Annotated in this window: 359 protein-coding genes, 6 tRNA genes, 63 pseudogenes and 1 other annotated feature (2 of these 429 only partly in view); of the genes and pseudogenes, 169 read left to right on the top strand and 259 right to left on the bottom strand. The window is 62.6% G+C overall.

The window, feature by feature from the left end; all coding sequences use genetic code 11:
- The 3 genes in view from A2G06_11895 to A2G06_11905 are tightly spaced (at most 13 nt apart) and all read right to left on the bottom strand, a layout consistent with a single transcriptional unit that may run on beyond the window.
- Positions 1-97 carry the beginning of a hypothetical protein gene (locus A2G06_11895; protein ANA40854.1) on the bottom strand. Its footprint begins 752 nt before the window's first position, so the window shows 97 of its 849 coding nt (coding positions 1-97); it begins with the start codon at positions 95-97; its stop codon lies off the left edge, out of view.
- Positions 94-690 carry a hypothetical protein gene (locus tag A2G06_11900; GenBank protein ANA40855.1) on the bottom strand — a complete coding sequence of 199 codons (597 nt, stop codon included), beginning with the start codon at positions 688-690 and terminating at the stop codon, positions 94-96. The genes A2G06_11895 and A2G06_11900 overlap by 4 nt, the downstream gene beginning before the upstream one ends.
- 13 nt (positions 691-703) lie before the next feature.
- Positions 704-2,935 carry an AAA family ATPase gene (locus A2G06_11905; GenBank protein ID ANA40856.1) on the bottom strand — a complete coding sequence of 744 codons (2,232 nt, stop codon included), beginning with the start codon at positions 2,933-2,935 and terminating at the stop codon, positions 704-706.
- A 270-nt stretch (positions 2,936-3,205) separates the two neighbouring features.
- Here A2G06_11905 and A2G06_11910 point away from each other — a divergent pair, with 270 nt between their 5' ends.
- Positions 3,206-3,529, top strand: a complete 324-nt coding sequence (locus tag A2G06_11910; protein ANA40857.1) for a peptidyl-tRNA hydrolase — start codon at positions 3,206-3,208, stop codon at positions 3,527-3,529.
- A 53-nt stretch (positions 3,530-3,582) separates the two neighbouring features.
- On the opposite strand, the gene A2G06_11915 is transcribed toward A2G06_11910, so the two are convergent.
- The 17 genes and pseudogenes from A2G06_11915 to A2G06_11995 form a co-directional block, all read right to left on the bottom strand.
- On the bottom strand, positions 3,583-6,537 hold the full coding sequence (locus tag A2G06_11915) for a hypothetical protein (GenBank protein ID ANA40858.1): 2,955 nt from the start codon (positions 6,535-6,537) through the stop codon (positions 3,583-3,585).
- A gap of 224 nt (positions 6,538-6,761) precedes the next feature.
- Positions 6,762-8,114, bottom strand: a complete 1,353-nt coding sequence (locus A2G06_11920; GenBank protein ID ANA40859.1) for a peptidase S41 — start codon at positions 8,112-8,114, stop codon at positions 6,762-6,764.
- A gap of 163 nt (positions 8,115-8,277) precedes the next feature.
- Entirely contained in the window at positions 8,278-9,594 is a 1,317-nt protein-coding gene (locus tag A2G06_11925; GenBank protein ID ANA41675.1) for a hypothetical protein, read from the bottom strand.
- Between the two features lie 119 nt (positions 9,595-9,713).
- Entirely contained in the window at positions 9,714-11,210 is a 1,497-nt protein-coding gene (locus A2G06_11930; GenBank protein ANA40860.1) for a hypothetical protein, read from the bottom strand.
- A gap of 144 nt (positions 11,211-11,354) precedes the next feature.
- On the bottom strand, positions 11,355-12,407 hold the full coding sequence (locus A2G06_11935) for a hypothetical protein (GenBank protein ANA40861.1): 1,053 nt from the start codon (positions 12,405-12,407) through the stop codon (positions 11,355-11,357).
- Positions 12,408-12,419: 12 nt separating this feature from the next.
- The gene (locus A2G06_11940) at positions 12,420-12,671 is read right to left on the bottom strand and encodes a hypothetical protein (protein ANA40862.1); all 252 of its coding nucleotides are present in this window, start codon (positions 12,669-12,671) and stop codon (positions 12,420-12,422) included.
- A gap of 124 nt (positions 12,672-12,795) precedes the next feature.
- Complete coding sequence (locus tag A2G06_11945; protein ANA40863.1) at positions 12,796-12,987, bottom strand: hypothetical protein; 192 nt, start codon at positions 12,985-12,987, stop codon at positions 12,796-12,798.
- A 505-nt stretch (positions 12,988-13,492) separates the two neighbouring features.
- A complete protein-coding gene (locus A2G06_11950) occupies positions 13,493-14,887 on the bottom strand; it encodes a Fis family transcriptional regulator (protein ANA40864.1) in 1,395 nt (464 codons plus the stop codon).
- 28 nt (positions 14,888-14,915) lie between these two features.
- Entirely contained in the window at positions 14,916-16,883 is a 1,968-nt protein-coding gene (locus A2G06_11955) for a histidine kinase (GenBank protein ANA40865.1), read from the bottom strand.
- Positions 16,884-17,437: 554 nt separating this feature from the next.
- On the bottom strand, positions 17,438-19,963 hold the full coding sequence (locus tag A2G06_11960) for a diguanylate cyclase (protein ID ANA40866.1): 2,526 nt from the start codon (positions 19,961-19,963) through the stop codon (positions 17,438-17,440).
- Positions 19,964-20,162: 199 nt separating this feature from the next.
- Positions 20,163-21,299, bottom strand: coding sequence for a cystathionine gamma-synthase (locus A2G06_11965; GenBank protein ANA40867.1), 1,137 nt, complete (start codon positions 21,297-21,299; stop codon positions 20,163-20,165).
- Between the two features lie 34 nt (positions 21,300-21,333).
- A pseudogene (locus A2G06_11970) lies at positions 21,334-22,463 on the bottom strand (cystathionine gamma-synthase).
- 74 nt (positions 22,464-22,537) lie between these two features.
- Positions 22,538-22,644: a binding site (SAM riboswitch class I), on the bottom strand.
- A gap of 153 nt (positions 22,645-22,797) precedes the next feature.
- Positions 22,798-23,532, bottom strand: coding sequence for a pilus assembly protein PilZ (locus A2G06_11975; GenBank protein ID ANA40868.1), 735 nt, complete (start codon positions 23,530-23,532; stop codon positions 22,798-22,800).
- Positions 23,533-23,620: 88 nt separating this feature from the next.
- The gene (locus tag A2G06_11980) at positions 23,621-24,406 is read right to left on the bottom strand and encodes an inositol monophosphatase (protein ANA40869.1); all 786 of its coding nucleotides are present in this window, start codon (positions 24,404-24,406) and stop codon (positions 23,621-23,623) included.
- A gap of 117 nt (positions 24,407-24,523) precedes the next feature.
- Positions 24,524-25,270 (bottom strand): two-component sensor histidine kinase, encoded by a 747-nt coding sequence (locus A2G06_11985; GenBank protein ID ANA40870.1) that lies wholly within the window; start codon positions 25,268-25,270, stop codon positions 24,524-24,526.
- Positions 25,271-25,500: 230 nt separating this feature from the next.
- The gene (locus A2G06_11990; GenBank protein ANA40871.1) at positions 25,501-26,889 is read right to left on the bottom strand and encodes an ammonium transporter; all 1,389 of its coding nucleotides are present in this window, start codon (positions 26,887-26,889) and stop codon (positions 25,501-25,503) included.
- 37 nt (positions 26,890-26,926) lie between these two features.
- A complete protein-coding gene (locus tag A2G06_11995) occupies positions 26,927-27,265 on the bottom strand; it encodes a transcriptional regulator (GenBank protein ID ANA41676.1) in 339 nt (112 codons plus the stop codon).
- Between the two features lie 641 nt (positions 27,266-27,906).
- Here A2G06_11995 and A2G06_12000 point away from each other — a divergent pair.
- Complete coding sequence (locus A2G06_12000) at positions 27,907-29,493, top strand: chemotaxis protein (protein ID ANA40872.1); 1,587 nt, start codon at positions 27,907-27,909, stop codon at positions 29,491-29,493.
- Between the two features lie 56 nt (positions 29,494-29,549).
- Here A2G06_12000 and A2G06_12005 read toward each other — a convergent pair whose 3' ends face one another.
- Entirely contained in the window at positions 29,550-30,179 is a 630-nt protein-coding gene (locus A2G06_12005; GenBank protein ID ANA40873.1) for a hypothetical protein, read from the bottom strand.
- A gap of 192 nt (positions 30,180-30,371) precedes the next feature.
- Between A2G06_12005 and upp the strand changes: the two genes are divergently transcribed.
- From upp to A2G06_12020, 3 genes and pseudogenes are all read left to right on the top strand, one after another.
- Entirely contained in the window at positions 30,372-31,001 is a 630-nt protein-coding gene (gene upp / locus A2G06_12010; protein ANA40874.1) for a uracil phosphoribosyltransferase, read from the top strand.
- An 18-nt stretch (positions 31,002-31,019) separates the two neighbouring features.
- A pseudogene (locus A2G06_12015) lies at positions 31,020-32,269 on the top strand (uracil permease).
- A gap of 74 nt (positions 32,270-32,343) precedes the next feature.
- Positions 32,344-33,249 carry a sulfurtransferase gene (locus A2G06_12020; protein ID ANA40875.1) on the top strand — a complete coding sequence of 302 codons (906 nt, stop codon included), beginning with the start codon at positions 32,344-32,346 and terminating at the stop codon, positions 33,247-33,249.
- Positions 33,250-33,282: 33 nt separating this feature from the next.
- On the opposite strand, the gene A2G06_12025 is transcribed toward A2G06_12020, so the two are convergent.
- The 8 genes from A2G06_12025 to A2G06_12060 all read right to left on the bottom strand — a co-directional run bounded on the left by A2G06_12025 (position 33,283) and on the right by A2G06_12060 (position 43,455).
- Positions 33,283-33,390 (bottom strand): rubredoxin, encoded by a 108-nt coding sequence (locus A2G06_12025; protein ID ANA40876.1) that lies wholly within the window; start codon positions 33,388-33,390, stop codon positions 33,283-33,285.
- A gap of 16 nt (positions 33,391-33,406) precedes the next feature.
- Positions 33,407-34,843: a peptidase M16 gene (locus A2G06_12030; GenBank protein ANA40877.1), complete on the bottom strand. Its 1,437-nt coding sequence runs from the start codon at positions 34,841-34,843 to the stop codon at positions 33,407-33,409.
- Between the two features lie 37 nt (positions 34,844-34,880).
- Positions 34,881-36,377, bottom strand: a complete 1,497-nt coding sequence (locus A2G06_12035) for a peptidase M16 (GenBank protein ID ANA40878.1) — start codon at positions 36,375-36,377, stop codon at positions 34,881-34,883.
- 42 nt (positions 36,378-36,419) lie between these two features.
- Positions 36,420-37,502 carry an ABC transporter substrate-binding protein gene (locus tag A2G06_12040; GenBank protein ANA40879.1) on the bottom strand — a complete coding sequence of 361 codons (1,083 nt, stop codon included), beginning with the start codon at positions 37,500-37,502 and terminating at the stop codon, positions 36,420-36,422.
- Positions 37,503-37,517: 15 nt separating this feature from the next.
- Positions 37,518-38,282 carry an ABC transporter ATP-binding protein gene (locus tag A2G06_12045; protein ANA40880.1) on the bottom strand — a complete coding sequence of 255 codons (765 nt, stop codon included), beginning with the start codon at positions 38,280-38,282 and terminating at the stop codon, positions 37,518-37,520.
- 10 nt (positions 38,283-38,292) lie between these two features.
- Positions 38,293-39,063 (bottom strand): ABC transporter permease, encoded by a 771-nt coding sequence (locus A2G06_12050; protein ANA40881.1) that lies wholly within the window; start codon positions 39,061-39,063, stop codon positions 38,293-38,295.
- Between the two features lie 6 nt (positions 39,064-39,069).
- Complete coding sequence (locus tag A2G06_12055; protein ANA40882.1) at positions 39,070-41,388, bottom strand: endopeptidase La; 2,319 nt, start codon at positions 41,386-41,388, stop codon at positions 39,070-39,072.
- A 129-nt stretch (positions 41,389-41,517) separates the two neighbouring features.
- Entirely contained in the window at positions 41,518-43,455 is a 1,938-nt protein-coding gene (locus A2G06_12060) for an ABC transporter ATP-binding protein (GenBank protein ANA40883.1), read from the bottom strand.
- Positions 43,456-43,727: 272 nt separating this feature from the next.
- On the opposite strand from A2G06_12060, the gene A2G06_12065 reads away from it, so the two are divergent.
- The 6 genes from A2G06_12065 (at position 43,728) to A2G06_12090 (ending at position 50,323) form a co-directional block, all read left to right on the top strand.
- A complete protein-coding gene (locus A2G06_12065) occupies positions 43,728-46,187 on the top strand; it encodes a ribonuclease E (GenBank protein ANA40884.1) in 2,460 nt (819 codons plus the stop codon).
- 518 nt (positions 46,188-46,705) lie between these two features.
- Positions 46,706-46,942, top strand: coding sequence for a hypothetical protein (locus A2G06_12070; GenBank protein ID ANA40885.1), 237 nt, complete (start codon positions 46,706-46,708; stop codon positions 46,940-46,942).
- A gap of 34 nt (positions 46,943-46,976) precedes the next feature.
- The gene (locus A2G06_12075) at positions 46,977-47,198 is read left to right on the top strand and encodes a hypothetical protein (protein ANA40886.1); all 222 of its coding nucleotides are present in this window, start codon (positions 46,977-46,979) and stop codon (positions 47,196-47,198) included.
- Between the two features lie 158 nt (positions 47,199-47,356).
- On the top strand, positions 47,357-48,559 hold the full coding sequence (locus A2G06_12080) for an S-adenosylmethionine synthetase (GenBank protein ANA40887.1): 1,203 nt from the start codon (positions 47,357-47,359) through the stop codon (positions 48,557-48,559).
- Entirely contained in the window at positions 48,531-48,950 is a 420-nt protein-coding gene (locus A2G06_12085) for a hypothetical protein (GenBank protein ID ANA40888.1), read from the top strand. The genes A2G06_12080 and A2G06_12085 overlap by 29 nt, the downstream gene beginning before the upstream one ends.
- Positions 48,951-49,138: 188 nt before the next feature.
- The gene (locus tag A2G06_12090) at positions 49,139-50,323 is read left to right on the top strand and encodes a chemotaxis protein (GenBank protein ID ANA40889.1); all 1,185 of its coding nucleotides are present in this window, start codon (positions 49,139-49,141) and stop codon (positions 50,321-50,323) included.
- Positions 50,324-50,418: 95 nt separating this feature from the next.
- Here the strand turns inward: A2G06_12090 and A2G06_12095 are convergent, their stop codons facing one another.
- The 3 genes and pseudogenes from A2G06_12095 to A2G06_12105 all read right to left on the bottom strand — a co-directional run bounded on the left by A2G06_12095 (position 50,419) and on the right by A2G06_12105 (position 54,327).
- Positions 50,419-50,778, bottom strand: coding sequence for a hypothetical protein (locus A2G06_12095; protein ANA40890.1), 360 nt, complete (start codon positions 50,776-50,778; stop codon positions 50,419-50,421).
- A gap of 150 nt (positions 50,779-50,928) precedes the next feature.
- Positions 50,929-52,272 (bottom strand): RNA helicase, encoded by a 1,344-nt coding sequence (locus A2G06_12100; GenBank protein ANA40891.1) that lies wholly within the window; start codon positions 52,270-52,272, stop codon positions 50,929-50,931.
- A 155-nt stretch (positions 52,273-52,427) separates the two neighbouring features.
- A pseudogene (locus A2G06_12105) lies at positions 52,428-54,327 on the bottom strand (ABC transporter ATP-binding protein).
- A 162-nt stretch (positions 54,328-54,489) separates the two neighbouring features.
- Between A2G06_12105 and A2G06_12110 the strand changes: the two are divergent.
- The 10 genes from A2G06_12110 (at position 54,490) to A2G06_12155 (ending at position 61,524) form a co-directional block, all read left to right on the top strand.
- Positions 54,490-55,206, top strand: a complete 717-nt coding sequence (locus A2G06_12110) for a hypothetical protein (GenBank protein ID ANA40892.1) — start codon at positions 54,490-54,492, stop codon at positions 55,204-55,206.
- A 240-nt stretch (positions 55,207-55,446) separates the two neighbouring features.
- Positions 55,447-55,647 (top strand): 30S ribosomal protein S21, encoded by a 201-nt coding sequence (locus A2G06_12115; GenBank protein ANA40893.1) that lies wholly within the window; start codon positions 55,447-55,449, stop codon positions 55,645-55,647.
- A gap of 89 nt (positions 55,648-55,736) precedes the next feature.
- Positions 55,737-55,937: a cold-shock protein gene (locus A2G06_12120; protein ID ANA40894.1), complete on the top strand. Its 201-nt coding sequence runs from the start codon at positions 55,737-55,739 to the stop codon at positions 55,935-55,937.
- A gap of 456 nt (positions 55,938-56,393) precedes the next feature.
- Positions 56,394-56,726, top strand: coding sequence for a hypothetical protein (locus tag A2G06_12125; GenBank protein ANA40895.1), 333 nt, complete (start codon positions 56,394-56,396; stop codon positions 56,724-56,726).
- Entirely contained in the window at positions 56,713-57,582 is an 870-nt protein-coding gene (locus tag A2G06_12130) for an HD family phosphohydrolase (protein ID ANA40896.1), read from the top strand. The genes A2G06_12125 and A2G06_12130 overlap by 14 nt, the downstream gene beginning before the upstream one ends.
- Complete coding sequence (locus A2G06_12135; GenBank protein ID ANA40897.1) at positions 57,579-58,949, top strand: two-component sensor histidine kinase; 1,371 nt, start codon at positions 57,579-57,581, stop codon at positions 58,947-58,949. The genes A2G06_12130 and A2G06_12135 overlap by 4 nt, the downstream gene beginning before the upstream one ends.
- On the top strand, positions 58,946-59,326 hold the full coding sequence (locus A2G06_12140; protein ID ANA40898.1) for a histidine kinase: 381 nt from the start codon (positions 58,946-58,948) through the stop codon (positions 59,324-59,326). Before A2G06_12135 ends, A2G06_12140 begins: the two co-directional genes overlap by 4 nt.
- Before the next feature lie 39 nt (positions 59,327-59,365).
- Positions 59,366-59,761, top strand: a complete 396-nt coding sequence (locus tag A2G06_12145; GenBank protein ID ANA40899.1) for a histidine kinase — start codon at positions 59,366-59,368, stop codon at positions 59,759-59,761.
- Between the two features lie 85 nt (positions 59,762-59,846).
- The gene (locus tag A2G06_12150; protein ID ANA40900.1) at positions 59,847-60,554 is read left to right on the top strand and encodes a hypothetical protein; all 708 of its coding nucleotides are present in this window, start codon (positions 59,847-59,849) and stop codon (positions 60,552-60,554) included.
- 28 nt (positions 60,555-60,582) lie between these two features.
- Positions 60,583-61,524 (top strand): SAM-dependent methyltransferase, encoded by a 942-nt coding sequence (locus A2G06_12155; protein ANA40901.1) that lies wholly within the window; start codon positions 60,583-60,585, stop codon positions 61,522-61,524.
- Positions 61,525-61,548: 24 nt separating this feature from the next.
- Here A2G06_12155 and A2G06_12160 read toward each other — a convergent pair.
- The 3 genes and pseudogenes from A2G06_12160 to A2G06_12170 all read right to left on the bottom strand — a co-directional run bounded on the left by A2G06_12160 (position 61,549) and on the right by A2G06_12170 (position 65,974).
- Positions 61,549-63,142 (bottom strand): annotated as a pseudogene (locus A2G06_12160) (hypothetical protein).
- A 172-nt stretch (positions 63,143-63,314) separates the two neighbouring features.
- Entirely contained in the window at positions 63,315-65,126 is a 1,812-nt protein-coding gene (locus tag A2G06_12165; GenBank protein ID ANA40902.1) for an ATP-dependent DNA helicase RecQ, read from the bottom strand.
- 2 nt (positions 65,127-65,128) lie between these two features.
- Positions 65,129-65,974 carry a 3-oxoalanine-generating protein gene (locus A2G06_12170; GenBank protein ID ANA41677.1) on the bottom strand — a complete coding sequence of 282 codons (846 nt, stop codon included), beginning with the start codon at positions 65,972-65,974 and terminating at the stop codon, positions 65,129-65,131.
- A 332-nt stretch (positions 65,975-66,306) separates the two neighbouring features.
- Between A2G06_12170 and A2G06_12175 the strand changes: the two genes are divergently transcribed.
- From A2G06_12175 to A2G06_12185, 3 genes are all read left to right on the top strand, one after another.
- Entirely contained in the window at positions 66,307-66,561 is a 255-nt protein-coding gene (locus A2G06_12175) for a hypothetical protein (protein ANA40903.1), read from the top strand.
- Positions 66,546-67,928 (top strand): peptidase C69, encoded by a 1,383-nt coding sequence (locus A2G06_12180; GenBank protein ANA40904.1) that lies wholly within the window; start codon positions 66,546-66,548, stop codon positions 67,926-67,928. Before A2G06_12175 ends, A2G06_12180 begins: the two co-directional genes overlap by 16 nt.
- Positions 67,929-68,126: 198 nt before the next feature.
- Positions 68,127-70,193 carry a diguanylate cyclase gene (locus tag A2G06_12185; protein ID ANA40905.1) on the top strand — a complete coding sequence of 689 codons (2,067 nt, stop codon included), beginning with the start codon at positions 68,127-68,129 and terminating at the stop codon, positions 70,191-70,193.
- A 242-nt stretch (positions 70,194-70,435) separates the two neighbouring features.
- On the opposite strand, the gene A2G06_12190 is transcribed toward A2G06_12185, so the two are convergent.
- The gene (locus A2G06_12190) at positions 70,436-70,951 is read right to left on the bottom strand and encodes a peptidyl-prolyl cis-trans isomerase A (GenBank protein ANA40906.1); all 516 of its coding nucleotides are present in this window, start codon (positions 70,949-70,951) and stop codon (positions 70,436-70,438) included.
- Between the two features lie 164 nt (positions 70,952-71,115).
- Here A2G06_12190 and A2G06_12195 point away from each other — a divergent pair, with 164 nt between their 5' ends.
- Positions 71,116-71,787 (top strand): peroxiredoxin, encoded by a 672-nt coding sequence (locus A2G06_12195; protein ANA40907.1) that lies wholly within the window; start codon positions 71,116-71,118, stop codon positions 71,785-71,787.
- A gap of 30 nt (positions 71,788-71,817) precedes the next feature.
- On the opposite strand, the pseudogene A2G06_12200 reads toward A2G06_12195, so the two are convergent.
- Together A2G06_12200 and A2G06_12205 are read right to left on the bottom strand one after the other, a co-directional pair.
- Positions 71,818-73,858, bottom strand: a pseudogene (locus A2G06_12200) (ATP-dependent DNA helicase Rep).
- A 207-nt stretch (positions 73,859-74,065) separates the two neighbouring features.
- Positions 74,066-76,410, bottom strand: a pseudogene (locus A2G06_12205) (serine protease).
- 187 nt (positions 76,411-76,597) lie between these two features.
- On the opposite strand from A2G06_12205, the pseudogene A2G06_12210 reads away from it, so the two are divergent.
- The 4 genes and pseudogenes from A2G06_12210 to A2G06_12225 all read left to right on the top strand — a co-directional run bounded on the left by A2G06_12210 (position 76,598) and on the right by A2G06_12225 (position 79,788).
- Positions 76,598-78,609: pseudogene (locus A2G06_12210) on the top strand (DNA ligase (NAD(+)) LigA).
- Positions 78,610-78,884, top strand: a pseudogene (locus A2G06_12215) (acylphosphatase).
- Between the two features lie 105 nt (positions 78,885-78,989).
- Positions 78,990-79,199, top strand: a complete 210-nt coding sequence (locus A2G06_12220; protein ID ANA40908.1) for a hypothetical protein — start codon at positions 78,990-78,992, stop codon at positions 79,197-79,199.
- On the top strand, positions 79,174-79,788 hold the full coding sequence (locus A2G06_12225) for an AAA family ATPase (GenBank protein ANA40909.1): 615 nt from the start codon (positions 79,174-79,176) through the stop codon (positions 79,786-79,788). The genes A2G06_12220 and A2G06_12225 overlap by 26 nt, the downstream gene beginning before the upstream one ends.
- On the opposite strand, the gene A2G06_12230 is transcribed toward A2G06_12225, so the two are convergent.
- Positions 79,785-81,110: a radical SAM protein gene (locus A2G06_12230; GenBank protein ANA40910.1), complete on the bottom strand. Its 1,326-nt coding sequence runs from the start codon at positions 81,108-81,110 to the stop codon at positions 79,785-79,787. The two genes, A2G06_12225 and A2G06_12230, sit on opposite strands and share 4 nt — an antisense overlap.
- A gap of 242 nt (positions 81,111-81,352) precedes the next feature.
- On the opposite strand from A2G06_12230, the gene A2G06_12235 reads away from it, so the two are divergent.
- Positions 81,353-82,447 (top strand): cobyrinic acid a,c-diamide synthase, encoded by a 1,095-nt coding sequence (locus A2G06_12235; protein ANA40911.1) that lies wholly within the window; start codon positions 81,353-81,355, stop codon positions 82,445-82,447.
- On the opposite strand, the pseudogene A2G06_12240 reads toward A2G06_12235, so the two are convergent.
- Both A2G06_12240 and A2G06_12245 read right to left on the bottom strand, forming a co-directional pair.
- Positions 82,389-83,725, bottom strand: a pseudogene (locus tag A2G06_12240) (radical SAM/SPASM domain-containing protein). The gene A2G06_12235 and the pseudogene A2G06_12240 overlap by 59 nt on opposite strands.
- Positions 83,726-84,105: 380 nt before the next feature.
- Positions 84,106-84,225 (bottom strand): hypothetical protein, encoded by a 120-nt coding sequence (locus A2G06_12245; protein ANA40912.1) that lies wholly within the window; start codon positions 84,223-84,225, stop codon positions 84,106-84,108.
- A gap of 129 nt (positions 84,226-84,354) precedes the next feature.
- Between A2G06_12245 and A2G06_12250 the strand changes: the two are divergent.
- The 6 genes and pseudogenes from A2G06_12250 to A2G06_12275 all read left to right on the top strand — a co-directional run bounded on the left by A2G06_12250 (position 84,355) and on the right by A2G06_12275 (position 92,990).
- Positions 84,355-86,213 (top strand): annotated as a pseudogene (locus A2G06_12250) (ligand-gated channel).
- A gap of 20 nt (positions 86,214-86,233) precedes the next feature.
- Positions 86,234-87,106, top strand: a complete 873-nt coding sequence (locus A2G06_12255; GenBank protein ANA40913.1) for an ABC transporter substrate-binding protein — start codon at positions 86,234-86,236, stop codon at positions 87,104-87,106.
- A gap of 2 nt (positions 87,107-87,108) precedes the next feature.
- A complete protein-coding gene (locus tag A2G06_12260; protein ID ANA40914.1) occupies positions 87,109-88,683 on the top strand; it encodes a two-component sensor histidine kinase in 1,575 nt (524 codons plus the stop codon).
- Between the two features lie 19 nt (positions 88,684-88,702).
- Positions 88,703-90,718 carry a formate dehydrogenase gene (locus tag A2G06_12265; GenBank protein ANA40915.1) on the top strand — a complete coding sequence of 672 codons (2,016 nt, stop codon included), beginning with the start codon at positions 88,703-88,705 and terminating at the stop codon, positions 90,716-90,718.
- A gap of 108 nt (positions 90,719-90,826) precedes the next feature.
- Positions 90,827-91,764, top strand: a pseudogene (locus A2G06_12270) (chemotaxis protein CheV).
- Between the two features lie 140 nt (positions 91,765-91,904).
- Entirely contained in the window at positions 91,905-92,990 is a 1,086-nt protein-coding gene (locus tag A2G06_12275) for a glycosyl transferase (protein ANA41678.1), read from the top strand.
- Here A2G06_12275 and A2G06_12280 read toward each other — a convergent pair.
- Positions 92,932-93,657 carry a two-component system response regulator gene (locus A2G06_12280; GenBank protein ID ANA40916.1) on the bottom strand — a complete coding sequence of 242 codons (726 nt, stop codon included), beginning with the start codon at positions 93,655-93,657 and terminating at the stop codon, positions 92,932-92,934. The two genes, A2G06_12275 and A2G06_12280, sit on opposite strands and share 59 nt — an antisense overlap.
- 190 nt (positions 93,658-93,847) lie before the next feature.
- Positions 93,848-94,716: pseudogene (locus A2G06_12285) on the bottom strand (diacylglycerol kinase).
- Between the two features lie 132 nt (positions 94,717-94,848).
- On the opposite strand from A2G06_12285, the gene A2G06_12290 reads away from it, so the two are divergent.
- The 3 genes from A2G06_12290 to A2G06_12300 all read left to right on the top strand — a co-directional run bounded on the left by A2G06_12290 (position 94,849) and on the right by A2G06_12300 (position 99,284).
- Entirely contained in the window at positions 94,849-95,292 is a 444-nt protein-coding gene (locus A2G06_12290; GenBank protein ID ANA40917.1) for a hypothetical protein, read from the top strand.
- A 184-nt stretch (positions 95,293-95,476) separates the two neighbouring features.
- Positions 95,477-98,719, top strand: coding sequence for an AsmA family protein (locus tag A2G06_12295; protein ID ANA40918.1), 3,243 nt, complete (start codon positions 95,477-95,479; stop codon positions 98,717-98,719).
- A 112-nt stretch (positions 98,720-98,831) separates the two neighbouring features.
- Complete coding sequence (locus tag A2G06_12300; protein ANA40919.1) at positions 98,832-99,284, top strand: hypothetical protein; 453 nt, start codon at positions 98,832-98,834, stop codon at positions 99,282-99,284.
- Between the two features lie 305 nt (positions 99,285-99,589).
- Here A2G06_12300 and A2G06_12305 read toward each other — a convergent pair whose 3' ends face one another.
- The 3 genes from A2G06_12305 to A2G06_12315 all read right to left on the bottom strand — a co-directional run bounded on the left by A2G06_12305 (position 99,590) and on the right by A2G06_12315 (position 102,613).
- Positions 99,590-100,003, bottom strand: a complete 414-nt coding sequence (locus A2G06_12305) for a DNA mismatch repair protein MutT (GenBank protein ID ANA40920.1) — start codon at positions 100,001-100,003, stop codon at positions 99,590-99,592.
- Between the two features lie 60 nt (positions 100,004-100,063).
- Entirely contained in the window at positions 100,064-101,092 is a 1,029-nt protein-coding gene (locus tag A2G06_12310; GenBank protein ID ANA40921.1) for a peptidoglycan-binding protein LysM, read from the bottom strand.
- Positions 101,093-101,200: 108 nt separating this feature from the next.
- A complete protein-coding gene (locus A2G06_12315) occupies positions 101,201-102,613 on the bottom strand; it encodes an adenylate cyclase (GenBank protein ANA40922.1) in 1,413 nt (470 codons plus the stop codon).
- Between the two features lie 168 nt (positions 102,614-102,781).
- On the opposite strand from A2G06_12315, the gene A2G06_12320 reads away from it, so the two are divergent.
- The 9 genes and pseudogenes from A2G06_12320 (at position 102,782) to A2G06_12360 (ending at position 108,472) form a co-directional block, all read left to right on the top strand.
- Positions 102,782-103,498 (top strand): ubiquinone biosynthesis methyltransferase UbiE, encoded by a 717-nt coding sequence (locus A2G06_12320; protein ANA40923.1) that lies wholly within the window; start codon positions 102,782-102,784, stop codon positions 103,496-103,498.
- A 75-nt stretch (positions 103,499-103,573) separates the two neighbouring features.
- Positions 103,574-103,888 carry a hypothetical protein gene (locus A2G06_12325; protein ID ANA40924.1) on the top strand — a complete coding sequence of 105 codons (315 nt, stop codon included), beginning with the start codon at positions 103,574-103,576 and terminating at the stop codon, positions 103,886-103,888.
- Entirely contained in the window at positions 103,888-104,337 is a 450-nt protein-coding gene (locus tag A2G06_12330; GenBank protein ANA40925.1) for a cell division protein DivIVA, read from the top strand. Before A2G06_12325 ends, A2G06_12330 begins: the two co-directional genes overlap by 1 nt.
- Positions 104,330-104,647: a hypothetical protein gene (locus A2G06_12335; protein ID ANA40926.1), complete on the top strand. Its 318-nt coding sequence runs from the start codon at positions 104,330-104,332 to the stop codon at positions 104,645-104,647. Before A2G06_12330 ends, A2G06_12335 begins: the two co-directional genes overlap by 8 nt.
- Positions 104,648-104,750: 103 nt before the next feature.
- A complete protein-coding gene (locus A2G06_12340; GenBank protein ANA40927.1) occupies positions 104,751-105,002 on the top strand; it encodes a transcriptional regulator in 252 nt (83 codons plus the stop codon).
- A gap of 156 nt (positions 105,003-105,158) precedes the next feature.
- A pseudogene (locus A2G06_12345) lies at positions 105,159-106,015 on the top strand (bifunctional 5,10-methylene-tetrahydrofolate dehydrogenase/5,10-methylene-tetrahydrofolate cyclohydrolase).
- A gap of 24 nt (positions 106,016-106,039) precedes the next feature.
- Complete coding sequence (locus A2G06_12350; GenBank protein ANA40928.1) at positions 106,040-106,687, top strand: 5,10-methylenetetrahydrofolate reductase; 648 nt, start codon at positions 106,040-106,042, stop codon at positions 106,685-106,687.
- On the top strand, positions 106,684-107,589 hold the full coding sequence (locus A2G06_12355) for a 5,10-methylenetetrahydrofolate reductase (GenBank protein ID ANA40929.1): 906 nt from the start codon (positions 106,684-106,686) through the stop codon (positions 107,587-107,589). Before A2G06_12350 ends, A2G06_12355 begins: the two co-directional genes overlap by 4 nt.
- Positions 107,590-107,602: 13 nt before the next feature.
- Complete coding sequence (locus A2G06_12360) at positions 107,603-108,472, top strand: UTP--glucose-1-phosphate uridylyltransferase (protein ANA40930.1); 870 nt, start codon at positions 107,603-107,605, stop codon at positions 108,470-108,472.
- A 37-nt stretch (positions 108,473-108,509) separates the two neighbouring features.
- On the opposite strand, the gene A2G06_12365 is transcribed toward A2G06_12360, so the two are convergent.
- Together A2G06_12365 and A2G06_12370 are read right to left on the bottom strand one after the other, a co-directional pair.
- Positions 108,510-109,388 carry a TonB-dependent receptor gene (locus tag A2G06_12365; GenBank protein ID ANA40931.1) on the bottom strand — a complete coding sequence of 293 codons (879 nt, stop codon included), beginning with the start codon at positions 109,386-109,388 and terminating at the stop codon, positions 108,510-108,512.
- Between the two features lie 137 nt (positions 109,389-109,525).
- On the bottom strand, positions 109,526-110,104 hold the full coding sequence (locus tag A2G06_12370; protein ANA40932.1) for a hypothetical protein: 579 nt from the start codon (positions 110,102-110,104) through the stop codon (positions 109,526-109,528).
- A 355-nt stretch (positions 110,105-110,459) separates the two neighbouring features.
- Here A2G06_12370 and A2G06_12375 point away from each other — a divergent pair, with 355 nt between their 5' ends.
- Both A2G06_12375 and A2G06_12380 read left to right on the top strand, forming a co-directional pair.
- On the top strand, positions 110,460-111,323 hold the full coding sequence (locus A2G06_12375; GenBank protein ID ANA40933.1) for a protease HtpX: 864 nt from the start codon (positions 110,460-110,462) through the stop codon (positions 111,321-111,323).
- A gap of 86 nt (positions 111,324-111,409) precedes the next feature.
- Positions 111,410-112,344: pseudogene (locus A2G06_12380) on the top strand (tellurium resistance protein TerC).
- Between the two features lie 13 nt (positions 112,345-112,357).
- On the opposite strand, the gene A2G06_12385 reads toward A2G06_12380, so the two are convergent.
- Positions 112,358-113,449 carry an AI-2E family transporter gene (locus A2G06_12385; GenBank protein ANA40934.1) on the bottom strand — a complete coding sequence of 364 codons (1,092 nt, stop codon included), beginning with the start codon at positions 113,447-113,449 and terminating at the stop codon, positions 112,358-112,360.
- 2 nt (positions 113,450-113,451) lie between these two features.
- Positions 113,452-114,786 (bottom strand): transporter, encoded by a 1,335-nt coding sequence (locus A2G06_12390; protein ID ANA40935.1) that lies wholly within the window; start codon positions 114,784-114,786, stop codon positions 113,452-113,454.
- A 174-nt stretch (positions 114,787-114,960) separates the two neighbouring features.
- Between A2G06_12390 and A2G06_12395 the strand changes: the two genes are divergently transcribed.
- Entirely contained in the window at positions 114,961-115,398 is a 438-nt protein-coding gene (locus tag A2G06_12395; protein ID ANA40936.1) for a hypothetical protein, read from the top strand.
- Between the two features lie 4 nt (positions 115,399-115,402).
- Here the strand turns inward: A2G06_12395 and A2G06_12400 are convergent, their stop codons facing one another.
- Both A2G06_12400 and A2G06_12405 read right to left on the bottom strand, forming a co-directional pair.
- Positions 115,403-116,128 (bottom strand): rhomboid family intramembrane serine protease, encoded by a 726-nt coding sequence (locus A2G06_12400; GenBank protein ID ANA40937.1) that lies wholly within the window; start codon positions 116,126-116,128, stop codon positions 115,403-115,405.
- A gap of 18 nt (positions 116,129-116,146) precedes the next feature.
- Positions 116,147-116,953, bottom strand: a complete 807-nt coding sequence (locus tag A2G06_12405; GenBank protein ID ANA40938.1) for a protein-disulfide isomerase — start codon at positions 116,951-116,953, stop codon at positions 116,147-116,149.
- Between the two features lie 184 nt (positions 116,954-117,137).
- Between A2G06_12405 and A2G06_12410 the strand changes: the two genes are divergently transcribed.
- Positions 117,138-117,234, top strand: a tRNA-Sec gene (locus A2G06_12410).
- 260 nt (positions 117,235-117,494) lie between these two features.
- Here A2G06_12410 and A2G06_12415 read toward each other — a convergent pair.
- Positions 117,495-118,244, bottom strand: a complete 750-nt coding sequence (locus A2G06_12415) for an iron-sulfur cluster repair di-iron protein (protein ID ANA40939.1) — start codon at positions 118,242-118,244, stop codon at positions 117,495-117,497.
- A 277-nt stretch (positions 118,245-118,521) separates the two neighbouring features.
- Between A2G06_12415 and A2G06_12420 the strand changes: the two genes are divergently transcribed.
- From A2G06_12420 to A2G06_12500, 17 genes and pseudogenes are all read left to right on the top strand, one after another.
- Positions 118,522-118,743, top strand: coding sequence for a ferredoxin (locus A2G06_12420; GenBank protein ID ANA40940.1), 222 nt, complete (start codon positions 118,522-118,524; stop codon positions 118,741-118,743).
- 77 nt (positions 118,744-118,820) lie between these two features.
- A complete protein-coding gene (locus A2G06_12425; protein ANA40941.1) occupies positions 118,821-118,979 on the top strand; it encodes a Rubredoxin in 159 nt (52 codons plus the stop codon).
- Between the two features lie 37 nt (positions 118,980-119,016).
- Positions 119,017-119,577: a hemerythrin gene (locus tag A2G06_12430; GenBank protein ID ANA40942.1), complete on the top strand. Its 561-nt coding sequence runs from the start codon at positions 119,017-119,019 to the stop codon at positions 119,575-119,577.
- Positions 119,578-119,617: 40 nt separating this feature from the next.
- Positions 119,618-122,391, top strand: a pseudogene (gene acnA, locus A2G06_12435) (aconitate hydratase).
- A 353-nt stretch (positions 122,392-122,744) separates the two neighbouring features.
- Positions 122,745-123,011: a hypothetical protein gene (locus A2G06_12440; protein ID ANA40943.1), complete on the top strand. Its 267-nt coding sequence runs from the start codon at positions 122,745-122,747 to the stop codon at positions 123,009-123,011.
- A 128-nt stretch (positions 123,012-123,139) separates the two neighbouring features.
- Positions 123,140-123,511, top strand: coding sequence for a sulfurtransferase (locus tag A2G06_12445; GenBank protein ID ANA40944.1), 372 nt, complete (start codon positions 123,140-123,142; stop codon positions 123,509-123,511).
- A gap of 581 nt (positions 123,512-124,092) precedes the next feature.
- Entirely contained in the window at positions 124,093-124,716 is a 624-nt protein-coding gene (locus A2G06_12450; GenBank protein ANA40945.1) for a hypothetical protein, read from the top strand.
- A 52-nt stretch (positions 124,717-124,768) separates the two neighbouring features.
- Positions 124,769-124,990 (top strand): ferredoxin, encoded by a 222-nt coding sequence (locus A2G06_12455; GenBank protein ANA40946.1) that lies wholly within the window; start codon positions 124,769-124,771, stop codon positions 124,988-124,990.
- Between the two features lie 103 nt (positions 124,991-125,093).
- On the top strand, positions 125,094-125,405 hold the full coding sequence (locus A2G06_12460) for a 2Fe-2S ferredoxin (protein ANA40947.1): 312 nt from the start codon (positions 125,094-125,096) through the stop codon (positions 125,403-125,405).
- Positions 125,406-125,440: 35 nt separating this feature from the next.
- Positions 125,441-127,290 (top strand): annotated as a pseudogene (locus A2G06_12465) (citrate transporter).
- Between the two features lie 49 nt (positions 127,291-127,339).
- Positions 127,340-128,674: an NADH oxidase gene (locus A2G06_12470; protein ID ANA40948.1), complete on the top strand. Its 1,335-nt coding sequence runs from the start codon at positions 127,340-127,342 to the stop codon at positions 128,672-128,674.
- 32 nt (positions 128,675-128,706) lie between these two features.
- Complete coding sequence (locus A2G06_12475; GenBank protein ANA40949.1) at positions 128,707-129,255, top strand: DNA repair protein; 549 nt, start codon at positions 128,707-128,709, stop codon at positions 129,253-129,255.
- A gap of 281 nt (positions 129,256-129,536) precedes the next feature.
- On the top strand, positions 129,537-130,379 hold the full coding sequence (locus A2G06_12480) for a hypothetical protein (GenBank protein ANA40950.1): 843 nt from the start codon (positions 129,537-129,539) through the stop codon (positions 130,377-130,379).
- A 95-nt stretch (positions 130,380-130,474) separates the two neighbouring features.
- On the top strand, positions 130,475-132,739 hold the full coding sequence (locus A2G06_12485) for a histidine kinase (protein ANA41679.1): 2,265 nt from the start codon (positions 130,475-130,477) through the stop codon (positions 132,737-132,739).
- A 6-nt stretch (positions 132,740-132,745) separates the two neighbouring features.
- Complete coding sequence (locus tag A2G06_12490; protein ID ANA40951.1) at positions 132,746-134,146, top strand: Fis family transcriptional regulator; 1,401 nt, start codon at positions 132,746-132,748, stop codon at positions 134,144-134,146.
- A 614-nt stretch (positions 134,147-134,760) separates the two neighbouring features.
- Positions 134,761-135,078 carry a hypothetical protein gene (locus A2G06_12495; protein ID ANA40952.1) on the top strand — a complete coding sequence of 106 codons (318 nt, stop codon included), beginning with the start codon at positions 134,761-134,763 and terminating at the stop codon, positions 135,076-135,078.
- A 209-nt stretch (positions 135,079-135,287) separates the two neighbouring features.
- Positions 135,288-135,734: a hypothetical protein gene (locus A2G06_12500; GenBank protein ID ANA40953.1), complete on the top strand. Its 447-nt coding sequence runs from the start codon at positions 135,288-135,290 to the stop codon at positions 135,732-135,734.
- Positions 135,735-135,789: 55 nt separating this feature from the next.
- Here the strand turns inward: A2G06_12500 and A2G06_12505 are convergent, their stop codons facing one another.
- Complete coding sequence (locus tag A2G06_12505) at positions 135,790-135,972, bottom strand: hypothetical protein (GenBank protein ANA40954.1); 183 nt, start codon at positions 135,970-135,972, stop codon at positions 135,790-135,792.
- A gap of 239 nt (positions 135,973-136,211) precedes the next feature.
- Here A2G06_12505 and A2G06_12510 point away from each other — a divergent pair, with 239 nt between their 5' ends.
- Entirely contained in the window at positions 136,212-136,586 is a 375-nt protein-coding gene (locus A2G06_12510) for a hypothetical protein (GenBank protein ID ANA40955.1), read from the top strand.
- Between the two features lie 320 nt (positions 136,587-136,906).
- Positions 136,907-137,122: a hypothetical protein gene (locus A2G06_12515; GenBank protein ANA40956.1), complete on the top strand. Its 216-nt coding sequence runs from the start codon at positions 136,907-136,909 to the stop codon at positions 137,120-137,122.
- A 165-nt stretch (positions 137,123-137,287) separates the two neighbouring features.
- Here A2G06_12515 and A2G06_12520 read toward each other — a convergent pair whose 3' ends face one another.
- Positions 137,288-138,373, bottom strand: coding sequence for a transposase (locus A2G06_12520; protein ANA40957.1), 1,086 nt, complete (start codon positions 138,371-138,373; stop codon positions 137,288-137,290).
- A 112-nt stretch (positions 138,374-138,485) separates the two neighbouring features.
- On the opposite strand from A2G06_12520, the gene A2G06_12525 reads away from it, so the two are divergent.
- From A2G06_12525 to A2G06_12540, 4 genes are all read left to right on the top strand, one after another.
- Positions 138,486-138,896 (top strand): hypothetical protein, encoded by a 411-nt coding sequence (locus A2G06_12525; GenBank protein ID ANA40958.1) that lies wholly within the window; start codon positions 138,486-138,488, stop codon positions 138,894-138,896.
- A gap of 9 nt (positions 138,897-138,905) precedes the next feature.
- On the top strand, positions 138,906-139,538 hold the full coding sequence (locus tag A2G06_12530) for a hypothetical protein (GenBank protein ID ANA40959.1): 633 nt from the start codon (positions 138,906-138,908) through the stop codon (positions 139,536-139,538).
- A 213-nt stretch (positions 139,539-139,751) separates the two neighbouring features.
- A complete protein-coding gene (locus tag A2G06_12535; GenBank protein ANA40960.1) occupies positions 139,752-140,159 on the top strand; it encodes a transcription elongation factor GreAB in 408 nt (135 codons plus the stop codon).
- A gap of 61 nt (positions 140,160-140,220) precedes the next feature.
- Positions 140,221-140,379 (top strand): hypothetical protein, encoded by a 159-nt coding sequence (locus tag A2G06_12540; GenBank protein ID ANA40961.1) that lies wholly within the window; start codon positions 140,221-140,223, stop codon positions 140,377-140,379.
- A 215-nt stretch (positions 140,380-140,594) separates the two neighbouring features.
- Here A2G06_12540 and A2G06_12545 read toward each other — a convergent pair whose 3' ends face one another.
- The 12 genes and pseudogenes from A2G06_12545 to A2G06_12600 form a co-directional block, all read right to left on the bottom strand.
- Entirely contained in the window at positions 140,595-140,861 is a 267-nt protein-coding gene (locus A2G06_12545; protein ID ANA40962.1) for a hypothetical protein, read from the bottom strand.
- A gap of 614 nt (positions 140,862-141,475) precedes the next feature.
- The gene (locus A2G06_12550; GenBank protein ID ANA40963.1) at positions 141,476-142,069 is read right to left on the bottom strand and encodes a hypothetical protein; all 594 of its coding nucleotides are present in this window, start codon (positions 142,067-142,069) and stop codon (positions 141,476-141,478) included.
- A gap of 51 nt (positions 142,070-142,120) precedes the next feature.
- Positions 142,121-142,462, bottom strand: a complete 342-nt coding sequence (locus A2G06_12555) for a hypothetical protein (protein ID ANA40964.1) — start codon at positions 142,460-142,462, stop codon at positions 142,121-142,123.
- A 52-nt stretch (positions 142,463-142,514) separates the two neighbouring features.
- Positions 142,515-145,618 (bottom strand): annotated as a pseudogene (locus tag A2G06_12560) (cytochrome-c peroxidase).
- Between the two features lie 83 nt (positions 145,619-145,701).
- The gene (locus tag A2G06_12565; GenBank protein ANA40965.1) at positions 145,702-146,970 is read right to left on the bottom strand and encodes an efflux transporter periplasmic adaptor subunit; all 1,269 of its coding nucleotides are present in this window, start codon (positions 146,968-146,970) and stop codon (positions 145,702-145,704) included.
- Complete coding sequence (locus A2G06_12570; protein ANA40966.1) at positions 146,967-148,274, bottom strand: RND transporter; 1,308 nt, start codon at positions 148,272-148,274, stop codon at positions 146,967-146,969. The genes A2G06_12565 and A2G06_12570 overlap by 4 nt, the downstream gene beginning before the upstream one ends.
- Positions 148,275-148,400: 126 nt before the next feature.
- Positions 148,401-148,790, bottom strand: a complete 390-nt coding sequence (locus A2G06_12575) for a hypothetical protein (GenBank protein ID ANA40967.1) — start codon at positions 148,788-148,790, stop codon at positions 148,401-148,403.
- A gap of 171 nt (positions 148,791-148,961) precedes the next feature.
- Positions 148,962-151,736, bottom strand: a complete 2,775-nt coding sequence (locus A2G06_12580) for a hypothetical protein (protein ID ANA40968.1) — start codon at positions 151,734-151,736, stop codon at positions 148,962-148,964.
- A gap of 254 nt (positions 151,737-151,990) precedes the next feature.
- On the bottom strand, positions 151,991-152,185 hold the full coding sequence (locus tag A2G06_12585; protein ANA40969.1) for a hypothetical protein: 195 nt from the start codon (positions 152,183-152,185) through the stop codon (positions 151,991-151,993).
- Between the two features lie 141 nt (positions 152,186-152,326).
- Entirely contained in the window at positions 152,327-153,235 is a 909-nt protein-coding gene (locus A2G06_12590; GenBank protein ID ANA40970.1) for a hypothetical protein, read from the bottom strand.
- A 112-nt stretch (positions 153,236-153,347) separates the two neighbouring features.
- Positions 153,348-153,770: a hypothetical protein gene (locus A2G06_12595; protein ID ANA40971.1), complete on the bottom strand. Its 423-nt coding sequence runs from the start codon at positions 153,768-153,770 to the stop codon at positions 153,348-153,350.
- Positions 153,771-153,803: 33 nt separating this feature from the next.
- On the bottom strand, positions 153,804-154,082 hold the full coding sequence (locus tag A2G06_12600) for a peptidylprolyl isomerase (GenBank protein ANA40972.1): 279 nt from the start codon (positions 154,080-154,082) through the stop codon (positions 153,804-153,806).
- A gap of 314 nt (positions 154,083-154,396) precedes the next feature.
- Here A2G06_12600 and A2G06_12605 point away from each other — a divergent pair, with 314 nt between their 5' ends.
- On the top strand, positions 154,397-156,586 hold the full coding sequence (locus A2G06_12605; protein ID ANA40973.1) for a histidine kinase: 2,190 nt from the start codon (positions 154,397-154,399) through the stop codon (positions 156,584-156,586).
- A 220-nt stretch (positions 156,587-156,806) separates the two neighbouring features.
- Positions 156,807-157,415 (top strand): hypothetical protein, encoded by a 609-nt coding sequence (locus tag A2G06_12610; GenBank protein ANA40974.1) that lies wholly within the window; start codon positions 156,807-156,809, stop codon positions 157,413-157,415.
- 24 nt (positions 157,416-157,439) lie between these two features.
- Here the strand turns inward: A2G06_12610 and A2G06_12615 are convergent, their stop codons facing one another.
- On the bottom strand, positions 157,440-158,405 hold the full coding sequence (locus tag A2G06_12615) for a signal peptide peptidase SppA (GenBank protein ANA40975.1): 966 nt from the start codon (positions 158,403-158,405) through the stop codon (positions 157,440-157,442).
- A gap of 356 nt (positions 158,406-158,761) precedes the next feature.
- On the opposite strand from A2G06_12615, the pseudogene A2G06_12620 reads away from it, so the two are divergent.
- The 8 genes and pseudogenes from A2G06_12620 (at position 158,762) to A2G06_12655 (ending at position 168,284) form a co-directional block, all read left to right on the top strand.
- Positions 158,762-160,386 (top strand): annotated as a pseudogene (locus A2G06_12620) (aldehyde dehydrogenase).
- A 101-nt stretch (positions 160,387-160,487) separates the two neighbouring features.
- Complete coding sequence (locus tag A2G06_12625; protein ID ANA40976.1) at positions 160,488-161,261, top strand: ABC transporter permease; 774 nt, start codon at positions 160,488-160,490, stop codon at positions 161,259-161,261.
- A gap of 3 nt (positions 161,262-161,264) precedes the next feature.
- On the top strand, positions 161,265-162,026 hold the full coding sequence (locus A2G06_12630) for an ABC transporter ATP-binding protein (protein ID ANA40977.1): 762 nt from the start codon (positions 161,265-161,267) through the stop codon (positions 162,024-162,026).
- A complete protein-coding gene (locus A2G06_12635; GenBank protein ID ANA40978.1) occupies positions 162,023-162,472 on the top strand; it encodes an outer membrane lipid asymmetry maintenance protein MlaD in 450 nt (149 codons plus the stop codon). The genes A2G06_12630 and A2G06_12635 overlap by 4 nt, the downstream gene beginning before the upstream one ends.
- A 45-nt stretch (positions 162,473-162,517) precedes the next feature.
- Positions 162,518-163,876: an RND transporter gene (locus tag A2G06_12640; protein ANA40979.1), complete on the top strand. Its 1,359-nt coding sequence runs from the start codon at positions 162,518-162,520 to the stop codon at positions 163,874-163,876.
- Positions 163,877-163,897: 21 nt separating this feature from the next.
- Entirely contained in the window at positions 163,898-164,500 is a 603-nt protein-coding gene (locus tag A2G06_12645) for an organic solvent tolerance ABC transporter substrate-binding protein (GenBank protein ID ANA40980.1), read from the top strand.
- A 156-nt stretch (positions 164,501-164,656) separates the two neighbouring features.
- Positions 164,657-166,903 (top strand): PAS domain-containing sensor histidine kinase, encoded by a 2,247-nt coding sequence (locus A2G06_12650; protein ANA40981.1) that lies wholly within the window; start codon positions 164,657-164,659, stop codon positions 166,901-166,903.
- A gap of 10 nt (positions 166,904-166,913) precedes the next feature.
- The gene (locus A2G06_12655; protein ANA40982.1) at positions 166,914-168,284 is read left to right on the top strand and encodes a Fis family transcriptional regulator; all 1,371 of its coding nucleotides are present in this window, start codon (positions 166,914-166,916) and stop codon (positions 168,282-168,284) included.
- Between the two features lie 76 nt (positions 168,285-168,360).
- Here A2G06_12655 and A2G06_12660 read toward each other — a convergent pair.
- Positions 168,361-169,754: pseudogene (locus A2G06_12660) on the bottom strand (hypothetical protein).
- 192 nt (positions 169,755-169,946) lie between these two features.
- Between A2G06_12660 and A2G06_12665 the strand changes: the two are divergent.
- The 8 genes and pseudogenes from A2G06_12665 to A2G06_12700 all read left to right on the top strand — a co-directional run bounded on the left by A2G06_12665 (position 169,947) and on the right by A2G06_12700 (position 177,251).
- A complete protein-coding gene (locus A2G06_12665) occupies positions 169,947-170,492 on the top strand; it encodes a carbonic anhydrase (protein ID ANA40983.1) in 546 nt (181 codons plus the stop codon).
- A 23-nt stretch (positions 170,493-170,515) separates the two neighbouring features.
- Positions 170,516-171,477, top strand: a pseudogene (locus A2G06_12670) (diguanylate cyclase).
- Positions 171,478-171,591: 114 nt separating this feature from the next.
- Positions 171,592-172,104 (top strand): apo-citrate lyase phosphoribosyl-dephospho-CoA transferase, encoded by a 513-nt coding sequence (locus tag A2G06_12675; protein ANA40984.1) that lies wholly within the window; start codon positions 171,592-171,594, stop codon positions 172,102-172,104.
- A complete protein-coding gene (locus tag A2G06_12680) occupies positions 172,076-172,960 on the top strand; it encodes a 2-(5'-triphosphoribosyl)-3'-dephospho CoA synthase (GenBank protein ID ANA40985.1) in 885 nt (294 codons plus the stop codon). Before A2G06_12675 ends, A2G06_12680 begins: the two co-directional genes overlap by 29 nt.
- Before the next feature lie 42 nt (positions 172,961-173,002).
- Positions 173,003-173,395 carry an exlusion protein FxsA gene (locus tag A2G06_12685; protein ANA40986.1) on the top strand — a complete coding sequence of 131 codons (393 nt, stop codon included), beginning with the start codon at positions 173,003-173,005 and terminating at the stop codon, positions 173,393-173,395.
- 88 nt (positions 173,396-173,483) lie between these two features.
- Positions 173,484-174,095: an NAD(P)H-quinone oxidoreductase gene (locus A2G06_12690; protein ID ANA40987.1), complete on the top strand. Its 612-nt coding sequence runs from the start codon at positions 173,484-173,486 to the stop codon at positions 174,093-174,095.
- Positions 174,096-174,116: 21 nt separating this feature from the next.
- Positions 174,117-176,532: pseudogene (locus A2G06_12695) on the top strand (phosphoenolpyruvate synthase).
- Positions 176,533-176,534: 2 nt separating this feature from the next.
- Positions 176,535-177,251: a short-chain dehydrogenase gene (locus A2G06_12700; protein ID ANA40988.1), complete on the top strand. Its 717-nt coding sequence runs from the start codon at positions 176,535-176,537 to the stop codon at positions 177,249-177,251.
- Between the two features lie 24 nt (positions 177,252-177,275).
- On the opposite strand, the gene A2G06_12705 is transcribed toward A2G06_12700, so the two are convergent.
- Both A2G06_12705 and A2G06_12710 read right to left on the bottom strand, forming a co-directional pair.
- Entirely contained in the window at positions 177,276-179,219 is a 1,944-nt protein-coding gene (locus A2G06_12705) for a hypothetical protein (GenBank protein ANA40989.1), read from the bottom strand.
- Between the two features lie 18 nt (positions 179,220-179,237).
- Positions 179,238-180,962 carry a hypothetical protein gene (locus A2G06_12710; GenBank protein ANA40990.1) on the bottom strand — a complete coding sequence of 575 codons (1,725 nt, stop codon included), beginning with the start codon at positions 180,960-180,962 and terminating at the stop codon, positions 179,238-179,240.
- Positions 180,963-181,214: 252 nt separating this feature from the next.
- On the opposite strand from A2G06_12710, the gene A2G06_12715 reads away from it, so the two are divergent.
- The 5 genes from A2G06_12715 (at position 181,215) to A2G06_12735 (ending at position 185,356) form a co-directional block, all read left to right on the top strand.
- Complete coding sequence (locus tag A2G06_12715) at positions 181,215-182,006, top strand: amino acid ABC transporter substrate-binding protein (protein ANA40991.1); 792 nt, start codon at positions 181,215-181,217, stop codon at positions 182,004-182,006.
- Between the two features lie 135 nt (positions 182,007-182,141).
- Positions 182,142-183,164: an amino acid ABC transporter permease gene (locus A2G06_12720; GenBank protein ANA40992.1), complete on the top strand. Its 1,023-nt coding sequence runs from the start codon at positions 182,142-182,144 to the stop codon at positions 183,162-183,164.
- A complete protein-coding gene (locus A2G06_12725) occupies positions 183,151-183,924 on the top strand; it encodes an ectoine/hydroxyectoine ABC transporter ATP-binding protein EhuA (protein ID ANA40993.1) in 774 nt (257 codons plus the stop codon). The genes A2G06_12720 and A2G06_12725 overlap by 14 nt, the downstream gene beginning before the upstream one ends.
- 10 nt (positions 183,925-183,934) lie before the next feature.
- Positions 183,935-184,384 (top strand): acyl-CoA thioesterase, encoded by a 450-nt coding sequence (locus tag A2G06_12730; GenBank protein ID ANA40994.1) that lies wholly within the window; start codon positions 183,935-183,937, stop codon positions 184,382-184,384.
- Between the two features lie 279 nt (positions 184,385-184,663).
- Positions 184,664-185,356 (top strand): magnesium transporter MgtC, encoded by a 693-nt coding sequence (locus A2G06_12735; protein ANA40995.1) that lies wholly within the window; start codon positions 184,664-184,666, stop codon positions 185,354-185,356.
- Positions 185,357-185,607: 251 nt separating this feature from the next.
- On the opposite strand, the gene A2G06_12740 is transcribed toward A2G06_12735, so the two are convergent.
- The 4 genes from A2G06_12740 to A2G06_12755 all read right to left on the bottom strand — a co-directional run bounded on the left by A2G06_12740 (position 185,608) and on the right by A2G06_12755 (position 191,842).
- Positions 185,608-186,693, bottom strand: a complete 1,086-nt coding sequence (locus A2G06_12740; GenBank protein ID ANA40996.1) for a transposase — start codon at positions 186,691-186,693, stop codon at positions 185,608-185,610.
- Positions 186,694-186,903: 210 nt separating this feature from the next.
- Positions 186,904-187,668, bottom strand: a complete 765-nt coding sequence (locus A2G06_12745) for an imidazole glycerol phosphate synthase subunit HisF (protein ANA40997.1) — start codon at positions 187,666-187,668, stop codon at positions 186,904-186,906.
- A gap of 44 nt (positions 187,669-187,712) precedes the next feature.
- Positions 187,713-190,508 (bottom strand): hypothetical protein, encoded by a 2,796-nt coding sequence (locus A2G06_12750; GenBank protein ID ANA40998.1) that lies wholly within the window; start codon positions 190,506-190,508, stop codon positions 187,713-187,715.
- A gap of 47 nt (positions 190,509-190,555) precedes the next feature.
- Positions 190,556-191,842 (bottom strand): glutamate dehydrogenase, encoded by a 1,287-nt coding sequence (locus A2G06_12755; protein ANA40999.1) that lies wholly within the window; start codon positions 191,840-191,842, stop codon positions 190,556-190,558.
- Between the two features lie 397 nt (positions 191,843-192,239).
- Between A2G06_12755 and A2G06_12760 the strand changes: the two genes are divergently transcribed.
- Positions 192,240-193,010, top strand: a complete 771-nt coding sequence (locus A2G06_12760; GenBank protein ANA41000.1) for a hypothetical protein — start codon at positions 192,240-192,242, stop codon at positions 193,008-193,010.
- A gap of 345 nt (positions 193,011-193,355) precedes the next feature.
- Positions 193,356-193,715 (top strand): annotated as a pseudogene (locus A2G06_12765) (hypothetical protein).
- A 229-nt stretch (positions 193,716-193,944) separates the two neighbouring features.
- Here A2G06_12765 and A2G06_12770 read toward each other — a convergent pair.
- The 12 genes and pseudogenes from A2G06_12770 to A2G06_12825 all read right to left on the bottom strand — a co-directional run bounded on the left by A2G06_12770 (position 193,945) and on the right by A2G06_12825 (position 207,361).
- Positions 193,945-194,142 (bottom strand): hypothetical protein, encoded by a 198-nt coding sequence (locus A2G06_12770; GenBank protein ANA41001.1) that lies wholly within the window; start codon positions 194,140-194,142, stop codon positions 193,945-193,947.
- Positions 194,143-194,177: 35 nt separating this feature from the next.
- The gene (gene tatA, locus A2G06_12775; protein ANA41002.1) at positions 194,178-194,351 is read right to left on the bottom strand and encodes a preprotein translocase subunit SecA; all 174 of its coding nucleotides are present in this window, start codon (positions 194,349-194,351) and stop codon (positions 194,178-194,180) included.
- A 58-nt stretch (positions 194,352-194,409) separates the two neighbouring features.
- A complete protein-coding gene (locus tag A2G06_12780; protein ID ANA41003.1) occupies positions 194,410-194,892 on the bottom strand; it encodes a hypothetical protein in 483 nt (160 codons plus the stop codon).
- 54 nt (positions 194,893-194,946) lie between these two features.
- Positions 194,947-196,628 (bottom strand): annotated as a pseudogene (locus A2G06_12785) (hydrogenase 2 large subunit).
- A gap of 84 nt (positions 196,629-196,712) precedes the next feature.
- Positions 196,713-198,039: pseudogene (locus tag A2G06_12790) on the bottom strand (hydrogenase).
- Between the two features lies 1 nt (position 198,040).
- Entirely contained in the window at positions 198,041-198,958 is a 918-nt protein-coding gene (locus tag A2G06_12795; protein ANA41004.1) for a hydrogenase, read from the bottom strand.
- Positions 198,942-200,045 (bottom strand): Ni/Fe hydrogenase, encoded by a 1,104-nt coding sequence (locus A2G06_12800; GenBank protein ID ANA41005.1) that lies wholly within the window; start codon positions 200,043-200,045, stop codon positions 198,942-198,944. Before A2G06_12800 ends, A2G06_12795 begins: the two co-directional genes overlap by 17 nt.
- Before the next feature lie 551 nt (positions 200,046-200,596).
- Positions 200,597-200,776, bottom strand: a complete 180-nt coding sequence (locus A2G06_12805; GenBank protein ID ANA41006.1) for a TatA/E family twin-arginine translocation protein — start codon at positions 200,774-200,776, stop codon at positions 200,597-200,599.
- A 26-nt stretch (positions 200,777-200,802) separates the two neighbouring features.
- Positions 200,803-202,238, bottom strand: a pseudogene (locus tag A2G06_12810) (formate dehydrogenase family accessory protein FdhD).
- Between the two features lie 60 nt (positions 202,239-202,298).
- Positions 202,299-203,504 (bottom strand): formate dehydrogenase, encoded by a 1,206-nt coding sequence (locus A2G06_12815; protein ANA41007.1) that lies wholly within the window; start codon positions 203,502-203,504, stop codon positions 202,299-202,301.
- On the bottom strand, positions 203,501-204,334 hold the full coding sequence (locus A2G06_12820) for a formate dehydrogenase (GenBank protein ID ANA41008.1): 834 nt from the start codon (positions 204,332-204,334) through the stop codon (positions 203,501-203,503). Before A2G06_12820 ends, A2G06_12815 begins: the two co-directional genes overlap by 4 nt.
- A pseudogene (locus A2G06_12825) lies at positions 204,331-207,361 on the bottom strand (formate dehydrogenase). Before A2G06_12825 ends, A2G06_12820 begins: the two are co-directional and overlap by 4 nt.
- A gap of 283 nt (positions 207,362-207,644) precedes the next feature.
- Here A2G06_12825 and A2G06_12830 point away from each other — a divergent pair.
- Positions 207,645-209,042 carry a sigma-54-dependent Fis family transcriptional regulator gene (locus A2G06_12830; GenBank protein ANA41009.1) on the top strand — a complete coding sequence of 466 codons (1,398 nt, stop codon included), beginning with the start codon at positions 207,645-207,647 and terminating at the stop codon, positions 209,040-209,042.
- Positions 209,039-211,060, top strand: a complete 2,022-nt coding sequence (locus tag A2G06_12835) for a histidine kinase (GenBank protein ID ANA41010.1) — start codon at positions 209,039-209,041, stop codon at positions 211,058-211,060. The genes A2G06_12830 and A2G06_12835 overlap by 4 nt, the downstream gene beginning before the upstream one ends.
- A 51-nt stretch (positions 211,061-211,111) precedes the next feature.
- Here A2G06_12835 and A2G06_12840 read toward each other — a convergent pair whose 3' ends face one another.
- The 5 genes from A2G06_12840 to A2G06_12860 all read right to left on the bottom strand — a co-directional run bounded on the left by A2G06_12840 (position 211,112) and on the right by A2G06_12860 (position 215,796).
- Positions 211,112-211,939: a FeS-binding protein gene (locus tag A2G06_12840; protein ID ANA41011.1), complete on the bottom strand. Its 828-nt coding sequence runs from the start codon at positions 211,937-211,939 to the stop codon at positions 211,112-211,114.
- A gap of 44 nt (positions 211,940-211,983) precedes the next feature.
- The gene (locus tag A2G06_12845) at positions 211,984-213,183 is read right to left on the bottom strand and encodes an MFS transporter (GenBank protein ID ANA41012.1); all 1,200 of its coding nucleotides are present in this window, start codon (positions 213,181-213,183) and stop codon (positions 211,984-211,986) included.
- 68 nt (positions 213,184-213,251) lie between these two features.
- Positions 213,252-213,830, bottom strand: coding sequence for an NADPH-dependent FMN reductase (locus tag A2G06_12850; GenBank protein ANA41013.1), 579 nt, complete (start codon positions 213,828-213,830; stop codon positions 213,252-213,254).
- A gap of 236 nt (positions 213,831-214,066) precedes the next feature.
- A complete protein-coding gene (locus tag A2G06_12855; protein ID ANA41014.1) occupies positions 214,067-215,077 on the bottom strand; it encodes a quinone oxidoreductase in 1,011 nt (336 codons plus the stop codon).
- 128 nt (positions 215,078-215,205) lie between these two features.
- Positions 215,206-215,796 carry a TetR family transcriptional regulator gene (locus A2G06_12860; GenBank protein ID ANA41015.1) on the bottom strand — a complete coding sequence of 197 codons (591 nt, stop codon included), beginning with the start codon at positions 215,794-215,796 and terminating at the stop codon, positions 215,206-215,208.
- Between the two features lie 209 nt (positions 215,797-216,005).
- Here A2G06_12860 and A2G06_12865 point away from each other — a divergent pair, with 209 nt between their 5' ends.
- Together A2G06_12865 and A2G06_12870 are read left to right on the top strand one after the other, a co-directional pair.
- Positions 216,006-216,305 (top strand): hypothetical protein, encoded by a 300-nt coding sequence (locus tag A2G06_12865; GenBank protein ID ANA41016.1) that lies wholly within the window; start codon positions 216,006-216,008, stop codon positions 216,303-216,305.
- Positions 216,306-216,352: 47 nt separating this feature from the next.
- Positions 216,353-217,263: pseudogene (locus tag A2G06_12870) on the top strand (transporter).
- 11 nt (positions 217,264-217,274) lie between these two features.
- Here the strand turns inward: A2G06_12870 and A2G06_12875 are convergent.
- The 3 genes and pseudogenes from A2G06_12875 to A2G06_12885 form a co-directional block, all read right to left on the bottom strand.
- Positions 217,275-217,594 (bottom strand): annotated as a pseudogene (locus A2G06_12875) (AzlD protein).
- Positions 217,594-218,297, bottom strand: a pseudogene (locus A2G06_12880) (branched-chain amino acid ABC transporter permease). Before A2G06_12880 ends, A2G06_12875 begins: the two co-directional pseudogenes overlap by 1 nt.
- Positions 218,298-218,402: 105 nt before the next feature.
- Positions 218,403-219,077 carry an outer membrane channel protein gene (locus A2G06_12885; protein ANA41017.1) on the bottom strand — a complete coding sequence of 225 codons (675 nt, stop codon included), beginning with the start codon at positions 219,075-219,077 and terminating at the stop codon, positions 218,403-218,405.
- A gap of 228 nt (positions 219,078-219,305) precedes the next feature.
- Here A2G06_12885 and A2G06_12890 point away from each other — a divergent pair.
- Together A2G06_12890 and A2G06_12895 are read left to right on the top strand one after the other, a co-directional pair.
- Positions 219,306-221,542 (top strand): annotated as a pseudogene (locus A2G06_12890) (chemotaxis protein).
- 281 nt (positions 221,543-221,823) lie between these two features.
- A complete protein-coding gene (locus A2G06_12895; protein ANA41018.1) occupies positions 221,824-223,263 on the top strand; it encodes a hypothetical protein in 1,440 nt (479 codons plus the stop codon).
- Positions 223,264-223,354: 91 nt separating this feature from the next.
- On the opposite strand, the gene A2G06_12900 is transcribed toward A2G06_12895, so the two are convergent.
- Positions 223,355-224,404, bottom strand: coding sequence for a transposase (locus A2G06_12900; GenBank protein ANA41019.1), 1,050 nt, complete (start codon positions 224,402-224,404; stop codon positions 223,355-223,357).
- A 323-nt stretch (positions 224,405-224,727) separates the two neighbouring features.
- Between A2G06_12900 and A2G06_12905 the strand changes: the two genes are divergently transcribed.
- The 5 genes and pseudogenes from A2G06_12905 to A2G06_12925 all read left to right on the top strand — a co-directional run bounded on the left by A2G06_12905 (position 224,728) and on the right by A2G06_12925 (position 229,220).
- On the top strand, positions 224,728-225,780 hold the full coding sequence (locus A2G06_12905) for a (p)ppGpp synthetase (GenBank protein ID ANA41020.1): 1,053 nt from the start codon (positions 224,728-224,730) through the stop codon (positions 225,778-225,780).
- Between the two features lie 294 nt (positions 225,781-226,074).
- Positions 226,075-226,206 (top strand): hypothetical protein, encoded by a 132-nt coding sequence (locus tag A2G06_12910; protein ANA41021.1) that lies wholly within the window; start codon positions 226,075-226,077, stop codon positions 226,204-226,206.
- 19 nt (positions 226,207-226,225) lie between these two features.
- Positions 226,226-227,883: pseudogene (locus A2G06_12915) on the top strand (hypothetical protein).
- 132 nt (positions 227,884-228,015) lie between these two features.
- Entirely contained in the window at positions 228,016-228,285 is a 270-nt protein-coding gene (locus A2G06_12920) for a hypothetical protein (GenBank protein ID ANA41022.1), read from the top strand.
- 320 nt (positions 228,286-228,605) lie between these two features.
- Positions 228,606-229,220: a signal peptidase I gene (locus A2G06_12925; GenBank protein ANA41680.1), complete on the top strand. Its 615-nt coding sequence runs from the start codon at positions 228,606-228,608 to the stop codon at positions 229,218-229,220.
- Between the two features lie 251 nt (positions 229,221-229,471).
- Here A2G06_12925 and A2G06_12930 read toward each other — a convergent pair whose 3' ends face one another.
- From A2G06_12930 to A2G06_12965, 8 genes and pseudogenes are all read right to left on the bottom strand, one after another.
- Positions 229,472-229,885, bottom strand: a complete 414-nt coding sequence (locus A2G06_12930) for a hypothetical protein (protein ID ANA41023.1) — start codon at positions 229,883-229,885, stop codon at positions 229,472-229,474.
- Positions 229,886-229,909: 24 nt separating this feature from the next.
- A complete protein-coding gene (locus A2G06_12935; GenBank protein ID ANA41024.1) occupies positions 229,910-230,659 on the bottom strand; it encodes a cytochrome C biogenesis protein in 750 nt (249 codons plus the stop codon).
- Positions 230,660-231,001: 342 nt separating this feature from the next.
- A complete protein-coding gene (locus tag A2G06_12940) occupies positions 231,002-232,087 on the bottom strand; it encodes a transposase (GenBank protein ANA41025.1) in 1,086 nt (361 codons plus the stop codon).
- A gap of 62 nt (positions 232,088-232,149) precedes the next feature.
- Positions 232,150-232,527 (bottom strand): hypothetical protein, encoded by a 378-nt coding sequence (locus tag A2G06_12945; protein ID ANA41026.1) that lies wholly within the window; start codon positions 232,525-232,527, stop codon positions 232,150-232,152.
- A 232-nt stretch (positions 232,528-232,759) separates the two neighbouring features.
- Positions 232,760-234,151 (bottom strand): hypothetical protein, encoded by a 1,392-nt coding sequence (locus A2G06_12950; GenBank protein ANA41027.1) that lies wholly within the window; start codon positions 234,149-234,151, stop codon positions 232,760-232,762.
- A gap of 140 nt (positions 234,152-234,291) precedes the next feature.
- Positions 234,292-236,141 (bottom strand): annotated as a pseudogene (locus tag A2G06_12955) (aryl-sulfate sulfotransferase).
- Positions 236,142-236,215: 74 nt separating this feature from the next.
- Positions 236,216-236,923 (bottom strand): disulfide oxidoreductase, encoded by a 708-nt coding sequence (locus A2G06_12960; protein ANA41028.1) that lies wholly within the window; start codon positions 236,921-236,923, stop codon positions 236,216-236,218.
- 11 nt (positions 236,924-236,934) lie between these two features.
- Positions 236,935-237,600, bottom strand: coding sequence for a thiol:disulfide interchange protein (locus A2G06_12965; GenBank protein ANA41681.1), 666 nt, complete (start codon positions 237,598-237,600; stop codon positions 236,935-236,937).
- A gap of 638 nt (positions 237,601-238,238) precedes the next feature.
- Between A2G06_12965 and A2G06_12970 the strand changes: the two genes are divergently transcribed.
- Together A2G06_12970 and A2G06_12975 are read left to right on the top strand one after the other, a co-directional pair.
- Positions 238,239-239,969 carry a histidine kinase gene (locus tag A2G06_12970; GenBank protein ANA41029.1) on the top strand — a complete coding sequence of 577 codons (1,731 nt, stop codon included), beginning with the start codon at positions 238,239-238,241 and terminating at the stop codon, positions 239,967-239,969.
- Position 239,970: 1 nt separating this feature from the next.
- Positions 239,971-240,627, top strand: coding sequence for a histidine kinase (locus A2G06_12975; protein ANA41030.1), 657 nt, complete (start codon positions 239,971-239,973; stop codon positions 240,625-240,627).
- A 50-nt stretch (positions 240,628-240,677) separates the two neighbouring features.
- On the opposite strand, the gene A2G06_12980 is transcribed toward A2G06_12975, so the two are convergent.
- The gene (locus tag A2G06_12980; GenBank protein ANA41031.1) at positions 240,678-241,364 is read right to left on the bottom strand and encodes a hypothetical protein; all 687 of its coding nucleotides are present in this window, start codon (positions 241,362-241,364) and stop codon (positions 240,678-240,680) included.
- Between the two features lie 334 nt (positions 241,365-241,698).
- Here A2G06_12980 and A2G06_12985 point away from each other — a divergent pair, with 334 nt between their 5' ends.
- From A2G06_12985 to A2G06_13010, 6 genes and pseudogenes are all read left to right on the top strand, one after another.
- Entirely contained in the window at positions 241,699-242,043 is a 345-nt protein-coding gene (locus tag A2G06_12985) for a hypothetical protein (GenBank protein ANA41032.1), read from the top strand.
- A 16-nt stretch (positions 242,044-242,059) separates the two neighbouring features.
- Positions 242,060-242,374: pseudogene (locus A2G06_12990) on the top strand (hypothetical protein).
- 274 nt (positions 242,375-242,648) lie between these two features.
- Positions 242,649-245,180 carry an RND transporter gene (locus A2G06_12995; GenBank protein ID ANA41682.1) on the top strand — a complete coding sequence of 844 codons (2,532 nt, stop codon included), beginning with the start codon at positions 242,649-242,651 and terminating at the stop codon, positions 245,178-245,180.
- Positions 245,181-246,532: 1,352 nt separating this feature from the next.
- Positions 246,533-253,073: pseudogene (locus tag A2G06_13000) on the top strand (hypothetical protein).
- Between the two features lie 34 nt (positions 253,074-253,107).
- Positions 253,108-253,653 carry a hypothetical protein gene (locus A2G06_13005; GenBank protein ID ANA41033.1) on the top strand — a complete coding sequence of 182 codons (546 nt, stop codon included), beginning with the start codon at positions 253,108-253,110 and terminating at the stop codon, positions 253,651-253,653.
- Between the two features lie 381 nt (positions 253,654-254,034).
- Positions 254,035-255,375, top strand: coding sequence for an MFS transporter (locus tag A2G06_13010; protein ID ANA41683.1), 1,341 nt, complete (start codon positions 254,035-254,037; stop codon positions 255,373-255,375).
- Between the two features lie 111 nt (positions 255,376-255,486).
- Here A2G06_13010 and A2G06_13015 read toward each other — a convergent pair whose 3' ends face one another.
- From A2G06_13015 to A2G06_13025, 3 genes are all read right to left on the bottom strand, one after another.
- Complete coding sequence (locus A2G06_13015; GenBank protein ID ANA41034.1) at positions 255,487-255,981, bottom strand: chemotaxis protein CheW; 495 nt, start codon at positions 255,979-255,981, stop codon at positions 255,487-255,489.
- Positions 255,982-255,990: 9 nt separating this feature from the next.
- Positions 255,991-258,081, bottom strand: a complete 2,091-nt coding sequence (locus tag A2G06_13020; protein ID ANA41035.1) for a hypothetical protein — start codon at positions 258,079-258,081, stop codon at positions 255,991-255,993.
- 204 nt (positions 258,082-258,285) lie between these two features.
- Positions 258,286-258,885: a hypothetical protein gene (locus tag A2G06_13025; protein ANA41036.1), complete on the bottom strand. Its 600-nt coding sequence runs from the start codon at positions 258,883-258,885 to the stop codon at positions 258,286-258,288.
- 750 nt (positions 258,886-259,635) lie between these two features.
- On the opposite strand from A2G06_13025, the pseudogene A2G06_13030 reads away from it, so the two are divergent.
- Positions 259,636-259,861: pseudogene (locus A2G06_13030) on the top strand (hypothetical protein).
- A 284-nt stretch (positions 259,862-260,145) separates the two neighbouring features.
- On the opposite strand, the gene A2G06_13035 reads toward A2G06_13030, so the two are convergent.
- The 19 genes and pseudogenes from A2G06_13035 to A2G06_13125 form a co-directional block, all read right to left on the bottom strand.
- On the bottom strand, positions 260,146-260,964 hold the full coding sequence (locus tag A2G06_13035) for a glutaconate CoA-transferase (GenBank protein ANA41037.1): 819 nt from the start codon (positions 260,962-260,964) through the stop codon (positions 260,146-260,148).
- Between the two features lies 1 nt (position 260,965).
- Positions 260,966-261,934 carry a CoA-transferase gene (locus A2G06_13040; protein ANA41684.1) on the bottom strand — a complete coding sequence of 323 codons (969 nt, stop codon included), beginning with the start codon at positions 261,932-261,934 and terminating at the stop codon, positions 260,966-260,968.
- 163 nt (positions 261,935-262,097) lie between these two features.
- The gene (locus A2G06_13045) at positions 262,098-263,255 is read right to left on the bottom strand and encodes an acyl-CoA dehydrogenase (GenBank protein ANA41038.1); all 1,158 of its coding nucleotides are present in this window, start codon (positions 263,253-263,255) and stop codon (positions 262,098-262,100) included.
- A gap of 234 nt (positions 263,256-263,489) precedes the next feature.
- Positions 263,490-264,020 carry a cob(I)yrinic acid a,c-diamide adenosyltransferase gene (locus A2G06_13050; protein ID ANA41039.1) on the bottom strand — a complete coding sequence of 177 codons (531 nt, stop codon included), beginning with the start codon at positions 264,018-264,020 and terminating at the stop codon, positions 263,490-263,492.
- A pseudogene (locus tag A2G06_13055) lies at positions 264,017-264,927 on the bottom strand (electron transfer flavoprotein subunit alpha). Before A2G06_13055 ends, A2G06_13050 begins: the two are co-directional and overlap by 4 nt.
- 9 nt (positions 264,928-264,936) lie before the next feature.
- Positions 264,937-265,713: an electron transfer flavoprotein subunit beta gene (locus A2G06_13060; protein ANA41040.1), complete on the bottom strand. Its 777-nt coding sequence runs from the start codon at positions 265,711-265,713 to the stop codon at positions 264,937-264,939.
- A 10-nt stretch (positions 265,714-265,723) separates the two neighbouring features.
- Positions 265,724-267,703 (bottom strand): electron transporter, encoded by a 1,980-nt coding sequence (locus A2G06_13065; protein ID ANA41041.1) that lies wholly within the window; start codon positions 267,701-267,703, stop codon positions 265,724-265,726.
- Between the two features lie 123 nt (positions 267,704-267,826).
- On the bottom strand, positions 267,827-268,966 hold the full coding sequence (locus A2G06_13070) for an acyl-CoA dehydrogenase (protein ANA41042.1): 1,140 nt from the start codon (positions 268,964-268,966) through the stop codon (positions 267,827-267,829).
- A gap of 28 nt (positions 268,967-268,994) precedes the next feature.
- The gene (locus A2G06_13075) at positions 268,995-269,777 is read right to left on the bottom strand and encodes an enoyl-CoA hydratase (protein ID ANA41043.1); all 783 of its coding nucleotides are present in this window, start codon (positions 269,775-269,777) and stop codon (positions 268,995-268,997) included.
- Positions 269,778-269,792: 15 nt separating this feature from the next.
- Positions 269,793-270,641, bottom strand: coding sequence for a 3-hydroxybutyryl-CoA dehydrogenase (locus tag A2G06_13080; protein ANA41044.1), 849 nt, complete (start codon positions 270,639-270,641; stop codon positions 269,793-269,795).
- Between the two features lie 9 nt (positions 270,642-270,650).
- A pseudogene (locus A2G06_13085) lies at positions 270,651-271,811 on the bottom strand (acetyl-CoA acetyltransferase).
- Between the two features lie 317 nt (positions 271,812-272,128).
- Positions 272,129-273,297: pseudogene (locus tag A2G06_13090) on the bottom strand (peptidase M24).
- Positions 273,297-273,827: a nitroreductase gene (locus A2G06_13095; protein ANA41045.1), complete on the bottom strand. Its 531-nt coding sequence runs from the start codon at positions 273,825-273,827 to the stop codon at positions 273,297-273,299. The pseudogene A2G06_13090 and the gene A2G06_13095 overlap by 1 nt, the downstream one beginning before the upstream one ends.
- Before the next feature lie 10 nt (positions 273,828-273,837).
- A complete protein-coding gene (locus A2G06_13100; GenBank protein ID ANA41046.1) occupies positions 273,838-274,896 on the bottom strand; it encodes an acyl-CoA thioesterase in 1,059 nt (352 codons plus the stop codon).
- A gap of 14 nt (positions 274,897-274,910) precedes the next feature.
- Entirely contained in the window at positions 274,911-278,159 is a 3,249-nt protein-coding gene (locus A2G06_13105) for a methylmalonyl-CoA mutase (GenBank protein ID ANA41047.1), read from the bottom strand.
- A 128-nt stretch (positions 278,160-278,287) separates the two neighbouring features.
- Positions 278,288-278,860, bottom strand: a complete 573-nt coding sequence (locus tag A2G06_13110; GenBank protein ID ANA41048.1) for a hypothetical protein — start codon at positions 278,858-278,860, stop codon at positions 278,288-278,290.
- A gap of 89 nt (positions 278,861-278,949) precedes the next feature.
- Positions 278,950-280,918 (bottom strand): annotated as a pseudogene (locus tag A2G06_13115) (cation acetate symporter).
- A 10-nt stretch (positions 280,919-280,928) separates the two neighbouring features.
- Positions 280,929-281,234: a hypothetical protein gene (locus tag A2G06_13120; GenBank protein ANA41049.1), complete on the bottom strand. Its 306-nt coding sequence runs from the start codon at positions 281,232-281,234 to the stop codon at positions 280,929-280,931.
- A 44-nt stretch (positions 281,235-281,278) separates the two neighbouring features.
- Positions 281,279-282,837 (bottom strand): annotated as a pseudogene (locus A2G06_13125) (acetyl-CoA hydrolase).
- A 430-nt stretch (positions 282,838-283,267) separates the two neighbouring features.
- Between A2G06_13125 and A2G06_13130 the strand changes: the two are divergent.
- Positions 283,268-283,690 carry a MerR family transcriptional regulator gene (locus A2G06_13130; protein ANA41050.1) on the top strand — a complete coding sequence of 141 codons (423 nt, stop codon included), beginning with the start codon at positions 283,268-283,270 and terminating at the stop codon, positions 283,688-283,690.
- 807 nt (positions 283,691-284,497) lie between these two features.
- On the opposite strand, the gene A2G06_13135 is transcribed toward A2G06_13130, so the two are convergent.
- A complete protein-coding gene (locus A2G06_13135) occupies positions 284,498-284,839 on the bottom strand; it encodes a hypothetical protein (GenBank protein ID ANA41051.1) in 342 nt (113 codons plus the stop codon).
- Between the two features lie 173 nt (positions 284,840-285,012).
- Here A2G06_13135 and A2G06_13140 point away from each other — a divergent pair, with 173 nt between their 5' ends.
- Positions 285,013-285,651 (top strand): amino acid transporter, encoded by a 639-nt coding sequence (locus tag A2G06_13140; protein ID ANA41052.1) that lies wholly within the window; start codon positions 285,013-285,015, stop codon positions 285,649-285,651.
- A gap of 126 nt (positions 285,652-285,777) precedes the next feature.
- Here A2G06_13140 and A2G06_13145 read toward each other — a convergent pair whose 3' ends face one another.
- The gene (locus A2G06_13145; protein ANA41053.1) at positions 285,778-286,071 is read right to left on the bottom strand and encodes a hypothetical protein; all 294 of its coding nucleotides are present in this window, start codon (positions 286,069-286,071) and stop codon (positions 285,778-285,780) included.
- 313 nt (positions 286,072-286,384) lie between these two features.
- Between A2G06_13145 and A2G06_13150 the strand changes: the two genes are divergently transcribed.
- The 3 genes and pseudogenes from A2G06_13150 (at position 286,385) to A2G06_13160 (ending at position 291,207) form a co-directional block, all read left to right on the top strand.
- Positions 286,385-287,503, top strand: coding sequence for an efflux transporter periplasmic adaptor subunit (locus A2G06_13150; GenBank protein ANA41054.1), 1,119 nt, complete (start codon positions 286,385-286,387; stop codon positions 287,501-287,503).
- Between the two features lie 6 nt (positions 287,504-287,509).
- Positions 287,510-290,617 (top strand): annotated as a pseudogene (locus tag A2G06_13155) (acriflavine resistance protein B).
- A 14-nt stretch (positions 290,618-290,631) separates the two neighbouring features.
- Entirely contained in the window at positions 290,632-291,207 is a 576-nt protein-coding gene (locus A2G06_13160; protein ID ANA41055.1) for a hydrolase, read from the top strand.
- Positions 291,208-291,263: 56 nt separating this feature from the next.
- Here A2G06_13160 and A2G06_13165 read toward each other — a convergent pair whose 3' ends face one another.
- From A2G06_13165 to A2G06_13175, 3 genes and pseudogenes are all read right to left on the bottom strand, one after another.
- Positions 291,264-291,536, bottom strand: a complete 273-nt coding sequence (locus A2G06_13165) for a hypothetical protein (protein ID ANA41056.1) — start codon at positions 291,534-291,536, stop codon at positions 291,264-291,266.
- An 11-nt stretch (positions 291,537-291,547) separates the two neighbouring features.
- On the bottom strand, positions 291,548-291,796 hold the full coding sequence (locus tag A2G06_13170; GenBank protein ANA41057.1) for a hypothetical protein: 249 nt from the start codon (positions 291,794-291,796) through the stop codon (positions 291,548-291,550).
- Between the two features lie 13 nt (positions 291,797-291,809).
- Positions 291,810-292,945, bottom strand: a pseudogene (locus A2G06_13175) (cysteine desulfurase DndA).
- 305 nt (positions 292,946-293,250) lie between these two features.
- Between A2G06_13175 and A2G06_13180 the strand changes: the two are divergent.
- The 4 genes and pseudogenes from A2G06_13180 (at position 293,251) to A2G06_13195 (ending at position 296,277) form a co-directional block, all read left to right on the top strand.
- The gene (locus tag A2G06_13180; GenBank protein ANA41058.1) at positions 293,251-294,168 is read left to right on the top strand and encodes a LysR family transcriptional regulator; all 918 of its coding nucleotides are present in this window, start codon (positions 293,251-293,253) and stop codon (positions 294,166-294,168) included.
- 165 nt (positions 294,169-294,333) lie between these two features.
- Positions 294,334-294,893 (top strand): annotated as a pseudogene (locus A2G06_13185) (osmotically inducible protein C).
- Positions 294,894-295,188: 295 nt separating this feature from the next.
- Positions 295,189-295,509 carry a hypothetical protein gene (locus tag A2G06_13190; protein ANA41059.1) on the top strand — a complete coding sequence of 107 codons (321 nt, stop codon included), beginning with the start codon at positions 295,189-295,191 and terminating at the stop codon, positions 295,507-295,509.
- Positions 295,510-295,524: 15 nt separating this feature from the next.
- A complete protein-coding gene (locus tag A2G06_13195; protein ANA41060.1) occupies positions 295,525-296,277 on the top strand; it encodes an SAM-dependent methyltransferase in 753 nt (250 codons plus the stop codon).
- Between the two features lie 7 nt (positions 296,278-296,284).
- On the opposite strand, the gene A2G06_13200 is transcribed toward A2G06_13195, so the two are convergent.
- Positions 296,285-296,473, bottom strand: a complete 189-nt coding sequence (locus A2G06_13200; GenBank protein ID ANA41061.1) for a hypothetical protein — start codon at positions 296,471-296,473, stop codon at positions 296,285-296,287.
- Positions 296,474-296,662: 189 nt separating this feature from the next.
- Here A2G06_13200 and A2G06_13205 point away from each other — a divergent pair, with 189 nt between their 5' ends.
- On the top strand, positions 296,663-297,094 hold the full coding sequence (locus A2G06_13205; GenBank protein ID ANA41062.1) for a mechanosensitive ion channel protein MscL: 432 nt from the start codon (positions 296,663-296,665) through the stop codon (positions 297,092-297,094).
- A 113-nt stretch (positions 297,095-297,207) separates the two neighbouring features.
- Here A2G06_13205 and A2G06_13210 read toward each other — a convergent pair whose 3' ends face one another.
- From A2G06_13210 to A2G06_13220, 3 genes and pseudogenes are all read right to left on the bottom strand, one after another.
- Complete coding sequence (locus tag A2G06_13210; protein ID ANA41063.1) at positions 297,208-299,187, bottom strand: electron transfer flavoprotein; 1,980 nt, start codon at positions 299,185-299,187, stop codon at positions 297,208-297,210.
- Between the two features lie 73 nt (positions 299,188-299,260).
- Positions 299,261-300,603: pseudogene (locus A2G06_13215) on the bottom strand (electron transfer flavoprotein subunit alpha).
- Between the two features lie 44 nt (positions 300,604-300,647).
- The gene (locus A2G06_13220; GenBank protein ANA41064.1) at positions 300,648-301,466 is read right to left on the bottom strand and encodes an electron transfer flavoprotein subunit beta; all 819 of its coding nucleotides are present in this window, start codon (positions 301,464-301,466) and stop codon (positions 300,648-300,650) included.
- 408 nt (positions 301,467-301,874) lie between these two features.
- Between A2G06_13220 and A2G06_13225 the strand changes: the two genes are divergently transcribed.
- Positions 301,875-303,341: a cytochrome C gene (locus A2G06_13225; protein ANA41065.1), complete on the top strand. Its 1,467-nt coding sequence runs from the start codon at positions 301,875-301,877 to the stop codon at positions 303,339-303,341.
- Between the two features lie 401 nt (positions 303,342-303,742).
- Here A2G06_13225 and A2G06_13230 read toward each other — a convergent pair whose 3' ends face one another.
- On the bottom strand, positions 303,743-304,303 hold the full coding sequence (locus A2G06_13230) for a hypothetical protein (protein ANA41685.1): 561 nt from the start codon (positions 304,301-304,303) through the stop codon (positions 303,743-303,745).
- A 231-nt stretch (positions 304,304-304,534) separates the two neighbouring features.
- Here A2G06_13230 and A2G06_13235 point away from each other — a divergent pair, with 231 nt between their 5' ends.
- From A2G06_13235 to A2G06_13260, 6 genes are all read left to right on the top strand, one after another.
- Complete coding sequence (locus A2G06_13235) at positions 304,535-305,104, top strand: cytochrome C (GenBank protein ANA41066.1); 570 nt, start codon at positions 304,535-304,537, stop codon at positions 305,102-305,104.
- 234 nt (positions 305,105-305,338) lie between these two features.
- A complete protein-coding gene (locus tag A2G06_13240; protein ANA41067.1) occupies positions 305,339-305,797 on the top strand; it encodes a transcriptional repressor in 459 nt (152 codons plus the stop codon).
- 164 nt (positions 305,798-305,961) lie between these two features.
- Positions 305,962-307,419 carry a catalase gene (locus A2G06_13245; GenBank protein ANA41068.1) on the top strand — a complete coding sequence of 486 codons (1,458 nt, stop codon included), beginning with the start codon at positions 305,962-305,964 and terminating at the stop codon, positions 307,417-307,419.
- A 152-nt stretch (positions 307,420-307,571) separates the two neighbouring features.
- A complete protein-coding gene (locus A2G06_13250) occupies positions 307,572-308,609 on the top strand; it encodes a cytochrome C peroxidase (protein ID ANA41069.1) in 1,038 nt (345 codons plus the stop codon).
- A gap of 218 nt (positions 308,610-308,827) precedes the next feature.
- Positions 308,828-309,400 carry a rubrerythrin gene (locus tag A2G06_13255; protein ID ANA41070.1) on the top strand — a complete coding sequence of 191 codons (573 nt, stop codon included), beginning with the start codon at positions 308,828-308,830 and terminating at the stop codon, positions 309,398-309,400.
- Positions 309,401-309,647: 247 nt separating this feature from the next.
- Entirely contained in the window at positions 309,648-311,513 is a 1,866-nt protein-coding gene (locus tag A2G06_13260) for a PAS domain-containing sensor histidine kinase (GenBank protein ANA41071.1), read from the top strand.
- Between the two features lie 560 nt (positions 311,514-312,073).
- On the opposite strand, the gene A2G06_13265 is transcribed toward A2G06_13260, so the two are convergent.
- Positions 312,074-312,640 carry a transcriptional regulator gene (locus A2G06_13265; protein ID ANA41072.1) on the bottom strand — a complete coding sequence of 189 codons (567 nt, stop codon included), beginning with the start codon at positions 312,638-312,640 and terminating at the stop codon, positions 312,074-312,076.
- 171 nt (positions 312,641-312,811) lie between these two features.
- Between A2G06_13265 and A2G06_13270 the strand changes: the two genes are divergently transcribed.
- Genes A2G06_13270 through A2G06_13290 form a run of 5 tightly spaced genes read left to right on the top strand, consistent with a single transcriptional unit; the run spans position 312,812 to position 317,987 of the window.
- Positions 312,812-313,801, top strand: a complete 990-nt coding sequence (locus tag A2G06_13270; protein ID ANA41073.1) for a hemolysin secretion protein D — start codon at positions 312,812-312,814, stop codon at positions 313,799-313,801.
- A gap of 25 nt (positions 313,802-313,826) precedes the next feature.
- Positions 313,827-314,759: a multidrug ABC transporter ATP-binding protein gene (locus A2G06_13275; GenBank protein ANA41074.1), complete on the top strand. Its 933-nt coding sequence runs from the start codon at positions 313,827-313,829 to the stop codon at positions 314,757-314,759.
- Entirely contained in the window at positions 314,756-315,724 is a 969-nt protein-coding gene (locus A2G06_13280) for a multidrug ABC transporter ATP-binding protein (protein ANA41075.1), read from the top strand. Before A2G06_13275 ends, A2G06_13280 begins: the two co-directional genes overlap by 4 nt.
- Complete coding sequence (locus A2G06_13285) at positions 315,721-316,854, top strand: hypothetical protein (protein ANA41076.1); 1,134 nt, start codon at positions 315,721-315,723, stop codon at positions 316,852-316,854. The genes A2G06_13280 and A2G06_13285 overlap by 4 nt, the downstream gene beginning before the upstream one ends.
- A gap of 2 nt (positions 316,855-316,856) precedes the next feature.
- Positions 316,857-317,987, top strand: a complete 1,131-nt coding sequence (locus A2G06_13290; protein ANA41077.1) for an ABC transporter permease — start codon at positions 316,857-316,859, stop codon at positions 317,985-317,987.
- Between the two features lie 76 nt (positions 317,988-318,063).
- On the opposite strand, the gene A2G06_13295 is transcribed toward A2G06_13290, so the two are convergent.
- The 3 genes from A2G06_13295 to A2G06_13305 all read right to left on the bottom strand — a co-directional run bounded on the left by A2G06_13295 (position 318,064) and on the right by A2G06_13305 (position 320,895).
- Positions 318,064-318,405 (bottom strand): rubrerythrin, encoded by a 342-nt coding sequence (locus tag A2G06_13295; GenBank protein ANA41078.1) that lies wholly within the window; start codon positions 318,403-318,405, stop codon positions 318,064-318,066.
- Positions 318,406-318,520: 115 nt separating this feature from the next.
- The gene (locus tag A2G06_13300; GenBank protein ANA41079.1) at positions 318,521-319,381 is read right to left on the bottom strand and encodes a diguanylate cyclase; all 861 of its coding nucleotides are present in this window, start codon (positions 319,379-319,381) and stop codon (positions 318,521-318,523) included.
- 128 nt (positions 319,382-319,509) lie between these two features.
- The gene (locus A2G06_13305) at positions 319,510-320,895 is read right to left on the bottom strand and encodes a deoxyribodipyrimidine photolyase (protein ID ANA41686.1); all 1,386 of its coding nucleotides are present in this window, start codon (positions 320,893-320,895) and stop codon (positions 319,510-319,512) included.
- Positions 320,896-321,017: 122 nt separating this feature from the next.
- Between A2G06_13305 and A2G06_13310 the strand changes: the two genes are divergently transcribed.
- Positions 321,018-321,284, top strand: a complete 267-nt coding sequence (locus A2G06_13310; GenBank protein ANA41687.1) for a hypothetical protein — start codon at positions 321,018-321,020, stop codon at positions 321,282-321,284.
- A 78-nt stretch (positions 321,285-321,362) separates the two neighbouring features.
- Here A2G06_13310 and A2G06_13315 read toward each other — a convergent pair whose 3' ends face one another.
- From A2G06_13315 to A2G06_13635, 65 genes and pseudogenes are all read right to left on the bottom strand, one after another.
- Positions 321,363-321,890: a 50S ribosomal protein L17 gene (locus A2G06_13315; GenBank protein ANA41080.1), complete on the bottom strand. Its 528-nt coding sequence runs from the start codon at positions 321,888-321,890 to the stop codon at positions 321,363-321,365.
- A 34-nt stretch (positions 321,891-321,924) separates the two neighbouring features.
- A complete protein-coding gene (locus A2G06_13320) occupies positions 321,925-322,947 on the bottom strand; it encodes a DNA-directed RNA polymerase subunit alpha (protein ID ANA41081.1) in 1,023 nt (340 codons plus the stop codon).
- A 32-nt stretch (positions 322,948-322,979) separates the two neighbouring features.
- Entirely contained in the window at positions 322,980-323,606 is a 627-nt protein-coding gene (locus A2G06_13325) for a 30S ribosomal protein S4 (GenBank protein ID ANA41082.1), read from the bottom strand.
- Positions 323,607-323,643: 37 nt separating this feature from the next.
- On the bottom strand, positions 323,644-324,039 hold the full coding sequence (locus tag A2G06_13330) for a 30S ribosomal protein S11 (protein ANA41083.1): 396 nt from the start codon (positions 324,037-324,039) through the stop codon (positions 323,644-323,646).
- A 21-nt stretch (positions 324,040-324,060) separates the two neighbouring features.
- Positions 324,061-324,429 carry a 30S ribosomal protein S13 gene (locus A2G06_13335; GenBank protein ID ANA41084.1) on the bottom strand — a complete coding sequence of 123 codons (369 nt, stop codon included), beginning with the start codon at positions 324,427-324,429 and terminating at the stop codon, positions 324,061-324,063.
- A 23-nt stretch (positions 324,430-324,452) separates the two neighbouring features.
- Positions 324,453-324,566, bottom strand: a complete 114-nt coding sequence (gene rpmJ, locus A2G06_13340; GenBank protein ANA41085.1) for a 50S ribosomal protein L36 — start codon at positions 324,564-324,566, stop codon at positions 324,453-324,455.
- Between the two features lie 30 nt (positions 324,567-324,596).
- On the bottom strand, positions 324,597-325,343 hold the full coding sequence (locus tag A2G06_13345; GenBank protein ID ANA41086.1) for a type I methionyl aminopeptidase: 747 nt from the start codon (positions 325,341-325,343) through the stop codon (positions 324,597-324,599).
- On the bottom strand, positions 325,340-325,993 hold the full coding sequence (locus A2G06_13350) for an adenylate kinase (protein ANA41087.1): 654 nt from the start codon (positions 325,991-325,993) through the stop codon (positions 325,340-325,342). The genes A2G06_13345 and A2G06_13350 overlap by 4 nt, the downstream gene beginning before the upstream one ends.
- A 21-nt stretch (positions 325,994-326,014) precedes the next feature.
- Complete coding sequence (locus A2G06_13355) at positions 326,015-327,322, bottom strand: preprotein translocase subunit SecY (GenBank protein ID ANA41088.1); 1,308 nt, start codon at positions 327,320-327,322, stop codon at positions 326,015-326,017.
- Positions 327,319-327,765, bottom strand: a complete 447-nt coding sequence (locus A2G06_13360) for a 50S ribosomal protein L15 (protein ANA41089.1) — start codon at positions 327,763-327,765, stop codon at positions 327,319-327,321. The genes A2G06_13355 and A2G06_13360 overlap by 4 nt, the downstream gene beginning before the upstream one ends.
- A gap of 19 nt (positions 327,766-327,784) precedes the next feature.
- A complete protein-coding gene (locus tag A2G06_13365; GenBank protein ID ANA41090.1) occupies positions 327,785-327,964 on the bottom strand; it encodes a 50S ribosomal protein L30 in 180 nt (59 codons plus the stop codon).
- A gap of 21 nt (positions 327,965-327,985) precedes the next feature.
- Positions 327,986-328,474, bottom strand: a complete 489-nt coding sequence (locus A2G06_13370; GenBank protein ID ANA41091.1) for a 30S ribosomal protein S5 — start codon at positions 328,472-328,474, stop codon at positions 327,986-327,988.
- Positions 328,475-328,498: 24 nt separating this feature from the next.
- Complete coding sequence (locus A2G06_13375) at positions 328,499-328,867, bottom strand: 50S ribosomal protein L18 (protein ID ANA41092.1); 369 nt, start codon at positions 328,865-328,867, stop codon at positions 328,499-328,501.
- 18 nt (positions 328,868-328,885) lie between these two features.
- Positions 328,886-329,424 (bottom strand): annotated as a pseudogene (locus A2G06_13380) (50S ribosomal protein L6).
- A 28-nt stretch (positions 329,425-329,452) separates the two neighbouring features.
- Positions 329,453-329,851 (bottom strand): 30S ribosomal protein S8, encoded by a 399-nt coding sequence (locus A2G06_13385; protein ANA41093.1) that lies wholly within the window; start codon positions 329,849-329,851, stop codon positions 329,453-329,455.
- Between the two features lie 241 nt (positions 329,852-330,092).
- Positions 330,093-330,631, bottom strand: a pseudogene (locus A2G06_13390) (50S ribosomal protein L5).
- 14 nt (positions 330,632-330,645) lie between these two features.
- Positions 330,646-330,972 (bottom strand): 50S ribosomal protein L24, encoded by a 327-nt coding sequence (locus A2G06_13395; GenBank protein ID ANA41094.1) that lies wholly within the window; start codon positions 330,970-330,972, stop codon positions 330,646-330,648.
- 23 nt (positions 330,973-330,995) lie between these two features.
- Positions 330,996-331,364, bottom strand: a complete 369-nt coding sequence (locus tag A2G06_13400; protein ID ANA41095.1) for a 50S ribosomal protein L14 — start codon at positions 331,362-331,364, stop codon at positions 330,996-330,998.
- Between the two features lie 13 nt (positions 331,365-331,377).
- Positions 331,378-331,635 (bottom strand): 30S ribosomal protein S17, encoded by a 258-nt coding sequence (locus tag A2G06_13405; GenBank protein ID ANA41096.1) that lies wholly within the window; start codon positions 331,633-331,635, stop codon positions 331,378-331,380.
- A gap of 12 nt (positions 331,636-331,647) precedes the next feature.
- Positions 331,648-331,836 (bottom strand): 50S ribosomal protein L29, encoded by a 189-nt coding sequence (locus tag A2G06_13410; GenBank protein ID ANA41097.1) that lies wholly within the window; start codon positions 331,834-331,836, stop codon positions 331,648-331,650.
- A complete protein-coding gene (locus A2G06_13415) occupies positions 331,826-332,248 on the bottom strand; it encodes a 50S ribosomal protein L16 (GenBank protein ID ANA41098.1) in 423 nt (140 codons plus the stop codon). Before A2G06_13415 ends, A2G06_13410 begins: the two co-directional genes overlap by 11 nt.
- An 18-nt stretch (positions 332,249-332,266) precedes the next feature.
- Positions 332,267-332,902, bottom strand: a complete 636-nt coding sequence (locus A2G06_13420; GenBank protein ANA41099.1) for a 30S ribosomal protein S3 — start codon at positions 332,900-332,902, stop codon at positions 332,267-332,269.
- Between the two features lie 20 nt (positions 332,903-332,922).
- A complete protein-coding gene (locus A2G06_13425; protein ANA41100.1) occupies positions 332,923-333,255 on the bottom strand; it encodes a 50S ribosomal protein L22 in 333 nt (110 codons plus the stop codon).
- Between the two features lie 22 nt (positions 333,256-333,277).
- A complete protein-coding gene (locus tag A2G06_13430; protein ID ANA41101.1) occupies positions 333,278-333,559 on the bottom strand; it encodes a 30S ribosomal protein S19 in 282 nt (93 codons plus the stop codon).
- A gap of 26 nt (positions 333,560-333,585) precedes the next feature.
- Complete coding sequence (gene rplB / locus A2G06_13435; protein ID ANA41102.1) at positions 333,586-334,410, bottom strand: 50S ribosomal protein L2; 825 nt, start codon at positions 334,408-334,410, stop codon at positions 333,586-333,588.
- A 24-nt stretch (positions 334,411-334,434) separates the two neighbouring features.
- Entirely contained in the window at positions 334,435-334,719 is a 285-nt protein-coding gene (locus tag A2G06_13440) for a 50S ribosomal protein L23 (GenBank protein ANA41103.1), read from the bottom strand.
- On the bottom strand, positions 334,716-335,339 hold the full coding sequence (locus A2G06_13445; GenBank protein ID ANA41104.1) for a 50S ribosomal protein L4: 624 nt from the start codon (positions 335,337-335,339) through the stop codon (positions 334,716-334,718). The genes A2G06_13440 and A2G06_13445 overlap by 4 nt, the downstream gene beginning before the upstream one ends.
- Before the next feature lie 24 nt (positions 335,340-335,363).
- The gene (locus tag A2G06_13450) at positions 335,364-335,996 is read right to left on the bottom strand and encodes a 50S ribosomal protein L3 (protein ID ANA41105.1); all 633 of its coding nucleotides are present in this window, start codon (positions 335,994-335,996) and stop codon (positions 335,364-335,366) included.
- A 27-nt stretch (positions 335,997-336,023) separates the two neighbouring features.
- Positions 336,024-336,332, bottom strand: a complete 309-nt coding sequence (gene rpsJ / locus A2G06_13455) for a 30S ribosomal protein S10 (protein ID ANA41106.1) — start codon at positions 336,330-336,332, stop codon at positions 336,024-336,026.
- Between the two features lie 18 nt (positions 336,333-336,350).
- Positions 336,351-337,541, bottom strand: a complete 1,191-nt coding sequence (tuf, locus tag A2G06_13460) for an elongation factor Tu (protein ID ANA41107.1) — start codon at positions 337,539-337,541, stop codon at positions 336,351-336,353.
- 27 nt (positions 337,542-337,568) lie between these two features.
- Complete coding sequence (gene fusA, locus A2G06_13465; GenBank protein ANA41108.1) at positions 337,569-339,647, bottom strand: elongation factor G; 2,079 nt, start codon at positions 339,645-339,647, stop codon at positions 337,569-337,571.
- Positions 339,648-339,689: 42 nt separating this feature from the next.
- The gene (locus A2G06_13470; protein ANA41109.1) at positions 339,690-340,160 is read right to left on the bottom strand and encodes a 30S ribosomal protein S7; all 471 of its coding nucleotides are present in this window, start codon (positions 340,158-340,160) and stop codon (positions 339,690-339,692) included.
- Between the two features lie 22 nt (positions 340,161-340,182).
- Positions 340,183-340,554, bottom strand: a complete 372-nt coding sequence (locus tag A2G06_13475) for a 30S ribosomal protein S12 (GenBank protein ANA41688.1) — start codon at positions 340,552-340,554, stop codon at positions 340,183-340,185.
- A 130-nt stretch (positions 340,555-340,684) separates the two neighbouring features.
- Entirely contained in the window at positions 340,685-344,872 is a 4,188-nt protein-coding gene (locus A2G06_13480; GenBank protein ID ANA41110.1) for a DNA-directed RNA polymerase subunit beta', read from the bottom strand.
- An 89-nt stretch (positions 344,873-344,961) separates the two neighbouring features.
- A pseudogene (locus A2G06_13485) lies at positions 344,962-349,073 on the bottom strand (DNA-directed RNA polymerase subunit beta).
- A gap of 162 nt (positions 349,074-349,235) precedes the next feature.
- The gene (gene rplL, locus A2G06_13490; GenBank protein ANA41111.1) at positions 349,236-349,619 is read right to left on the bottom strand and encodes a 50S ribosomal protein L7/L12; all 384 of its coding nucleotides are present in this window, start codon (positions 349,617-349,619) and stop codon (positions 349,236-349,238) included.
- Between the two features lie 47 nt (positions 349,620-349,666).
- A complete protein-coding gene (locus A2G06_13495; protein ID ANA41112.1) occupies positions 349,667-350,191 on the bottom strand; it encodes a 50S ribosomal protein L10 in 525 nt (174 codons plus the stop codon).
- A gap of 178 nt (positions 350,192-350,369) precedes the next feature.
- Positions 350,370-351,074: a 50S ribosomal protein L1 gene (locus A2G06_13500; GenBank protein ANA41113.1), complete on the bottom strand. Its 705-nt coding sequence runs from the start codon at positions 351,072-351,074 to the stop codon at positions 350,370-350,372.
- A 17-nt stretch (positions 351,075-351,091) separates the two neighbouring features.
- Positions 351,092-351,517 carry a 50S ribosomal protein L11 gene (locus tag A2G06_13505; protein ID ANA41114.1) on the bottom strand — a complete coding sequence of 142 codons (426 nt, stop codon included), beginning with the start codon at positions 351,515-351,517 and terminating at the stop codon, positions 351,092-351,094.
- A gap of 61 nt (positions 351,518-351,578) precedes the next feature.
- A complete protein-coding gene (locus A2G06_13510) occupies positions 351,579-352,106 on the bottom strand; it encodes a transcription termination/antitermination protein NusG (GenBank protein ID ANA41115.1) in 528 nt (175 codons plus the stop codon).
- A 15-nt stretch (positions 352,107-352,121) separates the two neighbouring features.
- Positions 352,122-352,307 (bottom strand): preprotein translocase subunit SecE, encoded by a 186-nt coding sequence (locus A2G06_13515; GenBank protein ANA41116.1) that lies wholly within the window; start codon positions 352,305-352,307, stop codon positions 352,122-352,124.
- Between the two features lie 26 nt (positions 352,308-352,333).
- Positions 352,334-352,410 (bottom strand) — tRNA-Trp (locus A2G06_13520).
- 47 nt (positions 352,411-352,457) lie between these two features.
- Positions 352,458-352,607, bottom strand: coding sequence for a 50S ribosomal protein L33 (rpmG, locus tag A2G06_13525; GenBank protein ANA41117.1), 150 nt, complete (start codon positions 352,605-352,607; stop codon positions 352,458-352,460).
- 54 nt (positions 352,608-352,661) lie between these two features.
- Positions 352,662-353,852, bottom strand: a complete 1,191-nt coding sequence (tuf, locus tag A2G06_13530) for an elongation factor Tu (protein ANA41118.1) — start codon at positions 353,850-353,852, stop codon at positions 352,662-352,664.
- Between the two features lie 53 nt (positions 353,853-353,905).
- Positions 353,906-353,981: transfer RNA gene (locus A2G06_13535), tRNA-Thr, on the bottom strand.
- A gap of 12 nt (positions 353,982-353,993) precedes the next feature.
- A tRNA-Gly gene (locus A2G06_13540) sits at positions 353,994-354,070 on the bottom strand.
- Between the two features lie 110 nt (positions 354,071-354,180).
- Positions 354,181-354,266, bottom strand: a tRNA-Tyr gene (locus A2G06_13545).
- 27 nt (positions 354,267-354,293) lie between these two features.
- Positions 354,294-354,369, bottom strand: a tRNA-Thr gene (locus tag A2G06_13550).
- Between the two features lie 155 nt (positions 354,370-354,524).
- Positions 354,525-355,337, bottom strand: a complete 813-nt coding sequence (locus A2G06_13555) for an electron transfer flavoprotein subunit beta (GenBank protein ID ANA41119.1) — start codon at positions 355,335-355,337, stop codon at positions 354,525-354,527.
- Positions 355,338-355,406: 69 nt separating this feature from the next.
- Positions 355,407-357,224 carry a radical SAM protein gene (locus A2G06_13560; GenBank protein ID ANA41120.1) on the bottom strand — a complete coding sequence of 606 codons (1,818 nt, stop codon included), beginning with the start codon at positions 357,222-357,224 and terminating at the stop codon, positions 355,407-355,409.
- A gap of 15 nt (positions 357,225-357,239) precedes the next feature.
- Positions 357,240-358,280: an N-acetyl-gamma-glutamyl-phosphate reductase gene (argC, locus tag A2G06_13565; protein ANA41121.1), complete on the bottom strand. Its 1,041-nt coding sequence runs from the start codon at positions 358,278-358,280 to the stop codon at positions 357,240-357,242.
- 110 nt (positions 358,281-358,390) lie between these two features.
- Positions 358,391-358,783, bottom strand: coding sequence for a 30S ribosomal protein S9 (locus tag A2G06_13570; GenBank protein ANA41122.1), 393 nt, complete (start codon positions 358,781-358,783; stop codon positions 358,391-358,393).
- Positions 358,784-358,816: 33 nt separating this feature from the next.
- Positions 358,817-359,248 carry a 50S ribosomal protein L13 gene (locus tag A2G06_13575; GenBank protein ANA41123.1) on the bottom strand — a complete coding sequence of 144 codons (432 nt, stop codon included), beginning with the start codon at positions 359,246-359,248 and terminating at the stop codon, positions 358,817-358,819.
- 104 nt (positions 359,249-359,352) lie between these two features.
- Positions 359,353-360,086, bottom strand: a pseudogene (locus A2G06_13580) (tRNA pseudouridine(38,39,40) synthase TruA).
- A 69-nt stretch (positions 360,087-360,155) separates the two neighbouring features.
- Positions 360,156-361,259 (bottom strand): aspartate-semialdehyde dehydrogenase, encoded by a 1,104-nt coding sequence (locus tag A2G06_13585; GenBank protein ANA41124.1) that lies wholly within the window; start codon positions 361,257-361,259, stop codon positions 360,156-360,158.
- A 39-nt stretch (positions 361,260-361,298) separates the two neighbouring features.
- Positions 361,299-362,386, bottom strand: a pseudogene (locus tag A2G06_13590) (3-isopropylmalate dehydrogenase).
- A gap of 596 nt (positions 362,387-362,982) precedes the next feature.
- Positions 362,983-364,044 (bottom strand): cytochrome C, encoded by a 1,062-nt coding sequence (locus A2G06_13595; protein ID ANA41125.1) that lies wholly within the window; start codon positions 364,042-364,044, stop codon positions 362,983-362,985.
- 53 nt (positions 364,045-364,097) lie between these two features.
- A pseudogene (locus A2G06_13600) lies at positions 364,098-366,751 on the bottom strand (cytochrome C).
- A gap of 487 nt (positions 366,752-367,238) precedes the next feature.
- The gene (locus A2G06_13605; GenBank protein ID ANA41126.1) at positions 367,239-368,750 is read right to left on the bottom strand and encodes a magnesium-protoporphyrin IX monomethyl ester oxidative cyclase; all 1,512 of its coding nucleotides are present in this window, start codon (positions 368,748-368,750) and stop codon (positions 367,239-367,241) included.
- A gap of 354 nt (positions 368,751-369,104) precedes the next feature.
- On the bottom strand, positions 369,105-369,458 hold the full coding sequence (locus A2G06_13610; GenBank protein ID ANA41127.1) for a hypothetical protein: 354 nt from the start codon (positions 369,456-369,458) through the stop codon (positions 369,105-369,107).
- 36 nt (positions 369,459-369,494) lie between these two features.
- Positions 369,495-370,322 (bottom strand): cytochrome C biogenesis protein ResC, encoded by an 828-nt coding sequence (locus A2G06_13615; GenBank protein ANA41128.1) that lies wholly within the window; start codon positions 370,320-370,322, stop codon positions 369,495-369,497.
- Positions 370,323-370,369: 47 nt separating this feature from the next.
- A complete protein-coding gene (locus A2G06_13620) occupies positions 370,370-371,713 on the bottom strand; it encodes a ResB-like family cytochrome C biogenesis protein (protein ANA41129.1) in 1,344 nt (447 codons plus the stop codon).
- Between the two features lie 91 nt (positions 371,714-371,804).
- Positions 371,805-371,996, bottom strand: coding sequence for a hypothetical protein (locus A2G06_13625; protein ANA41130.1), 192 nt, complete (start codon positions 371,994-371,996; stop codon positions 371,805-371,807).
- Positions 371,962-373,185 (bottom strand): acyl-protein synthetase, encoded by a 1,224-nt coding sequence (locus tag A2G06_13630; protein ID ANA41689.1) that lies wholly within the window; start codon positions 373,183-373,185, stop codon positions 371,962-371,964. Before A2G06_13630 ends, A2G06_13625 begins: the two co-directional genes overlap by 35 nt.
- Positions 373,186-373,263: 78 nt before the next feature.
- Positions 373,264-373,614: pseudogene (locus A2G06_13635) on the bottom strand (hypothetical protein).
- A gap of 149 nt (positions 373,615-373,763) precedes the next feature.
- Here A2G06_13635 and A2G06_13640 point away from each other — a divergent pair.
- Positions 373,764-374,501, top strand: a complete 738-nt coding sequence (locus A2G06_13640; GenBank protein ID ANA41131.1) for a hypothetical protein — start codon at positions 373,764-373,766, stop codon at positions 374,499-374,501.
- 28 nt (positions 374,502-374,529) lie between these two features.
- Here the strand turns inward: A2G06_13640 and A2G06_13645 are convergent, their stop codons facing one another.
- From A2G06_13645 to A2G06_13785, 29 genes and pseudogenes are all read right to left on the bottom strand, one after another.
- The gene (locus A2G06_13645; protein ID ANA41690.1) at positions 374,530-375,063 is read right to left on the bottom strand and encodes a hypothetical protein; all 534 of its coding nucleotides are present in this window, start codon (positions 375,061-375,063) and stop codon (positions 374,530-374,532) included.
- A 32-nt stretch (positions 375,064-375,095) separates the two neighbouring features.
- Positions 375,096-376,177: pseudogene (locus A2G06_13650) on the bottom strand (hypothetical protein).
- 250 nt (positions 376,178-376,427) lie between these two features.
- Positions 376,428-384,823 (bottom strand): annotated as a pseudogene (locus A2G06_13655) (cytochrome C).
- A 44-nt stretch (positions 384,824-384,867) separates the two neighbouring features.
- A complete protein-coding gene (locus tag A2G06_13660; GenBank protein ID ANA41132.1) occupies positions 384,868-387,807 on the bottom strand; it encodes a cytochrome C in 2,940 nt (979 codons plus the stop codon).
- Between the two features lie 393 nt (positions 387,808-388,200).
- A pseudogene (locus A2G06_13665) lies at positions 388,201-389,261 on the bottom strand (hypothetical protein).
- Positions 389,261-389,800 (bottom strand): hypothetical protein, encoded by a 540-nt coding sequence (locus A2G06_13670; protein ANA41133.1) that lies wholly within the window; start codon positions 389,798-389,800, stop codon positions 389,261-389,263. The pseudogene A2G06_13665 and the gene A2G06_13670 overlap by 1 nt, the downstream one beginning before the upstream one ends.
- A gap of 22 nt (positions 389,801-389,822) precedes the next feature.
- A pseudogene (locus A2G06_13675) lies at positions 389,823-390,727 on the bottom strand (ABC transporter substrate-binding protein).
- Between the two features lie 37 nt (positions 390,728-390,764).
- Entirely contained in the window at positions 390,765-391,634 is an 870-nt protein-coding gene (locus A2G06_13680) for an iron-sulfur cluster-binding oxidoreductase (protein ANA41134.1), read from the bottom strand.
- 4 nt (positions 391,635-391,638) lie between these two features.
- Positions 391,639-392,733 (bottom strand): radical SAM/SPASM domain-containing protein, encoded by a 1,095-nt coding sequence (locus A2G06_13685; protein ANA41691.1) that lies wholly within the window; start codon positions 392,731-392,733, stop codon positions 391,639-391,641.
- Between the two features lie 16 nt (positions 392,734-392,749).
- The gene (locus A2G06_13690) at positions 392,750-393,064 is read right to left on the bottom strand and encodes a hypothetical protein (GenBank protein ID ANA41135.1); all 315 of its coding nucleotides are present in this window, start codon (positions 393,062-393,064) and stop codon (positions 392,750-392,752) included.
- Positions 393,065-393,108: 44 nt separating this feature from the next.
- Complete coding sequence (locus A2G06_13695; GenBank protein ID ANA41136.1) at positions 393,109-393,429, bottom strand: cupin; 321 nt, start codon at positions 393,427-393,429, stop codon at positions 393,109-393,111.
- A 59-nt stretch (positions 393,430-393,488) separates the two neighbouring features.
- Entirely contained in the window at positions 393,489-395,402 is a 1,914-nt protein-coding gene (locus A2G06_13700) for a permease (protein ANA41137.1), read from the bottom strand.
- Positions 395,403-395,442: 40 nt separating this feature from the next.
- On the bottom strand, positions 395,443-396,351 hold the full coding sequence (locus tag A2G06_13705) for a ResB-like family cytochrome C biogenesis protein (protein ANA41138.1): 909 nt from the start codon (positions 396,349-396,351) through the stop codon (positions 395,443-395,445).
- A gap of 19 nt (positions 396,352-396,370) precedes the next feature.
- Positions 396,371-396,928: a hypothetical protein gene (locus A2G06_13710; GenBank protein ID ANA41139.1), complete on the bottom strand. Its 558-nt coding sequence runs from the start codon at positions 396,926-396,928 to the stop codon at positions 396,371-396,373.
- A 72-nt stretch (positions 396,929-397,000) separates the two neighbouring features.
- Complete coding sequence (locus A2G06_13715) at positions 397,001-397,690, bottom strand: hypothetical protein (protein ID ANA41140.1); 690 nt, start codon at positions 397,688-397,690, stop codon at positions 397,001-397,003.
- Entirely contained in the window at positions 397,687-400,188 is a 2,502-nt protein-coding gene (locus A2G06_13720) for a hypothetical protein (protein ANA41141.1), read from the bottom strand. Before A2G06_13720 ends, A2G06_13715 begins: the two co-directional genes overlap by 4 nt.
- 72 nt (positions 400,189-400,260) lie before the next feature.
- The gene (locus tag A2G06_13725) at positions 400,261-400,542 is read right to left on the bottom strand and encodes a hypothetical protein (protein ID ANA41142.1); all 282 of its coding nucleotides are present in this window, start codon (positions 400,540-400,542) and stop codon (positions 400,261-400,263) included.
- Positions 400,472-403,611 (bottom strand): annotated as a pseudogene (locus A2G06_13730) (cytochrome C). The gene A2G06_13725 and the pseudogene A2G06_13730 overlap by 71 nt, the downstream one beginning before the upstream one ends.
- A gap of 37 nt (positions 403,612-403,648) precedes the next feature.
- Positions 403,649-404,488 carry a cytochrome C gene (locus tag A2G06_13735; GenBank protein ID ANA41143.1) on the bottom strand — a complete coding sequence of 280 codons (840 nt, stop codon included), beginning with the start codon at positions 404,486-404,488 and terminating at the stop codon, positions 403,649-403,651.
- Between the two features lie 66 nt (positions 404,489-404,554).
- Positions 404,555-407,251 (bottom strand): hypothetical protein, encoded by a 2,697-nt coding sequence (locus A2G06_13740; protein ANA41144.1) that lies wholly within the window; start codon positions 407,249-407,251, stop codon positions 404,555-404,557.
- Positions 407,252-407,604: 353 nt separating this feature from the next.
- Positions 407,605-408,978 carry a Fis family transcriptional regulator gene (locus tag A2G06_13745; protein ID ANA41145.1) on the bottom strand — a complete coding sequence of 458 codons (1,374 nt, stop codon included), beginning with the start codon at positions 408,976-408,978 and terminating at the stop codon, positions 407,605-407,607.
- Between the two features lie 118 nt (positions 408,979-409,096).
- A complete protein-coding gene (locus A2G06_13750) occupies positions 409,097-410,587 on the bottom strand; it encodes a histidine kinase (protein ID ANA41146.1) in 1,491 nt (496 codons plus the stop codon).
- A 92-nt stretch (positions 410,588-410,679) separates the two neighbouring features.
- Positions 410,680-411,212: pseudogene (locus tag A2G06_13755) on the bottom strand (type II secretion system pseudopilin TklG).
- Between the two features lie 10 nt (positions 411,213-411,222).
- A complete protein-coding gene (locus A2G06_13760; GenBank protein ANA41692.1) occupies positions 411,223-412,158 on the bottom strand; it encodes a transketolase in 936 nt (311 codons plus the stop codon).
- Positions 412,159-412,210: 52 nt separating this feature from the next.
- Positions 412,211-413,044 (bottom strand): transketolase, encoded by an 834-nt coding sequence (locus tag A2G06_13765; protein ID ANA41147.1) that lies wholly within the window; start codon positions 413,042-413,044, stop codon positions 412,211-412,213.
- A 39-nt stretch (positions 413,045-413,083) separates the two neighbouring features.
- Positions 413,084-413,533 carry a hypothetical protein gene (locus A2G06_13770; protein ANA41148.1) on the bottom strand — a complete coding sequence of 150 codons (450 nt, stop codon included), beginning with the start codon at positions 413,531-413,533 and terminating at the stop codon, positions 413,084-413,086.
- Between the two features lie 64 nt (positions 413,534-413,597).
- Positions 413,598-416,012, bottom strand: coding sequence for a 5-methyltetrahydrofolate--homocysteine methyltransferase (locus tag A2G06_13775; protein ID ANA41149.1), 2,415 nt, complete (start codon positions 416,010-416,012; stop codon positions 413,598-413,600).
- Between the two features lie 90 nt (positions 416,013-416,102).
- A complete protein-coding gene (locus tag A2G06_13780) occupies positions 416,103-416,696 on the bottom strand; it encodes a sporulation protein (protein ID ANA41150.1) in 594 nt (197 codons plus the stop codon).
- Complete coding sequence (locus A2G06_13785; protein ID ANA41151.1) at positions 416,693-417,511, bottom strand: glutamate racemase; 819 nt, start codon at positions 417,509-417,511, stop codon at positions 416,693-416,695. The genes A2G06_13780 and A2G06_13785 overlap by 4 nt, the downstream gene beginning before the upstream one ends.
- Positions 417,512-417,727: 216 nt before the next feature.
- Between A2G06_13785 and A2G06_13790 the strand changes: the two genes are divergently transcribed.
- The 6 genes and pseudogenes from A2G06_13790 to A2G06_13815 all read left to right on the top strand — a co-directional run bounded on the left by A2G06_13790 (position 417,728) and on the right by A2G06_13815 (position 421,286).
- Positions 417,728-418,069, top strand: a complete 342-nt coding sequence (locus A2G06_13790) for a hypothetical protein (GenBank protein ID ANA41152.1) — start codon at positions 417,728-417,730, stop codon at positions 418,067-418,069.
- A 7-nt stretch (positions 418,070-418,076) separates the two neighbouring features.
- Positions 418,077-419,051, top strand: coding sequence for a 2-hydroxyglutaryl-CoA dehydratase (locus tag A2G06_13795; GenBank protein ANA41153.1), 975 nt, complete (start codon positions 418,077-418,079; stop codon positions 419,049-419,051).
- Positions 419,048-419,839, top strand: a complete 792-nt coding sequence (locus A2G06_13800; GenBank protein ID ANA41154.1) for a 2-hydroxyglutaryl-CoA dehydratase — start codon at positions 419,048-419,050, stop codon at positions 419,837-419,839. The genes A2G06_13795 and A2G06_13800 overlap by 4 nt, the downstream gene beginning before the upstream one ends.
- Before the next feature lie 101 nt (positions 419,840-419,940).
- Positions 419,941-420,225 (top strand): cytochrome C, encoded by a 285-nt coding sequence (locus A2G06_13805; GenBank protein ANA41155.1) that lies wholly within the window; start codon positions 419,941-419,943, stop codon positions 420,223-420,225.
- Positions 420,226-420,232: 7 nt separating this feature from the next.
- Positions 420,233-420,816, top strand: a pseudogene (locus A2G06_13810) (hypothetical protein).
- A 74-nt stretch (positions 420,817-420,890) separates the two neighbouring features.
- Entirely contained in the window at positions 420,891-421,286 is a 396-nt protein-coding gene (locus A2G06_13815; protein ID ANA41156.1) for a hemerythrin, read from the top strand.
- Between the two features lie 78 nt (positions 421,287-421,364).
- Here A2G06_13815 and A2G06_13820 read toward each other — a convergent pair whose 3' ends face one another.
- The 11 genes and pseudogenes from A2G06_13820 to A2G06_13870 form a co-directional block, all read right to left on the bottom strand.
- Positions 421,365-422,165 carry a cytochrome C gene (locus tag A2G06_13820; GenBank protein ANA41157.1) on the bottom strand — a complete coding sequence of 267 codons (801 nt, stop codon included), beginning with the start codon at positions 422,163-422,165 and terminating at the stop codon, positions 421,365-421,367.
- A complete protein-coding gene (locus A2G06_13825) occupies positions 422,141-422,599 on the bottom strand; it encodes a cytochrome B6 (protein ANA41158.1) in 459 nt (152 codons plus the stop codon). Before A2G06_13825 ends, A2G06_13820 begins: the two co-directional genes overlap by 25 nt.
- A gap of 26 nt (positions 422,600-422,625) precedes the next feature.
- Positions 422,626-423,245, bottom strand: a pseudogene (locus A2G06_13830) (cytochrome B6).
- On the bottom strand, positions 423,242-423,637 hold the full coding sequence (locus A2G06_13835; GenBank protein ANA41159.1) for a cytochrome B6: 396 nt from the start codon (positions 423,635-423,637) through the stop codon (positions 423,242-423,244). Before A2G06_13835 ends, A2G06_13830 begins: the two are co-directional and overlap by 4 nt.
- Positions 423,592-424,857, bottom strand: coding sequence for a cytochrome C (locus A2G06_13840; GenBank protein ANA41160.1), 1,266 nt, complete (start codon positions 424,855-424,857; stop codon positions 423,592-423,594). The genes A2G06_13835 and A2G06_13840 overlap by 46 nt, the downstream gene beginning before the upstream one ends.
- A pseudogene (locus A2G06_13845) lies at positions 424,790-426,660 on the bottom strand (cytochrome C). Before A2G06_13845 ends, A2G06_13840 begins: the two are co-directional and overlap by 68 nt.
- A 124-nt stretch (positions 426,661-426,784) precedes the next feature.
- Positions 426,785-427,081, bottom strand: coding sequence for a hypothetical protein (locus A2G06_13850; GenBank protein ANA41693.1), 297 nt, complete (start codon positions 427,079-427,081; stop codon positions 426,785-426,787).
- 81 nt (positions 427,082-427,162) lie between these two features.
- Positions 427,163-428,137, bottom strand: coding sequence for a cytochrome C (locus A2G06_13855; GenBank protein ID ANA41161.1), 975 nt, complete (start codon positions 428,135-428,137; stop codon positions 427,163-427,165).
- A 112-nt stretch (positions 428,138-428,249) separates the two neighbouring features.
- The gene (locus A2G06_13860; GenBank protein ANA41162.1) at positions 428,250-428,564 is read right to left on the bottom strand and encodes a hypothetical protein; all 315 of its coding nucleotides are present in this window, start codon (positions 428,562-428,564) and stop codon (positions 428,250-428,252) included.
- 39 nt (positions 428,565-428,603) lie between these two features.
- Positions 428,604-429,824: a porin gene (locus A2G06_13865; protein ID ANA41163.1), complete on the bottom strand. Its 1,221-nt coding sequence runs from the start codon at positions 429,822-429,824 to the stop codon at positions 428,604-428,606.
- 68 nt (positions 429,825-429,892) lie between these two features.
- Positions 429,893-431,285, bottom strand: a pseudogene (locus A2G06_13870) (hypothetical protein).
- A 275-nt stretch (positions 431,286-431,560) separates the two neighbouring features.
- On the opposite strand from A2G06_13870, the gene A2G06_13875 reads away from it, so the two are divergent.
- From A2G06_13875 to A2G06_13940, 14 genes and pseudogenes are all read left to right on the top strand, one after another.
- Positions 431,561-432,496, top strand: a complete 936-nt coding sequence (locus tag A2G06_13875) for a LysR family transcriptional regulator (GenBank protein ANA41164.1) — start codon at positions 431,561-431,563, stop codon at positions 432,494-432,496.
- Positions 432,497-432,655: 159 nt separating this feature from the next.
- A pseudogene (locus A2G06_13880) lies at positions 432,656-434,289 on the top strand (chemotaxis protein).
- Between the two features lie 159 nt (positions 434,290-434,448).
- Positions 434,449-434,886 (top strand): hypothetical protein, encoded by a 438-nt coding sequence (locus A2G06_13885; GenBank protein ID ANA41165.1) that lies wholly within the window; start codon positions 434,449-434,451, stop codon positions 434,884-434,886.
- 160 nt (positions 434,887-435,046) lie between these two features.
- Entirely contained in the window at positions 435,047-435,718 is a 672-nt protein-coding gene (locus tag A2G06_13890) for a DNA-binding response regulator (protein ID ANA41694.1), read from the top strand.
- Positions 435,699-437,120 (top strand): two-component sensor histidine kinase, encoded by a 1,422-nt coding sequence (locus A2G06_13895; GenBank protein ID ANA41166.1) that lies wholly within the window; start codon positions 435,699-435,701, stop codon positions 437,118-437,120. The genes A2G06_13890 and A2G06_13895 overlap by 20 nt, the downstream gene beginning before the upstream one ends.
- A 158-nt stretch (positions 437,121-437,278) precedes the next feature.
- On the top strand, positions 437,279-439,180 hold the full coding sequence (locus A2G06_13900; GenBank protein ID ANA41167.1) for a sulfatase: 1,902 nt from the start codon (positions 437,279-437,281) through the stop codon (positions 439,178-439,180).
- Between the two features lie 2 nt (positions 439,181-439,182).
- Positions 439,183-440,043, top strand: coding sequence for a phosphoesterase (locus A2G06_13905; protein ANA41168.1), 861 nt, complete (start codon positions 439,183-439,185; stop codon positions 440,041-440,043).
- On the top strand, positions 440,021-441,757 hold the full coding sequence (locus A2G06_13910; protein ID ANA41169.1) for a sulfonate ABC transporter permease: 1,737 nt from the start codon (positions 440,021-440,023) through the stop codon (positions 441,755-441,757). The genes A2G06_13905 and A2G06_13910 overlap by 23 nt, the downstream gene beginning before the upstream one ends.
- A gap of 9 nt (positions 441,758-441,766) precedes the next feature.
- Positions 441,767-443,073 (top strand): annotated as a pseudogene (locus A2G06_13915) (nitrate ABC transporter ATP-binding protein).
- Positions 443,074-443,123: 50 nt separating this feature from the next.
- Positions 443,124-443,465 (top strand): ArsR family transcriptional regulator, encoded by a 342-nt coding sequence (locus tag A2G06_13920; GenBank protein ANA41170.1) that lies wholly within the window; start codon positions 443,124-443,126, stop codon positions 443,463-443,465.
- A gap of 55 nt (positions 443,466-443,520) precedes the next feature.
- Positions 443,521-443,943, top strand: coding sequence for an arsenate reductase (locus A2G06_13925; GenBank protein ID ANA41171.1), 423 nt, complete (start codon positions 443,521-443,523; stop codon positions 443,941-443,943).
- Complete coding sequence (locus A2G06_13930) at positions 443,936-444,979, top strand: arsenical-resistance protein (GenBank protein ID ANA41172.1); 1,044 nt, start codon at positions 443,936-443,938, stop codon at positions 444,977-444,979. Before A2G06_13925 ends, A2G06_13930 begins: the two co-directional genes overlap by 8 nt.
- Positions 444,976-445,713 (top strand): hypothetical protein, encoded by a 738-nt coding sequence (locus tag A2G06_13935; GenBank protein ANA41173.1) that lies wholly within the window; start codon positions 444,976-444,978, stop codon positions 445,711-445,713. The genes A2G06_13930 and A2G06_13935 overlap by 4 nt, the downstream gene beginning before the upstream one ends.
- A 3-nt stretch (positions 445,714-445,716) precedes the next feature.
- On the top strand, positions 445,717-446,373 hold the full coding sequence (locus A2G06_13940) for a hypothetical protein (GenBank protein ANA41174.1): 657 nt from the start codon (positions 445,717-445,719) through the stop codon (positions 446,371-446,373).
- A gap of 307 nt (positions 446,374-446,680) precedes the next feature.
- Here A2G06_13940 and A2G06_13945 read toward each other — a convergent pair whose 3' ends face one another.
- The gene (locus A2G06_13945; protein ANA41695.1) at positions 446,681-447,106 is read right to left on the bottom strand and encodes a transporter; all 426 of its coding nucleotides are present in this window, start codon (positions 447,104-447,106) and stop codon (positions 446,681-446,683) included.
- A 528-nt stretch (positions 447,107-447,634) separates the two neighbouring features.
- Here A2G06_13945 and A2G06_13950 point away from each other — a divergent pair.
- The 4 genes from A2G06_13950 to A2G06_13965 all read left to right on the top strand — a co-directional run bounded on the left by A2G06_13950 (position 447,635) and on the right by A2G06_13965 (position 450,050).
- Positions 447,635-448,126: a ferritin gene (locus tag A2G06_13950; protein ANA41175.1), complete on the top strand. Its 492-nt coding sequence runs from the start codon at positions 447,635-447,637 to the stop codon at positions 448,124-448,126.
- Positions 448,127-448,322: 196 nt separating this feature from the next.
- A complete protein-coding gene (locus A2G06_13955; protein ANA41176.1) occupies positions 448,323-448,583 on the top strand; it encodes a hypothetical protein in 261 nt (86 codons plus the stop codon).
- Positions 448,584-448,765: 182 nt separating this feature from the next.
- On the top strand, positions 448,766-449,719 hold the full coding sequence (locus tag A2G06_13960; protein ID ANA41177.1) for a diguanylate cyclase: 954 nt from the start codon (positions 448,766-448,768) through the stop codon (positions 449,717-449,719).
- A 40-nt stretch (positions 449,720-449,759) separates the two neighbouring features.
- Positions 449,760-450,050, top strand: coding sequence for a stress responsive protein (locus A2G06_13965; GenBank protein ANA41178.1), 291 nt, complete (start codon positions 449,760-449,762; stop codon positions 450,048-450,050).
- A gap of 127 nt (positions 450,051-450,177) precedes the next feature.
- Here A2G06_13965 and A2G06_13970 read toward each other — a convergent pair whose 3' ends face one another.
- The 4 genes from A2G06_13970 to A2G06_13985 all read right to left on the bottom strand — a co-directional run bounded on the left by A2G06_13970 (position 450,178) and on the right by A2G06_13985 (position 454,403).
- Positions 450,178-450,423 carry a hypothetical protein gene (locus A2G06_13970; protein ID ANA41179.1) on the bottom strand — a complete coding sequence of 82 codons (246 nt, stop codon included), beginning with the start codon at positions 450,421-450,423 and terminating at the stop codon, positions 450,178-450,180.
- An 81-nt stretch (positions 450,424-450,504) separates the two neighbouring features.
- On the bottom strand, positions 450,505-450,918 hold the full coding sequence (locus A2G06_13975) for a hypothetical protein (protein ID ANA41180.1): 414 nt from the start codon (positions 450,916-450,918) through the stop codon (positions 450,505-450,507).
- 18 nt (positions 450,919-450,936) lie between these two features.
- Entirely contained in the window at positions 450,937-452,754 is a 1,818-nt protein-coding gene (locus tag A2G06_13980) for a bifunctional homocysteine S-methyltransferase/methylenetetrahydrofolate reductase (GenBank protein ANA41181.1), read from the bottom strand.
- Positions 452,751-454,403, bottom strand: a complete 1,653-nt coding sequence (locus tag A2G06_13985) for an inorganic pyrophosphatase (GenBank protein ANA41182.1) — start codon at positions 454,401-454,403, stop codon at positions 452,751-452,753. Before A2G06_13985 ends, A2G06_13980 begins: the two co-directional genes overlap by 4 nt.
- 89 nt (positions 454,404-454,492) lie before the next feature.
- On the opposite strand from A2G06_13985, the gene A2G06_13990 reads away from it, so the two are divergent.
- The gene (locus tag A2G06_13990; GenBank protein ANA41183.1) at positions 454,493-455,089 is read left to right on the top strand and encodes a hypothetical protein; all 597 of its coding nucleotides are present in this window, start codon (positions 454,493-454,495) and stop codon (positions 455,087-455,089) included.
- Positions 455,090-455,174: 85 nt separating this feature from the next.
- Here A2G06_13990 and A2G06_13995 read toward each other — a convergent pair whose 3' ends face one another.
- From A2G06_13995 to A2G06_14030, 8 genes are all read right to left on the bottom strand, one after another.
- On the bottom strand, positions 455,175-455,819 hold the full coding sequence (locus A2G06_13995; protein ANA41184.1) for a fructose-6-phosphate aldolase: 645 nt from the start codon (positions 455,817-455,819) through the stop codon (positions 455,175-455,177).
- A 43-nt stretch (positions 455,820-455,862) separates the two neighbouring features.
- On the bottom strand, positions 455,863-456,114 hold the full coding sequence (locus A2G06_14000; GenBank protein ID ANA41696.1) for a transcriptional regulator: 252 nt from the start codon (positions 456,112-456,114) through the stop codon (positions 455,863-455,865).
- 18 nt (positions 456,115-456,132) lie between these two features.
- Complete coding sequence (locus A2G06_14005) at positions 456,133-456,624, bottom strand: 2-amino-4-hydroxy-6-hydroxymethyldihydropteridine pyrophosphokinase (protein ANA41185.1); 492 nt, start codon at positions 456,622-456,624, stop codon at positions 456,133-456,135.
- A gap of 60 nt (positions 456,625-456,684) precedes the next feature.
- The gene (locus A2G06_14010) at positions 456,685-457,104 is read right to left on the bottom strand and encodes a nickel-responsive regulator (GenBank protein ANA41186.1); all 420 of its coding nucleotides are present in this window, start codon (positions 457,102-457,104) and stop codon (positions 456,685-456,687) included.
- Between the two features lie 103 nt (positions 457,105-457,207).
- A complete protein-coding gene (locus A2G06_14015; protein ID ANA41697.1) occupies positions 457,208-458,023 on the bottom strand; it encodes a TonB-dependent receptor in 816 nt (271 codons plus the stop codon).
- Positions 458,024-458,085: 62 nt separating this feature from the next.
- Positions 458,086-460,194 carry a ligand-gated channel gene (locus A2G06_14020; GenBank protein ID ANA41187.1) on the bottom strand — a complete coding sequence of 703 codons (2,109 nt, stop codon included), beginning with the start codon at positions 460,192-460,194 and terminating at the stop codon, positions 458,086-458,088.
- Positions 460,195-460,420: 226 nt separating this feature from the next.
- Positions 460,421-460,870, bottom strand: coding sequence for a hypothetical protein (locus A2G06_14025; protein ID ANA41188.1), 450 nt, complete (start codon positions 460,868-460,870; stop codon positions 460,421-460,423).
- A gap of 113 nt (positions 460,871-460,983) precedes the next feature.
- Positions 460,984-461,373, bottom strand: partial view of an ABC transporter gene (locus A2G06_14030; protein ANA41189.1) — the end only. The gene runs 429 nt beyond the window's last position; only the last 390 of its 819 coding nucleotides appear in the window; its start codon lies off the right edge, out of view; its stop codon occupies positions 460,984-460,986.

A 461,373-nucleotide genomic window follows, 5' to 3' on the forward strand; every position in this document is an offset into this window, starting at 1 on the left:
GCTCCCGCTCCGGCGCGAAGTCATCCACAAGCCGCACCGCGAAGGCAAGGCGGCTCACGGACCGGTCGGGCGGCTGGAGCATCACTGCTTCGGTCATGATCCGGCCCCTTTCTGGTAGTACTCCAGGGTCCGCTCCACCACGGGCTTCCCGCTGGTGGACCGGGTGGAATCGATGGCCACCGGGGACACTTGGTACCCTGCCGATGCCTTGAGGGCGTTGTTGGGCAGGGCGGTCCAGATCTTGGACAGGTCGTCCAGAGACAAGGGCTGGAGATTTATCCGGAACTGGGCCGTGGATCCGGCCAGACCACCCTTCAGGACCGATCCCGCCAGCAGGGAATTGTCGTAGAGCACCCGCATGGCCCGCCCCAGGATCCGCTGCTCCTCCAGGGATCGCTCGGTCCGGTCGGTGATGAGCCGAGAGCCGTGGGCCGTGAGCAGGTAGGAAAGGTCCACCTGGAGCGGCGGCGCCCGGCGGATGCCCGGCGGAGCCGGCGGGGCCGGGGCGTTTTTCAGGTGCGGATTCTCGCTCACGGCATAGAGGAAGAGGGTCAGGCGGATGTCCTGCCCTTCAAGCTCCGCCGGAGAGAGAAGCGCGATGGCGTCGGCTGACAGCAGGTCGCCCATGCTCTCCCGCAGCAGCCCGATCAGCGTGGCCCCGATATCGGCAATCACCGTGTAGTCGCTCATGGCTCCATCCCTGTCACGCCAGCATCTCCAGGTAGTCTCCGAATTCTTCCCGGGTGCACGGTTTTCCCGTCTTGCGCAGCTCCCTGCCCAAGGCACGGACCAGGTGCGCCATGGCAAGGGGCCGCCCCTCCTCGGCCGCGTAAAAGACCGCGCCCAGCGCCACGTTCCTGATGTCTCCCCCGGAGAGTCTGAACCGGCGGGCCAGGAATCCCAGGTCCACATCGTCCCCCACGGGAAGCTCCGGCGGGAAGATGCGCTGCCAGATCATTTCGCGGTATTCCTCGTCGGGGAACGGGAACTCCACCACGATCCGGATGCGCCGGGTGAAGGCCTCGTCCAGATTCTGGCGGAGGTTCGTGGCCAGGATGGAAATGCCGCTGTACTCCTCCATCCGCTGGAGCAGGTAGCCGATTTCGATATTGGCATAACGGTCGTGGGCGTCCTTCACCTCGGAGCGCCTGCCGAACAGGGCGTCGGCCTCGTCGAAGAACAGGATGGCGCCGGCGGTCTCCGCCCCGGCGAAGATGCGCTCCAGGTTCTTCTCCGTCTCGCCGATGTACTTGCTCACCACCTGGGAGAGATCGATCCGGTAGAGCTCCAGCCCCAGTTCGCGGGCAACCACCGCGGCGGCCATGGTCTTGCCCGTGCCGGGAGGTCCCGTGAAGAGCGCCGTGAGCCCCTTGCCCGAGGAGAGCTTCCGGTCGAATCCCCACTGGCCGAAGACCAGGTGCCGGTAGCGGACCTGGGCGCAGATCTCCCGCAACTGGGCCATCTGGAGGGCAGGAAGCACGATGTCGTCCAGGGTATGAACGGGCTCGATCCGCCGCGCCAGGGTGCCCAGGCTGGTGTGGGATCGGGCGCGGCAGGCGGCGTGAAGCAGGTCGGCTTCGCTCCACCCGGCCCCCTCGTTCCCTCCGTGCCAGACGGCCAGATCACGGGCATCGGCCAGTGCCTGGCGGATCTGGCCGGGGGTGAAACGGAACGTGCCGGCCAGGACGTCTGCCGCGCCCATGCCGGCCGCAAGGGGGCCGCCGCGCAGGCCCTCCTCCCACAGGCGTTTCCGCGTGCTTTCGTCCGGAAGGGGAAAATCCAGTTCAATGAACACGTCGGAGGGATGCCGGTCCCGGGGACGCCAGGGGCGGCCGGAACAGACAAACGTGACGCGGCAGAAGGTCCGGATAGCGTCCATGAGCGACGTGAGTTCCGAGGTATGGTCATTGTCCCCCGCCAGGAGCGCATCCATCCCCTCCAGGCAGAGGACGGCCGGCTGAAGGGCGGCCTCGCGGCCAAGCAGCCACGCCATTTCCCCGAAGGGAAGGCTTCCGGCCAGCATCCGCTCCACATCGGCCACCAGGAGCCACAGGCCGAGGTCGCGGCACAGGGTCTCGACCAGTTCCCGCTTCCCCGCTCCCCGGGGACCACGGCAGAACAGCACCAGACGGCTCTCCTCCGGAGCGTGCGCCGCAAGGTGGGCATGGACCAGATGCCGGGCCCGTTCCCGGTTACGATCTTCGACCGGCGATACCGTGCCGCCGGCGTTGGGCCGGACCAGGCGGACCGCGTCGGCCAGGTGCGGGTCCGGCTGGGCGTGCCCCAGCACGTAACCGGCAATCCGATCATTGAGCATGAGTTGGCGCGAGGGAAAGGAAACGGATCCGTCCGGGGGATCATGAATGAACTGTACGAGACGGTACTTTGCCAGCGGAGCCCGGGGATCGAAGACGGTGCGGGCAGCCACCCGCTCCCGGAAGGAGGTGCAGAGGAGGTCGAGGATCAGCCCGATGCTGGGCCGTTGGCGCGTCACGTCATCGTGGAGATAGGCGAAGAGCTTTTCGTACTTCAGGTCCAGTTCGGGGGCAAGGCAGATGAGGAGGCACTTCTCCTCAAAGGGGGAAAGGTGAAACGTGCGGGAAAGATCGGCAAGGGGGAGGGCTGTCCCCATTCGGAGTGTGGCAGAGCGGCGGTCCGCAACCTTGGCCGCCAGGTCGGCCAGTTCACCGCCACGCTCAGGCGAAGCTCCGGGAGTTCCTCCGGCATCGCCCGAAAGCAGACCGTTGATCTCGTCGTCCGAGAGGACGAGCCCCCGCAACTGCCCGAAGGGGTCGGCTCCTCTCCTGTTCCGGCCGTCGAGCCGGTAACGGATGAGGAGGTCGAGCCACCGGAGTTCGTCCTCCATATGCTCCAGACCGTCGGCATAGGCGCCGGCGGCGGGTATATTTCGGTTCAGTTGTGCCGTCCCTGGCATACCGGGCCCCGCCATTGCTCAGACATGCATGTTCAGAGCTGTTTCGGTTGCGGCGCGCGGGGAGCCGTTCCCCTGCGCTGCAACCGGTGCCCGGGGCGTCCGTGCCCCGGGCAACCATATCGGTTGCTTAGTAAAGATACATAAAACATCGTTTAGACACAAGTCTCCCGACCTGATTTTTTTCCAGGCGGGCCGCGTGGTCGCGACTGGTGGTAAACCCTGCGTTGTTCGTGCTACCCTGGTAGCCGGAATCAAGGGAGGGACGTTACGATGGCAGTGGACATCAGGGAAACGGATATCAAGGTGGAGTACTATCGTGCCTCGGGGCCCGGCGGGCAGCACCGCAACACCACCGATTCGGCGGTGCGCATCCGCCACCTTCCCACCGGCATCGTGGTCCAGGCCAGCGAAAACCGCTCGCAGACGCAGAATCGGGAGAAGGCCATGGAGCGTTTGCGGGTTGCGCTGGAAAAGCGCGAGCGTAAGGCAAAGAAGCGGATCGCCACCACGGTGCCCAAGGGCGCCAGGGAAAAGCGGCTGACGGAAAAGAAGCTGAAGGGGATGAAGAAAAAACTGCGCTCGACGGTCGAGTGACCGCCGGGCGCAGTGGACCAGCCATTGCCGCGGAACGGCCGATTATCCTGCCGTCACCACGACACGACGCCCAGCATCCTGCGCAGGACGACCAGCACGTCGTCCATGTCTATCACGCCGTCCGGGGCGGGCCGGCCATTTCCGTCGAGGGGAGCCACATCGCCGCGGATGAAGTCGGCCACCGTGGGCTCCGCAATGCCGGCCACAATCCGCAGGGCGCGCAGTACATCCACGATATCCAGCACCCCGTTGCCCGTCAGATCCCCATCGGGCGGATCGGGAGAAAACTTCCAGAGCTCGACGCCGTGGCTTCCGTCAGTGGCGGCGAAATAGAGCGTAGTGCCCGCCACCACCGGATACGAAGGGGACGAGCTCCCCTGACCGGCCAGGATGTCCATGACCAGCACCGTCCCCTCGGCAGTACCGTCGCTCTGCCAGAGTTCAAGGCCGTTCACGCCGTTGTCGGCCGCGAAGTAGAGCATCCCGTTCACCACCTTGATCCAGGTGATGCCCGCCCCCCCCTCCCCCGGGAAGATATCCTTCACCATCACCGTCCCCTCGGGTGTTCCGTCGCTTTTCCAGAGTTCCTCGCCGTGCACTCCGTCGTCGGCCACACAGAACAGGGTGCCGTTCACGCCGGTCAGCAAGCGCAGGTTGGATGAACCTTCCCCCGGCATGATGTCGGCCACCAGCACGGTGCCGGCAGTGGTACCGTCGCTTTTCCAGAGTTCGAATCCGGCGCTTTCGTCATGGGCGGCGAAAAAGAGGGTGCCGTTCACGGGGGTCAGGGAGGCCGGAAGACGCGAGTGATTGAAGGGAGAAGTGTCCTTTACGAAAATGGTCCCATCGGCGGTGCCGTCGCTCTTCCAGAGGCCGTAGCCACTGGTTTCGTCACCGGCGGCGCTGAAATAGAGGACATTGTTCATGACCGTGAGCGAGAGGGGGCTGGAGCCGATGCCGTCCGGATAGATGTCCCTGACCATCCGGGTGCCGTCGGCGGTACCGTCGCTCTTCCAGAGCTCGGCGCCATGTGTCCCGTCATCGGCCACGAAATAGACCGCTCCGTTCATGGCGGTAAGACTGTCGGGAAATGAGGAGAAATCGAAGACGGCGTTGATATCCTTCACCAGGACCGTCCCTTCGGCGGTACCGTCGCTCTTCCAGAGCTCATGGCCATTGTCAGCGGTAAAGCCGGGAAAATACACCGTAGTGCCGACGGCGGCCATGGAGAAGGGATAATTGGGGTTGCCGGGGAAGAATATCCCCTGGGGCCCGGGGTTGATGTCCGTGACCATCCCGGTGCCTTCGGCGGTGCCGTCGCTCTTCCAGAGCTCGATGCCATGGCTCGCCTCCCCATAGTTGTCCTCGGCCAGGAAGTAGAGGGTGTCACCAACGACCGTCAGCCGGTCCAGATAGGCCGACCCCTCGGGATTGATCTCCTTGACGAGCACCGTGCCGTCTGCGGTGCCGTCGCTCTTCCAGACATCGAAGTCAAGATCGGCAGCGGCCGCGGCAAAGAATACCGTGTTCCCCATCGCGGCCAGTTGGTAGGGGAGACTGCCTCCTGTCTCGGGTGCGATGTTCCGCACCAGCACCGTGCCCTCGGCCGTTCCGTCACTCTTCCAGAGCTCCGTGCCGTTTACGCCGTCGTCGGCTGCGAAGTAGAGTGTATCGTTGTGCACCATGAGCTCGGATGGCCACGACATGGCGTCCGGGATGATATCCCTGACCATGAGGGTGCCCTCGGCGGTGCCGTCGCTTTTCCATATCTCGATGCCGTGCTCACCGTCGTCGGCGGCAAAGAGGAGCATGCCGTTCACCAACCGGGGAGAGCTGTACATGGAACCGCCCACCCCGGGCTGGATGTCGGCAACCATCTCCGTCCCCCCCATGGTGCCGTCGGTGCGCCAGAGTTCATACCCGTTCACGCCGTCGTCGGCCGCGAAGTAGACGTACCTGTCCATGCCCACGATGCCCCAGGGCATTGAGTCTTCGCCGTCAGGATTGATATCCTTCACCAGCGTCGTCCCCTCGGGGGTGCCGTCGCTCTGCCAGAGTTCGTACCCGGTGTAGCCGTCATTGGCCGTAAAATAGAGCAGGCCATTGATGCCCACCGGCTCGAAGGGGTAGGAACTCTCTTCGCCGGGGGCTATATCGGCGACCAGATAGGTCCCTTCGGCGGTGCCGTCGCTCCTCCAGAGCTCATGGCCATTTTCACCATCATCGGCGGTAAAGTAGAGGATGCCGCCGTACACCGCCATCTCGCCCGGATCGGACCCGCCGAAGGGGTTGATATCCTTGACCATCACCGTGCCTTCCGGCGTCCCGTCGCTCTTCCAGAGCTCCCGGCCATGGAGACCATCGTCGGCCGCGAAGAAGAGCGTACCGTTGACCGCCCTCAGCCACTGGGGCGTCGAACTTGCCTCTGCCGCGATATCGGCCACGAGGACGGTTCCCCCGGCGGTGCCGTCGCTCTTCCAGAGCTCCCTGCCATAGACGGGATGCTCGGCGGAGAAGAAAAGCGTTTCCCCCACCGTTGTCAGCTCCAGTGGATTGGATGATTCGCCCCCCTGGTAGATATCCTTCACCAGGACCGTCCCCGCGGCCGTTCCGTCGCTTTTCCAGAGTTCCACGCCGCGGAAGCTGTCCATGGCGGAGAAATAGGTGATCCCGTTCATGACGGAGAAATACTGGGGCGTGCCCGGCCCGGGCCCGGCATTGATATCTTTGACGAGCGCCGTTCCTTCCGCGGTGCCGTCGCTCTTCCAGAGTTCCGGGCCATTGGCGCCGTCGCCGGCACTGAAGAAGAGGATGCCGCCATTGGCCGTCATGCCGGAGGGGTTGGACGAGACGGGTGCCGATGCGGTGTTGATATCCCTGACCATGACCGGAAGGGCCGGCCCGGCTTCGGCCCCGACCGGCAGGCCCGCCAGCAGAGCCAGCACGGCAAGCGACCGGATGACGCGTGCGGCAGGTCGCGGGTTTGAGCTATATCGTTTGCTGTTCATTCTTACCCCCGAGGCGTGGTGCAGTGCCCGTGTCGGGCCGTTATCGAGCTTATCGGCGAATCCGGCGGAACATTTAACGGAAATCCGGCAGGATCGGCCCAAATCAGAGTAGCCGGCCATTCCGTGGGGAAGGGGTTGCGCCCCGGCTCCGGCAACGAAAAACGGGGCGACTCCCATGAGTACGCCCCGTTTCGGTAACTGCATCACTATTCCTGTCAAACAGCCTAGCGCTTCGCAGCGGCAACCTTGCGCATGGCATCCCACCCCTTGAGCAGTTCAAGGGCCCGGCGAAGCTGGTAATCCCTGTCGGCCTCGTGCTCGGGAGTCGCTGGCGCGGCCGGGGCCTTCGTGGCGTCCGGACCGGGGGTCTTTTCCCCATTGTCCGTTTCCGCCCCTGACAGATGATTGTCCAGATCCTTTTCGAGGAACCCGGCCCCGCCCTTGTCCGGCAACTCCTTGAACTCGGCCCGTTCCACGACGATGTCGGGCTCGATGCCCCGTGCCTGAATCGAACGCCCCTTGGGGGTGTAGTAGCGGGCCGTGGTCAGCTTGAGGCCGGCGCCATCCTTGAGGGGGACCACTGTCTGAACCGAGCCCTTGCCGAAACTGGTGGTTCCCATGATCACGGCGCGGCCGTGGTCCTGGAGAGCCCCGGCCACGATCTCCGACGCGCTGGCGCTGCCGCCGTTGATGAGGACGACAACGGGGTAGCGCGGCTCTTTCTCGCCGATGGTGGCGCTGTAGCTCCGCTTGGCAAAGTGTTCCCGGCCTTCGGTGTAGACGATGAGGCCGTTGTCGAGACGCTCGCCCACGAAGCGCCCCGCCACCGCCACTGCGGCATCCAGGAGGCCGCCGGGGTTATTCCGCAGATCGAGCACCAGCCCCTTGAGGGAACCGCCGTTCTCTGACCGCAGCTTGGCAAGGGCGGCGACAAAGTCATCTCCGGTCCGCTCCTGGAACTGGCTTATCCTGACATAACCGTAACCCGGCTCCAGGGTCCGTGACTTGAGGCTCCTGGTTTTGATGATGTCCCGCACCAGGGGAAACACGAGCGGCTTTCCGTTCCCCTGCCGGAGGACCGAGAGGGAAACCTGCGTCCCCGCCTCGCCCCTCATCCGCTTGACCGCCTGGGTGATGGTGAGGCCACGGGTGGGAGTATCGTCGATCTTCCAGATGTGGTCGCCCGACTGGATGCCGGCCCGCCAGGCGGGCGTATCCTCGATGGGGGCGACCACGGTCAGCTTGCTGTCACGCATGGAGATCTCGATGCCGAGGCCGCCGAAGGATCCCGATATCTCGGTCTTCATCTCGGTGAAGGGTTCCGGCGGGAGATACGAGCTGTGGGGGTCCAGCGAGGCGAGCATGCCGTTGATGGCCCCTTCCAGCAGCTTTTTCCCGCCCACCTCCTCCACGTAACTGTTCCGCACGATCGTGACGACCTCGCGGAACAGCCTCAGGTGCTCGGCACCGGCCTGGTCAGCAGCAGGGTTGTAGTAGCGCCATCCGGCGGCCACGCCGATGGTGAGGCAGAGTATGGCAACCACCAGGCCGAGGGTTATCCTCGTTCTCGTTTGCATGGGTACAACCTCCGGGGCTCCGTCGAAGGGAGCGTCTCCGGATACTGTAGTTGTCGCGGCGCGTGTTTGTCAATGTTCGTGGTGAAGGAAAGATGAGAGACAACCTGGACCATCCGCAGAACCGCTTGGCCCTCTCCCGCGGAAAACCGGGAGAGGGCCAAGGTTACCGAACCGTCAGATTGCCCACCGTGAGCGAACCCACCCCGACAGTAACCGTTCCGCGCAGGACCGAGTACCCGGCAACGCCGCCGAAGCCTTCGGCGTATCCGCCGTAGAATACGATGGATTTCCCGCCGGTGATGGCCAGGCTCTCCGGGAACTCCATGGCCCTGGCCTTGATGGCGGCGGCAGAACCATCGGCAACGGCGGCCATGGCTGCCGCCAGGGTCGTGTGGAGTGTCGTGGCGGCGCCAATGGTGAGCTCAACCGTTGGTGCGGGGTCAAACGCGGCACCGACGTTCCGGTCGGTGGCCATGGTCGGAGTGCAGGCACCGGTGCCGGTGCAGTCGCCCGACCAGCCCGCGAAGAGCGACCCCGCGGACGGCGTGGCGATGAGCTCCACCTGGCTTCCCGCATTAAAGGCTCCGTTGCAGGTGCCCGACGCGCAGGCGATTCCGGCGGGAACGCTGGTGACGGTTCCCTGTCCGTTGCCGGAAACCGTCACGTTCAGACTGTGGGTGTTCGGCACGAAGGTAGCCGTCACGGCCGTAGCGCCGCTCAAGGTGACCACGCAGGGATCGGTGCCGGCACAGGCCCCCGACCAGCCGGAAAAGAGGTAATCCGCGGCGGGCGTGGCCGTCAGCGTCACCGGGAGGCCGTCGTAGAACAACGCGCTGCAGGTGGACTCCGGGCAGGAAATCCCCGCAGGCGAGCTGGCTACCGTACCGCTGCCGTTGACGGTCACGGCGAGCTGATGCTGAGCGCGGGGGATGCCGGTCAGTGTCACATCGTCCACCTGCCAGAACCAGGAATAGTTGGCATCATAATAGCGGAAACGGATCATGACGTTGGCCTTGCCCGCCGCACGGGAGGTAAGGTCGATGTCCTCAGTGGCCGGTCCGTAATCGATCCCGTTCCTGCTCCAGAGGGACTGCCAGGGTCCTGCGCTCCCGCTGGTGCTCACATCGACGGAGGCGATCTCGTTGCTGTAATGGTCGAATAACGTCTTAAACCTCAGCGTGACTATCTCGTATCCGCTCAGATCCAGGAGCGGCGTCCGGAGCTCCGTATCCATGGCAACCGGGCCGGCATAGTCGCTGTCCGCAATGGCGAAGCCGCCGCTGCCCCCCGTATCGTTGTCCCGTGTTGCCGGATTATCGAAGCGCCACAGGGCTTTGGTGCCTGCATTGTCCACCAGGCTCCAGCCGGCGGGCGGATTCTGGCCCAGGGACTCGAAGCCGGTGGACAGGATGGTAACCGTGCGGTCCACATAGGTGCCGAAACCGATGTCCGCGACCATGGTGGAGCCCGACCTCCGGATGAGATCGAGGTAGAAGCCCGAATCGGCCCCGCTGTAGAGCCGGCTGCTCGGCACCGTGTCCGCGGTGAGGAGCGTCACGCCGGAGGTGCCCGGGAACGGATCCCCCGCATCGCCGCGGTTCATTTCCCTTTCCAGGTGGTAGGCGCCATCCGCCTGGACCAGGGCGACCTTGTAGTGGGACGTGCAGGGGCCCCGCAGGTGGGATACCACTCGCCGGTGTTGTTGGCTTTGCTTTCGTCGATGTGCCAGACAACGAGTCCCGAGGCGGGTATGCCGGCATCGAAGCCGGTTTGCTGACGGTTTTCCAGCAGGAAATATTCACCGGTGCCGCTGGCGGGAGAGCCTTCAAGAAGCTGCACCACCGCGGCGGTCGTTTCCACGGGGGCAAAGCTGAACCCTGCCTGGGCCGACGTCACCTTCTGGGGGGCCACCCACCCCAGCTTGTACTTGCTCCAGGGATCCAAGTGGGAGGGACGGTCCCCCTGGCGCGAGAGGTAGGTCCAACTGCCGGCGGCCATGAGGCTCCACTCGCCCACCCCTTCGGATGAACCGTCCGTGTCGTAGAGGTCAGGAAGACCCATCACGTGGCCGAACTCGTGGGCAAACACGCCCACCGTGGCAATTCCCGTACCGTAGCGCTCGGGCTGCATGATGTAGTCGTTGATCTTCACCATGGTGCCCGGATTAGCCGTGCAGGCGTCATTGGTGGTATAGGTGCCGTAGTTGCTTCTTTCAAAGTGTTTGGCGCTGCTCAGGGTCCAGCGGTGAGACCAGATGTCGGTGGCGGGAGTTCCCGCCTGGTCTTCGCCGGTCCCCTGGTGGACGATGGCAACCGCATCCACGTAGCAGTCGCCGTCCCCGTCGTAATTCGCGAAGTTGACCGTTGCGTCGGCGGCCTGGACCGCTTCATACACCAGATCGCCCGGCCACATGTCGTCACCCGAGGCGTTGTTGCTGCCATAGTAGTCATGGGTGTTGGGCGCCTGGACCCAGCCGACGATACCCGCCGGGCCGGGGGAAAGGGTAAAGCTGCCGGAGGAGACCTCCTGATAGTAATCCTTGAGGCTGTACGTGCCGGTCCCGAACAGGAGCGACTGGAATTCCTGAGGGGTGTTGGTCGTTGTACGGTCGGAAAAGTTCACGAGGATAACGGGGAGATTGGTCGAGCCGCTCGACGGCGGTGCGGGCTGGAGCGCAGACTCCTGAACGACACGCAAAGGCGCCGTTGCATCGGATGGCGACTTGAGTTGAGGCGCGAACCGCCCTTCGCGGTCGAGCTGCTTTACGATCCCCCGGGGAGGCCGAAGCCTTTTGGGCACATGTGCGGGAGGAGCATCACGCCCCACGGCCCTCCCTGAACTCATGAGCCCGCCATCGGGCGCCCGGTCGGCATAGTACCAGCCGCGTTTTTTGCCATCGAACACGATTGTGTGGCCGGAGTCGGTCTCCCAACCGTGCCGGGACTCGTCGCCCCACTTGCGGGCCCTGAATGCTGTGCCGTCCTCCTGCTGCATATCGAGGACAGTGGGCTCGGCGGGGACGGCCAACGCCAGTTCCGGCACTACCAGCGCCATCATCACCGAAAACGAAACACTGAGAATCTTGCAGCCGTTCATAATCGTCTCCCTTGTCGCGTCTGCATCTAACATGGAGTCTACTAGTGTAGTTATATCGGCTGATCGGCATCAGGTCTACAGTGCCGCCATAAAAAAAGGCGACGGTTTGACCGTCGCCTTTGGAGTACGCTTTTGTGAGCCTGCTTAGGGAATCTTCTGCTCCACAGGCTTCTTAACCGGCCCGTTCATGCGGATTGCCGCGGCGAACTCCATCCAGAAGATGAGGTAGATGGAGATCATGAGCGAGAGCCCGATGTTCTGGTTTTCGACACCGAGGGCCTTGGCCAGGACAGGCGAAGCGAAGCCGGCGCCCAGGGTGCCGGTGGCGCGCTCCAGCAGGTAGAAGGCGCCCAGGGTCAGCGCCGTGCCGACCACCATGATGGAGATGCCGCGGCCACGCTTGATCCAGTAGCGGGGCGAGAAGCCGAACATCCGCATGAAGATCACCACCCAGATGATCCAGACCGAGTAGTCCACCGCCGCGTCGGGGAGGGCAAGCTTGCTGTTCACCAGGGAAACTTCCAGCACGGTCACGGCGCCGAGCAGGATGAACATCCAGGAGAACTTCTCATTGGCCTGGGTCTGCCACTGGCGGCTGTCAGGGGCGGCTACCTCGTGCATGGAGTGGCTGTGGGTCCCCAGGGCCGAGAAGAGGATGGCGAACCAGATGCCGGCGTTGTGGAACAGGAGCGAGGCGTGGTTGCCCGCCACGTTGGCGATGCGCGCCATGGGGTCGGTGGCGAAGTCGGCGGTGATCCTCATCAGGAAGAGGTTGACCACCACCGAGCAGGTGATGATCACCGCGATGGTGAAGATCTTGCGCGGCAACAGATAGGGGTCCACCCGGTCCGGGAAGCCTATGATGAAGGCGAACCAGATCAGGAACATGATGAGCGGAATCCCGAAGCAGATGCCGTAGACCGAATCGCCGGCGAAATCGCCCGCCTGGGCGTAGATCTCCACGTTGTTGGCCGGATCGGCATCGGTGTTGAGGGCCTTGACGATGTCCTTGGGCATCTTCACCACGTGGGGCAACAGCCCCATGCCGTACCAGCCGTGGTCGCCCTGAGAGACGTCCACCACCCAGTACTGGTCGCCCATCATCTCGTCGAGCCCCTGGAAGATTCTCATGCTGAAGGCGGCACAGAGGGTCACCACCACGAAGAGCAGGATTGCGTTCTTGATACTCATTGGCATGGCGTGTTCCTCCTAATCCTTGTGGGTGGTCCAGAACATGGACACCGCATTGGCCGCGAACAGGCCGTAGAGCCACATGGTGTTCCACGCGGGGCCGGTCCAGTGGCTGCCGTGACCGCCGCCGACCACGCCGGAGGCGACGATGATGCCGATCATGGCCGTACCAGCAACCATGGCGACCGCCCGAAGGATGGCGCTGTTGCGCCAGGTGTGCCGCTCGAGCTCCTCGATCCTTGCCAGCAGTTCAAGCTCTTTTTCGCTCATCTCTCTTCTCCTTTACGAACGATATAACCGTTAACGCTGCAACGAATGTGAGGGCATAGAGAATGTACGGTCCGTGAAGATGCAGGCTCATGTTGTACAGCATGGTGTCTTCCTCCTTGTATGGTCAACACTTGACGGGTGTGAGGATGTCGTGGGGAAACCGCTCGGCCAGCTCCTGGTACTTCATGCACTCGCGGTAGCGGCAGCTGCAGAACTTGATGATCATGTTGACGTCGTGGGGCGAGATGTACCCGCAGCCCACATCGCAGATGTCATCGCTCTTACCGTAGAAGGGGCAGACTATTCCGTCCTTCATGGATACCTCTATCTCTTAAACCGTGTCCGGTCCGATTGACGCGCATGGGATGAGAGCCGGATCATCTGGTCGTCACCATCCCCGACCCTGTCCCATGCAATGAAGGAGTAACTGCCTATCCCTAGAGCAACCTGTATACCAATTACGTGAATAGGCTTTTATTGTTTTTTTAAGTATGTATTTTCAATACGTTATCTATGACAATGGGAACCATGGGAGGCGCTGGGGAGGAACAGGCTAGAACGTCGTTTTTGCACTCGTGCAAGGGTACCGGGACCGCCGGGGAGGTTACGGAGACGGCAGGGGGGTGCCGCCGGCGGAGGACGCCCCGGCAATACCTCATGATTTCAGGGCGTTCCGGTTATCGGCGTAAAGGATTGCAGGGCTGCAACGGCCGCGGCAGAAGGTTTTGCAGAAATGCAAACCCGTCTCAACGGTGAGAACGGAGTGAACGTCATCGTGCGGCCGGCAGGGGAGAGCGCCCCCGAGGGGCCCCCACGGGCCGTCAGACATAGTCTTCACGGCGGATATTGTACTTCTTGAGCTTGCGGTAGATGGTGGCCATGTTCATCCCCGCATCGCGGGCTGCCGCCTCCACGTTGCCGTGATTTTTGCGCAGGAGCCCCTTCAGATAGTCGATCTCGAAGCGCGACAGGGCCTGGGAGTAGTCGCTCTCTTCCAGCTCGCCGGCAACGCCCTCCTCGTCCCCGCCCGCGAGGAGGGGGATCTCGATGAACTGGGAGAGGACCGGAAGCGAGAGATAGTCGCCGTTTTCCATGGCGGTGCAGGCCTCGATCACGTTCTTGAGCTGGCGGATGTTCCCGGGCCAGGAGAACTCCATGACCGCCTCCAGGGCGTCCGGGGCGAGCCCCTTGATGGCGGTGCCGAATTTCTTGTTCTGCAGCGTGATGAAGTGGGCCGCCAGCAGCGGGATGTCGGCCCGCCGCTCCCGCAGGGGGGGCAGATGAAGATTCAGCACGTTGAGCCGGTAGTAGAGGTCTTCGCGGAAGGCACCGCTCTTGACCGCCTCCTTCAGCTCGGCATTGGTGGCGGAGATGATCCGCACGTCGACCTTGGTGGGGGTGGTGTCGCCGATGCGCAGAAACTCCTGCTCCTGGAGAAAGCGGAGCAGCGTCTTCTGCACGTTCATGGGGAGGTTGCCCGCCTCGTCCAGAAAGAGCGTGCCGCCGTCGGCCGCCTCCAGGAGCCCCTGGCGGTTCTCCTTGGCGCCGGTAAAGGCCCCCTTGCGATAGCCGAACAGCTCGCTCTCCAGCAGCGATTCGGGCAGCGCCCCGCAGTTGATGGCCACGAACTTCTTTTCCTTGCGCAGCGAATTGTAATGGATGGCCTGGGCGATGAGTTCCTTGCCGGTCCCGGACTCGCCGGTGATCAGGACCGACGTATCGCGGATGGCGATCTTCTCCACCTTGTCCAGCACCTCCTTGAGTCCGGTGGATGCGCCGATGATGTTGTCGAAGCGGAACTTGCCCACCAGCTCTTCCCGCAGTTCCCGGTTCTCTTCCAGAAGCTGGGTGTGCTTGAGGGCGTTCTTGACCCGGTAGAGGAGCTCCTCGGGCTCGAAGGGCTTGGTGACCATGTCGTAGGCCCCCCGCCGGAGCGCCTGGATCGAGGTCTCCACCGTGGCGTAGGCGGTGATCATGATGACCGGGATGAGGGGATCCTTGGCCTTGATCCGCTGGAGCACCTCGAGGCCGTCCATGCCGGGCATCTTGATGTCGCTCACCACCAGGTCCCAGTCGCCGGCCTTGAACTCCTCCACCGCCTCGAAGGAACGGGTATACCCCTTCACTGCATAGCCGCTGTCGGCGAGCACCGCCTCCATCATGCGGCAGAGCCCTTCTTCGTTATCGATAAGCATGATGCGCTTTTTGTCTGACATGATCGGCACCTCTCAACGGTAATGAACGCTACAGCTCTTCCGGCTCCAGGGGCAGGCGCACGGTGACGTCGGTGCCGCGCCCCACCTCGCTGTCGATGGCGATGCGACCGTGGTGCATCTCCACGATCTGGCGCGTAATGGCGAGCCCCAGGCCGGTCCCCTTGGTCTTGGTGGTGAAGAACGGCTCGAAGATCCGCTCCTGGTCCTCGCGGGGAATGCCGCAGCCGGTGTCGCTGAACACGATGTTCACGTACTGCTCCTGGTCCAGGAACGTCCGGACGGTGAGGACGCCGCCGGCGGTCATGGCGGAGCCGGCATTGAGGATCAGGTTGATGGCCACCTGGCGGATCTGGTCCCCGTCGGCCATGACCGGCGGCAGGTCGGGCGCGAACTCCCGGACCACGGTCACGTGGTGCATGTCGGTGTGGTTGGCGGCAAACCCCACGATCTGCCCCAGGAGGTCATTGATGTCGGTGGACTCCAGGGCAGGCTTGGGGGTCCGGGCGTAGGAGAGGAGATCCTGGACGATCTTCTTGCACCGCTTGCTCTCGCGCTTGATCTCGTGGATATATTTGTAGGTCGGGTCACCTTCGGTGATCTTCGACTCCAGGTACGAGGCATAGCCGAGGATCACCCCCAGGGGATTGTTGATCTCATGGGCAACGCCCGAGGAGAGGACGCCGAGCGACGCCATCTTCCCCTGCTGGGCCAGGCTCGCCTCCATCTCCTTGTTCTGGCGGATGATGGTGGTCATCCGGTTGAAGGCGCCGGCAAGCTCGCCCAACTCGTCGCCGGTGTCCACTTCCATCTGCTCGTCCAGCCGCCCCTTCTTGACCTTTCTGATCACGTCGATCATGTAGTTGATGGGGTCGGTGAACACCTTGGCCGCGAGGAAAACCAGCCCCGTTGCCACGAGTCCGGTGAGGATGGTCAGCAGCGTCATGGTGGTGACGATGCGCCCCCGGATCTTGTTGGCCTCCCGGTAGAACTCGTCCTCGTAGGACCCGACTGCCACGATCCATCCCCAGGGTTTGAAGTAGTCGTAGCGCACGAGCTTCATCCGCGGCGACGCGTCTCCCTTGTTGCGCCAGGGGTAGCGAATCCACCCGCGCTTCTTCTCCACCATCTCCTTGATGAACTTGTTGCCGCTGGAGTCGACGGCATTGAGGAAATTCTGCCCCTCGCCCGAGGGGTGAACGGTAAAGGTCCCCGTATCGTCCATGCAGAAGATGTAGCCGGTCTCCCCCACCTTCTTGCTCCGGATCTTCTCCTTCAGCTCGGCAAAGGAGCGGCGCTCGAAGGCCACGTCCTCGTAGGTCTCCTCCAGATAGCCGCCCGACGCGATGATCCAGTCCCACTGGGGGAAGTATCGGTAAGCCACCACCTTCTTGCGGGGGTACTTGTCTCCCAGCACCTCGTTGCGCCAGGGGTAGACGATATAGAGCACCTCACCCGGCTTGGCCTTGAGCGCGTTCTCGCACATGATCCGGATAAAGGGGCGGCCGTTCTCGTCCTTCTCGTCGTAGACGTTCTCCCCTTCACGTGCCACGTGGACTTCCAGCAGCCCCTTGGTGGTCATGGCGTAGATATACCCGGTCATGCCGACGCTGACCCGCTTGAGGGCCTTGCGGGCCTCCTCCTTGGCGGTGGGCAGATCGACCTTGCCGGCCCGGTACTGGCGGTCCTGGGCCTCGACCAGGTTGTAGGAAAGATTGGTGAGGGTGGCCAGTTCCAGGTGCACGGTCCGCATCTTGTCCTGCTTGTAGACCTGGAACTGCTGGTAGTGGGAATTGAGGAGATCGATGGTGAAGCTGGCCATGTGCTCCAGGTCGTCCCGGGAGGTCTGGGTGATCCCCCGGTAGGCCTGCTTGGTGGAGATGTAGCCGATCACCCCGCCCACCACGAAAATGGGAATGATCACCAGCGGCATCACCAGCACCAGCATCTTCCAGCGAAGTTTTAGATTGGTCATGAAGCTGAACAGATACCGACGCATGGGACCTCTTCCATCTGTGCGGAGTCACGGAGAATAGTATGTAAACATCAAAAAAAAATCCAGTTGTTTTTGCATATTTGCGAAAACGTCTCTTTTTGACGCCGTGGCTGGAGGGACACTTACCATTAATTATGCTCAATCAGCCAACTTTTGCGTGCTATTCCGATAATGATCCTGGTTCTGCAATTTCTCGCAGCCCGAACCATCAGAGCCATCGAAGCGACTCCCGTCAACCATCGCCTGAAACGCGGCCCCGCGGCCACAGGGTATAGGGGTTTTCCTGATTGAACAAGGAAGGTAATTGATTTATGAAAAGGTGTTAGTGATGTTAGGGGAATTGAGTAGGGCACACACGGCGTTTTGTTTTTTCTTTAACTGCCTTTGCTTTTCGACTACTACCCCTCTATGTACACCATGCGGGGATGGAAGATGTGGTGGGGCGCTGGTGTCGTCTACGATAACCAGGAATACCCCAGGGGACGTTCATGTTCGTGGGACGACAGTAGGTGACATGAGTGGCGGATATGGCACCTCGGCCAGTATTGCGGGGAGTGCTACCCCTCTTCGGCCCTGGCTATCAGTCGTAGGGGCGCGGTCCCGCGCGCGGGCGACGACGCCCTCAGGCGCGCCTCCACGTCACGGGCCGACATGGGCCTGCCGAAGTAATACCCCTGCACCTCGTCGCATCCCCGCTCCCGCAACAGCTCCAGCTCATCTTCCCGCTCGACCCCTTCGGCCAGGACCCGCAGCCCCAGGCTGTGGGCCATGGCGATGATCGCCTCAACGATGGCCCGGTCGTCCAGGTCGGAGACGATGTCGCGGACAAAGGAGCGGTCGATCTTGAGCCGGTCGATGGGAAAGTGCTTCAGGTAGCTGAGGGACGAATACCCGGTGCCGAAGTCGTCGATGGCCAGATGAATTCCCCTCACCTTCAGGTCGATAAGGGTCATGATGGTGTCCCGGGCGCCTTCGAGCAGGGTGCTTTCGGTCAACTCCAGCTCCAGGAGGGTGGGATCGAGGCCGGTATCCTCCAGGACCCGGTCGACCATGTCGATGAACCCGGGCTGGTTGAACTGGTGCCCCGATACGTTCACGGCCACCCTGACCGGAGGGAGGCCCGACTCCTGCCAGGCACGGCACTGGAGGCAGGCAGCCCGCATGACCCACTCGCCGATGCGGCGGATGAACCCCATCTCCTCGGCTGCGGGGATGAAGCGCCCGGGCGGGATGAGGCCATCCTCGGGGTGATTCCAGCGCAGAAGCGCCTCGACGCCGAAGACCCCGCCGGTATGCATATCGATCTGGGGCTGATAATCGAGATAGAACTCCCCATTGGCCAGGGCGCGCCGCAGACTGTCCTCAAGACCCCGCCGGTCCTGGGCGGAGCGGTTCATGTCGTCGCTGTAGAAACGATAGACGTTGCGGCCCGCGTCCTTGGCGGCATGCAGCGCCATATCGGCCCGCGAAAGGAGGACGTTGCCGTCCTCGCCGTCGGACGGGAACAGGGCGATGCCGATGCTGGTGGAGATGAACACCTCCTCCCCTTCCAGGTCGAAGGGAGGGGTGAGCAGGTCCAGGAGCGACTGGGCCACGATGCTCGCCCCACGCTCATCCCGCGCGCCGGTCAGGATCACCACGAATTCGTCGTCGCCCAGCCTGGCCAGGGTATCGCTGACCCGCACGTGAGCCTTGAGCCGGTCAGCCACCGATGTCAGGAGCAGGTCACCCATGGCGTGGCCGAGGGTGTCGTTGACGTCCTTGAACCGGTCCAGGTCCAGGAACAGCAGCGCCACCGTCCCCTCCTCCCGGCTGGCCACGGCCAGGGCGTGGCTGACGCGGTCCTGGAACAGCGCCCGATTCGGCAGGCCGGTGAGGGGATCAAAGTAGGCGAGACGCCGGATTTCCTCCTCGCTTCGCTTACGCTCCCGCATGTCGTGGGCGATGCAGACGATGCCGCACACCTCGCCGTCCTGGTTCCGCATGGCGCCGCCGGACAGAACCACCGGGATCATATCCCCCTGGCGGCTCCGGTAGAGGAGCTCCCGGTCGGGAACCTGACCCTGTTCGGCCATTTCGGCAATGATGCTCCGTCCGTGGTCCCCGTCGGCCAGGATGGTCGAAAAGGAACGGCCGATCAACTCGTTCTCCCGGTAGCCGAGCAGGCCGCAGAGGGCGGGGTTCACGTTCATGACCGTGCCGTTGGTATCCACCACCAGGAGGGCGTCGACCATGGAGCAGATCACGTTGTCCAGGTAGTTGCGCGCCGTGGTGATTTCGTCCTTGGCCGTCCGGAGCTCCGTGGTCATGCGGTTGAAGGCGTTGGCAAGCCTGCCGATCTCGTTGGTGCTGCTGATGTCGATGCGGGTGTCGAGGACTCCCTGCCCGACCCGCTCGACCCCTTCCTGCAGAAGCGCTATGGGGCGTGAAATCAATATCGCCGACAAAGAGCCGCCAGCCACGGCAAAGACGAACGCCACTGCCGATGCCGCGCTGAGGGTGAACAGCGCAAACGTGATGGCGTTGTGGACTTCCTGCTGGCGCATGGCGAGCTGCCGCCGTTCGAGGGCGATGGCACGGTTGACAACGTCGAGGAAGCGTCTCTCCGAAGCCTCGAATCGCTCCTTTACCTCCAGAATCGCCGAATGGGCGCCGGCGCGGCGCGCCGTCTCCATGGACTCGGCGCTGAGGGCCATGAGATCTTTGCCGGCCCGGTCGATTTCCTGGACATATTGCTGTGCTTCGGGGTCAAAACGCTCGGAAAGGTCTTTCAGGGTGGAAAACGCGGACTGGTACAGGCCGGCTCCCTGTTCCAGGAGCTCCTTTTCTTCCTCGGCCTGCTGGCGGGCGGCCCGGTCCCGGCCGACCATGCTCACCAGCGCAAACTCGCTGGTGGAGGCGACAATGCGCACTCCCGCATAACGGATGTCGTGGAGAGTCTTGATGGCAGGCAGGCCATCCCGCGTTACCGCGTCGAACTCGCCGCTGATCCTGGTGATGGCGCTGCCGCCGAAATAGCCGACCAGCCCCGTGAGCAGGGCAAAGCCAAAACAGCCGGCCGTGAGGGTGCTCCGAATCTTCATTACCGCCTCTGTCCTTTCAAGGAAAGCTCACCTGGCTGATGCCCCACTGCGTGATAAGGGACGGGGGAGCGGACCACAGTGCACCTTGTTACAGATATCGGCGAAACCCGCAGGAAGTTGAGTGGGAAATAGATAAAAACTGATGCCAGACAAAAACGCCGGTCCTTTCGTCAAGTTCCCCTGTCGATGGAGAGTTCTGTCAGCCGTTGATCAGGCGGTCCATCTCGGCCACGAGATCGTCGGCATCCTCAAGCCCCACGGAAAGCCGTACCAGGGTATCGCCGATCCCCCGGGCGGCCCGCTCGGCCGGCGGCATGGCCGCATGGGACATTCTGGCGGGATAGGAGATGATGCTTTCCACCCCGCCGAGGCTCACGGCAAAGGCGGCCAGACGCATCCCCTCCAGCAGGCGGCGGGTGGTCTCGACCGTATCCAGGGTGAACGACAGGACCGCGCCGGGCCCCGACGCCTGCCGGCCATGAATGTCGTGACCCGGGTGACCGGGAAGTCCGGGGTAGAAGACCCGGGTCACCCGCTTTTCCCCAGCCAGCCAGCCGGCAATATTGATCGCCCCGGCCTGGCTTTCCTCCATCCGGACCCGCAGGGTCTTGATGCCCCGCAGCACGAGCCATGAATCCTGGGGGCCCAGGATAGCGCCGAAAGCGTTCTGGATGAACCTGATCCGCTGCCCCAACTCCGGGTCCCTTACCACGGCAAAGCCGCAGATCACGTCGCTGTGGCCGTTCAGGAACTTGGTACCACTGTGGAGCACCACGTCGCAGCCCAGGTCCAGGGGCCGCTGCAGATAGGGGGTCATAAAGGTGTTGTCCACCAGGGTGATGGCCCCCCGCTCCCGGGCCAGGCGGGCCGCAGCGGCCAGGTCGGTGATTTTCATGAGGGGGTTGGAGGGGGTCTCCAGGTAGAGGCCCTTGGTGTTCGGGCGGAAGGCCGCCTCAATGGCGGCCGTGTCCGTGGCATCCACGAAGGTGGACTCGACCCCCAGCCGGCTGAAAAGCTGGGTCAGCGCCCGGAAGGTGCCGCCGTAGACATCCTCGCAGACCACCAGGTGATCCCCGGGCGAAAACAGGAGCAGCGTGGAGGAGATGGCGGCCATGCCCGAGGCGAAGGCGAACCCGCGGGTCCCGTTCTCCAGTTGGGCCACGGTCTCTTCCAGGGCCTCGCGGGTGGGGTTGTCCGAGCGGGCGTAATCGTACTTGCCGAAATGGTCCACCGATTCTTGCCGATAGGTGGACGTCTGGTAAATGGGAACCGAGAGCGCTCCGGTGGTCGGATCGATCTCACGGCCCGTATGGATGATGCGGGTGCCGAATTTCATACAGGACTCCTTTCGATAAGCGATTTGAAAGCCTTTACCGGTTTCCGGGCCCTGGTCTCTGGCTTTCGCCTCCAAACGCTTGGTCCAGGTCGGCGATGAGGTCGTCCGCATCTTCGATCCCCACCGAAAGGCGCAGGAGCACGTCATTGATGCCGAGCCGCTCCCGGACCGCCGGCGGGATGTCCGCATGGGTCTGGACCTGGGGGAAGGTGATCAGGGTTTCAACGCCGCCGAGACTTTCCGCGAAGGATATCAGCTCCGTATTGAGAAGCACACGCTCCACCAGGGCCTTGTCGTCCACCTCGAAAGCAATCATGGCGCCGAAGCCCCGGGCCTGGCGCGCCAGCAGTTCGTGTCCCGGATGGTCCGGCAGCCCCGGATAGAAGACCCGCCGCACCCGCGGATGCCGCGCCAGCCATTCGGCGATCCGGCCGGCGTTTTCCTGCTGGCGGTCCAGCCGCACCGACAGGGTCTTCATCCCCCGGATGGTGAGCCACGCATCCTGGGGCCCCAGCACTGCGCCCACGGAATTCTGGAGAAAGTAGACCCGGTCGGCCAGGACCTGATCCCTGACCGCGACCAGCCCCGACACCGTGTCGTTGTGCCCTGACAGGTACTTGGTGCCGCTGTAGACCGTGATGTCGGCCCCGAGATCCAGGGGCCGCAGGAGATAGGGAGTGAGGAAGGTGTTGTCCACGATACAAAGGAGCCCCCGCTCGCGGCAGAGCGCCGAGAGGGCCGCGACATCTGCCACCTTGAGGAGCGGGTTGGTGAGGGACTCCACGAACAGGGCCCTGGTCTCGGGACGGATGGCGCCCCGCACCGCCTCTGGATCGCTCGTGTCCACATAGGTGAACGAGAGGCCGTACTGGACCAGGATCTGGTCGAAGAGGCGGCAGGTGCCCCCATAGAGATCCTCGGTCACCACCAGGTGGTCGCCGCTCCTGAAGAGCAGGGAAATCCCCTGGCGCCGCCGTCCAGCCGGGCGATCCCCTCTTCCAGGGCCTGGCGCGTGGGGTTGCCTGAGCGGGAATAGTCGTAGCCCGTGCTCTGGCCCAGCCCCGGATGCCGGAACGTGGCGGTCTGGTAGATGGGCACCGTCACCGCCCCGGTGCGGGTATCCCAGTCGAGCCCGATCTGTGCTGCCTGCGTCGCGATGTTCATGGTTTCCTCCACAATGAAAAATCCCCTTCCGGGGTGCGGAAGAGGATTCGATTCACCGTGAGGTGTCACGCTCTTCCTTATCTCCCGAAACCTGTCGGTTCCGCAGGAATTGGCACCTTCCCCCCATGGGGAGGTTGCCGCGACGTCACCGGGCCTGTCCCTCGGTCGCTCTTGATAAGTTAAGCCGTATTCTGTTGTGGGTTAAGCTCGTGCTGCCCGACATGCCTTCAAATCGCAAAATACTTTACCAATTTAATAGGCATCAGTAAATCTTATTTTGATTATTTTCTACAAAGAATCACATCAATCCGCCTCGGGCGATAATGCGTCAGTCTCAGATACCGCATATCACCCTATTATGCTCACACAAATCAACAATACAGTTCTTCTGCTCATCCGTGAGCGCCAGAAACCTGACCCCGGCACCGGCTATGCCCGGCGACACCCCCCACGGCTTGCGCCAGCGCACCTCCGCCGCGATGGGCGTCTGGTCGCCGAATTCCAGCATGCGAAGCCAGAGCCTGGCTCCCAGGGGCCAGGGATCGACGGCAATGAGGAAGCACCCGTCGAGGGAGAGATTGAGGCTGACCGTGCGGATCACCTCTTCCGGGCTGAACGACGGGGTTTCCGAAACCATCACGTTCAGGTGCACGGCAACCCGGTCCCGCAGACGAATGATGCGGGGGGTGAAGTGGGCACACACCTGGCGGACGAAGCTCCCGAGCCCGGCGTCGGGGCCGGGGACGCGATCGTAGAAAAGTGCCCGCACCGTGGCGGAGCGGGAATCCCACTTCACCCGGAGCGTGGGAAACACCTGAATCAGATCGTAGAGGGATGCCTTTTCGGTGCCGGTTGCCCGAACCAGGGTGGGAACGTCCAGAAGGATGCCGTTGAATGCCTCCCGAGCCATGAGGATAAAGAGCTCTTCGATGGAGGAGACGACCGTCACGGCCCCCACCTCGCCCCGCACTGCGTCGAGATACGGAGCCACGGCTACCCGCCCCTCCACCACGAATACCAGGCGGACGGGCTCATCGGCCGTTGTCGGCTCTACATTACGTTCTGCCATTGCATTCTCCACGGGAAATAGATGGATATACGCCCAGCATCGCACCATCGTCCATGGGCACGCACAGCATATACGGAGAAACAGCCGTTCAGCGGGTGCCTCCCGCCGCCAGCACCGCCAGCATTTCGTCGTGGATCAGGCCGTTGGAGGCCAGGATGCGGTGTTCTGACACGGAGAAGGGGTCGCCGTTGTGGGTGGTGACCCGCCCCCCCGCTTCGGTCACCAGGAGGCAACCGGCGGCCACGTCCCACGGCTTGAGCTTGAGCTCCCAGTAGCCGTCGAGCCTGCCGGCGGCGACGCAGGCCAGGTCGAGGGCCGCGGCGCCGGCCCGGCGCACGGCCCGGGCCGCAAACTGAAAGCAGTAGAAGTTGTCGATGTTGTTTTCGTTGCCACGGGTCCGGTCATAGGGGAAGCCCGTGGCCAGCAGGCACTGATTCAGGGGAGCCCGGGACGAGACGTGGATGGGCCTGCCGTTCACGAAGGCCCCCTCCCCCTTCACGGCGGAAAAGAGCTCGTCCATGACCGGCTGATAGACCACGCCGACGGCCATCTCCCCGTCGATCTCCAGGGCGATGGAGACGCAGAACCACGGGAACCCGTGGGCATAGTTGGTGGTGCCGTCCAGGGGGTCCACGATCCAGCGGTACCGGGAGGTGCCCGTCTCCCTGGTCTGCTCCTCGGCCAGGATGTCATGGTCGGGGAAGGCGGCGCGGATGGTGGCGACGATCAACTCCTCGCAGGCCTCGTCGACCTCGGTGACCAGGTCGATCTCCCCCTTGTAGCGGATGTCGTGGTCGGTCCAGAGACGCTCGCGCTGGAGTTTTCCGGCCCGGCGGGCAGCCTCGGCGGCAACGGCGAGATACGTGGCGTTCATGGCATTCTCCCGGTGAATGGTGCTTGAGGGGTTATAGCAAACAGCCGCGTTTCACGCGACAAAAAAGCGGTCCGAGCCGTGGTTGCGCGACTTTGCATCGGGATGTGCCAGACAGACTCACTCGGCGGCGGCAAAGGTGAGCGTAAAGGTTGTCCCCTCGCCCACCGCGCTTTCCACCGCGATGGCCCCGCCCACCGACTCCATGAGTTTGCGGGTGATGAACAGCCCCAGGCCGGTCCCCTCCCCCGGTTCCTTGGTGGTGAAAAAGGGAGTGAAGATGTGCCCCAGCAGTTCAGCCGGGATGCCGGGGCCCGTATCCGCCACCTGCACCGTTACTCCCCCTTTCCCGTTCCGGCTGGTGCGGATGAAGAGCGTTCCCCCCTCTCCCATGGCCTGGAGGGCGTTCATGACCAGGTTTATGATGACCTGCTTCACCCGGTTGGGGTCGGCGGCAATGACGGGGAGACGGTAATCCAGGTCTTCGATCACGGCGATGGAGCGTTTCCGGGCCTCGTAACGCAACAGGGTCATGGCCTCCCGGAGCACCTGGTTCACGTCCGATTCCCGGTGGTCGTGTGCGTCCCGCCGGGTAAAGGAGAGGATCCCCCTGGTCATGTCAGCCAGCCGGTGGGCCTCCTGGTTGACCCGCTCCACCATGTCGCGCACGAAATCGGGCAGCCCCTCTTCGCGGAGGATCATCTGGGTGGCCGAAACGATGACCGACAGGGGCGTGTTCAGCTCATGTACCACACCGGCCGCCATCCGGCCGAGCCCGGCCATTTTCTCGTTGAAGGCGAGAAGCTCCAGCAGTTCGCCCTCCACGGGGTCATTTTCTGCTCTGTACTTCGCACGCAGGTTTGCCATGAGTCCCCCCGGATCCGGTTTGGGGCCGAAGCGGAGAGCCCCACCATCCGTTAGGCACGAGGCATGCCAGAACGAAGATGCGATATATTCGCGCCCTTACGGCATCTCACCCCTGCCCGCCACCGTACGATGCCGCTTTTTGCATCATGGTGCTGCCCGCCATTTCAGCACAAAAAGGAAAGCCGCCCCGAAAAGGAGCGGCTCGTCTGTTCGCGATGCGGGAGCGGTCGCTAGTTGTAGGCCGACTCGGAGTGCTGGGTCTGGTCGAGGCCCATGATTTCGTCTTCCTTCTCCACCCGGAGGCCGATGGTCTTGTCGAGGATGAAGGCGATGGCCAGGGTTACGATGAAGGCATAGGCACCGGCGGCCGCGATCCCGATCAGGTTTGACATGAACTGGGCCGGTTCGCCGTAGATGAGCCCCTTGGCGCCGACGCTGGCCACCAAGCCGGTTGCCAGGGCGCCGAAGGTGCCGCCCACGCCGTGGACGCCGAAGGCATCGAGGGAGTCGTCGTACTTGAGCCTGGCCTTGACGAGGATCGCGCCGTAGCAGACCACGCCGGCGCCGAGGCCGATGATCACCGCCCAGCCGGGGGTGACGAAACCCGCGGCCGGCGTGACGCCGACCAGGCCGGCGACAACGCCCGATGCGAAGCCGAGGGCCGAGGGGCGGCCGGAGTGGATCCATTCGGCGATCATCCACGACAGGCCGGCCGCGGCAGGAGCAACCGTGGTGTTCACAAAGGCGAGCGCTGCGGTGCCGTTGGCTGCCAGGGCGCTGCCGGCGTTGAATCCGTACCAGCCGAACCAGAGCAGGCCGGCGCCCAGCAGGGTGAAGGGAAGGTTGTGGGGAGCCATCCGCTCGGTGGGAAAGCCGTGGCGCCTGCCGAGGAACACCAGGGCGGCAAGGGCGGAAACACCCGAGGCGAGGTGGACGACGGTGCCGCCGGCAAAGTCGAGGGCAGCCGGGGAAAGCTTGGCGATCCAGCCGCCGCCCCAGACCCAGTGGGCGATCGGATCATAGACGAGGGTCGTCCAGATGAGGGCGAACACGCAGTAGGCCGAGAACTTGATCCGCTCCGCCAGGGCACCGGAGATCAGGGCGATGGTGATGATGGCGAACATCCCCTGGAACATGGAGAAGGTGTATTCGGAGATGGTTCCCTGGAGCGACTCCAGGGTCAGCCCGTTCAGAAGCAGCTTGTTGAGCCCCCCCGCGAAACCGCCGATATCGGTGCCGAAGACGAGGCTGTACCCCATGACGTACCACTGCACGCCGACTATACCCATGGCGACGAACGAATGCATCATGGTCGAGAGGATGTTCTTGCTCCTCACCATGCCGCCGTAGAACAGGGCCAGACCGGGAAGCATCAGCAGGACCAGTGCCGACGAAATAAGCAGCCACGCGTTGTCGCCCGTATCGAGCCTGGCTGCCGGGGCGGAAGACGGCGCCGCCTCGGCCGGAGCTGCGACAGGGGCGGGAGCGGCCTGTTGGGCGGAGGTGGTGGCAGCCTGTACAGCGGCGGGCTCCGTGACTTCCTCGGCGAGAAGGGCGGCCGGGGCCATGAAGGCTGCGGCGGCCAGGGCCAGTGTGATGATCGAACGTTTCCACGTCATGATGGACCTCTGTTGATTTCTGTAATATCTCGTGCGATCAGATCGCTTCGTCACCCTTCTCACCGGTCCTGATCCTGACCGCCTCGTCCAGGGAAAGGATGAATATCTTGCCGTCGCCGATCCGTCCGGTCTTGGCGGTGCTTTCAATGGTCTCCACCGCCTTTGCCACCAGTTCGTCGACCACCGCGATCTCCAGCTTAACCTTGGGAATGAAGTCAACCACGTACTCGGCGCCGCGATACAGCTCGGTGTGTCCCTTCTGGCGGCCGAATCCCTTGACCTCGCTCACGGTGATCCCCTCGATGCCGATTTCGTTGAGAGCGTCCTTCACTTCATCCAGCTTGAACGGTTTGATTATTGCCTCGATCAGCTTCATTGCGTGCCTCCGTATGTGGACGCGGGACAGGAGCCGATCCTGCGCCTGGTGGAATGTGATGTCGAGCTGGGGGGTGAAGGTATTCTTCCTGCCGCCCACAGCTTCTCATCCTTTCCCTGCACTGTAAAAAAAGGCGCCTCCACTCATGGTGGAAGGCGCCTTTGCCTGGTTACTCGATTTCGCTGCATGAACGGGCACAGCGTTGTGCCGGATTGTTCGTGATCTGTTTAGCATAGGCCGTGCCACTCTTGCTCGCCTCGAATCGGGCACGTGATTACGGCATGTTACTGCACCACCGGTTGTTTCGGGCCATGCGAATAGGGGGCACGCCGATTACGCACCCCCTATTCTGCACATTATTTACGCACACCATGAACAGCGGCGCATCAGGCTGCCAGACGGTCATGCGTTCCCGCCGCGTAGAGCCTGCGAAGATCGTCATCGGAAAGGGGGCGTTTGGGTCGACTGCCCGCTCCGTTCTGCCCGACGCTGAAAGGGACATGTCCCGTGATGCATTCAACTATCGTAAAGGAGGAACAATTTGTTTATTTTTTCACTAAACATTTTTTAGTATCGGCCGATAAATTTCATAGCTCTCAAGCGACAACTTCTTCATCACTTGTTTACAGTGGGAGGTTTCAATGTTGGCTAAAAAACTGGCATTCAAGGTATTGGCGATCCTCGGGATATGCCTCTCGCTCGGCCTCTTCACGCTGGGGTCGGTGGCAGGATGGCTTCAGTTCAGGTCATCCCTCGATCTCCAGCTCAAGAATGCCCGTAACCTGGCAGGGCTCATCATCCACGACATTGACGGCTACATGATGAAGGGCGACTCCACTGAAGTGGACCGCTTCATCTCCGAGGTCAAGGGTAAGAAATTCATCATGGACCTCAGGATTTTCGACGAGCTTGCCAAAGAGGTGTCGCCGACCCCCTCCCAGACCCCCAACGCCAAGATCCAGCAGGCCATTGCCGCCGGCCGCACCCTTGAATTCAAGGAAACCATGGATGGCAAGCACACCCTGAGCCTCGTCCTTCCCTTCCCCAACGAGCAGCGCTGTCAGAGCTGTCACGACGCTGGCGCCGCCTACCTGGGCGGGCTCCTGGTCACCACCTCCATCGAAGAGGGCTATGTGGGCGCCCGCCACCTGCTCATCATGCTGGCCGTGGTGGGAACCGGTTTCTTTCTGGTGCTCCTGGCCTGCATGTACTTCTTCTTCAGCAAGACGATCATCGCACCCATTGCCGATGTCTCGCGCCAGGTGGACGAACTGGCCGGCGGCGGCGGCGATCTGACCAGGGTCCTGCCCGTACGGACCCAGGACGAGATCGGCAACCTGGCCAGCGGCATCAACCGGCTCACGTCGACCATCCAGGGCATCATCACCCGCATCGCCCAGAACGCGGCGCAACTGGCGGCGGCGGCGAGCCAGCTCAACGTTACGTCTGCGGACATGGCCCGGAGCATGGAGGCGATGGCCGGCCAGGCCACGACCGTTGCCACGGCCAGCGAGCAGATGGCCTCCACCTCCCAGGAGATCGCGGGAAGTTGTTCAATCGCCGCCGACGGCGCCATGCAGGCCACCGAAACGGCCCGGGACGGAGCGGAAGTGGTGGAACGGACCATCGCCGTCATGGCGAGCATCGCCGACCGGGTGAAGGACACGGCCCGGACCGTGGAAAGCCTCGGCAGCAGGAGCGACCAGATCGGCGAGATCATCGGCACCATTGAGGACATTGCCGACCAGACCAACCTGCTGGCCCTCAACGCCGCCATCGAGGCGGCCCGGGCCGGCGAACAGGGGCGCGGCTTCGCCGTGGTGGCCGACGAGGTCAGGGCCCTGGCCGAGCGCACCACCCGCGCCACGAAAGAGATCGGCTCCATGATCAAGAGCATCCAGCAGGAGACCCGCGGCGCGGTCACGTCCATGGAGGAGGGGGTTCACGAGGTCACCCGCGGCACCGACGAGGCCTCGCGCTCGGGCGAATCGCTCCAGGCAATCCTCCAGCGCGTCTCCGACGTGACCGGGCAGGTGAACCAGATCGCCACCGCCGCCGAAGAGCAGAACGCCACCACCGGCGAGATTACCAGGAACATCCAGGACATCACCGATACGGTCCAGAGCACGGCCCGCGGTGCGCAGGATTCGGCTCAGGCGGCCGGCCAACTGGCTGGCCTGGCCCGCGAGCTGCAGGAACTGGTGGGTAAATTCAGGATCGGGGCCTGAGGCATTTCCCCGGCGGTTGCGTGTCGACAGCCGCCGGGGGAACGGTGCGGCAGGGATCAGTCGGAAAAGTCGGCCAGGGTGCGGAGGGTTTCGGCCAATTCGGTCCGCGCCACGGCAAAGAGCTTGTCAAGCACGCGCACCGTCGGAGCGGGCGGATAGAGGGGCAACGCAACGCGGTAGATGAGGTCCAGGTAGCCGTCCTGCCGGTTCTCCTCCAGGAAAAGCATCCCGTAGGGAAGGATCGGCGCCGAGAGAAGCGCGTCCTCCATGACGGCATCATCGTCGCTCCAGAAGGGAATGATCATCTCCACGGAGAGGCAGAGCCCCACGCCGGTCAGGTCTTCGCCGGCAAAGACGAGCACCTCGTCCTGCTGGGAGCTGTCGGGCACGATCGCCTCCGGGCAGACCAGCCCGGCCGGGATGACCATGAGCCGCCCGTGCAGGGGATCCAGGCCGTAGGCCCACCCCTTTCGCTCCAGGTAGCGCTCCAGCGAGCGGTACGCCTTTTCCTGAAGACGCCCCACCCCGGCATAGAAGTGACCGCGAAACTCGTGACGCCGCAGAATGAGTTCGTCCAGGGCGATGAAATCATCTTCCCCCGCAACCGGACGCCCCGACCGCTTCTCCACGTTGTTCACCACCAGCCGCAACTGCGGTCGCTTCCGCTCGTCCTTGTCCTTGCTCATGCCGCCCCCGCTCCCCTTTCGTGGCTCCCGTCGGTACCCGTTCAAGATACCTTTCCGCGTTGCGCAGTGTCAACGGAAAGGAGCCGGCGCACCACGCGGCGCACCGTCGCCGCCGGCGCTCCCTTTTCAGATGACTTGTCAGACAGATTCGGGTACTCTTCCGGCCGGCGAATTACCACAACGGAGGCATCCATGGGCGTTCACGAGCTTACCCACCCGTTAGTCAGGCACAAGATCGGCCTCATGCGCGAGGCGGATATCAGCACCAAGAAATTCCGGGAACTTGCCGCCGAGCTGGCACGGTTGCTGGCCTACGAGGCATGCGGCGACTTCCCCCTGGAGGTCCGGACCATCACCGGCTGGGACGGCAACCCCGTGGAGATCGAGCAGATCAAGGGGAAGAAGGTGACGGTGGTGCCCATCCTGCGGGCCGGCATCGGTATGCTCGACGGGGTTCTCGACATGATCCCCAACGCCAAGGTGAGCGTGGTGGGACTCGCCCGCAACGAGGAAACCCTCGAAGCCCACACCTATCTGGAGAAGTTCGTGGGCAAGCTTGACGAACGGCTGGCCCTCATCCTCGACCCCATGCTCGCCACGGGCGGTTCCATGGAAGCAACCATCAGCATGCTCAAGCACAACGGCTGCCGCCAGATCCGGGTCCTGGCGCTGGTGGCGGCACCCGAGGGGCTCTCCCGGGTCACTGCCGCCCATCCCGACGTGGACATCTACGTGGCGGCCATTGACCGCTGCCTCAACGGACACGGCTACATCCTCCCCGGTCTCGGCGACGCTGGGGACAAGATCTTCGGCACCAAATAACTTCCCGCGGAGCATGCCATGACCCACCACCAGGAACCGGCCTGGCGCCAGGCCATCGCCGGCGCGCAGATCCTCTTCGTCGCCTTCGGCGCCCTCGTGCTGGTGCCGATCCTCACCGGGCTCAACCCGAGCATGGCCCTGCTGGGCGCCGGCATCGGCACCCTGATCTTCCAGGCATGCACCGGCCGCAAGGTCCCCATCTTCCTGGGTTCGTCCTTCGCATTCATCGCGCCGATCATCTACAGCGTCCAGACCTGGGGCATCCCGGCCACCCTGTCGGGGCTCTTCGCCTCCGGCGCGCTCTATCTGATGCTGGCCCTGCTCATCAAGTTACGGGGCGTCGCATTCATCCACCGGATCATGCCCCCCGTGGTGGTGGGCCCCATCATCATGCTCATCGGCCTGGGGCTCGCCGGCGTAGCGGTCAATCTGGCCATGGGCAAGACCGGCGACGGCAAGGCGGTGCTGGTGGACTACCAGACCGCCCTCCTGGTGGCCGGCGTATCGCTCGCCACTACCGTGGTCATCGCCCTGAAGGCAAAGGGGATCTTCCGGCTCATACCGATCCTTGCCGGGGTTGCCGTGGGCTACAGTCTCTCGGCGTTCCTGGGGCTGGTAAACTTCAGCGCCATCGCCGCGGCACCCTGGTTCGCCGTGCCTCCCTTCGTGACGCCCCAGTGGAGCTGGCCGGCGATCTTCTTCATGATCCCGGTGGCGCTGGCCCCGGCCATCGAGCATGTGGGCGACATCATCGCCATCGGCGCCGTTACGGGACGCGACTACACCGCCCGGCCGGGGCTCCACCGCACCATGCTCGGCGACGGGCTGGCGGTCTGCGTGGCCGGACTCATCGGCGGCCCACCGGTGACCACCTATTCCGAGGTGACCGGCGCGGTCATGATCACCCGCAACCACAACCCCGTCATCATGACCTGGGCCGCCTGCATCGCCATCCTCATGGCCTTTTTCGGCAAGTTCAACGCCCTGCTCCAGTCCATTCCCACCCCGGTCATGGGGGGATCATGATCCTGCTGTTCGGCAGCATCGCCGCCGTCGGCCTCAATACCCTCATCCATGCCCGGGTCGACATGCACCGGCCCCGCAACCTGGTGATCGTGTCGCTGGTACTCGTGTTCGGCATCGGTGGTCTGACCCTCCAGACCGGCTGGGTGACTCTCCAGGGGGTGAGCCTCTGCGGCATCACCGCCGTGCTCCTCAACCTCTTCCTGCCCAAGGAGAAAAGGGACAGCGCCCAACAGGCGTTCTGAACGTCCCTTGACGGACACCTCCCCCGTGATAGCATCTAGCTAGCCATCATCCGGACCACGGGAAGGGGGTCAATATGCCGAACGCCACCATCGACAGGGACGAACTGCGGAAAGAACTGGCCGACGGGGCACTCATCCTCATCGACGTGCTGCCCAAGGAATACTACGGGGAGTGTCACGTGGCAGGCGCCTGCAATGCCTGCGTCCACGAAGTGACGTTTCTGGACCAGGTGAAGGCCATAACCGCCGACAAGGACGCGGCCATCGTGGTTTACGGGTCGAGCGGCCGCTCCCGGGATGCGGCGGTGGCGGCGGAGAAGCTGGCGGAGGCAGGCTATCGCAACGTGCGGGCCTTCACCGGCGGCCTCCACGAATGGCGCGCCGCCGGCCTGCCGGTGAACGAAGCCCCGGAACAGGCCGTGCCGGCACCGACACTCCGGGACGGGACCTACTGGGCCGACCCGGCCAAAAGCATGCTCCACTGGACCGGCCGCAACATCAACGGCCGGCATCACGGCACCATCGCCGTGGCAAGCGGCGAACTGACCATGTCCGGGGGGACGCCCGTCACCGGACAGGTGGTCGTGGACATGACCGCCATCGTCGACGTCGATCTGGCCGACAGCGCCCTGAACCGCCTTCTGGTCGCCCACCTGCAATCGGATGACTTCTTCGACACCGCCCGCCACCCCACCGCCACCTTCGATCTGACCGGGGCCGAGCCGCTGCCGGACGCCACCCCCGGCACCCCCAACTACCGGATCACAGGGGCACTTACCATCAGGGGAACGAGCCACCCCGTCGCCTGTCCCGCCCTCATCGCACCCCGGCAGGACGGCGGCGTCACGGCCCAGGCATGTCTCGACCTGGACCGGACCCGCTGGAACGTCAACTACGGCTCAGGCAAGTTCTTCGAAAAACTGGGGATGCACCTGGTCAACGACCTGATCAGCGTGGAACTCCACCTGGTGGGATACTGAAAAAGGGCGGCCCGTGGGCCGCCCTGCTCTCGATCACTCCTGCTTCTCGAAATTCCCCTTTTCCTGGCACTGGGGACACTTCTGGGGCTTACAGCGCCCCTCCTTGGTGAAGCCGCAGGTTCCGCACTTCCAGGTTGCCATGCTGTTGTCTCCTTTCTTATTTCCCGTTCTCCAGCTTGATCTCCTGAACCGTGCCGAAAGTGGAGAGGGGTTTGTCGAATGTCTTGTCGTCACCAACCACGAGAATGGTCAGCCGGTCGGGGTGCAGGTAGGTCCGCGCCGCGCGGAGGACATCTTCCTTGGTGATCCGGGCGATATTGGCCCGGTAGTTTTCCAGATAGCCGTCGGGATAGCCGTAGAATTCGAGTCGGGCCCGCTGGTTGGCTATGAAATCGGGGCGGGTGAACCCGAAGATGAACGAATTGATGATCGCATTCTTGGCCAGGGCCAACTCCTGATCGGTCACCGGCTCTTTCCGCATGCCTTCGATAATGTCACGCATGAGAGCGATGGCCTTGGCCGTGGATTCGCTCTTGGTTTCCGTTTCGGCTTCGAAGGTGCCCACGAAGCGGCGCCCCACGTCGAAGGAGGCGCTCACGTTGTAGGCCAGCCCCTGGTTGGAGCGGATCTCGGTGGTGAGCCGCGAGGTGAAGCCGCCCCCCAGGATGTAGTCCATGACCCTGATGGCGTAGAGGTCCGGATTGTTCTTGTCGATCCCCAGGTGCCCCATGCGGATGGCCGACTGGTTCACCTCCTTGCGCACCAGGAGCACGGCGGGCTTCATCTCCCGGGACGGTTCGGCCACGGGCGGGAAGTCGACATTCTCCTCTTTCCAGCCGGCAAAGGCTTTTTCCAGGAGCTTCACCAGTTCCGTGGGGTCAAAGTCGCCGGCAGCGGCGATGACAACGTTGCCGGGACGGAAGTAGCGGGCGTGAAACGCCGCCAGATCGTCGCGGGTGATGGCCTGGACCGTGGCCACCGTGGGGAAGCGCCCCAGGGGGTGGCCGGGATAGAGGGCCTTCTGGAGCTCGCGGTCGGCGATCCCCTTGGAGTCGTCGTTCTGGCGGCGGATGGCCTCGATGGTACGGTTCTTTGCCAGGGCGACCCGGTCTTCCCGGAAGGCCGGGTTCATCATCACCCGGGCGAACAGCTCCAGGGTCCGGGGCAGGTTGCGGGACAGGGACGCCAGGGAGACATTCCCCGCATCGCCGCCGATGCCAGCCTCAACCGAGGAGGCCATGAACTCAAGCTCCGCGTCCAGGGCCTCGGGTGCCATATCCTTTGTGCCGCCGCTCCGCATAACCGCGCCGGTGAGCCCGGCAAGGCCCGCCTTGTCGGCCGGCTCATAGATGCTCCCCACGTTCACGTAGGCCGTGAGGCTCACCACGGGCAATTCCCGGTCCGGGAGCATGTGGACGACCATGCCGTTGTTCAGCACCGCCCGCTCGGTCCGGGGCACCTCGAAGGCCAGCTTCGGAAAGGTCATGGTGCGGGGGTCGGCCTTGGCTGCCGTGGGAACCTCGGCGCCCAGGGCGGCAAGGGGTACGAGTACCAGAAATGCTAAGAACAGGGCGAAACGTTGCGTAATGGTCATTCGTGCGTCCTCGTTCGCGATAAGGTTGGCTGTGCCGCTACTTTACGTCGTCCTTCTTCGTGATGACCCCCACGGTCCGGTTCTCTCGGACGAAATACTTCCGGGCCACCCGGATCACATCGTCGGGGGTCACCTTGGCCACCTCCCTGCGGTGCTCGATCAGGTACCGCCAGGAGCCGGTCACGGCCTCGTACTCGGTCAGGTTACGGGCGAGCCCGCCGTTGGAGATCATCTGCCGGCTCTCCTCGTATTCCAGGCGATTGAGGATCTGCGCCAGCTCCCGCTCGGTCATGGGCTCCTTCTTGAGCCGCTCCAGCTCCTCGTAGATGGCATCCTCCACCTCCTTGGCCGTGTGGGGCGCGCGGGGGGTGGCGGCCACCACGAAGAGGTTGGGGTAGCGGCTCCCCGGGGCCGAGAAGGCGGAGACCTCGGCGGCCAGTTGCTTCTCCACCACCAGCTTCTTGTAGAGGCGCGAGGTGCGGCCGTCAGCCAGGATCATGTCGATCACGTCAAAGACGTAGTCGTCGGGATTGGGCAGGGTCGGCTTGTGGAAGCCGATCAGCAGTTCCGGCTCGGCATCCGCCAGGATCTCCACCCGCCGCTCGCCCTGCTGGGCGGGCTCCACCACGGCCACCGGCCCCACAAGGGTTCCCGGCGGGATATCGCCGAAGTACTTTTCAACCAGGGCGATGGTCTTGTCCGGGTCAATGTCCCCCACCAGGGCAACGATGGCGTTGTTGGGCTTGTAGTACCGGCGGAAGAACTCCTCGGCCTTGGTCCTGGTCAGGTTTTCCAGGTCTGACATCCAGCCGATGATCGGCTGGCCGTAGGGATGGGCATTATAGGTGACGGCCACGAAGGTCTCCCAGAGCTTGGACCCCGGCTCCGTGTCGTAGGAGCGGCGCCGCTCCTCCATGACCACGTCACGCTCGGTGTAGAACTCGCGCAGCACCGCGTTCTGCATCCGGTCCCCCTCGATGGCGGCCCAGAGCTCCAGCTTGTTGGACGGCATGTTGATCAGGTAGGTGGTGCCGTCCTTGCCGGTCATGGCGTTGTAGCCGGCCCCGCCGTTGCGGGCGTAGATCTCGGCAAACTCCTCCTTGATCACGTACTTCCCGGCCTCGGCCTCCAGGGCGTTGAGCTTCTTGCGGAGGTCATCCACCCGTCCGGCGTCGGCCCGGGCGCCCTTGGCCTTTTCGGCGATCAGGGCCTGGGCCGTCTCTTCGATCTTGTCCAGGAGCGGCTTTTCGGCGGCATAATCCTTCGTGCCGAGGGTCTTGGTCCCCTTGAACAGCATGTGCTCCAGCAGGTGGGCGATTCCCCGCTCGTCGCTGCGCTCGTCCACGCTCCCCACCCGGAACCGGATCCACGCGGCCACCGTGGGCGACGTGTGGCGTTCCACCATGAGAAGCTTCATCCCGTTTTTCAGGGTATGCTCCCGCACCCGCTCCTCAAGGCCCGCGCCGAAGGCCGGGAGGATGACAACCAACGCCAGCAGCATTTGCACTGCGATGCACATAGCCGATCTTTTCATGTCCTACCTCAGTAGAGAGTGATTGCCGGGTCGTTCCGGCCGTCAGAACAGCGAAAACTTCACGTACCGCTTGGGGTTTTCCTTGATGTCCAGCACCAGCAGGTCCAGGTCGCCCACCATCCGGTTGAGCTTGTCGTAGAGCTCCTTGTCGGACAGGAGCTTGCCGGCGGTCCCCTCGCCCCGCTGGAGGCGCGTGGTGATTTCTTCCAGGGAAGAGAGGGAGCGGTCGGCCCGGTCGATGAGGCTCATCCCCTTGTCGTAGAAGCCCCGGTCGGCCAGGAGCAGCCCCAGAGTCCCCTCCTTGGCCACCAGCTTGCGGTTCAGCTCCCGCACCTCGTCCGCGGCCCCGCCGGCCTTGTCGGCCACGGCCACCAGCTTGTCGTAGAGCTCCCGGTCGCGAATGAGCTTGCTCAGGGTCCCCTCCGACGACTGGATCTCCGCCAGGGTGCTGTCGGTCCGCGCCAGGATGTTCATGAGCCGGTCATAGGGCTCGCGGCTCCGGTTGAGCATGCCGAGGGTCCCCTCCCCCCGGTTCACGGAGTCGGCAATGGTGTTCAGCTCCACCGTGAGCCGCACCAGATTGTCATAGAGCTTGGGGTCGCTGGCAAAGCGCCCCAGGGTCCCCTCGCCCCGCTCGGTCTTGGCCACCACGGCGTTGACCCGTTCGAAGGCCTCTCCCGCCTTCTGGACCACGTCGTCGAGCTTGGGGAGGCTGGTGCCCTGGAGCCGCGTTTCAGGCGTGGCGATAATCTGGCGGGTGGGGGTGATGTCCACGTACTTTTCCCCCAGGAGCCCGCGGGTCTTGACGGTGATGACCGAGTCGCGGCCGATCTTCTTCAGGGCCTCCTTGTCCACTTCCAGCACCGCCTCCACCTCGTTGCTCTGCTCGGGGCGCTCGAAGCGGATGTCGGTGACGATGCCCACGTCGACCCCGGCCAGCCAGACCGGCGCGCCCACCTTGAGTCCGGCCACGTCGGTCATGATCACCGACAACCTCCCCTTGGGCACGAAGAACTTGGTCTTGTCCCCCATGATCAGGACCCCGCCGGCAAAAAAGGCCAGGGCCGCCAGGACGAACAGCCCGCCCCGCACCTGGGACCACGATATGGTGTCGCTTCGTTTCATGAACTGTCCTCTGTGCTATTCGTTATTTCTGAAGAGCGACGCCTCCGACGGCTTCAGGAACTCGCGGATATCGGGCACGCCGCACCGGCGCATCTCTTCCTCGGTCCCCTCGAAGAGGAGCCGCGCGTCATGGAGGAACGAAAATCGCTCGGACACGGCAAAGGCGGTTTCCAGGTCATGGGTGACCATCAGGGTGGTTTTCCCCTCCCCCTGCAGACCGAGCATCAGGTGCTGGATGTTGTAGACCCCCACCGGGTCGAGGCCGGTGGTGGGCTCGTCGAAGAAAATGTAACGCGGCTCGGCGGCCAGGGCCCGGGCGATGGCCACCCGCTTTTTCATGCCGCCGGAGAGCTCGGCCGGATAGAAGTCGATGGAGTGCTCGAGCCCCACGAAGGAGAGCTTTTCCAGCACGATCCGCTCAATCTCCCCCTCGCTGAGGCGCCCCTCTTCCAGCAGCCGGTAGCCCACGTTTTCTCCCACCGTGAGGGAGTCGAAGAGCGCCCCCCCCTGGAAGACGATGGCGATCTGCTTCCGGAGCCGGATCAGCTCGCTCTCGCTCAGGCTCCCGATGGGAATGCCGTCGATGGAGATGGTCCCGGCCTGGGGGCGGATGAGTCCCAGCATGAGCCGCAGGATGGTGGTCTTGCCGGCCCCGCTCCGTCCCAGGATGGTGCGGTTCACGCCCGGCGCGAGAAACAGGTCGAACTCCGTGAGGATCGTCCGCCCGCCCACGGAGTAGGAAACCTTGTCCATCCTGATGCCCTGTTCGCCTCCGCTCACGTCGTCGCCCTCACCGGAACACGATGAATATCTTGGTCATGAAAAAATCAGCCACCAGCACCATGACCGATGAGAGGACCACTGCCCGCTTGGCCGACGTCCCCACCCCTTCGGCGCCGCCACGGGTGGAAAGCCCCACGTAACAGCCGATGAGTGCGATGAGGGTGCCGAAGACAAAGGGTTTCATCACCCCCTCGATGAGGTCCTGGAACACCATGAACTGGGGCAGGGACTTCCAGTACATGAGGAGGTTGATATCATACCCCGCCGCAATGATGTACCCGCCCAGCAGGGCCACCGCGTCGGTGACCAGGGCCAGCATGGGCATGGCCAGCATCAGTGCCTTGAGGCGGGAGGTGACCAGCCGGCTGACGATGTCGGTCCCCTCCACCCGCATGGCGTCCACCTGCTCGGTCACCACCATGGTGCCCAACTCGGCGGTGATGGACGAGCCGACCCGGCCCGCGACCATGAGGGAGGAGAGGACCGGCCCCAGTTCCTTTACCATGGTCACCGCCACCATCCCCCCCACGTAGCTGGTGGCGGCGAAGGGCTTGAGCTGGATCAGTGCCTGGAGCGCCATGACCATGCCGGTGAACAGCCCCGTGAGGCAGATGATGAAGAGGGAGCCGACGCCCATCTTGTCGAACTGGATGACGAATTCCCGGTAGTAGCCGGGGCGGCGGAAGATGCGCACCACGGCCCTGAGCGAAAGGACGCAGAACGCCTGGAATTCGGCGAGAAAGCTCTTGACGGTTTGTTCAATGGAGGTCAATGGCATCGGTTGTCACTGGAGCGCGGCAGCCACCGCCTCGTGCACGTCATCCACAAAGATGAAGGTAAGCTCATTCTTCACGTCGTCGGGGATATCCTCAAGGTTCTCCCGGTTGCGCGAGGGCGCCACCACGGTCTTGACCCCGGCCCGCCGGGCCGCCAGGACCTTCTCCTTAAGGCCGCCGATGGCCAGCGCCCGGCCGGTGAGGCTGATCTCGCCGGTCATGGCCACGTCGCGTCGGGCCGGTCGTCCCGACAGCAGCGACACGATGGCGGTCACCATGGTGAGCCCGGCGGACGGGCCGTCCTTGGGAATGGCCCCGGCCGGCACGTGGATGTGGAGATCGGTGTCCTCGAAGGCCCCCTCGTCGATCCCCCAGTCAGCGCAGGTGGCGCGCACGTAGGAAAGGGCGGTCCGGGCCGACTCCTTCATCACGTCCCCCAGGCTGCCGGTCAGGATCAGATCCCGCTTGCCCTTCATGCGGGTCGCCTCCACGAAGAGGATGTCTCCGCCGGTCTCGGTCCAGGCGAGCCCCGTCACCACGCCGACCCGATCCTGCTCCGCCGCCACCTCGTTAAAGAAGGTGCGGGGCCCCAGAAACTCCTCCACCACCTGGGGGGTGATGGTCTCCCGCAGGGGCTTGCCCTGGGTGATCTCCTTGGCCACCTTGCGGCAGACCGACGCGATGTTCCGCTGCAGGTTGCGCACCCCGGCCTCCCGGGTGTAGTCGCCGATGATCTTGTAAATGGCGGCAGACGCAAAGGCGGGGGGGGTGGCGGAGAGGCCGTTTTCCTCCACCTCCTTGGGGATGAGGTAGCGGACCGCGATCTTTTCCTTCTCCTCGTCGGTGTAGCCCGACAGCCGGATCACCTCCATCCGGTCCCTGAGAGCCGCCGGCACCGGGTCCAGCAGGTTGGCCGTGGTGATGAACATGACATTGGAGAGATCGAAGGGCACGTCCAGATAGTGGTCGGTGAAGGTGCTGTTCTGTTCCGGGTCGAGCACCTCCAGGAGTGCGCTCGCCGGGTCGCCCCGGAAGTCGAGGCCGATCTTGTCCACCTCGTCGAGCATGAAGACCGGATTGTTGCTGCCGCAGCGGAAAATCTCCTGGATGATCCGGCCCGGAAGCGCGCCGATATAGGTGCGGCGATGGCCGCGAATTTCCGCCTCGTCCCGCATCCCCCCCAGGGACATCCGGATGAACTTCCGCCCCAGGGCTCGGGCGATGGACTTGCCGAGGCTCGTCTTTCCCACCCCCGGCGGGCCCACGAAGCAGAGGATCGGCCCCTTCATCCTCTCGCGCAGGGTCCGGACGGCCAGGTATTCGAGAATCCGTTCCTTGACCTTTTTCAGGTCGTAGTGGTCTTCGTCCAGCACCGCCTCGGCCTGGTTGATGTCATGGTTGTCCGCCGTCGACCTGCCCCAGGGCATGCCGGCCAGGTAGTCCAGATAGGTGCGGGCCACCGTGTATTCGGGGGATGAAGGATTGATCCGGTCCAGCCGCTTGAGTTCCTTGTCGGCGATCTTGCGGACCTCGTCGGGCATGCCGGCGTTCTGGATCCGGCTCCGCAGTTCGGCCATCTCGGTGCCGCGCGGGTCCTCCTCGCCAAGCTCCTCCTGGATCTGCTTCATCTGCTCCCGCAGCAGGTACTCCTTCTGGCTCTTCCCCACCCGGCGGGTCACTTCGGCCTGCACTTCGCCCTTCACCTGGAGCCGCTGCACCTCGGCGGTCAGGTGCATGTACACCTTCTTGAGCCGCTCCAGGGGGTCCACGGTCTCCAGGAGCCGCTGCTGCTCGTCCAGGGCGAGATTGACGTAGAGGGCCACCAGGTCCGCCAGCCGGGCCGGGTTGTCGATCAGGTCGATCATCTTCATGACGTCGTCCGGCAGGGGACGACCGTACGAAAGGGCGATCTTGAGGAGCGCGTTGAGGCTCTGGACCAGGGCTTCGGAAACCACCGACTTTTCGAAGAACTCGTGGATCGCTTCGCAACGGACCTGGATGTGGGGGAGCGTATCCGCCACGTCCAGGATCCGGACCCGCACGACCCCCTCCAGGACCACCTTGCCGCCCCCCTCGGGGAGCCGGTAGATCTGGTTCACCTTGCAGAGGGTGCCGATCTCGCAGAGCTGCGGTGCCTGGCCGGACGCCGCCTCTTCCCGGGTCCGGGCGAGCACCACCATCTGCTCGTGGCCGAGCATGTCCTCGAACGCGGTCAGTTCGTCGTCCTTGAGGAACAGCGGGAAGATCATATAGGGAAAGGCTACGATCTCCCGGATGGGGAAGAGCGGAAGAACGGCGGGAACTGATATCGACACGGACTCGGACATGGAACCTGATCCTCTGGTCGAGCGGCTCGCGGTGGCGGCAGAGTACTGAAAGAGTAGCCTCTGAAGCCGCGCCTGTCAATGAATGGCGCGGGAATGCAGCAAGGCCGCGGGGATAGGGAGAGCCACTCCTCAGCCTGCGGCGACGCTCTCCCATTCCCCGTACAGGGTGGCGATGCGAGCGGTGAGTCCGGCATGTTCTTCGCCCCCCCGCCGGGCCTGCTCGTGGTCATCGAAAAAGGCCGGATCAGCCATGCGCGCCTCCAGGTCGGCCAGGAGCCCTTCTTCGGCGGCAATGGCGGATTCCAGCTCTTCGAGGCGCTTCAGGCGGCGCTTTTCATCCCGCTGGCGGGCCTTTTCCTCCTCCCGCTGGCGCTGCCGCTCCTCCTTGGATTCCGCGGCCGGCGGCCCGGACGATGGGTCAGGCACCGGGGACCGGCCAGTGGCGGCCTGCTGGGCCGGGCCAGCGTCCGCTGACTTTTTCCGCAGATAGTACTCGTAGTCGCCGTGGTAGCTGGTAAGCCGCCCCCCCTCCACCTCCACGACCCGGGTGGCCAGGCCGTCAATGAAGTGCCGGTCGTGGGAGACGAAGACCACGGTGCCGGCAAAGGTCTTGAGGGCGTCCAGCAGCACCTCCTTGCTGAAGAGGTCCAGGTGGTTGGTGGGCTCGTCCATCAGCAGCAGGTTCGAGGGCCGCAGCAGCATCTTGGCCAGGGCCAGCCGGTTCCGCTCGCCGCCCGAGAGGACCTCCACCCGCTTGTGGATGTCGTCGCCGGTGAAGAGGAAGGCGCCGAGGATGTCCCGCAACTGGGGCACCATGTCGAAGGGGGCGTCCGCCAGCAGCTCCTCGTGGGCTGTTTTCGCGCCGTCCAGCACCTGGGCTTGGTCCTGGGCGAAGTAGTCGGCAACCACGTTGTGGCCGGCGACCCGCTCCCCTCCCTGGAACGGCTTGCCGGCCAGCACCCCCATGAGGGTCGATTTGCCGGCGCCGTTGTGCCCCACCAGGGCGATCCGCTCCCCCTTCTCCACCGTCAGGTCGATCCCGTCCAGGACCACGTGGCTGCCGTAGGCTTTGGTCACCCCCTTCAGCTCCAGCACGATCCTGCCGCTCTTGGGGGGGTCGGGGAAGCGGAAACGGATCCTCCTGCGCTCCGGTGGCAGCACGATCCGCTCGATCTTTTCCAACTGCTTGACCCGCGACTGGACCAGGGCCGCCTTGTCGGCCTTGTAGCGGAAGCGGTTGATGAAGTCCTCGATCTTGGCAACTTCCTCGTCCTGGCGCCGCTTCGCCTCGCGCAGGGCCGCCACCCGCTCCTCCCGGGCCGTCAGGTAGCGGCTGTACGAGCAATGATAGTCGGTAAGGGTGCCGTTCCAGACCTCGGTGATCCGGTGGCAGACCTGGTCCATGAAGAAGCGGTCGTGGGAGACGAGGATGACCGAATGGGGATATTCCTGGAGATACCCCTCAAGCCAGTTGCGGGCCTCGATGTCCAGGTGGTTGGTGGGTTCGTCCAGCAGCAGCACGTTGGGCTTTTTCAGCAGGAGCTTGGCCAGGGCGATCCGCATCTGCCAGCCGCCGGAAAACTCGCCGCAGTCGCGCCGGCGGTCGCCGGTGGTGAAGCCGAGCCCGTCCAGGACCCGGCAGGCCTCCGCCTCCATGGCGTATCCGCCCCGCAGCCGGAACTCCTCCTGGAGCCGGCCGTAGCGTTCGAGACACTCGCCGTGATCCGGCGCATCATGGGGGGTATCCTCCAGCCGCGACGTCAGTTCGTGCAGCTCCCGCTCCAGGGACTGAAGGCCCTCCAGCGCGGTCATGGCCTCCGCCAGAAGCCCCCGTCCGCGGGTCACGATCCCGTCCTGGGGAAGGTAGCCCACCGTGGCGCCCCGGGCGAAGATGAGCTCGCCCGATGTCTGTTCCACGAGCCCGGCAATGATGCGCATCAGGGTCGACTTCCCGGCTCCGTTCTCGCCCACGAGGCCGACCCGTTCCCCCTTTTTCAGATGCCAGTCGATCTCCGCGAACAGGGAGGTGCCGGCGAAATCCTTTGACAGTTTTCTCAGATGGAGCATGAAGGTATCCCGAACCGCGTTCCGTTAGCGCTACAGGGCTATACTAGGGGGTGCCCCGCGATTTTGTCAATTGCTCCGGCAGGCGGGCGTACCAGGGGCCAGTTTTTTCTTATTACACAAGGGAAAACTCTGCTATACTTTTGAGGTTTTATCGACCTTCAGCGCCCACAAGGCGTTCTGGATACCCATCGGGTCGCGCGGCCTGCGCCGCGGGCGACCATACATTTCCGCGGCGCGGGGTGCCCCGCAGACCGCACAAAGGACTGAAATCAATGGCAAAAAAAATGCTCATCAACGTGATGCATCCGGAAGAATCACGCGTCGCCATCGTTGAAGACGGCAAGCTGGTCGATCTGGACATCGAAATCGAGGGGAGCGAACAGACCCGAGGCAATGTCTACAAGGGGGTGGTGGTCCGGGTTGAACCGGGACTGCAGGCCGCCTTCGTCGACATCGGACTGAAACGGCTCGGCTTCCTCCAGATGGGGGAAATCCACCCCTCGTTCTGGCAATGGCGCAGCGACATCCCCGAAGAGAACCACAGCCGCCGCCCCCGCATCCAGGAAGTCGTCCGCCGGGGGCAGGAGCTCATCGTCCAGGTGGAAAAGGGCGAACGGGACATGAAGGGAGCGGCCCTGACCACCTACATGTCGTTTCCGGGCCGCTACATGGTGCTCATGCCCGGCAGCGACTCGGCGGGCATCTCCCGCAAGGTGGAGAGCGAGTCCGACCGGAAGAAGCTCAAGGAAAAGGTGGCCGAGCTGGAGATCCCCGAGGGTTACGGCTACATCGTCCGAACCGAGGCCCTGGGCAAGACCAAGACGGAACTGGCCAAGGATCTCCAGTACCTGGTAAAGCTCCACCAGGGCATCGTGGACAAGGCGGCCGCCGCCAAGGGCCCCACCCTCCTCCACCGGGAACTGGACGTGGTCATCCGCACCATCCGCGACTACTTCACCGCCGAGATCGACGAAGTGCTGGTGGACAGCAAGGACGTCTACAAGCAGGCCCGCGAATTCTTCAAGCAGACCATGCCCAAGCACGAAAAGCTGGTGAAGCTCCACACGGAAAAGCGCCCCATCTTCTCCCGCTACCAGATCGAAGAGCAGATCGACCTCATCTACGAGAAAAAAGTCCCCCTCAAATCGGGCGGCTACCTCATCATCGAACCCACCGAGGCCCTGGTGTCCATCGACGTCAACTCAGGCAAGACCACCGGCGAGAAGGGGGTCGAAGACACCGCCTACAAGACCAATCTCGAAGCGGCCGAAGAGGCTGCGCGGCAACTGCGGATGCGCGACCTGGGCGGGCTCATCGTGCTCGACTTCATCGACATGCGGGACAAGAAGCACATCACCACCGTGGAAAAGACCCTGAAGGCGGCCCTCAAGGGTGACAAGGCCCGGGTGACGGTGGGGCGCATTTCCCAGTTCGGCATGCTGGAGATGTCGCGCCAGCGGATCCGCCAGACCCTCGAACAGGGCAGCACCCTGGAATGTCCCCACTGCGGCGGGCGGGGCAAGGTGAAGAGCGTGGAGAACATGGCCCTCTCCTTTCTGCGCAAGGTCCACGCCGCGGCAGCCAAGGGGACCGTGGCCGAGGTGCACGGCGGGCTTCCCCTGGAGGTCGCCTATTACCTGCTGAACCGCAAGAAGAGGGAACTGGCCCAGATCGAGAACGAGTACGACATCGTCGTGACCGTTAAGGGCAAGACCTCGTTCCTGATGAACCAACTGGAGCTGGAGTTGGTCAGGCGCGAAAAACCGGCCCACGTGGAAACCCACGAAGAGCACGTGGAAAAGGTGGCCGAGACACATGCCGAAGCTCTGACCGAAGCCGTCGAAGAAGTCGCGGTCCTGGCCGAACCGCCGGCGGCCGAGGCCGAGGGCAAGAAGAAGAAACGGCGCCGCAGCCGCCGGAAGGGCAAGGCCGAAGCCGAAGAGATGGCTGAATCCGCGACGTCTGCCGAAGCGGAGGAAAACGGTGAGACCGAAGCCGGCGGCGAAGAGGAGCCGGAGGTCGCAGGGGGCGAAGAAACAACGGAAGGCGGTGCCCCGGCGGAAGAAGCCAAGAGGAAGCGGCGGCGCAAGCGGCGGCGCGGCAAGAAGGCGAAAGCGGACGAATCCGTGACCGACGAGGCTTCAGTTCAGGAAGCCGCCGAAGAGACAGAAGAGACAGAAGAGACAGAAGAAGTATCCGCCGAGACGGAAGCGGTCGGAACTCCGGCGACCGCCGAAGAAGCCGGGGAGGCATCGGAAGAGGTTAAGAAGAAACGGCGTCGCCGCAAGCACCGGAGCCCGAAACGCGGCGACGGGGAAACCGAGGCGCCGGCAGCGGAACTTGAGCCGGCAGAGGCCCAGGGTGCCGGGCCTGAACCGGAACCAGCCGCTGTCGAAGCGCCCCTTGAAGGCGCCGAACCCGCTTTGAAAAAAACGCGCGCGCCACGCACCCGCAAAAAAGCGGCCGAAGTCCCTGAGCAGGCCGAGCCGGTCGCATCTCTCCCCGGAGAGAAGCAGGCGCCGGCCGTTGCTGAAGCGACCCCTGCCCCGCCGGCCGAGCCTAAGCCGGCAAAGAAGCGGGCCACGCGTAAAAAGGCCGCCGTTGAGCCGGCGCCGGATCCATCGCAGTCCCCTGCGCCGGAACCGGCCGCTGACGAACCGCCCAAGAAAAAACGGGCCACGCGTAAAAAGAAAGAAACGCCGGCAGAAGAGGAAGCGCCGGAAGCAGTATAGCCATAGAACGCCGCCAGCTCCCCTGGCCGGCATGTCCCATCGGGCAGGGCTTCGCTCCGAAGCCCTGCCATTTCGCATCCTACTGTATAGCTTTTCAAGGCACCCCCCAGCCCCTGCAACTAAATGCCAACTATCAACAGGTTAGCCATAACTATCCGCTAACCGGCCAGTCCTCCCCCCTTATCCGGTGTATAGGCAATCCATACAAAGGGCCCTTCCCGTCCAAAACAGCAGCACATCTTCCACCAAGCCAATCCAACAATTACACTACGTTGCAAACAGTGACCACGCACTGCGCGCTATTGGTATGGGTACTGCAAAAACAGAAAACGACATATCCGGAAGAGGCTCTTGCAAAACGTTATGAGGAAGCCGGGATGCTCGGCGCAAGCGAGCGAGGAAGCAAGGCGTACCCGTCGGTACGGTGAGCTTTCGGGTGAGCGGCAACACCGCAGACCGGCCCCGCAGGAGGTGTGCAAGAGCCTCGGATTACAGCGAGAAAATAACGAGGCTGGATCATGCTGCTCTTGAGTGGAATCCTCTCATTCCCCATCCTTGACGATGCAGGAACGCCGGTCATCGTTGCCCAGTTCGGCATGGATGACTTTCTGCAGGCCTTTTTCGCGTTCATCGGCATAACCGCGGTACTCGTCCAGTTCATGCCGGTGGTACTGCTTCTCGTGAGCATGCTACGAAGCCTCTCCAGCGACACCTGTGTCAGCGTCATCCCCTTCACCGACCTCCACGACGCCTGAACACCCGGGGTCTGCACCCCGGCAGGAGGCACCCATGAAAGCGCGGATCGGCACGCTCTCATTCGTTTTGGGCGGAGTCTCGCCGGCGTTCGCATCTGTTGGCGAGACAGAGGGGTTTCAGGGGGTATTTACCACCGTTTTCATCTGCTACTGCGCCATCGTGGTCGTAGCCCAGACCATCGCGGCCATCCGGAGCCTTATCGGTTCCGGCAGCACCAAAGGGGCCGTACCGCCCGCCGAGAGCCAGAAGACCTGAACACGGCCGCGGCGCCCTCCCCCGAACACCCGCAGCCTCACCTGCCATGGGGGGTCGTCGGCACCCCGCGAAGCCCGGGAGAGCCCTACGGCCCCATTTTTTGCCGGCGCCCCCCCTGACCGTATGACAACATCCCCGCCTGTGCTACAGTTATCAGTATGATCACCATCGAGGCCTACCGGGGACAACCGGTCGTCGAACAAGGGGTGGAAATCGTCGAGCGCAAGGGGCGCGGACATCCCGACACCATCTGCGACTCCGTGGTGGATGCCGTTTCCGTGGCCCTGAGCCGGGCATACCTGCGCGAATTCGGCAGGATTCTCCATCACAATATCGACAAGAGCCTCCTGGCTGCCGGGACCGTGGAAAAGGGGTTCGGCGGCGGCCGGGTGGTTACCCCCATGGAGCTCATCATCGGCGACCGGGCCACCTTCACGGTGGGCGGCACGACCGTGCCGGTGGCGGACATCGCCGTCACCGCGGCCCGGGAGTGGATTCGCGCCAATCTCCGCTTCGTGGACCCGGAGGAGCATATCCGCTACCGGATCATGCTGGCGCCCGGTTCTGCCGAACTCACCGACATCTTTGCCCGTCCGGGCACTGTCATGGCCGCCAACGACACCTCGGCCTCAGTCGGCTACTGGCCCCTCTCGCCGACGGAACAGGCGGTGCTCGGCCTGGAGCGGCACCTCAACGGCCCCGCCTTCAAGCAGCGCCATCCCGAGTCAGGCGAGGACATCAAGGTCATGGGGCTGCGGCAGGGGAACGATCTCGCCGTAACCCTGGCCATGCCCCTCATTGCCCGATTCGTGGAATCCGAGGCCGACTATTTCACCCGGAAAGAAACCCTGGCCCGGGAAATTGCATCGTTCCTCGCGGAGCGGAGCGGATTCCGCCGGACCGAGCTGCACTTCAACACACTCGACATGCCGGGCCGGGGACTCGGGGGAGTCTACCTGAGCCTGCTCGGCACCTCGGCCGAAGATGCCGACTCGGGCCAAGTGGGGCGCGGCAACCGCGTGAACGGCGTCATCGCCCTTGGACGGCCGCTGGGGACCGAGGCGGCGGCCGGCAAGAATCCCGTGAGTCACGTGGGAAAGATCTATACGATCCTCGCCCACCGGCTGGCGCGGGAAATCTGCGAGGAAATCGAAGGGGTCAGGGAGGCCCACGTCCTGCTCCTGAGCCGCATCGGCACCCCCATCGACCGGCCGGCCATGGCGGCGGTCCAGCTTCTCCCCGAGCGGGGACGGCGGGTGGCAGATGTGGCCCGGAGGGCCGAGGACATCGTCGGAAGGGGACTGGCGACCATTGGCGACTTCTGCCTGGAGCTTGCCGAAGGCCGTCACCCGGTCTGCTGACGAAAGGAACTCCTGCGTGCTCAAATGGCTTTTTCTGACCGTGGGCGTCATCGCAACCGGCTTCGGCATCATCGGCATCTTTCTTCCGCTGGTGCCGACAACGCCGTTTCTTCTGCTGGCCGCGGCCTGCTTCGCGCGCAGTTCGGAGCGCTTCCACCGCTGGCTCGTGGAACACGCCCACCTGGGACCCATGGTCCGGGGCTATCTGGAAGGGACCGGCATCCCCCGGCGCGCCAAGACGGTTGCCATTGCCATGGTCTGGCTGACCGTCCCCCCGTCGGCCTTTCTGGTGGTGCCGCTGCCGTGGGTGCGGATGCTTCTCCTCGCCATCGCCATAGGGGTGACGATCTACCTTGCCCGGTTCCCCACTGCGCCGACCGATGCCCCATGACCCCCTGAACCCTCGCCGGCAGACGGCGGAACATTCACAAACGAGCCACCCACGGCCCCCTATCGCGTATTCGGCGACTTTTTCAGGGAACTATCGGCCTTTTCACGCTTTTTGACTAAACTATCCGCTCTCCCCGCCGATATATTGTATACGGCCTGGCGTTATCATTTAGTTACGGGGGAGCGACAATGGTGTCACTATGGAATTTTTATCTCAATTTTTCGGTAAAGGCCCGTCTGGCCACGCTCTGCTTCTGCTACAGCGTCTGCATCGCCGCAACGGCGCTGGCCGCCCAAGCTGATTCGGCCCTCATCAAGTACGGAGCCGTGGTCCTCTTCATCGTCCTGGGGGGCATCTTCGGCTGGATCAACATCTGGTCCATCAACCGGCCGATCCAGAGGGCCATCGGTTACCTGCAGACCATGGCGCGGGGCGACCTGAGCCAGGAAATCACCGTGTTCCGCAAGAACGAGTTCAGCAGGATGCTCCTGACCATGCGGGAACTCCAGGGCTCCATGCGCGAGATCATCGCCGGCATCCAGACCACGGCGGCTGACCTGTCCGCCGCCTCTGACCTGCTCCGCACCACCTCATCGCAGATTGCCGAAGGAACCGACCACGCCTCCCAGGAATCCGAGTCCATCACCACGGCGGTGGATGAAATGGCCTCGGTGAGCCTGGCAATCTCGCACAACTGTCAGAAAATGGCCGAGGAGGCATCGGGCACTGGCCACGCCACCGAAAGCGGCACGGAAACCATCTCCCGGATGACCACCATCATGGAGGCGGTCGAGCAGATGGTGTCCGGCACCATGGCGGCGGTCAACGCGCTGGGCGCCAATTCCGAACGGATCGGCGACATCATCACCGCCATCAGGGACATCGCCGACCAGACCAACCTGCTGGCGCTCAACGCCGCCATCGAGGCGGCCCGAGCCGGCGAGCAGGGACGCGGCTTCGCCGTGGTGGCCGACGAGGTGCGCAACCTCGCCGAACGGACCACCTCGTCCACCAGGGAAATCCAGTCCATCATCGGCGCGCTGCAGGGCGACGTCAAAAACGTCATGGGACTCATGGAGCAGAGCTCCGACAGCGTCCGCAACGGCACCCGGGACATGCATCTCTCCCGCCAGGCCATCGGGGCCATCAAGGAGCACATTGCCCCCCTCATCGACCACGTTTCCCAGGTGGCCATCGCGGCGGAAGAGCAGTCGGCCACCACCGCCAGCATCACGGAGAACATCCACCGCATCGCCCTGGTGATCCGCGACGCAGCCCAGGGAGCCCAGCAGACGGAAACCGCGGCGGCCGACCTTGCGCAGTCGGCGGTGGAGCTCCAGCGGATGGTCAACCGCTTCAAACTGTCGGCCTGACGAGCGTCTTTCCCGGCCCCGGAAGTACCCTCTTCACACAACAAAGGCCGCCCCATTCCGGGCGGCCTTTTCCATTGCATCAATCCCTCTCCCCCTTAGCCGATGGGGTTGCCGCGGGTCTCCGCATCGTAGATGGTGAGCAGCGTTTCGGGCGTCAGGAAGCAGACTTCGGTCCGCTCGCCCCCTTTTCCGCCGTGAACCCATTCCACGGTATCGCCGGATTCGCCGTGCCTGACGGTCAGGCGTTCGCCCGTGATCCGCTTCACCTCGTCCACCATGTCCTTCATGGTGAGCAGTTCGACCCCCCCGATCTCCTCGTCGCTGGAGAGTCTCTCCAGGAACTTGTCGACCAGGTCATAGTCGAGGAAGTCGTTTTCCTTCCGCCACCACCGCACGAAACGGTGCTCGCCGGAGACACTCTCGGTTACAAGCTTTCTGACGTCCGTCCCTTTCATGGCGATCCTCCTTTCCGTCCGCTCCCGGCCCATCGGGAACGGAAGTCCGCGGGCCATGATCTCTGCCGGTGTATCCGCGTCTGGTTACATTATACCTCAAAAGGACGACCGGTGAATATGGTTATCAAAATAATATCGGGACCCGTTCTGTCAGCGGGGCCGCCGGGGGCTTCCGGACCGTTGGCGCGACGGCCCCGAGGCGGGCGCTCCCTGGCCCGGCTGCCGCCGGCCCGGGTCCTTGGGATGGGACGGCCGGCCGGACGCCGCGGGGGATGCCGCTGTGCCCCCTTTCTTGGGTTGGCTTGCGTGGGGGCGAGCCTGGCGCGGCTCCCGGGGGGGACGGGCGAATTCCACATCCTTTTTCGGCGCCGGCACCGAGTAGTCGAAGCCCTGCACGGTACGGCGCTCGATGGTGGCACCGAGGCTCCGCTCGATGGCACGTACCATGGCCCCGTCGTCGGAGGTCACCAGGGTGAAGGCGTCGCCGCTGCGGGCCGCGCGGCCGGTGCGGCCGATCCGGTGGATGTATGCCTCGGCCGTGTCGGGGATGTCATAGTTGATCACGTGGGACACCTGGCTCACGTCGATGCCGCGGGCCGCAATATCGGTGGCCACCAGGATCTGGAAGGTGCCGTCCCGGAAGCCGTCCAGGGCTGCCTGGCGCCGGTTCTGGGAGAGGTTCCCCTGGAGGGATGCCGCCCGGTAGCCGGCCTTTTCCAACTGTTCGCCCAGGCGCTTGGCCCGGTGCTTGGTGCGGGTGAAGATCAGCACCGACTCGGTGTCCGTGTGGCGGAGAAGCTCCATGAGCAGCGGTGTCTTCAGATGCTGCTCCACCGGGTAGAGGGCATGGGTTACGGTGACCGCCGGGGCCACGTTCCCCACCTGCACCGTCACCGGGTCCACCAGGATATCCTGGGCCAGCTTGCGGATGTCGATGGGCATGGTGGCCGAGAAGAGCAGCGTCTGCCGCCGGGGAGGGAGATGCTTGAGCACCCGCCGGATGTCGGGGAGAAAGCCCATGTCGAACATCTGGTCCGCCTCGTCCAGGACGAGCACCTCCAGGCGCGACAGGTCGATGGTCCCCTGGGCGATGTGGTCCAGGAGCCGTCCCGGGCAGGCCACGACCACTTCGGCGCCGGCCTTGAGCTTCTGCACCTGGGGATTCACGCCTACCCCGCCGTAGACCGTCACGCTCCGCAGGCGGGTCTGTCGCCCCAGGGTGACGAAGCTGTCGTTGATCTGCTCCGCAAGCTCGCGGGTGGGGGCAATGACCAGGGCCCGGACGCAGCCGCGCTCTCCCTGCTGCAGCCGGTGCAGGATCGGCAGGGCAAAGGCCGCTGTCTTGCCGGTGCCGGTCTGGGCCAGCCCCATGACGTCGCGCCCCGCCATGACCGCGGGGATGGCCTGGGCCTGGATCGGCGTGGGGGTCTCGTAGCCGGCGGCCGCAACCCCTCCGGCCACGGCCGGATGAAAACCGAACGATGTGAAATCCATGAAATACTCCTTGGTGCTGCCGCCTGAAAACAAAAAAGCCCCGGTTCTTTCCAGGGCCTGATCTGATACGTTGTCCGGAAACAGCTGGTTGAGATTGGGCGACCGTACCAGCTTTCGGCAAACCCTGTCAAGGAGGAAAGCGGGAGCGCCCGTTTCTACCCTCTGAGGCTTTCCAGCTCTTCCCAACGGGCATAGGCTGTTTCCAGCTCACCCTCCAGCTCCGCCAACCGGTTGTTGAGCGCAGCCACTTCGGCGCCGGCGCGCGATAGAACTCCGGATCGGCCAGGGTGGCGTGGAGACGCTCCTGCTCCTCCTCCAACCGGTGAATCCGCTCCGGCAGCGACTCCAGCTCACGCTCATCCTTGAAGCTGAGCTTGCGGGGCTTTTCATTCCGCTCGCGGGTCTTGGCCGGGGCATCGGCGGACGCCTTCGCCGGCTGCGGCTTTGCTGCCGGCGTCTCGGCGGCGGCCTGACGGAGCCAGTCGTCGTAGCCCCCCACGTATTCCCGCACCTGGCCGTCGCCCGACAGGACAAGGGTGCTCGTCACCACGTTGTTGAGGAATTCCCGGTCATGACTCACCAGGAGCAGCGTGCCGGAATACTCCAGCAGCAGATCCTCCAGCAGGTCCAGGGTTTCGGCATCAAGATCGTTGGTGGGCTCGTCCATGACCAGCACGTTGGAGGGCTTGGTGAACAGCTTGGCCAGCAGCAGGCGGTTGCGCTCCCCGCCGGAGAGGATGCGGACCGGCGTGCGCGCCGTTCGGGAGGAAAGAGAAAATCCTGCAGGTAGCCGATCACGTGGCGGCTTCGGCCATTGATGATGACGGTGTCGTTCCCCTCGCCCACGTTTTCCTGCACGGTCCGGTCCAGGTCCAATTGCTCGCGCATCTGGTCGAAGTAGAGGACCTCCCGGCGGGTGCCCAGGCGGATCGTCCCCTGTTGCGGTTCGAGCTCCCCCAGCAGAAGCCGCAGCAGGGTGGTCTTGCCCGAGCCGTTGGGACCGATGATCCCCACCCGGTCCCCGCGCATGACAGTGGTGGTGAGATTGGCGATGACGGCCCGGCCTCCGTAGCTGAAGGAGGCGTTCTCCGCCTCCACCACCAGGGCGCCGGACCGCTCGGCCTCCTGGAGCCGGATCGTGGCCGCTCCCTGCCGCTCGCGCCGCTGCCGGCGCTCCTCCCGCAGCTTCTTCAGCGCCCGGACCCGCCCCTCGTTGCGGGTTCGGCGGGCCTTGATCCCCTGCCTGATCCACGCTTCCTCCTGGGCCAGCTTCTTGTCGAACAGGGCCTGGCGGGTGATCTCCGCCTCCAGGAGCGCCTCGCGCCGCTCCACGAATTCGTCGTAGCCGCAGGCAAAGGCGTAGATCCGCCCCCGGTCCAGTTCGGCCACCCGGTTGGCGAGCCGGCGGGCTAAGGCCCGGTCGTGGGTGACGAAGAGCAGGGTCGTGACGTTTTTGGCCAGGAATTCCTCCAGCCAGAGGATAGTATCGATGTCCAGGTGGTTGGTGGGCTCGTCCAGGAGCAGGATGTCCGGCGCCGCCACCAGTGCCCTGGCCAGGAGCGCCCGGCGCTTGGTGCCGCCGGAAAGGCTCGAGAAGGGGGCATCCGCATCCAGGGAAAGGCGATTGAGAACCCGTTCCACCTCCTGATGGAGATGCCAGCCGCCGGTCTCCTCCAGCCGTTTCTGGAGGGTGGCCAGTTGTGCCAGGAGCCCTTCTCCCCCCTCCACGGCCAGCAGATGGCTCACCCGGTGGTACTCGGCCAGGAGCGCCGTGGCCTCGCCCATGCCCTGGGCCACCACGTCGAACACGGTCCCCTCCAGGTCGCGGGGGACCTCCTGGGAGACCAGGGCCACCCGCACCCCCTGCTGCCGCATGATCTCGCCCCCCTCCGGGGGAATCTCGCCGGCGATGAGCTTCAACAGGGTCGACTTGCCGGTGCCGTTGCGCCCCATGAGACAGAGGCGCTCCCCTTCCCCGATCTGGAGGTTGATGCCGTCGAAGAGCGGCGGGCCGCCAAAGGCGAGGGTTATGTTGCGCAAGGTGATGAGAGCCACGACGTCTCCTTCCGTTCCGGTTTGCAGGAGTGACAGTATTCACTGTTTTGCCTCCCGCCGTCAATCCTCCTCTGGCACCGGAGCCATTTGCATTGACGACAATCCCCGGTACCATTGACAATCATCACGAACGAGCGGACCCGATCCCTCGCCCGGAGGACCATGAACCCGTCAACGCGCATCGTCGTCGGCATCATCTCCCTGTTCCTGTCGCTGTTCCTGGCCTGGCGCATCGGCATCTGGCTGGAACCGGCTCCGGCCGGGCCATCCCTGCCGGCGGGCGGGCCGAAATCGCCCCCCTTCGCCACCGGCACGGTACAGGAGGACCTTCACTTCGAGATCCGCAACGTCCGCATCTCCGGGGATGGGGCCGCCCTGGAGGGGATCGGCATCGTCCGGTTCGATACCGACCGGGAGCGGATCAAGCCGGCGGTGCTGGCAATGCTCACGGCCGTGAAGGAAAAGGCCCCGGCAGCGAAGGTGATAACCCTGGAACTCAAGCCCGCCGTGGAGTGCACCCAGTGCACCCTGGCCAGGGCAACGTACCGGGAGGGCCGAACCGTCATCCGCTACGGAATCCCCTCCCTGGAACAGATCGAGCGCCACAACGCACTCATCGGCACCACTGACGGCACCGGCCGCCGGATCGACCGCCCCCGGCTCTACCGCCCCGACAAGGAGACCTTCGGGGCCGGGTTGGTCGTCACCATGGCCCTGGAGGCGGCACGGCAGAAGAATCCGGCGGCGAACGAGGAGCAGTTGCTCGACCAGGCGGCGGCGGCCGCGGGCATCTCGCCGGTGGTGGCGGCGCGTCACCGCGACTTCATGAAAGCCTATTTCACGGGCGACGGCTACGGGGAGGAAACCCTGGAAGAGTAAGCCTGCCCCCGGCGGACCGGCGGCCTTTGCTCCCTTCCGGTCTGCCGGGGAGTCGGAAGGAATCGCCGCGTATAAAGAATTTTACATACAAACGTATCCCGTTTGTGGTAGGGTGGTAGCACTTTTGAAGTTGGCCGCCAAGGTGCTTTAAAAGCTCCTTGGCCGATCTTATTTTCGGGAGGGCAGCGGCAACAAGCCACGGACGAACCATCGCCTGCCGACCGGGGAAGGAGAGATCACGTGCAGGTAAGCGTTCAAGGAAACGACGTGGACAAGGCCCTCCGGCTGCTGAAGCGCAAGCTTCAGACCGAAGGGTTCTTCAAAGAAATCAAGAAGCGCAAGCATTACGAAAAGCCTTCAGTCAAGAAGAAGCGCAAGCAGATGGAGGCCGAGCGCAAGAGAAGAAAGGCCCAGCGGTTCAGAAAGCCTGACAGGGACTGACGCGGGACAGGATGGGGAGCAGGCCGCACGGCGGCTTCAAGCCGGGGCAGACCCCGGACATATCACGCGAACGCAGGAGAAAGAACACAATGGCAAAAGGCAGGGTAAAGTGGTTTAACGACAGCAAGGGGTTTGGCTTCCTCGAGCAGGAGAACGGTGAAGACGTGTTCGTGCATTTCTCCGCGATCACGGGTTCCGGGTTCAAGTCGCTGGCAGAAGGCGAAGAAGTGACCTTCGACGTGGTCAATGGCCCCAAGGGGCTCCAGGCCGCCAACGTCTGCAAGCTCTAACGGAAACGTATCAGCCGCCTTCCGGGCGGCCGGCTACGCCACCATCGAAAGGCCCGTTCACGCGGCCTTCGAAAGGCCCGTTCACGCGGGCCTTTCGATTTTTGCCCCAAATACCCGGCAGATGCCCGGCCCCGATCGATCCCGTCAGCCGGTTGTCCGGCACCGCGCGGTCCAGCCCTCCCCCTGCAGATGCAACCCTGTGCAATCCCTCCTAAAGTTTATGCCCCCCCGACCGATGAGATACCAGTGAACGACGTGCAACGCATCCGCAACTGACGCTACGCAGATTCGGCGTGCGATGGCGCGGGATCGCCCGACCCGTTCGGAGGCCGAGCAACGGCTGGCTGCGTTGAGGATTGTGCGGGCGAGGACCGGCCAGAGACGACGCGAAGACGGGATGCGAGCCCGCGAGTCATGTGCGGATACGTTCTTACTGCCCACCCTCCGGAGGCTTCCATGGGGATGGTCCCCATTGACAATCTCGACGTCGGCATGACCCTGGCCGCGGACGTCATCGACCGGACGGGCCGGCTCCTGCTGGGGGCCGGCGCGGAGCTGACCGCCAAGCATCTACACATCTTCCGCACCTGGGGAGTGGCGGAGGCCGACATCGACGGCCTGGACGACGATCCCGCCAGCCACATCCCCCAGGAGATCAGCCCGGCCGAACTGGCCGCCGCCGAAGAGGCCCTGCGGCCCCTCTTCCTACACACGGACCTGGAGCATCCGGCCATGCGGGAGATCATGCGCCTCGGCGCGGTGAGAAAGGCCATGCATGGCGCATCCTGACCGCCACCGGATCACGCTGGAGCGGCTCGTGGAGGAGACGGTAACGGTCTACTCCCTCCCCTTCTTCTACGAGCGACTCAACGAGGCCATCAACCATCCCCGCAGCGCCATCGCCGACATCGGCCGGATCATCACCGAGGACCAGGGGCTCACGGCGCGCATCCTCAAGCTCGCCAACAGCCCCCTGTTCGGCTACCACTCCCGGGTCGACTCCATCACCAGGGCGCTGACCATCATCGGCACCCAACAGTTGCGCGACCTGGCCCTGGCCGCCTCGGTCATGGGCATTTTCAAGGGGATTCCGGAAGACCTGATGGGGATGACCTCCTTCTGGAAGCACAGCATCGCCTGCGGCACCATTGCCCGCAACCTGGCCACCAGCCGCCGCGAGGTGAACGTGGAGCGGTTCTTCGTGGCCGGCATGCTGCACGATCTGGGACAGTTGGTCATGTGCACCGCCATTCCCGGCACGGTGCGGGAGATGCTGGAGGAGAGCCGTGACAACGAGTCGCTCCATTTCGCCACGGAGCGCCGCCGGCTCGGCTTCGACCACGCCACCGTGGGAGGAGCCATCCTGAAAAAGTGGAAGATCCCGCCGAACATCGCCGAGCCCGTGGCCTGCCACCACATCCCGGCCAAGGCGGAGCAGTTTCCCCTTGAGACGGCAATCATCCACCTGGCAGACATCATCTGCCAGGCCATGGAATTCGGCTTCAGCGGCGAGTGGTACGTCCCCCCCCTGGCCGCCGAGGCATGGGACCGGGTCGGCATTCCGGTCAGCATGCTCGGCGCGATCATCAGGCAATCGGAGCAGCAGTTGGAAGAAACCTTCGCCATCCTGACGGAGAACGGATGACCGGCACGGCCCACGCCATATCCCCGACCGACCCGCGGGAGGAGCGGATCCGCTACCTGGAGGAGTCCAATCTCCGCTACGTGGCGATCCTGGACATGCTCGCCTCCAGCGGCGACTTCCAGGCCGACCTGAGCCGCGCCAAGGATTCGCGCGCCATCTTCCGGGCCACCATGGCCCAGGTGAAACGGCTCATCCCCCTGCGGGGCATGGGATGCCTGGAGGTGGGGAGCGACGGGGATTTCGAGCTGGCCGCCAGCGATCCCCCCTCCTGCCGTGCGGCCCTCCAGACGGAGATCGATGCCAAGATCATGGACGGCACCTTTGCCTGGGCACTGAACCGGAACCAGGCCATTACCGTGCCGTCGGCCGATGGGGAATACACGCTCCTGCTCCACGTCATCGCCACCCGTTCCGAGGTGCAGGGGATGTTCGCGGCCCTGCTCCCGGCGGAGATCGCCACGATGGACGTGCCATCGCTCAACGCCCTTTCCATCGTGCTCTACACCTGCGCCTACGCCCTGGAGAGCGCCACGCTCCACGCCATGCTGCGGGACCACATGCAGCACCTGGAGGAGCGCGTCCGGGAGCGGACCAGCGAGCTCCAGGCCGCCCGGGAGCTGGCCGAATCGGCCAACCTGGCCAAGAGCGAGTTCCTGGCCACCATGAGCCACGAGCTCCGCACGCCGCTCAATGCCGTCATCGGCTTCACCGACGTCCTCCTGTCCCGCACCTACGGCCAGGTGACCGACATCCAGGCTGAATTCCTCGGCTACGTCCTCCAGTCCAGCCGCCACCTCCTGTCGCTCATCAACGACATCCTCGACCTCTCCAAGATCGAAGCCGAGCGGATGGAGCTGGAACCGGCGGACGTGGACATCCGGCAGCTCGCCTCCGGCAGCCTCGTCATGGTGCGGGAGCGTGCCCAGCAGCACCGCATCCGGCTGACGGAAGAGGTGGCGCCCGACGTGCCCCCGACCATCACGGCGGACGAGCGGAAGCTGAAGCAGATCGTGTTCAACCTGCTGGCGAACGCGGTTAAATTCACCCCCGACGGTGGCAGCGTCACCCTGTCAATCGGCCTTCCGCCGGACGAAGAGCGCGAAGGGGGCATCATGATCGCCGTGCAGGACACCGGCATCGGCCTGGCGGCCGGGGACCTGGAGCGGATATTCGCCCCCTTTGTCCAGGCTGACGGTTCCGCGACCCGCCGCTACGAAGGGACCGGGCTTGGGCTTCCCCTCACCCGGAAGCTGGTGGAACTCCATGGCGGCACCATCCGGGCGGAAAGCCCGGGCCCGGGGCTGGGGAGCACCTTCAGGGTCATTCTTCCCCCTTCCCTGCCGCCCGCGCCCAGTGAGGCCCCATGACCCGTCAGCGCACCATCCTCATCGTGGACGACAACTTCATGAACCGCCGGCTCGTGGCGGCCATGCTCAACGGCACTCCCTACCGGCTGGTGGAAAGGGACAGCGGCCGCGACGGGCTCGACTACGCCCTGAGCCACCGGGAGGAACTGGACCTGGTCCTGCTCGACATCGGCATGCCCGACATCTCCGGCACCGAGGTCTGCCGCTCCATCCGGGACCATGAGGCCAGGGATCGCCGTCTGCCGGTCATCGCCTACACGGCCCACGCCATGGGCGAGGAGCGCCGCTCATTCCTCAACGCGGGGTTCGACGACATTCTCATCAAACCGATCACCCGCACTGAATTCCTTGCCGTTCTGGAGAAGCATCTGAACTGACACTCCGTCCCGCCTGGGCCGGACACCACGGGAGCAGCCATGAAAATCCTCATTGTTGAAGACGACCCTGCAAGCCGCCGCCTGATGCTGGCCTACCTGGAGCCGCTGGGCCGGTGCACCGAGGCCGCCGACGGCCACGAAGCCCTTTCCGCCTTCACCTGGGCCCACGAGTTGGGCGAACCCTTCGACCTCATTTGCCTCGACATCATGATGCCCTCCATGACCGGGCACGAAGTGCTCAAGACCATCCGCCACTTCGAGGAAGAGCGGGAGATCATCTCCCCCGTCAAGGTCATCATGACCACGGCCCTCAAGGATCGGGACAACGTCATGGCAGCCTTCTGCAACCAGTGCGAGGCCTACCTCGTGAAACCCCTCGAACGGGAGAAACTGCTGGAGCAGATCCAGACCCTGGGGCTGACCACGGCGGGCTGACCATTGCGGGATTTCCCGTTCGCCGTGCCTCGGCTCCTGTGGTAAGCTTGCCTGAAAACGGCCGGATACCGGCCAAGGGGACTCCATGCGGCGGGAAATGTGCGATGAAGTGCGGATACTGCAGGAGCGGTTCGATGGGGCGATCCGGCGCTGGATCGACGGCTACGCAAGAGGGGGCGGACGGATTCATTGCGCCAGGGGCTGCAGTGCCTGCTGTTCCCTGACCGTCAATTGCACCTTCACCGAGGCGGTCCGGACCGCGGACGCCATCACCGATCACCAGGCCGCGGCCGTTGCTGAGCACGTGGCGCGGCTGCGGCAGCTCCTCCCCCGGGCCCGGGACCTCACCGACTGGCTGCGCCTCCATCGGCGGGAGGCGGGCTACTGCCCCTTCCTGGATAACAATGGGGCCTGCGGCGTCTATGCCGTCCGCCCCTTCTCCTGCCGGGCACTCCTGGCCACCCGGGAGAGCCGGTGGTGCGGGGCGGATTTCTCGGAACTCTCCAGCGAGGAAAAACGAGGCTTCGTGGAAGGCCTCGACCGCTCGGTGGTTGCCTTTCCCATGCACTACGTGGCAGCCACCCGGGACCAGGGCGAAGAGCTCGAACAGCGGTCCGCCCTGGCGCTCATGACCCGTTTTTCCTTCTCCCTCTACGGCAGTTTCCCGGTCCTCGTCCACCTTGAGCGGGAACACCGGCTGAGCGACCTCCTCCCCAGGGGGGCGGACGCGGTCCGGCACCTGCTGGAGCGGGAGGGGCTGTCCCACCCCTTCCTCGCCGCCATCCACGACTGACCCGGCACCCCCCTGCGGGAGGTATTCCATGAAACGCGTTCTGCTCCCCCTGCTCATCTGCCCCGCCTGCCTTCCCAAGGAACATCCGCTGGACCTCTCCTGCGGCGGGGAACGGGACGGGGACATCCGGGACGGCACCCTTTCCTGCCGCAGGTGCCGGCGCCGCTACCCCATCCGCGAGGGGGTGGCGGTACTGCTGCCGGAGCCGGAGGAAGGGCCGTCGGGGGGACAGTGGAAATACGAAGAGGCGGCAACGGTGAACTCCTACCTCTGGAGCCACTTTGCCGATCTGACGGGAGATCCGGACGCGGGAACGGCCTACGGCGACTGGGCGGGGTGCCTTGCCACCGGCGGTGAACGGGCATTCGATGCCGGGTGCGCCGTGGGGCGGCTGACCTTCGAGATGGCACAGCGGAGCGAGGTTGCCGTGGGGTGCGACCTGTCCGTCGCCTTCGTGCGCACGGCGCGGCGGCTGGCCGCCGAGGGGAGGATCGGCTTCTCGCTCCCCCTGGAGGGGAACCTGCGGGAGGAATTCCGGGTCGAGCTGCCCGGCCACTGGCGGACCGACCGGACCGAATTCGTGGTGGCCGATGCCCTCAGGATCCCCTTTGCGCGGGGCTGCTTCGACCAGGCCGCGTCCCTCAACCTGGTGGACCGGGTCCGCCATCCCCTGGCGCACCTCTACGAGATCAACCGCGTGGCGTCGGCCGCCGGCGCCTCCCTCCTCTTCTCCGACCCCTTTTCCTGGTCCACTGCCAACACCCCCGAGGAGGCATGGCTCGGCGGCACCGCCGCAGGGCCCTACGCGGGCCGGGGAATCGACAACGTCCGCGCTCTCCTGGAGGGAAGGGATGGCATCATCGCCCCCCCCTGGCGCATCGACCGGGAAGGAAGCGTCGACTGGAAGCTCCGCTCCCACCACAACCACTTCGAACTGGTCAGGAGCCGGTTTCTCGCGGCGCTCCGCTGAAAACCGGCGTGCCGGGCCGGCACCCTACCGTCCGAGCCCCATGAGCAGCACGTTGAAAGACCCCATCACGAAGCCCAGCAGGGCACCGAAGAGATTGATGTAGAGAAAGTGCTTCTGCATGATGGCGAGGAGCAGTCCCTCCACCGCCAGGATGTCCAGGGTGTTGATCTTCTCCTCCACCATGCGCGCCACGTCCAGGGCGTCGATCAGGGGCGGGGCCTCCCGCTCCAGCAGGTCCGCCACCTGGCGGTAGACCAACTGGTCCAGGTCGCGCCTGACCTCGGCCGAGATCCGGGCCGACAGTCGGCCAGGGGGCGATTGAAGAGCCACTCCTCCACCCGGCCGGCCACGATCCGCTCCAGGGTTGTGCGAATACCGGGATCGCGCAGCCTGTCCGTCAGCCACCGCGCCAGGGCCTCTCGCAGCCGGGAGGGGTCACCCTCGGGGGCGAACCGTTCCAGGATGGGACGGGAGGGATCGGTCGCCACCCGCACCAGTTCGCGCTCGGCCAGGGCCAGCAGGAAACCGGCGGTTTCCGGCCGCCGCACCAGAAACAGCGCGCCCCGGCGGATCGACCGGCGCAGGAGCGCCACGCGGCGATAGGGGAGCTGCTCCACCGCGACGGCCAAAGGGCGGTCCAGGATCCGGCCGAGCCCCTGATCCACCATGGCCGCCACCCGCTGGCGGGTCGATTCCTCTCCCAGCCAGTGCACCACCTCGTCGGTCACGCTCCCCACCAGGCCGGGGAAGTACGAGTTGAGCTTCTCCACGCTGATGAATCCCGCCATGAAGCCCAGGGTCCCCTTCAGGTTGGCCAGGTACTGCTGAACCCCGTCCCGCAGCTTGGCCTCGAAGGTATCCCGGATCTCCGGGGAGCGGACGAACTCCGCCACCCGGCCCAGGATGGCCGGCACCGCCTCCCGGGCCTGGGCCGCCGCCAGCTCCACCAGCTCCGGCGGCAGGAGCTCACGCAACGGCCGCTCCGATGCCAGCAGCTCGTCGAGCTTGTCATCCACCAGCCCGGCCACGGCCCGGCTCACCCCCCGCGACTGGAGCAGTGCCGCCAGCGCGCGTCCGGCCCCGGCCCGCACCGCATCGCCCGTCTCCCCCGCGAGGATCCGCTCCAGTTCGCGGGGAAGCACCCGCTCCTCCAGGTCGCGAAGAAACAGGGTCAGCTCCTGGCGAAAATCCTCGCCCTGCAGGTACCCGGCAACGGTCTCGCCGGCCCGGCGGGCCGCCAGGTCGGCCCCATCACGGAGCCAGTTCTCGAACCCTTCCGGCAGGAGGGAGCCCACCGTGCCCAAGTCCCTGTCCAGCAGGGTGTCCAGCTTGCCGCTCACCGCCTCCTGAAGCTCGCGGCGGAAGGAATCCTTGCCCAAAGCCCGGGCCACGTCGGTCCCCGTCACCAGGTGGGTGCCCACCATCCGGCCGATGGTGGCGGCGAACTCGTGGCGGCCCGCCGGAATGACCCCCGGAGTGAGGGGGACGCGAATGCCGAAGACGCGCCATGCTTCAGGGGCCGGAAGAGCATCCGGATGGCGATGTCGTTGGTTACGTAACCGATGACGGCGCCCACCACCGGCGGCGTCACGTAGGGGAGCATGCTTTGGAGCGACATGGGATTACCTGCTTGCAAGGGGATGGGAAACGGCGAGCGCTTCGGGATTCGGTTCACCTGCAAAACGGCAGTCAAAGGCAATAATCACTGACAACTGCATTTTTCAGATTCAACCGGTTCAATAGCACATTGGAGCGACCCGCGCAACACGGGGAACGGGGGAAGAACCAACTCAACCGGCGCCATGGCTGCGGATCGCCTCCAGGAACGGGGCGCCGTAGCGGCCGAGCTTCCGCTCGCCCACCCCATTCACCCGAAGGAGCTCGTCCGGCGTGGCCGGCCGCAGGGACGCCATCTCGGCCAGGGTGGCATCGCTGAAGATGATATACGGGGGAACCTGCTGGTCGTCCGCCAGCCGCTTGCGGAGCGCCCGCAGCTCCTGGAAGAGCCCCTCGTCCCGCTCCGCCGGCGTGGCGGCTCCCGGCCGGCGGGGGGCCTTTTCCTTCTTCGGAGCGGCCATCCGCAGCCGCGGCTTCGCCAGGACCAGGTTCTCCTCGCCCCGCAGCAGCGGCCGGGCCGCAGGGGTCAACTTCAGCACCGAGTAGTTGGCCAGGTCCTGCTCCAGGTATCCCCGGTGGATGAGCTGACGGATGATGCTCCCCCAGGCCTCGGCCGCCAGGCTGGCGCCGATGCCGTAGGTCGAGAGCCGGTCGTGGCCCAGGGCCAGGATGCGCTCACTCCGCGAACCGCGCAGGACGTCGATCACGTGCCCCACGCCGAAGCGCTGTCCCACCCGGTAGACGCAGGAAAGGGCCTTGCGGGCCTCTTCGGTGGCGTCGAAGGTCTCGGGCGGATCGAGACAGAGGTCGCAGTTGCCGCAAGGTTCCTCCAGCCGCTCGCCGAAGTAGCCGAGCAGGGCCCGGCGCCGGCAGACGAGCGCCTCGGCGAACCCCACCATGGCGTTCAACTTGTGCAGCTCGATCCTGACCTGCTCGGGGTTCCCCCCCGACTCGATGAGGGAGCGGGAGACCGGGATGTCGCCGTAGCCGAAGAGGAGCAGCGCCTCGGCCGGGAGCCCGTCGCGGCCGGCCCGGCCGGTTTCCTGGTAGTAACTCTCGATATTCTTGGGCAGGTCGTAGTGGACCACGAACCGGACGTTGGGCTTGTCGATCCCCATGCCGAAGGCCACCGTGGCCACCACCACCCGGATGTCGTCCCGCAGGAACGCATCCTGGACCCGGCTCCGCTCCGCGTCGGCGAGCCCTGCGTGGTAGGCTGCCGCCTCCACCCCGGCTACCCGGAGCTTCTCCGCCACTTCTTCCACCCGCTTGCGGGAAAGGCAGTAGACGATACCCGCCTCCCGGGGGCGCGTCGCCAGGAACTCCTCCAACTGCCGGAACGGCTTCTGCTTCTCCAGGACGCTGTACCTGATGTTGGGCCGGTCAAAGCCGGTCACGTAGATCTCGGCGCCCCGAAGCCCCAGCCGCGCCACGATGTCGCCCCGGGTCTGGACATCGGCAGTGGCGGTCAGGGCGATCATCGGCACGGTCGGGAACAGCCCCCGCAACCGTCCCAGCTCCACGTATTCGGGGCGGAAATCGTGCCCCCACTGGGAGACGCAGTGGGCCTCGTCAATGGCGAAGAGCGCCAGGGGCACCTCCCGCAGCCGTTCCAGGAAGGCATCGGTCATGAGCCGTTCCGGGGCCACGTAGAGGAGGTCCAGCTCGCCGCCATGGAGCCGGCCGAGCACTTGGCGCGACTCGCGCTCGCCCAGGGTCGAGTTGTAGCAGGCCGCTGCCACGCCGTTTTCGCGCAGGGCGTCAACCTGATCCTTCATGAGGGAGATGAGGGGTGAGACCACGATCCCCACGCCGGGCCGCACCATGGAGGGGATCTGGTAACAGAGGGACTTGCCCCCGCCGGTGGGCATCAGGACGAAGGTATCGCCCCCGCGCGCCACCCGGTCCACGATCTCCTCCTGGAAGGGGCGAAAGGACCGATAGCCGAAAACGCTCCGGAGGACGGCGAGGGTTTCATGCCCCATGGTCAGAGTTCCCGCACGACCCGGAAGCCCAGGTAGACGTAGCGGCCGTCCTGGGCGCCCCGCCCCCGGGCCGAGGAGCGGATATAGCGGGGCTTGCTGCCGAAGGAGCCCCCCCGCTGGACCCGGCGGGAATCCTCGCCGCCGATCCAGGGGGTGCCGTCCGCGGGTGCGCCGTCGTAGCTCTCGTGCCACGTGTCGACGCACCACTCCCACACGTTGCCGGCGGTGTCGAACATGCCGTAGGGATTGGGCGCGAAGGAACCCACCGGCGCCGTGCTCTTCTTGTCCCACCGGCTGCCGCACCCCTTGCAGTTGGCCTTGTTCTTCCCGGCCGTGCCGCCCCACCAGTAGGGGGTGTCCGTGCCCCCACGGGCCGCATACTCCCACTCGGCCTCGCTCGGCAGGCGGTAGCGGTGCCCGGTCTGGTCGGACAGCCACTTGGCGTATGCCACCGCATCGTCCCAGGACACATTCATGGCCGGCTTGCTGCCCCGCCCCCAGTTGCGGGACAGGGGGCCGAACCAGCGGCGGCCGTCCTTTGGCTTTTCGCGGCCCGTGGCTTCGCAGAACCGATCATACTCGGCAAAGGTCACCTCATACACCCCGATGGCAAAGGCGCGGGAAATGGTCACCTCATGGACCGGCTTCTCGTCCGGGTCACCACCGCCGAAGATTGCCCCCATGCGGAAGCGACCCGGTGGAATCACCACCATGGCCGGACCGGGCGAGCCGTCGGTCAGCCGGTCGCGAAAGCTTGTCCCTGCGACCGAACTCCCGACTGCCGCTGGTGAATGAGCCCCGGAAGCAGCGCCGGTAGATTCCGTTATGTAACTAAAACCGAGTACCACCACTGCCGTAAAATATGCGACACGGACCATCCTCATGCATCACCCTCCGAAGACCCTGAAGCCACGAACTGCACATTGTACGCACAGTCCCCGCAAAAGACAACCCAGGCCGGCAGGCCGCCTTGTGCTGCCTGCCGGCTTTTCGCTGCCGCGGCAGTTAGCCTGGATTAATTTGTATCGTGCAATCGGCATGCCTGTCAACCCGCTTCCAATGCCGGTGCTCAGTCGGAGTTCCAGCTATTTCAAAGTGTTTGAGTATCAGAATTTTTGTATTGTTTTTTAAGCACTTGCGTGTTACATACAGAGCACCACAAACGACTGGAGGAGATACCGTGACCGGCCCCCGCGAAGCATTCCGCTCCTTTCAGGTCGCACGCAAGGATATCGCCTACCTTCACTTTGTCCTGGAGTCCTACGAAGGCCTCGCAGTACTCAGTTCTGCCGACCGGTCGAGCGGAACCGTCACGGTACGATACCCCAGCGATTTAGCGGAAACCGTCAATGAACTTTTAACAGCACTCGGCACTGAAATTGCTTTGAAAAAGGTGCAGGGTGACGGGAAACAAGAGACATGCTCGACCAGATGAACCTCTCCGCCATCCTCCGTCAAGCCCTTGCGGGCGGTGGTGAATTCGCGGAGATTTACTTCGAAGAAGGCTCCACCACCGCAGTCCTCTGCGAGGACGGAAACATCGAGAAAGTCCTCGCCGGAACGGACCGCGGGGTGGGGATCCGGGTCATTTCCGATCTCCGGACCGCCTACGCGTACACCAACGAGGTGACCGGCACGGCCCTCATGGAACTGGCCACAACGGTGAGCAGGGCAGTCCGGGGCAAGGTCTTTGAGCAGGCCATCGCACTGAAACCGAGGGAAGTGGGGGCAGGATTCCCCATAGAAATTACGCCGGATGGCGTAACCCTCCATGAAAAAATTGCACTGGTGGAGAGAGGCAACAAGGCTGCCCGCGACATCAGTGAAACAATTCGGCAAGTTACGATTGCCTATCGTGACAGCCACGTGAAATGCCAGATCGTCAATTCACTGGGCGACTTCATCGAGACCAACCGAACGGGGACTCTGTACCTGGCCCAGGTGGTTGCCGCCGGCGAGAACGTGATCCAGACCGGCTATGAAGCAACGGGGAAATTCATGGGTCACGAGATCTTCCGGGAGCGCCCCCCCGAGGAGATCGCCCGTGCCGCCGCCCGCCGGGCGGTCATGATGCTCGGCGCCCGCAAGGCGCCGGGGGGGCTGATGCCGGTGGTGCTCTCGTCCGAGGCCGGCGGCACCATGGTGCACGAGGCCATCGGCCACGGCCTAGAGGCAGACCTGGCCGGCAACGGCCTGTCGGTCTACACGGGCAAGGTGGGGCAACAGGTGGCATCGCCCCTGGTAACGGTGATCGACGACGCCACCATCCCCAACGCGCGGGGCTCGTTCTCCTTCGACGACGAGGGGACCCCGGCCCGGCGCACGGTGCTGGTGGAAAACGGCATCCTGAAGGGGTATCTCTACGACCGGCTGTCCGCCATGAAGGACGGCTGCACCTCCACGGGCAACGGCAGGCGCGAGGGATACCACACCAAGCCCATTGTCCGGATGACCAACACCCTCATCGCCCCGGGCGAGTCGGACCCGGAGGAGATCGTGCGGGGGGTCGGCCGGGGACTTTTCGTCCGCAAGATGGGCGGCGGACAGGTGAATACGGTAAACGGCGACTTCGTGTTCGAAGTCACCGAAGGATATCTTATTGAAAATGGAGCCATCGGGGAACCGGTCAGGGGAGCCACCCTCACCGGGAATGGCCCGGACATTCTCAAGAAGATCGTCAAGGTCGGCAACGATCTCGGCTTCGGCATCGGGACCTGCGGCAAGGACGGTCAGGGAGTGCCGGTCTCCGATGCCCAACCCACGCTTCTCATCGACGAAATAACGGTGGGTGGCGCGGCATGATGCACTTGGCAGCGATGGACGGCGCCAGACGATGTTTCAGGAGGAAAGGATGTACCTCCCGCTCCGTCACCGGAGGGGAAGGGCCACGGATGGCTCGCGTCGCGAGGACCGTTTCCATGAGGAGGAAAGCGCACTACGCCCGGAATTGAAGTAGCAGATCCCCTGCGTAGCGCCTTTGATTTTCCCGAGGAAACAACCGTGCCCCATGTGAACCTGACGACAATTCAGCCGGTGGAACTGCTTGAGGCCCTCAAGGCACACCAGTTCCTGGCCCCCTACCACCTGACCTTCTGCTGTGACCAGGACGGTGGGGGGCTGCGCTACAAGTCCAGGTTCACGGCCTGCGGGTCGCCGCGCCAGCACCACTTCTGCACGAACTCCTGCCTGCTGGCCCTGGAAGACGCGGTCGGCCGCGCGATTGCCGGCAACCGGCCGGTAGTGTTCCAGTGCAGCGTCGGTCTCCTCAACTTCGCCGTCCCACTCCGGGCCGGCGACATCCCCTTTACCTGCCTGATCGGCGGCGGAGTCCGCGACAGGACCATCGACCTCGCCCGCATGGAGTCGCTTGCCGCCGACGATGGCATGGACGCCTTCGCCCTGCTGGCCGAGATCGAGGAATTGCCCGTTGCCACCGTCGATGAAGTCGAGGAGGTGGCGCGCAAGGTACAGGAACTGGTCCCCTCCCTGCTGGCCCGCAACCTCCACAGCCAGATCTTCGAGAAGACCATGCAGCGGCTCACCGCCATATCCGGAATCTCCACCGGCATCGACTCGGCGGATTCAGTCTGCGACCTCATGGGCCTCATCAGCGAAACCCTCGGCGTCCTCTTCGACATCTCCAAGATCGCCGTGCTCATCCCCCAAAACGGCCCCACTTCGCCCTACACCGTCAAGGGGATCTGGGGGCTCCCCCGGGATCTGGGCGCGATTTCCGGACCCAAGGCGCTGGGCATATTCCCCAGGGACCGGGCGGGCAGCATCGTCCTGCAGGAAGACGAATGCCGTTCGCTCTTCCCGGGCCTGGACGTGAGCCAAGCCACCTGCCTCCGCCTGACCTCGGGCCAGACCATCCACGGCATCCTGGTCCTCTTCGACGCCAGCATTCCGCCCCGGGAAGAACTGCTGGTCTCCCTGGTGACCGGCAAGGCGGCGACCCAACTGGCGCGGATGCGGGAGAAGGAAAAATACTCATCCGAGATCGTCCAGGCCCGGGAGCTCCTCACCATGTTCAGCGCCCTGTCGCGGACCGAGGGCAAGGACCGGCTCAACGAACAGATTCTCGGCATGGCCGCCGACCTGGTGGACGCCTCCTGCGGCTCGCTCATGTTCATCGACGAAAGCGGCGCCCAGCTCAGGATCGAGTCGGCCCTCGGCATGAACCTCCACTTGGCCCAGAGCATGGTGGTCCAGGTGGGAACCGGCATTGCCGGCAAGGTGGCCGCCAGCGGCAACCCGCTGCTGGTGAACGACATCGAGAAGGACCGCCGGGTCGGCACCCCCAACCGCCCCCGCTTCAAGACCAAGTCGTTCGTGAGCATCCCCATCAAGCTGCGGGAGGACACCATCGGCGTGCTCAACCTCTCGGACAAGAAGAACCAGGGGATCTTCACCGACGCCGATCTGAAGATACTGATCACCTTCACGGATCATGCATCCATCATGATCGAGCGCGCCCTCTCCATCGAGCGGGCCGACATCCTGGAGCAGCTCTCCATCACCGACCACCTGACCGGCCTCTACAACCGCCGCTTCCTCAAGCGGCGCATGGAGGAAGAACTGGCCCGCAGCATCCGCCACAACCTGAACCTGACCGTGATACTCATCGACCTGGACCACTTCAAGATCTACAACGATCTCTGCGGACACCTGGCCGGCGACCGGGCGCTCAAGAGAACGGCCAAGATCATCAGCGAAACCGCCCGGCAGATGGACGTGGTCACCCGCTTCGGCGGTGAGGAGTTCTGCATCATCCTGCCGGGAACCTCCAAGAAGGAGTCCATCTTCGTGGCCGAACGGATCCGGCGCGAGATCGAAGGCGAAGGGTTTCCCCACGAGGAGAATCTCCCCCAGGGGCGGCTCACCGCCAGCCTCGGCATCGCCTCCTTCCCCGAGGACGGCAGCACCGAGGCCTCGCTCGTCAAGGCGGCCGACGTGGCCCTCTACCGGGCCAAGTCCGAAGGGCGGAACCGGGTGATCATCGCGGGAAACTCAGCCGGCCACCAGGAACACAACGTCCATTTCAAATCCGTGCTCAACCTGTCATGAAAAAGGCCGCCCGAATCGGGCGGCCTTTTTCATGCGACATCATTCAGGCAGGGGAGTCTTAGGGTTTGTCCGTAAATAACGTTCCAGAGGATCGCGCCCGGATGTATGACCGATTTGGCCGGACTGATTGAGCAAAACCGCAGGCGTAGCAGGGCTACGTCGAGGATTGTGCGATTGAGGGCCGGTCAAAGATGGCGTGAAGACGGAATGCGAGCTTGGAATGATTATTTCCGAACAAGCTCTTATTCGATCACCGAGGCTTTGGTAATGAACACGGCCTCCACCGGCACATCCGAGTGGCCCGCCCTGTTGCCGGTCTTCACCCCGGCAATGGCGTCCACCACATCCATCCCCTCCACGACCTGACCGAACACGGCATAGCCGAAGAGATCGGGCGTCTTGCCCCGGTTATCGAGAAACGCGTTGTCCACCAGGTTGACGAAGAACTGGGACGTGGCGCTGTCGACCACCGCGGTCCGGGCCATGGCCAGGGTTCCCCGCTTATTGGAGAGGCCGTTGGTCGCCTCGTTCTTGATGGCGAACTTGGTCTTCCGGGGTTGCATGTTTTCGTCCATCCCGCCCCCCTGGATCATGAATCCCTTGATGACCCGGTGGAAGATGAGGCCGTCATAGTAGCCGTCCTTCACGTAGGAGATGAAGTTGCGGGCGGAAATCGGCGCCTTGTCCCTGAACAGTTCGACGATGATGTTCCCCTGGGAGGTCTCAAGCATGACCCGGGGGTTCTGTTCTTCGCTCATGGCATGCTCCTTTCATATGCACTGATGACAACGTGAGGCTCAAGGTGTACCACAAAAGGCGGACGGCGAACACCCTTTTCTCGGCTTGCATCGTCCGTCAAATCAAGTATAAGGGTAGATGTGTTTCGATTCGAAGCCGCACCTTTTTACGCCAGGAGGCAGTAATGAAATCAACCGGACCCATCATGCTGACGCTTACCCTGCTGCTTGCCGCAAGCACCGCCATGGCCACCCCCGACAAGGTCGACGAGATGACCCGCGCCACGGAGCTCATGGTCCAGCACCACAAGGGAATGGTACGAAGCGAGCCGGAACGGGCCATGGTGGGCGAGCCGGCCCCGGCATTTTCCCTGGAGGCGGTGGTCAACAAGGAGTTCAAGCGGGTCAACCTGGCCGACTACCGGGGCAAGTGGGTAGTCCTCTTCTTCTACCCCGGCGACTTCACCTTTGTCTGCCCCACCGAGATCAGGGGCTTCAACGCCGCCGTGGACCGGTTCACGGAGCTGAACGCCGTCGTGCTCGGCGCCTCAGTGGACAGCAAGTTCTCGCACCTGGCCTGGATCAACCGGGGCGACCTGGGCGACCTCTCGTTCCCGCTGCTGGCCGACAACAAAAAGGAAGCCACCATCCGCTACGGCATCCTGGACGAAAAGGAAGGGGTGGCGCTGCGGGGGCTCTTCATCATCGATCCCAACGGCATCCTCCAGTATCAGGTGGTCCAGAGCCCCTCGGTGGGACGGAGCGTGGAAGAGACCATCCGGGTCCTGGAGGCGCTCCAGACCGGCGAACTCTGCCCCCTGGGCTGGAAGCCGGGCGAGAAAACCATCAAGAAGTAGTCCATTCTGAAACCGGCAGCGAACACCGGTTCACTCCTGCTGAAGCATCGACCGCATCCGGGCAAAGAAATCCTGGGCCAGGGCCTCCGCCTCTTCTTGGGTGGAGGCTTTTTTCACGCTCCCTTCGTGGACCTGCAGAAGCCGCCCGGGTATCTCCTCCAGAAACCGGCTCGGCTGCCGCTCCTGGAGCTTGCCGTACTTCTTCCGGTTCAGGCACCGGGTGATGGTCAGGTGCCGGCGAGCCCTGGTGATCCCCACGTAGCAGAGACGCCGCTCCTCGTCAATGGGCATCCCCTCCTCCACCGTCCTCTTGTGGGGCAGGATCTCCTCCTCGAATCCCACCAGGAACACGCAGGGAAACTCCAACCCCTTGCTTGAGTGGAGCGACATGAGGGTGACTGCGTCCCTGCCGTGCTCCTTCTTGTCCTTGCCGGCGAAGCGGTCCTCGTCCATGAGGGAGACCTTTTCCAGGAAACCCGACAGGGTGGCGCCGGGAATCCGCTCCTCGAACGAGGCCAGGGAGTTGATGACCTCGGCCACGTTCTCCACCTTGCGCCGGGCCGTGGCCGGGTCCTCGATGGTCCGGTAGAGTTCCTCCTCCAGCCCGAGCCGGTCGAACAACCCCTTCACCCGTCCCGGCAGGTTGCCGGCATGGCGGAAATCGCGCACCGACTCCTCCACCAGCCGGTGGAAGGCCAGCACCTTTTCCCGCACCGCCCCCGTGACCCCCTCGATCTCCTCCACCCGGCCGAAGGCTCCAGCAGCGGGCAGTCATGCTCCAGGGACCACTGGTTGATCTTCAGGACCGTGCCGTCGCCAATCCCCCGGCGCGGAAAGTTGACGATCCGCAGGAGCGACTGCTCGTCCCGGGGATTGTCGATCACCTTCAGGTACGAGAGGGCGTCCTTCACCTCCTTGCGCTCGTAGAACTGCATACCCCCCACCAGCACGTAGGGGATGTCCTCGAAGCGGAGCTGCTCCTCGAAGGCCCGGCTCTGGGAGTTGGTCCGGTAGAGGATGGCGAAGTCGCCGAAGGAGAGATTGTGCCGGTAGCGCTCCATCTGGAGCCGTTCCACCACCTGGGTGGCCTCCTCCTCGTCGTCCTGGGCGATGACCAGGTCGATGGGACGGCCTTCGCCCGCGTCGGTCCAGAGGCGCTTCTCCGTGCGCACGCTGTTGTTCCTGATCACGTGGTTGGCCGCCTCCAGGATGGTGCCGGTGGAGCGGTAGTTCTGCTCCAGTTTCACCACCCGGCAGCCGGGGTAGTCCTTCTCGAAAGCGAGGATGTTCCCCACGTCGCGCCGCGCCAGCCGTAGATGGACTGGTCGTCGTCCCCCACCACGCAGAGGTTGCGGTATTTTTTCGCCAGCAGCGACACGAACAGGTACTGGGAGGCGTTGGTGTCCTGGTACTCGTCCACCATGATGTAGCGGAACCGCTCCTGCCAGTGGTCCAGGACCTCCGGCTGCTCCTGCAGGAGCCGGACGGTCAGCATGATGATGTCGTCGAAGTCGATGGCGTTGCAGGCCATGAGCAGCCGCTGGTAGCGGGGGTAGATCGTGGCGGCCAGCAGCTCGTCCGGGTCGTTCAGGCGGGGCTGCACCCGGTCGGGGGGAATCAGCCGGTTCTTCCAGCCGGAGATGCGCCAGAGGATCCCTTCGGTGTCCACCTTGCGGCCGTCGTCGCTCACCTCGCGCAGGGCCTGGCGCACCAGCCCCAGCTGGTCAGACGTGGTGTAGATGCCGAAGTTCCTCTTGTAGCCCAGCCGTTCGATATCGCGCCGCAGGATGCGCACCCCCAGAGAGTGGAAGGTGGAGACGATCATCCCCTTGGTGCGGCCGCGGCCCACCAGCTCACGCACCCGCTCCTTCATCTCTCCCGCCGCCTTGTTGGTAAAGGTGACGGCCAGGATGCTCTCGGGCGCAACCTTCCTGTGGAGGACCAGGTGACCGATCCGGCAGGTGATGACCCGGGTCTTGCCCGAGCCGGCCCCGGCCAGGACCAGGAGCGGGCCTTCGGTACAGTCGACCGCCTCCCGCTGGGGAGGGTTGAGGGTGGAAAGATCAAGCATGTGCGTGCCTCGGGATGCGAAACGAAAAGAGCCGGGCGCTCGTGCCCGGCCGCATCAGTGATAGCAGAACAGGGGTGGCGATATTCGTGCCAGGGCACGTTACCCTGCTCGATCGCCCCACAGTGGCGCGCGCAGTGCTCCCGCGGAGCCGGCATGGTGACGCGTGACGGTGTGCGGAGCGGGAGCCCCGCACGCTGCGGCACCAGATCAGCGGACGATCAACCGGTCAACGGTCACCGCCCCTCTGGCAAGGGTCAGGCTCCCCTGCAGGGTGGTGTAGCCGGTGGCGGAGGTGAAGAAGGCGTCATAGCCTCCCTGCAGGGTGAACCGGACGGCGCGGCTCAGCAGCAGTTGTTCCGTGAACAGGCTCGCCGTGGCCATGACCACGCCCTCCTCCCGGACAATGTCGAAGCCGTTCTGAAGCATTGGATACTGCACATTGTCCACCAGTACCGGATACACAAATTCAGCCACCGGCGTATAGACAGCCGAGGCGTTGTTGCCCGGGGCGGGATCGTTGGTGAAACCGGCCGCCTGGAAGGTGTTGATCAGGGTGCCCGCCAGCGTGGGGGTGAGCACGATGGCGTAGGAGACGCTCCCCCCCACCGCCAGGGTTCCGACGTTGCACGTAACGGTGCTGCCTGACAGGGCGCACCCCGGGGAAGCGGACACAAAGGAGGCCCCCGCAGGGATCGGGTCGGTCACCGTTACCTCGGTTGCCGTCTCCGGGCCGTAGTTGATGACACTCACCGTATAGATTACCGGTTCCCCCACGAAGGTCGTCGACGGTGCCCCCGAGGCGGCGACGGCAATATCTGCCGTGGCCGACGGGGTAAAGTTCCGGTTCAGGACAATGCGCCCCGTGACCCCGTTCCGGCCGTCCACGGCAATCCGGTATACCTGCCTGCCCGGGCCGCGAAGGTGAGCCCGCTGGCGCCGCCGGCACTGCCGTCGTTGTCGTTGGCAGCCACCCGCGCCAGGCTGCCCACGCTCTCGCCGGTGTAGACCGCCAGCAGGGTATCGAAGGAACTGCCGTGGGTATCCAGGGACAGGGTCCCGTTGGCCTGGCCCTGCCAGGTCCACCAGACCGAGGCGCCCCCGGCTACCCCCGCGTGGACGGGCTCGCCGGGCTCCCGGGTAGCGTTCAGGTTGACGCCGGTGGTCTGGCCGGCAGTGGCGGGCAGGGCCTGGGCGGCGGAAAAGAGGTCGTTGGCGGGCGGGCCGATGGCCGCTGCAACATTGATGCGCGGCGTCGTCACCCCGTTCCGGGAATCGGTCACCGGCTTGCCCGTGGAGGTGAGGCGTGTCCGGATCGCATCGAGGGATTCCGCCGGGAAGGCCGACCGGAGCACTGCCACGGCCCCCGCCACGTGGGGAGTCGCCTGGGAGGTGCCGGCCATGGTTTCCCCGGCCGCGGTGATGATGGCTCCCGGGGCCAGCAGGGTAAGAAAATATGCGCTGTTGGAGAAGCAGGCCACCTTGTCTGGTGCGGCGGATTCCGTACAGGTCGTACCATGGAACGTCCCGTAGAAGGAGTCGTGGACCGCGCCCACCGAGATGACGCCCGGGATGCATGCCGGCGCCACAATGGCGCTTGTATTTCCGTCGTTCCCCGAGGCCGCCACGGGGGTGATTCCCGCCGATCTCACCTGATTCACCAGAGTATTGTAAGGGGTATTGGTACAGGGGGAACTGAATGAGCCGCCCCCCAGGCTCAAGTTGATCGCCACGATGTTGTACGTGTAGCGGTTGGCAATCACCCAGTTGGCGGCCTCGATGATGTCCGCATCATAGGCGAGATTCTGGGTGAAGACGTCGATGGCGATGATGCGGGTATCAGGGGCCACCCCCAGCACGATGGCTGCCACATTGGTTCCGTGGAGCGTGGCGTCGTCACGCATGATATCGTCGGGCGCCGTATCGAAGGAGACTATCACCTTGCACCCGGCCGGCGTGCCCGGCGCGGTGCAGGAGCCGAAGGCCGGGCGGGTGTAGTCGACCCCCGTGTCGAAGACCGCCACCGACGTGCCGATGCCCCTGAAACCGGCAGCCGCAGCCGGAGGCTGCCCGATGAGGGGAAGGCTCTCGGTGAGCTGGAGCTTCCTGGCCTCGTTGGGAAAGACCCCCTTCACCTCGGCGCGGCCCGCCAGCCGCTCCAGGGCCCGGGCCGACCCCACCCGCGCGAAGAAGAGCGGCAGGTGGCTGTACTCCCTGACCACCTCCATCCGTTCCCCAGCCAGGTCGGCGGCGAGGCGCCCTTTCATCTCGCCGTACCGCGCCGCCTTCAGCGCGAGCCGCCGGCGAACCGCCTCCCGCTCGTCGGCCGACGATGCGGATTGCGCCCGGATGCCCGCCAGTTCGGCCTCCACCGGGCCGTCATCCAGCAGGACGATCAGCTCCCGGGACTCGCCCCGCGCCAGGGCGGCTCCCACCTCGGCGGGCACCTTCGACCCCGCAGCCGGCGCGGCCCATGCCGGCGCCGTCGCCATTGCCAGCAGGATCGGCAGAAACCGGCACACCACGCCCACACGCTCCCATACCCCATGATTCACGGCATCCCCTTCCCGCGGCCGGAGGAATGCTGCTCGCCGGTCCCTGCGCTGCGCCCCGAGCCTCCACTATAACAGATACCTGACTGAAACCGCGAGGCCCTAATGCCCCGTCCCGGCCGGGAGCGCAAATTGCCATCCGGCGGCCGCTGTGCTATAAGCTCCTCTATCCCCACGCCACGGAGCCCCCATGGACAAGCAGACCGCAGCGGACCGCATCGCCGCCCTCCGCACCGAACTGGAGCGCCACAACCGCCTCTACTACGTGGAAGATCGCCCCGAGATCACCGACGCCGAATACGATCTCCTCTTCCGCGAACTGGTGGACCTGGAAACGCGGTTCCCCGACCTGGCCGCCCCCGACTCCCCGACGCAACGGGTGGGCGGCGCGCCCCTGGACAAGTTCGAGCAGGTTACCCACCGCATCCCCATGCTCTCCCTGGAAAACGCCTTCACGGACGCCGAGATCGCCGACTTCGACGACCGGGTCAAACGCTTCCTGGGGCTCCACGGCGACGTGGAAATCGATTACGTCTGTGAACCCAAGATGGACGGGCTTGCCGTGGAACTGGTCTACGAACGCGGCGTCCTCACCGTCGGCTCCACCCGGGGCGACGGCTTGGTGGGGGAGAACGTCACCCACAACCTGAAGACCGTCAGGGACATCCCCCTCAGGCTCCGGTGCGAGCAGCCGCCGGAATTGCTGGAGGTGCGGGGCGAGGTTTACCTCCCCCTGGCCCCGTTCCAGCGTCTGAACGCCCAGCGGGAGGAGGAGGGCGAGCCCCCCTTTGCCAACCCCCGCAACGCCGCGGCCGGCTCCATCCGCCAGTTGGACTCCCGGATCACGGCCCGGCGGCCCCTGGCCATCTTCTGCTACGCGCCGGGCGAGGTCCGGGGCGCCTCCTTCGCGGCACAGACCGAATTTCTCGACCGGATCGGCGAATGGGGCCTGCCGGTCAACCCCCTGATCCGGCCGGTGAAGGGAGTGGCGGAGATCCTCGCCTACTACCGGGAGATGACCGAACGCCGCGACTCCCTCCCCTACGAGATCGACGGCGTGGTGGTCAAGGTGGATTCCTTTGCCCTCCAGCGGGAGCTGGGCGAAAAGAGCCGCTCCCCCCGCTGGGCCGTGGCCGTCAAGTTCCCGCCCCGGCAGGCGGTGACCTTGGTGGAGGACATCGTTCCCTCGGTGGGGCGCACCGGGGTGATCACCCCCACGGCGCACCTCAGGCCCGTGGAGGTTTCCGGCGTCACCGTCTCCCGCGCCACCCTCCACAACTGGGAGGAGATGGAGCGCAAGGACATCCGCATCGGCGACACCGTGGTGATCGAGCGGGCCGGCGACGTGATCCCGGCCGTGGTCAAGGTCCTGGCCGAAAAGCGTTCTGGCAGCGAACGCCCCCTCCCCATCCCGGCCGCCTGCCTGAATGCGGCTCCGAGGTGGTGAAGATCCCCGGCGAGGTGGCGGTCCGCTGCATGGGGCTCTCGTGCCCGGCCCAGATCCGCGAATCCATCATCCACTTCGCCTCCCGCGATGCCATGGACATGGAGGGGCTGGGCGAAAAATACATCGAGCAACTCCTGCGGCTGGGCCTGGTGAAGAACGTGGCCGACCTCTACACCCTCACCAGAGACCGGTTCATGCAGTTCGAACGCATGGGGGACAAGCTGGCCGAAAACCTCCTGAACGCCATCGAGGCCAGCAAGCAACGGGAGCTCTCCCGCTTCATCTTCGCCCTGGGCATCCGCCACGTGGGGGAACGCACGGCAAAACTCCTGGCCGGCGCCTTCGGCAGCATCGAGAACCTGGAACGGGCCACCGAGGAGGAACTCCTCTCCATCCGCGAGGTGGGCCCCCAGGTGGCCCGCAGCATCATCACCTTTTTCCGCAACGAGGGGAACCGGGAGACCGTCCGGCGGATGATCGAGGCCGGGGTCCGGCCCACGGTGGAGGAAAAAAAGGTGGGGGGCCGCTTCACCGGCAAGACCTTCGTCTTCACCGGGGCGCTCACCCGCTTCAGCCGCCCTGAGGCCCAGAAGATGGTGGAGAAGGAGGGGGGCCACGCGGCCGGCTCCGTCTCGAAAAAGACCGACTACGTGGTTGCCGGCGCCGAGGCCGGCAGCAAGCTGGACAAGGCCCGCCAACTGGGGGTCAGGGTGCTGACCGAGGATGAATTCCTGGCAATGCTGGAGGAGGGATAGATGAAGATCCGCGCCATCGTAACCATCAAGGGGCTGGTGCAGGGAGTGGCCTTCCGGCACCACACGGTGCAGCAGGCCCAGCGGCTCGGCGTGTCCGGCTGGGTGAAAAACCTTGCCGGCGGCGATGTCCAGGGCTGCTTCGAGGGGGAAGAAGAGGCCGTCGACGCCTGGTGACCTGGTGCCACCACGGCCCTTCCCGCGCCCGGGTTGACCGGGTCATCCTGGAGCGCGAGCACTACCGGGGCGAATTCGACGGGTTCGACGTCAGGTACTGAGGGAGGCGACCGGCCTGTCTGACGGCAGGCCCGTTCCCGCTTTATTGAATTGACCCCATGGAACGGTTCCGCTAGATTGGACGTGTACCGATTGTGGAGGCAATCATGAAACCTGCTGAAAAACAAAAGGAATCCTGCGAGCAGACCAAGGAGATTTCCGAGAAGGAATTGAATGAAATCATGAGGGCTGTCGCCGAGCAGACCAAGGCCCAGACCATCGAGTTGAAGCAGTTGCTTCGAGACAACCTGCGGCGCGAGATTGAGTCGGCCCGCGAGGCGTTCCAGGCCCATGGCGAAAAGCGCTCTCAGGCATAAGCTGATCGTCATTGCCGGGCCGAACGGTTCGGGCAAGACAACGTTCACGAGCCAGGTCCTCAGACACGACTGGTCGGAGGGCTGCATCTTCATCAACCCCGATGAAATCGCCAAGAATGAATTCGGTGACTGGAACTCTCCCGAGGCCGTAATGAAAGCTGCGGCAAGGGCTCAGGAACTCAGAGAGGAGTGCTTGAGGGGAAAAAGGAGCATGCTCCTGGAAACGGTTTTTTCCGTCCCGGAAAAACTGGATTTTATCAGGCGGGCGAAAGAGGCCGACTTCTTCATCCGCTTCTTTTTCATCGGCACCGACAGCCCGGCGATCAATGCGTCCCGCGTCGCCAGGCGGGTCATGGCGGGCGGCCACGATGTCCCCATCGCCAAGATCATTTCCCGCTACCAGCGCTCCATTGCCAACGGTGCCCTGGCGATCTCCATGGTTGACCGGGCATACGTGTACGACAACTCGATCGACGACCGCGAACCCAAAAAGCTCTTCCGCACGAGAGATGGACGGATTTTCAAGACCTACCGGGATCTGGCGCTGCACGAGTGGGCCCGGATGGTTGTGGAAGGGCTGCCCGACTAGCGGATCGGCCACCCCTTCTCATACCCCGCCGGGAAGAAGTTCTCCCGGGTCCGGTTGTAGTAGCCGTACTGGATGTGGGGAAACTCCCGTTTCACCCGCTCCAGCATCCGGTACATGCCGATGCCCCGCCCCGTGGCGCCCATCCGTTTGTTGTAGAAATCCGGGTCAATGGACAGGTTCCGCATCTGAATCATCTTCACCCCGGTCTCGCCGATGAAGCGGAGCAGGGCCTCCACCTCGTCGGCGCTGTCCGACACCCCCGGCGACACCAGGTAGTTGATCATGGTGAACAGCCCCCGCTCCCCTGCCAGCCGCACCGACTCCTTCACGTCGGCGAAGCGGTATTCCACCGGCCGGTAGTACCGGTCGTAGACCTCCTCCCGCACCGAGTTCATGGAAAAACGCATGGAGTCCATGCCCGCGTCGCAGAGCATGGCGATCCGGTCCGGCAAGGAGCCGTTGGAGTTGAAGTTCACCGTCCCCCGGGAGGTGGCCGCCTTCAGCCGCCGCGTGGCCTCGGCCACGGTGTCCGCCTGCATGATCGGGTCACCCTCGCACCCCTGGCCGTAGGAGACGATGGGTTCCGGCGCCTCCAGCAGGTGCGGCAGGGCCAGCTCCACGATCTCCTCCGGCGTGGGGACGAAGCCGATCCGCTCGTGGTTGGCCGGGCAGCAGTCCGAGGGCTGGAGGCTGATGCACCCGAGGCAGCGCGAGTTGCACGCCGGCGAGGTGGGAAGCGGCGCCTCCCAGCGGCGGAAAAAGAGGTTCTTGGCCGCAAAGCAGTGGTAATCAACCGCGCAGCGGGCCAACTGCTCCAGGAGCCGGTTGCGGGGCATTTCCGCCAACCGTTGCCGCACCAGGGGGTCCAGCTTCCGGTCGTCGTAGTTGCAGGGGTTCCAGTTCTGGTTGGTGTCCACCCGGCTCGCCGCCACCACGAAGCAGTCCCGCTCCTCGTCCCAGCCCACCGCCGTGTACGACCAGAGGGGGAGGTGCACCTTCTTGCGCGAATAATCACACGCCGGCAGCAGCAACCGCACGTACCCGGGCGCCATGAAGGCCGACACCGCCTGCACCGGCATCGGGCGCCGCCCCTCCCGCACCGAGGCCACGGTCACGAACTTCCGCTGCTGCTCGTCCCAGGCAACGGGCGGCGTGTCCGGGATGGTGAAGAGCCGGCTCCCCTCGGGCAGCGGAATTAGCTCCACCGATTCGGGGAGCACCGTCTCGGGGCCGCTCATGCCGGCCATGCAGAGATGGGGATGGTCGAAGATGTTTCCTTTGGCGTCGGCGTAGAGGAGTTTGGGGAGGGTTTTGCGTTTCATGGGGGCTACCTTACCACAGGCAGTGCAACATTGCCAACCGGGGGAACGTTACTGACACGGGATGGAATACCCGGCGAACCCCGCCGCGTTACCGCATCCATGGCCGGCAGATGCGGTGCCCCTTCCGTCAGGCCGGGCGGAATGAAAGAAATCGTTCGGTATACATGCTTGCATCCCTTTGAATGGTAAAATTATACTGCTTATTCTACCGGAATAACCATTGTCGGGGGATCGTCACCGTCATGAGCAGAAAGATATTCATCGCCGCCACCGGCATGAACGCGGGCAAGACCACCATCAGCGTCTCGCTCATGCACCTGGCGCGCAAGAAATACGGCCGGGTCGGCTTCATCAAGGCCGTGGGCCCCAAGTGCCAGGTCTTCAACGGCATCACCGTGGACAAGGACGCGGCCCTCATGGCCCGCATCTTCGGACTTGAAGAGGACATCGCCCACATGTCCCCCGTGGTGCTCGGCCGGGGCTCCACCAAGAAGTTCATCGACGGCGAGATCCCGGCGCTCTGGCCCGTGGAGCGGATCACCGAGGCGGTGGCCGCCCTGGAGGAGAAAAACGACTTCCTGATCATCGAAGGGTCGGGCCACGGCGGGGTGGGCTCGGTCATCGGCCTCAACAACGCCCGGGTGGCCAGGATCACCGGCGCGCCCGTGATCCTGGTGAGCGGCGGCGGCATCGGCAACGTCATCGACTCGGTCCAGCTCAACCTCCCCCTCTACCGGATGGAAGAGGTGCCGGTCAAGGCGCTTGTGGTCAACAAGCTCCTGCCCGAGAAGCGGGAAACCTCCCTCTCGTACCTGGGCCGCTCCTTCAAGCCCTACGGCATCGAGGTCATCGGCGCCTTCGACTGGTCCCCGGTCCTGGCCAACCCGACCCTCAACCACATCTCCCGCCTGCTGGAGCACCCCCTGCGGGGCGACCAGACCCAGGGGACTCGCATCGTCCACCACATCCAGCTGGGGGCCGCCTCCTCCCAGAAGGTCATCGACGGGCTGGATCAGTCCACCCTGCTGGTGGTCACCAGCTCCCGGGACGAACTCCTGGTCACCATCTCGTCCCTCTACCACATCCCGGCCTACCGGGAGAAGATCGCCGGCCTCGTCATCCCCGGCCACGCCCCGGTGTCGGCCATCACCCAGCAGATCCTCGACGGGAGCAACATCCCCGTCATCCGCATCCGCGAGACCACCGCCGACGTCTTCTCGGCCATGAAGCACCACGTCTCAAAGATCAGCGCCGAGGACACCGAAAAGATCGAGCTGGTCAAGGCCCAGGCCGAAGAGATTCTGGATTTCGATTACCTGGATTCACTGCTGGACTGAGCGGCCCGGCGCCAGCCCCCGGCGCACCATCGTCTCCACCGTGCCGGCCAGGTACTCCCGCTGGCACGACACGCCGGTCACCGCCCCGGCCTCCACCAGCTTCATGAAGCGGCAGCCGCCGAAGCAGAGGGGGAGCCAGGAGCAGTCCAGGCACTCCTCCCGGCGCCAGATATCGTAGCCGTAGGACGGTGCCGTGGGGCTTAAGCCGGCGCGCAGGTCGCCCACGGCATACCCCTCGTGCCCCATGAAGGCCGGGCACTTGTAGCAGCGGCCGTCGGCGTCCACGGCCAGGTCGCTCTCAAGCTCGATCATGCAGGAAAAGGGGCCGGGCTTGGGCACGCCGAAGCCCCGCTTCACCAGCTCCTCCCGCAGCACCAGCTCCGCCTCGGCCAGCCACGGTTCATCGCAGGTCGCGCACCCCTCGGCGAAGTGGGGCAGCGCTCCGTCCCCCCTCCCCCCCACGGCCGGGGTGAAACGCACCGTGCCAAGCCGGTCCGGGGTGAACCCCTCCGCCAGCAGCAGGTCCAGGAGCGCCGGGTATTCCCGCCAGGTCTCCCGGGTAAAGTTCCCTCCCACGTGGATCTTCACCAGATCGACCACCTCGCCCATTCCCCGCAGGATGTCGTGGAAGCTCCCGGCGCCGCCGCCGTAGGGACGGTACCGGTCGTGCACCCGGGGCGGGCCGTCCAGGGTCACCTTGACCGACTCGATCCCCAGGGCCGCCAGGTCCGTCATCACCGCCCGGTTCAGCAGGGTGCCGTTGCTGACCATGTTGCCGTGGAACAGCCCGCCCCCCGCGGCCCGCAGCGGCTCCGCGATCCGCCTGATCAGGTCGGGCCGGAGCAGCGGCTCGCCGCCGTAGAAATCCATATCCACCCGCCATCCCTTTGCCAGGTACTCCCGCTCGATCATCGCGGCCAGAAGGTCCGCGGTCTCCTCGCTCATGTCGCCTTCCGGCGCCTGCCCTCCCTCGAAGCAGTAGGGACAGGCCAGGTTGCAGCGCCGGGTGAGCACCGCCACCATGCCGGCCCGGCGCCGGGCGGCGTTGATCCGGTCGAACCAGGCGAGCATCTCCGCCCGCTCGGCCTCGGGGCCGGGCGTGAGAAAGCCGTGCTTCTCCAGGGTCTCGGCCGCGGCAGGGGAAAGGGTGCCGGCCCGGGCCGCGTCGAGGGCGGACCGGGAAACCCGCACCACCGCGCCGGTACGGCAGGAAAAGAGAATGACGTGGTCGGTTGATTCCGAACAAGGGTAAGAGGAGACGTAGCGGGAGAGGGTCATGGGATGGACTCCGAGAGAGGAAAAAAACTCCCCCCTTTACGAAAGGGGGCAGGAGGGATTTGAAATCTTTACGGCATATCCCCTTAAATCCCCTGTTCGCAAAGGGGGACTTGATTGAGAACATGCCGTGCGCCTCTGCCCCCTTGCTGCGTCCGATGGAGCGAGGGGAGCCCTGCCAGCGGCCAAGGCATCGGGGCGGTATTCTTTGCATACCTTCTTCGGCCGCCCAAAGAACAGATACGTGGTGCCGGGGTCAAAGCCCCCCCGGCACCACGCGGGAATGCGGAATCCCCGGGCCGTCGGTGGCTCCGGCAAAGGGTTTTCCATGAAATAGCGGAAAGAGAAAGGGGCCATCGCCCCCTCATCCTTCCTGCGGCTCACTACTCTTCCGGTTGAACCCTCGTAGCTACCAACGACGACGTACAACAGGCCGTCGGCCCCTCCGGGTGCGCCGAGTTCCCGGCGTCAAGAACCGTCACCCCGTCTGTTATTTGGCTCATTAACCTCCCCCCTTCCCTTGGTCTGACTTCACTGCCCTGCCGGACAAAAAGCAATGGACATTCGCTGCGGTCCTCTGCTATAAGCCATACGTTCGCTCCAACTTTGCCAGTCTCATTAAAGCAAGTGCCATGCCAACCCAGAGCTCCGTTAAAACTTCGAAAACGCGCGCCGGAAGCCCCTTCCGGCGCCTTTCGTCGTTGCTTCCTGGGCTCTTCTTTTTCTTAGGCTTCCTTTCCCTGGCCATACCCTTCACGGCCCACGCCGAAACCGACAGCGACCGGGAGCTCCTGGAACTCTACTACGAGCCCCACGACCTGACCGTCTCCACCGCCACCCGCTCCCCCAAGCCCCTCTCCCGCAGCGCAGAGAACATCACCGTCATCAGCGCCGACGAGATTGAGGCGATGAACGCTCACACCCTGGCCGATATTCTCGCCACGATCCCCGGCGTTCAAGTCCAAGGAAACACGGCTCCAGGCGCCCCTACCCTCACTGAGTTCCCCGGAGCCACTACGCGGTTTATTCAGATACTGATCGACGGGGTCCCCATCGACAACGAATCCGATAGCTATGCCATCCCCGGCATGGTACCGGTCCAGATCATCGAACGGGTGGAGGTTCTGAAGGGGCCTGCATCCTCAAGCTGGGTCTCGTCCCTGGGGGGAATAGTCAACGTCATCACCAAGGAACCGGCCCCCCACGCATCCTTCAGCGGCGCCGCATCCTTCTCCGGCGGCGAGAACGGCACCCGTGACGCCCGAGGCGAGCTTTCCGGCACGGTGGGCCGCCTCGGCTACTACCTATCGGGTGGCAACCTCCAAAGCAACGGCTTCCATCCATTCAACGCCACCGAGAACAACAACCTCTACGCCAAACTCCGCTGGAGCTTGGCCGACCGTGGCAGTGTCCGCCTGACCTTAAACTCCCTGGAGACATCCCCACAGGTTGGCCTTATCTCGTTCGCCGGATTTTCAGATCGACTGAAGCTGCGCATCCTCCAATCGACCCTTTCGCTCGACTACGCCCTGAACGACCGGCTAACCTTCAATACCCTCATCAAGGGAACACGATTCGATTTCACTGAAAGTTTTGACGACATCAGCACTGGCGAGCGTTTAGCCACCATAACTAACGACGAAAAAACAGCCGGCGGCACGGCCTACCTCACTTGGCGCCAGGGACTCCAGACCCTTACCGGAGGGATCGAATTCGATCATGGACAGGCCCAAAACCCCCTCTTCAACATCAACGGAACTAACGATAAGTGGGGCTTCTTCCTGAACGACACCATCGCCTGGGAGCGGTTCAGCATCACCCCGGCGGTCCGGTACGACCTCACCAGCCACTCCGGCGACTTCTTCAGCCCCAGCATCGGAGCAACCCTCGGCATCACCGACAAGACCCTGCTCCGGGCCTACGCCGCCCGGGGCTACAACCTGCCGATCCTTACCCCGGGGTTTACCACCAGAGACATCGGCTGGACCGTTCAGGCCGGTCTCGAAACCACCGACATCCCCTTCCTCTGGCTTAAGGGGACGTGGTTCCGCAATCAATTCAAGGAGCAGGGCAATACCGTGACAAGGACGCTGCGGGAAGGGTTCGAGATCGAGGCCCGCTCCGCTACGCTTTACAACTCCTGGCTCACCGCCGGCTACGTCTTCACCGACGCAAGAACCTGCAGACCGACGAAAAACTTCCCGGAGTCGCCCGCCACATCTGGGATCTCGGGTTTCACTACGACGACCGGACCTTCCGCGGCGCTCTCACCGGTGCGTACCGCTGGTGGAACACCCCCGGCGACTGGGGCGCGAAATACAACAACTTCATCTGGGACCTCAACCTGGGGTGGCGCTTCTTCCGGAGCGACAACACGGAGGCCGAGCTCTTCGCCACCGGCCACAACCTGTTCAACGGCGCCCAGTATCACGACGAGGTATTCAAGAACCCCAGCCGCTGGTTCGAAGGCGGCCTGCGCATCAAGTGGTAAGGAAAACGATTTAGGAACCCATGACGGCACGTATCTTCCACATACTCGCCTTGCTGCTCCTCTGGGGCTTCCCGGCTTTCGCCGCGGAGGTCGTGGTGGTGCAGGGCGAACGGAACATCCCCTACGAGGCGGCAGTGCGCGGTTTCGAGGGGACGGCCGGAGTGCGTTCCGTGGAGCGACTGGTCCTTGCGGAGATGCGGGGCGCCGACGTGGTGCGGGCCGTGCGCGAGGCGCGCCCCCGCCTGGTGCTGGCCGTGGGCCGCGAGGCCCTGAGCCGGGTGAGGGAAATCCGCGAGATTCCGGTGGTGTACGTGATGGTGACCTCTCCCGAGTCGATCGGCACCCTGGGCCGCAACGTTACCGGGGTGACCATGACGGTGGCGCCCGAGCGCTACCTTACCTTCATCCGCGACAGCCTCAGCGGCCGGCGGGTGGGAATCCTCTACGACCCGGAGCGCACCGGAGCCATGGCGCGGCAGGCCCGCACGGCGGCCGAGCGCCTTGGCATCACCCTGGTGGAAGGGGTGGCCCGCTCGCCCCGGGACGTGCCGCGCATCCTGTCGGAACTGGCGGGCAAAACCGACGTGCTCTGGCTCTTCCCCGACGCCACGGTGCTCACCCGGGAGGGGCAGGAGGCGATCTTCCTCTTCTCCCAGAACAACCGGGTGCCGGTGGTGGCCTTTGCCGAGAAGTACCTGGGCACGGGAGCCCTGGCGGCGCTGGCCATCGATCCTGCCGACTTGGGCCGCCAGGCGGGCAGGATGGCCCGCCGCATCATGGACGGCGTGGGGATCGAAAGCATGCCGGCCGAAGGTCCGGCCCGGCCGGTCCTCAAACTGAACGGCTCGGTGGCCCGCCACCTGGGGATCGACCCGGCGCGACTCGGAGAGTAACCATGGGTGCGAACGCTCCTCCAGTGCGTTCCTTTATCGCTGTCCTCCGCAGGAGCTTCCGGGCGAAGCTCTTTATGGTGATCTCCCTTTCGATCATTGCCCTCTCCACCTGTTTCACCGCCTTCTTCCTCTACAACCAGTACCGCTCCCTGCACGACAAGCTCCTCACCGAGGGCCGGCTCATGACGCGGCTCATGGCCCACAACGCACGGCTCCCCCTCTTTGCCGGGAACAGGGAGCAACTGCACGAGGTGGCCCAGGGAATCATAACCCACGGCTCCGTGCTGGAGGTGGCCATCCTGGACCGTGAAGGCCGGTCCCTGGTCCACTTCTTCCGCCAGGGACCGGGCTACCATGCCCGGGAGACGGCGGCCCCGGCCCGGCCGGAACCGGGAGCCGAGGGGGGCATCCGCAACGGTCCGGGCGCCCTGGAGTTCTACGAGCCGATTCGAACCCAGGCGACCGCCGACGACGAGGAAGACCTCTTTTTCGCCAACGGCCGGGAGAAGAGCACCGTCATCGGCTCGGTGCACGTGGTGATGGACGAAAAGCCTCTCCACCGGAAGGTGAAACAGTTGGCGGCCACGGCGCTGCTGGTTGCCGTCGCTGCCCTGGTGGCGGTGATCGGGGCGCTCTACCCCGTGATCAGGGGGATTACCCGTCCTTTGACCCAACTGGAGCGGGGAGTCCGGGAAATCGCCGCGGGCAACAAGGGGGTGAAGGTGCCGGTGGAGTCCCGGGACGAGTTGGGCTCCCTGGCGGCGTCGTTCAACAGCATGGCCGAGTCCCTGCTCCAGCGCAAGCTGGCCCAGGATGAGTCGGAGCGCACCATCCGGGAATTGAACGTCAACCTGGAGGAGATGGTGCACCGGCGGACCGCCGAGCTCATGGCAGCCAACCGGGAACTGGAGTCGTTCAACTACTCGGCCTCCCACGACCTGCGGGCGCCGCTGCTCCGGCTGCGCGGCCTGTGCCAGGCCCTGGAGGAGGACTGCGGCGACCGTCTGGACGGCGAACTGCGCGGCTATCTGGACCGGATTGCCGAGGTGGGTGTCCAGATGGAGCGGGTCATGTCCGCCATGTCGAGCCTGTTCCGGGTCCAGCGCCGGGAACTCGAACTACTGCCGGTGAACCTGAGCGAACTGGTTGAGACGGTGGTTGCAGCCCACCGGGAGACGGAGCCCCAGCGGCAGGTGACGGTGTCCGTGGAGCCGGGAGCCACGGCCACGGGGGATCCGGAGCTCCTCTGGGTGGCCCTGGACAACCTGATCGGCAATGCCTGGAAGTTCACCTCCCGCACGGACGGCGCGCGGATCGAGTTCGGCAGCACGCACCGGGAGGGAGAGCTCGTCTATTTCGTTCGCGACAACGGCGCCGGCTTCAACATGGGCTATGCCCACAAGATCTTCGAGCCGTTCCACCGGCTCCACGGCCAGGACGAGTTCCCCGGCACCGGCGTGGGGCTCGCCATCGTGCAGCGGATCATTTCCCGCCACCAGGGCCGCGTCTGGCTCGAAAGCGCCGAGGGGGCGGGTACCACCTGCTACTTCACCCTCCCGGAGAGTGCCCCGGCCTGATCCTCCCAGGGAGGCGACCATGCCCGAACTGAAGCGTTCCGTCTGTCCCTATGACTGCCCCGATACCTGCGGCCTGCTGGTCGAGATAGAGAACAGCCGCGCGGTGCGCGTGACCGGCGACCCCGACCACCCCTTCACCCGGGGCACCCTCTGCCCCAAAATGCTCCACTACGAAAAGACGGTCCACTCGCCCCGGCGGCTGACCACCCCTCTCGTGCGGACCGGCCCCAAGGGGAGCGGCTCGTTCCGGCACGCGTCGTGGGACGAGGCCGTTGCCGCCATTGCGGCCCGCTGGCGCGAGATCATCGCCGACCACGGGGCCGAGGCGATCCTCCCCTACTCCTATGCGGGCACCATGGGGTTGGTGCAGCGCAATGCCGGTCACCCCTTTTTCCACCGGCTGGGGGCGTCGAGGCTGGAGCGGACCATCTGCTCGCCGGCCAAGGAGGCGGGGTGGAAGGCAGTCATGGGCGATACGCCGGCCCCCCATCCGGACGAGGTGGCGGAGAGCGACCTGGTGATCCTCTGGGGGATCAATGCGGCGGCCACCAACATCCATTTCCTCCACGGCGTGCGCGAGGCCCGCAAGCGGGGAGCCCCGGTCTGGGTGATCGACACCTACCGGACCCCCACGGCCGCCGCGGCCGACCGGGTGATCCTGCCCCGCCCCGGCAGCGACGGGGCCCTGGCCCTGGGGATGATGCACGTCCTGGCCCGGGACGGGCTGGTGGACCGGGCATTCCTGGCCGGGTGGGTGCAGGGGTACGATGAGCTGGCGGAGCGGATTCTCCCGGACTATCCCCCGGAGCGGGTGGCGGCCCTCACGGGCATCCCGGCGGCGGAGACCGAAGAGCTGGCCCGGCGCTACGGCCGGGCGCGCGCCCCTTTCATCCGCCTGGGGAGCGGGCTCTCCCGCTACGGCAACGGGGCCATGACGGTGCGCTGCATCGCTGCCCTGCCCGCCCTGACCGGAGCTTACGCCGTGCGCGGCGGCGGCTGTCTGGCATCCACGAGCACCGGCCCCGCCTTTGCCCTGGGGGAGGTGCTGCGGGAGGATTTCATGGCGCGGCCCACCCGCGTCGTGAACATGAACCGGCTCGGCCACGCCCTGACCGAGCTGGCCGACCCGCCGGTCATGTCCCTGTATGTGTACCACTCGAACCCGGCCGCGGTGACCCCGGACCAGAACGAGGTGATCAGGGGACTTTGCCGGGACGACCTCTTCACCGTGGTCCACGAGCGGTTCCTGACCGACACGGCCCGTTACGCCGACATCGTGCTGCCGGCCACCTCGTCCCTGGAGCACGCAGACGTGTACCGGGCCTACGGCACCTACTGCATCCAGCGGGCCCGGCCCGCCATCCCGCCCGTGGGAGAGAGCAGGTCCAACTGGGACACCTTCGCCCTGCTGGCCGGGGCCATGGGGTTCGAGGAAGAGTTTTTCCGCCGGAGCGCCGGGGAGATGATCGACCGGCTCCTTTCGGTCCCCACCGCCATGCGGGCCGGCATCGACCAGGTCCGGTTCGACGCGGGGCTGGCCGTGGAGCTCCCCCTGGCCCCCGATGCCCCGCGCACCTTCGCAACTCCCTCGGGCAGGGTGGAGATCCTCAATCCCCGCGAGCCTGAGCCGCTTCCCCGTCACATCCCCTGCCACGAGGACGCGGGCGGCCTGCCCCTCAGGCTCATGACCGCCCCCACCCCCTATGCCCTGAACGCCTCCTTCTACGAGCAGGAAGAACTGCGGCAGAAGCAAGGGGGCGCCATGTCGCTCCTCCTGAACCCGGCCGAGGCAACGGCCCGTGACCTGGCCGACGGGCAGCGGGTGATCGCCGCCAACGAGCGGGGCCGGGTCGCCTTCATCCTGCGGACCACTGACCGGGTTCCGCCGGGAGTGGCCGTGGCCGAGGGGGTCTGGTGGCTGGAGCACGCCCCGGGCGACCGGACCGTGAACGCCCTCACCAGCCAGCGCCTGACGGACCGGGGCAACGGCAGCACGTTCTACGATACGCGGGTCGAAGTGCTTCCCGCCCCGTGACGGCCTTTCCGCAACTTTTTCAACAGCCTGGCTAAAGTTTCCCCATGCATGGCCGATACGTTAACCATGCCTTCATCCGGAAGGCGATCACTCTGCGAGGTTACGGCCATGGCGGAACCGAGAATTCTCCTTGAAAGCGGCACCAACGAGCTCGAAATCGTCGAGTTCATGATCGATGAAACCGGCCCCAACGGCGAGACGGTCCACTCCTACTTCGGGGTGAACGTGGCCAAGGTCCGCGAGATCATCCGCAAGCCCCAGATGTGGAAGGTGTTCAACGCCAATTCCGCCGTGTCCGGCATGATGAAATTGCGGGACAAGGTGATCACGGTGGTGAACCTGGCCACGGTGCTGGGCAAGGAATACAGCGCCCTGACGCCCGACCGTGTGGTGGTGCTGGAGTTCAACCGGATGATGGTGGGCGTGCTGGTGAACGGGGTGTCGCGCATCTACCGGATTTCGTGGGAACAGGTGGAGCCGCCGGTGCGGACCATCGAGTCGGCCTACGTGACCGGCGTGGTGAAGATGGAGGACCGGATCATCCTGATCCTCGACTTCGAGAAGATCGTGGGTGAGCTCTGCACTGAAGAAACCCTGCGGGCCCTGAGCGAGGACCAGCTCCTGCCCGGTCCGGTGCTCGACCGCTCCCAGCGCCGCATCCTCGTGGCGGACGACTCCGCCTTCATCCGTAACAGCATCTGCACAAGCCTGCGCGGGGCCGGCTACAACGTGGAGGAGGCCGAAAACGGCGAAGAGGCCTGGAACATGATCCAGGACAAGCTTACCCGCTGCCGCGCCGCCGGGGTCAACCTCAGGAGCGAGCTGGACCTCCTGATCACCGACGTGGAGATGCCGAAGATGGACGGCCTCCACCTGACTACCCTGGTCAAGAAGGACGACGTGCTCAAGGAGTTGCCGGTGCTGATCTTCTCTCACTGGCCAGCGACGACAACAAGCGCAAGTGGAAGGACCTGGGCGCCCTGGACATCGTGACCAAACCCGACCTGCCGAACCTGGTCAAGATAGCTGACAGCGTCATGCACTGAGATTGCGGCGGTATCTGCCTGCACGGCCCCGGGGGAAAATCCTCCGGGGCCTTTTTCATGTCCGGGGACCTTGAACGTCGCGGGAGGCAAAGGGGGCATTCCGTGCTATGATGGCGACAATCGCTCTGCCGGCAGGTGATATGGCCTTCTCAAACCCTGAACCCGAACTTTCCGTCATCGTCCCCACCCTGAACGAGGCGGGGACCGTGGGAACGCTGCTCGCCGCGCTGGCCGCGCAGCGGGATGTGGCCCTGGAACTCCTGCTCTGCGACGGCGGCTCCGCCGACGGCACCGTGGCCCTGGTGCGCGGCCGCGCGGGGGATTTCCCCTTTCCCGTGACCGTCACGGAGACCGCGCCCGGGAGAGGGCGCCAGATGAACGCCGGCGCAGCCGCCGCCCGGGGCGCGACGCTCCTGTTCCTCCATGCGGACAGCATCCTTTCCGACCCCCTGGCCCTGCGGCAAGGGCTCGACCACCTGGCCGCGGCCACCAGGGGCGACGGGCGGATGGCCGGGCACTTCCGGCTCCGATTCGCCGGGGACGGCCCGTCTCCCCTCGCCTACCGCTTCTACGAACGCAAGGCGCGGCTCCACCGTCCCGGCTGCACCCACGGGGACCAGGGGCTGCTCATCCCCCGGGAGTTCTTCGCCCAGGTGGGGCCCTTTGACGAGGATCTGCCGATTATGGAGGACGTACGGCTGGCGGAGCGGATTGCGGCGGCGGGAACGTGGGTGCTGCTGCCGGCGGAAATCGTCACCTCGGCCCGACGGTTCGAGACGGAGGGGCTGCGGGAGCGGCAGACCCTGAACGCGATCCTGATGAATTTCGCCGCCATCGGCTGGCAGGAGGGGGTGGAGGAACTGGTGGCCGGCTACCGGAGCCAGGACCGGTCCGGCCGTTTGCGGCTGGGGCCGCATCTGGCGCGCATTGCCGGGCTGACAATGGCGCTCACCCGGCGGGAGCGGCTCCGGCTCTGGTACCGGACAGGGGGCTACGTGCGGGGCAATGCCTGGCAGATTCCGTTCTTTTTGGACGTCCGCAATGCCCTGCGCCGGGGCGGGGACAACGACGCCACCCCGCTCCTCTCGCTCCACGACCGCTGGTTCGATCCCCTGACCGACAATCCGGCGGGCCGGGCGGCGGCGGCGCTCATGGTGTTCCTCTGGTTCAGGCTGACCCTGCGCCGGGAGATGAGAGACTGCCCAGGGATTCGACGAATCCCCTGACCTGCATCAGGTCCTCGGGGGAGATGTCCATGAATTCGATCCCGAAACCGGACGGGAACCGGGGTTTGACCCGCCCGTCGACACCATTGAGCCAGGCCACCCGCCCCCGGGCCCTGACCGGAGCGCCGCCGGGGATGGTGATGGTGATCTCCACGCTCTCTTCCCGGGCAACTCCATGGTCGATGGCCAGGTAGAGGCCGCCCACGCTGATGTCGGTCGTGGTGCCGGTCAGTTCCTGCTGCTCCGTGCGGCAGGTGACCGGCAGAGAGAAGGAAATCCGCTGTTCCCTGCGGTCGATGTCGGGGATGTACTGCCGGCCGATCTCCAGGAACAACCGCCGGTCCACGGGCTTGGTGATGTAGCCGTCGCAGCCGGCCCGGGCGCAGAGTTCCTGATCGTCGGGCTTACCGGCTGTGGTCACCATCACCACGGGGGTGTCCCGCAACTCCAGGTCGTTTTTGATGGCGATGCAGCAATCGACTCCGTTCATTTTCGGCATGTTCAGGTCCATGTAGACCAGGTCGGGCCGTTCACTACGCACCAGCTCCAGGGCCTCCTCGCCATTGCGGGCGGTAAAGACCCGCACGGGGGAAAAGCGCAGGAAGCTCTTCTCCAGCTCGAGCATGAGATTCACGTCATCGACGATCAATACCTTCGGCTTTGCCATGGGTCGCACCTGTTCCTTTCATCACCGCGCTACCTCTATCCGTATCGGCAGGAATGCCGATTCCTTGATTCTGCCTTGTCATATTTCCACCAACACTGCCGGAGAAAAAAGTCCCGCAAAACCACAGACCGTCAATGCGAAAGGAACCCGTCACCCCCTCCCGCGCGGGTGAACCGGGCGCCCCGGCGGCTCAGACCACGAGCCGGGCGAAATCGGCCTCAGCGGTCACGGTGACCGGGGAGTGGCAGATGAAGTCGCCGTCCACCTGAACCGGCTTGTTGCCGCCCACGGTCACTCTCCTGGCCGAAAGAACCGAGACGCCGCAGCCGGCACCGCGCCCCGCCACAACCCGAAGGCAAGGAAGAGGTAGCGCCAGCGGGACGGGTTCCGGATCAGGACGACCCGGAACCCGTCCTGGAAGAGGCTCGCTCCCGGCGCCAGGACAAAGGGCCCCCCGTACCGGGCCGCGTTGCAGATCACCGCCCCGTGGCAGGGGATGGCGACGCCGTCCGCCTCCACCTCAAGGGGCCGCCGGTCCCAGGCGGCAAAGGTCCTGAGGGCCGAGAGAAGGTACGCCCCGGCGCCGAAGCGTTTCTTTTCGTCGCTGCGCACCCCCTCCACCACCTGGCCGTCGAACCCGATCCCGGCCATGAGAAAAAAACGCCGCCTCACCCCGAATCCCTCCAGGAGCCCCGTGGCGAGAGGCCGCGTTTCCCGGCGCACGATCCGGGCCACGGCATCCCCGGCGGAGCGCAACCCCAGCTCGCGCCCCAGCACGTTGGCGGTGCCGAAGGGGATGTAGCCGAGGGTGGCCCGCCCCGGTTCGAGGCCGTTCAGCACGCCGTTGACAGTCCCGTCTCCCCCGGCGGCGATGACGAAGGGGTGCTCCTCCTGCGCGCAGAGCCGGGCCGCAAAGACGGCCGCATCGTCGGGGCCGCCGGTGAGAAGCAGGTGAGGGGCCAGCCCGCCCCGGCGCAGGGCGTCCACGGCAGCGCGGACGGCGGTCTCCGAATAGCCTCCCGACACGGGATTGACGATGAGGGTGCAGCGATCGGACATGGACTTCCTCCGGGCGTTTGGGCCGGGCCATTATCCGGGCGGACGGGGTACCCTGTCAACCGATTCTCCGTGGAACCGTTAATCCGGACATATCTGACAACAGCGGCAGGTTCCGCACTGAAAGGAGACACCATGCGCAGAAGAATCAAACTGGCACTGGCGGCACTGACCGCCGTCGCAGCTTTGTCCGGCACCCAGCAGGCGGTTCTGGCCCAGACCGATCCGGCGCCGGGAGCCGGGATGGGGAAAATGCGGGGCAGCGGGGGGATGAATAAGATGGACCCGGCCGAGCGACTGAAACGGATGGAACGGCACCTTGGGCTGACCGAGGAGCAGAAGACGGCCATCGCGCCGATCCTGGCCGAGAAGGACGGGGAGATGAAGGCCGTCCGCGATGACGCCTCCCTGAACCGCACCCAGAAGCGCGAGAAGATGCGCGAGATCCGCGACCGCTACCACGACCGGGTCGGCGCCATCCTCACCCCGGAGCAACGGCAGAAGGCCGACGAGGCCCGCGATCGGGCCCGCGAGCGCTGGGAAAAACGCCAGCAGCGTGCCAAGGACCGGCCGAACTGATTGGATGACCGGGTTGGGGCCTTCGGCTGAACGGAGGCCCCAACCCGCTGGCAACGCGGCATTGCAGCGCAGAACGGCCCTCAAGAGGCTCCAACAGGCCGCAAGGGGTTGCGGCACCATTCCCTCCTCGTATATACTGATTCATCGCATTTCCACAGCCGCCTGACTCCGAGGACCCACCCCCATGACCCTTCCCTCCTGGAAAAAGATCCTGCTGTACGTCACGGTACCGCTGGCGCTCCTGTGCGGTCTGGTCTTGACTGTGCTGGTGGCGCGGCTCCACGAGCTGGATACCTACAAGGACCAGCTCCTGGCGGAACTCCGGAGGGAACTGGACCGCCCCGTGACCTACGGCACGGGGAAGGTGTCCCTACGGTTCGGGCCGGCCTTCACCTTTACCGATGTGCGGATACTGGAGCGGGACGGCAACACCCCCTTTGCCACCGTCGCCGCGATCCGATTCCGGCTGGCGCTCCTCCCCCTGCTGGAGAAAAAGGTCATCCTGCGGCGGGTAGAACTGGAAAAGCCCGTCATGCAGCTCGTGCGGCACGAGGACGGAACCCTCAACATCGATGATCTCCTGCGCGAAAAGGAGACGAAGAGCGCGGTGCAATTGCGGGTGCGGGGGGTGAGGGTCAAACAGGGGAGCCTGACCTTTACCGACCGCGCGGCAGCCGGCGGCCCGCTCGTCACGACCCTCAGGGACGCCGATCTGTTCATCGGCCGCCTGGTGCGGGGCAAGGAAAGCCCCATCTCTATCGAAGGGCGGCTCGCGGACGGAAAGAACGAGAGCCCCGTGGCCATCGAGGGCAAGCTGAAGCTGCCCGCCAAGGACGCCCCCCTCACCACCGCGCACCTGGATGCCCGGGTGAGCCTCCACAACATCAACGCGAGCCACTACTGGCCCTATTACGGCAGCCGCGTCCCGTTCCAGCGCATGAGCGGGCGGTTCAACCTTGACTGCACCGTGGACGGCACGCCGCTCGATTTCACCTCCAAGGGATCGCTGCAGGTGGCGGGACTGCGCTTCGCCTACCCGGAGGTATTCCGCCAGCCCCTCACCCCCGCCGAGGTACGCCTGACCTATACCCTGACGCGAACCCCCCGGGAGGTGAACGTTTCGTCCGTCGACTTCCGCATGGATGGCCTCACCGTCAAGGGGGGGTGTGCGGTGAAGGACATCCACACCCCGGACCCCCGCATCGTGGCCTGGACCACCATTGCCCCCTTCAGGCTGGAAAAGTTCTTTTCCTACATCCCCTTCGGCATCATCGCCGACGACGCGTCCCAGTTCATCGAACAGCACATCAAGGCAGGGTACTTCCGGGTGGACGAAGGGCGGCTCGACGGCCGCGTGAGCCAGATCCTGACCATGGAGAAAGGGGAGAACTACAACGTGCTCCGGGTGCGCGCCACTGCCCTGGAAGGGGCCGTGATCGACATGGGGGACGGCTGGCCGGTCTTCAACAGCATCAAGGGAGACCTGGAGCTGGCCGGCAAGAACTTCACCCTGCGCAACATGTCGGGGAAGTTCGGGACATCTCCCTTCACCCTCAACGGCATGATCAGCGACTACTGCCTCGACACGCCGTCGGGCTACCCCTTCAAGGGCGTTTTCACGCCGCGCAAGGCGGAGCTGGACTGGCTCTTCGGCAAGGAAGCCGCGGCATCGCTCCAGTTCACGGGCGACTCGATCCTCAACCTGTCCGGCGAAGGGGGAACGGCATCCTACACCTTTTCCGGCGACTGCAACCTGACCGCCGCTGACTACTCCTACGGGAAGTCCTTTGCCAAGCCGACGGGCCAGGTAAACAGCCTGGCGTTCCGGATGAACCTGCTCCGCAACGGCGACCGGTCCCTGTCGTGCCAGTACGCGCTCCCTCCCCTTGCCCTGTCTATCGCGGCCCGGTTCCAGGACGGGAAGAGCCTCCCCACGCAGCTCGACATCTCCTCGAACCAGTTTGCCATGGGGGCGCTCACGGCCAACATCCCCGAGGCGAAGCCGTACCATCCCCAGGGGAAGATGCAGATTTCCGCCCGGGCGGAGGGGGTGGCCGAAAGTCTGGCCGACATGAAGTGGAGCGGCCTGGTGGCGCTGGCGGGGGCCTCCTTCAAGCCGGCCGAGTCGGTGAAGCCCCTCAGCAACGTGACCGGCACGCTCCGGTTCAAGGGCAACTCCCTGGAAAGCCCCCGGCTCTCCCTGATGCTCGGCAATTCGCCGCTCCAGGGCAAGGGGTCCCTGACGAACTTCAGCGATCCGTCCTTCACCCTGGAGGTCTCGTCCCCGGCCCTCGACCTGAACGACGTGGGCCTGAGGCACCCCAAGGGCGCCGTGAAGATCCAGAATCTCCAGGGCACCCTCACCTACCAGGACGACGTCCTCAAGATCCGCTCGCTTGCGGGCAGAATCGGCTCGTCCCAGCTCTCCGCCAAGGGGACCGTGACCCAGATGCGGCAGCCCACGGTCGATGTGAGCGTCACCTCTCCCGCCATCGACCTGGACGACATCCTGGCCCTTTCCGCCCTGGAACGGGAACGGAAGCAGGGGGGCGAAGGGGGGGCAGCCACCGTGAAAGCCACCATAGACGCCGATTCAGCCTCGTTCGGCAAGCTGGCGGCCCGGCATCTCCACACGGTCGCCCACTACGAGAACGGCATCCTCTACCTGCAACCCTTCGAGTTCAGCGCCTACGGCGGACGGATCTCCGGCACGCTCCGGGCCGACGGGGGGGGAAACGGGTCGGCCCGCTACCAGGTGAAGCTCAAGGCGGACAAGGTATCAGCCGAGCCGCTGATCAACGCGGTTGACCTGATCCCGGGCGACGCCATCGTCACCGGCACCCTGTCGCTCCAGGCCGACGTGACCGCCAGGGGGGCGACCATGGCTGACCTGCGAAAAAGCCTGCTCGGTCACGCCACCCTCCGGTTCGACGACGGCAAGATGCGCAAGTTCAACGTGCTGTCAAAGGTATTCTCGATCCTGAACGTGTCCCAGCTCCTCAAGTTCCAGCTTCCCGACATGGTCAAGGACGGCATGCCCTACAACAGGATCACCGGTACCTTTGCCATGAGCGACGGCGTGATCTCAACGGAGGACCTCTTCATCGACAGCAATGCCATGAACATTTCCACCGTGGGCAAGATCGATCTGGTCCGGGAGGAGCTTGCCGTCACCGTGGGGGTCCAGCCCCTCCAGACCGTGGACAAGGTGGTCAACCGGATTCCCATTGTCGGCTGGATCCTGACCGGCAAGGAGAAGCACTTCATCACCACCTACTTCGAAGCCAAGGGGAAGATCTCCAACCCCACCGTCACCGCGATCCCGGTAAAATCCATGTCGCGGGGGGTGTTCGACATCTTCAAGAGAGTATTCCAGCTCCCCGCCAAGCTGATTACCGACACGGGAGAGGTGGTCATCGGAAACTGACCGTCGCGGCAAACGGGCCGCCGTTACTCATCCACAACTTTTGCTGTTGTAAAATATTCGGGATGTATGGTAGCTTTTGCCCTTGTGATAAACCAACCACAGGAGGATTCAGGTGAAAAGATCAGTATTGGTTGCGCTCGCCGTTGTATTGCTCGCCGCTGCCGGATGCAAGGATAAGCCCAAGGCCCCCGAGACTGCGCCCGCACCGCAACAGCAGAGCGGTATGCCCGCCGGCATGCCGGCCGCCCCCCAGGGTGAAATGCCCAAGGATGCCGTTCACGGCGGCGGTGACCCCCACGCCGGTCTCAAGCCGGTTGAAGTCCCCGCTGGCGTAGGCCACAAGGGCAAGGTCCTCTCGACCATGGACGCTGCCGGCTACACCTACCTGGAGGTGGAAGAGAAGGGCCAGAAGCTCTGGGTTGCCGTCATGCAGACCAAGGTCAAGGTCGGCGACCAGGTGGAGTTCCCCGATTCGCCGCCCATGCTCAACTTCCACAGCAAGACCCTCAACCGGACCTTCGAAAAGATCATTTTCGCTCCGGGCATCAGGATCGCCGGCAAGTAACCGGCCGACAGCAATGCAAAAGGCGGCTCACCCCATGGTGGCCGCCTTTTTTCGTTTCCTCTGCCCGCGCGTCCCTGCCCTCCAACTCCTTCAGCCGCTCCCGGACCTTCCGTCCGACCCACCCAAGGGTTCCCACCAGCCGGACCATGGACCGCTGCACCGTCGCGTCCTTCCTGACAAAGCAGGCATTGTCCCTTTGCCGGGCACCATGGCATCCGTTTAGAGGTGATGCTGAAGAATCGTGTTGAGGGAGTGGGGGGCCGGTTGGCGATGCGGGCCTCCTCCGCATCGCTGCCTGGTGGGGCTTATGGGCGAGAAGAACCCGCAGTGCCGAATTCTCGTGCTATCCTGGCAGCGAGCGGAATATCCGCCGGGAGAAGATCGAAGGCGGGCACCTCCGCCGGCGTCACCCAGCGGTGCCCGGCCACGTCCAGTTCCTGCAGTTCACCGCCGGTCCAGGTGCAGCGGTAGGCCAGCACCATCACGGACCGCTCCGGGTAGCGGTAGTAGATCACATCATAGATACCCTCCACGGCCACCTCCATGGCAAGCTCCTCCCGCACCTCCCTGACGATGCACGCCTCGGGATGTTCCTCGGGTTCCAGCTTGCCCCCCGGGAACTCCCAGAGCAGCGGATAGGGCGCGTCCGGCCTCCGTCGGGTCAGGAGAATCAGGCCGTTGTGCTCGATAATGGCGGCAGTGACGATGAGCGGGTACATGATGCCTTAAAAAAAAATCCGGCCCACGGACCGGATTCTTGAGTGATTGACTGACAGGAGCTATTTCAGCAGGCCAACGCCGAGGGTGTCGTTGGCAAGGATCTCTTCGAGTCCTTCTTCTTCCGCGCCGCTCAGCAGGTCGTCCAGCGCGAGGATATCGGGGTTGATCTGCGAAATCCGCTTGGCACCGATGAAGCGGGCGCGGTAGTAGGGGGTATCGATCGAGGAAATGACCACCCGCCGGTCCCGGGAGGAGGCGTGAATCATCTTGTTGTTGCCGAGGTAGATGCCCACATGGGAAGGAAAACGAGCATAGGTGTGGAAGAAAAGAAGGTCGCCCTTCTGGAGGTCTCCGGTGGCTACCGGGTTGCCCACATGGAACTGCTCGCGGGCGGTGCGGGGGAGGGTCACGTCGAGCTCGCGGAAGACGTGCTGGACAAAGCTTGAGCAGTCGAGCCCCTTGCGGGTGGTGCCGCCGAAGCGATAACGAGTGCCGATGAAACTGTAGGCGGTCTTTTTCAACTCGGTGACGCCGTCGCCGCCGAGGGTTACCCCCTTGGTGAAATCGGCCTGGGAGTCTTCGCCGTTCTCGCCCACGAGTTCCGCGAGGCTGCGCTCGTATTCGCTTTCATTGTAGATGTCGAGGCTCTTGAGAGGCTTCTTGAGGGCAAGCTTCCTGGCCGGCTGCCCCTCGTCGGCAACGGTCCGAAGCGCCAAAACCTGGCCGGCCTTGATTCCGTTCTTGCCAAGGCTGTTCAACCGGCGCAGATCATCCACGGATACGCCGGTCTTGCGGGCGATCCGGATCAGAGTGTCGCCCTTGCGCACCTTGTACGTCGCGACCTCGGCCGCGGGCTCCGACGCGGCTGCCTCGGAACGGGGAGGAACGACCAGAATGGTGCCTGGTTTTACGCGAGTATTGGCAAGGTTGTTGGCTGCTTTGAGATCGGCGACGCGGACGTGATACTTGCGGGCTATGGAAGAGAGGGTTTCGTTCTTTTTTACTTTATGGCTTTTGGCGGCAAGCGCCAAGGAGGGTAAGGCCAAGAGGATGAGGACGAAGGTGGTAAGTCGCAATCGTATACTCATGTATCCCCCTTCCTTTTTGTTTTATTAAACACCGTGTGATAGGTCGCATTTTGTAACAAACCGTCACACCAATGTCAAACTTTTTCCTTTAAAGGCACGGCACATCAACTACTTACCGGAAGTAACCACTGTCACCCGGACCGGTTCATCACGCAACACCCTGATCTGGGGCGACGGCGAGACGACCCGCCGCTCCACGACTCCGCCCCGGCGCAGGGCGGAAAGATCCACGGTTTCCGTGGGCAGGGATTCGAGCCCTTCCAGGAGATGGCCGGGGCCCTCCACCATCACCGCATCGGGGTCCACCGTCACGCCCCTGACCTTTGCCCTGCCCGGGAGTTGTCCCGCAAGCTTCGGCCGCACCCGGAGCTGCTTACGCTCCTTGCCCGCAATGGTCACCTTCACCACCGGTGGATTGATGCCGGTCACGACCACTCCCAGGGGCAGATTCAGATCATCATCCTTGACCGCGAGGCTGTTGACCCCATCGTGTACGGCCGCCAGGTTCAGGTCGGCCACCAGGTCAAGCTGTTTGGGCGAAGGGATGAGGCTGGTGAAGACCTTGAGCTGGACCTCCACCGACTCGGGAACGCTCTTCACAAGAACCGAACTGGAGGGGAGGTTGTGAAACTTGATCGGCACGGTGACCGTAAAAATCCCGCCCTCCTTGGTGGTCACCACCAGCCAACCGGCAATAACAATGAGCGTGATGACCATTTTCGGCACCAGGTTGCGGAGGAGACGCTGGCGCAGGGTAAAGGCAACGTTTTCAGGGCGTTGGGGATAGAGCAGCCCCCGGACCACCTCGGCAAACTCCTCCGGAGAGGCGATCTTCCGATATTCTCCTGCAAGCGCCATGCCTACTTCGCCCCGCTCTTCCGACACGATGATGACCACGGCGTCCGACCGTTCGCTGAGCCCGATGCCGGCCCGGTGGCGGGTGCCGAAGTTCTGGGGGAGCTCTGTCTTCATGGAGAGCGGCAGGTGGCACGACGCCTGGCTCACCCGGCCGTCCTTGATGATCACGGCGCCGTCGTGCAGGGGGGTGCCGTTCCGGAAGATGCTGCCCAGGAGGTGGCTGCTCGGAAGGCCGTCGACCTTCACCCCGTGCAGGAGGTAGTCGTCCAGGGCCTCCTGGCGCTGGAGGACGATGAGGGCGCCGGTCCTCTCCCGCGCCAGGCCGAAAACGGTACGGCCCAGTTCCGCCAGGTCGAGCTCGCCCCCCCCCTCCTGCCGGCCGATAAAGGTCCGCAGCAGGCTGAAGCGGTACAGGGCCTGGCGGATTTCCGCCTGGAACACGACGATAATCAGGACGAAGAGGACCGTGCCGAGCTCCTGGAGAATCCAGCTCGTCATGAACAGTCCCAGGTTGCGGGTGACGAAATAGACCCCGGCCAGGATCCCGAGCCCGATCAGGACCTGCATGGCGCGGGTGTGCCTGAACCAGCTATAGAGCCGGTAGGCCAGGAAGCTCATGATGATGATGTCGGCAATATCCTGCCAGCGGATCAGATGAAACACGCGGCTGCCCCGTTTATCCCGGAAAAGGTTAAGCCCCGCCCATGCGCCGCCCCTCGAAAGTACTGGCAAGGACGGGCCGTTTTGTGCTACAAACGACAGGCTTTGTTCAGAACGTGCGAAGAATTTGGATTTATATCACTTCTTTGGTGGCAAGGACAGAAAAATATCATGTACCGGCTTACGGAAAAAGGCGAGCGCATCCGCGACATGTTCAGCGACATCGCCCCCCGCTACGACTTTCTCAACCGGCTCCTGAGCTTCGGCGTGGACCGGCGCTGGCGTCGAAACGCCGTCAAATGCATACGGTGGAGCGAGGGGGGGCGCGTGCTCGACGTGGCCACCGGCACCGGCGACGTGGCCCTGGAGATCGCCCGGCAGACGCCGCCGTCGGTCGCCATCGTTGGCGTCGACTTTTCCGAGGGGATGGTGACCCTGGGACGCCACAAGGTGGCCGGCTCCCACTACGCGGGCCGGATCACCATGGAAATCGCCCCCTGCGAGGCAATCCCCTTCCCTGATGACACCTTCGACTCGGTGACCATCGCCTTCGGCATCCGCAATGTGGTGGACCGCCGCCAGGGGCTCTCCGAGATGCTGCGGGTCCTCAAGCCGGGCGGCCGGGCGGTCATCCTCGAATTTTCCACCCCCCGCTCGCGGCTCTTCAAAAGCATCTACTCGTTCTATTTCCTCCGGGTCCTTCCCGTAATCGGCGGACTGTTCTCGCAGTTCAGCGCCTACAAGTACCTGCCCGATTCGGTGCTGGAGTTCCCGAGCCAGGAGGAGTTCAAGGCGCTCATGGCCTCGGTCGGCTTCCGCGATACTGCCCACCGGAACCAGACCTTCGGCATAGCCACCATCTACACGGGCGAAAAAGGGCTGAAATAGCGTAGTTTCTTGACATCGCGCCCCGGATTCCGGTATAACAACGGCCGTTGTCATTTCTCCCCAAGGGGCTCCCCCATGTTCGTGGTCGCCAATTTTCTGCTCGCCATCGCAAAGATCGCCGACATTCTCCTGACGATCTACCTCTACATCATCATTGCCCGGGCCATCATCTCCTGGGTGAACCCCGATCCCTACAATCCGATCGTGAACTTCCTCTACCGCAGCACCGAGCCGGTCCTCTCACGGGTCCGGCGGATCCTTCCGGACCTGGGGGGCCTCGACCTCTCCCCCATCCTGGTGCTGGTGGCCATCTACTTTATTCAGAGCTTCGTGATCAGGACCATCTACGACTTCGCCTTCCGGATGAAGCTCGGCGCAGGGGCCATGTAATGAAAATAACCCCCCTCGACATCCAGCAGCAGCAGTTCAAGGGCAAGATGCTCGGCGGCATCGACCCGGAGGATGTGGATTCGTTTCTTCAGTTGGTGGCCCAGGAGATGGAGGGGCTCATCAGGGAAAACACCGATCTGCGCGAGCAGTGCCGGAAAGCGGCCGCCGACGCCGAACAGACGGCGCGCCAGGAGCGCGAGCTGCGCGAGGCCATGCTCGCGGCCCAGAAGATCACCGAGGAGATGAAGGCCAACGCCCAGAAGGAGGCGTCGCTCATCGTCTCCGAGGCGGAGGTGAAGGCGGAGAAGATCCTCGTGGACGCCGAGCGCAGGCTCGGGCAGCTCAACGAGCAGCTCCAGGATCTCCGTCGCCAGAAGCTCCAGTTCGAAAGCGCCTTCAAGGCCCTGCTCGATACCCACTACAAAATGATCTCCCTTGAGGATGCCTGACACCCCTTCCCCTGCACCGCGGATTACCGAATCCGCCGACGGCGTCACCTTTTCGGTCCACGTGCAGCCCCGGGCGTCCCGCAACGAAGTCTGCGGCGTCCAGGGGGAAGCAATCAAGCTGCGGCTCACCTCGCCACCGGTGGAGGGTGAGGCGAACCGCCTCTGCGTCGAATTCCTCGCCAAGCGGCTCGGCGTGCCCAAGTCCTGCGTCGCCATCATAGCCGGCGAAAAGTCCCGCCACAAAACCATCAGGGTTTCCGGCTCCGACGCAGCCGCCGTGCGGGCCCTGCTCGAAGGCGGCCGCCGGTAGGCCGCAGCATCTAAGCGCGGCGTCGGAAACGCTCCCGCGGGGTTGACAAACCGAGGGGGGGATACTTATAGTGAATCGTAACGATTTTTCAGGAGGTTGTCCCATGCCACTCTATGAATACCGCTGCGACGCGTGCGACAAGCAGTTCGAGCTGCGTCAGAAATTTTCCGATGCCCCGGCCACCGAGTGCCCCACTTGCGGGGGCCCGGTGCGCAAGCTCATTTCCCAGAGCGGATTCGCCCTCAAAGGAGGCGGCTGGTACGCCCAGGGCTACAACTCCGGCGGTTCCGGCACATCCGATGCGCCTGCCTGCCCCTCGGGGGGCTCGTGCGCAGGATGCCCCTCCGCGGTATAGGACCGCGCCAACCAGATCCCCCGGCCCTGCCGGGGGATTTTTTTATCCAGCAGGGCGGGGAATCTGACTTTACAACACGGTCACCTTTCCGTATCATTCTGTGGCTGTTCTCACCATTCTCCCCTACCGGGACGCACATCCAGAAGGAGCCCACCCATGGCCACGATCATCGACGGAAAAGCCATTGCCGAAAAGATCCGGGCGGACCTCGCCGCCCAGGTGAAAGAACTGCAGTCCAGGGGAATAACCCCCGGCCTCGCCACGGTCCTGGTGGGCAGCGACCCCGCCAGCGAAGTCTACGTCCGGATGAAGGGCGATGCCTGCAACAAGCTCGGCATGCACTCGGTGAAGATCACGCGCCCCGCGGAAACGACCGAGGAGGAGCTCCTCGCGCTCATCAACGAGCTCAATAACGATCCGGCGATCCACGGCATCCTCGTGCAGCTCCCCCTTCCGCCGCAGATCAACGCGGATCGTGTCCTGGAGGCCATCTCCCCCGCCAAGGATGTGGACGGTTTCCATCCTTACAATGTGGGGCGCTTGGTGACCGGCAAGCCGACCTTCCAGCCCTGCACCCCCTACGGCGTCATGGTGATGCTGCAGGAGGCGGGAGTCGACCTGGCCGGCAAGGAGGTCGTGGTGGTGGGACGCTCCAATATCGTGGGCAAGCCGGTTGCCTCATGTGCCTCCAGCGCAACGCCACCGTCACCATTTGCCACTCGAAGACCCGCGACCTCCCCGGCCGGGTCAGGGCCGCCGACGTGGTCATCGCCGCCGTCGGGGTGCCCGAGATGATCAAAGGGGACTGGATCAGGGAAGGCGCGGTTGTCATCGACGTGGGCGTCAACCGGGTGGGGGAAAAGAAACTGGTGGGAGACGTGGAATTCGCCGCGGCAGCCGAGCGGGCTTCGGCTATCACGCCGGTCCCCGGCGGGGTGGGCCCCATGACCATCACCATGCTTCTGCACAATACCCTTGAGGCCGCGAAAATGGCGGGTTCCGGAAAGGGCTAGCCGGGTCCCGACACCGGAATCGCGATGATAGTCAGCAGGCAGAAACCCTTCACCGATATCCTGGCCGCCCTGGACGGCGTCTCCCGGGTCTTCGTGATCGGCTGCGCCAAGTGCGCCACCGTCTGCAAGGCCGGCGGCGAGGAACAGGTCTGGCAGATGCAGGAGCGCCTCACCGAGGCGGGCCGGGAGGTGACCGGCTCCATCGTCATCGATGAGGCGTGCCACTTGCTGCGGGTCCAGCGGGACCTCCGGGCCAAGGGTGAAATGGTCCGCAGCGCCGAAGCGCTCCTGGTGCTCGCCTGTGGCGCCGGGGTCCAGTCGGTTTCCGCGGGCACGGACAAGCGGACCGTGGCGGGCCTCGACACCCTGTTCCTCGGCAATATCCGCCGATTCGGCCAGTTCGAGCAGCGCTGCTCCCTGTGCGGGGCCTGCCGCCTGAACGAGACCGCCGGCATCTGCCCCGTGACGCTCTGCCCCAAGGGCATCCTCAACGGCCCCTGCGGGGGGATGGACGAAGGGCGCTGCGAGGTGAACCCTAACGCCGAGTGCGCTTGGCACCAGATATTCACCCGCCTCCAGGGTCAGGCGGAAGCGGGCCCCCTGGCCGACACCACTCCCCCTGCCGACTTCTCCGCCAGCAGCCGGCCCGCGGACCTGAAACTCGACACATGACCGCTACGTCATCCGCACTCAGCGCCGGCCTCGCCGCGGGCCGCTTCATCGTCACCACGGAGGTCTGCCCGCCCAAGGGGAGCGATTGTACCGAATTCCTCCGCAAGGCCCGGGCCCTGCGCCCGGTCGTCGATGCCGTGAACGTCACCGACAACCAGGGGGCCAACATGCGAATTTCCCCCCTGGCTCCGGCGGCGCTGCTGGTGCGGGAAGGGATCGAGCCCATCCTTCAGCTCACCTGCCGCGACCGCAACCGGATGGCGCTCCAGAGCGAACTGCTGGCCGCCTCCGCCCTGGGGATCACCAACGTGCTGGCGCTCACCGGCGACTTCATCACCTTCGGCGATCACCGGGAGGCCAAGCCGGTGTTCGACCTGGATTCGGTCCAGCTCCTGCGGATCATTGCCGGGCTCAACACAGGGCGGGACCTCTCGGGCTCGACCCTCACCGGCGCCACATCGTTCTTTGCCGGCGCCGCGGCGGCCCCCGAAGCGGAACCCTTCGCCCTCACCCTCCCCAAGCTGGCAAAGAAAGCGGCTGCCGGAGCCCGCTTCATCCAGACCCAGGCGGTCTTCTCCCCGGAACGGTTCGCCCGGTTCGCCGATGCGGCGCATCCCCTGGGCATGAAGGTCATCGCGGGCATCCTGTTGCTGAAGTCACCCGGCATGGCCCGTTACGTGACGGAGCGGGTGCCGGGCCTCAAGGTCCCCCCCGAGCTTGTTGCGGAGCTGGAGAGTGCCGGCGACCCGCTGGCCGCCGGGATCGAGATAGCCCGGAGGACCGTGGCGGCGGTCAGGCCCTTCTGCGATGGAGTCCACATCATGGCCATGGGGCGGGAGGACCTGGTCCCCGCCATCGTTGACGGCATGGAGCGGGGCAATTCGGAACAGACTACGATCTGAAAGGAGTCGGATCATGCAGGTAAAAAAAGCGATATTTCCGGTGGCGGGGCTCGGTACCCGGTTTCTTCCGGCAACCAAATCATCTCCCAAGGAGATGCTTCCCCTGATCGACAAGCCGCTGGTCCAGTACGTGGTGGAGGAGGCGGTTGCCTCGGGCATCGAGCAACTCCTCTTCGTGACCGGCCGGAGCAAACGGGCCATCGAGGACCACTTCGACATCTCCTTCGAGCTGGAAGCGCTGCTCCAGGAAAAGGGGAAGGACGACATGCTCCAGGAGGTGCGGGAGATCGCCGACATGGTGAAGATCTTCTACGTCCGGCAGAAGCAGGCCCTGGGGCTCGGCCACGCCATCCTCTGCGCCAGGGAATTCGTGGGCGACGAGCCCTTCGCGGTCCTGCTGGGGGACGACATCATCGACGCGGAACAACCCTGCCTGGGCCAACTCCTGGATGTCTACCGCAAATACCGGGGCCCGGTCGTGGCCCTGGAAAAGGTGCCCCTCGAGTCCATCTCATCCTACGGCTGCGTGAAGGCAACGGGGATCACCGACCGGGTCTTCGAGGTGACCGACCTGGTGGAAAAGCCCCCCCGCGAGGAGGCCCCCTCGGACATGGCCATCATCGGCCGCTACGTCCTCACCCCCGACATTTTTCCCGTTCTGGAGCGCCAGACCCCGGGCAAGGGTGGTGAAATCCAGCTCACCGACGCCCTGCTCACCCTGTCGCGGGAAGAGGCCATTTACGGCTGCCTGTTCGAGGGGAAGCGCCACGACTGCGGCGACAAGCTCGGCTTCCTGAAGGCCACGGTGGACATGGCCCTCAAACGGGAGGAGTTCAACGGGGAGTTCCGGGACTATCTGCGGGAAGTGCTGGCCAGGGGCTGAAAACAGGGATAAGGGGTGCGGACGGGCTGCGCCGGCGTCAGCGGAGCGAACGGCTGGCGCCGCGCACGATGCCGTACTGGAAAAACGCGACCAGGTGGAAGTGCTCCTTGGCGTAGCCGCGGGGAAAGGCGCCCACCGTGCCCCCCCTCTTGATGGTAGAGAGGGTCCGCCCCACCTCGTCGTCGAGGATGCGGCTCCCCGAACTCTGCAAAATTTCGTACTTTTCTATCTCTCCCGAGCGATTGAAGGTGATCTTCACCGGCACAACCCCCTCAATGCCCAACCGCGCCGCATCGGCCGGATAGCGCCAGACGCCGTAGACGGCATTCTCGAAGCGGCGCAGGAACGAGCCGAACTGGATGTCGTCGGTGTCGAGAAACTTGGTGTCCCCCTCCGCCACATCGTCACTGAACCTTTTCCTGTAGTTTTCCTCGATCTTTGCCAGCCGCTCCGCGCTCGGCATGAGCTGGGCCATGTCCGGCAGGTTCTCTCCCCTGGTCCGCGGCTTCAGGATGCCACCCCCGCCCCGCGGGGGTTCCCGCACGGGGATATCGCCGGGCGCCGGCTCCCGGGCCGCCGGCTCGCGCTGTGCCGGGGCATAGGGCTGGGGAGCCATTCGCGGCCGCTGCTGCGAGGGGAGCGAAGCGATCCGGTCCCGGTCCATATCGCCGCGAGGGGCCATTTCCCGGGGGACGCGGTGCCGTTCTTCGGCAAAGCGCCGGGCCTCCTTCCTGTCGGTCGCCGGCGGCTGGGAGGACAGGTCGGGGATGTCTTCCAGGTCGATCATGATCGGCTCCTGGCGGACCATCTGCCCCTGCTGCGGAAATGCGAGAAAAAAGGCGAACACGCCCGCATGAAGGAGAAGCGAAAGGACCAGAAGGTATAGAAACGATTTTTCGACGTAGTTGTCGGACATCGGGCTCTCGGGGAGGGGAATCCGGATCACGGGAACGGCGACTGGGCAGGGGCTGCCGGAGCGGCCCGCGAATCACCCTGCCGTCATCCGCTCAAACAGGGACAATTGTACGGGGCCGCCCCGAAAAATGCAATCGCTCAAGGCCCGGTGAAGGTCTGGTAGAGGATGGCGAGGCCGAAAACGAGAAAGAGCACCCCTGCCACCCGGTGAATCGTGCCGAGGGGGATGACCCGCATGAGCTGCTTGCCGATGAAGATGCCCAGGAGCGATACTCCCCAGAGGGCCAGGGTCGAGCCGGCAAACACCGACAGGGGCGATTCGTACTGGGCTGCCAGGCTGGTGGTGACGAGCTGGGTCTTGTCGCCCAGCTCGGCCAGCAGGATCATCAGAAAAGCCGTGAGCACCGGTCCCCTGGCCGAGGCGGGGCCTTTTTCGCCGTCCCCGTCGCCGTCGCCCCCCCGGAGGGTAGAGATGCCGAAGAAGAGGAAGAGACCGCCGGAGACAAGCTTGATCCAGAAAATGGGAAGCACGGCAAAGAGGAACTTGCCCAGAGCCACGGCACCCACGTTGAGAACCGCGAACGCCAGGGCGATGCCGATGAAAGTCTTCTTCCAGGGGTAGCGGGTGGCCAGGGCCATGGCGGTAAGCTGGGTCTTGTCGCCCAGTTCGGCTAGGAAGATAATGCCGAAGGTCGTGATAAAAACGGCTGCGTCCACGGAAGGCGTTCCTTTCAGATGCAATGGCCGAAAGCGACGGGGATGGTACAGCATGTACCGGTGATATGCAAGGACTGGAATGTGCTGCCACGAAAACCCTTGACATCGCTGGGGCGGCTGATTATCATTTTCCTTGTTAAAGGGGAGTAGCAATCGGCGCGATCCATCCATATGCGCCGACCCACGGCTCGTCATCACGGTGGCAACACCCGGGCCCGGGGCTTCGTGAAACATTGATCCCGATGTTGAGCGTTACAGCATGCAAGACCTTTATCCAAGGCTCAGTCGCGCCGCGGGTAAAGGTCTTTTTTGTTTGCCCCGGCCATAACGCATAACCAACCGGAGGTACCAACACATGATGAACCGACTCAAGACCACCCTGCTCCTGACCCTGCTCACCCTTCTCATGGTGGCCATGGGAAGCGCCATCGGCGGCAAGACCGGCATGGTCTTCGCCTTCTTCATGGCCTGTGCCATGAACTTCTTTTCCTACTGGTTCTCGGACAAGATCGTCCTTTCCATGTACGGGGCAAAGGAGATCACCGAGACCGAAAACCCGGCCTTCTACGGCATGGTGCGCCGGCTGTCCGTCCAGGCAGGCCTGCCCATGCCGCGGGTCTACATCATTCCCAGCGACAGTCCCAATGCCTTCGCCACCGGCCGCAACCCCAACCACGCGGCCGTGGCCGCCACCCAGGGTATCCTGCGCATCCTCTCCCCCGAGGAGCTCGAAGGGGTCATGGCCCATGAACTGGCCCACGTGAAAAACCGCGACATCCTGGTGTCCACCATTGCGGCGACCTTTGCCGGCGCCATCTCCATGCTCGGCAACATGCTCCAGTGGGCGGCCATATTCGGCGGCGGCCGGAGCGACGACGAGGAAGGGGCCGGCGGCATGATCGGCGGCCTGGCCATGGCGATCATCGCCCCCATCGCCGCCATGCTGATCCAGATGGCGGTATCCCGCTCCCGCGAGTACCTGGCGGACGAGTCGGGCGCGCGCATCTGCGGCAACCCCCAGTCCCTGGCCAATGCCCTGCGCAAACTCCAGATGGCATCCCAGATGGTCCCGATGCAGCAGGCGTCGCCGGCTTCAGCTCACCTCTTCATCGTCAACCCGCTCAGCGGCGGATCGCTGTTCAAGCTCTTCTCCACCCACCCCCCCATGGAAGAGCGGATCGCCCGGCTCGAAGCCATGGCGTACAGCAGAAACTTCTAGCTCCCCTTGCAGCGGCGGGGCGGCAGGAGCGCTACCCGGCATCCTTCCGCCCCCCTATCCAATCATAGATCCCGGAGTTACCCTGAATGGAAATCACTACGATGATGTGGGTCGGCTTTGCCGTCATTATGCTGGTTGTTTTCGCCCTCGACCTGGGGGTGTTCAATCGCAAGAGCCATGAGATCAAGTTCCGCGAAGCCCTGACCTGGACCCTGGTCTGGGTTTCGCTGGCACTGTCGTTCAACGCCTGGATCTACTTCGAGATGGGTCCCACAAAGGCGATGGAGTTCTTCACCGGCTATCTCATCGAACAGTCCCTGTCGGTGGACAACCTCTTCGTCTTCATCATGATCTTTTCCTACTTCCACATCACCAAGGTCCACCAGCCCAAGATCCTCAAGTGGGGTATCATCGGCGCACTGGTATTGCGGGCGATCTTCATCCTGGCAGGCATAGGCTGATCGAGCGGTTCCACTGGATGATCTACGTGTTCGGCGGGATTCTGGTGGTGACGGGATTCAAGATGGCCTTCGGCGGAGAGGAACAGATCGAGCCGGAAAAAAATCCCATGGTGCGGCTCGTGCGCAAGCTGGTGCCGATCACGAAACGGATTCGCGACGACCGTTTTTTCGTCAAGAAAGGGGGAGTACGGGCGGCCACGCCGCTGTTCCTGGCCCTGGTCATGGTGGAATCGAGCGACCTGATCTTTGCCGTTGATTCCATCCCGGCAGTACTGGCGGTGAGCCGTGACCCCTTTATCGTCTATACCTCCAACGTGTTCGCCATCATGGGACTCCGCTCCCTCTACTACCTGCTGGCCAACGTGATGGAGATGTTCGTCTACCTGAAGCTGGGCGTGTCCGTGATCCTCGCCTACGTGGGGGTAAAGATGCTGCTGGTGGACATTTACCACATCCCCATCATCTTTTCCCTGGGAACCATCGTGGGGGTTCTGGCAATCTCGATCATCACCTCGGTCACCATCGGCAACCGGAGAGCCCGCGCCGCCCAGCGCGTGTGACGAAACCGTTCCCCTACCCCTCCTCCGGGCGGGGCCCGGCGTTAGCGTCGGACCCCGCCATTTCCTTCTGATACATATCGAAGAGCGCCAGGAACAGGGCAAGCACGAGGGGCCCGATAACGGCCCCCAGCAGTCCGAAGGAGGCAAGCCCTCCCAGGCCGCCGATGGCAATGACGAGCACCGGCAGCTTGGCTTTGCCGCTGATGAAAAAGGGACGGATCACGTTGTCGATGGAGCTTACCACGGCAAAGCCCCAGATCATGAGCCCGACCCCCCGAGCGACTTCCCCGTTGAGCAGCAGATAGATGGCGGCAGGCAGCCAGATGAGGGCCGTCCCCACCATCGGGATCAGGGCGCAGACCGCCATCATGGCGCCGAAGAGGACCGGCGAGGGGATGCCGGCAACCAACAGGCCGATGCCGCCCAGGGCGCCCTGCACCAGGCAGGTGAGAAAAACGCCGAACATGACCGCCGTGAGCACCCGGCGGACGGTGTCGGTAAGTTCGGCCTTGTGCTGCTCGGGAAGGGGAATGATCGCAAGGACCCGGCGCTGGACCCGTTCGCCGTCGAGATAAATGAAGAACAGGGCGATCACCATCAGGATGATCTTGAGGATGAAGAGAAAGGCGTTCTTGACCGCTTCCTTGGAGTAGCCGAGGACCTTGGCCGCCACCTCCTTTACCTCGGGGAGGAAGGTGGTGTCGATCTCAAGGCTGAGGGGGCCGGTGTAGGCCTCGATCCGCGTAATCCAGGGGTGTATCAGGTGGTGGGCCCGAATCTTGGCCAGCACCGCCTCTCCCCCGTCGGCGGCGACTCGCTCCAGAAACTGGTAGGCAAGGGTTGCCTCCTGGACGACGAAGAACGTAAGACCGATCACGGGAACCACGAGGGTGATGACCACCGCGGGGGTCATTACTCCCGCGGCCAGCAGCTCCCTGCCGCCGACCACGGCCCGGAGCTTCCGATAGAGGGGAAAGGTGAGCACGCCGATGACCGCGGCCCATCCCAATGGTGCCAGAAACGGCGCCACAATGGCATAGACCAGGTACAGCACGAGGGTGACGGTAAGGAACCCGAGCAGCGCCAAAAAGTGTCCCCGGTCCATGCCTACTCCTGCTCCGCTCTGTGCTGCCCGTCCCCTGCCTGGGACGGCAGATTTTCCACGATGCGCACCTTGACGATCGCCGTCCGCTTGACCTCCTCGCAGATGAGGCTGAAGCGGTCCCACTCCACCGTCTCGCCCCGCTCGGGGAAGCGTCCCAACTGGTCGAGAATGAGGCCGGCAAGAGTGTCATAGGGAACATCCTCTGCCAGCTTGATCTTGAGCAGGTCTGCCAGGTCGCCGATCGACATGAGGGCGTCCACCAGCAGACTGCCGTCCGGCAGCCGCTGCACGGTGCCTGGCTCGCCGATGTCGTGCTCGTCCTCGATCTCGCCCACCAACTCCTCCAGCAGGTCCTCCGTGGTGACCAGCCCGCTGATGCCGCCATACTCGTCGACCACCAGCGCCATGTGAATCCTGAGCCGCTGCATCTCCTTGAGGAGCTCGTTGACCTTTTTCCCCTCCGGCACATAGAAGGGAGGGCGGACGATCGACTCCAGGGAAAACTCCGGATCGGTCACGGTCCTCCCCAGCAGGTCCTTGCCGTGAATGAAGCCGATGACGTTTTCGATGCTCCCGCGGTAGACCGGATAGCGCGAATACATGTTGTCCAGCGCCTTCCGGACCAGTTCCTTCCGGGGGCGCGCCAGATCGAGCGCCACCATGCGGGTGCGGGGCACCATCACCTCGCGGACGCAGGTGTGGGTGAAATCGAAGATGTTCCTGATGTACTCCTGCTCTGTGGCGCTGAACACTCCTGCCTCGTGCCCCTCGGCAACGATGTGCTGGACCTCCTCGCGGGTGACGAACGCCTGGCTCCCCTCGGCCTTGATCCCCATCATGGCGAGCACCGCCTTGTTGGAGATGGTGAGAAAACTGACCACCACCCCGGCGGCCTTTGCCAGGAAATTGATCGGCTTGGCCACGCGGAGCGCCATCTGGTCCGCATACTGGAGGCCCATGGTCTTGGGGACCAGTTCACCGAAGATGAGGGAAAGATACGAGATGAGCGCCACAGCCAAGCCGATGGCCAGAGGCTCTGCCGCCTGGCGGATGAAGTCGACGGGAACCGCCTGCAGCAGCGGCTTGACCGACTGCACCGCAGCAGCGCCGCCCACGGCGGAGGCGAGAGAGCCCACCACCGTCACCCCCACCTGAACCGTGGCCAGAAAGCGGTGGGGATCATTCTGCAGTCGTTCCACAATCTGGGCGCGGGAATCGCCGGCTTCGACCAGTTGGGCAATTCTCCCCTTGCGGGCGGAAATGATGGCAAGCTCCGAGCCGGCAAAAAATCCGTTGCCGAGAATAAGGACAAGGATGACCAATAACTCTTCAATCATGGATGTTGGAACGTACCTCCCGGGCATGGAAAGAATTCATGCACTGCATCACATTCAGCAGTTGAATGGTAGCACAATTTTGGCATAGTAACATCATGGCCCGCCAAAGAAGCCGAAAAACCGTCTCGACGCCGGCACCACTCCAAGGCGCAGCAGCCATTCGAAGGAGGTCCCATGCACGCGAGACATCTTGTGCCCGCCCTGATGCTGCTCCTGACTGCAGCGTGCGCTCAAACGACCGGTTCGTTGCGTCCGGCCGATACCTACCCGAACAAATATGAATTCTTCGACTTTGCCTTTTACTGGAAGACCACTGTCGGCGCCAATGGCACGACCATCGACGGCGTGGCCGAGAACAGAACCTACTACTACATCCACGATCTGGAACTGGCTGCCACCCTGCTGGACGACGGGGGAACCCCCATCGGGGCGGGGACGTTCCTTTTCTTCCCCAACCAGTTCGCCATCGGCGAACGTGCCGCTTTCTCCATACCGGTGCGTGCCGCCATGGCGACCAAGCCCAAGACCATACGGTTTTTCTACCGGTACTACCTGTCGGAAGAGCGCATGAGCGGCACCGCCCGGTTCCACACTTTCTACGGATCTCCGTGAACGGTTACCCGCGCCGGTAGGGTCCGCCCCTCCGGCGCACCGCCCCGGAAAGCCAGAGCCCCACGATCCCTGCCACAAACCCGCCGATATGGGCGAAGTAGGCCACGCCGCCCCGCAACTCCCCCCCGCCGAGCCAGTTGGCGTTCAGGAACTGGATGAGCACCCACCAGCCGATGATGATGAATGCCGGCACTTCGATGAAGGTGAAAAAGAAGATGATCGGCACCAGCGTCAGTATCCGCGCATGGGGGAACAGGAGCAGGTAGGCCCCCATGACGCCCGCCACGGCGCCGCTGGCCCCCACCATCGGCATGCCGGAGCCGGGCGCGCTCGCCACCTGGGCCAGGGCCGCCACGGTGCCGCAGCCCAGATAGAACACCACGAAGCGGAACCGCCCAAGCACGTCTTCCACGTTGTTGCCGAAAATCCAGAGGTAGAGCATGTTTGAGCCGATGTGGAGCCAGTTGCCGTGGAGGAACATGGAGGTGATGATGGTGGGCCAGGCCAGGAGGGGATGGGAGGTGAGCTCGGCGGGAACCAGCGAGTAGTCCGCCGAAAGCCCTCCAACGAACTGCCGCGTTCGAACCAACCCCCGGGCCGTCTCCACGAGCAGCGGCTCGTAGTGCCCGGCGTACCGGTCGAACAGGAACGCGGCACAATTGAGAATGATGAGCGCGACGCTCACCACTGGCAAGCGTCGCGTCGGGTTGTAGTCCTTAAGCGGGATCACGGAAGTGCGGGGCCTCCGCTATTTCTTCTGCCCCTCGTCCTCGCACTTGACGGGGGCACCGGGAGCCATCCCCTCGGCGGTCTTGCACGTGCCGATCACCTTCTCGATGAGCTGGGTATTGGCGCCGCTCACATAGGTTCCCTGCACCCAGAAGGTGGGGGTGGAGTTCACGCCCAGCTTGGCCACGATCGCCATATGGGCGGCAAGCAGCCCCTTGTCGTCCCGGGGAGCGTCGAGCACCTCGCGTTTATTGTCCAATTCGCCCGAATAGACCTCCCACAACGCAAGCTCCTTGTTCTCTGCTGCCAGGATGTAGCGGATCTTTTTCTCGGCATCGGGGTGCATGGCAAGGGGGAGGAAGAACACGTAGCGGGTCACGTCCGGCCTGCGCCCCCAGTATTCGTGCATCTTGCGGCAGTAGGGACAATCGGGGTCGGTAATCTCGATGACCTCGTACTTGCCGGTGCCCACCTTCACCGCCTTTTCCTTGTCGGCGGCGGTGATGAGCTTGTAGCGCTCCGCCACCAGGCGACTGCTCGCCTCTGCCGTCAGGTTCTTGCCTTCCCTGGTGAAGAGATTGCCGATAAAGACATGGCCGGTTTTCGGATGGATATAGATGACGTTGCCGTCGGTAATTACCTCGTAGAGGCCGTCGATGGCGGTTTTGTTCACGCCCGACAAGGGCAGCGTGGGAAAAAGCGCCTTGATCATCGATTCGGGGCTTTCCTCCTTGGCCGCCTCCTTCGGGGAAGCGAGGGCAGAGCCGGCTGCCAGCACGGCAAACAGCACTCCGACCAGACAGGAGTTGATCAGTCGTTTCGTCATGATACCTCCGTGGTAAAACGTTTCGCCTAATGGTCCAGTGATACCATTTAATACAAGTTTCATCAAGTTACATATCCGCGACCCCCCGACACGACTGAACGGGAACCGACCGAAAATAGATGTTGTTTTATCCCCGAAAATATTCTATTTTACGCATGTCTTTCCTGTTTCGCCCTCCTGTCACGGAGCACGTCGGTCGCTGGTGGGCCGCCCGGTCTTCAAAACCGGTGTGGGGGTTGAGAAAACTCCCAGGTGGGTTCGATTCCCATGTGCCTCCGCCAATTATTTCAAGTAGTTAGACAATTACGACTTGCCTCCTCACCTCACGTAAGCATGCTTGACGCAGATTTTGACGCAGATGGTCGCCAGCTACGGCCATGCCATCATCGAGGGAGTCACCACGTGCCCGCGTTCTCCTTTTAAGCGAGCCTGCATCCAGCAACAGATGTGAGCATGCCGCAGTGTCGGCAGGTTTATGCCGAATTCCGCCCCAGGCCGTCCCAGAACGGCAAGCCCGACAGGCACCCAGCCCGTCACACCCTCATGCCAGCGGGGGAACCAGATATCTTTCTGCTTTCAGAAAAAGGATATTGTTTTCGAGGTGCACATGCTTATGGAGGTCGTCCTCGAATTCCTTCAGTTTTTTGTATGTGACCGCGTAGGTGTTACAGGCGTCGCCGGGGACCGCAAAATCTTTGGCAAGGCGGCGGATGGCATGAACCATATCGCCCACCTCTTCGTGCTCTCGGCGCAATTTCGCCAAATTCCCTCTCATTGCGTCGACATCCTGTTGCTCCAGCTTCTTCCCTGCCGCTCTTGCCGAGTCAGCCCGTTTCAGTGCCGGGAAAAGGATTTCTTCCTCCTCGCGCAAGTGGGCTGTCAGATCGGCTGCAACCCTGTCGAACATGGCGGCGATCTCGGTCAGCTCGGGATGCCGAGAGCCATGGACCTCGGCAATCTTGTGGGCATGGGAGACAATCTGCCCGACATTCTCTTTGATGTACCCATGGTGAACAGTGACGATATAGTCTGCCAAGAACGGAAGTTCCCACGCCGCAAAGTTCTCGCTCCGCGCGACCGGTTCAGCCTTCGCAGCCTCGATCTCCTGCAAGATCAGGGTTGGATCGACTCCCTTTTGCCGGCAGGCGGTAGAAAGCGCGACATTTCCACCGCAGCAGAAATCAATCCCGTATTTCTCGAAAACTCCCGCGGTCCGGTAGTCCTCGGCAACAAAATCGCCGATGGTTTTGCCCACTGCTTCTTCCTCTCGTGAATTCTTCGGCTCGTTCATGTTTTCCCCTTTCGGACGGGTAGAAATACACCTAACGTTATCACGTTCCCCTGCACGTTCAAGTCCCTGCCAGAAACGCTTCAGTTCAGGCCTGGAGAATGCCGCCGGCCAATGGCCGCTATCAACTGGAATTAACGCGTCAATCATCTGCCTGAGTTGCATTCTTTTGGAAGTGTAGTACCCTTGGTGCTACTCGCAGCACCCAAATTCAGGCTTGTCACGCGCCCAAGAGGCGCCGAACGCGTTCGGCGCCTAAACTTTTACCCGGAGGATGCCCATGATCAAGGCACCATGGATTGACAAGGAAGAATGCATAAGCTGCGGGCTCTGTGTGGACAACGTTCCCGAGGTGTTCCGTTTCGATGACGAAAACAAGGCGGAATGCTATGACCCCAATGGCGCATCCGAGGACGATATCCAACATGGTGCCATTGATGTCTGCCCGGTTTCGTGCATCAACTGGAGTACCGAGCCCGACTATCTGAGGAGTTTTGCCTGATCCGGGCCACGGCCGGCAGAAGCCTCCGCCATTCGTCAGCCACGTGAAGCTGTGGCGCGGAAAAAAGGAGCCTGTAAATGCAGCGTTGGATCTGCACCGTTTGTCAGTATGTTTACGATCCCTTCGTGGGCGATCCTTTGAACGGTGTCCCGCCCGAAACCCCGTTTGAGGAGCTTCCAGAGGAGTGGGTCTGTCCGGTATGCGGAGTTGCCAAAAACATGTTCGTGCCGGCTTGAACGGAGAGGGTGGCCCACCCCAGGGAGGACGGGGAAAATGGAGAAAAAAGCGACCGAAATACTGGAAGAGGAACATCACGTTATCCAGACGGTGGTGGGCGTCATGGCCGCTATTGCCGGCGGGCTGGATGCGGGGAAAAGACCGGACTGCGGCATCCTCCGGGACCTGGTGGAGTTCATGCGGATGTTCGCTGATACGTGCCATCACGGCAAGGAAGAGCATCACCTCTTTCCTCTCCTTGAGGCAAAGGGGGTGCCGGTGACCGGCTGCCCCCTGGGGATCCTCATCCATGAGCATCAGAGCGGCAGAAAGCTTGTTATGGAGTTGGCTGAAGCCGCAGAAGCTTACGGGAAGGGGAACGCCGAGGCGACCGGCCCCTTGCGCGCAAGCCTGCAAGGACTGGTGAACCTCTATCCCAGCCACATCTGGAAGGAAAACTATCTGCTGTTTCCCATGACCGACAAGATTCTCAATGGGGAGGAGCAGCGGGAATTACTGCACAAGTTCGACCTGGTAGAAGAATCGATCGGGAAGGATGAGCATCACCGGCTCGTGACCATGGCCGAAATGCTGGCAGAACAATCGCACAGACTGTAATCGCTCAGATATTCAGCACAAGACGGTGTGAGGTGAGAGCATGCCACGAAACAGCCCCGACAGTTTCGGAAGCCGAGCGACCCTGGCCGTCGGCCGATCCCGCTACAACTACCACTCCCTGCCGAAGTTCGCCGAGTCGTTCCGTGCGGACATTTCGCGCCTTCCCTACTCGATCAGGATTCTTCTGGAAAACCTTTTGCGCCGCGAGGACGGTGTTGCGGTCAAACGCGACGATATCGTGGCGCTCGGCCACTGGCATCCCCGGACTCTCCCGGACCGTGAAATCCAGTTCATGCCGGCCCGGGTTCTGCTCCAGGACTTTACCGGCGTGCCGGCAATCGCCGACCTTGCCGCCATGCGCTCGGCCCTGAGGCGGCTGGGCGGCGATCCTGCCCGGATCAACCCCTTGCAGCCGGCCGACCTCATCATCGACCATTCGGTGCAGGTGGACCGGTACGGCACCCTCTCGGCCCCCGAGACGAATGCCGATCTCGAATTCCGGCGCAACCGCGAGCGCTACCAGTTTCTCCGCTGGGGACAGAGGGCGTTCCGCAATTTTCGGGTGGTCCCGCCCGATACCGGCATCTGTCACCAGGTAAATCTCGAATACCTCGCCCAAATTGCCATGGTGGCCGAACAGAACGGCAGGAAATGGATATATCCCGACACCATCGTCGGCACCGATTCCCACACCACCATGGTCAACGGCCTGGGAGTCGTGGGGTGGGGGGTGGGGGGAATCGAGGCGGAAGCGGCGCTCCTGGGCCAGCCCTGCTCCATGCTGATCCCCCGGGTGGTGGGGTTTCGGCTCGCGGGAAGGCTGCCTCCCGGGGCAACGGCAACGGACCTGGTCCTCACGGTCACCCAGATGCTTCGCAAGAAGGGGGTGGTCGGCGCGTTCGTGGAGTTCTTCGGTCCGGGGCTCGCCTCGCTCACGGTTGCCGACCGCGCCACCATCGGCAACATGGCCCCCGAGTACGGGGCGACCATCGGAGTTTTCCCGGTGGACGAACAGACGCTCGACTATATGCGTCTCACCGGCAGGGCCGCTCTGGTACCCCTCATCGAAGCCTATTTTCGGGAGCAGGGCCTGTGGTACGGTCCCGACCAGCCGGAGCCGTGGTACTCGGACACCATCGAGCTGGATCTCGGCACCGTGGAGCCGTGTGTGGCCGGCCCTTCCCGCCCCCAGGACCGGATACCCCTCGCAGAGGTGCGCGGCTCATTCCGGAAATCCCTGGCCGGACTCATGCAGAACGAGGCGGCCCGCATCGACCGGAGCATCCTGGATTGCTGGCTCGGCGACGGGGGGGCTCCCCGCTATGTGGCCCCGGAGCTTTCCATCGCCCCGCCGGACGAGAAGCTCGGCCCACTGGAGCGGTGCGTGCCGGTCAGGCAGCCCGACGGCGTGGCCTACAACCTCTGCCACGGCTCCATCGTGATTGCCGCCATCACCAGTTGCACCAATACCTCGAACCCGTCGGTCCTCATGGCCGCCGGGCTCCTTGCCAGAAATGCCGTGCAGCGGGGCCTGCAGGTCAAGCCGTGGGTAAAGACCAGCTTTGCCCCGGGTTCACGGGTTGTGACCGATTATCTCGCCTCCGCCGGACTCATGGCATACCTGGAAGGGCTGCGCTTCCATCTGGTGGGCTTTGGCTGCACCACCTGCATCGGCAACAGCGGGCCGCTCCCCGACCATATCGCCCAGGCCGTTGTGGACGGCGGCCTCGCCGTGGCGGCGGTCCTGTCGGGAAACCGCAACTTCGAGGGGCGGATCAACAACTACGTCCGGACAAACTACCTTGCCTCGCCCCCCCTGGTGGTAGCCTATGCCCTGGCCGGCAACATCGCCATGGATCTTACCCGCGATCCGGTCGGCGTCGATCCGAACGGCCAGCCGGTCTACCTCAAGGATATCTGGCCCGCCGACGAGGAGGTTGCCGAGCTGGTGCGCCGCCACGTCACGCCGGAGCACTTCAGCCGCGGCTACGCCGATATCCTGCGGGGCAACGGGGCCTGGGAGGAGCTCCCCGTTCCCGCGAGCGAACTGTACCAGTGGGAGGAAACATCCACCTATCTCAAGGAGCCGCCGTTTTTCGCCGATGCCACTGCCGTGCCGGCGCCGGTCGACGATATCCGTGGCGCCCGGGTGCTGGCGCTCCTGGGAGACTCGGTCACCACCGACCACATCTCCCCGGCCGGCGCCATCGCCAGGGGGTGAAGCCCGAAGACTTCAACTCCTACGGCTCCCGGCGCGGCAATCACGATGTGATGGTCCGGGGGACCTTTGCCAACGTCCGGATCAGGAACCTCCTGGTGCCGGGTGTCGAAGGGGGGATGACGAACTACTTCCCGCAGGGGCAGGACCAGGGAGAGACGATGCCCATCTACGACGCTGCCATGCGCTACCAGCAGGACGGCATTCCCCTCATCGTCGTGGCCGGCGCCGAGTACGGCACCGGATCGTCCCGGGACTGGGCCGCCAAGGGGACCAGGCTCCTGGGGGTCCGCGCGGTGATCGCGCAGAGTTTCGAGCGGATCCACCGCTCCAACCTGATCGGCATGGGGGTGCTGCCGCTCCAGTTCATGGTGGGCGAAAGCCGCGAGACCCACGGCCTCACCGGACTGGAAACCTTTGATGTCGAGGGGCTTTCATCCCTTGTTCCCGGGGGCACGATTCGGGTCAGGGCCTTGAGCGCCGACGGCAGCGTCAGGGAATTCCCGGTGCTGGTCCGCATCGACACCCCCAACGAGCTCGATTATTACCGTCATGGAGGGATTCTTCCCTATGTGCTGCGCCAGGCGTTAGACTGAAAATAAATCAATAGGGTCCTTGTCCATGTGCACTCAATGATGGTGAGCAGTTTCCGGCGCGGTCCCATTTAATGCAATGTATGCCGCTGCCATGAATCGTGCTCATTTTTCACCTCTCGCACGGCATCCGGAGTTCTTTCCAGACCATGGGATGGAGCGCGCCCCAGTTACATGAAAGCAGGCATAGCAACAGACAGTGGTGCTGCTTTTGGGCTATGCGCCACTCCCCTCTCCATCATGTCTGGTTTACTGAAAGGCCGGCCGGGCATCATTCCGTCGAGGCGGCCGCAAGACGCTGGCGACACGCTGTCTTTTCCCGTTTCACTGTCCCGACAAAAAAGGAGAACGCGGCAATGAAGAAACTGGATGCGAAAATGCTGGAGGAACTTGGTGAGAGCGCATACCGGGAACTGGTGGCTGTTTATTGCAAGCTGCGCGACTTGAAGACGTCCATTACCCGGATGCACGATGACTACGTCGCGCAGGCCGCGCCGCCGGAATTGAACAGGGTGCAGGCAATCCGCCTGATCGTTGATGAGGCGTTTGACGACTTGGATCGATACCTGCGCCCCCAATGTGATCCTGATTCTGCCTATAGAACCGTGGAGCGTGATGAATGAGCGGAAGGCAGATCACTATGCAACTCGGCTGTATGGCCATTCCGCCGCGACAGGCCGATAAACGAGCTGTTGGCGGCGGAGCGGATTGAAACAACCGGATTCATCGAAATGTCACGGGGAGGGTCTGAATGATGGATGAATTGGGAATCTCTGCTGATGAAGTGAAATCCCGCATGAAAAGCGGAGAGGAGCTGTTTTTCGTAAACCTGCAACATCACCAAGACTGGGATCTGGCTGTCATGAAAGTCCGGGGTGCCCTACGCGTGCCAGATGACAGGCTGGAACAGCATTTCGCCGAAATACCCCGCGACCGGCCACTCATTGTCTACTCGACCTGTCCGGGGGATGAGCCAAGCCTGCGGGCCGCGCGGTTCCTTCAGCAGCATGGCTGGAATGATGTTCACTTCTTGATCGGTGGTTTCAATACGTATTGCGAGGCAGGGCTACCAGTGGAGGATGTGGGCACGGGAAGTACATCAAAGAAACTCAGGGGGCTCTGATGGCTCACGCGGACAAGGTCTGAATGCCGATCTCTCCCCACCGTCCAAATCCCGTAGCTTATCGCCGATGCGTTGACGGAACCATTCCGGCAAATGGTTACACCTCAGGGTACAGTGGCAGGGAGCCAGATGCAAAGCACTGCTTTGGAGGGGACAGACGACAAATTGACGGGCGCCCGACAGCGAGGGCAAAGGAGGAGCTCCGTATGGAAAACTGCAGAACGAACGAGGTGTTGTCGGAACAGATAGCGATAATTCAAGAATTCGCACAGAAATTGGATACGAATGACTTGAGCCAACTGGAAGCAAACCTTGCGGAGATAGAAATGGCGCTGAACAGGCTCACTGAATTCATGGCATATCTCCCCAAGTAGGCTTGTCGTACCTTGGACGGCTTGCATTCCCTGGGTGGGCGGTCCAGGCAGAAGAGCCGGCCAGTTGGCGCCCGCCCGGACTCCGCACTTCCCATCTGATTGGCTTGCGCAACCGGTTCCCGCGCCTCTCGACCCGGCAGCCACGACCTGCCTCATGGGCGGCAGATACGCCTCACAACCCGATAATCCTTTTCCGGAGAGCAAACAATGATGGCAATGACCTTAAGGACATGGGTGCGAGCTGAGTTGGAAACCGTCTGGGCCGTTGTTTCGGACAGCGTTGAGAACCCGCAGAGGTATATGTCGGATGTGGAAGCGGTCAGGGTATTGGAACGGCTTCAAGGTGGAACTATCAAGGAACTCACGATACGTGGCATGGAGTCCGCGCCCGGCTGCTTTGATTTTTTCGTGCTCGAAAGGGGAACCCTGAAGGAGGTAAAAAGCACGGAAAGCGACTACGTGCGCGTCTCCGGAGTGTTTGACTCCTTTGTGTTTGAACGCTCAATCACCAGAGAGGTCACGGTGCGGGGCGTGCCTTACAGGGAAAGGATTCGGATAAGCAACAAGGAGCGGAAAATTCACCGCGAGCTGATCGACCATCCCACCTGTTCCGGGAAGATAATCGTAAAAGCGGTTCCGAGCTCCGTGCAGAACCCCATGGCTCCTGTTGATCTACAATTCTTTCTGGAACTGGACTCCATGAACGGGTCGAAAGAGGAACAAGAAGAGATGGCCGCAGAGATCAGGAAAGAGCAACAGCGGCTTAAGGAGAAGGCCGAGGAGCTGGAAACGAATGTTTTAAGGAGTGAAGGCCAACCGGCCTTGCATTAGCGATTGCCATGCAACCGGCAATTCCTTAACCAAGCCGGATCAGGAGGACAAGATGACAAAGGCACCATGGGTTGACAAGGAAGAATGCATAAGCTGCGGGCTCTGCGTGAACAACGTTCCCGGCGTGTTCCGCTTCGATGACGAAAACAAGGCGGAATGCTACGACCCCAACGGCGCGCCTGAGGACGATATCCAGGGTGGCGCCATTGATGCCTGCCCGGTTTCGTGCATCAACTGGAGTACCGAGCCCGACTACCTGAGGAGCTTTGCCTGACGGAGTCTGGCGCTGTCCTGCACCGGCACTGCCCCGAGGAATGGAATGCTCCGTCCCGGTGGATTTATCGTGCCGGATCCATGGGAGAAAAGGAGGAAACCGCATGCAGTTTGCCGCAAAGCTCACCGAAGTCCCCCTCTGGGGCAAGAAGCTCGTCACCGTCAACGGTGAAGAGGTGGTGCTGATCAACGACAAAGCAACGATATTCGCCTGCGAGAATTATTGCCCCCACCAGGGAAGCCCGATGCTGGGGGGAATCGTCAAGAACGGGGTCATCTCCTGCCCGCGGCACGGCTGTCACTACGATCTGGCCAGCGGCGCCAGCACCGATCATCCCGGCTATACCCTGAAAACCTACCGGGTCGAGGTGGTCGGCGACGACATCATGATCGATACGGTAGCCGAATCCGATTGAAGGGAGTGCGATGGGATTGAGATGGGTCTGAGATTGTGATCGTTACCGTAACCATACTGGCACTGGCATCCCTCCTGTTCATATCAGGGATCATCCGCCCGGATCTCGTTGCCGTCAGTGCGTTGATTCTTCTCATGCTCTTCGGCATCCTGACGCCGGACGAAGCGCTGTCCGGCTTCTCCAGCCCGATTGTCATGATGATGATCGGCCTGTTCGTCGTGGGTGGCGGCATATTTCAGACCGGCCTGGCAAAGCAGGTGAGCAGGAGGCTGCTGAAGCTGGCCGGGACGAATGAGACGACTCTCCTGATCATGGTGATGGTTGTGACGGCGGCATTCGGCACCACGGTAAGCAACACGGGCACGGTGGCGGTGTTGATGCCCATCGTGGTCAGCTTGGCCACGAGCGCCCGCATCAACCCGGGCAGACTGCTGATGCCGCTGGCCTTTGCCAGCAGTTTTGGCGGCACCCTGACGCTCATCGGCACACCGCCAAACCTGGTGATTCAGGAGACGCTCGTCAGCGCGGGTTACGGGAAGCTGTCCTTCTTTTCATTCACGCCGATCGGGCTGGTCGGTTTCATGGTCGGGATTGTCAGCCTGCTCTTCCTGCGCCGGTTCCTGCCGAGGAATGAGGCGGGCAAGAAGACGCGCAGCGGGCGCTCGCCCGGCGAGCTCGCCCGGAAGTATCAGCTCTCGGACAACCTGTTCCGGGCAAAGGTGGGAGCAACATCCTCCGTTGCATCGAGAACTCTGAGCGAATTGAATATCTCGGCCCGGTTTGAAGTGAATATCATCGAGATCCGGCGTAAAACATCTGCAAGGAATCAATTCCTCAAGACGATCGACCAAGAGATTGCCGGACCGGCTACGGTGCTTGAGGAAGGGGACATCCTGTATATCCACGGCACATTCGATCAGGTGCGGCGGGTTACGAAGGAGTATGGCCTGATTCTGCTGGATCATCAGGTTCCCGAGGACAGACAGCCGGCCGGCGCTGAGCAGTACGCGACCGCGAAGATCGGCATCGCCGAGGTCATGCTGACTCCCGGCTCGAACCTGATCGGCAAGCTGGTCGAGCAATCCGGGTTTCGCGAGAAATACCGGGTAAACATCCTGGGAATCCAGAGGAAGGACCGCTTGCTGCTGCATAACCTGAAGGGAGAGAAGATGCTCTTCGGTGACGCCCTGCTTGTCCAGGGCACCTGGAAGGACATCGCCCTGCTTTCCGCCGAGCAGGCCGATTACGTTGTCATAGGTCAGCCGGCCGAAGAGTCGCGCAGGGTTACCATGGACAACAAAGCGCCCATTGCCGCGGGAGTCATGCTGCTGATGGTGCTACTGCTGGTCACCGAGCTTATTCCGGCGGTTGTCTCGGTCATGATTGCAGCGGTGCTGATGGTGCTGCTGGGCTGCGTTCGCACCATGGAGGACGCATACAAAACCATCAATTGGGAGAGCATTCTCCTGATCGGCGGCATGCTTCCGATGTCGACCGCCATCGAGAAGACCGGCGCCGCCGAACTTCTGTCGAACAGCCTGGCAAGCTCCCTGGGCAGTTATGGGCCGGTCGTGCTGCTTGCGGGGGTATATGTCACGACATCCGTGTTCACATTATTCATCAGCAATACGGCATGTGCGGTGCTGCTCGCCCCGATCGCGCTGAACGCAGCGGTCCAGCTCGGCGTCAGTCCCTACCCGTTCATGTTCGCTGTCTCGATTGGAGCCAGCATGTGCTTTGCATCGCCATTCTCGACGCCTCCCAACGCGCTCGTCATGTCGCCGGCCGCTATACATTCGGTGATTATATAAAGGTAGGGCTGCCCCTTCAGGTTGTCATGGGGATAGTGATGATTTCGGTTCTGCCGCTTTTCTTCCCGCTGTGAGCCGTGGAGAGAGCCGGGCAAATCTGTCCGAACCTTTGGAGGCGATCAGATGAAAACGGTAATACTTGGCGGAGTAGCCGGCGGGCTGTCCGCCGCCAGCCAGATCAAGCGCGCGGATCGGGATGCAGAGGTGATTGTCCTGGAAAAGTCGGGCGATCCTTCCTACGCCGCGTGCGGCATGCCCTACAACCTCTTCTTCAAGGATACGCCGGTGGAAGCTCTCTATGCCCTGAGCCTCGACACGATCCGGAACGGACGCGGCATCGACTACCGGCTCCGCCATGAAGCTGTCGCCATCGATCCCCTGCGGCAGGAGGTTACGGTTGTCGACCATGAGCAGAACCGGGAGTACCGCGAACGCTACGACTTCCTGGTCTATGCCACGGGCAACCGGCCCGCGCCCCTTCCCCTGCCCGGATTCGATGATCCGGCGGTCTGCTACTTCAAGACCCTGGACGACACGAGGCGGGTCAAACGTCTGATCCATGACCAGGCACCAGCCTGTGCGATTCTGGTGGGGGCCGGGTATACCAATCTGGAGGTGGCCGACGTCCTCTACAACATGAGGATCCGGCCGGTTATCGTGGAAAAGGCCCCGGCGATCCTCCCCGCCTTTGCAGCGGAGATCCGGGACAAGGTGATGGAGAAGATTGCTGAAAAAGGGATCGAATTCCACGCCGGCGTGGACGTCCAGGGGAAGGAAGGCGCCACGGTGCGGACCACGGCAGGCGATTTCGACGCCGGCCTCGTGGTCGTTGCCATCGGCGTGAAGCCGAACACCGGCCTCTTCGCCGCGGCCGGGGGCGAGCTCGGGGCTGCCGGAGCCGTCAAGGTAGACCGCTTCCTGCGCACGAGCCTCCCCGGCGTCTTTGCCGCCGGAGACTGCGCAGAGCACTATGTCCGCCAACTGGGGAGGAACAGCTACATGCCGCTCGGCCCCGTGGCCAATAAACAGGGGCGTCTTGCGGGCAACAACATAGCCCGCCACGATGCCATGACGATGTTTCACGGCATCGATCAGACCGCGGCGTTCAAATTTTTCGACCTGACGGTTGCCACAACCGGCCTCAACGAACGACAGCTTCAGGAGATGGGCCAGGAGTTCAGAAAAATCCACGTGGACACACCGACGAGGGGATCATTCCCCGGCGGAGGCACCATGCGGACCGTGCTTCTGTTCGAGAGGGGAACCGGCCTGCTCCTCGGCGGCCAGATGGTGGGACAGGATGTGGTGGCGAAACGGCTCGACGTCCTTGCCGCCGCCGTGTACAAGCAGATGACCGTTTTCGAGCTGGCAGAGCTCGACCTGAGCTATGCGCCTCCCTACGCACCGGTGTGGGACCCCCTCCTCATTGCGGCGAACCAGGCGGTCAAGGCCGTGTGACCTGATGTCTGGACAGTAAAGGACGAGCCGTCATGGACATCGCGACAGAGTCCCCACCCCTGACCATATACACCGTGGGTCATTCCACGCGCAGCCTGGAGCAATTCGCCGGGCTGTTGCGGGTCCACGGCATCAGGCAGCTCGTGGACGTGCGCACCATCCCCCGCTCGCGGCACAACCCCCAGTTCAATCGCGACACCCTGAGCGCATACCTTCGTAACCGTCGCATCGGCTACCGGCACATGAAGGAGCTGGGAGGATTGCGGCACCCCCGGGCCGATTCGCCCAACATGGGGTGGCACAACGCCTCTTTCCGGGGCTTTGCCGACTATATGCAGACGCCGCAGTTTGCCGCGGCCCTGGAAAAGCTCGTTGCGCTGTCCCGCAGAAAAGCGACCGCCATCATGTGTGCCGAAGCCGTTCCCTGGCGCTGCCACCGCTCGCTCATCGGCGATGCCCTTGTGATCCGCGGTGTTGAGGTCATGAATATCATGGGCCGAGGCAGCGCAACGCAGCACAGCCTCACCGCCATGGCGGCCGTGGAGGGGATGCGGATAACGTATCCGCCCGAACAGGATTAAGCGGCGTTTCCCCCAAAGGCCACCCCATGGCCGTGGGCAATGGAGATGGCCTGATGCCTGTCCTGTACAGCAAGAATTTTCCTGCAGCGCAGGAGACTCCTTTGGTGGCAGGAACGCAAGTGCGGCCGGGCATACCGCAGCGGGATGCAATCCGCTGGAATGACAGGGAGTTGCGACAGGCTTGGTCTTGGTATGTGCCGTGCAACCGTCATGACGGAAATGGAATCGGGTAATGGGGGCGTGAATCGCGTGAGCGACAGCCAGCGCACGAGAAACCGGCAATGAACGCGAGAGATAACCTCGGCAATCTGCCCAGGCCCCTTGTAATCACGTTGGGTGCTATCATCCTTGTGATGGTTGGCGTAATTGACTATCTTACGGGTCCCAACTTTTCGCTCTCCATTTTCTACCTGATCCCCGTCTTACTGGTTTCCTGGTATGCGGGGAGGGTGCCCGGCATTGCCATATCCTTTGCCTGCGCCCTGACATGGCTCATTGCCGGCCTGCTGGAGAAAACGTATTGCGAATATCCCGTTGTTCTCTATTGGAACGACTTGATGGAGTTGGCATTTTTTCTAACCGTAACGATTCTGATAACAGCGCTCAAAAGTTCATTGCAGCGCGAGATGGTTCTGGCCAAAACCGATTATCTGACAAAACTACCCAATAGAAGGTGTTTTTTCGAATTTTCAGAAAGGGAACTGGGCAGAAGTCTTCGTTACCATCACCCGCTCACGATCATATATCTCGATATTGACAATTTCAAAACCGTTAACGACACGATGGGGCACAGTGCCGGGAATGACCTGCTCTGCTTGGTGGCAGAGACCCTCAGCCGCATCATCCGATCAACCGATATGGTGGCAAGGCTGGGCGGCGATGAATTTGCGTTGCTCCTGCCGGAGAGTGACCCCGAATCGGCACGGAATGCCATCCATAAAGTGATGAACAGCCTTACGGAAGCTCTCAATGACAAGTGGCCGGTGACTTTCAGCGTGGGGATGGTAACATACATGCTCCCGCCGGCATCGGTAGACGAAATGGTGAAAAAAGCCGACAATGTGATGTATGCCGTAAAACTGGCCGGCAAGGGCGCGGTTCGGCACGAGGTAGTGGAACAGTGAACCTGGTGCCGGCCTGCAATGCATTCATCAGGCATCCTGAGTGACAACGCGGTAGGTCAGGAAAAGACGATCCCATGTCCATGACGATTCCTTCTGTGTTCAAATCAAGGCAGACTCCCCTGTCGATCGCACTCGTCTATGCTCTGGCCGGGGGAGCGTGGCTGTTGGGGACAAACGCTCTGACCGCCACGCTATTCAAGGGTCAGCCATTGGTGATATGGCTGACCGTGCTGAACGGCGTGCTTCTGATTGGTGTGTCGGCGGTTCTGCTGTTTCTGCTGATCCGCCGCAGAGAGGCGACCATAACGCGTTCACAGGAGTCGCTGCGCAGGACCAACCGTGCGCTTGCGACCCTCAGCGAGTGCGATCAGGCGCTTCTGCATGCCGCTGACGAACAGGGGTTCATCAGGGATGTGTGCCGGATTGCAGTGGAACATGGAGGCTATCGCCAGGCGTGGGCCTGGTTTGCGGAGGCCGATGGGGTAGCATCCATGCGGCCGGTTGCGTGCTGGGAAAACAAGGCCGCTGACATGAAGTCTCATCTCGACTCGGACATGGGTCAGGGAGTTGCCCGGGAGGCCCTCTCTACCGGCTGTCATGTGATCCGGAATATCACTACCAGGCTGGGTGCCGGCGAACTGTTCAGGCGCATCGCTTGTTCAGTCATATCGCTGCCGCTGTCCGACGACGAGGGGGTCTTCGGCGCCCTTGTCATATACGCCGATGGCGCCGATGCCTTTGCCCCGGAAGAGGCCGACCTCTTGCGGAAGCTGGCCGGCAACCTCGCACACGGAATCACGACTCTCCGGGTCCAGGCGGAAAAGTGTCAGTTAGAGAAACAGCATGCGATTCTCGCTGCCGTTATTGACCAGTTCATGCAGGGCGTCATTCTTTTTGCCCCCGACGGACTGATAAGCTACGTCAATCAGGCATTTGAGCGAATCAGCGGGACAGACCACGCCGACATCATCAATACACGCATCCACAGCTACGGCAAATCGCTCTTGGGATCTCCATTCATTCAGGCACTGAACGATGTCGTGGCTCAGTCGAAGCCCCGAACCGGAAGGTATGTCATCGTGAGGGACGACGACAGCAACCTGGATGTCGAAGTAATCCTTTCCCCGGTCAGGGAGGCTTCCGGCGCCGTTGCAAGCTATGTCGCCATTGTCCGTGACATGACGCCGGAGATGCACCTGGAAAGTCAACTGCGCCATGCGCAGAAAATGGAAGCCGTCGGGACGCTGGCCGGGGGAATCGCCCATGATTTCAACAATATTCTGGGAGCCATAATCATCAGCACCGAGTTGGCTCTTGATGACGCAAAAGAGGGGGCAAGCAACCCTGAACTGCTTGAAATTGTGCTCAATGCGGCCGAGCGCGGCCGGAACCTGGTCACTCAGATCCTTGCCTTCAGCAGGCAAGGCGAGCAGAAACGGCAGACGGTGCGAATGGCCCCGATCGTGAAAGAATGCCTGAAACTGCTGCGGGCCTCCCTGCCGACCACCATCGACATTCGTCCAACCATCCGCTGCGAAGACGCAATGGCCTCGATCGACCCGACCCAGATCCACCAGGTCATCGTGAATCTTTGCACCAATGCGGCCCATGCCATGCACGGCAAGGTCGGGACGCTCGAAGTTGTCCTGACCGACGTCACCCTCCATGAGGATGAGGCAGGCACCCATCCCGACCTGCATGCCGGCCCCTATGTGGAACTCTCGGTCAAAGACACGGGACATGGGATGGGGAGCGAGGTTCTGGAGCGAATCTTCGATCCGTTTTTCACCACGAAGGAGCAAGGACGGGGAACGGGGCTGGGACTGCCCGTTGTCTACGGCATCGTGAAGGACCATGGCGGGGGGATCGTGGTGGAGAGCGAGCCCGACAGGGGGACAACCGTGCGGGTCCTGATCCCGAGGGCGGAGCAGGTCGAGGAACAGCCAGATGCCGCCCCGGACGGGATTCCCGCCGGAGGAAACGAGAGGATTCTCTATGTGGATGACGAAGAAGACCTGGTCGCCACCACCGGCGAGATGTTGCGGCGGCTCGGCTATGAGGTGGTTGCCACCACCGGCAGTGTCGAGGCGCTGAAGCTCTTCACCGCTCACCCCGGACAATTCGACCTGATTATCACCGATCAGACCATGCCACTGCTGACCGGGACGGAACTGACCAGGGGAATACGCCGCCTCAGGCCGGAGGTGCCGGTTCTGCTCTGCTCCGGTTTCATCGACCAGGACGAACGCACCATCCTTCAGGAAGCCCGGGCCGCGGGCATTGCCGAGGTTCTGCGGAAGCCGGTTGACAGAGACGAAATGGCCCGGGCTATTCGGCGGGCATTGGACAGGAGTGTATAAGAAATCATGGCTGAGATCCTTATCATCGATGATGACGACTCCATGCGCTCTTCCCTGTGGCACATGGTGAAGCGGATGGGGCACCAGGCGGAAAGTGCCTCGACCCTCAGGGAAGGCCTTGAAAAAGCCTCCTCAGGGGCATTCGACGTGGTACTGCTCGATGTGAGCATGCCGGATGGAAACGGGCTCGACATTCTGCCGGATATCCAGCGGACTCCGGCCGAACCGGAGGTGATCATCATCACCGGTTACGGCAACCCGGACTCAGCCGAGCTGGCCATCAGGAGCGGGGCCTGGGACTACATTGAAAAGGGGACCTCGCTCAAGGCGATGACCCTGCATCTCGTGCGCGCACTCCAGTACCGGCAGGAGAAAATCGCCAGCCGCGGCGCGAGCGTCACCGCGCTCAAGCGTCACGACATCGTCGGCAACAGCCATAAGATCAGGGACTGCCTGGACCTGGTGGCCCAGGCAGCCGCCGGCGACACCTCTGTGATGATTACCGGAGAAACCGGCACGGGAAAAGAGCTTTTTGCCCGGGCCATCCACAGCAACAGCCGCCGGGCCGAGGGCAACTTCGTGGTGGTGGATTGTGCCGCTTTGCCGGAAACCCTGGTGGAAAGCCTCCTGTTCGGCCATGAAAAGGGGACGTTCACGGGAGCGGAAAAGGCCCGGGAAGGGCTCATCCAGCAGGCGCACGGGGGATCGCTCTTTCTGGACGAGGTCGGCGAGCTTCCCCTGTCGGTCCAGAAGGCTTTCCTGCGGGTCCTCCAGGAGCGCCGGTTCCGCCCCCTTGGCAGCCAGCGCGAGCAGGTGAGCGATTTCCGCCTCATCTCCGCGACCAACCGGGATCTCGACCAGATGGTGCGTGACGGCAGTTTTCGCGATGACCTGCTGTTCCGGCTCCGCGCGTTCGCCATCGAGCTTCCGCCGCTCCGGGAGCGTCCGGAGGACATCAAGGAATTGGCGCGTCACCATGTGGACAGACTCTGTGAGCGTTACGGATTTGCCACCAAAGGGTTTGCGCCGGAATTCCTGGAAACCCTGACCCAGCACTCGTGGCCCGGAAACGTGCGTGAACTGGTCAATACGCTGGAGCGGGCGCTCGCATCAGCCCGCCTGGAACCGACCCTCTTCCCCCAGCACCTGCCCCTTGACATCCGCGTACAGATCGCCCGGGCGGCAGTGGAGCAGCCCGAGCCCGGCGCAGCGCCCCAGCGGGTCACCCAATCGCTGCCCCGACTCCAGGACTTTCGCGAAACAGTGTTCGCCCAGGCTGAAAAGCAATACCTCAGCGACTTACTCTCCCTCACCGGCAATGATCTCAAGGAGGCGTGCCGCATTGCCGGACTTTCACTGTCGCGTTTGTACGCCCTTCTCAGCAAGCACGGCGTAAAACCGACCTAGAGCGAGGCAGCCCTGCGACGCAGCGGTACCCGCCCCGCGCACGTCGCCACAGGCTCCCGTCTCTGCCGTGCCCCGGGAATCTATACAAACGACAAAACCCTTACGCCGGCGAAGGAATGCTATCCCCATATTGACTGCTGACAGACATATCAGCGTCTCGCTTGGTACGCCACTGGAAGTACGTGTGGTCAAAAGGACCGGAACAACGGCAGTAGCTCCCCGCACGAAACACCAGTATCCCCTTCCGGTTCCAGCCGTACAGAGATTTCCTGTACGGCTGGAATCATTCTTGCCCCACAGGAAAAATTTTCCACCCTCCTGACAGCAGCCATGCGTATCTAGCCGTAATTACACAGCAGGCAGCAAAGCCCCATTCTGGCACGTGCCATGCTTTAGTACCCATTGAATATGAATGGGCGAGGTCATGGGAGGAGTTCACTGCCCGCGTCGTTTCGACGCGCAAGGAGCGGGCCGGGCAACCGAGGCAGGGTGAACCGTGCCCTCCCGATGATGAATGGCTGGTCGGCAGTACTGACATGTTCCCGGAAGAACCGATGGTGGCTACTTCAAAAACGGTCATGCTTGATCGTGCGTTCTGCCAAGGAGCGAGAGCTATGAAAGAGCCGGTCAACGGAGCCAAACACATCTACATTACCGAGTACGATCTGATCAGACTGCGAGATTTGCTTGTGGTGGCAAGAGAATATCTTTCTGAAAAAGGAGAGTACCTTGATGAGCTGGATAACGAATTGGAGCAAGCAAGCATAGTTGGGCCAGAAGAGATACCATCCGATGTTGTTACCATGAATTCAACAGTAGTACTGAAAGCATTGATGGGTGAGCAGGAATTTATTTATAGTTTGGTATTTCCCGCTGAAGCCGGAGTCGAGCAGAACAAAGTTTCGATCATCAGCCCGATGGTACATCAATGATTGGTTGTAGAGTCGGTGATATTATTGAATGGCAAGACGTGGCTGGCTTGAGGAGATTGCAAATCATCAAAGTCATCTATCAGCCAGAAGCTGCCGGTGACTACCATCTCTGACCCCATAGCCACACATTCAATCTATTACCTATCGATCAATGATCATCGATAGCAAAGCGCCATAGAGACACTAATAAAACTAAAAGTGAGGTACGTGTGAGCGATATAATAATCACGGTCGATCTGGGCATTATGAATGCCTACGAGATTGTCAGGGATCCTCTGAAGATTGAAAGCGACAGGCTGGAACCGATAAAAAGCCCTGTTGCCGTTGAATCGTCTGCCAAGGTAACGGATAAATACGGGGATGCAGCGGGGAGATTCTACCAGGGCGGCGGTACAGGCACGAGGGCAGCGGGATTCGGAGAACAGCATACTGTCGAACTGGAAACCAAAAGGCGGCTGATAAGACTGCTCGCTGAAAACATCAACAGGCTGGTAAGCGAAAAGGACTGCGACAGGTGGTTTTTGGCCGCGGACAGAAGCATAAACAATCAGATACTCGAAAGTCTGGCCCCGGCAGTGAAGGCGAAGTTAAAAAGAAACATTGCGGCAAACCTCACAAAGATCGACAAGTCGGAGGTCATGAGCCATTTTGCCTGACATGGCCCGGCAGGACGCATGAATGCGCTGTAAGCGTGCGCACCGTGGCGGCATTTCATTGGGTGCAACCTGTGGAACGCTCCACCAGCCGGCCGGTTGTGCCAAGGCCCTGGCTCCGGACCAGGACTGCCAGGTCAAGCAGGGCTCGAACCAGGCTTGAGTGATCCGCATCCGGCGCATCGAGCCGTCCCCTGATGCGCGCCGGGCCGTTGTTCCACGCCTCTCCGCTCGCCTTCATCCTCCTGCGAATACCTCTCCCAAAGACCGCCGGAATTGTTCGCGGGGATCAAGCAAGACCTCGAAAATTTCCTGTACAACTGGAATAATTCCCACCCGGCAGGAAAATTCCCGGTTTCTCCAGGCAACACCAACAGGGTATCTAGTTGAAATTACGGCATTGTCAACAGCGCCTCCTTCTGGCACGTGCCGTGCTTTAACGATTATTGAATACTCAGAAGCGGAGCGAGGTTATTGCCTATGGATGTACTTTTCTACGCCCCTGAAGGAGTTGGCGAGGATATCCGAAAAACGGTTTCGGGAGTTATTCCCGGCCTTGAGGTATTTCGGTCACAGGCAGCGCTTGCCGAACGATTCCGCCGGGTACTGGAGCAACCTGCGATCACCGTTCTGATCGCCCAGGACAGGGATGAACTGGAGCGCCTGCTTACCATGCGAACTGCTTTCCGCGACACGAAGACCGTTCTGGTCCTTCCCGACAGGCGGGCCGAGACGGTCTCCCGTGGGCACTGCCTGGAACCGCGGTTTATGACGTACCTGGACCAGAACCCGGCGGAGGTGGTCGCCGTGCTCGTAAAAATGGCGAACCCCGGCAACGGGAACCGGGAGCCTTGAGGGAACGGATTTCGCTGCCATAGCGGCAGCAGGGACGCAAAAGCCGGGGAGAATGAACGGCAGAACACGCTGCAACGAAGCGATGCCGCCGCGCATCGGTCCGGGCGGCCTCTGCCCGGAGGAGTTGCCGTTCCCGCGGGCGCATGGCGCGGCAGGGATGCGGCATACCCCCCAGTCAGCGGCCGGGGCAGGAAGAGCCCCCGGCCCCAGGGTCCTGCTCCATTGCTCCGTCCGGAGTCGGGACACGGAACGGACCAGCCGGTTTCGACGGATCTGGATATCGTGCATTGGCGATGGAGGAGTCTGCAATGCGTACACGATTGTCACCCAAGGGCGGAAGGCGGGGCACCGTACCGCCTGCCTGCGGTATCTGCAGCAAACAATGCAGGGCCATCGGGAGCGTCGAGCATGACCTGGCCGGTGGAGTTGGCCACGGTGCCGGCCGGAGGCGGCGTATCGGCTGCGGCACCATCTGCCATGAGGAATACCGTTTGGCCATGACCGATGACGCCGTGTGTCCGGACCTGACCGGGTAGCGGCACTAACAGGTCGTTGAAAATCGGCCCTATTTGAGATTGAAGAACTTTTAGTTCGATTTTTTTGAATCAGTTGAGCGCTTTATCGGGTTTCAGTCCGCCGTTTTGCTCTTTATCAACCTCATATGCTGCTGTTGTTGCCTGATTCGAGGGATGTTCCCCCTGTCAGGTGACACCAAGGCCCAGGTTTTTCATCCGAACCAGGTTGTAAGCCGCTGCGTGCAGGTCAAGTTGCATGGCGATTTTCTCGATTCCCCGGTACATCGTTTTGCGTAACCTGCCTACGGTCTTCATCCAGCCAAAGCCTTCTTCGATCCGTTTCCTGATCTTCTGGCTGATGGCGTAGTTCGGATGATTGGTGGTTCTACCGTCAATGGCCGACTTTCTGTTCGTGGTGTTCTGCGCCACGTGCGGTGTGATCCTGAGCCGGCGGAGTTCTCTGACGAAGGCTTCCGTGTCGTAGCCTTTGTCACCGCCAAGCGATATGCGGCGGGTGGTCCGGGGGAGACGCTGCACCATTGTCTTTGCCGCTTCGCGTTCGCCGGAACCGGATGCCATTGTTACCTTGGTCCTGACAATCAGGCCACTGCGGTTCTCCATCAGGGTGTGCCCCTGGTAGCAGAGCTTGGCTTCCTTGGTCTTTCCCTTGCGGTAGAGACGGGCATCGGGATCGGTAACAGAACCATGGGTTTCGTTGGTAAGCTTCTGCCCTTTGAAATCCACGGTCTCGTTTCTGCCTCCACCGCCAGCTGACGGTGGACCATCCTTGGGCTTGAAGCTCTTGATGGATGCCCAGGCTTCGATGAGGGTGCCATCAACCGTGAAGTGCTCGCGTGACAAAAGGCGCTTTCTTTCCGCCTGAGCCAGTATCCGTGACAGAAACTCGGCAGCAACCTCGGAACCGATCAACCGTTCGCTGTTCTTGGTAAAACTGGAATGGTCCCAGACCTTCTCATCCAGGCCCATACCAAGGAACCAGCGGAACAGGAAGTTGTAGTGGATCTGCTCCACCAGCTGCCGGTTGCTACGGATGGAGTAAAGAATCATCAGCAGTTGGGCTTTCAAGAGCTTCTCCGGCGGGATCGACGATCTGCCGGTTGTGGCATACATACTGTCAAAGAGCTTGTCCATCCCTGCCAGGGCTTCGTCAGCCATTTTACGAATGGCCCGCAAGGGGTGGTCCTTCGGGACAAAGGATTCAGGAGTCACATAGGTAAAAAGTGCTTCTGTGTTGCTGTCAAAACCGCGCATAACTTTCCTCAATAATTGCAAAGTGTTATGCGCGATAAACTACCATAAAACGGCTGTTTTCTCTATTTGAATTTCAACAGCCTGCTAACACCTTTGAGAAAGGAGCGACTCAATGGCTGCTTCGAAAATACTGTTTGCTGCCGGGAGTGATTGTGACTTCACCCTCCTGGAAGAGCTTTTCGACAGAAACAACACAACAGTCCATCGTGTCCGCAGCGGAGAAGAGGCCCTTGCCACGCTGCGCACCACATCCTTTGAGCTCATGCTCACCGATCTGGAGATGCCGGACATGGATGCCATCACGTTGGCCCGCAGGGCCCGCAGGGCCCGTCCCGGACTCACCGTCTTCATGTATACCGACTTGCCGACGCAGGCCCTGCGGCGCGAGATCGGCGAAGCGGGCATTGAGCGGATCTTTGACAAGCCCTTGTCCCCCAAGCTGGTGCGGTATCTGCTGTGGGAAGCCCGCAGGGCATCCGAAAGAGGGGGTGGCGGGGATGCTGCGTCAGCGAAAGGAGTGTAGGGATTGCCCATGCTCACGTGGTCTGAATACATAAAAATATTCACCGCTCTGCTGGTGATCATCAACCCCGTTGGCGCCATTCCCGTTTTCGTGGCGACGACCAATGACGATCCCCCAAAGGACCGACTGAGAACGGCACGTGTTACTGCATGCTCGGTGGGGATCGTTCTGACGGTGACCGTATTGGTCGGGGAGGCACTGCTGCGCTTTTTCGGCGTCAGCATCGCATCGTTCCGCGTCGGAGGAGGAATCCTCATTCTGCTGAATGCCATTGCCATGTTTTACGCCCAGAGCAGCCAAAGCAGGTATACCGATGAGGAGGCCCGAGAGGCGGAAGAAAAGGAGGACATCGCCGTGGTGCCTCTCTCAATCCCCCTTCTTGCGGGGCCCGGGGCTATCAGCACGGTAATCATCTACAGCAATCAGGCGGAAAGCTGGGGTCACGACGGCATCCTGATTTTCATCAGCGCGGCCGCGGCGTGCCTCGTATGGCTCGTCCTGCGTCTGGCTATTCCCATCGGAAAGATGATGGGGAAAACAGGCATCAATATCGCGACACGGCTCATGGGGCTACTTCTGGCCGCCATTGCCATAGAATTCATTGCCGGCGGACTGAGCCAGCTCCTTCCCGGCCTGCTGTGAGCACATTCACTGAAACGTTCTCTGACAGAACAGAACCATCCGGAAACTCAGCAGACGGTTGGACGCCCCGGCAGCGCCCGGAGCGGAGCAGCCGGGACATATTCAGTTGGACAGGCGAGGACGCGGGCACCGCGCAACGCAGCAGATGCCCCCGCAGGGGCTTTGCAACAGCCTGTCAGAAGATACTTTTCATCATGAGGAGGATACAGCCATATGGATGCACGAGCTATCTACGTAACCGAGGACGATCTCTCAAGGCTTGAGGAGATTCTTGACACGATAACGTCCCGCGACCGCAAGGATCTCCAGAAACTGGAAGACGAACTGGCATCGGCAACGATCGTCGATCCCCAGAATGTCCCACCGAATGTCGTAACCATGAACTCGCGGGTGAAGCTGCGCGATATCCGTGCCGACAAGGAAATGACCATATCGTTGGTCTTTCCCAATGACGCAAACATCGCGGAAGGAAAAATCTCAGTTCTGTCACCCATCGGAACCGCGATCCTCGGCTTTGGCGCCGGCGACACCCTGGACCTGTCCGTCCGCTCGTTTGCCAAAAAAATCAGGATCGAGGAAATTCTCCATCAGCCCGGCGCGGCAGGGAGCCATGATTTGTAGGGCATCGGCGGGAGATCAGTGCTCATCGGACAAATAACTATCGAAAAGGAGATGATGCACCATGAAATGTCCCATCTGTAACGATCGCACGACAATCGAAATCGTCATGCACTCTGACGGATATGCCGACAACCTGCTCGAATGCACCCGCTGCGGTACCATCTGGATCGCTAACGCGGAGGGAATCATTCTGCTTAACAACAACGTTGTTTCCGGGTGACAAGGACTCTCCGCAGCCGGGCCCGACGTGCCCGTCGCAGAAGGCGGGCCAGGGTGGCGAGGCGCGCGTCCGTTGCCCGCGCAGCACATCGGCCACCTGTGCCCCCTGATGACAAAAGCCCATGGATTCATCGTCCATGGGCTTTTTGCTGCAGCTCCCGCCGGCCTGCGGCAGGAGGAAAAGGCATCGGCAGGAGGCAGGTGCCTGCCCGAGTGCTAGCGCCTGCCCCCCAGCATCAGGACGCGCAGCATGTCCTTTGCCCCGTCACGCTTCCGTTCGAGACGGTCCAACTCCGTCTTGGTATAGACGCGCTCCCCCTTGGCGATTTCTTTCTCCAGCCTGGCGATGCGTTCGGGCAGGCTGTCCCGGGAGGAACAGCTCGCAAGGCGGCCGTCCTTGCCCGTCGGTTCCGTCTGGGCAAAGGCAGGCAGCGCGTAACAGCCGAATGATACGATTGCTGCAAGAACAAGTCGCTTTTTCATGTATTCACTCTCCGTTTTTTTTGTAATTCACGGCCGGCATTCCCGGGGAACCCCGGCCGCGGCATTGGCTGGTGCGGAGTTCCGCTCATGTTCTCCGTGGTGGGCAGCCACTGCCGGACGTGGAGGGTGGAATATCGACCTGGGGGGCGGATCGGGCGGAGACCCGTCACCATCGCCCCCATTGACCCAATGGCTGGCCGGAGGCTCATGGCCAGCGCCGTGTCGGAAAGGATGGTGGTCGTGCAGTGGCACCGGTGGCAATCGGGATCGGGACATGGCGCGGGACAGGGGCTATGCCCGCCCCGATCATGCCCGTCCGCATGCGCCGCGGCTCCGCCCGCAGGGTGCGGGATGGCGCCGGCCCCTGCAACAGCGCCCGCCGTGACGGCGAGAACGATCAGCACCATCAGAGCCGCACCCCGCGCCAGCATGACGTGTCTGGATGGAAGCGGTGGTGTCATTGTCTGCACCCGACCTCTCGGCGTAGTATTCTCTGGTTCTTTCTGCCGCCGCGGCAACCGGGCGGGACGAGTTAAAAAGCGGCGCACTCCCGAAGGAAGAGCACAAAGGAGTGCGCCCATTGCAACCTGACATCTGCCGGAGCCTGTCGGCCCTTACTTCTCCACGCCGTTGAGCACGACCCGCAGCGACCGGATTCCCTCCTTGAAATCGGTCGCGTTGTAATTCCAGGGCCGGCTCCGCACGGGCATCTTCCGGTACACCGGCTCCAGCACCAGGGTGTTGCGGCTGCCCTCGGCGAGGGTGATCTCTTTTTCAACGGCAATGGCGTCGGCAGGAATGGCCATCACGGTTCGGTGGGTGCCGGCCTTGACGTGCAGGGTCCGGGAGAACTGATACCTCATCCCGTCTCCGGCTTCCGGGTCGCGCGGCCCCACCGGCTCCTTGCGTTCGGGCCGGGGGTCGCCCGACAGCTCCAGGGCCTGGCCGCCGATATTCAGCAACAGCGTGTAGCCCGGGGTACCGTGAGCGTCGGCGGCGGAATACACCCCCGGCTTGTGTGTCTTCAGGAGCGAGACGATCCGGAGCTCAGCATAGCCCGGAGGCAGGGGCCGGCCCTCTGCCTGTGTGACAAATACGTCCTGGCGCTCGGCCATGGCTGCGGTCCGGATGAGATCCGCGGACCTCGCACAGCCGCTGAGCAGGGCAAGGGTGAAAACGGTCAGCACTATCCTGGTGACCCTGTTCATGGTTCTCCTTTCATCGCTTGCATCGCAGTAATCCGTTGCGCGCCGAAGCGGTCAGATGGCAGCTCTGCCCCGTTCGTTCGTCCTGATCTTGATGATGTCGTCAACCGTGGAAACGAAGATCTTGCCGTCTCCGGCAGTGCCGGTGTGGGCATGTTTCCGGATCACGGAGACGACTTTTTCGACCATATCCTCATCAACCACAACCTCCAGTTGGATGAGGGGAACGAGCTCCACCATTTCATACACAATCTTGTCTTGTGCATTCTGGGCCCTGCTTTTGCCGAAGCCCTTGATTTCCGATACGGTCACTCCCGGCAACCCGTCAATGGCGTGAAGCTCCTCGGTTACTTCCAGTAATTTGGCCGGCCTGATAATCGCTTTTATCTCTTTCATGGAATTCTCCTCGGCTACCTGCGTTGTGAGCTGTCTGTCAGGAAGGGGACCGTTACATCTCCTCCTCGACGTCTCTCTTCTCAAACCAACTGTACACCGACGGGATGACCAGCAGCGTCAGCAGGGTGGACGTTACCAGACCGCCGACCACAACCGTTGCCAGCGGTTTCTGGATTTCGGACCCGGTGCCGCTGGCAAGAAGCATGGGAATCAGGCTGAATATGGCGATGGATGCGGTCATCAGCACCGGACGCAGGCGGTCGGCGGTCCCCCGCCGGATGGCCTCCTGCAGCTCGAAGCCCTCATCCCGCAATTGGGATATCCGCGACACCAGCACCAGGCCGTTCAGCACTGCAACGCCGAAGAGAACCACGAAGCCGACGGATGCCGGCACCGACAGGTACTGGCCCGAAATGAAGAGCGAGAACACGCCGCCGATCAGGGCGAACGGGAGGTTGGAGATGACCAGGAGCGCCAGGCGGATGGACCGGAAGGTCACGTAGAGCAACAGCAGGATCAGGCCGATGGCCACCGGCCCGATGATCATCAGCTTTTTCATGGCCCGCTGCTGGTTCTCGAACTGTCCGCCCCAGGTGAGGTAGTAACCGGGGGGAAGCTTGACCTGCTCTTTGATCTTCTGTTTCGCCTCGGCCACGAAACCGCCGATATCCCGGCCGGTGATGTTCATTTCGATGCCGATGCGGCGCACCCCGTCCTGGCGGCTGATCTGCACCGGGCCCTCGATCATCTTCACCTCGGCCAGTTGTTCGAGGGGCACGTTGATGCCGGTTTTCGTGGTGATGATCAGGTTCTTGATGGCGTCCAGCGAGTTCCGTTTCTCTTCTGGCAGGCGCACGGTTATGTCGAAGCTGCGGTTCTCCTCGTAGAGCTGCGACGCCGCCTTGCCGGCAACCGCGATCTCGATCACCTTCTGCACGTCGCTGATGTTCAGGCCGTATCGGGCGATCCTGGACCGGTCGATGTCAACGGTGAGATACGGCTGGCCCGAGATCTTCTCCGCGTTCAGGTCGGTCCCTCCCCTGACGGTGGAGAGCACCTTGGCGATTTCCTGGGATTTAGCGCTGAGCACGTCGATATCGTCGCCAAAGAGCTTCAGGATCAACTGGGCCCGGGTGCCGGCCACCAGTTCGTCGATGCGGCACTGGATCGGCTGGCTGAAGCCGAAGGTGATGCCGGCTACCGATTCCAGGGACTCGCGCATCTCGTTGGTCAGCTCCTCCTTCGAGATGTCCCGTTTCCATTCGTCCTTGGGCTTGAAGATCCCCACGTAGCCGGTCTTGTCCGAGCCCCTGGTGTCCAGGGCCACCCCGGTCTGACCGGTCCGCGACACCACCGTGCCCAGCTCGGGGAACTGCTTCAGCTTTTCCGCCACGCGCTGGTTGACCTCCATGGTCTTGTCCAGGGAAACGCCGGGGAGCATGGAAACGTCCATGTCGAATGCGCCTTCGTCCATGGTCGGAATGAACTCGGTGCCCAGCCGGGAGACCAGGAGCACCGACGCCACCAGGAGCACGCCGGCAACGCCCAGCACCACGCGCTTTTTGGCCATGGCGTAGTCGAGCAGCGGCAGGTAGAGCCGGTGGGCGTGCCGCATGATGAAGCTCTCCTGCTCCGGCTGCGGTTTCAGGAACAGGCTGCAGAGCACCGGGATGATGAAAATGGAGAGAAACAGGGAGGAGAGCAACGCAATTGCCACGGTGATGGCCAGGGGCCCGAACATCTTCCCTTCGATTCCCTCCAGGGACAGGATCGGGATAAAGGTGAGCGCGATGATCAGTTCGCCGAAGATGCTCGGCTTGCGGACTTCCATGACGGCCTTCAGCACCGTCAGCAGCCTGGGATGGCGCTCCCCCTCCCCGCTCAGGTGGCGCTGGACGTTTTCCACCTGGATGATCGTGGTGTCGATGATCATCCCGATGGAGATGGCCAGGCCGCCCAGCGACATGAGGTTGGCGCTGATCCCCGTGAGCCTCATCACGATGAAGGTGGCCAGCAGGGAGAGCGGCAGCGCGATCAGGACTACGATGCTCCCCCTGACGCTGTTCAGGAGCAGGTACAGGACGATCAGGACGAGGATCGACCCCTCGATGAGCGCCCTGTTCACCGTCCCCACGCTTGCCTTGACAATGTCGCTGCGGTCGTAGAAGGGGACGATCTTGACCCCCTCGGGCAGCACGTTGTTTTCGTTGATTTCCTTCACTTTCTCCGCGACCCGGCGCACCACGTCGCGGCTGTTTTCCCCCCGCAACATCATGACGATGCCGCCGACGCACTCGTCCTTGCCGTCCTTCATGGCCGCGCCCATGCGGACCGCCTCGCCCACCGTCACCTGGGCCACGTCGCGGATGTAGGTGGGGGTGCCTCCGGCCGACTTGAGGACGATGGTTTCGATGTCGCCCACGTCCTTGATCAGGCCGACTCCGCGGACGATGTACTGGTCCGTCCCCCGCTCCAGGAGGTTGCCGCCGACGTTTTCGTTGTTGCTGCCGATGGCGGTATGGACGTCATCCACGGTGACGCCGTACTTCAAGAGCTTTTCCGGCGACACGATCACCTGGTACTGCTTGAAATAGCCGCCAAAGGAGTTGATCTCGTTGACCCCGGCGACACTTTTCAACTGCGGGGTGACGATCCACTCCTGGATGGTCCGCAGGTTGGTCAGGTACGCGATCTTCTGCCGGGGGTCCCGGGGCATCTCCCTTCCAGGGTGTACTGATAGATCTCCCCCATGGCCGTGCCGATGGGCCCCATGGCGACCTCGACCCCCTTCGGCACCTTTTCCCTGGCCTCGGCCAGGCGCTCGAACACCAGTTGCCGGGCAAAGTAGATGTCCACGTTGTCCTTGAAGACAATGGTAACGATGGACAAGCCGAACTTGGTGACCGAGCGCATCTGCTCGATGTCGGGCAGGCCGCGCATGGCCATCTCGATCGGGTAGGTGACGTTCCGCTCGATCTCGATCGCCGACAGGCCGTCGGCATGGCTGACGACCTCCACCTGGATGTTGGTCACGTCCGGGAAGGCGTCGATGGGCAGTTTCGCGTAGGAATACAATCCTATGGCGATAATCAGCAGCGCCAGGAAGATGACCATCCCTTTCTGGCGCAGCGTATAGGCAATCAGTTTCTCCAGCATCGGAACCTCGCTTCCGTCAGGAGCATGTCCGTAACCAACGGGAGCCGTGGTTACGCGCACGCTCTACCCATGGTCGGTGGTGATCATTCGCCGTGGCCGTGTTCGTCCGTCATCTCGCCCTTTTTCAGCTCTGACTTAAGAATGAACGAGCCCTTCACGGCGTAGCGTTCCCCCTCCTTCAGGCCGGAAACGATCTCCACCAGGCCGCCGGCGGCCCGGCCGGTCTGCACCGGACGGGCCGCGAATTCCGATTCCTTCTCCGCCACGAAAACCACCTTTTTCCCGTCCAGATCCTGCAGGGCATCCTCGGGGACCGCCAGGACCGGCGGAGCGTCGGCCGCCAGCGTCAGCTCCACCGTGGCGAACATCTCCGGCTTCAGCTTCCGCCCCGGATTGGCCACCTCGACCCGGGCCTTGACGGTGCGGCTGCTGACGTCGACGAGATCGGCGATGTAGGTGATGCGCCCTTTCAGCTTCACGTCCGGAAACGCGCCGAGGGTGACGGTGGCGGACTGCCCCCGGTGGACCTTGGCCAGATCCTTTTCGTTGATGTCCACCATCACCCAGACCGACGAGAGGTCGGCCACGGTAAAGAGGCTTTTGGAGGGATCGGCCAGTTCGCCGACGATGGCGTGTTTTTCGGTGATGACGCCGCCGATGGGAGAGCGGACCGGCAACAGCGGCTTCCTGTGGCCGGCGCTTGTGAGGTCAGGCGCCGAGACACCGTACAGGGCGAGGCGCTCCTCGTCGGTATGCAGTTCGGTCTGGGCCATTGTGTAGTCGGTCTCCGCCTGGAGGATGTCCTTGCGGGCCGCGATCTTCTTTTCCACCAGGGCCTTGATCCGGTCCATGCTGGACTGGGCCAGGGCCAGCCGCGTCTTCGACTGGTGGTAGCGGTTCAGGGCTTCGCCCAACTCGACGCTGTCCAGGGTCACGAGGGGCTGGCCGGCGGCGACGCTGTCGCCGAGGGAGGCCCGGACGCTGACGATCTTGCCGGAGATGCGCGGCGAGACATGGGCGATCCGGTCGGCGTTTGCCTCCACCTTGCCGGTGGCGCTGATCACGCCGGCCAGCCGCTGTGGTGCGGCCGCGGCCACGACCACGCCGTTCTGCTTCTGTGCCTCGACAGTCATGGAGACGGCGCCTTCTTCCCCGTGCCCCCCATGGCCGTCCTTCTCTCCCGCGTGCTCCTTCCCTTCATCGTGACCACCCGTGCCTTCGCTATGGCCGGCTTCCTTTGATTCGGCATGTTCGCCGGCGCCCCCCGGCACATGGGCAGAGCGATACGCAATGCCGCCCCCGATGGCCACGGCCAGGACAAGGCCGATGATGATTCCATGGTTCCTGTTCACTGCGCACCTCCGCTGGTTCTGTTCTGGAAATCGGTCCCGACAGAGGCTTCGAGCCGGGCCAGGGCCGTCTGCCGGTTGGCGAGCGCGGCAAGGTAACCGTCGTGGACTTCGATGTACTTTTTCTGCTCTTCAATGACCGAGAGGATTCCGACCTCGCCCAGCCGGTACGCCTCCTGCACGAGCTTCAGGTTGTCCTCCAGTTGGGGAAGAATGCCGTCAGCGTACAGCTTGAGGGTCTTCTCGGCCGCAGCGAGCCGCGCGTAATCGCCCTCGATCTCCCGGGGCACGCTCGAACGGGCGAACTCCAGCCGGTTGCCGGCCCCCTGCCTGACGGCCCGGGCCTGCCGGATGCCGGCCTGGTTGCGGTCGAAAAGGGGGAGCGGAATCGACAGGGTCACCCCCAGCAGGTTGTCGCGGGTCTTTTCGTCGCCGGAGCCTGTGGCGTCCGTGCTCCGCTCGTGGGTGAAGCCGAGCCCGAGCGTCACGTTCGGGATGCGCTCCGCCTCGGCCAGCTCAACGGCGGCCTCCCCCTGTGCGCGGGCGGCTTGGAGCGCCTTCAGGTCGGGCCGGTTTTCCAGGGCCAGACGAACGAGGTCGTCGAGAGGAATCGACAGGGGCCGTTGCTCGGAAATGCCGTCAAAGCCGACCTCCTCCCCCGCCGGAACCCCCAGCAGGGTCCTCAGCCTGGCCAGCAGCGGGGCGAGATCCCGTTCCGCCTCGATGTTCCGTCCTTCGCTCCGGGCCACTTCCACCCGGGCGAGGCTGACCTCCAGTTCCGGAATATCGCCCGCGGCCAGGCGCTCCCGCGTTATCACCAGCAGCGTTTCGTTCAGTTCTGCTGCCCGTTGGGCCAGTTCCCTCCGTTTCCGGGCCAGCATCAGTTCGGAGAAGGTACTCTTCACCTCCTGGGATATCTGCCGCTCCCGGTCGGCAATCTGGAAATGAACCGCCTCCGCCTCGCGCTCGGCAACGGCTCGGCGCTTGGCCCGCTTTCCGCCGGTCAGGAACTCCTGGGAAATGCCGATGGAAACGGTTGTTTCGTCGGGGCTGCCGGTCATGACGCCGGAGTCGGCCGACAATTCCAGGGTGGGATTGGGCAGAAGCACGGCGCGCTCCAGCCCTGCCCGCGCCACGTCCTTTTCGCTGCGCAGTGCCTTCAGTTCGCCGTTGTGTGCCAGGGCATACTCGACAGCCTGAGGCAGGGTCAGCGGACGGACCTCCCCTGAAGCCCCCGGGGGGGCGAGAATTACAGCGGTCAGGAACAGATGGACTGCTCCGGACACGAAACGAGATGCTCGTACCAAGACAGTACCTCCTTGCAGGTATTCGATGTCTGATTGATTGTGGGTAAGGAACGTGTGCTGAAGAACGGGAATCCGGGCGCTGGACGCACCACTCCCCAACGGCCTGGCGGCCGCTACTTCAGCAGGTTAGGCGAGGATCTGGGGTGGAACGAAAATGGAGAGATACACGTCGGGTGGCGTGGTGCGATGTTCGAGGAAAGAGATGCTGGCAATCAGGGGAGCATAGGAAACCATGGCCCCGGGGCTGCTCAGGGGGGCGCTGCAGGGGCAGGAGAAACAGGTACTGCAATGGTCCGAAGCGGAATCGTTGTCAGTGGGACAACAGGGAGCCTCATCCCCGCAACAGGCCTTGAGCAGGGTTTTATCGGCTTTTTCGTACGAGGACTGAAGGAAATTGCCCGCGTCCAGTGCAAAGCAACGACCATTGCCCGCAATGGCGACCACAGCCACGAGGAGCACGACGGCTATCATTTTGTTGAGCACACTGGATCGCATACGCACTGGACACGCTTTCATGAGTTGCGCCATCATAGTCACGCGTTGTTGAGCATGTCAATAGGCAATTTTCAGGACATTGCCCACAATTGTGTCACAGTTGACCAAAGATCGACAACGCCATACACGCGTCAAACGAATAAGGCATGGCTGCATGCCGGCGACGGACCACAGTCACCCGTGGCGCGCCGGTCATGGGGATGCCTCCCCCGGCCGCTGCGCGCTGTCCAGCAGTTCCCGCACCTTTGTCACCAGTTCCAGGGGGGCGACCGGCTTGTTCAGCAGTTCCACCCCGTCGTCGAGATCGCCCCTGCTCCGGATGAAGTCGGTGGTATAGCCGCTGAAGAACAGGACCTTCACGCCCGGCTTCAGTTTTCTGATCTCCTCGTAGGCCCGCTTGCCGCTCATTTTCGGCATGATCATGTCCATGACGACCAGCTTGATCCGATCCTGCCGGGCGGCAAACTGCGCCACGGCGTCCTCGCCGTCAACGGCGAGGATCACGTCGTAACCGAAGCGGCCAAGGGTGTCATTGACGGTAGCGCGGACGCTTTCATCGTCTTCCGCCACCAGAATCGTCTCGCTCCCCCCCCGGGGACGGGCCGGTGCGGCGCCTGCCGCGAGTTCCGCGGCCCTCTCCTCCACGATGGGGAGATAGACCTTGAACGTGGTCCCGTTCCCCTCCTCGCTGGCAACGGTCACAAAACCGTTGTGCTGCTTGACGATCCCGTAGGCGATGGCCATGCCGAGGCCCGTTCCCTTGCCCACGTCTTTGGTGGTGAAAAACGGCTCGAAAAGCCGTTTCAGGGTCTCCTCGTCCATGCCGGTGCCGGTGTCCGACACCGAGATGACGGCATAGGGGCCGGGCTGGGCGTTGTCCTGGCTCTTGACGAACGGGGCATCGACCTGTTCCAGCGCCGTCTCGATGGTGAGCAACCCTCCCCTGGGCATGGCATCCCGGGCATTGGCGGCCATATTGATGAGAACCTGCTCGATCTGGCCGCTGTCGGCCGAAACCGTGAGCCCCGCACCGTTGAAGATGGATTTGAATTGAATATCCTCGCCGATGACCCTGCCCAGAAACTTCTGTACACCCCGGACAATCTCGTCCAGATCGACATTCTGGGGCTTGATCACCTGCCTGCGGCTGAAGGCGAGCAGACCGCGGGTCAACTGGGCAGCCCGCTCGGCGGAGCGGATGATCTGGCCCAGCATCTCGTTCTGGCGGTCGGCCAGTGTTCCGTCCATCTTCAGAATGGTTCCGCACCCCATGATCACGGTGAGGATGTTGTTGAAGTCATGGGCAATGCCGCCGGCGAGCCGACCCACGGCCTCCAGTTTCTGGGAATGGCGGAGTTGTTCCTCGAGTTGCGCGTGCTCCGTGACATCGAGGACGATGGAGAGCAGGCGGGTGCGGCCGCTGACGGTTATGAGCTCGCCGAAGTAGGAGCAGTTGAGGACCCGTCCCTCCCTGGTATGCACCTTGAGAGCAAACTCCGAAACCCTGCCCTCCCGCGCCAGGAGCTCCAGGAACCGGGCCCGGTCCCCGGCCGTGATCAGCCCCAGCCTGGCCGATGTGGCGCCGATGGCCTCCTCGCGCGTGTATCCGCTCAGTTCGACGAACTTGTCGTTCACCTCCAGGAACGCCCCATCCTCGATGTCGCTGATGGTCATCATCAGCGGGGCAAGCTGAAAGGCCCTGAAAAACTTCTCCTCGCTCTGGCGGATGGTCTCTTCGGCATTGATCCGCTCGGCGATCTCTTCCTCCAGGACCACGGCCTGCTCCTGGAGCGATTCCTGGGCGGCCTGCCGCTCGGTCACTTCCTGCTCGAGCTGGACCGTCTGCTCCTGGAGCAGATCTTCCGCCCGCTTGCGGTCGGTGATGTCCCGGTTGCTCACCCGCCGGCCGATCACGGTGCCGTCTCCACCGTACACCGTGCGGCAGACATGGGAAATCCAGCGCTCCTGGCCGTCCCGCGTGATGATCGGGAAGTCGATGGGCTCAGGGTAGCCCGTTGCCGACTCCGCGTGCCAGTGATCATTGTAGCGCTGCCAGCTTGCCGGATGAATGATCCGCTCCAGCAGCGACGGGTCGCGGTAAAACTCCTCCTGGGTGTATCCGCACACATTCCTGCAACTGGGCGATACGTACTCGAACCGGCCGTCGGGGGTGAGCCAGTACTCCCAGTCCGCCGTGTAGTCGGCCACCGTCCGGTAGCGCTCCTCGCTCTTCTGCAATTCTTGGGAGCTTCGGGAGAGTGCCCGCCTGCCCGCCTCGATCATGCCGAGCCCCAGGAGCCAGATGATCCCGTGGGCTGCGGCACCGCCCGCCACGAGCCTGCCCGTGAAGCCCGAATATTCCGCCAGCGGCACCGACACGCTGACGCCGCCCCGCACCTGGCCCACGGCATATCCCTGGAAGGCGTGGCACTTGAGGCATCGTTCCTCCACCACGAAAGGCTGGATCAGGCGCATATGGCGCTGTCCGTCCATGATCTGCAGCCCGCTGATCTCCCCCTCCCCCCGCTCGAAGGCGCGCAACGCCCGTTCCTCCCACGGGTCGGGCTCATTTGCCGGATTGAGGGGCCTCAGGCTGGTGATGTGGCCGCGGACCAGCGCCTTTTCCCGGTTGGCCAACTGAAATACTTCGCGCGTCATATAGGCCGGATTGATGAGGGTGAGAAGCCTGCCGGAGGGGGTCCTGACATCCCGTTCCGGGATGTGGGCCAAGTAGGGCGACGGAGGGGTCCTGTCCGTGGCCGGCACGTACAGGCCGCCGTGATCAGCGGCCCACTTGCGATACAGGGTGTCCTTCTCGAAGGTGGCCCTCGCCTCGGCCCGCGCCACGTCCAGGGCATTGTTCCACTGCTGGTAAGAGAGCCAGCCAAAGGCGCATGCAATGACAGCCGTCCAAAAGATTGACACAAACAGGGCATACCGGTTGATGCGACCGACTTGCGTAATCATCGGCGGTTCCTTTCAGAATGCGGGCCCACGGGGAGGCAGGCCGGCAACTCACCGTCATCTATCCGGAATATCACTCGTTTTTTGCAATTTTCAGGCCCGGCGGACGTGGGGTAGCATGGCGGGGCAGTGGGAGACGGACGTGTCCCCCACCGGTCCGGCTGAGAGGAACACGGACAAAAAGGAGGCACAGGCCCGCCCATGGTGGGCAGGGAAGGAGACGTGCGGTGTGAAGGAGGGTCGACCGGGGTGGACGGTCAGGCGGCTAGCCGTCGCTCGGGTCCGATGTACGGCGCTCTGGTGCTCCTGCGGCGAACCGGGTCTTCACCGATGACGACCCAGCCGCTGGAGCGGAGGAACCGGGAAATCTGCACCGCATCGATCAAGTCATCGAGACGCGTGTGCTTCACGTAGTCATAACGGCCGTCGGGATACTGGACACGGATCAGCATGGTTGATCACCCCCAGAAAAAAATGAATACACATTACATACCGGCTTAGTATCTATATAGGACTAAAACCGTTACACGTCAAGGGGATACACGTTACATTCCCATAAAATTCCGGAACACCTCCTTCTGGTCCTGCTGCGCCTACCGGTGCTTGATGAACGTCCCCTTCTCGTACTCCTCAAAGGCGGTCCGCAGTTCTTCGTTGGTATTCATGACAATGGGACCGTACCAGGCCACCGGCTCGTTGAGGGGCTTGCCGGAAAGGAAGAGGAAGCGGACCGGCCGGTCGCCGGCGGTCACCGCCACCGCAGCACCGTCGCGCCCGTAGAGGACCACCGTTTCGGGGCCGCAGACGCAGCGCCGCGTCACATCCATCCAGCCCGAGCCCGTCATTTCGAAGGCAAAGGGATCGCGGCGGTCGTCGAAATACCCCTCGCCGTCGAGGACATAGGCCACGGCCGTATGCCCCTCCTTGACCGGATGGGTGAAGACCGCCCCGGCCGGGACGCTGACGTCGAGCATTTCCGGGTCGATGACGATGTCGCGCACCGGCCCCTGAACGTCGTTGACTGTGCCGCTGACGATCTTGATGCGGATGCCCTGCTCCAGAACCACCTCCGGGATATCTGCGGCCCTCACGTCGCGGTAGCGGGGATCCATCATCTTGCGGTCCGCCGGCAGGTTGGCCCAGAACTGGAATCCCCACATCATGCCGGTGGGGCTCGACTGGGGCATCTCCTGGTGGATGATGCCGCTGCCGGCGGTCATCCACTGCACGTCCCCCGCGCCGATGACCCCCTTGTTTCCCATGCTGTCGCCGTGCTCCACCAGGCCTTCCAGCACATAGGTGATGGTTTCGATGCCCCGGTGGGGGTGCCAGGGGAAGCCCGGCAGGTACTCGGCAGGGTTGGCGGTGTGAAAGTCATCCAGCATGAGGAACGGGTCGAACAGCGGCACCTGCGAATAGCCGAAGGCGCGCTTGAGGTGGACGCCGGCCCCCTCCACGGTGGGCCGGCTTTTGAAAACGCGGGAGATGCGGCGTGCGGTCATGGCAGACTCCTTTCCGGATGGCCCGCGAGAACGGGCCTCCTTCAGACGCGGAATACCGGGTTTTCCGACAGCATCACGGCAACGGCCCCGCCGGGAGGCAGGGAGGAACAGCTCACCCTTGCTGCTTCGCGGCCGCCGCGTTGCAGCGTTCGACCACATCCCTCAGCCATGCGATCTCGTCGGGGAGAAACTGCTTGGAGTACTCGGTGCCGGCATTCAGCGCCCAGTGCAGCGGCGGCATGGTGGTGGCGGCCAGCACGTACCCCGGCACTTCCACGTAGCGGGCATCGGCCTGCGTCCATTCCTGCAGGCGCTCCTTCGTGTCGAACAGCATCAGGTAGTCATTGCCCTCCGCTTCGATGACGAGCGGCAGCACCTCACCCTTCTGAGCGGCGTTGTCTTCCACTTCCGCGGCTTCGTCCAGAATCGGGACATAGAAGGTAGCGTTGAGGAACAGGTCGTAAAAGGCCGACTGGCTCTTGGCATCGGCCATGTCCTGACGCAGGACGGTCAGGGCTTTATCGAGTTCGGTCATGGGTGTGTCTGTCCTTTCAGGGCGTCGTTTCGGTTACCAGCGCTTGGTGATTTCGATGAGATGGTACCCGAACTGGGTCCGGACCGGACCGAGCACCTTGTTGATCTCGCCGGAGAAGACGATATCGTCGAATTCCTTTACCATCTGTCCCTGGGTAAAGGTCCCGAGATCGCCTCCCTGGGCGCGTGAGGGGCAGAGGGAATGCCGGCGGGCGACATCGGCGAATTCGGCGCCGGCCTCGATCTCGGCCTTGAGCTGCAGGCACTCGGCTTCCGAAGCGACGAGGATGTGACGGGCAGTTGCTGTGGGCATGAACGGTTCTCCTTGCTAAGTGGCGGATAGGGAAATCTTTAGGGAACAGGGTATCGGGAAAGGGAGGCCTCGGCAACCGGAAAGCTCTCTCTGCTTCGATCTACTGGATGCAAACCCTCTGCAACCGGACGAACGGGTCAGGCAAAATTATTAATTCTTGTGAAGATATGGCGCTTAACTATAATGGTACACACAATACGGCAACAAGCCGACATGAATTTTGAACCGGATCTTCGGGAATCCGGCCGGCAGGGCAGAGGCGGGATACGACGTATGCCCGGCACCGGCGCGGTTCCACCAATAATCACGCTGCCATGAAACTCAGGACAAAACTCATTATTCTGGTGTCGATTCTCGTAATCATCCTGATGGTGGTGACCTCGAGGATCACGCTGGGCTACCTGGAGCGGCACCTCCATGACTCCATCGCCGCCCAGCAGACCGCCACCGTCGTCCACGTGGCCACGGACATCGACAGCACCCTCCGCTCCATGCTGGAGCTGCTGACGGCAAGCGCCCGGGTCGTCCCGCCCGCAGCACTGGCCGACCCCTCGGGTGCCAAGGCGTTTCTGGAAAGCCGGACCGGCCTGCGCACGCTGTTCAACAATCACCTCTTCGTCGTTGATGCCGCCGGCAACCTCCTGGCAGAAGTGACCAACCAGGAAGTCCGACGGGTAGAAAACTACTCCGATCACGCCTTCTTCAACAAAGCCAGGGCGACCCGCAAGCCGCTCATCTCCGAGCTGACCACCTGCTGCACCGGCACCGCCAACTTGAGGGAAATCGTCTTTATCAGCCCCATCCTCGGGGAAAACGGATCATTCAAGGGAGCCTTGCTGGGGGGAATTGACCTGAGCGAGGAAAACGCCCTGAGCCGGTTCGGCCGGATCACCGTGGGCAACAAGGGGTTCATCCGCATCATCGACCGCAACCATATGGTGCTGATCCATGCAGAACGGGAGCACACCCTGATCAAGGCGGTTCCCGAAGTTGCGCGCCTGGCCGACGCCGCCCGGGAGGGCTACGTGGGCACCCGCGAAACAAAGGGGCGATACGGCGACATCCTTCTGACATCGGTAACGAAGCTCGGCAGCAAGGATTGGGTCGTGGCGGCGAGCTATCCGCTCACAGTGGCCTACGAGCCCGTGAAGGTGGTACGTCGGCTGTTCATCATCAGTACCGTGGCCGCCATCCTCGGCGTTCTGGTAGTGGTCTCGCTCTCCATGCAGTACCTGACCCGCCCCATTCTGGCGCTGGAGCGGCACATCAACGAACTGAGCGGCAAAAAAGGCAAGGAACGGCTGGTGCCGGTATCGAACGAGGACGAGTTGAGCCGGCTCACCGAAACCTTCAACACTATGCTTGCGGAGATCGACCGGCAAACCGAGAGCCTCAGGGAGAGCGAGGACCGTTTCCGGGGGGCTTTCGAGCAGGCGGCGGTGGGCATGGCCATCATCGACCGCGAAGGGCTGCTGATCAGGACAAACCGGCGCTTCTGCGACATTACCGGTCGCCATGACGACGATCTGGCCGGGCTCGATTGCCTTGCCCTGGTGCACACGGAGGACCGCAACGCCGCCCGGGAGATCATGACGACCATGGCCGCCACTGAAGGGGAGCCGTTGACGCGCGAGTTCCGATTCACCCATGGCACGGGCCGGACCGTCTGGGCAAATACCGCGTTTTCGCCGGTCCGGGGGAGGAGCGGCACCGACGATTCCTTCATAATGGTGGTGGAGGATGTCACCGAGCGCAAGCGTGCCGAAGAGGAAATCCTGCGGTTGAACTCCGACCTGGAACAGCGGGTGGCGGATCGTACCGCCGCACTGGAGAATGCCAACCGGGAGCTGGAGGCATTCAGCTACACCGTCTCCCACGACCTGAAGGCCCCGGCCCGCCATATCTCCGGGATCGTCGACATGGTGCTGGAAGATTGGGGTGGCTGCATGGAGCCTGCGCACCGCGAGTTGATGGAGCGCGTGGCCGCGGCAGCCGGCAGGATGCAGTCCATGATCGACGGATTGCTGGAACTGAGCCGCGTGAGTAGCGACGAACTGCGGCGCCAGGAGGTTCGCCCGGCCGACCTGGCCCGGGAGATATGCATCGAGCTGGCCGCGGCAGAGCCGGCGCGGCAGGTGGACTGGAGCGTAAAGGATGTGCCGCCGGCCAATGCCGATCCCGAACTCCTCATGACCGTGCTGGAAAATCTCCTGGGCAACGCCTGGAAGTATACCTCGCGAAACGAACGGGCTGAGGTGGAATTCGGCTGCGAATATTGTTCGGGAAAAGACATGTACTATGTAAAGGACAACGGCGCCGGGTTCGACATACGCGAGGCCCAGCGGCTGTTCGCCCCCTTCCAGCGCTTCCATCCGGCATCCGAGTTCGAAGGAAACGGCATCGGGCTCGCCACGGTCGCCCGGATCATCCATCGCCACGGCGGCACCATCCGCGCCGAGTCGGCTCCCGGCCGGGGAGCCACCTTCTATTTCTCCCTCGACTGATACCCCGTCTCCAGCCGAATGTGCCATTCCGGCCGTCACGTCCCCCCGGCTCCTGTCGCCGCCTTGCCGGCATGCGCCACGCAGGGATGGGCCATCCGCTCCCCGTCGTCACGGGCCGGATCCGCACCCGCCCGATTAACCGGTGGACTTATGGCGAGAGTACGGCTATGGTCAGCAGGGCCAGGGTGCAGAATCACACGGGGAGAACAGGGAGAGCTCAATGACCCACCAGATCGACGAACTGATCCGCAGGATAAAAGAGCTGCAAGAGGAATTGGAAGTCGAGTTCAGGCAGAAGCGGGAGGAATTCCAGTTTGTCATCGAAAAGAAGCGGATCCGCTTCGCCGAGGAGGTGGCCCGGCAGCAGCGGCGCCTGAAAACGGGACTCTTTCGCTACCTGATCGAGGCGCGCCCCCTGAACATTCTCACCGCGCCGGTCATCTACGCCGGGTTCATCCCGTTCATGGCGCTGGATCTGTTCCTCTTCATCTACCAGACCATCTGCTTCCCGGTTTACGGCATTCCGAAAGTGAAGCGCGCCGACTACCTGGTCTTCGACCGGGAGGACCTCCCCTACCTGAACATCATCGAAAAGTTCAACTGCTTCTACTGCTCCTACGGCAACGGTCTGGCCGCCTACGCGCGGGAGATTTCAGCCCGCACCGAGCAGTACTGGTGCCCCATCAAACACGCCCGTAGAATCAAGGCGGCCCATGACCGCTATCCCCGCTTTTTCGAGTTCGGCGATGCCGAAAGCTTCAGCAAGGGGCTGGAGCGTCTCCGGCAGGAACTGGAAAAGGAAGGGGAACAGGGCGAAGAGCGCTGCTAAACCCGGCCACTGGCGGGCTGTCGATCACCAGGGGCGCCAGAGATACATGAACTGGCCGCCGCCAGTCATGTCGAACCCGCCCAGCAGGTCCGCCATGGACGGCTCGACGGCCGACTCCGCATAGATGCTCCCCTGGTAGCTGCCGGGCCGGAAGTAGGTGACCACCCGGGCGTCGGGATCTCCTATGCGGTCACGCAGGGAGGCGATGACGTCGTCCAGGTAGCCGATCCGGTCGATGAGGCCCGCGGCAAGGGCGTCGGCGGCGGAGAAGATGCGGCCGTCGGCCAGCGTGAGCAGATCCTGGCGCGAAAGCCGGTTCCCCGGCCGGGCCTGGACCACGTCCACGAAGCGCCCGTGGAACTGGTCGATGACCCTCTGCACCAGCCGCTCTTCCTCCGGGGTGGCGCGGCGGAACGGCGACAGGAGGTCCTTTTTCCCGCCCGACTTGATGGTCTTCTCCTCCACGCCTACCTTCCCCAGCAAGCCCTCCACGTTGAAGGTCATCAGCAGCACCCCGATGCTCCCGGTCACGGCCGTGGGATGGGCGGTTATCCCGTCGGCGGCGGTGGCCACGTAGTAGCCTCCCGAGGCGCCGATCCCCATGATGCAGGCGGACACCGGCAGATTCCGGCGCTCCTTGAAGGCGAGCAGGTCGTGGCGGATGATGTCGCTGGCCGTCACCGTCCCCCCGGGCGAATTGATCCGCAGGATAAGTCCGGCCACCTTGGGATCGCGCTCGGCCTTCAGGATGACCTCACGCACCAGGGAGACCGTGGAGGGGGTTCCCCGGCTCAGCAGGCCGCCCCCCTTGGCCTGATCGCCGATGGCGCCGCTGATGTCCACGATCAGGATCTTTTTCGCCCCTTCCCCTTCCAGCACCTGTTCGGCCAGGGGCTGGGGCGCGCTCATGAGCGGCACGCTGACAAAGGCACACCCCGTTGTCAGGAACATGCCGAGGCAGCCGAGCAGAAACGCGATGATCATCCTCATGGTACCCTCCCGTATGTCAGCGGCACGTCGATTGAGAAATTCAATCACACCTTCCCCGCCGGCGCAAGATAGACGGTGAACTCCTCCCGGCCGTCCACCCCCAGCAGTTCGTCCGCCAGGTCCTGGCGGTAGGCCGCAATGGCGCAGGTGCCGGCGCCGACGTCTACCCCCGCCTCAACGGAACCCCCTGCCCGGACGGGAAAATCGACCTCCGCGACGTCATGGCGATCGTGAAAAAGGCGAACGGCCGCTAACGCCGCCCCCGCGTCGGGATGCCGTACCGTATACCTCCTTGCTTCCCCGCTGAAACTGATTAAACTTCTTTCAGCATACCACGCGCCAGGAGGAAACGCCCCATGTCCATCGCGGAACGCATCCCCACCCTCTTCCCTTGCCCGGATGAAATCCCTCCCCAGCAGCGTCTGTCCGCTCCGGTGGAACTGCGGGACTACCTGCTGAACGGCGAGCTCCGCTGCTGGCAGGGGGCCGTTCAGGATGTGTTCTCCCCGGTCTGCGTCCGCACACCCGGCGGTCCCGAGCGCGTACGGATCGGAAGCTTCCCTCTCATGGGCGAGGCCGACGCCCTTGCCGCCCTTGATGCCGCCACCGCGGCCTACGACTGCGGCAGGGGACGGTGGCCCACCATGGGGGTGGCCGACCGGATCCGGCATGTACAGCACTTCGCGGCCCTCATGAAAGAACAACGGGAAGCGGTGGTCCGGCTGATCATGTGGGAGATCGGCAAGACCCGTGCCGATGCGGAAAAGGAATTCGACCGGACCGTCGTCTACATCACCGACACCATCGACGCCCTCAAGGAGCTGGACCGGGTCTCCTCCCGCTTCGTGATCGAGCAGGGGATCATCGGCCAGATCCGCCGCGGCCCCCTGGGCGTGGCCCTCTGCATGGGCCCCTACAACTATCCCCTCAACGAGACCTTCACCACCCTGATCCCGGCCCTGATCATGGGGAACACGGTGGTCATGAAGCCCCCGCGCCACGGGGTGCTCCTGTTCGCACCGCTCCTGGCCGCCCTGCGCGAGGCGTTCCCTCCGGGGGTGGTGAACGTCCTGCTGGGGGCCGGCCGGGCCCTGACCCCCACCCTGATGCGGTCCGGCCGGATCGACGTGCTGGCCTTCATCGGCACGAGCAAAGCGGCCAATACTCTGCTGAAGGATCATCCCCGCCCCAACCGGCTCCGGCTGGTCCTGGGGCTCGAAGCGAAAAACCCCGCCATCGTTCTGCCTGACGCCGATCTCAACCCGACGGTGGAGGAATGCCTGGCCGGCAGCCTCGCCTTCAACGGCCAGCGGTGCACGGCCCTGAAACTCCTCTTTGTCCACGAATCCGTGGCGCAGCAGTTCATTGCCATCTTCTCCCGGGCCCTGTCGGCCATCGGCACCGGCATGCCCTGGCAACCGGGCGTGATGATCACCCCCCTGCCCGAGGAGGGGAAGACCGCCTACCTGCAAGAACTGCTGGCCGATGCCGTTGCGCGCGGCGCCGCAGTGGTGAACGAGGGGGGCGGCACGGTCACCGGCACCTACTTCCACCCGGCCCTGGTCTATCCGGTGGCGCCGGGGATGCGCCTCTACACCGAGGAGCAGTTCGGACCGGTAGTGCCGATAGTCCCGTTCACCGACATTGAGGAGCCGATCCGCGCCATCCGCGAATCGGACTACGGCCAGCAGGTGAGCATCTTCGGCAGGGACAGCGCCCTGCTGGCACCGCTCGTCGACCATCTGGTGAACCAGGTGTCACGGGTCAACATCAACAGCCAGTGCCAGCGGGGTCCTGACGTCTTCCCGTTCACCGGCCGCAAGGACTCGGCCGTGGGGACCCTGTCGGTGTCGGACGCCTGCGCGCCTTCTCGCTCCGAACCCTGGTGGCGGCCCGGAACCACGAAACAAACAGAGCCATCATCACCGATATCGTGCGGGAACGGCGCTCCACCTTCCTCTCCACGGACTTCATCCTGTGAGGCGTCAACCCGCGCCGGCAGTGATGAGCGGGCTCTAACGCTTTACTTTGTGCGGTTTGGGCGTATACTGTGACCCGTCAATCACACATCCGGAGCGTTCCTTGCTGGTATCATCCATTGAAAAGATCGGCGCCCTCACCCTCTCCGTGGTGGGGGAGATGGGGAAGATGATCATCTTCCTCACCCATGCCCTGATCAACATCGTGATCAGGCCCGGCAAGCCGATCCACATCTACAAGCAGATCCACTTCATCGGCGCGAAATCGCTCTTCGTCATCGTTCTGACCGCCGCCTTCACAGGGATGGTGCTGGGGCTCCAGGGGTACTACTCCCTGGCCAAGTTCGGTTCCGAAGGGATGCTCGGCTCGGCCGTGGCCCTCTCCCTCATCCGGGAACTGGGGCCGGTCCTCTCGGCCCTCATGGTGGTGGGCCGGGCCGGCAGCGCCATCACCGCCGAGATCGGCATCAAGAAGATAACGGAGCAGATCGACGCCCTGAAGACCATGGCCCTGGAGCCGTTCAAGTATCTGGTCTCCCCCAAGATCCTGGCGGCCCTGGTGGCGCTGCCGCTGCTCTGCGCCATCTTCGACGTGGTCGGCATCTATGGCGGCTACGTGGTGGGAGTGAAACTCCTGGGGGTCAACCCGGGCGCCTACTTCTCCGAGATGGAGCGGAGCGTGGAATGGAAGGACGTCTGGTCGGGCATCGTAAAATCGTTCTCCTTCGGCGGCATCATCGCCTGGGTCTGCTGCTACAAGGGATACCACGCCAGCCGCGGCGCAGAGGGGGTATCGCGGGCCACCACCGAGGCGGTGGTCATGTCGTCGGTGCTGGTGCTCATCTGGGATTACTTCCTGACTTCCGTCATGTTATAGGCCATGATCAGACTCGTTGACGTCCATAAATCGTTCGGCAGCCAGGTGGTGCTCGACGGCCTCACCATGGATATCCCGGAAGGGAAGATCACCGCGGTGATCGGCCCCAGCGGCGAGGGGAAAAGCGTGCTGCTCAAGCACATGATCGGCATCATGAAACCGGACCGGGGCGAGGTGTTCGTGGACGGCGAGAACATCACCACCATGCGCCGCTATCAGATGAACCGGGTCTGGGAGAAGTTCGGCATGCTGTTTCAGAACGCGGCCCTGTTCGACTCCCTGACCGTGTTCGAGAACGTGGCCTTCCCCCTGGAGGAGAAGACCCGGCTGAGCCGCTCGGAGATCAGCGACCGGGTCCACGAGGCCCTGGGACACGTGGGGCTCAGGAACGTGGACAAGAAATTCCCCGACGAGTTGTCCGGCGGCATGAAAAAGCGGGTGGGGCTGGCGCGGGCCCTGCTCCTGAACCCGCGGATCATCCTGTTCGACGAGCCGACCACCGGCCTCGACCCCATCATCTGCCGGGCCATCCACGAACTGATCCGGAGGACCCACGAGCGGTTCGGCTATACGGCGGTGATCGTTTCCCACGAAATCCCGGAGATCTTCGACATCTCCGAGAACGTGGCAATGCTCTACCGGGGCAAGATCGTCGAGCAGGGCACGTCGGAAGACATCCGGCGCTCGGAGCATCCGGTGGTGCGGCAGTTCATCAGCGGCAGCTCGAAGGCCCCATCCAGCTCATCTGAAAAGGTAGGCGTATGAAAAGAGTCACTCTCGAACTCATTGTCGGCATATTCGTCCTGATCGGCATCCTCTGCCTCGCCTGGCTCTCCATCAAGCTGGGACAGATGGAGCTGCTGGGCGGGGACCACTACCAGGTCTCAGCGGATTTCGATTCGGTATCGGGCCTCAAGAAAGGCGCCGCCGTCGAAATAGCCGGAGTAGAGGTCGGCCGGGTCGACCGGATCGTGCTCGATCCCTCCAGCGACCGGGCACGGGTCGACCTGCGGATCAGGGACGGCGTCAAGCTCCAGGACGACGTGATCGCCTCGGTCCGGACCAGCGGGATCATCGGCGACAAGTTCATCAAGCTCAAGCCCGGGGGGTCTGACAAGCTGCTGGCCGACGGCGGCCGCATCCGCGACACGGAATCGGCCGTGGACCTGGAAGAGCTCCTGAGCAAGTACATCCACGGGAACGTCGAATAAAACGGGGCGCAGGAATCATCCGGACACCTGACGGAGGGACCAACCATGAAGGCACTCAGACGGACGGCTCTGGCACTGGCCGTAACGCTCCTGCCGCTGGCAGCGGCGTGGGGCGCCGACGCCGGCGCCGGGACGAAGCTCACCCTCGACGACTGCATCAAGAAGGCGCTGACCGCCGCCCCCGAGTTGGGCGAGGCCCAGGCGGACATCGACGCCACCTCGGCCAGGCTGGACGAGGCAAAGGCCCACCGCTATCCCCAGATCGAATTCCTGGGCCTGATCGGACCGGTGCCCCAGGCCCGGGGCAACCAGGTCTACTCAGAAGACGGCATCAACGACACCGAGCGCTGGACCTGGTTCCAGCGGGGCGACGCCACCCTGGTCCAGCCCCTCTACACCTTCGGCAAGATTTCCGAAAACATGAGGGCCGCCACCCACGGCATCGAGGTTGACCGGGCCAAGAAGGACCAGAAGGGCACCGACGTGGCGCTCCAGGTCAAGGAGTACTACTACGGCATCCTCCTGGCACGGGAGCTGAGGGAACTGGTCCTGGAGACGCGGGACATTCTGGACGACGCCAAGGCCAAGGCCCGCAAGCTGATCGACAAGGGGTCCCCCAACGCCGACGAACTGGACATCTACAAGCTCGACGCCTTCCGGGGCGAAGTGGCCAAATACCTGGAGGAGGCCAGCAAGGGCGAGCAGCTCGCCCTGGCCGCCCTCAAGACCCGCATGGGGCTCCCGCCCGCCGAAGCGGTCGACATCGACGCCGAACGGCTCCAGCCCGCCGGCGCCACCCTGGGCGATCTGGCCGCCTACGTGGAAGAGGCCCGGACCCGGCGGCCGGAATTCCGCCAGCTCAACGAGGGGATCAAAGCCCGCGAGGCCCTGGTGGAGGCGGCAAAGGCCAACTACTGGCCCGACCTCTTCCTGGGGGGCTACGTCTCCGCCGCCTACGCCGACAAGCGGACCCGCATCGACAACCCCTTCGTGCCCGACGACTTCAACCACGTCTGGGCCGGCATCGCCCTGGGGGTCAAGTGGAAGCTCGACTTCGGCATCACCGGCGCCAAGGTGGCGGGTGAACGGGCCCAGTACAACCGGCTCCTGTCCACCAGGGCCTACGCCGACGAGTTCATCCCGCTCCAGATCCGCAAGGCGTGGCTTGAGGCAAGGGAGTCCGAGGCGAGCGCCGCCGCCATGAAAGAGGCGTACACCAACGCCAAGCGCTGGGTGGTGGCCTCCGTGGCCAACTACGACTTCGGCATCGGACCGGCCCAGGAGATCTTCGACGGGCTCCAGAACTACGCCCGCATGCGCGCCGCTTACTTCCAGGCCGTTTACAACCAGAACATGGCCCTGGCCCGGCTCGACCACGCCGTGGGCCAGGCTCCCCTGAACTGAGTACCAGGAGGTCTTTGTTCCATGAAATGGATCCTGTTCCCCATCCTCGCCCTCTCTTTGGCCGTTGCCGGCACTGCCCTGGCCCAGTCAAGCCCCACCGAGACGGTGAAGAAGACCGTTGACGACGTCATCAGGGTCGTGTCGGACAAGGAGCTGAAAAAGCCCCAGAACGAGAAGCGGCGACGCCAGGAGATCAAGCGGGCCATCGGCGCGGTGTTCGACTCCACCGAAATGGCCCAGCGCGCCATGGCGCGCCACTGGCGCGACCGGAGCGCCGCCGAGAAAAAAGAGTTCGTGGAGCTCTTCGAGAGCCTGTTGGAGAACTCCTACGCCGGCAAGATCGAGTCCTACAACCAGGAGAAGGTGGTGTACCTGAAGGAGGCCATCGACGGCGAGTATGCCGAGGTCAGGAGCAAGATCGTCACTGCCCGGCGCGACGAGTATTCCCTCGACTACCGCCTCATGCTCAAGGGGGGCAAGTGGGTGGTCTACGACATCGTCATCGAGGGGGTGAGCCTCGTCTCCAACTACCGGACCCAGTTCAACAAGATCATCTCCAACCAGGGGTACGCGGAGCTGGTGAAAAAACTGCGCTCCAAGCACCAGGAGATCAGCATGCCATAGGATTGCCGCGGCCTGAACGACATCACCACGGGGAGAGGCCACTCTCCCCGTTTTTTTCAAACGGTGCCCGTTTCTCCGCCACATGGGCCCCTTGCATAATCCGCTGCGTTCCGCTAGAGTGTGACTGTTGCATTTACGCCACACCTCGGACGGCCCATGGACAGACAGACCACGGATAGTACGCCTGCCGCAACGCCTGCCGAACGGGAGCGGATCAAGCGGCGCCGCGAAGGGATCGTCATCGCCCTGTCGGTGCTCCTGATCCTGGTCCTGACCCGGGTGGAGATCCACCTGTCGCGCATCAGCTCCGATGTGCCGATGGGGAGCAACTTCCTGATCTTCGGCGTCATCAACGTCATCATCCTCCTGATCATCCTCCTGATCTACCTCCTGTTCCGCAACGTGGCAAAGCTCTTGATGGAGCGGCGGGGCAAGGCCCTGGGGGCCAACCTGCGCACGAAGCTCGTCATCGCCTTCGTGAGCCTCTCCATCATCCCCACCATGCTCTTGTTCTTCGTTTCGGCCACCTACGTGAACCAGAGCATCCGCAACTGGTTCAACACCCAGATCGAGAACTCCCTCTCCGAATCGCTGGAGGTGGCCCAGACCTACTACAGGAACTCGGCGGCCAACGCCCTCTACTACGGCAACCAGATCAGCGCCATCATCCGGGACCAGCGCCTGCTCAACGACGAGAACCTGCCGCAGATGAAGGAACTGATCCGCCAGAAGCAAAAGGAGTACAACCTGGGAATCGTGGAGGTCTACTCGGCCCAGAACGAGGAGCTGGTCCGCGCCGCGAACCCGGGGCTCCCGCTGGGGGAGTTCACCAACCCCTCGTCCGAGGACATCAAGCAGGGGCTCAACGGCAAAGAGCTCACCAGGGTCAACACGGTGGGCAAGGCCGATCTCATCCGCGGCATCGTGCCGATCTATTCCACCTATCGCGCCGACGAGGTGGTGGGGGCGGTGGTGGTCAACTACTTCGTCCCCTACTCCCTGGTGGAGAAGATGCGGGAGATCACCGCCTCCTACGAGCAGTTCCGCCAGCTCAAGATCCTGAAGAATCCCATCCGGTCCGGCTACATCCTGGCCCTGTTCCTGATCACCATGGTGATCATCTTCCTGGCGGTCTGGTTCGGGCTCCACCTGGCCAACAGCCTCACCACGCCGATCCAGGAACTGGCCGAGGCGACCCGGCAGGTGGCCGAGGGGAACCTGGATATCCGCCTGGGCCAGCGGACCGACGACGAACTGGGCATGCTGGTGGCCGCCTTCAACAAGATGACCGACGACCTGCGGAGCAACCAGTTGGCCCTGAAAAACGCCAACGACGAGCTGTCGCGCAGCAACCAGGAACTGGAGCAGCGACGACGCCACATGGAGATCGTGCTCCGCAACGTGGCGGCCGGGGTCATCGCGGTGGACCGGGGGGGGGCGATAACCACCATCAATACCTCTGCGGCCCGGCTCCTGCAGATCGACACGCCCCGGGCCGTGGGCCACAACTTCCGGGAGGTGCTCAAGGGAGAGCAGCTCGACATCGTGAAGGGGGTCCTGCGGGACATGGTCATGGCCAAAAAGGACAGCATCAGCCGCCAGATCACGGTGCCGGTGCGGGACAGCCGGGCCACGTTCCTCTTCAACCTGTCGGTGCTGCGGGACGAAAGCGGCGAATTCCTCGGCACCGTGGTGGTCTTCGACGACATGACCCAGTTGATCAAGGCCCAGCGGATGGCCGCCTGGCGCGAGGTGGCCCGCCGCATCGCCCACGAGATCAAAAACCCCCTGACCCCGATCCAGCTCTCGGCCCAGCGGCTGCGCAAGCGCTACCTTCCCCGCTTCGGCGACGAGGACCGGGTCTTCGACGAGTGCACGGCCATGATCGTCAAGTCCGTTGACGAGTTGAAGACCCTGGTGGACGAGTTCTCCAACTTCGCCCGGATGCCCGCAGCCCACCCCTCTCCCAACGATCTGAACGCCGTCATCCGCGAGGCGGTCACCCTGTTCCGGGAAGGGCACCGGCGGGTGGCGTTCGGCTTCAGTGCCGACGACCGGCTGCCCCAGTTGCAACTGGACCGGGACCAGATCAAGCGGGTCTTCATCAACCTCCTGGACAACGCCGTGGCCGCCATGGGGGGGACGGGCGAGGTCCGGATCGTGAGCCGCTTCGACCCTGAGCTTAAAATGGCGGTGGTGACCGTGGCCGATACGGGACCGGGCATCCCGCCGGAGGACAAGCCGCGGGTCTTCGAGCCCTACTTCTCCACCAAGGCGTCGGGCACCGGGCTGGGACTCGCCATTGTCAGCAACATCATCACCGACCATCACGGGTTCATCCGGGTGCGGGACAACGAGCCCGGAGGGACCAGGTTCGTCATTGAACTACCCGTGACGGGATAGAGAGGATTACGTGAACGAAACGATACTCGTCGTGGACGACGAACAGGACATCCGCACGGCCCTGGCCGGCATTCTGGAAGACGAGGGGTACCGGACCGCCTTCGCGCGGGACGGCGTCGAGGCCCTGGAGACGGTCCAGAAGGATCGGCCCGACTTGGTGCTTTTGGACATCTGGATGCCGAGGCTGGACGGCATGGAGACCCTGCAGCGGCTCAAGGCGTCCGATCCCGGGCTCACGGTGGTCATGATGTCGGGCCACGGCACCATTGAAACGGCAGTGAAGTCCACCAAGATGGGGGCCTTCGACTTCATCGAAAAACCCCTTTCCCTGGAAAAGATCCTGGTCACGGTCCGTAACGGCCTGGACGCGAGACGGCTCCGGGCCGAAAACGATTCGTTGCGCGCCCTGAGCTTCAGGGGGCACGAGATCGTGGGGGAATCGGAGGCCATGGGCCGGCTGCGGGAACAGGTCCGGCTGGCCGGGCCAGCCGACGCGCCGGTGCTCATCATCGGCGAAAACGGAGCGGGCAAAGAACTGGCGGCCCGGTCGCTGCACTACCACAGCCCCCGCCGCGACAAGCCCTTCGTGGAGCTCGACTGCGCCGCCCTGCCCGAAGAACTCATCGACAGCGAACTCTTCGGCCACGAAAAGGGCTTTGCCGGCGCCGCAACCCAGAAGAAGGGAAAGCTCGACCTGGCCAACGGCGGCACCATGTTTCTGGATGAAATAGGCGACATGCCGCCCCGGACCCAGGCAAAACTCCTGCGCCTCATCCATGAGCGGAAATTCGAACGGGCGGGCGGGGCCCGGTCCATCGAGGCGGATGTGCGCATCATGGCCGCCAGCACCCGGAACCTGGAGGACGAGGTCCGAGCGGGACGCTTCAGCGCCGACCTGTTCTACCGGCTGAACGTGGTCAGCCTGGCAGTGCCGCCGCTGCGGGAGCGGCGGGAGGACATCGTGCCGCTGGCGGAGCACTTCCTCGACATCTTTGCCCGCCGGGAGGGCCAGGAGTGCAAGACCATGCCTCCCGAGGCGCTGGCCGTCCTGGCCCGGCACGACTGGCCCGGCAACGTGCGGGAGCTGCGCACCATCGTGGAGCGGCTCGTCATCATGACCCCGGGGCGGGTGATAACCCCTGACCTGATTCCCCCGTCGGTTGGCGGAGGCGCGGACCGCGAGGGTGGCCTGCCCCGGAGCGAAGCCGCCCTGGAGCCCTCGTCGCTCCGGGAGGCGCGGGAAGAATTCGAGCGGGAATTCATTATTCAGAAACTGGAGGAGTACGGCTGGAACATCTCCCGCACCGCCGACGCCATCGAGCTGGAGCGGAGCAACCTCTACCGCAAGATGAAGAGTTACGGGATCGACGCGAAAAAGTGACGGGCAGATCCATTCGCACGAAAGAGGGCCGTCTCCCCCAGGGGGAGACGGCCCTCTTTTCTTCAGATCGCGGACGCTACTTCTTGATCACGCAGTCGATGATGGCGTTGATCCGCCGGTTGAGGGCCCGGCCCTCGGCCGTGGAGTTGTAGGCGATGGGCCGGCTGAAGCCGTATCCCTTGGCGGAAAGGCGCGCGCGCTCGATGCCGAAGTGTTCCACAAGGTAATTGACCACCGCCTCGGCCCGGCGCTGGGAGAGCTTCATGTTGTGATCGGCGGTGCCGACCCGGTCGGTGTGCCCTTCGATGATGGCCGTGGTGGTCGGGTTCTGCTTCATGAAATCGCCCACCTTGGCGATCTCGCCGCGGAACTGGGGCTTGATGTCCCACTTGTCCGTGTCGAACTGGACCTTCAGGGCGATGCAGAGCCGGTCCGGCAGGGCCGCGATGACCTTGGGGTTCTCCAGGGCGCAGTCGATGATCGCCTCGATCCGGCGGTTGCGCTGCTTGCCCGCCTCGGTGGCATTGTCGGCGATGGGGCGGGTCTTGCCGAAGCCCCGGGCGGAGAGGCGCGACCTGTCGATGCCGAAATTGTCCGCCAGGTAGTTGACCACGCTTTCGGCCCGCCGCTGGGAGAGCTTCATGTTGTAGGCGTCGTCCCCCACATTGTCGGTGTGCCCCTCAATCACGGCCGTGGTCGTGGGATACTCCTTCAGGAAGTCCGCCACCCGCTTCACCTCGTCGTGGTATTGGGGACGGACGTCGGCCTTGTCGATGTCGAATTCCATGTTGAGGGTGATGCAGTACTTCATAAGGCCCGGCGTCGGCTCGGCAGCATGGGTACCGGCGCGGGCTCGGGTTCGACCGCGGGTGCCGGGGCTGGAGCCGGCGCGGGAGCGGCAGCCGGCGGAACGGCCCTTGCCGCCGGGGCGGCGCCGCCGAACAGAACGCTCAAGCCAACCGTGTACTCGACGTTGCTGTACGAGTAGCCCAGATCGAAGATACCCCGCACGTCGCCCCGCAACGCCGCGGCGTCGGTGATGAAATACTTGACCCCACCGCCGTAGGTGAGGATGCCGTCGGTGCGGTCCCGGCCGTTGGAGCCGGCGGCGTAGTCAAGGGTCGTCCCCCCTGCGCCGGCCGCCAGGAACGGCACCAGGGAGCTTTCCGGCATGAAATGGTAGAGCCCCTCAAGACGGTAGGTGTAGGAGTCCACGTCGGCCTTGCTGCCCCTGGTTTCCTCGGCCGGGGAAAAGCCGAACACGGTCTCAACCCCCCAGGCGGGGGTAAAGTTGTATCCGCCCCGGACGCCGAAGGTGGGCGCTGTGCGGATGTGCTGCTCCCCGTCGAAGGTATAGCCTCCGAAGTAGGGACTGAGCGAAAATGAACCGGCCCTGTTCTCCGCTGTTGCCGTCGACGCGACCAGCAGGGCGACGGCGAACGCGGCACCAACGATGGTTCTCACCTTCATGGCAACCTCCCTGTAGACAGGCAACGAGTATCGGGACACATCCCGTTCAAACTTTACCAATGTGCAGATAATTGTCAAACTACGTCGCACAGTTACATGCCACGCACCTCCGTACTGGCAGGAGAAACCCATTGACAGGCGGAGCGGCCGCCGGTATAAATGGCGTCGCTCAAACCAGCGCGAGGAAATGTCATGACCCTTCTCGACACCATCCTGGACGCAAACAGGAAGTTCGTCAGCCCCGGCGTGTTCCCCCCCCTGGCCAAGAACCCGAAAAAGCAGTTTGCCATCTTCACCTGCATGGACACCCGGCTGGTGGATTTCCTGGAACCGGCCATGGGTATCAAGCGGGGCGACGCGAAGGTTATCAAGAATGCCGGCAACACCATAGTGGATCCCCTCAGCGGCGGCGTCATCAGGAGCCTCGTGGCGGCGGTGTTCATGCTCGGCGTGGAGGAGATCTTCGTCATCGGCCACCGGGACTGCGGCATGGCGGCGGTGGACTCCGACGATCTCCGGCAGCGGATGGTGGCGCGCGGCATCGACCCGTCCGTCATCGAGACCCAGGTGCCTGACCTGGCCCAGTGGATGGGTGCTTTTTCATCTCCCGAGGAAAACGTGGCCCGCGTCACGTCGGTGATCCGCCAGAACCCCCTCATCCCGCGGGACGTACCGGTCCACGGCCTCATTTTCTGTCCCAACGACGGCCACCTTGAGGTAATCGTCAGGGGATACTGATCCCCCGGCTCGCGAGGATCCCCATGCCCAGGAACCACCTGCCGTTCAGTGCCAGCGAACTGGAAGCGCTGCCCCTGTTTCGCTTCGTCCCCCTCGAATGCATCGAAGGCATTCTTGAGCACAGCCGCGTGGTCAGCCTGGGGCGGGGTGAGCGCTTCGAACCCGCCGGCCCCCTGGGCCACGCCATCCACCTGATCCTGGAGGGCCGCCTGGCCGTCTACTACGACGTCCGGGAACGGGACGACACCCCCCTTCATCTGGAGCGGGGCGACATCGTCGGCCAGAGCCTCGTTTCCGGCGAGCCGGAAGTCCCCTGCACCCTGGCGGCCACTGAAGACACGCGGCTCATGGTTCTTGAGGAGGACCTGATCTGGTCCCTGGCCCAGGCATCCCACGCAGCCGCCTGCAACCTGCTCGGCATCCTCCTGCGCGGCAGGGGGGGCTCTTCCCTGGGAAGTTTCTCGGGCACTGTCCGCGATTATGCCCTCCGCAACCAGGCGGTGGTGGACCCCCTTACCGGTTTCCAGAGCAGGCGGTGGCTCGAGGAAATCCTCTCGCGCCAGGTGGATCGCTTCACCGCCAGCGGCCGTCCCCTGTCCCTGGTGATGATCGACATCGACGGCTTTCGCGCGTTCAACGAACGCCACGGCCGCACCGGCGGCGACCGGGCCCTGCACGACGTCGCCCAAACCCTCCGGAACTCCCTCCGCCCCGGCGAACTGGTGGCGCGCTACGGGGGCGACACCTTCGCGGTGCTCCTCCCCGAAACGGAACCGTCCACCGCAGGATGATCGCGGACCGGCTCAGGCAGCGCCTGATGCATACGGTCATCGACATGGGGGACGGAACCATGCTGCCGCCGCTCTCCATTTCAGCGGGAGTGGCTGGAGCCACCCCCGGCATAGATGGCCCCGCCCTTGCGGAAAGCGCGCTGGCAGCGCTTGACAGGGCAAAGGCTGCGGGAGGCAACACCGTTTCCCGCTAACTCTCTCCCGCCCTTAATGTATACACGTTATTGTTTCCGCACTCCTCATGCTACAATGACGTCGGCTTGCATCGGCACCAACTGTCAGCGTAGTCGGAGACGTGGAGCTCCCCTATGGACGTACCCCTGAAAAGGTGGCGCGGATGCGCCGTTTTTCGTCCCGCCCTTGCCGCGCGGCGGGACATGCTTTCCCTCTACCTGGACGCCGGGTACCCGACCACCCTGATCCTCTCCCTGGCGCCGCCGGGCAGCGGCACCGACGACCGAGACGAAGCAGTCCTGTCGATTACCTTCCGAAATCTGGTGAAGGTGCTCCCCGAGCTGCTCAACCTCAAGAAATCTGGTGACAAAGACGATGCATATGCTATCATGCACGTCCCTCTGGACGCGACTGAGGCTAAAAAACGCTGTATTGCCCTGGAGATGGGAACGCCTTTTTCGCGGCTCATCGATCTGGATGTGTACGATGGCAGCGGAACCCGGCTTAGCCGGGCGCTCCTCGGACTCACCCCTCGTCCTTGTCTCGCGTGCGGCCAACGGGCCGCCGACTGCATCCGCCACCGGCACCCCACCCCGGCGGAGAGACCCGGGAGGCTCCATGAACTCCTCGCGCATCTTCGAGATTGAGCAGTTTGCCCAGTCCCTCGTCAAGGGAGGGGCCATGGCGCTCTATCTGACGCCGAAACCGGGGCTCGTGGACCTTGCCGACCAAGGCTCCCACCCTGATCTTTCACTCGACAAGATGGAGCGGTCGCTTCACATCCTGGGTGACTACCTGGCGGAGCTGATCCGCTCGCTTACCGACGGGGAGCGCTTCCTCTGCCAGGCAGTGATTGGCCGGCGGGCCGAAGAGGTCATGATGGAGGAGCTGGGCTCCAACACCCTCAAGGGCTACTTGTTCCTGAGCGGGCTGTTGCTGGTTGCCCGCTGGCGATGCGACTCCGATGACGAAAAGCGGTTGAACCGGGCGGTGTCCGAGCTGGGCGAGGAATTCTTCGCCCTGCGCCGCGATCAGGCAACCAACGGCCATTCGGCCCGCTCCCGCTTCGGCGCCGGCGGCGTCGTGCACGAGGTCCTGGACGGACTCCCTTCCCTGTTCACCTGCGCCGTGCCGGCGTATCTGACTGCCATCGAACGGACCGGCTGCTTCACCAGTGCCTCCTTTGCCATGCTTGCCCGCCTCATGCAAACGGTGGACGACACCACCACCCTCCACCGCTGCGGCACCATGGGACTGGCCCGGCTGCGGCGCGACGGCCAGACCCTGGAGCGGCTCATTGCCGAGGGGGGAGATCCGGTCGCGTTTCTCACGGAACTCAACCGCAAGTACGTGCGGATGAATCTCACCATGGGCGGCGTCGCCGACATCCTCGGCCTGGCCTACGGCTACCTCGTGGCCACGGGACGGCTGGCTGGCGCGTCGGAAACCACCCGCTCCAGAAACTCCAAGCCGCGGCTGCGCCTCTGCATGGGCGACGCCTGAGGACCTCCCCGGGTCCTTGGCGCACTGCCGCACTCATCCTTCATGCTCCTGAGACTCTTCCTCATCTTCAGCGTCGTTCCGATCATAGAGCTCTACCTCCTCATCAGGGTGGGCAAACTGATCGGCGCCCTGCCCACCGTGGCCCTGCTGCTGGTCGTCAGCCTCGCCGGCGCCTGGCTGGTCCGCTCCCAGGGCTTCGTGATCCTGCGCCGCATCCAGGATGAGCTGGCCCTGGGGCGGCTCCCGGCCGCCGGCCTGCTCGACGGCGCGCTGGTTCTCCTGGGAGGGCTGCTCCTCCTGACCCCCGGCTTTTTCAGCGACGTGGTCGGCCTGTTCTTCATCGTCCCCCCCACCCGCGCCGTCATCAAGCAGTTCCTGGGCCTCTGGCTCCAGAACAGGCTCGCCCGCGGCCAGTTCGTGATCCGCAGGTTCTGACCCTCTTCCTGCCGTTTCGTTGCATCCCCGCCGGATTGCGGTACGCTTTTCCCTGCTGGTCACTATCGCCGTCAGGAGGAGCTTTGTCATGAACGTTCTCATTGTCTACTATTCCATGTACGGACACATCCATCGCATGGCCGAGGCCGTGGCCGAGGGGGTCCGCGAGGTGCCCGGCGCCGAAGCGGTGCTGCGCCGCGTGCCCGAAACGCTGCCGCCCGACGTGCTGGAAAAGATGGGCGCCGTCGAACCCCAGAAGGCCTTTGCCCACATCCCGGTGGCCACGGTGGACGAGCTTGCCTCGGCGGACGCCATCATCTTCGGCACACCAACCCGCTTCGGCAACATGTGCGGCCAGATGCGCCAGTTTCTGGACGCCACCGGCGGGCTCTGGGTGAAGGGCTCCCTCGTGGGCAAGGCCGCCGGCGTCTTCACCAGTTCCGCCACCCAGCACGGGGGCCAGGAATCCACCATCCTCACCTTCCACACCTTCCTCCTCCACCAGGGGATGGTCATCGTGGGGCTCCCCTATACCTTTGCCGGCCAGACGCGGATCGACGAAATCACCGGCGGCTCCCCCTACGGCGCGTCCACCATAGCCGGCGGCCAGGGGGAACGGCTGCCGAGCGAGAACGATCTGGCCGGGGCCCGCTTCCAGGGCAGGCATGTGGCGCAGATCGCCGCCAAACTGAACGGATAGGAAGCACAGGGAGGTTCTTCCATGTCCTGGATTCGCTGGTTCTCGGAAATAACCATTGACGATGTCCCCCTGGTCGGGGGCAAGAACGCCTCCCTCGGGGAGATGTTCGGGGAGCTCAGGCCCCTGGGGGTGCGGATCCCCAACGGCTTCGCCATCACGGCGGAGGCCTACTGGCACCTGATCCGGTCGGCGGGGATCCTGGATGAAATGAAACAGACCCTGGCGGGACTGGTCAAGGAGGACGTGGACGACCTGGCGCTCCGGGGACGCCGACTGCGGGAGCTGGTGTACGGCGCCCCCCTCCCCGGAGAACTGGCGGAAGAGATCAGAGAGGCCTACCGGGGGCTCTGCGCCGAGTATGGCGAGAACTGCGACGTGGCGGTCCGCAGCTCGGCCACGGCAGAAGATCTCCCCACGGCCTCCTTTGCGGGGCAGCAGGAAACCTACCTGAACGTCCGGGGCGAGGCGCAGCTCCTGGACGCCTGCCGCCGCTGCTTCGCCTCCCTCTTCACCGACCGGGCCATTTCATACCGCATCGACCAGGGGTTCGACCACTTCAAGGTGGGGCTCTCCGTGGGCGTCATGAAGATGGTCCGGTCGGACCTCGCCTCCAGCGGGGTCATCTTCACCATCGACACCGAGACCGGCTTCCGGGACACGGTTTTGATCACCGGCGCCTGGGGCCTGGGCGAGAACGTGGTCCAGGGGGCCGTGAACCCGGACGAGTTCACGGTCTTCAAGCCCGCGCTCCGGCAGGGATTCCGCCCCATCGTCCGGCGCCGGCTGGGGGAGAAGAAGATCCGGATGATCTACGGCACCGGCACCTCCAAGCACCTGACCAAGAACGTGGAGGTGCCCCGGGAGGAACGGCGCCGCTTCTGCCTCAGCGACGACGAGGTGCTGGAGCTGGCCCGCCAGTCCCTCCTGATCGAGTCCCACTATGAGAAGCGGGCCGGCCGCGAGATGCCCATGGACATCGAATGGGCCAAGGACGGGGAGTCTGGCCGGCTCTTCATCGTTCAGGCCCGGCCCGAAACGGTGGAATCCCGCAAACGGCTCGACTTCCTGGAGACGTACATCCTGGAGCAGAAGGGAGAGGTGCTGGCCACCGGTACCAGCGTGGGCGGAAAGATCGCCGCCGGCCCGGCCCGGGTCATCACCGACATCCACAGGCTGGGCGACTTCAGCCCCGGCGAGGTCCTGGTGGCCGACACCACCACCCCCGACTGGGAGCCGGTCATGAAGACCGCCGCGGCCATCGTCACCAACAAGGGGGGGCGCACCTGCCACGCCGCCATCGTCAGCCGCGAGCTGGGCATCCCGTCGGTGGTCGGCACCGGCGACGGGACCGAACGGATCGCCAGCAACCGGGAGATAACGGTGAGCTGCGCCGAAGGAGAAGTGGGCAGAATCTACAGCGGCGAACTCCCCTTCCGGGTGGAGCGGGTTGACCTGGCCGGCATGCGGCGCCCCCGCACCAGGATCATGATGAACCTGGGCAACCCGGAGGAGGCCTTCTCCCTCTGCCGGATTCCCAACGACGGGGTGGGGCTCGCCCGGATGGAGTTCATCATCACCAACCATATCAAGATCCATCCCATGGCCCTGGTCCACCCCCTCCGGGTGGAGGACGAGGCATCGCGGCGCGAGATCGCGCGCCTCACCGCCGGCCATGCCGACCCGCCCGCCTACTTTGTGGAAAAGCTCGCCGAGGGGATCGGCACCATTGCCGCCGCCTTTCATCCCAAACCGGTCATTGTCCGCATGAGCGACTTCAAGACCAACGAGTATGCCTCGCTCCTGGGGGGCCGGGCCTTCGAGCCCGACGAGGAGAACCCGATGATCGGCTTCCGGGGGGCGTCGCGCTACTACGACGAGCGCTACCGGGAAGGGTTCGCCCTGGAATGCCGGGCCTGAAGCGGGTCCGGGACGAGATGGGGCTCGTTAACGTAATCCCCATGATCCCCTTCTGCCGGCGCATCGTGGAGGCGGAGAAGGTATTGGCCGAAATGGCGACGAACGGCCTCGTGCGGGGCGAAAACGGCCTGGAGGTCTACGTCATGTGCGAGATCCCCAACAACGTCATCATGATCGACGAGTTCTCGCGGCTCTTCGACGGCTTTTCCATAGGCTCCAACGACCTGACCCAGCTCACCCTCGGCGTGGACCGGGACTCGGCCTGGTGGCCCACGTCTTTGACGAGCGGGACCCGGGGGTCATGGAACTCATCGGCCGGGTGGTGGAGGGGGCGCGTCGCAACGGACGCCACAGCGGCATCTGCGGCCAAGCCCCCAGTGACTACCCCGAGTTCGCGGCCTTTCTCGTGGAGCAGGGAATCGACTCCATTTCGCTCAACCCCGATTCGATCCTCAAGATCACGATGCGGGTCCTGGAAATGGAGGAGGAACTGGCGCAGCAGGGGGACAAGAGGAGGTAGACATGTCGCTCAACGGTGCGAAGGTGGTAGTGATCGGCGGCAGTTCCGGCATGGGGCTCGCCGTGGCGAAGATGGCCGCGGACGAGGGGGCCCGGGTGGTGATCGCCGGCCGGTCGGAGGAGAAGCTCCGGCAAGCCGCGGACGAGATTCGCCAGCCGGTTGAGGCCCGTTCCCTTGATGTGACGCAGGAACAGGCCGTACAGGCGTTCTTCGCCGAAACCGGCGAACTGGACCACCTGGTCGTAACCGCGGCCACCGGCGTGGCGGGCTCGTTTCTGGAGCTGGAAACCCCATCGTTCCGCCAGATCTTCGACAGCAAGTTCTGGGGTCAGTACTTTGCGGCCCGCTACGGGGCCCAGCGAATCAGGGAGGGGGGCTCAATCACCTTCTTTTCCGGCGTGGCCGCGACCAAGCCCGTGGACGGCCTTTCGGCGTACGCCGCAGTGAACGGCGCCGTGGAGGCCCTCTGCCGGAGCCTGGCCGTGGAACTGGCGCCCCTGCGGGTGAACGCCGTCTCGCCGGGGATCGTGGATACTCCCGCCTATGCCGGCATGAGCCCCGCCGAACGGAAGAGGATGTTCGACGCCCTCGCCGCCCGGCTCCCGGCCCGGCGGATCGGCAGGCCCGAGGACGCGGCCGCCGCGGTGATCTCGCTTATGAAGAACGGGTATGTCACCGGATCGGTGGTACACGTGGACGGCGGGCAGCGGCTGGTCTAGGGACCAACCGGCCCTACCGGCCCATCAGGCGGGGACGGTGAAGAAAAAAACGGCGCCACTCCCCGTTTCCCCGCGAGCCCAGACCCGGCCGCCATGGCGATGGATGATTCGCTGGACCGTGGCCAGGCCGATGCCGGTGCCGGGGAATTCCGCCTTGCTGTGGAGGCGCTGGAACGGCACAAACAGTTTGTCCGCATAGGCGTTGTCGAAACCGACGCCGTTGTCGCGGAGATACAGGCGCCGCTCTCCTCCCGCCTCCTCCACGCCGAACTCGATCACTGACGGAACGACTCCGGCGGTGAATTTCCACGCGTTCTCCATGAGATTGGTCATGACCGCCCTCATGAGATGTGCGTCGGCATTGACCACCACCCCCGTGCGGATCACAAACTCCACGGGCCGCTCCGGCGCCGCCCGGCGCAGCTCACCGGCAATCTCCGTTGCCATGTCGCTCAGGTCTACCGGAAGGCGCAGCAGATCGGCACGGCCGATTCGCGACAGACCGAGCAGCGCCTCGATGAGCTCCTCCATTTTCGTTACATTGATGCGGATCCTGGCAAGGTATTCACGGCAGGCAGGGTCCACCTCTTCCCGGCAATCCTCTTCCAAGGCGACGGCAAAGCCGCGAATGACACGCAGCGGTGCCTGCAGGTCATGGGAAACCGAGTAGTTGAACGCTTCCAGCTCCCTGTTGGCGGACTCGATCCTGATGCTCCGTTCCACGAGTTGCTGCGTGGCAGCGTCCAGAATCGCCACGCTGGCATTAATTCCGCCAATGGACAGAAGACCCGCGATCCCCCGTGAGCACGGAGGGATGCTCCCCTCGGCCGGCAGATTCGCTGCAATGGCTTCATACTGCCGACCGAGCCTAGCGCTTGCCTCCGCCAGGCGGTACACGAACACGACCGTGTAGAGATACGCAACCGTGAGCGCGAAGATGGCGGGATCGACCCATACCTGCCGGAATGCGAACAGAGACAGGGTGCAGAGCGGTATGCCCGCGAGGCTGACGAACAAAACCGCCAGCGAACCGGCTTCACTGAAGAGCAGAAAGAGCAGGAGCCAGCAACCGGCCAGCACGGCGCAGAGGGCAAGGCGGGACGCGCTGCTGGGAGAACGTATGCCGTTCCCCTTCAGCACCGTATCGAGGATATTCGCCTGAACCTCCACGGGGGCCATCCTGTTGCGGGCCTGGGAAAAGGGAACTATGACCCGCTCATCGATGCCCGGCGCCGTTACCCCCACCAGGACGAAGGCGTCGCGGAATGCATCCGGCCGGACGTTCCCCGCCACCACATCGGCCAGGGAAAAGCGCGGAAACATGCCGGGCGGGCCGCAGAAATCGATGTACATGGGGTAGTGCTGGGCGATGGCGGCCGAGGGCGTTTCCGGCAACGGCGCACCGGCGGCTGATGGCGCCGTCACGGCCCGGGCGGCATCGCGCAGCGCGAGGGCCAGCGAAGGGACCTGTCGCCCGCCGGTTTCCAGCCCATGATAGACGTGCCGGACAATACCGTCCACATCGGGCTCCAGGTGCAGGTGCCCGGTGGGGACGCGCCCCAGCGACGGGGCGGGCAACGCGAGCCGGAGCCGGTCGTCGATGTAGGCGGGCACAACCACTCTCCCATGCCGGGCAATGGCTGCGGCAAAACTGTCGTCGCCTTCGCGGGGCTCGCTCATGATGATGGCGAACCCCACGGCCCGCGCCGCGCCTGCCTTGTCCAGGAGCGCGCCGTAGACGCTCCGTTTCAAGGGCCAGGGCCCCAGTTTCCCGAGACTCTCCTCGTCCACGGTGACGAGCACGATGGGCGCATGGGGCCGCACCTCGCCGCGCAGGCGAAACGCGAGATCATAGGCGAAACGGTTCAGCCCCTCGAAGAAGCCGAGTCCGTCCAGCACGAACAGCAGGACCACCCCGGCGGCGGCAGCCGCGACGATGTGGTATGTTGTCCTCTGCTCCCCGGCCATAACGCGTCGCTCCAGCCCCTAGAGAAGCAGCCCCAGGAGCAGTCCCGCCACGCCGAGGATTCCCAGCGCGCCGTAGGGAAAGGACCGGTTCACCTGGAAGCTCCGGGGTGGCGAAAAATCTCCCTGGCAGCCCTCTCCGTCGATGGCCGCCGTCCTGACGAAGTACTCTCCCGGCTCCGGTGGCAGGGGAAAGGAAGCGGCCGGCCGATCGGCGACCTCCTCGCCCAGCAGTTCGGCAAAGGCCCGGTCCCTTGCCAGTTGGAAGCAATAAGAGCGAGCACCCGGCACCGCCCGCACCCTCACGTCGAGCACGGAGCCCTTGCAGCGCGTCTCCTCGAATTCGGGGGCGGCCGGCGGCGGAACGACCGTAACCTCCACGGGGTTGGTCCACTCGCCCCGATAGCCGTCCGCAGCAATGGAGCCGAGCCGGACGAAATAGGTGCCGGCGTTCAGCGGCCCCGTCTCGAATTCGGTCGCGTCGAGCGCATCCCTGTCAATCACCGGGGTGGAGAACGAGCGCCCCCCTGCCACCTGGAGCCGGTACGACACCGCATCGTGCACCTTGAGCCAGCCGACGGTCAGCGAGCGGTTACACGCCCGCTCCCCGTCACGCGGGGTTTTGACAAAGGGAGGAAGGGGGTTCAGGCGTACCGTGAACGGCACGGTCCCGGACTCGGCCCCCTCCAGCCCCAGCCGGTCGACGCTGCGGCTGCTCAGGTGATAGGCTCCATCGGCAAGTCCCCGGATCACCCACGGCTCACCGGCGGGGAGCAGCGCGTCGTACACCAGTTCCTTCATGTCGCCGTCGCGGGCGACCATGACCCGGTACCCCGCGGCATCCGGCGCCTCCGAGTGAGCGAACCGGACCGGCCCGGAGCGGAAGAGGGCCGGCCGTGCCTCCACCCCGGGAGGGGCCAGAAGCCGCTGCGGCGGCAGCGGTGGCTCACCCGCGCGCACCAGGGTGCCCTCTCCCGCGGCCAGGGGGACCTCGCGGCCACGGGCGTCAACCCCGACCCGGCCCTCCAGCACCTCGGTGCGGGTTTCACCCGCCCGGCCCACCCCCACCCGGAACTCGGTACCCCGCGCACCAGCCACGGCAGAGGGGGTACGGATCTCGAAACGCTGCTCCCGCCCCGTGGCCCTCTTGATGCGGGTTATCAGATTGCCCTTGCCGAGCAGCAGTTCCCGGTCGAAGAACACGTTATCCCGCCGGAGCGCGCGGACAACGTCGACACTGCCGTTGCCGCGCATCAGGAACGAGCTGCCGTCCTCATAGCCGACCTCCACGGCACCCGTTACGCCGGTCACCAGCCGCCCCCCGGCGGGCACGCGGCCGCCAATGCCGGCAAGCTGCTCGATGATGCCGCCTTTGCCTTCGAGGCGCACGTCGCCGCTAAGGAAGGTGATGACTCCTTCCAGACCGGTGCCCCTGAACAGTGCCGCGGGAATCCTGATGCGCTGTCCGGGATGGATGAGGTCGGGGTTCTGCAAGTGGTTGAGCCGGGCAATGGTTGGACAGCGGCCGGGATTTTCAAGGTGCTTGCCACACAGTTGCAGCAGGGTGTCCCCTGGCGAAACGGTGATTTCGACCGACGGCTCACAACGGGCAGCGACCACAGATGCCGGCAGTGTCGCGAGCAAAACCGCCACCGCCGCCAGCCGGCGGATACCGTCTCCCGCCGGCACCCCCATGTCCTGTGCAGGCACGCTCCCGTTTCCGGCAGCTCCCGTGTGGCTTGCCATGTATCCTCCGCAGAAACATGCAATGTTAAATTTAATTTAGTTTAGCGTTCCGGGAGATATCCGCAAGGGCTGGGGGCACGATACTCCCGCAACCGGCCAGTTGCTCCGGGACGTGCCGGCCCGATTTCCACGATGCATCGGCAGGCTTCTCATTGCTTGACGCCCTGTCACCTTTCTGCAATAATTCGCGTTCGGTGCTGGCAACTTGTTGTTCCATGCAGTTAATTTCATTTTAAGAGAGAGGTGCCGAACGTGAAAAAACTCGTATTGCTGATGGTCTCTGCCCTGCTCGTTGCTTTTGCCGCAACCACCTTCGCGGCCGACGGTTCCTGGAACCGGGTCAAATCCGCCGGAAAACTGGTCATCGGCCTCGATGACGCATTCCCCCCCATGGGATACCGCGATGCCAGCGGCAAGCTGATCGGTTTCGACATCGACGCCGCCGAAGAAGTGGGCAAGCGCCTGGGCATCAAGATCGAGTGGCAGCCCACCGCCTGGGACGGGGTCATCCACTCCCTCAACTCCAAGAAATTCGATGCCATCTGGAACGGCATGACCATCACCGATGAGCGGGCCAAGCAGGTGGCCTTCACGAAGCCCTACATCATGGACGGCCAGATCGCCGTGGTGAAGTTCTCCGAGAAGCGCTTCAAAAAGATCGCCGACCTGAAGAACGTGAAAATAGGCGCCCAGAAGGGCTCTTCGGCCCTCAACGCCGTGAAGAAGCTCCCCACCGCACCGGCCGAGCTCAAGGAGTACGAGGACAACCCCAAGGCGCTGCTGGATCTTGAAGCGGGCCGCATCGACGTGGTGGTGATCGACAACGTGACCGGCCGCGACTTCATCGCCAAGCGCCCGGGCCAGTTCAAGGTGGTCCCCGGCTTCATCAGCAAGGAGCCCTTCGGCGTCGCCTTCCGCAAGGAAGACAAGGACCTGCGCGAAAAGGTGCAGAAGACCCTCGACGCCATGGTGAAGGACGGCGCCCTGGCGAAGATCTCCCGCAAGTGGTTTGCAGAAGACATCACCAACCCCAAGAAGTGGTAAGAGAAGCGCGGCTTTTCCGCAATCTCGGCGTTGGGCTTCGGATTTGATTGTGCGGCGTACAGAAGTACGCCTCCGCTCAAATCCTTGCCCGCCTTGACCTTGCGGAAAATCCACGCTTCTCAAATGAGCTTTTCTATGAACCTTAAACCATACACTCTCGGCAGGGTCGCCACGGCCCTGCTTTTTTTGTGGATCACCGTTGCAGCGGCGCTGGCGTCCGAAGCCGATTACGACGCCCTCTTCCGGGAGGCCAACGACCTGATGGGGGCCGGGGATCTCCCCGCCGCCATGGAGGTGCTGAAGAAGGTCCCGGCGCCCCGGGCGGGCGAGGAAGGCGATGCCTTTGTCCGGAGCCGGATGCAGATCGCCAAGCTCCACTTTGCTGCCAAGGAGATGGACGAAGCCCTGGCCGCGGCCCGTGAGGTGCTCTCCCTCTACCCGGACAACAGCGAGGCGAAGAACTTCGTCGCCTCGGTGGAGCGGGAACGGAAACCCCGCTACGTCACGTTCCTCCAGGACTGCCTGAAGTTCCTGCCGGTGCTTCTCAAGGGTGCGGTGATGACGCTCCTGCTGGTGCTCTGCACCATGTTCATCTCCCCCATCGGCGGGCTCCTCATCGCCCTGGGGCGGATCAGCACCTTCAGGCCCCTGTCGGCCCTCTGCTGGTTCGTCATCTGGCTCTTCCGGGGCACGCCCCTCCTGCTTCAGCTCTTCTTCATCTACTACGGACTCCCCTCCCTCGGCATCACCCTCAAGCCCGTCACCGCCGCGGTCATCGGCCTGGGGCTCAACTACTCGGCCTACCTGGGCGAGATCATCCGGGGAGCCATCCAGAGCATCGACCATGGCCAGACCGAGGCGGCCAAGGCCCTGGGCATGACCTACGGCCAGGCCATGCGCCGGGTCGTCATCCCCCAGACCTACAAGCGGCTCATGCCTCCCATCGGCAACGAGTTCATCGCCCTGATCAAAGACACGGCCCTGGTCTCCACCATTGCCATGGTCGAGCTGATGCGGGCCGCGGACCAGATGTTCAATACCTACTTCAACGTGACGGCCCTCATCCTGGCCGCCGTCATCTACCTGATCTTCACGACCTTCTTCACCTTCCTCTTCGAAAAGATCGAGCACCGGGCAGGGATCTATGAGCGACGTTAAGCCCCTCATCCAGCTGGAGAACATCACCAAGCGCTTCAAGAGCCTCACGGCGGTGAACGGCGTCAACCTGGCGGTCCATCCGGGGGAAAAGCTCGTGATCATCGGCCCGTCCGGTTCGGGCAAGTCGACGCTGCTCCGCTCCATCAACTTCCTGGAAGAGATCGACGAGGGAACCATCCGCTTCGAGGGGAACGAGGTAGGCTACATCCGGCGCCACGGCAAGCTCCACCTGGACAAGCAGCCGGTGATCTGCGCCCTGCGGGCCGAAATCGGGATGGTCTTCCAGCACTTCCATCTCTTTCCCCACATGACGGTCCTCGGCAACGTGATGGAAGGCCCCCTCACCGTGCAGAAGAAGAGTGCCGCCGAGTCCCGGGAAACCGCCCTGGCCATGCTGGCCAAGGTGGGTCTCACCGACAAGAAGGACGTCTATCCCGCCACCCTCTCCGGCGGGCAGAAGCAGCGGGTGGCCATTGCCCGGGCCATTGCCATGCGGCCGAAGCTCATGCTCTTCGACGAGCCCACCTCGGCCCTGGACCCGGAACTGGTCGGGGAGGTCTTCGACACCATCCACGCCCTGGCCGACGAGGGGATGACCATGATCATCGTCACCCACCACATGGGCTTTGCCCGGGAACTGGCCGACCGGGTGATCTTCATGGAAAAGGGGAACTTCCTGGCCGAGGGGACCCCCCGGGAGTTCTTTGCCGAGGGAATGAACAACGAGCGGATCCAGTCGTTCCTGAACCGGATCCTCTAGGAGGCACGCCATGAACCGCGACTGGACCCTGATCGAAACCCTGCTCCCCCAGGACACCAACCCGGCGGGATCCATCTTCGGCGGCGTGATCATGGGGCTCATGGACAAGGCCGCCGCCATAGCCGCCTGGCGCTATGCCCGGCGCGAGGTGGTCACGGCCGGGGCCGAGCAGATCTCTCTGCTGCGCCCGGTACGGCTGGGGGAAGTGGTCAAGGTGGAGGCCCGGGTGGTCTGCACCGGCCGGACATCCATCGATGTGGACGTGGTGGTTGAAACCGAGAATGTCCTCACGGGCGACAGCGCCGTGGCGGCCGCGGGATTCTTCACCATGGTCGCCCTGGACAGGGAGGGCACGCCCACGGAAGTTCCCCGCTGGGAGCCCCGCAGTGAAGAAGAGCGGCGACTCTGCGAGGCTGCCCGGGAACGGCGGGCCCGGCGCGGACGGAAATCAGGGCGGTAGTAGTGCTGACGGCGGCTGGCTGCCACGGCAGGCGCCATAGCTAAGCCGACGAACAAGGCATCGGAGTGCCGCTCAAAACCGCGTCCACCGTCTATCCTGAATATCGGCAAGATACACGCACGCGAGCCATAGCACAAAACCGAATCAAACCGGTCGTAAATGCATGCCTTTTTCGAAGGGCTGCTAGAACGAACCTGTTGTGGATGGCGTTTTGCTTATCGGCAGTACCGTATCAACGGCGGCTGCGGACGATGATTATATTCCGGAGGTCAATGCGCTATGAGCGATTACCCTTATGAAGCCAACCTGGTATTTCGCCTGTTGCTGGCTGTACTCTGCGGAGCTCTCCTGGGGTATGAGAGGGAACGGCACGGCATAAGCGCCGGCTTGAGAACCAACATTCTTGTCTGTGTCAGTGCGGCATTAATGATGATTGTCTCAAAATACTTTTACTACAAGCCTGGCGAGATTATCGACAATATCAATATCGGTCTTGACCCGTCGCGCATTGCCGCGTCGATCATCTCCGGCATAGGCTTTCTCGGGGCGGGCGTCATTATCAAGGAGCGAGGCAGCATCCGCGGACTGACCACGGCCGCGACTCTCTGGTACAACGCCGGCCTGGGCATGGCGTGCGGGGCAGGCATGATCATCCTGCCGATATTCTGTACTGCCATTGGCCTGGTTTCGCTGACAGCGCTCAAACAGCTTGGGAACCGGATACCGCGGGACCAGCACAAAAACATCATGGTGGAATGCAACAACCTGGGGGAACAGTCGCTCCTGACGCTCAAAGACTATTTTACGGAAAGGAACATCCAGATCATTGACATCAACCTCAGCCAGCAGATACGGGAATCAACGACCAATTATGAAATTGTCGTCAAGGGGAACTGGCATAACGACGAACTGCTCAGGCATGTCAGCAACCTGTCCCGCTTCGATTTTGTCACCCAGACCAAGCTGAGTTGAACGTGGGGCGTGCCCGGCACATCGTTCGCGGTGCGCCGGACCCCAGTGACACATCCCGCCCTTGCCGGCGATCCCGGCTGCACTCTGAGGCTTAGCAGGTCGTTGAAAATCGGCCCTATTTGAGATTGAAGAACTTTTAGTTCGATTTTTTTGAATCAGTTGAGCGCTTTATCGGGTTTCAGTCCGCCGTTTTGCTCTTTATCAACCTCATATGCTGCTGTTGTTGCCTGATTCGAGGGATGTTCCCCCTGTCAGGTGACACCAAGGCCCAGGTTTTTCATCCGAACCAGGTTGTAAGCCGCTGCGTGCAGGTCAAGTTGCATGGCGATTTTCTCGATTCCCCGGTACATCGTTTTGCGTAACCTGCCTACGGTCTTCATCCAGCCAAAGCCTTCTTCGATCCGTTTCCTGATCTTCTGGCTGATGGCGTAGTTCGGATGATTGGTGGTTCTACCGTCAATGGCCGACTTTCTGTTCGTGGTGTTCTGCGCCACGTGCGGTGTGATCCTGAGCCGGCGGAGTTCTCTGACGAAGGCTTCCGTGTCGTAGCCTTTGTCACCGCCAAGCGATATGCGGCGGGTGGTCCGGGGGAGACGCTGCACCATTGTCTTTGCCGCTTCGCGTTCGCCGGAACCGGATGCCATTGTTACCTTGGTCCTGACAATCAGGCCACTGCGGTTCTCCATCAGGGTGTGCCCCTGGTAGCAGAGCTTGGCTTCCTTGGTCTTTCCCTTGCGGTAGAGACGGGCATCGGGATCGGTAACAGAACCATGGGTTTCGTTGGTAAGCTTCTGCCCTTTGAAATCCACGGTCTCGTTTCTGCCTCCACCGCCAGCTGACGGTGGACCATCCTTGGGCTTGAAGCTCTTGATGGATGCCCAGGCTTCGATGAGGGTGCCATCAACCGTGAAGTGCTCGCGTGACAAAAGGCGCTTTCTTTCCGCCTGAGCCAGTATCCGTGACAGAAACTCGGCAGCAACCTCGGAACCGATCAACCGTTCGCTGTTCTTGGTAAAACTGGAATGGTCCCAGACCTTCTCATCCAGGCCCATACCAAGGAACCAGCGGAACAGGAAGTTGTAGTGGATCTGCTCCACCAGCTGCCGGTTGCTACGGATGGAGTAAAGAATCATCAGCAGTTGGGCTTTCAAGAGCTTCTCCGGCGGGATCGACGATCTGCCGGTTGTGGCATACATACTGTCAAAGAGCTTGTCCATCCCTGCCAGGGCTTCGTCAGCCATTTTACGAATGGCCCGCAAGGGGTGGTCCTTCGGGACAAAGGATTCAGGAGTCACATAGGTAAAAAGTGCTTCTGTGTTGCTGTCAAAACCGCGCATAACTTTCCTCAATAATTGCAAAGTGTTATGCGCGATAAACTACCATAAAACGGCTGTTTTCTCTATTTGAATTTCAACAGCCTGTTAGGCTGAACTTCATCCGGCCGACACACACCCCCGACACGGAATCATAGCGAACACCCCTGATTTCCCCCGGCTTCCCGGGCTTCAGCCGCTGGCTTCTCCACTCCCGCGCCAGGCGATACGGGATCAGAGGTTGACCTGGATGCCCCGGCCGTGCAGATACTCTTTCACGTCCTTGACGCGGAAGGTCTTGAAATGGAACACCGACGCCGCCAGCAGAATCCGGGCCCCGCCTTGCACCACGCTGTCGTAAAAATGTTCGAGGGTTCCGGCGCCGCCGGATGCGACGACCGGCACGGTGACCGCATCGGCGATCGCCCTGGTGAATGCGAGGTCATATCCTGCTCGCGTGCCGTCGCCATCCATGCTTGTGGGCAGGATGACGCCCGCGCCGAGATCCTGGCACTGGCGCGCCCATTCGACGGCATCCCTGCCGACCGGTTTCGTGCCGCCGGAAACCACCAGTTCGAAACCCGACGGCATTGCACTGTTTCTGCGGGCATCGACCGCCACGGTTATCCGCTCGGAACCGAACTCTCGGGCGGCATGGCGCACCAGAGAAGGGTCCTTGACCGCGGCGCTGTTCATGGAGACCTTGGAGGCGCCCGCGGCAAGGGTCATCCTGATGTCATCCATGCTGCCGATGCCGCCGCCCACCGTCAGGGGGATGGAAATGACTGCCGCGACATTTTCTACCCACTCCAGGCGGGTTTTCCTGTTTTCAAGGGTTGCGGCGATGTCGAGCATGGCCAGTTCATCGGCTCCCTCGCTTTGATAATACCGGGCGTTTTCCACCGGATCGCCGGCATCCTGCAGGTTTACGAAATTCACCCCCTTGACGACACGCCCGTTTTTCATGTCAAGGCACGGCATGATCTTCACGACCGACATACTGTCTCCTTTCCGAATCCTGCTCCACGATTGCAACATCCCCATCACGATGGGGCGGAATACCCTGTCCCGTTTTCAGGCCCACCCTTCCCGCTGCCCGTTGCCGGTTCCGCAAAAAACCCCATGGCCATGACCTGGTCGGCGTTCATCACTATCCTGAGAATTTTACCGACCCTTTCCCGCGAGACTTCGATCACCCGCAGCACGTCAGCCAGGTGCGCGTACCCCGGCAGCATCGCTGCCAGCAGGTTCTTGGAGTCCATGAGGAACCGGCGGTTGAACCTGTTGCCGTGGTCTTCCGGATAGAGGGGGATATACCGGATGCCGGCTTCCACCATGTCCTGAAAAAAGTGCGTGCCAAAGGAGAGGTCTGGTTCGTGGGAGCCTGCTTTGTATGCGATCTCCATCAGAACCGCCGCATTGCAGATATCGGCATAGGAGACGTGGACCCCCTGCCTGATGTCTCCCCTGCTCCCCCAGCGCCCCGGACCCAGCAGGATGAAGCGGCGTTTGGGGAGCAGAGCGTTCAACAGCCCCACCGCCCGGCCGATGTCCACCAGCGCATCCAGGCTTGCCTGTGCCGCGTAGCATTCCGGCGGGACGTAGACGATATGGGTTATGTCCGGTATGCGTCCGTTTGAAATGAACCGATGCGCCGTAAACAGGACCTCGCTCTCCGGGATGTCATCCCGTATGGTGCCGGGCAGCGCCTCGTTTTCCATGCTTTGCGGCCGGCACTGCAGCAGGTAGAGTTGATTGCCGTCATGGGCGAACTCTATCTCCACGGGCATCTTCATCCCTTCCCGCAGGGCCTGCAGGATCGCCTTGATCTGCCTGATGAACGGGGTGCGCTTCACCAGGCCGTCAAAGGTGGCGACCATTTCGTCGCGGTTCAGGTGGAGTTCCATGGTCGGGATGTGGCAGATCTGGCCGTCGCGGTAGGCTGAAATCAGGTGGGACAGATGCGGAATGTCTCTTCCGTGCCCGTGGAGGAGGCGGTCCAGCGGCACCGTCTCGAAAACCCGGTCCTGGAGGTTGATCACGTCCACCTTTGCGGGTGAATAGCGCCGTATTTCGTCAGGCGTGACATTCACCCGCAGGGCCGGTTGTCCGGGGGACAGCAGCACGGGGTAGTCGTTGCTGATGCGGTCCACGGCCCGCGTGCCGAGGCCCGGCACCAGCCGGCACAGGCCATCGTCGCGCTTCAGGCGGGGTGACCAGCGGAACTCGTTGGAGCTCATGGCCACCCCGGCAAACACCGGCATGTGATAAGGGCCGACCCGTCTCCCCACAACCTCCTGGATCAGGATGCCCATCTCTTCGCGGAAATCGAGCAGCTCCCGCTCGGAACGGTAGACGATCGGGTCCGGCCCGAACACTGACGCGTAGATCTCGGCAATCGCATCGAGCAGGGCGTGCAACCTGGTCCGCTTGTCCCCCTGATTGGATAGGAAAAGGCTTTTGTACTTGCCCGAAAACGCAGTCCCGGCCTGGTCCTCCAGCAGGCTGGAGCTACGCACGATGATCGGGCATTCGCCGAAATCGTCCAGCGCATGGGACAGGCCCCGGTAAATGTCGGCAGGAAACCGGCCGTGCTTGAAAAGCTGGATGATGTTGGGATATTCGAAGCGGATCTGCTCGATATCCTTGTACTTCAGCTCGTTCACATCCTCCAGGTCATTATAGTTCAGGAATGAGGTCAGGCAGTCCGCAGTCAGATACCAGGTTTTCGGTATTCTGATATCCGCAAGCAGCCCCTCCCTGGCGGCAGCCTTGGTCAGAATGCGCCAGGCAACAAAAAGCCCGGTGCTCTTCCCCCCCAGCCGCCCGTTGCTTGTGGCAGGGTAGATGATCCGGGTCACCAGATCGAAAAAATCGGACACCTGCAGGTGATGTTTTACGAGATTGATGAAATCGATGCTGTCGGAAAAAAACCGGCGGATCAGCGACACCCGGAGCCATTTCTCCGTCGATTGCGCCAGGACGGCCCCGTCGCCGGACTGGGCGCGATACCGCAGAATGACATCGATGATCTTGCCCAGGGATATGTTTGCCGAGTCCACGGTCTTGATCAGATAACTCAGCCTGTTCTCCTGAATCCACCGGTGCAGGGAGGACAGTATCTCGGCGTCGCTCAAGTGACGCGCGGCAATCTCGAACACCTGCGCGCTCATGTCGAGGATGTCGACGCCGGGTTTCCGCCGGCTCGGGCTGTTGATCTCGGATACGGTCTCCGGATGATGGGCGGCAAAGGTTGCGGCAAATGCGTCAAGGGCCTGACGGGCCTCTTTGACATCGCTTCTGCACAGGAAATAGAGCATTTTGCGGGAGCAGTAGAGATAGAGCCTTTCGTCGGTGCGGCGCAGCGCGTCCACGAGCGCCATCCATTCGCGCGTTGCCGCCCGCTGCTCGCAGAGGAGTTTCTCCAGGTCCCGGTGAAGCAATGTCTGGCCGATCCGGTCGGCGATCGTCCGGAGCAGCTTGCTTTCTTTCTCCAGGAAAACACCTTCGCCCTCGGGTGAAAAAGGCACCTCCCGTACGTAGGATATTTCGAGCGAGCCTGCCTCCCGGTCCCCTGCGGATATGGGAACGGCTTCAGACCAGCGACTCGGGATGAAATGGGGCGGTTGGTACACCGCCCCGTCATACACGATGCGGGCCTGGCAGAGTTCGGGGTAGCGCCAGCCGGAAGGGATCGCCGCGATGATGTCGCGGAAAAGCCCGGCAAGCGAACCGGAACGCCTGGCCAGCAACTCCTCGATCCTGTAGAGGCAGTTCAGCTCCTTTTCCCGTTCGAGCAGGACCTGAATCAGTTCAGGGGGCTGTCCGTTGCCTGGCATGGTGTGACCTCCCGGTCAGCGGTTGGCTCTGGCCGCGGCAGCCCGCATCATGCCCAGCCCCGCGCCTGGACCGCCTGGGCCACGCGATTGATGGCGATGACGTATGCCGCGTCACGCATGCCGATCTTCTGCCGCCGGGCTACGTCACCCACTGCAATGAACGCCGAGGTCATGTATTTTTCCAGTTTCTGGAGCACCTCGTTTTTGTCCCAGAAATAATTGGTGTTGCACTGCACCTGTTCGAAATAGCTGCAGGTGACGCCGCCGGCATTGGCAAGGAAATCGGGGAGGGTGAGAATGTTGCGCTGCAGGATAACCTCGTCAGCCTCCGGTGTTGTGGGTCCGTTGGCGCCCTCGGCAATCACTTTTACGCCTGGCGCGATTTTATCCACATTGCCTTGGTGGATCTGGCTTTCCATCGCCGCCGGGATCAGGATGTCCACATCCTGCTCCAGCCACGCATCACCCGGCAACAGTTCATAGCCCAGGTCGCCGGCCCGGTTCTTGTCGATGCTGCCGAACTTGTCGGCAATTTCCTGCAGTTCGATGACATTGACGCCGCTCTTTTTGCGATAGGTGTAACTGGTCATGTCGTTCTGGTCCCAGCAGGATATGGCGAGCACCTTGCCGCCAAGGTGGGTGTAGAGCCGGGCCGCGTATTGCGCGACATTGCCGAACCCCTGGATGCTGGCCGTGGTCTTTCCGATGGCAATGCCCATTTCATCAAGCGCCGTGGCCAGGACATACACCACACCATAACCCGTGGCTTCGGTGCGCCCCTGGGATCCACCGCTGCCGAGCGGCTTTCCGGTAATGAAGCCGGGGAACCGGCCACCGTGAATTGCCTCGAACTCGTCCAGCATCCAGAGCATATGCTGTCCGTTCGTCATCACATCCGGGGCGGGCACATCGCTCCACGGGCCTATATTTTTTGCAATCTGGCGGATCCAGCCACGGCAGATCTGCTCCTGTTCGCGCAGGCTCAACTGGTGGGGATCGCAGATGACGCCGCCCTTGCCGCCGCCCAACGGGATATCGACGACCGCGCATTTCCAGGTCATCCACATCGAAAGCGCACGCACCGTATCGATGGTTTCCATCGGATGAAAGCGGATGCCCCCTTTTGCCGGGCCGCGCGCATCGTTGTGCTGCACGCGAAACCCGTTGAACACCCGTACCGTTCCGTCGTCCATTCTTACCGGGATGGTAAAGTGATATTCACGCATCGGCTGCCTGAGCAACTGCCTGATTCCGTCATCGAGATCCAGAAGATCTGCCACCTTATCGAATTGATATTGCGCAATTTTAAACGGATTGTACGAGCCATGGGTCATGCGGGTTTCTCCTTTTATTATGAGGCTGTTGCAAAACTGCTGCGGAACTGGTCCCGCAGCAGTTTTGCAACAGCCTCTGATTTTTCATCACAATATCAGTGGTGCCGGGCAATGACAAGCAGCAGATTCGTCAAGCAAATCAGGCACAGGCCGCCAAGGGGACCACTCAGCGGCCCCCCTCGCTGCCGAGCGGCTGGAAAGATGCATCAGATTCACGCTGCCTGTTTCTACTAGCATATGATTGCATCTAATGCCATATGCTTTTCCAGGGCGGTGCCGGGCGGGAAGATATCCAGCCCCATGACAGTGCCCTCCGGACACGCTATCATTATCACCTGAAACGGCCGGCGAGCCACCCGTGACCGCCAGCCATGCCCCGCGCACGAAGGAGCCAACCATGTGCCTGATCCTCTTTGCCCTCGATGCCCATCCGCGCTATCGCCTGGTGCTGGCCGCCAACCGGGACGAGTTCTATGCCCGCCCCACGGCCCCGGCCGCCTTCTGGGACGATGCACCCCACGTCCTGGCCGGACGTGACCTGACGGCCAACGGCACCTGGTGCGGGGTGACCGGGGACGGCAGGATCGCCGCGGTAACCAACTACCGCGACCCCGGGACCCATCGGGTGGGTGCGCGCTCGCGGGGTGAGCTGGCTGCCGGCTTCCTGGCCGGGAACGCGACACCGGCCCGGTGGCTGGAGCATCTGCAGCGGGACGGACACGACTACAACGGCTTCAACCTGATCTTCGGCGACGGCAACGGGCTTCACTACCATTCGAACCGGGGCGCGGCCGCATCTCCCCTGGCGCCGGGCATCCACGGCCTTTCCAACCACCTGCTCGACACCCCTTGGCCCAAGGTGGCGCGGGGCAGGGATGCCCTGGCGCGACTCCTGGCAACAGCGGACGACCCGGCCGTGGACGACCTCTTCGCCATCCTGGCCGACCGTACCCCCGCACCCGACCACCTGCTGCCCGACACGGGGGTCAGCCTCGATTGGGAGCGCCTCCTCTCCCCCCTCTTCATCACCAGCCCCACCTACGGCACCCGCTCGTCCACGGTGATCCTCATGGACCGCAACGGCCGGTGCACCTTCGTGGAGCGGAGCTACAACGGCGCGACCGATCATCCGCGCACCGTGGAGTACCGGTTCGGGGGCGAATCCTGACGCAGTCGCCGGATGCCGGTGCGCAGCGCTGGCCTGCCGCCGGAGCGGCCTCCTCTGCTGCCCGCGTATACGCGCCCGCTCATTGCCCGCGTGCGATGGTCTGCTACACTGGTCAGGCATGGGGATCGGGGGGAGGAAGGCAGAGGCGCCGCCGCATCTGGCACCATTTTTGTTACTACACACCTGCCGTGCGGCATCGCGGCGCCGGTACCACGGGAAATGGCCCTCGACCGCGGCCGAGCATGGGGCTCGGCCCACGGTGCCGCACGGGGTTCCTGGACCGGGTGTGACATTTTGTCCGGTACGCGGTCCAGAATTGACCACACGCAAGTCATGGAGGACGTCATGTTCGGCGGTTCCGTACTGATCTGTGACGACGAAGAAGGAATGCTGCGCTACCTCAAGAAGATGATCGAGGCGGCAGGGTTGAGGGTCGAGACCTTCGGCAACGGGACGAGCCTGCTGGCTCGGATCGAGGGGGGTGCCCCCGGGGACGCGAGCCTGCTGCTGCAGGACATGCGGCTCTCCGATGCCGACGGGCTGCAGATCCTTCATCGGGTGAAAGAACTGCGCCCTGCCCTCCCCGTGGTGATGATGACCGCCTACGCCTGCGACGAGGTGATCCGCGCAGCCTTTGACGGAGGGGCCAGCGATTTCCTCCCCAAACCGTTCTCCCGCGAGACGGTGCTCGGGGTCATCAGGTCGGTGGCGGAGCCCCACCGGGGTCGATCCCGTCCGGGCGCCACGGTAACGGCCGGGATAAAATAAACGAGAGGGCCCGGGCCCCTCTCGTTTATTATGACATCAGCGGACGGACGACCGCGCATCCGGCAGGTTGCCGCCTCACCCGGCCGTTTTCACTGTTCCGCGGTGTCAGGGAGCCTGACGGAGCACATACGCCCCATCGTCGCCCCGGCTCTCAGGGTTTCGGGTGTCAGACCTCGCCGCTCCCCCTGGTCCTGAACCGGGACCAGGAATCGGAAAGGGCCCGGCTCTCCGTCAGGATCGTTGCACAGGCGAGCAGCGCGCCGAGGAATATCCCGCCGAGCCCGTAGACGTGGTGCCCACAGGGCAGAGAAAAGAGCACTCCTGCCGCGAACAGCGCCACTGCACCAATGATGACCGTCGGCATGACGCACCTCCCGCTTCCATGGCCTGCCCCGTCGATCAGGCCTCGTTGGTCTTGTCGATGACCTTCACGTCGTCTTCGTTCATTCCCTTCTTGAACCCCTTGATGCTACTGCCCAGGGCCTGCCCGAGCTGGGGCAGCTTGGACGGCCCCACCACCACCAGGGCGATGACGAGAACGATGATCAATTCAGGCATTCCGAATCCAAACATGGTGCGATCCTCCCGCCGGCACCGGGTCCGGCGCTCTGCCGCTCCCCTGGGGGGCGGCTCAGTTCCGTTCGCGTACCTCGTGTCCGAGGGAGCGCAGTTCGTCGACGATGAGCCCCGCCACCCGGGGCAGGCATTCGCTCAGGGCCGGCGAGAGCTCGCTCCCCGGGTCCAGGGAAGAGGGGATGACCCCCAGCAGGCTGATCCGGTCCGGGCAGGCCCCGCGCATCTCGCTGATGTAGAGCATTTCCTGTATGCCGATCTGGTGCGGCGACAGCTTGACCGGCAGGCGGTTGAGCATGATGTCTTCCTTCTCGTAGCGGAAGACGTCGCCCGGGTTGCCGTCGGTTTCCACCGTATCCACCAGGATGACCCGGTCGGCCTCCTCGATCTTGTGGGTGACCATGATCCCCAGGGTGCCGCCGTCGTACAGTTCCACTTCGGGCGGGAACACGTAGTTCTCTTCCAGGTGGTTGATGCAGTGGACGCCGAAGCCCTCGTCGGTGAGGATCAGGTTGCCGGCGCCGAAAATAAGGGTTCTCATTCGATTCCTCGCACTGGAGGGGCAATCCGTGAATTGCCCCTGCGTCTCGATGTACTACAGGACCTTGACCGTGGTGATCTCCTTGCCGGTCGGATCGATGGTGTGGGCCGCGCAGGCGATGCAGGGGTCAAAGGAGTGGACGGTGCGCAGCACTTCCAGCGGCCTGTCCGGCTGGGCCACGGGGTTGCCCACGAGGCATGCCTCGTAGGGACCGGCAAGGCCGTTCTCGTCCCGGGGCGAGGCGTTCCAGGTGGACGGAACCACGGCCTGGAAGTTCTTGATCTTCTTCTTCTCGATGACCATCCAGTGGGACAGGGCACCACGGGGCGCTTCGTGAAAGCCGACTCCCCGGTACTCGCCGTCGGGGATCTCGGTATGGTTGGCGTAGGTGGTGTCGCCCTTGCCGATGTTGGCCACGAGCTTGTCCAGGTATTCGAGGGAGTAGTCGGCCATGACGTGGGCGCGCACACCCCGGCAGAAGAGCCGCCCCATGGTGGAGTGGATGTCCTTGAGGCCGATGCCGAGCTTTGCGGCCGCGTCGTCCACCAGCTTCTTGACCTTGGGGTGGCCGGTGGCGTAGGCGGCCATGACCTGGGCGAGCGGCCCGACCTGCATGGGCTTGCCGTTGTAGCGCGGCGACTTGCACCAGGTGTACTTGCCGTTATCCTGGAAATCGGTGTATGCGGGCTTGGTCTCGCCGTCCCACGGGTGGAGCGAGGCGGAGCCTTCGTACCAGGCGTGGGCCACCCCCTCGGTGATACCCTGGATGAGGGCCGCATCCTGATGGGTAGTGATTGCCTTGAAGGTGCCCAGGTCGCCGCCATAGACGGTGCCGCCGGGAAGGGCGAACTTGGTGTTGCGGGTATTTTCGGCAAACTCGGGGACTGCCAGGTAGTTGGTGACGCCAGCGCCGTGCGAGAACCAGTCCTTGTAGAAGGAGGCGATGGTCACCAGATCCGGGTAGTAGACCTTCTGGACGAAGTCGCGGGTCTCCTCCATCAGGGTGCGGAGATAGGCGATCCGCTCCATGTTGAGGGTGGCGATGTTCTCCATGTTCACGGCGGTGGCGACCCCGCCCACCACCAGGTTCTGGATGTGGGGGTTCTTGCCGCCGAGGATGGCCACGGCCTGGGAGGCCCGGCGCTGGTAGTCCAGGGCCTTCAGGTAGTGGGCCACGGCGATCAGGTTCACCTCGGGCGGCAGCTTCATGGCCGGATGGCCCCAGTAGCCGGAGGCGAAGATGCCGAGCTGGCCGCTGGCCACGAACGCCTTGAGCTTGTCCTGGACCGCCTTGAATTCCTTCTCGCTGTTGCCGGGCCAGTCGGACAGGCTCTGGGCGATGGAGGAGGCCTTTTTCGGGTCGGCCTTCAGGGCGGACACGATATCGACCCAGTCCAGGGCGGACAGGTGTAGAAGTGAACGATGTGATCCTGCACCGAGTGCTGGGCGATCATGATATTGCGGATGTACTGGGCGTTGAGGGGCACTTCCACGTTCAGGGCGTTCTCCACGGTACGGATGGCCGAGATGGCATGCACCGTGGTGCAGACGCCGCAGAAGCGCTGGGCATAGGACCAGGCATCCTGGGGATCGCGCCCCTTGAGGATGGTCTCGATGCCCCGCCACATCTGGGCCGAGGACCAGGCCTTGGAAACCTGGCCGCCGTTCACTTCCACATCGATTCTCAGGTGCCCCTCGATCCGGGTGATGGGGTCTATGGTGATGCGTTTGGACATGTATTCCTCCAGAGATGAAATGTATGCGTTCGACGCGGAGCGGCCGGCGGCCTGAGAGTATCCCCGGCCGCCGGCCGCTGCCCATTATTTTCCTGCGTACACGCCGCCGGGAGCGACCCGGCCGCAGTCTCCCCCACCACCTCTTTGCCCTCTTCGGCAAAGTGCTTCTTCGGATTCGGCATGACCGGGAAAATCTTCACCAGGGTCAGGTAGCCGAGGATCTCGATGGCGATGATGCCCACGGTGATGAGGAATTCCGCCACCGAGGGGAAATAGCTCCACCCCTCGCCCGGATTGAAGCCGATCAGGTAGACGTTGAACCGGTAGAGCCCGCCGCCGAGCATCAGGATGGCGCCGCTCAGGAACAGGAGCCGCGGGGAGAGCCGGTTTCTGCGCGACAGCATCATGAAGGCGCCGCCACCGATCAGGAGCACCTCCAGGAGGAAGAACAGAGCGTTTTTGTCAAAAGTCAGGATGGTGGGGATCTGGTTGCGCCAGATCAGGTCGCCGAAGCGGATCGCCATCCAGAGCCCTGCCACCCACGGCACGATCCGGGCGATGCCGGACAGCTCGTGCACCTCATAGGCCCGCTTGAAGCCGAAGGAGGAGAGGATCGACTCGAACATGACCGTGGAGTAGCCGATGAAGATGCAGTTGATCAGGAAGAGCAGCGGCAGGAAGCCGGTCTGCCACAGGGGGCTCAGCTTCTCGCCGGCAATGATCATCATGGAGCCGAGCGACGACTGGTGCATGGACGGCAGGGTGATCCCCAGGACGATGAAGAAGATGAGGACCTTGTCGAGCCGCACCTGGAGGTGGCCCGCCGCCTTGCTCACGTTGGCGAGGCCGTTGCGGAAGCCTCGGTGTCGGGGATCAGGCGCGCGTAGAGCCAGTGGGACGACTCGCGCACCCACTTCCACTTGCTGTGCTCCAGGGTGTAGAGCACCGCCGGGAGGAACTCGATGATCAGGACCGTGGAGTATGACATGACGCAGAGGGCCACCTCGAACATGACCGAGTTGCCCTGCCAGCGGCTGGGCATGAAGAAGCCGTAGGCGTTCCAGTAGCGGCCCAGGTCCACCATGACCGAGAAGCCGGCCAGGCAGTAGCCGAACACGCTGGTCAGGATGGCCGACCGGATGAGGGGGTGATACTTCCACCGGTTCATGATGTAGATGAGCAGCGCCAGGGCATAGCCGCCGCAGGCGAAGGCGGTGCCGGTGGCCACGTCGTAGGCGATCCAGATCCCCCAGGGGTAGCCGTCGGACAGCCCGGTAACCGCGCCTACGCCGGCGAAGAACCGGTAGGCGATGAGCGCCAGCCCCACCAGGACGAAGAACAGGAGGATAAAGAAGGGCCGGGTCAAGATCGTGCCGGGCTGAACCTGATATTCATCGTGATGCGATCCCATCTCAATCGTCCTCCCCGTGTCCGAGATCTTCCTGCTTCTTCTTGTTCCTGAGGGCAATGGCCGCCAGGGTCCCGTAGAGGGCAACCGGGGCGATGAACCCCTTGTAGATGGTGTGCTGGATATGCTCGGAAAAGGCGGCGGGCGACTCCTCCTTCAGTTCGGGCAGGCCCAGCTTCTGGAACGGGAAGGCGGCCAGGTACAGGTGGTTGGCGCCGCCCACCTCCTTCTCGCCGTAAACCTTGGGGATGTAGCGGTCCGGGTTCTCCTTGATCCGGTTGTGGGCCTCGGCCAGGAGATCCGTGCGCTTGCCGAAGGCAATGGCGCCGGCGGGACAGGTCTCGCTGCAGGCGGGCATCCCCTTGGCCTTCAGGTTCGTGTCCTTGCAGAAATCGCACTTGACGATCTGAGGCAGCGCCTTGTCCCACTGGAAGCGGGGGATATTGTAGGGACAGGCCACCTGGCAGTAGCGGCAGCCGATACAGGCGTTCTTGTTGTAGGCCACCACGCCGGTGACCGGGTCCTTGGTCATGGCCTTGACCGGGCAGGCGGACACGCAGCCGGGCTTCGTGCAGTGCATACAGGAGTGCTTCACGTAGGAGAAGCGGGTGTCGGACTCCTTGTAGAGCTTGATGACCGTGCGGGTGTCGCCGGACAGGTCCTTGGGGGCGTCCCAGAGTTTGTCTCCGTCGGTGGGCAGGTACTCGTAGGAGAGATTGTTCTGCTCCATGTTGACCCGCTTGCAGGCCGCCATGCACGCCTTGCACCCCACGCACTTGGTGGCGTCGTAAAGCATGGCGATGGCGGTTTCGCTCTCGCCGACCGGGGCCGTGGAGGCAGACAGGGGCGCGGCGCACGCCAGGCAGGCGGCGCCAGTCATCCCCATCATCTTGAGGAAATCGCGCCTAGTCGTGCTTTTCATGACCTTCCTCCCCGCTGGGCAGCTTCTTGGCCAGCATGGCGCCGGCACCCAGGGCTACGCCGCCGGCCAGGCCAACGAGGCCGGTGGCCGCCGGGCTCACGCCGGGACCCTTCTGCCCCAGTTCGGCCGGAGCATAGGTGTCGGGCGGCGTGGGCAGGTGGATCTGGAGCTTCTCGGCAATGGGCTTCTTGAAGAGGATATCCGGCTCGGTGCAGCCGATGCACGGGTGGCCGACGGAAACGGGCCATACCCCCACGTCGTTGAAGCGGGTGACGGAGCAGTTGGCGAATGTCGCCGGCCCCTTGCAGCCCAGCTTGTAGAGGCAGTACCCCTCGGCATGGGTCTTGTCGCCGTAGGCGGTGGCGAAACGGCCCGCGTCGAAGTGGGGACGGCGCTCGCAGTGCTCGTGGATCTTCCGGCCGTAGGCGAACTTGGGACGGCCCAGCGCGTCCAGTTCGGGGAGCTTGTTGAAGGTCAGGTAGTAGAGGACCGTGGAGAGGAAGTTGTAGGGGTTGGGCGGACAGCCGGGAATGTTGACGATCGGCTTGTTCTTGATCAGGTCGCGGACCCCCACGGCGCCCGTGGGGTTGGGCGGAGCCGACTGGATGCCGCCGTAGGAGGCGCAGGTGCCGATGGTGATGATGGCGGCGGCCCCTTCGGCGGCGGTGGTCAGGGAGTCCACGGCGGTCTTGCCGCCCACCTTGCAGTAGATGCCGTTGTCCTTGGTGGGGATGCCACCTTCCACCACCAGGATATACGTGCCGTGGTTCGCCTTCATGGAGTCGTGGAGCGACTGCTCCGCCTGGTGCCCCGAGCCGACCATGAGGGTTTCATGATAGTCCAGCGAAATCATGTCGAGTATCAGCTCGGAAACATCCGGGTGACTCGAACGCAGGAGCGACTCGGAACAGCCGGTACACTCCTGGAAGTGGAGCCAGATCACGGCCGGCCGGCCGCCCTTCTGGGCAGCTTCGGCCACCTTTGCGTGCATGCTGTAGGGCAGCCCCATGATGGCGGTGGCTGCAACGCAGGTCTTCATGAAATCCCTTCGCGACACGCCGCCGCGAAGCACAGCTTCCTTTCCCATAACTCCCCCTGTCGGTATGATGCGTGATTGTCAGCAGCACGAAATCACTCTCGTTTGCATCAATGATTAAAAATAACACACTCGGCTTCTTCGTAAAACGTAAACATCAACATATGTGCCAAAAACAAAACAAGCTTGCCTCTCCATAAAAATACACACAATATATCGATTTAATTACGAATGAAACGTGCGATCCAGAATCGAGTGCCCAACAGGACATGTATACCTTTTCCCGCATTGCGTCATTTTGTCTCACTTCACTGTATATTTTTGTCTCAAAAAAAGCAACTCTTGTATCATTATGACGGCTATTTTTTTACAAGTGTGCACCGCTGGCCCCACCAATCGCGTAGCTCATTGCTAACAGATTGTTTTATTTGGTTCTTTTTCTTCAACACCCCGCACAACGGCCTTCAAACCTCAAGATTACAAAACAACAACAAAGCAACTGATATCCACGATTTTCGCGTCATTCCGTCGCGGTGGGCACAAAAAAACCCGCCTCCGTTGCCGGAGGCGGGTTGGGTTGCGGCGAGCGCGCGGTTACGGGGTCAGGCGTGCTCGTCCTTTTCCTTTACGGTGATCTTCTCGGGCTCTTCCAGGGACGCCTTCTTGAAATTCCTGATGCTCGCGCCCAGGGACTGGCCCAGTTGGGGCAGTTTCGCCGGGCCGAACACCACCAGGGCGATGACGAGGATAATAATCATTTCGGGCATGCCGAATCCGAACATGGTTCTGCCTCCTTTTTGTTACAACGTTACGCCGACGCCTCGGCCCGCTCGTCGGCCGGGGCGGGCTGGGCCTCGCCGCGCTCGATTTCCCTCAGGCGGTAGTAGTCGGTCGGTGTGTTGATGTTGCGGAACGAATTGAACTCGGGGTCGAACGCGGCTACCTGGGTCACGTTGACGCGATTGACATTGGTCCTGCCGAAAAACGAGACGATCCGCCGCTGGCCCGAGAGGAGCGTCGCCTCGATGGCGGCGAGGCACCCCTTGCCGTACACGGCGTGGAGCGGCTCCAGGCCCGTGGGGCTCTCGGGGATCAGGACCCCGCCGGGATCGGCCATGGAGGCCAGGTGGCGGATCAGGCCGCCATTGAGGTAGGGCATGTCGCAGGCCACCACAAAGGCCGCCGGATTGGAGCTATGGTGGAGACCGGCGTGGATGCCGGCCAGGGCGCCCATTCCCTCGTGAATGTCGGTCACCTTCCGGCACGGGAGGAATTCATACTGCTCCGGCGTGTTGGTCACGACGATGACCTCGTCGAAATACTCGGAGAGCTGGCGGTGGATCGATTCGATGAAACGCCCGCCCCGATAGGGAGAAGGGCCTTGTTGCTCCCCATACGGCTGGAATGGCCGCCGGCAAGGATGACGCCGGTGACGCCGGGAATCCTGCCCCTCGGCACCTGCGCGGGCAGGGATGCCGCAGCCTGCTCCGGCACCAGCAGCCGGTCGCTGTGGGTATAGACCGTGAACTTACCTCCGCGCACGTAGCCCAGGAGGCAGATTCCCGCCTCGTGGCAGAGAGTCGCCGCCATATCGGTGGCCGAGGTGCGGGATGCCACCAGGGCGATGCCGAGCCGGGCGCACTTGGAGGCCATCTCCGTGGAGACGCGCCCCGAGGTCACCAGGATGCGGCCGGCCAGATCGATCCCCTTGAGCAGGGCCTCGCCGGCAATACGGTCGAGGGTGTTGTGCCGGCCGATGTCCTCGGCACAGAGGAGGAGGTTCCCCTCCCCGTCCCCCACGGCGGCCGAGTGAATGCCCCCGTGGTTCCGGTAGTTGTCGGCCTGCCGCGCCAGTTCCTCCATGAGCCGGAAGACCGCCTCCGGTGCCACGGCGGGCAATGGCGCCACGGCTGCTTCCCGCCCCCCCGTCTCCAGGGTGAAGGTGATGCCGGTGCCGCAACCGCTGGTGAGGACCGGCTTAAGCCGCTCGGGCAGTTCCTGCCTGACCCGGACATTGGCGATGCCGAACTCTTCGCAGACGGCCAGCATGTGGAAATCCGCCGCCGACTCCACAAAGCCCTGATTGCGCAGGAACCCGGCCACCAGGAAGCGGAGGTCGTGGGGAGATGCGATGAGAGTGGCGATCTCCCGGCCGTTCACCTGGAGCACCAGCGGAAACTCCCGCACGATATCGCCCTGCTTTTCTTCGAGTCGGCCGTTAGTGTAGATGTGGATGGTTTTCATGGGGTCTCGTGGTTGCAGGGGCAATCCATGAATTGCCCCTGCGCCGTTGGATTACGTGAACTACGCCTCGCTCGCCGCCCCGTGACCGTGCTTCTCGATCTTGCGGAAACGGTCGGGGATGGTGTAGTCGGTGGCCTCGGGGTGGTGCTCGAAGATCGGGAAATACTTGGCGATGAGCACGAAGAAGAGGATGTGGGCCGCGATGATGCCGATGGTCACCACCGACTCGATGAAGTTCGGGAAATACACGGGCTGACCGGGCTGGTGCATGGCGAACATGGAGACGTTGAACCGGTTCAGGATGAGGCCGATGATCACCAGGGAAGCGGCCCGGAGCTGCATCTGCTTGTCGGTCCTGATCCGCTTGGTGAGGAACATGGCAAAGGGGATCAGCAGACCCACGATCACCTCCACGCTGAAGAGGGCCGTCAGGACCGGCCGGTCGAAGAGCGGGCCGTGGGAGAGGAACGCCAGGGCGTAGGCCTTGACCGCAATGTAGACCCCCATGATCCAGGGGATGATCTTGGTCAGCGTGGCCAGCAGGTCCGACTCGTCCGGTTGCCCCATATACTTATGGACCAGGCTCGCCTCGAAGATGACGATGGAGAGACCGGTGAAAATAGCCGAAAGCCAGAACTGCAGCGGCAGCAGCGGATTGTACCAGAGGTTGTGGAGCTTGTCGACGGCGATCAGGAAGAAGGTCCCCAGGGTCGACTGATGCAGCGTGGAGATCATGGCAGCCAGGATGGCGAAGGGCAGCTCCAGGGTCCGCAGCAGGCGCAGCGGGATGTGCCAGCCGAACCGCTCGCTCACCGGGTGGAGGAACTCCAGGAAGAGGACCGTGGTGTACGCCATGACGCACATGGAGACCTCGAACATGGGGGAGTGGACGTTCCAGTTGAAGAGAACGTACGGCCCCCGCTGGGGCTGGCCCAGGTCGAGCAGCAGCCCGACGCAGACCAGCGAATAGCCCAGGAACCCGGTGACGATGGCCGGCCGGACCAGGGGCTCCAGCTTCTTGATGTGGAAGACGTGGGCCACGATGCCGATGGTGAAGGCGCCGGCCGCCAGGGGCACGGCAGTGACCACGTCGAAGGAGATCCAGAGGCCCCACGGGTAGAGGTCGTTCAGGTTGGTGGTGGCGCCCAGGCCGAAGATGAAGCGGACCGCGGAGGCCACGGCCGCCGCACCCACCAGGACCATCAGGAACTTGATGAACCGGTGGTATCCCTTTATTTCATTGATGACGATGCGTGCTGCGGTCATTGGTTCCCCTCCTTGCGGTTCTTCTGCTCCTCTTCTTCCTTCCGGACCCGGTCCTTGCGGTGCTGGAACCAGGTAATGAGGGAGAGGGTGCCGCCCACGGTCAGGAAGATCCCCGGCACGAGGCGCAGGGCCTGCCAGGTGTAGGACGGCAGCGGTCGCTTGGTGACCGGCTTGAAGCCGAGCTCGTCCAGGGGCTGCTGGGTCAGGTAGAGGACCGTGGTGCCGCCGGCCTCTTCCTTGCCGTAGACCACTTTCACGTAACGGTCGGGCCGGGCGGACATCCGCTTCTCGGCCTCCTTGATCATCTCATCCCGGGGACCGTAGGTTATGGCCGTGGGGCAGGCCGTGGCGCAGGCGGGATCGAGGCCGTTCTTCACCCGGCTGTAGCAGCCCGTGCACTTCTTGACCAGGGGGAACGCCTTGCTCCACTCGTACTTGGGGATGCCGAAGGGGCATGCCACCATGCAGAAACGGCAGCCGATGCATTTCTTGGAATGGTAGACCACCGGCCCCTCGGCGGTCTTCTCGAAGGCACCCACGGGGCAGACGGAGGCGCATGCGGGGTCGTTGCAGTGCATGCACATCTCCTTGTAGAAGGCGAACTCGTTCTGGCCGTGCTTCTGGTAGTCCTTGAACTTCACGCGGGTGAAGGTGAATTCGCTCATGCCCGGCGGGTTCTGGTACCCCTCGCCGGTGAAGAAGGTCGTAGTCTCGGCCTTCAACTGGTTCCACTGCTTGCAGGCCACCTGGCAGCCGCGGCAGCCGGTGCACTTGGTGGTATCGATCAGGAACGTCCTGGTTTTCGAATAGTCGATGGCTCCGGCACTCATGCGGCCTTACCTCCTTTTTCAATGGTGCAGAGGAACGCCTTGAATTCCGGAATGCCGGTGTTGGCGCACCCCACGGTGGGGGTCAGGACGTTGCCGCTGTCGCCGGTGGCAAGGCCGGCATAGCCGAAGTGCCACGGCATGCCGACCTGCTCGATCAGCTTGCCCTGCACGTTGAAGGGCTTGAGGCGGCTGGTGACCAGGGCCTTGGCCTGGATGCTCCCCCGCTCGGTGGAAACCTTCACCATATCCCCCTGGCTGATCCCCTTCTGCTTCGCCAGCGTCTCGCTGATCTCCACGAACATGTCGGGCACCAGCTCCACGAGCCAGGGAAGGCTGCGGGTCATGGCACCGGCCTGCCAGTGCTCGGTCACCCGGTAGGTGGTGCCGATCAGGGGGAACTTGGAGGTGTCGGTGGACACGTTCGAAGGCACCTTGACCACCGGGTTGGTCTGGACCTTTGAAAGAAGGTTCTTGGCTGGGCTTTCCACCGGCTCGTAGTGCTCGGGGAACGGGCCGTCCTTCATGTCGAGGGCGTAGAGGCGGCCATGCCCTTCCGGAAGCATGATGAAGGGGTACTTCCCTTCCTTGTCGTCCTTCATGGGCGGCCAGGGACCGTCGGGGACATCCCCTTTCCACTTCTTCTCCAGGGCGTCCCAGGCGATGACCGGACGCTTGGGGTTGAAGGGCTCGCCCGCCGGGTTGACGGAGGCGCGGTTGTAGATGATCCGGCGGTTCACCGGCCAGCACCAGGTCCACTTGGGGAACATGCCGAGGCCGGTGGGGTCGGACGGGTCCCGCCGGGCCATCTGGTTCCCCTCGTTGGTGTAGGAGCCGCAGTAGATCCAGCAGCCGGATACCGTGGAGCCGTCATCGGCCAGGTACTTGAACGCCGGGACCTGGTCGCCCTTCTTGAACTCCAGGACCTTGTCCTTCTCCTTGATGATGACGTCCCTGGTGAAGTAGCCGTTGATCTCCTTGGCCACCAGGTGGACGTCGGGCTCGTGGCCGGTGCCGTAGTTCCAGGCGAGCGTGGTGAGGGGCTCGGGGAAGGCGCCCCCGTCCTTCAGGTAGAGGGCCTTGATCCGCTTGAAGAACTCGTCGATGATGTGGAGGTCGCTGCGGGAATCGCCGAGGGGATGCACCGCGGTGTAGCGCCACTGGGCCCAGCGGCCCGAGTTGGAGATGGAGCCATCCTTCTCGATGGACGAGGCGGCCGGCAGCATGAAGACCTCGGTCTGGATCGTTCTGGGATCGACGCCGGGGCGCTTCCAGAAGATGGAGGTCTCGGTCTCCCAGAGGTCGGCGGTGACGAGCCACTTGAGCTTGCCCAGGGCCTCGCGGGCCGCCACGGAGTCGGGACCGCCCACGGCCGGGTTCATCCCCATGCAGACGAGCCCTTCCAGCTCGCCCTTGCCCATCTTCTCCATGATCTTCACGTAGGAGTAGTTCCCCATCCGCTTGGCAGGTAGTCATAGCAGAAGTCGTTCTCGGCCGTGGCATTGTCGCCGTACCAGGCCTTCAGGAGGCTCACGGTGTACTTGGGGGTGTTGCCCCACCAGTTGGCGCTCTTGGGGTCCTTGGTCTTGGGGGTCCACTTCTCGACATAGGCCTTCAGGTCCACGTTGTCGAACTCCGGCGACTTCAGGTAGCCGGGGAGGATGTGGAAGAGGAGCCCGTAGTCGGTGGAACCCTGGACGTTGGATTCGCCGCGCAGGGCGTTCACCCCGCCGCCGGCGATGCCGATGTTGCCCAGCAGCATCTGGAGCAGCGCCACGGCCCGCACGTTCTGGCTGCCGTGGGTCGACTGGGTGATCCCCATGGCGTAGAGGATGGTCCCCGCCTTGTCGGCCGGCCCGTCGCGCAGAATGCCTTGACCACCTTGAGGTAGTCCTCCTTCGGGGTCCCGGTGATGGCACAGACCGTGTCGATGTCGTAGCGCTTGTAGTGGTTCTTCATGAGCTGGTAGACGCACTTGGGGTCCTTCATGCTCATGTCGCGCTTGGGCTTGCCGTCGGCGCCGGTGGCATAGGCCCAGGACTTGAGGTCGTAAACCTTCTCCTGATCGTCGAAGGCGCAGAACATGCCGTCCTGGAAGTCGAACTGCTCGGAAACGATGAACGTGGCGTTGGTGTACTCGCGCACGTACTCCTCGTGGATCATCCTGTTCTGGATGGCATAGTTGATCATGCCGCCCAGGAAGGCGATGTCGGTGCCCGGACGGATCTGGGCGTAGATATCCGCCTTGGATGAGGTGCGGGTGAAGCGCGGATCCACGGAGATCAGCTTGGCGCCGTTATCCAGGGCCGCTTCGATCCACTTGAAGGAAATGGGGTGGTTCTCGGCCGGGTTGCAGCCGATGGCAAAGATGACGTCGGAGTTCTTCAGGTCAATCCAGTGGTTGGTCATTGCGCCACGACCAAACGAAGCCGCCAGACCGGCGACTGTGGAGGAGTGTCATAATCGGGCCTGGTGCTCCAGTTGGCCCACCCCCATGGCGCGGGCGAACTTGGACCAGAGGTAGCACTCCTCGTTGTCGAGGCCGGCGCCGCCGAAAAAGGCCATGCCGTCGGTCCGGTTCACCACGTATTCTTTGTTGTCCTTCTTGTTGAGCTCGGTCTTCCTGAAGGTCTTGTCGCGGGTCTCCTTCATCCGCAGGGCGATCCGGTCAAGGGCCCAGTCCCACGATTTCTCTTCCCACTTGTCGGAGCCGGGAGCCCGGTACATGACCTTCTGGAGCCGCTTGTCGTTGTTGGCGATCTGGAACAGCGCGCCCCCCTTGGGACAGAGCGAGCCCTGGTTGATCGGGTGCTGCGGGTCTCCTTCGGTGTTGATGACCTTGCCGTCCTTGGTATGGACGATCAGGCCGCAGCCCACCGAACAGAACGGGCAGACGGTCGTGGTGACCTTGGTCCCCTTGGTGCGCAGGTCCGGAGAATCGGCGCTCGCCTCCCCCGGCGTGCCGGAAAGGGCCAGCGCCGCTCCGGCCAGCGCCCCTCCCTGCAGGAACTGCCTTCGTGAAATACCCATTACATCCCCCTTAGGTGTCAGGCCCCTTCGGGCCGGTTTGAAGATATCCGGAGCGTATACGGGCAATCATTGTGCCAATTCGGTTACAGGCCGATACACTGAAATAACATTTGATAATTATTAGTTTTTATTGCCTCGGCCCCGCGGGTGCTCCCGGAAAATGGAATTCTTGTCTTGCAGAATTCTGGCCACCTCTGTATCATTTTGTCCATGTAGACACGTCTACAAAGGCCAACCGTGTCCCACCCACACACCTCACATGAAAAAAGGAATCCGGGCAACGATGCTCAAGGCGAAAATACTGATCTGCGACGACGAAGAAGGAATCCGGCGCTACCTCCAGAAGATGTTCCAGGCCAAGGATTTCGAGGTGGAGACCTTTGCCGACGGCACGAGCCTGTTGGCCCGGATCGAGGCCGGCATCGACGGCGATGCGGACATCCTGCTCCAGGACGTGCGGATGCCCGACATGGACGGCATCGAAGTGCTCAAGCGGGTCAAGAAACTCCGCCCCTCCCTGCCGGTGGTGGTCATGACCGCCTTCGGCACCATCGACTCGGCCGTTGACGCCATCAAGCTGGGGGCCTACGACTACGTTACCAAGCCGTTCCCGCGCGAGAAGATCCTGGGCGTGATCGACAACGCCCTTGAGATGGACCTGCTCATGAAGGAGAACAAGGCCCTCAAGGAGGAGCTGGCGCGGCCCGACACCCCCGACAACATCATCTTCACCAGCGCCAAGTTCCGGGAGGTCTACGAGCTCACCCTCCAGGTGGCCGGCAGCGACGCCAACATCCTGATCCTCGGCGAATCCGGCACCGGCAAGGAGCTGATCGCCGGCGCCATCCACTACAACAGCCCCCGCCGGGGGCGGCGCTTCCTCTCCATCAACTGCGCCGCCCTGTCCGACACGCTGCTCGAAAGCCAGCTCTTCGGCCACATGCGCGGCGCCTTCACCGGCGCCATCACCACCCAGAAGGGGCTGTTGGAGGAGGCCGACGGCGGCACCCTCTTCCTGGACGAGATCGGCGACGTGTCGGCCACGGTCCAGGCGAAGCTGCTGCGGGTCATCCAGGAGCGGGACTTCATCCCGGTGGGTGCCACCAAGGCCAAGAACGTGGACATCCGCTTCGTGGCCGCCACCAACAAGGATCTGGCCAAAGAAGTGCGGGAGGGGCGTTTCCGCGAAGACCTCTACTACCGCCTGAACGTCATCACCATCAATCTTCCCCCGCTGCGGGAGCGGGCCGAGGACGTCATCCCCCTGGCCGAGTATTTCCTCCAGAAGTACTCCCGCCGCGTCAGGAAAGAGCTGAAGGGGATCTCGCCCGAGGCGGTCCGGGTACTGCAGGGCTACCACTGGCCCGGCAACGTCCGCGAGCTGGAGAACGTGGTGGAGCGGGCCGCCATCCTCGCCCGGGGGGAGTTCGTGACCCCCGACGTCCTCCCCATGTACCGGCAGGCGGCCGGAGCCCCCGCCCCCCTTGCCCCGCCGAGGGAAGACCGCCTCATCTCCCTGGAGGTGATCGAAAAGGAGCACATCGAGCGGATCCTCCGCCAGACCGGCTGGCACAAGAGCCGGTCCGCCGAGATCCTGGGCATCTCGCGCAAGACCCTTGACCGCAAGATCGTCGAGTACGCCCTGACCCTGCCGGGAGGCGCCCCGGCCGAGGACGAATGAAGCCGCTCCGCTTCCCCATACGCCTCAAGCTGACCTTTGCCACCCTGATCCCCCTGTTCGTGGCCACCAGCATCTGCTGGCTCATCGGCGTCTACATCATCAATTCACGCATCGTGGCCCAGGCCCAGGAAAAGGTCCGCACCGACCTGAACGCGGCCCGGGCGGTCTACGACGGCGAAGTGGAGCACATCCGCGACGTGGTGAAGTTCACCGCCACCAACCCCTTCACCGCAGCCATCCTGGAAAAGAGCGACCGGAACACCCTCCGCAGCCTCCTGGTCCCCCTGCTCAAGGCCGAGGGGCTCGACATCCTCACCGCCGTGGACGCGGGGGGCAAGGTCATCTTCCGGGCCAGCAACGCCGAGGCCCACGGCGACCTGAAGGCGACCGACGCCGTGGTTTCCCGCGCCCTGCGCGGCGAGCAGGTGAGCGGCACCGACGTGCTCACCCCCGAGGAACTGGTCAAGGAGGGCACGGCCCTGGCTGCCCGGGCCGCCATCGAGATCGTCCCCACCCCCGGCCGCGCGCGGGAGGATGAATTCGTGGAGCGCACCGGCATGGTCATGGTGGCCGCCTCGCCGGTGCGCGACGGGCGGGGCCGGATCGTGGGGGCGCTCTACGGCGGGGTGCTCCTCAACGGCAACAACGAGCTGGTGGACCGGATCAAGAAGATCGTCTTCGAGGCGGTCCGCTTCCAGGGCAGGGACGTGGGGACCGCCACCATCTTCCTGGGGGACCTGCGCATCGCCACCAACGTCTATACCGCGCCGGACCGCCGGGCCATCGGCACCCGGCTGTCGGAAGAGGTCTTCAACCGGGTGATCCTGAGCCGGGAGAAGTGGGTGGGGCGGGCCTTCGTGGTCAACGACTGGTACTTCTCCTCCTACGAGCCGATCCTCAGCCCGGGCGGGGTCCCCATCGGTTCCCTCTACGTGGGGATGCCCGAGAAGCCCTACAGCGAGATGAAGCGGGAGATAGCGCTCATCTTCGGCGTGGTGCTCTTCTGCGGCTCCTTCATCGGGCTTGCCATCTCCAGCTTCATCGCCACCCGGCTCGCCCGCCCCATCCGCGAGTTGGAAACCGTGGCCCGGCGCATCACCGCCGGCGAACGCGACCTGGAGATCGTCATCCATACCCGCGACGAGATCAGCGACCTGGCCGGCGAGTTTGCCCAGATGACCCGGACCCTTGCCCAGCGGGAGGAGGACATCCGCAAGCTGAACCGGGAGCTGGAGCAGAAGGTCCTTGACCGCACCGCCCAACTGGAGGAAAAGAACCTGCTCCTGGTCAAGACCCAGGAAGACCTGGTCCGGGCGGCGAAACTGGCCGACATCGGCATGCTTGCCGCCGGCGTGGCCCACGAGATCAACAACCCCATGGCCATCATCCGGGGGAATGCGGAACTCCTCCAGATGGCGCTGCCCGACGACGACCCCAACCGGGAGGAAGTGGACACCATCGCCCAACAGGTGGGGCGGGTGGAGCGGATCATCGGCAGCCTCCTGAAATTCGCCCGCCAGCAGCAGCGCCGGCTCGGCACGGTCTCGCTCCCCCCCCTGCTGGACGACATCCTCAAGCAGATGGGGCACCAGGTGCCGCTCACCCGCATCGAGATCAGGAAAGCGTACGCCGTCGACCTGCCGCCCCTGGCAGGGGACCCGGACCAGCTCCGGCAGGTCTTCACCAACTTGGTGCTCAACGCCATCCAGGCCATGCCGGACGGGGGCAGCCTCACCGTGGCCACGACCCGGGACGAGGAGGCCGGCACCTGCACGGTTTCCGTGAGCGACACCGGCAGAGGCATCGCCCCCGAAAACCTGAAGAGGATCTTCAGCCCCTTCTTCACCACCAAGAGCGAAGGGACCGGGCTGGGCCTTTCCGTCTCCTATGGCATCGTCAAGGATCACGGGGGGAACATACTGGTGGAAAGCACGGAGGGAGAGGGAACCACCTTCCGGGTGGTGCTGCCGCTGCGACAGGGGGGGACGGAACAGACTGAGGGCGCACCGGGGGCGTGACCCGCGCAGGCAGGAAGGCGCTTCAGGGAATAGGCGGGGGACAGAGACGGATCAGGGTGATCCGGCAGGTTTTTTCCCGCGCGGCACGCCGGCTTCGCACGGGACGCGGGTCTGGCAGAGGCCGCAGCCGGTGTGGGGGACGCCGTAGCGTTCCGCCAGCAGGGCCGGGGCCGAGCCGTAGACCAGTTCCCGGCAGCGGGCCTTGTCGTGGCCGGCAAAGGTGATGGCCCCCGCCGGGCAGCGGCCGATGCAGACGCCGCAGGTCCCTTCGCGGTACCAGAGGCAGTTGTGGCGGTGGGTGCGGGCGGTGCGCGGCGTGGCCGGCAGGGCCAGGGTCGTGACAACGCTTCCCACCCGGTGGGCGATCCCCCGGCCGGTGATGAGGCCGTCCGAGAGGCTGAAGGTGCCGAGGCCGGCGGCATAGGCGGCGTGCCGCTCGGACCAGGTGGAGGCGATCCCCACCGGCGTGTCGGAAAACTCCCGCCAGGCCGGGGAGTACTGGGGTGCCACGGCCCCGTGGCCGAGCCCTTCCAGGTAGGCGACCAGATGCCGCCGGAGGGCCCCGTTCAGGGTCTCGCCGTGGGTCCGGGTGAGGGCCCACGAGCGCGAAGGCCAGTCAGATTCCAGCCGGTTGCTCACGCGGGTGGACTCCGTCACCGGCAGAACCCAGACGATCACCGTGGCCGCCCCCTCCAGCAACTCGGCCGGGGTCAGGTGAAACTCGCCGATGACCCGCTTGTACTCGGTGAACAGGGGATCGCCGGCCGCGGCAAAGCCCACCAGGGGCTGATCGAAGTAGGGGCCGCTCCCGTCGGGAAAGCGGTTGCCCGGGCTCTCCGCCACGAAGCGTCCGATCTCGGCACTGATGGTCTCATCCATCCGACCCTCCTTTTTCCGGTTGCGAAAAGAACGCGGCGGCTCCCTCAGGCCGATGGCCCGGCTACGGGCACGGGCCGCCGATAGAGGGCGACGAACAGGATCAGCGTCGCCAGCCCCACCACGCCGTTCAGGAAAAACCCGGTCCGGAAGCCCTCTTCCCTGATGACCGGCCCCATGCCGGCCGCGCAGAGCATCATCCCCGCATAGACACAGGTATTATAACACCCCATGGCGAGCCCCCGCTGCTCCCGGGGCACCACGTCGGCGATCAGGGCTGAGACGGCGGTAAAGGCGATCCCCATGCTCATCCCCATCAGCGCCGCGACTCCCATGAGCGGCACCACGGACCGGCAGAAGCCGAAGCCGGCCAGGGCCACGGCGAACACGGCGAGCCCCCCGGCCACCAGGCGGCTGCGGTCGGCCACCCGGTCGCTCAGCTTCCCGGACGGCAGGCGCGAGACGGCATTGGCCAGGGACTGGGCCGCGAAGACGAACCCCACGTGCCCCGAATGCATCCCCTGACTCCGGATGTAGAGGGGCATGAAGGTGACGAACATGCCGAAGCCGAAGCAGGTGCCCATGGTGGCCGCCAGGCAGGCCAGGAGGCGGCGGTTCCCCATGAGCCCCCTGAGCGTCGGCAGGATCGCCCGGTGCGGAGCGGCGCCGGAAGCGGCCCTGGGGGTCGCGGGCAGGAGGAAGAGCGCCACCGCGAACATGGCGAGGATCAGCCCGCCGGAGACCAGGAACACGGGCCGCAGCCCCAGGGCCGTGCCGAGGAAGCCCCCGGCGGCGGGGCCCAGGGTCATGCCGCCGTAGAGGGCCATGGTGTACCAGCCGTAGGCCTGCCCCAGCACCTCGGGCGGGGTGACGTCCGCCACGTACGACATGAGGGTGGGCGAGAAGGCCGACAGCCCGATGCCGAAGAGGAGGTAAACCCCCGCCATCTGCAGGGGGCTGTTGCTCCAGTAGAGGAGGAACGACGAGCCCGCCAGCAGGAGCAGCCCGCCCAGGAGCGGAATGCGGCGCCCCAGCCGGTCGGAGACGAGGCCCGACGGGATGGAGAGCGCCCCTGCCATGAGCATGAACGCGCTGTTGATCAGCCCCACCTGGGCGGCATCGGCCCCCATGGACGTGGCAAAGAGGGGGACGATGGGAATCCGCATGTAGGAGCCGAAAAAGCAGACGAAACTGATGGTGCAGGCGATCAGCAGGAGCCTGCCTGCCCGGTGTTCCCTCGATTCCATGACGGGCCGCTACCGGGCCGGGGCCGGGGAACGCATGGCGATGCCGGTTGCCGCACTGACCATGACTGTCACCTCCCCTGCCCGACGATCTCCCGCGCCGCCTGCTCCGCCTCCTGCAGGTACTGCTCGGGCACCTTGTCCACGGTGGACGGGCCGAAGCCGCAGGCCCGGATCAGGCGGGCATCGACGAAGCCCATCCACGTGAGAAACCCCTCGTAGCGGGGAAAGATGTCGGCGAACATCCCCTCGTCCGGGTGCCCCTGGGTGAGGACGAACACGAGCTTTTTGGGCGAAAGCCGGCTCGGCTGCGGGTTGGAGAGGTAATCGGGCTTGAGGTACGAAAAGGTCCGGTCGATGAACCCCTTGAGCTGGGCGGTCACGTCGCCGTAGTAGACCGGCGAGGCCAGCACCACCACGTCGGCGTCGCGCACCGCATCCAGCACCTGGGCCAGATCGTCCTTGAGCACGCAGTGGTCCAGGGTCTTCTTGCAGGCGTAGCACCCCTGGCACCCCCGGTAGGTGAGCCGGTTCAGCTCGAAGGACCGGGTTTGTGCGCCCAGTTCGGCCGCGGTTTCGGTGAAGCGGGCGGCGATGGCGGCGCTGATCCCCCTGGCGCGCGGGCTACCCAGCAGTGTGACGATGTTCATGGTTCCCCCCTGTATGAATATGTTCTTAACTCCTGAATCCTGGCAGCGGGCGCACCGACGGAGCGACTGTGCCCGAGCGCCAGCCGCTGTAGGCGAAATGGAGCGGCAACCGGCCTGATTGTCTGAACCCGCCAGGGTGAGTTTCAGGCCGGTAGCGAAGTGAGCCGTACAGCGGCAGTGCGAGAGGCACGCGGAGCGACGCGGGGTGCCCGCTGCCAGGATTCAGGCTACCTGTCTCAGCTTTCCAGCAGGTTGACCACGACGCGCCCCGTGATCCCCCCGTGGAGAATCGTCTGGATCATGACTTCGAGCCCCTGCAGGGAGCACTCGGTCACCATCCCGGCCAGTCCGGCGGGCTTCCAGGCTCCGGCCAGGCGCTGCCAGACCTCCCGGCGGATCCCGGGCGACGCCTGAACCGAATCGATACCGAGCAGGCTCACCCCCCGCAGGATGAACGGATAGACGTTCACCGGCAGATCCGGCGAGCCCACGAGCCCGCAGCAGGTGACGACGCCCCCGTATTTCACGCTTTTGAGCACCGCCGCCAGGGTCGGGCCGCCCACCACGTCCACCGCGCCGGCCCACCGCTCGGCCAGAAGCGCCTTTTCCGCCCCGGCGGCCAGTTCCTCGCGGCCGATCACCTCAGTGGCGCCCAGTTCCCGGAGGTACTCCTCCTCGAACTCCTTGCCCGTGGAGGCCGTCACCCGGTAGCCGGCAGCGGCGAGGATGGCGACCGCGATGCTCCCCACCCCGCCGGTGGCGCCGGTGACGAGGATCTCGCCCCGGTCGGGCGTCACCCCGGCCCGCTCCAGCCCGAGCACCGACAGGGCCGCCGTGAGGCCGGCGGTGCCCAGGGCCATGCTCTCGCGCAGGGAGAGCCCCTCCGGCAGCGGCACCGCCCAGGCCGAGGGGATGCGGATGTACTGGCCGAAACCTCCGTCGGTCTCCATCCCCAGGTCGTAGCCGGTGACGATGACCCGGTCCCCCGGCGCAAAGGCGCCGCTGTCGCAGGCAACCACCTCACCTGCCGCGTCGATGCCCGGCGTGTGGGGGAACTGCCGGGTCACGCCGGGGTGGCCCGTGGCCGAGAGGGCATCCTTGTAGTTGAGGGACGAGTAGTGGACCCGCACCACCAGGTCACCGGCCGGCAGGTCGTCGATGCTCCGTTGCCGCACCTCCCGCACGAACTGCTTGTCGGCCGTCTTCTCCACTACCAGCGCCTTGAACTGCGTCGTCGTATCCGTCATCTGATCCCTCCTGAGAGTTAGAACGTACCGCACATAACCCCTACGGCTCGCATCCCGAATCCATGCGCCCCGCCGGACGACGGGGCGTGAAACCGCTAGACCGATCGTCTAGCCGCCCGGAACCGCTGTCACGCCTGCCGGCGCAGCACCGAGGCGAAGAGAATTTCGATGAAATCCCGCAGCGGCTGGGGCGACTTCATCACCTTGGCCCGCAGGATCGCCCCCTCCAGGCCCGAGAGGATGAACCCCGCCGCCACCCCGGCATCGAGCTCCGGGGCCAGCTCCCCTGCCCGCTGGGCCTCCCGCAGGCAGACGGCGAAACGCTCCTTCCAGGAACGGAAGATCCCGTCGAGCCGGACCCGGAACCGCTCGTGCTGGTCGGCCAGTTCCTGGCCCAGGTTGCCGATGAGGCACCCCTTGCTGCACCGGTTCTGCTCCAGCCGCGCCAGACCGCTCTCCAGATAGTTGCGGACGCGGTTCAGCGGCGTCACCTCATCGTCGTTCAGGAAGGTGTCGAGCCGCTGATCGTAGCGCTCGGCAAAATGATCGATCACGGCCAGGCCGAACTCCTCCTTGCTCCTGAAATAGTGGTAGAAGGACCCCTTGGGGACCCCTGCCTCCTTCAGCACTGCGTCGATGCCGGTGGCGTTGAATCCCTGGCGGGAGATGAGGTCGGTGCCGATGCGGATGATCGTGGCGCGCGTTTCGTTCTTGTCCATGGGAGGAATTATTAGACCGGTCGTCTAGAAAGTCAAGTCCGTTCCCGGAACAGTTTACGTCTTTTTTCAACAGTACAGTTGTCCATTGCCCCATTCTGTACCGGTAACAATTTTCAAATTGTGCAACTGTTATTCTTGTTTGGGATCGGCGATACTGCGACCATTACAGTCCGCCCGTACCGGAACGGCGGCGGAGGGGAGAACGGGTCATGGAACTGCGTCTGCCGAAGAACGAAACGGTTGCCATCGAGGGGAACCCGCAGGGGCTGGTGCTCTGCTGCAAGGAGGGGATCATCTGGCTCACCCAGGAGGGGGACGACCGGGACCGCTTCCTGGGCGCCGGCGACATGTTCTGCTTTACCCACGGCGGCAAGGCGGTACTGGAGGGGCACCGGGACGCCCTGGTGGCCATCGTGCCGGCCGCCCACGGCCCGGCAGCCGCGGCACGGAAGCCCTCTTCGGGCTTTCATGGGGGCATCCGCCTCGTGTATCATGGGGGCGGCCAATGAAGGAACTGGTTCTTTCGCCGCCCCACACACCCGGCCAGGAGGCATCAATGAGCAATCCGCCGGACCAGGCGACGCGGGAGGCCCGCACCGGAGTGATCTTCGGCCTCGCCGCCTACCTCCTCTGGGGGTTCTTTCCCATCTACTTCAAGGCCCTGGCCGGCGTGACCCCACTGGAGGTCCTGTCCCACCGGATCGCCTGGTCAGTGGCGACGCTGGCCGTGATGCTGACCGTGGCCCGCCGGTGGGACGGGGTCCGGGCCGCCTTCAGCCAGCCCCGCACCCTGATGACCCTCTGCGCCACCACGCTCCTGATCGCCGTCAACTGGCTGGTCTTCATCTATGCCGTGGGCGCGGGCAAGGTGCTCCAGTCGAGCCTCGGTTACTTCATCAACCCTCTGGTGTCGGCCTTCCTGGGGGTGGTCTTCCTGCACGAGCGGCTCAGCCCCAAGCAGAAGGCGAGCTTCATCCTGGCCGCAGCCGGGGTGGCGATCCTCACGCTCCGGCACGGGGAGTTCCCCTGGATCGCCCTGTCCCTGGGCCTCTCCTTCGGCCTCTACGGCCTGCTGCGCAAAAAGGCGCCCGTTGACTCCCTGGCCGGGCTCACCGTGGAGACCCTGCTCCTCTTCCCGCTCGCCCTCTGCTATCTCGGCTGGCTGGCGTACCAGGGAAAGAGCGCCTTCGTCTCCGGGCCCACCCACATCACCGTCCTGCTCGCCTGCGCCGGGGTCCTCACCTCCACCCCCCTGATCTGGTTCGCGGCGGCCACCAAGCGGCTGCGCCTCGCCACGGTGGGGCTGATGCAATACGTGGTGCCCACGCTCCACTTCGTGCTGGCGGTCTTCGCCTTTGGCGAGACCTTCACCCCCACCCACCTGGCAAGCTTCGCCTGATCTGGACGGGGCTCGTCCTCTACACCTACGACGCGGCAAAACTCATCTTCGGCAACAGGGGGCGCTGAGCCCCCGTCCGTCAGACAATCTTTCCGATCAACCAGTAACAGAGCATCCCCACCACCACGGTGAGCCCCAGGGAGCGGGTTTTCAGCGCCACCGCAACGGTGGGGAGCGCGGCGATCAGTTCCGGCCGCCCCAGCTCCAGCGCGCGGCTTTCGCCCGCCAGGAGGCCCGGGGCCAGCAGGCGCCGAGGATGGCTGCCGGGATGAGGTCCAGCCAGTCGGCCAGCCAGGGCGGTATCTGCCGGTTGGAGAGGAGAACGAGGGGAATCATGCGGGGAAGATAGGTGGCGAGCGCCATGCCCGCGACAACGGCCAGGTAGGTCCGGAAATCCATCAGACCACCCCCCTGGCAGCCCGGTTGCGGCGCACGGCGTAGCCCACCGTGGCGGCGGTGACGGCGGCGATCACGATGTGGGAGTTGCCGGGGATCGTCACGTAGAGGGCCGTGGCCACCAGCCCCGAGAACGCGGCCACGATGGCGTAGAACCGGCTCCGGAGCTGGAAGATCAGCAGGCAGATGAACATGGCGGTGAGGGCGTAGTCGATGCCCAGGGCCCCGGCGGGAACGAACTCCCCGGCATAGGCCCCGGCAATGGTGCTCAGGATCCAGGTCAGATTGGCCGTCTGGTTCACCACCAGGGCCCGCCACCGGTCCCACCCGCCGGCCCGGAACCGGGCCATGTTCACGGCAAAGCTCTCGTCGGTCACGCCATAGGCGAACAGGGCCAGGAACCGGCGGCTCACCCCCTGGAGCGGCACCGCCAGGGCCGAGCTCATGAGGGCGTGCCGCAGGTTCACCATGAAGGTGGTGGCCACGATGGCACCCAGGCTGCCCCGGACTTGATCATGGCCACCGCGATGAACTGGGAGCCGCCGGCAAAGACCAGCGTCGACATGAGCCCCGTTTCCAGGGGGCCGAGCCCCGCCTTCTGGGCCAGCACCCCCAGGGCCAGCCCGATGGGGACATACCCCAGACAGATGGGCCAGGCCGTGCCCAGCCCGTCCCTCACCACTCCCCTGCCCCGTTCTTCCGTCATCCGCACACCATCCGCGTGAGATCGCCCCGGCCGCGGGCCGCTGCACCAATCAGCACGGGATGATGTGTAGCACAAGCGCGGGCAAAAAGGAATGCCCGGCCCGTGTCAGAACTTGACCCGGAACCCCACCATGCCGTTGTGGCTCTCGTATCTCAGCTTGGTCGTGGTGATCCAGTCGGAATCGAAGGTCCCCTTGGTGGTGCCGAAGTAGCGGTATCCCAGGTCCAGGGACAGGGACGGGCTGATGGCGATCTCCAGGCCGCCGCCCGCCTGGTAGGCGAACACCGTGGTGTCGTCATCGGGGTAGAGGAGCAGCCGCCCCGAGTTATCACTGCCGAAGGTGTCGCTCAGGCTCAGCACGGCAAAGCCGATGCCCCCCCCGAAATAGGGGGTGACCGGCGTGTTGTTGTGCACGTCCACGAAGGCGTTGGCCATGAACGCCAGGGCGCCGAGGCTGCCGTCCACCCCCCGGAACCGGAAGCCGGTATCGTCGGTGATCGAGCTGATCTCCGCGTGCTTGTACGAGAGTTCCCCCTCCAGCCGGAAATGGCCGAAATCGTACCCCCCCGTCCCGCCCACGTAGATGTTCGGGTCATACTCCACCCGGTCGTTGAAGACCTCGCCGGACTGATTGTTGATGCTCGTCACATCGGTATCCGCGGCGGCGCTTACCCCGAAGAAGCCCGAGACGTATCCCCCCGGCCGCGGCGGGGTGGCACCGGCCACGACGGGCACGGCACAGAGTGCAACAACGGCAACAACAGCGCTGATCCTTTTCATGGGTCATCCTCCTTGTGAGAGTGGGTGAGCGTCCGAGCTCGCAGCACAGTTACCAGTGTACCCCGAACCGGGCGAAAAGAAACCGGCCCGCCGGCGGAGCGACCGCCGCGCCCATCCCCTATACGGCACACAGGCCGCTTTTACGAAAAAACATCAAGACAAACCGGGTTACGGCCGATACGTTCCATATGAATCCTTTGATGCGTTCCAGCGGGAGGAACCATTAGCATGTCACTGTCATTCAGAAATGCGCGGCTTCGGGCGAAGCACATCCTCGCATTCAGCGCCATGGCCCTGATCGTGGCCGTCACCGGCATCTTCGGCATCTGGCGGGTCGACAGCGTGGTAACGCAGGTGAAAACCATGCTCCGGGGCCGCGCCCTCCAGGAAAAAGCGGTCCTCAACATGCAACTGAGCCAGAAGGCGTGCCGGGTCAACCTGGTCGAGGCCGCCATGGTCAGGACCGACCCGGACGAATTCGAAGAACACGTCAACAACTATCGCGCCAAGAACGAGCTGTTCAAAAAATACTCGAACGCCCTGCTCAACGGCGACCCCGCCCTGGGCATCCCCCCGGCTCCGGCCGGCAGCCCCGTCGCGAACTACGCAGCCGCCGTCCTGGCAAGTTGGGGCGAATTCGAAAAGGCAGCGGACCAGCTCATCGCCCACAAGCAGCGTCTGCTGAAGGGACTGCGAAGCGGCGTGGTGGACCAGGCCGCCAAGGATGCCCTGGCCGATGAAACCCTGAACCGGCTCGCCCTGGAAACCATCCGCGACACCAGCGAGAACGCCAAGCTCGACATCGACGACCTGGCCGACTACCTCGAATCCCAGACCTACGCCGGGCTCAAGGCCACCGATACCATCCGCCAGTCCACCCGCTACACCTTCATCACGGTCATCCTCATGGCCGTTGCCGCAGCCATCGGCCTGGGGCTTCTCTTCACCCGCATGATCGTTGGCCGGGTCAAGCGCGTGGCCGCGGCACTCCAGAGCGGCGCCCGGGGCGACCTGACCGCCGCCGTGCCGGTGGACTCCCGCGACGAGCTCGGCACCCTGGGCGACGACTTCAACACCATGGCCGACCGGCTCTCGGGCATGCTCACCTCGGTCCGCAAGGCCGTGGGCGAGCTGCACGCCCTGTCCGACAAGATCGCCGTCGCGGCCGGCAAGGTAACCGAAGGCGAAGAGATCCAGGCCAAGGGCGTCAACGCCGCCTCCTCGGCCATCTCCGAGATCAACGCCTCCATCCGCGAAGTGGCCGACGCGTCGCCAACCTCTCCCTCAGCGCGGCCGACACCTCATCCTCGATCCTGGAAATGACCGCCAGCGTCGAAGAAGTGGCCATCAACGCCGACAGCCTCTCGCGCCTGGTGGACGAAGTAAGCTCCTCGGTCATCCAGATGGCCGCATCCATCAAGCAGATCGACGGCAGCGTCCAGAGCCTGATGGAAATCTCCACCACCACCGCCTCCTCCGTGGCCCAGATGGACACGGCCATCGGCCAGGTCGAAGTGAACGCCCGCGAAACAGCCGCCCTTTCCGAAGACGTGGAGCGCGAGGCCGAGCGGGGCAAGCGCGCCGTGGAGGACGCTATCGCCGGCATTGTGGCCATTCAGCGCTCCTCGCGCATCACCACCGAGGTCATCGACGTCCTGTCCCGCAAGGTGGAAGACATCGGCGGCATCATCTCCGTTATCGACGAAATCGCCGAGCAGACCAACCTCCTTTCCCTCAACGCCGCCATCATCGCGGCCCAGGCCGGCGAACACGGCCGCGGCTTCGCCGTGGTGGCCGGCGAGATCACGGACCTGTCCGACCGGACCCGCACCTCCACCCGGGAGATCGCCGAGGTCATCATGGGGGTCCAGAGCGAAACCCGGCGCGCCGTGGAAGCCATCAGCCGGGCCGACAAGAGCATTGCCGACGAAGAGCGCCTCTCCGCCAACGCCGACGAGGCCCTGGGCAAAATCGTCATGCGGGCCCGCGAAGCCTCCTCGCGGGTGGCCGAAATCGCCCGCGCCACCGTTGAGCAGGCCACCGGCAGCAAGATCATCCGCGACGCCATCAACCGGGTCACCGACATGACCGGCCAGATCGCCAGCGCCACCAGCGAGCAGGGCGCCGGCGGCGACCTCATCATGACTGCGGTGGAGCGGATGCGCGACGCCACCGCCCAGGTCCGCAACTCCACCCGTGAGCAGAGCGCCACGGGAAATATCATCGCCCGCTCCACCGAAAACATCACCGACATGATCGGCCAGTTCCGCAACGCCAGCGAAGAACAGTTCCGGGGCAGCGAGCAGATCGTCCGGTCCATGGAAGAGATCCAGAAGTCGGCAACCATGAGCCTCGAAGTCTCGCGGGTCATGGAAGAAGCGGCCATCACCCTCAGCCGCCAGGTAAAAGTACTGGAAACCGAGATGGAAGGCTTCCACATCCGCGGCCAATCCTCCTCCCGCTGATCCTGCCCTCATAACGCACCACAGGGGGAGCCGGTGTACCGGTTCCCCCTTTTTTGTGCCCTCTCCCCTGAATCCCCCTGTTGCATCAGGATTTTCCTGACTTGACTGCGCTCGTGCGCGCAGGGATAGTCGGGGCGTATACTTGTGGTGGGTTAATGAGTTGGGGTTGTTGTGATGTCGCTGGGAGAAATGTTCTATCTGGGGGGATGAGCGGTTCACGCGCGCGCGCGTGAACCGCTCAAGAAGGAGCAATGCAATGAAAATATTCATGGGAGAATGTCATGTTCGAGAAAATCAACTTTAAGTACACGGATGCTGAAGAAGAAAAGTTGTACGCTCCAGAATTGATTGAAGATGCATACGTCGACATAAACGACATTATCGAACAAATCCAGCGTCCAGAAATATATCTCGTAATTGGGCCAAAAGGTGCGGGGAAAACGGCACTATCCTCAAAATTACAGCTTATGGCAAAACCAAAGTGGGATTTTTTTGTTGACACAGACGAACTGGAACAATTTGAGTTCAATTTGCTTAATAAATCAGGAGGCGAAAAAGGGACCTCTGTCGGCGGAGCAGTAACCGTTTGGCAAATGATATTAGCAATAAGACTGCTACCATTACTTTTACAAGACGAGAAGCTCAACAAGCAAAATCCACAGCTTGTCATTTTTAACAGTGGACTGCAAAAATACGGTTTAACTGCATCAGATAATTTAATAAATATAGTTCAATATACAAGCCGTAGAGGCATCTTTGGTAAAATTAAATCTGTAATATCCGAAGTTCAAGGTGAAAAAGTAGACGAAGAAAAATTCAACCTGAAGGACCCTGCAGCAATATTTGAATCAATAAAAAAAGTGCTTAATAACATAATACCAACAGAATCTCAATACTTTCTTGTTCTTGATGGACTAGATCATCCAATGAGAAAAGGTAGAAATAACGCACCGTATATAGCTGATTTAATAAATGCGGTAAGGTTATTAAATATGTTTTTTGCTGGTATTAACATAAAAGCGAAAATTGTTATATTAATTCGAGATGAAATCCTTCAGATTGTACCTGATCCAAATTTAACTAAAAGAATTAATGATAATGGCATAGAGTTAAAGTGGTATGACAACACGAGAGATCCGCTAGAAACAAGCCTTATGAGAATAATTGAGAACCGAGCAAAGTTGGCAGGATATAATCTTTCAGTCAAAGAGCTATGGAAACTCTGGTTCCCTGAAAAAATACATAAGAGGGAATCACACATATTTGTCCTTGATAACACTCGCCACCTGCCAAGGGACATCATTAGCTTTTTCCGTGAACTACAGAAACTTGGGAAAAATCCGCCTTTTAGACGTGAGGACGTTTTGGCAGCCCTAAACAATTACTCAGATTGGTACCTTAAGGAAATAAGTGATGCACTTGTTGGGCTAATTGACGAGGATGTCAGAACGGAGCTTCCAGATATACTCTCTTCATTGGGAAGAAATTTTAGTTGTGAGAAATTCAAACGGGCCGTTAGTGATCACGGTATTGCGGAATCAATGAATTGTGAGCAGGTACTAAAGGACCTGTATAACACTTCATGGATTGGAAATTATTGGGAAACACATGAACATTCGCAAAGATATAGTTGGAAACACAGAAAACGAAATTCTAAACTTGATTTAAAGAAGAATATGGTTATCCATTGCGGTCTTTGGAAAACATTGAACTTAGTATGATAGCAAATATCGCACAATCAAGCGAGGCATACAGTTTACCTGTACAGAGACAGTAATCACCTGACAGTCCGTCCTTGAATGGGTTTCAGATTTACGCTGCCAGATTCGAGTTCTCAGTATCCGATTCTTCGTCCTTTGGCAAGCCTTCTATGAAGGCGGTGTACGGCGTTCTGCCGTTCATGTTGCGTCCCTGGTGCGGGCGTTCATGGTTGTAGTGCCGGAAATAGTCGTCCAGATCGGCCTGCATCTCCTCGATAGATTCGTACCACTTGGTGCGTCCCATGACCCTGAAATGCTCGTCCAGCAGGGTTTTGTGAAGCCGTTCGACGAACCCGTTGCTCTGGGGCCGCCGGACCTTGGTGGTACGATGCTCGATCTCTTCAAGCTGCAGGAACAGCTCGTAGGGATGGTTGTCCGGCCTGCCACAGAATTCCCGGCCGTTGTCGCTCAGGATGGTGTTGATCCTGGCGTTGTGCTCCTCAAAGAACGGTAGCACGTCTTCGTTGAGAACATGCACGGCGGTTAGGGGCAGCTTGTTAGTGTAGAGCCTGCCCCAGGCATAGCGGGAATAGCAGTCGATCACCGACTGCAGGTAGATCTTGCCGACGCCCTTGAGAGTGCCGACAAAGAAGGTGTCCACGGCCACCAGATCGCCGGTATGTTTCGTCTCGATATGCCGCTCTCGGAACTCCGGGCTGAAACGCTCCAAGAGCCGAATCTGTTCGTCGGAAAGTTCGAAAGATTGTTCTCTGACACTCTTTTCGAGCCGGAGCATACGTTCCTGCTTCGTCAACAGGCTGTGCCGACTCCAGACACCCCGCACGCCGCCAGAACTGACCTGAATCCCTTTCAGGGACAGTTCCTGAGAAACCCGTAACGGCCCATGACCAGGTTGGTTCAGGCAGTGCTCCAGAATCGCTGTTTCCACTGCCTCATCGACCCGGTTAGGATGCGGTCCCTTGGCACCGGGCAGGCGGTCGAGCAAACCGACGGCACCATAGGTCTGGTAGTTGCGCCGGATCTCGTAGAACTGCTGCCGTGAATAGCCCATGACCTTGCATGCCTTGCTGACGTTGGCAAGTTCTCCGGCAAGGTCTAGCAAACTGAGCTTTCTTCGTGCTACTTTCTCTGCGGTGGTCATACCGTTCCTCCTTGATGGAAAGATGTTGTCTGAGCAACTTCATCTTTAATCCATTCAAGGGCGGTATGGCCACCCCTTATAAACGGCCAAGTGTCTGGTGATTACCAGCACTACACAGAAAGAACTACTTACCGCTTTAATTCAAGGTGATACACGCTTGATTGACTTAGCTGGTATAGGCAACGACAATTGATCTGTAAGGGCATAAGAGGACTCTGGCAAGCTATTTAACCTATTAAATTCAAAGCTAGATTCCAACAAAGCGCAACAGCGGTGAACCCGCTGCGCTCTCAGCCGCTGAGCAAATATTTAGGAGTTACAGAATGACTCATACAAAAAAATTTCCAGGTGGTTCTAAGTCCAGAGTTAACCTTGCAGGGGAAAATATTCGAAACGGAAATGCCACTTATGCAGACCTAAAAGTAATAGAAGAATGGCGTGCCGCTCATCGGAGTGTTTTGAACACCTTCCAGGCAATTTTGCGAACAAGAACAAAAGGCACAAATATCTCGGTGGCGCAAAGACACAAGAGAAGAAATACTATTTTTGATAAGCTTAAGCGTCTTCCAAGGATGCAACTAGCAAGAATGGATGACGTTGCCGGATGCAGATTGATTTTCAAAAACATCGAGGACTTGAATAAATTCAGAGAAACATTCCATAAGGCAAAATTCAACCATAAACGGCGCAATGAGCCGGGGAAGTACGACTACATAATTTCACCTAGATCAACAGGATATCGCGGAATTCATGACGTCTATGAGTATGACGTCAATTCAGAAGCTGGCAAGAATTTGGCAGGGCTTTACATTGAAATTCAGTATAGAACTTTGGTGCAGCATGCTTGGGCAACTGCCGTTGAAGTTGTAGGATTCATAACTGAAAGTCAGCCAAAATTTCAACAAGGGGATAAAAGGTACGAATATGAAATGGCCCTAGCCAGCGAGATTCTCGCTAGGGCTCACGAAGGGCTCAAAGGGCCTTTCCCTGACAAGAGCGACAGAGATGTTCTAGAGGATTTTCTAGCTATTGACAAGGAGCTTTCACTTATCAAGACGCTGCGTGGACTTAACCAAGCAAAGAGTGAAGTATCTGACAAAAAAAATACCATTCTCATTTTTTCTGATAAGGGTCTTGAGGTTAGAAGCTTTCGTGACGCTACTGATGCTCTTCGTATTTTGTTTCAACTAGAAGAGACTATGCCGCAAAATGACATTGTACTTGTGCGAGCTGATTCCAGTGATGAAGTTAGGTTAGCATTCAGAAACTATTTCTCTGACGCACGTGAGTTTATCAGATTGCTGGACAATGCCTGTTCAATATTAACTGGACATACAATTCCAAAAAGTGTCAGCCGTCGATTGTCAGGTAGATAGTAGTTGGTTTAACCGAAGTGGTCAGAAAATGTCGTCGGTGGGCGCGAATCGGGTCGGACCAAGCCAACCTGCTGACATTTCACCAATTACACCTCAATTCAGGAGAATTTTCACCCTTAGAAGCGCATTTTCAGGGTCATAATTGAAGAGTTAACAATGGCATATGAAGAAGGGTGGTCCCGAGGGGACGCTCTATTCTATTTTCCTGAAGGCGCGAAAAGGACAACAAACAAGGACCCCCTTCCAACCTTTCGAATAAATTAAGAAGAGCCGCTGACCAGAGGAGTCATTATCATGAGACGCGCACCCAAAATCCTATTCTTGATCCTGATGACCATCGTCCTGACAACCATGTGCGGCTGTGGCGGGAGTGGAAGCTCCGGCAACGGCAAGGGTACCGGCAGCCTGACCGGCAGCGGCAAATAGAAGGGATGGAGGCCGTGTAATGAGCAGAATCATTCCATTGATTGTTGGCGTAGTTCTCTTTTGTTTTTCAGCAGCCAGCTACGCGTTGCCGGATCATTTACCGTTGAGCAAGGATCTTACGGTCCGGCTTTCAGCCTCAGCGCCCAGGGAGAGTTGCAGACAGTGGCCGAGGTGGTGGCCAGGACCGACGCGCTCGGCAAGATAGCCTTTGATTTTCCGACGGTTCCATCTTCGGCAACGACACCGTTCCTGCATATCCGGATCATGGACGGCGAGAATGTGTTGCGGCAGGCGATCGTGCCGAGCCCGCAACCCGGCGGGACCGTTGATGCGGGCGTGAGCGAGGTGACCGATCTGCAGGCGCGGGCCCTGCTGAAGGCCACGGCCTTGTCGGGCAGGCTGACGCCGGTGCACATGCTGGTTGCCCATACGCTTCTGCGAACTCCCACGATCAGCACAACGGATGCCGAAGCCATAGGTTCCGCCATTGTGGCCGGCGCCGATGCCCTGTTCGCTGTCCTGGCAACGGATGGCCTGAGCTCCGACCAGCACGCCGCATTTCTGGGGTCACTGAGAAACGGACTGGCCGATGCCGCGGGGATTTATCGCAAATCGGTCGATGATTCGATTGTGTTCGATCAGAACGTCGAGGCATACCGGCGGGGCGAGGCGTATGCGGTACTCCTGCAGTCGTTGATCGACGCGGGCATTGATGCGGGAATAAACCTGGAAACCGTCTCAACTGCTTTTGCGGCGGCCGGAGCGGCAACAGAGGCGACACTGGAGAGCAATCCCGCTGTCGGGGCTGTTGCGAGGGCAGGCATGCGGCTGGGGTACGTCACCGGCATGTTGAGTCTGAGCAATTACAGGTCGATTCGGGAACTGGTTGCCGGCTTCAGACATGCCGGTTGTTCGCCGCCGAGGTTTTCCAGACTCCATTCCGTATTCGATCTGGTGTGGCAGGACACAACCACCAGCCTTAAGGCAGCGGATCGTGACCTGCTGGCAAGCTCATCGGAAAACGACCTCCAAGGATTGAGAATCCAGGAATTCAATGCCGTAGCAAGGCGGGATGTGCAGATGCTGAAGCTTGCGTTTGAAAGTTATGATCTTCGCACAATTCCGGAGTCTGTTGAGCTCATGCTGGAAATCACTTCGCGCATGGCGGGCCAGGGTGGGGTAATGGCCGGCATGACTCCTGAACACCTGATGGAAATTCTTGGGAGATCGACATCGGTATCTCCGGAGTTGCCCCCCGTGCCGGTTGACGTGCCAACCCTGACGCCATACGAGTTGGCGGCCTGGGCATATATTCACACGGAGCCCGGGTTTGCGTATACCCCGATTGCGGGACTCATCGACCAGCTTGAGAGCAAACCGACGGCCACCCCTCAGTTCGACAGACTGGCAGAGCCCTACAAATCCCTGGCATTACTGATGTACGATCTCACTTTGATCAGCAGGCTGTATTGGCAGGAACAACAGGATGCCGAAACCGCCCTTGAGGCGAACCAAACGGATCCGCCACGCTGGCACCCCCTTGCCACTGTTCGGCAGATATCTGAAAACAATCGCCAACGATTGGCCCTTGTCCGCCGGCATATATCCGGCGTATCACCGGAAGCGAAAGACGCCTTGATCTATCTGGTACATGAGAACCGGTTCGTCAGGTTTTAGGAAAAATGTGAGGAGAACACGTGATTCGGGTCGGACCAAGGCAAGTCTCCGATATTTAAACAATCACACCTCAATTTCGGAAGATTTTTACCCTTAGAGGCGCATTTTCAAGGTCATAATCGAGCGGTTAACATGGCCATCATAGTGGAGTTGGAGGGGCTGTCTTTCAAGCTGATCGGAGCGGGGTATATCGTTGCCCACGGTTTTGTGCAATTCAAGGTATCGTCGCCATTTCTCAACAGAACGTACTGCTCGGACATGGCGGACCACGATGCGGATGCGCCATTGAAGTGGTATTCCCTTGTCACGAGAAAGACCGCCAGCAGGTTGATCGTGTCGGGCTCGATGAAACGGGCCGCGGAGCAGTTTGTCAGGGACCTTGCGAACAGCGGGGCTCAGTAGCGCGTGAATGGCCGGGCAGGCGAGGAAGGTGAACGCCGAAGCCTGCAAATCCGCCCCCTGCCTCACCCCCCGGAGGACGAAATGCCGGATAAACCCAGAAAACCCTGGCTTGCAGGTGTGCTGACCCTGGTCACCAGAGGCTGGGCCATCTGTACGCGGGCTATCCCGTGAGAGGCCTGATCCTGTTCGGCATAGAGCAATTCCTTGTGTTCGCGTTTGCCGTTGCGGCCAGTATCTATACGCCGGATCGCTATCTGCTGGTCCTGCTCGTCATCATCAGCCTCGCGTTCAATGTTTTGTGCATTGTGGACGCGGTTGATATGGCGAGAACACACAAAGATCATTACGAGACGGCCAGGTACAACCGATGGTTTGCCTATGTAGGCTATGTGCTGGTTCTTTCGGCGGGCGTGTCCACCGTGCTGTCGGGAGCGATCAAGTCTTACCTGATACAGGCGTATCACATCCCGGCCGCGTCCATGGAAGATACCCTGCTGATCGGCGATCACATTCTCGTGGATCAGCGCACGGCGGCACGGGAGCCGAAGCGGGGCGACCTGGTGGTGTTCGCGTATCCGGAAGATCCCTCGAAAGAGTTCGTCAAGCGCGTAGTGGCCGTTGAGGGGGACACCGTCGAGATCAGGGACAAGGTTCTTCTCGTGAACGGCTCCTCCGTGCCCGAGCCGTACGTTGTGCACAATGAACCGACCATGATTCCCGCAACCGAGAACCCGAGAGACAACCTCGCTCCCGTGATTGTGCCGGCGGGATCGTATTTCACAATGGGTGACAATCGCGACCGGAGCTACGACAGCCGCTTCTGGGGCTTCGTGCCCAGTGAGAACGTGAAAGGGACCGTGAGGAGCATTTATTGGTCCTGGGATCGCACGGCACGTGCCGTGCGCTGGGACAGGATCGGCATGAAAGTCCTGTAGCGCGGGGCGCTGCGAAGGCCCCAGATCCCGGCCCGATATACTCACCCCGCCGGCAAGCGCCGGCAGCGCGTCATGTCACGCCAATTCAACCGGATACAAGGGAGTTGGCAGCCTTCCATCCGGAATAAAACTTTTACTAACCCGGTATCCCGGCAGTTTTGCCCTGCCCCTCCCATCGTGGACGCCCAGAACGAAACCCGGCGCACCGTGGAGCAGTGGAGTGTTGTCCACGCACAGTAAGCGGCTATCCCTTAATGATACGGCACCAGCTTGATGCCCGCGTCATCTGCGCTGACTATTCCCCCGACTATGTTGGTCACGGATGAAAACCCTCTCTGAACGAGGAATTTGCTGACTTGGAGCGACCGATTGCCCGACCTGCATACAATGGCAATCTTATCATTGGGATTAACGCGTTTTTTCAATTTAGCCAGGAAGGCTTCCGCATCGTACTGCTTGTCCTCATTGAAAAATGTCAGACAGAGAGAGCCTTTGATAATCCCGGTTTCCCGCCACTCTTTTTCGGTGCGAATGTCTATTACGCGAACTCCCGAATTCAAGAGCACCGGCGTCAGGATGGACTGATGGACATTGATCGCAGCCACAGCCACTGTAACCATCAGCATGATAACGGTAACCATCAGCATGACAACCCTTGCTTTCATGAAACACCTCTCTTGTTAATCCGTTTACCGTGAAGCGGGCAACCATTGGTAAACAAGTTGTGACAACGTGCCGAGCCAGCCGCTGAATAAAAGTACGCCAACGATCATCAGGAGAACTCCGGTAAGAATCTCCATGAGCCTGACATGCATGCGAAATCGTCTGAAAAAGCCCATAAAGCCGTGCAACAGCACCCCCGAGATCACAAAGGGGATGCCCAGGCCCGCCGCATAGGCGGCAAGAAGAAACACGCTTCGCGATGCGGAGTCCGCCGTGCCGGCCGCCATGGCAAGTATGGCCCCCAGGATGGGGCCGATGCAGGGTGTCCACCCGGCTGCAAAAGCCAGCCCAACAAGGAACGTACCCGCCAGCCCGCTCGGTTTGTTGCGGATCTGGACACGTTTGTCCCCCAGCAATGCTCCGAAGTGGAACACGCCGCTCATGTGAACGCCAAACAGGAAAACCAGAATTCCTCCGGCCCGTTGTAGCCAGATCATCCCGTCATGCATAAGCGACTGGAAGGTGGAAGAAGCGATGCCGGCAAGAGCTCCCAGGCTGATGAAGACAACGGAAAAACCGAGGACAAACGTCACGGAATGGACCAGAACGATCAGGCGGACCCTGTTGCCGGGATGGGCATCCTGCAACTGGCCGAAGGAAAGCCCGGTGATGTAGGTAATGTATGAGGGGACCAACGGCAGCACGCAGGGGGAGAAAAAGGAGAGAAAACCTGCGGAGAACGCAATCCAGAAGGTGATGTCGGAACCAATGTTCATTTACTCACCCCCGGACCAGGGCTTGCAGATAGCGAATGACGGTAGGGTCATCCCAGGCTATCGCCCCCTTCACCCGATCCCTGACAATCCCGTTGCGGTCAATGACGAAGGTGTCCGGCAAGTTCCTGACCCCATACCGTAGCTGTGCCTGCTCAAGGGGATCGCTGAGCATCTCGAACGCAATAGCAGGTCGTTGAAAATCGGCCCTATTTGAGATTGAAGAACTTTTAGTTCGATTTTTTTGAATCAGTTGAGCGCTTTATCGGGTTTCAGTCCGCCGTTTTGCTCTTTATCAACCTCATATGCTGCTGTTGTTGCCTGATTCGAGGGATGTTCCCCCTGTCAGGTGACACCAAGGCCCAGGTTTTTCATCCGAACCAGGTTGTAAGCCGCTGCGTGCAGGTCAAGTTGCATGGCGATTTTCTCGATTCCCCGGTACATCGTTTTGCGTAACCTGCCTACGGTCTTCATCCAGCCAAAGCCTTCTTCGATCCGTTTCCTGATCTTCTGGCTGATGGCGTAGTTCGGATGATTGGTGGTTCTACCGTCAATGGCCGACTTTCTGTTCGTGGTGTTCTGCGCCACGTGCGGTGTGATCCTGAGCCGGCGGAGTTCTCTGACGAAGGCTTCCGTGTCGTAGCCTTTGTCACCGCCAAGCGATATGCGGCGGGTGGTCCGGGGGAGACGCTGCACCATTGTCTTTGCCGCTTCGCGTTCGCCGGAACCGGATGCCATTGTTACCTTGGTCCTGACAATCAGGCCACTGCGGTTCTCCATCAGGGTGTGCCCCTGGTAGCAGAGCTTGGCTTCCTTGGTCTTTCCCTTGCGGTAGAGACGGGCATCGGGATCGGTAACAGAACCATGGGTTTCGTTGGTAAGCTTCTGCCCTTTGAAATCCACGGTCTCGTTTCTGCCTCCACCGCCAGCTGACGGTGGACCATCCTTGGGCTTGAAGCTCTTGATGGATGCCCAGGCTTCGATGAGGGTGCCATCAACCGTGAAGTGCTCGCGTGACAAAAGGCGCTTTCTTTCCGCCTGAGCCAGTATCCGTGACAGAAACTCGGCAGCAACCTCGGAACCGATCAACCGTTCGCTGTTCTTGGTAAAACTGGAATGGTCCCAGACCTTCTCATCCAGGCCCATACCAAGGAACCAGCGGAACAGGAAGTTGTAGTGGATCTGCTCCACCAGCTGCCGGTTGCTACGGATGGAGTAAAGAATCATCAGCAGTTGGGCTTTCAAGAGCTTCTCCGGCGGGATCGACGATCTGCCGGTTGTGGCATACATACTGTCAAAGAGCTTGTCCATCCCTGCCAGGGCTTCGTCAGCCATTTTACGAATGGCCCGCAAGGGGTGGTCCTTCGGGACAAAGGATTCAGGAGTCACATAGGTAAAAAGTGCTTCTGTGTTGCTGTCAAAACCGCGCATAACTTTCCTCAATAATTGCAAAGTGTTATGCGCGATAAACTACCATAAAACGGCTGTTTTCTCTATTTGAATTTCAACAGCCTGATAGGCGCCGTACGATACCTGTCGGGGAATTTCTTTTCGACATTGACCGCCAGGACGACCACCTCACCCCGGGGAAACAGCTTGGCCAGCCGATCCATGGAGGGCATTTCCTCCCGGCAGTAGGGGCACCATGAGGCCCAGAAGTTCAACAGTACGATCTTGCCGCGGTACTGCCTCAGAGTTCTGGACTCGCCCCTGGCAGTTACAAGGTTGAGATCCGGGGCAGGGGAACCGACCACAGCCACACCGGCAACCGCTTTATTCGCTGCTGGTTTCGGCGCCGGATTCGACGCGGCCATGGCATACGGGGCCAAGGCCAGCAGGCAGGCGCAGAGATAAGGTATCAATCGCAACATCGTAAAACTCCTCAGGGCCACAGTTGGCTGTGCCGGCAGTCCAGCCGGAACCGGCAGGGATCTTCCCGGGCCGGCTGACCTGGCAGGCAGACAGGCTGTCTGCCCACCAGCTTTTGCAGTGCTGGAGGGTACTGCCTGTGAGGGGATCCGGTTTCAACTGCTTGCGTCTGGGACGTGGCACCAGGCGGCAGCGCCACGCCCGTGTTCAACGGCAATCTCCTTCGCGCAACGACTAGAAGGAGTATTTCAGCCAGACCTGGGCAAAGAAGTCATTCTTGTCCCTGCCCATGATCTCTTCGGCGGCATCCCCGGGAATGCCGACACCGGTGCCGACATGGGCGAACAGGTTTTTATTGATCGGTACGTCCACGAACAGGTTGACCTCCTGGGACCAATCATCGGAAGAGGTCGGAGTGTACAGGTAATAGTTCTTGTCGAGCTTGTGCTGCAGGTAGTGCAGCGACACGGCAACGTTCTCCGCCGGGCTGAAGCCGGCCTCGATCAAGGTCGACTTCTTGTTGGAGTTGGGCAGGTGCAGTTCGCCGGTCACCTCGCCGATCACGAACCGGTTCCAGGAGGCAAAGCCGCTGAACATCGGGTCGTAGTCGCGGGCCTTGTTGTCGCCCGGCTTGTCTTCGCCGGAGAAGTAGAAATACGAGCAGCGCAGGTAAGGCGAGTAGGCCACCGGCAGATTGTAGGTCAGGCTGGCAAAGCCGCCGAAGGCATCGCGGTCCCGGTCAATGTCGTTGAGGGTTCCGGCGCTCCCCTTCTGCAGCACCCCTTCGGCCTCCACCACCAGCCCTCCCAGGGTCAGGTGCGTACCCAGGTCATAGGCAAGGGTGTCGTTCCCTCCCGCGACCACGCCGTCCAGGTACTCGCCGGTGTAGTCTATGGTCTTAGTGCTGTTGTCGAACTTGCGGTAGGCGCCGCCGAAGACGTAATTGCCCTCGTTGAAGTTGTAGTGCAGGTTCAGGCCGGCCAGTTCCACATCCTTTTTCGGCCCGACCTTGAAGGTTTCGTCCCACTTTTTCGCGTAATTGTTGGAACGGGCCCAGAACAGGGTTGAGGTGAGCTTGCCGAAATCGCCGTCAAGACGCACGGCAAAGGGGAAGCTGCCGTGGAAGTTGAGCCAGAGGGCCTGGTCCTGCTTCTCGCCCCCGCCGGCAACAACCAGCCAGTTTTCCAGGCGTATGTTCTGGCGCCCGAGGGTGAGGCTGAACGGCCCCCCGTAGATCTCGCCGAAACGCATCCAGGCCTGGTCGACTTGCAGATCCCCCTGGTCTTTGGCAATTCCGTAGGCATCGGTGCCGATGGTCTGGGTGTAGAAAGGAGCGAATTGCGCCTTGGTCTTGGCCCAGCCGAAATCCTTCTCGGCGGTCAAACGCAGGGTGGTGTAAATTTCTCCCCACTGTGTTTGCGTCTTGGTGGAATTATGAGCGCCGCCGATCGGGGCTCCGTAATACGGATTGCTGTCGTAACGGTAGAAGAGGTTGAGGTCCATCCCGATGGAGAACTTGTCGAGGACGTTCCCGATCTCCCCTACCGCCACGTCGGCGGCGGCAGGGGAAACGGCCAGCAACAGGCCGGCCATGGCACCGAGTATGTGTATTCGCCAGGTTTGCATGGAAATCTCCTTCGCAATCAATCAGTTGTACTGAACATCCAATCTGCGTGCAGCCGTCAGCCGACGGAAAACGGTACCGCGGCAAAAAAAGCCCTCAGACAGAAGGCTGACCTTGCTGCCTGAGGGCATGGCACAAACGTTTACTTGCTCAAGGCTTTCTCGATGTTGAAGGGCATTGCCTGGTAGCCGGTGGCATTCATGATCTGAATTTCCACGGAAGGCTCTTTTGCTCCCCACTTGAATTCATTGATGAACGGATTGGGGGCGGTCGTAAATGCTCCGGATTTCACGTTGAAATCCGCGCCGGCAGTTGCTGAATAGGCAAAAACAGAGTTCTTGTCAGGTTGGTATTCGGTCAGCGACGTCACAGGACTGAACCAACCGTATCCCCTGTCCTTGCCGTATTCCCAAACCTGCTCGACAGTCATTTTCTTCTGGTCGATCTTGTAGATAACGGCACGGGAATACTTCATGCTCGGGAGGGCCGGTTGCTCCATGCCACGGGCATCGCCATTGTCAAAGGCGCTCACATAGATGATGTCACCCTTGCTCTTGCTGTCGATTTTAAAGGCAGTATGCTGCGTCCAGGTCCAATCGAAATCGCCTTCGCACTTGCTGTTTTCACACGCAATCTTAGCGCCTTTGGCATCGACGGGCGTGAGCACCTTCCCAACGAAGTCACCCTTCCACCCTTCCGGGCTCCCCAGGATCCACTTGACCTTCTTGTCCCGGCCGATCTTTATGATTGCAGACTGGTGGCGGGAGCTGATGATGATCGAGTCGTCCTCTTCATCGTAATCGACACTGTTGACATGGGCCCAGTTGCGTCCGGGGCCACTTCCGACGATATCCCCGAAGTGATCGTTCTTGTCCATCTTGGCGAGATCATCGGCCGTCAGGGTGTGGCCGGCCTGGCTGGCGTCAATGTTCAGGCAGACCGCCCCCTGGTCGAGAACCTTGAGGACCACGTCCCGGTACGAATCCAATATTTCGAACAATCTCCAGTCATCGACAACATTCCCGTTGGCATCCACCTCAAGGATTACGTCGCGGACCGTTCTGACATTCTTGCCGTCAGGGCGCTTGTAGTTGGCGCTGCCGACCCGCAGCAGGAAGTGGCCGTTCTTCATGGTTTCCATGGAGTGTGAAAAATCATTGTAGCCATTGGGGAGTCTGCGGTTGAATATCTCACGCCCCATGATGTCGTATTTGGCGTATCTCTGGCCGTATCCCCAGCTCAGGCTCCGTCGTCGTTCTGCTTGAAGCCCATCATGACGCCGCCGTGGTAGATGCTTTCAAGGTCATAGATGGGGTTGGCGAACATGTACCAGCGAACTTCGCCCTGCGTATCGATAATGAAGTTCTGGGGGGCAAAGTTCCACTCCAGGGCGCCGCCGACCGGGTTGTTCCAGACGACCTTGGTGCCGTTGCCGCTCTTTTCTGCCAGGTTGTTGACAAAGTAGAGTCTGTCGGCAAACTCCTTATCCACTTTAGTTACCTTCACATCCCTGAAAAAAGCGCCCTTTTGGAAAATCGTACCGTCGGGGTCGCTATAAAGAGGCGGGGCGTAGATGGTGTACGACTCTTTGATCTTCTCCGCTTTGCCGCCATAGTGCTTGACATACTCCACGTTTACCGTGTTGGTGTAATCTGCATACAATCCAAAGACAGGAATACCGGCGTAGTCTTTCAGGCGAGAGGCTGCGACCCTATAGGAAATGGTCTGGCCACCCTTTTTGGGCACGATGGTGACGCTCGCATCGGAAATGGTGTAACCTCCGTCCTTGATAATCGCGGTCAACGGGGCAATTTTATAGGGGTTGATCTGGACCTCCCCGATTTGGCCCTGTATTTCATAGTCAATCTTTGCCCCGCTGGCCCCGCCGATGGCCAAGGCCATAGTCGGGACTGCAGCGCCGAGCATGGCAGCGCACAACACGAGCCGCGCCATTTTTCCGGTTTTCAGCAGTGCTGCTTTTGGTCTATTCATTCCCGTGTCTCCTTTTGATGTAGTTTGCGGCTGCATGCCGCTCTTCTCGCCCAAGGCCGTTTGCCCGGGGTCTGTTACGCATGTTTTCCCGTGCACGCAAGGCGTTCGGTTGCTTCTAACGAGCGGCGCTTGCGCCACAGGGTAAGCAGCCAGCATGCAGCGGCAACGGCGAGCACCAGCAGGCAGATGCCGAAGGTGATCAGGCAGGCCTGCGCCATGTTCATGAAATGCGAGGGCGGCCACAGGTACCAGCCATCCTGGTAGAAGTCGGTGATTGTTTTCTGCAGGTTGCTCAGCACAACTCCGTCAGGGATGATCGGGTTGTCGTAGCCGCAGTCGCCGGTCGGCTTGAACCATTCGGGGGACCACTTGTCCAGCGGCAGGTGAAACGGGAAGGTCGGCTCGGGATTGCATCCCTGCACGCCAAAGGGGTTGTCGCTGTGGGCTGCCTCGTGGATCTTGTTGAGCTTGAGGCTGTAGCCGATCCCCTGGATGGTCCCCCAGAAGGCCAGCGCGTATCCCACCAGCTTGAGACCGATGTTTTTGGGGTAGATCGCCGCGATGATCCCGCCGAATGCCATGCAGAAGAAGGCGAACCGGATGTACACGCACTGCTCGCACGGCCTCATGTAGAGCCAGATCTGAAACACCGAGTGGGCCAGAATGACCATGAACAGACTCACTGCGGCCATCAGGATCCACAGAAACCGCTTGTCCTGCCAGCCGGCTATCGTTTGTATCGGGGCGGCCTTGAATGTGTTAAACATTTCCGTGGGCTTCACAACGCATCTCCTTATTTGCTCTTGAGTTCGTTGATGAGCTGCAGCATGGAATCGACGGAGGTGATCGATTTGGTCATGATCAGATACTTGCCGTTGACGACGAATGCGGGCACACCCTGGATCTTGGCGACTTCATAGGAGGCGTCCCACTCCTTCAGCAGCGCCTTGACCTTGGGGTCGTTCTTCTCTTTGTCGAATTCGGCTCTGGTCATGCCCACCGCATTGAGGCCCGTCTGCAGGTAGGCGTCAGGCCCCGCGTCCCAGCGCTCCTTCTTGTCATGGTAGGCGTTGTAGTAGGCCATCTTGGCCTTTTTCAGGAGCGACTTCTCGCTGTAAAGGTCTTTGTCCTTCAGCCCGTTCTTCTGATCCCTGACCAGCAGGACGGCAAACAGTTCGCTTCCTTGCGGGCCATACTTGCCCTTTGTCTTAAGGTGAAACGGCCTGAATTGAAGATCAGCCGGCAACCGGGGCACCACCTTGGGGGTCACCTGCTTGTCATACTTGTAGCAGAAGGGGCAGTCGTAGCTGAAAACCTTGATCAGGGTGTTCTTCGCGTTGGGAATCGGCTTTTTCAGCGCGACGTAGTCGCTCCCTTCGCTGAAGGCAAAACAGGTGCTGGAAAGAATGGCTACCAGGGCGAGGCTTTTCGCGATAATTTTCGAAATTCTTAATGACACCATCGTTATTCTCCTTAGCAGTTGACGTGTTAACTTCGCGTACGGCTTGGTCCTTTCATTTCATGGGCACCTTCTCCTTTCCCTGCTTTTTTGGCCGCGCACAGCGCAAATGCATCCATTCAGAACATTCCCATTGACAGACGGGGAGACTCTCCCGCGCCGCCAGGTACTGGTAATCAGCAAAAACACCGCTTAAAAACCTCAAATATTACAACTAGGCTTACTTTTAGTCCATATTTACAAAACATTTAAAACTTTAGTCCATAAAAGCAGACTATTTTTTTTGAGTCAAGCTTTTTTATCTTTTAATAGAAGGAATATACCAATTGCTCACAAAGGGGCTCCGGGGGCCGGACAAGGCGCCGGCACAGCACGGTAGCCCGACGACGCCGCTGCTACCCGCGAGGGCTTCAATGGATGTACGAGCTACTTTCCGGAATACGGGGGAAAAGGAAACGGGTGGGGGACGGGGTTGTTTTGCTGGTATACTTGAATCGATATGAAGCAGGACTGGAACTATTTCATTGCGCGGCAAAACGCATTTAGTTTATTATTTTGTAACAAATACCTATCCACAAGCACCGGTACAGCTACAGCGGCCAGCCACACATAGGGCAATTCCCCCTTGGAGCCGAATCATGATGAAATTTCTTGAAACAAATAAAAGCCGAATAGTTACGGTCACGTACATTTTCCTGTTCTGTACATTTTTTCTCTTCTCCCTGCTCGTCCTGCAGAAGAAAATGTCGGATTACTATTTTTCCACCAGCAAGACCAATGGCACCTTCAAAAAGATTTACGAGGGCGAGGCAACCTGGCTCAATCAACGCATGAACAATTACCTCAGGTCGATAATTGTCGAGCAAGGGGTAGCCGCCCATGTCGTGGGAAAAGACCGGGAACGCCTGAGCCGCATTTTCGATCCCGTCTTTGCCTCGTTCGGCAAGCGATACGTTCCGGTGATTGCTCTGTTCATTGCCGACACAAAAGGGAACATTATTTACCAGAATCCCGGTTCGGCCCCGGCGCTGCAAACATCCCACCTCGCGTCCCCGGCCATCCGATCGGCACTCGCGTCCGGCAAACCTGTTTACGGGTTTGAAGCGGGACCACTCCCCCTCCACCATTGCGTGGCGGTGCCGGTCATTAACGACAGTGATGGCACCGTTGTCGGCGTCATCAAGGTAGCCACCAGTCCCGCTTATTTTCATTTCACGTACAAGTGGATTTTCGATGACATAAAAACCGTCATCATACAGACGAAAGACGGGTCCGTGTTCATTCCATCCGATCTGCCGCTGCCTGGAGAACCGTCACCCGCCAGCAAAGACAAACGAGAGCAGGACATCGAGTTTTTCAAGCCGATCCTCAATCAGATCGATATGAGTTCCGAGTTTTCGGACCTCAGGGTGAAAGACCGGCATTTTCTGGTCAGCACCTCATCCCGCTTTCTTTCCCCCGAAGGCAAGGAGATGGGGAGAATCCTGGTTGCCTATGACATGACCGATGTCCGGGACAGGCTGTGGAGCGACGTCTATCTCTGGGGGGGCTTCTTTGCCGTGAGCGCAGGGCTCATGTTTTTGATCAACTTCGTCGGCTTCTACAAGTACGAGAGAATCATCACCAACCAGGGAAAGGTCCTGGCCCAGCGCTCAAAGCAGTGCGCCCTGGGAGAAATGTTGGGCTATATCGGCCACCAATGGCGGCAACCGTTGTATACTCTGTCGGTAGTCATCCAGAACATTGAGCTGCAGAGCCAGTTGGGGCAGCTCGACGATGCCCTGCTGAAAAAGCAGGTTACCCTGGCTAACCAGAACATCCAGTATATATCGAGCATTATCGACGACTGGCGCGCCCTGCTGATGTCCGGCAGCAGCCGGCAGGCGATCGACCTGCGGGCGTCGGTTGAGCGGGCCATCGCCATGGTGGCGCCAATAATGGAGATGAACCGGATTACTATCGACAACCAGATCAAAACAACCGTGATGACGTTAGGGTTCGTGAACGACCTGGTGCAACTGACGATCAATGTCCTGTTGAATGCCAGGGACCAGCTATGCATGAAAGATGGCGAGCGGATCATCCAGATATCCTGCCGCGAGGAAAACGGCTCCCTGGTGACCGTAAGATTCCAGGATAATGCCGGCGGGATTCCCAAGCATCTGCTGAAACGTATTTTCGAACCGTATGTCACCACCAAGGACAAGGCGGACGGTACCGGCCTGGGACTTTACTTGTGCCGGCAAATTGCCGAAAACCTTGACAATGGAAAGGTATGGGCCGAGAACGGGCCCTTTGAGTTCCAGGGCACGCGACATGTTGGCGCCTGTATCTGCCTGCAATTTGCCAAAACCACACAAAGGAGCTGATATGGATGTAAATGCCTTGAAGGAAATTACCGTTGTTTTCGTGGATGACGAGGAAGTCGCCCTGGATCAGATCTATATGGTCCTGAGCAGCTTCTGCAAAAAGACCATATGCGTGCGGAACGCAGAACTGGCACTGAAAGCCATCGAGGAGCACCACCCTGAAATAGTCATCACGGATATCCGGATGCCCGGAGCCTCCGGCATCGAATTGCTGGCATCCGTAAAGCAGCAGCACCCCGACATCGCCGTGGTCATCGTCTCGGCCCATTCCGAGTCTGAATACCTGCTTGACGCGTTTCGGCTGAAAGCGGACGGTTACCTGCTCAAGCCGTTCAACTTCCACGACATGCTGGAACTCATCTCCAGCATAGCCACCCAGAAGGTGACCGCCCACAAAGGATCGGCACACGAGCCGGATCAGAGGGAGTTTTTGTTGAAACTGCTCGACACGATCGGCGGAAGGCGGGTTGAGGTCATTGAGTACATTATCAACCACCTCGACGGTGACCTCATTTTCCATGGAACGTATGACGAAGTGGCGGAGGCCCTCAATGCCAGCAAGACCACGGTAGTCAATACGTTTCAGGTCATGCTGGAGAAAAATGTCCTGACCCGCGTGAAGAACGGGGTCTACAAGATGAACATCAGCGCCACCTGAGAGACGTAAAGTGACCGGCTGACGTCACGGCTGCCCCCAGACGCGCCGCCTCACGCCAGCCCGAAGGCCCACGCCAGCCCCACCACCACGAAGACCGACGGCAGCAGGTTGCCGACCGGGATTCTCTTCAGCTCCATCATGTCGAGGGCAATGGCCACGATCAGCAGGCCGCCGGCGGCGTTCATCTCCACGATGACGGGCTCGGTCAGCACCCCCTTGGCCACGTCGGCGGCCAGGGTGATTCCGCCCTGGTAGAGGGCCACGGGCAGCGCGGCGAACAGGACGCCGATGCCGAGGGTGGAGGCCAGGGCAATGGAGGCGACGCCGTCGAGGGCGGCCTTGGCGTAGAGGATGGAGGGCTTGTCGCCGAGGCCGTCCTGGAGCGCGCCCATGATGGCCATGGCGCCGACGCAGTAGAGCAGGCTCGCGGAAACGAACCCCTCGGCGATGTTGCCGGCACTGGAGAAGCGCGCCTGGAGCCAGCGGCCGAAATCCTCCAGCCGGGCCTCGATCTGGAGCATCTCGCCGAGGATGCCGCCGATGATCAGTCCGCCGATCACCAGGAGCGGCTGGCGGCTCTTGAGCGCCAGTTGCAGGCCGATCAGCAGGACGGTCAGCCCCAGCCCAGCCATGACCGTCCGGCGCATCCGGGCGGGGACGAAGCGGCCGGCATAGCGGCCGATCAGGGCGCCGGCGCAGATGGTGGCGACGTTGGCGATGGTTCCGGTGAGGATCATGGGCGTGGCGCTCCTTGCGGGGAAATGCCGCCGTGATAGCACGACAGCCGGCAACTGGCAATGGAAAATACCGCGGCCTCGCCATCCTGAAAACAGGGTGGCACCGGGCGCAATCACCCTCCGCCAATGGCGGGGATGCCATGCGCTACCGCTGGGGGCGACACCGCCGGGCTCGGGGACAAAATTCTTTTTGCGCACGGTAAACCCGTGCCGGAGTCGTGCGTTGTCCACAATGAGCCGGCCATGATCCCCCAAGCCGGGAACCCGGGAGACAACCTGCCCCGCCCGTCGCTCCGTTTGGGGCGTACGTTGCGCCGGGTGACAATCAGGAGCCATGGATACCAACGACACCCAGAAGACACAGTGCGACCTCGGCCTCGAAGAAGACGTGTCCATCCACATCTTCACCGCCTCGGCGGCCATGGTGGGGGTATGCCTCACGGTCATCGGGCTGCTGCGCGTGGTGCTGACCATCCGCGGGGGCGTGACCCTGGCGGATGATATGCTTGCACTCGATGCGTTCCTCTTCCTTGCGTCGTGCATCCTCTCCTATTTCGCGCTTCGCACGCGCAGCTCCCGCAGGATGCATCGCGTGGAGCGCTGGGCCGATACCATCTTCATTACGGGGCTGGTCCTTATGGTGTCCGTGTGTGCCATTATCGTGTATGAAATCGTGTAGATCTTCCGGAGGCGTTATGACGAGAATACTGGCGGTCGCCCTCCTGCTGACAACGGCGTGCGCCCAGGCCGGCGGCGGACGGCTGTCGGCCCCGACAACGGTGGTCCCCTGCTCCGCCCCCTGGAACCAGGCAGTCGAAGAGAGCGTGCCGACCGGCGACGGACAGGGGCACGGCCCGGACCTCGGCTCCGAGGAATGGAAGTCGGCAATCGAGTTCAGGCTGGGGGTCCGGGGCAACCCGAATGTGCCGGACCGTGCCGGCGACGCCTGGTGCGGGTATATCGACCGGCTCGTGCGGGAGCGCGCCCCGGCCCGGGCAACCGCGCCGGAGATGCGCCGCGTCGAGGCGCCCTGACGGGCCTCGGTGACATCATCCCGGGCCGCACCCGGCGACTGCCGCCGCCACTGCCGACTGAAACGCAGCCCCTCCGCACCGCCCCACCCTTCCCGCTCTCCCTCCTCCGCCCGCGCATGCCCCATTGCACGCCAGTGAATAATGCGCTACGTTAGCCCGACCGGCACGCCACGCCTCACAGCCGGCGCGCCGGGCAGCGCTGCGCTGCCCGCCAATCCCACTCTCGGATACACGGCCAATGATCAAGCTCCTGCTGAACACTGTCGTCCAGACCTCCAACACCCTGGTCCAAAAGCATCTGGAATGGATCTACCGGATTACCACCACGAAGCCGGCGGCGGTCTTCGTCGCCTGCTGCCTGGCGTTCCTGCTCTCGTGCCTGTCGATCGCCAGAATCCACTTCGAGGCCGACATCTTCAAGCTCTTTCCCCAGCGGGGACCGCTCGCCCTGTTCCTGGACACGATGAAATGGACGGGCAGCGCCGGCAATGCCTACTTTCTGCTGGAAGGGGACAAGGAACAGCTCATCACGGAAGCCGAGACCTTTGCCGGCAAGCTGCGCGGGCTTTCCGTAGACGGGACGCCAGCCTTCAGTAACGTCAAATATCGCGTGTTCGACCTGGCCGAGGCCCAGTCGTTCACAACGTTCATGGGCTATGCCGTCACCCGGCCGCAGTTGTTCGTGGCGCCGGAAGACGCCCCGCGCTACCGGCAGTTTCTCGGCCCGGAAGCGGTGGCCGCATCCCTCCGCAAGGCAACGACGGAGCTTGCCGCGCCGGGAAGCCTCGTCGACATCATCGCCGTTGATCCGCTCTACCTGCGCGAGCTGATCCTGCCGCGGCTCAAGAAGGCCTCCCAGGCCCTGGACCTGGACACGACCTCCCCCTATTTCATTTCCCGCGACGGCAAAGTGCTCATCATCATCGCCGAGCCGAGCCGGCCGGTAACGGACATCGCCTTTGCCAGGAAGCTGGTGGCTGCCATCAACCAGGCCCGGGAGGGGGCACCCGTGAAGATATCCGTTGCCGGGGCCCACCTGAGCGCGGTCACCGACGAGGCGATCCTGAAGGAAAACGTCATCGTCGGCGTCCTGTCCTCCCTCGTCATCGTGCTGGGCCTGTTCTATGTCGCCTACCGGAGATTCCTGCCGACCCTGCTGATCCCGCTCATCCTGGTGTACGGCGTGGTGCTGGCGCTCGGCACGGGCGGGCTCGTCTTCCCGACGATCAGCATCATCTCCTTCGCGTTCACCTCGCTCATCATCGGCCTCGGCACCGACTATTCGGTTCACCTGTACGACCGGTTCCATTTCGAGCGGTCCCTTGGCGCATCGTCCGAAGAGGCACTCCGGCTCGCCACGGTGGACACCGGGCACGCCCTTTTCACCGCGGCCATGACCACGGCCTTCCCGTTTCTGTCCCTGGTTGTCTCGGAGGTGAAGATCCTGTCGGAGCTGGGCCTTCTGGTGGGGCTGGGGGTGATCTTCTCGCTCTATGCGACCTACTTTTTCCTGCCGCCGCTGCTTCTGTTCATGGAGAAGCGGTTTCCGCTCAAGGCCTACAAACCGCTGCCCACCTTCGGCATCGGCTTTTTCTGGACGGCCGGGCGCCGCCACTGGCGGACAACCATTGCCCTTTCCTTCGGCGCCGTGCTGTGCCTGCTCGTCTCCGCCACCGGCACGTCCTTCGAGTCGGAGCTGAAAAACCTGCAGCCCCGCTACTCAGAGGCCTTCCTTGCCCAAGAAAAGGTCGAGCAGCACCTGAGCGTGAGCCGCAAGCAGCTCATCGTCGCGGTTGAGGGGAACGACCTGGCCGATGTCCTGTCCCGGGGGAGCAGGGTCGATGCCATGGCCCGGGAGTTGTTGCAGCGGGGGGAGCTTGCGTCTTTTTCGTCCATCGGTCAGGTGATCAACGGGGCGGACGACCAGAACGCTGTCATCGCGGAACTGAGGGCGGGCCTCGGCCATGCCCGGCTCGACGCCGACCTGAACGGAGCGCTGAGCCGGCAGGGCTTCGCCGCCGAGCCGTTCGGGCAATACATCCGGGGACTGGCCGGGCTCGCCGAGGCCGAGCCCCTGCCGGTGCGCGAGGGCATCGACCGCCTGTCGGACTCTCCGTTCCGCGGCATTGTCGAGCGGCACCTGATCCGGAGCGAGAGCGGCTATCACCTGCTCTCGTACCTGAACTACAACGGGCCGGAGTTCCGGCAGCAGCCGTTTCTCACCGCGCTGCACAACGACGTGCCCGGGGCGCGGGCGACGAGCGTGGACCTGGTGAGCGGACAACTGCTCGATTCCGTGCGGCGCAGCTTCATGCTGGCACTCATCGTCGGCAGCCTGCTGGTCCTCTCCCTGCTCGTTTCCCACTTCAACAGCCCCCGGGGGATTTTCTATTCCCTGTTTCCGGTCACCTCCGGGGCGATTGCCATGCTCGGCCTCATGGCCCTCACCGGCATGCGGCTCAACTTCATGAACGTGATGGTGCTGGTCACGATCTTCGGCATGGGCAGCGACTACGGCCTGCACGTCGCCCATCGCGTCAGGGGCTGCGCCGAAGAGGAGCTCAAGGGCCGGTTCGTTCAGTCCGGCCGGGCGGTCCTGCTGTCGGGGCTGACGACCATTGCCGGCTTCGGCTCGCTCGCGTTCACCGACTACGGGGCACTGGCCTCCATCGGCTGGGCCACCAACTTCGGCGTGGCCGCCACCGCCCTGTTCACCCTGGCGGGTCTGCCCGCATTCATGTACTACCTGAACACCATCCGGAAACGACCCCCGGCCGGCTAAGGAGCTTCCCCCCGCAGGTTCAGGCAAGCCGGAACGGGCAGATGCCGGACTGCATGCCGTCCGGCATCTGGGACCGGGAACTGGCCACGGTCGCCGTGTCCCGGGTGCCGCGGACCGTACCCTGCACCACCTGCCTGACCTGGTGCACGTTGTTGCTGATTTCGCCGATGGTGGTGTTCTGCCCTTCGGCGGCAGTGGCAATGGCTTCGGCCCGGACGTCAGGCCCCTGGCGGCTGCCTTGGCCATGGCTGCCGGCCTGGTGCCTTCGGCAAGGTATGCCCCATAGCCGTCACGGAATTCCGCAATCTTTTCTTCCCGGGAGAAATCGTGGTGCCCCAGAGAGGCCAGGCGCTCCTTGATCCTGACAGCGGACATACCGAAACTCCGTCTTTTCCCGCCGGGTTGGCGGCATCGGCCAACGCCAGCACGTGGACGGTCGCCAGGCGTATTTCCAAAAAGTCGCTTTTCACCGCCGCCAGGGCAGCCACGGACTCCTGCTCCCCGTAGACCTCACCGGGGCTCCTTCCCATGCTCCTCATCCCGCCGGTCCCCAACAGCCCGACCGATGCAACAAGCCAGGATCAGCGTCAAAATTTTGTACTCCGCCTTAAGGCTTTGCCCTGTCAATTTCTGCACCCTCCTGTTGTGGAAACATATGCATGCTGCCGAGTGTCCAACATCCCAGGAACTTTCCTCTATGCATCAAGCAACACCCATGGGTGCCAGGAATTTCCCTGTACATATCGGGGGGGCTTCAATTTATCTAGTATGTTGTTCGCATAGTTGCCCGATTGTTCTGACACAGATTTTCCACTTTTCCATTCCAGCATGTTCCATACGGCCACTTCAATGGAACGAATTTTTCGTACACGCAAATCCGCACATAAAGCAGATCGGTCCGTGTAGCCGCGAATCACTATTCCGGTTCGCGCCCCCCAAACCGGGTCGGAGTGGTGAGTTTCGCCGCTCCATTCCGGTTGAACAGGGGGGGCACCCACACGCGGATCGGGCATTTCCGGTCAATCCCGGGTCTCCGCGTGCTGCCGGGCGCCTCACACGGGCGCAAATCAGCGCACATTAAAAACAATATCATTAATAAATTTTGGCAAGAAGTATGCAAAAACGTCGTGAGCAGGCCGGCACATCTCGGCGGCGTCAGGAGATCCCCGCCGGCACCGTTCACATGAGACACCCTCGATGTCCGGCCGGCAGCCAACCGTGCGTTCGGCCCGGAAAAACGCATGTTCCGTTGTTATCTGCTCAAAACACCTACAGATGTTACGTGGCGTGAGGGCATCGTTGTCCAAGGAGGAAACATCGTGCACAACCCGTTCAGTCTTTCGCTATTCAACATGTACTTCATGCAGGCATTCGGCCGCCTCGCGGGCCGCTGCCGCCCCATGGGCACCCTCGGGGCGGCACTGGGAGTGATCCTTTCGCTCATGGTCATCCTTGGCGGCACCGCCCAGGCAGCCATCACGGCCCGGATCACCATGACCACCTACCCGGAGTTCGCCTCGCAGAACGCGCCCCCGGGCCATATCACCTTCATGCGGGCGTCCATCCCCAATGCGGGGAATAACTATGATGCCTCCGTGGCCTGGCAGGACATCACCGGCAACGTCACCAACCTGGCGGTGAACCTGGGGACGACCCCCGGCTACTTCACCATGGGGTTCAACGACAATTCCTACATGAGCGCCGCATCATGCACCAGCAACGTGAACTTCTCCACATCGTCGGCCTACATGACCGACGGCGGCTCCTTCGACGTGCTCATCACCTGCACCGTGCCCGACACCACGCCGCCGACCCCCCAGAGCGCCGCCACCAATGCCGCGGGCACCACGGTCACCATCACCTTTGACGAGAGCATCGAGGCCAGTGACGGGTGGGCTTCCACGTCCGACTTCACCGTCACCGTCAATTCCGCGCCGGTCACTGTCAGCGGCCTGAGCTTCAGCGGCGCGTCCGTGACCCTGACCCTGGCAACGCCGGTCAGCATCGGCCAGACCGTGAAGGTGGGCTTCGACGACAGCAACATGGGGCTCATCGACGCTGCCTGGAACCAGGTGGCTTCCTTCTCAAACCTTGCCGTGACCAACAATTCAACGGTGTTTTTCAACGCCGCCCCGACCTTTGTGGGCGCGACCACGACGCTGACCGTTAACGCCAACTCCGGCGCCGCGGATATCAAGGGACTGCTGCACGCCAGCGACAGCGACACCGGCCAGACCCTGACCTGGTCGCAAAACACGGCGCCGAGCCACGGCTCCCTCAGCTTCGCAGGGGCAACGGCGTCGTCCGGCTCCACGGACATCACCCCCGGCGGCACCATCACCTACACGCCCGCTACCAATTACGCCGGCAGCGACAGTTTTGCCGTCAGGGTCAGCGACGGCACTGACACGGCTACCCGGACGATCACGGTGACGGTCAATGCCGTGGTCCCGGGCGCACCGACCATCGGCACCGCCACGGCCGGCGACACCCAGGTCTCGGTCGCCTTCACCGCCCCGGCCAGCACCGGCGGCGCCATCACCGGCTACACGGCCACGGCCAGCCCCGGCGGCAGAGCCGGCACCTGCGCCGCATCCCCCTGTATCGTCACCGGCCTGACCAACGGCACTGCCTACACCTTCACCGTCACCGCCACCAACAGCGCCGGCACCGGCAGCGCTTCGGCAGCATCCAACAGCGTCACCCCCAAGGCCGCCCAGACCATCACCTTTTCTAATCCCGGCGGACAGAACTTCGGCGCTACCCCGACCCTGACCGCCACCGCCACCTCCGGGCTGACGGTCACCTTCAGTTCGTCGACCACCGGGGTCTGCACCATCACCAGCGGCGGCGCGCTCAGCTTCCTCACTGCCGGCACCTGTACCATCAATGCCGATCAGGCCGGAAACGGCGCGTTCCTGGCCGCGCCGACGGTCAGCCGGTCATTCGCCGTGAATGCCGTGGTCCCGGGTGCACCGACCAGCGTCACTGCCACGGCCGGCAACGGCCAGGTCTCGATCACCTTCACCGCCCCGGCCAGCACCGGCGGCGCCGCCATCACCGGCTACACGGCGACCAGCAATCCGGGCGGCATCACCGGCACCTGTGCCGCCTCGCCCTGCACCGTCACCGGTCTGACCAACGGCACCGCCTACACCTTCACCGTCACCGCCACCAACAGCGCCGGCACCGGCAGCGCTTCGGCCGCCTCCAACAGCGTTACCCCCAAGGTCGCCCAGACTATCACCTTCGCCAATCCCGGCGCCCAGAACTTCGGCACCGCCCCGACCCTGACCGCCACCGCCACCTCCGGGCTGACGGTCAGCTTCAGCTCAGCGACCACCGGGGTCTGCACCGTCACCAGCGGCGGCGCGCTCAGCTTCCTCGCTACCGGCACCTGTACCATCAGTGCCGATCAAGCGGGCGACGGCTCCTATCTGGCAGCGGCGACGGTCAGCCGGTCATTCGCCGTGAACGCAGTAGTGCCGGGCGCGCCGACCGGCGTCACCGCCTCCCCCGACGACGGCCAGGCCAGCGTGACCTTCTCCGCCCCGGCCAGCACCGGCGGCGCCGCCATCACCGGCTACACGGCGACCAGCAACCCGGGCGCATCACCGGCACCTGTGCCACCTCGCCCTGCCTCATCACCGGCCTCACCAACGGCGTCGCCTACACCTTCACCGTTACCGCCACCAACGGCGTCGGGACGAGTCCAGCCTCTACCGCTTCCAACAGCGTTACCCCCACCCCGGGACCAACGGTGATCAGCGTCGCCGTGCCGGCGAACGGCAGCTACGGAACCGGCAGCACCCTCGACTTCACCGTCACCTGGGACAGCCCCGCCACCGTCACCGGCACGCCGCGCATTGCCCTGACGATCGGGGGCACCACCGTCTACGCCGATTACGTCAGCAGCCCCACCATTACCACCAGCCTGTTCCGTTACGTCGTCACGGCAGGGAAAAACGACACCGACGGCATCACCATCGGTGCCCTCACCCTCAATGGCGGCTCGATCCGGAACGACAGCGGCGTCAATGCCACCCTTACCCTCAACAGCGTTGGCTCGACTACCGGCGTCCTGGTCGACACCACCTCTCCCGTGGTCAGTTCGGTCACTGTCCCCGGCAACGGCATCTACCCTGCCGGCCAACACCTGGACTTCACGGTCAGCTTCAGTGAGAACGTCACGGTCACCGGCACCGATTCCACCCTCGGGCTGACCATCGGCGCTACCCCCCGGACCGCCGCCTACCTGGCGAAGACGGCCACCGCCATCACCTATCGCTACACGGTGCAAAGCGGCGATCTCGACAGCGACGGCATCGCCGTCGGCGGCCTGACCCTGAACGGCAGCACGATCATCGATGTCGCCGGTAACGGCGCCAACCTGTTCCTCAATGGCGTCGGCGCCACGGCCGGGGTGCTGGTGGATACCGAGCAACCGGCTGTCACCGCCTTCACCGTTGCCACGCGTGCTGCCGGTCTCACCGTGCCCATCGCGTCGTTTACCGCTGCCGACGGCAGCGGCTCCGGGGTCGCCGGCTACCTGATCACCAGCTCCGACACCCCTCCCCCGGCCGGAGATCCGGGCTGGTCAGTTCTCGCGCCGACAACCTACGCCGTTGCCGCTACCGGCACCCACACCCTCTATCCCTGGGTCAAGGACGCGGCGGGCAATGTGTCGGCCGTTCATGGCGCGCCGGCAACGGTGGGGGTCTACCCGGTGCTGTACGCGGTGCCGGGCGGCCGGGAGAGCGGCTTCTGCGAAAGCTGGGCAAACGCCTGCGAGCTGCGCTATGCCCTGGCCAACGCGGTGAACGGGCAGGATATCTGGGCGGCGGCCGGCACCTATACGCCAACCACCGGCACCGACCGCAGCGCCACCTTCCGGCTCGTATCGGGGGTGGCGCTGTATGGCGGCTTTGCCGGAACGGAAACCGCTCGTGCAGAACGTAATTTCAGGGCCAATGTGACGATCCTGAGCGGTGACCTGGGCGCCCAGGGCAACGCCGGCGACAACTCCTACCATGTGGTCACCGGCGCGGACAGCGCTACCCTGGACGGTTTTACCATCAGCGGCGGCAACGCCAACGGCACTTCGCAGGACAGCTACGGCGGCGGGATGTACAACGACCACATCAACAGCCCGATTGTCGCCAACTGCATCTTCAGCGGAAACTATGCCGGTCTGGGCGGCGGGATGTTCAATTTCGGCTCCAGCCCGACCGTCACCAACTGTTCATTCAGCGGCAACACCGCCATTTCCTACGGCGGCGGGATGTACAACAACACCGCCAACCCGGTGCTGACCGACTGCACCTTCAGCAACAATCACTCCTCCGCCTATGGCGGCGGGATGATAAACGGCGTCCTCAGCACCCCGACGCTGACCAACTGTACCTTCAGCGGCAATTCCGCGAACATTTCGGGCGGCGGGATCTACAACAATTTCGGGAACCCGTCAGTGGCGAACTGTACCTTCAGCGGCAATTCCGCCGGCACCTCGGGCGGCGGGATGTACAACACCAACAACAGCCCGGTTATTCGCAACAGTATCTTCTGGGGCAACAGCAACGGCGAAATCTCCGACAATGCCAGCACCCCCACCGTCTCGGACAGTGTGGTGCAGGGCGGATATCCGGGCGGCAGCAACATTATCGCCGCTGACCCGCTGCTCGCCCCGCTGGCCGACAATGGCGGCACCACCCGGACCATGGCGCTCCTGTCCGGCAGTCCGGCCATCGGTGCCGGCAATTGCAGCGCCGGCCCGGCTGCCGACCAGCGCGGCATGACCAGGCCCCAGGATGCCACCTGCGACATGGGCGCCTTTGAGCGGGGTGTGCCGGCCGCCGTTGCCGCAGTAGACGGAGCCGGCCAGTCAGCCGCGGTCAACACCCCCTTTGCCGCGCCATTGCGGCTCAAGGTTACCGACTCCCTCGGCGCGGTCCTTGACGGGATCAGCGTCGCTTTTGCCGGATCGGGTTCCGGCGCCGGCATTGCGGCCGGCGGCTCGGCCACGACCAACCCCGCGGGCATCGCTTCCTTCACTGCCACGGCTAACGGCACTGTCGGTTCCTACTCGGTAACCGCCACGGTCAGCAGTCTTACCGCCGGCTACCCCCTGACCAACATCAAGGGCGACCAGGCCATCACCTTCAATCCCCCCGCCACAGTCACCTTCGGTGATGCTCCCATTACCCTCTCCGCCACCGGCGGGGCCTCGGGCAATCCGGTCACGTTCGCCGTCACCAGCGGCCCGGGCAGCCTCTCCGGCACCACCCTGACCATCACCGGCGTCGGCAGCATCGCCGTCACCGCCTCCCAAGCGGGGAACACCAACTACAACGCCGCCCCCGACGCCCAGCGGACCATCACCGTCGGCAAGGCCGGTCAGTCCATCGCCTTCGGCGCCGCGCCCACGGTCGTGGTCAACGGCACCGGCACGGTCAGCGCCACTGCCGCCTCGGGGCTCGCGGTCAGCTTCACGTCCACCACCCCGGCGGTCTGCTCGGTAACCGGCTCCACCGTTGCCGGCCTGACCGCGGGTTCCTGCACCATCGCCGCCAATCAGGCGGGCAACGCCAGCTATAACCCGGCACCCCAGGTCACCCAAACCTTCGCCATCGGCAAGGCGAGCCAGTCCATCGCCTTCGGCGCCGTGCCGTCGCTCACGGTTGGTGGCACCGCCACGCTCAGCGCCACAGCGACCTCGGGCCTGCCCGTGGCCTTCACCTCCGCCACCCCGACGGTCTGCTCGGTGACCGGCTCCACCGTCACCGGCAAGGCCCTCGGCACCTGCTCCATCACCGCCAGCCAGCCGGGCGACGCCAACTATAACGCGGCGCCCCAGGCAACCCAGGGCATCACCGTGGTCTACGGCACCACCCCGCCGATGATGGCGCTTTCCATCCTGTCCGACAACGCCGTGACCACCGATACCACCCAGAACATCTGCGGCATTGCCACCGATCCGGCCGGCATCCGCTCGGTCACGGTCAACGACGAAGAGGTCAGCGTCAATCCCGACGCAGCTTCAGCTATCCGGTGCAACTGGTTGCCATGGCCAACCCGGTCAGGATCGTGGCCACCAATAATGCCGGCATCAGCAGCGCAGTCACCAGGACCATCAACCTCGACGCCTCGGCGCCCAGACTGACGGTCGCTTCCCCCGACGACAACGCCGTCACCTGGCAGCAACACATCACCGTGGGCGGCTCCGTCACCCCCCTCGACCCGACCACGGTCGTCAGTTGGTCGGTCAACGGTTCGGCGCCCCAGGTCGCCGCGATCTCCGGCGCGGACTACTCCTTCGTCGCCAACCTGCGGGAGGGTATGAACACCATCCTGATCATCGCCGCCAATGCCGCCGGCCAGACCGTCGAGGCCAAGCGGACCGTCACCAGCGCCTCGCTCTTCTCCCTGGCCATCACCGACCCGGCCGCAGACATCCGCACGGCTCTCGGCACCTATACCCTGACCGGCCAGGTGGCCGACAACACCAGCCCGGTCGCCGTCACCGTGACCATGGATGGACACAGCTACTCCCCGGCGGTGGTCAATGGCGCCTTCCGGCAGCAGCTCACCTTCAGCGAGGACAAGGTCTACCAGGTGGCGGTCACCGGGGTCGACCAGAACAGCAACACCTTGACCGTGCAGCGCAACATCATCTACACCCAGCCGTCGGCAACCGGGACCACCGGCGCCGGGGTCACCATCGTCGATGCCCTGCAGGCACTGCGGATGACGGTGGGCATCATCAGGCCGGACAACAGCCAGATCGCCCGGCTGGACGTGGCGCCGATGGTCAACGGCGTCTCCGTGGGTGACGGCAGGATCGACATCATGGATGTCATCGTCATTCTGCGGATGGCTATGGGCATGATTCACTGACACGCGATACGGCACACTACCGAAGGAGGATAGCATGAGAAGAACACGGTACCTGATTGGCATAATCCTGACCGCAATCTCCCTGGCCGGCTGCGGCGACGACAAGAACGACAGCGGCACGGCCGGCGGCGAGTACGTTTTTCCGGCCGGAACGGCAACCCTGGCCTTCACTGCCATGAGCACGGCCCAGCTTTCGGTCCCTGTCAGCGGCATTGAGCTTACCCTGGCCCTGCCGGCCGGCATGGGCGTCACCACGACCACCGGCGGCACGGGTCAGATCGTCAACTCCACGCTGACGCCGGGCAGCGCCCTGAGCGGGACCAACCTGGCCTACGGCAACTACTCGGCCTCCACGCGGAAGGCCTACCTCTCCATGGCCACCACCAGCTCCAGCTATCGTTCGGGCGAATTCCTGCGGCTGGCCTGCACCGTGGACACAGGGACGAGCATCACCCTGAGCGGGCTGCGGGCGCTCAACACGCCGGTGACCCTGGTCAGGGCGGTGGGCTACGATGCCATCACCAACAGCACGGTGGACCTGACCCACACGCTCGCGGTGACCCTCGACGCCGTGAGGTAAGAGGCGGGAAGCAGGAGGCCGTTGCGCCGCCAGACAGAAAACGCCGTCTGCCGAATATCGGGCAGACGGCATGGACCCGGTGGTCGATCATCAGCAGGGCCTGGAACGGAACCATTACCTCGTAATCCTCCACGTAATCACCCACCAGCATCAGGATCTTCTTCGTTGCCATGAATTCGCCCCGTGTCCGGCAGTGCGCCGGCCGGCGCGCACCGGCCATGGCTCAAGCCCGCCACGCCTTTCCGGCCGTTCAGGGAAGCACGGGTGTTGCACCATGACGGGAACAGGATGGTGACAGGCGGCAATGCGGCTGCTAGCATAGAAGATATGAACGGGAAAATCGGGATGAACCGGCCCGGACGCGAAGGGCAGGAGAATTCGATGGAATCGGGTGGCCGGCTGGAAAAGGCGGGGACGCGGCTGCGGCTGATGCTGCGGGCGCTGAGCTCGAGAAACTACCGGTTGTTTTTCGCCGGGCAGAGCGTGTCGCTGGTGGGCACCTGGATGCAGCAGGTGGCCATGAGCTGGCTCGTCTACCGGCTGACCGGGTCGGCGCTGTTGCTCGGGGTGGTCGGTTTCGTCAGCCAGATCCCGACCTTCTTCCTGGCGCCGGTGGCTGGGGTGCTGGCCGACCGCTGGAGACGCCGGCCGCTCCTGCTCGCCACCCAGACCCTGGCCATGGCCCAGGCGGCGGTGCTGGCGGTCTTCGTCCTGACCGGGACCACCCCGGTCTGGCTGATCGTCGCGCTGAGCGCCCTGCTTGGGGTGGTCAACGCCTTTGACATCCCGATCCGCCAGTCGTTCGTGGTGGAACTGGTGGAGAAAAAGGAAGACCTGGGGAACGCCATCGCCCTCAACTCGTCCATGGTCAACGGCGCCCGGCTGATCGGCCCGTCCATCGCCGGGGTGCTGGTCGCCACCCTTGGGGAGGGGATCTGCTTCCTTATCAATGCCACCAGTTACCTGGCAGTGATCATTGCCATCGCGGCGATGCGGCTCAAGCCGGTGCCGCGGCGGCCCGGCCGCAAGCATATCCTCCACGAGCTGCGCGAAGGGTTCGGCTACGCCTTCGACTTCAAGCCGATCCGCTACATCCTGATGCTCCTCGGCCTGGTCAGCCTGATGGGGATGCCCTACGTGGTGCTGATGCCGATCTTCGCCAGGGAGGTCCTGCACGGCGGCGCCCACACCTTCGGCTTCCTGATGGCCTCGGTCGGGATCGGCGCCTTCTGCAGCACCCTCTACCTCGCCTCACGCACGAGCGTCATCGGCCTCGGCCGGGTGATCGCGGTGGCCGCCTGCGTCTTCGGCTTCGGCATCGCCGGTTTCGCCCTGTCCAGCTCGCTGGTCCTCTCGCCCCTGTTCCTCGCCCTGGCCGGCTTCGGCGCCATGGCCCAGATCGCCTCCAGCAACACCATTCTCCAGACCATCGTCGACGACGACAAACGGGGCCGGGTGATGAGCTTCTTCACCATGTCGTTCATGGGAGCCACCCCCATCGGCAGCCTGATGGCCGGGGTGGTGGCCAACCGGATCGGCGCCCAGAACACCCTGCTGATCGGGGGAGTCGCCTGCCTGCTCGGCGGGGCGCTCTTCGGCCGGGAACTGCGCAACCTGCGTCCCCTGATCCGGCCCATCTACGCCCGGCTTGGGATCATCCCCGAAGTGGCGGCCGGCATGCAGACGGCGACCGACCTGACCTCTCCGCCGGAAGATCCCTAGTCTCGTTTGGTACGTCCTTGGAAGAGATTGTGAGGCGTTGTGGCTGCTGGCGACGTTGCGCTCCTTGTCCTGGGCGCCATAGGGGCTGACAGCAGTCATCCGGTGCGGCAGTCAGAATGCGTCCGTCTCCATGCTTGCGATGCCGGCCAGCTCGTCGGCCCCGAACAGGCGGTCGATGTCCAGGATGATGATGAACGAATCCCCGTGTTTCCCCATTCCCTTCATAAATGAGGTGTCGAGGTTGGTCCCGATCCTGGGGGCCGGCGCCATGCTCTCCGGCGCAAGTTCGAAGACCTCCTGAACCGAGTCGGCCAGCATCCCCATCACCAGCGTATCGTCCCCCGTCAGCACCTCCACCACGATGATGCAGGTATTGACGGATCTGGCCGTTTCGGCCATACCGAATTTGAGCCTGAGATCGATCACCGGCACCACGCTGCCGCGCAGGTTGATCACCCCTCTCATGAAGTCCGGCGTCTGGGGAACCCTGGTTATGGTGGTCCACTCCAGAATCTCCCGCACCTTGTACACTTCCACGGCAAAGATCTCCTCGGACAGCGCAAAGGTCAGGTACGGGCGCGTGTCGGTTATCCCGGCAACGGTCATGGCAGCCTCCTAATAGGTATCGAACTCTCCGTCCAGGTGGTCGCTGGCCAGGTGCAGGTCAACGCCGCCCGCACCAACCGCCTTTTTAGGGGACTCGGCATGATAACTGCCGGCAAGGACATGGCCCGAGAGGGACACGGCCGGCTTTTTCCTGCCGATGGGGCGACGGGCCGTCTCAGCGGGGCGGGCACCCATCATCCGCTCATCGATCCTGAAGAATGAGATGGTAGCCTGCAACTGCTCGGCCTGGCTGGCCAGCTCCTCTGAGGTCGAGGCCATCTCTTCGCTGGCGCCGGCGTTCTGCTGGATCACCTGGTCAAGCTGCTGGATCGCTTTGTTGATCTGTTCCGCGCCCGTGTCCTGCTCCTTGCACGCGGCACTGATCTCCTGCACCAGTTCCGCGGTACGCTGGATGTCCGGCACGATCCGCGCCAGCATTTCCCCGGCCTTCTCCGCCACCTCAACACTGGAGGCCGACAGGTCGCTGATCTCGCCGGCAGCCCTCTGACTCCGCTCGGCAAGCTTTCTGACCTCGGCCGCCACCACCGCAAAGCCCTTGCCGTGCTCGCCGGCACGGGCCGCTTCGATGGCAGCGTTCAGCGCCAGCAGGTTCGTCTGTCGGGCGATCTCTTCGATGATCGAGATCTTGGAGGCGATTTCCTTCATGGCCTCGACGGTCTCGGTTACCGCGGAACCGCCCTCCTTGGCGTCAACGGCGCTCTTGAGGGCGATCTTCTCGGTCTGGGTGGCGTTGTCGGCGTTCTGCCGGATGTTGGAGCTCATCTGCTCCATGCTGCTCGATGCCTCTTCAGCCGCTGCCGCCTGCTCGCTGGCCCCCTGGCTCATCTCTTCGGAGCTGGCGGAAATCTGCTGGCTGCCGGCGGCCACGTTGTCGGCGGCACTCATCACGTCGGCGACCACTTCGGAGAGCTTCTTGACCATGGCGGACAGGGCCTTCATCAGATCATCCCGGTCGGAGCGCACCGTGAGCGACACGGTGAGGTCACCGCCCGCAACCTGCTGAGCGGCCCGAACGATGCTGTTGGTCGCCTCGATGAGCGTGTTGAGGTTTTGCGTGATGAGGTTGTACTGCCCCTTGGACTGCTTGGTAATGGCCGGCGGCATGTCCCCCTTGCTGATCCGGTCCACGTAATCGGCGGTAACCATGAGGGGATCGACGATGTTGGTGACGGTATCGTTCACCCCTTGCACCAGCGCCTGCCACCCGCCCGAGAACTGGGAGGCGTCGGCCCGCCTGTCGAGCTCGCCGTCGGCAGCGGCACTGATCAGAACCTCCAACTGCTCCCGGAAGGATTTGAGCGTATCCACCATGTTCTGCATTGCCATCAGGAGCTGGCCCGTCTCGTCCGTGCTGGCGGCCTCGATGCTCACCGACAGGTCGCCGCCGGCGAGTTTTGTCGCGACATCCACCGCATCGCGGAGCGGACGGCTGATGATGCGGGAGAGGAAAATCCCCAGCCCTATGGCCACGGCCATGCCGCAGGCGAGGATGATGGCGGTCATGTTCACTGCCGATGCAGCTGCGGCCGAATTCTCTTCGGACTTCTTTTTCGCCAGGTTGATTTTGATATCCACCAGCCCCTGGATCGCTTGATCCACGGCGACGGCCGAGGCCGCCACGGACTCGTTCCGCATATAGGCCACGGCCTCGCTGTTCTTGCCGGCCATGGCCAGGGCAACAATCTTCTCGAGATTAGGCTCAAACCTTGCCAGACTGGCCTTGACCTCCGCAAAAGACTTCTTGGTCTCTTCGGACTGAAGGGATTTTTCGATCTCGGGCAAACTTTCATCAATCGTCTTTTTCATATCCTTGATCGAGCCGGCGTATTTCGCCTTTACTGCTGCATTGTCCTCCAGGGCAATGTCGCGATAATTGATCCTGATGCGCTGGAATGCCACCGCTGTGGCCAGGATCGGCCCCATGGGCTTGGTGTTCAGTTCGTACATGGCCGTATCGGCCTCGTCGATTGCCTTGATCTTGGCAATCCCGATTGCACCGACGACCCCTGCGACAATGGCGACCAGGATGAATCCGGACAGAAGCTTCGCTGCAATCTTCAGGTTGTAGTACCACTGCATTGCACGTACCTCCTCTGGTTGTGACGTGGCGGGCATTGAACGGCGTGTCCGGCCATGACGGATCACGCAATTAAGAAAATCTTTAAGTTGTATCGGCCTGCCTGCAAGCGGCTGCATCAGGGTTTACGCACGAATTGATGCGCAATTCCCGGCAAAAAATGCGGAGAGCGGTCCAGCGTGGGGAAAAAACGGGGGAACGGGGTGTTACAAGGTGGCAAGGCCCTCGCGGAGGGCGTATTTGGTCAGTTCGGCAACGCTGAACAGGCTGAGCTTCTTCATGATCCTGGTCCGCTGGACTTCAACTGCCCTCAGGCTCAGGCCGAGATCAAACGAGATTTCCTTGCTGCTCTTGCCCGACGCGATCATCGCCAGCATCTGCCGCTCTTTGGGGTTGAGCCCCGGCGACCCGGCAGCGACTTCTTCGGGAAGGCGCCAGAAGTACTGCGTGACGATAATCTGCGGAATGTTCGGCCCGAAATAGATTTCACCATCGGCAGCGGCCCTGATGGCGCGGCCAAGCTCGGCGGAGGTCGCCAGTCTCTTGAGAAAATAACCCGAAGCGCCTGCCTTGAGCATCCCGACCACGCATGCCGTTTCCTGGCGCGCGGAAAAACCCAGCACCGCAACGCCCGGATGCTCGCGCCTGATGATCCTGGTGGCGTCGATACCGCTCACCCCGGGCATCATCACCTCCATCAGCACCACATGGGGGCGCACGCAGCGGACCAACTCCAGCGCGTCGCGGCCGTCTGCGGCCTCTCCGGCCACGTCGATGCCTGGCTCGCGCTCCAGGAGCGATCGCACGCACTCCCGAAAGAGCCTGTGGTCATCAACAAGAATAACTCTCAGCGTCACAGCGTCCTCACTACACCCGATGCCGGAGGCTCTTCGAAGCAGTCCCCTCGCCGGGGGGGCAGCCGCACAAGGGGCCGGACTGCCGCCGCGCGCTCCGCGGGGCTTTTTCCGCCGTGTTTTCCAACCATGTGCACGGCACTGCACCACGGGGCGGAATGCGCCCTTTCCCGCCGGGGCCGGGCGTCCGGCAGCGGCCACTGCTTCGTGCGGCGCCGGAACAGGGTGACGCCATGTGTCGAGCGTATGGGAATGGATTGTCGAGGCGTTGGCAATCCGGACGATGCAGCCGTCACCAGAGGTGACTGGCTCGACCGTTGCAACGTAGAACCGGGGGGGGATAAGCTCTCTCCTTCATACCATGACAGAACACGCGCTCTGTTGTAGCAGGTTTTCGGGCTAGCCACAATTGCGCGCAAGAACCGTCTCCAGCCTGATCAGAGGCGGCCGGACGGCACCCCCTCCATTTCCCGTCCCGATTTAACGGAGACCCCAGTGACTTATCGGGATTTCCCTGCCTTGACAATATCCGGCCGGCTTGAAATAGTCGCGGCGACAATAACTATATAAATTTTAATGGGCCAACACTATCGGATTTTATGCCGGTTGGTCACACGGGGCGGCACGACGGTACTGATGGACCCGCTTATGTGGCATGAGCGGGTCGCGCGCACCCGCACGAACTGCACTCTAACGAATGGGGTGAATGAAACCAGGCGCATCAAAGACCCGTTTTCATACTCCGCCCGCCGGGACTCGCTGGGGCGGGACTGTGCGTATTGCGTACACATTGCCGGGACGCTAGCGATAACGGCAGGGCACACGGCACAGCGGTCGAGGAGTTTGAAACCGTAAAGGCGGACCTTCAGTCAGATACGCTGTACGGAACGGGTATTTGAAGGAAATCGAGTTTAAGAGGCTGAAGTAGGCGTATCCGCCCGCAGGACGGATACGCATGGGCGAAAGGGTGCGGATTGCGAACTAATGGTTGGTAGAAATGTTCCGTCGGGTTGGATACGCAGTTAGATATTTCCCAGATAAACAAGCGGAGGATGCAAATGAGAGGTATGTACGTGACTGCATTAATGGCGCCAATATTCGCCATTGGTTGTGTTATGCCCGTAAAGATGACAATTCGAATCTGCCCAATCTGTCCCGAATTTTCAGGATTTCCACCAGATTTCCCGGATGTTCCTTGAGTTGTGTCATCCATTACCCCTTTTTCACTTTGGGGATGAATATCTCATCAGGGTCAAGCACTTCGTGAATAAGGCGTAACTCCTCGCGAGTAGGCGGAAGCGTCTCCCCGTTCACCCGGGAAATATCCAGGTCGAACTGGCACTGGTCCTTGATCTCCTGCGGTGTCTTGCCCGGATGGCAGGTGTCAAGGAACATCCTTCCCGTATCACCATCAAACCTGAAAACCCCCATGGTGGAAATCACCACCGACGGGCCACCGCGGTACGCTGCACCGTACAGTTCACGCCGGTGGACGAAATCGCCGCCCGGCCATTTCTTCACCCGCCAGCCCGGACTGGTAATGTAGCTGACGTTCTCTACGAAGCGACGCTTTTCATGCACCATGATGAAGGCCGTTCGCCGGGCAAAGGAGTTGATATCCGGGTTGCCGCCGCTGCCGGTGAGCCGCAGTTCCGGGTTCAGATAGTCGCCGATGCACGTGGTGTTGACGTTGCCGTAGACATCCACCTCAGCGCCGCCAAGGAAACCGAGGTCCACATAGCCGCGCTGGGCGATGCTGAAGGCATCGAAGAGTCCTGAGGCGCGGGAGGCTCCCATTTCACAACGGGCGTCACCGACGGATGTGGGGATCTCAGGCGGACGGCCATCCAGGGTGCCGGCCTCGAAGATCAGCTTGAGTAAGGGGGCATGGGTCTTCTGGGCCAGCATGATCGCCACCATCGGCAGGCCGGTGCCGGCAAACACGACTTCATTATCCTGCACCTCGCGCGAGGCGGCACAGCAAAGGAGATCGGCCAGGCCGTATTCTTCGGGCAGTGCGTACTCACTCATCCTAGTTCCCTCCCTTCTTCTTGCGGGGGCTGTAATTCAGCGCCGTGTTCGCCTTGAGCCCCAGCATGCGGGGCCAGCCGAGCTTGTTCAGATAGCCGAGATGGTCCTGGCCGAAGATCCACTCTTTGGCAAAGGCATCAAACCCCTCCTGGGTACGGGTCTGGGCATAGAACTCCTTGAGAAAGGGGCCGTCCACATCGTACCTGCCGAACATCCCGGTGGGGTGGGCGCCGAAGGGGCACTCGACGATATGGTTCACCTCAAAGCTGACGACAGTGTTCTGGTCCGCGTTGCGGCGCAGGTACTCCTCCGGCACGATCTCCTCGGCCATAACGATGGTGATGTCCGCGGCCCGGGCAACTTCTGGATCGGAATAGTACTGACCATTGACCCTCACCGTCCCTTCTTCCCCGACCTGCTGGACGCACATCACCGCGACATCCACCTTGGCGGCCGGAAGCAGCACCTGATCGCCACCGTTGAAGAACGGATCGTCGGCAAAGAGGTATTTGTGTTTCGGTATCCGGACGCCGTCGCGACGCCCTGCCTTGCCGAGCATGTCGTATTCCGGGTTGTGGATGTCGGTGCCCAGCGATGCCTGGGTCACGGCGTAGGGGGCCCCTTGGGCTGCAGCGGCGAAGCGGAACATCATTTCCGCATGGCTGTAGTCCTCGACAATGATCTCCTTGCTCCCTACCTTTCGGGAGAGGTTGGCGCCGTACTTGCCGTACAGTTCATGCCCGACCCAGCACGACTCCCAGATGTCGACACAGCCTGCGCCGACAAGGAACTCGGTGTGGGAACCGCCGTTCACCTCGACCAGGTGCAGGTTTTTACGCTGCTGGCGGATCAGCTCGTAGACGATCGCCATTGGCCGCCGCCAGATGGTGAAGCCGGAAAAGGTGATGCGGGAACCGTCCTTGATGATCTCGGCGGCCTGTTGCAACGTAATGCGCTTGCCGTCGCTCATGCGCTCCTCCCTTGGCAGGTTGCTGAAGACCAGCCATTGTTCCGCCATCCTCGCAAGCCTCCTTGTGCGGCGTAGCGCTGCTACGCCTCTGCGGGGCCTTCTCCGGGTGCGGCAAGATGGCAGCTTCTGCGCAACCTGCGTTATCGATTCAAACGAAAGGACACTATGCAAATGTCCGTAGAATCTCTCGTGATATGATCAATCTCTGTATTTCGCTTGTTCCCTCGTAGATCGAGGTGATCCGTGCGTCGCGGGTAAACCGCTCGATCGGGTAGTCATTGGTGTAGCCGTATCCGCCGAGCATCTGCATTGCCTTGTAACAGCAGCGGTTGGCACTCTCAGTGGCATAGAGCTTAGCCATAGAGGCCTCCTTGGCGTAGCTCTTGCCGTTCTCCTTGCGCCATGCGGCGCTCATCAGCAGGAGCCTGGCCGCTTCCAGCTCGGTATAGCCGTCGGCCATCATCCACTGGAGCGCCTGGAAGCTGCTGATCTTCTGGCCGAACTGACTCCGCTCGGTGGTATACTTGGTGGCGTAGTCCATGGCTGCCAGCCCTATGCCGAGCGCCAGCGAGCCGATGCTGATCCGCCCGCCGGTCAGCTCGCCAACGGCGATCCGGTAGCCGTCGTTCAACGTGCCCATCATGGCTGAGGCCGGCACCCGGCAGTTGTCAAAGATCAACTCGTTGGTGGCAGACGCATGCTGCCCCATCTTCTTCTCCTCCTTGCCGATGATCAACCCCGGCGTACCCTGCTCGACCAGGAAGCAACTGATCCCCTTCCCCTTGGGGGCACTCCTGTCTGTGACGGCCCAGACCACGAACACCCCGGCATAGGGGGCGCTGGTGATGAAGATCTTGGAACCGTTCAGCACGTAGTCGTCGCCATCCTTGATCGCCTGGGTGACCATGCCGCAAGGGTCGGAGCCGGCCACCGACTCGGTGAGACCGAAACCGCCGGCAGCGTACTCGCCTGAGCAGATCTTCGGGATATACGCCCGCTTCTGCTCTTCGCTGCCGACGGACTGGATCACCTCGCAGACCATGTTGTTCACCGACACGGTCACCGCTGTGGAGGCACAGGCTCGGGCGAGCTCGGTCATGGCCACGCTGAAGGCGACCACACCGGCCTCGGCGCCGCCGTACTGATCCTTGACGTTCAGCCCCATGAATCCCAGATTCGCCAGCTTCTTCAGGTTGGCCATGAGCGGCGTCCGGTCGCCGCTCCGATCTAACTCGGCCGCCACCGGCTCCAGCTCGTTTTTCGCAAAATCGCGGGCCGCTTCCTGGATCAGTTTCTGCTCTTCGCTGAGCTCCAGAAACATAAAATCCTCCTTCGATGCGTGAGTTGTGTGCGTCGCACCGCTCAGAATGCCTTGACCGCCACACCTGCCCCTGTCCCCACTGCTCCCGGTCAGCCGCCATGTGCCGGGCACACGGCTCGACCGTGGTCACCGTTGCCCCAGTCGCGATAGGCGCTGGACCGCCGCCGGAGCGGTGAAGTTCAGGGCTGGATTGCAACCCGTATTCCCATGAGTGGTTGTATTGCATCCCCTTCTCTACTTCTCAATCCCGATCCGGGCCTGGACCCCCTGCTGGTAGTAATGTTTGACCTCCACCATCTCGGTCACCAGGTCAGCGGCATCAATCACGCGGCTGTCAGCGTTTCGCCCGGTCAGGACCAGCTCCACCTGCGGCGGCTTCCGGGAGATCAGTGCCAGGATGTCATCCGCGGATATCAGTCCGAACCAGGCGGCACCGTTGATCTCGTCGAGGATCACCAGGTCGTATGCGCCGCCGGTCAGCACCTGCCGTCCGAGATCCAGCGATTCGCGGGCGATCCGCACATCCTCGGGGTCAAGGTTGTCCCGAAATAACCAAGTATCCCGGCCGGTCTGATGGATGGTGAGAAGGGGGGAGAACTTCGCCGCAGCCATATGTTCGCCATACGGCCCTCCCCCTTTGATGAACTGAATCATGCAGACTCGCATGCCGCGCCCGACTGCGCGCAGGGCCAGCCCGAGAGAGGCAGTGGTCTTGCCTTTGCCGTTGCCGGTATAGACCTGGACCAGCCCGTACTCCAGCATCAGCCGGCAACCTTGGCGGTCAGCGCGGGGATGAACTGCATGACATCGGCCACCACCAGCACATCGGCGATTTCGCCGATCGGGGCGTCCTTGTCCTTGTTGATGGCCACGATGAAGTCGGACTTCTTCATGCCGGCGAGATGCTGGATCGCCCCGCTTACCCCGCAGGCGATGTACAGCTTGGGGCTGACCGTCTGCCCGGTGGTCCCGACCTGGTGACTGTGGTCCACCCAGCCGGCATCCACCACCGGGCGGCTTGCCCCCAGCTCGCCGCCGAGTGCCTTGGCCAGGGCCTGGATTACCGGCACGTTATCCTTCTTGCCGATTCCCCTGCCGGCAGTGACGATCACCTCGGCCCGTGCCAGGTCGACATCCTTGGCCTCGGCCGGCTCGTAGCCGACAAAACTGACACGGCTGTCTGCCGTGGCGCTTACCTGCTGCACCTGGGGGCCCCCCCCGGCTGCACCGCCGGGAAGGCGCCGGCCTGGATGGTAAGGACGGCCCGTGGAGTGGACGGCTTTATGGTGCGGCGCATTTTGGCGTTGCAGCAGCCGACTTCGAACTGGCCGTTTACGATGGCGATGATTTCCGATATCTGGGCCGCCTTCAGCCGGGCAGCCACCCGCGGGGCCAAATCCCAGCCATAGGAGGAGTGCATAAAGACGACGTAGTCCGGGTTTTCTTTCTGGATTGCGTCGAGGATCAACTGCTTGTGCAGGTCTGGGTGGTATTCGCCGCAAGCAGCGGCATCTGCCAGGTAGAGGGTGCCGCCATAGGCTGGCAGTCGAGTGGCGTTTCCCACCAGGAGCATTGCGGTTTCAGCCCCAAGCGCCTGGGCGAAACCACACAGTTCATAGGTGGTATCAAGCAGTCTCCCTTCGCGGTATTCACCGATCAATAGCGCTTTCATAATCGCCTCCTACCGCAGAACCGCGGTTTTTTCTTTGAGTATGCCGAGCAGTTGGTCCACCATCGGCCCCACATCACCTTCAAGGATGACGCCGCAACCCTTCTTGGCCGGGGGATGGAAACTGGCGGTGACCGCAAGCGGATCGACCGTCAGCAGATCGGCAACCGGAATGCTCAATATCTCTTTTTTCTTTGCCTTCATGATGTTGGGAAGCGTCGGATAGCGCGGGGTATTGAGCCCGAGTTGACAGGTAACCAAGGCGGGGGTGGCGAGTCTGGCTACCCCCTTGATCCCCCCCTCGAGCTCCCGCTTGGCGGTAATGGTGCCGTTATCATAGGTAAATCCGACCAGGGTGGTGGCGCAGGCATACCCCAGTTCTTCCGCCACGGTGCCCCCTACCTGTGCTGAACCCCGGTCCTGGGACTGCATGCCGGTGAAGATCAGGTCGTACCCAACCCCCTTCGCATGGGCGGTAATGATGGCGGCGATCTGCCAGGGGTCCTTGCCGGCAACTGCATCGTCCACCACATGGACCGCCTTGTCGCACCCCATGGCCAGGGCCTTTTTGATCGCCTCTACCACCCGGTCCGGGCCGATGGAGAGCACGGTCAGCTCAGCGGCATCCCCCAGTTGCTCCCGCAGTTGGACTGCCTGTTCGACGGCGTATTCGTCGTATTCGTTCATTCGCCAGGCCAGGTCGGCCTCCTCGAACCACGTCCCCTGGCCGTTCGGTTTGAAGCGCGATTCCATGTCCGGAACCTGTTTGACGCAGACAAGCAGTTTCATGGCTTCCTCCCTAAAGTCTTGCGGCAACGATTTCCGCCAAATCTTTCACAACAAGCTCACCTTCGTGCCCGCCGGTCTTGATCCCGTCCTCAAACATGGCTAGACAGAACGGGCAGTTACTTATCAACAGGGGTGCCCCGGTATCCCGGGCCATGCCGACTCGCTTTTCGCTGATCTTGCTGCCGATCTTCTCTTCGGCAAGGATCCTGCCACCGCCGGCGCTGCAGCAGAAGCTGTCGTACCCGGACTGGGCCATTTCCTGAATTCTGCCGCCGGCCGCGGAGATGATGCTGCGGGGCTGATCTATGATATCCATATAACGGCCAAGGTAGCAGGAGTCGTGGTAGGTGGCGACGAACGGCTCCGGCGTCAGCGCAAGCCGTCCCCCCTTCAGGAGTCCGGCAAGGAAGGTGGTGTAATGCTCCACCGGCAGATCAAGCCCCAGGTCCCTGTAATCCCTGCCGAGGGTATTGAAACAGTGAGGGCAGGTGGTGACTATCCGCTTTACTCCGTACCCCTTGATCAGTTCGATAGTTTCGGTGGCCTGCATCTGGTAGAGGTACTCGTTGCCGAGCTTGCGGACCGGCTCGCCACAGCACTTTTCCTCCTTGCCGAGAATGCCGACTCTGACCCCTGCCGTAGCGCAGATTTTGATAAAGCTGGCGGCAACCTCCCGGTTGCGCCTGTCAAAGGAGGCATAGCAGCCTACGAAGTAGAGGATGTCGACTGCTTCCCCGCTCTCCATCAGGGTCACCGGCAGTTCGGCCGCCCAGTCGCCGCGGGCAGCGAAGGCGAGGCCGAACGGATTGGCGTTCACCTCGATGTTGCTGACTGCGGTGCGCACCTCCTCTCCCGGGAAGGCCCCCTCCATAAGGGTCACGTTGCGCCGCATCTCCAGAATCTTGTTGACATGCTCGTTGTTGGCTGGGCAGATGTCCTGGCAGGCCCGGCAGGTGGTGCAGGACCAAATTGCATCTATGCCGACGGTTTCGATCAGGCTGGCATCAGGAGTGGTCTTGGCCAATTCGCCGATCTGCTTGATCACCTTCATCGGCGACAACGGCTTGCCGGTGGTGTGCGCAGGGCAGCGGTCCTCGCAGCGGGCACAGGTGGTGCAGGCGTCGGCGTCGAAGATATCCTTCCAGGTGAGGTCGCCGATGGCGGCTGCACCGAACTGCTCGGTGTTCTCATCCTCCATGTTGATCGTCGCAAGCGCCCCCTTCGGTTCAAGCGGGGCAAAGAAGGCATTCAGGCTGGTGGTGACGATATGCCGCAGCTTGCTGTAGGGGATGGCACAGAAAAAGCCGAGCACCAGCGCAAAATGGATCCACCAGAATATTTTGTGCATGGTTCTGATCGAATCTTCGGTAAAGCTGGTGAAGAGGTGGGCAACCAGATAACCGACCGGCGAGAAGCGGGCAAGGTCCGGGTTCTGGGACAGTTCGGTGACGGCCATCCTCGCTCCCTCGATCAGGAAGCCGGTGATCAGGATGGCAAAGAGCAGTTGGTGGATGATGTAATCCTGGTCGACGGTTTCAAGCCCTTCGGGTTTCTTTACGAACCGGCGGCAGAAGAGCCCGCCGAGCGTCATGAGCGCCGTCAACCCGGCCAGGTCGAGCACTAGGGAGAAGGCCTTGTAGAACTTGCCGGAAAGGAGGTTGACCCCCATCAGGGGGGTGAAAAAATCCGCCTGCAACATCACGAGCAGGGTGCCGGCAAAGAGGGTCAGCCCCCCCCATAAGAAGAGCGAGTGCGGCAGGCCTCCAGCCCGGACGCGCGCTACCTTCTCCTGGCCGAATATCTCGCCGATCATCCGCTTAACCCGCTCATCATAGCGATCGAACCGGTCGAGTGCTTTCCCCTGGCGGTAGATGGGAAGCCTCTTCCAGACCCCCCAGGCCATACAGGCGAACGCTGCCATGCTCAGGGAGTACATGGGGAGCACCACGCCGTGGCCGATGTTCCAGTAGATTTCGCGAGTGACTTCCATACACATTACTCCTTTAGTGGACCGTTCATAGGTTCGTCAGGCCAAGGCGCCAAGGAGGAGCGCGGTGGCGTCGATTGGATGTCACAAGCGAGCGACGCCGGCATGGCGGGAATAAGGACGTTCCTATGACAACAGCAGTTTCGAGATCACCACCCGCTGAATCTCATTCGTCCCTTCATAGATTTCGGTGATCTTGGCGTCGCGGTACATCCGTTCCACCTCGTAGTCGGCAATGTAGCCGTAGCCACCGTGTATCTGCATCGCCTCCTTGGTGACATAGGTTGCCGTTTCCGAGGCGTGCAACTTGCACATGGCCGAATCCATGGTGTAGTTCCTCTTGTTGTCCTTGAGCCAGGCTGCCCGATAGGTCAGCAGCTTGCTGGTTTCGATCCGGGTCCACATGTCGGCCAGCTTGAACTGGATCCCCTGGAACTCGCAGATCGGCTGATCGAACTGCTTACGCTCCTTGGAGTAGGCCAGGGCCCGCTCGAAGGCCCCTTCGGCGATGCCGAGCGCTTGGGATGCGATGCCGATACGCCCGCCGTTCAGGGTGTCCATGGCGATGTTGAATCCCTTCCCTTCCTGGCCGAGCAGGTTTCCCACCGGGATACGCAGATTGTCGAAGGCGAAGGCAGTGGTGTAGCTACCGCGAATCCCCATCTTGTTCTCATTCTTCAAGATTGTCACACCGGGCGAGGAAAGATCGACGATAAAGGCGCTAATTCCCTTGTGTTTAAGGCTGCGGTCGAAGGAGGCGATCACAATGGCGGTGCCAAGGTAGCCGCCGTTGGTTATGAAGGTTTTGCTGCCGTTGATGACGAACTCGTCCCCTTCACGCTTGTACATGGTGGTGGTGCCGCCGGCGTCTGATCCGGCATTGGGCTCGGTGAGCATGAAGCAGCCGATCTTCTTGCCGCTGTTCAAATCCGGCAGCCACTCATTCCGCTGCTCTTCGGTGCCGAAGACATAGATCGGATTGGAGCACAGGGAGGTATGAGCAGAGATCAGCACGCCGCTGGATCCGCAGGCCTTGGAGACTTCCTCTACTACGATGGCATAGGAGAGCATGTCCAGCCCGGCCCCACCATATTCCTCGGGGAAGTAGCTGCCGAGAAAGCCCATTTCACTCATCTTCGCGACCAGTTCATCGGGGATGGCGTGGTCTTCGTCGATTTTTACCGCCAGCGGCTTGATCTCTTTGTTGACGAAGTCGCGCACGCTGTCCTGCAATACCTTGTGGTCCTGGTTCAGTTCAAAGTTCATAGATCGCTCCCTTACGCACGCCTTCGGATTACTTGCCGGTGAATGCCGCTTTCCGCTTTTCCACGAATGCTCCCATCCCCTCCTTCTGGTCGGCAGTGGCGAACAGCACGCCGAAGAGGGATGCCTCGTAACGGAACCCATCCTCCTTGGTCATGTTCAGGCCATTGGCAATGGCATCCTTAGCGTAGGCAACGCCCAGGAGACCGACACCGGCGATGGCTGCCGCCGTTTCTTTCGCCCTGGCCATAAGCTCCTCAGGAGGAAACACTTCGTTGGCGATCCCCCAGGCCAGCGCCTTGTCAGCCGTAATGACCTTCCCGGTGAAGATCAGCTCGTTGGCCTTGTTGGGGCCGATCAGCCTTGGCAGGTTCTGGGTGCCACCGAAGCCGGGCATAATGCCGAGGGTAACTTCAGGGAAGCCGAGCTTGGCTTTGGCCGATGCATAGATGAAATCGCAGCCGAGGGCCAGCTCAAGGCCGCCGCCGAGGGCAAATCCGTTAACAACTGCAATCAACGGGGTCCTCATCTTCCCCATGGCCAGCATCACGTTCTGGCCCTTGCGACCGAACTGGTGCCCCTCATAGGCGGACATCTCCGACATCTCCTTGATGTCGGCGCCAGCCACGAACGCCTTCTCCCCTGCTCCGGTGAGAATGATCACCTTTGCAGCCGGGTCGTACTCCAGTTGGTAGAGGGCACAACCAAGCTCGGTCAGCGTTTCGCTATTGAGCGAATTGAGCGCCTGCGGGCGGTTGATGGTGAGGGTGACGATGCCGTTGTCGTTTTCGATCAATAGGTTTTTGTATTCCATCTCAAACCGTCCCCTTTATTGGTATACGTAAAAGCCTTTTCCAGACTTTCGCCCCAGATACCCGGCGTTCACCATCTTAACCAGCAGCGGGCATGGGCGGTATTTCGGATCCTTGAACCCGTCGTACAGCACGTTCATGATCGCCAGGCAGGTGTCGAGGCCGATGAAGTCGGCCAGTGTAAGCGGCCCCATCGGCTGGTTGGTCCCAAGCTTCATCCCTTTATCGATGTCCTCTGCAGTGGCGATCCCCTCATAAAGGGCAAATACCGCCTCATTGATCATAGGCATCAGGATGCGGTTGACAATGAAGCCCGGATAGTCCTGGGAAACGGCAATCTCCTTTTCCAGCTTGGCCACCAGTTCGAACGTCACGCCAAAGGTCTCGTCGCTGGTGGCGTGGCCACGGATGATCTCCACCAACTTCATCACCGGCACTGGGTTCATGAAGTGCATGCCGATCACCTTTTCCGGACGCTTGGTGACCGCTGCGATCTTCGTGATCGGGATAGACGAGGTATTGGTGGCGAGATACGCACTTGCCTGGACGATACTGTCCAGTTTCCGGAAGATCTCCAGCTTGAGCGGCTCATGCTCGGTGACCGCTTCTACCGCAAAATCGACCGATGCCAGATCCTCCATTGCCATGGTAGTTTTGATCCGTCCCATGGTCTCTTCCACGAGGGAGGCGGGGATGACTTCCTTCTTCGCCTGCCGCTCCAGGTTCTGGCGGATGGTTGCCACCGCCTTGGCCAACTGCACCTCGGCTATATCGAACAGAACTACGTCGTAACCGAACCGGGCAAAGACATGGGCGATACCGTTTCCCATCTGGCCTGCACCGAGCACCCCCATCTTCGTGATCATAATTTCCTCCTAGACTCTTTCAAAAATGACTGCCACCGCTTCGCCGCCACCGATGCAGAGGGTGGCCAGACCGTAGCGCAGTTGGCGTTTGTGCAGTTCGCGGATAACCGTCGCCGCCAGGCGTGCGCCGCTGGCACCGATCGGATGGCCGATGGCGCAGGCGCCGCCGTTTACGTTAACCTTGTCCAGCGGCAGTTTGAGCGCCTTGATCGCCAGCAACACTACGGAAGCAAACGCTTCATTTATCTCGAACAGGTCGATGTCGCCCATGGTCAGGCCGGCCTTGGCCACGACCTTCTCAATGGCGCCGATGGGTGCATCCGGGAAGTTGTCCGGATGGCGGCTTTCAGTGGCGCAGGCCACGATGCGGGCCTTCGCCTTCAGGTTATGCCTCTTCAGGCCATCGGCGTCGGTGAGCAGCGCGAGGGCGGCGCCGTCGTTAATGGTAGATGCGTTGCCGGCGGTGATGGTGCCGTCCTTTTTGAAGACCGGCTTCAACAGCGCTAGCTTTGCCGGATCGCCCTTGAACGGCTCTTCGTCGGTGGCCAGCACCTCCTCGCCCTTCTTGCTCTGCTTTACGACCGGGACAATTTCGTCGACGAACAGACCGCCGTTTACGGCAGCCTGGGCTAGCTGATAAGAGCGGGCGGCAAACTCGTCCTGCTCCTCCCGGCTCAGGCCGAACCGGGCAACGCTTGCCTCGCCGATCTCCCCCATGTGCCTGCCTGTGTAAGGGTCTGTCAGCCCGTCATAGATCATCAGGTCGAGAAGCTGGCCGTGCCCCATCCGGTAGCCAGTACGGGCCTTCTGCATGACGTAGGGGGCAAGGGACATGCTTTCCATCCCCCCGGCAATCACTACCTGGGAGTCCCCGAGCCGGATGCGTCGGCACCGAGCATGATCGCCTTCAGGCCACTGCCGCAGACCTTGTTGATTGTCAGGGCATGCGCCGAATCGGGAATACCCGCGCCGCGCCTGCGCCTGGCCGCAGCCACCCGACAACACCTGCCCCACGATCACCTCATCGACCCTGTCCGCTGCCAGGCCGGTCCGAGTCAACAGCCCCTGCATAACCGTTGTCGCCATCTGTGGCGCCGTCACGTCCGCCAGCATGCCATTAAAGGACCCAAATGGGGTTCTTAAGGCATCTACAACAAACACATCACTCATCATCCACCTCCAGTCGGGAACTTTAAGCCCAGCATACTGTACGTTTACGTTCATGTCAACCACCAATAAAACACCTTTATAGCATTGTGCGCTTTTTCAAAAAGCATTGTCCCTTATTCGCGAATAGTGCCCGCCATTTCATCGACAACACATCTATATGGGCGTATTGAGGGGAATCAGAAAAAAGAGGGGCACCCGTCGGCTACCCCTCATTTTATAACACCATGGCAGAACAAACAGATTAGGCACGGCAAAGAGTTATCCGAAATACACCCCTGAAGTGGTGAATTTCGGCGCAGGTGTGATGGTGTTTCAGACTAAAGGAAGACGATGTCGTCCGGCAGGTCGGTTATCTTCACTCCTCCCCCTGTGCTTACCGCAAAGGTGTTCTCGATACCCACCACCCGAGGTCGGGGAACACGAATTTAGGTTCGATGGCAACGGTCTGGCCTGCCTTAAGCGGCACCTTGAATCCATGGGCGATGACCGGGAACTCGTCCAGCTCCAGTCCGACGCCATGCCCGACGAAGCGGGCATTCTCCCCAGGGGCACCCATGAAGTTCCGGCTGAGACCGGCCTGTTCGGCCATGTCGGCCGCGGCGAGGAACAACTCTTCGCAGATGGCGCCCGGCTTCAGGTTAGCGCTGAGGTACTGCTGGATAGCAATGGCGGCATCGAAGGCGCGGCGCAGGGTCGGTTCAAGGTTGCCAATGACGAAAATCCGGGTCATGTCCACGATGTAGCCGTTGAAGACCCCCGTATAGTCGATGAGGATCGGGGTGTTTGCCGCGACGGTGGCGGTGGATGGGCCATGAGGTGAGGCGGCGGAGAGGCCGCGCCCCGTGACCGCGCCATCGAAGAAGCCGGGCTGGCCGGAGGTGGCAGCGGACACGGCAAGCCCCTGGAACAGTTCCTGGTTGAAGGCCCGCATCCGCACGTAGCCTTCGCTGCCGGCCTTGCGCAGGCGGCACTCGAACTCGGCCGCCAGGTCGATCTCCCGCATCCCTGCCCGCAGGAACTGGGGAACCTGGCTGAACACCTCGCACAAGCGGACACCGCTCTCGTGCATCCGCTCCAACTCCCAGGCCGACTTGACTGACCGCAACTCCCGGTTGATGGCCGAAACGTCGACAAACTCCTTCCCTTCCAGGAGCTTCGCGTAGAAGTTGCACTGCTGGACCGGCGCCACGTCGAAGGTAAAACCGACCCTCCGGATAGTTGGTTTGAAGAGGGCCGGAAATTCCTTGCTCGACGGGAAGGGACGGGTGTCGGCGACCAGGCTTTCCTCCTGGGCTCTGGCGAGACTCTTGCGCACCAGCAGGAGGGGGTTCCCTTCGGCCGGCACCCAGAGAACCGCGTTCTGACGCGTGCCGGTGAAATAATAGATATCAATCGGATAGATGAAGAGCGCCCCGTCGATCTCCTTGGTGCGCAGTTCCTGCTGCAGTCGGATGATCCGCTGCTCGGATTCCACTCTGATCGGCATCAGTTTTCCCCCCATTTTTCGAAGTAGGCAATTTCGTTGAGTTGCTTGCGGGGCCGCGGCTTCGGGTCCTGGTCCGGATAACCCAGGGGGGTGATGCCGACAATCCGGAACGTGGGGGGGATGCCCAGCCCCTTCCGGATCAGGTCTTCGTTGAAGAGCCCCATCCAGCAGGTGCCAAGCCCCATTTCCGTCGCAGCCAGGCAGAGGTGCTCGAGGGCCATGGCCGTGTCTGCAACATAATAGTGAATCCCGTTTTCGATCCCCGACTCGGCAGGGTCGGCACAGACCACGATCGTCACCGGTGCGGCCGCGATCCCCTTTTTCCCCGGGTTGTCATCTCCGAATCCAGCCAGGATTTTCTCCCGCTTGGCAGCATCGGTCACCACCAGAAAACGCCAGCACTGCTGATTCTTCCACGACGGGGCCAGGCGGGCCGCCTCCAGCAGATGCTCGACGGCTTCGCGCCCCACCGGTGTGTCTTTGTACTTCCTGATGCTGCGTCGATCCTGGAGAGCCTGCAGTAATTCCATTCTCATCCTCCTAGAGCATAGGATAGTGGCCGGTGAGCGCCTGCAGGCTCCGGTGGGCCTCCAGGTAACGGGCATCTTCTCGGTAGGTCGTCGGGAAGATGGCAGGGACCGGCCGATGGTTCAGGTCCCGGTCCACATTGACAAAGGTGAAGAGACAGGAGTTGGAGAGGGCCTTGCTAGAGCGGTCGCGACTGATCCGCTCGATGCTCGCCTCGACGCAGACGAAGCTCTCCGCGGTATATACCACCCGGCTGGTGAAGTGCAGCTTGTCTCCAAGGCGGACGGGATGGAAAAAATTGATCCGGTTCACGGCGGCGATGATGGAGCGATCCGGCGCTACCAGTTCCGAGCAGATTCCCGACAGTTCATAGGCCCGCCGCACCAGGTAGCCACCGAAGACCCGCTGCGGCACGTACTCCTGCTCCGGATACATCCGCTCCCATGCGTCGGCAACCAGCCGGCCTGCGACAAGGCCGGCAAAACCCGGCTCCTCCTGGGCTTGGTGCATCCGGCTCAGCAGATCGTACTCTTCCCGGCTCGGAGGGGCTTGCAAGGCAGCCTGCTGCTGCCGGTACTCCTCGCGGCCGGCCATCACCTTGGCCGCCCGCTGCTGCTCCAGGTAGTCCAGGTATTCCAGGGGAGGGAGCGGCAGACTCTCCCCCGCCTCGGCCCCTTCCCGAGCGGCCATGGTGAAGTAACACGAGGCGATGTGCAGTTCCCCTCCCCCTCCAGGTGCCATGGCAGGATGTTCCACCCGGATGCCGATTTCCAGCGAGGAGCGCCCCACATGGTTGATTCTGGCCTGCAAGACGATGTCACGGGTCACGTCCACCACATGCCGGACCACGATGTTGTCGATGGCCGCAGTGACCACCCGCCCCTCCGGATGGGTCCGCCGCACATAGGCCAGCGCCGTCTGTTCGGCCAAAATATCCAGATGCTCAAGAAGCAGGCCGAAGCGGAAGTTCCCCCGGATTTCCTCGTCAATCACCGTGAAGCGGCGACGAAGCGCCAAATCGCTCGCAAAGGGGAGTGTAGTAGTCAGTGATGTGTCAAGGGGTCTGGTCATGGCGCGTCATCCCGTTACATGTTCCTCCGGTATTTGCCGCCGACTTCGTAGAGCGCATGACTAATCTGCCCTAGTGACGCAACCTTTACGGTTTCCATCAATTCTGCAAAGATGTTGCCCCCACTGGTGGCCACCTCCTGCAGACGTTTGAGGGCGGCCGGGGCCTCGTCCCGGTTCAGTTCGTGGAACTTCTTAAGGTTTCGAATCTGCTGCTCCTTTTCCTCCTTGGTGGCCCTGGCCAGTTCGCTAGGCACCTGCTGCCCCCCCTCGCCTGCACGCGGGTTGAGGAAGCAGTTGACCCCGATGATCGGGAGTTCGCCGGAGTGCTTCTTGCTCTCATAGAGCATGGACTCGTCCTGGATCTTTGAGCGCTGGTACTGGGTCTCCATGGCTCCCAGCACCCCGCCCCGCTGGTCGATCCGCTCGAACTCGGCAAGCACCGCCTCTTCCACCAAATCGGTCAATTCCTCAATGATGAACGACCCCTGACAGGCGTTCTCGTTTTTCGTCAGTCCGAACTCCCGGCTAATGATCATCTGGATCGCCATGGCCCGGCGCACCGACTCCTCGGTGGGGGTGGTGACCGCTTCGTCATAGGCGTTGGTGTGCAGAGAATTGCAGTTGTCATAGATCGCCATCAAGGCCTGCAGCGTCGTACGGATGTCGTTGAAGTCCATCTCCTGGGCATGCAGCGAGCGCCCCGATGTCTGGATGTGGTACTTAAGCTTCTGGCTCCGCTCGTTGGCACCGTATTTTTCCTGCATCACCACCGCCCAGATGCGACGGGCCACCCGTCCGATCACCGTGTACTCCGGATCGAGTCCGTTGGAGAAGAAGTAGGAAAGGTTCGGCGCAAAGTCGTCGATATGCATCCCCCGCGACAGGTAGTACTCCACGTAGGTAAATCCGTTGGAGAGGGTGAAGGCGAGCTGGGAAATCGGGTTGGCGCCTGCCTCGGCAATGTGGTAGCCGCTGATGGAGACCGAGTAGTAGTTGCGCACCTTCTGCTCGATGAAGTACTGCTGGATATCCCCCATCATCTTCAAGGCGAATTCGGTGGAAAAGATGCAGGTATTCTGCCCCTGGTCCTCCTTGAGGATGTCGGCCTGGACCGTGCCGCGCACGGTCTGCAGGGTGCAGCTCCTGATCTCGGCATATTCGGCGCCGCTCGGCTCTCTGCCGTGCTGCCCCCTGAACCGCTCCACCTGCTGATCGATGGCGGCATTGAAGAAGAAGGCGAGCATCATCGGCGCCGGGCCGTTGATGGTGATGGAAACGCTCGTATTGGGGGCGCAGAGGTCGAAGCCGGCATAGAGCTTCTTCATGTCCTCCACCGTGCAGATGGAAACTCCGCTCTCCCCCACCTTGCCATAGATGTCGGGCGGGTAGTCCGGGTCCTCGCCGTAGAGGGTGACGCTGTCGAAGGCCGTGGAGAGCCGCTTGGCGTCGTCATCCTTGCAGAGGTAGTGGAAACGGCGATTAGTCCGCTCGGGCGTCCCCTCGCCAGCAAACTGGCGTTTCGGGTCTTCCTCGGCCCGTTTGAACGGGAACACCCCGGCGGTAAACGGGAAAAGCCCCGGAGCATTCTCGAGCATGCTCCAGCGGACGATCTCCCCCCAGTCGGCGAAATTGGGGAGGCAGACCTTGGGGATGCGCGTCCCGGAGAGTGTGGTGGTGTAGAGGGCGCTGCGGATCTCCTTGTCCCGCACCTTGGTGACCAGATGGTCCCGGGCGTAGGTCTCCTTCAGGCAGGGCCAGTCGGCCAGGATCTTCTTCGGCTCCTCCTGCAACCGCGCTTCATGCTGGGCGATCTGTTGATCCAGGTCGGCAAGGGACGGGGAGTCGCCCAACAGCTCCTTCGCCCCCTGCAACTGGAACAGTCGGCGGGCCACGGCGCTCTGCTCCTGCACTCGCTTGCGGTAGCCACGCACCACCTGCACGATCTCTCCGAGGTAGTGGACTCGGTCCGGTGGAATGATGTACTGCTTGAGGCTCTCCCGCTCGGTGATCACCAACTGCGATTGTAGTTTCAAATCCAACTTGCGGTTGAGGGTGTCGATGAGGGACCGGTAGAGCACGTTGGTCCCCGGGTCGTTGAACTGGGCAGCGATGGTCCCATACACCGGCAGATCCTCGTCCGCCACCTCAAACAGGTTGCGGTTACGTCGGTACTGCTTGCGCACGTTGCGCAACGCATCCTCTGCCCCCTTGCGCTCGAACTTGTTAAGGGCCACCAAGTCGGCGAAGTCGAGCATGTCGATCTTCTCCAACTGGGTCGGGGCGCCGAACTCGCAGGTCATGACATAGAGGGATACATCAGCGATATCCACGATCTTCGCGTCCCCTTGGCCGATGCCGCTGGTCTCGACGATCACCAGGTCGAAGCCGGCAGCCTTGACCACGTCGATGGCGTCGCGGATGGCAGCCGAGAGCTCCGAATGGGAGTCGCGGGTGGCGAGGGAACGCATGTAGACCTTGCTGGTGTTGATGGCATTCATCCGGATCCGGTCCCCCAGGAGTGCCCCGCCGGTTCGCTGGCGGCTCGGGTCCACCGCCAGGATGGCCACGCTCTTGTCAGGGAAGTCCCGAAGGAAACGGCGTACCAGTTCATCGGTGAGGGAGCTCTTGCCGGCACCGCCGGTGCCAGTCACCCCTACCACCGGTGCGGGGCGGGCCAAGGCGCGGATTTGCTCCCGCAGCGGGCCGTAACCGGTAGTATGGTCGTGCACCGCCTGCTCCGCCAGGGTAATAAGGGTGTTGACGGCGCGGATGTCCTGATGCTGCAGTTTGGTGATCTCCTCGGCGATATTCCGCTGCGGCGCGAAGTCGCACTCCTTGAGCATCAGGTTGATCATTCCCTGCAGCCCCATACGACGGCCATCCTCAGGCGAGAAGATCTTGCTGATGCCGTACGCTTCCAGTTCACGGATTTCATCCGGGATGATTACCCCCCCTCCTCCACCGAAGATATTAATCTGCTCGGCACCGCGCTCTCGCAGTTGATCCTTGATGTACTTGAAAAACTCAAGGTGCCCCCCCTGATAACAGGAAACCGCGATCCCCTGGGCATCCTCCTGGATGGCAGCGGTAACGATTTCGTTCACCGACCGGTTGTGTCCCAGGTGGATCACCTCGGCGCCAGACGATTGGAGGATGCGACGGATGATATTGGTCGAAGCATCATGACCATCGAAGAGGCTGGTAGCGGTAACAAAGCGGACCTTGTGAGTGGTGCGATAGATTTCAGGGGTTGCTGTATGCATAACGGTTCTCCCGATTCGGTATTGTAGGGCGCTTTCCACGGTTGCCCGGCTCGACACGTCCACTGCCCACTCCCCCTTTACCAGTCGATGCGTATCTCGCCTCCACTGACAAGAAGCTCTGCCTGGGATCATTCCCCTACTACAAACTCCCAGGCACACAAAAAGGTATCAGGGTGAGCATCGGGCGGACAGGCGATGCAGCGGGTCGTAATCCGTGGATCGATCGCCCGGGCAAATTCAGCATATTCCACCATCCCCACCTCCTTGCAGGGGAAGTCAGGAAGGCCCTTGCGCTTGCGAGCCGATTGGACGCGGCAGTCCAGCATCCGGAATATCACCCGCCGGTCGCTCTGCTCTATGACATCCTGCAGGTTCAATCGTGCATAGAGCCTGTGGCGCAAACACTCAACAAGCGCAGGAATTCCCCCTCCAGGCCGCAACCCGAGCCGCTCCATGATCCTCTTCGCCTCTATGACCGTGAAGTATCTCCACGCCTCGATATCTGCATCGATGGCAACATCAATACCGTATCGCTTCTCGACTGCCTGGAACCAGAGGCCATCGTGCGCTAGCCAGTTCTTTGCGTCGTCAATGATGATCCTGATCAGCTCTTCCTTACTCTGCCGGTTGAGAAGCTGAATCCCCTCGTCGCCCGTGACAGCCGATGGCACTCCATAGCGTTGCAGCTCCATCTCTCCCATTGCTCTCCTCCCCGAATGGTACGTTTACTAACGGCGTTACGGCAAAGAAGCCCCCCGTGCCGCAGCACGGGGGTGCGTTCGTGGCAACATCAGTGATCACTGGCCTTGGCAATATCCAAACCCGTAATCTGCCGCACCTCGATCTCGTCGAACATCTCCTCGGCCCGCCGATCACGGAACAGCAGGGTGCAGAAAATGGCCGCAAAGAGCCCCAGCGGCAGGGAGACGATGGCCGGGTTCTTCAGCGGGAAGATCGGCGCCGTGAGGCCCACCATGGAGGTGCCGCCGTCGTTCTTCTTGAAGTCGACCCGGGCCTTCTCCAGCGCCTTCAGGTCCTTCTCGGCAAGCACGGCACCTTCGGCCTGCTTCTGCTCCAGGGTGACGACAACCTTCTTGGCATCGTCGGCGATCTTTTGCGGGTAGGTCATCACCGGCGAGACCATCACCAGTGCCAGAGCCGAGACGGTGCCGACCACCAGGCACCGACGGTGCCGGCGGTGTTGAATTTCTTCCAGAACAGCGACAGCATGACCGCCGGGAAGTTCCCGGAAGCAGCCACGGCAAAGGCCAGGGCCACCAGGGCCACGACGTTCTCCTTCTCCGCCATCAGCCCCATAACGATGGCAGCTATGCCGACGAAGAGGGAGGTGATACGCGCCACCCTCACCTGGGTCTGCTGGTCGGCCTTGCCGTCCTTGATGATGTTCACGTAGACGTCATGGGCGATGGCTGCCGATGCCGCCAGCACTAGGCCTGAAACCACTGCCAGGATGGTGGCGAAGGCCACTGCACAGATGAAGGCAAGGAACACATCACCGCCAATGCTACCGGCACCGCCACCCAGGTGCTGGGCCAGCAGCAGGGTTGCCATGTTCCCACCCTTGTCCACCGAGCTGATCAGTTGCGGAGTAAGGTAGAGAGCGGCACCGAAGCCGATCAGGTTGATAAGGAAGAAAAAGCTGGAGTTGATGAACAGAGCGACGACGATCGACTTGCGGGCTTCCTTGGCGTTGGGCACGGTGAAGAAGCGCATCAGGATGTGGGGAAGACCGGCTGCGCCGAGAGCCCAGGCGATACCGAGGGATATCTGGTCGAGCGGGTTCTTGAGGAACAGGCCCGGCTCCATGAAGCGCTGGCCGTAGTCAAAGCCCGGCTTGGGCAGGGCATCCTTCAGGACGTTCATCCTGACGTGATCCTGGATGTTCTGGCTGCTCACGATATCGGAGAAGAAGCCGATGGGGTTCATGCCGGCCTTCAGCATCACCAGAAATGCCAGCAGCACCGTACCGGTCATCAGCAGGCCGGCTTGATGATCTGCACCCAGGTGGTGGCCTTCATGCCGCCGAAGACAACGTAGGCCACCATGAGCACGCCGACACCGATGACCGAGAAACGGTAGGGGATGTCCAGCAGTACCTGCATCAACTTGCCGGCGCCGACCATCTGGGCGATGAGATAGAACAGGGAAACGGTCACCGTGGAGATGGCGGCCACGCCACGCACCGTCTTCGGGGCGGCGCGGAAGGAGAGGATATCCCCCAGAGTGTACTTGCCGGCATTACGGCAGGGCTCCGCCACCACCAACAGGATGGCGATGAACGAGAACATGGGTCCCACCGCATACATGAAGCCGTCAATCCCGTAGAGGGAGATGAGGCCCGACATGCCCAGGAACGAGGCGGCGGACATGTAATCGCCGGCGATGGCCCAGCCGTTCTGGAGACCGGTGATGCCACCGCCGGCAGCGTAGAAGTCGGCAGCCGACGTGGTGCGCTTGGCCGCCCAGATAACGACACCGAGCGTAATGGCAATTATCGCCATAAACATGGTGATAGTAATTGCCCGGTTGGGCTTGACCTTTGCCGGGGCCTGGGTTGGTGCCGGGGCCTGGGTTGGAGCCGGTGCCGGCGCTTTCTGAGCATCCTTGGCAACCGCAACGGAACTGACCGGGGCAGTGGCGACCGGCGCCAGGACTGATGTCTTGGCCGGCTCGGCCGCAACGGAGGCCGTGGCCAGCGACAGGAAAACAAGCAGCGTTGCAATCATATAGTTATGCATGATTTTCCTCCTATCTGATTTCCCTGACGAGTTCGTCAGTCAGTCGGTCAAATTCGTTATTGGCGGTCTTCGTGTAGATGATTGCCACGACAAAGGCCATGACAAACTGGGAAAGAATGAAGAGGTAACCGAAGTTTATGACACCGACAATCTTGACCTTGAACAGCTCAGGGAAATAGCCCGACAGTATGGGCAGCAGGAAATAGAATACCGTTGACGCGAACCACCAACTGAAGAGGAATATCCTCTTCTTCCGTTTCAGTTCGAGATACTTGGTGTTCTGCGCTATCTTGCTCCAATCGTAAGTTTCTGCCATGCCAGTACCTCCTCTCGTTGAATTACGTACCCGGATCAGTGCCTCTAGTTCCAGTCGGATATTTTCATGGTCCCGTTTTCGGCCAAGTGCTCCTGCATCTTGAACGCCTTGAAGAGGAGATGCGGTTCGTGTCCGATGCCGCGCTCGAAGCCGAGCCTTTCGGCCCGCTCGTAGTAATCGGTGAGGATCGGCCGGTAATCCGGATGCACGCACTTGGCGATGATCTCGCGCGCACGTTCGCGCGGACAGAGACCGCGAAGGTCGGCCAGCCCCTGCTCGGTGACCAGGATATCGAGATCGTGCTCGGTATGATCGACGTGAGTGGCAAAAGGGACGACGCAACTGATCCCGGTCGGATCGCTCTTGCTCGGGCGCGTCGAAGGAGTGTGCATGATCGAAAGATAGGCGTTGCGGAGGAAATCGCCGGAGCCGCCGATGCCGTTGATCATGCGGCTGCCGTTGATCAGGGTCGAGTTGGCGTGACCGTAGATGTCAAACTCCGCCGGTGTGTTCATGGCAATGACGCCAAGGCGACGGATGGGCTCCGGATTGTTACTGATCTGCATTGGCCGCAGCACGACCCGACTGGTGTACTTCTCCCAGTCGGCATAGAGACGCTGAAAGCCGCCTTCCGAGAGGGAGAGGGAGGTCGAGGAGGCGAAGTTAAGCTTGCCGGAATCGAAGAAGTCAAGCATGGTATCCTGGATCACTTCGGTCCAGACATTGACGCCACTGAACGGCCCCTTGACCATACCGCCGACCACGGCATTGGCAATGTTGCCGACCCCGGACTGCAACGGCAGGAGGTTTTTCGGCAGCCGCCCGGCCTTAACTTCGGCCTGGAAGAAGTCGAGGATGTAGGTGGCGATTTCCTCGGAAACCTCGTCGGGGGGGGAGAGGGCCCGGCCGCGATCGGGCATGGTCGACTCGACAACGGCGACAATCTTGTCCGGATCGCAGGGGACATAGAGAGAGCCGATGCGATCGTCGACCCGGCTGATCAGGTACGGTTTCTTGAAGGGAGGCTTCTCCGTCATAACGATGTCGTGAATCCCCTCGAAGGACGGGATCGCCGTATTGATCTCGACGATCAACCTGTCCGAGTGCTGGATCACCTCCGTCGCTGCTCCGATGGAGCCGGCGAGGATGATCGATCCGTCCTCGGTGATCCCCGAGGCTTCGATCAGGCCCAGGTCGAATCCACCGCCGCGCTGTTTGGTATAGAAACCGTAGGCCAGATCCTGGGCATAGAGGGAGAGATGCTTGTCCCCCATCCGCACCGTGCCGTCATTGACCTGTCTCTGCACCACCTTGCCAGTCTGGTAGGGCCAGCGTTTGTCGGTCATCTGGAGCGCGGCCCAGCGGTCCTCCACCTCGCGCCGATGGAGGCACCTATGAAGAGATTGAAGCGCATCTTTCCCTGAAGATTGTTCTTTTCCACGTAGTCCGCCAGGGCAAGCGGCACTACCTTTGGATAGCCCACCGGCGTGAATCCCGACCACCCCAAGTCCATGCCGTCCCTGAAGAACTGCACTGTGTCCTCCGGCTGCATTACCTTGGGCAACAAACTCTTCTTCCTGATTCGTTCTGCCAGACCGGCCATATAAACCCCCGTTCTATTCTATTGTTGCCTTCGGGCGAAAACGCTCGACAAAAGACCTTGATTGCACCGCACGCGCGGATTGCCATTACGTAAAGGTTAGTAACTCCACACGAACAATCAGCCACCACAATCGCCAAGCACTCACCCGTTATTTACCAACAAGCCAACACCAATCCAGCGTCATGATTACAGCACATTAACCGGCTTGGACATGTTACAGAAATTACCCCGCAGCCACCCCGCGCTCACAATCAAACAGCTTTTTGAATATTCTCTACATTTCATTTACGTACATGTCAAGCATTTTTAAAACTGTTTTTTGCAAATATGTTTTTTACGGCATAGCGTTCAATTTTAACGAGTTATCATCGTTGACAATCCGACAGAGCAGGGATAAGGTCTTTTTCAAACTTGACGTAAAGGAAAGCCTATGGATAGCCCAAAAAACGGCAATGAAGAGGTCGTGACCATCGGCGAGGTTGCCATCACCCTTGGCCTGACGACGAGGACCCTCCGCTACTGGGAGGAAGTGGGGATCATCGAATCGGTCCAGCGGTCTGACGGAGCGGTCCGGGGCTACACGCCCTACACGATCCGTCGGATCAAATTCATCATGAAGCTGAAAGAACTGGGGTTGACCATCAAGGAGATGCAGGATCTTTATACAGTTTACGGCGAAGCGAAGCAGACCGAACGGATGATCCCCCGCCTGGTGGAAATGCTTGACGAGCACATCAATCTGATCGACGCGAAAATAGCCAACCTCTCATCCTTGCGCAAGGACATCGTTGACTACCGAAAACGTATTGCCCAGAAGCTTGCGGATAGCGTTGAAGGAAAAAGAATGGCATGACCAGGAGACGGCAACCACTTGCCCTGTCCTGCCGTTGAGAGACGTTCGGCCCCTGCACGCCGAACACCACCAGGCTCGGAGGAGGATTTCTGGAAAATTCCGGATGTATTACGGCCAGAACCTCATCGTGACGAAGGCACAAAAGGTGAGACTCAGGCTGAAAAAGCACTCAACCGTTTTATCGCCTGAAGCCATTTCGGCCCTTAGGGCCGGCGACACGATACATTGGTCGCTTCGCCACCCCACGGGCTCTTGAGCACTATGCCGTCCGGATAGACACAGGGGAACTCCCCTTTGATGGGGCGGTTTCGCCACTGCTCGACCTTGGCGTAGACCTTCTTAGTTGAGGTTGCTGATTGACCTTGGTTCCCCACAGGATTTCGGTAATGCCTTTGATGCGCCGCGCTGAAACGCCAGCCAGGCACATCTTGATCAGAGCCTCTTCCACCGAGGCTTCACGGCAGCGGCAGCACGATGGTACCCCTGAGGGGACATGTTAATTTGTTGACGAGTCCCTTTTTGTTCACTCGCCACCGAGCAGATCAACTATTCCCCCATAGTTTCCCCAAACATACATATCGAGACCATGTCTCAAGGGATTCTAAAGCCATCAAGACAGGAAAAACCTGATGGGCTGGCGCTCAGAAGACCGCTTCCGGGGAGAGTACGCTGTGGCAGCTCAGCGCCTCATCGATTTCCGCCTTGCCCTGGCTTCCTGGCGGCCCCGCTCGCGCTCAATGACGCAGATTTCATTACCCCAAGCATACCGTTGAACATGTCACGACATTGGGCCTCGCCCTCCACGGCTCAGTATCCGTAATCCAAACTCTCGATCCGCACCACCCGGCCGTTTTTCAGGATCACTTGATACTGGAACTGGTTGGGGCCGAAGTTGAAGATCCAGTCATCAATAGAAACGGTGGTCAGCCTCCGCCCGCCGCTGCTCTGCCACTCACGCGCGACTCTTCTGTCTTCGCGGTTCGTGGCGGTGGCGGGCTGGCCGCACTTGGCCAGCACTTCCCCTGCCGTGGTCCCGATGGAGACGATGCCCTTGGCGCACATCATGGTGCCTGTATCGGTGGTGCTCCCAACGGCGGGCGCTGCCGCGACGAGCAGTGCGGCGATAACGGTGCGAAGCGGTGCGTTCATGGTTCCCTCCCCGGGCGGCCCCGGCCATCCCGTGCCATGAATTCTGTGTAACCGCCCGGAGGGCATAAGTCAAACGGCAGCATGAAGAAAAATGCCCCACCGTCACGGAGGTGCGTCTTGCGTCCGGGTCTGCGGTCGGCTATAACAGGGGGCGAGAGAGGGGACGCCACACCATGCCGAGCCAGCTTGCCATTACGCCGCTTCTGAGCGGCTTCGGCCTCGGGGCCGGACTGATCATCGCCATCGGAAGCCAGAATGCCTTTGTGCTGCGCCAGGGGCTCAAGCGGGAGCACGTCTTTACGGTGTGCACGGTCTGCTTCCTCTGCGACGCGGTGCTGATCGGGCTGGGGGCGGGTGGTTTCGGCACGCTGGTGGGGTCGTCGCCGCGGCTGATGGGGCTCGCCCTGTGGGGCGGGGCGGCCTTTCTCTTTGCCTACGGGCTCCGCTCGTTCCACGCGGCCCTGCGGCCGGGAAGGCTTGAGGCGGCCGGCGACGGCGGCAGTTTGGACGGGCCGGTCAAGGTGGTCCTGACCACCCTGGCCCTGAGCCTCCTCAATCCCCACGTCTACCTGGATACGGTGCTGTTGCTGGGGAGCCTGGCGGGGCAGTTCGCGGGACGGTCCCGGGCCCTCTTCGCCCTGGGGGCCATGGGGGCTTCGCTGACCTGGTTCTACGGGATCGGCTACGGGGCCAGGGTGCTGACGCCGCTCTTTCGCAAGCCCGCGGCCTGGCGGGCGCTGGACCTCGTGGTGGGCTGCACCATGTGGGGGATTGCGGCGAACCTGATCTGGTCTGATCTGACGGGCGGATGAACGGAATGTTCGGGATCGGGAACGACAGGAGCTCTATCGCGGCGATTCTGGTGTTCCAGGACGTGCCGGGGCCGGGGACGCCTCCTGCCGCGGACAGGCGAGGAAGCGGAGGCGCCCCCCGGGACCCTACCGGTTTTCCATGAGGTTCTTCAGGATCAGGTTCGCCTCCTTGAGCTTCTTGTCAAGACGGTTCAGTTCGTCGGCGCCATAGACGGCCGTTCCCTTGCCGATCTCGGCCCGGAGCCGGGCGATCTTCTGCTGGAGGCTGTCGGTTTCACGGGCGCAGTTCCGCACCAGCATCTCGCACTCTTTGATGCACTGTTCGTCCATGGTCTTGTGGACGGCCCCATGCTCGACGGCCAGGGCGGGCATGACAGTGAAAAGGGTGAGGGTGAGTGCCGTGGCGATATGCTTTTTCATGACTGTTCTCCTTGCGGGGTGTGATACGGCATCATTGCCGCTGTCATGACTCCCTTCTTCACAACCCGTACCAAAGAGATACTTGTTGATATTACTGAGATTTCAAGCCACTCACCCGCCCATCACGCCATTGAGTGCACAGTATTCCCCTACAGGTGGAGAATATTCTCGGCCTGCCCCGGCACGCCCCGGCCGACAGGGGATTCAAAAGCCATATTGCATAGCGTGGTAAGGATGCTATAACCATAGGGCGCTGCCCGGCGCAGAAGGGACGGCGCCACCATTTTCCATTCCGGACGGAGTTGCCCATACCATGAAAAAGCGCATCATTCTCACCATCATCGGCCTGGTCACGGTCATTGCCGTGCTGGGCGGCATCAAGGCGCTACAGATCGGCACCATGATCGATCACGGCAAGAAGTTCGTGCCGCCGCCCGAAACGGTTTCAACGGCGCCGGTAACGGCGGAGTCGTGGGAGACGGCCCTCACGTCGGTCGGCACGCTGACCGCGGTGCAGGGGGTCACGGTGGCAGCCGAGCTGCCGGGCAAGGTGGCGCAGATCGCCTTCGAGGCGGGGGCGCCGGTGACCAGGGGAGCCCTGCTCCTGCGCCAGGACACCAGCAACGAGGAGGCCCAGTTGCCGGGCGCCCTGGCCGAGGCGAAACTGGCCCGCGCCAACCTGCGCCGCTCGGACCAGTTGCTGGCGGAGGGGATCATCGCCCAGGCCGACCACGACAGCGCCGTGGCCACGGCAAACCAGGCCCAGGCCCAGGTGGACAACATCCGGGCCACCATTGCCAAGAAATCGATCCGCGCCCCCTTTTCGGGCCGCCTCGGCATCAGGCAGGTGAACCTGGGACAGATCCTGCGGGAGGGAGACCCCATCGTGACGCTCCAGACCATGGACCCCATCTACGTGGACTTCACCCTGCCCCAGCAGCAACTGCCGCAACTGCGCAAGGGGCTGACGGTGCGGGTGACCGGCGATGCCCTGCCCGGCGAGACCATCGAGGGGCGGGTCACCGCCATCAACCCGGAGGTGGATGCCGAATCGCGCAACATCAAGGTCCAGGCCACGGTGGCCAACCGGGGGGAAACGCTGCGCCCCGGCATGTTCGTGAACGTGGCGGTGGGGCTCCCGGTGCGGGAGAAGGTGCTCGCCATCCCGGCCACGGCGGTGCTCTACGCGCCCTACAGCGATTCGGTCTTCGTGGTGGAGGATGCCAAGGACAAGAAGGGGAAGGTGCTGCGCCAGCAGTTCGTGCGCCTCGGCACCAAGCGGGGCGACTTCGTGGCGGTGACCAGCGGGCTCAAGGAAGGCGAGCAGGTGGTGAGCACCGGCGTCTTCAAGCTGCGCAACGGCCAGGCCGCGGTGGTGGACAACAAGCTCGCCCCCGAGTTCCAGCAGGCGCCCACGCCTGAGAACAACTGATCCGCCATGAACATCACCGATCTTTTCATCCGCCGCCCCGTGCTGGCCCTGGTGGTCAGCCTGGTCATCGTCATTGCCGGCCTCCAGGCGATCCGCAGCCTGAACGTGCGCCAGTACCCCCGCAGCGAGAACGCGGCGGTGACGGTCACCACCGTGTACGTGGGGGCCAGCGCCGACCTGGTGCGGGGCTTCGTCACCACGCCCCTGGAGCGGGCCATTGCCGCGGCCGACGGCATCGAGTACATGGAGTCCCAGAGCACCCTGGGGCTCTCCACCATCAAGGTGCGCCTGAAGCTGAACTATGACGGCACCAAGGCCCTGGCCGAGATCAGCTCCAAGGTGGACCAGGTGCGCCGGGACCTGCCGCCCGAGGCGGAGGTGCCGGTCATCAACATCGAGTCGGCCGACAGCGAGTTCGCCTCGGCCTATCTGAGCTTCTCCTCCGACATCCTCCAGCAGAACGAGATCACCGACTACCTGGTGCGGATCGTCCAGCCACGCCTCTCGGCGATCCAGGGGGTACAGCGGGCCGACGTGCTGGGGGCCCGCACCTTTGCCATGAGGATCTGGCTGAAGCCCGAGCGGATGGCGGCCCTCAACGTGAGCCCGGCCCAGGTGCGCGAGGCCCTGGCGGCCAACAACTTCCTGGCCGCCCTGGGGCGGACCAAGGGGTCCCTGATCCAGGTGAACCTCACCGCCAACACCAACCTGAACACGGTGGAGGAATTCCGGCAACTGGTGGTGCGGCGCCAGGACGGCGCCTGGTACGGCTGTCAGACATCGCCGACGTGTCGCTGGGGGCCGAGGACTATGACGCCGAGGTCCGCTTCTCGGGCCAGACCGCCGTGTTCATGGGAATCTGGCCCCTGCCCAACGCCAACTCCCTCGACGTGATCAAGCGGGTCCGGGCGGAAATGGCGGCCATCCAGAGGGACCTCCCCTCTGGGCTCCAGGCCCGGGTGGCCTACGACGCCACCGATTACATCGACAACGCCATCCGGGAGGTGCTCAAGACCCTGGGCGAGACCCTGCTCATCGTCATCGTGGTGATCTTCCTGTTCCTGGGCTCCCTCCGCTCATCCCTGGTGCCGGTGGTGGCGATCCCGGTGTCGCTCATCGGCGCCGTGTTCCTGATGCAGGCCTTCGGCTTCACCGTGAACCTGCTGACGCTCCTGGCCATCGTCCTGTCGGTGGGTCTCGTGGTGGACGACGCCATCGTGGTGGTGGAGAACGTGGAGCGGCACATGCGGGAGGGACAGTCACCCCTGGAAGCGGCGTTTCTCGCGCCCGGGAGCTGGTGGGGCCCATCATCGCCATGACCATCACCCTGGCCGCCGTCTATCTTCCCATCGGCCTCCAGGGGGGGCTGACCGGCTCCCTGTTCCGGGAGTTCGCCTTTACCCTGGCCGGGGCGGTGACCATTTCCGGGGTGGTGGCCCTGACCCTGTCGCCGGTCATGTCGGCCAAGTTCCTGAAGCCGGGGGCCGGCGAGCACGGCCTGGCCGGGCGGATCAGCCGCGACTTCAACCGGCTCAGGGATGCCTACGGCCGCTGGCTCGACGCCACCCTGGCCGCCCGGCCGGCGGTCTACACGGTCTGGCTGGTGGTGAGCCTCCTGGCCATCCCCATGTTCACCATGTCGGCGCGGGAACTGGCCCCCACCGAGGACCAGGGGGTCATCTTCGGCATCCTGGACGCCTCGGCCAACTCGACCCTGGACCAGACGAGCCGCTACGCCGCCGCGGCCAACAAGGTGTTCCTGGGCATCCCCGAGACCGACTTCACCTTCCAGATCACCTTCCCCAACTCGGGCTTCGGCGGCATGGTCACCAAGCCGTGGGACAAGCGGGAGCGGACCGTGTTCCAGATGATGCCCGAGGTGCAGCAGAAGCTGGCCGCCATCCCCGGCATCCGGATGTTCCCGGTGACCCCGCCGGCCCTGCCCGGGGGCGGGCAGTTCCCGGTGGAGTTCATCCTGGCCTCCACGGCCGATACCGGGCAGATCCTCGAATTCGCCCAGAAGCTCCAGTTGAAGGCCATGCAGAGCGGCATGTTCGCCTTCCCGCCCCTTATCGACGTGAAGATCGACCAGCCCGAGGCCCGGTTTGAGATCGACCGGGACAAGGTGGCCGCCCTGGGGCTCAACCTGGAGCAGGTGGGGGCCGACCTGGGCGCATGGTGGGGGGGAACTTCGTCAACCGCTTCGACATTGCCGGGCGGAGCTACAAGGTCATCCCCCAGATCGAACGGGTGGGCCGCCTCAACCCCGAGCAGCTCTCGTCGGTCTACATCACCGGCCCCGAGGGAAAACTCATCCCCTTGTCCACCGTTGCCAGCCTGAAGGAGACCGTGGTCCCCCGTTCCCTCAACCGGTTCCAGCAACTGAACGCAGTCAAGCTGAGCGGGGTGGCCGTGCGCCCCCTGGACGAGGCGCTCCGTTTCCTGGAGGGGGAAGCGACAAAAATCCTGCCCCAGGGGTACGTGCTCGACTACACCGGCGAATCGCGCCAGCTCCGCACCGAGGGGAACAAGTTCCTCCCGGCCTTCGCCCTGGCCATCGTCCTGATCTTCCTGGTGTTGGCGGCCCAGTTCAACAGCTTCCGGGACCCCTTCGTCATCCTGGCGGGCTCGGTCCCCCTGGCCATCTTCGGGGCACTCATCTTCACCTTCCTGAAGATGCCCGACCCCAACGTGGCCTTCTGGACCCACGGCTGGACCACCACCCTCAACATCTACTCCCAGGTGGGACTGGTGACCCTGGTGGGGCTGGTGTCCAAGAACGGCATCCTGATCGTGGAGTTCGCCAACCAGCTCCAGCTCCAGGGGCTGTCCAAGCACGACGCCGTACGCCAGGCGGCCATGACCCGTCTCCGGCCGATCCTGATGACCACCGCGGCCACCATTGCCGGCCACTTCCCCCTGACCCTGGTCTCCGGCGCCGGCGCTGCTGCCCGGAATTCCATCGGCCTCGTGCTGGTGGGGGGGATGTTCGTGGGCACCCTCTTCACCCTGTTCGTGGTCCCCTCCATCTACATGCTGGTGGCCCGCGACCACAGCCGCGACCGGGAGCGGGAGGCGGCGGTGGCGGCCGAAGGTGCGGCGACCAATCCCTGACCCAAGGAGACACCATGAGCTACCGACCCACCCGTGACGATGCCTGGAACCTGCTCGCCGAATACGTGCCCAGCGACAACCTGCGGCGGCACGCCCTGGCCGTGGAGGCGGTGATGCGCCACATGGCGCGCAAGCGGGGCGAAGACGAGGAGATGTGGGGAATCATCGGACTGGTGCACGACATCGACTACGAGCGCCACCCGGACGAGCACTGCGCCCATGCGCCGGAGATCCTGCGTTCCCGCGGCTGGCCCGAGGAGTACATCCGGGCGGTCCTTGCCCACGGCTGGGGCCTGTGCACCGACGTGGAGCCCCTCACCGACCTGGAGAAGACCCTCTACACCATTGACGAGCTGACGGGGCTGGTGGCGGCCGCCGCACTGGTCCGGCCGTCACGGAGCATCCTGGACCTGCCGGTGAAGAGCGTGCTCAAGAAGTGGAAGGACAAGGCGTTTGCCGCCGGAGCCAACCGGGGGGTCATCGAGCAGGGGGCCGCCATGCTCGGCATGGAGCTGGCCGACCTGATCGGGGAAACCATCGAAGGGATGAAACCGGCGGCCGAGGAGATCGGCCTCAGGGGCACCCTCTGACAGACTGTTGAAAAACTGGCGCAGGGACCGGATGCAAGCCGGCGGACAGCGGAAAACTACTGACCTGCCGGGCTGCGACCCGCCTCCTCCAGCCGCCTGATGCTCCCTTCCAGCACGGCGTTGTTCACCCCCATCCCCATGTAGCCGGTCTGGCCGTAGGTGTCGTAGAGCGCCACCTGTCCGGCCAGGTCGGCGATATCGGCCGCCAGGCGCCGGTAGCGCTCCGGCTGATCGGCGATGCGGCAGAGCCGTTCGGCCAGAAAATCGGGCAGGTCGTTCTCCTCCCGGGCCCGGGCAACGGCCCGCCGCAGTTCTTCGAAGATATCCATGCCATCCTCCCTCATTCGTCCAGCCACCGCAGGGTCCGCTTGATGTCCTCGTGGTCGTAGGCCCACTTGCAGCAGCCGGTCTCGGCATAGGGATCGTACTCCCTCACCTGGGCCACCAGAATCTCCACCAGGTATTCCTTGCCGGCGTAGCGCTCCGGGGAGCGGGCCACGGCCAGGGCCGGGTCGGCCAGCCAGTGGGGGAGCTCGCCCTGCTCGAACTGGGCGAGCGTTGCCTGTTCCAGCTCTTCGAAAACGGTCATTGAAATCTCCTCGTCATGATGTGCGTAGTCCGTGCAGGATGGAGACGACCTCGTCCCAGTCCACGGCCGGGGTCAGGTGGCACCAGGAGAGTCGCAGCGACGTCTCGACCCGCTCCGGGGAAAGCCCCATGGCGGTGAGGACGTGGCTCGGCGCCCGGGTGTGGGAGGTGCAGGCCGAGGTGCTCGACACGGCAATGATCCCCTTGAGGGCGGTGATGGCCCGGTCGGCCTCGATGCCGGCCAGGGAAAGGTTGACGGCATGGGGAAGGACGTGGTCCTGGTCTCCGTTGAGGGTCGGCTCCAGGGGGGCCAGGGCGGCCAGGAGGGTCTCCCGGAAGGTGCGGTTGACGGCGGAGCGCGCCCCGTGGGTACGCAGCGCCAGCTTGGCTGCCTCGCCGAATCCGGCAATGAGGGGGACGGGCAGGGTTCCGGGCCGCAGCCCCTGCTCCTGGCCGCCACCCAGCATCAGGGGCCGCAACGGCGGAAAGGCGCGGTCCCGCTTGCGGGCGATGAGAGCGCCCACCCCCTTGGGGGCGTAGATCTTGTGGCCGCTCACGGCGATCAGGTCGATCCGCGGATTGCGCAGACCGTCGATCTCCTTGCCGAAGCCCTGGGCCGCGTCCACGTGCCAGTAGGCGCCGTGGCCGTCCAGTATCTCAGCCAGTTCGACCAGGGGCTGGACCACGCCGGTTTCGTTGTTGACGTGCATGGTGGACACGAGAAGGGTATCCGGCCGGAGCGCCGCACGCAGCCGGTCAGGGTCCAGGCGCCCCGATGCCCCCACGGGGAGGAGCTCCACCTGGAATCCGCGGCGCGCCAGCTCCTCCAGCGGTTCGAGCACTGACTTGTGCTCGACGGCCGTGCCGATCACATGCCGTTGCCCGCGTGCCAGGCCGTGGTCCGCCAAGCCCAGGAGCGCCAGGTTGTCGGCCTCGGTGGCCCCACTGGTGAAGATCACCTCGTCCCGCCGGGCAGCCACCACCTCAGCCACCTGGCCCCGGGCATGCTCAACCGCCAGCCGCGCGAACACGCCGAAATCATGGATGGGGCTCGCCGCGTTGCCGTAATCCCGCTCCATGAAGCGGGTCACCACGCCATGACGGCCGGTTCCAGGGGGGTCGTGGCATTGCAGTCCAGGTAGACGGTCATATAATCCTCCCGCTCCGAACGGTGAGTGGGGACGCGGAGCCGCTGCGTGTGTCCCTGTGCTGATACTAGTCACCTGAACTCGATAAATACAATAGATTGTTTTTATCGTTTCGATAACGAAATGCTATAATCAACCAACACCGGATGCACAGCGGGCAACCCCGTGATAAAAGGGCTTGATCGCCTGAGGACAGCCGCTGGCTTCCCGCAGGCAACGTCTTTGCCAATACGGTCACCCCTGCAACCCATACCGATCAGTTATGGTTCAACAGCATTGACCGGCGCGCCCGCACGAAAGGCCACCCATGGAAATCAAGCAGTTGCGCTTTTTCATCGAGATCGCCCGGAAACTGAGCTTCACCCGGGCGGCGGAAACGCTCCACATAGCACAGCCCGCCCTGAGCACCGCCATCAGGAAGCTGGAGGACGAGCTGGGGCTTACGCTCTTCAACCGCAGCGACCGGAAGATCGCTCTCACGGCGGAGGGAGAAACCTTCCTGCGCCACGCAACGGCAATCCTTGACGACGTACGGAAGGCGGAGCGGGAGATGGCCGACATCCGTGGACTAACGGCGGGGGAGGTACGAGTGGGGGTGACTCCGATGCTCAGCACCTACTTTTTCCCCAAGATCATCGCCGGGTTCAAAAAGCGCCACCCTGCCCTGCAGCTATCGGTGTACGGTGACAGCGCCGCGCGGATTCAGCGAATGGTTGCGGGCGGAGAGCTCGATATGGGGGTTGTGGCCGGCAGCGCCATCCCGGAGGACCTGGAATACCATCATCTCCTCCACGAGGAGATCGTTGCCTGCGTCCCGGCCGACCACCCCCTGGCCGGCCGGAAGTCGGTACCCTTTGCCGAGCTGCTGCGTGAACCGCTGATCCTCTTCAAGGAGGGATACCATCTGCGGGAGCTGATCGACGAAGCCGCGGCCCACGTCGGGGAAGAACCCCGGGCGGTGTTCGAGACGAACCTCTTTACTCTCATCAGAAACCTGGTCCTGGAGGGAATCGGGATTTCCTTCCTGCTGCGGATGGTGGTGGCCGGCGAGAAGGATCTGGTGGCGCTGCGTTGCGATCCCCCCCTCCACCTGGATCTCTTCATCGCCTGGAAGCGGCAGACAGGGCTCTCGCGGGCAAACCGCGCCTTCGCCGACTACCTCATTGACCAGACCGACGAGTACTACCGGCTGTCGGAGATGTACGGCTCGTTCCCGTTGCCCTAGCGATCATCCTTGACTCCCCTCGAAACCCTGTTACGTTTTGAGCAAAAACCATCCTGACTGCCTGCCGCATATTCCAGCAGTCGCCCCCCATCGAGCCGCACTCCGGGGAGGGTATCCGCCCCTTCCCGGAGGGGCCGGGCCGGTCAAAGGAAAGGAGGATTCACCATGTCCCAGGCAAGGGCAGTAAACGGCGTGAACGTGGACCAGCTCATGGCCACCATCGAGCAGATCAAGCAAAGCCGGAGATGGCACTGTTCAAATTCCGCGCCGCCAACCAATGGGTGGGGGGGACCCACAACCAGGCAACCATCAGGGATTTCTACGGGGCCGGCGCCGAAGACGACACCCGGAAGCCGATGGTGTTCGACCTGGACGAGCCGCCGGTGCTGCTGGGGGACAACCGGGGCGCCAACCCGGTGGAATACCTCCTGGTTGCCCTGTCGGGCTGCCTCACGACGAGCCTGGTGGCCCATGCGGCGGCCCGGGGCATTGCGCTGCGGGGGGTGAAATCCCGGTACGAGGGAGATATCGACCTGCGGGGCTTCCTGGGATTGTCAGAAGAGGTGCCGGCGGGATACCGGGAAATCCGGGTCTTCTTCTCCATCGACGCGGACCTGACCGACGGGCAGAAGGAGGAACTCATCCGGATGGCTCAGAAATATTCGCCGGTGTACAACACCGTTGCCAAGCCGGTGCCGGTTTCGGTCCTGCTGGACCGGGGCTGACCGCCCCGCCCCCCTATGCGGGTGGTCCCGGTCGGGGTCGGGATGCGCGGTGGCACCCGAAAAAGTGATTTCAACCACTACCCTTCCGCCAGACTCTCGTCCAGTTCCCGACAGACCGCCTCCATCACCCCGTAGCGCCTAAAAAATCTTTCAAAACAACACACTACATGCTGCACGCCAACTGTCACGGAGGACCGCGACCCCCGTGGTCATGGGGCCTGACCATTTGATTGTTTGCCAGGACCGGGTATGCTTCTCATGACATTCGCCATTCGGGAAGAAGACAGAGGCCACCATGATCATCACCACCACACCCACCATCGAGGGAAAGCGGATCGTCCGCTACTGCGGCGTCGTTGCCGGCGAGGCAATCCTCGGCGCAAACCTGTTCAAGGATCTGTTCGCCAATATCCGCGACATGGTGGGCGGTCGGTCGGCCACCTATGAGCGGGAATTGCAGCGGGCGCGCGACATTGCCCTGCGGGAGCTGGCAGAGCGGGCCGAGGAACTGGGGGCCACGGCCGTGGTGGGGGTCGATCTGGACTACGAGGTCATGGGACAGGGGAACGGGATGCTGATGGTCTCGGCCAGCGGTACGGCGGTGGTGGTCGAGTAGAGAGGGAGAGGACGCATGGCGGAGGGGTTCAAGGACTATTTTTCGGACACGTCCGATGCGTACCGCACCTATCGCCCCGACTACCCGGACGGGCTCTTCGAGTGGCTTGCCGGACTGCCGCCCCGCCGGGACGCCGCCCTCGACTGCGGCTGCGGCACCGGCCAGGCATCGGTGGCCCTTGCCCGCTACTTTCCCCGGGTCCATGCGGTGGACCCCAGCGCCGACCAGATAGCCAACGCCATCTCCCACGAGGGGGTGGTGTACCGCGTGGCTCCGGCTGAACAGACGGGACTGCCCGGTGCGAGCGTGGATCTGGTGGTGGCCGCCCAGGCGCTCCACTGGTTCGACTTCGACCGGTTCTATCCGGAGGTGCGCCGGGTCGGACGGCCCGGTTCCGTGTTCGCCGCCTTCAGCTACGGCCTGCTCTCCATCGACGCGGATCTCGACCGGATCATCGGCCGGTTCTACCACGAGGTGATCGGCCCCTACTGGCCCCCCGAACGGACCCACGTGGACAACGGCTACCGCGCCATCCCCTTCCCGTTTCCTGAAATCGCGGCGCCCCCCTTTGCCATGGAAGCCCGCTGGGAACTGGAGCACCTGATCGGCTACCTGGAAACCTGGTCAGCGGTCAGGGAGTACCGGCGGCGGCGCGGTGTGGACCCGCTGGCAGCGCTTGCCCGGAAGGTGCGTAACGCCTGGGGTGCCCCGGAGGTAACAAGGACTATTGCCTGGCCCCTGGTACTGCGAGTGGGACGCATCGGGTAGGACAGTGTCAGCCCTGCCGGTGCGGTATGGATGCCAAGGCTTCCTTGAGGTCCGCCAGGGCCTGCTCGATCTCCGCCACGTTCGCCTCGATCTCCTGCAACTCGCCGTTCACGTCCAGTCTGTCGGCAAACTCCTTGATGACCGCCATGTACCCTGCCAGCAGCTCATTGACCCGCGACGTCTCGATATGCGTCATGTGGTGCCTCCTTACGGTTGTTCCGGCCGCGCCGATCCGCCCTGCGGCCGACGGAAACCAGTATAGCCGGCCTTCCCCTTCTGGCAAGTGCCCCGCAAAAGGGGCACGTTCCCCCTTACAATCGGGCCAGAATGTGATAAAAGATTCTACTGTCGGCCGAAAGGTCAGTCCACTACACGGAGGTGCATGATGTTCAAGGAGTTCAAGGAATTTGCCATGAAGGGGAATGTGGTCGATCTGGCCATCGGTGTGATCATCGGCGGCGCGTTCGGCAAGATCGTCACATCGGTGGTCAACGACATCGTAATGCCTCCCATCGGCCTCCTGATGGGCAAAATGGACTTCTCCAACCTCTTCGTCGACCTGTCGGGCAAGGGCTACGAGAGCCTCAAGGCCGCCAAGGACGCAGGCGCGCCGGTCATCAGCTACGGCGCCTTCATCAACACGGTCCTGGACTTCGTCATCGTGGCCTTCGTGATCTTCCTGGTGGTCAAGCAGATCAACCGCCTGAAAAAGGAGCCGGTGCCCGCCCCGCCCGACACCAAGGAGTGCGCCTTCTGCTGCTCCGCCATCCCCCTCAGGGCCACCCGCTGCCCCCACTGCACGTCGGAACAGAAATAGCTTCATCCGGGCGGCGGCACGCTTACCGCTCCCGTGGCGTGACGAGACGAAAAAAGGGCGCTCCCGACGGAGTGCCCTTTTTTCATTGCCAACCTCTGCCGATGAGCGCGGCGCTACTGAACCGGCCGCATCCCCTCGGCCACCACCTCGGCGATGTCCTTCACCCGGGTCTGGCCCGCCTGCTTGTCCTTGAGCCCGTCCTCGAACATGGTCATGCAGTAGGGGCAGGCAACGCAGATGGTGTCGGGATGCTTGGCAAGGGCCTCGGTAACCCGGTTCAGGTTGATCCGGGTGCCGGTCTGCTCCTCCATCCACATGCGGCCGCCGCCGGCGCCGCAGCAGAACGAATCCTCCCGGGCCCGGTCGAACTCGGCCGGGGCCGCTCCGGTGACCGCGGCCACCACTTCCCGCGGGGCCTCGTAGACGTCGTTGTGCCGCCCCAGGTAGCAGGAGTCGTGGAGGATGATCTTCCCCAGATCGCTCACCCGGCGGTCCAGTTTCAGCCGGCCCTCGGCCAGGAGCTGCCGGATCAGTTCCGCGTGGTGGATCACCTCGAGCTCAATGCCGTACTGGCGGTAGTCGTTCTTGAGGGTGGTGAAGCAGTGGGGGCACTGGGTGATGACCTTGGTCACCCCCCGCTCCCGGAAGAGGGCCGCATTTTCACGGGCCATCCGGTCGAAGACGTACTCGTTCCCCAGGCGCCTGAGGCTGTCGCCGCAGCACTTCTCGTCCTTGCCGAGTATGCCCCAGGAAACGCCGGCCGCGTCGAGGATCGTTGCCAGGTTGACCGTCACCTGCTTGCTGCGGGAGTCGAAGGAGCCGGCGCACCCCACGTAGAGGAGGTACTCGGTCTCGCCTCTGGCAAAGGGCTTCACCTCCAGGAGGGACGCCCACTTGGTCCGCTCGCCTGGGGCGATGCCCCAGGGGTTGGAGCGTTGCTCCATGTTCTCGAAGAGGTTCAGGAGCTCTTCCGGGAACCGGGCCTCCATCTCCACCAGGTGGCGCCGCATCCCCACGACCTTTGGCAGGTGCTCGATAAAGACCGGGCAGGCCTCCATACAGGCCCCGCAGGAGGTGCAGGCCCAGATGGCCTCCTCGGACACGCTCCCAGGGCCGCCGTCGCCGATGAGCGGCAGGGTCGGCACCCCGCCCCGCTTGAGAAGCGGTCCGTTGGCCAGAAGGTTCACCTTGATGTCGTTCACCACCTGGCGGGGATTCAGGGGCTTGCCGGTGATGTTGGCGGGGCAGACCTGCTGGCAGCGTCCGCACTTGGTGCAGGCAAAGGGATCGAAGAGATCCTTGACGGTGAACCGGTCCACCTGGCCGACGCCGAAGGTGCGCCCCGCCTCGAAGACTTCGGGGAGCTGGGTGTTGGGCTTGATCCCGGTATGGAGGAAACAGTTGGCAATGGCCGTGAAGACGTGCAGGTGCTTGGTGAAGGGGATCAGCACCGTGATGAAGGAAAGGAGCGCGCCGGCGTGGAGCCACCAGTAGAAGTTGAAGGTGGCCCCGATGTGCTTGGGCGTCAGATCGGCCAGGAATTCACCGAAGAAGGAGGCGACCGGCATGAAGGCTGCGGCCCGCTCCTCGCCCCGGGCGATCTCGGCGGCGCTCACTCCGAAAAAGGCGATCATGTGAACGGCGATGAGCAGGAGGATCAGGTATGATTCGAAACTGCGGGCCTCGGGATAGGGGGGAAAGAAGGTCCGCCGCACCAGGGCGATGACGATGGCTGCCAGCGTGAGGGCCGACATGATGTCCGACAGGAACCGGATCGGCACGTAGAGGGCATCGGGCAGCGCCGACAGGCGGGCCGCCGGGAAGACCCCGCTCACCACGAATTCCACGTTCACGAAAACCAGGACCATACAGGCCCAGAAGATGACCAGGTGGTTCAGGCCGAAGAATTTATGGAGCACCCGCTTCTGGACGAAGGCGTACAGCAGCATCTCCCTGAGCCCCTCGCCGATCCCCCGGAACGTGTAGCCGGGACGGCCAAGGGCAATGAGGCTCAGCTTGCGGTAGAGGCTCCAGACAAAGAATGCCAGGGACGCCAGGAGCAGTGGAGCAAAAACGGCAGGATTCGGATGCATGTACGTGAACCTCGTAGCAATGAGCGAGATGGTGTATTGCGGGCTGGTCGGGCAGCGGCTTCCCGGATGTTCCCTAGCGCCCGGCCCCCGGCCCCTGATTCTTCAGCTCCCGGATGCGCTGGGTAATGGCCGGGACAATCTGGAACAGATCACCCACGATGCCGTAGGTGGCCACCTGGAAGATGGGAGCGTCCTTGTCGCGGTTGATGGCAATGACCACGTCGGAGTCCTGCATCCCCACCAGGTGCTGGATCGCCCCCGAGATCCCGCAGGCGATGTAGATCTTGGGCCGCACCGTCTTCCCCGTCTGGCCCACCTGGCGCTCGTGGGGCATCCAGCCGGCGTCCACGGCGCTGCGCGACGCCCCCACGACCCCGCCCAGCTCGTCGGCCAGTTCCTTGAGGATGGAGAAGTTCTCCGGCGCCATCATGCCGCGGCCGCCGGAAACGATGAACTCGGCGCCAGCCAGGTCCACGTGGTCGCCCTTCTTGTCCCGGATGATCTCCAGGACCTTGGTCAGGATGTCGGCCTCGTTGATGGCGCACTGTTCGCGGACGATCTCGCCCGTGGCACCCTCGATTCGCTCCGGCATCTTCATGACGTGGGGCCGCACCGTGGCCATCTGGGGCCGGAACCGGTCGCACATGATGGTGGCCATGATGTTCCCGCCGAAGGCGGGGCGGGTCTGCCTCAGGTTCCTCTTGTCGTCCACGTCCAACCCGGTGCAGTCTGCGGTCAGGCCGGTCTTGACCCGCGTGGCCACCGCGCCCGCCAGGTCGCGGCCCATGCCGGTGGCGCCCATGAGGATGATCTCGGGCTTGTACTTCCCGATCAGGTAGCAGCAGGCTTCCAGGTAGGGTTCAGTCCGGTAGTGAAGAAAGACTTCCTGGTCCAGCAGATAGGCCTTGGCGGCGCCGTAGGCGAACGACTCGCGGCAGAGATGCTCCACGTCGCGGCCGATGACCACGGCGCACAGCTCGGTGCCGAGGCTGCGGGCGAGCTCGCCCCCCACCCCCAGCAGTTCCCAGGAAACCTTGGCCGGCTCACCCTCGGTCTGCTCGATGAAGACCCAGACCCCCCGATAGGCCGCGAGCATCCGGGCCAGGGCAGCCTCTTCCTCGTCCACCTCCTCGGCGGCCCCGCCGGCTCCGGCGGCCTCCTGCTGGCGCGCCAGCTCTTCGAGGATCTTCAGCTCCTCGGGGGTGAAGAACATCTCCAGGGCCTCGGCCGGGCAGACCTTGACGCACTTGACGCAGCCGATGCACTTCTCGCTGAGAATGATCGGCTCGCCGGCGTCGTTCATGTCGATACAGTTGACCGGACAGGCGCTCTGGCACCGGGCGCCGCAGGCGATGCACCTGCCTCGATCAGCCGCGCCCGGCCCCGGGGTTTCTTCGGTTTTACCGGTTGAGTCATTGAAATACCTCGTGTATGCGTTCACGCGTTCAGGCGTTGATTCGTCACACCGCCAGCAGGTCCTTGGCCAGCAGTTGATTGATCAGCAGGTGGGCCGTGCCCACCGGATCTCCCATGCCATCACCGATGATCTCTCCCTTGGCCCGCTCCGGCGAGAAGATGCGGCTCACCCAGGTGGGCGACCCCTTGAGGCCGACGCTGTTCACGTCGAGGCGCAGGACCTCATTGTTCCAGACTTTGACTGCGGCGCCAACGGAGGCGAGCCGCAGGGGAACGGTGGGATAGCGGGGGCGGTTCAGCTCGCGCACCACGGTGATCATGACCGGCAGCGGCGCCTCCACCACCTCGTAGCGCCCCTCCAGCTTGCGCCGGACCCTGATCGTGCGGGCCGCCGCGTCCAGGTGTTCGATCCGGTCCACCAGCGTGAGCTGGCTGAACCCGAGGCGAACGGCAATGCCCGGCCCCACCTGGGCGGTATCGCCGTCAATGGTCTGCTTGCCGCAGAAGACGATGCCGATCTCGTCGCCGGCCTCCTCGGCGATCCGCTTGATGGCGGCGGCCAGTACGTTGCTGGTGGAGAGGGTGTCGGCGCCGCCGAAGCAGCGGTCGGAGCAGAGGATCGCCTCATCGGCGCCCATGGCCAGCGCCTTCTTGAGGGCGGCTTCGGCATTGGGCGGTCCCATGGAGAGCGCCACAGACGTGAAGCCGTAGCGGTCCTTGATCCGCAGCCCCTCTTCCAGGGCGTGGGTGTCATAGGGGTTGACGATGAACGGGATACCCTCCCGCACGAGGGTGTTGGTTACCGGATCGATCTGGACCTGGGTGGTATCCGGAACTTGTTTGATGCAGGAAATGGCGAGCATGCATATCCTCCGGCCCGTCAAGGGCTCAGCCGTGAAGGCGGGGGCACTGTCCTTACGTTAAACAGACGGAGCACTATAGCAGAAACAGAAAGACCTAATCAAGCATAGTGTGCTTAAAATGTAGGCATATATTTTTATCTACACTAAATATGCCTATTATTTAACCTGCGCCGCACCACATCGTGCCGCGGCAGCCTCCCCCGTGCTCCCTGGCTGGCGAAAGCGAATGGCTTGCGCCCCACGACATCAGCCTGGCACCGGCTAACTCCGCTTTAGCCGGCACCTTAGAGCAAAAACGGAATTTTGTTGCTTGCAGCTTGACGGTTCCTTCCCGAACTGGTACACCTATTAGTGCGCCCTAACCAACGGTGCGAAACCACTCAGGCATTTTGATTCAAGGAGGAAACAATGAAGCAACGTTCCACCCTGCTCGTACTCCTGGCCGTTGTCGCGGCACTGTTGTCGGCGGCCGGAGCGGTCCAGGCCCGCTCGCCGGTCTTCGACGTGGACAAGGAGTTCTACCCCTACTACCCTTCACTCATCAAATGGAACAAGTCGACGGTGCCGTTCAACGCGCCGGAGGTCTGCGGTTCCTGCCATGAGCAGCAGTTCAACGAATGGAACGGATCGGTCCACAGCCTCGCCTTCAGGGATCCTATTTATCAGGGTGAGCTGAACAAGGCCGTGAAGGCCGTGGGCCACGGCATCTCCCGCCAGTGCGAAGGCTGTCATTCCCCCGTCGGCATGGTCACCGGCGAGATCAAGGGGCCCGGCTTCCAGGGACTTTCCTCCATGGCCATGGCGGGCGTCTCCTGCGACGTCTGCCACTCCATCAGCGGCGTGACCCACTGGCAGACCCCGTCCCACGAGCCCGAGAACGGCTCCTTCATCCTGACCCCCGGCGTGGAAACGGCCAACGGACAGGTCCTGGTCAAGCGCGGCCCCTTCAAGCCCTCGTCGGAGTGCGGCGGCGGGTTCCACCAGTGCGAGGAGTCCGACCTCCACCTGCGGGCCGACCTCTGCGCCTCCTGCCACCAGGTCTACCACTACGACGCCCACTTCCCCATCGAGGCAACCTACCTGGAGTGGAAACACGGCCCCTATGCCCAGAAGTCGATCCTCTGCCAGGACTGCCACATGGTCGACCTCGACACCTTCAAGCGCTCCGCCGATCAGCTCGTGATCCCCGACCGCAAGGAGTACCGCCACTATTTCAACGGCGCCAACTTCCTGCTGACCTACCTGGCTGCCGGAGCCGCGAAAAAGGCCGGGGACGAGGACCTGGCCAAAAACCTCATGCGGCAGTACGAAATGGCGGTCCAGCGCCTGAAGATGGCCGCCGACCTTGAGGTTACCCCGGTCTATCGGAACGGCAGGCTCGCCGAGCTGATGGTACGGGTGAAAAACATCCGTGCCGGCCACAACCTGCCCACCTCCCTCACCAACGTGCGGCAGATGTGGCTGGAGGTCACGGCCAGGGACGAACGGGGAACGGTTCTCATGACCAGCGGCACCCTCAACCCCGACGGGAGCCTGCCGGCCGAGGCGCGTTCCTTCACCTCGGACGGCATGGGAAATGACTTCCACTTCGCCATCGACCCCTGGGTGGTGACGGCCTTCTCCAAGCACGAGACCATTCCGCCCAGGGGGTGGAAGGATGTCCACTACGGCATCCAGGTGCCCGAGGGGGTCGGCCGGATCACCGTGGAGGCGAAGCTCCGCTTCCGCCAGGCGGACCAGAAGGTGGCCGAGGCCCTGCTCGGAGCGGTGCCCAGTGATATCAACCTGGAGCAGATCTACGGCCTCAAGAGCGTGCCGCCCCTGCCGGTGGTGGATATGGTGGTGAAGCAGGAGACCGTGAAGACGGTCCCCTGACCGCGGCGCGCCAGTTCGTACTGGCAGAAGTCGTAGAGGACGCTCACCTGAGAATTGATGGCATTGACCCTGTCTTCCGGTTCCGACTCCCTGCAGAATCCCGAAGCACCTTTTTCGTGGATTTCGCAGCCGGTTGCGTCGCAATAGTCGGGTCTGGCCATGGCGACCTCTGATGTTTCTTACAAAAGGAAACGCCGCCATTCTCCGGAATGGCGGCGTCGTTGCCGCGGCTACTTCCATCCTGCTCGCTGGTTGTTCAAATGCGCCCTTGCACCCCACGCGCCAATCGCCAACCTGCCGATTTATGGGATGAGTGCAGCAAGGACTGCTGCCGGACAACCAGCATCGCAGGACAAATTCGCTCGTTTTTTTATGCAGCACCTGGTGCGGCGGCGAAAGGGCTACCAGGTGCGGAAGCGCCCCGAATCCAGGTGGACAAAGCCTGAGCGCGGATAGTAGCCGACCCCTCCGCACCGGACGCCCACGGCCAAGTCACGCAGGACCGCCAGGTTGACCCCGGGCACGGCGATGTCGATGGCCTTTCCCTCCATGTGAAGGCTCTGCTTTGCCACCGCGCCATTGCGCTCGCTGAGGATCCGGTTGTATTCGGGGGACCGGTAGCCGGAGATGATGCGGAACTCCCTGCCGCCCCCCAACTCCTTGTCGACCATGTTCAGGTACTCGATCACCGCCAGGTCCATTTCGGTGTGCTGGTTGGTGAAGTGGCAGCGAAGCAGCCAGTTGATGGCGTTGAGGGCATCCAGGTCCACCTCGCCGTCCGGGGTCCGATAGGTTACCGACAGGTGCTCGCCCGTATGAATGTTGCGCAGGGAGAGCCTGCCGACAGGGTAGCTCTCTTCCAGAAATTCCGTGGCCAGGGCAGACCCTATGCCCCTGAGGCAGAGCACCCCCAGCAGTGATGCCCTGAGGAATCCCCGCCTGCTGAAATAATGATCCGACACGCCATCCTCCACCGGAAACCAGTTGCTCATGTGGTAACAAAAAGGTGAGTGAAATGTCAATCTTGCGTCCCCCGGGCCGCTCTTTTCCAGTGAGTAGCACCACCCGGCCCGCATTATCCAATAACGCCAACTAGGTACTGATGCGTAATTTTTGCATTGCCCTACCTATTTCATTTTTATAGAATCACTCCACATAAAATAATCTCAATAAAGTCTTTCACAGGAGGGCATATGCGCAGACATTCCAACAAAACGAATCCGGTTGCGGCGGGGATTCTGTTCATCGCCTTGGCATGCTGGGCGGGGAACGCCATGGGGTGGGGCACTTCGGGTGACAGTTGGAGTACCTGGGGCGGTTCGCGGCCATCACTGAATCTAAACCTTGCGTTCACTGATTGCGCGAAATGCCATACCTCCACCAACAACGTCAACCGACACCACGACCTGATCACGAAAAAGGGTAAGCAGTGCCTCGCCTGCCACACCATGACGGCGGACAACTCGGGGCAATATACCGTTCAGGTCCAGCGGGACTGTCAAGCCTGTCACACATCCTCCGTCCACGACAACGTCCAACACAATGTCAGCACCTGTAGTCGTTGCCACGGCAGCGACGTCATCAACATCCACTCGGGGTGGCGTTCATACGCCAGCACATTGTCGGCCTGCTACCTCTGTCACACCAGCACCAATGCCAAGGTCAAGGCGACCATTGCAAAAGGTGTGAGCGGACAGACCGTTTACTGCACCGACTGCCACGGCAGCAACCCCCACAGTTGGGGAGGCACCTGGGGGCGCTGACCGGAACGGATAAAGAACGAGGAATCATGCGAAGGGCCGGGGCAACACATGTTCCGGCTCTTCGTGCGTGCAGCCCGGCACGAAGAACCATGTTCATGTCATGCGAGCGGGACCACGCATAAACCCGGGAAATGCCGTTTTTGGGGAAAATCCCTCCAGGGCTTGACTCACCCCTACTTGTTAGGTATTTTTCTTATATGGAATAATTAGTCAACAAGCAAACGGTCACGTGTCATGCCGAAAAAAATCACATTCACAGCGGAACAAGAGCATGCCTTTGAAAAGGCGTGCAGGGATGCCGGGTTGCGGCTCACCCATCAGCGCCTGGAGATCTACCGTGAACTGGCCACCTCAACCGACCACCCGTCGGCGGAGACGCTCCACCAACGGTTGCGCAGGGGCAACCCCTCCCTCTCGCTCGATACGGTCTACCGGACCCTGGCGGTCTTTGCACACCATGGCATCATCAACAGAGTCGAAACGGTCGAAAGCCAGTCGCGATTCGAGACGAAACGCATGCGGCATCATCACCTGATCTGCAGCAGGTGCAAGGAAATCATCGATTTCCAGTGGCACCACATCGACGAGGCGCCCCTGCCCGAAGAAACCAGGTCCTGGGGGCGGATCGACAACAAAAACGTTGTGATATACGGCGTTTGCAACAAGTGCCTCGTATCTGAAAAAACGTCGTAAAAAATTCCACGCTCCTGCTAGCAATTATTCCTGTCTGACATGGCCATAATTCTAGCCTGACATGCCTGCCCGACCGGGAGCGGGAAACGCCTGAACATTTGCTGCTGCCCGACGGCAGGTGCGGCCGGGACGGCCGCATACCTCATACGCAAAGGAGAGGAACGATGGCAAAGAAACGTCTCACAACCAATGCCGGCGCCCCCGTTGTGGACAACCAGAACATCATGACCGCCGGGCCCCGGGGTCCGGTGCTTCTCCAGGATGTGTGGTTCCTGGAGAAGCTGGCCCACTTCGACCGGGAAGTGATCCCCGAGCGCCGCATGCATGCCAAGGGTTCCGGCGCCTACGGCACGTTCACCGTTACCCGCGACATCACCGGCTACACAAAGGCGAACGTTTTCTCGGCGGTGGGCAAGAAAACTGAGCTCTTCGTCCGTTTTTCCACCGTGGCCGGTGAACGGGGCGCCGCCGACGCCGAGCGGGACATCCGGGGCTTTGCCATCAAGTTCTACACCGAGGAGGGAAACTGGGACCTGGTGGGGAACAACACCCCGGTTTTCTTCCTGCGCGACCCGCTCAAGTTTCCCGACCTGAACCACGCCGTCAAGCGCGACCCCCGCACCAACCTGCGCAGCGCCCGCAACAACTGGGATTTCTGGACCTCGCTGCCCGAGGCCCTGCACCAGGTCACCATCGTCATGAGCGACCGGGGCATCCCCGCCACTTACCGCCACATGCACGGTTTCGGCAGCCACACCTTCAGCTTCATCAATGCCCGGAATGAACGCTACTGGGTCAAGTTCCACCTGAAGACCCAGCAGGGAATCCGGAATCTGAGCGACGAGGAGGCAGAGGCCCTCATCGGCAAGGATCGCGAGAGCCACCAGCGGGATCTCTACGAGAGCATCGAACAGGGAGACTTCCCCCGCTGGACCATGTTCGTGCAGATCATGCCCGAAAAGGAAGCGTCCTCCTGCCCCTACCACCCCTTCGACCTGACCAAGGTCTGGCCCCACAAGGATTACCCGCTGCAGGAAGTAGGAGTGCTGGAGCTGAACCGGAACCCGGAAAACTACTTCGCCGAGGTGGAGCAATCGGCCTTCAATCCGGCCAACGTGGTGCCCGGCATCGGCTTTTCTCCCGACAAGATGCTCCAGGGGCGACTCTTCTCCTACGGCGACGCCCAGCGCTACCGCCTCGGCGTCAACCACCACCTGATCCCGGTCAACAGGGCCCGCTGCCCCTTCCACAGCTATCACCGGGACGGCGCCATGCGGGTTGACGGTAACCATGGCAGCACCCTCGGCTACGAACCCAACAGCTACGGCGAGTGGCAGGAGCAGCCCGATTTCGGGGAGCCCCCCCTCTCGCTGGAAGGGGCCGCAGACCACTGGAACCATCGCGCTGACGAGGATTACTACTCCCAGCCCGGCGCCCTCTTCCGCCTCATGACCGACGAGAAGAAGCGGCTCCTGTTTGCCAACACGGCCCGCGCCATCGGTGACGCGCCGCGGGAGATCCTTCTTCGCCACATCGGGAATTGCCTCAAGGCCGACCAGGCCTATGGCAAGGGGGTGGCCGACGCCCTGGGCATCCCGTTGAGCGAAGTAACTGCCGGCTGATGCCCCGGGCTGGTGTGGCTGAAGTATTTACCGAGTATTTACCCTGTTCGCTGCCACGATGACCGCACCATGAACGTCCCGGCCGAACGGCATCGGGTTCCGCGCATCATTGCCGGCACGACCACCTACAAGAACCAGGAGGGATACCATTCATGAAACAATTGTCCGTATCGCTTGCCGTCCTCTGTGCAGTCGCAACCAGCCAGGCATTCGCCGCCGATGAACTGCAGCAGCGCGCCCGGGGCCTCTTCAAGCCGGTCCCGGCCAAGGCGCCCGCCCTGAAGGGCAACCCGGCGTCGCCGGTCAAGGTGGAACTCGGCAAGATGCTCTATTTCGACCCGCGGCTGTCCGCATCCCACCTCATCAGTTGCAACACCTGTCACAACGTGGGCCTGGGCGGCGGCGACCTCCAGGCAACGTCCACCGGTCACGGGTGGCAAAAAGGGCCGCGCAATGCGCCGACGGTTTTCAACTCGGTCTTCAATACCGCCCAGTTCTGGGACGGCAGGGCCAAGGACTTGGCAGAGCAGGCAAAAGGCCCGGTGCAGGCCTCGGTCGAGATGAACAACACGCCTGAGCAGGTGGTGAAGACGCTGAACAGCATCCCCGACTATGTCGGCCTGTTCAAAAAGGCATTCCCGGGAGAAAAGGACCCGGTGACCTTTGACAACATGGCAAAGGCCATTGAGGTGTTCGAGGCAACCCTGACCACGCCGGACTCCCCCTTCGACCAGTATCTCAAAGGGAAGAAAAAGGCCCTTGACGGAAAACAGGCCGCCGGCCTCAAGCTCTTCATCGACAGGGGATGCGTCGCCTGCCACGGAGGCGTCAACCTGGGCGGAACCGGCTATTTCCCGTTCGGCGTCGTGGAAAAGCCGGCCGAAAACATTCTGCCCCTCGCCGACAAGGGCAGGTTCGCGGTCACCAACACCGCCAGGGACGAGTACGTGTTCCGGGCCCCGTCCCTGCGCAATGTGGCCATCACCTACCCCTACTTCCACTCCGGGGTCGTCTGGAGCCTGAAAGAGGCGGTGGCGGTCATGGGCTCGGCCCAGTTCGGCATCAAACTGAACGACGATGAAACCGAGGCCATCGCCGCCTTCCTCTGCAGCCTCACCGGCAAGCAGCCGAAAGTCGTTTATCCGATCATGCCGGCCAGCACCGACGCAACGCCGCGCCCCAGGCTGTGAGCGGTTCCCGTCGGCCGTCACCGGAGACGGAGCAAGACCCGTGGAGGGACGCGCGCGAGAAGCACGCACAGGGGCGGCCGCTGGCTGCCCGGCCTATCCGCCCAGCCTCTTGCCGTGCATGCCCGCACGAATGAAGGCGGCCAGCGGCCCACGCTGCGCTGCCGGATCGATTCTGGTATAGAACATATCTCAACCACCGCTGGAAAGGAGAGCTGTACATGACACTGAAAGGTACCAAAACAGAGCAGAACCTGTTGAAATCATTTGCCGGCGAAAGCCAGGCCCGCAACCGCTACACCTACTTTGCCGCCGCAGCCCGCAAGGAAGGATACGTGCAGATCGCCGACATATTCGAGGAAACCGCCAACCAGGAGAAAGAGCACGCCAAGCGGTTCTTCTCGTTCCTGGAGGGGGGAGACCTGGAGATTACCGCCTGTTTCCCCGCCGGCAAGATAGGCACCACCGCCGAAAACCTGCTGGCCGCGGCCATGGGCGAGCATGAAGAGCATTCCGACCTCTACCCGGCGTTCGCCCAGGTGGCCCAGGAAGAGGGATTTCCGGCGATCGCGGCGGTCTGGCGGGCCATTTCCGTGGCGGAGAAGCAGCACGAGAAGCGCTATCGCGACCTGCTCGCCAATGTCGAGAACAACCGGGTCTTCACCCGCGACGGCGAAGTAGTCTGGCGCTGCCGCAACTGCGGCTATCTCCACACCGCCGCCGGGGCGCCCGATCTGTGCCCCGCCTGCGCCCACCCCAAGGCACACTTCGAACTGCTCGGGGAAAACTGGTAGCAGCGCCACCGTTTCAGCACCGGGGCGCGTCCCGCAGTGGGACGCGCCTTTTTATTCAAGGCACCGCACATGCTTGGCTTTCCATTCCGGACAACCATCCTGTGCCCCGCCCTTGATGTGAAACCGCCATCCAAGGCAGGGAGGCTGCCCTGCGGCAACAAAAAACTAATTTACACTGGATATACTAAACAAATAAAATAGACTTCCCATCAACACCGCCCCACCAACATTGCACCCCGGTGACCAAATGAACACAGCCCCCCCGTCACGTGATTTAATCGATCTGGATATCCTTACGACAATTGTGGAATGCATGCCGGCGGCCGCTGTTTTGATCGAGGACGAACGGGTGTTCTGTAATCGCGGGACAGAAGTCCTCACCGGCTATCGGCGAGACGAGCTCCCATCCCTTGAGGTGTGGTTCCGCACCCTGTTCGGCTCAGAGCACGAAAGGGCCCGGGTCCTGTTCGACGCTGACCGGGCAGCCGGATTCCCGGCAGTGCGGCGGGAAATCATAACCAGGAAGGACGGGAGCCGACGACTGGTCGAGGTCGCCGGCTCGGCCTGCGGCCAGGTGATCTGTTATCTGCACGACATCACCGACCTCATGGACGTCCGGCTGCAGTTACAGGAGTACGCGGAGCGCTACCGGATCATGAAGAGCACGTCCATGGACGGCTTCTGGGTCGTGGACCTTCACGGCAGTATCGTGGAAGTCAACGACGCATGCTGCCGCATCCTGGGGTACAGCCGGGAAGAATTGCTGGCCATGTCCATCCACGACATCGATGCCACCGAGAGCGTGGAGGAAACGCAGGAGCATATCCGGAACATCATCGAACAAGGCTCCGAGCGCTTCGAAGTCCGCCACCGCCGCAAAGACGGCGCGGTCATCGACGTTGAGGTCAGCACGACGTTTCAACCCGCTTCGCGCTGTTTCCACGCCTTTATCCGGGACATCAGCGAACGCAGGCAGACCGAAGAGGCTCTCCGGAAAAGCGAGGAGCGATTCCGACTTGCCATGGAGGCAACCTCCGACGGCATCTGGGACTGGAACATCGCGTCGGATAGCGGCTACTTCAGCCCATCCTACTACCGGATCCTCGGGTATGAGCCTGAGGACTTCCCCCCCTCCGCCCAAGCGTGGATCGAGCTCCTGCACCCGGAAGACCGGGAACGGGCCATCAGGATCAACATGGATTGTTTCGAGGGGAGAACCCAGTACTTCCAGGCCGAATTCCGCATGAAGGCCAAGGACGGCAGTTGGCGCTGGATTCTCGGCCGGGGATCGGCCGTGAACAGGGACGGCCGGGGAAAAGCCCTGCGCCTCATCGGCACCCACCAGGACATCACCGACCGCAAGCAGACAGAGGAAACCATCGGCAAGCTCAACCGGGAACTCGACAGACGCGTCATGGAGCGGACCGCCCAGTTGGAAGAGGCCATCCGGGAGCAGGAGGCCTTCAGCTATTCGGTTTCCCATGACCTGCGGGCGCCCCTGCGGCATATCAACAGCTACAGCACCCTGGTTATCGAGGACTACGACGATCAGATTCCGGTGGAGGCCCGTTACTACCTCGAGCGCATCTGCACGGCCAGCGGCAAGATGGGACAACTGATCGACGACCTGCTGGAGCTTTCGAGGGTCGGTCGGGTCGATTTGCGCAAAGACACCGTCAACCTGAGCAAAAAGGCGGCGGCGGTCGCATCGATGCTCCAGGAGGCCGAGCCCTACCGCGCCGTTGACTGGGTCATTGCGGGCGATCTCACGGCACAGGCCGACCGCACCCTGATCCGGCAGGTCCTGCTCAACCTGATGGGCAACGCCCTGAAGTACACCGCCAGAACTCCCCGGGCACGAATCGAGGTCGGCAGCACCGCCGCCGATGGGGAGACGATCTTCTTTGTCAGGGACAACGGCGCCGGCTTCGACATGGCCTACGGGAACAAGCTGTTCCGCCCCTTCCAGCGGTTGCACGGCGGCGAGTTCCCCGGCACCGGCATCGGCCTGGCAACGGTCCAGCGGATCATCAAGCGGCATGGCGGCCGGGTCTGGGCCGAGGGCGAAGTCAACGGCGGGGCGACCTTCTACTTCACCCTGCCCGAGGACTGAGGGTCCTCCCCACTGCCTAATTGATCAACAATCTTATCGAAAACGTCGTCATCACCACATTCGGCGATCTGTTCCTTCCGGAGAGGCAACATATCGTGCCGCCTGGTGAAACGAGCAACTGACGGATCGACCGGAGTGGCTTCAATAGCAGCATAGGAACCAGCACCCCACAGCGCCTTGGCGCGCAGTCGTAAGCGTTGCAGCCCGGCCAGGAAATCGTAGCGATATTCCACGTCACATGCCCTTTGGCTGTCGATACGCTGGCAGCTCCGCTTCAATGATCGAGTGCAAGACTCCCGGCTTCTTTTCTATTCTCAAAGACATGGCGCCAAACCTTTCCTTCACACACGCCACCACTATGCTGCAACCCGATAACAACGACAATTGCCACCATTACACTACATCGTCAAACCGCAAGACAAAATAGTTACGCAACGCCATTGCGGCACTCAGCCTATACTTCCCACAACCTCACAACCGCTGGGGCGCTGACGGCACTCCAACTTTTCAAGAAAAGGGGCGCCCATCGGGTGCCCCCTCACCAGCATCCGTTCCCGCCGTTACGCTTCGGCCAGCAGAATCGCCTCGGCAATCCGGCGCATGCTCTTGCGCTTGTCCATGGCCAGCTTCTGCATCTTGCGGAACGCTTCGGGCTCCGTGAGCCCCTGCTTCTGCATCAGGATCCCCTTGGCTTTTTCAACGATCTTCCGGTTTTCAAGGGCTTCCTTCAGATCCTCGATCTGCTCCTTGAGGAGTTCCACCGCTTCGGCATGGGCACAGGCCAGCTCGATGGCCGGCCAGAGATCCTGCTCCCGGAACGGCTTGGCCAGGAAGCCGCCGATGCCGCATTCCCTGGCCCGCGCGACCGTGTCTGCGTCATAGCAGGCCGTCAGCAGGATAATGGGCACCGTCAGGCTCTGCCGGATCTGGCGGGCCGCCGCGATGCCGTCTTTCTTCGGCATCGACACGTCGAGAATAATGACGTCGGGAAGTTTCGCCAATGCCATCCGAACGGCCTGCTCGCCATCCCCGCACTCCAGGATCTCATCGAAGCCAAGCTCAGTGAGCTTATTTTTTAAGCTCATCCTGATAATCGGCTCATCGTCGCATATAAGGATACTTCGCACTAAAATCACCACCTTATCTCGTTTTATCCATCCACATGCGCCCCTGCTCTCCATCTATCCAGCATAAAGTGTTCCAATTGCATTATCGCACCGCCCTGTCATTACGTCTTTACATCACCGTTCATCGTGCCAGAATAGGGAAGAGCTTCTGAAGATTCCGGAGGGTTGTGCATGAAGAGGACTCTACTCATTGCCGCGGCGGTTCTCCTGGCGGCGGCCGTGATTGCCGCCCTGCTCCTGCGCCGCAACGGCACTGTGGATGACATCGTCAGGGTTTCGGGCAACATCGAGGTCACCGATGTGGAACTGGGCTTCAAGATACCGGGCACGGTGCGCGAACGCCTGGTGGATGAAGGCGTGATGGTCGGGACGGGCCAGGTGGTAGCGCGGCTGGACGACGATGAACTGCGCCTTGAAGTGGCCCGGGAGGAACGGCAGGCAGAGGCGCTGGCGGCCCAGTTGCGCGAACTGGAAACCGGCTTCCGGCGGGAGGAAATCGCCCAGGCTGACGCAGCCGTCAAGCGGGCCCAGGCCGATGCCGACCGACTGGAGGCCGACTTTGCCCGTCAGGAGGCGCTCTTCGGGCGCGAGGTGATCTCCCGGCGCGATTTCGATGCGGCAAAGGCTGCCCGCGACGCGTCCCAGGCACAGTTGCACGAGGTCCGGGCCCGGCAGGAGCTCATGCACCGGGGACCCCGCCGCGAACAGATCGATGCCGCCCGCGCCCGCTTCAACCAGGCGCGCGAGTCCCTTGACCTGGCACGCACCCGCCTCTCCCACGCCACCCTGGCCGCCCCCCTGAGCGGGCTGGTTCTCTCGAAGCACGTGGAGCCGGGGGAACAGGTGGCGGCAGGCACCCCCATCGTCACGATCGGCGACCTGGCGAACACCTGGCTGCGGGCCTACATCCCGGAGACCGACCTGGGTCGGATCAAGGTGGGGCAGAAGGCGCGGATCAGAAACGATACCTGGCCCGATCGGCGCTACGAGGGGACCATCACCTTCATCTCGCCCGAGGCCGAGTTCACCCCCAAGAACGTTCAAACCGACAAGGAACGGGTCAAGCTCGTCTACCGCATCAAGATCGCCATCCCGAACCCGAACCGGGAGCTCAAGCCGGGGATGCCGGCCGATGCGGAGATCATCACCGGGAGCCCATGACCGGAAAGCGCCGGATACCTGCCCCATGCATGCCATCGACACCGAAAACCTGACCAAACGCTTTGGCGAGCTCACCGCCGTGGATGGCCTCACCCTCACCATCGCCCCGGGCGAACTCTTCGGGCTCGTGGGCTCCGACGGGGCCGGGAAAACCACCACCATGCGGATGCTCTGCGGCATCATGGACCCAACCGAAGGCCGGGCCCGGGTGCTTGGCCGGGACACGGTGCGCGAGGCCGAGGCGATCAAAGCCGAAATCGGCTACATGAGCCAGCGGTTCGGCCTCTACCCCGACCTCACGGTGCTGGAGAACATCCACTTCTATGCCGACATCTACGGCATCCCCCGCCGGGGACGCGACGAAACAATCGACCGGCTGCTCGCCTTCAGCAACCTGACCCCATTCCGGCGCCGCCAGGCGGGCAACCTCTCCGGCGGAATGAAGCAGAAGTTGGGGCTCGCCTGCGCCCTGATCCACACCCCCCGGATCCTCTTCCTTGACGAGCCCACCAACGGCGTCGATCCGGTTTCCCGCCGGGATTTCTGGCGCATCCTCTACCAGCTCCTGCGGGAAGGGGTGACCATCTTCGTGACCACGGCCTACCTGGACGAGGCGGAGCGCTGCAACCGGGTCGGCCTGATCCACAAGGGGCGGCTTTTGGCCTGTGACGCCCCTGACCGGCTCAAGGGCCTGATGCGGGGAACGATCCTCGAAGTGCGCACCGATGCCGCCCGGCAGGCAGCGCGCATCCTTCGCAGCGGACTCGACGGGACCACGTCCGTGGGGCTCTTCGGCGACCGGGTCCACGTGGTGACCGAGGCGCCGGATCGGACTCGCTCCGCCGTCGAGGCGCTCATGGCCCGGGAAGGGCTTCCCCTCAGGGGCCTGCGCCCCATCGAACCAAGCCTGGAGGACGTCTTCGTGTCGGTCCTCTCCGCCCGGGACGGTGCGCCATGACCGCGCCCGAATTCGCCGTCACCCTGCGGGACCTGGAGCGCCGCTTCGGCGACTTCATCGCCGTGAACCGGATATCGCTCGATGTGCGGCGGGGAGAAATCTTCGGTTTCCTGGGCCCCAACGGGGCCGGCAAGTCGACCACCATCCGGATGCTCTGCGGCATCCTGCCGCCGAGCTCGGGCAGCGGCACCGTGGCCGGGTTCGACATCGTCCATCAGGCCGAGGAGATCAAAAAAAACATCGGTTACATGAGCCAGAAGTTTTCCCTTTACGAGGACCTGACCGTGGAGGAGAACATCGACTTTTACGCCGGCATCTACAGAATTCCGGACGAGCGGCGGCAGGAGCGGAAGGAGTGGGTGATCGGCATGGCAGGGCTCGCCGAGCACCGCCGCAGCCGCACCGCCATTCTCTCCGGCGGCTGGAAGCAGCGCCTGTCGCTGGGTTGCGCCATCCTCCACGAGCCCCCCATCGTCTTTCTCGACGAACCCACCTCCGGCGTCGACCCCATCAGCCGCCGCGCGTTCTGGGACCTGATCTACCGCCTGGCCGGCGCGGGGGTCACGGTCTTCGTCACTACCCACTACATGGATGAGGCCGAGTACTGCGACCGCCTCGCCCTCATCTACCGGGGAGAGCTCATCGCCCTCGGCACGCCGGAAGAGTTGAAGACCGAGCGGATGGTTGAGGAAATCGTGGAGGTAGCCTGCGACCGCCCCCAGGAACTGATGGAAGAGATCGAGGCGATTCCCGGGGTAAAGCACGCCGCCCTCTTCGGCCGGGGGCTCCATGTGGTAACGGAAGACGCCGTGGCAACGGTCCCGGCCATCGCAGGGGTTCTCGCGGCCCGGGGAATCACCGCTGACCGCATCGAAAAGATCATTCCTTCGCTGGAAGACGTTTTCGTATCCCTCATTGAAGCACGCGATCGGGAACAAGGCGCCCTGCGGGAGTTCAGCCGATGAAGCTGCAGCGGATTACAGCGGTTGCCCGGAAGGAGTTCATTCACGTCTTCCGGGACATCCGGAGCCTCATCATGGGAATCGCCATCCCGATGATGCTGCTCTTTCTCTTCGGCTACGCCCTGACCCTCGACGTGGACAACGTGCCCCTCGTGGTCTGGGATCAGAGCGCCACGCCCGCCAGCCGCGACCTGGTGAGCCGGTTCAGCGGTTCGCACTATTTCTCGCTCAAGGGATACGCCGGTGACTACCGGGAGATCGAACGGGCCATCGACCGACGCGACGCCCTCATGGCGCTCGTCATCCCCCGCGGCTTTGCCGGGGATCTCCAGGCGGGCCGCCAGGTCCGGGTCCAGGCCATCGTCGACGGAAGCGACTCCAACACCGCCACCACCGCCCTGGGCTATGCCGAATTCATCGTCGGCACGTACAGCCGGCCCCTCATCATCGCCCAGATCCGGCGCTCGGCCGATCAGCCGCCCCGCCCGCCGCTGGCCCCGGAACCGCGGGTCTGGTTCAATGCCGACCTGGTGTCCCGCAACGCCATCGTTCCCGGCCTCATCGCCGTCATCATGATGGTCATCGCCGCGCTCCTCACCTCCCTCACCGTGGCGCGGGAGTGGGAAACCGGCACCATGGAGCAACTCATCTCCACCCCCCTCACCGGGGCGGAGCTCATCATCGGCAAACTGGTCCCCTACTTCTGCATCGGCCTCTTCGACCTCGTGGTGGCGCTCCTGGCGGGGCGCTTCATCTTCCAGGTACCCATGCGGGGAGACCGGCCGCTGCTTCTGGCAACGTCCATCCTCTTCCTCCTGGTGGCCCTGGCCCTTGGCGTCTTCATCAGCATCGTCGGCAAAAGTCAGTTCGCGGCCAGCCAATTCGCCATGGTGGCAACGCTGCTCCCCGCCTTTCTCCTGTCGGGCTTCGTCTTTCCCATCGCCAACATGCCCATCCCCCTTCAGGCAATCACCCACGCCATCCCGGCACGCTATTTCGTCACCATCCTGCGGGGAATCTACCTGAAGGGGATCGGGATCAGGGTGCTGGCCGGCGACATCCTCTTCCTGGCCGTGTTCGGGACGCTCATTTTCGCCCTGGCCGTACGGAAGTTCCGCAAAAAAATGAGCTAGCCATGTTCGATCGCTTGAAAACCATGCTCATAAAAGAGGCAATACAGATCCTGCGGGACCCGAAGATGCGGTTCATCATCCTCGTTATCCCGGCGATCCAGATCACCCTCTTCGGCTACGCGGTCAACACCGATGTCAAGCACATCGCCACGGCGGTTTACGATCTGGACAACAGTGCCCTGAGCCGCGACCTCGTTGCCCGCCTGGAACGCTCCGGCTACTTCGACATCGTGCAGCGGGTGCAACGGGGAGATGAACTGCGCGATCTGCTGGACCGGGGAAAAGTTCGGGCCGCGGTGCAGATAAATCGGGGATTCCAAGAAAACATCCGCGCCGGACGGACCGCAACGCTCCCGATTATTGTCGACGGCACTGACCCGAGCACCGCCAGGATCGTCGTGAGCTATTCGGTAACCATTGCCGAACGGTTCAGCGATCAGATCCTGACCGACTATTCCCTGCGAAGGGGTGGCAGGACCATGGGAGCCAAGGGCATCGAACTGGAAAGCCGGGCCTGGTTCAACGCCAACCTGGAGAGCCGCAACTACTACGTGCCGGGGGTCATCGCCTCCATGGTCCTGATCACCACAATGGTGCTCTCCAGCATGGCCGTGGTGCGCGAAAAGGAGATCGGCACCATGGAGCAGATCATCGTCACGCCGATCCAGCGGTGGGAATTCATTGTGGGCAAGCTGGTTCCGTTCGCCATCGTGGGCTACATCAACGTCACCATCGTGACCTGCATTGCGCTCTTCTGGTTCAAAATTCCTCTCAGGGGCAGCATTCTGCTGCTCATCGGCTCAACCGCCCTGTTCCTGATGAGCACCCTCGGATTCGGGCTGCTCATATCAACCATCAGCCGGACACAGCAGCAGGCCATGATGAGTTCGTTCATGTTCACGTTCCCGGCCATGCTCCTGTCGGGCTTTGCGTTTCCCATCGAAAACATGCCCGCGAGCATCCAGTATGCCACCTACCTGAACCCGCTTCGCTACTACCTGGTCATCATCCGGGGCATCTTCCTCAAGGGGATCGGGCTCGGCATCCTGTGGCCGCAGCTTGCGGCGCTGGCGCTGCTGGGCTCGGTCGTGCTCCTTTTTGCGGTTGGCCGATTTAGAAAATCGGTGGGGTAACTCTTCCTCTGCCAAACGAAAAAACGCCCCGGAGTGCTCCGGGGCGTTCTGCTGAATACGAAGACAATGCCCGTTGTCAGGACTTTTTCGACTTCCCGCCCTTGGTCTTGGCCCGCTTTTTCACCTCTTCCGCGAGTTCCTCGACCTCCTCGAATCCTTCCGCGTAGAACTTCTCTTCATCGGGAGCCAGGTGATAGAGCAGCTTCAGAAACTCGCCGGCATGGACCCGCTCCTCATCGGCGATATCCCTGAGAACGGCAATGGCGAGTTCGTCGTCCGTGGACTCGGCCAGTTGCATGTAGAGCTGGATCGCCTCGTACTCGGCTGCGATCATGAAGCGGATTGCCCGCACGAGCTCCGCGCGGGTCAGTTTGCGGCCATTGGCCAGTCCGGCAAAAGGATTTCCGAAGTCAGGCATGTGTACCCCCCTTTCCATGGTTTCATCGCGTTTCCGCGGAACACGACCGGATGTCGCCTGGCGGCGGGCTGACCGCTGCCATCACTCAGGAGGCGCACCGCCTCCCGGCCGCCAGTCATCCGGCCGCCGCGCCGGCCCCCCGGCAGGTTTCATACTTGACGGCTCCGCCACCAACGCGGCTTGCGGAATCGGCGAGCTTCACACCGCGCCTCATCATCTCGTCCGTGGACTCCGGCGCAGTTTCATACGTTACCGCACCGACGCCGAACCGCAACTGCCACCGCCGGCCACGCTGCACCGCCGCAAGGAGGCCCAGCATCTTCTGGACCACAGCCTTTGACGGATCATGGGCTGTCTCGGGCAGCAGCGCCGCCAGGGTAAACTCGTCGATCCGGGCAAACAGGTCGGTTTCCCGAAGCTGCGGCCTGATGGCTTCAGCGGCCGCAGGCATGATATCCCGCAAAGAACCCGGTCCGACCGTCTGTTCGCCATCGGGCGGGCCGAACCTGAGGACAATGAGAGTGAAGGGGCGGCCGTACCGTTTCGTCCTACCGAGCTCGTTCCGGGCAAGCTCTTCGAAGCAGGTGCGCGTGGCAAGGCCGGTCAGCGGATCGGTCCGCGCCGTTGCCGCCATGAACCGGCGGGATCTTTTTATTGCGTCGACCAGAAAGACGATCGAGAACAGCAGTCCGAACTCCCACAGAAGCGTCCACAGCGTGGGGCCGAGATTCGTCTCTTCGCCCGAGAACACGCCGTTGGCCAGCCCCCAGACGATTCCGCCGGTGCAGGCGGCCGCAACGCCGGCCCTTCGCGTACCGAACCAGGTCACGAGGGCTGCGGGGATGGCATAGAACGGCTCAAACCCCAGCCCGTCTGCCAAATGATCGATCAGGCCGAAAAGGATAAGGAGCACGTAGCCAAGCGCCATCAGCACTTGACGCGACTGCCGCTCTACGAACTCCGTCAACTCCGTCATAGGATCACCCGTCTCCGCGGCCGCACACCCCGGAGTTCCCTTGGGTATCACTGGTTATTCCAACTGTCCCGGCTGGATATTCTTACCAGAAATCAGGACGTTCATCAATAACTTGCTTGTGCGTGCCGTTATTCACTCGGGACCAATTCCGCACATGTGACGGGACTAACAATCACGCGGCGTCCGTAGGCATCCGTATCAAACTTTCTCCGGCAACCGTCGCGGCTCATGGAGCGAATCATGCCGAAGACGGGTCTCTCTGCCCAGGGACGATCATGGACACCGCCGATGCTCCAGGCAATGCCGGCGTATCCGTTGGGATCCCTGCCGTCGAGTTCATAGCGGTCGTTGAGTTGAATGGCAATCCTGAGGGCATCTTCGGGCGAAGAGGCCCACTCGAGCAGTTTCTTTGCCCAGTACATTCTCAGGTAGCCGTGCATCCTGCCCCAGCGTACCATTTCGAGTTGCGCTGCATTCCAGAGAGAATCGTGGGTCTTTCCCTGCTCCAGCACGTCAAGGTCATAGCACTGGGGGCGAGGATCGTGCCGATGTCGGTTGAGGGTCCGTTGTGCCCACTCGGGAAAACCGTCGAAGCGGTCGTAGGCATCGTTGAAATAGCAAAAATTGTCGGCAAGCTCCCGACGCACGATCAATTCTTCAAGAAAGGCATCACGCGATTCTGTCGGCGCGGCGGCAGCAAACGTTGCCTGCGCGACCCTCTGGGCGGAAAGCTGGCCGAAATGGAGCCAGGGGGACAATCCCGACTGCCCCATTACTGCCGGGTTATTGCGCCGGGTGGCATAGCCCGCCAGCCCGTTTTCAAGAAATCCGGCCAGGGCAGTCTGCGCCGCCCCTTCTCCCGGCGCAAGCCATCTAACCTCAGGCACCGATTCGTCAAGAACCATCCCGTCCACGGCCTCCCGCCACTGGGCGTCCGAAGGGAGCGCTCCCTGCCACGGGAACGGGTGACGTTGCAGAGGCGGAAACGGCTCCATGAAATCGGGAAGCAGTCGGCGTATTTTGGGGCGGATGGTGTAGGCCCCCCATTCCTGACGCTGCGATGCGATCCAGCAGGGGACTATATTATGGGCATCCACCTCGTCGAACGGGATCGCTATCTCCCCGGCCACCTGCCGTTTCCACTCGCGCTTGACACGGAGCGGATCGAAGTCGGCAACCAGATGCGACACCCTGTGCCGCCTCGTGAAGCCCGCGACCTCAACCCCGGGGTCGCCGGTCACGAGAAAAAAGGGAATAGCAAGCCGGTTCAGCGCAGCCCGTGTCTGCTCCAACCCTGTGAGCATGAACCGATACTGGCGTGCGGTTGCGCCGAGAAAGCCGGGAACGAGACAGAAAAGTACCCCAAGTGGCGCATTGCGGGCCAGCGCAAGCTCCTGAGCATGGATCAACGCCCAGTTGTCGGCAGCGCGCTGATCCCTGCTCATCCAATATATCACCGGGCCGGCCGTGGCCTCACCCCCCTGAAGCAGGGAACGAATCCGTCCGCAGTTCATAGCCCCCCCTTGGCTCTTCAAATTCAGGAACATTATTGTATCGCTCCCTTGGGATGATGCAAACGCCGTTCCGTGGAACATATCATTCCACGGCTCAAGTCCTGGCGCCTGGCGCCGATGAGATATCAGGGCGGACATGCAAGGACACGCCCGGCGACTATCGGTGGAGTTCATCTCTCGGTGGCCGGACGCGGGAGAGGAGGGCACACGTGGAGATCAGCAGCGTAACATCCGGCATTTCCGTTGCGCGAGCAGCAGAATCATCCGTACTTGTGGCGGATACGGTACTGGAGTCTCAAAAACTGGAGGGGCGTGCCGCCGTCACGCTCATCAGGGGAGCGGGAGCCGTGGCCGGCAGTGCAGGTGAACGTATTGACGTGTATGTGTAGGGTGTTGCACTGGTTCAGATAAAAAAAGAGGCACGGTAAACCGTGCCTCTCTGATGCATGCTCAACTGCCGTGCTGGTTTAGTCGGCCTTGGCTTCGCACTCCTCTGCCGGGTCCTTGACTTCGGAGATTTCGACTTCCGGCTCTTGGGGCTGCGCAGCGGCGATTTCGCCCGTTTCCTCAACTGCAGGCTTGGCGGAAACAGCTTGAGCCGGCGCGGCAGGCTTGCTCTTCTTCACCTTCTTTTCGAACTGTTCTTCAACGAGTTCGATTACGGAAAGAGGTGCGCAGTCACCGGGTCTGATCCCCAGCTTGATGATACGGGTATAACCTCCCTCGCGCTCCGTGTAACGGGGTGCGATTGTGGAGAAAAGCTTGGTGACAACCTTCTTGTCACGAATATATGAGGCTGCCTGACGCACCGCGTGGAGATCGCCCCTTTTGCCGAGAGTGATCATCTTCTCGGCTATGGAGCGCAGCTCCTTCGCCTTGGCATCAGTCGTAGTGATCCGCTCATGGGCAAAGAGCGAGGTCACCATGTTCCTGAACATGGCGATACGGTGACTCGTCGTTCTTCCCAGCCTTCTTCCCGCCTTATTGTGACGCATGACCTATGTTCCTTTCTTCCGGCAACCGTACGAATTATTCTTCATCCTTGCGCTCGCCGCGCAGCCTGCGCATGACTTCCGGATCGGGGAACCCTTCCAGTTTCATACCAAGCGTAAGGCCCATCTCAGCGAGTATATCCTTGATCTCGTTCAGGGACTTGCGGCCGAAGTTCTGTGTCTTGAGCATCTCGGCCTCGGTCCGGGACACAAGCTCACCAATGAGCTTGATGCCGGCGTTCTTGAGGCAGTTGGCAGAGCGCACGGAAAGTTCGAGTTCATCGACCGAGCGATAGAGATTCTCGTTGATGGGGCTTTCCCCTTCGCCAACTTCAGCCTCGCCGCTCGGTTCGGCTTCCTCGTCGAAGTTAATGAAGATGCTCAACTGCTCCTTGAGGATCTTGGCGGCAAAGGCAACCGCATCTTCCGGGATCACGCTGCCGTTGGTCCACACCTCAAGCGTAAGCTTGTCATAATCGGTCATCTGGCCGACGCGGGCATTGGAAACCGTAAAGTTAACCTTGCGGATCGGCGAGAACAGGGCGTCGATAGGAATTGTGCCAACTGGGGCCTTCTCATCGCGGTTCCGGTCTGCGGGCACATAGCCCTTGCCCACCTTCACCACCATTTCCATTTCGAAATTCGCATCCTTGGAGCATGTGGCGATGTGGTGCTCGGGATTCAGGATCTCAACCTGGGGATCGGTGATGATGTCGCCTGCCGTGATGATACCGTCGCCCTTATGAATGATCCGTACGGTCTTGGGCTCGGTGCCGTACATTTTGAGGCTTACGCCCTTCAGGTTGAGAATGATATTGGTAACATCCTCGGTCACACCGGGGATGGAGGAAAACTCGTGAAGTACCCCCTTGATCCTTACAGAGGTGATAGCTGCGCCCTGGAGCGAGGAAAGCAATACCCTGCGGAGCGAATTGCCGAGGGTCGTGCCGAATCCGCGCTCGAACGGTTCTGCATAAAATTTTCCGTATTTATTGGTAAGCGTCTCGCTTTCAACCTGAAGTTTTTTCGGACTGATCAGGTCGCGCCAGTTTCTATACATGTATATCCTCCCTGTGACGGGTTATGCGAACATTACTTCGAATAGAGCTCGACGATCAGTTGCTCCTGGATCGGCATCGTAATGTCTTCACGCACGGGAAGAATCTTCACGACACCCTTGTAAGCTTCCTTCTCAAGCTCAAGCCACTGGGGAATGCCCCTGCGCACAACCGCATCAAGAGACTCGTTGATACACGCGATCTTCCGGCTCTTTTCCTTGAGTTCGATAACATCGCCGGCACGGAGCTGGATCGAAGGGATGTTCGCCTTCTTGCCGTTCAGCGTGAAGTGATTGTGTCGAACGAGAATTCTGGCCTCGGTCCGGGATGCGGCGAAACCAAGCCGGTACACCACATTGTCCAGGCGGCGCTCGAGGAGCGAGAGCAGATTCTCACCGGTAACTCCCTTGAGGCGATCCGCCTCCTGGAAGTAGCTCCGGAACTGCTTCTCGAGGATGCCGTATATCCTCCTCACCTTCTGCTTCTCGCGCAGCTGAACACCGTAGTTGGAAACCTTCGGCCTTCCCTGCCCATGCTGTCCCGGCGGGTAGTTACGCCGCTTGATGGCACACTTATCGGTATAGCACCGCTCACCCTTCAGAAACAACTCCATGTTCTCCCTTCTGCACAGCCGGCAGGAAGGACCTGTATATCTAGCCAACTCTGACCTCCTTATTCGTGTCTATAAATGAGAAATGTTAGACTCTTCTGCGCTTGGGAGGACGGCAGCCGTTATGGGGAATCGGCGTCACGTCCCGTATGAAATTGACGTGGAAGCCGGCAGCCTGGAGTGCGCGAAGAGCCGACTCGCGACCGGAACCCGGTCCCTTTACGAAAACTTCCACGCTCCGCATGCCATGCTCCTGGGCCTTGCGTGCACACTCCTCAGCCGCGATCTGAGCGGCAAAGGGGGTGCTCTTGCGCGACCCCTTGAAGCCTTTGGAGCCGGCCGAGGACCATGCCACGACATTCCCCACGGGATCAGTGATGGTTATGATCGTATTGTTAAACGTGGCCTGGATATGGGCAACGCCGTTGGGGATATTCTTCTTTTCCTTTTTTTTCCTAACGACTTTTTTAGAAGGGCTAGCCATTATTCCTCCAGAATCCTTGTTCTATTTCTTCTTGCCTGCGACAGTTCTGGCAGGCCCTTTGCGCGTACGGGCATTGGTCTTGGTCCGTTGGCCGCGCACCGGAAGCCCTTTCCGATGGCGCAACCCGCGATAGCATCCAAGATCCATAAGACGCTTTATATCCATGGACACATCACGGCGGAGATCACCCTCCACCTTGAGGTTCTTGTCGATATAGTCCCTGATCTTGGCGACTTCTGACTCGGCAAGATTATCGGTCCGCGTGTCGGCGCCAACGCCGGTCTCGGCCAAAATCCGCTGAGCGGTCGTGCGCCCGATTCCGAAAATGTACGTGAGCGCTATCTCAATGCGCTTATTCCTCGGTAGGTCAATGCCTGCAATGCGTGCCAATGCCAGCTCCTCCTCTTAGTCTCTTAACCCTGTCTTTGGGAATGCTTCGGGGTTTCACAAATAACGCGCACAACACCTTTGCGCTTGACGATTTTGCACTTGTCGCAAATTTTTTTTACGGATGCCCTGACTTTCATAGACATTTCCTTTCACGTGCTTCGCTGGTTCTATAACTTGCTCAGTATATCAGGACCATTTTCCGTAATAGCCACTGTGTGCTCAAAATGAGCCGACATACCTTTGTCACAGGTGACTGCGGTCCATCCGTCACTGAGAATTGTAACGTGATGCCCCTTCTCGTTGATCATCGGCTCAATGGCCAGCACCATCCCGGCCTTGAGCTTCACGCCGCGCCCCGGCTCTCCGAAGTTGGGGACCTGGGGGCCTTCGTGAAGATTTTTACCTATGCCGTGCCCAACAAATTCACGCACGACTGAATAGCCTCGTGCTTCAACATAGCTTTGCACTGCGTGTGAAATATCTGAAAGCCGGTTGCCGACCACCGACGCCTCAACCGCGCGCTGGAGCGACTCTTCGGTTACGGCAAGAAGGTCGAGCACCGCTGGCCTTACGCTTCCCACCGGAACGGTAATGGCTGCATCGCCATAAAACCCGTCCACGACAACACCAAAATCGAGGCTGATAATGTCACCCTCGACCAATTCCCGGCTATTCGGCATACCGTGAACGACCTGTTCGTTAACCGAACAACAGAGCGAATAAGGAAACCCGTTATACCCCTTGAACGCCGGCCGTGCCTTACGCCTCCTTGCTTCAGCCTCGGCAAGCTCGTTGAGCTCCAGCGTGGTTATGCCCGGCCTGATGCGTGCCTTGAGGATTCCAAGAACTTCGGCGACTATTCTGCCGGACACACGCATTTTTTCAATTTCACGGGGCGACTTGAGTATGATCACCCGTTACTACTCTCAACCAGCAGCGCAATCTGGCGCTGCACATCTTCGATCGGCTCCAGGGCGTTTACTTTGCGCAGGAGCATTTCGCCCTCGTAATACGACTTCAGGGGCGCTGTCTGCTCATCATATACTTCAAGCCTGCGCCGCATGGTGTCTTCGCGGTCGTCCTCACGCTGGTAGAGTTCACCGCCGCACGCATCGCACACACCTTCGGCGCGGGGGGGGTCAAACGCGACGTGAAACGCCCGGCCACACGCACGACAGACCCTGCGTCCGACGATACGCTCCAGCAACACTCCCTTGTCGACCTCAAACGAGACAACATGCTCTATCTGCTTGCCCAACGCACCGAGCACCTGCTTCAGCGCATCGGCCTGAGCCACGGTGCGGGGGAATCCATCAAGGATAAAGCCGGACGCGCAATCAGGAGAGACCAGCCGTTCCTCCACAATACCGACAACTACGCTGTCAGGGACAAGCGCCCCCTGCTCCATGTACTCTTTCGCCTTGACCCCCATCGGGGTTTTCGACGCAACAGCAGCACGAAGTATCTCGCCGGTCGATATCTGCGGCACCCCATATGCACGAGTTAACAGGTTCGCCTGCGTGCCCTTACCGGCACCAGGCGGGCCGAGAAACACCAGATTCATGCAATACACTCCACGCCAGTATTACCGCCTGCCCCGCACCCGCACACCCTTCATGAAGCCCTCATAGCTTCGGGTGATGAGATGGGATTCGATCTGCGCCGCCGTGTCCATGCCGACGCCTACGGCAATGAGAAGAGCGGTACCCCCAAAGTAGAACGGCAGATTGAACTTGCCGACAAGAACAGACGGGAGAACGCATACGGCCGAGATATACAGCGCCCCGGCAAAGGTGAGCTTTGTCAACACCCGATCAAGATAGTCGGATGTTTCCTTGCCCGGACGAATCCCGGGAATGTATCCGCCGTGCTTTTTAACATTCTCCGCGACATCGACGGGATTAAACGAAACAGCCGTATAGAAATAACAGAAGAAGATAATAAAGGCAACATAAAAGATTTCGTAGGCCCAATTGCCTGGGGTCAGGCTTTTGGCAACTGTCTGGACCCAGGGAACATTGATGAAGTTCGCCACCGTGGCCGGGAACATGATGATGGAGGATGCGAAAATCGGCGGAATAACTCCGGCCATGTTGACCTTGAGCGGCAGGTGCGAGGTCTGGCCCCCATATGTTTTAAGCCCGACGACCCGCTTCGCGTAATGAATCGGCAACCGTCGCTGCCCTCGCTCCACATACACGATGGCGGCTATTACCAAGAACATCAGCGCCACAACGAGCAGAATCACGAACAGTGAAATTTGCCCCGTCTTGATCAAGCGGCCCGTATTGAGTATGGCCGTCGGTATCCGCGCAACTATTCCGGCAAAGATGATCAGAGAGATTCCGTTGCCGACCCCCTTCTCGGACATCTGCTCACCGAGCCACATGATGAAGGCCGTGCCGGCGGTAAGCGTGATCACTGTCATCAACCTGAACCCCCAGCCGGGATTGGGGACAACCAGCTCACCCGCCGGGCCGCGCATGCTCTCCAGACCGATGCTGATGCCGAGGGCCTGCACCACGCTGAGCACTATCGTGCCGTAACGCGTGTACTGTATGATCTTCTTCCTGCCGGACTCCCCTTCCTTGGACAACTTTTCAATGGAAGGCACAACCACCGTCAACAATTGAAAAATGATGGACGATGAAATATAGGGCATGATGCCCAGAGCAAAGACAGTCAGCTTCTCCAGCGCACCCCCCGAAAACATGTCGAAAAGCCCGAGGAGTGTACCACGGGCTTGAGCGAAGAAGTGCGCAAGTGCGTTGCTGTCGATGCCGGGGGTCGGAATATGGCAGCCTACCCGGTAGACCGCCAGCATCCCCAGTGAAAAAAGCACTCGCTTCTTCAGTTCAGGTATCCGGAAGATGTTCTGAAATGCATCGATCAAAGTGAAATCTCCTCGACAGTACCACCTGCCGCTGCGATCTTTTCTTTAGCCTTTGCGCTGAACTTGTGTGCCTTGACGGTAAGCGCTTTGGTCAGATCGCCGTCAGCAAGGACCTTGAGGCCATCCTTGACTCCACCGATCAGTCCCGCATTCAAAAGGGCTTCAACGTCGATGCAGCTTCCGGCCTCAAATACTTCCAGTTGGCCGATATTGACGAGTGCATATTCCTTACGGGTCAGAGGAGTAAAGCCACGCTTGGGCAGTCGCCGTTGCATGGGCATCTGGCCGCCCTCGAAGCCTGGCCTGACGCTACCGCCACTGCGGGCCTTCTGCCCCTTGTGCCCCTTGGTGGCGGTCTTGCCGTGACCGGAGCCATGTCCGCGACCGATCCGCTTTCTATCTTTTGCTGCCCCTACTGCAGGCCTGAGTTCGTTGAGTTCCATTCATACACCTCTGGAGAGATTACTCTTCTACCTTCACCATGTGGGACACCTTCTGCACCATCCCAGCGATTTCAGGAGTGTTCTTGAGTACGACCGTTTTGTTGACCTTGGTAAGCCCAAGACCGTTGAGCACGGCACGCTGCTTGCTGGGTGCTCCGATGTGACTCCGGACAAGTGTTATTTTAAGTTCAGCCGACATTCGTTCCCCCGTTAACTCACACTATTCCGCTACACCCCTGCGTGCCATGATCTCTTCAGGGCTCCGCAGTTGCGTCAGACCGTCAAAAGCAGCCTTGACCACGTTGTGAGGGTTGTTGGATCCAAGACACTTGGACAGCACGTTATGCAGACCCGCCGCTTCGAAGACGGCCCTGGCGGCACCGCCCGCGATCACACCGGTACCTGCCGAAGCAGGCTTGATAAGCACACGGCCGGCGCCAAAGTGGCCAAGTACCTCATAGGGTATGGTATGACCTTCTACAATCGGAACCTTGACCAAGTTCTTCTTTGCCTGCTCCACCCCTTTGCGAATGGCTTCGGGCACCTCGTTCGCCTTGCCAAGTCCGTAGCCGACATGGCCATTGCCGTCGCCGACAACCACCAAGGCGGAGAAACTAAACCGCCTACCGCCTTTCACCACCTTGGCAACACGGCTGATATGGACAACCTTGTCCGTAAGATTCAAATCATTGGGGTTGATCTTGTACAAGTTGATGCCTCCTTGTGATCCCTATTAGAAGGTCAGGCCGTTTTCACGGGCTGAATCGGCCAATGCCTTGATTCGTCCGTGATATAAGAAACCGTTTCTGTCAAACACTACGGTCGCAATGTTCTTTTCGAGTGCACGTTTCGCAATCAGGGCGCCAACCCGCTTTGCAGCTTCGACGTTACCGCAATGATTCAGGCTGTCAGAAGCCTCTTTCTGCACCGTAGAGGCTGAAACGAGCGTGGTTCCGGTTGTGTCGTCAATGATCTGAGCGTAGATGTGCTGCGCGCTCTTGAATACATTAAGACGCGGACGCTCGGTCGTACCGCGGATTTTCTTTCTCACCCTCGTCTTACGCTTGAGGTGGGCCACTTTTTTCTGAGCAAGAGGACTCAATTCTCTTCTCCTTAACGGCTATTTTTTACCTGTTTTGCCGGCTTTTCTCAAAATCTTCTCGTCAGCGTACTTGATCCCTTTCCCTTTGTAGGTTCAGGACCGCGGAACGAGCGGATCTTTGCCGCCGTCTGACCGACGAGTTCCTTGTCTATGCCCTTCACGAGGAGCTTGGTCATCTTATCAACTTCGACGGTAATCCCTGCCGGAAGAGCATAATTAATCGGGTGAGAGTATCCAAGGCTGAGGTTAAGCACATCTCCCTTAGCCTCGGCACGGTAGCCAACCCCGTTGATTTCGAGGGCACACTCAAAACCCTTTGTCACCCCGACAACCATGTTGTTCACGAGAGTACGGGTGAGGCCGTGTGCAGCACGCGCTCTCAGGCCGTCATCCGCACGCTTCACCTCAATGCTTGAAGGGGTGATCTCAAGAGATACATCATCCATCACCTGCCGTGACAGCTTCCCCTTGGGCCCTTCGATCGTCAGGACGGAATCACTGAACGCGACCTTGACTCCGCTCGGTATTTCAATAGGACGTTTGCCAATCCTGGACATGACGTTATGACTCCTTGATCCCTTATAATTACCACACCGTGCAGAGAACTTCTCCGCCAACCCCGGCCTCGCGGGCTGACTTGTCGGTGATTAGTCCCTTGGAGGTCGACAATATCGCTACACCCATACCGTTCCTGACGCTCGGAATCTTATCGCTTCCGACATAGACACGACTCCCGGGCTTGCTGACCCTCTTGATTTCGTTGATCACCGGGTCCTTTTCGTCAATATACTTCAGATAGACGCGCAGGACGCCCTGGCGGTTGTCAGCTATGACTTTGTAGTTCTTGATGAAGCCTTCAGCCTTAAGAACATTGGCAAGGTTCACCTTGAGGTTCGACGAGGGGATGTCGACCTTTTGCAGTCGCGCCATGTTGGCGTTGCGTATCCTCGTCAGCATATCGGCAATGGGGTCTGTCATCGACATGGAACGTACTCCTCTTTATTATTACCGTTTAACTGGTTACCAGCTCGACTTGATCACGCCGGGTATCTGTCCGGCCGAGGCAAGCTTACGCAGGCAGATCCGGCACATATCGAACTTGCGATAATAGGCCCGTGGTCTCCCGCACAGAGGGCAGCGATTATACTCGCGAACCTTGAATTTGCTTCCCCTTTGAGCCTTTATGATCATTGATGTCTTTGCCACTGGTAATCCTCCACAGATGTTAGTGCCTGAACGGCATGCGAGATGCTTGAGAAGAGCTCTACTCTCTTCATCAGTCTTTGCCGACGTTACAATAGTTATGTTCAGACCCTTGATCTTGTCGATTTTGTCGTAGTTGATCTCAGGAAAGATAAGCTGCTCTTTAACACCAAGCGAATAGTTGCCCCTTCCGTCGAACCCCTTGGCAGAAACGCCCTTGAAGTCACGAACGCGAGGCAGCGCTACGTTGATGAGTCGATCGAGGAATTCATACATTTTCCCGCGGCGCAGGGTAACCATGCAACCGATCGGCATCCCCTGGCGGAGCTTGAACCCGGCGATCGACTTCTTTGCCTTGGTAATGACGGACTTCTGTCCGGTTATGGCGGCAAGTTCCTCGACAGCCGAGTCGAGAATCTTGACGTTCTGGATCGCCTCACCAAGCCCCATGTTGACCACAATCTTCTCGATCTTGGGCACCTGCATGACATTCGTATAACCGAAGTCCTTGGTCAACTGCTCGACGATCTCTTTATGATAAAGCTCTTTAAGCCTTGCCATCTTCCCCTCCAGTCCTATTTATCAAAGGCTTCGCCGCACTTGACGCAGACGCGAACCTTCTTGCCGTCTTCGAGGATGGTCTTCTTTGCCCTCACCGGCTTTTCGCACTTGCCACAGTAGAGCATTACGTTGGACACATGGAGGGGGGCCTCTTTTTCGACTATGCCGCCAGGCTCGTTACCACGTGCACGCGTGTGGCGCTTGACGATATTGAGTCCTTCCACAAGCACGCCATCTCTTTTCGGAAGGATGCGGAGCACCGTGCCGGTCTTACTCTTGTCCTTGCCTGTTACGACAGAGACGGTATCGCCCTTTTTGATGTGAAACTTTTTATCGAGCATTGAACTTTCTCCACGGGGATGATTTACAGAACCTCAGGGGCCAGAGAAATGATCTTCATGAACTTCTGGGCCCTGAGTTCCCTGGCGACCGGCCCGAAAATACGGGTGCCAACGGGCTCACGCTGGTTGTTGATCACAACGCCCGAGTTGTCGTCAAAACGGATGTAGGAACCATCCGGGCGCCCGATTTCCTTTGCGGTGCGTACAATTACAACCTTGACCACATCGCCCTTTTTGACTTTTGCGTTAGGAACAGCTTCCCTGACCGAACAAACAACGACGTCCCCAACTCCGGCATACTTGCGCTTCGATCCACCGAGCACCTTTATGCAGAAAAGTTTTTTGGCCCCCGAGTTGTCCGCCACATCGAGTACAGTTTGCATCTGAATCATGTGAACACTCCTGCTATTCGACCCTGTCGATAATCTGACGAACTTTCCAGCGCTTGTCTTTGCTCAGGGGGCGCGTTTCCACGATCAGCACCCTGTCTCCTGTTTTGCAACTGTTATCGGTATCGTGAGCCTTATATTTAACGCTACGCTTAATGTACTTATTGTAAACGGGATGTTTCACAAGATGCGAGACCCTTACAACAACCGTCTTGTCCATCTTGTCACTGACAACAACCCCAACCTGGGTCTTTCTGTTCCCGCGCTGACTCATAGCTTCCTCTCTTTAGCCTCTTTTCTCACTAAGGATGGTCTTGATCCGGGCGATATCTTTCTTGACGGAGGATATCTTCGCCGTATTCTCCAACCGCCCGGTATGAAGCTGAAAACGAAGGTTGAACAACTCTTGCGAGAGTTCTGCAGCTTTAGTCGTCAACTCTTCCAATGATTTATTTTTCAATTCACTAGCTTTCATGGCCATCCTTCCTGGAGATGAATTTCGTTCCAACAGGAAGCTTATGGGCAGCAAGGCGGAATGCCTCGCGTGCGATCTCTTCGGTAACCCCTTCCATCTCATACAGGACTTTGCCGGGCTTCACAACGCATACCCAGGAGTCAGGGGAACCCTTGCCCTTGCCCATACGAGTTTCAGCAGGCTTAGACGTGAGGGGCTTGTCCGGGAAGAGCCGAATCCAGATTTTGCCTCCCCGCTTAATATAACGGGTCATGGCGATACGGGCGGCCTCGATCTGGCGTGAATCAACCCAGCCACATTCCGTAGCCTGGAGACCGAATTCCCCGAACGCGAGGGTAGCGCCGCGTTGCGCATCTCCCTTCATGCGCCCTTTCATCTGCTTTCTATGCTTAACTCTTTTGGGCATCAACATTGCTAAAAGCTCCTGTTTCTATTTTTGACCGGGGAGAACTTCGCCCTTAAAGATGAGGACCTTGACACCGATAATACCGTAGGTGGTCTTCGCTTCCGCAAAACCGTAGTCGATATCCGCTCTCAGCGTATGAAGCGGAACCCTGCCTTCCCGATACCACTCGGTCCGCGACATTTCAGCCCCGCCAAGACGTCCCGAGCAGGTTATCCTGATGCCCTTGGCGCCGAACTTGAGGGACGAAGTAACACTCTTCTTCATCGCACGACGGAATGCCACTCGACGCTCAAGTTGCAGGGCAACGTTCTCCGCCACGAGCTGCGCATCAAGCTCAGGCTTCCTTACTTCCTGAATGTTGAGGTAGATCTCTTTGTCAGTGAGCTTGGCGAGCTCTTTCTTCAGGGTTTCCACCTCGGCACCCTTCTTGCCTATGATAAGGCCGGGCCGGGCGGTATAGATGTTGATCTTGGCCTTGTTCGCGGCCCGCTCGATCTCTATCTTGGAGACACCTGAATTGTAGAGACGTTTTTTAAGGAAATTACGAAGCTTGAGATCTTCGTGCAGAAGCTTCGCGTAATCGGCCTCCGCGTACCACCGGGAATCCCACGTCCGTATAACACCAAGCCTGAATCCAACAGGATTTACTTTCTGACCCAAGACACCACCTCCAGTCGTTATTACTTGTCTGCCAGAACCACCGTGATGTGGCTGGTCGGTTTTCTGATTTTGCTTGCCCTGCCCATTGCCCGCGGTACGAAACGCTTGAGCACCGGCCCGCCATCCACAGAAATGCTCTTCACGTAGAGGCGGTCAACATCTGAAGCGCCTTTCTGCTCGGCATTGGCAACAGCTGACCGAAGAAGCTTGGATACGAGTTTCGCAGACGCCTGCGGCGAAAAACGCAGAATAGTGAGTGCGTCCTGTATTCCCTTGCCCCTGACCATATCTACGACAAGACGGGTCTTGCGCGGTGAAAGGCGGGCAAATGTCAATTTTGCGCTGGCTTCCATCTGTGAATGCTCCTTTTAAGAATTACTTCTTCTTGAGCTTGCTCTTCTTATCGGCCGCATGACCGTGAAAGGTCCGCGTCGGGGCGAATTCGCCAAGCTTGTGTCCCACCATGTTTTCAGTGACGAAAACGGGGATGAATTTCTTCCCGTTGTGCACGGCAAAGGTCAATCCGATGAAATCAGGAGTAATGGTAGAGCGCCTGGACCATGTCTTGATAACCTTTTTGGAGCCGGCACTTTCTGCGGCAACCTTCTTGGCGACATGATCATCTACAAAGGGACCTTTTTTTATCGAACGAGCCATGGTGTCAATCCTTTGGACTATTGTTGTTATTTCGTACGCTTCTTAACGATGAAACGTGATGATGTCTTGTTTTTGCGAGTCTTGTAACCCTTAGTCGGGATACCCCACGGAGTAACGGGATGACGACCACCAGAGGTACGACCCTCACCACCACCATGGGGGTGATCAACCGGGTTCATGGCAACGCCACGAACTGTGGGCCTGCGTCCAAGCCAGCGGGAGCGCCCCGCTTTCCCGATGGACACATTCTCGTGATCGATATTGCCGACCTGTCCGATAGTAGCCATGCAGTCAAGCAGCACCATCCGCACTTCGCCGGACGGGAGCTTCACTTGGGCATACTTGCCTTCTTTGGCCATGAGCTGGGCAAAGGTACCGGCACTGCGGGCAAGCTGCCCGCCCTTCCCGATTTTCAGCTCGATGTTATGGATGATCGTGCCCAGCGGAATGGCGCGAAGAGGAAGTGCATTGCCCGGCTTGATATCGGCATTGGAACTGGCAATGATACTGTCACCCACCTTGAGATCAAGCGGAGCAAGGATGTAGCGCTTTTCACCGTCCGCATAGTGGAGCAAAGCAATCCGTGCGCTTCTGTTGGGGTCGTATTCGATGCTCGCAACTTTTGCCGGGATCTCCACTTTATTCCTGCGGAAATCGATTATGCGGTACTTTTGCTTATGTCCACCACCGATATGACGGGCAGTGATCCTGCCGAAGCTGTTACGGCCGCCGGTCTTCTTTATGGTGACAATGAGAGACTTCTCGGGGGTTGATTTCGTAATCTCATCAAAGGCAGAGCACGTCTGGTGTCTGCGGCCCGCCGAAGTAGGTTTATATGTCTTGATCGCCATGGTATGTCACTCCACTGCTCAGGTTTATATTTCGAAGAAATCGACGCTGCTACCCTCTTTCAGGGTCACGTACGCCTTCTTCCAGTTGGAACGCTTGCCATAGTGGCGGCCGAAACGCTTTACTTTCCCAGCGACATTGACCGTCTTTACTTCGGCGACTTCGACCTTGAAAAGCTTTTCAACGGCTTCCTTGATCTCAATCTTGTTCGCGTCGCGATCGACCTCGAAGGATACGACGTTCTTCGAATCCTTCTCGATGGTTGTTTTCTCAGTGATGAGTGGCTTCTTTATCACGTCGTACAGGTTCATGACTGCAACACTCCTTCGATCGTACGAACAGCCGACTGGGTAACGATGATGTTGTTATATTTGACGATATCGAACACATTCAGATGCTCTGCCTTGAGTACTTTGACATCTTTCACGTTGCGGGCCGACAGTTCAAGGTTGGAATTGGGCTCGTCCACAACTACGAGGGTCTTGGCCAGATCGAATGCCTTCAGCACCGTCACGAACCCCTTGGTCGAGATGGACGGGAGAGTAAAGGAGTCGAGAACGGACAGCTTGTTTTCCTTGTACAGCATCGAAAGAGCAGACCGTACGGCCGCCTTGCGTGCCTTCTTATTCATCGAGAGGCTGTACACTTTCGGCCGGGGCCCGAAAGCTGCGCCGCCACCGACAAAGTGCGGTGCGCGAATGCAACCCTGACGGGCTTGGCCGGTACCTTTCTGGCGATAGGGCTTCCTGCCGCCACCGGACACATTGGAACGGTTCTTTACCGATACGGTTCCCGCACGGCGATTTGCAAGTTGAACCTTTATAGCCTCATGGATGAGATATCCTTTGACCTCGCCGTTGAAGACGGTGTCATTGAGATCCATTTCACCCACTTTGTTCTTGCTGATATCAAACACATCAATGGTTGCCATACTCATTCTCCAGAATCTGCCGGTCTATCGAGGCTTGACGGTATCCTTCACAAGGACGATTCCATTCTTCGCCCCGGGAATCGCCCCTTTGATGAGCAGTATATTGTCGGCGGCATCAACGCGCACCACCTGCAGTCTTTGCACGGTCACCCTCTCGTTGCCGAGCTGACCAGGCATCTTCTTGTTCTTGAAGACCCGTGAGGGGTAGGCAGAGCTGCCGATCGAGCCTGGTGCGCGATGGAAGCAGGAACCGTGCGAGGAACGCCCGCCACGGAACCCCCAACGCTTGACGACACCCTGAAACCCTTTGCCGATACTGGTACCGGTAACATCGATATACTCACCCACCTCGAACACATCGGCGGCTATGACGTCGCCAACATTATAGCGGTCGACATCATCGAGCCTGAACTCACGGATGTGGGCGAATGCTCCCTGCCCGGCTGCCTTGATGTGACCGAGCAGAGGCTTGGTGACTTTTCTTGCCTCCTGGGACAGAAAACCAACCTGAATAGCATCATAGCCGTCAGTGGCGCTGGTCTTCTTCTGGAGCACGACACACGGCCCGGCCTGAACGACAGTAACCGGAATGCGCTTGCCGTCTTCGGCAAAGATCTGGGTCATCCCCAGCTTTTTCGCTATAAGTCCCTTCATCATGATTTCAGTCCTATTCTAAAATGCTCACTAGAGCTTGATTTCAACATCAACGCCGGCCGAAAGGTCGAGCTTCATCAGCGCATCAACCGTCTGCTGAGTCGGATCGAGAATATCGATGAGACGCTTGTGGGTCCGGATCTCGAACTGCTCACGGGATTTCTTGTCCACATGCGGCCCACGAAGTACGCAGTACTTGTTGATCACGGTGGGAAGCGGAATCGGGCCTGCTACGCGGGCGCCGGTACGCTTCGCCGTGTCAACGATCTCTCCGACCGATTGGTCGAGGAGTTTATGATCAAATGCCTTAAGGCGAATTCTAATCTTTTGACTTGGCATCTCTTCCTCGCAACAACGTTATTCGATAATGGAGCTGACGACGCCGGCGCCCACGGTACGGCCGCCTTCGCGTATCGCGAACCGAAGGCCTTCGTCCATCGCGATCGGCGTGATCAGGTTGATCGTCACCGCCACGTTGTCTCCAGGCATTACCATCTCGGTACCGGCAGGAAGGTCCACTATCCCTGTCACGTCCGTCGTGCGGAAGTAGAACTGCGGACGGTACCCGTTGAAGAACGGCGTGTGACGACCACCTTCTTCCTTTGTCAGGATGTACGCCTCGGCCTTGAACTTGGTGTGCGGGGTGATGCTCCCGGGCTTCGCAAGAACCTGGCCGCGCTCGATGTCTTCACGCTTTACGCCGCGAAGAAGCGCTCCGATGTTGTCGCCGGCGCGGCCTTCGTCCAGAAGCTTGCGGAACATCTCGACGCCGGTTACCGTGGTCTTGGTCGTGGCCTTGATCCCGACAACTTCCACTTCTTCGCCAACCTTGACGATCCCCCGCTCCACACGGCCGGTGGCAACGGTGCCGCGGCCGGAGATCGAGAAGACGTCTTCTACCGGCATCAGGAACGGCTTGTCTACGGCGCGCTCCGGATCGGGAATGTAGCTGTCGACGGCTTCCATCAGCTTCAGGATCGCTTGCTCGCCAAGCTCGTCCTTGTCACCGTTGAGACCCTTGAGGGCGCTCCCCTTGATGATCGGAATATCGTCGCCCGGGAAGTCGTAGGAGGAGAGCAGTTCGCGAATCTCGAGCTCTACCAGCTCAAGCAGTTCTTCATCGTCTACCATGTCTGCCTTGTTCAGGAATACGACGATGTACGGCACGCCAACCTGACGGGCAAGCAGGATGTGCTCCCGGGTCTGCGGCATGGGGCCGTCTGCGGCGGATACGACGAGAATCGCACCGTCCATCTGCGCTGCACCCGTGATCATGTTCTTTACGTAGTCGGCGTGACCAGGGCAGTCCACGTGGGCGTAGTGACGATTCTCGGTCTCGTACTCCACATGGGACGTGGCAATGGTGATGCCGCGCTCGCGCTCTTCCGGCGCGTTGTCAATCTGATCAAAACCACGGAACTCTGCTTGGCCGCGCTCCGCCAATACTTTGGTTATGGCCGCAGTCAGCGTGGTCTTGCCATGGTCTACGTGGCCGATCGTTCCTATGTTGACGTGCGGTTTCGTCCTCTCGAATTTTGCCTTTGCCATGCAGGATTCCTCCCTCGCTGAATTTGACTAGCCTTTAACCTTTGCGATGATTTCTTCGGATACCGACTTGGGCACCTGCTCGTAATGATCGAATGTCATTGTGTAGGTAGCCCGTCCCTGGGTAGCGGAACGAAGGTCCGTGGCATAACCGAACATCTGAGCCAGCGGAACCATCGCGCCAACGACCTGGGCGCCGGCCCGTCCCTCCATTCCCATGATTCGACCACGACGGGAGTTCAGGTCACCGATAACATCGCCCATATATTCTTCCGGAACAACGACCTCCACGGACATGATCGGCTCAAGCAGGACAGGGCCGGCTTTTGCCGCAGCTTCCTTGAAGGCCATGGAGCCGGCGATCTTGAATGCCATCTCGGAGGAGTCCACTTCATGGTACGAACCGTCAATAAGGGCAACCTTGAAGTCAACTGTCGGGTAACCGGCGAGAACCCCAGTTTCCATCGCCTCCTGAATCCCCTTATCAACGGCGGGAATGTACTCTCTGGGGACGACGCCACCCTTGATGGCATCAACGAATTCGTACCCCTTGCCGGCCTCCTGGGGCTCCAGCTCGATCCATACGTGACCGTACTGACCGCGACCGCCGGACTGCCGGACGAACTTGCCCTCGACCTTGACCTTCTTGGTAACGGTCTCACGGTAGGCAACCTGCGGCTTGCCGACATTGGCCTCCACCTTGAACTCGCGCATGAGACGGTCAACAATAATTTCAAGGTGCAACTCACCCATCCCCGAAATGATGGTCTGACCCGTCTCCTCATCGGTCCTGACACGGAACGAAGGATCTTCGCTTGCGAGTTTCTGGAGACTGATGCCGAGCCGCTCCTGATCTGCCTTCGTCTTGGGCTCGATGGCAATGGCGATAACAGGCTCGGGGAACTCGATGGACTCGAGCACTACCGGGGAGTCTTCCGGGCAGAGCGTATCACCGGTTGTCGTGTACTTGAGGCCGACTGCCGCCGCGATGTCGCCGGCATAGACCTCTTTGATCTCTTCACGCTTATTGGCGTGCATTTTCAGCAGACGACCAATACGCTCTTTCTTTTCTTTCGTGGAGTTATATACGTAGGATCCGGAGTTGAGCACGCCGGAATAAACACGGAAGAAGCAGAGCTGACCCACAAAGGGGTCGGTCATGATTTTAAAGGCAAGAGCCGAGAACGGCTCGTCATCGGACGCTTTGCGGGCTATTTCCTCACCGGTCTTGGCATCGATACCGGTAATGGCGGGAATATCCAGCGGCGAAGGGAGATACGCGACAACCGAATTGAGAAGGTTCTGAACGCCTTTATTTTTGAACGACGAGCCACAGATGACCGGACAGATCTGGATATCGATCGTTGCCTTGCGGATGGCGCCTCTGATTTCGTCAGTGGTGAGTTCTTCGCCACCGAGATACTTCTCCATCAGCACATCGTCAAATGTAGCAATTTCCTCGATGAGCTTCTCGCGATACTCTTGCGCCATCTCCACCAGGTCGGCAGGGACTTCAGCCTCGCGATACTTGGCACCGAGAGAATCCTCATCCCAAATGATCGCCTTCATTTCTACCAGATCAACAACCCCGCAAAAGGCATCTTCGGCACCGATCGGCAACTGGATCGGCACGGGGTTGGCCTTGAGACGGTCACGAATCATGCCGACACCGCGGAAAAAGTCCGCGCCGATCCGGTCCATTTTATTGATAAAGGCAATCCGGGGAACACGATACTTGTCGGCCTGACGCCACACGGTTTCCGACTGCGGCTCAACGCCACCAACGGAACAGAACACGGCAACAGCCCCATCAAGCACGCGCAGGGAACGCTCAACCTCGATAGTAAAGTCCACGTGACCGGGAGTATCAATGATATTGATCCGGTTGTCGCCCCAGAAACAGGTCGTAGCCGCCGAGGTTATCGTAATACCCCGCTCCTGCTCCTGCTCCATCCAGTCCATGGTGGCGGCCCCCTCGTGAACCTCACCAATTCTATGCGTCACACCGGTATAGTAGAGTATGCGCTCAGTTGTCGTCGTCTTGCCGGCGTCGATATGAGCCATAATCCCGATGTTACGGGTTTTTTCAAGCGAAACCTGACGTGCCACGAATCCCTCCAGTTAGCGTTTCAAAGACCAGCTACTTACCAACTACCAGCGATAGTGCGCAAAGGCCCTGTTAGCCTCGGCCATACGATGGGTATCCTCGCGCTTCTTCACCGCAGCACCACGGTTGTTATAGGCATCGAGAATCTCGCCGGCAAGCTTGTCGGTAATAGTCTTCTCGGAGCGCTCATTGGCATAACGAACAAGCCAGCGCATGGCAAGCGAGACCCGGCGGTCGACGCGAACCTCGACCGGCACCTGGTAGGTGGAACCACCAACGCGCCGCGACTTCACCTCAAGCATGGGCTTGATATTGTCAAGACACTTCTTGAGCACCTTGACAGGCTCTTCGCCAGCCTTTTGCGACACAATATCAAGCGCTCCATAAAGCGCACGCTCAGCCGTACTCTTCTTGCCATCAAGCATTATGACACTCACAAGCTTGGCAACAACCCGATCATTGAACTTGGGGTCGGGAAGAATAACCCTTTTCGCCACTTCTCTTCTTCTCGGCATATTACCCTCTCACCAAAGTCGTTTACTTGGGCCGCTTGGCGCCATACTTGGAGCGACCCTGCTTCCGGTCCTTGACACCCACAGAGTCGAGAGTTCCGCGAACAATATGATAACGGACACCAGGAAGGTCCTTAACCCTTCCACCCCGAATAAGAACGACGGAGTGCTCCTGCAGGTTATGCCCGACACCCGGAATATACGAGCTCACTTCGATCCCGTTCGTCAAACGTACCCGGGCAACCTTACGGAGCGCGGAGTTCGGCTTCTTCGGGGTCGTAGTATACACCCTGGTGCACACCCCCCGCTTTTGCGGACAACACTTGAGAGCAGGCGAATCCGACTTCACTTTCTTGCTCTGCCTGCCACTGCGAATCAACTGGTTAATCGTAGGCATAGATCCCTTCTCCCAATACCCGCCCAAAGGGGCATTCTCCCTGCGGAAGCGACAAAAATATCAGTCTGACAGGACACTGTCAAGTCTTTTTTCATTGTTTCGAGGAGGGGTTGCCCCCTCCTCGTGTTTTTTACTCGTCAAAGGAGTCGACATCATCCTCCACGTCGACATCGTATTCATCCTGAGGCCGCATCGACTCGACCGCCTCAAACTCTTCAATGGCGGCCTGCTCGGCGACAAGCTTGAGGTTGCGGTACCGGGAAAGACCCGTCCCCGCGGGGATGAGCCGCCCCATGATAACATTCTCCTTAAGACCACGAAGGCTGTCGACTTTACCTTCAATGGCAGCCTGTGTCAACACTTTTGTCGTCTCTTGGAAGGAAGCCGCCGAGATAAACGATTCCGTCGAGAGCGACGCCTTGGTGATGCCGAGCAACAGCGGCTCGGCAATGGCCGGGCGCCCTCCCTTGGTAAGGACACGATCGTTTTCTTCCTCGAACACGGACCGCTCAAGCTGATCATCAATGAGGAAGCCGGTGTCACCCACGTCTTTGATGCGAACCCGGCGCAGCATCTGACGGACAATGACCTCGATGTGCTTGTCGTTGATCTTGACCCCCTGAAGCCGGTAGACTTCCTGGACTTCGTCGACGAGGTACCGCGCGAGCTCCTTGAGGCCGAGCACCCGCAGAATGTCATGGGGGTTCGATGACCCGTCCATGAGGGCTTCGCCGGCCCGCACATAGTCATTCTCATGAACACTGATGTGCTTGCCTTTGGGGATGAGGTATTCCTTGGGCTCACCCATCTCGGGCGTCACGATGACCTTCCGTTTGCCCTTGGCATCCTTGCCGAAAGTGACAAGACCGTCGATTTCCGAGATGACGGCGAAGTCCTTCGGCTTGCGGGCTTCGAAGAGCTCGGCAACGCGCGGCAGACCGCCCGTAATATCCTTGGTCTTGGTGGTTTCCCGCGGAATCTTGGCAATAACGTCACCAGCGTTGACGAAAGAGTCTTCCTGTACCGAAATGTTGGCTCCCACCGGGAGGAAGTAGCGCCCCATGGCGATTTCGCTGAGCTTGACGGTCTTGCCGGCCTCGTCCTTGAGAGTAATCCGCGGCCGCTTGTCAGGATCGCGGGACTCGATGATCACCTTGCGGGAAAGCCCTGTGACTTCGTCGAGCTGCTCTTCCATGGTGACCCCTTCGACGATGTCGCCGAATTTGATCCGGCCCGCAACCTCAGTGAGGATGGGGATGGTGTAGGGGTCCCACTCGGCAAGGGTCTCGCCCGGCTTGACCACTTGGTCGGGACCAGCCTTGATCTTGGCGCCATAGACAATGGCATACTTCTCGCGTTCGCGACCGGTTTCGTCTACGACAGCCAGTTCGCCGTTACGGTTCATGACGATGTGGTGCCCTTCAGAGTTGACGACGCTGTTAATGTTGATGAATCGCACGCGTCCCTCGGTCCGGGCCTCCAGCGAGGTCTGCTCGGCGTGCCGTGATGCGGTACCGCCGATGTGGAAGGTACGCATGGTGAGCTGCGTACCCGGCTCGCCGATCGACTGGGCGGCAATGACACCGACCGCCTCGCCGAGATTGACCAGGTGGCCGCGTGCCAGATCGCGGCCATAGCACTTGGCGCAGATGCCGCGCCGGCTCTGGCAGGTGAGCACCGACCGGATCTTGACCCGCTCGAGGCCTGAGTCCTCGACCTTTTTCACCAGACTCTCATCGATCTCCTGGCTTGCTGGCACGAGGACCTCGCCGGTGACCGGATCAAGGATATCGTCGAGAGCAACCCGGCCGAGGATACGATCGCCGATGTGCTCGATGATCTCGCCTCCCTCGGTGAGGGCGGAGACACTAAGTCCGTCAAGGGTTCCACAATCATTCTCGGTGATAATGGCATCCTGGGCCACGTCCACGAGCCGCCGGGTGAGGTATCCGGAGTTTGCGGTCTTGAGGGCCGTGTCCGCGAGACCCTTCCGGGCGCCGTGGGTGGAAATGAAGTACTGAAGGACGTTCAGGCCTTCGCGGAAGTTGGCGGTAATAGGTGTCTCGATGATCTCGCCCGACGGCTTGGCCATGAGGCCCCGCATCCCGGCAAGCTGGCGTATCTGCTGGGCAGAACCCCGGGCACCCGAATCGGCCATCATGTGGATGGAGTTGAAGGACGGAACCTTGACCTCCTGTCCATCAGGAGAAACAACCGTGTCCTTGGAGAGGTTGTCGAGCATCTCCTTGGCGATCTCCTCCGTGGCCTTGGCCCAGATGTCGATAACCTTGTTGTACCGCTCGCCATCGGTGATGAGACCCTCGGTGTACTGGTTCTGTATCTCCTGGACCTCTTCGGTTGCCTTTTCGATGATCACCTGCTTCCCTTCGGGAATCTCCATATCGTTCATACAGATGGAGATGCCTGCCAGGGTCGAATAGCGGAAACCGGTTTCCTTGAGCCGGTCGGCCAGGATAACGGTTTCCTTGTTGCCTGCCAACCGGTAGCAGACGTCGATCAGGTTGGTAAGTTCCTTCTTGCTCATCACCTTGTTGATGGCGGAGTAAGGAATCACCTCGGGCAGAATCTCCCGCAGGATGATCCGGCCGACGGTGGTGTCGATGATTTCAGGCTGTTCCTGCTCTTCGGCCTGGATATTCTTCATCCGGACCTTGATGCGGGCCTGGATGTCGACCTCGCCCGCATCGAAGGCGATGCGAACCTCTTCGGGCGACGAGAATATCTTGCCCTCTCCCTTGGCGAAATGCCGCTCGCGCGTCATGTAGTAGATCCCGAGAACCATGTCCTGGGACGGCACGATGATCGGCTTGCCGTGGGCAGGCGAGAGGATGTTGTTGGTACTCATCATGAGCACGCGGGCTTCCACCTGGCTCTCGATGGAAAGCGGCAGGTGAACGGCCATCTGGTCACCGTCGAAGTCGGCGTTGAAGGCGGTGCAAACGAGCGGATGGAGCTGGATCGCCTTGCCTTCGATGAGCACCGGCTCAAAGGCCTGGATGCCGAGGCGGTGCAGGGTCGGTGCCCGGTTGAGCATGACCGGGTGCTCCTTGATGACCTCTTCGAGCACGTCCCACACCTCGGGGCGCTCCTTCTCCACCATCTTTTTGGCGCTCTTGATGGTGGTGACGAAGCCCCTCTCCTCCAGCTTGTTATAGATGAACGGCTTGAAGAGCTCCAGGGCCATCTTCTTGGGAAGGCCGCACTGGTGCAAGCGCAGTTCCGGACCGACGACGATGACGGAACGGCCCGAGTAGTCGACCCGCTTACCGAGCAGGTTCTGCCGGAAGCGGCCCGATTTCCCTTTCAGCATGTCCGAAAGGGACTTGAGGGGTCGCTTGTTGGGGCCGGCAATGGCACGGCCGCGACGGCCGTTGTCGAACAGGGCATCGACCGCTTCCTGAAGCATCCGCTTCTCGTTGCGGATGATGACCTCCGGCGCCTGCAGCTCCATGAGACGCTTGAGACGGTTGTTGCGGTTGATGACGCGCCGGTAGAGGTCGTTCAGGTCCGAGGTGGCGAAGCGGCCGCCGTCAAGGGGCACCAGGGGGCGGAGTTCCGGCGGCAGGACCGGAATGCACTCGAGGATCATCCACTCGGGGCGATTGCCCGACTCCTTGAACGCCTCGACAACCTTGAGGCGCTTGGCGGTCTTCTTCCGTTTGGCCTCACTGGTTGCCTCCATCATCTCCACCCGGAGCTGCTCGGCAAGCTGGTCCAGGTCGAGGGCCTTCAGGCAGTCGCGGATCGCCGCGGCTCCCATGCCGGCCTCGAAGCGGTCGCCATGCTCCTCGCGGGTCTTGAGATACCGGTCTTCCGTCAGGACCTCAGCCATGGTAAGGCCCGTTTCGCCGGGACTGGTCACGGCATAGGCCTCGAAATAGAGCACCTTCTCAAGATCCTTGAGAGAGATGTCGAGCAGGTTGCCGATCCGCGAGGGGAGCGACTTGAGGAACCAGATATGGGCAACGGGCGTGGCAAGGTCGATGTGACCGAGACGCTCGCGGCGCACTTTCGAGGGGATGACCTCGACGCCGCACTTCTCGCAGACGATGCCGCGGTGCTTCATCCGCTTGTACTTGCCGCAGTTGCACTCATAGTCCTTGGTGGGACCGAATATCTTGGCGCAGAAGAGACCGTCGCGCTCAGGCTTGAACGTCCGGTAGTTTATGGTCTCCGGCTTCTTGACTTCCCCGAACGAGCGCTCGCGGATCTTGTCCGGAGACGAAATGGAGATGCGAATGGCCGAGAAGTGAAGCGGGTCCTTCGGTTTATCGAAAAAGCTGAAAAAATCTTCCAATGTCTGATCCTCCTCAGCGTAGGAGTGAGTGCCTTCCGTGTACGTTTCAACGGGCCGGCCGGGCAATGCCCGCCGGCCCGGACAAGGTGCTAATCTTCATCCCCTTCGAGCAGTTCCACATCGAGGCAGAGGGACTGGAGCTCCTTGATGAGAACGTTGAAGGATTCGGGAAGCCCCGGCTCAAGGGTGTGCTTACCCTTGACGATGGCCTCGTACATCCGCGTCCGGCCCGCCACGTCATCGGACTTGACGGTCAGGAACTCCTGGAGCGCATAGGCGGCGCCATAGGCTTCCATGGCCCAGACCTCCATCTCCCCGAGGCGTTGGCCGCCGAACTGGGCCTTGCCGCCGAGCGGCTGCTGGGTCACAAGGCTGTAGGGCCCGATGGAGCGGGCATGGATCTTGTCGTCGACCAAGTGATGGAGCTTGAGGACATACATGACCCCGACGGTGACCTTGTGCTTGAAGGGCTCGCCGCTCTTGCCGTCATAAAGGCTGACCTGGGCGGTCTCCTCAAAGCCAGCCTTGTTGAGCATGCTGCGAATCTGGTCCTCGGACGCCCCCTCGAAAACGGGGGATGCCATAGCGACGCCCCGCTGGAGCCGCTTTGCAACGTTCATGAGCTCGTCCTTGTCGAGCGAGTCCAGGAACCCGTCCATGTCCGTGGTGCCGTACACATCCTTGAGATATCCCTTGATGTGGTCGGCCGGCGAGTAGTTTTCGAGCATTTCCTCGATTTTCCAGCCGATGCCCTTGGCAGCCCAGCCCAGGTGGGTTTCGAGAATCTGGCCCACGTTCATACGGGACGGAACGCCGAGGGGGTTCAGAACGATCTCGACCGGACGGCCGTCCTCCATGTACGGCATATCCTCCTCGGGGAGGATGCGGGAGACGACACCCTTGTTGCCGTGACGTCCGGCCATCTTGTCGCCCACTTGGAGCTTTCTCTTGATGGCGATGTAGACCTTCACCATCTTGATGACGCCCGGCGGCAGGTCATCGCCGCGCTTCAGCTTCTGGACCTTGTCGTCGAACACGTAACGGATGATGTCGATCTGCTGCTGAAGCGTCTGGAGAATTGCCGACACCTTCTCGTCGACTCCCTCTTCGCCGGAAACGGAAATCTCGTCCCAGCGATCGAGCGGGATCGCGTCAAGGGCCTCTTCGGCAATAGCGGCACCCTTGGCGATGACGACCCGGCCGCTCTTGTCCTCCACCTTGACGGCGGCGGACTTGCCGACGAGGAGCTTCTTGAGCTTGCCCACGGCGGAATTGCGGATGATGCGGATCTCGTCCTGCTCGTCCTTACGCAGCTTGTCTTCTTCCATCCGCTCGATCATCTCGGTGCGGGAGTCCTTGTCGGACCCCTTGCGCGAGAAGATCTTGGCGCCGATAACGGTTCCCTCGACCCCCGGCGGGACGCGCAGGGAGGTGTCGCGAACATCCCCCGCCTTCTCGCCGAAAATGGCCCGGAGGAGCTTTTCCTCCGGCGAAAGCTGGGTTTCGCCCTTGGGAGTGATCTTGCCCACCAGGATGTCTCCCGGCTTCACCTCGGCACCGATCCTGATGATCCCCGACTCGTCCAGGTCCTTCAGAGCCTCTTCGCCGAGGTTCGGAATATCGGAGGTGATTTCCTCCTTGCCGAGCTTGGTATCGCGGGCGACGCACTCGAACTCCTCGATGTGGATCGAGGTGTAGCGGTCGTCTTTCACGAGCTTTTCTGACACGAGGATGGAGTCCTCGAAGTTGTAGCCGCCCCACGGCATGAAGGCAACCACCACGTTCTGGCCAAGGGCGAGTTCGCCCATGTCGGTGGAGGGTCCGTCGGCAATGACGTCGCCCCGCTTGACATGGTCGCCCACCTTGACCACCGGCCGCTGATTGATGCAGGTGTTCTGGTTGGAGCGGGCGAACTTGATCAGGTTGTAGATGTCGACGCCGGTGCCGGTTTCATCGAACTCGTCCTCATCGATCTTGACAACGATGCGGGAGGCGTCGACCGACTCGACGACACCGGTGTGGCGTGCCACCACCGACACCCCCGAATCCTTGGCAACGACGCGCTCCATGCCAGTGCCCACGAGGGGCGAATCGGCCTTGAGGAGCGGCACGGCCTGACGCTGCATGTTCGAACCCATGAGCGCGCGGTTGGCGTCGTCGTTCTCCAGGAACGGAATGAGCGAGGCGGCCACGGAGACGAGCTGCATGGGAGCAACGTCCATGAGTTCGAGCTCGTCCCGGTGGACCAGCAGGAATTCGCCCGACTTGCGGGCCGACACGTATTCGTTCACGAAGCGGCCGTCCTCGTCCATCTCGGCGTTGGCCTGGGCGATGGCGTGTCCCTCTTCCTCCAGGGCCGAGAAGAACTTGACCTCGCTCGTCACCTTGCCATCCTGGACGATGCGGTAGGGGGTTTCCACAAAGCCGTGCTCGTTGATGCGGGCATAGGTTGAGAGAGACGCGATGAGGCCGATGTTCGGACCTTCCGGGGTCTCGATGGGGCAGACCCGGCCGTAGTGGGTCGGGTGTACGTCGCGGACCTCGAAACCGGCACGCTCGCGGGTCAGACCGCCCGGGCCGAGGGCCGAGAGCCGGCGCTTGTGGGTAACCTCGGAGAGCGGGTTCGTCTGGTCCATGAACTGCGAGAGCTGGGACGAGCCGAAGAACTCCTTGACGACCGCCGAGACGGGCTTGGAGTTGATCAGGTCGTGCGGCATGAGGTTCTCGACCTCCTGGAGGCTCATCCGCTCCTTGATGGCCCGCTCCATGCGGACGAGGCCGATCCGGTACTGGTTCTCCAGCAGCTCGCCCACGGCGCGCACCCGGCGGTTGCCAGGTGGTCGATGTCGTCGATGGTGCCCTTGCCGTTCTTGAGGTCGATCAGGTAGCGCACCACCTCAAGCACGTCGTCCTTGGTCAGTGTCTGGCAGTCAAGGGGAATGTTGAGCCCCAGCTTGAAGTTGAGCTTGAGACGCCCGACAGCCGACAGATCATACCGCTCGGCATTGAAGAACAGGTTCTCGAAGAGAGCCTGGGCGCTCTTGAGGGTCGGCGGGTCGCCGGGCCGCAGGCGGCGGTAGATCTCGATGAGGGCCTCTTCGGTAGCCGCAATCTTGTCAGCAATGAGCGTGTCGCGCAGCGATGAGGTCACATGGAGGTTGTCGATGAAGAGCACCTTGAACTCGGCGATCCCCTTTTCCTTGATGTCGTCGAGGCGCGCCTGGGTGATCTCGTCGTTGCACTCCACGATGACTTCACCGGTGGTCGGATCCACGATGTCGTTGGAGGCGTACTTGCCGAGCACTTCCTCCATGGTGATCGGAATCTGCGTGATGCCGTGCTCGGTCATCTTGCGGATGGCCGCCTTGGTGAACTTGCGGTTGGCCTTGAGCAGCACTTCACCCGTCTTCGGCGCAACGATGTCCACGGAAGCCTTCTGGCTCGAGAGCAACTCCGGGTCGGCTTTTTTCCACATGCCCTCGGCGCTGACGAGGATCTCCTCGCTCCTGTAGAAGTAGTTCAGCAGGGCCTCGGCGGAATAGCCAAGCGCCTTGAGCAGCACGGTGGCCGGCATCTTGCGGCGGCGGTCGATCCGCACGAAGAGGATATCCTTGTGATCGAACTCGAAATCCAGCCAGGAGCCCCGGTACGGAATGACCCGCGCCGAGTAAAGGACCTTGCCGCTGGAGTGGGTCTTGCCTTTGTCGTGGTCGTAGAAAACGCCCGGAGAGCGGTGGAGCTGGCTGACGATGACCCTCTCCGTACCGTTTATGATGAACGTACCGTTCTCGGTCATGAGCGGGATCTCGCCGAAGTAGACCTCCTGCTCCTTGATGTCGCGGATGGAACGGACGCCGGTGTCCTTGTTCACGTCCCAGACCACGAGCCGAACCTTCACCTTCATGGGAGCGGCGAAGGTCATCCCGCGCTGGTGGCACTCTTCCACATCGTACTTGGGAGCGCCGAGAGTATAGGTAACGTACTCAAGCGAGGCCGTATCGCTGAAGTCCTTTATGGGAAAGACGCTTTTGAATACCGCCTCAAGGCCACTGTTCCTGCGGGCCTCGGGGGGAGTGTCGATCTGGAGGAATCGTTTGTAGGAATTTTTCTGGATGTCAATCAGATTGGGGATGTCGATGATCTTCTTGATCTTGGCGAAATTCTTGCGCAGAAGCTGGTTATTCGCAATTGAATAAGCCATATATTCTCCTTTGGCGAAGCATCTAAGGCATTCAACCCACTGGAATTATTAGTACCCAGGCACCCACTTCCGTCACTGCGGACTCTGCTCCAGAACTAAAATAGAAGAGCCAAGGCCGCGCGTGGCGACCTTGGCTGCATGCTGGAGCAGTGAACAGATGCCTTACTTGATCTCGACTTCAGCGCCGGACTCGACAAGCTGCTTCTTGGCCTCTTCGGCCTCTTCCTTGGACACGCCGTTCTTGACCGGCTTCGGAGCGCCGTCAACGAGGTCCTTGGCTTCCTTGAGGCCAAGGCCGGTAAGGGCGCGAACGACCTTGATGACGCCGATTTTGTTGGCGCCGGCGCTCTTGAGAATTACGTCGAACTCGGTCTTCTCTTCGGCGGCCTCGGCAGCGGCAGCCGGAGCAGCAGCAGCGGCAACGGCCACCGGAGCGGCGGCGGAGACGCCGAACTTGTCCTCGAGCTCCTTCACGAGCTCGGAAAGTTCGAGAACAGTCATATTTTCAATGAAGCTGATGACATCGGCCTTGGTGATTTCTGCCATTTTCCTATTCCTCCGTTATGTGTTCTTACCGTTTGATGGTTGAAAAATCAGTTGCCTTCCTTCTGGACCTTGATCGCGTTGAGCGCGCGGACGAAACTGCCCGGCACGGCAGCCAGAACGCCCACGAAGTTCGCCACCGGAGCGTTGATCGTCCCGAGCAGTTTGGCAATGAGCACTTCGCGGCTCGGAAGATCTGCCAGTGCCTGGATATCGGCAACAGAGATGGCCTTGCCGGTCAGTACGCCGGCCTTGAGCTTGAAGGTATTCGACTGGGTCTTGGCAAACTTCGACAGCACCTTGGCGGCAGAGACCGGATCGTCATAGCTCAGGGCGATGGCGGTCGGACCGGTGAAGTGCTGGGAGAGCGACTCTTTGTCCGTCTCGCGGGAAGCAAGCTCCAGCAGCGTGTTCTTGACAACCTTGTACTCAACCGCAGCCGAGCGGAGCTCATTTCTCAGGGTCGTGGCCTGCTCAACGTTCATGCCGCGGAAATCGGCGAGAAACACCGCCTTGGCACGCTGGAGCTTGTCGTGCAGTTCTGCCACTTGTTGTTGCTTGGTTTCCTTGTTCAAGCGCCTTCCTCCTTTCTGTCTGGTATGAGGGCCTGGGCCCCAGCCAAAGTCAGAAAGTGCGGGAATGATGATTCCTACGACTAACCACAAGTCTCGGCAGGCCCCGTTCGTGCTTAGGCCCGGACACGAGCGTCCGGACACCTGCTGTCTTTGACTTTGGCTTTATATGGATTGACGTCTAGACAAGCTTTGCCTGGACATCAGAAATGTCGAGGTTGAGGCCCGGGCCCATGGTCGAAGAGATACTGATCTTCTTGACATAGGTTCCCTTTGCCGCAGAGGGCTTCGCCTTTACGAGAGCCTCCACAAGAGCAAGCAGGTTTTCCCTGAGCTTATCGGCGTCAAAGGAGACTTTACCGACAGGTGCGTGAACGATACCGGCCTTTTCGACCCGGAACTCGACCTTACCGGCCTTCGACTCCTTCACGGCGCGGCCCACATCGAAGGTGACCGTGCCGACCTTGGGGTTGGGCATGAGACCGCGGGGACCGAGCAGCTTACCGATCTTGCCGACAACGCCCATCATATCGGGAGTGGCGATGGCGGTATCAAACTCGAACCAGCCCTCCTGGATCTTGGTGACAAGATCCTCGGCGCCCACGTAATCGGCACCGGCCTCGCGGGCTTCCTTCTCCTTCTCGCCCTTGGCGAAAACGAGGACGCGAACATCCTTGCCGAGACCGTTGGGCAGGACAACGGCGCCACGGACCATCTGGTCGGCGTGACGGGGATCGACACCCAGCCGCACGGCAACCTCGACGGTCTCGTCGAACTTGGCATAGGCTGCGGACTTAACGCTCTCTATACCTTCCACGAGGGGATACGTCCGGCTCCGGTCAATCTTGGCCAGGGCCTCCCTGTGCTTTTTCGCAGTATTCGGCATCGCTTTCCACCCTTTCTCTAGTTGACTATTTCAACGCCCATGCTGCGGGCGGTACCTTCGACCGTCCTCATGGCCGCCTCAAGAGAGGCCGCATTCATGTCGGGCAGCTTTTTAGTGGCGATTTCCCTGACCTGCTCGCGGGTAAGCTTGCCCACCTTGTTCTTGTTGGGAACACTGGACCCGCTCTCTACGCCGACAGCCTTCCTGATGAGCACCGACATGGGCGGAACCTTCGTGATGAAGGTAAACGAGCGGTCGGCGTATACCGTTATGACGACAGGAATGACGGTTCCTTCGTCAGCCTGGGTCTTGGCATTGAATGCCTTGCAGAACTCCATGATATTGACGCCGTGCTGACCCAGCGCAGGACCGATCGGGGGGGACGGGTTCGCCTTGGCTGCCGGGATCTGCAGCTTGATGTATCCGGTAATCTTCTTGGCCATTGCTTACTCCTTGTTTCTCGTACGAGACGTTTTCCGTATCTGGTCAGCAGGAGTCGGCGTCCTACTGCTTTTCTACCTGCATGAATTCGAGCTCCACGGGGGTTGCGCGCCCAAAGATGCTCACCATGACCCGCAGCTTCCCCTTGTCGGGCTTGACATCCTCCACAACGCCGGCAAAGTTGAGGAACGGACCGTCCACGACCCTGACGGTTTCGCCCACCTCGAACTCCACCTTCGGCCGGGGTTTTTCAGCCCCTTCCTCCATGCGCCGCGTAATCTTCGCAACCTCTTCGTCGGGAATCGCGAAGGGATTGTTCCCCCCCACGAAGCCGGTGACCTTGGAGGTCTCCTTGACCACGTGCCAGGTTTCGTCGTTCAACTCCATATTCACGAGGATGTAGCCCGGGAAAAACTTGCGCGACGACGTCTTTTTCTCGCCCTTCTTCAGCTCGACCACGGTTTCGGAAGGAATGAGTATTTCACCGAAATGCTCTTCGAGCCCCAGGTTCTTGACCCGCTCCTGAAGAGACAGGCGCACTTTATTTTCGAATCCGGAGTAGGTGTGTACCCCGTACCACTTCTTCGACATAGTTGATTGAGTCCTTTACCCCAGGATGATGCGCATCAGCTTGGCGAGCACAACATCGCAGACGCCGAGATAGATGGATATGAGCACAACAATCGCGACAACGACCCAGGTGGTTGAGACGGTTTCTTTGCGGGTAGGCCAAGTTACCTTGCCAAGCTCGGCTCTGACTTCCGTGAGAAATTCTTTTGTTTTGGCGATCACGCGTGGACCCCACAATGCTTGTAAAATGGCAGGCCAGGAGGGATTCGAACCCCCAACATCCGGTTTTGGAGACCGGCGCTCTAGCCGTTAGAGCTACTGGCCTGCGTTCAGGGGGGGCAGCAACCCTCACTGTCCCGAACCGACAGGCTGTTACTTGGTTTCCTTGTGCACGGTATGGGTACGGCAGAAGCGGCAGTACTTCTTGAACTCAAGTTTCTGGGGCGTGTTCTTCTTGTTCTTGGTGGTTGTGTAGTTCCTCTGCTTGCACTCGGTGCAGCCGAGGGTGATGATATCTCTCATTGCTTATCCCTTCACGCATAAACCGGGGCGGACAGTATCCGCCCCGGCCCGAAGCTATTCGATAATGGAGCTGACGACGCCGGCGCCCACAGTACGGCCGCCTTCGCGTATCGCGAACCGAAGGCCTTCGTCCATCGCGATCGGCGTGATCAGGTTGATCGTCACCGCCACGTTGTCTCCAGGCATTACCATCTCGGTACCGGCAGGAAGGTCCACTATCCCTGTCACGTCCGTCGTGCGGAAGTAGAACTGCGGACGGTACCCGTTGAAGAACGGCGTGTGACGACCACCTTCTTCCTTTGTCAGGATGTACGCCTCGGCCTTGAACTTGGTGTGCGGGGTGATGCTCCCGGGCTTCGCAAGAACCTGGCCGCGCTCGATGTCTTCACGCTTTACGCCGCGAAGAAGCGCTCCGATGTTGTCGCCGGCGCGGCCTTCGTCCAGAAGCTTGCGGAACATCTCGACGCCGGTTACCGTGGTCTTGGTCGTGGCCTTGATCCCGACAACTTCCACTTCTTCGCCAACCTTGACGATCCCCCGCTCCACACGGCCGGTGGCAACGGTGCCGCGGCCGGAGATCGAGAAGACGTCTTCTACCGGCATCAGGAACGGCTTGTCTACGGCGCGCTCCGGATCGGGAATGTAGCTGTCGACGGCTTCCATCAGCTTCAGGATCGCTTGCTCGCCAAGCTCGTCCTTGTCACCGTTGAGACCCTTGAGGGCGCTCCCCTTGATGATCGGAATATCGTCGCCCGGGAAGTCGTAGGAGGAGAGCAGTTCGCGAATCTCGAGCTCTACCAGCTCAAGCAGTTCTTCATCGTCTACCATGTCTGCCTTGTTCAGGAATACGACGATGTACGGCACGCCAACCTGACGGGCAAGCAGGATGTGCTCCCGGGTCTGCGGCATGGGGCCGTCTGCGGCGGATACGACGAGAATCGCGCCGTCCATCTGCGCTGCACCCGTGATCATGTTCTTTACGTAGTCGGCGTGACCAGGGCAGTCCACGTGGGCGTAGTGACGATTCTCGGTCTCGTACTCCACATGGGACGTGGCAATGGTGATGCCGCGCTCGCGCTCTTCCGGCGCGTTGTCAATCTGATCAAAACCACGGAACTCTGCTTGGCCGCGCTCCGCCAATACTTTGGTTATGGCCGCAGTCAGCGTGGTCTTGCCATGGTCTACGTGGCCGATCGTTCCTATGTTGACGTGCGGTTTCGTCCTCTCGAATTTTGCCTTTGCCATGCAGGATTCCTCCGAGCTGTTCAATTTTGAGAATTGCTTCTCGTTGAAATAAGTGGAGCCCACAACCGGACTCGAACCGGTGACCTCTTCCTTACCAAGGAAGTGCTCTACCTCCTGAGCTATGTGGGCGCATGTGAAATTTGGAGCGGGAAACGGGACTCGAACCCGCGACCCTCAGCTTGGAAGGCTGATGCTCTAGCCAACTGAGCTACTCCCGCCAAATCGTCATCGAAGCGTCTTGAAGCCTCCGCACGACGTCGCCCCCAGTACGGGCAACCTAAGGTCTCCTGGGAATACGGCCGACCATGCGGGACTTCTGCAGATTGTATGGTGGAGGGAGGAGGATTCGAACCTCCGAAGTCGTTCGACGACAGATTTACAGTCTGTTCCCTTTGGCCGCTCGGGAATCCCTCCAGATGAAGAAGACAGCCGTGTTGCTTATGGAGCTGGCGACAGGACTTGAACCCGCAACCTGCTGATTACAAGTCAGCTGCTCTACCAGTTGAGCTACGCCAGCGCGAAAAACTCTTATGCACGCTTTCACGCTCAGAGTCAAGTTTTTTTCGCAAAAACAAGAATCAGATTTGTAATCCACTATCGCGCACGTGTCAAGCGAAAAGTTATCTTCCCTCGGCCGAGATCCTGCGGGAATCCGCGCGGGCACCCGGGGAACTAGAATGGCAGCAGATCCTTGGCGCGAAGCGTATCAACGAGAAGGCGTGCCGTCCCGGCGGGGTCCTTCTCGCCGTCGCCGAGGACCTGTCCCTTGGCGCGCTCGGGCGAAAAGATCCTGCTGACCCAGGTGGGTGAGCCCTTGAGTCCGATGGAGACGGGGTCAAGCCGCAACACCTCGTTGTTCCAGACCTCCACCGTGCAGGAAGCCGCCATGAGGCGGGCGGGAACGGCGGGATAGCGCGGCCGGTTGATCTCCCGCACAACCGTCAGCATGGCGGGGATCGGCCCCTGAACCAACTCGTACCGCCCCTCCAGCTTGCGTCGTACCCGGACCGTGCGGGCGTCCATGTCGACGTCCTCGATGCGGTCCACCAGCGTAAGCTGGGTCATGCCCAGGCGGGTGGCGATACCGGGCCCCACCTGCGCCGTATCGCCATCGATGGTCTGCTTCCCGCAAAGGACCAGTGCCACTTCATCTTCTTCGGCAAGCTTGCGGATCGCGGCGGAGAGGACATTGCTCGTGGCAAGAGTATCTGCACCACCAAAGGAACGATCGGACAGCAGAATCGCCCTGTCAACGCCGAGCGCCACTGCCTTGCGAATGGTCGCTTCGGCATTGGGCGGCCCCATGGAAATGGCGGCCACACGAACGCCATAGCGATCCTTGAGCCGCAGGCTTTCCTCCAGGGCGTGGGTATCATAGGGATTGACGATGAAAGGAATCCCCTCCCGCACCAGGGTATTGGTGACGGGATCGATCTGCACCTGGGTGGTGTCGGGAACCTGCTTAACGCAACAGACAACGAGCATGGCGGCACTCCTGGGTTTGCGGGGCGGCAATCCGATCTGCTTCAATTAAAAAGCATCTCATCACCCCGGTCAAGTCCTTCGCGGCCGGAATCCGCCCCCAGACCGCCCCCCTCCCCCACCGGCCGGCCCACTCAGAAGCTCACGGGTTGCCGACTCCCTGCCGCAGGTGCGCAAGGCTTCGAGCACGTTGCGCCGCTCCGACGGCAGATGCCAGAGCAACAGGGCTTTCTGCAGCCTCTTTTCCCGATCCCCCCGTGGCACGTGAACAGACGCCCCGGTGTAGGGATCGAGCCCCGTGTGGTACATGCAGGTGGAAAGGGTCCCGGGCGTGGGTGTGAAGTCCTGCACCTGCTCAACCCTGAGTCCGGCCCGCTTCAGGGACAGGGCGAGTTCGACCATATCGTCCAGGGTGCAACCGGGATGCCCCGACATGAGATAGGGTATGACGTACTGCTTTTTCCCGAGACGGGCGGATTCGCGGCGGAAGCGTTCCAAGAAGCGGTCGAAGGACTCCTTTCCGGGCTTGCGCATGAGATCGGTGACCCGTGCAACCATGTGCTCGGGGGCAACCTTGAGCAATCCGCCCACGTGGTGGGCGAGCAGCTCCCGGAAGTAGGCGGGTTGCCGCTCCATCAGATCGTAGCGGATGCCCGAGGAGACCGCCACATTCCGCACCCCCCGGACACCCCGCACCGCCCGCAGCAGAGCGGCGCCCCGCTCCCCGCCCATCGCCAGGTATCGGCAGGGCGAGGGGTAGAGACAGCTTTCCCGGCGGCATGCGTGGCCGCCCCGGGTGTTGCCGCAGTGCACGCCGTACATGTTCGCGGTGGGCCCGCCCACGTCGCTCACGCTCCCGCGGAACCAGGCCATGGCGACCATCCGCTCCACCTCGGCGAGCACCGAGCGTTCGCTGCGGGACTGGATGACCTTGCCCTGGTGGTGGGTAATGGCACAGAAGGAGCACCCGCCGAAGCAACCACGGTGAGTGGTGACCGAGTCCCGGATCTGCTCGTAGGCGGGAATCGGCTCGCCATGGGAGGGATGAGGCGCCCGCTGAAACGGGAGCGCATAGACCGAGTCCAGTTCCGCTTCTTCCAGAGGATAGGCCGGAGGATTGCACAGGAGGGTCCGGTCGCCGTGCCGCTGCACCAGGGGGTGCGCACAGTGCGGATTCTGCTCGCGGGAAAGGAGGCGAAACGCCTCGGCGTAACGGTGACGGTCGGCGGTCACCTCTTCGAAGGGGGGAAGTTCCACAACTCCGGCAGGAGGTGCGGCACCACGGCCGAGAACGACCGCCGTCCCCCTGATGTCGGCAATGGCCTGGAACGGTTCGCCGGCGCGCACCCGGCGGGCCAGCTCCAGGATGGGGCGCTCGCCCATGCCATGGACGAGCAGGTCGGCCTTGGCGTCCAGCAGCAACGAGCGGCGGACCTTGTCCTCCCAGTAGTCGTAGTGGGCAAAGCGCCGCAGGCTGGCTTCGATGCCGCCGATCACCACCGGCACGTCACGGTAGGCCTCTTTCAGCCGGGAGGTATAGACGATGGTGGCGCGATTGGGCCGGGCGCCGTGACGGTTGCCGGGGGTGTAGGCATCGTCGTGCCGGAGCTTCCTGGCGGGCGTGTAATGGGCCACCATGGAATCCATGGCACCGGAGGAAACGGCAAAGAAGAGCCGGGGGCGCCCCAGCGCCATGAACGGCTCCCTGGAGCGCCAGTCCGGCTGGGGAATGATCCCGACGCGGAAACCATGGAACTCGAGCCAGCGCGCCAGGAGCGGCACGCCAAAGGCGGGATGGTCCACATAGGCGTCGCCGGTGACGAAGACGATGTCCAGCTCGTCCCAGCCGCGCTTCAGGGCTTCGCCGCGGGTGACAGGGAGAAACGACATGGCCGGAAGGCGCCGTCAGGGGACGAGCGCCAAGCCCTCCAGGCCCAGCCCTTCGGGCAGCCCGCACATGATGTTCATGTTCTGCACCGCCTGCCCCGAGGCACCCTTGACCAGGTTGTCAATGGCCGAAACCACGATGACCCTGCCGGTACGCTGGTCCACGACCACTCCGATGTCACAGAAGTTCGAGCCGCGTACATGGGCGGTGGACGGTACACCGCCGGCGGGAAGGACCCGGACGAAGGGTTCGCCACCGTAGAATTCGGCATAGAGCCCGGCTAGCTCGGCGGTGGTGGCGGGTGCGAGCAGCCTGCCGTAGATGGTGGAGAGAATGCCCCGATCCATGGGAACAAGGTGGGGCGTAAAGGTGATGGTGATCCGCTCTTCGGCCAGCAGCGACAGCTCCTGCTCCATCTCGGGGGTATGGCGATGGACGCCGCCAACGCCATAGGCCTTGAACCCCTCGTTGACCTCGCAGTAGAGGTTGTCCACCTTGGCACCGCGCCCGGCCCCGGAAACGCCCGAGGCCGAATCGGAGATAATGCCCGTCGTATCAATGAGCTTATGCTTCAGAAGCGGCTGCAGCCCGAGAATGACGCTCGTGGGGTAGCACCCAGGGTTCGCCACGAGCTTGGCCCCCTTGACGGCAACCCGACGCACTTCGGGCAGGCCGTAGACCGCCTTGGGAAGGAGGTGCGGGTTCATGTGGGGCTCGTACCATTGCTCGTAGGTGGCGGCATCGTTGAAGCGATAGTCGGCCGACAGGTCGATCACCCGCTTGCCGAGCTTCAGGAAGGTGGGAACCACTTCCATGGCCGCCTTGTGGGGCAGTGCCGTGAAGATGACGTCCGCTTTCTCCGCAACCCGAACCGGCTCGAGGTTTTCGAGCACCTGGGCGTAGCGCCCCCGCAGGGACGGAAACAGGTCGGACACGGGCTTGCCCGCGCTCTGCTCCGACGTGATGCAGGTGACCGCCGCCTCCGGGTGGCAGTGGAGGATGCGCAGAAGTTCGACACCGGTATATCCGCTTGCTCCGACAACGGCTACTTTCAGCATGGCACGCTCCCCTTCCTGGAGAAATGAACGATGAACCGGAAACCTGGATACGCAAAAGGGGAAAACCCGCAGGTTTTCCCCTCTGTCCATCCGAAAACGGCGTAAGCCGATTAACGCTTGGAGAACTGGCAGCTTCTGCGGGCGGCCCGCTTGCCGTACTTCTTCCGCTCCTTGATGCGGGAATCGCGGGTGATGAAGCCGGCCTTCTTCAGGGTGCCGCGCAGGGCAACGTCCACTTCAAGCAGGGCCTTGGTGATGCCGTGCTTGATGGCGCCGGCCTGACCGGAGTCGCCGCCGCCCCTGACGTTGACGTGGATATCGAAGGCGCCGACCTTCTCCACGAGCTCCAGGGGCTGCTTGACGATCATCTTGGAGGTCTCGCGACCGAAGTACTCGTCGATCGGCTTGTTGTTGATGACGATGGCGCCCGTGCCCGGCTTGAGCCAGACCCTTGCGACCGACGACTTGCGCTTACCCGTACCGTAGTAGCTGATTCCTGCCATTCGTAATCTCCTGATGGTTCGTTCGTAATCCGATTAAATATCGAGGGTCTTGGGCTGCTGGGCCTCGTGCGGATGCTCGGGGCCGGCATAGACCTTGAGTTTCTTGAGCATGTGGCGGGCAAGCTTGTTCTTGGGGAGCATCCCCTTGACCGCCTTGCGGATCAGATCCTCGGGCTTCTTCTCGATGAGCTTGCCGGCGGTGATGGACTTGATGCCGCCCGGGAATCCGGTGTGGTGGTAGTACATCTTGTCCGCGAGCTTGTTGCCGGTGAGCTGGAGCTTCTCGGCATTGACGACGACGACGAAGTCGCCCGTGTCGACGCTCGGCGTGTAGATCGGCTTCTTTTTGCCGCGCAGGATGTTGGCGATCTCGGTGGCCATGCGACCGAGCACCTTGTTATCGGCATCAACCAGGTACCAGTCCCTGGTCACTTCTTCTTTCTTTGCAACCTTCGTCGTTTTCATCGAACCCTCACAGCATGGATGGAATGAATGTGTAAACCAAGCTTTTCTCAGCGAAGGACGGATGGTACTATGGGCTCAACTCGCTGTCAAGCAAAAACTTTTCCTCAGAAGCGGACCTCCTGGAGACAGAGTCCCTGGGGAGGAGCGGTGGGACCGGCCGGGGCGACGCCCGGGCAGGCGACCATGTGCGCCACGTGCTCCGGCGTCAGCTTCCCCCGCCCCACCTCCACCAGGTACCCACCATGATCCGGACCATGTTGCGCAGAAAGCCCGAGCCATGGACATCCACCGTGAGCATCTCCCCCTCGGCACTGATCTCCACGGCATCCACCCGGCGGATGGTGGTTCGTGCGGCACAGCCGGCAGTGCGGAAGGAGGCGAAATCCCGCTCACCCGTCAGATGACGGGCCGCTTCGCGCATGGCGGCGAGGTCGAGTGCCCCCCGCACGTGCCATGACTGGAGGCGGGCCAGGGGGGAGCGGCGCTCACCCCGATGGATGGTGTAGCGGTAGTGCTTGCCGGTGGCCGCGAACCGCGGATTGAAGCCAGGAGGAGCCTCATGGGCGCTCCGCACGGCGATGTCCGGCGGAAGCAGGGCATTGAGGCCGTCCGAAAACGCCCGCAGGGGAATCGCCCGGTCCGTGTCGAAGGCGGCCACCATCCCCCGGGCATGGACCCCGGCATCGGTGCGTCCCGAGGCACGCAGCCGCACGGACCCCTTGAGCAGGCGCGCCAGGGCGCCCTCCACCACCTCCTGAATGGAAAGACCGTTGGGCTGCAATTGCCAGCCGGCATAGTTGGTGCCGTCGTATTCGAGTATCAGTGTGATGGTCCGCATGGAAACATGAAGACGCCCCGCTGGCGGGGCGTCTCGGTGCTGCGTGACGGTACGTTCGCGGCTGAGCCGCTACTTTTCCACCAGGATGCGGAGCATCCGGCGCAGGGGCTCCGCAGCGCCCCAGAGGAGCTGGTCGCCGCAGGTGAAGGCCTGCACGAACTGGGGCCCCATCTTCATCTTCCGCACGCGGCCCACGGGAACCGTGAGGAGCCCGGAAACCGCCGCCGGCGTGAGCTGGGCAAGGGTGTCGGCCTTGGTGTTGGGGACCAGCGTTACCCACTCATTGTCGTTGGCGATGATCTGCTCGATGTCGGCCAGCGGCAGGTCCTTGTTCAGCTTGATGGTGATCGCCTGGCTGTGGCAGCGCATGGCGCCGACGCGGACGCAAATGCCGTCGACCGGGATCGGGGTGGAGGTGCCGAGGATCTTGTTGGTCTCTGAAAACCCTTTCCACTCTTCGCGACTCTGGCCGTCCTCCACCTCACGGTCGATCCAGGGGAGCACGTTGCCGGCCAGCGGGAACCCGCCGAACTCCTTCATCGGCATGGACCCGTCACGCAGGGTTGCGGTCACCTTCCTGTCGATCTCCAGGATCGCCGAGCCCGGATTCTTCAACTCCTCGGCAACCACTCCCTGCAGCACGCCCATCTGGGAGAGGAGTTCGCGCATGTTGGGGGCGCCGGCGCCGGAAGCGGCCTGATAGGTCATGGACGACATCCACTCCACCAGACCGGCGCGGAACAGGCCGCCCAGCCCCATGAGCATGAGGCTGACGGTGCAGTTGCCGCCGACGAAATCCTTCTGCCCCTTGGCCAGGGCCGCGTCAATGACGTTGCGGTTGATCGGGTCGAGGATGATGACCGCACTCTCCTCCATCCGGAGGGTGGAGGCCGCATCGATCCAGTACCCCTGCCACCCCTGCTTGCGGAGTTCCGGATGAACCGCCTTGGTGTAGTCGCCCCCCTGGCAGGTGATGATGATATCGAGCTTCTTCAGCTCTGCGATGTCATCGGCGCTCTTGAGCGTTCCCGCGTTCATGGGGGCGGGCTGGCCCGCCTGGGAAGTGGAGAAGAAGACCGGCTCGATGCCGATGGCAAAATCACCCTCTTCCACCATCCGCTGGAGGAGGACCGAACCGACCATGCCGCGCCAACCGACGATTCCGACTTTCATAGGCAGAACTCCTTTTTCGGGAATGAATTGATTGAGCCGTTACAGGGCCGCGATGATCGCGTCGCCCATCTCCTTGGTGTTGACGAGTTTCTCGCCTTCTTTCTGCTGGTAGATGTCACGGGTCCGGAAGCCCTGATCCAGCACCGTTGCCACTGCGTTGTCGATGGCGTCGGCCGCGTCGACCATGCCGAAGGAGAACTTGAGCATCATCCCCATGGAGAGGATCTGGGCGATGGGGTTGGCGATACCCTGGCCGGCGATATCGGGGGCGCTGCCGCCGGAGGCTCGTACATGCCGAAGGTCCCCTCGGCAAGCGACGCGGAGGGCAGCATCCCGAGGGAACCGGTCAGCATGGCCGCCTCGTCCGAGAGGATGTCGCCGAACATGTTCTCGCACAGGATCACGTCGAACTGCTTGGGCCAGCGGACCAGTTGCATGGCGGCGTTGTCCACGTACATGTGGGAGAGCTCCACGTCCGGGTATTCCTTGGCAATGCCGGTGACCACCTCGCGCCAGAGAACCGACGAGGAGAGGACGTTGGCCTTGTCGATGGAGCAGACCTTCTTGCCCCGCTTGCGGGCTGCCTGGAAGGCCACGTGGGTGATCCGCTCGATCTCGGGCACGCTGTAGCGCATGGTGTCGAAACCGACCCGGTCGCGCCCTTCGCCTTCGATCCCCTTGGGCTGGGCAAAGTAGATGCCGCCGGTGAGCTCCCGGATGACCAGCACGTTGAAGCCCCCGGCTATTACCTCTTCCTTGAGGGATGAGGCGCCGGTGAGGGACGGGAAGATGATGGCCGGCCGCAGGTTGGCGTAGAGACCGAAGATCTTCCGCAGCGGCAGGAGGGCGCCCCGCTCGGGCTGCTCGTCCGGAGGGAGCGACTCCCACTTGGGTCCGCCCACGGAGCCGAAGAGGATGGCGTCGGCAGCCTTGCAGATGGTCACGGTGGTGTCGGGAAGAGCTTTCCCCTCATTGTCGATGCCGGCGCCCCCCACGTTGGCGTGGGTCCGCTCGAACGTCACGTCGTATTTCGCCTCCACGGCATCCAGCACCCGGAGCGCCTCGGCCATCACCTCGGGACCGATGCCGTCACCGGGAAGAACCGCCACCTTGAACACCTGAGCCATCCGAACCCCCTTCTTGCAGGAAAAATTACAAAAGTTCTCAATTCTATTGGTGAATACAGATGGTTGTCAACAAAAATCCGGAATTTGAAAGGGGGGCAAGCACCACGACCGGAAGGATTCCATATGGATCGAGGCGTTCAGATGCGAGGCGCAGAAGAGCGCTACCTGGGAAAAGATGAGGCAGTCCACGGAAGAACCAGGCTGGCCGTTCGCCGCCATTATCCGGAAAACAAGGGGAAAGCGGTCACTGCTGCGCCTCAGCTCCGGACTCCCGCGGCCGGCGGGCACAAAAGAGCCGGGGCCACTCATCCCTCGGATACGTCGGCATCCCGGCAGCCCCTGAGAGGCCCAGGGGTTCCACCCCGCCCTCGCGGGTGGTTTAGTCTTATCGGCTATCCAGCTATCCGTGTGCCTTTTCAGATGCGACCGCTAGACATCAAAATACAAACAAAAAGCAACAATTAGTAGTTACCGCCCAACCGGCTCTTGGCGCCTCCACCGATAAAACCGCTCCGCCACCGGATGTCCGGCCGCCTGCTCCAGCAGGGCCGGGGCACGGCCGGCAGCCCAATGAAGGCTGCCGGCCGTGCCGTCCGCTACTTGTGCTCGTCGCAGGCACTGGTGAGGGCGGTGCAGTTCCCCTCCCCGTAGGAGGTCGGCGACGATGCCTTCCTGAAGTTCGTCATGACCTGCGCCTTCTTGCCGGTGGAATCGATATAGGCATAGGGCGCGGGGTCGGAGTTGTAGCCGATGAACCGGCCGTGGTTCAGGCCGTGCGGACTCACCGAATGGCACGCGACACAGGCCACGTTGTTTTCGTGGTCGCTTTCGCTGTGAACGTTGTTGTACCAGCCGCTGGAGCCGCCACTTCCCTTGAGGGGGTGACACCTGGCGCAGAACAGGGTGGTCTGCCAGTTGCCGGCGTTGTTCCGCACGTCTCCCAGGGTCCAGAGCTTGCCGTCGGGGCGCGTGGGCCAGGTGGTGCCGGTAATCAGCATGGACTTACCGGTCGAGCCGGGGGTGTGACAGTCGCTGCACTTCATCACCTGGGTGCCGACGGCGGTCCAGGGCGCCTTCATCTGGTTTGCCCGCAGAGCCCGCGGCGCGGCGGAACCGGTCTGGCTGTTGAGGGGCACCTGGACCGGGTGGGCCGACGCGTTGGCCGGGTTGAACTCCCGGGCCTTGTCGGTAAAGGGCTTGCCCGACGGGCCGACGATGGCGCTCACGCCGTTGGTGGCGGTGAACGCATAGGTGGAGTGACACTTATAGCACAGCTGGTATTCCTTGGTCGCAGGCTGCACGGCCGTGTACCCGGTCGGCGAGGTCCACGCCGCCGTAGCATTCGGCTGGACCCCGTCGTACTGGCTGAAGTTGGCGACGTAGTCGCCGTGCTTGTCCAGGTGGGACTGGGCGCCGTGGCAATTGGAGCAGGCATACTGCTGGCCCGCCACGCCGGCGGTGATGGTGTCCATTACATCCTGATTCGTGCTGTTGTGACAGGTCTGGCAGACGGTGGCCGCGAAGCCGCCGTGCTGCGTGATCAGGTTGTTCTTGTGACAGAAGGAGCAGGTCCCCTGCCCCACCGCGGCCACATGCCCCGCCATGGCCGGAACGGCCATGGCGAGCAGTGCTGCGAATGTCATGACTATGCGTTTCATAGGGCTCCTCCATTGATCGGTCGGTTGGATGTGGTTCACGTCTCGCCTCCCCGCTACTGCACCAGGAAGGCCCCCTCGGCAACGTAGAGGCTGCTCGAGGTGGTGGTGACACGGAACTTCATCCAGCCGTAGCCGTTCATCCGCTGCGCGATGGAGGTGACGTCGATATCCTTCCAGCCGGTGCTGCTCGTGCTGTAGCTCACCGAGTAGCTGCTGTTCACCGATGTGCCGTTGGACTGGTACGGATAGATGCGCAGCGTCCGCGAGGAACTGATGGAGGAGACGTACAGCCGCAGCACTACCTTGCTTGCGGTCAGGGCGTCGCGGTTCAGCTTCATGGCGATGACATAGTTCTCGCCACTCCTGTACTGCAGCAGATACCGGTCTGCAAGGTTGCTGTCGCGGAACCTGGAGGTCAGGTCGTTGCTGCTGCTGTCAGAGGAGGTGACACTGTTCAGCCGCTGCAGGTACAGCACTTGGTCCGCAAACACCGAGCTGCTGCCCGCTTGGCTCTGAACCGTCACCACCGCCGTATCGCTGGCCGTGTCGCCGCTGTTGTCGGTCACGGTAAGGGTCACCGTGTAGGTGCCTGCCGTGGTGTAGGCTTTGGTGACGCTCACCCCGCTTCCCGTGGTGCCGTCGCCGAAGTTCCACACATACCCCACGATACTTCCGTCAGGATCGCTGGAGCCCGAACCGGAGAAGGTGATGGCCTGGCCGACGGTAACGGTCCGGTCAGCCCCCGCGTTGGCCGAGGGGCCCCGGTTGGCGCCGCCGTGGATCATGGTGTGGCAACTGCGGCAGTTCTGCTGGATTCCAGCCATGCCGTCGCTGATGGTCTTCACGTACAGCTCATTGGTGCTCGTATGGCAGCCGTTGCAGTAGACCGGTGTGGCGGCCTTCTCATGGGCTGTCACCGCGTTGTCCGAATGGCACTGGCCGCAGTTGGGGGCGGGCAGCCCCACCATGTCGTGCTGCCCGGCGTGGTTGCCGAAGCCGCCGATGGCGCTGTGGCAGTCAGCACAATAGACCAGCGTGCCGCCCAGCCCCTTCTGCACCGCCGCCGTCACCGACGCGTTGTCGCTGGCGTGGCAGGCCGCGCACTGGAAGCCTTTACCGCGTGCAGCTCAACCAGGTTCGGAATATGACAGGAGCTGCAGTCGCCGTACGGGACCAGCACCTTGCCGTCATGGGCGCTCTGGTGGGTCACCTGGCCGTGGCAGTCCACGCAGTAGACCGCCTGGCCGCTCCGCCCCGCGGCAATGGCCTGCTGGACCGCCGTGCTGCTGCTGGAGTGGCAGGTGGCGCAGGTAGACGTGCGGGTCAGGTGCTCGTCGAGCACGCTCTTGGTGTGGCACTGGGCACAGGCCGGAGAGGCGAGCGCCTGATCGTGCTGGGCCACGTGGTTCACCGCCCCGTGGCAGTTGGCGCAGGAGACCGTGATCCCGGCGCGGCCGTCGCTTATCGTCTTCTGCACCGCGGCGTTGGTGCTGTTGTGGCAGGTGGCGCAGGTGGAAGAGCGATTCGTGTGCTCGTACACCACGCCCTGGCCATGGCACGAGGCGCAATCGGCAGGGGTGGTCACCTTGTCGTGCTGCTGGACGTGATTCACGTTCGCGTGGCAGTTGGAGCAGTAGACCGTGGTGCCCGCCTTGCCGGCGGCAATGGCCTGCTGGACCGCGGGAGCGGCGCTCGAGTGGCAGGTGGCGCAGGTTGAAGCCCGCGAGAGGTGCTCGTTCACCACCCCCAGGTTGTGGCACTGGGCACAGTCGGCATTGGCCATGGCCTTGTCGTGCTGCTGGATGTGGTTCACGGCGCCGTGACAGTTGGCGCAGGAAACCATGGTGCCGGTCCGGCCGAGGGTGATCGTCTGCTGCACCGTGGTGTTGGAACTGTTGTGACAGGTGGCGCAGGTGGAGGTCCGGTTGGTGTGCTCCTGGACCGGCCCCTGATTGTGACAGCCGGAGCAATCCGCCGGCGTGGAAACCTTGTCGTGCTGAAGCACGTGGTTCACCGTGCCGTGACAGGTGACACAGTACACGGCAATGCCGGCCCGACCGTCGGCGATGGCCTTCTGCACCGCGGGCTGGGTGCTGGCGTGACAGGTGGCGCAGGTGGAGGTCCGGTTCAGGTGCTCGAAGACGACCCCCTGGGCGTGGCACTGGACGCAGTCGGGAGATGGGAATGCCCTGTCATGCTGGGTAATGTGGTTTACCGCGCCGTGGCAGGTGATACAGTTGACCATGACGCCGGCCCGGCCGTCGGTGATGGCCTTCTGCACCGCGGGAGCCGTGCTGGAATGGCAGGTGGAGCAGGACGACGTTCTGCTCAGGTGTTCGGCCACGGGAGTCTGGGTGTGGCACTGGGCGCAATCGGCCGCGGTGGCAACCATGTTGTGGGCCGCGGCGTGGTCCACCTGGCCGTGGCAGACGATACAGTCGGTGATCACCTCGATGGTGAATCCGCCCGTTCCGTCGGGAATCGCCCGGTGGCACTGGAGGCAGGTGATACCCCTGCTGCTGGCTACCGCATGGTGCTGCTGGGGAATGGAGCCGTAGGTGCTCCCGGTGTGGCACGTCGTGCAGTCGGTTGCGGTAAGAGCCCGGGCATCCCGGACAATTCCCGGACCAGCCATCAGCATGACGGCTACCCCCCACAGGCACATCAGAATCTGCGGGAAAATGGTGATAATCCTCGACCTGTTCAAAGCGCAAAGTCCTCCTTTCAATGATTCTTCACACTGGCGGGTAAACAATTCAAATACACAATTCAATATACAGCGATGTCAAAAATACATCACAGGCGCAACAAATTAACGTATCTTACTTAAAAAAACAAGGGGGAAAATACGACAAATCAACACATTGCAGCGTCTACTGAGATACGGAAAGGCTCCCCAAAATACACATAAAATCAAATAAGTGCGGAACCGCAACTGTCATTTGACCGTCATGCCCGGCGAAATAGCCGGACAATGCAACGTAACTGCGCAACTGCCGGCACATGAGAGAGCACTAAGCAGTACTTGTGCCAAACTGCCCACAAAATGACAGATGCCTTCAAAAAAGCGACACACGCGAGTGTCCTCACGGGGTTATGGTTGCCGTGCGCAAAGAAAACACAACGGCCCGGTCATCTTCGCGATAAGACCGGGCCGTGAAAAGCCGTGTCCGGGGGAACAGGTGCGGGGACGATCAGGGGATCGGCGCCACCGCGTGGGGATGGGCTGCGCCCGTGCGCTCGCCGACCGCGCGCAGCAGCGCCTTCACCTCGGCCGGCATCTCCTTTCCCTCCTTGAGCATGGCCCGCATCTGGCCGGCCAGGTAGGAATGATTGATGAGGAGATCCAGTACCGAGAGCATGAATTCCTGCTTCCAGGCCGATAGCTGGTGCAGGTTCTGGAACTTGTGCATGAAAAACTGCTGGGACGCCTTGCCGAGTTGGCGCTCCAGCTCTTCCAGGGTCATGTGCTTCGGCTTGATGACCGGCTCCACCAGGTTGTACTTGCGGTAGTCCTTGGTGGCCACGTACTCCTCCAGTTGGGGATAGAGCTCGGCGTAGGGCCAGGGCGCGATGGCCAGGAAAAAGGCCATGTCGGGATTGTAGTGCTTGGCCAGCTCAATGGTCTGGGCAATGGATTCCGGCGTATCGTCGGGCATGCCGAGCACGAAGGAGGTTTCCGAGACGATGTCGGCGTTGTTGATCAGGTCGATAGCCTGCTTGGACTGCTCCACCTGGGTGTCCTTCTTGAAAAGGTCCAGGGTCTCCTGGGTGCCGGCCTCCACCCCCACGTAGATATGCTCGACGCCCCCTTCCCGGTACCTGTCCATAATGTCCGCATCACGCAGGATGTCGTCCACCCTCGTTTCCATGAGGAGCTTGACTGGAACCTGCCGCTCGATCATCAGATCCAGGATGCGGACCCATCGCTGCCGGTCAAAGGTGGGAATCTCGTCCGAGAGCATGGCCACCTGAACGCCGTGTACGGTGTGGAGCATCTCCAGCTCCGCCACGAAATTCTCGGCGGAGCGGGCGCGCCACGACTGGGACCAGAAGAGCTGCTGGGAACAAAAGGAGCACTGCTGCTTGCACCCCCGGGACGAGGAGACGATGGCGAGCCGGGCGTCGTTCTTTGCCCGGTAGGTGTAAATGGGCCACTCCACCAGATCCCAGGCCATGGGGAGCCCATCAAGGTCGTGAATGTACGGCGCCCGCGGCGTTACCACCACACCGCCGTCCCGCCGGAAGGCGAGCCCTTCCACCTTGTTCGGATCGTCTCCGGCATTGAGGCAGGTACAGAGCCGGGGCAACGTTACTTCACCCTCGCCCCGGACGATGAAGTCGACGGCGTCGTGGTCATGGGCGAGGATCTCGTCGTAGCAGAAGGTGGCGTGCACATTGCCGAGCACGGTCACGATGCCGGGATCGATCTCCTTGGCGAAGCGCAGCAGCCTGATCGCGTCGACGATGGACGCGGTGAAGGCGGTGGTGGCCACCACGTCGGGGCGGAACGCCTCGATCCGCCTCCTGATGTCGGGCCACGTGTGCCACAGGGACATGGCATCATAGTAATCGACCTCATACCCCGCTGCCCTGAGGGACCCGGCGATGTAGACAAATCCGACATTAAGCCAGGTACCGGCTGATTCCACGACCCCCGAGTGATAGGGGGGCGTGATGAGCGCCACACGCTTTATCTTCTTCATCAATAGCTCCTCTATTCCATAACAGGCGGAAACCGCAACGGGTTGCCTAAAGCAAAAAATGGACCGCGTTTAATAAAAATTTAAAAATCCCACATTCCTCACCGGAACACAACGATTTTCTCCAAAAGGAACTGCGGTGCGGTTCCGGTGGAGTCGCGGCAAAAAAACGTCATTTAGCCGGATCGTCGAAAGACTGCGGGGCTGTTCGCGCATGAAGCCGCCGGATGCGTCACTGACCTGCCGCATCGGCTGGGCACCGTTGCGCATGCGGCAGGGCTGCGTCGAGAAGTGCGTGCCCGGGAAATGCTGCAACGGCGAAAAACGGGCCGCCAGTGCCGTACGCGCGGCCATGCCTCAATGGAATACCATGCCGTACACGCACAGATAACCGGCGCCGAACGTGGCAAACAGGACCAGGTGCTTGATGATGAGCATCCGGCGGCGGACCTTCTCCGCATCGGGTCCGTACCAGTTCTCCACATAGGTGAAGGTCCGGCCGGCGCCCGTTGCCATGATCACCACCATGGCCACGACGCTGGCCCAGAAGAAGATGTGCTCCAGCCGGTTGAGAATCGCAACGATCTCCGTGGGCTGCCCGCCGTGCATCCGGTGGATCAGGACAATGGCGGCAATGGCGGCAAGCCAGATGCCGGCCGCGAAGTCATGGACAAAGCCGTTGAGAATCACGGCTGCATTTTTCACGTTCATGCAAGGTCTCTCTCTGAAGGCAGTGACGCCGGATATCTACTTGAAATACTCCGAATGGATCGACGAACCGATGAGCGGCGTAAAGAGGAGCGAAATCACCGAGAGAACGAAGCAGATCAGGTAGAGGTAGGCCGCCCGCTCACCGTTCCAGCCGAAGAAACGGCGCAGGTGGAGGTAAATGCCGAAGGCGATCCATGTCATGAGGGACCAGGTCTCCACCGGGTCCCAGCCCCAGAAACGCCCCCACGACTGGTATGCCCAGATGCTTCCGGCCACCATGGCGATACCCCAGAAGGTGAAGCTGAAGCCGGCAAAACGAAATGACAGGATATCGAGGATCTCCAGTTCGGGGAGCCGCTGGAGCCAGGAGATCCCGGTCCGCTTCCGGAGGAGGTAGAAGAGGGAGAACGCCAGGGCCACCAGCAGGGTGAAGAGCGATATCTTGTAGAAGATCACGTGCAGGACGAGCCAGACGCTCCTCAGCGTGGGGGGGAGCATCTTGGCCTGGGGCTCGATGAACAGGCCCACGGCGATCATGAGGAAGGTGACCGGGAAAACCAGGATGCTCGCCGCCTTGATGCGGGGGAAAAAGCGTGCGGATGTCATGAACAGGGCCAGCACGGCCCAGGCGTGGGAGGAGAGGACCTCGAACCGGCCGATGTAGGGGCCGTGGCCGACGATCTTCCACCACCAGAGGATGCCGATCCCGTGCACCAGGAGCCCCCCGAGCACCAGGGCCTCGCTGACGGCAACGGCGCGCTCCTTGCGGAACATGAGGCCCGATACGTTGAAGATGGTGGCGATGACGTAGACAACCACCGCTACCCAGTGAATTATGGTGATGTGCGCAAAGGATGAATCCATGAGTACTCCTTACCCCTGTGTGAACGTGTGGCCGCGCCGTACGCGGCTCATCCCCGATGCCCCCCGTCCGCTACCCGGTCCCCGCCGGCTGCCTCGTCCGCAGGCAGGCACTCGCGGCAGATGCGCTCGAACTCCTCCCGGTAGAGCTCCGCGAACCGGGGGGCACGCCAGGCGAGCCGGCATCCCTTCCCCTCCTTCACGGCCAGGAGCTCGCGGGGCGGGGACAGGTAACTCATTCCCCCGCCGAGGGCAATGACCAGAAAGGCGAAGAATATTCCTTCCATGCCCGTGGTATCGATAAAAATGATGCCGCCCCACCACTCCGACTTTACGAGAGTGACGGGATGGCCGCCCAGGGTCCCGGACGCGCCGGCGGTGAGGGAGAGTTCCTCCACCACCTTCCCCGCCTTCACCAGTTGCAGCAGGAGCAGGGGGTTGTCACCCACGGGCGCCCGCCGGTCACTGTCGGGATAGTATTTGGCCCTGATCGTCGCCGAGGTCCAGGGGACCGTAAAGTCCTTGAACGGGGTGTCGTCGCCGGTGAAGCGGCTGTCGACCATGAAGATATCGCCCTGCCAGGCCCCGTTCGCATCCTGAAATCCCACGTAAAAGGCCCTGCCGAACGACTTGCCCTGGAAGACCCTGATCCCGCTGTGCCGGATCGTCTTGTTGACATGCATGGAGTAGGGGCTGTGCCGGCCGTCCGCGCCGATGAACGTGAAATCGGTTGTGAGCTGTTTGAGATTGCCGTTGGGCCAGAACTCGGGGACCACACGGTCGAGACGCACCGCCTCGGGAAGCGCGAATGTCCCCGCCAGCAGCCCCATATCCTGCCGTGTCCACGGATCCCCCGCACCGTGGACCTCCCCTTCCAGGAGATCGATTGACCCCCGCTTTTCATAGAGGAGGATGACAAGCGATGCAGCCACTGCCGCGACAATGCCCAGATGGAGCAGGACATTGCCCCAGTAGCCCCAGGGATTCTTGACGAGGCGGATCGAATCGCCATCGGAGCGGACCCGGAGATAGCCCAGCCTGCCGGCAGCGGCGGCAACCGTTTCCGGAGCGCAGGCAAGGACCAGGCTTTTGCCGCCGCCCCCCCCTTCCCGGGTCAGCCGGAGCGCGCGCGTGAACTGCTCCCAGGTGGAGAAGAGCAGCGAAACCATGAACAGCGCCAGGAGGACCGCAAACCAGGGCGACGTGTACACGTGGTCCAGTGCCAGCGTGCGCGAAAGGGTCGCGAGAAAGGGGTGGTCAAGCGCCCACCGGTCCATGCCCGCCGGAGAGAGCAGGAACCGCTGGGGGAAGAGATAGCCGACAACCACCGCTCCCAGCACCAGGATGATCAGGGTCAGAACCGTTGAGCGGGCAAGAAAGAAACGTTTGATCATATCCTCAACCTGCATCGGGCGGCACGGGCCGCCAAGGGACCATGCACGGAAGAGTCCGGCGCGGAGGCACGGCACCCTCCGCCAGGAGCTCCTACCCCGCGCCCTCCCGCTTCGCCTTCTCCAGCAGGGCCGCGACCGATGCCCCCTCCTGACCGGCATCGATGATCATGTCGGCCACCAGGGCGGCACAGGTGCACATGGCCTCGCCGGTACCGAGCATCCTGTCGGAGATCCGTTCCCCGGACCCGTCAGCGGCCCGCATTCGTTCGAGTAATCTTATCATGGAGCTTACCCACCTTTTTGAGACTTCGTTTCAACAGGAACTCGATAATGGGGGTCATGAAGCGGGGGCCGTGGGCCTGCTTGATGGCCTCGGTTTCCAGCTCCCAGGAGGTTTTCTTCCAGCGGCCGATGATCTCGAAGCCGCCGGGGGTCATGAATCCCACGTTGTCGGTCTGGACGGCCACCACCATCCCCCGGTTGACCAGGTCGTAGTGGCGCAGCAGCCCCGGATCGCCGTCGGGCACCGGTTCGAGCGTCTCCACGTCCACCACCCGGGTCCGGGTCCAGGGTGGAACGACCTTGGCCCTGGCAAGGGGACGTCCGGCCAAGTGATCCTTCAGGACATTATCGAAAAAGTTGGTGCTCACCTCGCCCATGCCGAGAACGTTCACGCAGTGGTGCTCGTCCACCTGGAGGATCTCCGCTGACTTGAGATAGAACTCTTCCCGGGAGCACTCCCCGAACTGGGCCAGATAGCCGCCGCCGTCGCAGAGGCGGCTGCCCGGGGGAAGCCGGAACCGGACCCCGTCCCGCTCACAGGCATTCATGAAATAGACGAAACCGGCGGTCGACCCGATGATGACGATCGGCTCCCCGGTCCGTTCCGCCTCCATGAGCGCGGACAGGAGAAAGGTCAGGTCCAGGCCCCGGCGGTCGATGAGGTAGCGGCTGTCGGGGGAGCCGAACATCCGCCGCACCACATCCAGCCCCACCGCCATCCCCATGCCCGGCGCGATGTCGGGGGAGGGAACCATGAGGAACATGCGCATCCGGTCCACGTCGGGGAACACGTACTCCCTGGTGAGGAGGCCGTTGGCCGCATTGATGAGGGTCACCCCCGCCGGGTCCCGCAGTATCTTCCCCTTGTTCAGGGGGTCGGTGGTGCCGCTGGTGAAGTAGCGCTGCTCCGCCCGCTCCGCCGGAAACGAGGTCATGACGAACTTCTTGAAGGCCATGGACGGGACCGCCGGGATATCCTCCCACCGCTCCACCTTTCCGGGCGACCTCCCTTTGTCGAGACAGAAGCGGCGGTAGGGCTCCACCGTATTGAACTGGAGCTCGAAGCAGCGCAGCGCCAGGTCGTTAAATCCGTCCTCGTCACGGTTTTCCAGCCCCTTTTCCACGTAGGAGAGGATGTCCCGGTCCAGTTCCCGGACAAAGTCGGATTCGAGCGAGTAGTCTTTCAACAAATGATCTCCTTCCGCGGCACGCCTGACAAGCCGACCTGCGTCAGCAAGGGCGGAGCGCGCATCATAAATCGTTAGTAAAAATTTCCCAACAGTTTTATCTTCCATCGCAGCGCTGCCGGCGGGCCAACGGCCGGGACAGGCAGCTCCGCCGCCGACACTGCCACGTGATTTCGCGTACAGACCGGCGAATAGCCTCAGGTGATCGAACGTGCGGAAAATCGACCCGAATAACCGGATTACAGCCGATGCGAGCCACAAAGTCACCGCTGTTTCACCGCAAATGAGGCCCATTATGCAAAAAAACCAATTAAAAGCAAAGAATATACCAGACCCAATGCAGAGCCTTGCCCGCACTCCGTCCCCGGCCCCGAGCCCGCGGCAGGCCGCCCGTTTTCGTTGCGGCGGCCGCGGCACCTTCAACCTGCCCACGATTGGTACATTTCTGGCAAAGATGTGCGAATCCGGACGAATCGTTCTCCGGCTAGGCGAAAAAGTGACCCGTGCCGCCCCGGAGCTCCGCGGCAGCGCGGACAAACCCACTCTGGCGCGGATACAGACAGACATCACCGGAGGAAAGCATGCTGAATCGCACCACAAGAAAGATCGCCCTGGTTACCGGCCTGTCCCTGGCTCTTGCCCTTCCGTCGCTGTCATGGGCGGATTTTGCCGCCGGGCAGCAGGCATTCCGGAACGGCGACTATGAGACGGCGTTGCGGGAATACAGGGAGGACGGGGGCGCCCAGGCCAGTTACCGGATCGGAACCCTCTACGACAACGGGTTCGGGGTCCCCGAAAACAAGCAGGAGGCCCTGAAGTGGTACCACAAGGCGGCAGATCTCGGCCTGGACCAGGCACAGCACCGGATCGGAGAAATGTACGACAACGGGCGCGGCGTCGAAGAGAACCCGGTCACCGCCCTGAACTGGTATCTGAAGGCTGCCGAGCAGGGAATGGCGATCGCCCAGTTCAAGGTGGGCGACATGTATTACACCGGAAAGGGGGTCAAACAGGACGTGGCGCTGGGGGTCAAATGGCTGCAGCAGGCGGCCAAGATGGGAAACATCAGGGCCCAGTACGAAATAGCGACCATGTACGAGACGGGCAGGGAGCTGAAAAAGGACATCTCCGAGGCGGCGAAGTGGTATCTCCGGGCAGCGGAGCAGGGGCACAGCAGGGCCCAGTACACCATTGCGCTCCTTTTCCTCAAGGGTGAAGGCGTCAGGCAGGATCGGGCGGAAGCCGTGAAATGGCTGCGCAAGGCCGCGGAAGGCGGGCACACCAAAGCCCAAATGGACCTGGCGAGCCTGAGCCAGTAAATGGGACTGAACGGGGTTCTGCCGCCGGCTACGGGCCGCTGAAGGAGCAGGTGCCGGCTTCAATGCAGCCGTCACCCAGGCTGTCGCCGACCCGGACGCAGCCGGCCACCCCCCAGGGCCTGATCTTCAACAGATAGCCATACCCGTGGTCACGGCAGAACGCGGACTGCCGTGCCGCCGCATACAGAGGCACCGACCCGCTGTCCGCGCAGGAAAACCAGTTCCTGTTCCTGTCGCTGACAATGTACATGTCGGCACTGGGGCAGTAGTAGGTGATATCGTCCTGGTTAAAGAGCTGGTCCTCGATAGTCCCGACGGTGGTGCACACCCCGGGCCAGAGGTCATTGGCGGTCCCCTCGGGGCAGCAGCGCCCGTTTTTCTGCAACACCAGCCCATCCCCGCAGAGCGGGTTGCCCTTGCCGTCATCGGTGGCATCCCGGGCAGATGGCGGCACGACCGGTTTGACGAAATTCACCACTCCCGCTCCGGCGGCAGAGGCGCGCGTCGTCGGCCCCCACAGGCCGACAGCCAGCAGACAAACCAGTGTGAACGGAATCTTCATCTCCAGCACCTCCCTCGGCGTCTCCGTTTCCGTCAGCGGGAACACGCTGTCAGTAACTGCCGGCCGCCTCCAGCAGCTTCGCTTCCGTCCACCTCCAGCAGCTTCGCGATTCCGTCCATCCCCCTGGCCCGGGCCACGTCCAGGGCCGACTTTCCGTCAGCGGTCCGGGCAGAGACATCCGCCTTGCGCTCCAGCAACGCCCTGACGATTTCCTCGTTATCCTCGGCAACGGCAATCAGCAGGGCGGTGACGCCGTGCCTGTTCCGGACAGCAACGTCCGCCCCGGCATCGATCAGGAACCGTGCGATATCAGTCCGGTTTTGAGCCAGGGCAAACATGAGCGCGGTATCCCCGTCCCTGTGCACCGCATTGATGTCGGCCTTTGCTCCCACCAGGAATTTCACCACCGCCAGGTGGCCGTTCATGGCGGCCGCCATCAGCGGCGTGACATCCTCGAAATTGCTGTTGTTGAGGTAGGCCCCACGGCCTGCCAGGTACCTGACGATCTCCGGCTGTCCGTTGTGGGCCGCGATCCAGAGCGCATTGACGGCCATACTGTTCAGATAGTTCACCCAGGCACCATTGGCAACCAGCAGCTTCACCGTATCCAGCTCCCCGCCATGGTCGCCACCATCAGGGGAGAGACCCCGTCAATGGTGCCGCCCTCGGTTCTGTCGACGCTTTCGGTGTAGTTCACATCCGCCCTGGCCCGGATCAGCTTCCGCACCCCGGCCGCGTTTCCCTCCATGGCCGCGTCAAAGAGCTCGCCGTTGACGGAACGTTTCGACGTGCTGCTGACGATCTCGTCCCCCTTGAAGACGATTTCATAGAGACCGTCGCGGGTTAAGCCCCGTTCGCGGCAGTTGCGGTAGTCGCCGCGATAGGTGGTGGTCGCGCCCCGCCTGACGATCGAAACCCTTCTGGTCCCGCCGTCGCCGCAACGCACGGTCTTGCCGCTGTTTCTGCGTACCGCGTCGTGCCCCCCCAGATCGACGATCATGTCCGTCATGAGCTTCGTGGTCGCTTCCTGCTCGTATTCATAGGCACGGACATCCGCGGGGTGGCCCAGCGCCACCGCGGCAGCGGCGGCGGCCAGCACTAGTCTCGTTATCATTCCCTTCTCCTGAATCGCGCCCCGTGGGGCCGCAGCCGCAGCGCCCTCTCCTGGCCCGCCGCCACCGCGGCACTCAAACGAAGAGAGGTGGGGCGCCCTGCAGCCTCACCTCTCCGTGCTCGGGCCGGCTATCGACTAACAGGGATGCACGTTGGCGGAGCCGACGATCCGCGGTTTGACATAGCTGCGCTTTTTCATCTGATCACGTCCTTTCCGCACCCGCTGGTGCACTATCCGGTGTGTAGCGTTCCTACCACGGTGACTTCGTATTCCACAACTGCCCGTCCTGCGAGTAGGTCGAGCCGCCGGCGGTGGCGCTCTGGTGGCAGAGGGTCTGGCTGTTTGTGGTTATGCTGGTAGATTGAGTGGCTTTTCCGAAGAACCAAATGCCCGCGGTAGACAGGGGCGAACTACCATCGCCGCCGCCCCCCTGCGGGAAGCGCCCCACACCCGCCCCCCTGGATCCGCTCTGGGATGCGGGGCCGGTCATGCTGCCGCCGGAGGCCGCCCGGCCGCGGTGCTTCACGTCGAGGCAGTTGGTCACCAGCAGGCGCGGCAACTTGGCGTTGTGCGGCGTGTGGCACTTGGAGCAGGTAAAGGCGTGGACCTTGTTGTTGGCATTGCCCCCGCTGGCGGTCGCCCAGCCCTTGACCGTGTTGTGGACCCGCTTCATGGTCTTCCAGTTCGAGGTGGCCGGCGCTGCCGTGTTGTTGAGGTCGGCCTTGGCGTGGCAGCCGATGCAGAGGCCGGCGAATTCCGCCTCGGTCCTCGGCTGCAGCGTGGTGGGCGTCTGGGGGAACGTCCAGGCGTTACGTGCCCCGCCGGATGCCAGGCCCATGCTGTTCTGGTCGATCCGGTAGCCCGGCGTGCTGCCGACGCTCATGGCACTTCTCTTTTTGCCGCCGCCGCGGGGTTCGGTGCTGCTGGCCGGCGCCGCATCCTGCTTGTACGGCGAGGTGACCCAGGTCCCCTTGAGGAGCGGTACGGCATAGGCCTGGTTGGCTCCCAGGGACGGGCTCACGCCGTGGGGGTCGTGGCACGGCGTGCAGAGGCCGTTGATGGGCTTGGCGGCGGTGGTGGTCAGGCTGGAGGATGCGCCGAAGTGCCCCCCCTTGTTGTCAGGGTTCAATGCCTTGTAGGCATAGGTCTGGGTGTTGGCGAAGGTGCCGCTGCCGAAGTACGGCGTATCGTGGTAGCCGTAGATGGCCTGGGTGGAGCCGAAGGTCCCGCCGCTGGCCGTCGGGCCGTACCCCCAGGGAGCGGTTGCGCCGGCGCTGGCGGTATTGTGGCAGTCGAAGCAGAGGGCCGCACCCGGGTTGTAGGCGTTCTTGCTGGGCTCGACGGCATCGCCCCCCGCATACGGCGTGTAGTCGGCGGTGTAGCCGCCGATGCCGTTGCTGGTTGCCTTGAGGATACCGCCCATGTTGCGGCCGGTGGCGCTGGAGTAGCTGCTCATGATGCCGGTGGCGCTGGTGCCGTGGGAGTTGTGGCAGTCATAGCAGAGCACGTTGACCGTGCCGCTGGTATTGGCATAGACCTCGCCGGTGGTGCTGTTCCCGACGGTCCAGCCCCGCTGGTTCAGGTCTGCGCGGCCATGGGCCGAATAGGCCTTGGTAAGGCTCTTGGCCACCGTGCTGCTGCCGGTGACCTTGGCCCAGGTGGTGGTAGTGGCAACGCTGTACCGCTCGGCAATGCTCTTGCCGTCCCATGCGTACTGCGTCGGCGTCATGCCGTCGCCGAAGGGCTGGCTGGCCGCGTTGGTGGCATTGTGGCAGCCGAGGCAGTTGCTGTTGAGCTTGGCAAGCTCCGTCCGGGTGCCGTTGGAGGTGTAGGCGGTGCCGGTGCTCCCCTCGGTGTAGGCTACCGGTCTTGAGGTGGTGGTCCGGATGACCAGGTTGACCGGCTGGCCGGCTGCCCTGGTGTGATAGGCGGTATTGGCGGTGCCGTTTGCGTTGGCCTCCCAGTGGCACTGGTAGCAGACGGTGTTGCTGATCTGCACGCCCTGCACGTGGTGCGACTCGCCGCCGAACTGCGGGATCACCGCGGCGCGGGTGTTCACCTCGCCGCTGTGGCAGCCGATGCAGGTGGGCTTGTGGGTGCCGCCGTCATAGGTGCCGGTGCTCGGGACGCCCCAGGTGGGTCCGGCCACCGCCGTGGTGTCGTGGCAGAGGATGCTGAAGCACTTCTTGGCACCGCTGTCGTAGGTGGCCGTCACGCCCACCACCGTGGAGTTGAAGACCACGTCGATGTCGCCGTTCACGTGCTTGGGATTGCCGGAACCGGAACCCAGGTGGCAGATGAAGCAGTCGATGCCGTAGCCGCCGTTGGCGGAGCTGGCGGAATGCTTCTGGTGGCTGTCGGTGAAGGCCGAGGTCTGGTTCTTGTGACAACTGCCGCAGTTCATGGGCGCGCCGCCCCAGACCGGCAGCGGGCTGGCATAGTTGCCCCTGCCGTCGCTGTGGCAGTAGACGGCGCAGGTGCCGAAGGCGGTGCTCGGCGCCAGGCCGTTGGTCGCGCCGCTGGCACCGGCAGTGCCGTTGCCGGCGGCCGGGGTGTACTGCGGGTTGGCGACCTTCTGGTTCAGGCGTTGGGCCGTGCTGTAGAACGCCCACTCCACCTTGCCGTCCACGTGGTAGTTGTTCTCCTTGACGCCGTGGCAGTTGGAGCAGCCGAGACGCGGCTTGCCAAAGGCGGTGCTCACGTGGGCGTCGTGGGAGCCGGTGGCGTGATAGGTGTCGGCGGTCACGCGTGGCAGGTGCCGCACGCGGCCTGGGACGAGCCGCCTTCCCAGTTGGGCCTGGTGTTGCTCCCCCCCTGCAGCGCCGCCCGGGTGGACGTTCCGCCGCCGTGGCAGTAGAGGTTCGCACAGGTGTTGAGGGTATCCGCGTTGGTCGTCCGGCGGACCACCGTTCCCGCATTGGTGGATTTGTAGACGATTCTCGGCGAGTAGTTGTCGGACAGGGTCGAATAGCCGTAGAACGTGCCGCTGGTGACCCTGCCGCCATAGGCGTTGAAGCCCATCTCCATGTCGTAGCTCGGCATTTCCTGCGAGTACTGGTAGTGGCAGACGTTGCAATCCTTGCCGATGCTCGGGTTGAGGGCGTGGGCCTGGTGCGCGCCCACCATGCCGGGGGTGAGGGCTCCCACGGCCGGAATGGTCATGCCGGCCTCGTCGACGGGCGGACGGCCGTGACAGGTATTGCAACTGTCCACAACGCCGTTGACGTGCAGTTTCGGGTCCTTGAAGGCGTATCCCGTGTTGTCCACGTGCTTGTGGCAGAGGATGCACTGGTTGGCGACGAACGGCCTGTTGTTGTTGTCGTCCCAGTGGGTGTAGCCGGGAAGCGGCGCTGCCGGCGGGAAAGCATGGCACTTGACGCAGTCGTTGGTGCCCACGCCGGTGAGATAGGGAGAATTCCAGACGGCGGGCGCCGGCGAGCCGAGGGAGCCGCCGTCTGTGACGGCAGAGCCGTAGGGGCCGGCCCCCACGTTGGAGGCCATGCCGCCGCCGTGGCACCAGACGTTGCTGCACTCCCTGCTCGCATAGTTGTAGGACGGCTGGTGCTCTGCGCTGGAATAGCCGTTCTGCACGCCGCTGCCGGCAATGGCGCCGAAGATGACCTCGGCCGGCAGGGCCGAATCGATGTGGCCCGGGGTGTAGGGGCCCGTGGGCTTCAGGTGGCAGCCGGAGCAGTCGATCCTGGCCGAATACCTGAAGGGCATGGAGGTGATGTGCTGGAAATGCGCTCCCACGTAAGGATCGGTCTTGGACGTGGTGCTGCCGGGTCCGGAGGTGCTGTAGAACCCTGCGGCGGACGGGCTGGTGGTGTGGCACTTCTCGCAGAGCGGAACGGCGTGGTTCGGCGGCTCCCAGGCGAGGGTCCGGCGGGCGCCGTGGCAGTTGCCGTTGTAGCAGGTGCCGTAGGGGGCGGAACCGGGCGCCTTGGCGGAACTGTAGGAATAGTGGGTATTCTCCCCGAGGCCCGTGAACATGAAGTTGATCTTGCTGTTGCCATGGTTGAGGGAGTTGGTGCTCCCGCCGTTGGCGTGACAGATGCGGCAGTCGAAGCCGGTCACCTCTTCTCCGGCGTGCTGGGGATGGCCGCCGGTGGTGTTGGGATCGGCCTGGTGGCAACTGTTGCAGTTGGTGGAGCCGCCCCAGACCGGCGTTGCAAAGCTGGTGGGACCGCCGGTGCCGTTGTTGGACTGGACGTCACTGTGGCAGTACAGATTGGAGCAGGTGCCGTAGCTGCCCGGGGCGGTGGGGGCCTTGGCGCCGGTGGAGCCTGCCGCGACTCCGGCGTACCTGGCAGTAGTGCTGTTGGCGGCGAGGTCCCATTCCACGTTGCCGTTGATGTGGGACGCGCTGGTGGAATAGTTGCGGAAGCCGTGGCACTTGGTGCAGGCGATGCCGTTGCCGTAGCCGGGCTCGTTGCCGGCATGCTTGGCATGGCTCCCCGACGGCGGCGGGACATCTGCCGTGGCGGCATGGCACGAGCCGCACCCCACCTGGGTGATGCCGGTCCAGGCCGGTTCGGTGTTGTAGCCGCCGTTACCCTCCCAGCCGTGGCAATAGACGCTGCAGGTCATGATGGTATTGGGGGCCTGCTGGATGGTGGTGCCCGCGGCGCCGGACCAGGAGTAGTCGTTGCCCGGCGCGAGGGTGCGTATCGTGCCCGTGGTGACGCTCCCCACAAAGCCGGGGAAGGTCCCGTTGGTGACGCTGAACCCCAGGTTCAACTGCATGTCGGGGGTCGCCGTGACCAGGTGGTTGGCGTTGCTGTGACAGGCCGTACATGTCACCTGCCGCGCATTGTGCTTCCCATGGGAGCCGGCATTGCTGGCAAAGGGGAACAGGACCTCGGTCGGCGGCACCACCAGCATCTCGTAGCTGGTGGGCGGATTGCCGTGGCAGTCGTCGCAGGACTGGCCGGTGGCTTTCGTCTTGAAGCCGATGCTGTGGGGGTGGCACTTCAGGCAGTCGCCGTTGTTGTTATGGTCCTTCCAGGCAACCTTGGCGGCGCTGTACTGGTGGAACCGGGCCCGGTGATGGCAGACCTCGCACACGTTGGTGGATGCGGTGCCGCTCCTCCTGTCATTGCCGAACACGCCCGCGACATTCGCATTGATGGCCGTGGAGATCGTGTCGAAGAGGACCGGACGGGGTCCGGTGGGCGTGGTTATCACATTCCTGACCTGCTTGATATTGGTCGCGTCGGGAGAATGACACGTACTGCAGGTAAAGTTGACACCCCACTTGCCGTACTTCTGGGTACCGAGCTGCAGGCTGCTGTGCATCATGGTGCCATACTTGTTGACCACGACCTCGATGGGATCGGGGCACATGGTTTCCCCGCCGCTGCTCTTGACCACCTTCACGTGGAAGGTCTTGACCGCCCCCTCGATGGCTCCCGGCTTGGCCGTGATGTCCAGGTGCGTGTATTTCGAGCCGTTGTTGGTCGGAATGGCAAAGTCGTTGGCCTCGAAGGCGGCAACGGTGAAGTTGCTGTCGTCGATGTTCGTGCCTTGGGTGACGAGGCTGAAGGTGGTGGGTCCGCAGACCCCGGTATCCTTGTTCTTGATGCCGATGGTCAGCTTGACGGTGGTGCCCGCCTTGACATAGGACGCCGTGGGGTTGACGATCAGCTCCGGCAGCTCGTTGCACCGGTTCTTGATGGCCGCCGTTGCGCTGGCGGTGACGCCGGCGTTGATATTGTTGACCGAGTCGATGGCACAGAGGCGATAACCGTAGTTGACCCCTTCGTCCAGTCCCTTGTCGGCCACGGAGGTGGCGGGTCCCTGGTAGGCCAGGAAGGTCTTGGCGTTATCCACCGTGCAGGTACGCGGGGCCGGCGCGTTGCCCAGGCCGCGCACCAGCTTGTAGGTGACCGGCTGGCCGCCGGCATCGGTGGTGCCGAGCCAGTTCAGGTTGACTTCGGCCCGGTCGGTGTCGTTGTGGTAGGTACCGGTGACGGCCGTGAGTGACGACTCGTTGGGAGGCTCTTCGTCCATCAGGATGGTGGCGCTGCCGGCATCATTCACCAGCAGGGCGTTCGTCGTCCTGGAATGGGTCACCGACGTTACCCGGCCCTTGACCGTGAAGGTGATCCCCTGGTTCCCCTTGGGGGTGATGGCCACGTAGTAGTCGGTGGGGACCTGGGTGGCGGCCAGGCCGCTGGTGGGGACCTGCCAGTTGTCGGCCATGGTGGGGGCGGTCAGGTGCCCCAGGGACGTGCCCGCGGCCGTGACGATATCCACCCGTCCCACGTAGTCGGAGATGACCTTGCCGGCCGGCAGCCCGCTGGTGGTCGACAGGGTGACCGTGACGTTGCGGATCGTGTCGTTGACGCCGCCGTTGGTCCTGAGTCCGAAGGCATCCACTTTGGTGGGCCCGGCGTTCCAGGGAATGATCGCGTTGGGGGGCTCGGCGACGATGAAATCGCTCAGGGTGGTCGTGGGCAGAATGGTCAGCGTGGCCGACGTACTGTCGTTGTCCACCCCGATCCCCCCGGTGGAGGCTACCGTCAGGTCGTCGACAACGGCGGTGAGGATCACGTTGGTGTTGGGGGCATCGCCGATGTTCACCACCACCAGGTAGCGCCTGACCGCGGTGCTGACCGCCAGGTTGAGCCCGGAGATGGTGGCGGTGTTGCCGGAAATCGTGGTGGTGGAGCCGAGCAGGGTGTCGCTGCCGTCAAGGGTGCCGATGGTGCCGGCATCGGCGTACAGCTTCACCTCTTTGACATTGGTGCCGGTGAACGTGGCGTTCCCCTTGATGGTGACGGCCGTGACCGTCTTGGCCTTGGCCGCGGTCAGGGTGAAGCTGTCGATGACCTTGTTGACGTCCGAGGCATAGACAGTGGCATTGGGAATGGCCGAGCCGTTGCCCACGTCCACGTTTTCGTTCTCGGCCGCAGTCTCCTGCACCATAAGCTGGGCATTGACCGAGCTGCCGAGACCGATGCGCATGCCGGCGGTGACGCCGATCTGGATGCCGAGCCGGGCGCCGGCCGGCACATTGCTGAAATCCTGTCCGGCCAGGGAGGTGGTGATGGTCTGGCTGATCGAGCTGCCGGTGGTGTAGCGGGAGGTTATGGGGGCGTTGACCCTGACCCCGTCGCTGGTCACGTAGAAGAGCCGCAGCGTCACCGTGCCGCCGCCGAAGGGGGTATAGACCCGGTAGACAAAGGATCCGCCCTTGATGGTTTTCATGACCGAATGATATCCGGCTCCGGCGAAGTAGAGCCTGATGAAATCGGGCTGGGCGGTGGTGGCGGAGTATCCCCGCCCGGCAACGCTGGCGCAGGTGTGGCTCGGGTAATTGAGCAGGCCCACGAGGGGGAAGCCTGACCCGGTGGTATTGCTGGTGATGCAGGCGGTGTCGGTGACGGAGGGGCCGCCCGTTTCGGAAATCCCCGCTAGGGTCGTGCCCTCGTCCCAGTCCGCGGCATAGATCTTCGTGACCGCGGTGCCGCCGTACTGGATGGTGGGGGTTGAGGAGGAGGTGCTCGTAACGTTCACCACGCCGCCGGCCGCGCCGGTGACCGCGAAGTAGGAGCTGTTGGCCACCCGGGCTCCCACGGTGGTGCCGTAGGTGGAGTTCCGGGCGATACTATAGACGATGAAATAGCGCTGCGGCGTCGTGGTAATGGTCTGCGGGGTTGCCAGCTCATAGGCCTGGCCGGTGAGCTGGGTAAAGGTGTAGGGCCCGCCGACCTGGGTGTCGGTCTTCTGGAACAACCCGTCGCCGTTGGCATCCTTGAAGATGGAGAAGGTGACGTCGCCCGGCTCGTCCTCGTTCACGTAGACGCTGGTGTTGGTGCCGATCTTGTCGAGCTTGCCGCCGCTCCAGGTGGCTCCGCCGCTCACGTTGGAGTACAGGTCCATCTTGAGCATGGGGATAGCGCCGTCCCCCTGGGTCACCGACGCGAGCTGGCCGCTGTAGTAGTCGGACAGGTTGTTGACCGTCACCGAGTTGGCCACATAGGGGGCCTCGGTCACGGTGAAATAGGAGTAGTTGGTGCTGTTGCCCCAGTAGAAGCGCGCCGACGACGAGGTGCTCGCCATCCGGCAGGTGACGACCACCTTGAGCCGGTAGCCGGCCTCGACATCCTTCGGCTGGGGGTTGGTAAACGTCAGCTCCAGCGGCGTCTGGACCGCCGGGTGGGCCTCTTTCTCGTCCGAGGTCCAGAGCAGCACGCCGTTATTGGCGGTCCCCTTCGGGTTGTAGGCGTACACGTACGCCTTCCAGTACATGTTGTTGGTGGTGCCGTTGCGATCCCGCATCCCGATGGTGACCGACGGGGCGGTGAGGGTCTGCTTGGTGGCATAGACCGGCCCGTAGGCCCTGATCATGTTCTGCTCGGCGGTGCTGACGGAGGCGGTAACGTACCGGGAGGTGGTATAGACACCCGGTTTCATGGAAATTTTGCCGTCGCGGCTGGTCCTGGTCGTGGTGTAGCCGTCGGCGCCCAGGTTTACGGCTGCAGAATCAAGGGCGAAGTAATAGGTATTGGTGGCCGTATCGCCGATCAGGGGCCGGAACATGGCCTGGTACAGGAAACAGGCCAGCACCAGCATTACGGTAATGCCGATTTTAGTCCGTATCCCCATTCCCCTGATTTTCCTGACGAGCGCTGTTTCCATAAAATCCCTCGTGTGGCGTAGATGGCGGAAAGTCTAGTGCATGGCTACATGGCCGAATGGCAACTGACGCACTCGGTAATGCCGTTGTTGTCTGTCCACTTCACGCTCTGGCCGTTGTGGCAGGCGATGTTGGAGCAGGTCTTGGTGCCGCCGTCCCACATGGTGGCCGTGTCGAGCGCCTGCTTGGCTGAATCGTTGGCACCGGAGACCTTGTAGCCGCCGTTGCGCTTCCAGACGCTGCTGTAGGTGGCGATGGCGAAGCTTGCCGGCCGCATCTGGGCTTTGGAGATGACGGCCACGGGTTTGAACGCCACATCCACGAGGCCGTTGACGTGCTTCGACCGGTCCGCGATCGCAGCCCGGTTGCCCGACAGGGCGCCGACGGCGTTGCCGTCGTAATGGCAGGTCTTGCAGACCGCGTTGTCGTCGTTGCGGGCGGTGGTGACGGTCTCGTAGTGGCAGATGTTGCAGCTGATGGTGGTGGCGGTGGCTGCATTGCCATGGCTGCTGCTGCCGGTGGTGCCGGCCGTGGCGCGCTTGCCCGGGCTGCTGTAGATGTTCATGGCGTGGATGCCGATCTGGTGGCCGCCTGCCACGCCGGTGTAGCCGAGGAAACGGTTGTTGTAGTGGGACGAGGACCCGGCAATGGTGCTGTTGGGCGAGTTGCCGTGACAGGCGGCGCAGCGGTCGCCGGCAAAGCTGCCGCCGTACCAGTCGGGCGTGGCGGCGTAGACCAGGTTTGCGGCGTAGCCGTTGCTGTGGCAGTAGACCGACGCGCACCTGACCGACGCGCCGGTGGTGCCGGTCAGGCCGCTGCCGGCTGAATTGAGTCCGCTGCCGTTGGTCGCGCCGTTTTTCGTTTTCAGCCCGCCGGCATTCACATCGTTCTTGCTGAGGGAGAGGTCGATGTGGCCGTCGATATGGTGCACCGGATCCATCGGATGGCAGTTGGCGCAGCCGTAGCGATAGGCCGCTCCCACCGGGTGGTTGCCGGTATAGGCATAGAAGGTCGGGATCATCCCTCCCACGTGGATGCCATGGGCGCCACCCAACCCGGCGATGGGGTGGCAGGCGTTGCAGTCCTGGGCGGAACCGCCCCAGCGGGGGGTCGCGTAGGCCCTGCCGGTCTGCCGGCCGTTGGAGTGGCAGTAGACGTTGGTGCAGCGGCGGCTGAGGTCGTTGTAGGACGGGCTGTTGCCGCCCGCGACCGCGGTGTTGAAGGTGACGTTCTTCTGGGTGTTGACGTGCAGGGTCGTGCCGGGCACCAGGGAGACGCCGTTCTGGGTGGTGCCGGCGTGGCAGGTGCTGCAGTCGCCGGCCGACCTGACGTGTTTCGGGTTGTGGGAGTTGAACCAGTTACGGTCGGCAGAGCTGTAGTTGTTGTAGTTGGGCTCGCCGAACCGGCTGACAAAGACCCCGGCCGGGCCGGCGGTGGACGCGCCGTGGCAGGACGAGCAGCCGTAGGTGGTCGCCGTGTCGCTCCAGGGCACCATGGTCCGGTATGCCGGGGAGCGCTGGCCCGAGCTGTGGCAGTAGACATTCGAGCAGGTGCCGGCGGCGATCGTGCCGGCCCGCGGTCCGGAGTAATCCTTGAAGCGGTTCACGTGCCTGGCCTTATCGGCAATGGTCAGGTTCCCGGAAACGGTCGTGGCGTGGCACTCCACGCAGCCGATGCCCGTGCCGAGCCCGCCGTTGTAGCTTGCATCCACGTGTTTGCGGTGGTTGTTGGACGCAATGACGTTGCCGCTCCCCTGCTGACCGCCGTGGCAGCCGGTGCAGCCTGTCGGGAAATCGGCCGCCCCCCAGGTCACGGCGTAGTCGTTGAACGGCGGCGTGGTGGTGGCGCCGTCGGAGTGGCAGTAGATATTCCGGCAGGTGCCGTAGGCGGTGCCCACGTCCTTGGCCACGTGCCCGGCGGCGCCGCCGTAGGTTCCGGCGCTGCCGATGGCGGCCTCGAAGGAGATATCGGCCTTCTTGTTCACGTGCCGCGTCAGATCGCCGATCTGGCGGGAATCCGTCACTGTTGCGCCATGGCACTGGACACAGCCGATCTGCGCCGCGGCATTCACCCCCACGTGCGCCCCGTGGGACCCGGTCTGCATGGGAGAGCCGGAGTCGGCATCCCCCCGGTGACAGCCGAGACAACTGGTGCCGAGCGTGCCGGCCCAGTCGGGCGACTGATTGGGAGGGTCGTAGCTGCCGGCCTTGGTGCCGGGGCTGTGGCAGTAGAGGTTGGTGCACGCGCCGGTGCGGGACGGATTGTAGAGATAGAGGGGATAGCTCACATCGCCGCTGAAGGAGCCGCCGGTGTTGGGAAATGCCGTGAACTGGATCGCCAGCCCCCGCCGGCCGGCGCTCGTGGCATGGGAGAACGCCCCCTTGCCCGGCTTGGCCGCATGGTCGGGGTGACACTTGACGCAGGCCGTGGTCACATCCCCGTAGTACTGGGCATGCTTTGCGTGGCGAGCGTCCGCCGGAGGGGCGCTGTGGCAGGTGGCGCATTTCTGCTGGATCGTCTTGCCGCCGTCCAGGTAGAGCGGCGTTGCCCCGTTCTGGGGGGTCGTCTTCTCGAAGTGGCAGTTGACGTTGGAGCAGGTGCCGAAGCTCGGGCTCGCCGTGCGGGTGAAGGAGGTAAGATTCCTGTAGCGGGCCGTGAGCCGCGAGTTATTGATAGTGGACACAAAGTCCACGTTGTTGTTGCGGTGGTTGTAGGTGGTGGGCATCTTGTGGCAGATGGCGCAGTTGGGGGTTCCGGCGCTAAGCCAGGCATGGGTGTCGTGGCTTCCCATGAACCGGCCTGTGGAGATGTTGCGGTAGGGGGCATCAACCGGCGGCATGCCGTGGCAGCCGGAACAGTCGGTAATGGTGCCGGCTGCGGCCGTGCCGGCGAGCGCGAAGAGCGCAGCCGCACATGCCAGCGCCGACAGGACTGCCGCACCGGCCAGTGCACAGCCCCTGTGCCATTTCATATACACATTAATCATGACGACCCTCCGCCTCTTTCCGCAGGAGTACCCGACAACTGACAATTCTTGCAGCCCCTTAACGGCCCGCTGTCGCCTTATCACCGACTAGCAAGCATAACAAATATTAATTATTGCAGACTAATTTAACGTGAAATCGCTTAACCGTTTGATATTTCTAACCCTACCGTCTTAATACAAAATGAAATGTCAAAATCACCAACTGTTATTTCACTGCGCCCATAAGCAAAGCAAAAACCGAGCCTTTTATCCCGCAGTTCCCAGTGAAATGACATATACGCCCATGTGGCGAAAAGGCAATCGCAGACACTGATTGTTACATTTGAGAAAAAAAGGAACAACACCGGAGGGATGGAACTCAGAACACTGCGGAATCGCTCAGATAACCGACTGTCAGGCGGTACGGGCCCGGCAGAAAAGGCAGGCGGCGAGAACAGCGGCGAATCCCGCCAGAAGGGCGGCCTTGCCGGCAAGGGAAACGCCGGCTGCCGTGGCGGCAATGCCCCACGACTGGACCAGTGCGCCGCCCATGAGCATCCCCACCACCACGAGCCCCGCATCGGCGTCCCCCTCGCCCGCCTTGATGAGCTGGCGGAAGGGGCAGCCGCCGATGAGGACGGAAATCCACCCCACGAGCCCCATGCCGAGGAAGCTCCAGAGGTGCTCCGGATGGGCGCCGGGCTGGCCGTGGAGACCGGGGTTGAATCTGCCGGAGGCTACGTTGGCGGCCACCGCTGCAACCAGAAAGGCCACCACCCCCCAGAGGCCCGGGGTCCGTCTGCCCATGATGAACGCATCCCGGATGCTGCCGGTTATGCAGAAGCGGCTCCGCTGGGCCATGGCGCCGAGCAGCGCGCCGGTGCCCAGGGCAAGGGGAACGGGAGCGTGCTGTGCCGCGCTCCCCTGGCCGGAAAAGATGATGAAACCGGGGCGAACGAGAAGAAAGACCAGGAGCAGGAGAAAGAAGGCCGGGATCAGCGGGCCGCCGTGACCAACGCCCGGTGACGGGTGTCCCGGCTCCACCCCGTTGGCGAGCCCCCTGAGACCGGCCCAGACCCCGGCGACCAGGCCCATGACGCCGGCAACGGCGGTCAGGTCGCCGGCAGCCAGGCGCAGGAAGAGCTTGATGGGGCAGCCGATGAAGATGGCACAGCCGACAATGAGGAACACTCCCGCAACGAGGCGCGGCAGGGGGCGCCCCCGCCGCGGGAGCGGAACTCGCGAAAGAGCAGGGCGCTGGCCGCGGCGCCGAGCACGAAGCCGATCAGTTCGGGCCGCAGGTACTGCATGCGGGGGTTGTCGTGCATCCCCAGGGCCCCGGCGCTGTTCTCCATGAAGCAGGAAACGCAGATTCCCGAGTTCTCCGGATTACCCCAGACCGCCAGAAGCGCACCGAGGCCGCCGAGGAAAAGCCCCGCCGCCACCACCATCCAGAAATGCCGATCCCGCAGCACTACTCGCACCCTCCCGCCAGCCGGCTCTTCAGGTAGTTGACCTTGCGCAGGGACGCCGCCAGGCTCCGGTTGCCGGGGTTGGCGGCTGCCCGGCCGCCGATGCCCGCCAGCCCCTCGGCCACCAGGCCCTCGATGGCGCGGCGCCGTGACAGGGGGCTCCGTGCGTCCACGTAATCGCCATTGAGCCTGACTCCTTCCTCAAAGGAAGCCACGGCCTCGTCCAGTGCCCCCATCTTCCGGAGGATCTCCCCCCTGAGGATGTAGCCGTGGGCCTCGCCGGGGTAGCTGCGGATCAGCTCGTTCAGCCTCAGGAGGGCTTCCTGGTCGTTGCCGGCCGTGCGCAACTCCTCCACCGGCCCATAGAGCCTGGCGATCAGCTCGACGCGGGCGCGATAGGCCATCTCACGCTCCACGGCCTTGCCGAGGCCCGCGGCCCTGCCTGCTCCTGCCCCGTGATTCGTTGCAAGAACACCGGCCAGGGCCGCAATGACGACGGCCAGGAGCAGCCAGGTTATTTTGTCGAAGGTGTCGGTGAACATTGGAAAAATCAGCCTTTTCAGGTCAGTACGTCTGATATGGCGGCATATTGACACGCTTCGCCATTTCACGGATAAGGTCGTAATCGCTGTCCAGCAGATCTTCATAGCCGTCGATCCAGGCGGCCTTCAGCACCTTGAGCCGCTCCCCGTCCACCTCGGCGGTGTCGCCGGGCTTCAGGGCCAGGAGGGCGTCCTTCACCTTCTTCACCAGGGCCGGATCGGTTCCCTTGGCCACGGCAAAGGTGCAGTAGGGGATCGGCTTGCTCTGGGCGAGGATGACGAAGTCGTCCGCCGAGATCTTTCCTTCCCGTGCCATGGTTTCCAGGTCGAGGACCGGCGCGGCGGCCACGTCATACTTGCCGTGCAGGACGCCGTAGATGAGCTTTTCGTGCTTGAAGGAGCCCGAGGGGATGGAATAGGTCCCCAGGTCGTGCTCCGGGTTGATGCCGGCCGAGAGCATCAGGTCGTACTCGGCCAGGTAGCCGGTGGGAGCCAGCATGGGGCCGAAGGCCAGCCTCTTCCCCCGGATGTGGTCGAGTGTTTCGATGCCGCTCCCCTTGCGGGCGATGAGGCGCCCGCGGAACGGGAGCCGAAGGTGCCGCGCTTTTCCGATGCCACCAGCTCGACGCCGTGGTTCTCCCGCAGGATGACGTAGATCAGGGAGTTGGTGTGGGTAAAGGTGAACTCGCCGGACTTGAACCGTTTCTCGAAATCGTGGGTATCCACCGGCACCGCCACGAAGTCGACCCCGCACCTGTCGGACAGATAGCGGGTGAGGGGGAGGAAGCGGGACATGGTCTCCTGCTCGTTGTTGCAGAGCATGTAGCCGATCTTCACCACGGGCCGGGCCCCCTCGGGCTTGCAGCCGGCAAGGAAGGCGGCAAAGAGGGCCAGCATGAAACATCGCGTCAGGGTCGAAAAATTCATTACATGGAGTCCTGTCGTTGTCCGGGCGGTTAACCCGCTACCAGCACGAGGGGTCTTCACCCTCAAGGGATTGATGCATGACGTATGCCCTGCCGCGGCATCCCCCCCGGCATTCAGCCAGCTCGCCGCAGGCGCCGCAGGCGCGGGGATGCTCCAGGAGCCGGCGCCGGAGGGCCTTTTTCGCTTCCGAGGCAATGAGCTCCTGCAGGGGCATCTCGCCCGCGGTGCCGAGCCTCACCGGCAGGGTGGGACAGGGATAGACGCCGCCGTCGGGGGCGATGGCGATCATGGTGTTGGCCGCCTGGCATCCCCCCTGGGGGAAGGGTACGCCGGGGTTGAAGGCCCGCCAGAGGAACGGATCGTGAATGGTCAGGGCAAGGCGCTGGGCGCCGCCTTCGGCGTCCAGGGCGTTCGCCAGCTCCCGCTGTTCGTTCATGGTGAGGAAGAACGGGGGCTCGCCTCCGTACAGGCGTTGCATGGGGAGGACGAGCCGGGTGATCCCCCGGTCGAGACAGAAATGCACAAGGGTCGGGAGTTCGCGCCAGTTCCCGTGGGTCACCGCATAGGATACGCCGGCGGACGGCTCGTCCTGCCACTCCCCGGAGTCGAGCAGATCGGCATGGTCCACGTCAAGGAGCAGCTCCCGCACCGCCCCGTGGGCAACAAGGGCCCGGACGGTATCGTCATGGGCCTGGGGGGGGATCGTGAGGGTAACGGCGGCCGGGCCGCCCCGGAACCGCTCCAGCACCTCGCCGAGCCAGCCGGGAGAGGTTGGCGCGGTGCTCGTTACATTCAGCATGAGGGGCCGGCAGTCGATGATCCCGGCGGCGATCGCCAGCAGGAGCGACGGATCGGCCGCGGTAGCGGGGAGATCCCAGTAGATGGTTATGGGAGACGAAAGTTCCATAGAATCATGCCCAGCAGTGGGGGTCGGGGCTGTTCAGGTCGCCGGTGAGGGCCAGGGCCCGGGCGGAGCAGCCGCCGAGGCAGTCCTCGTACGCGCTGCAGCCGGCGCACTTGCCGGTGGGCTTCTTGGTGCGCAGCGCCGCCAGTACTGCCGAGTCCCGCCAGACCTGCTTCAGGTCGTCCCGCACGATGTTGCCGATGACAACGGGAATGAAGCCGCAGGGGGTCATGTCGCCGTTGGTCTTGATGTTCAGGGAGAGCTTGCCGCAGACGCTCCCCTTCACGAGGCTCCCCGCATCGCGGGCACCCAGGAGGGCGATGATCGGGTCGTCCAGGGAGACGTCGAGCCCCGACTCCCGCTCCCTGGCGGCCAGGGCGCCCCGGTAGAACTCCCGCCACTCGGCGGGCGAAAGGTCCAGCTCATCCCTGTGGGACAGGCCCAGCCCCGAGCACTTGAAATTGTGGAAGTTGAGCTGTCCCACCCCCTGCTCCCGGGCAAAGGTCACCAGATCGTCGATGGCCGTGTGATTGATCCGGCAGATCACCGTGGAGATGGAGGTGGCGATGCCCGCCCCGGCCAGATGCCGCAGGGCAGCCACGGCCCGGCCGTGGCTGCCGTCAACGCCGCGGAACCGGTCGTGGACCCGGGGGAGGTGGCTGTCGATGCTGATGCCCACCCTGGTGAACCCGGCGTCCCGCAGGGCCGCCGCCGTGTCCTGGTCAATGAGCCAGCCGTTGCTGTTCAGGGAAATCCGCAATCCCGACCCGCTGGCGTGCCGGGCGATGTCCAGCAGCCCCGGGTGCAGGAGGGGTTCCCCGCCGCCGAAATTGACGGAAAAGACCCCGGCAGCGGCCGCCTTTCCCAGGCATGCCAGAAGGACGTCCCGGGGGAGTTCCTCGTGGGTGTCCCCCCGGCTGTAGCAGTGGCGGCAGGCGAAGTTGCAGGTATTGTTGATGGCCCAGTTGATGGTGAGGGGCGCTTCCAGTGACGGCGCGTCCGCTCGGCTGGCTGCGTTGGCCGCATCGTCGGCTCCCCGGCGTATCGCCGGATGCGCCTGCGTTGCCTCCCCTGTGCCGCCGCGCTCGTCACGCGAACTCACCGTCGCGGTTTCCCTGTCATTGTGCATAGCGGATAAATCCCTTGACGGCCAACTCGTCCAGGAATGCCTGCACATCTTCCCGCAGCACCGCCTCGTCCACCTCGAACTGGGGGAGCAGCTCCGCCACGATGCCCTCCGGGGTCCGGCCGTCACAGAGCTTCCAGATTTCAGTGCCGAGATAGTTGAGGGAGAGCATGGTCCCCCCGGAGAACAGGACCGAGGTGCCGGTCTCCTCCACCGCCTCGCCCCGGTCCAGGGCCTCCCGGACCCGGGCCAGGGCATCGGCCTCCTCGCGCCACATGACGTCGGGGTTGCGATGAATCGTCTTCACGTTTCTTACCTTCCTTGCTCTCGCAATCCGTTGTTGTGAATGCCCTAATCCCCCTGCGCCGTTATGGAGGCAATGACCAGATTCTCCTGGGAGGCGTTGCGGATGCCGTGGTCCTCGAACGCGGGAACGATGACGATCTGCCCCGTGGTGATGGACTGGGTCTTGCCGCCGGACTGGAACTGGCCGGTACCCTCCATGACCATCCAGATATGGCTGCCGTGGTGGGTGTGGGTCACGATCTCCTGGCCGGGCTTCATGCAGATGAGGCTCACCCGGGCGTGATCATCGGACCAGATGGTTTCCTGGTGGCGTTTTTCATCGTTGAACGTTTTGAGGGTCTGGACGTCGAGCACCTGTGATTTCATGCATTCCTCCTGAATGTGGTTGTGTCATCCCGGCTCATGGGGTGCCCAAGGTACCCGCTTCAGGCCTTCCTGACAAGCTTCAGAACAGAGCCGAGCCACGCGGAGGCCCGGTTGAAGACGGATGAGGCGGTGGAAACCCGCACCTCCCCGCCCGTGTCGGCGACACCGGAGAAGGTCACCCCGTAACGGGAAGCGAAGAGGTTGGCCCCGCGGAAATCCGCTGCGCCGGCCGACGGCAGCGGCACGACCAGGGCGGCGCCTCCCCGGGCGTTATGGTCCGCCAGGAGTTTCGCCTCGGCATCGCTGAGCCCGGCGGCGCCGTCATCGCCGCAGAAGAGCCAGACCTGGCCCCACTCCGCCAGCAGCCCTCCGGTGAGGCGCGGCACCTCGCGCCGGTCCACCGTCTTCACGGTGAAGCCCCGCGCCGCGAGTTCGGCCAGGACCTCCTCCCCCAGCAGCGCCGCGGCACCGCCGGCCCCGTCCCCGAGGCGGCAGACGAGGATTCTGGTGGAGGCGGCCGAGAGGGAATTCTCTTCGAGCCAGTCGGCGATGTTGCCGATGTAGGCCCCGGTGTCGTAGCGGTCGGCCATGGCTGCGGTGAACCGTCCGTACGTGCCGTCGAACACGATCCCTCCCCGCCCGTCCACGGCATTGGTGTAGGTGGCGACGGTCCCCTTGCCGGCGGGGTCCATCACCATCCGCACGTTGGGATCGTGCTTCAGGACCACGGCGGATGTGCCGCCGGACAACGACGCGACCCCCCGCAGGAGAGGATTGCCCACATCCACGCCCGGCACGAACACCAGGAGCCGGAAGGCGTAAGCAATCAGGAGCGTCCCCGAAAGACAGGCGAACAGGTAGAGGAAGAAGACCCGCTTCTTGAAAAAGGTCCAGAAGAGCACCATGGTGGGCACCGCGGTCACCGGCCCGCCGATCATGAACGCCAGGGCCGCCCCGGCGTCCATGGTCCCGCCCAGGGCCCCCTTGATATGGTAGACGATGCTGGACGCGCTGATCTGGTGCAGGAACATGGGTACCGACGCCAGGGTCACCCAGACGATGTTCAGGGGATCCGTCTGGCCGAAGAAGCGGTAAATCCACTCCTTGGGCAGGTAGCGCTCCACCACCGCGCCGATGACCACCCCCACGATGACGTACTTCCCCACCACCCAGACCATCTCCGCGGACTTGGCCAGGAAGATGAGGAACTTGTTGCCGGTCCTGACGGCGACCCGGTTGCCGAATTTCCGCCGGCAGTTGCACCGCAGCCGCTCGTCCGGGTAGTCCTCGTCGTGGAAATCGCCCCGCACGATCCCCCCTTCGACGAAGATCTCGTTCTTCCGGAAACCGGGCCGCTTGCTGAGGGCAAGGGTCACCAGACCGGCGAAGATCCCCATGGAGAAGGCGGAGATGGTCCTGACCACGGTCCACTCGGGACCCAGGTCGTTCAGGGTAAGGAGATAGGTTGACGGGCTCAACAGCGGCGAGGTCACCATCAGGGCCATGACCGGCGCCAGGGGAATCCCCGCCACCAGGAGGCTGATGGCGGTGGTCACCGTGCCGCAGGCGCACAGGGGGGTGATGATCCCCACGAAGGACGCGAGAAAGACGCTCAGGGCCCCGTACTTTCTGAGGGATGCCTGGAGTTTCACGGCAACCTTGAAGGTCCGGAGGTAGCCGGCAATGAGAATGCCCACGAGGAAATAGGGCAGCACGTCACGGAGCTCGGCCATTACCCCGTGGTCGCTGGAAAACAGGTCCCAGAGCTCGCTGCCGAGCAGCACGGGGAACGAAACCGGCGCGGCATCGGAGGAGACCAGGTGCCCGCCGGTGCCCGTGCCCCACACGTGCCAGACCACCAGGGACAACGAGATCAGAACCATGACGATCAGCATCCGGTTCCCCGACTCAGCCTGGTGTCCGTGGACCTCGCAGGCCTCCCTCGGTTTTGCCCTGAACGGATTCACGAGCACGACACCCTGCCCGTGCCGGCTGTTCCGATGCCGGAGATATTCATTGCTTCCTCCTCAACCGCCTGGCGCACGCCAGTACCGCACCGAGCCCCACCATGGCGAACCCGGCGAAAACACACGGCCTCCCCGGGTCCCTGACCACCTGAATGCCAGCAAAAGACATGCCCATCGCATCCGTACCGACCTGGGTGTTGTAGAAATAGAGGCCGTTCCAGATGAAGGGGGCGTTCACCTCGGCCGTACCCTCCGCTATGGCAACGCCATCGCGGCTCAAGGCCAGGTCGACCCAGAGCCGCTTCAGGACCGGATTTTGAAACGCCACCAGCCTGAAGTCGTAGGGGAACTCGGCGGGGAGGCTGCGTTCTCCCGCGGTATCGCAGATGCCGACGAGCTGCCCGTCGCGAAAAACCGAGAGCCTGAGGACCTCCGAGGGAAACTGGAGGGAGTCCGCCGTCACGCGATAGGGCCCCGCCGTGAAGCTGTCACCGGTCTTCAGGGTGTGGAGCGCCTCCTTCGCGCTGCCCCTGAGGACCCCCACCCTGACCGGAATCGGGTAAAACTCCCGGTTGATCCGCGTGACCGTCAGGTCGGCACCGAGGGGAGCGTCCCGCTCCAGGTCCCACCGGTAGGCCTGGTCAACGGAGGTTCCCTCGTAGACGTTGACGGTCGCCACGTGGCCGAACGTCCGGGCCGCAACGCCCCCGCAGATTACCAGCACGCCCAGGTGCAGAATCAGCACCGGCACCGAAAGGGACCGGAACCGGCGCAGCGTGCAGCAGACGAGATTCAGCGCCACTCCCGCCAGCAGGCAGAGAAACGCCGGATGGGCGTAGAGAGCCCTGGTCCCGGCGAACGTGCCGGGGATCGCCGCCACGGCAACGATCAGGAACAGGGCCACCGCCAGTTCCATGGAAGCCAGGAACCGGCCTATCCGTTTCAGTAGAGTCACCGGGAATGGTCCGCTCTGGTCAGATCAGTTTTTTCGACTTCAGGAAGTCTCTGACCGCTTTTCTGGACGTGTCGCCGGCGTCCGCCGACTTCAGCAGCCGGGCGCAGGCGTCGTTGGTGAGCACCCCGGAGAGCTTGGCCAGCAGCTTGGGCAGGGCCGGGTAGTTGTTCAGGGTTTCCACCGTCAGGACGGGAGCATACGAGGGCGTGCCGCCGAAGGGCTCAAGCCAGGCAAGGTTCAGGGTTGAACGATAGCCGCTCTTGATCGCCTCCCGTGCCGCCCCGTCACCCGCCTTCGGCTTGCCCAGCACCTCCAGCGCGCGCTCGGGGGTTTCCACGAGCAGGTTGACGTCGCCCTTTTTCACGGCACCGTAGAGCTCCCGGCTGTCCCGGTAGATCTGGACCTTCACCGCGGTGCCGGTCCGCTCGGTAATGAGCAGGGACATCATTTCCGCCAGCAATCTCTCCTGGGGCGTGTTGGGAACGCCGATGTGGAGGGTCCTGCCGACACAGGCCCCTGCCAGGTGCGCACCCACGAGAACCGAAACCGCAACAATGCAGCAGATAAGCTTTTTCATTGGTCACCTGTCTACCATGGTGGTGCAGACCGCTGTCTGCGTTGATTCGGAGCGTGCCCGTGACGAGCGCTCTCAGTCTGGCCCCAGCCCCACGTCCAGGGCACTATCCGCTGTGCCCGGGGAAGGTACGAATTCCGCCGAGGCGCGCCATGCGGACGGCGGGAACCGCCTGGAGCTCCCCACGTACTGCTTGTGGCCCGCGGGAACGATGAGGGTGTATCGGCCGTCCGCCCCCGTCCAGGCCGAGATGTAGTCGGGCATGCGGCTGTTGTCGCTGGTGGCCGATGCAAACACAAAGGCATTGGCCACCGGGTTCCCGTCGCCGTCCAGAACCCGTCCCGCCAGTTTCACGAGATCTGCGGCCATGGGCCGGCGCATGCGCCCCAGGTCCCGGATATCGGCTACCGTAAAGTCCTGCTCGATCTCGGCATCCGCGGTCAGGTCCATGACGGCCGGTTCCCCCGAGTGCTTGTCGCCCGGCATGAGCGGACCGTATGATTCGTCCAGCTTGAGCCGCGCCACCACCCAGTAGGTTCCCGGCGGCACCCTGACGGCCGTGGTGCCGTCCCCGGCCGACGGCGGTGAGATGAAGGTTGCGGGCCGCCGGACATGGGCCGAGTCATAGACAAAGAGCTTCACCCCTGCCATGGGCTTGCCGTCCACGTCCGTCACCCGGCCCCTGAGGACCGCCGCATCCGCAGCGCCGGCCAGGAAGCCGGCGAGCGCCAGCCAGAGTGTCGCCCGGAACGCCGCTCCCCTCATGGCGTCCCTCCGTTTGCCGGCCCAACCGGGCCCGGCTTGTCCAGCCAGGGCTCGTAGAGGACCATGCCGATGCCCGGCTCCTGGCGGCCGTCGAAGATCGTCCCGCCCGGATCCCCCTCGCCCCACCAGTTGCCCCGGGCGTTCACGTCCTGGTCGTTGAAATCGCCGATCCGCATGTTGTAGCCGCTGTTGCCCACGAGACTGTTGCCCGTCACCGTCAGCCCGCCCCCCTTCTCCCGCACGAAGATCCCCGTTTCGTTCGCCGTGATCAGGTTCTCCGCGATGAGGGCGTTGCCGATGTACGAGCGGATGCCGATGGTGTTGTCCTGAAAGGTCGAGCGGCGGATCCGGACCGGGCCGCTTCTGAAGCGCATGCCGCCGAAATTGTGCCGAATCAGGCAATCGGTGACGGCGAGATCCGTGAAATGACTGTGAATGCCCCAGGTGGCGTACTCGACGATGCAGTTGGAGATGACGCTTCCCGTGGCGTATTCCAGCAGGATTTCGTTCCAGTCGGAGGGCCCTTTGCGGTCGACAGAGGTGAACCGGATCGTGCCGTCCCGTTGTCCCGATGCAAGGAGCTTGCCCTTGATCTCAAGGCCGGTGCCGGCGGCGAACTGCACCGTTGTTCCCGGGGCAACGGTCAGGGCCGCGCCGGGGAGTACCGTCGTGGGGACGGCCACGGTGATGACGCCGCGCCAGACCGTATCGGCGGCCACGGTCGCCAGCGGCCAGACAAAGGGGGTGGGAGCGGCCCCCGGCCGGCCGCAATCGACACGCCCCAGCCGCGGATCGTCCCGCTGGTCGTTGATCACCTGGGCCGGGTCCCGTCCCCCCCACCAGTTGCCGGGGGCGGAAACATCGCCGCTACCGTCCAGATCGATGGCATAGAGACCGTTCCCGGCGAAATTGTTGCCGCTGATGATCCCGGCAAAGGACAGGATTCCCATCCCCCGTTCGCCGTTGTCGGCAATCAGGTTCCCCGTGATCAGGGAGCCGGAATCCTGGATGTTGAAGCCGCTCAGGCCGTTGGCCGTCACCGCGTTGCCGGCGAACTCGACAGAGTCGACGTTTTTCAGGGAGATGCCCGTTTCGGCGTTGCCGGAGATGCTGTTGCGGTTGACCTCGCCGTGGTAGAGATCGGCCGCCATGAGGCCGAACCGGTTGCCGTCGAACAGGTTCTCCCTGACCGTTACCGCTCCTTCGCGCAGGCGGAGCCCTTCCCTGCCGTTGGCCACGATCCTGTTCCCGCGGACCGTGAGGGTGGTGCGGAAGAAATTCCCTCCCACCTGGTTGCCGCAGAGCAGGTTGTCCACCAGTTCAACCTCAGAATCGCGCCCCTGAACCCCGCTCTTATTGCCGCAAAGGGTGTTGCCGTGCAAGGCCACCACCGACTCCTGGAACTGGATGCCGCGGTAGTTGTTCGTGAGGGTGGTGTTATGGATCGCCACCGTGGAGAAGTGGAAGTGAAGCCCCCGGTAGGCGTGCTCAATCCGGCAGTGTTCCACCAGGTTCTGGCCTGCCGAGCTGTTCATGATGTTGACGGCATCCCAGTCACCCATGCGCCGGTCCTTTTCGGCGGAACGGAAGGTGATGGGGCGGTCGGGAGTCCCCTTGGCCAAAAGGCGCCCCTGGATCATGATCCCGTTTTCGCCGATGCCGTCGCCGTTGGTGTCCCGCCGGGTAAACTCGACGATCGTTCCCGGCAGGATGACCAGGCGGCTCCCCTCCGGCACCCTCACCGTGCCGTCCACCAGGATTCTCCCCTGCCACAGGGTCTCGCCCAGCAGGACCATGTCCTGGTACCGGCGGCTGAGCGGCGCCTCCTCGTTGACCGGCGGCCCCTTCGGCAGGGTGTGGGGCCGGACCGCTGCCGTGTGGGCGTCCTTCTTCCGGTTGCGGGCCACCTCGGTGGCATGGGCGGTCACCCGGGCACCCTGAAGGGATACGACGCCGTAATCGTTCTCGATGATCCGCGCACCCTCCACCGTGATCCGCGACGCTGCCCCCTGCGCCACCAGGCCGTACCGGTTTTCCCGAAGCGTCGACGAGGAGAGATGCAGCGTCCCCTCCACCACGGAGATCCCGCTGTCGGCGTCGGCGACCAGGCATTCCCTGATGGCGGCGGTGCCGCCGTCGATGAGGATTCCCGCCCAGCTTCCCGCCCTCTTCTCCTGGCCGGAAAACCGGACCGGAGCCGTCACGGTGCCCTCAACCGCCAATCTCCCCCGGATGGTTATCTCCGTGAGGGGCGAGAGATATTCGGGGTCGGTCTTGGTGCTTTCCGCGGCCGCGACCGTGACGACGGTGCCGGCCCGGACGGTCAGGGTGACCCCCTCGGGCACGACGACGTCTTCCGTGACCGCGACGTTCCCCTGCCAGACCGTATCGGACGTTATCACCCCGGCGATCGCGCCGGCGGGGAGGCCGAACAGCAGGGCGGACAGCAGCGTCAGGGAAAGGGCGGCAATTCTGGCGAGCGGCATGGGTTCGAGCATAGTCTCACAAAAAGCAAAAGAGGTGCCGACGAATACGGTTCGGCACCTCTTTTAGGGATTGTGGCCGGTTTCTCAGCAGGGATGAACCACCGCACTCCCGACAACCCTCGGACGGATATAGCTTTTTTTCTTCACCTGATTTTCCTCCTTTGTTTCCGTGCGTACCGCACTCTGTGCATCTGCCGGGAACGACCTTCCAGCCGATGCCCTTATCGTTCCGTTGCCGGTGCCGGGCTCGCAGCCGCCGATGATTTCGCCGGCTGCCCTGCTCCGGCCTCGCCTGCTACTTGTCGTCGGACCAGCGCGGCGTCGGCTGGAAGTGGCAACTGACGTTCCAGCAACTGCCGGTGGCATCCGGGGACTGCTTCGAGTACCACTGTCCCTTATCGGCGTTGAACTTGTACGTCGGATCGATCTTCACGTTCACTGCCGACTTCTTCTGCTGGGTGCTGCCGCCGGCCCAGACCGACTCGTCGCCCACGTGGGCCGCGGCACCGTCGTAGTGGCAGGTGAGGCATGGGGTGAAGCCCTGGGACGGCCGCAGGTTCGACATGAGGTGACCCAGCTTCACGTGGGCGCCGCCGCCACCCGAGTAGTTCTCGAGACGTGCCGTCGAGTAGTTGGCCTGGCTGGCAACGAAGCCCCTGGGAGTCGGCGGGTAGCCGTGACACTCGTCGCATGCCTTCGGCTTGAAGGCAAACGTGTTGCGGTGGGAGTGGCAGTTCAGGCAGCCGGTTGTGGGGTGGCCGGCCCCCTCGTTGACGCCGCGCCGATAATGGCTCGTTTTGGTGTGGCAGGTCTGGCATACGCCGCGGTACGGAGCCTGTAGCTGCACGAGATCGGCCGTGGTGGCATAGCTGATGGTGGAGGTCAGTGCCCCGAAAACAAGGGTGGTCCGGACCATGGCCCGGTTGCCGGTGCCGTGGACGTCATGGCAGGTCTTGCACTCCATGGTGTAATTGCCCAGGTCCACGGCATGGCGGGTCACATTGCGCCTGGTGGCGGTGGGAACCTTGATGGCGTCATTGTGGCAGCCTGCGCAGAGGGTGTAGTCGTTCACGGCGATCCGCTTCTGGTCGCCCGAAGTGCCGTTGATGTGCCCGTTGTCGGCATCGTGGCAGCTTGCGCACTGGCGGCTGGCGTCGAAGCCGGCCCCGGCCTGGCCGTGGCCGCTGGCGGTGAAGTTCGTTTTTGCCGGTGCGGTCTTGCCGCCGATGACCGAGAGGAGCCCCGTGTGACAACTTTCGCAGGTCACGCGGCCCGAGGTCCAGGTGGCGCCGTTCTTGTGGCAACTGGACGTACAGTTGGCCGAAACCACCTGGACGGAGCCGTTCACGTGGGTGGCAGCCGTTGAGGTCGTGTAGGTGTGGCAGCTCTGGCAGGCGGATACCGTTGCCCCCAGGATGGCCTTGGGACCATAGTCGAGGGTCAGGTGGGCCGCGTGGCCGTTGGTCCCGATGGTCTGGGCGCTCGTGGCGGCGATGGTGGGGGTGGCGTAGTGGCACTTACCGCACGCGCCGGTCGTCGGATCGACCCACTGGGGAGTCGTCACCGGCGCGCCGCCGCGGCCGTCGCCGTGGCATCCGGCAACGCTGCAGGTCGCCGCGTTCACATTGTAGGTACCGCTGCCGACGTTGATGGTTCCCCGGGCGACGCCGTTGAAGACGACGGTTTTCACGCCATCCACGTGGACCGATTTGTCCTTGATGGTGGAAGGGCCGCTGAGCGTCGCGTAGTGGCAGTTCTGGCAGTTCATGATCCTGCGTTGAAGTGGGCCGGGTGGGCGTTGGTCAGGGGGAATGCCGCGTGGCACGAGCCGCAGCCCGACAGCGTGCCCATGCCATTGCCCCACGTGAACGTCGTATTGCCCGGCGCGCCGACCACGGCCTGCAGCGAAGCGTTGCGGGGAGCGCCGTCCGAGTGGCAGTAGGTCGCCGTACAGGTGCCTTTGCCGGCCGGGTTGTAGGTGGGGTTGGCGCCGGAGCCGATACTGGCGATGATGCCGGTCTTGTCGACGAACACATCCTGGAACGTGCCGGTATTGTGACTGAACCCCTTGTGGCACTGGTCGCACGCTATGCTGTAGTTGGCCCCGCCGCCGGCATGCCGGGCGTGGGGGGTCTGGGTTTCGTTCTTGAACACACCGGAGGTTGAATAGTCACGAACGCCGTCCTTGCCGTAGCCCGACGGCCCGCCGGCCGTGTTGACGGTGGGGGGAAAGCCGTGGCACTGGGTACAGTTGGCCGAGAAGCCCTGGGAGTGGGTGTGGCAGCTCCGGCAGTCGGCTGCGTTGGTGCTCGAGTGCTGCCCGATGGTGCCCGGCAGGGGCGAGTGGCAGGCCAGGCAGACGCCGAAGGCATCCTTGTTCCAGTTTTTCCGGGCAACCGAGGTGTACTGGTACATGACCTTGGCGTTGCGGACCGCCCCGTACTGGGTGGAGATGTTCATGTACCGGTTGATGAGATAGGCGTTGGGGGCGGTCCCGTCAGCCTCGTCCACGTGGCCGCCGTGGCAGTCGGCGCACTGGACGTTCTGGTTCTTGGTGCCGTTGTGGTTCTTGACGCGGGCAGTGGTGTTTGCCGGGTCGTCGGCCGACTTGTGGCAGTTGGTGCAGATGTTGGGATCGCTGACGGTCCTTCCCTTCAGGTCCGTGCGCAGCAGCATGCCCCGGGAAGTGGAAAGGAGCCCCATCCGGGCGCTTGATGCATTGTCGAAGGTGCGGCTATTGGAGTCGGTGTAGTGCACCCCGTGACAGGTGGTGCAGACGACCGCGCCGCTGCGCGACATCCTCATGGCCGATGTGGGGTTGGCCGGGTTGCTGTTGCGCGGCGGGCTGTAGAATTCGTCGGGCCGGGCCGCGGCCTTGGTCGAGTAGTTCACCGTGACGGGGTGGGTTCCCCTGGTGTGGTCAACGGTCTTGCGGGGCCGGTGGCAGTCGAGGCAGAGCTGGTCCTCGTCGTTGCGCACCCGGAGGAACGGTTTCGAGTTGTAGGCCGATGAATAGAGGTCGTGGATGTTGTGGCAGCGGGCGCAGGACACGGTTCCGATGAGGAGCGACTTGGTGAGCCTGACGTCCGTGGGAGCCACCGCGCCCGCCTTGGGCACCACGTCCTTGCCGATCCAGTTGTGGGAGGTCTGGTACGTCACCGCAGGCCGGGCACTCGTCCAGGTGCGGAAGGGGTTGGCGAAGTCGGCCATAGCAAAGGGCTTGCCTGAGCCGTAGGGATCGCTCGGGTTGTGGCAGGTGAGGCAGACGTTGTTGTAGCCCGTGGAACCGAGGGTGCTGTGAACGGTATGGCAGGAGGAACACTTGTAGCCCTTGACGCTGCCGAGTTCGTGGGGAAAGTCGATGGCCCACGCGGCGATCGGGACGAAGAGCGCCACTAGTGCCGTGACGAGGGTCCTCAGTGGTATTCCGTTCATGGTTGGCTCCCGGACAATTGCACAAAAAGCATTAACATTATTTGTTGTGACAGGCGAGGCACATGGCACTCCCCTCATTGCTGCGGGTGAGGAACGGCGTCAGGGATTTGTCCCCCACGCCGGTGTCCTGCCGGTCATAGGTGTAGCCGTAGGCCACGTGGGGGTCGTGGCAGGTGGAACACTCCATCCGGTCGCGGTTGGGACCGAAGAACCGCAGCCCCTGGGACTTGGGGGTCTCAATGGGCCTCAGCGACGAGAGCCCCGCATCCACTTTTTCCTGGTAGGCTGCGGCATAGGAAAAAGAGATGGGGTGATCGTCCATGAGGTTGTTCCCCGCATAGGGATCCGCATCGCTCTTTCCCAGGTTAGCCCGGTAACCGCTGCCGAACATGGGAAGGTTGAGGGAGAAGTCCCCGGTCGGATGCGCGCCGAAAGGGTCGTCGTAATCGCCCCCGATGTCGACCTTCCGGTCACTGCCAACGGCAATCCCGTAGTTGCCGGTATGGATGACGTTGATGGCGGTCCTGCCGTCATGGCAGGAGAGGCAGAGCAGGGATTCGGGTCCCGGCGCGGTCACCGCCTTGGCCGTGCTCGTCAAGGTTGCCGACGAGGTGTACATTTTGAATGCCTGGGTCGGCATGACCTTGTTCCAGAGTGGCTTGGCCGGCTCCGAATGGTGCGGCGTATGGCAGAAAATGCAGACCTGATCGACACCGAGGCTCACGAAATGGCGCTGCCCCTGGGTGAGCCCGCTGCCCGCATCCGTATTGTTGGACATATTGTGGGCCGTCCAGCGGATATTGTTGTTCCCCGCGTGGACAGCCGTCCAGGCCGTCATCACCATTCCTAGTATCACCGCTTGCACAACACTCTTCATCCGTGCGACCTCGTTCCGTATAGATCCGTTTTCAGGCTGCGTCCCGGCACCAATCCGGCCGATTCCCTACCAGCTTTGCAATCCGAGTGCCTTTCTCAGGATCAGGAGCGCGTCCACCAGGTCAATGACCCCGTTGGGCCGGGCCTTGCCCTGATAGAGGGGGCCGATGTCCCCGCTGGCCAGATGGGATGCGGTGGGAGCCATCTGGCCGGTGAAGATCCTGAGCGCCACCAGGGCGTCGAGCACCGTGACCTTGCCGTCGCCGTTCACATCGCCGTCAGGTGCCCGCACCACCAGGGTCCGGACCGTGCTGTTGCCCGCGGCATCGGTGGCCTTCACCGCCAGCGAATCGGGATCGTAGCCTCCCAGCGTCAGCACCGCGTGCCAGGTGCCGTCCGTAACCGCGACCTCGCCGGCGGCGCCGCTGCTGTCCTCCACGACCACGGTCGCGCCATGCTCCACCGTTCCGGACAACTCCGCCGGATAGGCGGTATTCACTTCGTTGAGCGACAGGGCGGGCGGGGTCACGTCGTAGATGAGGGTCCGCGTCACCACACCGGCGTTGCCCGCGGCATCCGTGGCCCGGACGGTGACCGCGTGGGCACCTTCGTCGGCAAGGTGCACCGCCAGGGAGAACGCCCCTTCGGCCATGGTTACCTCAACCGGCACACCGTCCACTTCGGCAGTCACCGTCACGGGGCTCGTGTCGCTCACGCTCCCCACCAGCCCCACGACCTGACGATTGACCGCCATGTCCTGGGCCGGCGAGGTAATGACGATCGCCGGGCTGCCCGCATCATAGGTCAGGGTCCGCTTCACCGCGGTCGTGTTGCCGGCGAAATCCACCGCCACCACTTCGATCGTATTGAGCCCCTGTTCGAGCGTCACGTCGGCACTCCAGACGCTGCCGTCGAACCGTGCCGGCTGGCCCGCAACCGTTACGGTGGCAGCCTGGTCGACGGTGCCGCTGACGGTCACGTGTCCGACGGCAACGAAGGCCCCGTCCGCCGGTGTCGTGAAGGTCACCACCGGGCGGTCGATATCGAAGATGATAGTGCGCGCATTCACGGTCAGGTTGCCCGCGAGGTCGGCAGCGGCAACGGTAATGACGTTGGCCCCGGGGCTGAGCGTCACCGCCGTGCTGCCGGCACCGTTCGTCATCGCGACCGGCTGGCCGTTCACGGTAACCTCACCCGGATGCGCATCGCTCGCCTCGACCCGTACGTTCTGGACCTGTTCGCTGGTATAGCTGCCATCGGCAAGGGCCGAGACCGTAAGGACCGGAGCGGCGGTATCGAGAATCGCGGAGAAAGCGGCCAGGGCTGCCGCGCTCAGGGGACGCACCGCCTTCACCGTTACGCTGTTCACGCCGGGGGCGAGCATGACCGTATGGCTCCAGGTATCGCCGAACACCGTGGCATTGGCGGTGGCGCCGGTGGCCGCGTTGGTCACGGTAACCGCGCAACCGGGTTCCACTGCCCCGGAGATGTGCTGGGCAAAAACATTGGTCACGGAAGCGGGAACGCTATCGATCGTCAGATAGGGGGCCTGCTGCAGATAGGTGACCGATGCGGTTTTGGTGCTGGTATTGCCGGCCGCATCCCGGGCAATGACCGTCAGGACGGTTTCACCGGGGGCAAAGCCGGTGAGGGAGACTCTCCAGGTGGACGGCGTCGGGAAGGAAAGCGTGCCCACCGTGGTCCCGCCGCCGGCCGTCACCGTTACCGATGCCCCTGCCTCCACGGTGCCGTGAAGTTCGAGCGTCGGCGTGTAGAAGGGGCTCACCAGCGGATCGATGTCAAGGGCGGGCGGGATTGTGTCGGTTGTCAGACCGCCGCCGTCGATGCCGTAGACGGTCAGGTTGCCGTAGCCGTTCACGACCAGCAGACGGCCGCTGGCCTGATCAAAACGAAGATCCGAGGGGACCATCAGCTTGCCGTTGGCGGCGCCGTATCCCCCGATATACGAGAGAAACACCGGCACGGCGGCCGGCTCCACCACCTGGACCTGGCCCTGGAAGGTGTCCACCACATACATCCGCGCGAGAACCGGCGTCGGATCGTTGGAATACTCGAAGGCAACCCCTTGGGGGGCGGTAAATTTCAGGGGACCGGAACCGAAGGCGCCGATGCTCCTCACAAAGGTGCCGTTCGTATCGAAAAACTGGATGCGCCCGTTTCTGGTGTCCACGACCGCCAGGTGGCGGGCACGCTTCTCGAAGGCGATGCCCGTGGGGGTGGAAAACTGGCCCGCAGCAGCACCGAACGTGCCGAAGCGCCGCACGAAACCGCCAGCCGGATTAAACACCTGCACGCAGTTGTCGAGGCTGTCAACCACGTAGATGTAGCCGGTATCGTCGACGGCAATACCGTTGGCCATTTTGAACTGGCCGGCGCCGATGCCGAGCTGTCCTGTCACGGAACCGGCACCGTCGACCATGACCACGCCATTACCCTGACTGACGACCAGGCTGCCATCCGCGGCAACGGCTACGCCCTGGGCAGGCGCGGCCGTTTTGATGACATCCGTTAAATGACCAGCATTGTCATACTTCAGAACACCACCGGAAAGCGCATCGGTGACATAGAAATTGCCTGCGTCATCCCCTGCGATTCTAAGTGGAGAGCGAATTCCCTCCGTAACGGGAGCGTACGTTGCCACCACGGGAGCAGGTACGGCAAAAGCGCTCGAAACCAGCGAAATAACAACTAGCGCCAGCGAGAAGGCAGTAAACAGCGATCGTCCTGGTGACCTGTGCACCATGGCAATGCCTCCGGAGTTATTGGGGAGGACCGTACGGTTCCCCATTTCACGGCAAAATTATAGTTCTTCTACATTAAGGAGCAGCAATTATGGTGCCAACGGCACGGCAAAACAGCCTCTTGACACAGTCGCTGCCCTGACGGGACAACACCGCCCCTTCTCGCGGTGGCAGCAGCCTTGACAGGCCCGGCTTTAGAGGAGAGAGCACCATTGCAGACGTCTTCAGACTGACAAATTATCGACACGGAGACACAAGAAGCGGCCTTCAGGCCAATGGAAACGGCCCCCTGCGTATTCCCGAAAGGGGACAGGGGGCCGCTATATGACGGAGAGCTACTGAATGGCGAGGCTGGTTATTTAAGGAAGCCGAACTTCTTCATCCGGTAACGGAACGCATCGATTCCCAGATTAAGCTTCTTGGCAGCCTTGGACTGGTTCCACTCGCTCATTTCCAGGGATTGGCGGATCAGTTCCTTTTCAACCTCTTCAATATCGACCCCGTCGGGCGGGAGCTTGAAGGTCGCCAGTCCCGTGGTCTGGTTGGATGCCTTGGCAACGATTTCCAGGGGCAGGTGCTCCAGCAGCAGCGTGTCTTCGTTGCCAAGGATGATGGCCCGCTCGATCACGTTCTTGAGCTCACGGATATTGCCGGGCCAGTGGTATTCCAGGAGCAGCTTCTCGGCCATCTTCGAGATGCCGGTCACGTGCTTGTTGAATTCGCGGTTGAACACCTCGATGAAGTGGTTGACCAGTTGCAGGATGTCTTCCTTGCGCTCCCGGAGCGGGGGCAGGTAAATGGGAATCACCTGGAGCCGGTAGTAGAGATCGTTGCGGAAATTCTTCTCCTCAATGGCCTTCAGCAGGTCGCGGTTGGTGGCGGAGATGATCCGCACGTCAACGGCAAAGGCCTTGGTGCCGCCGATCCGGCGAAAGGTCCTTTCCTCCAGGAAGCGCAGGAGCTTCGCCTGCATTCCCATCTCCATGTCGCCGATCTCGTCGAGGAAGACGGTGCCCCCGTCGGCCAGCTCGAAGAGACCTTTTTTCATTGCCTTGGCGTCGGTAAAGGCGCCTTTCTCGTGGCCGAACAGCTCGCTTTCCAGAAGCGTGGCAGGTACTGCCGCGCAGTTGATGGCCACAAACGGCTTTTCCGCGCGGGCAGACTGGTAATGGATCCACTTGGCCACCAGCTCCTTGCCGGTGCCGGATTCCCCCTGGATCAGGACCGTGGAGGCATCGCTCTTGGCCACCTTTTCCATCATGTCCAGAACGTTCTTCATGTGCCGGCTGGCACCGATGATGTCGGGGGGACCGAACTTGCGCGACTGTTCGCTGCGGAGCCGCTGGACCTCCCGGCGCAGATCGGAGGTTTCCAGTGCCTTGCGGATGACGATGGACATTTCGTCCAGGTTGAACGGCTTGTTGATGTAATCGTAGGCGCCGAGCCTCATGGCATGGACCGCCGTCTCCAGGGCGCCGTGGGCGGTCACCATGATGACGAGGATTTCCTCGTCGTATTCCTTGATCTTTTCCAGCGCTTCCAGGCCGCTTATCCCCGGCAACTGGATATCGAGCAGCACCAGGTCGGGCTGCTCCTCCCGGACGATCCGCAAGGCATCCTCGCCGTTACCGGCGGAAACCACGTCATACCCCTGCTTCTTCAGGTTCTGTTCAAGGGACCAACGGATGAGGTGCTCATCGTCCACCACCAGTATCTTTGTCTTTCTCACGTAAGCTCCTTTAACGCATTGAATCGTATAATGAACCCACTATAGCATTACCGGTAGCAGATAGGGAAATCCTTTGATGCGCACGGCGCACTCCCGTGCCGGCAGCAGCGACCACGCCTCAGGCGGCACCGCCGGTCTCCACCTCGGTCATGGGGAGGTCGATGGAGAAAACGGTACCCGTGGCGGGCGTGCTCAATACATGGAGGGTCCCGCCATGCTGGGTGATGAGCTTCTGGCAAATGGCCAGGCCAAGCCCTGTCCCCTGGGCCTTGGTGGTGAAAAAGGGCGTGAAGATCTTGCTGATGATCGGCTCGGGAATGCCCGGGCCCGTATCGGCCACCTCCACGCGGACCCACAGCCCCCCCTCGCGCTCCGCGATGCGGCTGGCGACCGTGAGGGTGCCCCCGGTTTCCTGCATGGCCTGAATGGCGTTCAGGATCAGGTTGAGCACCACCTGCTGCACCTGTTTGGGATCCACGAGCACCAGCGGGAGCGGCTCCTGGAGCTCCAGCCGCTTCTCGATGTTTTTCCCGCCCTTGTGCTGGAGGGCAAAGAGCAGGGTCTTGCGCAAGACGTCGTTCAGGTCGGTGGGAGCGGGCTCCGGATGGGTCGGCTTGCCGAAGAAGAGAAGATCGTTGACCGTCTTGTCCAGGCGGTTGACCTGCTCGATCACCTCGCCGATGATTTCCCGGCGGGGGTCCTCTTCCTGGAAATCCTGGCGGATGATGGTCATGGCGGCGGATATCCCGGCCAGCGGGTTCTTGATCTCATGGGCGATGCCGGCGGCCATTTCCCCCACGGATGCAAGCCGGTCGGCCCGCTCCATCTGCTGGAAGTGATACTGCTCCAGCTCCTGCTTGGCCTTGTCGAGCTTGTCGACCATGGAGTCGAAACTGGTGATCAGCCGGCCGATCTCATCCCGGCCGCCGTCGACCATCCTGACCGTCAGATCCCCCTGCTCCACCCGGGCCATGCTCTCCACGATACGGTTGAGCGGCTGCCGCACGAAACGCACCATGACGAGGGAGACTGCTGCTGCACTGAAAAGGATGATGGCGCCGGTGGAAAAGAGGAAGAGACGGGTCGCCTCGTTGATGCGCCGGTTGGTGTCCGCCAGGGAGTAATTGACGTTGAGCACCCCGATGACCCGCCGCTTGCGGCCGTGGCAGATGTGGCACTGCTCTTCGTTGTAGATCGGCTTGATCATGCCGAAGACTTCGCCGTGGCTGCCGCTGACGAAGATCCCTTCCCGCAGGCTGTTGGCAAAGAGCTGGTAGTCTCCGTCCGGCACCGTGCCGCCCATTTCAGAGGGAAGCGACGACTTGAGGACGACCCCCTGGGGATGGAAGATCCGCACCCCCAGGAGCTTCGAGTGGCTCTTGCCGACCATCTCCAGCATGCGCTGGACGTCCTGGGTGTCGCCGATGCTCATGGAGCGATAGATGCTCCGCTCGATGGTATTGAGGAGCAGGAGCGTATTCTCGCGGGCAGCCGCGATCAACTGGCGCTTCTCCCGCTTGAAGTTGAGATAGGTGAAGGTGCCGATCCCCACGGAAAGCAGGCCGACCAGAATGATAATCACACGTGTTGTGAGGCTTCTGAATACCAACCTGCCCCCATGGGCCGGCTGTTCGCGAAGGACAGCCGGCGGGTGATGTGGCTACGGAGAAAAACATCAGTAAGGCCGGAGCCGGAGCGCACCTACTGAATCGGCAACCGGGACGGCGTGGTTGCCTGCGTCCGCGCCCCCTGGTTCTGCTGTCCGGCCGGGGCACCGATGGTGAACACCCACTTCTTGTACTGGTCCTGGTTCTCGAAGGTGGCCAGTTCATCGGGGAAGTTCGTCTTCTTGAGCGGCTCCTTGTCGCTGGTGCTCATGACGCCCACAATCCCCTTGCCCGGCTGGACAATGGTAGCGAAATCCTCACCGGTGATCGGGTCCTTGTAGAGCCGCCGCAGATACTTTTGCCGCCTGGCGCTCTGGGGATCCTTGAGGAGATCCTTCAGGTCGTTGAGCGGCCTGGGAGCCCCTCCGCCCGATCTGGTCGGAGTGTGCCACTGCTCCAGGGCGATCCGGTACTGGTTTCCCCTGAACAGGAGCTCTTCCTCCCGCTCCCGCTTCATCACCATCTGCCAGCTCTGCCCCACGATCCCCAGCATGATTCCCATGAGGATCACGATCATCAGGCGCCGACAAAGGTGAAGCCGCCGGAGGATGCAAGGATTCCCCTCACCCCTCGCCCCTCACGGCCGCTTGCGCGTGAGCACCTCGCGCCCCGCCTCGGCCAGGTCGGCCGGCATGAGCCCGAAATATTTCAGCAGTTCCTCGGCCTTGCCGGACAGGCCGAAGCGGTCATTGATCCCGACCCGCTTGAGCGGCACCGGGCAGTTCTCCGCAAGGAACTCGGCAACAGCCCCGCCGAGGCCGCCCACGATGGAATGCTCTTCGGCGGTGACGATGGCACCGGTCTCTTGGGCGGCGCGCAGCAGGACCTCGCCGTCCAGGGGCTTGATGGTGGCCATGTGGACCACCCGCGCGGAAACCCCCTCACGGGACAGAAGCTCCGCGGCGGCCAAGGCCTGGGCGGTCATGAGGCCGGTGGTTACGAAGGTCAGGTCCGTACCGTCCGCAAGCTGGGCCCCCTTGCCGATCTCGAAGGGAATATCGGGCGAGGTGACGGTGGGCACCTTGTTGCGGCCCAGGCGGACGTAGACCGGTCCGCGATGGGCGGCTGCGGCGCGGATTGCCCTGGCCGTTTCCGGGCCGTCGGCCGGGACGATGACCGTCATGTTCGGCACCGCCCGCATGATGGCGATATCCTCCACCGACTGGTGGGAACCGCCGTCCTCACCCACGGTGATGCCGCCGTGGGTGGCCACCACCTTGACGTTGGCCCTGGGATAGGCCACCGACTGGCGAACCTGCTCCCAGGCCCGCCCCACGGCAAAGATGGCGAAGGTGGACACGAAGGGAATCTTGCCCGCCGCGGCAAGGCCCGCGGCCGTACTGACCATGTTGGCCTCGGCGATCCCCATATTGAAGAAACGGTCCGGGAATTTCTTGGCAAAGACCGACGTCTTGGTGGAACCGGACAGGTCGGCGTCGAGGACGACGATACCGCCGTTCTCCTCCCCCAGTTCGGCCAGGGTCTGGCCGTAGGCATCGCGGGTGGCGATCATGGTGCTCATATGTCAATGTCCTTTCTGATTCAGTGGTGTGGCGCGCGGCACGTTACAGGTAGCACTGCTCCCCCAGGCACTCCAGCGCCCTGGGGAGTTCCTCGTCGCTGGGAGCGACGCCGTGGTAGGACGCCTTGTTCTCGAAGAAGGAAACGCCTTTCCCCTTGACGGTGCGGGCAACGATGGCGGTGGGCCGGCCCTTGGCCTCCGCGGCCTGGGCCAGGGCGTCGACGATGGCGGCCATGTCGTGGCCGTCGATATCGAGAACGTTCCAGCCGAAGGCGCGGAACTTGTCGGTGACCGGCTCCACGTTCATGACCTTTTCAACCTCGCCGTCGATCTGGAGGCGGTTCACATCGATGAGGGCGCAGAGGTTGTCGAGCTTGAAGTGGCCGGCTGCCATGGCCGCCTCCCAGACCTGGCCTTCCTGGAGCTCACCGTCGCCCAGCAGGGCGTAGACCCGGTTCGCACTGCCGTCCAGGCGCAGGCCGAGGGCCATGCCGTTGGCCATGGAGAGACCCTGCCCCAGCGATCCGGTGCAGACCTCGACACCGGGGGTCTGCTTGCTGTCCGGATGTCCCTGCAGGTGGCTGCCGAGACGCCGCAGCATCATCAGATCTTCTTTCGGGAAATAGCCGGCCGCGGCCAGGGCCACATAGAGCGCCGGCGCCGCATGTCCCTTGCAGAGGACGAAGCGGTCCCGCCCGGGCCAGGACGGATTGGCCGGATCGTGCTTCATTTCGTGGAAGTAGAGGGCGGTCACCATGTCGATGGCAGACAGGGAACCACCGGTATGCCCCGACTGGGAGGAATGGAGGGTCTTGACGATGTCGACCCTGAGCCGCCGGGCCGTCTCTTCGAGCTGCTTGATCTTTTCGCTGTCCACAATGGTCCTTTCCGTGGGTGGTGTTGGTGGTAGTTCGTCTTAATCCGTATCGTCGGCCATGAGGAAGTCGAGGATGACCTCGTCGAGACTGGACGGCTTTTCCTGTGGCGTGGCGGGAGGTTTGGGCGGCGGAGCTGGCGGGGCGGCGGCCGGAGGGGCCGGCGGGGCGGCAGCGGACCTCTGTTCCGGCGCGGCGGCAGGCCTGGCAGCCGGCGCCGGCTGTCGGGAGGGGAAGGCCCGGCCGTCAAACTCGCCGTTCTTGAGCCGGCGGAGCATGTCCTTGTGTTGCTCCTTCATGAGCTCCTGAACCACCTGACCCAGGTTATCCATCTTGATAATGTCGGCGTAGCTCGTCTTGCGGGAACAGATGATGGTCCCCCCCCGATAGAGGAGGGTTATGATGTGGGGATTGGCGATGCCGCTGTCTTCCGTCTGAACATGGAAGATCTCGCCCCGGTACATGACGTTGTGGTTGAATCCGACGTTCATGGCTGTCCATCCATCAAGAGACGCAAGGTGTTAAATTAGCACGCAACTCCGCGTGACGCAATGACTAATCCACCCCGAGGAGCGCCTTTATCCGCGCCACCGCCTCCATGGCGTCCCGGGCGTAGAGGTCTGCGCCGATCCGGTCGGCATACTCCTGGGTCACCACCGCCCCCCCCACCATGGTGAAGGTCCGGATCCCGGCGGCCCTGAGGCGGGCGAGCACGTTTTCCATCTCGGTCATGGTGGTGGTCATGAGGGCCGAGAGCCCCACCGCGTCGGCCCCATTGCGTTCGGCTTCCGCCACGATCCGGTCCGCCGGCACGTTCTTGCCCAGGTCAACGACCCGGAACCCGTGGTTTTCCAGCAGGGTGCAGACGATGTTCTTGCCGATGTCGTGGATGTCTCCTTCCACCGTGGCCATGAGGATGGTCCCCTTTGTTTCCGCCTCTCCCGCCATATCCTGCTTGAGCCGCGCGAAAGCGGCCTGCATGGCCTCGGCCGACTGCATGACCTGGGGGAGAAACACCTGGTTTTTCTCGAAGCGGCGCCCCACCTCCTCCAGCCCGGGCAGAAGCCCCTCGTTGCTCACCTGGAGCGGTTCGAGCCCCTGGGAAAGGGCCTCCTCCACCAGGGAGACGATTCCCTCCCCGTCGCCGGTGATCACGGCCCGCGCGAGCCGCTGCCGGATATCGGGAAGCCCGCCCGGCGCTGACTGCTCGGCCACGGGAGGGGCCACGCCGGCATAGGCGGCGATGTAGGCGGCGGCGTTCGGGTCACGGTTCAGGAGCACCATGGACGAATGCCAGGCAGCCATCATCTCTTCTTCCTTCGGGTTCACGATGGCGGCATCGAGCCCGGCAGCCAGCGCCATGGCGAAGAATGCCGAAGAGATGAGCGGCCGGCGGGGAAGGCCGAAGGAGATGTTGCTGACCCCGAGGACCGTGGGGCAGCCGAGCCGCTCCTTGACGAGCCGCACAGCTCTCAAGGTCTCCATGGCCCGCTTCTGCTCGGCGCTCACGGTAAGGGTGAGGCAATCGATCACCACGTCCGGACGCCGGATGCCCGCCTTGCCGGCCGCCTCGACGATCCGCTCCGCCACGGCCAGACGCCCCTCGGCGGTCTCGGGGATCCCCGTCTCGTCCAAGGCAAGTCCGATCACGGCGGCCCCGTACTTCCGTGCCAGGGGCAGGACGCGCTCCATGCTCTTTGCTTCGCCGTTCACGGAATTGAGGAGCACCTTGCCGTCGGCGGCCTTAAGCCCCCGCTCCAGGGCGGCGGGATCGGACGAATCAAGGACCAGTGGCGCCCCCACCGCAGTGGCCACGGTCACGACGGCCCGTTCCATGGCGGCGGGCTCGTCGATTCCCGGGGTGCCCACGTTCACGTCCAGGAGGACGGCGCCGCGGGCGGTCTGCTCCAGGGCCTCCCGCCGGATGTAGGAAACCTTTCCCTCCCGCAGCTCCTGGGCAAACCCCTTTTTGCCCGTGGGGTTGATCCGCTCGCCGATAATGGCGGCAGGAAGCCCTGCACCCATGGCCACCACGGTGGTGCGACTGGAGAGGAAGGTAACGCCCTCGGCCGGGCCGCAGTCGCGCACGGACTGGTCCCGCAGGGACAGAGCCTCACGGATGGCTCGGATGTGGGCGGGTGTAGTGCCGCAGCAGCCGCCGATGATCCGGACGTTCAGATCCAGCAGCCGGTCGTGGAAGGCCGTCATGTCGTCCGGAGTGCCGGGAAAGACGGTGACGCCGTCCACGAGCGCCGGCAGCCCGGCGTTGGCCTGGGAAATGAGCGGGAGCCGCGTGACCCGCCGCATGGCCGCCATGACGTCGCAGATGCCATCGGGTCCCAGGCCGCAGTTGGAGCCGACAATGTCGGCGCCGGCCGCCTCCAGGGTCACTGCGGCGGCCTCGGGCGAGGTGCCGAGCACGGTCCGCCCCTCGTTGTCAAAGGTAAGCTGGGCAATGACGGGGATATCCGACGAAACCTCGCGAATGGCGATGACCGCCGCACGGATTTCCTTGATGTCGAGGAAGGTTTCCAGGGTGATCAGATCCGCCCCGGCGTCGACGAGCGCCCGGGCCTGCTCGCGGAAGATGGCGGCCATCTCGTCGAAGGAAACATCTCCCACCGGCTCCACGAACTGCCCCGTGGGGCCGATCGACGCGGCCACGTAGGCCCGGTCGCCGCAGACTTCCCGCGCGATGGCCACGGCCCGGGCGTTGATCTCGGCGACCCGGTCCTGGAGACCGTAGTGCTCCAGCTTGGCACGGCTGCCGCCGAAGGTATTGGTGACGATGATGTCGGCGCCGGCATCCAGGTATTCCCGGTGGACGCCGGCAACCACCTCCGGCAGGGTCAGGTTGAGTTCCTCGGGGGACTGGCCGGGCCTGAGGCCCCGCGCCTGGAGCATGGTCCCCATGGCGCCGTCGAGGACAAGGACCCGCTCGGCAATGGCCTGAAGGAAGGGTTGTTTCATGGTTCACCAACCTTTGGAAATATTATGGATCGATTCGACCAGGCGATCAGGGACTCCGCAGTGCCCGGCGACCGGCCGGCGACCTCCCGGTCACTGGGTTTGCCGGGTCTCCGGCTCGGCGGGACGCTCTTTGGAGTAATCGGGGTCAATGGGCTGGCGCAGGTCCAGGTGCCCCGTGAGGGATTCGGCCTCGGCGCCGTCCAGAAGGAACCTGACCCGCTTGAGCTGGGGGAAATTGAAACAGACGGTGTTCACCACCGAATAGACCGCCATCATCTCGGATGAACTGCCGCCGGGGAGGCCGTCGGCCAGCTCGCGCCCGAAGTCGATCACCGCGGTGTCCCCTTCGATCCGCACCTGGCGGACTGTTGTCGTAGGAGGGACCGTGGGTTGAAGCGCCCCCAGGGGGCCGTTGATCAACTCGTCCACGACCGCGTCGACACAATCGGCAAGCTGGTCGCAGGCGGGCACCCCGCGCCCTTCCCGGGCCAGCCCCTCTCCATCCGGGGCGGCGAAGAACAGGGTCACCCTGAAGCTCCCGGCAGACCCCGGCACGGGTTGAACCGTGGGGAGCTCATGGCGCTGGCGATATTTGTCGAACATGAGAAGGCCGATGACCAGTGCCACCGCGGCAAAAGCGGCCAGCAGGACAAGGCTCCGGCGGTGGGGGGTGGAACGCTTCATGGCCGCTCCTTTTCCGCATCGAGGCTCACCTGGTAGACATCGCCGAGCCTGCCGCCGATGAAGCGGTTGCCGACCCGGATGAAACCGGCTGGCACGTCGGTGACGAAGAAGTGGTGATTGCCCTGCTCGCCCTCCGGCCGGAGCAGGCCGCGACTCCTCAGGATATCGGCCACGGTGCGCGCCGTCTCTTCGGCCGAGTCCACGAGCCTGACGTCTTCACCCACGGTTTCGCCGATGACCCTCTTAAGGAGGGGATAGTGGGTACAGCCGAGCACGATGGTGTCGACCCCCTGCTCCCGCAGGCCGGCCAGGTAAGTGCGGGCTGAGAGGCGCGCCACCTCGTTGTCGGTCCACCCCTCTTCGGCCAGGGGAACGAAAAGCGGACAGGCGCGGGTGATCACCTCCACCTCGGGATTGAGTCGCTTGATGGCCTTGGCATAGGCGCTGCTCCGGATGGTCCCCTCGGTGCCGATGACCCCGACCTTGCCGGTGCGCGTGGTGGCCACGGCCCGGCGGGCGCCCGGCTCGATGACGCCGACGACCGGGATGGGGAGCCGTTCGGTGAGGGCTTCGAGGGAGGCGGCCGAAGCGGTGTTGCAGGCCACCACCAGGAGCTTGATGTCGCGCTTCACCAGGAACGATGCGATTTCGAGGCTGTAGCGGGTGACGGTTTCAGGGGACTTGGTCCCGTAGGGGACCCGGGCGGTATCGCCCACATAGATGGTATCCTCCTGGGGGAGAACCTTGATGATCTCCTTGAGGACGGTCAGTCCTCCGACCCCCGAGTCGAAAATACCTATGGCTTTCCAGGGCACGATTCTTCTCCACACGCGGACGCTCGCCGATATCGCCGGCCCGTGGGCAACGGGCATCCCTGCCACAAAAACGACCGGCGCTTTCAGTTGTTGCGTCGCTTAAAAATGTATATACTAGGGAAGCCATATTACCTTGTCAAGCCATTTGCCCGGACACCCGACGGTGTAACCCCGCTTCATTTCAGGGTGAAAGTCCGATAGCCGCCTGGAGCCCCCATGGAAAAACAGGAACTGCTCGATAAGACCCGTGAGACCCTCAGCCCCTTCGAGACGGGAAACATCATCGCGTACATAAAGAGCCTGACGCTCAAGAGCGCCATGGAAAATCCGTGGATCATCAGTATCCTGGCCATCGTCATCTTTTACGGGGTGTTCAAGAGATCGAAATTCGTCCTGTCCACGGTGTTCGCCATCATATCCATTACGCTTCTCATCCGGCTCACCCTGCCGACGGGAGAGGGGAACGAGCTGACTCTCGGCTCCACCCTCCCCTTTGCCTTCGGCGGCCTCGTGATTGGCGCATTTCTCATCTATTTCATCTTCATCAAGTCGGAGTAACATCCCAGTGCACCGTGTCGGATTCACAACCACCATCCCGCTGGAGATCGTCCTGGCGGCGGGCATGACACCCGTTGACCTGAACAACGTCTTCATCACCAGCCCCCACGCCACCCGGATGATCGAGGAGGCCGAGGTGGACGGATTCCCCCGCAGCATCTGCGGCTGGATCAAGGGGATCTATGCAGCGGTGGTCGAATGCGGCATCCACGAGCTGATCGCCGTGACCGAAGGGGACTGCAGCAATACCAGGGCGCTCATGGAAGTGCTGTCGCTGAAAGGGGTGGAGACGATCCCCTTTGCCTACCCCCACGACCGGGACCCGGCAGGGCTGCGCTTAGAGATCGAGAAACTCATGCGCCGGTTCGGGGTCGGCTGGGACGCGGTGAAGCTCTCGCGGGAGCGACTGGGGCGAATCCGGCGTAAAATCAAGGAGATTGACCGCCTCACCTGGGAGGAAAACCGGGTAAGCGGCCAGGAAAACCACTACTTCCAGGTCTGCACGAGCGACATGAACAGCGCCCCGGACCGGTTCGAGGCGGAGGTCGACGCCTTCCTGGAAGAGGCGCGGCAGCGGGAACCCTTCCGGCAACGGCTGCGGCTCGCCTACATCGGCGTCCCCCCCATCATGACCGACCTCTACTCTTTTGTGGAAACGCTCGATGCCCGGGTGGTCTTTAACGAAACCCAGCGCCAGTTCGCCATGCCCTTCGATACGCCGGACCTGGTGGAGCAGTATCGGGCCTACACCTATCCCTACGACATCTTCCACCGCCTCTCGGACATCCTGATGGAGCTGGAGCGGCGCAAGGTGGACGCGGTGATCCACTACGTCCAGTCCTTCTGTTTCCGGCAGATCGAAGATATGATCGTTCGCCAGAAGCTCCCCATGCCGGTGCTGACCCTGGAGGGCGACAAACCCGGCCCCCTGGATGCACGGACCAGAATCCGGATCGAAGGGTTCCTGGAGATGCTGGCATGAACCTGGGGATCGATCTCGGCAGCAGAAAGGCGAAATTCGCCCTGGTGCAGGAAGGGCGCGTGATTCGCCTGGCTGACCACGATACGGTCCCCTTCTACAAGCGCTACGGCCGGCTCGAAGGGGAAGAGCTGGTCCTGGACCTGGCCGCCAGTGGTCTCTTCTCGACCGAAGAACTGGAGGGGGCAACGGTGGTGGTCACGGGATACGGCCGCAACACCCTGTCGCTGCGGGGCGCGCGGGTGGTGTCGGAAATACGGGCCCACGTGGCAGGGGCCCTTGCCCAGACCGGACTCGACGACTTCACCCTCCTGGACATGGGAGGGCAGGACACCAAGGTGGCCCTCGTGAGGGGCGGCAAGCTCGCCGACTTTGTGATGAACGACAAGTGCGCCGCCTCCAGCGGCCGCTATCTGGAGAATATGGCGGCAATCCTGGAGGTGTCCCTTGACGAGCTCTCGTCCCACTGGCGCGATCCGGTGCCCCTCGATGCCACCTGCGGGATCTTCGGCGAATCGGAGCTCATCGGCCAGATCCTGCGGGGGTACCCCATGGAGCGGCTCTGCGCCGGGGTCAACCAGACCCTGGTGAAGCGGGTGCTTCCCATGCTCAGGCGCTTCCCGTCCGAAACGGTGGTGCTCACCGGCGGGGTAGCCCACAATCGGGCACTGGTCCGCCTCCTTGAGGACGCCACCGGACGTGCCCTGGTTGTGCCGGAACACCCGCAGCACAACGGCGCCATCGGCTGCGCGGTAATCCGGGACCAGGGGCCAGGGACCGGTAAACGCTGACAAACAAGACAATCACGGGAATCACGGCAACGTGACCGAGGCGATGGCAACAGTGCCCACAGGGCTTTCCTGGTCCCCGGTCCCGGCCTTTCGGAGGTTTCATGAAGCTCGCAAAGAAAGACTGGTTTTTCATTGTTCTCATTCTGGTTGTGGTCGGAGTATTCTGGGCCATCTCCGGTGAGGTGCGCACGAAGAAGGTTCCGCTCGACGCCAATCACAAGCCGTTCTACGACGCATTCGCCCAGGGTGCGGGCAAGCTGGACCTGGACCGCCAGTGCGTGGGATGCCACCACGAAAAGCCCGGCGGCATCCCGTTCCCCAAGAACCACCCCGTGAAACCGGCGGACGGGCCCATGCGCTGCCTCTTCTGTCATAAGTTCAAGTAGCGGCACCATGGGGGTGTTGAACGTCACCCGGGAACTGGAGCGGCTCATCGCCCATGTGACGGGCCGCGTTCCCGAACTGGCGCATATTGATCCGACCCGGCTCCTGGTCTGCATTTCCTCCACCCGGGGGGCCGGCGTGCGCGGCACCTACGCCCGCATCCACCCCCTTCGCTTTCCCGGCGGAGCCCGGTCGGTGGAGCGGCGGCGGGGGCGTCACACCTGGGTCAGCACCATGCCGACGATCGTTCACCGCCAGGTGGAGATTCTGTACATCATCTACTTCCTGGTTCCCCGCTTCCTGGATCTTTCCCTCCGCGAGAAGCTCATCACGGTCTTCCACGAGCTGTATCACATCTCCCCCGCCTTTGACGGCGACATCCGCCGTTTTCCGGGCCGGAACTATGCCCACGCAGCTCGACCCGCCGCTACAACACCCGCATGGGAGAGCTGGTGGATCTCTATCTGGCCGGCCATGGCAGTCCTGAACTGCTGGCCTTTCTGGAGGGAGACATGGCGGAGCTGCGTACCCGGCACCGGACGCTGGTGGGGCGACGGTTCCCGGTGCCGCGCATCACAAGCGAACGGGTCTGAAAAAATGATGCTAAAGAGTCTTTGCGCGCTGCCGATATACTACAAGTAACAACGTCCAACACGAGGGTATCGCCATGACAATCGGCTGGAGAGATGATCTGCTGACGGGCGTCGCCGAGGTCGACGACCAGCACAAGGAACTGTTCCGGAGGTTCGGTGAGCTGTTGACCGCCTGCAACCAGGGCAAAGGGGGCGAGGAGGTCCTGCGGCTCATCAGCTTCCTGGACGACTACGTGGTGAAGCACTTTACCGCGGAAGAGCGGATCATGCGCCAGCACGGCTACCCCGACTACCTGGAGCACAAGCAACAGCACCAGGGCTTTGTCCGCAGGCTGGGAGAGCTCAAGCACCAGTTCCGGGACGAAGGAGCGGGCCTCTCCCTGGTGATCACCACCAACCATATGATGATCGAGTGGCTGTCGCGGCATATCGAGAAGATGGACAAGGAGATCGCGAAGTACGTCAAATAGATCTGCAGGCAACCGCTCCGCAATGACGGGCCGCCGTGCACCTGTGCACGGCGGCCCGCGTGCGTTCAGCCGTAAGCTTCAGTTTTCGAGATCGGCGCGAAGGAACGGAACCAGCTTCGCCTTCTCTTCCTTGGTGAGGGGTACCGGTGACATGAGAGCGGCGGGACGGACGCTGCGGGGATTGTCGAGCCAGCGGCCGAGGCGCTCGGGGGTCCAGGGCTCGTCCGGCTTGAAGGGGGTAGGGTAAAACGGGGAGAAAAGCCCGGAAAGGTTCGGCGCGACGGTGCCGGCACCCAACCCTCCCTCGCCGGCGGTAAGGAGCCGGTGGCAGCCGCCGCACTTGGTGACGAACAGGTTGCCTTCCTTCGCGCGAACGGCCTCGAAGTGGACCACAAGAGGGACGGCAGCGGTCCCTTGTGCGGGAGCGGCCCCGGCAAAGGCCATGATGGCATTCACCACATCGGCGGTCCGACGATCGTCGAACCGGAAGTCGGGCATGAAAAGAACCGGCTGCCGGATTGCCTCGAAGAGTCTCACCGGGTCGTCACCGGCCAGACGGTCCAGGTCGGCGGCCAGGCGCGTCCCCTTTTCACCCAGGCGATGGCAGCGGCGGCAGCCGAACCGCTCTGCCACGCGCTTTCCCTCCTCCACCCGGACGCTGCCGGGGATGGTGAAGTGGGAGAGTTCAGCCGGCACGAGCCGATAGTGGGCGATAACCAGACGCGTGCTCCTGCCGTTACCCCGGTGACAGGAGACGCAGGTGCCCTTTTCCGCATGGTGGGGGCGGTGGCAGGAGCGGCATCCCTCGCCCGGCGGCGGTCCGACGCAGGCGGACAGAAGAGCGGCGATCAGGATCAGAAGGGCCAGACGAGCGACCAATTCTCCCCCCGGAAGACCATGGCGACCACGGTCAGGGCTACAATGACGGCACAGGCTCCCAGCGCGAGCCACGAGGAGGCGCGGTTACCCTCACCGAACCAGACGGCCCGCTCGGGCCGGTGCCTGCCAAGCCACGGCATGAGCAGGAACCAGAGAGAAAGGGCAACAATGCCCCAGGCGAAGCCGTTGCCGTGGCTCACGACCTCCTGGGTCCAGAGGAGGAACCAGGCCGATTTGGCCGGGTTCGGCGGGGCGGCCGGGTCGGCGGGGGCCAGGAGCGGCGCCGGGACAACCAGGGCGAGGAGCGCCAGCAGGAGCAGGCCGGCGGCAAAGGCCCGTTTGACCGGACGGAAAAAGTGGGGAGAGCTCCGGACGTACTCCCCTCCTCCCCGGGGACCGCGACGCAGGTCCCGCTCCGGTTCACCGACATGCACAGGTTCTCTCACGGCATCCGCTCCTCTCACAGATAGGGAAGCAGCCCCTTGGTCTTGCGTACCCGGTAGAAATGGAGAAACGACAGCCCCATGATGCCCAACGGAACGATGACCACGTGCAGGGCGTAGAAGCGCAGGAGCGACAGGGACTCACCCACCCCGTCGGGGACGAGGACGGCCCGGAGCCAGCCGCCGCCCGGAAAGGTGGCCAGCAACTCCATGCCGGTACGGGTGGCCCAGAAGGCCAGTTGGTCCATGGGGAGCAGATAGCCGGTGTATGCCTCGAACACCGACAGTCCCAGGAGACCCACCCCCACCACCCAGGTCAGTTCGCGGGGCGGCCGGAAGGCACCGGTGAGCACGACCCGCAGGATGTGGAGGAACATCAGGCAAAGGAACCCGTGGAGGCAAGCCGGTGAAGCGCCCGCAGGTACTTTCCCCCCACCACCCTCGACTCCAGGAACAAAATCGAATCAAAGGCCCGGTCCGGGGTCGGCTGGTAGTAGAACAGCAGTAGTACCCCGGACACGATCAGGGCGAAGAATGCCGTAAAGGCGAGCCCGCCCAGGCAGAAGGTGTAGCTGAACCGCAGGTTCTCCCGCAGAACCACCCGGGGGAAGAGATGTTTGGCGAATTCCTTGATCATCCGACGACAATCTCCACCCGCTCGCCCCGGTCCTCCACCCGATGGCGGGCCAGGGGACGGTCGGCGGGACCTTTGACAACGTTTCCCTTCAGGTCGAAGCGGCTGCCGTGACAGGGGCAGACGATCTCCGACGGTGTGACGGTCACCGTGCAGCCCAGATGGGTGCAGGTGAGGTCAAGGGCATAGAGGGTATCCCCATCCCTCATGACCGCCAGGTGCCGTTCCTTGAACACAAGGGCGCCCCGTGGGGGGATCGATGCCTTGGCAACGGTGAATCGCTCCCCCCCGCCCCGCGCCGCGGGAACGAGAAAGCGCCACGCCGCCGCCAGCGAGGCCGTGAATGCGGCTAACGCCGCGATGAACCGCCGGCGTCCCCGGTCAAATCCCGCCATCGTTCCAGATACCCTTTCGTGTATTCGGGGGTCCGCACCCCCATGCGCCGCACCCGCTCCGGCTCCATGAACGTACCGTTGGCCATCCGCTGGCCGGTGCGGTCCCAGAAGGAATCGAGGGAAAGACCGTCGGCCCGGGTCCGGTAGATCCGCTCGTGGGGCGGTTCCAGCAGAAAGCGCCGCGGGTTGTCGTGACAGCCGTCGCACATGACCGTTTCGCGCCGGATGGTGTGGGGGGCAAAGGTCTTCCAGCGGGCGGCCAGGAGCCGGTTCTCCTGCCCCACTACCCGTTCGTTGCGGAAATCCGAATGGTAAAGGATGAACTGGGGCCGAGCCGGGCTCACCCGCCCCGCTTCGTTGAGCGCGAGGGGGGGGGCGTCCTGTCGCTTGAGATAGGCGCTCTTCACCCAGTCGTCCTGGCGGGTGACCACCTGGAAGCGGGACTGGAGCCGGGGGCTGTTGGTGAAGCGCAGCCAGAAGGTACCGTACTCCTGGGGTGCCCACGCGGCATGGCAGGCAACGCATTCGAGCCGGTCCCGGTGGGCGGCGATGCGGTGTTCGACCACGCGCGGGTCCGGTGTGTGACAGTCGATGCACCCCTTTGCGGTCCGCTTGCCCGCGACCAGGCTCGCCATGGAGTGGCAGTCGGCGCACCCCATCCCCGCCTCGGCATGGACGTCGGGCAGCATGGGGAGGAAGGTCTCGCCATTGGCCAGCTCGCCCCGCTGGTAGCGCAGGGCATCCTCCCGGGGCGCCCGGCCGTGGTAGTCGGTGCCCACGAAGTAGCCCCGGTGGCAGGAGAGACACTGGCTGTCCCGGGGCCGGGTCAGGGCATGGCCGCCGCCGGGATGGCAGTCGAGGCAGCCCGTCACGTGGCAGCCGCCGCACTGATTGCGGAAGAATGCACCATCGGCTCGCCCCAGGGTATCGGCCACGAAGCGCCGTTCCGCGCTCCGGGTGGTCATGGGGTGGTCGAAGAGACGGTCGTATCCACGGTGGCAAGCCACGCACCGGGCGGCGCGGTCGGCCACGAGGGCCGGGTTGCGCACCGTGGCCCGGTCGTCGCCGTGACAGGGGGAACAGCCGATGCCTGCATGGGGGCCGGTAAGGACATCCCGATGGCAGACGCGGCAGTTTTCGCCCGTGGCGGCGTCAGCGGGCCACGACGCGACCGGCGCTGCCAGCAAGCAGGCGGCGATGCAGAGCATCATCCAGCGCACGATAGTCGAGCTCCTTGCGGTAGATGGGATCGTCGGCCCGGGTGTGGCAGACGATACAGAGGTTTGCCCGCCAGACCCGTTTGGCCTCCGTGTCGTTCAGGGGGCGGGAGTTCTCGCGGGTAATGGCGGAGAAGGCCCGTACCAGGCCACCCTCCATGGTCTGGAACCCGTCCAGGGGCTTCTCTTCGTTCTTGGTGCAGCGTAATGTCCCGTCGATCCGTCCTTTTCCCGTCACATGCTGGCCAAAGCCGAGGAAGGCGGGGTTGGCGTGGCATTCGCCGCAGCCGATGGCCCGTTCGCCGGTGTTGTGGGAGTAGAACGGCGCGAACCGGAGCTGCCTTTTCCCCTTGAAGGTAGAGACGTAGCCTCCCGGGACAGGGTGCCGTCCGCCTCCACCACGGTGACGAAGGTCTGGCAGCCGGGAGTGACCGGCGCAATGCCCCCCCGCTGGTTCAGGGCCAGGGGGAAGGGATAGAGGGTCCGGTAATCCTCGGTTTCGGTGAAGAGCCCGGGGGTGTCCAGTCCCGAGATGAAGTCGGTGCCGGTGCGTCCCTTGTCGTATTTCGTATGGCAGCCGTAGCACTGGGGAACCGCCCGGGAATGGCAGGCGGTGCATTCGAGCCGGCCGTGGCCGACCACGGTGTGGGCCGGTGAGCCGGTAATGACCTTGCTGGTGAATACCCTGCCGCTCCGCTTGCCGAGCACCGCCACCCTGCCATCCTTCACGAAGACGTTGGAGTAGGGGCGCCCCTTGGCGGTGACGATCATGCGCATGCCCGGCCGCATCTGCATGGGGTAGCGGGCCGACTCCCGCACCGGCTCCTCGTTCTCCCGCGCGATCTCCCGCCAGCGGGGGGGCGAGGTTGCGCTGCCGTGGCAATCCTCGCAGCGGATCTCCACCTGGTGGTAGAGGTTTTCGTAGGCATAGCCGTCACCCATGATGTCGCGGGATGTGTGGCAGTCGATGCACTCCATCCCCCGGGCGTGGTGGATGTCGGGAGGGATGCTCGTCACGTTCCGGTTGCCGCTGGTGAGCTGGGGGCCCGGAAAGCCTCCCCTGGTCGGCACGAGGCCGTTGTTGCCGTCGTTCAACCCCAGGAAGGAGAGGGCGATGCGGCCGCTGCGGTTATGGCAGCGGAAACAGGCGTCGTTGCCGGGGAGCCCTTCCATCCGGTGGCTGGACGCGGCGGGCCCACGCAGTCGCATGGTCAGGTCGCTGCCCTTGTAGGCGGAATCGGCATTGCGGGGAAAGTGGCAGGCCGCGCAGCCGGAGCCGTGTCCCACGCCCCAGGCATAGCGGTTTTCGGTCCCCACATGGCAGAGGGAGCAGAACTTGCGGTAGAGCTCCCCCGAGAGGTTGTCCAGCTCGGCCACGCCGCTGACCCTCACCCGCTTCCCCTCTGCGTCGTAGAGGTCGTCCTGCCGCGCTCCGTAGCGCCGGCCGTCCTCACCCTCCCAGGTAAGCTGAATATTCCTGATGATTCCCGTGTTGGTATACATGAGCCCCGAACGGACCCGGCCCAGTTGATAGGGGTGGCAGGCGCCACAGCTCTTCTCCCACACGGCAGGATCCGAGGGGTTCCGCGGGGCGAACATGGTCCGGTGCGCGTCCTCCCTGCTCCGGGCCCGGCCTTCGCCGCCGTGGCAGGCGACACAGGAGGGGTGGGCCGGTGAGGCGTGCTCGATCTTCCCGTGGCAGGAGAGGCACGACGCGTTCTCCCCCCCGCTGCTGCCGCATCCGGCAGCGAAAAGGGACATAACGGCGACAGCCAGCACGGGAACGGTGCGGGAAATCCTGCTCATGGCATGGTTCGCTCGATAACGCACGGGGGCAATGGTACCACAGAAAACGGGCAAAGGTCCCTGCAAAAAAGGCCGGCAGCGGTACGGCTGCCGGCCATCACATGAAGGAGGTGCTGCGTGGGTGCTACTTGCCCTTGGCGCTGATGCTCACCTTCTGGGTGAACTCATGCCAGAGGAACGGATCGGAATTCATTGAGCCGAAGGGGAGATACCAGAGCTTCACCTCCACATCCAGGTCGTGGGCCAGGGTCTTGCGGACCTTCTTCCCGTCCTCCACCACGTCCTCGGTGGGGAAGAGGATATCGAACCGCTCGTGGATCTTCTTGCCCGGCGGCAGACCCGTGTCCTCGATCATGCCGCTCTTCTCGTAGGGGCCGCGCCCCATCCGGTCACCCCGGGCCAGTTGCTGGGGCACCGGCATGTAGATCTTCTCCTGATTGAACACTTCCTCGCCATCTTTTGTCTTTGCTATGACCGACAGAACCAGTCGGTTGGGGGTCGGTCAGCCGTCGGGGATCGAGTGACCCGCGTGGTTGGTCATCTCGACCTTCACCACCGCCTTGGGCGTCACCAGTGCCCCGTCCCGCCAGTGGTAGCCATAGGCTTCGGCCTTGAACTCAACCGCGGCCTTGGCCATGCCCGGGTCGCGGTAGCTCTGCATGTTGTGGCCGAGCTTGCTCTTCTTCATGTGGCATTCCTGGCAGCTTTCCCGTCCGCCCTCGGCCCTGTAGGCCCAGAGGTAGCTCGCATAGCTGGTGCAGCACTGGGTCGGGTTGTCCAACTCCATGTTCGGCCCCAGGCCGTGGCACTGGCCGCACTGGATGGACTCGGACATGATGGGGCTGACCTTCATCGCGGGGAATGCCGCGGAGGGGTGCTCCCCGTCCTTGGAGCCATAGACGACCCCTGCCCGGGGATAGCCGTCGGTCCACTTGTGGGTGATGGCGTTGCGGTTATGGCAGACGAGGCAGTTGATGTTGAGGCTCTTGAGCTTGTCGGCCTCGGCAGTGGCCTTTGCCGCATCCTTTTTCTTCAGCGCATCCTGCCAGTTGCCGATGGTTGCGATGATCTCCTTGGCAACCGAATCCTCGGCATCGGCCAACTGGGGAAGGTGGCACTTGGCGCACCCCATCAGGTGCTCGACCTTCACGTCAGACGGACTTTTCACCCCGGAATAGTCCCACTCCATGAGACCGTTGACCACGGCGGTCATGAAGGTGGCGGCGGTCCGGCCGGTACCGAAGATGGAGCGGGCATGGATCGACTGCTCCCACTCATCGTGGACTTCCTGGTGACACTCGATGCAGGAACTGGAATCGTACATCTTTGCCAGCTCGGCCATGGTCTTCGCCTTGCCGCTCTTGGCAGCGATCGTCTCCTGCCAGCCGATGCCCGCCTTTTCGGCAAAGACCGGTGCGGCGGCACAGAACGCAAGCGCTGCGGCAGCAAGGGTCAGCCATGCGGTTTTGTGCTTCATGGTCTACTCCTTTTTTGTGCCATACATAAATAGCTGTATTGCAATAAATGAATTTTAGTCCATAAAAAGAAACCTCCCCGCCCCAGGGCGGGGAGGTGGCCATGACAACCGGCTAGCAGCCCTGGAGGGCGTCGCCGGCGGATTCGGAGATGGTCATGGAGGAGTCTGTCTTGATCTTGGCGGCCTTGGCCTTGCCGAATTTGAGGACAACTTCGTCGCCCTTCACCTCCACAACGGTCGGCATGCCACCGCTGGCCTGAACGTGGGCACCCTTCTTGACCCAGGCGGGGACCTTCTCGGCCTTGACGGTAACTTTTTCGCCATCAACCTTGACGACCTTGCCCGAGAAGGAGCCGGCGGCAAAAGCGAACGCCGCCATGGAAAGAGCTACGAGAGCCGCTGCGACCGACATCATGATCTTCTTCATTGTTCTTACCTCCTGCGTGTGGTTGTGCTGCGCTCAGCCCTAGAAGAGGAGCTGGAGCTGGGTGATGAACGTGGTAAAGTCCTCGCTCTTGACTCCGCTGAATGTTCCTTCCTTGTCGAAGTCGGTCTTGCTGACCTCGGCCGTGAGCTTCAGGTTCTGGCCCCAGATGTAGTAGTTGGCGCCGGCGCCGTACCAGTTGATATCCTGGTCCACCACATTGTTGAGGTTGGCGAAGCTCCACCGCTCGTAGCGCCCGAAGATCTGGAGCGGGATGGTGGGGAACATGTAACCGGCCTTGGCGTACCAGCCTCTTTTCTCGCCGTTGAGGCCGATGGCGCCGGAGTCCACGTTGGTGGACACGGTATAGGCGTCATCGATGCTGAAGTCGGCATAAGCCGCGGATGCGGTGAGCGTGCCGAAGCCTTCGACCGGATACTCGAAATAACCGTCCACGGTCCAGGCGGTGTAATCCTTGGAGTCGCTCTGGGTGGCGGCATTGCCGTAAGCGACGTTCGGCTCGTACTGAACCGCGGCGCCCACGGTCAGCACCTGCTTATCGCCCATGTAGGTACCCTTGTAGCCGTAATCCTTCTCGGGGTCGAGCAGGGTCACGTGGGCCCGGGCCGTGTAGCGGAAGTTCGAATCAGGAGAGGAATACCCGTTGGCATCCCGGTCGCCGGCCTTGCGGCCTTCCATCACGTCGAGGCGATACTGGAAGATATCGTCGAACAGGTTGCCCCAGACCGCCACACCCACGTCGCGGGTCGAAACATAGGGAGCGCGGATGAAGAGGGAGCGGTCCAGGGTGAGCGGCATTTCGCACGCCTCCAGGTTCTCGCGGGTCAGGTTATGCTTGAACTTGCCCACGTTCACCCGGAAGCTGTCGTGGAACTTGAAGCGCATAACGGCGTCGAGAAGCTGGAACTGCGTGTCGGCGCTGTTGTCGCCGACGCCGAGAGTGCTCACGTTGGGGTCCTCGGTGAATTCGGTCTGGACATAGAGGCTCAGCATGTCACCGTACTTGCCCATGAAGGCGAGACGGTTGCGGCGGAAGTTGAAGTTGGTGGTGGTGTCGTCGCCGTTGGCGCCGGAGCCGTTGTCGCGGACCGTCATCTGGAACTGGCCCTTGTAGTCGATCTGGAGGGCGCCCTGGTCCTCGGGGCCGAAGGTAATGCGGGGGCCGGCAAACGCCGTGCCGGCCAGCAGGGCCGTACCGAGGGCGACGCCGGAGATGGTCGATATCTTGCGCATATTCATCATGCATTCGCTCCTTTTTGATTAAGAGGTCCCCCGCCCCGGCGGGCGGGGGTCAAGAACGTCGCTCGCTGCTAGCAGCCTCCGCCGCCGGACGAAGAACCGCCACCGGTCGAGCCGCTGACGGTGCTGCGGTAGGCCCTGTCGGCATCTTCAATCTGGTTGCCGTTGGCATAGCTCGGCTCCACGCCGTAGACGCGGGATGCATAATCAACGATCACCTTGCTCCGGGGAGCATCAACGTTCCACGTCAGGTTATCCGTAAGCAGGGTGGTATCCCAGATGGACCCCACCGCCAGCTTGCCGCCACGGGTCGGATTTGACGCGTCCGCTGCAGCCATCAGGTTCCATTGGCCCAGGGAGCCGTCATACCATTTGACATCAACGTTTGAATTATAATAGACGATTCCGTCAAGGACGAAATAACCTATGGATGCATAGTTCCCTGCCCGGCAGAGGGAGATGAAAGTTTTCGTGGCATCGAGATTTGTCTCGCCGAGGGGAGTCGCACCATCCGTGCCGAATGCCGCCACGAGATCCGCTCTGATCGCGGCAGCGTCTTTGAAGTACATGCCGCTTGTCAGCATTCTGGTGGCGTGATAGCTGTAAGAGCCTTTAATGGCACCATCAAACGGGGTGAATTTTGTACCATCAAGCAGGTCTGACGTGGGACCCGAAACCGTGGCATTGACAGTCGTAGTTGATCCGCGGACAGTGTCGATGATGGTAACCTTGTCCGCATTGCCGTCCCTGATACCCTTGACATACGCAATCATCTCGCCGAGCGACACCCGCATATCGGTGTTCACGTTAGTAGTCCCGTTCTGGGCAACGCCATAGGTCGACTTCTGTACGCTCGGCACAACCGACGTCAAGATGTAACCGGCATCAGTCCACCCCTTATTCCCGCCATCAAGAACCTTGAGGCGATTTTTGGGGAACCCCCAGTAACGGAGCGTCGTATAGGCCCTGGCGGCATTGATTGCGCCAGTGGCGCTGGCGGCGTTGCTGGTCAGGACGATTGTCGTATTTTTATCAATGCCAGCGTTCTGTATCAGGGTGTCGATGGCGGCCCCGGTGCAGACCATGCTGCCGGTAATGCTCAACGGGCCCTCAGCACGTGTATTGTCCTGGAATGCACCTGAACCGGCTGAGATCAACTGTGCGCCGGGAATATGCCCGACCGTGTTGTACGCATTCGAACCGTCGCCAGCGTTGGCCGACACATCAAGGATCACGACACGGTCATAACTCCCCGGTGCTTTGTTCACCAACCCAGCGTCAACCCATGACTTGAGAGTCCCGGCATCGATCAGCGCGTTAGCCGTCTGCGTCGTGGCGGCAGACGTGGCCGGCTGGTCAAAACCTCCCCCCCCCACAGCCCCACAACGTCAGCAGCGTCAGCGCGACAACGCCGAGCATGCCGGCCAGCACGCTGCGTCCCCTTCTCCATGCCTGCTTCGCCATACTACCTCCTTTAACTGGTTATTGCCTCTCCTCCCGAAGGGGGCGGCGCCCCACCCGCACGCGGTGCGGGGCAATGTACCGACTGATTCCGTCACTCATTGCAACAAAAATGCCACGGGATTAAACACAAGACAATGCCGCACAAACTAAACGCCTATCACTGCTTGCGTTTTTTCATCTTGAACTATATCGTCCTTTTTGTCATAACTTGAAGTGAATCATTTTCATAACTACCATGCGCAACGCGCATAACGACTGCAACCAATGGAAATACAATGGATTTGACCCTGCTCAAGACATTCGTAAAGGTTGCATCCATCGGAAGCATCTCCAAGGCTGCAGTGCTGCTTTGCGTCACTCAGTCCGCGGTTTCGCGGCGCATCAAACTGCTCGAAGAACACTACGGCCATCCCCTTCTGGAGCGTACCGGGACTTCGCTCAAACCCACGCCGGCCGGAAAGATGCTCATCGAAAAGGCCATGTCGATCCTCGACATCGAACGCCAAATTCTCGACAGCCTCGGTGTCAAGGAATCGAAACAGAAAATCTCCTTCTGCTGCACCCCGTCCTTCGGCATCAGCAGCCTGCCGACGATCCTCAACTCCTTCCTCGCCGGCAAGGGAGAGGAAGCAGACCTCAAGTTCGTTTTCGCCATGCCCGAGGAGGCCCTTGACGGGATCAGGAGCGGCAGGTTCGACCTTGCCCTCATCGAGCACTGTGACGACCTGGACCTGAACGGTTACCGAACCCACCCCCTCCCCGCCGACGAGATGGTCTTCATCAGCGCCCCGGCACGCGGCATCGACACGCCCGAGCCGGACATCGACCGGCTCCTGGGAGAGCGGCTCTATCTCAAGAACGAGACCGGCTGCGCCAAACGGTTCCTCAACTGGAACATGCGCTCAATCGGGCGCGACGGCAACGAGTTCGTCAACACCGTATACTTTGACGACTGTCCGTTCATCCTCAGCCAAGTGCGGGCCGGCAACGGCATCGCCTTTGTCTCGGCAAGCATCGTTCAGGCCGAGCTTCACACCGGCACGCTGCGCGCGCACCGGATCGCCGGATTCAACCCGCTCCGTCCCCGTACCCTCGTGTTCAGCCCGCACATGGAGTGCTCCCCCGCGATCCACGCCTTCATCGAGACACTCTTTGCAGCCCATGGCATCCCCTGCCCCGCGTCCCTGCCCCCTCGCCAACCATCCCGATAAGACTGCCACTTTCCCGTCGCCCTCAATTTTCCTTAAAGTTCTTCGGTTATACACCGATACTCAACAACTAGATAACCACATGCAATGTGCGTTCTCGGCACAGGAGCCGACAGGCGCGAAGCACGTTGTTGCGGGTAGAACCGAAAGGAGAGATGAGTGATGCGCGTTATCAGGAACTTGCATCTGAGTACAAAACTGGTGGCGGGTTTCGTACTTGTGGCCCTCATTGCGGGCCTGGTCGGCCTCATCGGCACCATAAAAATCCGCATCATGGAAACTGCCGGCACCGAGATGTACGACCTGGTTACCGAGCCCCTCGGCACCATGGGCGGGGTGGCCATCGCCTTCCAGAAGGCCCGGGTCAACATTCGCGGCATGATCCTTGACGACAATCCCGCCAGGGCCCAGGCCAACGCGAACTCCATCGCCAAGCTCTACAAAGAGATCGACGAAGGGCTGGCGGACTTCGGCAAGAGCATCCTCAGCAAAGATATCCGGCAGGAATTCGACTCTCTCAGGAAAGCCATCGGTGAGTACGCGCCCGTGCGGGAAGAGATCATCGCCGCAACCCTTGACGGCGACCGGGAGACTGCACTGGCTCTCATGCGGAGCCAGGGGCTGGCCTTTGAAAGAAAGATCGACGAATCGATCAAGAAACTCTTTGACATGAAGATTGCCGGGGCCCAGAAGCGGAAAGACCTGAATGCCGCCGCCGCACGGAGTGCCCTGGCCCAGATGACGGTTCTCGCCCTGGCCGGCATGGTTGTCGCCGTTGCCCTCGGCCTCATGGTCTCCCGCCAGATCACCGCACCGCTCAGGAAGGTCGTCGGATTTGCCCAGGCCATTGCCCAGGGCGACCTGACCCACCGCCTGGATATGGAACAGAATGACGAGACCGGGCAACTGGCCGATGCCGTCAACACCATGGCGGATCGCCTCAACCGGCTCATCGCGGGCGTGGCTGACAATGCATCCCAGGTGGCAGCGGCGGCGACCCAGCTCACCTCCAATGCCGAGCAGATGGCGACGGGCGCGGAAGAAGTGGCGGCGCAAACCGGCACCGTGGCCACGGCCAGCGAGGAAATGGCGTCCACCTCGGCGGAGATCGCCCAGAACTGCACCGCTGCCGCAGAGGAGTCGCGGCGGGCAAGCGACACGGCAGTCCAGGGTTCGGAGGTCATTCGCCATACCGTCGGCGAAATGGAGCGGATTGCCGAGCGGGTCCGCGAGACGGCGCGGACCGTGGAAAGCCTTGGCGCCCGGAGCGATCAGATCGGTGAAATCATCGGCACCATCGAGGATATCGCCGACCAGACGAACCTCCTGGCCCTGAACGCCGCCATCGAGGCGGCCCGGGCCGGCGAGCAGGGGCGCGGCTTCGCCGTGGTCGCCGACGAGGTCCGGGCCCTGGCAGAGCGGACATCCCGCGCGACCAGGGAAATCAGCACCATGATCAAGGCGATCCAACAGGAGACCAAGGGTGCGGTCGCCTCCATGGAGCAGGGGGTGCGGGAGGTGGAGCGCGGAACGGCCGAGGCATCCCAGTCGGGCAGGGCCTTGAGGAGATACTGGAGCAGGTGGGCTGCGTGACCATGCAGGTCAACCAGATAGCAACCGCAGCCGAGCAGCAGACCTCGACCACGGCGGAGATCAGCGGCAACATCCAGCAGATCACCGACGTGGTCCAACAGACGGCCCGGGGAGCCCAGGAAACCGCGGCGGCTGCGCGGCAACTCTCGCAACTGTCGGCAGAGCTGCAGCACCTGATCGGCCAGTTCCATCTGTCAGCCTGACCGCCATTCACTATCAGCAGGGAAGAAAGGACCTTCCGAATCGGAGGGTCCTTTTTTCATTGACCGCCGCATGGCTGGGGACGTTATCGGACGCATACATTTTTGATGACAAATAACGGGCTCAATGGTAACTATGGGCAAACGTTAACCGGAGTTCACATGAAGCAACTCAGTGCGGCCGCACTTTTCATATCAGGAGTCCTGCTGCTCCTGCTGCCCCGGATTCTTGCCCCCGTCTGCATCCACGTCTCGAACATCGACCCGAAGCTCGGCGCATTCATGCCGTGCAGCGATGCCGCAGCCATGACCTACGTGATCGGGGCCCTCACCATGGCGTGCAGTTGCGCAGTCATGTTCGCCCCGGACACAGGGACCGCGAAAGGGGCTCTCTGGCTGAGCCTGGCCCTGGCTGGGCTTCTCTTCTACGGCTATCTGCTGACGCCCGGCGTCTGCCACGCAGAGGGGATGCCGTGCCGGGCGAGCACCTTGCCGGCAGCTCTCACCCTGGGAGCCTTCCAGATACTCTTCAGCCTACTGGGTCTCTCCTCGATCGGATCATTCGACCGGCTCCGCGCCAGGCTCCGCCGCCGGACTTGAGCAGTCGCCCGATGGAGATGCTCCTTACCCTGACACCCGGTCCGGCCACCATCCCGCAACACGCCGCTCATGGAGCAAAATGGTTGCGGCAACCCGGCGCAGGCGCTAAAATCACCAGAAAAATCCATCCCACCAGCCACCCCGGCGCCCCGATATCTCCATGCGCGTCCTGATCATCGAAGACGAAAAGAAGGCAGCCGCCTACCTCCAGAAAGGGTTCGCGGAGAACGGCTTCACGGCCGACACCGCTCCATCCGGCGACGACGGCCTCCACCTGGCGCGGACCGAGAACTATGACCTGATCATCCTCGACATCATGCTTCCCGGCCGAAACGGCTGGGATGTGCTGGAAGAGCTGCGGCAAGAGGGGAGCGAGGTGCCGGTCATCTACCTGTCGGCCCGGGATGCGGTGCACGACCGGGTGCGGGGGCTTGAGCTGGGGGCCGACGACTACCTGGTGAAGCCCTTCGCCTTCTCGGAGCTCCTGGCGCGGGCACGGACCATCCTCCGGCGGGGGCCGGCCCGCCAGCCGGAACGTCTGCGCGCGGACGATCTGGAAATGGATCTCGTGGGGCACAAGGCCCGTCGGGGGGGAGCGCCCCTCGACCTCACCGCCAAGGAGTTCCTCCTGCTGTCACTGCTCTTGCGCCGCAAGGGCGAGGTGCTTTCCCGCACCCTCATCGCCGAACAAGTGTGGGGGATCAATTTCGACAGCGACACCAACATCGTCGACGTGGCGATCCGACGGCTGCGGCGCAAGGTCGACGACCCCTTCGAGCGAAAGCTCATCCACACCGTCCGCGGAGCAGGCTATGTACTTGAAGCGAAGTAACGGCCCCTCCCCGGGAACCCTCTCCCTGACCGCGCGCCTCACCGTCCTTTCCACCCTCGCCACCACCGGCGTCCTCCTCTTTGCCATCGCGTTCCAGTTCCTTGCCCTGGTAAGCGACCTGGAGTTCGAGGACAACGACTTCATCATCGACAAGATCCGGGTCATCGAGGCGATCATCGCCCGCTATCCCGACGGCAGGGTTCACCTTGAGCAGGAAGTCCAGTGGGAAGGGAACATGCGGGAGGATAGCCGGTACCTGGTCCGCATCGTCGACTCCCGGAAGCGTGTCATAATGGAGACGCGGGGAATGGACCGCATTGCCCCGCCCGCCATGTTCCCCGCGCCGGCCCGGGACACCCACGCCATCGGCCGGGGGAAGAAGTTCACGACTCCCGAGGGTCGCGTCTACCTGGTGAACGCGGCCTGGACCGGCGGGCGGCAAGCCCCGGACAGCCGCCAGGTCCAGGTGGCGCTGGACGTTACCGAAGAAGAGGAGATGCTCGAAGGATACAAGCAGAAGATGGCCTTCGTGTTTCTGGCCGGACTCTTTCTCTCGGCAGGACTCAACGTGGTCGTGGTACGGCGGGGGCTGCGCCCCCTGGTCCAACTCACGGAGACGGCAGGCCGCATTGACGTGACAACGCTCAACGAGCGGATCGACGCCCGGGTATGGCCCCGTGAGCTGGCCCGCTTCGCCGCCGCCTTCGACGCCATGCTCACCCGGCTCGAAACCTCCTTCGAGCGGCTTGAATCCTCCTCCGCCAACCTGGCCCACGAGATCCGCACCCCCCTCAACATCCTGCGGGGCGAGGCGGAAGTGGCCCTCTCCCGGGCCCGGTCGCCGGAGGAATACCGCCGGGTCATCGAGTCGAGCCTTGAGGAGTACGAGCGGCTCTCGCGGCTCATCGACAACATCCTCTTCCTGGCCCGGGCCGAGCAGCGGATCGAGCCGGTCCCCCTGGACGCGGGCCATGAGCTGGGACTGCTTCAGGACTACTACGGCACCCTGGCCGAGGAAAAGGGTATCGCCATTTCGTGCACCGGCGGGGGAACGATTTCGGCCGATCCGCTCCTGTTCCAGCGGGCCGTCGGGAACCTCCTCTCCAACGCCATCCGCTATACCCCAGCCGGGGGAGCCATCACCGTCAGCATCGACCGGGCCGAAGACGGCGGCACACTCCTCACCGTCGCCGACACGGGCATCGGCATCGCACCGGGCGACCTTCCCCGGGTCTTCGACCGGTTCTACCGCAGCAGCGAGGCCCGCACCCTCAATGCCCAGGGAACCGGGCTCGGCCTCGCCATCGTCCGTTCGATCATGGAGCTCCACCGGGGAAGCGTGATCATCGACAGCGCGCCGGGGCGGGGAACCGCCGTGACGCTCCGCTTCCCCCCAGCCTGACCAACAGCCTTTCATTCCAATCCCCACAGAAGGCTCCCGCCTCGCTACACGCCAGTTACACCAAGATGACAAAATTGTCATGTCCCCGTCATGATCCGGTCAGGTTCCCGCAGGTATGATGGCTTGCTGAAGTATGATCCCCTTCATGCGGAGCCGCCATGACCCTGCGCCGTAACCTTGGCATCATCTCTCTCTTTTCGCTCATCTACCTGGCCATCGCCACCGTGACCCGAACCGTGCTCCTCGCCATGGTCCCGAAGGGGTCGGGGCTCACGGTCCCCCTGGTGGCACAGGCCTATGCGGCGGGGCTCCTGTTCGACGTTGCCTCCCTTGCCTATCTTCTCATCCCGGCGGCCCTCTACCTGATCCTCGCACCACGACGGCTCGTGGAACACAGGAAGCACGCCTGGCTGGTCCGGGCGGCGTTCTTGGTCATCATCGCCGCCCTCATCTTCGGCGCCGTGGCCGAATACTTCTTCTTCGAGGAATTCGCCACCCGCTTCAACTTCATTGCCGTGGACTACCTGATCTACACCGGCGAGGTGATCGGCAACATCCGCGAATCATACCCCCTCGTTCCGATCGTCGGCGCGATCCTGGCCGTGGCCCTGATCCTCACCCGGCTGCTGCAGGGCGTCATCGACCGTGCAGCAGCCACCACCTTTTCGGGGCGCAGGCGTCGCCTCGGCGCAGCGCTCCTGGCCCTTCCCCTGGCAGCCCTTCTCTTTGTGAACATCTCCGCGACTGCCATCTCCGCCAACAGCTATGCCAACGAACTGGCGGGCAACGGTCTCTACGGCCTGTTCGCCGCCTTCCGCAACAACGAGCTGGACTTCACGCGCTTCTACGCCACCCGCGACGACCGGCGGGTCATGGCCCGCCTCCGGGACATGGTGAAGGAGCGGAACAACCACTTCATCGCATCCCCCCCGCGCATGACCCGCCAGATCACCGGCGAGGGGAGAGAGAAACGGCTCAACGTCATCGTGGTGGTGGAAGAAAGCCTGAGCGCCGAATTCCTGGGAGCCTGGGGCGACACGCGGGGGCTGTCGCCGAACATCGACCGCCTGGCCCGGGAAGCCCTCGTCTTCTCCCACCTCTACGCCAGCGGCACGAGGACTATCCGGGGGCTCGAAGCCCTCACGCTTTCGATCCCGCCGCTCCCCGGGACCTCCATCGTGAAGCGCCCCGACAACGGTGGATTCCGCTCCTGGGGCGAGATCATGAAGGAAAAGGGGTACGACACCCGCTACATCTATGCCGGTTACGGCTACTTCGACAACATGAACGCCTTCTTTTCCGCCAACGGCTTCGATATCGTGGACCGGAACAGCTTTGCCCAGGACGAAATCACCTTCGCCAACATCTGGGGAGTCTGCGACGAGGACCTCTTCCGCAAGACCATCCGGGAATCGCGCGCATCCTTTGCCGCGGGCAGGCCGTTCTTCAGCATGGTGATGACCACCTCCAACCACCGTCCCTTCACCTACCCGGCGGGAACGATCGACATCCCCCCCAAAACCGGCCGCGACGGGGGGGTAAAGTACGCCGACCATGCCATCGGCAGGTTCCTCGCAGAGGCGCGCAAGGAACCCTGGTTCAAGGATACGGTATTCGTCTTCGTGGCCGACCACTGCGCCAGCAGCGCCGGCAAGACCGATCTGCCGGTGAAAAAGTACGAGATCCCGCTCCTGGTCTACGCCCCCCACCACGTCAAGCCGGGACGGGTCGACCGGATGATGGCCCAGATCGACGTGGCCCCCACCGTGCTCGGGCTCCTGAACATGAGCTACACCACCGATTTCCTGGGCCACGACATACTCAAGGCAGACAACCGTCCGGAGCGTGCCTTCATCTCCACCTACCAGAAGCTGGGCTACATCGAGGGTGACCGGCTCCTCATCCTGAGCCCCCAGAAGGGGGTGAGCCTCGCCCGCTTCGACCGCCGGAGCGGTGCCATCGAGCCGCTCCCCATGGATGAACGGCTCCTGCAGGAAGCCCTCGCCTGGTACCAGGGGGCCAACTACATCTATAAAAACCGGCTCAACAGGATACCCTAGCCATGGAGACGCGATCCTCAGCGCCCCTGGATGCAGGGTTCTGGCTCCGGCACTTTGCCGTGCCGCTCCTTTTGTTCGGCTTCGCCATCGCGGCCTGCGAAATAACCCACGTGGACCTGGCCCTGGCCGACCGATTTTACGATTTCGCTTCTGGCACCTGGCCAGCCCGGGAGTCATGGTGGGCCCAGTGGCTCATCCACAAGCGGGGCAGAGACCTGGTGGTGGTCGTGGCGAGTTTCTCACTGATCGCAGGGGTCCTCGCGTTCCAGATCGAACGCCTCAAGCGCTGGCGGTGGCAGGCGCTCTACCTGTTGCTGGTCATCTGTCTCGGCACCGGGCTGGTTGCCGTCGGCAAAAACCTGACCGGCCGCCACTGCCCCTGGGATATGGAGCGTTACGGCGGAACCGTTCCCTACACCCGGCTCTTTGAAGGTCCTTCTCCCGGACCCGACAAAGGGCGCTGCTTCCCCGCGGGGCACGCGGCAGGCGGCTATGCCCTCATGGGAATCTACTTTGCCCTGCGGGACCGCCGGATGGCGACCGCCCGGGCAGGGCTCGCGGCAGGCGCTGCCCTCGGCACCATCTACGGCTACGGCCAGATGGCCCGCGGCGCCCATTTCCTCTCCCACACCATCTGGTCCGCAGCGGTCTGCTGGTTCGCGGCGCTGGTGCTCTACGCTGCATTCAGGCCGCTCTTGGCTCCATCGGTGTGCAACAGCACCATCATGGATCGATCAGGAAACAATGGACCGGACGACGGTCGGAACGAACGGATGCCGCATCCGCCCGTTCCCGACATGCCGGACATGACGCAGTCGGCGCACGACGCAGGAGAACCCCTTGTCGTCCCGCGCCGGCCATAGCCTCCGCGAAACGCGTTCACTGCCGAATCTCTGGGACGTGGCGGCATTCCTGCTCGTCCTGGGGGTGGTGGCGCTCCTGGCATGGGGGAGCCGGGAAATGGCCGCAACCTTTGTCCCGGGGAAAATCGTGCCCTCGCTCTCTCTCGATCCGCGGCATCTCCCCTATTATGCCCTGCGCACCGTAATCCGCATGGGAGCAGCACTCTGCCTCTCCCTTGCCTTCACCCTCACCTACGGCACCCTGGCGGCCAAGAGCCGGCGGTTCAGCCCGATCCTCGTCCCAACCCTCGACATCCTCCAGTCGGTGCCGATCCTCGGTTTCCTCTCGGTGACCGTTACCGGCTTTATCGCCCTGTTCCCCGGCAGCCTCATGGGGGTGGAGGCAGCCTCAATCTTTGCCATCTTCACATCCCAGGCGTGGAACATGGCTTTCAGCTTCTACCAGTCCCTGAAGACCATCCCCCGGGATCTGGGCGAAGCTGCCACCCTCTTCGGCCTCTCCGGCTGGCAGCGGTTCTGGCGGGTGGAGGCCCCGTTCGCGGTACCGCCGCTGGTCTGGAACATCATGATGTCCGTTTCGGGGGGATGGTTCTTCGTGGTGGCCTCCGAGGCGATCACCGTGGGCAAGACCGCCGTCACCCTCCCCGGAATCGGCTCCTACGTGGCCCTTGCCATTCACCGGCAGGACATGGGGGCCATCGCCTGGGCACTGGCAACCATGCTTGCGGTAATCCTCCTGTATGACCAGCTCTTTTTCCGCCCCCTCGTGGCATGGGCCGAAAAATTCCGGGTGGAACTCTCCCAGGCGCGCATCGCGCCGGAGTCGTGGGTCCTCACCCTCTTTGCCCGGACACGGTTTCTGGGCCGGGCACTGAGCTTGGCCGGCGCTCTCCCTGAACGGCTCACCGAACGCCTTCCCCGGAAACGGAGACCTCGCACCGGCGAGCATCGGCATCGCGGGCGACCCGCGGCGCGCATCATGGACCTGGCCTGGAACGCGGCGTTCGCAGCGGTGGCCCTCTGGGCACTCTGGAAGCTGGCGCGCTTCGTGAGTGTGATCCCCTTCGGCGAGGTCCTCTCCGTCTTCGGCCTCGGCCTGGCAACCATGGCACGGGTTGCTGTCCTTCTGATCCTGGCCTCGCTGCTCTGGGTCCCCATCGGGGTAACAATCGGCCTCAATCCCCGGTGGACAACGCGCGTCCAGCCGGTGGCCCAGTTTCTGGCCGCCTTTCCCGCGAACCTCCTCTTTCCCGCGGCAGTGGTCCTGATCGTGCGCTTCCGCCTCAACCCGGAGATATGGACCGCTCCCCTCATGATCCTCGGCACCCAGTGGTACATCCTCTTCAACGTTATTGCGGGAGCTTCGGCCATCCCCAACGATCTGCGGGAAGCAGCCGCCAACCTGGGGTTGTCGGGGTGGGAGCTGTGGCGGCGACTCCTCCTTCCCGGCATCTTCCCCTCCCTGGTCACGGGACTCGTCACTGCATCGGGGGGAACCTGGAACGCAAGCATCGTCGCCGAGGTGGTAAGCTGGGGTCCCACCACCCTTACCGCCACCGGCCTCGGCTCGGCCATTGCCCGCTGGACGGAACAGGGCGACTATCCCCACATCGTCCTGGGTATCGCCGTGATGAGCATGTATGTCGTCTGCCTGAACCGGTTCTTCTGGCGCAGGCTCTACCTCCTGGCCCAGACCAGGTACCGCCTCGACTAGGAACCCGCCATGACCCGACCCGTTTCAACCGAGTTGCTGCGGCTCGACGGCATCCGGCAATCGTATCGCAAGACCGAAGGGGACGAGCACCTGGTCCTCGACGGAGTGACCCTCACCGTCCGCGAAGGGGAGATCGTTGCGCTGCTGGGGCGGTCGGGGTCGGGCAAGTCGACTCTTCTCCGGATCATTGCCGGACTCATCCCCCCCGGCGGCGGCACCGTCAGCTACGGCGGCAGCCCGGTCACCGGCCCCGTGGAAGGGGTGGCCATGGTCTTCCAGACCTTCGCCCTCATGCCGTGGCTCACGGTCCTGGACAACGTGGAGCTGGGCCTGCGGGCCCGCCGGGTGCCGGCAGCGGAGCGCCGCCGCCGGGCCCTGGAGGCCATCGACCTCATTGGCCTGGACGGTTTCGAGTCGGCCTTTCCCAAAGAACTCTCCGGCGGCATGCGGCAGCGGGTCGGCTTTGCCCGGGCCCTGGTGGTGGAGCCGGACCTCCTCCTCATGGATGAGCCGTTCTCGGCCCTGGACGTCCTCACCGCAGAAACCCTCCGGACCGACCTGATCGAACTCTGGATCGAGCGGAGAATTCCCACCCGCGGCATCATCCTCGTCTCCCACAACATCGAGGAATCGGTCCTTCTGGCCGACCGGATCGTCATCCTGGGGACCAATCCCGGCCGGCTCGTGGCAGATGTCCCGATTCCCCTCCCCCACCCCCGGGACCGGGAAGCGCCCCAGTTCCGCAAGCTCGTGGACGACGTCTACGCCCTCATGACCGAACAGCCGCGCGGTGCCGTGCGCCCCGAGGGGGTCACCATCGGTCACCGCCTCCCCGATGCGTCCGTCTCCCGCCTGACGGGCCTCATCGACGCCCTGGCCCGGGAACCCTACCGGGGACGGGCCGACCTCCCTGAAATCGCCGATGATCAGGGGCTCGGCGTCGATCACCTCTTCCCGCTCCTGGAGGCCCTGGAGATCCTGGCTTCGCCCGGGTGGAAGCCGGCGACGTGGAGCTCACCCCGTCGGGCAGGAGCTTTGCGGAGGCCGACATCCTCCGGCAGAAGGAGATCTTTGCCGAGCACCTGGTGCGCCGGGTGCCCCTGGCGGCCCACATTCGCCGGGTGCTGGACGAGCGCCCCGGCAACCGGGCGCCGGAGGAACGTTTCCTCCGGGAACTGGAGGATTTCCTGAGCGAAGACGAGGCCCAGCGGGTACTGCGGGTCGTCATCGAGTGGGGACGCAACGCGGAGATCTTTGCCTACGACGAGAGCGCAGGGGTTCTGAGCCTGGAGAATCCCATCGAAGAGGGGCAGTAAGTCACAACTAACACCTTGACTACATCCGCTTATCCGGATACACTCACCTCATGAAACAGGCGGCCCGTTTATTCAAGTCCCTTGCCGATGAAACCCGTCTCCGGATCCTGGCGCTCCTTCTGGCCGAAGAGAAGCTCTGCGTCTGCGATCTCATGGCGGCGCTGGAACTCCCCCAATCCACCGTATCGAGACACCTGGCCCAGCTCAAAAACGCCGGCTGGGTCGACGACCGCCGGGAAGGGGTGTGGGTGTACTATTCCCTTGTAGCGCCCGACTCGCCCCAGCGCCGGGAACTGCAGGCCATCCTGACGCGCCATCTTCCCTCGGACCCGGTGGCTCGGGCCGACCATGATCGTCTCGTCGGATTTGGTCAGGGAAATCGCTGCGCCTGATTTTTTTTGCGACAAACCATCCGCCTATCCGGATATCCACTATCCAGGAGATTCAATGAAACAGCGGGTCCTCTTTCTCTGCACCCATAACGCCAACCGATCCCAGATGGCCGAGGGGCTGGCGAACTACTTCCTCAGCGACCGGTGGGAGGCCTGCTCCGCCGGAACAATCGCAACCTCGGTCAATCCCCGGGCGACCAGGACCATGGCCGAATTGGGGATCGACATCTCCGGCCAGCGCTCAAAAAATCTCACCGAGCTCGACGGCCAGACCTTCGACCGGGTCATCACCCTGTGCGGCGAGGCTGCCGATACCTGTCCCATCTTCGTCGGCGGAGTCCGGCGGGAGCACCTGGGGTTCGACGACCCCTCCCGGGCGACGGGCACGGACGAGGAGATCATGGACGTGTATCGCCGGGTGCGGGACGAGATGCGGCGCAGAGTGATCACCCTCTTGAACGGAGGCGACCATGAGTGAGCATGTCTCCCGCAGGCTCTCCTTCCTCGACCGGTGGCTCACCGTGTGGATCTTTGCCGCCATGGCCCTGGGCGTGGGGGTCGGCTGGCTTGTCCCCGGCGTGGAGCAGTTCATCAACCGGTTCCAGGTGGGGACCACCAACCTCCCCATCGCCGCCGGCCTCATCCTCATGATGTACCCCCCCTTCGCCAAGGTGAAATACGAGGAGATGCCCGAGGTCTTCAGGAACAAAAAGATCCTCGGCCTGTCGTTGGTCCAGAACTGGCTCATCGGCCCCGTTCTCATGTTTGCCCTGGCCATCGTATTTCTGCCCGACAGGCCCGAATACATGGTGGGGCTGATCATGATCGGCCTGGCCCGCTGTATCGCCATGGTCATCGTCTGGAACGAACTGGCCAAAGGAAACACCGAGTATGCCGCCGGGCTCGTGGCCTTCAACAGCATTTTCCAGGTCCTCTTCTACAGCGTCTACGCCTGGGTCTTCATCACAGTGCTCCCCCCCCTCTTCGGCCTGTCGGGGAGCCTTGTGGAAGTGAGCATCGGCCAGATCGCGGAGAGCGTCTTCATCTACCTGGGGATTCCGTGCTTCGCCGGGGCGCTGACCCGCCTCATCGGCGTGAAGGTTATGGGCAAAGAGCGCTACCACCAGGAGGTAGTGCCGCGCATCGGCCCCATCACTCTCATCGCGCTCCTCTTCACCATCGTGGTCATGTTCAGCCTCAAGGGTAACCTCATCGTCCAACTGCCCCTGGACGTGGTACGGATCGCCATGCCGCTCCTCATCTACTTCATTGTCATGTTCCTCGTCTCATTCTGGATGGGGAAAAGGCTCGGTGCCGACTACTCGAAGACCACGACACTCGCCTTCACGGCGGCCAGCAACAACTTCGAGCTGGCCATCGCCGTTGCGGTTGCGGTCTTCGGCCTCAACTCGGGGGCGGCTTTTGCCGCGGTCATCGGGCCATTGGTGGAGGTACCGGTCATGATCGGGCTGGTGAACGTGGCGTTCTGGTTCCAACGGAAGGTGTTTGCATGAACACATCTGCCGTTCACGCCACGGGATGCCTGCTCTGCGGCGCCGACCTCGTCTACGCAGAACAACCTCAACACCTCTCCTGCGCCCTCTGCGGCACCGCTGTCTCTTCCCATGCGCACTGCAGCCGGGGACACTTCGTCTGTGACCGGTGCCATGGCCTGCCGGCACTGGATTTCATCGAGCGATCATGCCTGGTCTCCGGCGATACCGACGTCATCGGTCTCGCCGGGGCACTGATGAAACACCCCTCCTTGAAAATGCACGGACCTGAGCACCATTTCCTGGTTCCGGCCGTTCTGATAACTGCCTACTGTGCGGTGCACGGGGACGAACGAAAGGCGGAAAGACTGGCGATTGCCCGAAAGCGGGCCGAGGATGTCAAAGGCGGGTTTTGCGGCTTCCACGGCACCTGCGGCGCAGCCATGGGAGCCGGGATCGCCTGCAGCGTCCTCACGGGAGCGACGCCGCTTGCCAAGGAAGGATGGCGGCTTGCCAACCTGATGACGGCTGCCTGCCTTACGGCAATCGGTGAAGCAGGCGGTCCCCGCTGCTGCAAACGCGATACGTTCCTCGCCCTCATGACGGGACGGGACTTCCTCAACCGGCACCTTGATGCCGGATTGCCCGAAGGCTCCCGGCCGGCCTGCTCCTTTTCGGACCGCAACACCGAGTGCCTGCTGTCCGGCTGCCCCTTTTTCCCACGCAGGGAACGCCTATCGGGCGCGAGAGGATAACCCATGACCCGCGAGACATCCCTCCGGCTCCGGAAGCTTTACGACAAAGCGGCGCTCCTGGCCCTCATCACCATCAGCTACAACATCGTGGAGGGAATCGTGTCGGTCGGGTTCGGCGCGGCGGACGAGACCCTCTCCCTCTTCGGGTTCGGGCTCGACTCCTTTGTGGAGGTGATCTCGGGGGTGGGAATCTGGCACATGGTGCAACGGGCGCGGCAGGGAGGGACGGAAGACCGGGACGCCTTCGAACGGCGGGCGCTGCGAATCACGGGTGGTGCCTTTTATCTCCTGGCCGCGGGCCTCGTGGCAACGGCGGGACTCAGCCTCTATGGCGGCCACCGCCCCGAGACCACTGTCTGGGGGATCGTGGTGTCGCTGGTATCCATTTCGTTCATGTGGCTGCTGCTCCACCACAAGACGAACGTGGGCAGGGCACTCAACTCTCCGGCCATCCTGGCAGACGCCGCCTGCAGCCGGGCCTGTCTGCTGCTGTCGGCGGTCCTTCTGGCTGCCAGCGCCGGTTATGAGCTGACCGGCATCGGCTGGCTCGACTCCCTCGGCTCCCTGGCCATCGCCTGGCTCTCTTGCCGGGAGGGACGGGAAGCCTTCGGCAAGGCCGCCGGCATGGCATGCTCCTGCACCTGCGGCAGCAACGGGTGATCCCCTATCCCAGCCGGCGGAACGCCGATGCCTTGATGGCCGCGCGACCTCGCTCCCGATTCCATGGTGTCATGCGCAGAAGCGCAACGGCTCGCCTCGCCAATGGGCTTGCGATTCTGGAGACTAGTCCACCCATGTTCGAGGAAATGAACAGGGCGGCTGGGCGGCGACAGCCAGGAACAGAGTGCTGCAGCAGAAGGCCAGGGGCCGGGTTCTCTTCATGACAGAGCGACAGGCTCTCCAAAAGGGGAATTGCACGCTCTTTGAGCAGACCGGTGCCCGTGCCCCCTTCATAGCGAAGTCTCCGTCAGTTGACGCCGAGGATCACGCTCGATGCCTTGAAGAGGGCGCAGGCGTGCCCCCCTTCCCTGAGGCCGAGCCGCACGGCGCTTTCGTGGGTGATGACGGCGCTTAGGGTGTTGCCGGCGCCGATCTCCACGTCCACTTCGGTGCTGACCGGCCCCTCGATCACCTTGACGATGGTGCCGCACATGATATTGCGGGCGCTTACCGTGGCGCCGTGCAGGTCCGTGCCGATGATGATCGAACTGGCCTTGACGATTGCGTAGGCCTCCTTGCCCACGGCAAGCCCCAGGCTGTCGATGCTGGCGTTGGTCACCACCGCGGCAATGGGGGGGCCTCCCTTGAGCGCGAGGGAGACTTCGGCATTGACTGCCCCTCTGGTGATCCCACTGACCGTGCCGAGCAATACGTTCCGTGCACTTACTTTCATGGCTATCCTCCTCAGGAATGTGTAGAGGCTGTCGCCGTTGACGAGCCGCTCCGAAATGGCGTCGAGAAATCTGCGATGCTCCCCCTGGATGATGCTGAACTGCTCAATGAGCTCGGTAACCGGACGGGCAGCATCCATACTGATCAAACATACAGCCGAAATCCCGCCTGTAAAGTGCGGGGCGTTCACGGTTCGGACATGCCCGGCCGAGCCTCGTCAACAGAGCAGAACCATTCGTGGCGGCAATCGTCCCGCCGGAGCCGGCGCGTCGCGCCGACTTCCGGTCTGTCGGCGCTTTTCAGCAGGTTTCATGCCGCACACTCATCCGCACCGCAACATCCCTCAATCACGGAACATTGCCCCCCGCGCGACAGCCGAGCCTGCCTGATTGCACGGCAGGACTGCGGCTTCACAGGGTACTCCACAAAAATAAGGTATGAAAAAAATATACATATTGTAAACGGAATCTACGGTGCTACCATGAAAGTTGTCTCACCAATCCCGCCGACGGCAAAAGAGGAGGAAGGAATGAAAGTCATTGATTTTGCCCTGGAGATGGAGGAGATGGGAAAAGACTACTTTTGGCGCTTGGCCAACGAAGCGAGCATCAACGGCGTACGAACCGTCTTTACCATGCTTGCGGAAGCGCAACAGGAGCTCTACGACACCTTCCTGGCCATGAAACGGGGGGCGTCGGTCCACTGCAACGCGGACTCCCGTGCCCTGGAGCGGGCCCGGGAAGCTTTTGCCAGGATATTCGCTCCCGATGGCGCTCTCCTTGACCTGCTCAAGACAGACCTGGCAGCCTATGAGCACGCCATGCAGGTGGAAGCGGCCGTTGTCCGCTTCTGTGAAGAGCTGGCCGAGCGGGAGCGCGACGAGGAGGCCCGGGCGCTCCTGCGGGAGATAGCCGCGGAAGAACGCCGGTACTACGATACGGTAGAGAGTATCCACGACTTTGTCGCCGCGCCCCGGTGGCAGCTCTGCTGGGGCGAATTCAGCAATCTGCAGGAGATGTAACCGCCACCAGGTCCTTTCCCTGCCGCTGACCTCGGGGGTCGGGCTTACGCCACCGCGGCAACGCGGAGAGCCAGGGAATGGTCGGCGCGAGGGTGACGCGTGTTTTTTCTGCGAGAGGTTCGCCGGCCCCGGTTCATTCGCTGGCATCACCAGCGGGACGACAGCGGTCGGACGCCTCTCCTGAAAGGAGGAAGCAATGAAAGTAGTTGGTTTAACCTTTGCCGTCATGCTTCTGGCGCTGCTTGTCGTTCTCTCCGTCCTGGCCCATGCGGCGGCCCCCATGCCGCCGGAACCCGAGGAACCGGGCATGCTCGCGGGAGCACTCCTGGGGTTCGCCTCCTTTGTGGTTGCCACCAAGCTTATTCCGGGCATCATCCGCTTCGCCTCCATCATCGACGAAGAGACGGTAAGCCCGAACCACTCATCCGTCACCGAAGCCGGCAACGCCGGCACCTGACACCCCCCTCGACCATCCGTCATCTCCCGCCCGGACGCCACGGGCGGGAGATGACGTGCCCCCCTCCGGCTCGCGGCACGTCATCCGCACTGGCAATACGCATACGATTGTGATAGTGTTAGGCGTTTTTTAGATTCCGCCATCATGCGGTATGTCACCGGCGAGCGGGATGCGGAGTACCCATGCCCAACAATGACAGCTTCTACAAGAAGGTCCTCGACAATCTCTACGACGGCATCTATTTTGTGGACGAGCAGCGGCGGATCACCTACTGGAACAAGGGTGCGCAGATGCTGACGGGCTATGGGGAGAAGGAAGTCATCGGCCGGAACTGCCATGACATCTTTCTCCACCTCGATTCCAACGGCAACGGCATCTGCTCGGATGCGTGCCCCATCGAAAAGACCATCACCGACGGCCGAAAACGGGACGAGGAAAGCTTTCTCCACCACAAGGACGGCCACCTGGTACCGGTCTGCCTCAGGGTGGCCCCCATTCAGGATACCGACGGCCAGATGGTGGTGGCCGTGGAGGTGACCGGCGACCACTCACCGCGCCATGCCCTGCGCCAACAGTTGGAGAACCTCCAGCGCCTCGCCCTCTGCGACCCTCTTACCACCATCGCCAACCGGCGCTACGTGGAAATGAGCCTCAACTCACGCCTGGAGGAAATGCGGCGCTACGGCTGGCACTTCGGCATCCTCTTCCTGGACGTGGATCACTTCAAGGAAATCAACGATACCCACGGCCACGACACCGGCGACCGGGTGCTCAAGATGGTGGCCAAGACCCTGGTGAACAGCGCCCGCTCCTTCGACGTGGTGGGCCGCTGGGGGGGCGAGGAGTTCATTGCCGTGCTCGCCAACATCTCGCGCCGGCAGATGCCGCGCATCGCGGACCGGTTCCGGCACCTGGTCGAACAGTCGAGCTTCCGCCTGGACGACCGGCAACTCCGGGTCACGGTCTCCGTGGGTGCCACCATGTCCCACCTGGATGACACGGTCGAATCTCTGGTGCAACGGGCCGACACGCTCATGTACCGGAGCAAGCAGGCAGGCCGCAACCGTGTGAGCATCGACTTCGGCGAGGAGATGCCGGAAGCATCGGCCGCCCTGCCCGCGCCCGCATCACCCTGACGCGGACATCCGTTCACCACCAACCGGAAAGGGGAACCCCATGATAACGCATATCGTATTTTTCAAGCTGGCCGACCCCACCGCCCCCACCATGGCAGCCACCCGCGAAAAGCTGGAGAGCATGCGGGGCAAAATCTCCCTGCTCAGACACCTGGAAGTGGGGGTTGACGTGATTCGGTCCGAACGGTCCTATGATCTGGCCCTCGTGACCCGTTTCGACTCCCTGGCGGATCTTCAGGCCTACCAGATCGACCCGTACCATGCCGGAGAAGTTGTGCCGCACATGAAGTCGGTCTGCTCCTCCATCGTGGCCGTGGACTACGAGTCGTAGCTGTACACCCTGCCGCATTGGCTGCCGGCAGAGCACCATTCGACAAAAAAAGCCCCGCAGCGCGTCCGTTCATGGACAGCGCGCTGCGGGGCTTTTTCGTACCCTGGGGCCGGGAGATCGTGCGGGATCAGATCCAGCAACCGCCGCCTTCGTATTCGCCGGTGTCGTCCGTGGACTTGGGGGCAACCTTGTATTTCGCCTCGCGGACGGCCGACCGGAGCTTGCACACCGCGTCGTCGGTAACGTCACCAAGTTTTTCACGCACCTCGCGACCGGTCTTGGGGGTCAGCAGGAGAGCCGCCCCGGCCGCAAGAGCGGCGCCGGCGAAGAAGGCGAGGATAGCCGCGGTTTCCGTGTGTTTGCAATCTGCCATGCTGTCGCTCCTTGTGGTTGATTGGATGTTTCTCTATACATAGCACAGAACGCCCGACAATAAAACCATCCGATGCTCACCCTACCTGAATTCGGGGGGCGGAGTCGCCAGGAACCATCGATTTCCCTTCTCCCCGTCCTCCACATAGTGCCACTGCTGCTCGTCCACCAGGGTCTTGAGACGGGTTGAGGGAAGGATGAAATAATCAACCTCGACCCTGACCGTGGCTGTCCCCTTGTCCACGTCGAGCTCCGTGCTCGTCACCCGGTAGTCGGCCACGGACACATCCTTGGCCGCCCTGGCCCGCTCCAGGCAGGCATCCTTCACCTGGTCTCCGGCAAAGATGACGCATGACTGTTCGAGGCCCTGCCAGCGCATGAGGCGGTTGTGCTCCCGGGAGCTGTCCTCGAAGCGCTGGGCAATGAGGTAGGGGTTGCGGCAGCCGGCCAGGACAAGGGCCAGGAGGAGAAGCGACAGGGTTCGACGAACGTTCATGGGCAGCCTCGCGGGGGATCAGGTCCCCTTGATGTACCGCGTCAACTCCACGGCAATACCGTATTTGCCGAAGGGGGGAATGAGATAGAACCCGCCCACCCGGTCCCGCACCGCATCAATGAACTCCCGGGCGATGGCGAGGCCTTCCCGCACCCCGTCCTCTTTTTCCTTGCCCCGCATCCGGTGCCGGATTTCTTCGGGGATCACGATGCCCGGCACCTCGTTATGGAGGAATTCACAGTTGCGCTCGCTCACCAGCGGCAGGATCCCGGGCAGGATGGGAACACCCAGGTGCGCCGTCCGTTCCGCCATCTCCTCCAGCCGCGCCACGTCATAGAGGGGCTGGGTCTGGACGAAGCGGGCGCCGTTGGCCACCTTCCTGGCCAAGCGCTCCACCTGGACCTCCATCCGGGGGCTGTTGGGATTGAAGGCGGCGCCGATGACGAACCCCGTCCCCCCGCCGATGGGCGAACCCAGGGCGTTCACGCCGGCGTTCAGGTCGGCCAGCAGCTTGATGAGGCCGAAGGAATTCAGATCGTACACCGATGTGGCCCCGGCCTGTTCGCCGATGCGGGCGGGATCGCCGGTGACGGCCAGCACGTGGCGGATCCCCAGCAGGCTCGCCCCCATGAGGTCCGACTGGAGCCCCAGCAGATTGCGGTCCCGGCAGGTCACGTGAACAATGACGTCGATTCCCGCCTCCCGCTGAATGAGGCTCCCCAGGGCGATGTTACCCATCCGGATCCGGGCAAGCGGGTTCTCGGCGATGTTGATTGCATCCGCCCCAGCCTCCCGGAGCGCCCTGCTCCCCTCGATGATCTTCGCGCAGTCGAGCCCCTTGGGCGGATCCAGCTCCACGGTGACAATGGGCTCACGTCCCCAACGGGCCAGGAAGCCGGCATCGTCCCGGGACTCGGCCCGGCGCGCCTCTTTCGGCAGGGCGGGCACGGCAACCGTGCGCGCCACGGGCCGCAGCCCGGCCAGCCGTTCCGCCAGACGCCGCACATGCTCCGGCGTGGTTCCGCAGCATCCTCCCACCAGGGCCGCACCCGCCCCGACCATCTCCACGGCCCGGTCCGCGAAGTAATCGGGGGTGGTCCGGTAGACATGGCGGCCGTTCACGTATTCGGGAAATCCGCTGTTGGCATAAGCCGCCAGGGGAAGCTCCGTCACCCGGCCCATCCGCTGGATAGTGCCGAGGATTTCCAATGGCCCGGCGCCGCAGTTGGCGCCCACCACGCAGGCACCGGCGGCAGTCAGCTCCAAGGCTACCCGCTCCACCTCGATCCCGCCGGCGAGTCTCCCGTTTTCCAGGAACGCCATGTTGGCCACCACCGGCAGCCCCGTTTCCCGGGCCGCGGTCAGGGCGTGCCTCATCTGCGCCAGATCGGTGAAGGTCTCCAGGATCAGGAGATCCACCTCCCCCTCGGCCAGGGCATGGGTCTGCCTCCGGAAGATATCAACGGTCTCTTGGGCGGAAAGCTCCCGTTCGTCCCCCTTCACCCGGACCAGGGGCCCCACGGAGCCGGCCACGAAGGCATCGGTGCCCTGGGCGGCTTCCCGGGCCAACCGGGCGCCCCGGAGGTTGATCTCACGCTCCTTCTTGTCGAGCCCGATGGCCGCGAGCCGGGTCCAGTTGGCGCCGAAGGTATTGGTTTCGATGACGCGGGCCCCGGCCGCCAGGTACTCCCGGTGGAGTTCCAGCACCAGCGACGGGCGCACCAGGTTCAGGTGCTCCACGTTGGCGTCGAGGGATACCCCCTTGGCATAGAGCATGGTGCCGATGGCGCCGTCGCCGATGAGGACCTCGTCGTGCAGGCGTTCGAGAAAGGTCATGCCTGCACCTTCCCGAGCACCCCGAGCAGGTGGGGAACCATCTGCTTCTTGCGGGACATGACCCCTTTCAGCTCATAGAGGTGGGGCTCCACCTGGGGATACCCCATCACGTGGGCGATCTCGTTCTTCCCCTCGGCCAGGAACAGCGTGGTTTCGGTATAGATGTCGGTCACCATGAGGCCGGCCAGGTCGAGGCGGTCAGCCGCCTTCACCCGCCGAAGGCAATCGCGCAGGGCATCCTTCAGTTCGAAAAACTCGTCGAAGCCCACCACTTCCACCTGTCCCACGCCGAACTGCATGCCGCCGGCGGTGAACTGCTTGAAATCGGAGCGCAGGGCCTGCTCCGGCGTACCATGGGAGGCAAATCCGCCGCAGGCGGAGAAGATCTCCTTGCCAAAGGCCAGGTGATCCAGGCCGGACCGCTCCTCCAGCCAGGCGATCATCTCACGGTCCCGGACGGTGCTGGTGGGCGATTTGAGGATCACCGTATCCGTGAGGATGCCGGCCAGCAGCAGGGCCGCGGTCCGCTCGCCCGGCTCGATCCCGGCCTCCCGGTAGAGGGAGGCAACCACGGTGCAGGTGCTCCCCACCGGCGCCGCCATGAAGGTGATGGGTTGATTGGTGGGCGGATTGCCGAGCTTGTGATGGTCGATGACCTCCAGGATCTCCACCGTTTCGGCGCCGGGCACCGCCTGGGTCAGCTCGTTGTGATCCACGAGGATCAGGGCATAGGGAACCGGCGCCAGCAGGGACGACTTGGTGGCCACGCCGGCGATGGTGCCGTCCTCCTCCACCGCGATGACGGCCGGCTCCTGGCTATGGAGGAGCTTGAGCCGCAGGTGCTCCAGGGGCTCGGCCACGCCGATCCGTTCGAAGCCGGGCTCCATGAACAGGGAGAGAGGAGAGGCGAGCCGTGCCAGCCAGGCGGCGGTGGCGGTATCATGGGGGGTTGAAAGGACGACCACCCCCTTCTCCCGGGCACGGGCCACCAGCTCGTCGGCAATGGGGAGCCCGCCGGTCACCACCAGCAGGCGCACACCCCGCTCGATGGCGGCCTGGTGGATACTCCGCCGGTCGCCGGTCATGATCAGGAGCGTTGCCGGGTCATACCCCTCGATGCGGCTGGAAAAGGATTCTTCCAGCATGGCGCCGATGAACAGGTGCAGGTGCTCCACCTCGTCGGCCGGTCCACCCGCGAGAAAGATCCCGTCGAGGCAGGCGGCAAGGGAGCCGAGGGAGGTGTCGACGCCGCGCCTGCGGTCGGTGCCGGCCACCAGGTGCTTTTCCGACAACCGCAGGAGCGAGACCATCCCCACCGGGGTCCCCTCCGCATCAACCACGGGCAAGATACGAATCCCATGGCGGTGGAAGAGCCCCAGAGCATCCCTGAGCGCCACTTCCGGCCGGGCGGTGACCGGGCGGCGGTTCAGCACGTCGCGCACCTTGGGGTTGACGTCGGCCAGATAGACCGGCGGCTCGATGCCGAGCCGTTCCAGGATATAGCGGGTCTGGGGGTTCGGCTGGCCGGCCATGGCAGCGGCCACGTTCGCCACCCCCTGCTTCTGTTTGAATTCGGCGTAGGCGATGGCCGACGCGATGGAATCGGTATCGGGATTGCGGTGCCCGATCACGTAAACCTGCTTCTTCATTGCCGCTCCTGCTCTTTTTGTGGCTCCAGCACCGTTTCCGTGGTATAGAGGTGTGCTTCCACACTCCAGCGACACGAGGTTCGACCGCCATGCATCAAGCCATCGACTGGCTCGTCGCCACCATCGGCGCCATGGGCTACCCGGGCATCTTCATCCTCATGGCCATGGAGAGTTCGGTCTTCCCGGTGCCCAGCGAACTGGTCATGCCCCCGGCCGGCTATCTCGCCCAGCAGGGGGAGATGAACATCTGGCTCGCCATCTTCCTGGGAACCGTGGGGAGCCTTGCCGGGGCCTATGCCAACTACTTCGCCGCCCACTACCTGGGACGGCCGCTCCTGCTCAAGTACGGGAAATATGTCTGGATTACCGAGGAGAAATTCGCCCGGGTCGAGTCATTCTTCCACAAGCACGGGGAGATTTCAACCTTCATCGGGCGCCTGCTGCCGGTGGTCCGACACCTCATTTCCCTCCCCGCGGGCCTGGCCGGGATGCACCACGGCACGTTCACCCTCTACACCCTGCTGGGAGCCTTCATCTGGTGCACCATCCTCGCCTGGATCGGCTACGTCATCGGCGAGAACCGCGACCTGATCATGGAGTATTCCCACCAGGCCCTCATCGGCGTGGTGATCTTCAGCGCGGGGCTGGTGGCGGTGTATGTGTGGAGGCACCGGCGAAAGAAGTGAGCGCATCGGCCGCTGTAAATGAAAAGCCCCGGCGACGGACAACGTTGCCGGGGCTTTTTGCATGGTGCACAGCACACTGCCGCGTTTACTTGGGCACGCTTTCCCAGTCCTTCAGGAACCGCTCGATGCCGGCGTCGGTGAGGGGGTGCTTGGCGAGCTGGAGCATGACCGAGTAGGGAATGGTGGCGATGTCCGCACCGATGAGGGCCGCGTTCAGGACGTGAACGGGGTTGCGGACGCTGGCCACGATGATCTCGGACTGGTAGCCGTAGTTGTCGAAGATGGTCTTGATGTCGTCGATGATCCCCATGCCGTCCTGGGAGATGTCGTCCAGGCGGCCCACGAAGGGGGAGACGTAGGTAGCGCCGGCCTTGGCGGCGAGCAGGGCCTGCATGGGGGTGAAGATGAGGGTGACGTTGGTCTTGATCCCCTCGCGGGTAAGGGCGGCACACGCCTTGAGCCCCTCGGGGGTCATGGGGAGCTTGATGACGATGTTCTTGTGGATCTTGGCCAGCTCTCCGGCCTCCCTGATCATGCCGTCGGCATCCAGAGAAACCACTTCTGCGGAGATGGGGCCGTCGACGATCCCGGCGATCTCCTTGATGACGTCCTCGAACTTGCGGCCGGACTTGGCAATGAGCGACGGATTGGTGGTAACCCCGTCCACGAGACCCAGGTCATGGGCCTGGCGGATTTCCTTCACGTCAGCGGTGTCGATGAAAAATTTCATGCTGCAAACCTCCGGTTGATTATTGATGGCGCCATGGCGACGATTACTTGCTTTCGAGCTGCTGCCGGTACTTTTCCAGGCACTCCATGGAGCAGAAGTGGAGTCGCTCCCCCTCGTGACGGCCGATGACGGCATCCTCCTCGGTCACATAGACGCCGCAGACCGGGTCCTGGTAGGTCTCCTCCCGGACCGGCTCGGGCGGCGGCGCGGGCTCGTCCTTCTTCCTGTCGGAGACGAAGCCCCTGACGATTTTGTATCCCACATAGATGAGGACGGCCCAGACGAGCAGACGCATGAGTCCCACTCTGATCTCCTAGATTTTGGTGACGCGCTCCCCCGGCGGCAGGGACGCGAGCAGCTCCCGCACCGGCGTCTCCAGCACGGGGTGAATCATATCAGGCGCAATCTCCGCCAGGGGGACCAGCACGAAGCCCCGCTGATGGAGCCGGGGATGGGGGATGGCGAGCCCTTCGGCGGCAACGGCCAGGCTCCCGTAGAGGAGGATATCCAGATCCATTGAACGCGGCCCCTGGGGCACCTCCCGGCGCCTGCCGAACAGGCCGGTTTCGATCCGCTGGAGTTCTTCGAGGAGCCGGTGAGGGGTGAGCGAGGTTTCGATTCGCAGGACCGCGTTGAGGAAGTCGGGCTGTTCCGGCACCGGCCCCACCGGCTCGGTTTCATAGAAGCCGGAAAGGGCGGTTATCCGGGTTTCCGGCAGGTTGCCGATCTCGGCAACCGCGCGCAGCAGGTTCAGCTCCCGGTCCCCCATGTTCGAACCGAGGGCTATGAAGACGTTGGATTCCACCGGACGATTAGAGCATAACAGGGATATTTTTGCAATCCATGAGCCGCCATCCGGAAAGGGTCAGTGCAACTCCTCGCCGGTGGTGGTCATGACCAGCTTGCCATGCTTGACCCCCTTCACGCCGATGAGCTCGTCGGCGATCTTCTTAACCTCCCGGGCCTTGCCGCGCACCACCAGGACCTCCAGGCAGTTGTGGGCGTCCAGGTGGACGTGGAGGGCCGAGATGACCTTGTCGTGGTGGGCGTGCTGCTGTTCGGTCAACTTGTCGGAAAGGTCGCGGACATGGTGATCGTAGACGAGCGTCACCGTGCCCACGGTCTCCTCGTCCCCCACCTCCCACTTCAGCTCCACCAATGCCGCGCGGATCAGGTCGCGGATCGCCTCGGAGCGGTTCATGTACCCCTTCTCCTCGATGAGCCCGTCAAAGCTCTCCAGCAGCTTCTCGTCGATGGATACGCCGAATCTGATGGTCTCTCCCATAGAAACACTCCCGGTGCGGGTATGCGAACAGCACAAAAGCGGTTGCGATGATAGACCACTTTCAACGGGAGATAAACAGAAAACCGCCCTAGTGGATGCCCGGTCACTCACCCGTGAGCCGGAAAGTGATCGGCACCTCGAAGGTGAGCTCTTCGCCGCCGAGTTCCGGCGGCACGGCGGGGAAGCGGCCCACGGTACGGACGGCCCGCAGCGCCGCGTTGTCCAGGAGCGCGTGGCTCGAGGAACGGGCCACCTCATCGCGCCGGACAGCGCCGCTGCGGGCCAGGACCACGCGTACGACGGCGGTCCCCTCCATCCGTCCCCGGCGGGCCAGGGGCGGGTATTCCTTGCACCGCTCGATGAGCCCCCTGAGCACGGATTGGTAACCCACGCGGATCCGGCCGGCATCGGCCGCGCCAGTGGAGGCTGCCAAGGGTTCGGGGCTGCGGACTGCCGGCACCGTTACCTGCGGACCATCGCCCCGTGCCGGCGGCACTGCCGCCTGAACCGGTTGTGGAGGAGCCAGGGGTACCATCATGGCGGAAGACGGAGGAGCCACCGCACCTGCCGGATCCGCGGCAAGGGGGGCAATGGCAGGTGCTGTCGGCAGGGTCCGGCCGGATGGTGGCGACAACGGGCCAGGGGGCGACGAGCCCCGTACCGGCGACGGCTTCGCCGGCAGCGAAAGCGTGACCGGCCGGACAGGCGAAGGTTGCGGCAGAGGCACCAGGGCCGGCACCGGCTTCTCCGCAGACAGGACCGAATCACCCAGGTCAACGATGATGATGCCGGCAGGAGGAAGTCGCGTGCCCCCCCCTGCCGGCATCATCATCGCACACACTGCAGCCGCCACATGGGCCGCCCCCGACAGGATGAGCGCACGGGCCAGGATCCGCCGCTCCCCGGCGGAGGCACGCAATGCCTCCGCCGGGGCGTGATCGGGCGTGGCCGCGCTGAACCGCATGGCGCTGCCCATGCCCGTCAGAACCGGTAAGCCAGGGTCAGGTAGTAGTTTCGCCCGTTCTCCGGCACCTTGGCCCCGGTGCTGAAGGGATCCCGCTGGTAGGAAAGATGGGAGAAGTAGTACTTGTCGAACAGGTTGTTCACCCCGGCGTAGACCGAAAGACCGCCATAGGTGACCCCCCCCTTCAGGTCGGTGGTGAACCAGCCGGCGGTCTCCTGCTCCTGGAGGGCGGCGTCGACCCGGTCCTGCCGGTCGGCGAAGTTCTCGGCCACCTCCAGGAACCAGGAATCCACGTCGTAGCGCAGGGCCATGGTGCCCCGCAGGGGCGGGATCTCGGACAGGGGACGGTCATCACTCTCGTTGTTCCCCCTGGTGTAGGACAGGGATGCCTTCAGGAAAAAGTTGGCCGGCAGCGAGAACTGGGAGCCGAATTCCCCCCCCCAGAGGGTGGCGTTCACGTTGCGGTAGCTGCGGGCCCGCAGGAGCGGCCCGGCGCCGTCGGGGTCGGGAAGATCGGTCACGTTGATGTAGTTGTGGAGGTAACCGTAGAAGAAAGAAGCATTCACGTAGTAGCTGTCCGTCGCATACTTGACCCCCACGTCGCCCTGATTGTTGACGGTGGGCTCCAGGAGCGGGTTGCCGACCCAGTTGCTCCCCATCCGCTGGAGCCCCGTGTAGAGCTCCTGGGGGTCAGGGGTACGGATGCCGCGGCCGAAGCCGGCGAACAGCTCAAGCCCCGTGATCGGCGTCCAGGTAAGCTGGAGGTTGCCGCTGGCCTCGCCGAAGTCGGTGTCGGCGGAGAGGGCGCGACCCGGGTAGTAGGGCTGATAGAGCGTGGCAATGCGCCCGGCGGCAAGCCGGTCGGCCTCGGCCCTGGTCAGGTCTCCCCGCGCGGCGGCCGTGAGTTTGAGGCGTTCCGCCAGGGGTAGGGTGTATTCCAGGAACATGCCGGTGTTGTGGATGGTCACGTCGGGAATCATGGGAGAATCCCCGTAGATCCAATCCGTGCCGCTGCGCATGAGCATGGTGTTGGTGGCGTCCCACCCGCGATTGTAGTAGTCGATGCCCGCCTTGAGAGTGCCGGGTCCCACGGTCAGGGAGGAGTTCAGCTTCGCACCCCAGGTCTCTGTCTCGGCCAGGGTCGACATGAAGTAGTTCCGCATCAGGAACGTCCGGTACATGAGGGCGGCATTGTCGGGATTCGAGGTCTCCCGGTACCGGTCGTCCATGAGATGCTTGACCCGGTTCCAGTATGCCTGGAGCTTCACTTCGCTCACCAGGGGCGAAAGCTTCTCGATCCTGTAGCTCCAGTTGAACCGGTGGGTCCGGTCGTAGTCGGCGTCCATGAGGAGATAGGGATAGAGAACATGATCGGCATCCTGGTAGGAGTAGGAAAACTCGGTCCGGGAATTATCCGTCGGGTTGATGCCGAAGCGCGCCCAGCCGGTGTTGATCTCGTAGGCGGTCGAGTCGATGCTGCCAAGGCGGTAGCGGTTGTTGCTGGTGGCGGGGTAGATCTCGGTTATCCGCTTGCCATCGCCCGATTCGGGCGGCTTGGAATACTTGTAGGCGTATCCCAGGAGGCCGTCGATACGGTCAGTCCCATAGGATGCGGTGCCCGATGCGTTGACGCTGTCATAGGAGCCGTAGGTGAACGACAGGTCACTGCCGAACCCTTTCTTCGGCTTCTTTCCCACGGCATCCACAAGTCCGCCGAGACTGCCGGCGTTTTCAACATCATAGGGGCCCTTCACGATCCGGATCTGCTCGACCTCGGCGAAGTCGAAGTGGAACGCGGGCGAATCCATTCTGTTGGGACAGGCGCCGTAGAGGCGGACCCCATCGATGAGGACGTTGATATTGTCGCGCTGGAGCCCGCGGATAACCACGTCATTGGCGATGGCTCCCTTGCGGACGTAGGAAAGCCCCTCCACCTGGCGGAGGGCCTCCCCCATGTCCCGGGCCGGGCTTTCGCGGACTTCGCGGATGGTCAGACTCTCTTCGCGGGGTGACTCCCTCTGGCCCCGGACAACGATTTCGTCGAGGATGAGATTTTCGGCGGCCGCGGGCACTGCGGGCACGGCGGCCGCAAGGGTGCAGCAGAGCATGGATATGGTGGTTCGCATGGCATATCTCCGTGAATGGATAGACGTAGAGGACGCAAGGATGCCGCTGCAGGCACCCCGTCCCCGCGCAGCGGCGCACGGGGCGCCCGGACAAGACCGCTGCCGTTCCGGCAACATTACGGCGCACCACTGCCGTACCGGCACACAGTCCACGCCGGGGAGGCGATGAACGGCTGCGGGCCGTGCTTGAGGGGGGACGCTGCAGCCGCTCGCAAGAGGGGTGGGGCTAGCCTTCTGGAGGAGGAGTGGAGGGCTCGGGCGGGAACGCGGTCCGCATGCCCGAATAGTGCGAAAGGTTGACGGTGCACCGGCTGATACCGGATTCAAGGAGAAACGCGGGAAGAATGCACTCCCATTTGACCAGGGGGACGGCAAGGGGAGACCCGGGCTCATCGGCACAACAGCCGCAGGAGATAACAGCCAGGCCAGTGCCGCCTGGGCCGCCGCCGTGGTCGTTGCCATGGGGGCCCACGGCACAGGCGCCTTCGCACCGGCACCCCCGGGGCATGTCGGACATGGCTGCGCAGCAGCCGCCGGCATTGCATCTGCAGACAGGCATCCCGGTCGGGCCGTCCTTTGCCCCTGCCGCCACATGGGCAAAGGGGACAAGCTGCACGAACAGCACGAGCAGAAGTTGCAGTGCAGCCAAGGCGATGGTGGCGCGTCTATTGCCCATGGAAAAGCGGCCCGCCCTTAAAAACAGAATAACAACAGCGCAGTACCAGACAGATCCGACTCGTCTAACAATACCGGTCGCGGCCCGATTGTCAAGCGGCCGGACCCGGGAGACTACCGCCGCAGCCTCCTCAGGGCAAAGGCAAGGGCAAAGAACAGGAAGTTGATCATGATGATCGTGGCGCCGGTGGGGAGATTGGCCAGGAAGGAGACCACCACCCCGGTCACCACCGACAGGACGCCGAAGACCACGGCAAGGATGATGGCGGTCCGGAATCCCCGTGCCAGTTGAAGCGAGGCCACCGCCGGCAGGATGAGGAGCGCGGAGATGAGCATGACCCCCACCACCTTCATGGCGAGCACCACCGTGAGGCCGGTCAGCAGCACCAGCACCCCGTTGATCCGGTCCACCCGGATGCCGGAGGTGCGGGCCAGGTCCTCGTCGAAGGTGATGGCGAAGAGCTCCCGGGAAAAGAGCCCCACCGTGACGATCACCGCCACAAA

The sequence above is a fragment of the Geobacter anodireducens genome, from assembly GCA_001628815.1.
GTDB lineage: Bacteria > Desulfobacterota > Desulfuromonadia > Geobacterales > Geobacteraceae > Geobacter > Geobacter anodireducens.

Excerpts from the sequence above, each read along its gene's own strand:
- A2G06_11900 (ANA40855.1), bottom strand. The coding sequence starts at position 690 with ATGAGCGACTACACGGTGATTGCCGATATCGGGGCCACGCTGATCGGG.
- A2G06_11905 (ANA40856.1), bottom strand. The coding sequence starts at position 2,935 with ATGCCAGGGACGGCACAACTGAACCGAAATATACCCGCCGCCGGCGCC.
- A2G06_11910 (ANA40857.1), top strand. The coding sequence starts at position 3,206 with ATGGCAGTGGACATCAGGGAAACGGATATCAAGGTGGAGTACTATCGT.
- A2G06_11915 (ANA40858.1), bottom strand. The coding sequence starts at position 6,537 with ATGAACAGCAAACGATATAGCTCAAACCCGCGACCTGCCGCACGCGTC.
- A2G06_11920 (ANA40859.1), bottom strand. The coding sequence starts at position 8,114 with ATGCAAACGAGAACGAGGATAACCCTCGGCCTGGTGGTTGCCATACTC.
- A2G06_11930 (ANA40860.1), bottom strand. The coding sequence starts at position 11,210 with ATGAACGGCTGCAAGATTCTCAGTGTTTCGTTTTCGGTGATGATGGCG.
- A2G06_11935 (ANA40861.1), bottom strand. The coding sequence starts at position 12,407 with ATGCCAATGAGTATCAAGAACGCAATCCTGCTCTTCGTGGTGGTGACC.
- A2G06_11940 (ANA40862.1), bottom strand. The coding sequence starts at position 12,671 with ATGAGCGAAAAAGAGCTTGAACTGCTGGCAAGGATCGAGGAGCTCGAG.
- A2G06_11945 (ANA40863.1), bottom strand. The coding sequence starts at position 12,987 with ATGAAGGACGGAATAGTCTGCCCCTTCTACGGTAAGAGCGATGACATC.
- A2G06_11950 (ANA40864.1), bottom strand. The coding sequence starts at position 14,887 with ATGTCAGACAAAAAGCGCATCATGCTTATCGATAACGAAGAAGGGCTC.
- A2G06_11955 (ANA40865.1), bottom strand. The coding sequence starts at position 16,883 with ATGCGTCGGTATCTGTTCAGCTTCATGACCAATCTAAAACTTCGCTGG.
- A2G06_11960 (ANA40866.1), bottom strand. The coding sequence starts at position 19,963 with ATGAAGATTCGGAGCACCCTCACGGCCGGCTGTTTTGGCTTTGCCCTG.
- A2G06_11965 (ANA40867.1), bottom strand. The coding sequence starts at position 21,299 with ATGAAATTCGGCACCCGCATCATCCATACGGGCCGTGAGATCGATCCG.
- A2G06_11975 (ANA40868.1), bottom strand. The coding sequence starts at position 23,532 with ATGGCAGAACGTAATGTAGAGCCGACAACGGCCGATGAGCCCGTCCGC.
- A2G06_11980 (ANA40869.1), bottom strand. The coding sequence starts at position 24,406 with ATGAACGCCACGTATCTCGCCGTTGCCGCCGAGGCTGCCCGCCGGGCC.
- A2G06_11985 (ANA40870.1), bottom strand. The coding sequence starts at position 25,270 with ATGGCAAACCTGCGTGCGAAGTACAGAGCAGAAAATGACCCCGTGGAG.
- A2G06_11990 (ANA40871.1), bottom strand. The coding sequence starts at position 26,889 with ATGACGTGGAAACGTTCGATCATCACACTGGCCCTGGCCGCCGCAGCC.
- A2G06_11995 (ANA41676.1), bottom strand. The coding sequence starts at position 27,265 with ATGAAGCTGATCGAGGCAATAATCAAACCGTTCAAGCTGGATGAAGTG.
- A2G06_12000 (ANA40872.1), top strand. The coding sequence starts at position 27,907 with ATGTTGGCTAAAAAACTGGCATTCAAGGTATTGGCGATCCTCGGGATA.
- A2G06_12005 (ANA40873.1), bottom strand. The coding sequence starts at position 30,179 with ATGAGCAAGGACAAGGACGAGCGGAAGCGACCGCAGTTGCGGCTGGTG.
- upp (ANA40874.1), top strand. The coding sequence starts at position 30,372 with ATGGGCGTTCACGAGCTTACCCACCCGTTAGTCAGGCACAAGATCGGC.
- A2G06_12020 (ANA40875.1), top strand. The coding sequence starts at position 32,344 with ATGCCGAACGCCACCATCGACAGGGACGAACTGCGGAAAGAACTGGCC.
- A2G06_12025 (ANA40876.1), bottom strand. The coding sequence starts at position 33,390 with ATGGCAACCTGGAAGTGCGGAACCTGCGGCTTCACCAAGGAGGGGCGC.
- A2G06_12030 (ANA40877.1), bottom strand. The coding sequence starts at position 34,843 with ATGACCATTACGCAACGTTTCGCCCTGTTCTTAGCATTTCTGGTACTC.
- A2G06_12035 (ANA40878.1), bottom strand. The coding sequence starts at position 36,377 with ATGAAAAGATCGGCTATGTGCATCGCAGTGCAAATGCTGCTGGCGTTG.
- A2G06_12040 (ANA40879.1), bottom strand. The coding sequence starts at position 37,502 with ATGAAACGAAGCGACACCATATCGTGGTCCCAGGTGCGGGGCGGGCTG.
- A2G06_12050 (ANA40881.1), bottom strand. The coding sequence starts at position 39,063 with ATGCCATTGACCTCCATTGAACAAACCGTCAAGAGCTTTCTCGCCGAA.
- A2G06_12055 (ANA40882.1), bottom strand. The coding sequence starts at position 41,388 with ATGTCCGAGTCCGTGTCGATATCAGTTCCCGCCGTTCTTCCGCTCTTC.
- A2G06_12060 (ANA40883.1), bottom strand. The coding sequence starts at position 43,455 with ATGCTCCATCTGAGAAAACTGTCAAAGGATTTCGCCGGCACCTCCCTG.
- A2G06_12065 (ANA40884.1), top strand. The coding sequence starts at position 43,728 with ATGGCAAAAAAAATGCTCATCAACGTGATGCATCCGGAAGAATCACGC.
- A2G06_12070 (ANA40885.1), top strand. The coding sequence starts at position 46,706 with ATGCTGCTCTTGAGTGGAATCCTCTCATTCCCCATCCTTGACGATGCA.
- A2G06_12075 (ANA40886.1), top strand. The coding sequence starts at position 46,977 with ATGAAAGCGCGGATCGGCACGCTCTCATTCGTTTTGGGCGGAGTCTCG.
- A2G06_12080 (ANA40887.1), top strand. The coding sequence starts at position 47,357 with ATGATCACCATCGAGGCCTACCGGGGACAACCGGTCGTCGAACAAGGG.
- A2G06_12090 (ANA40889.1), top strand. The coding sequence starts at position 49,139 with ATGGTGTCACTATGGAATTTTTATCTCAATTTTTCGGTAAAGGCCCGT.
- A2G06_12095 (ANA40890.1), bottom strand. The coding sequence starts at position 50,778 with ATGAAAGGGACGGACGTCAGAAAGCTTGTAACCGAGAGTGTCTCCGGC.
- A2G06_12100 (ANA40891.1), bottom strand. The coding sequence starts at position 52,272 with ATGGATTTCACATCGTTCGGTTTTCATCCGGCCGTGGCCGGAGGGGTT.
- A2G06_12110 (ANA40892.1), top strand. The coding sequence starts at position 54,490 with ATGAACCCGTCAACGCGCATCGTCGTCGGCATCATCTCCCTGTTCCTG.
- A2G06_12120 (ANA40894.1), top strand. The coding sequence starts at position 55,737 with ATGGCAAAAGGCAGGGTAAAGTGGTTTAACGACAGCAAGGGGTTTGGC.
- A2G06_12125 (ANA40895.1), top strand. The coding sequence starts at position 56,394 with ATGGGGATGGTCCCCATTGACAATCTCGACGTCGGCATGACCCTGGCC.
- A2G06_12130 (ANA40896.1), top strand. The coding sequence starts at position 56,713 with ATGGCGCATCCTGACCGCCACCGGATCACGCTGGAGCGGCTCGTGGAG.
- A2G06_12135 (ANA40897.1), top strand. The coding sequence starts at position 57,579 with ATGACCGGCACGGCCCACGCCATATCCCCGACCGACCCGCGGGAGGAG.
- A2G06_12140 (ANA40898.1), top strand. The coding sequence starts at position 58,946 with ATGACCCGTCAGCGCACCATCCTCATCGTGGACGACAACTTCATGAAC.
- A2G06_12145 (ANA40899.1), top strand. The coding sequence starts at position 59,366 with ATGAAAATCCTCATTGTTGAAGACGACCCTGCAAGCCGCCGCCTGATG.
- A2G06_12150 (ANA40900.1), top strand. The coding sequence starts at position 59,847 with ATGCGGCGGGAAATGTGCGATGAAGTGCGGATACTGCAGGAGCGGTTC.
- A2G06_12155 (ANA40901.1), top strand. The coding sequence starts at position 60,583 with ATGAAACGCGTTCTGCTCCCCCTGCTCATCTGCCCCGCCTGCCTTCCC.
- A2G06_12165 (ANA40902.1), bottom strand. The coding sequence starts at position 65,126 with ATGGGGCATGAAACCCTCGCCGTCCTCCGGAGCGTTTTCGGCTATCGG.
- A2G06_12180 (ANA40904.1), top strand. The coding sequence starts at position 66,546 with ATGCTCGACCAGATGAACCTCTCCGCCATCCTCCGTCAAGCCCTTGCG.
- A2G06_12190 (ANA40906.1), bottom strand. The coding sequence starts at position 70,951 with ATGAGCGAAGAACAGAACCCCCGGGTCATGCTTGAGACCTCCCAGGGG.
- A2G06_12195 (ANA40907.1), top strand. The coding sequence starts at position 71,116 with ATGAAATCAACCGGACCCATCATGCTGACGCTTACCCTGCTGCTTGCC.
- A2G06_12220 (ANA40908.1), top strand. The coding sequence starts at position 78,990 with ATGAAACCTGCTGAAAAACAAAAGGAATCCTGCGAGCAGACCAAGGAG.
- A2G06_12225 (ANA40909.1), top strand. The coding sequence starts at position 79,174 with ATGGCGAAAAGCGCTCTCAGGCATAAGCTGATCGTCATTGCCGGGCCG.
- A2G06_12230 (ANA40910.1), bottom strand. The coding sequence starts at position 81,110 with ATGAAACGCAAAACCCTCCCCAAACTCCTCTACGCCGACGCCAAAGGA.
- A2G06_12235 (ANA40911.1), top strand. The coding sequence starts at position 81,353 with ATGAGCAGAAAGATATTCATCGCCGCCACCGGCATGAACGCGGGCAAG.
- A2G06_12245 (ANA40912.1), bottom strand. The coding sequence starts at position 84,225 with ATGAGCCAAATAACAGACGGGGTGACGGTTCTTGACGCCGGGAACTCG.
- A2G06_12255 (ANA40913.1), top strand. The coding sequence starts at position 86,234 with ATGACGGCACGTATCTTCCACATACTCGCCTTGCTGCTCCTCTGGGGC.
- A2G06_12260 (ANA40914.1), top strand. The coding sequence starts at position 87,109 with ATGGGTGCGAACGCTCCTCCAGTGCGTTCCTTTATCGCTGTCCTCCGC.
- A2G06_12265 (ANA40915.1), top strand. The coding sequence starts at position 88,703 with ATGCCCGAACTGAAGCGTTCCGTCTGTCCCTATGACTGCCCCGATACC.
- A2G06_12275 (ANA41678.1), top strand. The coding sequence starts at position 91,905 with ATGGCCTTCTCAAACCCTGAACCCGAACTTTCCGTCATCGTCCCCACC.
- A2G06_12280 (ANA40916.1), bottom strand. The coding sequence starts at position 93,657 with ATGGCAAAGCCGAAGGTATTGATCGTCGATGACGTGAATCTCATGCTC.
- A2G06_12290 (ANA40917.1), top strand. The coding sequence starts at position 94,849 with ATGCGCAGAAGAATCAAACTGGCACTGGCGGCACTGACCGCCGTCGCA.
- A2G06_12295 (ANA40918.1), top strand. The coding sequence starts at position 95,477 with ATGACCCTTCCCTCCTGGAAAAAGATCCTGCTGTACGTCACGGTACCG.
- A2G06_12305 (ANA40920.1), bottom strand. The coding sequence starts at position 100,003 with ATGTACCCGCTCATCGTCACTGCCGCCATTATCGAGCACAACGGCCTG.
- A2G06_12310 (ANA40921.1), bottom strand. The coding sequence starts at position 101,092 with ATGAGTATACGATTGCGACTTACCACCTTCGTCCTCATCCTCTTGGCC.
- A2G06_12320 (ANA40923.1), top strand. The coding sequence starts at position 102,782 with ATGTACCGGCTTACGGAAAAAGGCGAGCGCATCCGCGACATGTTCAGC.
- A2G06_12325 (ANA40924.1), top strand. The coding sequence starts at position 103,574 with ATGTTCGTGGTCGCCAATTTTCTGCTCGCCATCGCAAAGATCGCCGAC.
- A2G06_12330 (ANA40925.1), top strand. The coding sequence starts at position 103,888 with ATGAAAATAACCCCCCTCGACATCCAGCAGCAGCAGTTCAAGGGCAAG.
- A2G06_12335 (ANA40926.1), top strand. The coding sequence starts at position 104,330 with ATGCCTGACACCCCTTCCCCTGCACCGCGGATTACCGAATCCGCCGAC.
- A2G06_12340 (ANA40927.1), top strand. The coding sequence starts at position 104,751 with ATGCCACTCTATGAATACCGCTGCGACGCGTGCGACAAGCAGTTCGAG.
- A2G06_12350 (ANA40928.1), top strand. The coding sequence starts at position 106,040 with ATGATAGTCAGCAGGCAGAAACCCTTCACCGATATCCTGGCCGCCCTG.
- A2G06_12355 (ANA40929.1), top strand. The coding sequence starts at position 106,684 with ATGACCGCTACGTCATCCGCACTCAGCGCCGGCCTCGCCGCGGGCCGC.
- A2G06_12360 (ANA40930.1), top strand. The coding sequence starts at position 107,603 with ATGCAGGTAAAAAAAGCGATATTTCCGGTGGCGGGGCTCGGTACCCGG.
- A2G06_12365 (ANA40931.1), bottom strand. The coding sequence starts at position 109,388 with ATGTCCGACAACTACGTCGAAAAATCGTTTCTATACCTTCTGGTCCTT.
- A2G06_12375 (ANA40933.1), top strand. The coding sequence starts at position 110,460 with ATGATGAACCGACTCAAGACCACCCTGCTCCTGACCCTGCTCACCCTT.
- A2G06_12385 (ANA40934.1), bottom strand. The coding sequence starts at position 113,449 with ATGGACCGGGGACACTTTTTGGCGCTGCTCGGGTTCCTTACCGTCACC.
- A2G06_12390 (ANA40935.1), bottom strand. The coding sequence starts at position 114,786 with ATGATTGAAGAGTTATTGGTCATCCTTGTCCTTATTCTCGGCAACGGA.
- A2G06_12395 (ANA40936.1), top strand. The coding sequence starts at position 114,961 with ATGCACGCGAGACATCTTGTGCCCGCCCTGATGCTGCTCCTGACTGCA.
- A2G06_12405 (ANA40938.1), bottom strand. The coding sequence starts at position 116,953 with ATGACGAAACGACTGATCAACTCCTGTCTGGTCGGAGTGCTGTTTGCC.
- A2G06_12415 (ANA40939.1), bottom strand. The coding sequence starts at position 118,244 with ATGAACGAGCCGAAGAATTCACGAGAGGAAGAAGCAGTGGGCAAAACC.
- A2G06_12420 (ANA40940.1), top strand. The coding sequence starts at position 118,522 with ATGATCAAGGCACCATGGATTGACAAGGAAGAATGCATAAGCTGCGGG.
- A2G06_12425 (ANA40941.1), top strand. The coding sequence starts at position 118,821 with ATGCAGCGTTGGATCTGCACCGTTTGTCAGTATGTTTACGATCCCTTC.
- A2G06_12430 (ANA40942.1), top strand. The coding sequence starts at position 119,017 with ATGGAGAAAAAAGCGACCGAAATACTGGAAGAGGAACATCACGTTATC.
- A2G06_12440 (ANA40943.1), top strand. The coding sequence starts at position 122,745 with ATGAAGAAACTGGATGCGAAAATGCTGGAGGAACTTGGTGAGAGCGCA.
- A2G06_12445 (ANA40944.1), top strand. The coding sequence starts at position 123,140 with ATGATGGATGAATTGGGAATCTCTGCTGATGAAGTGAAATCCCGCATG.
- A2G06_12450 (ANA40945.1), top strand. The coding sequence starts at position 124,093 with ATGATGGCAATGACCTTAAGGACATGGGTGCGAGCTGAGTTGGAAACC.
- A2G06_12455 (ANA40946.1), top strand. The coding sequence starts at position 124,769 with ATGACAAAGGCACCATGGGTTGACAAGGAAGAATGCATAAGCTGCGGG.
- A2G06_12460 (ANA40947.1), top strand. The coding sequence starts at position 125,094 with ATGCAGTTTGCCGCAAAGCTCACCGAAGTCCCCCTCTGGGGCAAGAAG.
- A2G06_12470 (ANA40948.1), top strand. The coding sequence starts at position 127,340 with ATGAAAACGGTAATACTTGGCGGAGTAGCCGGCGGGCTGTCCGCCGCC.
- A2G06_12475 (ANA40949.1), top strand. The coding sequence starts at position 128,707 with ATGGACATCGCGACAGAGTCCCCACCCCTGACCATATACACCGTGGGT.
- A2G06_12480 (ANA40950.1), top strand. The coding sequence starts at position 129,537 with ATGAACGCGAGAGATAACCTCGGCAATCTGCCCAGGCCCCTTGTAATC.
- A2G06_12490 (ANA40951.1), top strand. The coding sequence starts at position 132,746 with ATGGCTGAGATCCTTATCATCGATGATGACGACTCCATGCGCTCTTCC.
- A2G06_12495 (ANA40952.1), top strand. The coding sequence starts at position 134,761 with ATGAAAGAGCCGGTCAACGGAGCCAAACACATCTACATTACCGAGTAC.
- A2G06_12505 (ANA40954.1), bottom strand. The coding sequence starts at position 135,972 with ATGAAGGCGAGCGGAGAGGCGTGGAACAACGGCCCGGCGCGCATCAGG.
- A2G06_12510 (ANA40955.1), top strand. The coding sequence starts at position 136,212 with ATGGATGTACTTTTCTACGCCCCTGAAGGAGTTGGCGAGGATATCCGA.
- A2G06_12520 (ANA40957.1), bottom strand. The coding sequence starts at position 138,373 with ATGCGCGGTTTTGACAGCAACACAGAAGCACTTTTTACCTATGTGACT.
- A2G06_12525 (ANA40958.1), top strand. The coding sequence starts at position 138,486 with ATGGCTGCTTCGAAAATACTGTTTGCTGCCGGGAGTGATTGTGACTTC.
- A2G06_12530 (ANA40959.1), top strand. The coding sequence starts at position 138,906 with ATGCTCACGTGGTCTGAATACATAAAAATATTCACCGCTCTGCTGGTG.
- A2G06_12535 (ANA40960.1), top strand. The coding sequence starts at position 139,752 with ATGGATGCACGAGCTATCTACGTAACCGAGGACGATCTCTCAAGGCTT.
- A2G06_12540 (ANA40961.1), top strand. The coding sequence starts at position 140,221 with ATGAAATGTCCCATCTGTAACGATCGCACGACAATCGAAATCGTCATG.
- A2G06_12545 (ANA40962.1), bottom strand. The coding sequence starts at position 140,861 with ATGAAAAAGCGACTTGTTCTTGCAGCAATCGTATCATTCGGCTGTTAC.
- A2G06_12550 (ANA40963.1), bottom strand. The coding sequence starts at position 142,069 with ATGAACAGGGTCACCAGGATAGTGCTGACCGTTTTCACCCTTGCCCTG.
- A2G06_12555 (ANA40964.1), bottom strand. The coding sequence starts at position 142,462 with ATGAAAGAGATAAAAGCGATTATCAGGCCGGCCAAATTACTGGAAGTA.
- A2G06_12575 (ANA40967.1), bottom strand. The coding sequence starts at position 148,790 with ATGAAAGCGTGTCCAGTGCGTATGCGATCCAGTGTGCTCAACAAAATG.
- A2G06_12580 (ANA40968.1), bottom strand. The coding sequence starts at position 151,736 with ATGATTACGCAAGTCGGTCGCATCAACCGGTATGCCCTGTTTGTGTCA.
- A2G06_12585 (ANA40969.1), bottom strand. The coding sequence starts at position 152,185 with ATGCTGATCCGTGTCCAGTATCCCGACGGCCGTTATGACTACGTGAAG.
- A2G06_12590 (ANA40970.1), bottom strand. The coding sequence starts at position 153,235 with ATGACCGCACGCCGCATCTCCCGCGTTTTCAAAAGCCGGCCCACCGTG.
- A2G06_12595 (ANA40971.1), bottom strand. The coding sequence starts at position 153,770 with ATGACCGAACTCGATAAAGCCCTGACCGTCCTGCGTCAGGACATGGCC.
- A2G06_12600 (ANA40972.1), bottom strand. The coding sequence starts at position 154,082 with ATGCCCACAGCAACTGCCCGTCACATCCTCGTCGCTTCGGAAGCCGAG.
- A2G06_12605 (ANA40973.1), top strand. The coding sequence starts at position 154,397 with ATGAAACTCAGGACAAAACTCATTATTCTGGTGTCGATTCTCGTAATC.
- A2G06_12610 (ANA40974.1), top strand. The coding sequence starts at position 156,807 with ATGACCCACCAGATCGACGAACTGATCCGCAGGATAAAAGAGCTGCAA.
- A2G06_12615 (ANA40975.1), bottom strand. The coding sequence starts at position 158,405 with ATGAGGATGATCATCGCGTTTCTGCTCGGCTGCCTCGGCATGTTCCTG.
- A2G06_12630 (ANA40977.1), top strand. The coding sequence starts at position 161,265 with ATGATCAGACTCGTTGACGTCCATAAATCGTTCGGCAGCCAGGTGGTG.
- A2G06_12635 (ANA40978.1), top strand. The coding sequence starts at position 162,023 with ATGAAAAGAGTCACTCTCGAACTCATTGTCGGCATATTCGTCCTGATC.
- A2G06_12640 (ANA40979.1), top strand. The coding sequence starts at position 162,518 with ATGAAGGCACTCAGACGGACGGCTCTGGCACTGGCCGTAACGCTCCTG.
- A2G06_12645 (ANA40980.1), top strand. The coding sequence starts at position 163,898 with ATGAAATGGATCCTGTTCCCCATCCTCGCCCTCTCTTTGGCCGTTGCC.
- A2G06_12650 (ANA40981.1), top strand. The coding sequence starts at position 164,657 with ATGGACAGACAGACCACGGATAGTACGCCTGCCGCAACGCCTGCCGAA.
- A2G06_12665 (ANA40983.1), top strand. The coding sequence starts at position 169,947 with ATGACCCTTCTCGACACCATCCTGGACGCAAACAGGAAGTTCGTCAGC.
- A2G06_12675 (ANA40984.1), top strand. The coding sequence starts at position 171,592 with ATGGACGTACCCCTGAAAAGGTGGCGCGGATGCGCCGTTTTTCGTCCC.
- A2G06_12680 (ANA40985.1), top strand. The coding sequence starts at position 172,076 with ATGAACTCCTCGCGCATCTTCGAGATTGAGCAGTTTGCCCAGTCCCTC.
- A2G06_12685 (ANA40986.1), top strand. The coding sequence starts at position 173,003 with ATGCTCCTGAGACTCTTCCTCATCTTCAGCGTCGTTCCGATCATAGAG.
- A2G06_12690 (ANA40987.1), top strand. The coding sequence starts at position 173,484 with ATGAACGTTCTCATTGTCTACTATTCCATGTACGGACACATCCATCGC.
- A2G06_12700 (ANA40988.1), top strand. The coding sequence starts at position 176,535 with ATGTCGCTCAACGGTGCGAAGGTGGTAGTGATCGGCGGCAGTTCCGGC.
- A2G06_12705 (ANA40989.1), bottom strand. The coding sequence starts at position 179,219 with ATGGCCGGGGAGCAGAGGACAACATACCACATCGTCGCGGCTGCCGCC.
- A2G06_12710 (ANA40990.1), bottom strand. The coding sequence starts at position 180,962 with ATGGCAAGCCACACGGGAGCTGCCGGAAACGGGAGCGTGCCTGCACAG.
- A2G06_12720 (ANA40992.1), top strand. The coding sequence starts at position 182,142 with ATGAACCTTAAACCATACACTCTCGGCAGGGTCGCCACGGCCCTGCTT.
- A2G06_12725 (ANA40993.1), top strand. The coding sequence starts at position 183,151 with ATGAGCGACGTTAAGCCCCTCATCCAGCTGGAGAACATCACCAAGCGC.
- A2G06_12730 (ANA40994.1), top strand. The coding sequence starts at position 183,935 with ATGAACCGCGACTGGACCCTGATCGAAACCCTGCTCCCCCAGGACACC.
- A2G06_12735 (ANA40995.1), top strand. The coding sequence starts at position 184,664 with ATGAGCGATTACCCTTATGAAGCCAACCTGGTATTTCGCCTGTTGCTG.
- A2G06_12740 (ANA40996.1), bottom strand. The coding sequence starts at position 186,693 with ATGCGCGGTTTTGACAGCAACACAGAAGCACTTTTTACCTATGTGACT.
- A2G06_12745 (ANA40997.1), bottom strand. The coding sequence starts at position 187,668 with ATGTCGGTCGTGAAGATCATGCCGTGCCTTGACATGAAAAACGGGCGT.
- A2G06_12750 (ANA40998.1), bottom strand. The coding sequence starts at position 190,508 with ATGCCAGGCAACGGACAGCCCCCTGAACTGATTCAGGTCCTGCTCGAA.
- A2G06_12755 (ANA40999.1), bottom strand. The coding sequence starts at position 191,842 with ATGACCCATGGCTCGTACAATCCGTTTAAAATTGCGCAATATCAATTC.
- A2G06_12760 (ANA41000.1), top strand. The coding sequence starts at position 192,240 with ATGTGCCTGATCCTCTTTGCCCTCGATGCCCATCCGCGCTATCGCCTG.
- A2G06_12770 (ANA41001.1), bottom strand. The coding sequence starts at position 194,142 with ATGCCGACGGTCATCATTGGTGCAGTGGCGCTGTTCGCGGCAGGAGTG.
- tatA (ANA41002.1), bottom strand. The coding sequence starts at position 194,351 with ATGTTTGGATTCGGAATGCCTGAATTGATCATCGTTCTCGTCATCGCC.
- A2G06_12780 (ANA41003.1), bottom strand. The coding sequence starts at position 194,892 with ATGAGAACCCTTATTTTCGGCGCCGGCAACCTGATCCTCACCGACGAG.
- A2G06_12795 (ANA41004.1), bottom strand. The coding sequence starts at position 198,958 with ATGAAAAGCACGACTAGGCGCGATTTCCTCAAGATGATGGGGATGACT.
- A2G06_12800 (ANA41005.1), bottom strand. The coding sequence starts at position 200,045 with ATGGGAAAGGAAGCTGTGCTTCGCGGCGGCGTGTCGCGAAGGGATTTC.
- A2G06_12805 (ANA41006.1), bottom strand. The coding sequence starts at position 200,776 with ATGTTCGGATTCGGCATGCCCGAAATGATTATTATCCTCGTCATCGCC.
- A2G06_12815 (ANA41007.1), bottom strand. The coding sequence starts at position 203,504 with ATGACCGCAGCACGCATCGTCATCAATGAAATAAAGGGATACCACCGG.
- A2G06_12820 (ANA41008.1), bottom strand. The coding sequence starts at position 204,334 with ATGAGTGCCGGAGCCATCGACTATTCGAAAACCAGGACGTTCCTGATC.
- A2G06_12830 (ANA41009.1), top strand. The coding sequence starts at position 207,645 with ATGCTCAAGGCGAAAATACTGATCTGCGACGACGAAGAAGGAATCCGG.
- A2G06_12835 (ANA41010.1), top strand. The coding sequence starts at position 209,039 with ATGAAGCCGCTCCGCTTCCCCATACGCCTCAAGCTGACCTTTGCCACC.
- A2G06_12840 (ANA41011.1), bottom strand. The coding sequence starts at position 211,939 with ATGGATGAGACCATCAGTGCCGAGATCGGACGCTTCGTGGCGGAGAGC.
- A2G06_12845 (ANA41012.1), bottom strand. The coding sequence starts at position 213,183 with ATGGAATCGAGGGAACACCGGGCAGGCAGGCTCCTGCTGATCGCCTGC.
- A2G06_12850 (ANA41013.1), bottom strand. The coding sequence starts at position 213,830 with ATGAACATCGTCACACTGCTGGGTAGCCCGCGCGCCAGGGGGATCAGC.
- A2G06_12855 (ANA41014.1), bottom strand. The coding sequence starts at position 215,077 with ATGACGGATACGACGACGCAGTTCAAGGCGCTGGTAGTGGAGAAGACG.
- A2G06_12860 (ANA41015.1), bottom strand. The coding sequence starts at position 215,796 with ATGGACAAGAACGAAACGCGCGCCACGATCATCCGCATCGGCACCGAC.
- A2G06_12865 (ANA41016.1), top strand. The coding sequence starts at position 216,006 with ATGGAACTGCGTCTGCCGAAGAACGAAACGGTTGCCATCGAGGGGAAC.
- A2G06_12885 (ANA41017.1), bottom strand. The coding sequence starts at position 219,077 with ATGAAAAGGATCAGCGCTGTTGTTGCCGTTGTTGCACTCTGTGCCGTG.
- A2G06_12895 (ANA41018.1), top strand. The coding sequence starts at position 221,824 with ATGTTCGAGAAAATCAACTTTAAGTACACGGATGCTGAAGAAGAAAAG.
- A2G06_12900 (ANA41019.1), bottom strand. The coding sequence starts at position 224,404 with ATGACCACCGCAGAGAAAGTAGCACGAAGAAAGCTCAGTTTGCTAGAC.
- A2G06_12905 (ANA41020.1), top strand. The coding sequence starts at position 224,728 with ATGACTCATACAAAAAAATTTCCAGGTGGTTCTAAGTCCAGAGTTAAC.
- A2G06_12910 (ANA41021.1), top strand. The coding sequence starts at position 226,075 with ATGAGACGCGCACCCAAAATCCTATTCTTGATCCTGATGACCATCGTC.
- A2G06_12920 (ANA41022.1), top strand. The coding sequence starts at position 228,016 with ATGGCCATCATAGTGGAGTTGGAGGGGCTGTCTTTCAAGCTGATCGGA.
- A2G06_12925 (ANA41680.1), top strand. The coding sequence starts at position 228,606 with ATGGCGAGAACACACAAAGATCATTACGAGACGGCCAGGTACAACCGA.
- A2G06_12930 (ANA41023.1), bottom strand. The coding sequence starts at position 229,885 with ATGAAAGCAAGGGTTGTCATGCTGATGGTTACCGTTATCATGCTGATG.
- A2G06_12935 (ANA41024.1), bottom strand. The coding sequence starts at position 230,659 with ATGAACATTGGTTCCGACATCACCTTCTGGATTGCGTTCTCCGCAGGT.
- A2G06_12940 (ANA41025.1), bottom strand. The coding sequence starts at position 232,087 with ATGCGCGGTTTTGACAGCAACACAGAAGCACTTTTTACCTATGTGACT.
- A2G06_12945 (ANA41026.1), bottom strand. The coding sequence starts at position 232,527 with ATGTTGCGATTGATACCTTATCTCTGCGCCTGCCTGCTGGCCTTGGCC.
- A2G06_12950 (ANA41027.1), bottom strand. The coding sequence starts at position 234,151 with ATGCAAACCTGGCGAATACACATACTCGGTGCCATGGCCGGCCTGTTG.
- A2G06_12970 (ANA41029.1), top strand. The coding sequence starts at position 238,239 with ATGATGAAATTTCTTGAAACAAATAAAAGCCGAATAGTTACGGTCACG.
- A2G06_12975 (ANA41030.1), top strand. The coding sequence starts at position 239,971 with ATGGATGTAAATGCCTTGAAGGAAATTACCGTTGTTTTCGTGGATGAC.
- A2G06_12980 (ANA41031.1), bottom strand. The coding sequence starts at position 241,364 with ATGATCCTCACCGGAACCATCGCCAACGTCGCCACCATCTGCGCCGGC.
- A2G06_12985 (ANA41032.1), top strand. The coding sequence starts at position 241,699 with ATGGATACCAACGACACCCAGAAGACACAGTGCGACCTCGGCCTCGAA.
- A2G06_13005 (ANA41033.1), top strand. The coding sequence starts at position 253,108 with ATGAGAAGAACACGGTACCTGATTGGCATAATCCTGACCGCAATCTCC.
- A2G06_13010 (ANA41683.1), top strand. The coding sequence starts at position 254,035 with ATGGAATCGGGTGGCCGGCTGGAAAAGGCGGGGACGCGGCTGCGGCTG.
- A2G06_13015 (ANA41034.1), bottom strand. The coding sequence starts at position 255,981 with ATGACCGTTGCCGGGATAACCGACACGCGCCCGTACCTGACCTTTGCG.
- A2G06_13020 (ANA41035.1), bottom strand. The coding sequence starts at position 258,081 with ATGCAGTGGTACTACAACCTGAAGATTGCAGCGAAGCTTCTGTCCGGA.
- A2G06_13035 (ANA41037.1), bottom strand. The coding sequence starts at position 260,964 with ATGAGTGAGTACGCACTGCCCGAAGAATACGGCCTGGCCGATCTCCTT.
- A2G06_13040 (ANA41684.1), bottom strand. The coding sequence starts at position 261,934 with ATGAGCGACGGCAAGCGCATTACGTTGCAACAGGCCGCCGAGATCATC.
- A2G06_13045 (ANA41038.1), bottom strand. The coding sequence starts at position 263,255 with ATGTTTCTGGAGCTCAGCGAAGAGCAGAAACTGATCCAGGAAGCGGCC.
- A2G06_13060 (ANA41040.1), bottom strand. The coding sequence starts at position 265,713 with ATGAAACTGCTTGTCTGCGTCAAACAGGTTCCGGACATGGAATCGCGC.
- A2G06_13065 (ANA41041.1), bottom strand. The coding sequence starts at position 267,703 with ATGGAAGTCACTCGCGAAATCTACTGGAACATCGGCCACGGCGTGGTG.
- A2G06_13070 (ANA41042.1), bottom strand. The coding sequence starts at position 268,966 with ATGAACTTTGAACTGAACCAGGACCACAAGGTATTGCAGGACAGCGTG.
- A2G06_13075 (ANA41043.1), bottom strand. The coding sequence starts at position 269,777 with ATGGAATACAAAAACCTATTGATCGAAAACGACAACGGCATCGTCACC.
- A2G06_13080 (ANA41044.1), bottom strand. The coding sequence starts at position 270,641 with ATGATCACGAAGATGGGGGTGCTCGGTGCAGGCCAGATGGGAAACGGT.
- A2G06_13095 (ANA41045.1), bottom strand. The coding sequence starts at position 273,827 with ATGGAATTACTGCAGGCTCTCCAGGATCGACGCAGCATCAGGAAGTAC.
- A2G06_13100 (ANA41046.1), bottom strand. The coding sequence starts at position 274,896 with ATGACCAGACCCCTTGACACATCACTGACTACTACACTCCCCTTTGCG.
- A2G06_13105 (ANA41047.1), bottom strand. The coding sequence starts at position 278,159 with ATGCATACAGCAACCCCTGAAATCTATCGCACCACTCACAAGGTCCGC.
- A2G06_13110 (ANA41048.1), bottom strand. The coding sequence starts at position 278,860 with ATGGGAGAGATGGAGCTGCAACGCTATGGAGTGCCATCGGCTGTCACG.
- A2G06_13120 (ANA41049.1), bottom strand. The coding sequence starts at position 281,234 with ATGGCAGAAACTTACGATTGGAGCAAGATAGCGCAGAACACCAAGTAT.
- A2G06_13130 (ANA41050.1), top strand. The coding sequence starts at position 283,268 with ATGGATAGCCCAAAAAACGGCAATGAAGAGGTCGTGACCATCGGCGAG.
- A2G06_13135 (ANA41051.1), bottom strand. The coding sequence starts at position 284,839 with ATGAACGCACCGCTTCGCACCGTTATCGCCGCACTGCTCGTCGCGGCA.
- A2G06_13140 (ANA41052.1), top strand. The coding sequence starts at position 285,013 with ATGCCGAGCCAGCTTGCCATTACGCCGCTTCTGAGCGGCTTCGGCCTC.
- A2G06_13145 (ANA41053.1), bottom strand. The coding sequence starts at position 286,071 with ATGAAAAAGCATATCGCCACGGCACTCACCCTCACCCTTTTCACTGTC.
- A2G06_13150 (ANA41054.1), top strand. The coding sequence starts at position 286,385 with ATGAAAAAGCGCATCATTCTCACCATCATCGGCCTGGTCACGGTCATT.
- A2G06_13160 (ANA41055.1), top strand. The coding sequence starts at position 290,632 with ATGAGCTACCGACCCACCCGTGACGATGCCTGGAACCTGCTCGCCGAA.
- A2G06_13165 (ANA41056.1), bottom strand. The coding sequence starts at position 291,536 with ATGGATATCTTCGAAGAACTGCGGCGGGCCGTTGCCCGGGCCCGGGAG.
- A2G06_13170 (ANA41057.1), bottom strand. The coding sequence starts at position 291,796 with ATGACCGTTTTCGAAGAGCTGGAACAGGCAACGCTCGCCCAGTTCGAG.
- A2G06_13180 (ANA41058.1), top strand. The coding sequence starts at position 293,251 with ATGGAAATCAAGCAGTTGCGCTTTTTCATCGAGATCGCCCGGAAACTG.
- A2G06_13190 (ANA41059.1), top strand. The coding sequence starts at position 295,189 with ATGATCATCACCACCACACCCACCATCGAGGGAAAGCGGATCGTCCGC.
- A2G06_13195 (ANA41060.1), top strand. The coding sequence starts at position 295,525 with ATGGCGGAGGGGTTCAAGGACTATTTTTCGGACACGTCCGATGCGTAC.
- A2G06_13200 (ANA41061.1), bottom strand. The coding sequence starts at position 296,473 with ATGACGCATATCGAGACGTCGCGGGTCAATGAGCTGCTGGCAGGGTAC.
- A2G06_13205 (ANA41062.1), top strand. The coding sequence starts at position 296,663 with ATGTTCAAGGAGTTCAAGGAATTTGCCATGAAGGGGAATGTGGTCGAT.
- A2G06_13210 (ANA41063.1), bottom strand. The coding sequence starts at position 299,187 with ATGCATCCGAATCCTGCCGTTTTTGCTCCACTGCTCCTGGCGTCCCTG.
- A2G06_13220 (ANA41064.1), bottom strand. The coding sequence starts at position 301,466 with ATGCTCGCCATTTCCTGCATCAAACAAGTTCCGGATACCACCCAGGTC.
- A2G06_13225 (ANA41065.1), top strand. The coding sequence starts at position 301,875 with ATGAAGCAACGTTCCACCCTGCTCGTACTCCTGGCCGTTGTCGCGGCA.
- A2G06_13235 (ANA41066.1), top strand. The coding sequence starts at position 304,535 with ATGCGCAGACATTCCAACAAAACGAATCCGGTTGCGGCGGGGATTCTG.
- A2G06_13240 (ANA41067.1), top strand. The coding sequence starts at position 305,339 with ATGCCGAAAAAAATCACATTCACAGCGGAACAAGAGCATGCCTTTGAA.
- A2G06_13245 (ANA41068.1), top strand. The coding sequence starts at position 305,962 with ATGGCAAAGAAACGTCTCACAACCAATGCCGGCGCCCCCGTTGTGGAC.
- A2G06_13250 (ANA41069.1), top strand. The coding sequence starts at position 307,572 with ATGAAACAATTGTCCGTATCGCTTGCCGTCCTCTGTGCAGTCGCAACC.
- A2G06_13255 (ANA41070.1), top strand. The coding sequence starts at position 308,828 with ATGACACTGAAAGGTACCAAAACAGAGCAGAACCTGTTGAAATCATTT.
- A2G06_13260 (ANA41071.1), top strand. The coding sequence starts at position 309,648 with ATGAACACAGCCCCCCCGTCACGTGATTTAATCGATCTGGATATCCTT.
- A2G06_13270 (ANA41073.1), top strand. The coding sequence starts at position 312,812 with ATGAAGAGGACTCTACTCATTGCCGCGGCGGTTCTCCTGGCGGCGGCC.
- A2G06_13275 (ANA41074.1), top strand. The coding sequence starts at position 313,827 with ATGCATGCCATCGACACCGAAAACCTGACCAAACGCTTTGGCGAGCTC.
- A2G06_13280 (ANA41075.1), top strand. The coding sequence starts at position 314,756 with ATGACCGCGCCCGAATTCGCCGTCACCCTGCGGGACCTGGAGCGCCGC.
- A2G06_13285 (ANA41076.1), top strand. The coding sequence starts at position 315,721 with ATGAAGCTGCAGCGGATTACAGCGGTTGCCCGGAAGGAGTTCATTCAC.
- A2G06_13290 (ANA41077.1), top strand. The coding sequence starts at position 316,857 with ATGTTCGATCGCTTGAAAACCATGCTCATAAAAGAGGCAATACAGATC.
- A2G06_13295 (ANA41078.1), bottom strand. The coding sequence starts at position 318,405 with ATGCCTGACTTCGGAAATCCTTTTGCCGGACTGGCCAATGGCCGCAAA.
- A2G06_13300 (ANA41079.1), bottom strand. The coding sequence starts at position 319,381 with ATGACGGAGTTGACGGAGTTCGTAGAGCGGCAGTCGCGTCAAGTGCTG.
- A2G06_13305 (ANA41686.1), bottom strand. The coding sequence starts at position 320,895 with ATGAACTGCGGACGGATTCGTTCCCTGCTTCAGGGGGGTGAGGCCACG.
- A2G06_13315 (ANA41080.1), bottom strand. The coding sequence starts at position 321,890 with ATGCGTCACAATAAGGCGGGAAGAAGGCTGGGAAGAACGACGAGTCAC.
- A2G06_13320 (ANA41081.1), bottom strand. The coding sequence starts at position 322,947 with ATGTATAGAAACTGGCGCGACCTGATCAGTCCGAAAAAACTTCAGGTT.
- A2G06_13330 (ANA41083.1), bottom strand. The coding sequence starts at position 324,039 with ATGGCTAGCCCTTCTAAAAAAGTCGTTAGGAAAAAAAAGGAAAAGAAG.
- rpmJ (ANA41085.1), bottom strand. The coding sequence starts at position 324,566 with ATGAAAGTCAGGGCATCCGTAAAAAAAATTTGCGACAAGTGCAAAATC.
- A2G06_13350 (ANA41087.1), bottom strand. The coding sequence starts at position 325,993 with ATGAATCTGGTGTTTCTCGGCCCGCCTGGTGCCGGTAAGGGCACGCAG.
- A2G06_13360 (ANA41089.1), bottom strand. The coding sequence starts at position 327,765 with ATGGAACTCAACGAACTCAGGCCTGCAGTAGGGGCAGCAAAAGATAGA.
- A2G06_13365 (ANA41090.1), bottom strand. The coding sequence starts at position 327,964 with ATGTCGGCTGAACTTAAAATAACACTTGTCCGGAGTCACATCGGAGCA.
- A2G06_13385 (ANA41093.1), bottom strand. The coding sequence starts at position 329,851 with ATGTCGATGACAGACCCCATTGCCGATATGCTGACGAGGATACGCAAC.
- A2G06_13395 (ANA41094.1), bottom strand. The coding sequence starts at position 330,972 with ATGCTCGATAAAAAGTTTCACATCAAAAAGGGCGATACCGTCTCTGTC.
- A2G06_13400 (ANA41095.1), bottom strand. The coding sequence starts at position 331,364 with ATGATTCAGATGCAAACTGTACTCGATGTGGCGGACAACTCGGGGGCC.
- A2G06_13405 (ANA41096.1), bottom strand. The coding sequence starts at position 331,635 with ATGAGTCAGCGCGGGAACAGAAAGACCCAGGTTGGGGTTGTTGTCAGT.
- A2G06_13410 (ANA41097.1), bottom strand. The coding sequence starts at position 331,836 with ATGAAAGCTAGTGAATTGAAAAATAAATCATTGGAAGAGTTGACGACT.
- A2G06_13415 (ANA41098.1), bottom strand. The coding sequence starts at position 332,248 with ATGTTGATGCCCAAAAGAGTTAAGCATAGAAAGCAGATGAAAGGGCGC.
- A2G06_13425 (ANA41100.1), bottom strand. The coding sequence starts at position 333,255 with ATGGAAGCCAGCGCAAAATTGACATTTGCCCGCCTTTCACCGCGCAAG.
- A2G06_13430 (ANA41101.1), bottom strand. The coding sequence starts at position 333,559 with ATGGCTCGTTCGATAAAAAAAGGTCCCTTTGTAGATGATCATGTCGCC.
- rplB (ANA41102.1), bottom strand. The coding sequence starts at position 334,410 with ATGGCGATCAAGACATATAAACCTACTTCGGCGGGCCGCAGACACCAG.
- A2G06_13440 (ANA41103.1), bottom strand. The coding sequence starts at position 334,719 with ATGAACCTGTACGACGTGATAAAGAAGCCACTCATCACTGAGAAAACA.
- A2G06_13445 (ANA41104.1), bottom strand. The coding sequence starts at position 335,339 with ATGGCAACCATTGATGTGTTTGATATCAGCAAGAACAAAGTGGGTGAA.
- A2G06_13450 (ANA41105.1), bottom strand. The coding sequence starts at position 335,996 with ATGATGAAGGGACTTATAGCGAAAAAGCTGGGGATGACCCAGATCTTT.
- rpsJ (ANA41106.1), bottom strand. The coding sequence starts at position 336,332 with ATGCCAAGTCAAAAGATTAGAATTCGCCTTAAGGCATTTGATCATAAA.
- tuf (ANA41107.1), bottom strand. The coding sequence starts at position 337,541 with ATGGCAAAGGCAAAATTCGAGAGGACGAAACCGCACGTCAACATAGGA.
- A2G06_13470 (ANA41109.1), bottom strand. The coding sequence starts at position 340,160 with ATGCCGAGAAGAAGAGAAGTGGCGAAAAGGGTTATTCTTCCCGACCCC.
- A2G06_13475 (ANA41688.1), bottom strand. The coding sequence starts at position 340,554 with ATGCCTACGATTAACCAGTTGATTCGCAGTGGCAGGCAGAGCAAGAAA.
- rplL (ANA41111.1), bottom strand. The coding sequence starts at position 349,619 with ATGGCAGAAATCACCAAGGCCGATGTCATCAGCTTCATTGAAAATATG.
- A2G06_13500 (ANA41113.1), bottom strand. The coding sequence starts at position 351,074 with ATGCCGAATACTGCGAAAAAGCACAGGGAGGCCCTGGCCAAGATTGAC.
- A2G06_13505 (ANA41114.1), bottom strand. The coding sequence starts at position 351,517 with ATGGCCAAGAAGATTACCGGATACATCAAGCTGCAGATCCCGGCAGCC.
- A2G06_13510 (ANA41115.1), bottom strand. The coding sequence starts at position 352,106 with ATGTCGAAGAAGTGGTACGGGGTACACACCTACTCCGGATTCGAAAAT.
- rpmG (ANA41117.1), bottom strand. The coding sequence starts at position 352,607 with ATGAGAGATATCATCACCCTCGGCTGCACCGAGTGCAAGCAGAGGAAC.
- tuf (ANA41118.1), bottom strand. The coding sequence starts at position 353,852 with ATGGCAAAGGCAAAATTCGAGAGGACGAAACCGCACGTCAACATAGGA.
- A2G06_13555 (ANA41119.1), bottom strand. The coding sequence starts at position 355,337 with ATGCTCGTTGTCTGTTGCGTTAAGCAGGTTCCCGACACCACCCAGGTG.
- A2G06_13560 (ANA41120.1), bottom strand. The coding sequence starts at position 357,224 with ATGTCGTTTCTCCCTGTCACCCGCGGCGAAGCCCTGAAGCGCGGCTGG.
- argC (ANA41121.1), bottom strand. The coding sequence starts at position 358,280 with ATGCTGAAAGTAGCCGTTGTCGGAGCAAGCGGATATACCGGTGTCGAA.
- A2G06_13570 (ANA41122.1), bottom strand. The coding sequence starts at position 358,783 with ATGGCAGGAATCAGCTACTACGGTACGGGTAAGCGCAAGTCGTCGGTC.
- A2G06_13575 (ANA41123.1), bottom strand. The coding sequence starts at position 359,248 with ATGAAAACGACGAAGGTTGCAAAGAAAGAAGAAGTGACCAGGGACTGG.
- A2G06_13585 (ANA41124.1), bottom strand. The coding sequence starts at position 361,259 with ATGAAAGTCGGAATCGTCGGTTGGCGCGGCATGGTCGGTTCGGTCCTC.
- A2G06_13595 (ANA41125.1), bottom strand. The coding sequence starts at position 364,044 with ATGAAACGCATAGTCATGACATTCGCAGCACTGCTCGCCATGGCCGTT.
- A2G06_13605 (ANA41126.1), bottom strand. The coding sequence starts at position 368,750 with ATGAAGAAGATAAAGCGTGTGGCGCTCATCACGCCCCCCTATCACTCG.
- A2G06_13610 (ANA41127.1), bottom strand. The coding sequence starts at position 369,458 with ATGAACGTGAAAAATGCAGCCGTGATTCTCAACGGCTTTGTCCATGAC.
- A2G06_13615 (ANA41128.1), bottom strand. The coding sequence starts at position 370,322 with ATGGATTCATCCTTTGCGCACATCACCATAATTCACTGGGTAGCGGTG.
- A2G06_13620 (ANA41129.1), bottom strand. The coding sequence starts at position 371,713 with ATGATCAAACGTTTCTTTCTTGCCCGCTCAACGGTTCTGACCCTGATC.
- A2G06_13625 (ANA41130.1), bottom strand. The coding sequence starts at position 371,996 with ATGATAAGATTACTCGAACGAATGCGGGCCGCTGACGGGTCCGGGGAA.
- A2G06_13640 (ANA41131.1), top strand. The coding sequence starts at position 373,764 with ATGCTGAATCGCACCACAAGAAAGATCGCCCTGGTTACCGGCCTGTCC.
- A2G06_13645 (ANA41690.1), bottom strand. The coding sequence starts at position 375,063 with ATGAAGATTCCGTTCACACTGGTTTGTCTGCTGGCTGTCGGCCTGTGG.
- A2G06_13660 (ANA41132.1), bottom strand. The coding sequence starts at position 387,807 with ATGATTAATGTGTATATGAAATGGCACAGGGGCTGTGCACTGGCCGGT.
- A2G06_13670 (ANA41133.1), bottom strand. The coding sequence starts at position 389,800 with ATGTTCACCGACACCTTCGACAAAATAACCTGGCTGCTCCTGGCCGTC.
- A2G06_13680 (ANA41134.1), bottom strand. The coding sequence starts at position 391,634 with ATGGAACTTTCGTCTCCCATAACCATCTACTGGGATCTCCCCGCTACC.
- A2G06_13695 (ANA41136.1), bottom strand. The coding sequence starts at position 393,429 with ATGAAATCACAGGTGCTCGACGTCCAGACCCTCAAAACGTTCAACGAT.
- A2G06_13710 (ANA41139.1), bottom strand. The coding sequence starts at position 396,928 with ATGAAAAAGCTTATCTGCTGCATTGTTGCGGTTTCGGTTCTCGTGGGT.
- A2G06_13715 (ANA41140.1), bottom strand. The coding sequence starts at position 397,690 with ATGAGGGGAGCGGCGTTCCGGGCGACACTCTGGCTGGCGCTCGCCGGC.
- A2G06_13720 (ANA41141.1), bottom strand. The coding sequence starts at position 400,188 with ATGCTCGAACCCATGCCGCTCGCCAGAATTGCCGCCCTTTCCCTGACG.
- A2G06_13725 (ANA41142.1), bottom strand. The coding sequence starts at position 400,542 with ATGCCACCGGCAGTTGCTGGAACGTCAGTTGCCACTTCCAGCCGACGC.
- A2G06_13735 (ANA41143.1), bottom strand. The coding sequence starts at position 404,488 with ATGAAGAGTGTTGTGCAAGCGGTGATACTAGGAATGGTGATGACGGCC.
- A2G06_13740 (ANA41144.1), bottom strand. The coding sequence starts at position 407,251 with ATGGTGCACAGGTCACCAGGACGATCGCTGTTTACTGCCTTCTCGCTG.
- A2G06_13760 (ANA41692.1), bottom strand. The coding sequence starts at position 412,158 with ATGATCGCCACCCGCGATGCCTACGGCCAGACCCTGGCCGAACTGGGG.
- A2G06_13770 (ANA41148.1), bottom strand. The coding sequence starts at position 413,533 with ATGAACGTCGGATTCAACCACAACGTCATGTACCGGGGCGAGATCTTC.
- A2G06_13775 (ANA41149.1), bottom strand. The coding sequence starts at position 416,012 with ATGAAACAACCCTTCCTTCAGGCCATTGCCGAGCGGGTCCTTGTCCTC.
- A2G06_13780 (ANA41150.1), bottom strand. The coding sequence starts at position 416,696 with ATGAAGCGTTCCACCCCCCACCGCCGGAGCCTTGTCCTGCTGGCCGCT.
- A2G06_13790 (ANA41152.1), top strand. The coding sequence starts at position 417,728 with ATGGAAAAACAGGAACTGCTCGATAAGACCCGTGAGACCCTCAGCCCC.
- A2G06_13800 (ANA41154.1), top strand. The coding sequence starts at position 419,048 with ATGAACCTGGGGATCGATCTCGGCAGCAGAAAGGCGAAATTCGCCCTG.
- A2G06_13805 (ANA41155.1), top strand. The coding sequence starts at position 419,941 with ATGAAGCTCGCAAAGAAAGACTGGTTTTTCATTGTTCTCATTCTGGTT.
- A2G06_13815 (ANA41156.1), top strand. The coding sequence starts at position 420,891 with ATGACAATCGGCTGGAGAGATGATCTGCTGACGGGCGTCGCCGAGGTC.
- A2G06_13835 (ANA41159.1), bottom strand. The coding sequence starts at position 423,637 with ATGGCGGGATTTGACCGGGGACGCCGGCGGTTCATCGCGGCGTTAGCC.
- A2G06_13850 (ANA41693.1), bottom strand. The coding sequence starts at position 427,081 with ATGCCGGTGCCCCAGCAACTGGCCCGGGGTGACCGGATGGGGCGCGGC.
- A2G06_13855 (ANA41161.1), bottom strand. The coding sequence starts at position 428,137 with ATGAAGCACAAAACCGCATGGCTGACCCTTGCTGCCGCAGCGCTTGCG.
- A2G06_13860 (ANA41162.1), bottom strand. The coding sequence starts at position 428,564 with ATGAAGAAGATCATGATGTCGGTCGCAGCGGCTCTCGTAGCTCTTTCC.
- A2G06_13865 (ANA41163.1), bottom strand. The coding sequence starts at position 429,824 with ATGATGAATATGCGCAAGATATCGACCATCTCCGGCGTCGCCCTCGGT.
- A2G06_13875 (ANA41164.1), top strand. The coding sequence starts at position 431,561 with ATGGATTTGACCCTGCTCAAGACATTCGTAAAGGTTGCATCCATCGGA.
- A2G06_13885 (ANA41165.1), top strand. The coding sequence starts at position 434,449 with ATGAAGCAACTCAGTGCGGCCGCACTTTTCATATCAGGAGTCCTGCTG.
- A2G06_13890 (ANA41694.1), top strand. The coding sequence starts at position 435,047 with ATGCGCGTCCTGATCATCGAAGACGAAAAGAAGGCAGCCGCCTACCTC.
- A2G06_13895 (ANA41166.1), top strand. The coding sequence starts at position 435,699 with ATGTACTTGAAGCGAAGTAACGGCCCCTCCCCGGGAACCCTCTCCCTG.
- A2G06_13900 (ANA41167.1), top strand. The coding sequence starts at position 437,279 with ATGACCCTGCGCCGTAACCTTGGCATCATCTCTCTCTTTTCGCTCATC.
- A2G06_13905 (ANA41168.1), top strand. The coding sequence starts at position 439,183 with ATGGAGACGCGATCCTCAGCGCCCCTGGATGCAGGGTTCTGGCTCCGG.
- A2G06_13920 (ANA41170.1), top strand. The coding sequence starts at position 443,124 with ATGAAACAGGCGGCCCGTTTATTCAAGTCCCTTGCCGATGAAACCCGT.
- A2G06_13925 (ANA41171.1), top strand. The coding sequence starts at position 443,521 with ATGAAACAGCGGGTCCTCTTTCTCTGCACCCATAACGCCAACCGATCC.
- A2G06_13930 (ANA41172.1), top strand. The coding sequence starts at position 443,936 with ATGAGTGAGCATGTCTCCCGCAGGCTCTCCTTCCTCGACCGGTGGCTC.
- A2G06_13935 (ANA41173.1), top strand. The coding sequence starts at position 444,976 with ATGAACACATCTGCCGTTCACGCCACGGGATGCCTGCTCTGCGGCGCC.
- A2G06_13940 (ANA41174.1), top strand. The coding sequence starts at position 445,717 with ATGACCCGCGAGACATCCCTCCGGCTCCGGAAGCTTTACGACAAAGCG.
- A2G06_13945 (ANA41695.1), bottom strand. The coding sequence starts at position 447,106 with ATGAAAGTAAGTGCACGGAACGTATTGCTCGGCACGGTCAGTGGGATC.
- A2G06_13950 (ANA41175.1), top strand. The coding sequence starts at position 447,635 with ATGAAAGTCATTGATTTTGCCCTGGAGATGGAGGAGATGGGAAAAGAC.
- A2G06_13955 (ANA41176.1), top strand. The coding sequence starts at position 448,323 with ATGAAAGTAGTTGGTTTAACCTTTGCCGTCATGCTTCTGGCGCTGCTT.
- A2G06_13960 (ANA41177.1), top strand. The coding sequence starts at position 448,766 with ATGCCCAACAATGACAGCTTCTACAAGAAGGTCCTCGACAATCTCTAC.
- A2G06_13965 (ANA41178.1), top strand. The coding sequence starts at position 449,760 with ATGATAACGCATATCGTATTTTTCAAGCTGGCCGACCCCACCGCCCCC.
- A2G06_13970 (ANA41179.1), bottom strand. The coding sequence starts at position 450,423 with ATGGCAGATTGCAAACACACGGAAACCGCGGCTATCCTCGCCTTCTTC.
- A2G06_13975 (ANA41180.1), bottom strand. The coding sequence starts at position 450,918 with ATGAACGTTCGTCGAACCCTGTCGCTTCTCCTCCTGGCCCTTGTCCTG.
- A2G06_13980 (ANA41181.1), bottom strand. The coding sequence starts at position 452,754 with ATGACCTTTCTCGAACGCCTGCACGACGAGGTCCTCATCGGCGACGGC.
- A2G06_13985 (ANA41182.1), bottom strand. The coding sequence starts at position 454,403 with ATGAAGAAGCAGGTTTACGTGATCGGGCACCGCAATCCCGATACCGAT.
- A2G06_13990 (ANA41183.1), top strand. The coding sequence starts at position 454,493 with ATGCATCAAGCCATCGACTGGCTCGTCGCCACCATCGGCGCCATGGGC.
- A2G06_13995 (ANA41184.1), bottom strand. The coding sequence starts at position 455,819 with ATGAAATTTTTCATCGACACCGCTGACGTGAAGGAAATCCGCCAGGCC.
- A2G06_14000 (ANA41696.1), bottom strand. The coding sequence starts at position 456,114 with ATGCGTCTGCTCGTCTGGGCCGTCCTCATCTATGTGGGATACAAAATC.
- A2G06_14010 (ANA41186.1), bottom strand. The coding sequence starts at position 457,104 with ATGGGAGAGACCATCAGATTCGGCGTATCCATCGACGAGAAGCTGCTG.
- A2G06_14020 (ANA41187.1), bottom strand. The coding sequence starts at position 460,194 with ATGCGAACCACCATATCCATGCTCTGCTGCACCCTTGCGGCCGCCGTG.
- A2G06_14025 (ANA41188.1), bottom strand. The coding sequence starts at position 460,870 with ATGGGCAATAGACGCGCCACCATCGCCTTGGCTGCACTGCAACTTCTG.